Origin of the sequence: Sphingomonas sp. LHG3443-2 (genome assembly GCF_049896405.1) — a bacterium.
In the GTDB taxonomy this organism is placed as follows: Bacteria; Pseudomonadota; Alphaproteobacteria; order Sphingomonadales; family Sphingomonadaceae; genus Sphingomicrobium.
Genome location: NZ_JAFCUG010000001.1, coordinates 1,829,269 through 2,271,933, shown reverse-complemented (window position 1 = coordinate 2,271,933; position 442,665 = coordinate 1,829,269). Strand labels below are relative to the sequence as shown.

The window sequence follows — 442,665 nt, the reverse complement described above, 5'->3', positions numbered from 1 at the left end:
CGCACAGGCGCAGGATGCGAAGAAGCGCAGGCAGCTCGGGCCCCGATGGGCCGAGTGGGAGCGGCAAACGAGCTTTGTGCCGTTCGGTCGCGGCCTCGCGCAGCCCGGCTGGTTCGCCGTTGCGGGCGGAACGACCATCTTTCTGCTGGCGACCTGGCTCCATCCGCTGCCGGTCGGGGTCTGGGCGTTGCGCTGACCCCGCGCTAAGGGGCAGATCATGGCACGCAAGTTCTTCGGCACCGATGGCATCAGGGGTCTCACCAACAAGGCGCCGATGACGGCGGATATCGCGCTCAAGGTCGGGCAAGCCGCGGGCGCGCATTTCGTTCGCGGCGACCATCGCCACCGGGTGGTGATCGGCAAGGATACGCGGCTTTCCGGCTACATGATGGAAAGCGCGCTGGTGGCGGGCTTCACCAGTGTGGGCATGGACGTGGTGCTGCTCGGGCCGATGCCGACGCCGGCGGTGGCGATGCTGACCCGCTCCATGCGGGCTGATCTCGGCGTCATGATTTCGGCCAGTCACAATCCGTTTCACGATAATGGGATCAAGCTGTTCGGGCCGGACGGTTTCAAGCTGTCCGACGAGGACGAACTAGCGATCGAAGCCTTGCTTGGGACCCAGGCAGAACTGGTCGAGGCCAATCGGATCGGACGCGCCAAGCGGATCGACGACGCGCGCGGTCGTTATGTCCATTTCGCCAAGTCGACCTTTCCGGAAAAGCTGCGGCTCGACGGGCTCAAGATCGTGATCGATTGCGCCAACGGGGCGGCCTATCATGTAGCGCCCGATGCCTTGTGGGAGCTTGGCGCCGAGGTCATCCAGCTCGGCGTCCAGCCCAACGGCACCAACATCAACGACGAGTGTGGATCCACCCATCCGCAGTTGTTGCAGGAAACGGTGGTGGCGAGCGGCGCGGATATCGGGCTTGCGCTCGATGGCGATGCTGACCGGCTGATCGTGGTCGACGACAGCGGCAAGGTGATCGATGGCGACCAGTTGATGGCCTTGATCGCACTCGACCAGCAGCGCCAAGGGCTGCTGCGCGGCGGCGGCGTGGTGGCGACGGTGATGAGCAACCTCGGGCTGGAGCGGAAGCTTGAAGCGGAAGGGCTGGCGCTGCACCGGACCAAGGTTGGCGATCGCTATGTCCTCGAAGGGATGCGCGAACGCGGGTGTAATGTCGGCGGCGAGCAGTCGGGGCACATCATCCTCACCGATCACGCGACCACTGGCGACGGGCTGGTCGCTGGCTTGCAGATCCTCGCCGCGATGGTCGGGCAGGACCGCCGCGCGAGCGATCTTCTGGCGCAGTTCGAACCGGTGCCGCAGCTGCTTCGCAATGTGCGCTTCAAGGCCGGGGCGCCGCTTGAGGCAGAGGCGGTCAAGGCTTGCATCGCCGATGCCGAGAAGCAACTCGATGGTCGCGGGCGGCTGGTGATCCGCAGGTCCGGGACTGAACCGCTGATCCGCGTCATGGCCGAAGGCGACGACGAGGCCGAGGTCGAGGCGGTCGTCGCACGCATCTGTGCTGCGGTGGAAGAGGCCGCGGCCTGATGCTGGCGATGAAGGAGGCTTGCGAGCGTTGCGGCGAAGCGCTTCCGGCGCATCTGCCGGGCGCGTTCATCTGCAGCTTCGAATGCACGTTCTGCGCGCCCTGCGCCGAGGAGCTTGACGAGCATTGTCCCAATTGCCGGGGTGAACTGCTCGACCGTCCGACGCGTTTGAAAGCGGCGGCTGCCAAGGCAAAATCTTAACCCTGGCGGCGCCACGCAGGAGCCGAATGACTGCCAAGAGCATCCCTCGAATTCTGATCATCGCCGGCTCCGACAGTGGGGGCGGGGCTGGGATCCAGGCCGACATCAAGGCCGTGACCATGCTTGGCGGTCACGCGATGACGGCGATCACGGCGGTGACGGCGCAGAACAGCCTGGGCGTCGATGCGGTGCACCCGGTCCCGGCCGAGATCGTGCTGGCGCAGATCGATGCAGTGGTCCGCGACATCGGCGTGGACGCAATCAAGATCGGCATGATCGGATCGGCGTTCACCGCGCGGATGGTGGCGGAACGGCTGGCGGCGATGGAACCGCGGGTGCCGCTCGTCTTCGATCCGGTGATGATCGCGACCAGCGGCGCGGCGCTGGCCGACGAAGCGACGATAGAAGCATTCGGCGCGCTCATGGACCTGGCGACAGTGACGACGCCCAATCTGCCGGAGCTCACCCGCCTGACCGGCAAGGAAGATCCGGTCGAAGGTGCGCTCGGCCTGGTCTCCAAGCATCGCTGCGCGGTGCTGGTGAAGGGCGGGCACGACGAGGGCGAAGCGGTCGCCGACGCGCTGATCGAGGAGGACAATCTCACCAGCTGGCAGGGCACGCGGATCGAGACACCGCACAGCCACGGCACCGGCTGCACGCTGGCGAGCGCGATCGCGTTCGGCCTTGGCGAAGGACGGCGGCTGGCCGACGCGGTGGCGCAGGCGCGCAACTTCGTCCGCATCGCGCTGCTGGAGGCTCCGGGGCTAGGCGAGGGGCATGGGCCGATGGGGCAGGGGCAGGTCCGGCTCGACGTCGGCGGCAGCCCGCGGCTCAACCAGGTAACGGTGACCGGCAAGGATTACGTCAAGCAGGTCGCTTTCTATACGAAGCTCGGGCTGACCCAGATCGTCGGCAGTCCCGAAAATGGCTATGCCCGGTTCGAGGCGTGGGGCGGGGTGACCTTTTCGGTCCAGATCGATCCCGAAGAAGAGATCGCGCCGACCACTGCGGTCTATTTCGAGTGCGACGACCTCGACAGCCGGGTCGAGGCGCTTGCGCGAAGCGGCATGGTGTTCGAGCATGGGCCGCGCGATCAGCCGTGGCTGTGGCGCGAGGCGCGGCTGCGCGATCCCGCCGGCAACATCATCTTCCTGTATCGCGCCGGCGAAGCGCGTCGCTTTCCCCCGTGGCGGATGGCCGAGGGCTGAGCTAACACAAGGGCCATGCAGCCCAGCGATACCGAGATCGAGGTTCCTTTCGACGCCGCACTTTCCGAGCGGTACCTCGTCTATGCCCTTTCGACGATTACCGCGCGCTCGCTGCCGGACGTCCGCGACGGGCTGAAGCCGGTCCATCGCCGCTTGCTGTGGGCGATGCGGCTGCTGCGGCTCGATCCCGCTGGCGCCTACAAGAAGTCGGCGCGGGTGGTGGGCGATGTCATCGGTAAATATCATCCGCACGGCGACCAGTCGGTGTATGACGCGATGGTGCGCTTGGCGCAGAGCTTCGCGCTTCGCTATCCGCTGGTCGACGGGCAGGGCAATTTCGGCAACATCGACGGCGATAACGCTGCCGCCTATCGCTACACCGAAGCCAAGCTGACGGCGGTCGCGGCCCAGCTGATGAATGGCCTCGACGAAGGCACGGTCGGCTTCCGCCCCACCTATAACGGCGAGGAAGAAGAGCCCGAGGTCTTCCCCGGCCTGTTCCCCAACCTCCTCGCCAACGGCGCCAGCGGCATTGCGGTCGGCATGGCGACCAGCATCCCGCCGCACAGTGTCACCGAGCTGATCGACGCGGCGATGCACCTGATCGACAATCCGGCCGCCGAAACGCGCGACCTGATGGATTTCGTGTCGGGCCCCGATTTCCCCACCGGCGGGCTGGTGGTCGACGCCCGCGAGACGATCCTTGCCGCCTACGAAAGCGGGCGCGGAAGCTTCCGGCTGCGGGCGCGGGCCGCCCAAGAAAAGGAAAAGGGCGGGGGCTGGGATCTGGTCGTCACCGAAATCCCCTATGGCGTGCAAAAGGCCAAGCTGATCGAGCAGATTGCCGAGCTGATCGCCAACAAGAAGCTGCCGATCCTTGCCGACGTGCGCGACGAAAGCGCGGAGGATCTGCGCATCGTGCTCGAGCCGCGCAGCCGCACCGTCGATCCGGCGCTGCTGCTGGAGAGCCTCTACCGCCTGACCGATCTCGAAATCCGCTTCCCGCTGAACTTAAACGTGCTCGATCAGCACCGCACGCCGGGCGTGATGGGGCTGAGGAGCTGCCTGACCGCCTGGCTCCAGTTCCAGATCGAGGTATTGCTCAACCGTTCGCGCACGCGGGTCGGCAAGATCGAGGATCGCCTGGAGCTGCTCGACGGCTTCCTGATCGCCTACCTCAATCTCGACCGCGTGATCGAGATCATCCGCACCGAGGACGAGCCCAAGGTCGTGATGATGGCCGAGTTCGGCCTCACCGACCGGCAGGCCGAGGCGATCCTCAATATGCGGCTGCGCAGCCTCCGCCGGCTGGAGGAAATGGAGATCGCCAAGGAGCGGACGGCGCTCGCGAAGGAGCGCGAGGATCTGCTCGGCCTGATCGAAAGCCCGCGGCGGCAGCGCAACCGTCTCAAAAAGGACCTCGAAGGGGTCAAGGCCAAGTTCGGCGATCCGCGCCGGACCACGATCGAAGAGAAGCCGCTCGCCGCCCGGGCCGAGATCGACTGGTCGGCGATGATCGAGAAGGAGCCGATCACCGTGATCCTCTCCGCGCGCGGCTGGATCCGGGCGATGAAGGGGCATCTGGCGGCCGAAGAGTTTGGCACCCTCAAGTTCCGCGAAGGCGACGAACTGTGGGGCAAGCCGCTGCATGCCCAAACCACCGACAAGATCCTGATCGCGGGCGAGAACGGCCGGGTCTATACACTCGGCGGCGACAAACTGCCGGGTGGGCGCGGCTTTGGTGAGCCCCTGCGCCTGTCGCTCGACCTTCCGGCGGAGGTCGAAATTGCGGCAATGTTGGTGGTCAAGCCGACCGCCCGGCTGCTTACCGCCAGCAGCGATGGCCGCGGCTTCCTCACCAGCGGCGAAGCGGTGCTGGCCGAGACCCGCAAGGGCAAGCAGCTGATGAACCTGCGTCCCGGCGCCAAGCTGCAGGTGCTGCGTCCTGTCCCGCAGGATGCCGAGACGGTTGCAGTGGTCGGCGACAATCGCAAGCTCTTGGTCTTCAACCTTAGCGAATTGCCGGAAATGGGCCGCGGGTCCGGCGTCCAGCTTCAGCGCTATCGCGACGGCGGGCTGGCCGACATCGCGGTGCTCAAGGCGGGCGAGGGGCTGAGCTGGAGCATGGGCGGCGACAGCGGGCGGACGCGGACCGAGAGCGACCTCACGCCGTGGAAGGCGATCCGCGGCGCCAGCGGACGGATGGCGCCGCTCGGCTTCCCGCGGAGCAACCGCTTTCAGGGAGACTGATCCGCGTTACACTCCTGTCGCGACTCGACCGTGGAACAGGGGGAGATAAACAATGCGCAACTTGCTTCTTGCCGCTACCGCTGCCGCGACCTTCGTTGCTGGAGCTGCCGTGGCACAGACAAGCATTCCGCTGATCCCGCGTGACGTCCTGTTCGGCAATCCCGAAAAGGCCAATGCGCGCATCTCGCCCGACGGCAAGTGGCTGAGCTGGACCGCGCCCGTGTACGGGGTGATGAACATCTGGGTCGCGCCCGTGAGCGATCCGGCCGGGGCCAAGGCCGTCACCGCCGAAAAAAGCCGCCCTATCCGCAGCTACTTCTGGGCGCCGGACAGTTCGTCGGTTCTGTTCGTCAACGACAAGGGCGGGGACGAGGATTTCCTCCTGTATGGCGTCAGTCCGACCGGCGGTGAGGCGCGTTTGCTGACGCCGTTCACCAAGACCACCGTGCAACTCGTCAGCATCTCGCCGACGATCCGGGATCGCATCCTGATCGGGCTCAACAATCGCGACCAGAAGTGGCATGACGTCCACAGCCTTGATCTCAAGACCGGCAAGACGACGCCGGTTCTGCTGAACGAGGGCGGGTTTGCCGGGTTCGTCGCGGACGCCGGCCTCAACCTTCGCATGGCGTCCAAGTCGCGGACCGATGGCGGGACCGACTTCTTCAAGGTCGAGAACAACAAGGTCGCGGCGGCGCCCTTCGCCAGCGTCGGCCTCGAAGATGCGCAGACGACCGCGCCGGCCGGCTTCACTGCCGATGGCAAGACGCTCTACTGGGTAGACAGCCGCGGCCGCGACACCGCGGCGCTGGTGGCGCAGGACGTCGCCAGCGGCAAGACGCAGGTCCTGGCTCAGGATGCTCGTGCCGACATCGGAGGCGGCATCGCCAATCCGCGAACGGGCGAGCTTGAAGGTTATTCGGTCAACTACCTTCGCAACGACTGGAAACCGGTCGGCAATGCGATCGCGGGCGATCTCGCTTTCCTGAAGGCGCAGCTGAAGGGCGACTTCGGCATTTCGTCGCGGACCACCGACGACCGTTTGTGGGTGGTGGGGGCTGCCGATGCCGACCGGCCGGGCGTGACGTATCTCTACGACCGCAAGGCGAAGACCCTGACCAAGCTGTTCGACAGCCGTCCCGCGCTCGCCGGCCTGCCGCTGAGCCCGATGCAGACGCTGGAGATCAAGAGCCGCGACGGCCTGACCTTGCCGAGCTATCTGACGTTGCCGCCGGGCAGCGACGCCAATCGCGGTGGCCGTCCCGACAAGCCGATGCCGATGGTGCTGCTGGTGCACGGCGGTCCATGGGGCCGCGATGGATACGGCTTCAACGGCTACCACCAGTGGCTGGCGAACCGCGGTTATGCCGTGATGTCGGTCAACTTTCGTGCCTCGACCGGCTTCGGCAAGAAATTCCTCGCGGCCGGCAATGGTGCTTGGGGCCGCGAAATGCAGAACGATCTACTCGATGCCGTGGACTGGGCGATCAAGAATGGGATCACCACCAAGGACAAGGTGGCGATCATGGGCGGCAGTTACGGCGGCTATGCGACGCTGGCCGGCATGGCGTTCACGCCGACCGAGTTCGCTTGCGGGGTCGCGATCGTCGCGCCGTCCAACCTGTCGACCCTGCTCGCGTCCATTCCGGCTTATTGGGAAGCTGGCCGCGCGCAGCTCTATGGTCGAATGGCCGATCCCGGCACCGAGGCGGGCAAGGCGTGGCTCCGCGAGCGTTCGCCGCTTTATGCCGCTGACAAGATCCAGCGACCCTTGCTGATCGGGCAGGGCGCCAATGATCCGCGGGTAAAGCAGGCCGAGGCGGACCAGATCGTCGAGGCCATGCGCAGCCGCAACATTCCGGTGACCTACGTCCTGTTCCCGGATGAGGGGCACGGGTTTGCGCGGCCGGTCAACAACATCGCGTTCAATGCGGTGGCCGAGAACTTCCTTTCCAAATGCCTTGGTGGCCGCGCCGAGCCGATCGGCGACACGGTGGCAAAGTCGACGGCCAAGGTGCCGCACGGGGCCGAGTTCGCGCCAGGCCTGAAGGAAGCGATGAGCGGCAAGTAAGGGGTTGCCGCCCGGGCGTTGCCGATGCAGCGCCCGGGAGCAATCCGTCCCATTGCGGGCTCGACATCTGCTCCCCCATTCCACATGGAGGGGCATGGCCAAAATCGGGAACTGGGCGGCCTTCCTCGGCCCCTTGCTGGGCTGGGCAGTGATCCTTGCGGGATCGGCCATCAGCTTGTCGCCGCTGATTGTAGGAATGGTCCTGATCGCCGTGGTGATCGCCGCGGTCCATCACGCAGAGATCGTCGCGCACCGGGTGGGCGAGCCGTTCGGCACCCTGATCCTGGCGGTCGCGGTGACGATCATCGAGGTTGGGCTGATCCTGTCGCTGATGCTCGCCAATCGCGAGGCCGCCTCGACCCTGGCCCGTGACACCGTGTTTGCCGCGGCGATGATCATCATGAACCTGCTGCTGGGTTTGTGCCTGGTGGCCGCCGCGCGCTACCAGAAGGAAGCGCGGTTCACGCGGACCGGTGCCACGGCGGCCCTCAGCACTCTGGCAACCATGATGGTGCTGACGCTGGTGCTGCCCAATTTCACCACCAGTGTCGCGGGGCCAATCTACAGCGGAACGCAGCTGGCGTTCGTCGCCGCCTTCTCGCTGATCCTCTATCTTGTGTTCGTCTTCGTGCAGACCGTCGGCAATCGCGACTATTTCCTGCCCAAGGGCGATCTCGCCCGCCTGCCGGAAGCCCATGCCGAGAAGCCCGACCTGCGGACGACCTGGACCTCCTTCGGCGTGCTGTTGATCAGCCTTGGAGCGGTGATCCTGCTGGCGAAATCCCTGTCCGGGCCGCTGGAGCGGGCCGTCACGGCGGCAGGAGCCCCGCTGTCGCTGGTCGGCATCGCCATCGCCGCGATCGTTCTTCTGCCGGAAGGCGTTGCCGCTGTCCGTGCGGCAAGGTCGAACCGGCTGCAGACCAGCCTCAACCTCGCGCTGGGTTCGGCGCTCGCGACGATTGGCCTCACGATCCCCGCCGTAACCGTCGCGTCCTTCTCGCTCGGACTGCCGCTGGCGCTCGGCCTTGATAACAAGAGCGTCACGCTGCTCGCGCTGACCCTTTTCATCGGAAGCCTGTCGCTGGCCCGCGGGCGGACGACCTTGCTGCATGGTTCGGTGCACCTGGCCATCTTCGCGGCCTATCTCCTGACGACCATCCTGCCCTGACGCGCGCTGCCGCCCGATGAACCATCCTTCCCTTGCCGCCGTCATCGCCTAGCTTGCGGGCGATCCGCTGTCGCTCGACGCGCCGCCGAGCTGGAGCCAGGGGCGGACGCTCTATGGCGGGATGACCGCGGCACTGGCATGGGCGGCGGCGGCGCGAACCTCCCCCGACCTGCCACCACTCCGTTCGGTTCAGGCGGCTTTCATCGGTCCGGCAAGCGGGCGGCTGACGCTCCGGCCGGTGATCCTGCGTCAGGGCAAGTCGGCGACGACGGTCGGGGTGGATGTGCATGGCGACGCGGGGCTCGCCGCGCGCCTGACCTTTTTCTGCGGGGCGGCACGAGCGTCCAAGGTCGCGCATGAGCGGGCGGTCATGCCTGCCGCACCGGCGCCCGACGACCTCCCAGCAGTGCTCAAGGCCGGGCAGGGGCCGACCTTCGCCGCCAATTACGACATCCGGCACGTATCGGGCGGGCTTCCATTCAGTGGAGGGGAGCCTGAGTTCGTGATGTGGGCGCGAATGCGCGACGCCGATGGCGCCGACCCGTTGGTGTCGCTGATCGCGCTTGCCGACGTCCTTCCGCCTGCCTCCATGCCCGTTTTTCCGGAATTCGGGGTAATCAGCAGCTTGTCGTGGAGCTTCGATCTCGACCGGCTGCCGGACGATGCCGCTGCCTGGTATCTCTGCCGCGCGGTGAGCGAAAGCACGGCCGACGGCTACTCGCGGCAGGCGATGGATCTGTGGGACGCCTCAGGACACCGCATCCTTGCCGGAAGGCAGACCGTCGCCATCTTCGTCTAGGCGGCTGTTTCGTTGCGCCGGAAGCGACCGGCTTCTATGGCGGCCTGGATCCCGTTTCCTCCAGACGAAAGCTTCCGCCCATGGCTCGTCGCCGCCAGATCTACGAAGGCAAGGCCAAGATCCTCTATGAGGGTCCGGAGCCGGGCACGCTGATCCAATATTTCAAGGATGATGCGACCGCCTTCAACGCGCAGAAGCGCGGCACGATCAGCGGAAAGGGCGTGATCAACAATCGCATCTCCGAGCATATCTTCACGTCGCTTTCGACGATCGGGGTACCGACTCACTTCATCCGGCGCGTCAACATGCGCGAGCAGTTGATCCGCCAGTGCGAGATCGTGCCGATCGAGGTGGTGGTTCGCAACGTGGCGGCGGGCTCGCTGTCCAAGCGCCTCGGCATCGAGGAAGGAACGCAGCTCCCCCGCACGATCATCGAATATTATCTCAAGGACGATGCGCTGGGCGATCCGATGGTCGCCGACGAGCATATCGCCTGCTTCGGCTGGGCGACGCAGGAAGAGATGAACGACATCGCCGACATGGCGATCCGCGTGAACGACTTCATGGCCGGCCTGTTCGCGGCGATCGGCATCCGCCTGGTCGACTTCAAGCTGGAGTTCGGGCGGGTGTGGGAGAACGACTTCTCGCGCATCATCCTGGCGGACGAAATCAGCCCGGATGGCTGCCGCCTGTGGGACATGCGGTCGGGCGAGAAGCTGGACAAGGATCGCTTCCGGCAGGGTCTTGGCGGCGAAGCGGAGGCCTATCAGGAGGTCGCGCGGCGGCTCGGCCTGCTCGAGGGGCAGGAAAGCGAAAACAGCGTGCTCGATTTCGACAGCCACCGAAAGAAGCGCGGCAAGTAACATCGGTGTGACTAGGTAAGCGAAACCCAGGTTAAGCTTTCCGTCCGCCAAGATGAACCTCTGTTCATCAACGTGGCAAGGGCAAGGTATTTGCCTTTCGCTTCGATGAACGAGGAAACTTCTTCTCCCATTCATCTTTCATTCCGCCAAGCGACGACACATCTCGTCGTTGAGCGGCGAGTTGCTTCATGCCGCTCCAATGAAAAGATCAGGAGAAGTTTTGTGAAAAAGTTTGTTGCGCTGACCGCCGTTGCCACGGCCGCCCTTGCCGCCACCCCGGCGCTTGCGCAGGCGCCGCAGGGTCCGCGCGTGGAAGCGCTGGTCGGCTATGATGCCCCGCGCATCAAGGTTAACGACAGCGGCATCAATGGCACCTTCAAGGACGAAGGCGTCGTCTATGGCGTCGGCGCGGGCTACGACTTCGCGCTGAGCAACGGCGCGTCGCTCGGCGTCGACCTCGAAGCGAGCGATTCGACGGTGAAGGAGACCAACGTCGCCGGCACCCTCAAGGCTGAGCGTGACCTTTACGCCGGCGGCCGCGTCAGCTTTCCGCTGGGTGCGGACGGCAGCAACGTCTACCTGAAGGGCGGCTACACCAATGCCCGCTTCAGCGCCGAGAGCGGCGCGCTGCGCGCCAAGCAGGACCTGGACGGCTACCGCATCGGCGGCGGCGCGCAGTTCGCGCTGGCCGGCAAGGCCTACATCGGCGGCGAGTATCGCTTCAGCGATTACGAGAATGACGTTCGCCGTCACCAGCTCGTCGCGACGGTCGGTACCCGCTTCTAAGCGAACCGTCCCCGCAAGGGTCTGAAGGAAAAGGGCGTCCGGCTGGTCCGGGCGCCCTTTTTCGTTTTCGGCGCAAATCTGCTATGGTTGCCGTGCTGAACCGAACATTGGGAGGCGGGCCATGACTGAAGACAGCCGCATCTATTTCGCCCGCCGCGCTGCCGAAGAGCAGGAGCGCGCCGAGAAAGCGGAGGATCCGGTCGCCGCGAGCGTCCACCGCCGCTTGCAACGCGTCTATATCGAACGAGCCAGTGTGGGCGAACGCTGGCAGGCACCGGAGATAGTCGGCTAGAGCAGCGACTTGCGTGCCGTCTCGAGGGCGGAGGCCGCAGCCTTGCGGCGCTCGGCGCGAAGGCGTGGGTAGTCTGCGGCGGCTTCGGCGGTCAGCGTCTTGGCGAAGCTGTCGCTGCGGAGCTCGGCGAGAACCTCGCGCATCCGCTCGCGGGTGCCTTCGTTGACCAGCCGCGGACCGCCGAGCGTGGCGCCTAGTTCGGCCGTGTTGCTGATTGCTTCGCGCATGCCCGCGATGCCGCGCGCTTCGACGAGGTCGGCAAGCAGCTTCAGCTCGGATACGCATTCAAGGTAGGCGAGCTGGGGATCGATGCCGGCGTCGACCAGCGTCTCGAACCCGGCTTCCAGCAGCGCTGGGACGGCTCCCCAGACAACGGCGCCCTCATTGAAAAGGTCGGATAGGGTCTCCTGCTCGAAGGTCGAGCGGAGGACACCGGCGCCGGGCCGGCCGCTGCCGAGCGCGTGTGCGTAGGCAAGGGCGAGGGGCCAGGCGTTGCCGGCCGCGTCCTGTGCCACGGCCGCCAGCGCGACCATGCCGCTGCCTTCGGTGTAGAGCCGGCGAAGTGCGGCACCGGGTCCTTTGGGGGCGACCATGATGACGTCGAGGTCGCTGCGCGGCTTGATCAGGCCGTAGTGAATGCACAGGCCGTGTGCGAAACCAAGCGCGGCGCCCGGTTTCAGTGCGGGTTCGATCTCCGCATAGATGGTGGGGAGATGCTCGTCGGGCGCGAGCAGGACCACGATGTCGGCGTTCCGTGCGGCATCGGCAGGTGGAAGGACATTGAGCCCTTCGGCGCCGACTTCCTCCTGGTGCGGACTGCCGGGCCGAAGACCGACCCGCACAGCCACATCGCTATCCCGCAGGTTGAGCGCCTGCGCGCGGCCCTGGTTGCCATAGCCGATGATGGCGACGGTGCGGCCGTGAAGAGGCGTTGGATCAAGCTCAGCGTCAGTCAGCATCCCCGTTCCTTGGCGGCGGAGAGGAGGTGGTGCAAGGCGGCCTGCTGATCGCCCTCGCGCTCGAGACCCAACTCCTGTCCGCGGAACCAGGTGCGCTGGCGCTTGCCATATTGCCGCGTCGCCAGCTGTCCGGCCGCCACCATCGCGTCTTGGGTGATGTCACCGCGTAGATAGGCGGCGATCTCCGGCACTCCGATGGCGCGCATGACTGGTAAAGTAGGGGAGAGCTGGCGTTGCAACAGGCGGCGAACTTCGTCGAGTGCTCCGATCTCCACCATTTCGAGGAAGCGGCGATCGATGTGCTCGGCCAGCACCGCTGCGTCCGGCAGCAAGATTGTCCCGAACAAGGCGATCTCATTCCTGATGCCGCCAACCGTACGTCCCTGCCAGCTTCTCAGCGTCGCGCCAGTCGAAAGGATGACCTCAAGCGCGCGGGCGATCCGCGTGGTGTCGTTGGCGTGGAGGCGGGCAGCGGCGTCAGGGTCGCATTCCGCCAGGCGGCGGTGATTGTGAGCGACGGTGGCCGCACGTACCTCTGCGCGGATGGCGGGATCGATCGGCGGCACCTCGGCGATGCCGTCGAGGAGGGTGCGCAGGTAGAGGCCGGTGCCGCCGACCAGGATCGGCAGCTCGCCGCGTCCATGCACTTCGGCGATTACGCTCTTTGCCTCGGCAGCCCACTCCGCGGCACTGCACGGCTGCGCGCCGTCGCGGTGGCCGAACAGGCGGTGCTCGACTCCTCCCATCTCTTCCGCTGAAGGGCGGGCGCTCAGGACCTGCAGATCCGCGTAGACCTGCGCGCTGTCGGCGTTGACGATCACGCCGTTCGTGCGTTGAGCAAGCGTTACGCCCATTGCCGACTTGCCGCTGGCGGTCGGCCCTGCGATGACGGCTAGAGGAGGAGCGCCCTTGTTCATTGCGACGCTGATAGCAGCAGGAAGGCTTCGCGACAGCGACCTTGCACGTGCGGTTGAGATTGCCGGCGGCGGCGAGCTGCGGTGGATTGACGAAGGCGATGCGGCCGACCTGCTGCTCGGGCCGGTGGAAGACTGGCGCGACCTGCGCGACCGGCTGGAGCAAGGCCTCCCTGGGATCGATGTCGTGGTGCAGCCGGTCGAGAGCCGGGAGAAGAGACTGCTTGTCGCCGACATGGATTCGACCATGATCGGGCAGGAGTGCATCGACGAACTGGCCGACTTCGCGGGCAAGAAGGCCGAGATTGCCGCTGTCACCGAGCGGGCCATGCAGGGCGAAATGGATTTCGAGGAAGCGCTTCATGCCCGCGTGGCCGAATTGAACGGCCTTGGGGTAGGTTGCATCGAGCGCTGCCGGACCGAGCGGGTGACGCACAACGAGGGCGCGCGGACGCTGGTGCAGACCATGCGCAAGCGAGGCGCTGCTACCTTGCTGGTGACCGGCGGTTTTCATGATTTCGCCGATCCGCTGGCGGCCGAACTCGGTTTCCAGGAGGTGCGCGCCAATCACCTCGAGAGCATGTACGGCCACCTTACCGGAAAGGTGACGGGCGAGATCGTCGATGCGGCGGCCAAGGCGCAGGCGCTGACGGATCGGCGTGACCAGCTTGGGATCGCCCGAAGCGAAGTGCTGGCGGTCGGTGATGGTGCCAATGATGCGCCGATGATCGGGGAGGCTGGCCTCGGTATCAGCTATCGCGGCAAGCCGAAGCTCGAAGCGATTGCTGCCGCGCGGATCCGGCACAATGACCTGACCGCGCTGCTGTGGGCGCAGGGCATTCCCAAGGCCGAGTGGGCGAAGGGCTGAGCTTTAGTTCGCCGCGACCGGGAAACAGGGCTGCGGCTTGAGCGCGACGCACGCCGACGCTGCCGCGGCGCGGGTAGGGTAGGGGCCGACCTGTAGCCGGGTCATTGTGCCCGACGGCACCAGCGTCATCCGAGCTCCATTGAGGCGAGACCCAAGCGAGGCAAACAGCCGCTGTGCCGAGGCGGCATCGCGAAAGGCACCAAGCTGAACCCGGAAGGCACCGGTCGAGGGGGGTGGCGCCGGCTGCCGGGGGAGCGCTGCTGATCTAACCGGAGCCGCCTTGGCAGCATTGGTCGCCGCGGGCTTGCCGGCTGTCGCCAGCTGCTGCGCCAGCGCGACGCCTTTCTGCCGCTCCGCCAGCGGGATCAGCTGGTCCATCTCGCTCAAGGTGGTGCGGGCAGGTGCCAGCCCTTGCGCGGCGGAGCGGCTGACCAGGGCATAGGCGCGGATGCGGTCTTCGGGCACGCCATCGCCATTGAAGAGAGCAGTGCCATAGATCAGCATCGCCCGCGGCTCGCCGGCGTCGCTTGCCTGCTTCAGCCAGCGCAGCGCGGCGGGGCGGTTGCCGTTCTGAAACAGCAGCAGGCCAAGGCTGGTCTGTGCTTCGAGGTGCCCGGCGCGTGCCGCCTGCTCGTAGAAGCGCTGCGCTTGAGCGAGATCCGCCGTCACGCCGCGGCCAAGCTTGTAGGCTTGGCCGAGGTTGAAAGCCGCGTCGGCCGAGCCTTTGGCGGCAAGCGGGCGCCAGATCGCCACCGCCTGCTCGGGCTTGCCGGCACCCCACGCGTCGATGCCGGCCCTGACGCTTTGTGCCGAGGCAGGGACTGCCATCACCAGCGCAATCGCGAGCACTCCGAGCTTACGCATCCACACCCCTCCGTTCGCGCTCAGCCTAAACCAGCGTGCGGTCCGCGTTAACCTGATTTTAGGCCTGCCCCGGCATTCCTCGTGAAGCACACAAGCATAAGCACCTTACCCGAGGGGATCGGAATGCGCGTTCTGGCTATGGCATCGCAGAAGGGGGGATCGGGCAAGACCACGCTCTCCGGCCACCTTGCGGTGCAGGCGCAATTGGCGGGCGCTGGCCCGGTCTGCCTTATCGACATCGACCCGCAAGGCAGCCTTGCCGATTGGTGGAACGAGCGCGAAACGGAAATGCCCGCGTTCGCGCAGACCACCGTTGCCCGCCTCGCGAGCGACCTTGAAGTTCTCCGCCAGCAGGGCTTCCGCCTGGCGGTGATCGACACGCCGCCGGCCATCACCATGGCGATCCAAAGCGTGATCGCGGTGGCCGAGTTGATCGTCATTCCGACGCGTCCGAGCCCGCACGATCTTCGCGCCGTGGGTGCCACGGTCGATCTCTGCGAACGCGCCGGCAAGCCGCTGATCTTCGTGGTCAACGCCGCGACGCCCAAGGCCAAGATCACCTATGAAGCCGCGGTTGCATTGTCGCAGCACGGCACGGTGGCCCCGGTCACCCTTCACCACCGCACCGACTTCGCCGCCTCGATGATCGATGGCCGGACGGTCATGGAAGTGGATCCCAAGGGCAAGTCGGCCGGCGAGGTCGTCGCCTTGTGGGAGTATATCTCCGACCGGCTCGAGAAGAATTTCCGCCGCACCGTGTTCGCGGCTCCGGGTGCATCGCCCGGCGTCAGCGCGGCCGCGCCGCGTCCCGTTGGTGGCTTCGGCCGCCGCGTGGTTGGCTAAGGGAGCGTATTTCCCATGATGAAGAGCGAACCCAAGCCCTTCGCATCCCTGTCCTCAGGGCTGCTTGCCCGCAAGGGTGCCGCGCGCCCGGCCATGCGTCCGCAAGGCTTTGGTCAGATGGGCAGCGGGCTTGAAGACCTTGGCTGGAACGACATGGGCTTCGAACCGCCGCGTCCGTCCTTGACCGCGGTCCCCGCCGGCGAGGAAGTGGCCGCCGCGCCGCGCGCCAACCCCGCGCTTGGCCTGACCCCGAGCAGCCCGGTGCATGCCGTTCAGGACGAGATCGTCCACCGGCTTGCCACCGAAGCTGGCGAGGAAATCGACGAGACGGCCGAGCCGGTGCCGGCCGACGCCATGCCGCTCGACGAGCTTCTTGCCGCGCCGGTCGCCATCGCCGAGCCTGTCGAAACGGCAGTGGAGCCGGTATGCGAAGCGCCGCTTGCCCCGGTGCGCGCCGAGCGTGCGCCGGTGGTCAAGGCCGCTGCGCCAAAGGCTGCACCGCGCAGCCGCGCGTCGGTCGGCAAGGCCAAGGCCGCATTCACGCTGCGGCTCGACCAGGATCGTCATCTCAAGCTTCGCCTCGCCTGTGCCGTCACCGGCACGTCCGCTCAGCAACTGGTCACCCGCGCGCTCGACGAGCTCCTGGCGACCATGCCCGAGCTCGAAGCGATGGCCAGCCGCGCTCCCGAGCGTCAGTCAGTCAAGGGATAAGCATCATGACCAAGGCCCGGACCGCACTTTTTGCCGCCTCCAGCATCGTCCTGGCAGTGGCACTCACGGGCTGCGCCTTGGGCGGTAAGCCCAAGCACTTCGGCGGCTTGGCCGAGAACAGCAACATCGGCGTCGCCATGCGCGCCCATGTCGCGCTTCAGCAGGGGGATGTCGCAGGTGCCATCGCCCTTGCCGAACGCGCGGTGGAAAAGAGCCCGACCGATGCCGCGTTCCGGACGCTGCTCGGCAATGCCTATCTTGCCGGTGGCCGCTTCCGCTCGGCCGAGGCCGCCTTTGCCGACGCGCTGGCGATGTATCCCAATCAGGCGGGCGTGCCGCTGAAGCTGGTGCTGACGCAGGTCGCACAGGGGAAGGCGGATGACGCGGCCCAGACGCTGGACACTTATGCGCAGGTGATCAGCCCGGCCGACGCCGGTCTCGCCATGGCGCTGGCCGGGCGTCCGGGCGTCGCGATCGAGATGCTCGATGTCGCGGCGCGCGGGTCGGAAGGCGATGCGCGGGTACGGCAGAACCTGGCCTTGGCTCACGCCATTGCCGGCGACTGGGCACGTGCCCGGCAAGTTGCCGCGCAAGATCTTTCCGGTGACCAGCTCGAACAGCGCATGAGCGAGTGGGCGTCGTTCGCTCGTCCGGGCACCCCCGCTGGATCGCAGGTCGCGTCGCTGATCGGCGTCGCCGCGCCCGCAGCGAACGATGCCGGCATGCCGGTGCGTCTGGCGCTCAAGGCGCCAGGCAAGACTGATGCGGTGCGTTTCGTCGAGGCCGCTCCGGTGACCGAAGCTCCGGTTTTTGCCGCGGCCGCTCCGGCGCCTGTCGCCGCCGAGCCGCAGCCCAGCATGGAAGCTGCTCCGATCGCCTTCGCGCAAGCCGAGGTGCCCGCTCCGGTGGCCACCCCCGCGCCCGACGTCGTTGCGATGGTGGACAGCATTCGTGCCGAGCGGATCAAGCCGAACGGCAGCCTGCCCAAGGTCGCCGAGATCCGCCGTGCCGCTGCCAAGCGATTCGGCGCGAGCAAGGCGGTGGTGCAGCTTGGCGCTTACGCCACGCAGGCCGGCCTCAAGGCGGGGTGGGAGACCATCTCCCGCCGTCACGGTGGGCTGACGTCCTATGTGCCGGCGAGCGCCCGCTTCAACGATGCACGCGGATCCGTCTACCGGCTGAGCCTCAAGGGCTTCGCCAGCGATGGCGAAGCGCGGCAGCTGTGCATGAAGCTAAAGGCCAAGGGCGCGACCTGCTTCGTCCGCAGCGCTGCGGGTGATGCGCCGGTCCGTTTCGCCAGCCGCTAAGCGCAGGTCAGCCCGCGACCAGCATTTCGAGCACGGCCATCCGCATCGCGACGCCGTTCGCTACCTGACGAAGGATGAGGGAGCGGCCGGAAAGGTCCGCGACCTCGTCCGCGATTTCGACGCCGCGGTTCATGGGGCCGGGGTGCAGGACGACCGCATCTGGCGCAGCCTGGGCTAGTCGCTCGGAGGTCAGGCCGAACTGGCGGAGATATTCGCCGGGCAGGTCGCCGAGATCCTCGTCGAGGCGCTCCCGCTGCACCCGCAGCATCATCACCGCGTCAGCGCCGGCGATAGCGTCATCCACCGACAGCGTTTCAACGTCGCCGGGCATCAGTGCCGGCGGGCCGGCGAGGCGCACGGTGGCGCCGAGCCGGGGCAGGAGCGCTGCGTTGGAATGCGCGACACGGCTGTGCAGGATGTCCCCGCAGATCGCGACCGTGCGGCCTTCGAGCGATCCGAAATGCTGCTGCAACGTCAGCGCGTCGAGCAGGGCCTGCGTCGGATGCTCGTTGGTGCCGTCGCCCGCGTTGACCACCGGGCAATCGACCAATCCCGCGACTTCGTCCGCCGCGCCGTTCTGGCGGTGGCGGAGGACTAGCGCGTCTGGCTGCATGGCCCCAAGCGTCCGCGCGGTGTCGGCGAGGGTCTCGCCTTTCTTGACGCTGCTATGCTCGACCGACAGCGTGATTGCCTGCGCCCCGAGCCGCGCGGCGGCCTGCGCGAAGCTCATCGCCGTGCGGGTGCTGTTTTCGTAGAAGCAGTTGAAGACGGTATGGCCGGCCAGCCGGTCACGTCCGCTGGGCGGATTTTGCGCAAAGCCATCGGCGGCAGAGAACAGGGCGGCGAGTTGCGAGTCGCTGAGCGAGGCGATGGAGAGCAGGTGCACGGACGCCAGCGCTAGCTTGGCCGCGGCAACATGCAAAGGGCGTCGAGCGCGCCCTGGAGGATGTGCGCGGCGGCAAGCTTGTCGACCGCTTCGGCGCGCTTGGCCCGGCTGACGTCGGCAGCGATCATCGCCCGCTCCACCGCCTGGGTCGACCAGCGCTCGTCCCACAGCAGCACGGGCAGGGCGAGGGGGGCGAGGTTGCGGGCAAAGGCGCGGGTCGACTGGGTGCGCGGAGAGTCGGTGCCGTCCATGTTGAGCGGAAGGCCGACCACCAGCCCCTTGACCGCGTGGCGCTCGATGAAGGTGCGAAGCTGCGCGAGATCGGCGGTGAACTTGGTGCGGCGGATGGTCTCGGCCGGGCCAGCAAAGCTCCACCCGGAATCGCATAGGGCGAGGCCAATGGTCTTGGTGCCGACGTCGAGCCCGGCCAGCACGCTGCCGCCCGGCAGCGCGGCGAGGAAGTCGGCGGCGACAGCGGTGATCACGGCTTGAATGCGTTCACGCGGCCGCGCGCATCGGCGCGGATGTTAGCCCAGAACAAGGCGTAATCGTAGACGTGGTAGTTGTTGCCTGGCAGCACGTAAGGGCCAAGGTCAGGCAGCTTGTCGTCGAGACCGGCGATCATCAGGAAGTTGTCGCGGCACAGCGCTCCGACGCTGCCCTGGACAAGGTTGGCGTCGCTGAGGCTAGTGTCCGTCGGGACCAGCGTGCCGTCGTTGCGGGCAAAGTTGTTGATCTCGCCAGTGACCCCAGCATCGTCGGAACCTGACAGCGGATTGTAGCAGATGATGTCCTGGCGCCGCCGCTTCCGGCCGTTGAAGCCCGTCGTCCCTTCGAACGCCGACGTGATGAGGTCAGTGTTGGCCGGCTCGGCATAGGTCTGCCACGACACCATACAGCGGGTGTCGAGATTGTTGCGGCAGGCGGCCAAGCCCATTGCGGGCAGATCGGCCGTGCGACTGACCGGCCAGCCGACAACATAGGCGGCGACGATCCGCTTCTGGAGCGCAGAATCCTTCGCTACCCTGTCGCGCAGAAGGCGGGTGAGGTGGAGCGCGCCCTGACTATGGCCGGCAAGGATTATCGGCGCGGTCGGCTCCTGCGCCAAGAAGCGATCGAAGGCGCGGACGACGTCTGAATAAGCGAGGTCCAAGGCGGCCGTGGCGTCCTTGCCGGTATCCAGAAATGCGCCGAATGCCGCCTGCCGATACTTGGGCGCATAGACGCGCGAGAAGTTGAAGGCGCTGGCCTGGCTGCGCACGAACAATTGCGCCCGCGACTGGCTCTCCTGCTCGCCGAGCAGGGCGTTCCAGCGATCACGCTGAAGGTAGGTGGTCGGGTGGATGTAGAAGGTTGCGGCCTCGACCTTGCCAGCCGGCTCTTCGCCCATGCCTTGCGGCTTCCATTCGGCGGGCCCTGGAGGAACGGTATCGGGGAGATTGAGCCAATTCTCCGTCTGCACATAGTCGGGACCGCTGGCGGGCGGCGGCGCCTCGTAGGGAACGGTCGGCAACGCCTGCTTGCGCAGCACCGAGCCGCCGAATTGATAAACGGCGAAGGCGCCGGCGACGACCAGCAGCGTGAGGACGAAGATGACGATGAGAAAGCGGCGGGCGCACATGGAGAGCGCAGGTAGGGCGGCGGCACGCCAAAGCCAAGTTGACTCGAAGGCCGGGTGAGGCTTGGCTGCGCTCAGCCACGTGAAAGGGTACCTGCCTTGAAGATCAAGCTTTCCGCTCTGCTGCTGCTCACCACCGCTGCCTGCGCCACGGTTCCTGCCAACGAGGCAGCGCCCGTCGCCGCTGCCGCCGCAAGCGCGCCCGTGGGGCCGGTCGAGCCGGCCGTCGACCCGCTCGCCGAGGACCAGCGGCTGACCACTTTCCTCGATGCCGCGTTCGAGGAGCAGGTCGCACGTTCGCCGCAGGGGTTGACCAGCCTTGGCCGCAAGGACCGCTATGGCGAGCTCAACAGCTACACCGACGCCAACGCTGCCGAGGATCTGGCGCTATCGCAGCGGCAGCTCGCTGCCCTGCGCGCGCAATTCAATCCGGAGAAGCTCAGCCCCAACGGCCGCCTCAGCTACCGATTGTTCGAGAACGAGGTGGAGCAGGACGTCGAGAACTTCCGCTGGCGCCGCCACGGCTTCATCGCCAGCACCAACGGCAGCCCGGCGGGCTCGCTTCCGGTGTTCCTGATCAACAATCACAAGATCGACACGGTCGCGGATGCTGAAGCCTATATCTCTCGCCTGAACGCGGTTGAGCGGGTGATGAACGAGATTACCACCAACATGCGGGCGCAGACCGCGGCCGGGATCGTGCCGTCGACCTTCAACTTCGCACCCGTCCGCCGCGATGCCGAGAAGGTGCTGGCCGGCGCGCCCTTCACCAAGGGTCCGGACACGCCGGTCTATGCCGACTTCAAGGCCAAGGTCGGCAAGCTGAACGCACCTCAGGCCGAGAAGGATCGCCTGCTCGCTTCGGCAAGCGCGGCGATGACCGGGCCGATGCAGCGCGGCTATCGCACCTTCCTGGCGACCTGGACCGATACGGAACGCCAAGCCAAGGGCAATCGCGGCGCCTGGGCGTTGCCGGACGGCGCGGCCTTCTATGCCAACCGGCTGAAGAACTCGACCACGACCACCATGAACGCCGAGCAGATCCACCAGCTCGGCCTCAACCAGGTGGCGGCGATCCATGCGCGGATGGAGGTCATCAAGAACCAGGTCGGGTTCAAGGGCACGCTGCGCCAGTTCTTCGATGAGCTGCGCACGAATCCCAAGTATCGCTATCCCGACAATGACGCCGGCCGTGCCGCCTACATCAAGGATGCGGAAGGCTTCGTCGCGCAAGTGATGGCGAAGTCGCCCGAGTGGTTCCGCCGCTTGCCCAAGGCGCCGCTCGAGGTGCGCGCGGTCGAGAAATGGCGTGAGGGGACGGCGGCGATCGCCTTCTACAATTCGCCTTCCGAAGACGGCACGCGCCCCGGCATCTATTATTCCAACCTCGCCAACATGGCCGACGTGTCGAAGCCGCAGCTCGAAGCGCGCAGCTATCATGAAGGCGCGCCGGGCCATCACTTCCAGATCGCGCTGGCGCAGGAGCTTCCCAGCGTGCCCAAGTTCCGGCGCTTCGGCGGCTATGGCGCTTATGCCGAGGGCTGGGGGCTGTATGCCGAGGGCCTGGGCAAGGAGATGGGTTTCTACCAGGATCCGATCAGCGAGTTCGGGATGCTCTCGACGCAGGTCTGGCGCGCGGTGCGGCTGGTGGTGGATAGCGGCATCCACGACAAGCGCTGGACCCGCGAACAGGCGATCGATTACTTCATGGCGAATGCGCCCTTGTCGCGAGCCGACGCGGTGCGTGAGGTCGAGCGCTATTTCAACTGGCCGGGCCAGGCGACCAGCTACATGGTCGGCCAATTGAAGATCCTGGAACTTCGCGAGCGCGCGAAGAAGGAGCTTGGCGACCGGTTCGACATTCGCGACTTCCACGCGGCGGTGCTGGAAAATGGCTCCTTGCCCCTCGACGTGCTGGAAGAGCAGGTAAACGCCTTCATCGCGGCCAAGAAGGGCTGATACGGAGACCAGCAACCAGAACAGGGGATCAGGGACATGCGCTTGAAGACGAGCCTTCTCATCGCGGCAGCTGCCTTGTGGGCAGGGCCCGCTTCGGCCAGTCCCTATCCCCCGCTTGAAGCGGCCAAGAAGACGGTCTCCAAGCCGGTGCTCGTCGAGCAATATGGCAAGGACAAGCTGCAGTTCGGCGAGCTTCGCCTGCCCGCAGGCAAGGGGCCGGTTCCCGTGGTCGCCGTAATTCACGGAGGCTGTTGGACGCGCAGCTTCGAGGATGTGACGGGCACCGCGCCGTTGGCCGACATGCTGACCAAGCGCGGGATCGCGACCTGGAACATCGAATATCGTGCGCGCGGCGATGCGGGAGCGGGCTATCCCGGCACGTTCGAGGACGTAGGGGCAGGCGTCGATCACCTGCGCGCACTGGCCCGGCGCTATCCGCTCGATCTCAAGCGGCTGGGTATCGCCGGCCACTCGGCAGGCGCCCACCTCGCTTTGTTCGCGGCGAGCAGGCCGAAGCTCAAGGGGTCGCTTGGCAAGAACGCGCTGAAACCGGTCGCGGTGGCAGCGATCGATGGCCCGGGCTCGGTGCGTGAGTTCGTCGGGATCGACAAGGAGGTGTGCGGGCAACCGGTGATCGTTCCGCTGCTTGGCGGCACCGCGCAGGAGAAGCCTGCCGCTTACAGCGATGCAAGCCCGATCGATCATCTGCCGCTGGGCATGCGCACATTGCTGGTGAAAGGCGCGCTCGGCTTTTCGATGGAGCCCTATGAAGCCAAGGTCAAGGCGGCCGGTGACGATGTGCGGGTGATCGCCACCGATCCCGCGGAGCATTTCGACATGATCACGCCGGGCAAGCCCAACGGCGATAAGGTGGCGGATTGGCTGGCGGCCAACCTGTTCGCCGGTTCCCCTCGAGCAAGCAAGAAGTAGGGGCGAAACGAGGGGCTTAGTTCACCTCCGGTTCAAGCGCCGGGGCCGAGGCAGGTACCATCGGCGGGGGCTGTACGGAGCGTGATCATGTCCCTTGTTCGCAATCTCGCCCTGGCGGCGATCGGCGTTGTCGGCCTGTCCGGCTGCACCACCCTCGATCCTTATTACGGCGCCTCCGTCGGCGTCGGTTCGGGCTATTACGACCCCTATTACGGCGGTGGCTACGGCTACAACGGTGGCTATGCGCCATATGGTGCCTACGGAAGCTATGGCAGCTACGGCGGCTATGGCGTGCCTTATGGCAGCTACGGTTCGCCCTATGGCGGGTGGAACGGCGGTTATTATTATCCGGGCACCGGCGCCTACGTCTACGACCAGCAGCGCCGCCGCTATCCGATCAGCGATGCCCAGCGCCGCTACTGGGAGCAGCAGCGGATCGCCCGCAGCCGCAATCCTGCCATTCGCGAAAACTATCGCGAGTATCGCGGTGAGCGTCGTGACGACCGCCGGGCATACCGCGTCGAACGCCGTGAGGATCGTACCGCGCGTGACGCCGGAACCGTGACTCGCGAGCAGTATCGCGCCGACCGGCAGCAGGACCGCCGCGAATACCGCCGCGACCAGCGCCAGGACGTCCGCGAACTGCGCCGCGAGAACCGCCGGGATCGCCGCCCGCGCTAAGGCGTCAAGCCGAGGGGGAGTTGAAGGCTCGGCTCCCCCTCGCTAACGCGCCGAACATGTCCGTCGATACCGCCACCGTGCGGCACATCGCCAAGCTTGCGCGCCTCCAGATGAGCGACGCGGAAGTGGAGGCTTTGGTGCCCGAACTCAACAACATCCTCGGCTGGGTCGAGCAGCTCGGCGAGGTCGATACCTCGGGCGTCGAGCCGCTGGCGACGGTGGTCGACCAGAAGCTCCGCCTGCGCGATGACGTCATCGACGCCGATCCGCTGACCGGCGGCAATGTCCGCGACAAGGTGCTGCTGAACGCGCCCGAAGCGCAGCACGGCTTCTTCGCCGTGCCCAAGGTGATCGAATAATGGCCGAACTCAACAGCCTGACGCTGACCCAGCTGCGCGACGGCTTTCGCGCGGGTGAGTTTTCGGCGCGCGAGATCGCGGAAAACTTCAACGCGGCGGTGGCGGCGGCCCGGGCGCTCAACGCCTATACGGTGGAAACACCCGACGATGCGCTGGCCTGCGCCGATGCCGCCGATGCGGCGCGCCAGTCGGGCGACCTGAAGCCGCTGTCGGGCATCCCGCTCGGCATCAAGGACCTGTTCGCGACCGTGGGCGTCGATACGACCTCGGGCAGCAAGATCCTCGGCGGGTTCAAGCCGCCCTACGAGAGCACGGTCAGCGCCAAGCTGCGCGAAGCTGGCGCGGGGATGCTCGGCAAGCTCAACATGGACGAGTTTGCGATGGGCTCGTCCAACGAGACCAGCGCTTATGGTCCGGTCATCAGCCCGTGGAAGCGCAGCGACGGCGGCAATGCGGCGCTGACTCCGGGCGGAAGCTCGGGCGGGTCGGCGGCGGCGGTCGCGGCGGGCCTCGCGCCGGGCGTCACTGGCACCGACACCGGCGGCTCGATCCGCCAGCCCGCCGCCTTTACCGGCATCACCGGGATCAAGCCAACCTACGGCCGCTGCTCGCGCTGGGGAATCGTGTCGTTCGCCTCCTCGCTCGACCAGGCGGGACCGATGGCCCGTACGGTGCGGGATTGCGCGATCCTGCTTGAATCCATGTGCGGCTTCGATCCCAAGGACGCTACCTCGCTCGACGCGCCGGTGCCGGCGTGGGAGCAGGGATTGTCGAGCGATTTGCACGGCAAGCGCGTCGGTATTCCGAAGGAATATCGGATCGACGGCGTGCCGGGCGAGATCAACGCGCTGTGGGACCAGGGCATTGCCTGGCTCAAGGATGCGGGCGCGGAGGTGGTCGAGATTTCGCTCCCGCACACCAAGTACGCGCTGCCGACCTATTACATCATCGCGCCGGCCGAAGCCTCGTCCAACCTCGCCCGGTATGACGGGGTCCGCTACGGACTGCGCGAGGTGCCGGAAGGCGGCAATCTTGACGCCATGTATGCCGCGACGCGCGCCGCCGGCTTTGGCGCCGAGGTGAAGCGCCGCATCATGATCGGCACCTATGTGCTGAGCGCCGGTTTCTACGACGCTTATTTCACCAAAGCACAGCGGGTCCGGGCGCTGATCAAGCAGGATTTCGCCCGCGCGTTCGAGCAGTGCGACATCATCCTCACCCCGACCGCGCCGAGCGCCGCGTTCGGCATCGGCGAGAAGATGAGCGACCCGCTGGCGATGTACCTGAACGACGTGTTCGCGGTGCCCGCCAGCCTTGCCGGCTTACCGGCGATGAGCGTGCCGGGCGGACTCGACGCGCAAGGGCTGCCGCTCGGGCTGCATCTCATCGGGCGCGAAATGGACGAGCAGGGTGTGCTGAATGCCGGCCTTGCGATCGAAGAACGCGCGGGCTTCACCGCCCGTCCGGGGAAGTGGTGGTAATGGCCGACGCAAACGCACCCTATCGCCTCAAGGGCGAAACCGGCGAGTGGGAGGTCGTGATCGGCCTCGAGGTCCATGCGCAGGTGGTCAGCAACGCCAAGCTGTTCAGCGGCGCGGCGACCGCGTTCGGGGCCGAACCCAATACCCAGGTCAGCCTGATCGATGCCGCGATGCCAGGCATGCTTCCGGTCCCCAACCGCGAGTGCATCCGTCAGGCCGTCCGCACCGGGCTCGCGATCGACGCCAAGATCAACAATTGGAGCCGTTTCGACCGCAAGAACTATTTCTACGCCGATCTGCCGCAGGGCTATCAGATCAGCCAGCTCTACCACCCGCTGGTGGGCGAAGGGTCGATCACCGTCCTCACCGACGAAAAGGACGAGGCGAGCGCGCGGACGATCGGAGTCGAGCGCATCCATGTCGAGCAGGACGCCGGCAAGCTGATGCACGACCAGCATCCGACCATGAGCTACGTCGACCTCAATCGCTCGGGCGTGGCGCTGATGGAGATCGTCTCCAAGCCCGACCTCCGCTCGCCGGCGGAAGCGGGGGCGTATCTGCGCAAGCTGCGCGCGATCCTGCGTTATGTCGGCAGCTGCGACGGCAACATGGAGGAAGGCTCCATGCGCGCCGACGTCAACGTCTCGGTGCGCAAGCCCGGCGACGAGTTCGGCACGCGCACCGAGACCAAGAACGTCAATTCTGTCCGCTTTGTGATGGCGGTGATTGAGCATGAGGCGCGCCGCCAGATCGAGATCCTCGAAGAAGGGGGCTCGATCGTGCAGGAAACCCGCCTCTACGATCCCGACAAGGGTGAGACGCGGTCTCTGCGGTCGAAGGAAGATGCGCACGATTATCGCTACTTCCCCGATCCCGACCTGCTGCCGATGGAGCTTGATGACCAGTTCATCGAGGATTGCCGCGCGTCGCTGCCTGAGCTGCCCGATGCCAAGCGCAAGCGCTACGAGGCGGCGGGGATCACCGCTTACAACGCCAGCGTTCTGACCGCCGAGGTCGAGACCGCGCGCTGGTTCGACGCGCTGCTGGAAGCCGGGGCCGAGCCTGCTCGTGCCTCGAACTGGGTCGTCGCCGAGCTGTTCGGGGCCTTGAACCGCCTCGGCAAGGACATTGCCGAATGCCCGGTCTCGCCGGCGCAAGCGGCCGAGCTGCTCGGCCTGGTTGCCGACGGCACCATCAGCGGGTCGATTGCCAAAACGGTGTTCGAGAAGATGCTCGACAGCGGCGAAGGCGCGAATGCGATCGTCGAGCGTGAGGGGCTGAAGCAGAACAGCGATACCGGCGCGATCGATGCCGAGATCGACAAGATCCTTGCCGCTAATGCCGACAAGGTCGCGCAGTATAAGGATGGCAAGGTGCAGCTGTTCGGCTTCTTCGTCGGTCAGACCATGAAGGCGATGGGGGGCAAGGCCAATCCGGGCGTGGTGAACGAGCGGCTGAAGGCCAAGCTCGGCTAGTCATGGCGGCGTCGCATTGCCGCTGCTACACGGCGGCGATGCGTCACCTGTTCCTTGCCGCCGCTGCCCTTGTCGCCGCTCCCGCCCTTGCTCAAGGGCCCGCAAAACAGCCCAAGCTGATCGTCGCCATCTCGGTCGATCAGCTCTCGGCCGACCTTTACAATGCCTATCGCCCGCACTTCACCGGCGGCCTGAAGCAGCTGGCGGAGCGCGGGGTGGTGTTCGCCAATGGCTATCAAAGCCATGCCGCGACCGAGACTTGTCCTGGCCATTCGACATTGCTGACCGGGCGTCATCCGGCAGCGACCGGCATCGTCGCCAACAACTGGATCGACCAGGCCGCGGCGCGCGAGGACAAGAACGTTTATTGTTCCGAAGACGAACGGGTCGCTGGTTCTTCGTCCAAGGCGTACACGGTCAGCCCCGAGCATCTCAAGGTCTCGACCTTGGGCGACCGGATGAAGGCCGCCGACCCGCGCAGCCGCAACGTCGCCGTTGCCGGCAAGGACCGCGCGGCGATCATGATGGGCGGGCGGACGGTCGACCAGCGTTGGTACTGGGACGGCAAAGCGTGGACCAGCGACAAGCAAGGCGCGGTGCCACCGAAGAGCGTGGTCGGGGTGCGCGGCGTATCTGCCCAGTTGTTCGCCAGCGCGCAGGAGCCGCTGGAAGTGCCGGCGCTATGCCAGGCGCGCGCGACGCCATACCAGGTGACGGCGACGATGAGTGTCGGCAACGGCCGGTTTGACCGCGCGGCAGGCGATCAGCGCGCGTTCCGCACCACGCCGCAGTTCGACAGCCTCACGCTGGCGCTGGCGGCCAACCTCATTCGCGAAATGCAACTGGGGCAGGGGCCGGCGTCGGACCTCATCTCTATCGGGCTGAGCGCGACCGATTATATCGGGCATAGTTATGGCTGGGGCGGGCAGGAAATGTGCCTGCAGATGCTCAATCTCGACCGCGATCTCGAAGGGTTTCTGGCGCAGCTCGACCAGAGCGAAGTAGACTATGCCGTGGTTCTCTCGTCCGATCACGGCGGGCAGGATGCGGTCGAGCGGCTGCGGGCAGGGGGCAACCTTCAGGCGGTGCGGGCCGATCCGGGGCTCAGCCCAAGTGAGATGGGCAAGCTCATGGCGCCGCAGCTCGGATTGAGCGGGCCAGTGCTCTTCGGCGACGGGGTGAGCGGGGACTTCTGGCTCGATCGCGCGATCCCAGCCAAGGACCGCCCCCGGGTGCTGGCCGAGGCGATTCGCCGCTACAAGGCGCACCCGCAAGTTGAAACCGTGTTCACGGCCGCCGAGGTGATGAAGACCGACCTGCCGACAGGCGATCCGTCAGGCTGGAGCCTCATGCAGCGGGTCCGCGCCTCCTTCGACCCGGCACGCTCGGGCGACTTCTACGTCGTACTGAAGCAAGGCGTCAGCACCGTTGCGCGGCCCGGTCCCGGCTATGTCGCGAGCCATGGCACGGTGTGGGATTACGACCGCCGTGTGCCGATCCTGTTCATGGCGCCCGGCGTCCAGCCTGCCGCTCCGACGGCGGCGGCGGACACGGTGGACATCCTGCCGACGGTGGCGAGCTGGATCGGGCTCAAGCTCGCTCCGGGAAGCGTCGACGGCAGGTGCCGGAGCGAGGCCGCCACCTGCCGCTGAGCTGACTTAGTTCAAGCGCTGCGCCAAACCGCGGCGAATCGCCTCGGCAACCAGCGCTTCGAACTTCGGCCTGGCTTGTGCGGCCAGCCGCGACTGCTGGTCACCAAGCGCGGCCTGGCGGTCGCCAAGGGCTGCCTGCCGCTCACCGAGCGCGGCCTGTTGGCGGCCAAGCTCGCGCATCTGCGCGGCCAGCGCTTCCGCGCCCCGGGCCCCGCGACCAGCCATCGCTCCGCCAAGGCGGGCCTGCCGGCTGCCGAGCGCGCCTTGTTGCCGCCCCAGCTCTCCCTGCTGTGCGCCAAGCGCACCCTGCCGTGCGCCAAGATCACGCTGCGGCTTCATGATGGCTTCGGCTTTAGCAATGACAGCCGGGTCGCGGATGACATAGCCGGTTCCGCCTCGGCGAACGTAGAGCAGCGGCTGATTGCCTTGCCTCAGGGCCTGTACACGGCGCCAGTCGTTATCCTTGCTGTTATAGCTGGTGGTGTTGCTGTTCTTGCCTGACAGCAACGTGACGCTGAGCGAGGCCTCAGGCGTGGCCTGTGCCGCCGCGAGCGGGGCAAGAGCGAGAAGCAGGGGCAGGGTCCAGCGCATGGGAGCGATCTCCTTGGTTGTGCCGTGACGCTACATTTGTAGCGGGCGAAGCCAAGTGTCGATCTACGAACGGCTTTGCAATGGCGGCGAACAGCGGAGGCCGACGAGTAGCCGGTGCGCGTCAAGCGCCTGCGCATGTTATCGCTTCGATCTTGTTGCCATCAGGATCGCGAATGAAAGCCCCATGATAGTTGGGATCATAGTCGCGGCGCAGGCCAGGAGGACCCTCGTCGGTCCCGCCTTGAGCGAGGGCGACCCGGTGGAAGGCGTCGACGCCGCGCGATGTTCGACCTCGAAGGCGACGTGAACACCGTTGCCTGCCGAGGCGGGGGAAGATTGAGGCTGAACGAGGTGATGCCCGCGCCGTAGCCGACCGCATCTTCGACATCGAGGGTGCGGCGGAGGCCAAGCTCGGACATGACGGGGTCATAGAAGGCGCGCGAACGATCGAGGTCCGCGGTGCCCAGCGAAAGGTGGTGGAGCATGGCGGGGCAACCTGCCGCCGCCATGCCGGTTCCTGCTTACTGGTCGAGGAAGCTGCGCATCTTGCGGCTGCGCGACGGGTGCTTGAGCTTCCTCAGCGCCTTGGCCTCGATCTGGCGGATACGCTCGCGGGTGACGCTGAACTGCTGGCCGACTTCCTCGAGGGTGTGGTCGGTGTTCATGCCAATGCCGAAGCGCATGCGAAGCACGCGCTCCTCGCGGGGGGTCAGGCTGGCAAGGACGCGGGTGACCGTTTCCTTGAGGTTGGCCTGGATCGCGGCGTCGACCGGGATGACGGCGTTCTTGTCCTCGATGAAGTCGCCGAGGTGGCTGTCTTCCTCGTCGCCGATCGGGGTTTCGAGGCTGATCGGCTCCTTGGCGATCTTCATCACCTTGCGAACCTTCTCCAGCGGCATGGAGAGGCGCTCGGCGAGTTCTTCGGGAGTCGGCTCGCGGCCCGTCTCGTGAAGGAACTGGCGGCTGGTGCGGACCAGCTTGTTGATCGTCTCGATCATGTGGACCGGGATGCGGATGGTCCGCGCCTGGTCGGCGATCGAGCGGGTGATCGCCTGGCGGATCCACCAGGTCGCGTAGGTCGAGAACTTGTAGCCGCGGCGATACTCGAACTTGTCGACCGCCTTCATCAGGCCGATGTTGCCTTCCTGGATCAGGTCCAGGAACTGCAGGCCGCGGTTGGTGTATTTCTTGGCGATGGAGATGACGAGGCGCAGGTTCGCTTCGACCATTTCCTTTTTGGCGATGCGGGCTTCGCGCTCGGCCTTCTGGACCTGATTGACGATGCGCCGGAATTCGCTGAGCGCCATGCCGGTCGACTGGGCGATCTCACCGATTTCGGTGCGAATGCGGTCGACGGTGTCGGCCTCGGTCGCGGCGAAGGCGGCAAATTTCTTGTCGATCTTGGCGACGCGGGCGAGCCAGCTATCGTCGAGCTCATGCCCCATGTAGCTGTCGAGGAACGCCTTGCGCGGCACGCGGTGGCGTTCGGCGAGGCGCAGCATCTGGCCACCGAGCGCGGTCAGGCGGCGGTTATAGGCGTAAAGCTGCTCGACCAGATACTCGATCTTGGCGTTGTGGAACTGAACGCTTTCGACCTCGGCGGTCAGGGTCTCGCGCAGCTTCTGATATTCCTTCTCCTTGGCCGGAGAGAAGGGGGTGCCGGCCGCCATGCAGGCGAGGCGGGCGTCCTGAAGCTTGGCGAACTTCTTGTAATGGTCGGTGATCGCCGCGAACTTCTCAAGCGCGGACGGCTTCAGCGTTTCTTCCATCTGGGCAAGGGAAAGGGTGTTGTCCTCTTCCTCTTCCTCAGCGGGCTTGGGCGCACGGTTTTCGCGCAGCTCGTCCTCGTCGTCGTCGGCGGGCGCAGCCTCTTCGGGCTCTTCCTCTTCCTTGAGGGTCGGACCCGCGGCGGCGGCGGAGATTTCGCCTTCACCATCCTCATCGTTCTCGGCGGCGTTGAGCTGTTCGGCCGACGGGCCCTTGGACAGCATGGCTTCGAGATCGAGGATCTCCCGCAGCTGCATCCGGCCTTCGTTGAGCGCGGTCGACCATTCGATGATGGCGTTGAAGGTGATCGGGCTTTCGCACAGCCCCCAGATCATGGTGTCGCGGCCGGCCTCGATGCGCTTGGCGATCGCGATCTCGCCCTCGCGGGAGAGCAGCTCCACCGCGCCCATTTCGCGCAGGTACATGCGGACGGGATCGTCGGTGCGATCAACCGTCTCCTTCTTGACCGCGGCGGCGGGGCGCGGGCCACCGTCGTCGAGCGGATCGACTTCGTCGTCGGAAGCGGATTCGGATTCGTTCTCCTCCTCGTCGTCGCCGCCTTCTTCCTTTTCGACGATCTGCACGCCCATGTCGTTGAGCGCGGACATGACGTCCTCGATCTGCTCGGAACTCATCTGGTCTTGGGGCAGCGCTTCGTTCAGTTCGTCGATGGTGATCGTGCCCCGCTTCTTGGCGCGCGCGATCAGCTTCTTCACCGAAGCGTCATTGAGATCGATGAGGGGGGCGTCGCCGCCGTCCTGATCGTCGGTGTCCTGAGGTTCAACTTTGGCCATGGTTGCGGGTTCGCTTAGTCGCTGGCGCTGTAATCTGCCAGTCTCTTGGTTGTTTCCTGATTCGCAAGCAGCAGCCGGTGCTGTTCGGCCACAGCTTGGGGATCGTCCAGCAAACGCGCCGACACCTCGGCCAGACCTTGCGCAATCTCGTGGCGGTCGCCGAGCAGCTCGATCACTGCCCGGAGGTCCGCCCGCGCCTGGGTTGGCTCCGTATCGATGCGGTTGAAGGAAAAACCCTTGCCGAACCCGCCCAGCGTTCCTTCGAGCAGCTGAGAGGCTCCGGCTTCCGCCAAGATGGGTTGGAGCGCGACCGAATCAAGATGTCCGGTCCTAAGTGCTTGATCGAGCAGGCGTTGCTTAAGTTTTTCGGCCGCCGGATCGGCGAACGGGAGGGTCGCGAGGATGCCGGCTTCTTCGACCACGAGGTCGGGAAAGCGAGTCAGGCCGGCGACGAGTGCGCGCGCTGTGAAGCGGTCGACACCGGTCTCCCCGATAGCCTTGGCCTCTGCACTGGCAGGGGGTTCGGGCGGTACGAAGCCGCGCCCGCGAACGAAGCTGCCGCGGCGCTGCTGCGGCGCTTGCGGGGTAAAAGCAGGGCGTTCGCGGCGGTTCAGCGCGAAGAAGCGGTCCATCCACTCGTCGCGATAAAGCTGCGACAGGCTGCGGTCGGCGATGGCGGCGGCGTGGTCGAGCAGGCGCTGTTTGAGCCCCGCGCGCCGTTCGGGGGTGGTGAGCGGCCCCGAGTCGCGCTCATGCCGCCATAGTCGGTCGACCAGAGGTTCGGGGGCTTGCAGCAACGCCTCGACGGCGTCGCGCCCGCCCGAATTCACAAGGTCGTCCGGGTCCTGACCTTCGGGCAGAGTGACGAACGACAGGGTTCGCTCGGGACCGAGCAGCGGGAGGGCGCGGGTCGCGGCGCGGATCGCGGCCTTGGTGCCCGCCGCGTCGCCGTCGAAACAAAGGATGGGGGAGGGATCGAGCCGCCACAGCAGTTCGAGCTGCCGCTCGGTCAGCGCGGTGCCGTTGGGAGCGACTGCTTCCGCGATCCCGCCGCGGTCGAGGCCGATCACGTCCATATAGCCTTCGACCACGATCAGCCGCTTGGCCTGCCGCGACGCGGGCGAGGCGCGGTCGAGGTTGTAGAGGGTCGACCCCTTGTCGAAGAGCGGGGTCTCGGGGGAGTTCAGATATTTGGGCTCGCCGGTTCCGAGAATGCGACCACCGAAGCCGATCACCCGGCCGCGTGCGTCGCGGATCGGGATCATCAGCCGGCCGCGAAAGCGATCGTAAGGCTCCTTTTCCTCGATGCTGATGAGGAGGCCGGTTTCGATCAGCTTGGCGTCGGTATGCTCGGCCAACGCCTTGCGCAGGCCATTGCGGCGGTCGGGGGCGAAACCAATACCGAACCGCTTCATCGCGCCCGCGCCGATGCCGCGGCGCTGGCAGTAAGCGCGGGCTTCTGCGCCTTCGATCCCGTCGAGCTGCTCGGCAAACCAGGCCTGCGCTGCCGCCATGACGTCATGCAGGGTCGCCTGCCGCTCGGCCCGCTCGCGGCTGCGCGGATCGGGAGCGGGGACTTCCATGCCGGCGGAGGCGGCGAGTTCCTTGACCGCGTCCATGAAGGGCAGGCCGCGATTGTCGGTCAGAAAGCGGATCGCATCGCCATGCGCGCCGCAACCGAAGCAATGGTAGAAATGCTTCTCGTCGTTGACCGTGAAGCTGGGCGTCTTCTCGTTGTGGAACGGACAGCACGCCTTCCACTCCCGCCCGGCGCGGGTCAGCTTCACATGCGGCGCGATCACGCTGGAGAGCGTCACGCGCGCGCGCAGTTCGTCGAGGAAGGCCGGGGAGAGGGTCATGGGCTGCGCCGCAGAGGCTAGCCCGCCAGCGCACCCTTTACGAGAGCGCTGGCGCGAGCCGGTTCGATGCTGGTGCCGAGGCGTTCCTTCACCGCGGCCATGACGCGGCCCATGTCCTTCATCGAGGAAGCGCCCAATTCGGCCACGATCTCGCGGATCTTCGCGCCGGCTTCCTCGTCGGAGAGCTGGGCGGGCAAGAACCGCTCGATCACCGCGATCTCGCTTTCTTCCTGCTGCGCCAGCTCTTCGCGATTTCCCTGGCGGTACATGGCCACTGATTCGCGGCGCTGCTTGATCATCTTCTGCAGCACTTCGGTGACCAGCGCATCGTCATCGGCCGGAGCGGTGCCGGTGCGAAGCTCGATGTCGCGGTTCTTGATGGCGCTCTGGATCAAGCGGATGGTGCTGGTCGAAGCCTTGTCGCCGCCCTTCATGGCGGAAACGAGGCCGGTCTTGATGGTATCACGGATCATGCGGACGCGCTTATTCGTATGCAGCGCGGTTGACCAGCCGGGCCTGACAGCCTAGCGGCGACGGCTTAGCGACATCGCCGGTTTTTGCACTCAAGGAGCCCTCCCACCGATGGCCAGTCCTGCGCCCACGCCCGTGCCGAAGGGAGCCACCGGCGCCCTCGTTTTTGCCGATGGCCGGGTGGTCTGGGGACAGGGGTTCGGCGCCGAGGGCGCGGAGGTGGCGGAGCTGTGCTTCCACACCGCGATGACCGGCTACCAGGAGGTGATGACCGATCCCTCCTTTGCGCGCCAGGCGATCTGCTTCACCTTTCCGCATATCGGCAACGTCGGCGCCAACGACGAGGACGTGGAAGCGGACGATCCCCATGCGGTGGGGGCGATCGTGCGCGAGCCGGTGACCTCGCCGTCCAGTTTCCGCTCGAAGGTCGATTTTCCCGAGTGGATGAAGCGCAACGGGCGGATCGGGCTGGCCGGGGTTGATACGCGGGCGCTGACCCGGCTGGTGCGCCGCGAGGGACCACCGACGGTGGTGATCGCGCATTCGGCGGCTGGCGAGTTCGATCTTGCGGCGTTGCAGCGACAAGCGCGCGACTGGCCGGGGCTGGAGGGGATGGACCTCGCCAGGGAGGTGTCGTGCGAGCAACTGCGCGTTTGGAGCGGCGGCAAGTGGGAGATCGAGCTCGGCTATGCCGGCGGCGGTGACGAGGCCGAGCGGCCGCACGTGGTCGCGATCGACTATGGCTCCAAGCGCAACATCTTCCGCAACTTGGTCGAGGCCGGCGCGCGGGTGACAATCCTGCCGGCGACCGCCACCTTCGACGAGGTGATGGCGCACCAGCCCGATGGCTTCTTCTTGTCGAACGGCCCGGGCGATCCGGCGGCGACAGGGGAATATGCGATACCTGTGATCCGGAGCATGCTGGACACCGGCAAGCCCCTGTTCGGCATCTGCCTTGGTCACCAGCTCCTCGCGCTGGCGGTCGGCGGGCGGACCAGCAAGATGTTCCAGGGCCACCGCGGGGCCAACCATCCGGTCAAGCGGCTTGCCGACGGGCAGGTCGAGATCACCAGCATGAACCACGGCTTTGCAGTCGAGCGCGAGGGGCTGCCGGCGGGCGTGCGCGAGACGCATGTGTCGCTGTTCGACGGGTCGAATTGCGGGATCGAGCTCGAAGACCGGCCGGCGTTCAGCGTGCAATATCACCCCGAGGCGAGCCCGGGGCCGCAGGACAGTTTCTATCTGTTCCATCGCTTTGTGGGGATGATGAGGGAAGACGATTGAGCCGCTGGAAGTATGGGCCTCGTGGGACGTTAACCCACCTTCGTCGCGACATCCGTACGCGTCGGAGCTCGTGGAACGAGTTCGGGTACGTCACCTACAGCCGCAAGGCACTTCGAGAACGCGGTTTAGAGCGGGTGATCAGACATTATGGGTTTCGATGTGAACTGACTGGTCGCCTTGCGCGCATCTCAGTCCCGCAAGAACTTTCACGGGACCGTCAACGAAGGGCGGCTGAACACTTTCTGCGTCAGCCTGCCTTCGCTCTCCTACGGCGTGTTTCGGTGAGAATTCTTCGTCTTCCTAAGAACTCAAGAGAGATTGGTTCCTGATGCCCCGTCGCACCGACATCTCTTCCATCCTCATCATCGGCGCCGGCCCGATCGTCATCGGCCAGGCGGCGGAGTTCGATTATTCGGGCAGCCAGGCGGTGAAAGCGCTGCGGGCCGAGGGCTATCGCGTCATCGTGATCAATTCGAACCCGGCGACGATCATGACCGATCCGGAGCTTGCCGACGCGACCTATATCGAGCCGATCACGCCCGAGGTCGTCGCCCGGATCATCGAGGCGGAGAAGCCCGACGCGCTGCTTCCCACCATGGGCGGGCAGACCGCGCTCAACACCGCGCTGGCCTTGTTCAAGGACGGCACGCTGGACCGCTTGGGCGTCGAGCTGATCGGCGCCAATGCCGAGGCGATCGAAAAGGCCGAGGACCGGCAGAAATTCCGCGATGCGATGGACCGGATTGGGCTGGAGAGCCCCAAGTCGGCGATTGCGCATACCGAAGCCGAAGCAATGGCGGCGCTGGAGACGGTCGGGCTGCCGGCGGTGATCCGGCCGAGCTTCACGCTCGGCGGCACCGGCGGCGGCATTGCCTACAACCGCGACGAATATGTGCATTTCATCCGCACCGGCCTCGAAGCCTCGCCGACGACCGAAGTGCTGATCGACGAAAGCCTGGTCGGGTGGAAGGAATATGAGATGGAGGTGGTCCGCGACCGGGCGGACAATGCCATCATCATCTGCTCGATCGAGAATGTGGACCCGATGGGGGTGCATACCGGCGACTCGATCACCGTCGCCCCGGCGCTGACGCTGACCGACAAGGAATATCAGCGGATGCGCTCGGCAAGTATCGCCGTGCTGCGGGAAATCGGTGTTGAAACAGGCGGTTCCAACGTCCAGTTCGCAGTCGATCCGAAGACCGGGCGGATGATCGTGATCGAGATGAACCCGCGCGTGTCGCGCTCCTCGGCACTGGCATCGAAGGCAACCGGCTTCCCCATCGCCAAGGTCGCGGCCAAGCTGGCGGTCGGCTACACGCTGGACGAGATCGCCAACGACATTACCGGCGGCGCCACCCCGGCGAGCTTCGAGCCGACGATCGATTATGTCGTCACCAAGATCCCGCGCTTTACCTTCGAGAAGTTCGCGGGCTCACCGGCCGAGCTGTCGACCGCTATGAAGTCGGTGGGCGAGGTGATGGCGATCGGGCGCTCGTTTCATGAAAGTCTGCAAAAGGCGCTGCGCGGGTTGGAGATCGGCCTATGCGGGCTAGACCGCGTGCGGCAGCTCGAATCCGCAAGCAGCGAGGAAGTCGAGGCCGCGCTGGCGGTGCCGACGCCGGACCGGCTGCTGGTCGCCGCCGAGGCGCTGCGCCACGGCGTCACAGTCGAACGCATCAACCAGATCGCGGGCTTCGACCCCTGGTTCCTCGAGCGGCTGGCCGAGATCGTTCGCGCCGAAGGCCAGGTGCGCGCCTATGGCCTGCCCAACGATGCGGCGGAGCTGCGGCGGCTGAAGGCAATGGGCTTCAGCGACGCGCGACTGGCGCAGCTGTCCTTGCGCTCGACCGGCATGAGCCGGGGCATGGGCGAGTTGCAGGCGCGCGGCGGCGGGATCGTGCACGAGGCGATGCGGGCGATGACCGGCGGCGTGACCGAGGACGAGGTCCGCGCGCACCGCCTGAAGCTTGGCGTGCGCCCCGTCTACAAACGCATCGACAGCTGCGCGGCCGAATTCGATGCTTCGACGCCCTATCTCTACTCGACCTACGAAGCGCCGCTGTTCGGCGAAGCGGAGGACGAGGCCGAGGTCGGCGAGCGGCGCAAGGTCGTGATTCTGGGCGGTGGTCCGAACCGGATCGGGCAGGGAATCGAGTTCGACTATTGCTGCTGTCACGCTGCCTTTGCGCTGCGCGATGCGGGCTTCGAAACGGTGATGGTGAACTGCAATCCGGAGACGGTCTCGACCGATCCGGACACGTCGGACCGCCTGTATTTCGAGCCGCTCAGCCATGAGGACGTGCTGGAGATCGTCACTCGCGAGGCAGAGAAGGGCGAGCTGGTCGGCGTGATCGTGCAGCTTGGCGGGCAGACCCCGCTGAAGCTTGCCGCGAGCCTTCAGAAAGCGGGCATCCCGATCCTCGGCACCAGCCCCGATTCGATCGACTTGGCCGAGGATCGCGAACGGTTCGCCGCACTGGTCACGCGCCTCAAGCTGCAGCAGCCCGAGAACGGCATCGCCCGCAGCCGCGAGGAAGCGCTGAAGGTCGCCGAGCGGATCGGTTATCCGGTGCTGCTGCGGCCAAGCTACGTGCTCGGCGGTCGCGCGATGGAAATCGTCGACGGCCCTGCGCAGCTCGAACATTATATCGCGACGGCCGTGCAGGTATCGGGCGAAAGCCCGGTGCTGGTCGACCGCTATCTGCGCGATGCGACCGAGGTTGATGTCGATGCGATCTGCGACGGCGAAACGGTGGTGGTCGCGGGCGTGCTCGAGCATATCGAGGAAGCCGGCGTGCACAGCGGTGACAGCGCTTGCTCGATCCCGCCGCACAGCCTGTCGCCCGAGATGATCGCGCGGATCGAAGCGCAGACGAAAGCGCTGGCGCTAGAACTCAGGGTCCGGGGCCTCATGAACGTCCAATATGCGGTGAAGGATGGCGAGCTTTACCTGATCGAGGTCAACCCCCGCGCCAGCCGCACCGTGCCGTTCACCGCCAAGGCGATCGGTGTTCCCGTCGCCAAGATCGCGGCGCGGGTGATGGCGGGTGAGAGCCTCGCCAATCTGCCGGTGATCGACCGGGTTATCGGCCATGTCGCGGTCAAGGAAAGCGTGTTCCCCTTCGCCCGCTTCCCCGGCACCGATCCCGTGCTCGGACCGGAAATGAAGAGCACCGGCGAAGTGATGGGAATCGCTGATGATTTCGAGATGGCCTTTGCCAAGAGCCAGATCGGTGCGGGGACCGCAATGCCGGACAGCGGCACCCTCTTCGTCTCGGTCAAGGACAGCGACAAGGATGGCATCGTGCCCGCGGTTGAGGCCATGCTCGCGCTCGGCTTCGAAGTCATTGCGACCGGCGGCACGCACGATCATCTGGTCGCCCGCGGCCTGCCGGTGACCAAGGTCAACAAGGTGGCCCAGGGGCGGCCGCATATCGTCGATCGCATCGTCGATGGCGACGTGCAGATCATCTTCAACACCACCGAAGGCTGGCAGAGCCTCAAGGACAGCCAGTCGATCCGCGCCACCGCGCTTAATCGCAAGGTGCCCTATGTCACCACGGTAGCGGCGGCGCAGGCGATGGCGCGGGCGATCCGCGCCTCCAAGGGGCGGTCGCTTGAAGTCCGCTCCTTGCAGACCTATTATTCCGCCCGCGTATCCTGATCATCCCAAGACGCTGAAACCCGGGCACGCGGCCTGGCCGCGCTGGGAAGTATTGAAGAAAAGAAGGGCCTGACGACGATGGCGAGTGAAAAGGTGCCGATGCTGGCCGAAGGCTATCGGTTGCTGGAAGAAGAGCTGAAGCGCCTGAAGGTCGAGCGGCCCGAGATCGTGGACGCGATCGAGGAAGCGCGCGCCCACGGCGACCTGTCGGAAAATGCCGAATACCATGCCGCCAAGGAGCGGCAGGGTCAGGTCGAGGCGCAGATCAGCGATATCGAGGACCGGCTTGCGCGCGCGCTGGTGATCGATCCGACCACCCTGTCCGGCGACAAGGTGGTGTTCGGCGCGACCGTCAATCTCGTCGATGAGGACGACAAGCCGGTGCGCTACCAGCTCGTCGGGCAGCAGGAGGCCAATGCCAAGGACGGGCGGATCAGCTACAACAGCCCGCTTGGCCGGGCGTTGATCGGGCGCCAGATCGGCGACGAGGTCGAAGTCACGACCCCGAGCGGCGACCGTTATTACGAGATCGCGGGAATCGAATTCATCTGATGGCGAAGGCCTGATGCCCGCCGTTACCCGCACTGCGACCTTCTGGATCGCGGTGATTACGGCGTTGGTCAGCATCGTCACTGGTCTTGGCTCGCTTGGCGTTCAAGCGCCGCTGAGCCTTGGCTTCGTTCCGGCACGCGTGTCGGGCCTCGCCTTTCCATTTAGCGCCGTGCCGGTGTTCCTGACCCCGCTCACGGCAACCTTGGTGCATGGCGGCACGCTGCACCTCGGCTTCAACCTGCTGATGCTGGTGTGGTGCGGGCTTGCGGTCGAGCGGGTGCTTGGGCGCGGCGCGTTGGTCTTTCTGTATGTGATCGGTGCCTATGCGTCGATGGCGGCGCAATGGGCGTCGGATCCGGCGGGTACTGGCCCGGTGATCGGCGCCAGCGGTGCAATCAGTGCGCTGATCGGCGCGTATGCCCTGAGCTTCGGACGGCCCAAGTTGGTCAGCAAGAACATGCGCCTGAACCGCTGGCTTCACATCGCGTGGCTGGCAGTCGCCTGGGCCATCCTGCAGGTGATGGTTGGTTGGTCGGCGGGGCAGCAGGGCATGCTGCTCGCGACCCCGGCGCATATCGGCGGGTTTGTCGCCGGGCTGCTGCTGCAGCGGCCGCTTTTGTTGTGGCGCTACCGCCGGGCCTGAGGGCTCAGGCTTCCGGTTCGAGCAAGCGGTGCAGATGCACCACCACATATTTCATCTCGGCATCATCGACCGTGCGCTGCGCATTGGCGCGCCAGGCTTCCTCCGCCTCGGCATAATTGTCGAACAGGCCGACGAGATCGATATTCTGAAGATCGGTGAACTCGGTGCCCTGCGGATCCTTCACGCGGCCGCCGAAGACGAGGTGGAGCTTGCTCATGCGCGGCCGCCTAGCATGGGGTTGCCCACGAAAAAACCCTCCCGCGGAAGCGGGAGGGTTGGTTCGCCAGCGGCAAACGGTGGGAATCGTCGCCGACGGTAATCTGCCTTAGGCGTTGCTCGAGCTGCTGCTGCTGCCGAGGAACTCGCGCAGCTTGTCGCCGGCCATTTCGTCGAACTTCTGCTTGGCCATCCCGCGGCCGCGGTTGAGCGCGCCGGTGCCAGCGTCATTGAGCTTCTTGCCATAGGGCTCAAGCAGCTCACGCTCGCGATCGCTGGCGGGGAGCACCGCGCCGAGGACCGCGCCGATGGCAAGACCCGCGCCAAGCGCGATCAGCGGAGAGTTGTCGATTTGACTCGAAGCGCTCGAGCCGAGGCCCGAGAAACGGCTGCTGCCGGTGTCGGTGTCCGAAACGCTGTCGTAGGTGTCGTTTTTAGCCATTTAATTTCTCCAGCTCGTCGGCCTCGCGGCGCGACGCATTGTCGTGTGTGTCGGTGTCGGAGCCACGGAATAGCCCGCGGACTGCCGAGAAGAGAGGCTTGCGGGCGATGAAGAGCACGGCCGCGGTGGCGATACCGGCGGTGAGGCCGGGATTGTCCTTGACCGCCGTGACGGCGTCGTCCGCCGCCACGATGCTCTTGTCCTTGGCCGACTGGACGGCATCCGAAGCAAGCTTGCCAGGCGCGAGCCGGGCCTTTGCCTCTTCCACCGTACCCATCAGCCGCGCCTTGGCCTGGTCGGCCTCACCGCGGGCGCGGGCGATGCGAACATGCGCGGCGCCGCTCATTTTGCGTCCTCCAGACCCTTGGTCGCCTTGGTGTAGGCGAGGTAGCCAAGGCCACCCGCCGCAACGAGGCAGATCACCAGCGTCAGCAGACCGGCCAGTGTGTCGCTCATCAACGAGGCGAGAGCCACGAAGATGGTTGCGACCAGCACCAGGAAGGCGGCGTGAGCGAACAGGATTGCCACCAGTCCGAGGACCAGCGGAATCTTGAGCGCATTGGCCTTTTCCGTGCCGAGCGCTTTGAAGTAGCCGACCTCGGCACGGCCATAAGCCTTGGCGTCCTCGACCAGGCGATGGATGAGGTCACCGACCCCTTCCGGTTCGCCCTTCACTGTCTCGGTCCGCTTCAGCATCGGATCACCGGGTGGTGCTGCCTCGGTCGCCTTGACGGTCACGGGTTCCATTGCTGCTCTCCTCCGGCATGCCGGCCTTCAGAAGGCGAACCAGGCCGAAGCCGAGGATCGCCGCGCCGGTGATGGCCACCGCCGGGCTTTTGCGGATCAGTGCGCGGGCATCGTCCACCAGTTCGTCCGGATCCTTGTTCTCAAGGGTCGAGGCATAGCGCTGGATGGTCGTGCTCGCCGTCTTGGCATAGTCGCCATACTGCGGACCGAGGCGCTCGCCGATCTGCTCCACGGTGTCCTCGATAATGTTGGCGATGCTGCCAAGCGTGTTCGAGCCGCTCTTGAGGCCTTCGCCGACGAGACCGCGCGCGCGGCCCAGTGCTTCGTCCTTGGCCTTGCCGGTGACGTTACCGACGATCCCGCGGATGCCGCCATTATTCGACCCGCTGGAATCGTCGTTGCTGCTGCCGGTGCCGCTGCTGCTGCTGCCGGTGCTGCTGCTGCTGCTGCTGCTGCCGTTGCCGCTGGCCCCGGTCGAGGTGAGGCCCGTCGAGCCACTGGTGGATCCCGCGCCGCCCCCAGTGTTGCCGGTGATCAACGAGTCGGTTTGGGTGTCGCCGCTGGTCGCCGTGGTCCGGCCGCCAGTCGAATTGATCGCAGAAGACGTGCTACCGCCCGCAGTGCCGGTGCCGCTGCGACCCATGCCGCCGCCGCTGCCGCCAGCTCCGCCGCCCTCGATCACCGTGTCCGTGCCTTCCGGCAACTTGTTCGTGGTATCGGCCATTAGCCTTTCCTCCTTCGTAACGCTGGAAAACTTGGGTGCGGGCCGATAACGAGCCGCTACCGCCGCCGTTCCGGCCACTGATGAACATCAGGAACATGGGACTGAGATGTCTCGTTCGCAACGGCAGCGAAACGAAATCGCATGACGGAGTGCTTCGCCCAATGACCGCCATCCTCGACATCCATGCCCGTGCCATTCTCGATAGCCGGGGCAATCCGACGGTTGAGGTGGACGTGACCCTCGAAGACGGCAGCATGGGCCGTGCGGCGGTGCCCTCGGGCGCATCGACCGGGGCGCATGAAGCGGTGGAACTGCGTGACGGCGACAAGAGCCGGTGGGGTGGCAAGGGCGTCGGCAAGGCAGTCGATGCCGTCAACAACGAGATTGCTGACGAGCTGGTCGGCTACGAGGCCGAGGATCAGGCCGAGATCGACGGTGCCCTGATCGCGCTGGACGGAAGCGAGAACAAGAGCCGATTGGGTGCCAACGCCATCCTCGGCGTCAGCCTCGCGACGGCCAAGGCGGCGGCGGACGCGCGCGGCCTGCCGCTCTATCGCTATGTCGGCGGGGTCGCGGCCGACACGCTGCCGGTGCCGATGATGAACATCCTGAACGGCGGCGCGCATGCAGACAATCCGATCGACTTTCAGGAATTCATGGTGATGCCGGTCGGCGCGCCAAGCTTTGCCGAAGGCCTGCGCTGCGGGGCCGAGATCTTTCACTCGCTGAAGGGCAAGCTGCATGCGGCCGGACTGTCGACGGCGGTGGGCGACGAAGGCGGGTTCGCGCCCAATATCGCAAGCGCCCGCGCGGCGCTCGATTTCATCGGCGAGGCGGTGCACGCTGCAGGCTACACGCTGGGCGAGGACGTGCTGCTGGCGCTGGATTGCGCCGCGACCGAGTACTTCAAGGACGGCCGCTATGCCATGGACGGCGAGGGACTGTCGCTCTCGCCGGAGGAAAACGCGCGCTTCCTCGCTGACCTCGTTCGCGATTATCCGATCGCCTCCATTGAGGACGGGATGAGCGAGGACGACATGGCCGGGTGGAAGGCGCTGACCGACTTGCTCAGCGACAAGTGCCAGCTGGTCGGCGACGACCTGTTCGTGACCAATGAGCGCCGCCTTGCGGATGGCATCCGCGACGGCATCGCCAATTCGATCCTGGTCAAGGTCAACCAGATCGGAACCTTGAGCGAGACGATCGCCGCCGTGCGGCTGGCGCAGACAAGCGGTTACACCGCGGTGATGAGCCACCGGTCGGGCGAGACCGAGGACAGCACCATCGCCGACCTCGCCGTCGCGCTTGCCTGCGGGCAGATCAAGACCGGCAGCCTGGCGCGTTCGGATCGCACCGCCAAGTACAACCAGCTGCTCCGCATCGAGGAAGAACTGGGTGAGGTGGCGCGTTATCCCGGCCGTGCGGCGCTGAAGGCGTATCGCCGCTGACACAAAATCGACGCGGCTCGGCAGATTTTTGTTGCTGAGCCGCACCGAACCCCTTGCGTGACGGCGTTAAAACTGATTCTGTCTCCACATGGGACGGGGGGCAGTTAGCCAGGCGCAAGGCCTGATCCGCAGGGCGATGTGGCCCGCGGTGTCTCTGCTCATCATCGGCACGTTCGCAGGCCATGCAGTGGCCGGTCCGAATGGTCTCCTGGCATGGGGCGGTTACCACCGTGACCTTTCGGCCAAGCAGCACGAGCTAGCGAAGCTCGAAAGCGAGCGCAGCGCGCTCAAGCATCGCTCGGCGCTGCTCGATCCTAAAAAGGCCGATCCCGACATGGCCGACGAACTGATCCGCAAGGACCTGGGTCTCGTCCGCCCAGACGAAGTGATCGTTACCCTCGAGGACTGAGCCGCTTCTGCGGCGTTGCGGGCGCTACCTGCGGCTCCTATAGACCCGCCTGATCATCCATTCGACGAGGTAAATCGTGGCGCGTACGCCCAAGGCCGCGGCTTCGGCCGTTCCGCTGAAACCGACCCAAACGGACCAAGCGTCGCCGCTCCTCGCCAATCGCGAGCGGCCGCCGCAGCCGCAGCGCTATCAGGCGAGCAAGGAAGAACTGCTCGATTTCTACAAGCAGATGCTGCTGATCCGCCGCTTCGAGGAGCGGGCCGGCCAGCTTTACGGCCTCGGCTTCATCGGCGGCTTTTGCCACCTCTACATCGGCCAGGAAGCGGTCGCCGTAGGCCTGCAGAGCGCAATGACCGTCGGCAAGGACAGCGTCATCACCGGCTATCGCGACCATGGCCACATGCTCGCCTACGGGATCGATCCGAAGGTGATCATGGCCGAGCTGACCGGCCGCGAAGCCGGCATTTCGCGCGGCAAGGGCGGGTCGATGCACATGTTCAGCGTCGAGCACGGCTTCTACGGCGGCCACGGCATCGTCGGCGCGCAGGTCTCCCTCGGCACCGGGCTCGCGCTCAAGCACAAGTATAGCGAGGATGGCGGCGTCAATCTCGCCTACTTCGGCGACGGCGCGGCCAACCAGGGCCAGGTCTATGAAAGCTTCAACATGGCGAAGCTGTGGGACCTGCCGGTGATCTACGCGATCGAGAACAATCATTACGCGATGGGCACCAGCGTCGAGCGCTCGGCGTCCGAACCCGATTTCTATAAGCGGGGCGAAAGCTTCCAGATCCCCGGCATCCAGGTCGACGGCATGGACGTGCTGGCGGTCCGCGGCGCGGCCGAGGTAGCGCTCGAATGGACCCGCTCGGGTAAGGGGCCGATCATCCTCGAACTCAAGACCTATCGCTACCGCGGCCACTCGATGAGCGATCCCGCCAAATACCGCACCCGCGAGGAAGTGCAGAGCTACCGCGACAACCAGGATCCGATCCAGCGCGCTGAAAAGGAGCTGGTCGGAATGGGTGTCGCCGAGGAGGACCTCAAGGGAATCGACAAGGAGATCAAGGACATCGTAGTCGACGCTGCGAAGTTCGCCGAGGAAGCGCCCGAGCCCGATGCGGCTGAGCTTCACACTGACGTACTGGTGGAGCGCTACTGATGCTCTTGGCGAGCGTGGCTGCCGCGCTGGCCATATCTCAGGGCGCCGACCTGACGCAGGCGCTTCGCCCGTGTGAGACGTCCACCACCTTTGAGGCCGCGACGACCTGCATGGTGAAGACGCTCGGGCTCGAGCGGCTTGGCGCGCTGCGGATCGACCAAGATTATGACGTGGCGACCTACCGCGCGATCGGCCTGGCCTTCCGGCTTCAGGATCCGGCCTCGCCGGTGTCGGCAAGCATGGCGGCTAAGGGCTATTACAATCCTGACTTCGCACCGGCGGTGCTGATCGTCATGGCGCGCGCTCGAGCCTCTGGGGATGGGCGGCTGCTCGATCAGCCCGATCTTCGCGGCATGGTGACCATGTTGAACCGCGAGGCCGACGAGCGCCGCAAGAGCTGGCCGCCAGCCAGCCTCGGGACTAGGGTCGATCTCTCGCGCTGTCCCGACACGCCGCAGCGACAGGCGGCCGGTGCGGCCTGCGTTGAAAAGGATGGCCGCCTCGCCGTCATAACCCCTTTGCGTGCGCAGCCGGCATGGCTTGGCGCTTCGATGAACAAGAAGGCTGATTGAGATGGGCGTTGAACTGAAGATGCCGGCCCTGTCCCCGACAATGGAAGAGGGCACGCTCGCCAAGTGGCTGGTCAAGGAAGGCGACACCGTCTCGAGCGGCGATATCCTGGCCGAGATCGAGACCGACAAGGCGACGATGGAGTTCGAGGCGGTCGACGAGGGCGTCATCTCCAAGATCCTGGTGCCGGAGGGGACCGACGGGGTGAAGGTCGGCACCGCCATCGCGCTGATGGGCGGCGATGGCGAAGAGGCTGCGGCGGAGCCGGCCAAAGCCGAAGCGCCCGCGGCTGCTCCGGCTGCTGCCGAGCAGACTCAGCAGCCGTCCGACCAGCAGACAGACAGCGCCTCGCACACCCAGAAGGCTGAAACCGGCACTAGTCAGCTGGTCAAGCCGCAGGCCGTCGATCCCGAAGTGCCCGCCGGCACCGAGATGCAGAAGCTCACCCTGCGTGAAGCGCTTCGCGACGCGATGGCTGAAGAAATGCGCCGCGACGAGCGCGTGTTCGTGATGGGCGAGGAAGTCGCGCAGTATCAGGGCGCCTACAAGGTGACCCAGGGCCTGCTCGATGAATTCGGTGCGAAGCGCGTGATCGACACGCCGATCACCGAATATGGCTTTGCCGGCCTCGGCACCGGCGCGGCGATGGGTGGGCTGAAGCCGATCGTCGAGTTCATGACCTTCAACTTCGCCATGCAGGCGATTGATCACATCATCAATTCGGCGGCCAAGACCAATTACATGTCGGGCGGCCAGATGCGCTGCCCGATCGTGTTCCGCGGGCCGAACGGCGCCGCCAGCCGGGTCGGCGCCCAGCACTCGCAGAATTACGCGCCGTGGTACGCCAGCGTGCCGGGCCTGATCGTCATCGCGCCTTATGACGCGGCCGACGCCAAGGGCCTGCTCAAGGCCGCGATCCGCTCGGAAGACCCGGTCGTGTTCCTTGAGAACGAGCTGCTCTACGGCCAGACCTTCGAGCTGCCGGTAGTCGAGGACTGGGTGCTGCCGATCGGCAAGGCCCGCACCATGCGCGAAGGCAAGGACGTCACGGTCGTCAGCTATTCGATCGGGGTCGGCGTCGCGCTCGAGGCGGCGAACACACTGGCGGGCGAGGGGATCGAGGCCGAGGTTATCGACCTCCGCACGCTGCGCCCGCTCGACAAGGCTGCGGTCCTGACCAGCCTCGCCAAAACCAACCGCATGGTGGTGGTCGAGGAAGGCTGGCCCACCTGCTCGATCGCAAGCGAGATCATCGCCATCTGCATGGAAGAAGGCTTCGACGATCTCGACGCCCCAGTGATGCGCGTCACCAATGCCGACGTGCCGCTGCCTTATGCCGCCAATCTCGAGAAGCTGGCGCTGATCAAGGCGGCCGACGTGGTCGCGGCGGTCAAAAAGGTCACCTACAAGGGTTGATTGATGGATCGGCCATGCGGGCTTAAGGGGCGCGCATGGCCATTCTTCCCATCGTTTGCATTCCCGATCCGATCCTGCGCGAGACCTCGACTCCGGTCGAAACCTTTGACGCGGAACTGAAAACGCTCATCGCCGACATGTTCGAGACGATGTACGACGCGCCCGGTATCGGCCTGGCCGCGGTGCAGGTCGGCGTGCCCAAGCGGCTGCTGGTGATCGACCTGCAGGAAGAGGAGGATGCCGAGGGCAAGCCGGTCAAGGACCCGCGCGTCTTCATCAATCCCGAGATCCTGGAGGAAAGCGACAGCTTCGTGCCCTACAAGGAGGGCTGCCTGTCGATCCCCGATCAATATGCCGACGTGCTGCGGCCGGACCGGATCAAGGCCAAGTGGCAGGATGCCGATGGCGGCTGGCACGAGGAAGAGATCGACGGGTTATTGGCGGTGTGCCTGCAGCACGAGATCGATCATCTGAACGGCGTGCTGTTCATCGACCATCTCTCGCGCCTGAAGCGCGAGATGTTGCTCAAGAAGCTGGCGAAGGGCCGCAAGGACGGCACCATCGCCATGTGATCAGGCGATGGCGGCCAGTTTGAGGCCGCTTTCCTCTGCCTTCTTCTCGGTGAGATCGGTCAGCCGGGTCGGATAGTCGCCGGTGAAGCAGGCGTCGCAGCGCTGGGGCGCCTCCGCGCTGCGCTGGTCGCCGAGCGCGCGGTACAGGCCTTCGATCGAGATGAAGGCGAGGCTGTCGGCGTTGATGTACTTGGCCATCGCCTCGACATCCATCTGCGCGGCCAGCAGCTTGGCGCGTTCGGGCGTGTCGACGCCGTAGAAGCAGCTGTGCCGCGTCGGGGGCGAGGCGATGCGCATGTGGACCTCGCGCGCGCCGGCGTCGCGCATCATCTGGACGATCTTCACGCTGGTCGTGCCGCGGACGATCGAATCGTCGATCAGCACGATGCGCTTGCCCTTGATCAGCGCGCTGTTGGCGTTGTGCTTGAGCTTGACGCCGAGGTGGCGGACTTCCTGGCTCGGCTGGATGAACGTGCGGCCGACATAGTGCGAACGAATGATCCCGAGCTCGAACGGAATGCCGCTTTCCTGCGCATAGCCGATCGCTGCGGGAACGCCGCTGTCGGGGACCGGCACGACAATGTCGGCGTCGATCCCGCTTTCGCGCGCCAGGACTGCACCGATATTCTTGCGCGACTCATAAACCGAGATGCCTTCCGCCACGCTGTCGGGGCGGGAGAAATAGACATGCTCGAAGATGCACGGGCGAGGGGCGGCGGCGGCGAACGGGCGGAAGCTGCGCAGGCCATCGCCATTGACCACGATCATCTCGCCCGGTGCCACTTCGCGCTCGAAGCGGGCGCCGATCACGTCCAGCGCGACGGTTTCGCTGGCGAAGATGATGGTGTCGCCGATCCGCCCCATCACCAGCGGGCGGATGCCGAGCGGGTCGCGGCAGGCTATCAGTCCCTGCTCGGTCAGCATCAGGAGGGAATAGGCGCCTTCGACCTGTCCCAGCGCATCGACGATGCGGTCGAGCATCTGGGTCTGGTGCGAAGTGGCGACGAGGTGGATGATGACCTCGGTGTCGGAAGTCGACTGGAAGATCGAGCCGCGGCGGTTGAGCGTGCGGCGCAGCTTCATCGCGTTCGAGATATTGCCGTTATGGGCAACCGCGAAGCCGCCGTCGGCCAGCTCGGCGAACAGCGGCTGGACGTTGCGCATCGCGCTCGATCCGGTGGTCGAATAGCGCACATGGCCGAGGGCGGTGCGGCCGGGGAGGGAGCGGATGATGTCGTCGCGGTCGAAATTGCCGGCGACATGGCCCTGCGCTCGGTGCGAGTGAAAACCGGCACCGTCGAGCGAGGTGATTCCCGCCGCTTCCTGCCCGCGATGCTGAAGGGCGTGGAGCCCGAGCGCGACGAAGCTGGCCGCCACATCGGCGTTCCACACGCCGAACACGCCGCATTCCTCGCGAAGTTTGTCGTCGTCGAAGGGATTGGTCGAAAACATGGATGTCGCCCGTCCGCTGTGTGAGCCGCCCTATAGGGTCGCGCGGGCGCTTTGTCGCGTGCGGACTGAACCGGGGTTGAAGGCCGACGCCGGCGCGGGCAGGTAAGTGGCCATGCGCTTGGCTTCGATCCCGCTTTTGCTGCTCATCAGTGCCTGTCAGCAGGAAGCGCCGACCACAGGCCCCGGAGCAAGGCCGGAGAGCGGCGCGGTCACGATATATGCGGGCAGCGGCAGGGACCGCCTGTGCCTCGCTGAACAAGGCGGAACCGCAAGCTTTGTCACCTATGCGCCAAGTGGTGATGCCAATTGCACGGTGCAGGGGACTTGGTCTCCTTCTGGTCCTTCGGCGATCAAACCGAACGAGGATCCGAGCTGCTCGATCATCTTCAACAGGGAGGGGCAGTCGGTGCGATTGCTCGCCGGCGGTCCTGGCTGCGCTTATTATTGCGGCCCCGGCGCTAGCTTCGAAGGCAAGACCTTCGTCCGGATGGACAAACCCGAGCCCGTCACCGATCTGGCTGGTGATCCGCTTTGCTGACAATTATGTTGATAGCAGTCGCTTGCCCACCTAGACCCTGACCAACGCCCCTTCCGGAGAGAGCCCCAGACATGCCCGTCTACAACGCCCCCGTTCGCGACACCCGCTACGTTCTCGAGCACATCGTCGAGATGCAGAATTACGGCAACCTGCCGGGCTTCGCCGATGCGACTCCGGACCTCGTCGAAGCGCTGCTGACGGAAGGCGCGCGGTTCACGCAGGAGGTGCTGGTGCCGCTCAATCGCACCGGTGACGAGGAAGGCTGCACCCGCCACGAGGACGGGTCGGTGACCACGCCCAAGGGCTTTAAGGACGCCTATAAGCAGTTCTGCGAGCTTGGCTTCACCAGCCTGTCGGCACCGGTCGAATTCGGCGGGCAGGGGCTCCCGCACGTGCTGGCGACGGCGATCTCCGAATATGTGCTGTCGGCCAACCAGAGCTTCGAAATGTATCACGGCCTGACCGCGGGCGCGATCGCCTCGCTGCTGGTCAAGGGCAGCCCCGAGCAGCAGCAGACCTATGTGCCCAAGATGGTGTCGGGCGAATGGACCGGCACCATGAACCTGACGGAGCCGCATTGCGGCACCGACCTCGGGCTCCTCAAGACCAAGGCCGAACCGCAGGCCGACGGCAGCTACAAGATCTCGGGCACCAAGATCTTCATCTCGTCCGGCGAGCACGACATGAGCGAGAACATCATCCACCTGGTGCTCGCCAAGATCACCGGCGCGCCGGACAATGTGAAGGGCATCAGCCTGTTCGTGGTGCCCAAGTTCCTGGTGAACGAGGACGGCACGCCGGGCGAGCGCAACAGCCTCGCCTGCGGGTCGATCGAGCACAAGATGGGGATCCACGGCAATTCGACCTGCGTCATGAACTACGACGGGGCGACCGGCTGGCTGGTCGGCGAGCCGGAAAAGGGCCTTGCCGCCATGTTCATCATGATGAACGCCGCGCGCCTAGGCGTCGGGCTCCAAGGCTTGGCGCAGGGCGAGATCGCCTATCAGAACGCGGTCGCCTACGCGAAGGACCGCCGCCAGGGCCGGGCGCTGAAGCCCGAGCTGCGCGATGCCAATGCCAAGGCCGACAACCTGTTCGTGCATCCGGACGTCCGCCGCATGCTGCTGGAAGCCAAGGCGTTCAACGAGGCGGCCCGCGCGCTGATCCTGTGGGGCTCGCTCCAGGTCGATCTGTCCCGCAAGGGCGCGACCGAGGAAGAGCGGCAGAAGGCCGATGACCTGATCAGCCTGCTGACCCCGGTCATCAAGGGCTATCTCACCGACAAGGGCTTCGAGGCCACGGTGAACATGCAGCAGGTGTTCGGCGGCCACGGCTACATCCGCGAATGGGGCATGGAGCAGTTCGTCCGCGACGCCCGCATCGCCCAGATCTACGAAGGCACCAATGGCGTGCAGGCGATGGATCTGGTCGGCCGCAAGCTGGCGCAGAACGGCGGCCGCTCGATCCGCTTGCTGTTCGAGGTGATCGGTGCCGATATCGCCAAGGCGCGCAGCAGCGGCGATCCGGCGGGTATCGCCGAGCCGCTGGAGAAGGCGCTCGGTCATCTCCAGGCCTCGACCATGTGGCTGGCGCAGAACGGGATGCAGGACCCGAACCATGCCGGCGCGGGCGCCGTGCCGTACATGCACCTGATGGGCCTGGTGACGCTCGGCTGGATGTGGCTCAAGATGGCTGATGTGTCCGCCCGGCTCGAAAATGAAGCCGGCGAAGACGCGGCCTTTCATCAGACCAAGCTCGCCACCGCGCGCTTCTATGCTCAGCGCGAGCTGCCGAAGGCGAGTGCCTATCGCGGCCAGATCGAAGCTGGCGGCGACACGCTGATGGCGCTGGCCGAAGACGCTTTCTAAGCGGCGCCAAAGGTCGCCATGGGCTCGTGATGCGCTCCGTGGCGGCCAAGGTGGCTTTCTAACAGGGTGAAGCCGCGCACCGTCCATGGCGGTGAGGTCAGCGTGCCGTGGCGGCTGAGCCAGGGCTGGAGATCGGGTGCAGGCCCGCTCCAGCGCGCGAGCCTCACGTGCGGCACGAAGGCGCGGGTTTCGGGCGCGAGGCCGGCGGAGGCCACGGCGCGGTCGATCCGGGCGGCGAGAGTGGCTACCGGCTCGCGCGGCTCGATCCCTGCCCACAGCGCGCCCGAGCGCTTGTGATGGAATTGGCCGACGTCCTTCAGCCGCAGCTCGAACGGTTCGAAGCGGAGGGACGAGAGCGCCGCCGCGACATCTTCTGCGGTGTCGCCGTCCACCTCACCGATGAAGCGCAAGGTGAGGTGAAGCTGCTCAGCCGGTGACCAGCGCAGCCGCTCGGGACCGTCCATCAGGTCGAGAAGGGAATCGGCGATGTCCCCTGGCAGAGGAAGGGCGACGAACAGGCGGTGCAAGAGGGCTTAACTCTCGTGCTCGGCCCCAGGCTTCACCACCCGCCGCTCGATCGGCGGCATGACAAAGCGATAGGCAAGAGCGCCGAAAATGCCGGCCAGCACCATCACCAGAGTGGGCTCGAAGAAGAGTTCGGGCAGTCTTCCATCGACGTAGAGCGCGAACAGCGGAAAGAACAGCAGGCCAGCAAGCGAACCTGCCGCAATGAAGAGGGCTGTGGTGCCCTCCTGCCAGTCCCTGCCACGGATCAGCAGGCAGAGAAGGCCGCCGCAAAGAAGCGCGAGCGGGGCCGTGAAGATGAAGCCAAGCAGGGCAGTGAATGCCAACGCTCCCAGGTAGTTGCCATTTGCGCCGAGCGGTTCGGCGATCATCAGCATTACACCTCCCGAAGCCCCCGCTACGGCCCCGGCGACTCCCGACGCGAGCAACAGCTGGAATAAGTGGCGCAATCGATTGGATCTGGTGGCCAGCGCTCAGCCCTCAATGATGTGCGGCACGAAGCGCGCATCGTCGGCGGTGATGCGTCCGCCCTCGCGGATGCCGAGGCCCGCCACTTCGCCGCCGACCGTCCATACGCCTAGCGCCGGATAGGCGCCGTCAAACTCCGGCACGTCGTAGAACTGCTGATAGACTTGGCCGAAGGCGCCATAGGGCCCGTCGGAACGCGACGTCTCCCGGCCATCCTCGACAATCCGGACATTGGCGCCTTCGCGGGCTAAGATCGGCTTCACCACATGGCGCGGCCCGACGCTGGCAGCGTCCCAGCCGGCGGGCAGGAGATTAGGGTGCTTCGGCTCCAACTCATAGAGCAAAGGCAGTATCGCCTTGTTCGACCAAAGCATCTTCCAGATCGGCTCGAGCCACAGGGTCGCGTCCATCCGCCGCACGATCTCGCGGCCATAATCTTCGGCGACGATCCATTCCCACGGGTAGAGCTTGAACAGCGCGGTGATGAGATAATCTTCCTCGTCCACCAAGCGCCCTTCGGCATCCAGGCCAATCCGCTCGATGAGGATAGCGCGTGTCTCCAGCCCCGCCTGCTCGGCAAGATCGCGCATGTAGGTCGCGGTGACGGTGTCCTCGTGAAGGTCGTCGGCATGATGGGTGACCCAGACCCTTCCCCCAAGGTCGCGCGCCATGTAGCGCCAGCGGTCGATCAGTTTCTCGTGGAGGGAAGTGAACTGGTCGTGGGCCGGAAAGACCTCTTCCTTCCATTGCCATTGTACCACGCCTGCCTCCAGCATCGAGGTCGGCGTGTCACAATTATACTCGAACAGCTTGGGCTCGCCGGAGCCATTCCAGCCGAAATCAAACCGGCCATAGTCGAGGGCAGGGCGGTCGCGCTTCCATTCCGCCAGCACGGCGTCGATGGCCCAGTCGGGAATGCCGAACCGGGCGAGCTTCTCGGGACGCTTGGCGAGATGGTCGCCGGCCTTCAGGAACAGCTCGTGGCAGCGCTCAGCGGCGGCCTCCAGCGTCTCGATCTGCTTTAGCGTAAAGACGTAGGTGGCGCTCTCGTCCCAATAAGGCTTGCCGTCCTGCGTGTGCCAGACGAGCCCCTGTTCCTCGACGATCCGCTGCCAACCCTCGCGTGGGCGCAGCTTGCGGCGCTGCATGGCTTAGCCGCCGCGCCCGAAGCTGCGGGCGCTGCCGCCGAGGCCACCGCGCGAGATGGCGGAGGAGCGGGCCATGTTGCTACCGGCCGGCGCACGCAGGAACGAGCCGCCGGCGGGTGGCGTGCGGCTGACATAGCCGGCGTAGCGGCGGTCATTGAGGTTGTCGTAGTAATAGGGGATTGGCGCGCCGCGGCCGAGATAAAGGAAATGGCCGCCACCACCCCGCCGCTCGCAATTGTCGTCGGCAATGCGCTGACCCCAATCATCCGCGCACACCCGGGTGGTGCCGGCCGCGCGGTAATCGTCGCCATCGGAGCAGCCGGTGAGGCCGGCCAATGCAGCGGCGAGCGACATCGTCAGGGTGAGTTTCTTTTCCATGACGTCAGGGGACCATGCACGCGGCCTGCAGGACCCCGATGCCGAGCCCCATGCCGCCGACAAAGATCCCGCTTGCGGCACAGCCTTGCTCGATCCGCGCCGAGATGCCGCGGAACAGCAGTCGGGCGATGATCACGAACACCAGAAGCTGCACGACCAAAGCGACCGCGCCCCACAGCAGCATGTCGGGGATGCTGACGCTGTTGCCGATCACCACTGCGACCGGCAGCGCGAAGCCGAGAAAGGTGCCGGTAAGTTGCAGCGCCGCCGCGCTGTTGCCGGCGCGGATCAAGGCCAATTCCCGGTGCGGGGTCAGCTGGATGTAAAGCGCAAGGAAAGCGGCCGCCAGCAGCAGCGCAGCACCGAAGTATGCAAGGAAGTGAGGCAGGACCGCCGCGAAATAGCCGAACAATTTGTTTCCCCCGGATACTAGTTCGAAGAGTAGCAGCGGCGCATTTTGGCGCAAGCGGGGGCGAGCAGCATCTACTCACATGTAAGTAGGTCGTTTCGTTCGCGAAAACTCCTTGAAACCTTTGGGCGCTCCAACGATATATGGTCACGTGGACGGGCCGCTTCGGCCCGCCGACGATGGAGCTTGAGAATGCAGAACTGGTCTGACCCGCGCACGACGACCGCCTATGACCCGGCCGTCTCGGTCGGCGTTCCGCGTGCCGCCCGCGATGCGGGCCTGCGGTCCTACATGTTGAGCGTTTACAATTACATGGCTTCGGGCGTGCTGCTGACCGGCATTGTCGCCCTGCTGTTCGCCTCGAGCGGCCTTGCCCAGCAAGTGCTTTCGACCCCGCTGCGCTGGGTGATCATGCTGGCGCCGCTTGGCTTCGTGATGGCGATGAGCTTCGGCCTCAACCGCATGAAGACCTCGACGCTGCAGGCTTTGTTCTGGGCGTTCACGGTGGTGATGGGCCTGTCGATGAGCTCGATCTTCCTGGTCTACACCGGGACGAGCATTGCCCAGACCTTCTTCGCCGTGGCGGCGGCCTTCGCCGGCCTCAGCCTGTTCGGATACACCACCAAGAAGGACCTGTCGGGCTTTGGCACCTTCTTGATCATGGGCGTGGTTGGCCTGCTGGTGGCGATGATCGTCAACCTGTTCCTGCAGTCGAGCGCGCTGTCGTTCGCGATCAGCGGCATCGGCGTTCTGCTGTTCGCCGGCCTGACCGCTTACGACACGCAGAAGATCAAGAGCATGTATGCCTATGTCGCTGGCACCGACATGATGGGCAAGGTCGTGATCATGGGGGCGCTGAACCTCTACCTCGACTTCATCAACATGTTCACGTTCCTGCTGAGCTTCATGGGCAACCGCGAGTAAGCGGGGCAGCCAAACGGCTCAGACAAGAGGGCTCGGCGGGAAACCGCCGGGCCCTTTTTCTTGCGCTGCGTTAACGACAAGCTATGCTGCCGAATCGTGGGTGGATCGCTGGGAAGCGATTTTCGGCTGCAAGGGGGTTTGCACATGCCGTATCGTCACGCGCATTGGTATGTATTGGGATTGATCCCGCTGATCGGGCTGGCGTTCTGGCCGAGCTACTGGTCGGTCCTTCCATCCGCCACCTGGCAGTTCCATGCGCATGGCATCACCGCCTTCGCCTGGCTGATGCTGCTGGCCGCGCAAAGCTGGACGATCCAGCACGGCGACCGCGACACCCACCGCCTTGCCGGAATGGGCAGCCTGGTGCTGTTTCCGCTGTTCCTCGCCGGTGGCGCAGGGCTGTTCTTCGGCATGGCGGCCAAGATGGTCGCTGGAAGTGAGTTCCACGTTCTCTACGCCGCGCGCCTTGCCTGGCTCGACATCTTCAGCGTCGGGATGTTCGTGGTGTTCTACCATCAGGCGCTCCGCCATCGCCGCAAGGTGAAGCTGCATTCGGCCTACATGCTGGCGACGATCATCGCGCTGCTGCCGCCAATCCTCGGCCGGCTGAGTGGTATCCCCTTGGGCGCGCGGGGACCGGGCACCTTCCACCTCCTATTCCCCGGCTTCATCGCGGGTCAGCTGATCGCGGCAGCGGCGGCCTTGCTGATCGCTCGTGGGCGAGGGGCCGACGGCCGGCCGTGGCTGTGGGCGGCCTTGATGAGCACTCTTGGTGCGCTCGCCTTTGCGACCGTCGGCGGGCTGCCGGCATGGCGCTCACTGTATGCAGCGATGGCGCAAGTGCCGTCCGAACCGATCATGGTTGCCGCGGCCGCCTTTGGAGGCTTGGTTGCCTGGTCGGGCTGGAACGTCGGCAAGCGGCCCCGCCCAAGCGGCGCGCTGCCCGCCTAGCCCAGGTTCTTCTTGAAGAAGCGCAGGGTCCGCTGCCAGCTAAGCTCGGCGGCGGCCTTGTCGTAGCGTTCGGCCGAGGTGTCGTTGTGGAAGGCGTGGTTGACGCCATCGTAGAGCTGGAAGGTCACCGGCTTGCCCGCCGCGCGCAAGGCTTCGACCCACGGGAAGCCGGTCTGGTTCACGCGTGTGTCGAGGCCGGCGAGCTGAATGAGGAGCGGCGCCTGGACCTTGGCTGCCTGGCTCGGGGCAGGGGCGGTGCCGTAATAGACGACGCCTGCATCGAGATCGGCGCCAGCGTCCACCGCAAGCCGGTTGACGTAAGCGCCACCCCAGCAGAAGCCGACCGCACCGACCTTGCCGCCGCGGCTGGAGCCCGCCACTTCGCGCAGCATGGCGACACCCGCAGCGCTGGCGGCCGCCAGGTCGAGCTTGCCGATCATCTCGCGCGCCTGATCCTCATTGGCGGGCGTGCCGCCGAGCGGCGTCAGGAAGTCGGGCGCCACCGCACGATAGCCGGCCAGCGCAGCGCGGCGCGTGACGTCCTTGATGTGCGCGTTAAGGCCGCGGTTTTCGTGGATCACGATCACCGTTGGCTTGAGGCTGCGGCTACGCGGTTCGGCGACATAGGCCTTGGTGCCGGCGACCGTCTGGTCCCGGATCGTAAGCCGGTTGTCGTTCTCGGGGACGATGGCGGCCGCTGCGGGGGAGGCGGCAATGCTTCCGATCAGTGCTTCGGCAGCGGCGGCGCTGCCGGCCAGCGCCACCATCCGCGCCATGAAGTCGCGGCGGGGCATGCCTTCATGCGTGAAGCGGTCGTAAAGCGCGATGGCGCGGGCCTTCAGGTCTTCGGTCATTACTGGTCCTCCATGGCCGCACGATGAGGCTCGCCATCCTGCACGGCAAGCACGACCAAGGGTCAGCCGTCCACCTTCATCGCCTCCGCCGCTTCCGCATCCTTCTGCTTGGCTCGGCGATAGGCATCGCGGTTGGTGCAACGCGCGACGTAGCTGGTAAACGGCTCCTGCTGATCCAGCCCGCCGAACATCATCATGAAGCCCAGCATGGACGAGACGTAGAGATCGGCAGCACTGAACCGGCCGGTGATGTACTCGCGGCCGTCGAGCATCGTGGTCAGCGTGGCAAAGGTGCTGGCGTGATTGCCGAAGCCGAACATCCCCTGCTTGTCGGCCGGCACCTCATAATTGACAGCCTTGAGGCTAAAGGCCTGCTCGAGCGGCCCGGCGGCGAAGAACAGGTAGCGGTAATAGTCGGCCCGCTCGCCGGACGGCGGGGCAAGGCCGATATCGGGAAAAGCATCGGCGAGATAGGCGCAGATCGCTGCCACTTCGGTGACCACGTGATCGCCATGCTTGATCGCCGGAACCTTGCCCATCGGATTGACCGACAGGTACGGCTCGGCCTTCATCGTCCCGCCGTATGTCAGGAGCTCGGTCTGATACGGAGCGCCGACTTCCTCGAGCATCCAGCGGATCATCTGCCCGCGTGATTGCGGGTTGGTGTAGAAGATGAGGTCGCTCATGACGGTCTCCTGTTGCCCCTCCCGCCGGCGGCAGGAGGGGTGAGGTCGATCAGCCCCGTTCGCCTGCAGCGGGGGTGGTGACGGGAGCAGGAGCGCCGCGCTCCGCCGCCGACGCGTCGCGCGCCCCGCGGAATTCGCTATCCTCGCTCCAGTTCGGCCAGGCGGACGAATTGGCCAGCGCGCGCCCCACGTTGTGAAGAATCTGCGCGTCCTGCACGAGGCCGCTGAAATCCCAGCTCGGGTCGAACTCGTCGGCCGGCTGGTGGTAGCGCTTGGCGGTGTAGTCGTCGGCCAGCGCCTTGGCGCGTGCCTTGCCGCCATTGACGAGATCGCGGCCGCCGTTCCAGCTGATTGCCGGCACGCCGCGCTTGGCGAAGGGGAAGTGGTCCGAGCGGAAGAAGGAACCAGCTTCGGGCCGCTCATCCGGCGAATAGGTGCGGTTCTGCTTGGCGGCTTCGGCGGTCAGCAGGTCGAGGAGCCCGAGCTTGGCCGAGCCCGAGATCGAGATGTCGCGGGCCGGACCATAAAGCGCGCCGCCATCGGTGTTGAGGACGCCAGCGGTCTTGCCGAGCGGATAGAGCGGGTTGCTGTTGTAATATTCCGACCCGAGCAGGCCCTTTTCCTCGGCGGTCACGAACAGGAAGACGAGGCTGCGCTGCGTACGCGGCTCTTTCGCAAACCAGCGCGCCTGCTCCAGCACGTGAGCGGTGCCGGTCGCATTGTCGGCGGCGCCATTATAGATGCGGTCGCCGCGCGCGTCGGGCTGACCGACGCCGAGGTGATCCCAGTGCGCCGAGTAGATCACCGTTTCGTCGGGCCGGGTGGTGCCGGGCAGCAGGCCGACGACATTGTAGCTGGTGATGGTCTGCGCCGCGGCATTGCCGGTGGCGCTGAGACGGACGGGGAGCTCGACCGGCTTGAAGTCACGGCGGCGGGCAGCGGCCTTGGCCTGTGCCAGCGTCGTGCCCGATGCAGCGAAGATCTTCTCGGCGGTGGCCTTGCTGATCCAGCTTTCCATCGCCGGGTGCGCGCCGCGCGGATCCTGGCGGACGACGTCGAACATGGTGTTGGTGTTCGAATTCTTGACCGTGGCCCAGCCATAGGAGGCGGGCGCGTCCTCGTGGACGATCAGCACGCCGGCGGCACCGAGCTTGGCCGCCTGTTCGTACTTGTACGTCCAGCGGCCGTAATAGGTCATCGCCTTGCCGCCGAAGTCAGGGCCACCGTCGGCCAAAGGCCCGTCGAAGTCGGGATCGTTAATGAAGACAACCAGGATCTTGCCGCGGACATCCATGCCCTTGAAGTCGTCCCACTGACGTTCGGGCGCCTGGACCCCGTAACCGGCGAACACCAGCGGCGCGTTGTCGAGGCGAAGTTGGCTGGCGCCGTTCAGCGGCGCGCGAACGGCGATATCGGTGCCCTGCGCGAGGCGCCCGGCGGCGGCACCACCCTGAAGGCTGACGACCGGATCCGCGCTCCAGTTCGACTGCAGCAGCGGCACGCGCTGGGTGTACTGGCGCTGGCCGTTCACCACATCGCCGCCCGGCTGCACGCCCGCGGCCTTCAGCTGCTGCGAGAGATAAGCCACCGTCTTCACTTCGCCCGCAGTGGCCGGTCCGCGACCTTCGTAGGCGTCGGAGCTCAGCGTCTTGATGTCCTGCGTGAGGCGCGGAACCGAGAAGCTTTGCGCGGCGAGCGGGCCGGCGGCGAGGGCAGTGCTGGCAACGAAAAGCAGGGCAAGACGGGTCAAGTGCAATCTCCTGAGACGGCAATCATCGCCAACCTCATGCGCTTGCCCGACTGCCCTGAAAAGCCCCTACTTGCGGGTGCGGTAGCGATCGAACCAGGCGGTGATCGCCGACGCCCGGGCCGCCGCCTGGCTTGGCCGCGCGTCGAGGCCGTGCGGTGCGCCAGGCACCTTCACCAGCATCGCCGGCACGCCCTGCAGGCGGAGCGCGCCATACCATTGCTCCGCTTCGGCATTGGGGGTGCGAAGGTCATCCCCGCCGACGATCACCAGCGTCGGCGTCATGACCTTGCCGGCAAGGCTAAGCGGCGAGCGCTGCCAATAGGCGGCTTGCTTCTCCCACGGCATGCCACCGAGCCAGTAGCGGCCGAACAGAGGCAGGCCATCGGCAACCAGCGCTTGGCTGGTCCAGTTGATCACCGGCTTCTGCACCGCGGCGGCTTTGAAGCGGTTGGTGTGGCCGGTCATCCAGGCGGTCAGCAGCCCGCCGCCAGAGCCGCCGGTGATGAATAGGTTCTCGGGGTCAGCAAGCCCGGCGGCAACCGCGGCATCTACCGAGGCCATGAGGTCGGTCTCATTCGGCGTTGGATAGCTCTTCTCGATCCCGTCAGCGAAGGCTTCGCCATAGCCGGTCGATCCGCGCACGTTGGGAAAGAGCACCGCGTAACCTGCCGCGGCGAACAGCTGATAGTCGGTCGAGAAGTACGGACCGTAGCTGGTGTAAGGGCCGCCGTGGATCTCGAGAATGGTCGGCACCTTCTGCCCGTCCTGGTAGCCGGCAGGCATGAGGATCCAGCCTGGTACCGCCGTGCCGTCCGGCGCCCTTGCGTCAAGCGTCCGAACTTCGCCGAGGCGTTTGCCGGACAGCCACAGGTCGTTGAGCGCAGTCAGCCGCCGCGCCGTGCTGCCGCGCGCCATCGACACATCGGTCGGACGGGTCGCCGATCCGCTGGTGAAGGCAAGCGTGCCGTCGCGCGCAACGCTCCACGCGCCGCCAGTGTAGGGGCGGCCTACCGCTGGCGCGGCAAGGTCATAGGGCAAGGTTGTGACTGCGCCCGATGGCGAGACGCGGGCAAGTCGGTAGTGGCCCTTTTCCTCGAAGCCGACGACTAGCTGGTTGCCGGTCCACTGCACGTTGTCGATCGAGCGGTCGAGGCCTGCCGCAACCCGCCGGACGCCGCTGCCGTCGCGGTTCATGAGATAGAGGCCCGCCTGATTGTAGGCTTGGCCATCGTCGTCGAAGCCGAGGAAGGCGATTGTTCGGGCGTCCGGCGACACGGTTGGAGCGCCGTCCGGACCCTTGCGGCGGGTAAGCTCCCGCACGGCGCCGCTTGCGACATCGATCGCCAGCACCTCGCTTTCCAGCGGGTCCCGCTCCCACTCGGTGGCCCGGCTGCCGCTGGCAAGGATGCTGTCGCCAGCCCAGGCGATCGGCCCATTCAGCAGCAAGGCGCCGCTGGTCAGCCGCCGCGGCGCGCCGCCGTCGGCATCGACCACGAACAGATGATCGGTGCCGGGACGGGCAAGGCCGGCGCCGTCGTTGCGATATTGCAGGCGATCGATGACCTGCAGCGGTTCGGCCCAGGTCGCGCCTTCGGGCTTGGGCGGTGCCTTGCCGATTGCCGGTCCTTCGCCGGGCACGCGCATCAGATAAGCGAGGCGCCGCCCGTCGGCCGACCAGGCCATGTCGGACGGGCTGTCGGGAAGGCCGGAAATGCGCGCGGTCGTGCCGCTGTCCATCCATCGCACGAACATCTGTGCGCCTGGACCTTCGGCGGTCGATACATAAGCAAGGCGGCGGCCATCAGGCGACCAGCGCGGGCTGGTGTGTGAACCGGTGCCAGTGACCAGCGGCTCCTGCCGCCCGGTTGCGGTGTCGATCACCCAGATGCTCGGGCGATACCGATCGGTCATCACGTCCGCGCTCATCCGGACATAAGCGATGCGCTTTCCGTCGGGGCTTATCTGCGGGTCCGCGGCGTAGGAAAGGTTGAACAGGTCGCTACCGGTGAAAGCCGGGGTCGGCGCCGGCGTTCCGGCCGGAGCGGTCGGCGTGGTCTGCGCCAGTGCCGGCATTGCTGCCGCACTCACCAGCAGCGCTGCCAATGTGATGATCGCCGCCCTGTTCGTCATTGCTCGCCCCCTGATGTCAGTGGCGGCAATCAATCATCTTTCACGCCGGGGCGCCAGTCGGGCAGGTTTGACTTGACGGAGAACAATAGCGTATTACATCACCAATACACTTCGAGGGGAGACGACATGATCAAGTACGCCGCACTGACGCCGCTGCTTCTGCTGGCTGCCTGCAAGGCCGAGGTGAGGGAGCCGGCGGCTGGTGACGAGACGGTGCAGATGAAGGCCGACGCCGATGCCCGCGTCGCCTTCAATCTGCCGTTCGCGAAGGGCGAGATCAAGCTGCCCACGGGTATCATGTCCAACGCCAACTTCGACATCGACGGGGTCAAGATGATGCCCGGCGCAGAGCTGACGGGCTTCAACCTCGATGCGGGTGACGGCAAGCCGGGCCGGGTCAACTTCACCTTCACCGCGCCCGCCTCACCGGAGGAGGTCCGGACCTACTTCGTCGACCAGTTCAAGGCGCAGGGGATCGAGGCGGCGCTGGCGGCCGATGCGCTGCAAGGCAAGACCAAGGACGGCGCGACCTTCCTGATGCGCTTCGCGCCGCAAGGGAGCGGCACCAGCGGCACCATCCAGCTCGACGAGCAGAAGTAAGGATCAGAAGGGAAAGAAGACCCGGATTGCGACAACAGCGGCTACCCACGTTACCAGATTGAGCGGTAGCCCGAGCCGGACGAAGTCCATGTAGCGGTACCGCCCCATCTGGTAGACGAGGGCATTGGTTTGGTAGCCGAAGGGAGTCGCAAAGGCAGCGCTGCCGGCCATCATCACGGCAACGAGGAAGGGCCGCGGGCTGACCTGCAATGCTTCGCCCATGCTGACGGCAATGGGGGTGAAGAGCACGGCAACGGTCGCATTGGACAAGAGCTCGGTCGCGAACAGCACCACGCCGTAGATCAGGATCAGTGCAATCAGCGGAGTCAGCTGTTCGAGATTGCCGATCAGGAATTCGGTCATTAGCTCGGCCACGCCGGAGGTGCGGAGTGCAATGCCCAGCACCAGCATGCCGGCGATCAGCATCAGCACGTCAGGGCGAAGGCCGCTATAAGCTTCGTCGGCGGTGATGATCCTCAACAGGATCAGCAGCACGGCGCCAGCGAAGGCACAGGCGGCGATGGGGGCAACGCCGAGCGCCGCAAGAGCGATCACCGCCACGAACACGGCCAAGGACACCAGCGCACGCACGGGCCGCAGCGGGCGTTCAGCGGCAAAAGCGGCGGCATCGCCGATCTGTCCGCCCGCCTGGGTGGTGCCGCCCGTGGGCGCCTCGACCGTCGTTTCACTCCGCTCGGACGTGTCGATAAGACGGCCGCTGAAGAACAGGAGGTACAGGCCTCCGGCAATCGCCACCGCAAGCCCGACGGGGGTGATCTCGAAAATTCCGAAGCGAGCCTGGCCAGCGGCCCCGGCCATGTCGCTGACGAGGAGGTTGGTGGACGTGCCGATCAGGGTGCAGCCACCGCCGAGGATTGCGGCGTAGGACAAGGGAATGAGATAGCGTTTCGCGGAAATGCCGAGCGAGGCCGCGGTGTCCCGGATGATGGGTGCGGAGAGGACCACGATCGGCGTGTTGTTGAGAAACGCCGAGGCCGCTCCGCATACTGCGATGACGATCCACAAACCCGCACGCCCGATCCGCCGGCAGATCGCCACCAAAGCGCGGATGCCGGCATCGAGAAGGCCCGCCAATTCCATGGCGTAGGCAATGACGAACAAGGAGGCGAGGGTGATGATCGCCGGGCTGGCAAAGGCGCTCTGCACCTGGATTGGCCGAACCACACCCGTCAGCAGCAGCACCGCTGCGCCCGCCAGCGCCACCACATCGGAGCGCGCTTTGTCCCAGATCAGTGCCGCCACCACCGCAACCAGCACGGTAAGGGTGATCACCTGAGGATTGGCGAGGAGCGGGGGGAAGTGATTCATACCGCCGCGAAGATCACGAAGTGAAGGCAGGTTGAATCAGGCACCAACCATGAACGCGAACGCGGCGGGAAGGTGCCTGCTTCTTAAGCAAAGCAAAGGAGGCCGAAAGCTTTGAGCTCCCGACCTCCTCATTTCCGTTGCGATATTGTCTTACTCAGCCGCAGGCGTTTCCGGGGCTTCTCCGGTTTCGGACTGCCCGCCTGAGTCCGCCTCCGGCGGCTGTTCGGCCGGCCGAACAGAGCGCGCTTTGGCCGGCTTGGCCTTCGCCTTACCCTTGGTCGTCTTGGCCGGAGCGGCCGGCGTGATCTCGAACACCGGCACATTGTCCTTCAACCGGACCTTGACCTCGCCGCCGTGGACCAGCTTGCCGAAGAGCAATTCCTCGGCGAGCGGTTGCTTGATCTTCTCCTGCACCAGGCGACCCATCGGACGCGCACCGTAGAGCTTGTCATAACCCTTGGCGGTGAGCCACTCGCGCGCCTCGTCGTCGAGCTCGATGTGAACGCCGCGGTCGGCCAGCTGAAGCTCAAGCTGCAGGATGAACTTGTCGACGACCCGGGCGACGACGGCCGGCGGCAGATAGCCGAACGGCACCACCGCATCGAGGCGGTTGCGGAATTCGGGCGTGAACATCTTCTTGATCGCGTCTTCCTGCACGTCCTCGCGGCTCGCGGCCCCGAAGCCGATGCTCTCCCGCGCCATGTCGGACGCACCGGCATTGGTGGTCATGATCAGGATCGTGTTGCGGAAGTCGACAGTCTTGCCGTGGTGATCGGTCAGCTTCCCGTTGTCCATCACCTGCAAGAGGATGTTGAACAGGTCGGGATGCGCCTTCTCGATCTCGTCGAGCAGGAGCACGCTGTGCGGCTGCTGGTCGACCGCGTCGGTCAGCAGACCACCCTGGTCGTACCCGACATAGCCCGGAGGCGCGCCGATCAGCCGGCTGACCGAATGGCGCTCCATATACTCCGACATGTCGAAGCGCTGCAGCGGGATGCCGAGAATCGAGGCGAGCTGGCGCGCGACCTCGGTCTTGCCGACGCCGGTCGGGCCACTGAACAGGTAGTTGCCGATCGGCTTGTCCGGATCGCGCAGACCCGCCCGGCTGAGCTTGATGGCCGAGGCCAGCCGCTCAACCGCGAGGTCCTGCCCGAAGACGACGCGCTTCAGGTCCGCTTCGAGGTTCTGGAGCGTCTTCTTGTCGTCGGTGCTGACGCTCTTCGGCGGGATGCGCGCCATGGTCGCGACGACCTGCTCGACCTCCTTAGGCGTTATCACCTTCTTGCGCTTGCCCACCGGCACCAGCATCTGCATCGCGCCGACTTCGTCGATCACGTCGATCGCCTTGTCCGGCAGCTTGCGGTCATGGATGTAGCGCGCGCTGAGTTCGACCGCCGACTTGATCGCATCGGGGGTGTAGCGAACCTTGTGGTGCTCTTCGAAGCTCGAGCGCAGACCCGAGATGATCTTGATCGTGTCCTCGACCGTCGGCTCGTTGACGTCGATCTTCTGGAAGCGCCGGAGCAGCGCCCGGTCCTTCTCGAAGTGGTTGCGGAATTCCTTGTAGGTGGTCGAACCGATGCAGCGGATCGTGCCGCCCGACAGCGCGGGCTTGAGAAGGTTGGAGGCGTCCATCGCTCCGCCGCTGGTCGCGCCGGCGCCGATCACCGTGTGGATCTCGTCGATGAACAGGATCGCGTGCGGCAGCTTCTCGAGTTCGGTAACGACCGACTTCAGCCGCTCCTCGAAATCACCGCGATAACGGGTGCCCGCCAGCAGTGCGCCCATGTCGAGCGAGTAGATGACCGCGGGCTTCAGCACCTCGGGCACGTCGCCCTCGATGATCTTGCGCGCCAACCCTTCCGCAATGGCGGTCTTGCCGACGCCCGGATCGCCCACATAGAGCGGGTTGTTCTTGGACCGGCGGCAGAGGATCTGCACCGTCCGATCGACCTCGGCCATGCGCCCGATCAAGGGATCGACCTTGCCGTTCTTGGCCTTTTCGTTGAGGTCGACGGTGAACTGCTTGAGCGCGCTTTCCTTCTTGTCGGCAGGCTTGTCCGACTTGGTTTCGGGCGCATCGGCACCGGCGGCGGGCTGCGCGCCATCGGCATTTTCGCCCTTGCCGACGCCGTGGCTGATGTAGGTGACCGCATCCAGCCGGCTCATGTCCTGCTGCTGCAGGAAATAGACCGCATAGCTTTCTCGCTCGGAGAACAGCGCAACAAGCACATTGGCGCCGGTCACTTCATCGCGGCCCGACGACTGGACGTGCAGGATGGCGCGCTGGACCACGCGCTGGAAGCCGCTGGTCGGGGTCGGATCGGTGCCGCTGTCGGCGACGAGAGCGCCAAGCTCACCGTCAAGATATTGCTTCACGGTGGCCTTGAGCTCATCGCGGTTGACGCCGCAGGCGGTCATCACCTTGGAAGCATGGCCGTCATCGATCAGCGCCATGAGCAGATGCTCCAGCGTCGCATATTCGTGGCGGCGGCGGCTCGCTTCCCCAAGCGCATTGTGGAGAGTTTGTTCGAGCTCGCGGGCGAAACTTGGCATGAGTGGGGGAACTCCTTGGCCGGGCGGAGACAATCTCCCGGCGTTCTTAACTTCTTATCTTGTGAGGCGATGCAGCCGCTGCAAGGGCGGCGAAAAAGGTCAGGTGTTGCGGCTCATCGCTTGAACAGCGCATCGGCCGCGGAACGGTGCTTGGCGACCGCATCCTTGTGGGCGCGCACCCGCGCGATTTCCGCCTCAAGCGCCTCGATCCGCTCGTCCAGCTCATGCTGGCTCAAGGGATCGAGGTCCTGGCGGGCAAGGCTCGCCAGCGGATCCTCGGGGCGTGACGAAAAGAGATCGTCGTCCATGTGGTCCAAGGTCGGGGCCGGTGCCCTACAAGTCAACACGGATAAAAAAGCCATCCACAAGATTTCGCTTTGCCGTGTTCGTTCAGCGGCTATGGCTTAACGAAACTTCAGCAGCGTGGGGCATCATGGACCTTCCGGACGTCATGACGGCGATCGAGATCAGCATGGCGGGCGGCCCCGAAGTGCTGGTGCCGGTATCCCGCCCGGTGCCGCAACCTGGCGCTGGCGAGTTGCTGATCCGGGTCGCCGCTGCAGGCGTCAATCGTCCTGATGTCCTTCAACGCCGCGGCTTCTACCCGCCGCCGCCGGGCGCCAGCGACATCCCCGGGCTCGAGATTGCCGGCGAGGTGGTCGCGGCGGGCGAGGGGGCAACCCACCATATCGGCAGCAAGGTGACCGCACTCGTCGCCGGCGGCGGCTATGCCGAATATGGCGTGACGCCTGCTGCAACCGCGCTGCCCGTGCCGGACGGCTTGTCGATGGCCGAAGCGGCAGCGCTGCCCGAGACGCTGTTCACGGTCTGGGTCAATCTGTTCGAGCGCGGCTTTGCGTCCGAGGGCGACTGGGTCCTCGTTCACGGCGGCACCAGCGGTATCGGAACGATGGCGATTTCGCTGTGCCGGCTGCTTGGCGTGAAGGCGATCGTCACCTGCGGCAGCGACGAGAAATGCGCCGCGGCCCTGAAGCTCGGCGCTGCGGCGGCGATCAACTACAGGACGCAGGACTTCGTGGAAGAGGTGAAGCGTCTAACCGGCGGTGCCGGGGCCAACGTCATCCTCGACATGGTCGGCGGCGACTATTTGCCGCGCAACATTGCCTGCCTGGCCGATGATGGGCGGCACGTGTCCATCGCTACCCAGCGCGGCGTAACGGCCGAGCTCAACATTCTCGACGTCATGCGCCGCCGCCTGACCCTCACCGGCTCAACCCTGCGGCCACGACCGACAGCCTTCAAGGGGCTGGTCGCCGAAGAACTTCGCCGCGAGATCTGGCCCTTCGTCGAAAGCGGGCAGCTGCGCCCGGTGATGGACAGGACGTTCCCGCTGGCTGAGGCGGCTGCCGCCCATGCCCGGATGGAAGCGGGCGAGCATGTCGGCAAGATCGTCCTGGTAACCGGCTAGAGCGTGTAGAACGCCTTGGCGATAACGATCAGGACGACCAGGTTCGCGCCGATCAGCAGTGTCCTGAGGTGAACACCCGCGGACGCAACGAAGCTACGGGCAGGCAATAGCGCCAGCAGCAGGAGGCATGCCGAGGGAATAAAGTAGCGCCCTTGCAAGCCATTCACCCCGGGCATGTCGACGGGCGTGTAGGTCAGCAGCAACGCCAGACAGATGGCGATCGCAATGCCGAAGCTCACGACGATGAGGCGCAGGCGCATTGCAGCCCCCGGCTCGCCTTGCTCAGTTCCACCACCCAGGAACAAGCAAAGAAGCGCTGCGGCGGAGAGGGCTTGCGCAGGCATGATCGGACCGATGTTGAGCCAGCCGAAGGTGAACAAGGTCTGCTGCATCAGTCTCGGCAGACCTGCGAAAGCGGACAGCAGCGGCGCCACGAGGAGCGAAGGGTCGGCCAGCCAGGAGGCGACCCGCTCCCCTGCATGAGGAACGTGGGCAAAGTGATCTACCTTCACGGCGTTGGTCGCCGCCACCCACCAAACGGCCAGCAGTGCGGGAAGGAGGCAACAGAGAAGCAGAAGCACGACTTCGCGGAGTGGCTTCTCGCGTCGTGGCAGGCCGCCGACCAGTGCCAGGGGCAAGTAGACGATCTTGCTGAGCGTGAGGGCGCAAAGCAGGAGAAAGGCGCCGGTTCGTGACGGAAGGGTCCACCGCTTGCTTGCGGCTGCCCGAAGGCCAAGTGCCGTCAGGAGGCATGCGCCACCGTTGATCAATCCATCCTGCCCGAGAGCGGATGCGGTAGCGACGGTCATCGGGAACAGACCGACGAAGAGGAACACCGACGCGCCCCACGGCGTCAGGGCAATTGCGGCGGCGATCAACGCAATGGCGAAGGCGGCGTTGAAGATCCTGCCGAGGCGAACGATGTTCTCCACCGACAGACCGGCAGACTTGCCCACCCAGACGGCCAGCACTTGTGGTCCGTAGCCGGCCGGAGAGTAGATGGCCGATCCGAAGAAATCATAGAAGCGGGGCGGCGCTGCATCGGGCGACGTGCTGCGTGTCATGGTCAACGGGCGCTTGGGCGGAGGCCGCAAAGCGTGCGGATCGACCGTTCCGATCTCGGGTGCTGCCGCTATTTCGATCCCGCCGGGAAGCACGCCCCCAAGCGCAGGACCGCGGCGTTCGGCAATCAGGTGCAATTCCGACAATTGCCATGCCCGGAACAGATGCTGGTGTTCGTCGGGCGTCTGAAAGGGAGGGCTAAGCAGCGCAAACGCAGCGTAGAGGAAGGGGGCGACCAGAAGAAAGAAGCGGACGTGAGGCAGATTCCCCTGCCGCTTGGCCGAGGCGAACTGACTGATCGGGGCGTGAACGCTCACCTGCAATGCGCTTTCGCAAGTTCTGGAAGGCGGGCCGGATAGCCACCATTCCGCTCGACGACGTCGCTGTCCATCGAAGCTGCTCTGGGCAGGTTAGGCACGTTGCGGATGTCGTAGTTGAGCGCCGACAGGATGAATTGCGTGCCGCTGAGAATGGGAAGCGCTGCGATCATCACCTGTCCGGCAGTCGCTGCCTCGCCGGAGGTGAACGAACCGATCCAGAAGCTCGCGCCGGCGACGATGCCGAAAGCGAGCAGCAGAATGCCGACGATCACCTCCAGCGTGACCAGCGAAAAGTCGCGGATAAGATAATGGACAAAGAACCGCCGCCCGATGTTGCGCAGGTTCTTGAACAGGAAGGGCAGCACCACACGGCGAATGCTGAGGTTGCTGCGCTCGTCAGCATAGACCGCGGCCATCGGCACGTCCTGCACCACCGCGCGAAGCAGATAGAGGTTCAGCAGCATGTCACTTTCGAAGAAGTAGCGCTGGTCGATGCGTTGCCGGACCAGTCGCTCAGCCACCGAGCGATGCACCGCGGTGTAGCCGTTGGTGGGATCGAAGATGTTCCAATAGCCCGATGACAGTTTGGTCAGGAACGACAGTGCGCTATTGCCGACCAGCCGGGCCAGCGGCATTCCTCGCGCATTCTCGAGGAAGAAGAAGCGGTTCCCCTTGGTGTAATCGGCCGTACCGTCGATGATCGGCTGGACGAAACGCCGGACGAGGGCGGGGTCCATCTGGCCGTCGCCGTCGATCTTGACCAGAATGTCGTGTCCATCGGCAAGCGCGGCGCGGTAGCCGGTGAGGGTGGCGCCGCCGACGCCCTGGTTGCAGTCATGTCGCACCACCCGCACGCGCGGATCGGCAAGGCTTGCTTCGATGTGGTCACCCGATCCATCGGGACAGGCATCGTCCACGCAGTAGATTGCCGCCACTTCCGGACCAACGCGCCCGATCACGTCGGCGACATGGCGAGAGACCCGGAAGCAGGGGATGATGACGGCGATGCTGTGCTGATCGCCCGCCGCTGCCCTCGCCGCCGCCGAAGAGAGCGCTTCTAGGAGCATGAACGAAGGCGCCAGGCGGTGACCCGGAAGAGGGTTGGGAAGATCGGCACCCGGCGCGCGTCAATCCGCTCGAAGTGGTCGGCGAAGATGCGTTCGATGTCGAAGATGTTGCTGTGGTGGTAATGGCCCGAGAAGCCCGCCAGCCGGCGTCCGAACTTGTAGAAGCTGCTCTCGGTCGGGCCTGACAGGATGAACACGCCGTCCTTGCGCAGCAGGGTGGCAAGGCGCTCGACCAGCTCCGGAATGTTCTCATTATGCTCGAGCGAGTCGAGCGCAAACATCGCGGCGTAGCTTCCCGGCTTGGCCGTCTCGAGCGTCTGGCGTTCGACGGCCTGCCACTCGCCGCAGGCCTTCGCCAGCTGCTCGTCCTGCTCGATGATGTGATAGGGACCGCGCTTCTGGATGAGGTGGCCGACCTCGCCGGTGGCGGCGCCGAAATCCAGGATCGGGCCAGCGGGCGCATATTGCCCGTAAAGGCTGGCAGCAGCCTTGTTGCGTTGCCAGGCGACCCAGGCGGCCGGGCGATTGCCGTGGACGTAGGAGGGGATGCAGCTTTCCTCGATCTCCTCGAACTGCCGACAGACATCGAAGTGCGATTGAAGAACCGAGCGCCGTGCCGCGATCGCTTGGCCAAAGATCAATCTGTCCACTTTACCCTCCCACAACCCGCCACCAAACAGCGGATGTCGGCACCATTCACGGCAAATGGCAAAGGAAGCGTAAACCATGTTCAAAGAATTTTCGGGCTGGTGCTTGGACGCAGCCAGATTTCGGTGAACCTGCTGGTAACCTTCTTCCGCTAGCTCTCGCGTCATGAGCTTCATGTCGCCCATCACCGCCGAGACCGTTCCGACCAGACGCGAGCTGCGCACTCGCGAGGTGCTGGTGGTGCTTGGCCTGTTCGCCGTCATAGCAGCATTGCGCTTGCCCCTGGCTTGGGTGGAAGGGCGCTTCCAGGACGAGGATGCGACCGTATTCCTCGCCTTTGCCTGGCATTTCCCTGCCGAAGCGCTGTTGCGTCCGTTTGGCGGCTATCTGAACATCGCTGCGAACGGGATCACCCTGGCACTTGCGGGCCTCCTCAAGGGCGGTGTGATCTCGCTCGAGAAAGCGCCGTATTTCGTCATGCTGGCGGGACTTTGCGGGCAGCTGGTGCCAGCCATTCTCGTCATCAAGAGCCGTTCGCCCTGGCTTGCCGATCATCGGCGCCGTGCGGTGGCGCTGTTGATCCTGCTGGTGATGCCGACGACCGAGGAAGTGTTCCTTAACGTCATGCACATCCAATTCCACCTGGCGCTCGCGGTCGGGTTGATCGTGGCCTTGCAGGCGGGAAGCGGCCGGGTTCGCAGCTGGTTCGAAGGTGCGATCCTGTTCCTTGCGCCGTTGTGCGGGCCGGCGGCGATCGTGTTTCTGCCGTTGCTGGGACTACGAGCCGTGGTCGACCGCGATGCCCGGCGCTGGCGCCAATTCGCCATTCTTGCGGCGGGCGCGGCGATCCAGCTCTTGTTCTTCTACCATTCGACGCCGCTGCGTGGCGCTCCGTTCGATCCGGTCAATCTCGCGGCGGCCATGTTCATCCGCCTGATCGCGCTTCCGTTAGGCGGGCTGAACGGAGCCGACCACGTCGGCTTGGCAGCGGCGATCGGTTTGACAAAGGGCGGTCCAGGCCTGTGGCTGATCGCCGCACTTTCGGTGGGCGTGTTCAGCGCCATCTTCGCCGCCACCCTCAAAGCGCGTGACGATGCCGCCTGGCTGTTCACTGCGGCCATGAGCGTGGCTGCGGTGAGCCTCGGCTTCGGGATCCTCACCGGTTCGTCCTACTCGGCCTTTTTCTCTGTGGCGGGCCCACGGTACAATTACATCCCGCTGGTGCTGCTTGGGCTGTGTTTCCTGTGCCTCGCGGCGCGGCCGAACGAGACGGAACGGCGGGCGCCGCGGATGATCGTGATCCTGATGTTGTTCGTGGGCGCAGTGCATTTCGTGCAACCCGGCGAGACCTACGCTGACGGCCCGAGCTGGAAGCGCGAAGTGGCGGCGTGGAGGAAGAACCCGAACCACCAGTTGGAAGCATGGCCCCATTATCGCGCCGATCTTTCCGACCGGCACGTGCGCTGTGACGAGCCATTCGCGCCCGGGCAGATGCCGCCTCGCTACTGCGAACAGGGCTGGCTCCATTCCTTCGACAGCTGGAAAAAGCCGAAGTCGAATCCGGTGCCCTGATCGGCGATCTTGCCGAAGGGATGCGTTCGTTCTAAGAGGATTGCATACGCGGCCGCTCCTTAACGGGGCGGCCCTTTTTGTGTCCGGAGACTAGTGATGGCCCAAGCCCCGCAGGCAACCCCGCTCATGCCGCATGCGACCGCCGCCTGGCTGGTCGACAATTCGAGCCTGACCTTTGAACAGATCGCCGAATTTTGCGGCCTCCACATCCTCGAAGTGCAGGCGATCGCCGACGACACGGCGGCGACCAAGCTGACCGGCCGCGATCCGCTTCGCTCGGGCGAGCTCACCCACGAGGAGATCGAGCGCGGCCAGGCCGACCCGAACTACAGCCTCAAGATGTTCAAGGCGCCCGAGCAGGTCACCCGCACCAAGGGCCCGCGTTATACCCCGGTGTCCAAGCGCCAGGACAAGCCCGACGGCATCGCCTGGATCATCAAGAACCACCCGGAAGTGTCGGACGGCGCCATCGGCAAGCTGATCGGCACCACGCGCACCACCATCGCCGCCATCCGCGACCGCAGCCACTGGAACATCGCCAACATCCAGCCCAAGGATCCGGTCACGCTTGGTCTGACTTCGCAGCGCGAACTCGATGCGGCGGTGGCCAAGGCGCAAAAGGCGGCGGGGATCGAGCATGTCGACGACGGCCGCCTCGACACCGACCGCGCCAGCCTGATCGAGCAGCTCCGCGCCGAGCGCGAGCAGCATGCCCGCGACGCCGAGGCCGCCGCGATCGACGCCCAGCGCGACGAGCATGGCCTTGCACCGGGCGAGATCGTGCCCGGCATCGCGGATCCGTTCCGCAAGGCCTGAGCCTTTGGGTGAGGGGCCTTGCGTCCCTCGTCCCGGCGGCTAATCCGCTACCATGGCTTCCGCCCCCGAAAACCTGTCCTTCGAGGCCGCGCTGGCGCGGCTCGAGGAGATCGTCCGCCTGCTGGAACGCGGCGAAGCGCCGCTCGACCAGTCGATCGACCTTTATCAGGAAGGCGACCGCCTGAAGCGGCTGTGCGAGGAACGGCTCAAATCCGCGCAGGCGCGGATCGACGCCATCGCGCTCGGACCCGACGGCCAGCCCGCGGGCACCCGTCCGTTCGAGGCGCAGTGATGGCGAGCGTGGCCGACGCTACCGACCTTTTCGCTGAAGCCAAGCGCATTGCGGCAGGCGTCGATCGCCTGTTCGAGGCGGCGTTGGCCGACCGCTGCGATGGTCGCGATCGTTTGTGCCAAGCGATGCGCCACGCGGGGATCGGCGGCGGCAAGCGGCTCCGCCCGCTGCTCACGGTCGCCGCTGCCCGCCTGTTCGGGATCGACGAGGAACGTGCGCTTCGCGCCGGCGCGGCGATCGAGGCGATCCACGTCTACAGCCTGATCCACGACGACCTTCCCTGCATGGATGACGACGACCTGCGCCGGGGCAAGCCGACGGTCCACAAGTTGTTCGACGAAGCGATCGCGGTGCTGGCCGGCGACTGCTTCCACGCGCTTGCCTTCGAGCTGCTGGCCGACGCGCGCACTCACGAAGACCCGTTTGTTCGTTCGGAACTGGTGGTGGAGCTCGCCAAGGCATCGGGGATCGACGGCATGGGTGGAGGGCAGGCGATGGACCTCGCCGCCGAGGGCCAGACGCTCGATCTTCAGGCGATCACCCGCCTTCAGCAGCTCAAGACCGGCGCGCTGATCGAATATGCGGTCGAAGCCGCCGTCATCATGGGCCGCGTTGCCGAGGAAGGTCGCGCCCGCTATCGCGGCTATGCCCGCAACGTCGGCCTTGCCTTCCAGATCGCGGACGACCTCCTCGACCATGAAGGCGACGAGCAGGCGGCTGGCAAGAAGCTCCAAAAGGATGCCGATGCCGGCAAGGCGACCTTTGTCTCGCTGCTCGGTGCCGACCGCGCCCGGCAACAGGCTGAAATGCTGGTCGAACAAGCGATCGAGCATCTTCACGGCCACGGCGGGGAAGCCGATCTCCTCCGCGCCATCGCCCGTTATGCCGTGGAGCGCGACCGGTGAGCCGCACCGCCGTTTATCCCGGGACCTTCGACCCCATCACGCTCGGCCATCTCGACATCATCCAGCGCGGCGCGCGGATGTGCGACAAACTGGTCATCGGCGTCACCACCAATCCGTCCAAGCAGCCGATGTTCACGGTCGAGGAGCGGATGGCGATGGTGACACGCGAAGTCGCCGACCTGCCGCATGTTTCGGTTACCCAGTTCGACAGCTTGCTGATGGACTTCGCCGAAGCCCAAGGCGCGGCAATGATCCTGCGCGGCCTGCGTGCGGTGGCCGATTTCGAATACGAATATCAGATGGCCGGCATGAACCAGCAACTGAACGACCGGATCGAAACGGTCTTCCTGATGGCCGACGTGTCGCTGCAGCCGATTGCGTCAAGGCTGGTGAAAGAAATCGCGCGTTATGGCGGCGATATCAACAAGTTCGTCACGCCCGCCGTGGCCGCCGACGTGGCGGCACGGACCGGGCACAAGGGGAAGAAATGAAGCTCACGTTCGCCTTGCCGTTGCTCGCCCTCCTGTCCGCGCCGGCGCTGGCCCAGGCGTCTGCCGCCGCGACCGCGCCGCTGCCGATCAACGCGCCTGCCAACATTGTTGCCGATCCCTCGAACCGCTGGTCGCTCGAGCTGTCGAACGGCGGTACGGTGGTGGTGCAACTACGCCCGGACGCGGCACCTCTGGCGGTCGAGCGGATCAAGACGCTGACCCGGCAGGGCTTCTACAACGGTCTAATGTTTCACCGCGTGATCCCGGGCTTCATGGCACAGGGCGGCGATCCCAAGGGCAACGGCAGCGGCGGCAGCGAGCTTCCGGACGTCAAGGCCGAGTTCAACAGCTTGCCCCACCTTCGCGGAACGGTGTCCGCCGCCCGCGCCGAAAGCCCGGACAGCGCGAACAGCCAGTTCTACATCATGTTCGTGCCGCGGATCAGCCTCGACAACAAGTACACCGTGTTCGGCCGGGTCGTGTCGGGCATGAACTTCGTCGACCAGATCGCGCCGGGCGAACCGCCGGCCGAGCCGACCCGCATCGTCCGCGCCACACTCGGCGGCTGATCCTTTCCCCGGCGCGCCGGCACCGGTAGGGGCGGGTCCATGAAAGTGGACTTGTTCGACTTCGCGCTTCCAGAAGAGAATATCGCGCTGCGCCCGGCGCGGCCGCGGGACAGCGCACGGATGCTGCTGATCGAAGGCGGCGTCATGGAAGACCGCACCGTCCTCGACCTGCCGTCGCTGCTCGGTCCGCACGACGTGCTGGTCTTCAACGATACCAAGGTCATCCCGGCGCAGCTAGAAGGCCGCCGGGGTGAGGCAAGCATCGGCGCCACCCTCCACAAGCGGCACGATCTGCGGGCCTGGTGGGCCTTCGTCCGCAACGCCAAGCGGGTGCGGGTCGGCGACACGGTCACCTTCGGCGCTGGCGTCGAGGCGGTGTGCGAAGAGAAGGGTAGCGATGGCGCGCTCCTACTTCGCTTCACTGGAAACGAGCCGGTCGAAGTGCTGCTCACCAAAGCCGGCACCATGCCGCTACCGCCCTATATCGCCTCCAAACGGCCGATCGATCAGGCGGACGCCGAGGATTACCAGACCATGTTCGCGGCGGCCGAAGGCGCGGTTGCGGCGCCCACCGCTTCGCTCCACTTCACCCCGCGGCTGATCGCCGCCCTCGATGCAGCGGGAATCGCGCGCGAGACGCTGACCCTTCACGTAGGGGCGGGCACGTTCCTTCCGGTCAAGGCCGACGACACGGCCCAGCACAAGATGCACGCCGAATGGGGCCGCATCGACGCCGTCACCGCCGAGCGTCTCAACGCCGCGCGGGAGCGGGGAGGGCGGATCATCGCGGTCGGCACCACCGTGCTGCGCCTGATCGAAAGCGCAGCGGCCGACGATGGCCGCATCCTGCCGTTCGAAGGCGATACCGCTATCTTCATTACGCCTGGCTACCGCTGGAAAGCGGTCGGCGGTCTGATGACCAACTTCCACCTGCCGCGCTCGACGCTGTTCATGCTGGTCAGCGCGCTGATGGGCCTCGACACCATGCAGCGCGCTTATGCTCACGCGATTGCGTCGGGTTACCGCTTCTACAGCTATGGTGATTCCAGCCTGCTGCTGCCCACGCGCTGACAATCAGGCGGAGAGCGCCGCTTCAACGATTGCGGCACCGCGCGGGGCACCGCCAGCCTGGGCCAGCGCGTCCGCAACCGCGGTACAGCGCGCCCTGACTGCTTCGTCCGCAATCAGTCGCTTGATCTGCTCGGCAATGGCGCCGGGCCGCTTGGCCAGCTCCTCGCCTAGGCCGTGATGCCGCACCCGCGCGAGGTTACCAGGCTGGTCGAAACCGACCGGGCGGATCAGCAAGGGCACACCGCACGACAAAGCATCGAGCACCGTGTTGCTGCCGCCGTGCGTGATCACCAGCGCGGCGTGCCTCATGACGGCGCGGTAAGGGAGAAAGGCCGCGGCATGGTGAACGTCCAGCGTGGCGACCTCTGCCGCGCTCAGCCGGCCGCCATGGGCAAGCACGAGGGCAGCCCCGGCTTCGCGGCAGGCCTTGGCCAGCGCCCGCCACAGCTTGAGATCGCCGCCGAGCAGCGTTCCCATGGTGGCGAAGATCATTGGCTTGGCCTCGGGTAGATCAAACGGCAGCGCCGCGTCGGCGAGCTCTTCATTCCGGCGTAGCGGTCCCACGGGAACGAAGGGCAGGGGCTCTGGTCGCGGAAAGTCGAGTGCCGGCACCATTTGCGTGATCTGCGTACCGCCAAGGCAATCCTGAAGGTTGGAATGGGCGCCGATCCCGAACCGCTCGGCCCAGGCGGCGATCACCTGGTTTTGACGGCGGCTCAAGGCAGCCGCGATCTTGCCGGTTCGGCGCAGCTTACCTTCGGCCTGCGGCTCATATGGCCAGTCCAGGAAGGGCAAGGGTACGCCTGGCGCGGGGTCGATCGGCACCGCGCAAGCAAGCCCGACGAACGGCAGACAAAGCGCCTTGGCGAGCAAGTAGCCGGCAGGCTCCATCTGATCGCCGACGACCGCGTTGGCCCGCAACGCCCGAAGCCGCTCGCGACCGCCTTCGCATAGCTGATCGGTCAATGCAGCGCTGTCGGCGATGGTGCGCAACGTCGCGACCAGCCCGCCGGGCTTCTCCGCCGCTACCAGCACGCGGCCCACCTGCGGATCGTTGGCGCGGCGGCAAACGTGATGAAGCGGAATGTCGCCGACCGCTCCCTCTGCGTCCGCATTGAGGAGGAAGAAGGGCTCATGCCCGCGCGCCTGCAGCGCTTCGCCAAGCGCGCGAAAGCTCGCCAGATGCGCCGCGAACGGCGGGCAGATGAAGGCGATGCGGGCCAAGCGCGGAAGGCTAGAGGCTGAGTTCGCGGCGCTTGGCGGGAAGCGCCCACCAAGGGGTGCCGGGGCTCAGGTGATGCTCGCGGTGATAACCGAAGTGGAAGCAGGTCAGCAGCGAAGCAAGCACGCCGTAATCGTTGCTGCGCGCATTATGCTCGTCGGCGAACGGCCTTTCGTCATGCCGGTGCGGCAGATAGGTGCCGAAATAGAAGAGCTGCAACGACGACAGGATCGCCGGCACCGCCCAGAACAGCAGCAGATTGCCGATCGGCGCACCGAGCAGCAGGACGTAGGTCCAGACGATCACGTTCAGCACCAGGAACTCCCGCAGCCCGAAATAGCGGACCATGAACTGACCGTACCACGGCCAGAAGCGCGTAGGATGGTGGACCGCGAAATCCGGATCGCCCTCTGTCCCGACGTGCTTGTGATGATCGAAATGCTTCGGGGTCAGCCGGTCCATCCAGAAGCCCGCGTAGAGCAGCAGCGTCAGCCGCCCGACAAACAGGTTCACGCCGCGCTGCCCCGGCGCGAGGCTGCCGTGCATCGCGTCATGGGCGACGATGAACAGCCCGACACTGAGCCAGCTCAGCACCGCCACCAGCGGCACTGCCGAGGCCCATGTCCAGCCGTCGAGGCGCAGAAAAAACACCGACCAGATCTGCAGCGCCACGAAGGCAAGGATGATCGCTCCGGCCAGGCTGAGGCCGATCCGCGTCTGCCGCCGTCGCTGCGCCTCGCTGAGCATGATCGGCATATAGGCGCGGACACCCAATCGCGCCACGGGTCTAAAGGCTGGCCTTCCGCGTCCATCCTGTCATCATCGTTCCCCAGACCATGATGGGAGAGGCCGTATGTTGTCCGATTTCCGTGCGTTCATCGCCAAGGGAAACGTCCTTGGCCTCGCCGTTGCCGTGATCATCGGGGCGGCGTTCGCAACCATCGTGACCAGCCTTACCGACGACATCATCATGCCGGTGGTCGGCTCGATCTTCGGCGGCTTCGACTTCTCGAGCTACTTCCTGCGCCTCGGCGACGTCCCGGCAAGCTACACCGGATCGCCGACCGACTATGCTGCGCTGAAGAAGGCGGGCGTGCCGCTGCTCGGCTACGGTCAGTTCATCACCGTGGTGGTGAATTTCCTGATCCTCGCCTTCATCATCTTCCTGCTGGTCCGCGCCGCGGCCAAGGTCATGCGCGAAGAAGAAGCCGCGGCGCCCGGTGAGGAGATACTCCTCCTCCGCGAAATCCGCGACAGCCTCCAGCGCGGTTCTGTGCCTCTGTCAGGGATTGATGACCGCCGGATCCCATAGGACCGACAAGGCGAGCCCGCCGGCGAACACCGCTTCACGCGCCCGCCTGTCGCGCGGCGCAAACAAGGTCTTGTTGGTGCCGTTGAGATCCACGGCGCCGACTGCCCGGCCGTCGGCTTCGAAGCGATAGCCGAGCGGGGTGGCCGCAGCGAGACTGCCGTTCTGGTCGCGGTGGATCGACGTCACCTCATAGCGAACCCCGTCGAACAGCAGGAACCCGCGCCGCCCGCGCTTGCTCAGCATGGAGCCGACAGTGCCGGTCTCTTCCTCGATCACCAATTCGCCGACGGGCGCCCCGTCCTTGCCGAAGAAGCATCGATAGGCGAACGGCCGGGCGTCGACCGACACCGGACCGACGTTGATCGCGTTCTCTCGGTAGCGGCACGCGCCCTCAAGGCCCGCATAGCTGAAGCTACCCGCGCCGCTGTTGCGGACGAGGAACGCGTTGTGGAAGGACAGCTGATCGGCGCCGCGGGTGAAGCGCCCCTCGGTCCCGGCCAGCAGGAAGTCACCGCGGCGGCCCAGACCCATGCCGGTCAGCTCCAGCGTCTCGGACGTTACGGCCAAGTCGCTCGGCAGAGCGATGCGCGATTCGCGAATGCAGCCACTCAGCATCATGGCCGCTGCTGCCAAGCCTGCCCACGCCATCGTCTTCATCGCTCTTCCCCTGTTCGTTGCCGTTGCGGAACGAGCACGGGTTAACTTCGCGTTTGTACTGTTAAGCTGAACAGCCGGTTGTCTGCCGTTCAGGCGGCGAAATAGCCCCACAGCAGGCGCGCCGTCATCGCCACGCTGGCAGTGATCAGGAGCGGCCGGATCAGCTTCGCTCCGAAGCGCATTGCCGTGTGGCTACCCAGCCAGCCGCCCGCCATGGCGCCGATCGCCATGCTCGCGCCAAGCAGCCACAGAACCTTGCCACCGATCGCGAACAACAACACCGCAGCGACATTGCTGGTCCAGTTGAAGAACTTGCACAGCGCCGTCGCACGGGTCAGCCCGTATCCACGCAGCGCCACCAGGCTGGAGGTGAAGAAGCTGCCCGTGCCCGGCCCGAAGAAGCCGTCGTACAGCCCGATTGCGCCGCCCACCGGCGCATAGCCTCGGGCGCTGAGCCGCTGGTGCGCGTCTTCGTCCCCCATCCGCGGGCTGACGAGGATGTAGACGGCATTGGCGAGCAGCAGCAGTGGGATCACCAACGCCAGCGTGCGCGCGTCGACATATTGTACCAGGATCGCGCCGCCTGCCGCCCCAGCAAAGACGATCAGCGCGGTCGCAAGATTGGGACGCCAGTCGATCAGCCCCTTGGAGCCATAGTTGCGCATCGCGACAAACGTCCCGCACATCGACTGCAGCTTGTTGGTGCCAAGTGCCTGCAATGGAGGCACGCCGCTGACCAGCAGCGCCGGCATGATGATCAGCCCGCCCCCGCCGGCAATGGCGTCGATGAACCCGGCGACAAAGGCGACACCGGTGAGCACGGGATAAAGCCAGGGTTCGATCACCCGGACCCTCTATCCGCTGGTCGCAAGCCAAGTCGAGGGACGGTTCTCGACTAAACTTGGACGGAGCGGGTAGGGGGCTCCCCCATGTCCTCCCGCTTTTCCTTCACCATCCACGCCACCGACGGCCGCGCCCGGCTCGGCACTATCGCCATGCAGCGGGGCGAGATCCGCACGCCCGCCTTCATGCCGGTCGGCACCGCCGCCACCGTCAAGGCGGTGAAGCCCGAAGGCGTGCGCGCGGCGGGGGCCGACATCATCCTTGGCAACACCTATCACCTGATGTTGCGTCCGGGCGCGGAGCGGGTCGCGCGGCTGGGCGGGCTGCACCGCTTCATGGGCTGGGACCGCCCGATCCTGACCGACAGCGGCGGTTATCAGGTGATGAGCCTGGCCGACCTCAACAAGGTGACCGAGGAAGGCGTAACCTTCAAAAGCCATCTCGATGGCTCGCGCCACTTGCTGAGCCCCGAACGCTCGATCGAGGTCCAACGACTGCTGGGCTCCTCGATCGTAATGCAGTTCGACGAGCTGGTCCGCCCTGACGTCCCCGAAAAGAAGCAGCGCCAAGCGATGGACCGCTCGATCCGCTGGGCGCGCCGAAGCCGTGAGGAATTCGAACGCGGGGGAGCGCATGCCGAGGCCAACGCGATCTTCGGCATCCAGCAAGGCGTCCTCGACGAGAAACTCCGCCGGGAAAGCGCCGATGCGCTGATCGACATCGGCTTCGATGGCTATGCGGTCGGCGGGCTGGCGGTAGGCGAGGGGCAGGAAGCGATGCTCCGCTGCCTCGACTTCGCGCCCGGCCAGCTACCGGCCGACAAACCGCGCTACCTGATGGGCGTCGGCAAGCCCGACGATGTCGTCGAAGCGGTCACCCGCGGCATCGACATGTTCGATTGCGTGCTTCCCACCCGCTCGGGCCGCACCGGCCAGGCCTTCACCGCCGACGGCCCGCTCAACATCCGCAACGCCGCCCATGCCGAGGACCAGAAACCACTGGAAGAAGGCTGCCCATGCCCGGCATGTTCGACCTACAGCCGCGCCTATCTCCACCACCTCGTCCGCTCGGGCGAGATCCTCGGCGCGATGCTGATGACCGAGCATAATCTGTGGTTCTACCAGCGGATGATGCAGGGCCTTCGCGATGCGATCGGCGAGGGGCGGCTGGCGGTTCACGCCCTCGACTTCCTCGAACGCTATCGGGCTGGCCGAAAAGGCTAACGTCTGCCTGATCGCCAAGTCCGCTGACGACCCACAGCGGACATGGCGATCGACGTCGCCCAAAGTCTTGAAACTGCGGAAAGCCATTCCAATCTGCCGGTCGCCGGACGCCTTCACGAGGGTCTGGTGACGGGCTGGGGAGCTTGTCGCCTCTCGGTCCGCCTTGTTGCTCAGTCGCAAAGGAGGACAAGACATGCGCAGTGCGTTTGATTTCACCCCCTTCCGGCGCAGCGCCGTGGGGTTCGACCGGTTGTTCGACATGCTGGAAAGCAGCGCGGCATCCGGAGCGAGCGAAAATTATCCACCTTTCGATCTCATTCGCGAAGGTGAGCATGAATACCGGATCGAACTTGCCGTGGCCGGGTTCCGGCGCGACGAAATCGAGATCACCAGTCATCAGAATGTCCTGATCATTCGCGGTCGCAAGACTGACGAGTCCGGGGCCGACTACATCCATCGCGGGATCGCGACGCGCAGCTTTGAACGGCGCTTCGCGCTCGCCGATCATGTCCAGGTGACTGGCGCCGACCTCGCCGACGGAATGCTTGCGCTGACCTTGAAGCGCGAAATTCCCGAGACCATGAAGCCGCGGCGGATCGAGATTGGCGGCATCACAGCCGCGCCGCAGCACGACAGGATCGAGGCCAAAGACGAAAAGCGGCAGAGCGAAGACGCCTAAGGCTTCCCTGCTACCTGAAGGGCTCCGGGCACGTTCCCGGAGCCCTTCTTCTGTTAATGGCGCGGTTGGTGGTTCTGGCGCTTCCTCAAAGGTCGTCGCTGCGCGCCTCGATTCAGACGCCCGTTACGGTGTCCGCTTACGACCCAATTCGGACGTTAGCTGCCCCTAAGAGCCAGCGCCCCAATTGCCGCGCCAACAGCCAGCACAACCGGGGTAGCGAACTTACTTTTCCAGCCATACATCACCGCCAGCGCTACTGCGAAGGTGGCCGCACTGACGATCAGATTAGGTGTTCGCAGGATCGACGTGCGTGTCAGATCCACTAAGGTCACGGCAATCAGTCCGACAACTCCCGCCGCTACGCCCGCAAGGATCGTTTGTAGCCGCTTGTGCTCCGCGACTGCCTCCAGCCGTTCGTAGAAGACGAGGGAGAACGAAAAGGCAGGCAGAAACATGCCAGCAGTGATTGCCAGAGCGCCTTGAGGTCCGCCGCTGATCCACCCAACAAACGTGGCGAAGATCACGAGCGGTGCTGGCAGCACACCCGACAAGGCTAGTCCATCGAGGAATTGGCCGTCCGACATCCACCCTCGCCCGACCGTATCATTCCGGACGAATGGGATGGCGGTGTAAGCTCCGCCAAAGGTCAGCAAACCACCCTTCAGTCCAGCCACGAACAGAGCCAAGGTGCTTGGGGAAGCTTCCGTCACGATCGTAGTAGTTTGGGCGAACCGCACGGCACCGTCAGCCAGAAGTATCCCTGCGAGTAAGGCAGCCACGAGCACGACCACTGTCCATCCGTATCGACCTGTTCGAGCAAGCGCGTAGGCTATCCCGGTGGCTGGAAGAACAAGCCAGAAGCCCACTCCTGCGAGAGAGGCCGCCGCTCCAAAGAGGGCGGCCGCCCAGAGCCAGCGATCCAGAAGGATGTGTTCGCCTATTCGATGCACTGCCCTAATGATGACTGCAAGGACCGCCGCCTGAACGCCGAAAAACAAGGCACCGAACACGGTCCCCTCGATCCGCAGGCGCGAGTAGAGCCACGCAAGAACCAGCATCAGAATGAAGCCGGGAAGCATAAAGCCGAAGCCTGCGAGCAGTCCCCCGAGACGCCCCTTGGCACGGATGCCGAGATGGACACAAAGCTCGTGCGCCTCAGGCCCCGGTAGCACTTGCATGACCGCGAGCAGCCGATTGAAGCTGCCGCTTCCTATCCATCTCTCCTCATCGACGAGTTCCCGCCGGATCATGGCTATTTGTGCAACCGGGCCACCGAAAGCCATGACACCGAAGCGCAGGAAACGGAGGAACAGGCCCGCGTAGCTGAGCGAAGGCGGCCTAGGTTCTGCTTCGTCCGAAGTTAGGTCAGGCTGCGTGCTAGCGCTCATACCATCCCCTGGGTTCGCTCAGGGGATAACGAGCATAATGTCCGCTTTCCACTCAAAGCGGACATCTGCACCAACCGTTGCAAAATAGGATTTCACCCGCTCCACTCCTCAGAGCGGATCGCCGCGACGCTCTTTCAAGTTGCTGTCAACTACAACGCAGGACGGCGCGTCGCGCAAAAACCTGCGCCCTATGTGAACTTCGAGAACTTCGCGGCGGCTTCAGACCGCCGCCAGCTCGTCCGCCTTGTCGAGGATGGCGAGATCGCGCAGCAGATGGTCGACGCTGCGGGTCATCTCGGGGAGGAAGCTCACCTGGTGCCGCGCGCCGCGATAGCTTTCGGCCATGAGGATCGCGTCGAGCAGGATGTTTACGACCTGCAGCTCCGCATCCTCGAGCTCGCTCAGCCGCTGCAATCGCTCCAGCACCTTGCGGCGCGCCGCATCCGGGTCGGCCAGCGCCTCCGATCGAGCGATGTTCCACGCCATATCTTTCTCCTTTGTGACAAGGAGATAGACGCGCTGGTGATTAGGGGAAGCTCGGCTCGCCGTGGGTTCGGCTCGCGGCGGCGATGGCGGACCGTTTAACGACCGCAGTGACCGCCTCAGATGAGGTCGAGCAGCTTTTCCCTGGGCCGGCACAGTGCGGTGCCCTTGGGGGTCACCACGATCGGGCGGTTGAGCAGGATCGGATGCGCTTCGATGGCGTCGAGCAGCGCGTCGTCCGGCAGGCTCTCGTCGGACAGGCCAAGCTCGGCAAACGGCGGTGCGTTTTCGCGCAGCAACGCCCGCACCGGAACACCGGCCTCAGCCGCCAGCTGCCGGACCTCCTCCCGGCTCGGCGGTGTCTGCAGATACTCGACGACCCGCGCTTCGATCCCGCGCTCCTCGAGCATGGCAAGGACATTCCGCGACGTCCCGCATGCCGGATTATGGTAGACGGTGACGTCCACGACTTAGCTGCCCAGCGAGACCGAGAGAAAGCTCGGCAGCGGGCCGTTCCAGTCTTCCTCGGCTGAGGGCTGGGCAGCGCGGGGGGCAGGGGCGGGCTTGCGCGGCGCCTCAGCTCGCTTCGGCTCTTGCGCGCGCTTCGGCTCGCTGGAACGCGTCGTTGGGGCAGGTTCTGCTTCTTCCGGGCGCTTCGGCTCGCTCGGGCGAGGGGCAGGTGCAGCGTCGGCCTTGTCGCTCTCCGTCTTGCCGGAACGACGCGAGGACCGCTTGGCCTTGGGCTTGTCGGTCTGCTGCTCCGCCGCGACGTCGGCGTCGCCGTCGTTGGACTCCTGGCCGAAACGAGGGATCGGAGTGCCGGTCAGCTTCTCGATCTGCGCCACGGCCTCGCCATCCTCGCGGGTGGCGAGGGTGTAGGCCTTGCCCTTGGCGCCGGCGCGTCCGGTACGGCCGATGCGGTGCACATAGTCGTCAGGCTGCCAAGGCACGTCGAAGTTGAAGACGTGGCTGACGCCCTTGATGTCGAGCCCGCGGGCAGCGACGTCGGAGGCGACGAGGATGTTGATCTCGCCGGCCTTGAAGCGGTCGAGCTCGGCGATCCGCGCGGCCTGCTCCATGTCGCCGTGGATCTGGCCGACCGCAGAGCTCGAGCGCTTGAGGCTGGTGGTCAGCTCGCGCACCGTGGTCTTGCGGTTGCAGAAGATGATCGCGTTGGTGACGTCCTCGGCCCGAAGCAGCTCGCGAAGCACGTCGCGCTTCTTGTCGGAACGCGTTTCGACCAGCTTGGCGTCGATGTTGAGATTGGACGAGGCCGGGCGCGCGACCTCGATCCGGCGTGGTTCGGTGAGGAACTTGGCGGCGAGCTTTTGGATCACCGGCGGCATGGTCGCCGAGAACAGCAGGGTCTGCCGCTGCTTGGGTAGCTTGGTGCAGATTTCCTCGATGTCGGGGATGAAGCCCATGTCTAGCATGCGGTCGGCTTCGTCGATCACCAGTAGGTCGCAACCGGTCAGCAGGATCTTGCCGCGGCTGAACAGGTCCATCAGGCGGCCGGGGGTGGCGATCAGCACGTCGACGCCCTTTTCGAGCGCCTTGATCTGGTCGCCCATCTGGACGCCGCCGATCAGCAGCGCCATCGAAAGCTTGTGGTATTTGCCGTATTTCTCGAAATTCTCCGCGACCTGGGCGGCGAGTTCGCGGGTCGGTTCGAGGATGAGACTGCGCGGCATCCGGGCGCGGCTGCGACCTTCGCCCAGGATGTCGATCATCGGCAGCACAAAGGCGGCCGTCTTGCCGGTGCCCGTCTGGGCAATGCCAATCAGGTCCTTGCCCATGAGCACGGGCGGAATAGCGCCGGCCTGGATCGGAGTCGGCTCGGTGTAGCCACTATCGCCGATGGCGCGCAGCAGGTCGTCGGAAAGGCCGAGATCGGCAAAAGGCATCAAGTTATCCGGATAAGAGAAATGGCCAGCGCTGCATCGGAGCAGGCCGGGCGCTTCGCGCCGTGGGCCAAATGGCCGTTCAAGTCAAGAAAAGCGCCGGTCAGAGCGCTTTGGGCACCATCCGCTTGAACTTCTCGATCCGGCACGAGCCGCCGATGCGGCTGCGGATTTCGTCCCGCTTGGCGCACACCCGTTCGTCTTCGGGCTGGATGTAGAAGTTGCCGTAGAAATCGAGCGTCGGGCAATCATCGTCCATCCGGGCGCGGATCCGGCTGCGATCGGAAAGAAGAAAGTCGACCGAGCGCGCGTCACCCAGAGCGGCGGCGACGATCCGCTCGGAGCCGATGCACTTCGGCCCCTTTTTCTCTTCCCACACGATGCGCCGGGCCGCCCGCGGCCGGATCACCGGCACGCGAAGGATGACTTCTTGCCGAACCACCAACCGTGTCACCGCCACCGGCTGCAGCTGCGCCACGCCAACAACGGAAGCGAGCCAGGAGAGAAGCGGAAGCGACAACAGCATGAAGGATCTAAAAACCTGTCAGTGAAGCGCCGGGCAGCGCCGGGGGAGAGCAGCCCTGGCAAATGTCTGTCCCGCGTTGAACCCGGGCTGAACTTGGCGTGGCTTTTGTGCACGGGAAGGTGCCACACTTGCAAGCACCCCCAAGCCCGCATAGAGGCGCGGCCCACTACGTCTTCATCAGGGGCCGGCTGGCGGGCCATCCCCAATCCATTCTTCAGGAGAGATCAATGGCTTCCGCTGCGCCGAACACCGGCCTTCCGCTCCTCTACAATCAGCTCGAGCCGATCAGCAGCCAGCAGCACGGCACCATGAAGGTGCGCGGCCTGGAGTCGCTGCCCGCCGTTGCCAACGTCCATGCGGTTCCGCTGACGGTGGATGAATTCGGGCTGGCCCAGCGCCATTATCCGATCATCTTCTCGGCCGGCGACGATCCCGTGCCGCTTGCGCTGATGGGCCTGAACGAAGGCGTCAACACCTTCATCGACGCGCAGGGCCAGTCGATCGAACGCCATGCATATCTGCCGGCCTATCTTCGCCGTTATCCGTTCCTGCTTGCCCGCCTGAACCCGCAAAGCGACGAACTGTCGCTGTGCGTCGATCCGACGGCGGGCGCGGTCGGTGACTTCGAGGAAGGCCAGCCCTTGTTCGACGGCGACCAGCCGAGCGAAGCCACCAAGGCGATCCTCCAGTTCTGCGAGCAGTTCGAGGAAGCCGGTCAGCGTACCGGCATGTTCATGGCCGAGATCAAGAAGGCTGGGCTGCTGATGGACGGCGAAGTCGCCATCCAGCCGGAAGGCACCGATCAGCCGTTCATCTATCGTGGCTTCCAGATGGTCGATGAAGAAAAGCTGCGCGACATGCGCGGTGACGAACTGCGCAAGATGAACCAGAACGGTCTGCTGCCGCTGATCTTTGCGCATCTGTTCAGCCTGTCACAGGCCCGTGAGATCTTCGCTCGCCAGGTCGAGCAGGGCAAGGGACCGGTGAACCAGCTTAACGCGGCACCGCAACCCGTCGAGGCGTGATTCTGGCGCGGCGGGGCGAGGGGGCGACCGTCTTGCCCCGCCCCGCCGCTGCCACCACATCGGGCTGGCACCGGAAAACGGCCATCGTGGACCGGCTGCGTTCCCCTTGACCTAATGGCCCTCGGCGCTTTGCCGGGGGCTTTTTTTATTCAGCAGCGACGGGGAGGGCGCTTGGGTCGAGAAGAGCGTTGCCGAGCGTCTCCGCGATCGCCTGGATCATTCGTGCGGAGCGGTCGAACCCCGGCCCCGGCGCTCGTCCGGCGCTATCGAGATAGCAGCGACGATCAAGTTCGAGCTGAACAGCATGGATCCCGCGCACCGGCGCTGCATGAGCGGCGATGATGTGCCCTCCGGCATAAGGATCATTGGAGGCGGTGCTGAAGCCCTGAACCTCGGCTGTGCGCCGGCAGAGATCGCTGACGAAGGCAGCCGCGGTTGTGCCATGGCGGTCGCCGATCACGAGCTCGGCCTGATTGGGCCGCCACGGCATCGAATGGCAATCCAGGAGCAATACTTCGCCATGTCTGCGCTGGAGTGACGCGAGCTGCTCGGCGACGAGCTGGTGATAAGGCCGCCATGCCGTGTCCAGGCGTGTCTTGAGCTCGGCCGGGCCGATCCGCCGCCGCCATAACTCGCCGCCTGCTGCCAGCCGCGCGGGAACGAGGCCAAGCCCGGCGCGAACCCGCCAGCCGTCGTGGCCGCTGCCCGGCGGCATGCTGATCACCGCCGGGTCCAGCTCGTCCTCGGCACGGTTGCAGTCGATGGCAGCGCGAGGCGCATCGGCGATAACGCAGGAGAGGCCGAGAGCCTGCGCTCGCCAGATCAGACGATCGACGAGCGGATCCTCCAGCGGGCGAAGGCTGTCCTGACCGCGACGGCTAAGCCGCACCAACCAGTTGGGATATGCCCTCCCGGCGTGCGGCACCGAGAGGAGGACGGGCAATCGTCCGGTGCCGGGTATCAGCCGCGGAGAGGCGAGGGCACCGGCTTCGGCGGGACGAATAGTCAAGGGGCACAGGCTCCGTCACATGGCTTCGGCTCGGCTTGCGTTCGCGGCGCCACTTTTCTTCCAACGTGGACCCGCGAAGCCTCGTTCCGCCTAGAAAATCTTAAAGCTTCCGGGCATAAGAGACCATTCTCATGATCAAGATTCTCCTCGCCGAAGACGATAGCTCCATGCGCGAATATCTGGCGCGGGCGCTGGAGCGTGTCGGCTACAGCGTGAAGGCGGTCGGCTGCGGCACAGAAGCGATGCCGCTGCTCGAAAGCGAATCGTTCGATCTCCTGCTCACGGACATCGTGATGCCCGAGATGGACGGGATCGAACTGGCGCAAAAGGCAGGCGTGATCGACCCTTCGATCCGAGTCATGTTCATCACCGGCTTTGCCGCCGTGGCCCTGCAAAGCGGCCGCACCGCGCCTGAAGCGAAGATGCTGAGCAAGCCGTTCCACCTCAAGGATCTCGTCGCCGAGGTGGACCGGATGTTCCAGACCGAGGACCAGCACGGCCGCCTCTAGGCCGCTCGTTCAGCTGTAGGGAGGTCCGGAACCGGACCGCCTCCGTTCCGTTCAGGATGGCGAAAAACCATCACCTGTACGGACGATCCCATGCGTAAGACTCTCTTCTTCCTGAGCGCTGCCGCCGTGGTGACGGCGCCGGTGGCGCTGTCCGCCCAAACCGCCAATCGCAGCCTTTCGGCTCGTTACGTTCAGGAAGCCCAGCAGCAGCATCCGGCCGTGGTTCAGGAATTCGGTGGTGCCGAGACGGGCGCACGCGGCGCTTACGTCGAGAGCGTCGGCCGTCGCATCGCTGGGTTCTCCGGCGTCAATCCGGGCTCGTTCCGGTTCACGACGCTGAACTCGGCGGTGGAGAATGCCTTCGCGGTGCCGGGCGGCTACATCTACATCACGCGCCAGCTGATGGGCCTGATGAACGACGAGGCCGAACTGGCCTTCGTGCTCGGGCACGAGACCGGCCACGTCGCTGCCAACCATGCGCAGGCGCGCCAGTCCGCCGCGCAGCGCAATGCCGTCAGCGGCATCCTCGGAGCGATCATCGGATCGGTGATCGGCGGCGGGATTGGCAGCGCGATTGGCCAACTCGCGCAACAGGGATCGCAGCTCAACACGCTGCGCTTCAGCCGCAGCCAGGAATATGACGCCGACCGGCTCGGCATCGGCTATCTTGCCCGGGCCGGTTACGATCCGGCAGCGTCGGCCAGCATGCTCTCGGCGCTGGGCCGGGCGACCGCGCTGGAAGCGCGCGTGCAGGGCAAGGAAAACCGCTCTACGCCCGAGTGGGCTACGACCCACCCCAACAGCGAGAACCGCGTTGCGCAAGCCTCGCAGCTCGCCCGCCAGACCGGCCGGGCCGGAACCGGGCTGCGCAATCGCGACCAGTTCCTGGCCCAGCTCGATGGCGTGTTCGTCGACGATGATCCCGCGCAAGGCGTGATCGATGGCCGCACCTTCGTCCACCCCGACCTCCGCCTCGCCTTCACCGTGCCGACCGGTTACCTGATGCAGAACAGCACCGACGCCGTGTCGATCCAGGGGTCAGGCGGGCAGGCGCAGTTCAAGACCGGGCGCTTTTCGGGCAATCTCCAGACCTATATCCAGCAGCGTCTGCAGGAGCTGACCGGCGGCCGGACGCAGATCCAGGTGGTCGAGAACAATCGCACGCAGGTGAACGGCATTCCGGTCGAATATGTGATCGGCCGTGCACAGACTTCGAACGGCGTCGTGGACGTCAGTGTGTTCGCTTATGCGTTCGACCAGAACACGGCCTACGACTTCACCATGCTGACCCGCGGCGGGCAGGGTGTCGGGCAGTTCTCGTCGATGGTGAATTCGCTACGCCGCATTTCGGCGCAGGAAGCCGCTGGCATTCGGCCGCGGGTCATCGATGTCTACACGGTTCGCGCAGGCGACACGGTGCAGAGCCTGTCGGCGCGGATGGCTTACCCCAATTTCCGGGCCGAGCGGTTTCTCTCGCTGAACGGGCTCGCCTCCAATGCGCGGCTGGTGCCCGGTCAGAAGGTCAAGCTGGTGGTACTCGGCCAGCGCCGCTGACCAAGGTGGGCGTGCTTAGGTGACGCCAGTGCCTCTGGCAGGCACCGGCAACACAAAGGTGATAGGCGCGCTCGTCAGTTGACGCTGTTGGTCGCTGAGCTCACAAAACCGCCGATTTTGCCCCACATACCGTTGGAGCCGCCGCCAAGCGCCGACATGCCGGTAATGCAGGCCACGGCCAGCAAGGCAGCAATCAATCCATATTCGATCGCCGTTGCGCCGCTCTGGTCAGCGCGCAACTTGCGCAACATCGTTCGGATAGCGTCCAAGCCACCCTCCTCTGGTCCACGTCCACGCCGAGTGTGCTAACTGTGGTCGGTTAACGAAACATGCGCATCACGTTCTTGCTATGCCGTTAAGCAGATGTGGGCTGCAACCTTGCCCAAGCGGCAAAGTGAAGCAGATCGACACGTTCGGTCGTGGCGGTGCCATCCCCCGCCTCGACAAAGGCAAGGCGCGCCGCCGCAAGACCAGCCTTGCCCATCCCGCGACGGGGACGAGCGATCAGCACATTGGTCGCGGCGTGATCGCGTAGGTCGTTAATCAGCCGGTCGAAGCTGCGGTAGCGGAGGGTCAGCCGGTCGATGTCGACGACGGCATCGCTCAAGCCCGCTTCGCCAAGCAGGGTCGCCAAGGCGCCGGGCTCGATCCGCGGATGGCTCCGCGCTGCAAAGGCACTGCCGGCTTCCCGATCGGCGCTGTGCAAAGCCTGCCGCAGCGCAGGCAGGCTTTGCCCGCCGGGAATAGCACCTGCCAGGAGGCCGCCGGGTAACAGCCGCGAAGCAATGATGCGAAGTAGCAGTCGTAGCTCGTCGCGGTTGTCGAGCTCGCCCATGATCAGGATGAGGTCGAGGCTGGCCTCTTCTTCGTCGGCAAGTGCATCGATCGAGTTCCCAAAACGTACCTCTTCGCCGAGCTTCTCAAGCTTGGCCTGTAGAGCAGGCGGAACACCCGTCGCGAGAATGCTCTCGAAGCGGCGGCTCACCGGCCCGAGCCGCTCCAGCCACTCGTCGACGATCCGCTCGGCAAGGAAAGGGCGCGCTTCGCGGCGGAGTGCCCGCTGCCGCCGTACCAGGCGCGCCGCGTCGTCGAACAAAGTTTCGGCCATGCCCCCTTGTGGGAAGGCCGGGGCTGACGGACAAGAGTATATGAATGGCGCGAGAGCTTTGCGGAGGGTGCAGACGGTTGGCGGCTGGCTGCTCGACTTCGCCCTTCCGCCGCGCTGCCCGGGCTGCGGCGAGATCACCACGGCGGTGGACTTGTTCTGCGGCGAATGCTGGGGCTCGCTCGAGTTCCTGAATGCCGGGTGCGATTGTTGCGGACTTGCCCTGAAGCCGGGTGACGATGGCACGTGTCTTACGTGCGAGCAGGGCAACGGCCCGCTTGGCCGCGTCCGCGCTGCGGTCGCTTATGGTGAGGTCTCCCGTTCGATCGCCATGCGTCTGAAATACGGCCGCAAGATCGCACTTGCGAAGACCATGGCCGGAATGATGAAGCGGCCGATGCACGGGCTTGATCCGGAAGCGACGCTGGTGCCCATTCCGCTGCATCGCTGGCGCTTGTGGGGACGCGGCTTCAATCAATCGGTGCTGATCGCCCGCGCCATGAAGCGGCCGATGGACGGTGATCTGCTTCGTCGTATCCGCGCAACTCCGCGCCTGAAAGGGCTCAACCCTACGCAGCGGCGGCGCACGGTCGAACGCGCGTTCGCCTTGCGGCCGGGGGCGAAGGTGGAAGGACGACCGTTCATCCTGGTTGATGACGTCATCACGACCGGCGCAACCGCCGAGGCGTGTGCCAAAGTGCTTCGCGGTGCCGGGGCCAGCAGCGTGGATCTGATCGCCTTCGCACGCGTCCTTGGCTGACTGGCACTTCGCGTGCCGCGCCCTATCTTGGGCGGAAGCCAACTTCGGGAGACCAAGTGCCGTGCCGAACGTCGAAATGTATTTCAAGTCGACCTGCCCCTACTGCATCCGCGCCGAAGCGCTGCTCCGTTCCAAGGGCGTGAAGGCAGAGGTCTACAACCTCGATGCCGGCGGGCCGAAGCGGGACGAGATGATCCAGCGGTCGGGCCGCATGACCGTGCCGCAGATCTTCATCGACGGGCGTCACGTCGGCGGCTGCGACGACCTGTTCGCGTTGGAGCGGGACGGGCGGCTGGACACGCTTCTCGCCGCATGAGCCGGATCGCGCTGCTGCAGGCGCAGACCGGGATCGATCCGGAGCGCAATGGCGCGGCACTGGTCGACGCGGTCAAACAGGCGCGCGCCGGCGGTGCGACGATGCTGTTCACGCCGGAGATGAGCGGGTTACTCGACCGTGATCGCGAACGAGCAGCCGCCAACCTGAAGGCGCAGGCGGATGACCCGGTCCTTGCCGGGGTGCAGGAGGCAGCTGCCCGCGAGGGTATTTGGGTGCACCTCGGCAGTCTGGCGATCCGGCGCGAGGACGGCTTGCTCGCCAATCGCGCCTTTGTAATCGATCCGGCCGGCGCCATCCGCGCCAGCTACGACAAGCTGCACCTGTTCGACGTCGACCTGCCCACGGGCGAAAGCTGGCGTGAGTCGGCGAGTTATGCGGCCGGCGAGGGCACCGTCGTGGTCGAAGGCACGCCGGTCGGTCGGCTCGGCCTCACCATCTGCTACGACATCCGCTTCCCTGCGCTCTTTGCCGCATTGGCAGAGGCAGGCGCGGACACCATCGCGGTCCCGGCCGCCTTTACCGTGCCGACCGGCAAGGCGCATTGGGAGATCTTGCTTCGCGCCCGCGCGATCGAAGCCGGCCTGTTCGTGGTTGCAGCGGCACAAGCCGGACAGCACGAGGACGGGCGCGAGACCTATGGGCATAGCCTGGTTGCAGGTCCGTGGGGCGAACTCCTCCTCCAGATGGACGGTCTGCCGGGTCTCGGCTTTGCCGACCTCGACCTTGCCCGCATTGGCGAGGTGCGCGGGCGCGTGCCAGCCTTGTCGCATCGGCGCGCCATTCCGCCTGTCGCGCTGCGCTGACACCCTTCGCGTTGATCTTGGGCGTCCCCATCCTCTAAGAGGAGCGCGAAGGCCCCGTAGCTCAGCAGGATAGAGCGCCAGATTCCTAATCTGTAGGCCACTGGTTCGAATCCAGTCGGGGTCACCACCACCGCCACGGGGGGCGAAATTGATTGGCCGGCTGTTCCTCGACCATCCCCGATCGCTCGGCATGGGCTGGGCAGGGCACGGCAGCGGTGCCGTGCTGATCGGACTTCGCATGATCGGCGGCGGCCTCGCCTGCTTGGTCCACGCTGTCGTCCCCGCATTATTCACCGAAACGGCAGGGCGTACCGTCACCAGCCTCCACGCTTACATGACGCGGCGCAAGGCGGACGCGCCCGACCCGCAGGCCTGGCCCGATTATGAGATCTGACGCGGCGCCGGTTCATCCGGTCGCCATTGTCGGCGGTGGGTTTTCGGGCGTGATGACCGCCGTCCATCTCGCAGCGAAGGGCGTCCCGGTCGCGCTGATCGATGGTACGGGCCGGCTTGGCCGCGGCGTCGCTTATTCAACGCGCGAGCCGGTGCACCTGCTCAATGTCGTGACGGCAAAGATGAGCGCCTGGCCCGACAAACCCGACCATTTCAGCCAATGGTGCGCGGATGACGGCCTGAGCTTCGCCGAGCGTCGCGCCTTTGGTCGTTATCTTGGCGATCAGTTGGCCCAAGCCGATGGCGTGACGCCGATCGAAGCCATGGCTGTGGCGGCGAAGCGAGTGGGGGACGGATGGCTCGTCACTCTTTCCGATGGGCAGCAGATGGAGGCATCGGCGCTGGTCCTTGCCCAAGGCAACCAGCCGCCCACCCCCTTTCCGGGGTCGGCGGGACTGCCGGAGCAGCTTTTCATCAACAATCCGTGGAGCGAAGCTGCTCACGCCGCCGTCGAGCGGGTGGCTGAAGAGGGCTCTGACGTCCTGATCCTCGGCACCGGCCTGACAATGGTCGACACGGTGCTGTCGCTGGCTGCTGCCGGGCACGAAGGTCGCATCACTGCCCTGTCACGCCGCGGGCTCATCCCGCGACCGCACGTCCACCCGCCCCGTCCGCCCGTGCCGGTGTCGCTAGACGAGGTGCCGCACGGCAATGTGATCGCGCTGTGGCGTTGGCTGCGCCGCAGGTCGGCCGAGGTCGGGTTCCAAGCCGCGGTGGACGCGCTGCGGCCGCACACTCACGCCATCTGGCAGCAGCTTGGTGAGCGTGAGCAACGCCGGTTCATGCGTCATGCGCGGCCGTGGTGGGACGTCCACCGCCACCGTATCGCGCCGCAGGTGGCGGAGCAGCTCAAGGACATGATCGCCGCAGGCCAGCTTGAGATTGTCGCAGGGCGGGTTCGTCGCTTGGAAGCGGACAGTGATCAGCTCAGGGTAGCGATTGCTCGGCGCGACGGCCGCGAGGCGCTGCGCGAGGTCGGCGTTGCCTTTAACTGCACCGGCCCGCTTGGCGACCTTCGCCGCACCGCAGATCCGCTGCTGCGCGGCTTGCTCGAGGACGGATCGGTCAGGACCGATGCCTTCGCCATGGGCCTCGACGTCGATAGCCGCAGCCGCGCCGGCAACGGTGTGTGGGCGCTGGGTCCGCTGACCAAAGGTCGCTATTGGGAAATCGTCGCCGTCCCCGATATCCGCCATCAGGCGCAGGCCGTCGCCGCCGATATTCACGAGGAACTCGTCACCCATGTCTGACACTCCCGACGATGGCGATCTGGTCGCACCGGCGCCCAAGCTTCCGGTGCCCGACGATGTCGCTGAGGCGGTCCGCACCCTGATCCGCTGGGCCGGTGACGATCCCGCTCGCGAGGGCCTGCTCGACACGCCGGCGCGCGTCGCTCGCGCGTGGAAGGAATATGCCCGGGGCTACAATGAAGACCCCGCCGCGCACCTCTACCGGACGTTCGAGGAGGTCGGCGGTTATGACGAGATCGTGCTGCTCAAGGACATTCCGTTCCAGTCGCATTGCGAGCATCACATGGCGCCGATTATCGGTAAGGCGCACATCGCCTATCTGCCCAACACGCGGGTGGTCGGCATTTCCAAGCTGGCGCGCGTGCTGCACGGCTTTGCCCGGCGCCTGCAGGTGCAGGAGCGCCTGACCGCCGAGGTCGCCGACTGCATCTGCGAGCATCTTCAGCCCAAGGGCGTCGCGGTGGTGATCGAGGCGACGCACGCCTGCATGACTGCGCGGGGGGTGAACACACCGGGCGTCATCATGACCACCAGCCGAATGATGGGCACCTTCCGTTCGGACGAGCGCAGCCGCAAGGAAGTGCTGGCGCTGATGGGGAGGGGCTAAGCCTCGCTTGAGCGGCGGCTGAGCCAGCGGATCGGCAACCCGGCAAGCGCCAGCGCAATGCCCCAGAGAGTCGCTCCAAGACCTGCGCCGACGAACATCGCTACGCTATAGACGAGGCCAAGCAGCGGCACGGCAGCCCACGTGCCGCCGACACCGAGCTTCATCGCGGCGGCAGCGCACGCGACGTACAGGATCAGCATCGACGCGGTCGAGATCAGCGCGATGAAGGCGTAGACCGCGACAAAGCTCGCCGACGTGCTCGCCAGTACAAGCAGCGCGGCGAGGATGGCGCAGACCAGCAGCGAGCCGACCGGCACGCCTGCCTTGTTGGTCCTGCCGAAGAAGCGCGGCAGGTCGCCCGGGACGGCAAGCGACTGGCCCACGCCCGCGGCTAGCAGCAGCAGCGCATTGCAGGTGCCGAATGCACTGATCGCGGCGATGAGGGCGACCACTCCGCCTGCTCCGGTGCCGAGCGCCGGGGCGATCGCATCGGCAAAGGGCGCGCTGCTTGCGCCCGCCACCGCGCTCGGCAGCAGCAGGAGGGTCGCGAGCGTCGCACCGAAGTAAATGGCGCCGGTCAGCCCCGTGCCGACGATGGTCGCACGCGGCACCGTTTCTTCGGCATTGTTGGTGCTGGTCGAGACCACTGCGGCGGATTCGAAGCCGGTGAGCGAGAACAGCATCAAGGCCGCGGCGCCTGCGATGCCTGCCACGGTGATCGACGCTGGCGCCAATGGCTCAACCGGCTGTCCGCTACCGAGGCGCATTGCGACCAGCACGACCACTGCAAACAGCGGGATGATCTTGATCAGCGTTGTCACCACCTGCACCCGCCCGGCCGATCGCGCGCCGGTCAGGTTGACGAAGGTCAGGATGGCAATGGTGCCGAGCGCAACAACGGTGAGCCCGATGCCCGATGCCGCTGCCGGAACCACGTGCCCGACTGCGCCCGCCACCGCCACGGCGACCGCCGCGACGCCGGTCCATTGCGCCACCATGTAGCTCCACATGGTGAGAAAGGCGGCGGCGTCGCCAAAGGCCGAGCGGACGTAGACGAACGGGCCCCCAGGAATGTGGCGAGCGAGCCGCGCAACCGTGATCGCCAGCAGCATGGTGCCGGCGATCGTGACCGCAAAGGCCGCAACAAGGTTGGGGCCATAAGGCGCCAGCGTCGCCGGAAGCAGGTAGATGCCTGAGCCGATCATGGTCCCGACCACCATGGCGAGGCTCATGGCACCGCCGAGGCGCTTGGATGGCGGCGGGGGCGGCGGGGCGATGACGTCCGTTTCGTTCATGCAACCATGTTCCATGCCGCCCTGTGCTTGGCAATCGGCCCGTGCGGGCTTAACCGCCGCGCAACACAAGGACGGGAGTTTTTCGACGTGCGCGCTTTTCTCTTTCCGGGGCAGGGGAGCCAATCGGTCGGCATGGGTTCTGCGCTTGCCGGCGCAAGCCGCGCGGCCAAGGACGTGTTCGCCGAAGTCGACGAGGCGCTCGGGCAGCATCTGTTCAAGCTGATGAGCGAAGGTCCGGAAACCGATCTGACGCTTACGGAGAATGCACAGCCGGCGATCATGGCGCACAGCATCGCGGTGCTTCGGACACTCGGGATCGATCTCGCTTCCAAGGCGGACTTCGTCGCTGGCCACAGCCTTGGCGAGTATAGCGCGTTATGTGCAGCCGGCAGCTTCGACCTCGCCACCACGGCGCGGCTGCTGAAGAAGCGCGGGCAGGCGATGCAGGCGGCCGTGCCGGTCGGCGTCGGCGCCATGGCCGCGCTACTCGGTGCCGACCTCGAAAAGGCCGAAGCGATCGCGGCAGCCGCGGCAGAAGGGCAGGTGTGCACGGTCGCCAACGACAATGATCCGAGCCAGGTCGTCATCTCCGGCCATCGCAGCGCCATTGAGCGCGCGATCGCCATCGCCAAGGACCACGGCGCCAAGCGTGCGGTGCTGTTGCCCGTCTCGGCGCCGTTCCATTGCCCGCTGATGCAGCCCGCCGCCGACGTCATGGCCGACGCCCTCGGCAGCACCGACATCAAGGCACCGGCCGTGCCGCTCTACGCCAACGTCATCGCAGCGCCGGTGAGCGATCCGGATCGCATTCGTGAACTGTTGGTCGAGCAGGTGACCGGCATGGTCCGCTGGCGCGAAAGCATTCAGGAGATGAGCGCGGCGAGCGTCGTCGAGTTCGTCGAGATCGGCGGCAAGGTGCTGGGCGCGATGGTCAAGCGGATTGCGCCCGACGCCAGGATCACGAGCGTGGTGACGATGGAAGACGTCGAAGCCCTCGCCAAGGAGATTGCATGATGTTCTCGCTCGAAGGAAAGACCGCGCTTGTGACGGGCGCCAGCGGCGGGCTCGGCAGCGCCATCGCCAAGGCGCTCGTCGCCCAGGGCGCGCGGCTGGCGGTAAGCGGGTCCAATGCCGACAAGCTCGAGAGCTTCCGGGCCGGCCTTGGCGGCGATCATGTGGCGCTGCCTTGCAACCTGTCCGACGGAGCCGCGGTCGACGCACTCGTGCCGCAGGCGGTGGAAGCACTCGGCGGCAAGCTCGACATTCTCGTCAACAATGCCGGCGTCACCCGCGACAACCTCCTGATGCGGATGAAGGACGAGGAATTCGCAAGCGTCATCGCGATCAACCTCGAAGCCGCCTTCCGGCTGATGCGCGCGGCCGCCAAGCCGATGATGAAGGCACGCTTCGGCCGGATCGTCAGTGTCACGTCCGTGGTGGGCCAGACCGGCAATCCGGGCCAGGCCAATTACGTCGCGTCCAAGGCCGGTCTCGTCGGTATGAGCAAGGCGGCCGCTCAGGAACTCGCCAGCCGCAACATCACGGTGAATTGCGTGGCGCCCGGCTTCATGACCTCGGCGATGACCGACGCGCTGAACGATGCGCAGCGTGCAGCCATCCTGTCGAAAATCCCCAGCGGTGCGATGGGCAGCGGCGAGGATGTCGCTGCCGCCGTCGTGTATCTTGCCAGCCGCGAGGCGGGTTATGTCACCGGGCAAACGCTGCATGTGAACGGCGGGATGGCGATGGTGTAAGCAAGCGGGACCAATTGGTTCCGCCGCTTCCATGCTCTTCCCTCGGCCGTATTGCATCTCTGCAACACTGACTCCTTGTCGCCGTTTCCACCCTACCTATATCGCCGACGAAACATGACACGGACGCACCTTTCGAGAAGGGCGCCCGGGGGCGAGTGAAAGGGTAGAAGAATATGGCAAAAGTGATCGGGATCGATCTCGGCACGACCAACAGCTGCGTTGCGGTGATGGAGGGCGGAAAGCCCAAGGTCATCGAGAATGCCGAAGGCGCACGCACCACCCCGTCGGTGGTCGCCTTCACCAAGGATGGCGAGCGTCTGATCGGCCAGCCGGCCAAGCGTCAGTCGGTTACCAATCCCGACAATACGATTTTCGCGGTGAAGCGCCTGATCGGCCGCCGCTTCGACGACCCGGTGACCAAGAAGGACACCGAGCTGGTCCCGTACAAGATCGTCAAGGGCCAGAATGGCGACGCCTGGGTCAATGCCGGTGGGCAGGACTACAGCCCGTCGCAGATCAGTGCGTTCACGCTTCAGAAGATGAAGGAATCGGCCGAGGCCTATCTCGGCGAAACCGTCACCCAGGCGGTGATCACCGTTCCTGCTTACTTCAACGACGCGCAGCGCCAGGCGACCAAGGACGCCGGCCAGATCGCCGGTCTTGAAGTGCTGCGCATCATCAACGAGCCGACTGCCGCGGCGCTCGCCTACGGGCTCGAGAAGAATGACGGCAAGACGATCGCGGTGTACGATCTTGGCGGCGGCACGTTCGACGTGTCGGTGCTGGAGATCGGCGACGGCGTGTTCGAGGTGAAGTCGACCAACGGCGACACCTTCCTCGGCGGCGAGGACTTCGACGCCAAGATCGTCGAGCATCTGGCGGCCAAGTTCCAGCAGAAGGAAGGCATCGACCTCCGCAAGGATCGTCTCGCCCTCCAGCGCCTCAAGGAAGCCGCGGAAAAGGCCAAGATCGAGCTGTCGTCGGCCCAAACGACCGAGATCAACCAGCCCTTCATCACCGCCCGCATGGAAGGTGGCCAGACCACCCCGCTCCACCTCGTGGAGACGATCAGCCGCGCCGATCTCGAGAAGCTGGTCGCCGACCTGATCAACCGCACCCTCGAGCCCTGCAAGAAGGCGCTCAAGGACGCCGGTCTCGACGCGTCGGCGATCGACGAGGTCGTGCTGGTCGGCGGCATGACCCGCATGCCGCGCGTCCGTGAGGTCGTGAAAGAGTTCTTCGGCAAGGAGCCGCACACCGGCGTCAATCCGGACGAAGTCGTCGCCATCGGCGCGGCGATCCAGGCCGGCGTCCTTCAGGGCGACGTCAAGGACGTGCTGCTGCTCGACGTCACCCCGCTGTCGCTCGGTATCGAGACCCTTGGCGGTGTCTTCACCCGGATGATCGATCGCAACACGACCATCCCGACCAAGAAGAGCCAGGTCTTCTCGACCGCCGACGACAACCAGAATGCTGTCACCATCCGGGTCTTCCAGGGTGAGCGCGAAATGGCCGCGGACAACAAGATTCTCGGCCAGTTCGATCTCGTCGGCATTCCTCCGGCGCCGCGCGGCGTGCCGCAGATCGAGGTCACCTTCGACATCGACGCCAACGGCATCGTCAACGTGTCCGCCAAGGACAAGGGCACCGGCAAGGAACAGCAGATCCGCATCCAGGCCTCGGGTGGTCTTTCGGACGCCGACATCGAGAACATGGTCAAGCAGGCCGAGCAGTTCGCCGAGGACGACAAGAAGCGGCGTGCCGCGGCGGAGGCGAAGAACAACGCCGAAAGCCTGGTCCACTCGACCGAAAAGCAGCTTGCCGAGCATGGCGACAAGGTCAGCACGGACGTAAAGGCCGAGATCGAAACTGCGATTGCCGAAACCAAGACGGCGATCGAGGGCGGCGATCCCGACACCATGACCACCAAGACCAATGCGCTGACGCAAGTCGCGATGAAGCTCGGCCAGGCGATCTACGAGAGCCAGCAGGGCGGCGGCGCGACCGAAACCCAGGCTGATACCGCGGCCAACGGACAGGCGTCCGACGAAGAAGTGGTCGACGCGGAATATTCCGAAGTCGACGAAGACAAGAAGGCGTAATGTTTACGTCGTCCCTGCTGAGTTCGTCTCGGCAGGGACGACGGCTTGAGGTTGCGTCATGACCGTTCACATCGATTATTACGAAATGCTCGGCGTCGAGCGCGGCGCCGACGACAAGACTATCAAGGCCGCCTACCGCCGCCTCGCGATGGAAAACCATCCTGACCGCCACGGCGGCTGCGCGGAGCGCGAAGCCAAGTTCAAGCAATTGAACGAGGCCTACGACTGCCTGAAGGACCCGCAAAAGCGCGCCGCGTACGACCGCTTCGGTCATGCCGCGTTCCAGAACAGCGGGGCAGGGGGCGGCGGCTTCGGCGGCGGTGGCCCTGATTTCTCCGACATCTTCTCGTCGATCTTCGGGGAATTCATGGATCCGCGTGGCGGCGGCGGGCGGCACAATGCCGCGCGCGGCGCCGACCTGCGCTACGATCTCGAACTGACGCTCGAAGAAAGCTTCGGCGGCAAATCGGCGACGATCGACATCGAAACCATGGCTCCGTGCGAGCCGTGCGAAGGCGATGGCGCCCGTGGTGCCGCAGTCCCCGACCGCTGCAACACCTGCGGCGGTGCGGGCAAGGTCCGTGCGCAGCAAGGCTTCTTCGTGGTCGAGCGAAGCTGCCCGACCTGCCACGGCCACGGCGTCACCATCGCCGATCCCTGCCCTGAATGTCAGGGCGAAGGTCGCACGCTGAAGCGCCGCGCGCTGACCATCCAGGTGCCAGCCGGGGTTGACGAAGGCACCCGCATCCGCGTCGCCGGCGAAGGCGAAGCGGGCGTGCGCGGGGCACCCGGCGGCGACCTCTATCTGTTCGTGCACCTGAAGCGGCACCCGATCTACAGCCGCGAGGGGACCACCCTCGTTGCCGAATGCCCGGTCAGCTTCACCACCGCCGCTCTGGGAGGGTCGATCACCGTGCCCGGCATCGATGGCGAGGAGATCGAGGTGAAGATCCCTGCCGGCATCCAGTCGGGCGAGACCCTGCGGATGCGGGGCAAGGGCATGAGCGTGCTGAACGGCCGCGGTCGCGGTGACATGGTAACCCGCGTGCTGGTCGAAACCCCGACCAAGCTCACCGCCAAGCAGAAGGAACTGCTCGCTCAGTTTCGGGAAACCGAGACGGGTGAGGAATGTCCCAACTCGAAAAGCTTCTTCTCGCGGATCAAGGACGCGCTTGGGCACTAAGGTCCAGCTGGAGTCGTTGGCAGAGCTCCCTATCTGATCACCCGCAACGAAGGAGAAGAGGATGCGTCGTTTCGCCGCTTGGCTGTTGCTTGGAATGTCGATGCCCGCTGCCGCGCAGCAGGATCTTGCCAGCGCCGAGATCAGGACCGAACAGGTCGCCCCCGGAGTTGCCGCGCTGTTCGGTCCGGGGGGCAACATCGGACTCAGCTACGGCGAAGACGGCAATGTGCTGATCGACGACCAGTTCGCACCGCTGGCGCCCAAGATTCTGGCTGCCGTCAAGGCAGTCGATCCGGACCCTGTGAGGTTCCTGATCAACACGCACTGGCACGGCGATCATACCGGCGCCAACCCTGCAATGGGTGAGGCGGGGGCAGTGATCGTGGCACACGACAATGTCCGCAAGCGGCTGTCGACCGATGCCGTGTCGCAGATGATGAAGTCGACCACCAAGGCGACACCCAAGTCGGGCCTTCCGGTGATGACCTTCGCGCAAGGGGTCACGCTTCACCTCAACGGCGACGATCTGCAGGTGGTGCACGTCCCCAATGCGCATACCGATGGCGATGCGATGATCTACTGGACGCGGGCCAATGTTCTGCAGACCGGCGATGTGTTCTTCAACAAGGCGACCTTTCCGTTCATCGATCGGGAAAGCGGCGGCTCGATCGACGGAATGATCGCGGCGTCGGCGCGGGCGCTCGACATCGCCGGACCTGCGACCAGGATCATTCCCGGTCATGGCCCGCTCGCCGCGCGCGAAGACCTGCGGGCCTATCATGCCATGCTGGTGGATGTCCGGGCCAAGGTCGCTGCCGGCATCCGCGCCGGTCGCACCAAGGCGCAGGTCGTCGCCTCTCGTCCAACTGCCGCCTATGAGGGCAAGATCGCGACCAACGGCTTCATCACACCTGCGCGCTTCGTGGAGACGATCTACGACGAGCTGAAGCCGAAGCTCCAGCCAGCACGCAAGCGCTAGGCGGTGCGGCCGAAGACGCGGCTGAAGATCGTGTCGATCTGGCGGAAGTGGTAGCCGAGGTCGAAGCTTTCCTCGAGCTTTTCGGGCGGCAGCACGGCGGTCACTTCCGGATCGGCCTTGAGCAGGTCGAGCAGGCTTAGCTGCCCGTCGGATTCCCACACCTTCATCGCGTTGCGCTGGACCTTGGCATAGGCATCCTCGCGGCTCAGCCCAGCCTGGGTCAGCGCCAGCAGCACGCGCTGCGAGTGGACCAGACCGCCCATGCGGTCGAGGTTCTTCTGCATCCGCTCGGGGTAGACCAGCAGCTTGTCGATCACGCCCGTCAGCCGCGCCAGCGCGAAGTCGAGCGTGATGGTCGCGTCCGGGCCGATGAACCGTTCGACCGATGAGTGGCTGATGTCCCGCTCGTGCCACAGCGCGACATTCTCCATCGCCGGGGTCACCGCACTGCGGACCAGCCGGGCAAGGCCGGTGAGGTTCTCGGTCAGCACCGGATTGCGCTTGTGCGGCATGGCGCTGGAGCCCTTCTGGCCCGGCGAGAAATATTCCTCCGCTTCCAGCACCTCGGTCCGCTGCAGGTGGCGGATCTCCACCGCCAGCCGCTCGATGCTCGACGCGATGACACCCAGCGTCGCGAAGAACATCGCGTGCCGGTCGCGCGGGATGACCTGCGTCGAGGTCGGCTCCGGCGTCAGGCCGAGGCGCTTGGCGACATGCTCCTCGACCCGTGGGTCGATGTTGGCGAAGGTGCCGACCGCCCCGGAGATAGCGCAGGTCGCGATCTCCTCGCGCGCGGCTTCGAGGCGCTTCAGGTTGCGGGCGAACTCGGCATGAGCCTGGGCGAGCTTGAGGCCGAAGGTGACCGGTTCGGCATGGATGCCGTGGCTGCGGCCGATGGTCGGGGTGAGCTTGTGCTCGAACGCCCGCCGCTCCAGCACCGCCAGGAGCTGCTTCAGGTCCTCGATCAGGATGTCGGACGCCTGCGCCAGCTGAACCGCAAGCGCGGTGTCGAGCACGTCGCTGCTGGTCATCCCCTGGTGTAGCCAGCGGCGCTCGTCGCCCAGCTTCTCGCCGGCCCAGGTCAGGAAGGCGATGACGTCATGCTTGGTGACCGCCTCGATCGCGTCGATCGCCGGCACGTCGACTGGATCAATCACACCGCGACCATGGGCGTCGACGATCTTCGCCGCATCCGCGCGCGGGATCATCCCGATTTCGCCCATCGCTTCGGCGGCGAAGACTTCGATGTCCCACCAGATGCGGAAGCGGTTTTCGGCCGCCCAAATGGCGGTCATGGCGGGGCGTGAGTAGCGAGGAACCATGGCCGCGCCCGCTAGCAGGGGAGGGCCGCGGTCGCAACGCGAAGACGGTCAGCGAAGGTCGAGCTGCGCCCCGCGTTGGAAGGTGATGCTGACTTCCTCAAGGTCGAGATCGCGTTCGAGGTCGTGCAGCACCTCGTCCTCGATCTTGCCCGCGCGGTGCAGCCGGATGAGCTCTTGGCGGCCTTCGGCGATGGCGAGCGACAGCACGTCGAAGTGCGACTGGATGCCATCCATGAAGCCGGCGGCGTCCTGGGCGTATCTTGCCGACGTCCGCGCCCGCGCGCGATGCTGCTCCAGCAGCTGCGGATGGATCAGTTCGCCGTTGCCGTCATAGGCATTGGCCTCGACCGCCCGAAGCTTGGCCTTGGCGATCGTGGCTTCGGCTTGCGGCAGGCTCATCGGCGGCGCCGGGTCGGTATCCTCAAGCTTCAGGCGCCGGATCAGCCAACCGAGGCTGGAGCCTTGGATCACGACCGTGACCAGGATCACCGCAAAGGCGGCGATCAGCATCAAATCGCGGCCCGGCATGTCGCCTGGCAGCGTCAATGCGACCGCCAACGTCACCACGCCGCGCATTCCGGTCCACGCGAGCACGCCCGCCTGCCGAGGTCCAAGCGGCCGGGCGCGGCGAAGCCCTGCGCGCTGCAGAAGGGCGAGCAGCGCGTCGCTTCCGAATACCCACAGGCGCCGCGCCACCGTCACCGCGGCGATTACGCCCAGCACCGGCCATGCCATGGTCGCCGTCACCTCTGCGAAGCCTCCGGCGCGGTCGACCACGCTGCGCAGCGAAAAGCCGATCAGGATGAAGACCAAGGCTTCCAAGGAAAAGATCATCGTCCGCCAGAAGCCGGTGCCCTGGATGCGCACGCGCGCGGGCATCACCACATGCTGATACCAACCAAGCACCAAGCCCGCCGCGACGGTGGAGATGACGCCCGACACGTGCAGCGCTTCCCCGCCCAGGTAAGCCACCCAACAGATCAACGTCGTCGAGGTCACGAACAGGGTGCGGTCCTCGATCCTTGCGAGCAACCATACCGCTGCGCGGCCGATCATCAGACCGACGGCCGCTCCGCCTAGGGCCAATAGCGCGAAGCTGCCGATCGCTTCGCCCATGTGAAAGGTGCCGCTCAGCGTTGCGGCAACGGCAAAGCGGAACAGCACCAGACCCGTGGCGTCGTTCAGCAGGCTCTCGCCCTCCAGCAACGCCTGCAGTCGACGCGGCAACTGCACACCCTGCAGGACGGCGCGGGCCGACACCGCATCGGGCGGGGAGACGATGGCGCCGAGCGCAAAGCAGGCCGCCCACGGCAGCTCCGGTACCAGCCACTTCACGATCACCGCGACAAGGCAGGTGGTGAACACCACCGCGCCAACTGCCAGCGAGATGATGCCGGGCAGGTGCCGCCGAAAACGACCAAAGGCGGTAAAATAGGCGCCATCGAACAGCAGGGGCGGAAGAAACAGGACCAGCGCCAGTTCGGGATCAAGCGTGATTTGCGGCAGGCCGGGGATGAACGCGAGCAGTCCGCCGCCGACCAGCAAGGCGGAGGAAGGCGGGAAGTGAATTTTATCGGCGAGCGCGTGAAGGCCGACCACCGCCGCAAGCAGCAGCAGGACCAGCTCAAAGGTTTCAACTGCGCTCATCTGCCCCCCATTCTTAACCCCGTCAGGCCGCTTCGCGCTCCAGCTGCTCGGCAAGCTCCATCCACTTGGCCTCGGCCTGTTCCAGCGCCGCCGCAACCTTGGCCCGCCGCTTGGATAGTTCGCCCATCGACAGCTTGGCGAGCGAGGGTTCCGCCCCCGACGGGTCGAACATCGCGCGATCGAGGGCCGAGCGTTCCTCGGTCAGACGGGCGCTCTCCTTTTCGGCGTCGGCGGCTGCCTTCTTCAGCGCCTTGGCGTCTTCGCGGGCCTTGCCGCCCTTGGCCGTCTTCGGCTTGGCCTCGGTCTTGGGCTGGTTCCGGCCAAGGACGAAGTCGATGTAATCCTCGATGCTGCCGGCATAATCGACTGCCTTGCCGTCATCGACCAGCACCAGCCGGTCGGCGGTCAGTTCGACCATGTGACGGTCGTGGCTGATCAGGATGACCGCGCCGTCATAATCGTTCAACGCTTGCACCAGCGCTTCGCGGGCATCGACGTCCAAGTGGTTGGTCGGCTCGTCGAGGATCAGGAGGTGCGGCGCCTCGCGGGTGATCAGCGCCAGTGCCAACCGCGCCCGTTCACCGCCCGACAGCTTCGAGGTGACGGTGGTCGCCTTGTCGCCCGAGAAGCCGAACCGCCCGAGCTGGGCGCGGACCGCGGCGGGCGACATGCCTTCCATCGCGCGGCTCATGTGCTGGAGCGGCGTATCCTCGCCGTGCAGTTCCTCGACCTGATACTGGGTGAAATAGCCGACCCGCATCTTGCCGGTGGCGACCATAGATCCCTCCATCGGCGCGAGCTGCGCGGCAATGAGGCGGGCAAGCGTGGTCTTGCCGTTGCCGTTGCGGCCGAGCAGCGCGATCCGGTCGTCGGGGTCGATGCGCAGGTTGAGCTTCCTGAGGATTGGCGTGTCGCTGTACCCGACCGCCGCCATCTCCAGCGTGATCAGCGGCGGCTTGAGTTCGCTCGGGGACGGAAAGGCGAAGCTTAGCGAGGGATCGTCAGCCATCGCCGCGATCGGCTGCATCTTGGCCAGCATCTTGGCGCGGCTTTGCGCCTGCTTGGCGGTCGAGGCGCGGGCCGAGTTGCGGGCGATATAGTCCTGCAGCCGGGCACGCTGCGCGTCCTGGCTCGCCTTGGCCGCGGCCAGCTGCGCCGCCCGCTCCGCCCGCTGCCGCTCGAAATCGTCATAGCCACCGGCATATTGCGCCAGCCGGCCGCCTTCGACGTGAAGAATGGTATCCACCACGTTGTTGAGAAGGTCGCGCTCGTGGCTGATGACCACCAGCGTGCCCGAATAATCCTTCAGGAAGTTTTCCAGCCACAAGGTCGCTTCGAGGTCGAGGTGGTTCGACGGCTCGTCCAGCAGCAGGATGTCGGGTTCGGAGAACAGCAGGGCGGCAAGCGCCACGCGCATTTTCCAGCCGCCCGAATAGCTGTCCAGCGGCCGCGCCTGCATTTCCTCATCGAAGCCGAGGCCGAGCAGGATCTTCGACGCCCGCGACGGCGCGCCATAGGCATCGATCGCCAGCAGCCGCTCGTGGACTTCGCCGAGGCGATCCATGTCGCTGTAATCCTCTGCCGCCAGCATCAACTCGGCACGCTCGGTGTCGGCCGCCAGCACCGTTTCGAACGGGGTGGCGTCGCCGCTCGGCGCTTCCTGCGCGATATAGCCGAGGCGGGTGCGCTTGGGCATCTCGATCTCGCCCTCGTCAGCTTCGAGCTGACCGATCATCACCTTCATGAGCGTCGACTTGCCCGCGCCGTTGCGACCGATCAGCCCGACACGGCTTTTCGGGCGGATGGTGGCGGTGGCACGGTCGAGGATGGTCCGCCCGCCAAGGCGAACCGTGATTCCGTTGATGGTCAGCATGGGGCGCGCGCCTACACGGATTTCGTGGCGAACTGAAGGCGGAGCTCCTCGACCAGCGCGGCGGCGTCCGCATCGGAGACGAGGCGGCGGAAGGGGCAGGTCGCGGACTGCGCCAGCCGACCGATCTTCCGCCGCTGCGAGCGGGCGGTGGTGACGATGTAGTGGACGAACTCGGGAAGCGATCGCAGCCGTTCGGGACAGCCGTCAGCCATGTCGGGCCGGGTGCGGCCAAGCTGTGTCACGGCGCGCTTCAGCACGCGCCACAGGCGCAGTCCCATCGGCCGATCCAGCCACACCAGCAGGTCGGCACGGGCAAGGCGGCTGGGCCAGGTCACGCTATGGCCGCCTTCGAAGACCCACCGCTCGCCAGCTTCGGCGTCGAGGCACAGACGCGTCTTCTCGGCCTTGCTGCGCTCGATCCAGCCTGATTGCCAGTGGATGCGATCGATGTGGACAACGGGAAGGCCGGTTATGTCGCCGAGCGCGCGGGCGAGCGTGCTCTTGCCCGATCCCGGCTGGCCGACAATCATGATCCGTCGCGGGGCCGCACCGGCAGTCACATCAGCCCCATGGCCCTGAGGCTGCTGCGGCCCTGCGCCCCGACGATCACATGGTCGTGAACGGTAATCTTCATGTGCCGCCCCGCATCCACGATGTCGCGGGTAAGGCGAATGTCCTGCTGGCTGGGCGTCGGATCGCCGCTTGGATGGTTGTGGACAAGAATGATTGCGGTGGCGCCAAGCGCGATGGCGCGGGCCATCACTTCACGGACGTGGACAGCCGCTTCGTCCACCGAGCCGCGCCACATCGCTTCGTTGGCGATGAGCACGTTCTTGGCGTTGAGGAACAGGACGCGGACCTCCTCGACCTGCGCATGGCTCATCGCGGCTTGAAGATAGTCGCCAAGCGCATCCCAGCTCGACAGCAAGGGGCGGCCCTCGGTGCGGGTCTCGAGCAATCGCAGGGCGGTTGCGCGAGCGATGGCCAAAGCACCGATTACGCCGTCGGTTAGACCCTCTCGCCGAAGGACCGCGGGCGGCGCTTCAAGCAGGGGTCCAAGTCCGCCAAACGAGGAAATCAGCTGCTTTGCCAACGGCTTGGTGTCTCGGCGCGGGATGGCGAGAGTCAGGAGATATTCAACCAGCTCGTGATCGAGCAATGCGTCGCCGCCGCCGTCCAGCAGCCGTTGCCGAAGGCGCGCGCGATGCCCATCGGCGCCATTCGGCTTGTCGCCCATGGGTGCACGCTATGTCTTCCGGTCGCGCCATGCAACATGTCGCTTGCGGAACGGTCTTGGATAACGAAGGTTTGATGGCCAGTGGCGGACGAGACGACGGCCAGTAGCGACGACAGGGAAGCGGTGGCCGTCGCATCGCGCCGCCGTCGCCGCTTGCCGCGCCTGCTCGGCTTTGTGCTCGTCGGCCTCCTCATCCTGCTGGTCGTCGCCGCGCTTGTCCTGTGGAGTCAGCGGCGGCCGATCGCCACCAACATCCTCCAGCGCGAGCTTGAAAAGCGCGGGGTCCAGGCGACCTTCACGCTCGACCGCATCGGGCTGCGCACCCAGCAAGTGTCGGATCTCGTCATCGGCGATCCGCGCCGCCCCGACCTCACGGCGCGACTGGCGCAGATCCAGATGCGGATCAGGTGGAACGGGCAGGTCGAGTTCTATCGCGTGGTGGCACGCGGGGTTCGCCTGCATGGCCGGGTGGTCGGGCGGCGAGTGACCTGGGGGCAGGTCGACCGCTTGCTTCCGCCGCCTTCGGGCAAGCCGTTTTCGTTGCCCGACATCAGCGTCGACCTTGCCGATACCTCGATTGCCGTCGCGACGCCCTACGGCCCGATCGGTGTGGCGATCGAAGGCGAGGGCAAGTTGACCGGCGGGTTCAAAGGCCGCCTTGCCGCCGCCTCACCGAGCCTCGATGCCGGGCGCTGTACCCTGACCGGGATGCGCGCAGCCTTTGCGGTGTCGGTGGCGGTTCGCCGCCCGCAGGTGAGCGGACCTCTGAGCGCCGCCAACTTCGCTTGCCCGGCCAGCAACATCGCGATCGCGCAGCCCCGCTTCGACATCGACAGCCGCTTCTCCGAAGGCTTCGACCGCTTTACCGGGCGCGGGCGGATGAGTGCCATGGCGCTCGCTGCCGGGGTGAACCGGCTCGATCGCTTCAATGCCGATCTTACTTTCGGGGGACAGCCGACGCAGATCCTGGGCACCGTGAAGCTGAGCGCCGCCGGGGCGCGGATGGCCGAGCTGACCGCCGCGCGGACGCGGCTCGACGGCGATTATCTCCTCAACGCAACGCAAGGGCAGATCACCCTTGTCGCCGATTACGGCGCTAACGGCGTTGATCTTGATCCAAGCCTGACGCAGCCGCTCACCGCCGCGCTTGGCGGGGCTGGCGGCACCCCTCTGGAGCCGATCGCGCAGGGGCTGCGCGCAAGTTTCGACCGGGCCACCCGCACCATGAGCGCCTCGGGCAAGCTGCGTCTCGTCAACGTCGCGGGCGGCGGCGCGGTGCGGGTCGAGACTGCCAATGTTGAGAGCGCGTCGGGTGCTCGAATCCAGGTCGGCGGCGGCGGGGACGGGATCACCTACTACTGGCCTACCAACCGGCTCCGGCTCGATGGCCGGATTCGCACGGCCGGCGGCGGCCTGCCCAGCGCCAATCTCGCGCTCTCCATGCCGCGCGGCGGCGGCGCGGTTAGCGGCCAGCTGGTAATGCAGCCCTATGCAGCGAACGGCGCCAGGCTGGCGCTCGATCCCGTGCGGTTCGCGGGTCAGGCAAGCGGCGGCACCACTGTTCAAACGGTCGCGCTGCTCGACGGGCCCCTTGCCGGCGGGCGTATCGCCGGGTTGCGCGTGCCGGTCAGCGGCACCATCGGACCGGGGCAGCGGCTTGCATTCGGACAGGGCTGCGTCCCGGTTTCCTTTGCCTCGCTGCGACTAGGTGGGTTGCAACTTGGGCGGACCCAGCTGCCGGTCTGCGCGGTCGGCCAGGCCGTCGTGTTCCGCCAGCCCGACGGCGATGTCGCGGTGCGGGCGTTCACCCGCAACCTGGCGCTGAACGGCCGGCTGGGATCGTCGCCCTTTGCCGCTCGCGCCGTCCGCGGCGCCTTGGTCGGTTCGCGCGGCTTTGAATTCACCACTGTCGCTGCCCGGCTCGGCAACCCTGCGGCGCCGATCCTGCTCAATGCGGGCGCGCTCGAGGGCACCTTCAAGGGCAGCGGGATCAGCGGCACCTTTGCCCGCGCCGAGGCGACCATCGGCCGGGTCCCGATCAAGCTGACCGAAGCGGACGGCCGCTGGCTCTATTATCGCAGCCGCCTGACCGTAAACGGCGCGGCGACCGCCAGCGACATCGGCTCGCCCGAGCCGCGCTTCTATCCGCTGCGCTCTAACGACCTCAGCTTCAGCCTGGCCAGCAACGACATCCGCGCCGGCGGATCGTTGCGGCACCCGGGGACCGGCGCTCTCGTCACCAACGTCGCCATTCGCCACGATCTTGGCCGAGGCACCGGCAATGCGACGCTCGACGTGCCGGGCTTACGCTTCGCGCAGAACGGCCTGCAGCCGGAGATGATCACTCGCCTGACCGAGGGGGTGATTGCGCTGGTCAACGGAACGGTGACGGGGCAGGGGCGGATCGCCTGGAACGGCACCGGCGAGGTGACCTCCACCGGTGAGGTCTCGACCACCGACATGGACCTTGCCGCCGCCTTCGGTCCGGTGACGGGCCTTAGCGGCACGATCCGCTTCACCGATCTTCTCGGGCTCGAGACGGCGCCAGGCCAAACGGTCAATGTCGCCACCATCAACCCCGGCATTCTGGTCGAGAATGGCGTTATCACCTATCAGCTGCTGCCCGGCCAGCTGGTCCGCATCCAGGCCGGTCGCTGGCCGTTCATGGGCGGCGAGCTGATCCTTCGCGAAACCGTGCTCAATCTTGGCCGGCCGAGCCCCAAGCGGCTGACGTTCGAGGTGCGCGGGCTCGACGCCAACATGTTCGTCAACAGCTTCGGCTTCAACGACATCAAGGCCGAAGGCCGCTTCGACGGCGTGCTGCCGATGATCTTCGACGACAATGGCGGCCGGATCGTCGGCGGGCGCCTCGACAGCCGCGAGCCCGGTGGCCGGCTGTCGTACAACGGCGCCGTCAACAAGGCGAACCTCGGCACCGCGGGCAACCTTGCCTTCAACGCCCTGCGCGACCTGCGCTTCCGGTCGATGATCATCCGCCTGGACGGCGATCTGGCGGGCGAGTTTGGGACCACGCTCGTGATCGATGGAGTCGGCCTTGCCGGCACCAACGGCACCCAGCGCCTGATCAGCCGTTTCGTCGGCCGTATTCCCCTGAAGTTCAACGTCTCGATCCGCGGGCCCTTCCGTGCCCTGATCGGCACCGCCAAATCGCTGCGCGATCCCCGCACGTTGATCGACACCACGCTCGATCGACCACTTGGTAACATCCCCGGCATCGTCACCGAAGTCCGCCGCCGCGAGGAAGATACCACGCAGACCCAGACCCCCGTTGAAGAACAAGTCACCCCTGTAAGGAACCGCCCATGAAAAGACCGCTCCTGGTCGCCCTGCCGTTCGGGCTTGCGCTTACCGGCTGCGTCAATGTGCGCACGCCTGAGAAGCCGATCGAGATCAACCTCAACGTCGCGATCCGCCAGGAGGTGTTGGTGCGCATGCAACGCGACGTCGATACGCTGATCAACCAGAACCCCGAGGCCTTTCCCCAGCGGCCCGGGACGACGCCGGGCACTACGGGGCAGCGATGATTCGCTGGGCGGGACTGGCGCTGATCGCGGTCGCCGGAGCGGCAGCGGCGCAGAGCGCCTATTTCGATGCGCGCACCGCGGGGCAGGTGGGTGAGCGGTTTGATGGTTACCTCGGCTATCCGGCCGGCACTCCGGGAGCACAGGCGCGCAGCCAGACGGAAGCGCTGAACATCCGCCGCCGCGCTCTATATTCCGGTCTCGCTCAGCGGCGTGGTGTAAGCCCGCAGGAAGTCGGCATCACTGCCGGCTGTACCCTGCTCGCCCGAGTATCTGTCGGCGAACGCTACCTGCTGGCCGATGGACAGTGGCGCACCCGCGGGGCCGGGCAACCAGCCCCGGTGCCGGATTACTGCACTGGCGGCTGAGGCTCGAATCCGGCGCGATAAGCGGGCTTGAGGCGGGTCAGCATGGCTGCGGTCAGGGGCAAGGTGATCGTGTAGGCGCCCTCGGCATACGGCCCGGCGACATAAGCGTCAGCCGCCACCGCGACATGATCGAAGCGGCCGTTGCGGTTTTGGTCGACCAACGCGACCGTGAGCTCCTTCAGCGCCGGACACTGGCTCGCCCAATTGTCGCCGTTCACCGGGCCTTGCCGCCGCTTCGCTCGCTCGCGATCGAGCAGCACGCAGAACGGGTGCCGAATCGCGCCGTCCCAGCTCTTTCCGGACTGCAGCAAGGCGGCTGTCGTGATCTCTCGGTTCGCGCGGCGATCCCATAACAGCGCCTTGGTGTTGGTGTTCGGATGCGCGCCGCCGGTGTAAGCGCTGGTGGTGCTGACGAGTGAGAGTAGCGCGGCGCTCTGCCCCGGTGTTTGCCACTCGCGGCTGAACTGGAGCCCGTTCCAGTCGAGCTTCGCCTTGCGCCGGAACGCCTTTTCCGCTGCGGCCATGCGCAACATCTCGGCCTTGCGGGTCGCCGCATCGGCCCTGAATCGCCGCGACAAAGCAGGGACCGCCTGCGCCTCATTCGACCAGACATAGCGAAAGTCGAGGTCGGGCGTGGCGCTGGTGATTGCAACGGGGGCAGCGGCAAGCAGAAGTGCTGAGAGAAGAGCCATCTCCAGCAGCTATGCAGCGAGGGCTCGCCGTGCAAGGTCAGCGGCTCGCAGCGGTTGACCTCACGCCTCGCGCTGCTAAAGGGACCGCGCCTTGGCGAGCTTTCCGCCGCCATGCCCCTTTGCCTATCCCGCGTGATCGCGCGCCTCCTTTTTGGAAGCGCCGCCACGCACAGGAGAAGAAGACGGTTTATGGCGGAAGACAGCGAGCGGCAGGACGAAAGGCTTCCGGCCGATGCTCGTCTCGATCACCTCGAACAGAGGCTGGCCGAGGCGCAGCGGCGGGAAGCGGTCAGGACCGGCACGAAACCGGCTTCGGATGCCAATGAGCAGCTGGGGCAAAAGGTTCTCGCCACCCTGATCGGCGGCCTGGTTGGCGGCACGCTCATCGGCTGGCTTCTGGATAAGCTGCTGGGGACGTGGCCGATGCTCTTTATCACGCTGATGGTGCTTGGCACCGCCAGCGGGTTCTGGAGCATCATCAAGATGTCGAATTCGAACGGGAAGAGGGACCTTTAGTGGCCGCCGAATCGGGCAAGATCGATCCGATGCATCAGTTCCAGGTCGAACCATTGTTCGGCCAGGATTGGAGCATTGCGGGCCACTCGATCGCCTTCACCAACAGCTCGCTGTGGATGCTGTTCACCCTCGCTGCGGTGTGGCTGTTCATGCTTGGCGGCATGAAGCGCGAGCTGGTACCCGGCCGTTGGCAGGCTGCGGTCGAAGGCGTGACGGGCTTCATCACCAGCATGATGGACCAGAACATCGGCCCCGCCGGCCGCAAGTTCGTCCCTTACGTCTTCACCATCTTCATCTTTATCCTGTTCGCCAACATGCTGGGGCTGCTGCCCTTCGGCGTGGTGCCCGGCGTCCATCCCTTCACCATCACCAGCCATCTCACCGTCACCGCGGTGCTGGCGATCGTGTCGTTCGCCATCGTGCTGGTGGTCGGCTTCGCCAAGCATGGCTTCCACTTCTTCAGCCTGTTCGTGCCGCATGGCGCGCCGTGGTGGATGCTTCCGATCCTGGTGCCGGTCGAGTTCGTGTCCTTCATGGTTCGCCCGTTCAGCCTGGCGCTGCGACTGTTCGTCGCGATGACCGCCGGCCACGTGCTGCTGAAGGTGCTCGCGGGCTTCGTGATCCAGGGCGTCAACCTGTCGAGCCCGCTGCTGACCCCGCTGGTCGCCATCCCGAGCTTCGCCCTGATGATCGGCATCAGCGGCCTCGAGTTGCTGGTCGCCGCGATCCAGGCTTACGTCTTCGCGCTTCTGACGTCGCTGTATCTCAACGACGCGGTCAATCTTCACTAAAGAATATAAGAGGGAGTTTAATCACATGGACGCTCAATCTGCTGCCCTGATCGGTGCTGGTCTCGCTGCTATCGGCGCCGGCATGGCCGCGCTCGGCGTGGGTAACGTGTTCGGCTCGTTCCTTGAGAGCGCGCTGCGCAACCCGGCTGCTGCCGACAGCCAGCAGGGCCGTCTGTTCATCGGCTTCGCGGCCGCCGAGCTTCTCGGCCTGCTGTCGTTCCTCATCGCCATCCTGCTTTACCTCAAGGCCTAAGCAGGAAGAATAAGGGCAAGGACGGCCACGATGCCTCAATTCGATCAGATCGCTGAAATCTATGCCTCGCAGCTGTTCTGGCTCGCGATCAGCTTCGGCGCGCTTTTCCTGATCGTGGGTCTGGGCATGGTGCCCAAGATCCAGGGCACCGTCGACAAGCGCGACGCGCAGATCGCGGCCGACCTCGCCACTGCCGCCACCGCGCGGGAAACGGCCGACCGCCTTGAGGCGGAGCATCGCGCCGCGCTCGAGCGGAGCCGGGCCGAAGCGGCGCGCGTCGCCGCCGAGGCCAAGGCGGCTGCGGCCCAGGCCACCGAAGTCCGGGTCAAGGCTGCCGATGCGGCTGCCGCCACCCGGATCGAGGAAGCCTCGCGCCGGATCGCCGAAGCTCGCAGCTCGGCCCAGGCCGAGATCGAATCGGTCGCCGCAGAAGCGACTGCGGCGATGGTTGCCCGCGTTGCCGGCCTCACCATCGATGAAGGCACGGCGCGCGCCGCCGTGCAGCAGGAGCTTGTCCGTGGCTAATGCCGCCAACGCCCTCGCGGCGACCGAAGTCGAAGCCGGGGTCGAGCACGTGGTCGATCCCAAGGCGCTCGGCTTTGATGCGACCATGCTGGTTGGCCTGTCCATGCTGGTCGTCATCGCGATCATGCTGTGGAAGAAGGTGCCGGCCGCGATCGGCAAGGCCCTGGACGGCAAGATCGCCGGCATCCGGGCCCAGCTCGACGAGGCCGCTGCGCTCCGCGCCGAGGCCGAGAAGATCAAGGCCGAGTATGAGGCCAAGGCTGCTGCTTCCGAGAGCGACGCCAAGGCGATGCTCGAACGCGCTCAGCACGAAGCCGACGCCATCCGCGCCAAAGCCGAAGCCGACGCTGCCGCGCTGGTCGAGCGCCGCACCCGCATGGCCGAAGACAAGATCGCGGCCGAAGAGCGCACCGCCCTCCAGCAGCTCCGCGCTTCCGCAGCAGATGCGGCGACCAAGGCGGCGGCCAAGATCATCGCCGACCGCCACGACGGCGCCAGCGATAAGGCGCTGATCGATCAGGCGATCGCTGGCATCCGCTAAGCTCGTTTCCATCGACACAGAAAAGGCCGCTGGAGCGATCCGGCGGCCTTTTCTGTGTGCTGTCGGTGTCTGCTTTGGGTGGGGAGCAGACATCGCCGTTAAGACGCATGCGGCGGCATTGGCGAGGACTGCCAGCACAAGCAGGCGGGCGGCACAAACATCCGACGATCAGGTGGCGTAGTATTGCAGGCCGTACGGGTGCTCGCCGTAGTGATTGGGGCCGGAAGTTCCGGGCAGGCACAGCAGAACCACGAGCCACAGGCATGTGCCAACGAAGATGATTGTGCCAACGAACAGTCCGAACGGTCCAAAGGCGGCGAGGATGGCCATAACGATACCCGGCGCGGGCGGCTTTAACAGGTTCCAGCCGCTTCTGTTGCGATCATGCAGGCGGCGGACGGAAACGGCGAGTAACGGAATGATGGTGGCAAGCGAGACCAGCAGACTGGCGACACCGACTACAGCGGTAGGATCGACGGCCAGGTCGATCCAACCGCAAGCCATGCTCAAGATCGAGACCAGCAGGTAGAACCACCAATATTCCGAGCGCGGCGAGCGACCCGCAAAATCAAAGTAGCGCTGAAGTGGAAGAAATGCCCAATCGAGCGGGGACATGGCCCGTAACTCACGCCATTAACGATGGGAGCGAAGGTGCCGGGCTTCGCTTAAGGTTCGGTTACGGAGCCAGGTGATTGTAAGCTCAAGCTCGACCCGCGCCCGCTTGCCTTCGCGCCTGTTTTGCGGATCCGGAAAGAAGGACCTGCCGGATTAGGTCCGGGGTGACGTCAGCCCCGCCCCAGCCGCAGGGAAGAGGGCCGAGTGTCCGCTTCGGGTCGAAAGCGGACATTGATCAGGGCACATTCTCCGTCAGCAGGTCGTAGGACGCGACCAATTCGTCCTTCTGGTTGAAAACCTCCACCGCCCAGCGGACCACGCCAGTCTCTTCGCTCTTCAGCGATTTGGACCGCACCGTCAGCTCTACCCGCATCGCATCGCCGGGGTACAGCGGGGTCAGGAAGCGCAAATTCTCAAGGCCGGTATTGGCGAGCACGGGACCGGGCGCAGGGTCGACGAACAGGCCGGCGGCGAAGCTCAGGATCAGGTAGCCGTGCGCGACCCGGCCTTCGAAGATGGGCGAGGCCTTGGCCGCTTCCTCGTCCATGTGAGCGTAGAAGGTGTCACCGGTGAAATGGGCGAAATGCTCGATATCCTCGACGGTGACGGTGCGGCTGGCGGTCTTCAGCGTGTCGCCGATGTGGAGTTCGCTCATCCGCTTGCGGAAGGGATGCGCGTCGATGACGTGCTTGGGACCGCCCGGGATGTATTGCGAGGTGATCGCCGCGAACATGGAAGGTGAGCCCTGCAGGGCGGTGCGCTGCATGTAATGGGTGACACCGCGCACCCCGCCCATTTCCTCACCCCCGCCGGCCCGGCCCGGCCCGCCGTGGACGAGGACGGGCAGCGGGCTGCCGTGTCCGGTCGAATCCCTCGCATTGTCGCGGTCGATGACCAGCATCCGCCCATGAAACGCGCCGGCACCCAGCACGAAGTCGCGCGCGACCTCGCCCGAATGGGTGAACAGTGACAAGGCAAGGCTGCCCTTGCCGCGATTGGCGAGCTGCACCGCGTCGGGGAGGTCGCGATACGGCATCAGCGTCGCGACCGGTCCGAACGGCTCGACGTCATGCGCCGCCTCGCAGGCCCACGGATCATCGGCGCACAGCAGCACCGGCGGCATGAAGGCGCCGCCGTCCGGCCCGATCTGCCCGCCCGGGTCGCCAACCGCGATCCGCGCTCCACCGGCGGTGATTGTTGCCACAGCCGCGCGCACGCTGTCGCGCTGAGCGCGGCTGACAAGGGCTCCCATGCCGGTCGCCTTGTCGCGCGGATCGCCGACCGACAGCGTGGCGAGCTTGGCAGCGATTGCCCCTTCCGCGGCGGCAAGAAAGGCTTGCGGCACCATCGCCCGGCGGATGGCGGTGCATTTTTGTCCGGCCTTGACCGTCATCTCGTTGACGACCTCGGACACGAACAGGTCGAATTCGGGCGTGCCCGGCGCCGCATCGGGGCCGAGTACGGAGGCGTTGAGGCTGTCCTGCTCGGCAATAAACTTGACGCTTTCGCGCTGGATCACCGGATGCGTCCGAAGCTTTAGCGCTGTCTGAGCGGAGCCGGTGAAGCTGACGACGTCCTGTCCGGTGAGGTGATCGAACAGATCGCCGACCCCGCCGACCACCAGCTGCACGGCGCCCGGCGGCAGGATGTCGGCTTCGATCATGACCCGGAAGGCAGCCTCGGCCAGCCAGGCGGTTGCGCTAGCCGGCTTCACGATGGCTGGAACACCCGCGAGCAGTGTCGGCGCCAGCTTCTCCAGCATCCCCCACACCGGGAAGTTGAAGGCGTTGATGTGCACCGCCACGCCCTGCAGCGAAGTGTAGATGTGCTGGCCCTGGAACAGCCCCGACTTGCTCAGCGGCTCCAGCCCACCGTCGAGCAGGACGTGAGCATCGGGCAGCTCGCGGCGACCTTTGCTGGAGAAGGACAGCAGGGTTCCGGCGCCGCCCTCGATGTCGATCCAGCCGTCCTTGCGGGTCGCGCCAGTGGCGTAGTTGAGTTCGTACAGCTCTTCCTTGCGCGCGAGAATGGCGAGGCCAAGCGCCTTCAGCATTCTGGCGCGCTGGTGGAAGGTGAGCGCCCTCAGCGCGGGCCCCCCGACCTCGCGGGCAAAGCGCGCCATGCCGCCGAAATCGATCCCGCCCGAGCCGGTGAGTGCCACAGGGGACCCGTCGAGGGCGCTCGGAAGCTCGGTCAGGCTGGCGGCGTCGCCCGGGGTCCACTCACCGCGGGCGTAGTTCAGAAGCTGGGTGGTTTTCATGGGCGTCACCCTAGGCAGGGTGAGCGGCAAGGCCAAGTATGACGGCGGTGCCTAGCGCCCTTGATAGACCGCCGGCCGCTTCTCGAGAAATGCCGCCACGCCTTCGCGATAATCTTCGGTGAAACCAAGTCGCCGCATCTCGTCGCGCTGAAGGTCCAGCTCCTGATCCAGCGTCCGCTCCCCACTGGTGCGGATCAGCCGCTTGATCGCAGCAAGGCCAAGCGGAGGCAGGCTGGCGAGCTTGGCGGCGAGCGCATCGACTTCGGCATCGAGCACCTCGTCATCGACGCACTTCCAGATCATCCCCCACTCAGCCGCCTTCTCCGCAGGGAGCGGTTCGGCCGTCAGCGCCAGACCGAGGGCTCGGGCTTGCCCAACCAGCCGAGGAAGGTGCCAGCTTCCGCCGCTGTCAGGAATGAGCCCGAGATTGGCGAAGCTCTGGATGAACTTGGCCGAGCGTCCCGCGACAACAAGGTCGCAGGCCAACGCAATGTTCGCTCCAGCGCCAGCGGCTACGCCGTTGACGCGGGCAATGACGGGCTGGTCGAGGCTGGCAAGGCGGCGGACGAGCGGGTTCCAGCTCTGCTCCACCGTTTCGCCCAGGTCGACCGCTTGCCCCGGCGCCACGGCGCGATCGTTGAGGTCTTGGCCCGCGCAGAAGCCGCGGCCCGCGCCAGTGAGCACGATGACCCGCGCGCTTCTGGCGGCAGCGTCCAGTGCGTCGCGCAATTTGGCGTGAATTGCCGCCGTGAAGCTGTTGAGCCGGTCCGGCCGGTTGAGGGTGATGCGGGCTACCCCCTTGTCCTCGGTGAGGAGAACCGTGGCCGCACTCACTGGACCTGCTCCACCAGACCTTCCGCAGTCATACGCTCGAGCAGAGCGCCCACTTCATGGCGGCATTCATCTTCGTCGACTTCATATTCGGCGGTCAGCGCGCCCACCAGCGCATCGAGGTCGCGTGGCTGCTCGAGAAGCTTCCAGACCGACGCGGTGACCTGTTCCATGCCGTAAGCGAAGCCACGGTCCGCCTGAAGCGCCACCACGTCATCGCCGACCTCGGTCGACATGGTGGCGGCGGTGCGGCGGTAAGTGGCACTCATTTGGTCAACTCCGATGTGAGCACAGGGCCTTCGTTCCGGTTGCGGAAGTGACGGTCCAGATAGTGGGTGAACGCGAACGAGCTAAGCTGCGTCGCGGGATCGCGGCTGGCGTTGAAGAAGTGCGCGCGGTTGTCCGAGTAGCTGGCCCCGGGCCCAAGCGCCGCGCGAAGTTCGCCGGCCAGGCGGTGCGCTTCGGCGACCACCCCGAGCGCGTCATCGAGCGGGCGGCCCTCGCGCACTTGTTCGAGCAGGCGGCAGGCATAAGCCGCACACACCCGCGGGCGTGAGCCGTAGATGGTGCAGGTCGCGCCGCTGAGTTTGGGACAGGGCAAGGAAAAGCGTGGCGGCGCTGAGGGCGGGCCGACCGGCAGGCCCATGGCCGCGGCGGCATCGACTTCATCCTCATCGAGGTGCGCCCAATCGTGCAGCGCGCCGGTGCAGCAAAGGCCGCACGCGGTGCATAGCGCACTTTCGTCGCTCATCGGCTCGGTCATGCGGCAACGTCGAACTGGAGCCGGGCGAGGCGAGCGTAGAGGCCGCCGCGCGCGGTCAGGGTCGCGTGCGTGCCTTCCTCGACGATGCGGCCCTCGTCCATGACGATGATCCGGTCGGCGGCGCGTACGGTGGCGAGGCGGTGGGCGATGACCACCGTGGTGCGGGTCTGCATCAGCCGCTCGAGCGCCTGCTGGACCGACGCTTCGCTCTCGGCATCGAGCGCGCTGGTGGCCTCGTCCAGCAGGAGCAGCGGCGCATCGCGCAGGAGGGCGCGCGCAATGGCGATGCGCTGCCGCTGGCCACCCGACAATCGGGCGCCGCTTTCACCGAGGAAGGTGTCGTAGCCACCGGGCAGCGCCAGGAGAAAATCATGTGCATTGGCGGCGCGGGCGGCGGCTTCGATCTCCGCTTCGCTTGCGTTCCAGCGCCCGTAGCGAAGATTGTCGCGCGCGCTGGCGGCGAAAATCACCGTTTCCTGCGGCACCAGCGCGATACGGCTGCGAAGGTCGGCAGGATCGGCATCGCGGGCATCGACGCCATCGAACGATACGCTGCCCGCCTGCGGGTCATAGAAGCGCAGCGCAAGCTGGAACAGCGTCGACTTGCCCGCACCGGAGGGCCCGACGACCGCCACCGTCTCGCCCGGCGCAACCCGCATGGTGAGGCCGTGCAGCGCCTTGCTGTCGGGGCGCGTGGGATAGCGGAACTCGACATTGTCGAAGGCGAGCGCGCCACCCGCAGGGGAAGGCAGAGCCACCGGCTGAGCCGGAGCGCTGATCTCGGCCTTGGCGGCAATCAGTTCTGCCAGACGCCCGGCGGCGCCCGAGCCGCGAAGGAGATCGCCGTAGACTTCGCTCAACGCCGCAAAGGCTCCGCCGACCAGCACGCCGGTGAACACAAAGGCGGCGATTTCGCCACCGGTCATCCGCCCGGCGGCAACGTCGATCGCGCCTTCCCAGATGACCATCACGATGGCACCGAACATCAGAGCAATCAGCACCACGGTCATGATCGCGCGCAGGCGCATGCGGGTGCGGGCGGTGGTGAACGCGTTTTCGACCACGTCGGCAAAGCGCGCTTCTTCGCGGCGCTCCTGGCCGAACGCCTGGACGATCTTCATCGCCCCCAGCACTTCGCTGACGTTGGCGCCAACGTCCGCGATCCGGTCCTGGCTGGCGCGCGACAACTCACGGACCTTGCGGCCGAACAGGATAATCGGACCGAACAGCAAGGGGATGGCGATCAGCAGCAGCCCGGCAAGCTTGGGGCTAAGCGCAAATAGATAAATGATGCCGCCCACGCCGGTAACGAAATTGCGCAGCGCAAAGGAGACCGAGGTGCCGACGACCTGCTCCAGCACCGCCGTGTCGGCGGTAAGGCGCGAGGCGATCTCGCTTGGACGGTTCTCCTCGAAGAAACGCGGGGGCAGGGTGAGGAGGTTGCGCTGTACCTGGCGGCGAAGGTCGGCGACCGTGCGCTCGCCAAGCCACGACACGAAATAGAAGCGAAAACCCGTAGCAAGCGCCAGCACGGCGACGATCATCAGCAGATATTGAAACGCCTGCGTCACCGCGCCGCCGCTCACCGCCCCACCGGCAAACCCGCGGTCGATCACCTGCTTGAAGCCATAGGGGATGGCGAGGGTGGCGGCCGAGCTCACGCCAAGGAAGAACAGCGCGGCGATGATGCGCGAAGGATAACGGGCAGCCGCCTTGAACACGAGCTTCAGATTGCCGATGCTCCGCCCGGCCTTATCGCCGTCCTTGCTGCCCTTGTCGTCCGCCACGCTTGCCATGGCGGCGGGGGTTAGCAGGCAGCAGGGCCGTTCAAAAGCCCTCGGCACGCGCTGTGCGCCGCAGCCTTGTTAGCGGACCCTTTCGGTTCCACACATGTTAAGGGGCAAGAGAATATAAGTGAGAGTGGATGTTATACGACGCGTATGAAGTGCAGCGCAGCTGGCTTGCCGGCGCGAGCAAATGGGCTGGTTACTCCTCCGATTGGCTAAGCAGCACCGCCAACCCCCTGAGCTACAACGGAATGAGCGGGATCGTGGCGGCCAGCCTCGATGTCTTCGCCCATGCCGCTGCGACCCGGGGGAAGCCGGCGTTCGGGCTGGACCAGGTGAAGATCGGCGGCAAGCTGCTGCCCGTTCACGAAAAGATCGTGGATCGGATGCCGTTCGGCCAGCTCAAGCATTTCAAGCGCGAAGGGGCGCCCGAAGGGCAGCCTCGGCTGCTGATCGTGGCTCCTATGTCGGGGCATTACGCCACCCTACTGCGCGGAACGGTGGAACGGCTGCTGCCGACCCATGAGGTTTACATAACCGATTGGCGCGATGCGCGCATGGTGCCGCTCAAGGACGGCAGCTTCGACCTCGACGATTATGTCGACACGCTGATCGGCTGGCTGACGAAGATTGGCCCCGGCGCGCACATGCTGGCGGTGTGCCAGCCAAGCGTGCCCGCCTTTGCCGCTACCGCGCTGATGAACGCCGACAAGCATCCGGCGACCCCGCGCAGCCTGACCATGATGGGCGGCCCAATCGACACGCGCCAGGCGCCAACCGCGGTGAACACGCTGGCGACCGAGCGGCCGCATGCCTGGTTCCAGCAGAATGTCATCTGCACCGTGCCCGCCATGTATCCAGGCGGCGGACGCCGGGTTTATCCCGGCTTCCTGCAGCTCGCTGGATTCATGACCATGAACCTTGGCAGCCACCTCGTCAGCCACTGGGAGATGTTCAAGCATCTGGTCGACGGTGACGAGGAAGGGGCCGACGCGACCCGCGCTTTTTACGACGAATATCGCTCGGTCTGCGACATGACGGCCGAGTTTTACCTCCAGACGATCGACGTCGTCTTCCAGCGCCACCTGCTGCCCAAGGGTGAGATGATGCACCGCGGACGGCGGGTTGACCCGTCAGCCATCACGCGCACCGCCTTGCTGGCGATCGAGGGCGAACGTGACGACATTTCGGGGCTCGGTCAAACCAAGGCCGCCCTTGATCTCGCAACGGCGCTGCCGGCGGGCGACAAGAAGTATCACCTCGCCAAGGGCGCTGGCCATTACGGCATCTTCAATGGCCGCAAGTGGCGGGAAAAGATCGCGCCAGTGCTCGAGCGGTTCATCGCCGACCACGACTGAGGCCATCGACACACAAGAAAAGGCCGGCTCGTCGATGGACGGGCCGGCCGCTTTCTTTGTCGCTGGAAGCGCTGTTACGGGCTGATCGAAATCTGGGTCCCGCCATCTCCGTTCGACAGCAGCAGCGCGGCAAGTCCGCCAAGCGCTGCAAGGCCGAGCAATAGTGGGAGGATACCAACGCCACCACCAGCGGCGACGGCTGCCGGAGTCCCGATGGGCGCAGTCTCGGCGACCGGCGGCGGGGCAGGCGCATCGACCGTCGGGAACACGCAGCCTGGCGTGCCGGCCTGAGCCGCCGCATTGGCGGCCGCGGCCGCCACAGCCGCACCGCACAGCGCTTGGCTCGATGCGGGCCCGGCCGTCGCGCTCATCGAGATCCAGGGCGAGACGTCGTAGACCGGGGTAGCGCGCGCAGCCGCCGCGGCAGGCGCAGCAGCCAACATGCTGGCGCCACAGAAAGCCGCGATCATCTTGGATCGGATTGAAATCATATGGTAATCCCCTCGACGCGCACACGGCACCGGTAAAACTCTCCGTCCATAACGCCGGGAGTTGGCACCGGTTTCGACTGAATGCCGTCTTTTAGCTGGTCGATGAGGAAGCCGACGGGCGTGGCTTGAATGTCACGCCGGGTCGCGTAAGCCGCAGCGACACCGTGTCCGACCCTCATCCCATCCTTCTTGTCGCCAACAGCAGCTGGAACCTGTCGCACCAGCGCGGCGGGCTGATCCGCGCGTTTGAAGCTGAGGGTCGCTGGCCGCTGGCGGCGGTGGTGCCGACCGGCGATGCCGCGGTGGGGTCGCTCCCGACCTTTGAAGTCCCGCTGATTGCCGATGGCACCGCGCCGCTTGCCGAACTCAAGAGCCTGGTGGCGCTGATTGCCCTGTTCCGCCAGGTTCAGCCGCGGGTGGTGCTCGGCTTTACGCCCAAGGGCAACATCTACGCCGGGCTGGCGGCACGGGCGACGGGTCGGCCATTCTTGCCCAACGTCTCGGGCCTCGGCACCGGCTTCATTCGCGGCGGGCTGCTGCTCAAGGTCCAGGCTGCGCTGTACCGCGAGGCGTTTCGCGGCTTGCCGACAGTCTTCTTCCAGAACCGCGACGACGCCGCTCTGTTCGAGAAGATGGGACTGGTCCGGCGCGAGCAGGTGAAGCTGATCCCCGGCTCGGGCGTCGATTGCCGGGCGTTTGCCTGCTCCATTCCCAAGGATCGGCCGAACGAGGCACTTCGACTGCTGTTCGTCGGGCGCCTCCTCGGCGACAAGGGCGTCCGCGAGCTGGCTGAAGCGATGCGGCTGCTTCGTCCCCGCTACCCAAAGCTTGAGGTGACGCTTGTCGGTGAGCTCGGGGCGGCGAACCGCACCGCCATTTCGAAGCAGGAACTGGATGGCTGGATCGCCGACGGGCTGCTGACCCATGCGGGCCACGCCAAGGACGTGCGCCCCTTTATCGCTGCCGCCGACGCGGTGATCCTGCCTTCCTACCGGGAAGGCATGCCGCGCGCGCTGCTCGAGGCCGCGGCGATGGCGCGCCCGTTGCTCGCCGCCGACGTCCCTGGCTGCCGCGAGATCGTTCGCGATGGGGTCAACGGTCTGCTGTTCGAGGTGCGCTCCCCTCAGGCCGTTGCTGACGCGATCGAACGCCTGATCGCGGCCGGCCCCGAACAGCGCCGTACGTGGGCAAAAAACTCCCGCACCATCGCCGAAGAGGAATATGATGAGCGGTTGGTGATCGACGCTTATCGTAGCGCAGTCATCGCCATGTCAGGAAAAGGTCGCTAGGGGCGCGCCCATGTTCCGGCGCTTTTTCTCTTCGTCCCGTGCGATGGCGCGCGGCCAGGCCGGTTGGCGTGCTTATGTGATCGGCGATGTTCACGGCTGCCTCGACCTGCTCGATCGCTTGCTTGCCGAGATCGCCGACGACCATGCCATGCGCGGGCCGGCCCGAGGGCTGATCGTGCTGCTCGGCGATCTCATCGATCGCGGACCGGATTCCGCCGGGGTGCTGAAGCGCCTGCGCGACCTCGATCTTGCCGGCTTCCGGGTTGTCGGTCTTGCCGGCAATCATGAGGAAGTGCTCCTGAAGATCCTGGCGGGCGACCCGACCGAGGTCGCCGGCTGGCTTCGCTTTGGCGGCGCCGAGATGCTGCAAAGCTACGGCGCTGATCCCAAGGCGCTGGAATCGCTCAGCCCAGCGGCGGCGCAGCGGCGGATCGCCGATATCGTTCCCCGCGAGGACCGCCACTTCCTCGAAGGGCTGGCGGACTCGATGCGCTTCGGCGACTATTTTCTGGTCCATGCCGGTATCCGGCCCGGCGTTCCGCCCGATCAGCAGACCCTGCGCGACCTGCGCTGGATCCGTGAGCCCTTCCTCACCGATACGCGCGACCACGGTATGGTGGTGGTCCACGGCCACACCATCAGCGAGGCAGTCGAAGAAGTCGGCTCGCGGATCGGGATCGACACCGGTGCCTATGCTACCGGCCGTCTCACCGCGCTCGGGATCGAAGGCGACAAGCGCTGGGTGATCGACACCATCGACGGGCTTCACCAGAAGGAAAGCGGGCATGTTTGAAGCCCTGTTCGCGTCACCGGGCTTCGCACCGCATGTCCTGCCCTTGCGTGAGCGGCCGCGCCGCTGGCTCGTCACTGGCGCCGCTGGGTTTATCGGCTCCAACCTTGTCGAAGCCCTGCTCCGGCTCGATCAGCAGGTGGTCGGCCTCGACAATTTCGCAACCGGGCACCAGCGCAACCTCGATGAACTTCTTGCTGCGGTCACCCCAGAGCAGACCGCGCGGTTCCGGCTGATCACCGGCGACATCCGCGATACTCGCACTTGTGCCGAAGCCTGCGCGGGGATCGAAGTGGTTCTGCACCAGGCTGCGCTTGGCTCGGTCCCGCGCTCGATCGCCGACCCGCTGACCAGCCACGACGTCAACGTCACCGGCTTCGTCCAGATGCTGGATGCGGCCCGGCAAGCCGACGTTACGCGCTTCGTCTACGCCGCCTCATCCAGCACTTACGGCGACGAGCCCAACCTTCCCAAGCGGGAAGAGCGGATCGGCAATCCCTTGTCGCCCTATGCGGTGACCAAGCTCGTCAACGAGCTCTACGCCGCCGTTTATGCCCGCAGCTACGGCTTCAAGGCGACGGGCCTGCGTTATTTCAATGTCTTCGGACCGCGCCAGGACCCGCATGGACCCTATGCCGCGGTGATCCCGCGCTGGGTGGACGCGATGCTCGACGGCGAGCAGATCACGATCAACGGCGACGGCGAAACCAGCCGCGACTTCTGCTTCGTTACCAATGCCGTGCAGGCCAATCTCCTCGCCGCGCTGGCGCCCGACGAGATTCAGGGAGAAGTCTTCAACGTCGCGGTGGGCGAGCGGACCACGCTCAATCAGCTGTTCGGCCTGCTTCAGGAGGGCCTTCAGCGTCACGGTCGCAATGCGCCCAGCGAAGCGGTCTACGGCCAGTTCCGCGAGGGTGACGTCCGCCACAGCGAAGCCGATATCGGCAAGGCGTCAAAGCTGCTCGGCTATGCCCCGACCCACGACATCAAGGCAGGGATCGAGCACGCCCTGCTATGGTATTTGCGGAAGGCTGCGGACTTGTAAGTAATTAAACCGCTAGTCGTGAGAAGGCCGCAGTAACTAGCTAGTTAATCCTCGCGGACGGACAGTGACTTAGCTTTCGATATCGTAAGCTGTAAAGCATGGTCGACCAATATGGCGATCGCGTCGCACTCGCTATGGTTGTCGAGTGCCTGCAATGCAGTGGTCAGACTATTGAGCGCAATCCCTAAGTCGGCGATTAACGTGGCCGCCGACTTATCAGCATTTGCGTTGTGAGGCATCCAATCCTTGCTCCGGCAAACCACCGATATCGTGCAGACGACGCCGGTTTAAGAAAAATTTAACGCATAGATCCTAATTAAGCCGTCCACTTTGGAGCTTAAGCTAGGATAAGGGTCAGGTGGAAAACGTGAGCGCACGAAAATCCATTCGCCGTGAGAATCCTCCACCGCTGAATCCAATTTACATCGCCACCGAAGATAAGCTGTTGTTGGCGATCTCAGACGAGCTGCACTATGCAGAGAGACGTTTGTCGGCAGTCGGCGATGTGCTCGCAAACGACCCTAATCTCATATTCAAACACGGCGCCCGAGCTCAAGAAATTGACTTAATTGGCCAGATTCTATGCCGGATTGCTGAGGTGATCTCCTCTTCTGATCCCACGGGAAGAGCGCGTCGCCTCGGAAATGTCGAGCTTAGATCACGTTTACTGAAGTATGAAAGCGTCAAAGATACATTTGGTTGATCTGTAGAAGGCAAATACCCGCACTGTCAAAGCGCTGTCTTAAGTCAAGCAAACGTGATTGTGACAGTAAATGTTTATCACTGGTTGGCTCAAGCGAAACCAATACCACTCCCTCTGCCTGAAGCCTAATCGCATCATCGATGATCTGAGAAACCATCGCGGCATCGTTGAGTGTTCTGCCGGCTGACAGTCCTTGATTGATTATCTGAAGATCGTTGGCCACCATGATCCAAGCAATCGCTGGTTCTTTGGATCCACTATTTTTTGCGGCGAAGACTTCACAAAGCGCTTCGATTTCACGACGTCTTTCCTGCATCACTTCTCGGGTTCGAGCGCTGTCAAATATGGATTGGCTTGGCAACTGGTATGGCGACATAAATAGACCTCATCGGCTCGCTGACCCGCAATCGTCTTGTAGATGATCGATAGCGGAATTTTACACTGCCAGTTTGGAGCAATCAAATGTTCTGGGCGTTGCCGTCACGCCGAATTTGCGAGAAGTCGGAGGTCTAATTCATGAACGTCCCATCATTTCGACGGAACGATTGCGAATTGCTACCGAACGATGGGGACGGTGACGCCTCTCTAGTTGCTGGAATTCGCATTGATGAAGTTCAGAACCATATCTTCAAAACTTTGCGGATGCGCAGCCTTCGAAATGAGATTTTCGAAGTTGATATTTTTTATGACCCGGGGTGGGATATCCTTCTGTATCTGTTCGCAAAATCCCTATCCGGAGACATGAGTTCTGTTAGCAGTGTATGTGCGATGGCTAACTGCCCGTCGACCACTGCACTACGCTACATTGATCACCTTGAGTCCGCTGGCCTTGTTACTCGCGCGCCCCATGCAAGCGACCGGCGATCTTCCCTACTTTTTCTCACGCAAGCGGGACGCAGTAAATTTCAGAGGCTGATCGATAGGTTTCCCGATTCCGATGTCGTCCCAAGAACGTCTATACACCTGAGCACAGGGCCGAGTGAGTAGCCCTTATCGCTTTTCGTGATCGTGGCGGCCAATCGCCCACAGCGTTAAGCCGACTATAGCGAAAAGCGCGCCTCGCTTCAGCCGGAACATCCCGAAATGATCAGCCTGCGCCAGCGGATCGATGAGCTTGGCCAGCAGATCGCCCGCGAAGCCTCGCAGGTCAGCGCCGGCGTCAACAACACGTTTGGCGCCGAATATCGCGGTGCAGTAGCGGCCGAACAGGGGCTTCAGGGCCGCGTCAATTCGCTCAAGGGTCAGGTGCTCGACCTGCGCGGCCGCAGCGTCCGCTACGGCATCCTCCAGCGCGAGGTGGATACCAACAGCCTGTATGACGCGCTGTTGGGCCGCTACAAGGAGATCGGCGTGGCGGGCGGGATCGGCACGTCACCGATCTCGATCGTCGATCGGGCCGAGCCCGCAGGCGCCCCGTTCAAACCCAACTTGCCGCGCAACCTGCTCGCGGGCCTTGCCCTCGGTCTGGTTGGTGGGCTTGGAGCGGCAGTCGGCCTTGATCTCCTACGCGACACCATCCGCACCCGCGAGGACATGCGTTCCAAACTAGGTCTCGCCTGCATCGGCCAGATCCCCAAGCGCCAGACCAAGGGCGATTTCGTCGAGGATCTGAAGGACCCGTGATCGGTCGTGTCGGAGGCTTATAGCGCCACCGCGGCGGCGCTTCGCTTCACCACCGAACATGGCGCGCCGCGCGTCATGATGGTGACCTCCACGTCGCCCGCCGAAGGCAAGTCCTCGTCGGCGCTCGCGCTGGCGCAGAATTTCGCCAGACGCGGCGTCAACGTGCTGCTGATCGACGCCGATCTTCGCAAGCCCGCGTTCCGGGCTGCCAACGACGACATCGGCCTGACCAAGCTCCTCACCAACGAGGAGAACCTGCACGCCCATGTTGCGCCGACGCAGTTCGACAACCTTTCGCTGCTGCCCTGCGGCACGCTTCCGCCCAATCCGGCCGACCTCCTGGCGACGGCACGGTTCGGGATGATCATCGAGGAAGCCTTGCAGCACTTCCAGATGGTGATCGTCGACAGCCCGCCGGTGATGGGCCTCGCCGATGCGCCGCTGATTGCGCACACCTGCCGCAACGTGTTGTTCGTGGTCGAAAGCGGCCGCACGCGCACGCGCCAGGCGGCCGAAGCGCTGAACAATCTCGAAGCATCGGGCGCCCATCTGATCGGCGGACTGCTGACCAAGGCGAACGAGACCGACGGCAACTACAGCTACTACAATTACCGCTACGGCGAACTGGCCGACAAGCGCGAGCGGATTGCCCTCATTCCCCATCATCAGGATAGTTGATGGGAGCCGAAGCGGCCGAACCGTCTCGGCGATCATGGCTACACTGGATCGGCCTGGCGGCGGTCCTTCTGCTCGCCGTGCAGGCGGGCCGTGCCGCCTTCGTCGCCGCTCTTGGCGCGCAGAAGCCGGAGGCGGCGCATGCCCTTTGGCCTTCGCACCCCTTGCCGCTCACCACCCTCGCACTCGCCAGTATTGGAACCGCGGCACGCGATCGCCAGCCGCCACCTGCCGAGGCCCTGTCGCAGATGCGGGAAGTCAGCCGCGTCGATCCGCTGGCGGTTGAACCGCTCCTCTCGGCTGCCGCCGAACGGCTGGCGGTCGGTGATCGCGCCGGGGGCGAGGCCTTGCTCAAGGCGACGCTCCACCGCGAACCACGCTCGACCGCGGCTCATTTCATGCTGGCCGACCTCCTCATCCGCGAGCAGCGGGTGGGCGACGCGCTCGCCAATGTCGCAGTGCTTGGCCGCCGGCTCGGCGGGGGCGGCGTGGATGCCTTTGCGGCCACGCTGGCGATCTATCTTCGCGACCCAGGCAAGATTGCCGAAGTGCGGCCTGTGCTGAGCAGCAATCCCGGACTGCGCACGGCGGTGATGACAAGCCTTTCTCAGGATCTCACCGCCGCGCCCTCCTTGCGGCTGCTGACCAAGGCCGGAGACGCTGGCGCGGCGTGGTTTCGCACCGCGTTCGAGCGGCAGCTTGGCGCCGGGAACATGGACGAGGCCCGTGCAATGCTGACTGCGGCCAAGGTCGGCGGCGGGACCAGGCTGACCTCATGGACGGACGCGAATGCGGGACCATTGTCGTGGCGCCTGCCGGCAACTTCCGACGGTGTCGCCGAAGCGGCTCCGGGCGGACCGCTGCGATTGGTCTACTACGGCCGAGCAGATGCGGCGCTGGCCGATCATCTGTTGCTGCTGCCTGCGGGTGCTTACCGCTTCGAATCGCAATTCGCCGGTGGCGGCGGAGCTTCATCGTTCGAGTGGCGAGTGACCTGCCTGCAAGCAAACCGGCCGCTGGCGATTTGGCCAGCGAACGCCGCCGGCAGCGCGCAACTGCTGCAGGTGCCGGCCGATTGCCCGGCGCAACGTCTCGCTCTCTGGGGCAAGATGGGTGAGTTTCCACGCACCGTGTCTGCCGAGCTCCTCCGAGCCAGCCTCGATCCGGCGGGAGGCGCGCGATGAGTGTCAAACTTCGCCAGCTTGCCGTACCCGCCTTCCTGCTGGCGTGTCTGCTGCTCGGCGGCAGTCCGCAGGGCATTTGGCGCAACCTTATTCTTCAGATCGGCGGCTTGGGCCTGATTGCCTGGGCGCTGATGGCGACGCAGCGAAGCCATCCCACCAGTGCTGGCCGCCTGCTCCTGTGGCTGTGCGCACTGTGGTTCGCGCTTGTGCTGCTGCAACTCGTGCCAATCCCGCCGCAATGGTGGAGCGCGCTGCCGGGTCGTGAGCCCGTGATCGAAGGTTTTGAGCTAAGCGGCGAGCCGCTGCCGTGGCTGCCCGTGTCACTAGCCCCGGCGTCTACCTGGTCGATATTGCCCCTGATGGCCGTCCCCCTAGGCCTGATCGCCGCCGTGGTGGTGCTCGGCGCTTATCGTTCGCGCTGGGTCGTCGGCGCGCTGGTGATCGGCACCTGCCTTTCCGTGCTGCTCGGCGCGGTGCAGCTGAGCCAGGGCGGTCCGTACCTTTACGAGAACTACAACACGGAACGGGCGACGGGCCTGTTCGCCAACAGCAACCATCAGGCGACTCTGCTGTTGGCGACCTTGCCGTTCCTTGGGGCGCTGATCGGGCTGCAGCAGGGGCATCGGGAAGAGCGGCGATCGCGGCAGTCCGCAGCACTGGGTCGGATCGTCATTGCGCTTGGCGCGGTGGCGGTAATCGTGCTGGGAATCATTCTAAACGGCTCGATGGCTGGCTTGTCGCTGCTGATACCGGTGACGCTGGCGACGCTGGCCGTGTCGCTTCCCAATGCCGGCAAGACGCCGCGCCTCCTGGCCGGGCTGGCCATGCTGCTGATGCTGGGAGCGCTGGTGGCGCTGGCCGCCTTCACCGATGCGGGCAGCAATACGACCTCGGTCGCAACCCGCTCCGACATTTACCGGATCACCGTGCAGGCGATTGGCGACAGCTTCCCGGTCGGAACCGGCCTTGGCACGTTCCGCGAATATTACCGCCTTTACGAAAACTCGGCGCTGGTCGACTCCTTCTTCGTCAATCACGCGCACAGTGATCCGCTGGAATGGGTTCTCGAAACTGGTCTCCTCGGCGCGCTCTTGCTGGGTGCGCTGATCCTGTGGTGGGGGACTCGCGCCGTTCGGTTGTGGCGGGCGGAGCAACCCGACCCCATCGCCCTGGCGGCGACCATCGCTTCGGGCGCAATCCTCGCGCACAGCCTGGTTGACTATCCGCTGCGCGATGCAGCCATTCAGGCGGTGTTCGCCGTTTCGCTCGCCTTCATGGCCGAACCGCGCACCCATTCGGGTGGGTCACAATCGCGCTCCCGCAGGCGGGAACGAGCGCCGCGGCACCTCTCGCTGGACGATGATGGTCAGGTCAGCGGATAAGCAGCTGCCCGAGCTTTCGCACCACTTCGCTGAGGAAATAGTGCGAGCCCGGCACCATCAGCAGCTGCGAACGGTGGATCGGCAAGGTGCCGAAACGCTGCTGCGTCGGTTCACCGGGATTGCCGATCATGGCGGTGGCAAGGGCGACCAGCCGCGAGGTCGCGCGGTCGGCCTCCAGATTGTCGGGCAATCTCGTGCCGAGCAGCCGGTTGGAAAGGATCAACGCCGCGGCGAAGGTCCGTCCGGCGCCGAGCCGCGGTGCTTGGTCGGCAATCGTGGCCACGGTTTCGGGCGGAGTGCGGCCAACCAGCGCCGCGAAGTCCGCCAGCCACTTAACCCGGAACCACGCGCTGGAAGTGCCGTGCACGGCGAGATAGGGGAGGAGCAATCGATCCGGCAGGGTCGGCAGCGCGATGCCGCCCGGCACCTCCACCTTCCTCGGTGTGACGGTCGCGGTAGCGGTGGGGAGCAGCGCCGGATGATCGCCCAGGCGGCTATGCAGATCGAGCAGGATCCCGTCATCGCTGCGCCACTGGCTTTCCTTGTGCGAGCGATGCCAATCGGCCGCGTCGACGGAAGGATCGGGGACCTGCTGCACGTAACCAAGCGCTTCGAGCAGTCGCCCCGCCTTGTTGATCGCGTTGGGCGGCACCAGCAGGTCGATGTCGAGCTGCTGCTTGAGCAGCGGATCGCTCCAGGCCAGCGCGCCGAGGGTCTGGCCTTTGACGAACAGGTGCGGCAGCGAGGCCCGGCTGAAGGCGCTGTGCACGCGCCCGCTTTCGAGCGCCATGGCGAAGCCGTCGGCCGCAATGCGCCGCGCCGCTTCTCCAATCGGCTGCGCGCCCAAGGGCACGATGCCGGCGCGCGTGATGCTACGCCACACCAGCCCTTCGACGCGATGACGCCGGGCGAGAAAGGCAAGCCGCTTGCCGTCGCCAGCGGCAAGGCGCGCGCCGATCAGCGCCAGATCGGCATCGCTGAGGTGAGGGCGGCAACAATCGAGAAGAAGGGTGAGCATTGGCTCCATGCGCTCGTCCTTAGCGGCGGCAGGGCGGAAGGGAACAGCCGCGGTGCCAAGCGGGCGGTGCCTTCGCCATGAGCCTCGTTCGTTTGTTCGGCCTCGTCATCGATAGCGAGGTGCCACTGCCGAAGCTCGTTTCAGCGGCGGCGGATTCGGTCCCGGACGTCGTCATTCGCTATGGCGCGGTCGGCGACAAACCAGACCTCGTCATCGCGGAGGCTGGCTCCTTCAAGGTCAGCGGTGGGCGCGAGATCATTGTCGAGGCCCGGGAAGGCGTGTCCGATCGCAACCTGCGCTTGTTCCTGCTCGGAAGCGCCATGGGGCTGATCCTTCATCAGCGCGGCCTCTTCCCGCTCCACGCCAATGCGGTGGAACTGCATGGCAGCGCGATCGCCGTCGCGGGTGCGTCAGGGGCAGGCAAGTCGACGCTGGCTGCCTGGTTCGCTCGCAACGGAAGCCGCATCGTCGGCGACGACGTCATTGCGCTTAAAGCTGTAGCCGACGAAGTGCTCGCCTATCCCGGACCGCCGCGGGTGCGCTTGTGGCGTGAAGCAATGGAGCGCTTCGGTCTCGACAACGAGGGCCTCGAACCGAGCTACGCCGACGATGCGGTGGAGAAATGGGATCTGCCGGTCGCGATCGACCAGCTGGTTGCCGACCCTCTGCCGCTGCGTGCGGTCTACGTCCTGGAAGACGGGCCGGAGATCGCGATCGAACGCTGTGGCGGGGCGGCGGCCGCCTCGGCGCTCTTCGACCATACGTATCGCGGCGGCTTCGCCGATCGCCGTCCCGAATGGCGCGCGGAGCATTGGCGAACGGTCGCCGCGGTCGCCGCTTCAGTGCCGGTGTTCCGCCTCGCCCGCCCGCGCGATCTCAACCAACTTGAGGCGCTTGGCCGTGCAGTGCTGGATCATGCCGCGGCTGCAACCGCTCGAACAAACGGTGCGGATCGGTAAGCACCACCAGCGCAAGCCCGCTGATGCCGCACAGCGTCAGCCCCCAAAGATAAGGGATCTGCGTCCCGTCGAATGCCTGTCCGATTGCGAAACCGGCCAGTGCCGCGAGGATGGTGCTGAGTACGCCCTGGATCGACGACGCCATGCCCGCCACCCGCGCCATGCGTTCCATGGCAAGCGTGTTCATATTCGCCGAGCAGAAGGAGAAGCTGGCAAGCACCAGCGCCTGGCCAATCACGAAGCCGGCGAGGCCTTCGCCGATGAAGGTAGCGACCATGACATGACCCAGGGCCAGCATCGCGAATGCCAGCACACCGAAATGTGCCACGCGGCGAAGGCCGAAGCGGCCGACCAGCTTGCTGTTGGTGAAACTCGCCAGCGCCATCGGCGCCGCGACCGCGCCGAACACCACGCCGATCAGTTCGGGCCGCTTGAAGACGTCGAAGACGATCTGCTGAATCGAAGAGATGTAGCCGAGGAGACCCGCGAACAGAGCGGTCTGTGCCAGCGTGTAGCCCAGCGACTGGCGGTCGGTGACCACGGCTTTAGCGCCTTCGGCGAGGTCGGAGAGGTGCAGGGTCCGGCGATGCTCGTCGCGCAGAGTCTCGGGAATGCGCAGGAACGCCCAGGCTCCGATCACTGCGCCGTAGAGCGCGAGCACCCAGAAGATCGACTGCCACGGGCCGACGGTCAGGATCAGCTGACCGACGCTCGGGGCAAGGACCGGGACGACCATGAACACCATCGCGACCAGGCTCATCACCCGCGCCATGGCTTCACCCTCGAACAGGTCGCGGACCATGGCGAGGACGATCACCCGGGTCGCCGCCGCCGCTGCTCCCTGAAAGGCGCGACCGGCGATCAACAGCTCGAAGCTGGGGGCGGCAGAGCAGACCAGGGCGAAGCAGACGTAGACCGCGATCCCGGTCAGAAGCGTCGGCTTTCGCCCGAAACGGTCGGCCAGCGGCCCCCAGAACAGCTGACCGACGCCAAAGCCCATGGTGTAGGCGATGATGACAAGCTGGCGGCGGTTCTCTTCCTCGACACCGAGGTGGCTGGCGATATCGGCCAGCGCCGGGATCATCGCATCGATGCCTATCGCATTCAGCGCCATCAGCGCGGCAAGCAGCGCGATCGTCTCGCGCGAGCCGGGGCGCGGCCCGGCGCCGAGCGGTGAGGGGTGATGCAGGGAAACCATGAGGAGGCTGCTCTACGCGCTGGCCTGCGCGGAGGTTCCGAGGCTCGCCACGATGGCGACCGGCGCCCAGCCTTCGGCAAATCGGGCTTCTTCCCCGGCGTGGATGCCACCGGCGACAAACACCGCATCGATGCCGAAGGAGGCGGCACCCGCCATATCGGTCTGGAGCCCGTCTCCGATCGCCAGCACGGCATGTTTCGCCGGGCTGCCGCCGAGTGCCAGTGCATGCTCGTAGATTGCCGGATAGGGCTTGCCGTACCAGATGACCCGGCCACCAAGCGCTTCATAGGCGTCGGCAAGTGCGCCGGCGCAGACCATGACTTCGCCCATGTGATGAACGATGCGGTCGGGATTGAGGCAGTGCATCAGCACGTCCGCCGAGCGCCACGTCGCAAGGCGCCCGTCATAGTCGGCGACCGTCTCCCCCACGTCCAGCCCGGCACAGGCCAGCTCGTCATAACCGTCTTCCGCGATCACCAGCCCGCGGGCGGTGAGGTCGGCGCGATCGCTTTCTGTCCCGCAAAAGCCCACCGGCCGTCCGCGGACCGCGGCCAGGCCCGCTTCGCCGGCAGTGACGATCCCATCATCCAGCGCCGGGTCGAGGTCGAGCCGCAGCAATTGAGCGCGGATCGCGTCGGCGCTGCGGGGAGCGTTGGTGACGAACAGCACGCGGCGGCCCTGCTGTCGCCACGCGGTCAGTGTCTCGCGCACGCCAGGCAGGATCGCGCGCCCATCATGAACGCAGCCCCACAGGTCGCAGAAGATCAGCCGGTAGCGCTCCGGCAGGGCAGTGAGGTCCACGTGTCGCTCAGGTCTCTGGCGGGGGTGGGGGCATGTGGCTGGGCGCGGGCGTATGCTCGATCACCGGCGATTCCGGCGCGTCGAGCGGGCCTTCCCACTTGGCGACCAGCACGCTCGCCACCGCATTGCCGACGACATTGGTCGCCGATCGGCCCATGTCGAGGAAATGGTCGACGGCGAGGATCAGCAGCAGCCCGGCCTCGGGAATGTTGAACATCGCCAAGCTGCCCGCGATCACCACCAGACTGGCGCGCGGCACGCCGGCGATGCCCTTGCTGGTGATCATCAGGGTGAGGAGCAGCAGGATCTCCTGCCCGATGCTGAGGTCGATGCCATAAGCCTGCGCGATGAAGATCGTCGCAAAGGTCATGTACATCATCGAGCCGTCGAGGTTGAACGAATAGCCCAAGGGCAGCACGAAGCTGGCGATGCGCGGGGGCACGCCGAACTTGTCGAGCGCTTCCAGCGTGCGCGGATAAGCCGCTTCCGACGAGGCGGTGGAGAAGGCCAGCACCAGCGGATCGCGGATATAGCGCGCAAGATGCGACACGCGCCGCCCGACCGCCAGGAAAGCCACCCCGAACAGCAGGCACCACAGGATCACGAGCCCGAGGTAGAAGCTGCCGATGAACTGGCCGAAGGTGATGATCACCCCCGGACCATTTTCGGCGATGGAGGCGGCAACCGCGGCGAACACCGCCAGCGGCGCCAGGCGCATGACATAGCCGGTCACGACCAGCATCACCTCGACCAGGCCCTCGACGGCGCGCACAAGCGGCTTGGCCTTTTCGCCGACCGCGGTGATCGCCACACCGACGAAGAGGGAGAAAACGACGATCTGCAGGATCTCGTTCTCGGCCATGGCCGCAATGCCCGATGCCGGAACCACGTGGGTCACGAACTTGGCAAGGTCGAAGTTGGAGGTGTCGACCCCGCTCGCGGCATTGACCGGCGGCAGCGGCAGGTTGAGCCCGACGCCCGGCTGCAGCGTGTTGACCAGGATGAGGCCCAGGGTCAGCGAGATCAGGCTGGCGGTAATGAACCAGGCCATCGTTCGTGCGCCGACCCGGCCGAGCGCCGCCGTATCGCCCATGTGCGCCACGCCCGCGACCAGGGTCGCGAACACCAGCGGGGCGATGATCATCTTGATCAGCCGGAGGAAGAGGGTCGTGACGATGCCGAAATAGCCGGCGATCTCTTCCAGTTGCGCCTTGCCCTCTGGCGTCGCGTCACCGATCCCGGCGTTGATCGCCCAGCCGGTGATCAGGCCGAGAACCAGCGCTGCCAAAATGTACCAGGTCAGGCGTTTCGCCACGAAAGCATCTCCTCACGCGTCATTGCGAGGCGCGTGAGCGCCGAAGCAATCCAGTTGTGCGCTGGATTGCTTCGCTTCGCTCCCAATGACAAGCCCGGGTAGGTTTCAGGCGTCCTGCAGGTCGCGGCCTTTGACCACCTTGTCGGCCAGCGAGCCGTTGAGTTCGGCCAGATGGTCGAAGCTTGCCTCATAGGTGGCAAGCCCCTGGCTAAGGCTCCTAAGTTCGCCTTCCAGGCCCTGCAGCTCGGCTTCGGGGACCAGCGCTTCGATGCGGTCCCACCCGGCCCAGCCGTCGCGTGGACCCATGCCGAGAAGCTGGCCGCGGCGGGCGGCGAGCGCGCTTCCGACCTTGCTGCTGGCGCTGGAGGGCGTGACCACCGCGACCTTGTGCACCGGTTCGAGGAGATGCGGCTGGGCGGCGGCCAGAGCCTCCTGCATCGCGATCCGCCCTGCGGTGCGGAAGGCGAGTTCGCTCGAATCGACGCTGTGGTAGCTGCCGTCGGTCAGCGTCACCGCAACGTCCACCACCGGAAAGCCGAGCGGCCCCTTCATGCAGGCGTCGCGCACGCCCTGTTCGACCGCGGGGACATATTGCCGCGGAATGGCGCCGCCGTGGATCTGCTCGGCAAAGGCAATGCCCTCGCCGCGGCTGCGGGGGGCAAGGTCGATGACGACATCGCCGAACTGGCCATGCCCGCCCGACTGTTTCTTGTGCCGTCCGCGCTGCGTCACGCCGCGGCGGATCGATTCGCGGTAACGGACCTTGGGCTGTCGCTGCATCACCTGAACGCCGTGACGGCGCTTGAGGCGGGCAAGGACGACGCCGAATTGCTCCTCGTTGACGCCGGACAGGACCAGCGCATGATCCTCTTCGTCATGCTCGACATGCAAGGTCGGGTCTTCCTCGACGAGTTTGTGGAGGGCGCCCGATAGTTTGACGTCGTCCTTGCGGTCGGCAGGCTGGATCGCGACACGGCAATTGCGTGAGGGAAGGGGCACGTCGAGCTCGGGGGGTAGGGCGCCGCTCCCCGCCCAGTCGCCGGCGTGAAGCGCATCCGCCTTGGCGAGGGCGAGCATGCTGCCTTCGGGCGCGTCCGAAAGACGCTGGTTACGCTCGCCCTGGAGGGTGAACATGGCACTGGCCTTGATCGCCCGGCCGTCGGTCGTGCTCAGCTCCTGCCCTTCCTTGAGCGAGCCGCCGAGCAATCGCCCGATCACCAGACGGCCAAGCTGGTGCGCATGGCTGACCTTGACCGCATGAAAGGCGGGCCCGTCGACGCCGAGCCGGTCGGCGGTGGCGGAGGGGGCCGGGGCCTCGTGGCGCAGCGCCTTCATCAGGCGGCGCACGCCAAAGCTGCTGGAGGCGGACCCGAAAAGCACCGACACACCCAGATTCTCGCTCGTCTCCCGCGCGAGGTCGTCCAGTACGCGCATCGGCTCGGGCGCTTCGTCCATCAGCAATTGTTCGAGCAACGCGTCGTCGTGATCAGCGAGCTGTTCGAGGAGATGGGTGCGGGCCTGCGCTTCGACCGCGTCCAGCTCGGCCGGCATGGCGATCGGCTCGGAAGCTTGGCCCGGGCGATAATGGAACGCGCGTTCCAGTGCGATGTCGATAAAGCCGGTGACCTTGTCGCCGCTGGTGATCGGGATCTGCCGCGCGATCAGCGGCGACACGCTCAAGGGCTGGAGCGCCTCGAGCAGCTCGCCGATCGAAGCGCGCGCGCCGTCGATCCGGTTGACGAAGATCATGTGGGGAAGGCCAAGCTCGTCCAGCAACCGGAGCATCGGCGCGGCAAGGGGCGCGCGAGCTGGATCGGGGTCGACCACCACCACGGCGAGGTCGGCCAGTGCCAACGCGCGGGCGCCATCGGCCTGGAATCCGGTTCCGCCCGGCACGTCGATCAGCGCAAAACGCTCACCCAGCCAGTCGAAGCCCATGAGGTTGAGTTCGGTCGATCCGCCCCGAGCGCGCGCTTCCGGGCTCCAGTCGCCGATGCTGTTCTTGGCGGCGGTGTCGCCTTGCCGGTCGATCGTGCCGCTGGCGAACAGCATCGCCTCGGCAAGGCAGGTCTTGCCTGCACCCGCCGGACCGACCAGCGCAATGGCTCTGGTGCCCTTGATTGCCTCATGCATGGTTGCAGCTCTCCTCTCGTGCCGGTTGGGGCGCGCCGAGTCGCTGCGGGGCGCCTCCTTGCGCCAGGGACGGCAAGGCTCTGCTTCTTCGCATAGGTTGGCAAGAGGAACGGTCGCGGCGGACCGTCGGTTGGGCGCGTGTTCTTGTTCCACCCGTCCTGGAGTGCCGCGTTCCCATGGCCACCGCTGCCGCCACCGCCGACAACGGCCGCTCCGCTGCCAAGCCGACCGACATTCCCCGGCCAGGCTGGATCGAGATCGCCAAGCGCACGTGGAAAGAAGTCGGCAAGGACAATGTCGGGATCGTCGCGGCGGGCGTCGCCTTTTACTTCTTCCTCGCGCTGGTGCCGCTGCTCGGCGCGACGGTGCTCACCTATGGCCTGTTTGCCTCGCCCGAAACGGTGGTCCGCCAGGCACAGGGGCTGACCGCTTTCCTGCCGGGCGAAGCGGCCAAGCTGATCGGCGAGCAACTGCTGAACGTGGTCGAGACGTCGGGCGGCAAGAAGGGCTTCGGCCTGCTGATCGCGATCGGAGTCGCCTTCTGGGGCGCGAAGAACGCCGCCAGCGCGATCATCACCGCGCTTAACATCGCCTACGAAGAGGAAGAAAAGCGCGGTTTCGTCAAGACAACCCTGCTTGCCCTGGCGATGACCCTTGGCGCGGTCCTGATGGCCGGGATCGTGGGCGCTGCGATCGGGATCCTGTCGGCGATCGAGAAGCTGCTTCCGAAGGCTGGACCCGTCGGGCACTTCCTGACCTCGGCCGTGACCTATGCTGCCCTCGGCGCAATCGCTGCAGCCGCGGCGGCGACGCTGTTCCGCTATGGGCCGAGCCGGGAAAAGGCCAAGTGGACGTGGCTGACGCCGGGCTCCATCTTCTTCGCCGTGGTCTGGCTGCTGCTGACGCTTGCCTTCGGCTTCTACGTCCGCAACTTCGCCAGCTACGGCGCGACCTACGGCGCGCTGTCGAGCGTGGTGGTGCTGCTGACCTGGCTCTACCTGTCGAGCTACATCCTGATCTTCGGCGCCGAGCTCAACAGCGAGGTGGAGCATCAGACGGCCCGCGACACCACCGCCAAGGGCGGCGAGAGACCGCTTGGAAGCCGCGGTGCATGGAGCGCGGACAATGTCGCGGCGGGCACGGAAGAGACCAGGGGCGGCACGCCGGGAATGGGCGATGCGCCTGAACCGCGGCCTTCATTGGCCGCTTCCCCTCCGGCTCACGCCGAAGGACATCCTTATCTCGCCAGCCGTGTAGTTTCGCGCACGAGCCAACTTGCCGGTGCCCGCAAGATCTCGATGCTGAGTTCGGGGCTGGCGACGCTCGGGCTCGGCTTCCTCAAGACGCGCGGGCGGGAGAAGACGGGCGCAGCGCTGCTCGTCACCGCGGCTGGGCTCGCGCTGCTGCGCCGGCGTTAACGGCCGCCAGCGATGTCTTTCAGCACCGGGCCGAGGGAAGAGGGATGGACCAACTTCGCCGCTTCCTCCGGCGAAAACCAGCCGCGCTGCCGCTCGGAAGCCTCGGGATAATCGTCGGCTACACTGTCAACGCGCAGCGGAAACACCGCCATCTGCCACTCGATCTCACCGGCGAGGCGGTAGCGCTTGCGCTTGGGAACGACCGTCAGCACCTGGTTCGCGACCGTGCCGCTCACCCCGGCTTCTTCCCACGCCTCGCGCTTGGCCGTGGTTGCCAGCGGTCGTCCGCGTAGCGCCCAGCCGGCAGGTAGCACCCAGCGGCCGGACTTGCGAGCCTTGACCAGCAGCACCTCGAGCCGCTTGCCCTCCCGGCGCCAGCACAAGGCGCCCGCCTGCGCCGGCTTGCCGCCAAGACGCGGCACTTCCAGCGTGTAAAGGAAGCGGCACAGGGGAGTGTGGAAGCCCATGACCGCCACTTACTCCCTCATGGTTACCAAAATAACGCTAAGCCGCCGGCAGCAGCCTCTGCTCGGTCGCGCTCTTCATCAGCGCGGCCTGCAGCTTCTCGAAGGCGCGTACCTCGATCTGGCGGATCCGCTCGCGGCTGACGCCATAGACCTGCGAGAGTTCCTCGAGGGTCTTGGGATCGTCGGCCAGGCGGCGCTCGGTCAGGATGTGCTTCTCACGGTCGTTGAGCGAGCCCATCGCCGTGGTCAGAAGCGCATGGCGGACCTGCTTTTCCTCTTCCTCGGCGACCAGCTCGTCCTGCAGCGGGCCGTTGTCGACCAGGAAGTCCTGCCACTGGCTCTCGGCGCCCTCGTCACCCTTCAGGGGCGCATTGAGGCTGGTGTCGCCGCCCATGCCCATGCGGCGGTTCATCGAGATGACCTCGTCCTCGGTGACGCCGAGATCGGTCGCGATCTTGGTCACGTCGGCGGGCTTCAAGTCGCCTTCTTCGAACGCGTCGATCTGGTTCTTCATCCGGCGAAGGTTGAAGAACAGCTTCTTCTGCGCAGCGGTGGTGCCCATCTTTACGAGCGACCACGAGCGCAGGATGAATTCCTGGATGCTCGCGCGGATCCACCACATGGCGTAGGTCGCCAGGCGGAAACCCCGGTCGGGCTCGAACTTCTTGACGCCCTGCATCAGGCCAATGTTGCCTTCGCTGATCAGCTCGCTGACCGGCAGGCCATAGCCGCGATAGCCCATGGCGATCTTGGCCACGAGTCGCAGGTGGCTGTTGACCAGCCGTGCGGCCGCATCGGTGTCGTTATGCTCGCGCCAGCGCTTGGCGAGCATATATTCCTCTTCCGGTGCAAGGATCGGAAACTTCTTGATCTCAGACAGATAGCGGTTGAGCCCGACTTCGCCGGCGCCTGCTGGGATCGAAACTGCCTTCGCTTGTGCCATCGTGTTTCTTGCGTCCTTGCTTGTCCGGGCGGCTTTCCCCACCACCCTGACACCTGAAATCCTATACCCCAAGCGCTCTGAACAGTTCCTGCATATCCTGCGGAACGGCGCTTTCGAACGATAGACGGTCCTTGGTCACCGGATGAACGAAGCCGAGCCTTGCCGCATGCAACGCCTGGCGCCGGAAGTTGAGCCGGTTCAATAATTCACGCAGCTTCTGCGCCGGTGCCCGGCCATAGACCGGGTCGCCGAGCAGCGGATGGCCGATGCTGGCCATGTGGACGCGGACCTGATGCGTCCGCCCGGTCTCCAGTCGGCATTCGATCTTGGCCGCAGCGTTGGTCACTCCCAGAACCTTATAGTGGGTGACCGCCCGCTTGCCGCGATCCGCTTCGACGATCGCCATCTTCTTGCGATCGTGGGTGGAGCGGGCAAGGGCGGCATCGACGCTGCCTTCCATCTTCGCCGGTCGTCCCCCGACCGCTGCCAGATAGCGCCGCTCGATGGTATGCGCCTGGAATTGCTTGGCCAGACCCTCATGAGCAACATCGGTCTTGGCGACCACCAGCAAGCCCGACGTATCCTTGTCGATGCGGTGGACGATCCCCGGCCGTGCCACTCCGCCGATGCCGCTGAGGCGCCCAGCGCAATGGTGGAGAAGGGCATTGACCAGCGTCCCATCGAGGTTGCCGGCGGCAGGATGGACGACCAGACCGGGGGGCTTGTCGACCACCAGCAGGTGATCGTCCTCGTAGGCGATGACCAGCGGGATATCCTGCGCCGGGGCGCTCGCCTGTTCGGGCTGCGGCACGGTCAGGCGGAACTGCTCGGAGCCGTCGACCTTGAGCGAAGGATCCCGCACCAGCCGCCCCTCGCGGTCGAGTGCGCCGGCCTTGACCAGGCTCTTCAACCGCTCGCGGCTCATGGTCGGCAGGGCATCAGCAAGCGCGCGGTCGAGCCGCCAGCCCGCGTGTCCGGCGTCCAGCGCCACGTCGATGATGTCGGACCCCCCGGTCATTGGATAGGATAAATTAGGAACCGCCACGCTACTTTCAAGGTCGCCACGCATTGGGTTGAACAAATGACCAGCATCAGCCACCACGTCCGCCCATGAACGCGATCGACCTCGCCAGTCTGCTTTGCTCCCGCCTGTGCCACGACCTGCTCAGTCCGGTCGGGGCCTTGAACAACGGCCTCGAACTGATGGCCGACGAGCAGGACCCGGAGATGCGGGAGCGCTGCCTCGAACTGCTCGCAGAGAGCGCCAAGGCCAGCGCGGCCAAGCTCAAGTTCTTCCGGCTAGCCTTCGGCGCTGCTGGCGGATTTGGCGAGGAGATCGACACCCGCGAGGCGCGCACGGCGCTCGAAGGCTTGTTCGGCGCCGAAAAGAAGATCGAACTCGGCTGGATGGTCGCGGCCGACAAGCTGCCCAAGGAAGCGGTCAAGGTGCTGCTGAACCTCGCCCTGGTTGCCGGCGACGCGCTGGTCCGCGGCGGTCAGCTCGACATCGGGGCGGAACGCGGGGCCAACGGGACCGAGATCGTGATCCGTGCCGAGGGGCCGCGGCTGTTGCTCGATCCCAACCTTCGCGCGACCCTGGAACGCGGCGCTGCCGGCACCATCGAGCCGCGTGCGGCCGGGGCGTGGCTCGCCCACGCCCTCATCACCGAAGCCCGCGGCAAGCTGCAGATTTCGCCCGCAGACAGCCCAGTGCTGCTGATCGGAGCCGTCTTCTAAGACCGCTCAGGCGTCGCCGGTCTCGACCTGCTCGCGCTTGGTCTCCGATTCGTCAGGCAGCACCACTGGCTGGCGGAGCAGCGGTCGTTTGGCGGCAAGGTCGTTGCGGATGGTGGTGGCCGCTTGCCCGCCTTCGCCCATCGCGTGGCTGATCTGGTCGAGGCCGTGAACGACGTCGCCCGCCGCATACAACCCCTCGACACTGGTGCGCATTTTTTCGTCGCAGACGAGGCAGCAATCCTCCTCGTTGATCTCGGCGCCCACCATCGCCGCCAGGGCGGTGTGCGTATCGCTCCCAAGCGCGGGATAGATGCTGTCGAAGCTCAGCAGCCCGTCCGCCGTGTCGATGGTGATGCAATTCTCGACACAGCCGATCGCTTCGGCAGGACCATCGACAAGCGCCACACCGGCTTCCTCCAGCCGTTTGCGATCCTCTTCCGGAAGCTCGAGCGCGCTGTCCGGTGCGATCAGCGTCACGTCGGCGGTGTATGAGCGCAGGAAGATCGCCTCGCCGACGCCGCCCTTGCCTGATCCGATGATCCCGACGCGCTTGTCAGTCACCTCATAGCCGTCGCAGATCGGGCAATAACGGATCAGCCCGCGCGCCATGGCCTCGTCGTGAAGCTCGGGGTCCATTGGCGGCTTGCGGTTGGTAAGCCCGGTCGCCAGCAGCACGGCGCGGGCGCGCTGCGCTCCGGCGCCCCATTCAGCGGTGAACAGGCCGTCCGTTTCCTTGTCGAGCCGGTGCACGCGCCCGGTCTCGATCCTGGTGCCGTATTTCTGCGCCTGGGTGCGCATCAGTTCGAGCAGCTCCTTGCCGTTGATCCCGTCAGGATAGCCGGCATGGTTGTGGCTGCAGGGAATCCAGCTTGCCCGGCTCTTGCCTTCGTCCACCACCACGATGTCGAGGTGAAAGCGCGAAAGGTAAATGGCCGCGGTCAACCCCGCCGGGCCGCCGCCGATGATCAGGACGTCAAAAGGTGCTTCGGATGCCATGAAGCCGCAATAGCTTGGCGGGACGTATTGTTCCGCCTAGGTTGCGCCGATGGCAGAGCGCACCACTGAGGCGAGAGTGATCGCTGCTACCTGGCGCTTCATGCAAGCCCGCGGCGGCTGGGAAGGTGCCATCGAGCCAACTGACGCGATCAGCCAAGACCTTTTGATCTTTGGTATTGATGTGGACGACTTCGTGCAGGAACTGCTGAATGAATTCGGCGACGTCGTTCACACAATTCCTTGGCTTTATTACACTGATCAAACCAACTCGTACCGCGGGTGCAGAGCCTTATTCGTTGCGCCGATTTTGATCCCGTGGATGCTGCTGAAAAAGGCGGTAATGGGAAGCGATAGCTTGAGTGTCCCTGATCCAACATCTTTTCCGCACCGATTGACGCTCCGCGAGATTGCAGCAGCAATTGACGCCGGTGGTTGGTCCAAGGATTGGCAATCGCGATGACATTCCGCGCGTCCGTCCTCACCCTCTACCCGGACATGTTTCCGGGCCCGCTCGGCACGAGCCTGGCCGGGCGTGCGCTGGAGCAGGGCACGTGGAGCCTCGAGGCCACCAACATCCGCGACTTCGCCATCGACAAGCACCGCACGGTCGATGACACGCCGGCCGGGGGCGGAGCGGGAATGGTGCTGCGCTGCGACGTGCTGGCCGCGGCCATCGACAGCGTGGCCGACGGCCGCCCGATCGTGGCCATGAGTCCGCGCGGAGCACCACTCACCCAGTCAAAGGTCCGCAACCTGGTGGCAGGAGAGGGGGCCATCATTCTCTGCGGCCGTTTCGAAGGCTTCGACGAGCGAATCTTTGACGCCCGCCCCCTCGAACCCGTCTCGATCGGCGACTATATCCTCTCCGGCGGCGAACTCGGCGCGATGGTGCTGCTCGATGCTTGCGTTCGGCTGCTTCCCGGCGTAATGGGCGCCCCCGATAGCGGTGTGGACGAGAGCTTCGAAACGGGGCTGCTCGAACATCCGCATTATACCCGACCGCAAGAGTGGGAAGGGCGCACGATCCCCGAAGTGCTGCGATCGGGGGATCATGCGAAGATTGCCGCATGGCGTAAAGCCCGGGCAATCGAAGATACACGGCTACGGCGGCCGGACCTGTACGAGCGCCATGGGGGCGTCTCGCAGGCGTCGCCCTCTGGTGCGCGGCAACGAGACGAAGGTAGATCGAAGTGAACCTGATTCAGACCCTCGAGCGTGAGCAGATCGACGAGCTCACCGCCAAGCGCGCCATCCCCGAATTCCGTCCGGGCGACACGCTCCGCGTCGGCGTCCGCGTCGTCGAAGGCGAGCGCACCCGCGTCCAGAACTACGAGGGCGTCTGCATCGCCCGTTCGAACAAGGGCATCGGCTCCAACTTCACCGTTCGCAAGATCAGCTTCGGCGAAGGTGTCGAGCGCGTGTTCCCGCTCTATTCGCCGTCGATCGAAGAGATCGCCGTCGTCCGCCGCGGTGTCGTCCGCCGCGCCAAGCTTTACTACCTGCGTGGCCGCACCGGTAAGTCGGCCCGTATCGCCGAGCGCCGCGATCCGCGCCCGGCCAAGAACACGGCCGCCGCGGCCGAGTAAGGCCACAGCGTTCGCGCAAGAAACAGGGGCTCGGCCGCAAGGCCGGGCCCTTTTTCTTTCAAGCCTCAGATCCGGATGCGCTCGATAGTGATGGTGGCATCCGGCAGATATTGCGGGCGGGCATTCGCAGGCCGTGCTGCCACCAGCGGCGAAGCGGCGGCGGGCAGCGCCCAGCGCGTCCCCGTTACCTGCAGCTTGACCGGCTGCGGGCCCACCAGCAGCTCTACCACCTGACCATCGCACGACCGGCCGGTGCAGCTGAGGCTGTAGGGGCCTTTGGTGCGCCTGGCATCGATCGCGCGGACCTGCCCCGGTATGCCGAGCCCGGCGATCGCCGCTCCCTCGGGTGCGAGCAATACGATGTTGTCGGCGCCATTGGCTTGAAGCCGCAACTGGACCCGCCGCCCGCCGGGCCGCGCCACCGCTTCCACGGGCAGCGCGCGCGCCGGGACCAGCCCCGCGACCGGCCGCGCCGGGGATATCCACCGCTGGCGCGTGCCGAGCGGCAGCGTGCCGAGCCGCCACTGGCCCAGGCTCTTCCACGCTTGCGGCAACGCCTTGCAGTCGTTCACCACCGACCAGAACGGCTGATCCGGCCCGGCGCCGACGACATATTGCAGCGTCCATTGCTGCTGCCGGTCGGCGCTGTAGGCGGGGGCGAGCGCCGCCGGAATCCACGCCAGCCCGGCGAAAGCCAACGCCACCCCCGCTGCACGCGACCAGCGCAGGTCCGCCAGCAACGGCGTCGCTTCGATCAACCACGGCATCAGGAGCAACCCACCGAACGGGGCGAGGATCCACAACGGCCCGGCATTAACCAGATCCTGGATGAGCCCCAGCGCCCCGCCCATCGTCACGAATAAGGTCAAGGCGGCGAGGAGGGCGGCAACGGTCTCAACCGCCGGCCAGCGACGCGCACCGGCAAACGTGCCCACCAGGAAGATACCTGGCGGCAGGAGAAAATAAACCATCGCCCCTGGGGCGGCGACGCTGAAGGCGATGCCGATGGCGACGAACAGCAGCCACCAGGCGCGGCGCAGCTCGGCCACGCTCCAGCGCTTGCCCAGCGCCAGCAGCGCAAGACCAAGCGCAATGACCCCGGCATAGATGGCCAGCTCGGTCGCCAGGGGGTTGGCGCGCCAGAACTGTCCTTCGCGAAAGGCCCCGACCACCGCCAGTCCGGCCCACGCCGCCGCAACGGGAACAAGCAGCGCCACCAAAAGGAAGGGAACGGCGCTCGCGACGCGCAGGAAGTTGCCCAGCTTCCCCTGCCGCCGCCTCCTCACGCCGTCCGAAAGGATGGCGACGCCGAGGAGCACTCCAGCGAACAGCGGGGTCACGAGGCCGAAGGTAAACAGCCAGCGCGTGCCGATGTTCATGAACAGCCGATCACCGTCGCGCTTGCGCAGGTCGACGCCATTCTGTCCGGCCACACCGTTCGCCACCTTGAGCAACTGGTCGCCCATGTGCTGCAACGTCGCCGGATCCATCGCCGCCAGATCGTCGCCCGGCGAATGGTAGCGCGTCTCGTTGCCAATCGGGGCGAAGTTCAGCGTCAGCCAGTCGCGATCCTCGAGAAACGTGCTGACATCGGTCGAATTGGGGATCAGCCGATAGGCGCTGACCGCCAGGCTGTTGCCGACAGGATTGCGCACGGCTTGGGCGTACAGCGCCACCGCCGCCGCGTTGGGCACGGACGTCTCGAACATGTTTACCGGCCCGGTCGTGCCGCGCGCCTCGAGATTGATCAGCGTATCGACGTTACGGCTCAGCGGATCGGCATCGAGAAAGGCACGCGCCCCGATCAGCCCCAGCTCCTCGCCCTCGTTGAAGAGAAAGGTCACCGGCCGGCGCAGCGGGCGATCCTTGAGCAAGGCGAGGGCTTCCAGCATCGACGCGACACCCATGCCCGCGTCGGAGGCGCCCGGTCCGACCGGCGTGCTGTCGTAATGCGAGTTGACGAGGAGGTGCGGCGCGGCACCATCCGGGCCGATGGTGACGCGCACGTTGCGCACGCGCGCACAGCTGACCCCGCTGGAACTCTTGAGCTTGTTGCAGGCAAAGCGATCGGTCGTGACCGGCTGCAGCCCCAACGCACGCAGCTCGCCGACCAACCGCTCGCGTACGCGGTCGCTGGCAGGGCTATCGGCGGGATGCGGCGCCTGATCGCCCAGCACCCGCGCCCAGCGCGCCTTGGCCCGCACAGCATTGAACTCGCCCGCGGCATTCTCGCCCCGAAGCGGCGGCGGCAGGCTCAGCCAGCGCGTTGCCGCCATCCCCAGCAGCAGGCCAACGACGATCAGTCCAAGCAGCAGCAATCGGCGCATCGTTACCCCCCTGTCGCCGTGAGCTTAGCGGCTGCAGGCCCTTTGCCAATCGCCGCGGTCGCGGTTACCGCCGCCTCATGACTCGCGCCCTGTTGCTTGCCGCCGCCGCCACTTTCGGCCTTTCCGCGACCGCCGCCAGTGCTCAGCCGCGACAGCCGCTGACGCTGGAGCGCGTGTTCGCGGCGCCCTCGCTCTCGGGGCCCGTCCCGCGCATGGTGAAGCTATCGCCCGACGGCCGCCTCGCGACCTTGCTCCGCAATCGCCCCGACGACACCGAGCGCTACGACCTGTGGGCGATCGATCCCGCCACCGGCCAGATGCGGATGCTGGTCGACAGCAAGAAGGTCGGCAGCGGCGCCGCCTTGAGCGAAGCGGCGCGGATGCAGCAGGAGCGGGCGCGCACCGCCAATATCAAGGGTATCGTCAGCTACGAATGGGCGCCTGACGGGAAGAGCCTGCTCGTGCCCTTGGACGGCGATCTCTATCTCGCCAGCCTCGACGGACAGGTCCGCCGCCTGACCGACAGCAAGGACACCGAACTCGACGGCACGGTCAGCGAGACGGGCCGCTTCGTCTCCTTCGTCGCGGACCACGAGCTTCACGTCATCAATCTCGCCGATGGCCGTGCGGCCAAGATCACTGACGGCGCGTCAGAGACGGTCAGCTGGGGCCTCGCCGAATTCATCGCCCAGGAAGAAATGAAGCGCACCCGCGGTCACTGGTGGTCGCCGGACGACCGCCGCATCGCCGTCGCGCGGGTCGACGAAAGCGGGGTCGAGGTCGCCACCCGCGCCGCGATCGGCGCCGAAAAGACCACCGTGGTCCAGCAACGCTACCCGCGCGCGGGCACCGACAATGCCAAGGTCGATCTCTACCTCATGAACCCGGACGGCTCGGGCAAGGTGAAGGCCGACCTCGGCACCAACCCCGACGTCTATCTCACCCGCGTCGACTGGATGAAGGACGGCCGCAGCCTGATCGTCCAACGCCAGACCCGCGACCAGAAGCGCCTCGACTATCTCCGCGTCGACGCCGCGACCGGCGCGTCGACCCTGTTGTTCTCCGACACCTCGCCGACCTGGATCAACCTCCACGAAGACCTGAGGCCGCTCGAGGACGGAAGTCTGCTCTATTCCTCGGAAAAGAGCGGCCACCGCCACCTCTATCGCTGGGCGAAAGGCCGCTCGACGCCGCTGACGTCCGGACCCTGGGCGTTCGGCGAAGTGGTCGGCCTCGACGAAAAGGCCGGCAAGCTCTTCTTCACCGCCAACCGGGAACGCACCATCGAATATCAGCTCTATTCGCTCGACTATCGCAAGCGTGGTGCAAAGCCGGTGCAACTCACGCCCAACGGCACCAACAATTCGGTGACCATGGACAAGAGCGGGAAGCTCGCGGTCATCACCAGCCGCTCGGTCACCCAGCCAGCGCAGGTCTGGCTTGCCGACGCCGCGGGCAAGCGCCTCGCCTGGATCGAGGAGAACCGCCTTGCCGCCGGTCATCCCTTCGCGCCTTATTACGACCCGCGCATCGCGCCCACCTATGGCAAGCTCACCGCCGCCGACGGCAAGACCCAGCTCGACTACAGCCTGATCCTGCCGCCCGGCCTTCAGGAACGCGGCGGTAAGGCGCCGGTGCTGATGACCGTCTACGGCGGCCCGACCGCGCAGGACGTGCAAACCGGCTTCAGCGGCGCGCTCAATCAATATCTCGTCCAGCGAGGCTGGATCCTGTTCCAGGTCGTCAATCGCGGCGAAGAGGGCAGGGGCGTTGCCTTCCAGCAGCCAGCGTACCGTGCCTTGGGCGGGGTCGAAGTCGCCGACCAGCTCGCCGCATTGAAGTGGCTCAAGGCCCAGCCCTTCGTGGCTGGCGACAAGGTGGCGGTCAGCGGCTGGTCCTATGGCGGCTACATGGTGCTGAAGCTGCTCCAGGCCGCCCCCGGTGCCTTCGCGGCGGGCATCTCGGGCGCCCCGGTGACCAAGTGGGAGCTTTACGATACCCATTATACCGAGCGTTACATGGGCGACCCCCGCACCGACGGCGACGCGTATGCCAAGGCCAGCGCGCTGACCGACGCGACCAAGATCACCGATCCGCTGATGGTGATCCACGGCCTCAGCGACGACAATGTCCTGTTCCAGAACTCGACCGAGCTGATGGCCAAGCTGCAGGAAGCCAAGGTCCCGTTCGAAACGATGGTCTATCCCGGCAAGACCCATGCGGTCGCCGGCCCCAACATCTCGGTCCACCGCTACGGCACCATGCTGCGCTTCCTCGAACGCAACGGGATCGCGCCGGCCAAGTAGGTTTCGCTTGGGGGCCGCGCTCCCTATATGCGCGGCTCAGGGATTTCCGGAGAGAAGAGCCATGGGTTATCGGGTCGCCGTCGTCGGCGCGACGGGCAATGTCGGGCGCGAGATGCTGCAGATCCTGTCGGAGCGGCAGTTCCCGCTCGACGAGGTGGCGGCGCTGGCCTCCAGCCGCAGCCAGGGCGACATCATCGACTTCGGCGATGGTGGCGAAGAGATCAAGGTCCAGAACCTCGAGCATTTCGACTTCACCGGCTGGGACATCGCCCTTTTCGCCGCGGGCTCCGCGGTCAGCAAGGTCCACGCGCCGCGCGCCGCGGCCGCAAGCTGCACCGTGATCGACAACAGCTCGCTCTACCGCATGGACCCCGACGTGCCGCTGGTCGTGCCCGAAGTGAACCCCGAAGCGCTGTCCGGCTACCGCGCCCGCAACATCATCGCCAATCCGAACTGCTCCACGGCGCAGATGGTGGTGGCGCTGAAGCCCTTGCACGACGCGGCGGGGATCAAGCGGGTGGTCGTCTCGACCTACCAATCGGTCTCGGGCAGCGGCAAGCAGGGCATGGACGAGCTCTTCAACCAGTCCCGCAACATCTTCGTCGGCGACAGCGTGGAGCCCGCTTTCTACCCCAAGCAAATCGCCTTCAACGTCATCCCCCACATCGACGACTTCCTCGACGACGGCTCGACCAAGGAAGAATGGAAGATGGTGGTCGAGACCAAGAAGATCCTCGACCCCAAGATCAAGGTCACCGCGACCTGCGTCCGGGTGCCGGTGTTCGTCGGCCATTCGGAAAGCATCAATATCGAGTTCGAGCGCGAGATCGGCGCCCAGGAAGCGCAGGACATCCTGCGCGAGGCGCCCGGCGTCATGCTGGTCGATAAGCGCGAGCCGGGCGGCTACGTCACCCCGGTCGAATGCGTCGGCGACTATGCCACCTTCATCTCCCGCGTCCGCGAAGACCCGACGGTGGAGAACGGCCTCAATCTGTGGTGCGTCAGCGACAACCTCCGCAAGGGCGCGGCGCTCAACGCCGTGCAGATCGCCGAACTGCTGGGGCGGAAGCATTTGCAGAAGGGCTGAGCACAGGAGGGCAGAGAATGACGACGATGACCGGCGGCTGCGCGTGCGGCGCCAAGCGCTTCACCGCCGAGGTGGACGACGACGCCAAGCCCTATCTCTGCCACTGCCGCATGTGCCAGCGCGCCAGCGGCAACGTCAGCCTCGCCATGCTCAACGTCCGCCAGGCCGACGTGACCTGGAGCGAAGAGCCCAACTGGTATCGCAGCTCGCCGATCGCGGAGCGCCCCTTCTGCGCCACCTGCGGCACGACGCTCGGTTTCCGCTTCCTCGAAGGCAGCGAGATGATGGACCTCACCGTCGCCGCCTTCGACGATCCCTACGGCTTCAGACCGACCTCGCATTTCGGCGCCGAAAGCATGCACCGCGCTTGGCTCAACACCGAGGGCCTGCCCGAACAGCGCACCGACGACTACAAGGCGCTGCAGGACCGCTGGGAGAACGCCGGCGCGTCGCCGCCCGGATGAACCCAAAGAAAAAGGCGCCCCGGACCGACCGGAGCGCCTCTTCCGTTTGAGGTTGGAAAAAGAAGCTTAGCGCTTCGAGAACTGGAAGCTGCGGCGGGCCTTCGCCTTGCCGTACTTCTTACGCTCGACGACGCGCGGATCGCGGGTCAGGAAGCCGGCGCGCTTGACGGTGGTGCGAAGCACCGGCTCGTAGCGGGTCAGCGCCTGAGCGATGCCGTGCAGCACGGCGCCCGCCTGGCCCGACAGACCGCCGCCCTTGACGGTGGCGATGATGTCGTACTGGCCGGCGCGATCGGTGATGCCGAACGGCTGGTTGATGACAAGACGCAGCGTCGGACGCGCGAAATAGACTTCCTGGTCGCGGCCGTTGACCACGATCTTGCCCGAGCCCGGCTTCAGCCAGACGCGCGCAACGGCGTCCTTGCGGCGGCCGGTCGCATACGCACGGCCGAACTTGTCGAGCTGCTGCTCACGCAGCGGAGCGTCCGACACGGCGGGCACGAACGGAGCCGGCTCGTCGCTGGCAGCGGCTTCCGGAGCCGCACCGTTGGCGTCAGCACCGGTTTCGGCCGGAGCGGCGGCGGCTTCGGGAGCCGGGGCCGGCTGGCTGGTCAGGGCGCCGAGATCGGCGAGGGACTTCTTGTCGGCCATCTTATGCGCCCACCTTGTTCTTGCGGTTCATCGACGCGACGTCGAGCGTCTGCGGGTCCTGGCCGTTATGCGGGTGCTCGGTGCCGTTGTAGAGGTGCAGGGCACGCATCTGGTCACGGCCGAGCGGGCCACGCGGGATCATGCGCTCAACGGCCTTCTCGAGCACGCGCTCGGGGAAGCGGCCTTCCAGCACCTTGGCGGCAGTGACTTCCTTCAGGCCGCCGGCATAACCGGTGTGCTTGTAGTAGATCTTCTGCTGCGCCTTGCGGCCGGTGAAGCGGACCTTGTCGGCGTTGATCACGATGACATGGTCGCCGCAATCAACGTGCGGGGTGAAGCTCGGCTTGTGCTTGCCGCGCAGGATGTTGGCGATGATCGTGGCGACACGGCCGACGACCAGTCCTTCGGCATCGATCAGATGCCACTTCTTCTCGACCTCAGCCGGCTTGGCCGACTTGGTGGTCTTCAACAGCGCCTTCATGGCTCGTGAAACCCTTTTCAAACAGGAAAACGCCGCCCAGCCGGGCAGCGCTTGTGCCGGGCTAATCGCGGGAGGGGAGTGGAAAGTCAAGCAAAACAGCCGCTTTCACGGCGGGTAAAATGCTACCCTGCTGATTTCGCGACATTGTCGCCGACCCACGTCGCATAGCTTTCGAGTGCCCGCTCGACCGGGCAAACGGTGATCGCCGGCACGTCATAGCTGTGGAGTAGGGCGAGCCGCTCGACCAGCTGTTCGGCGGCGTCGGCAGTGGTCTTGAACAAGGCGGGTACCTCGCTCGCTTCCTCGATCCGGTCCTGCCAGCGATAGATGGAGCGGCAGGAACCAAGAATGTTGGCGCAGGCGGCGAGCTTTTCCTCGACCACCAGCCGCCCGATCCGCCGTGCCTCTGCTTCGTCGGCGAACACGCAATAGACTGTGACGATGCTCACCGGCCGTCAGCCGTGCTCGGTACCAGCGGCGCCGCTGCGCTCTCGGTCACTGAGCCCGGAGCCGCGAGCCGATGCACCGCCGCAACGAAGCTCGCCACCACCAGCACCGCCGTCGCTTGGTGCGTCACCGCGATATGCAGGTCGACACCCGACCACAGGGTCCAGATGCCGAGCAGGATCTGCGTCCCAATCGCCGAATGAAGCGCGATCGAATGCTTGCGGCTGACCCGCTTGAGCTTGCGCGCCAGCACCACTGCGAGGGCCAGCACCACAAACGCCCACCAGCGATGGATGAACTGCACGGTGACCGGATTGTCGACGAAGTTGCGGAAAAACGGCTCCAGCCACGGCGCGGCGGCAGGATAGAGCGAGTCGCCCATCAGCGGCCACGTGTTGAAGGCATAGCCTGCATCCAGCCCGGCGACATAAGCGCCGTACAACAGCTGTAGCGCCAGGGCGGCGAAGGTCCACAGCCCGAACGTCGGGATCTTGCGCGGCACCGCGCCGGGCGCGCGCAGGTCGAGCGCCGTCCAAAGCGCAAAACCGAAAATGAAAAGCGCTGTTAGAAGATGCACAGCCAGCCGGACGTGACTGACGTCGGTCCGCTCGGTCAGCCCGCTAGCCACCATCCACCAACCAATCGCGCCTTGCACGCAGACCAGCAGGAAGATGCTGCCCGTCCGCCAGCCATAGCCGCTGGGGATGGCCTTCCTGAACGCGAACCACGCCAGCGGCAGCAGCGCGGCAAGCCCGATCACCCGGCCAAGCTGGCGATGGGCCCATTCCCAGAAAAAGATGTTCTTGAACTCGTCGAGGCTCATGCCCCGGTTGATCTGCTGATATTCGGGAATGCGCTGGTAGAGCTCGAACTCACGTAGCCACTGCGCTTCGGTCAGCGGCGGGATGGCGCCTGTGATCGGCTTCCACTCGGTGATCGACAGCCCGCTTTCGGTCAGCCGGGTGATCCCGCCGACGACCACCATGACGAAGATGAGGCCACACAGGCTGAGCAGCCAGTTTGACACGGCCAGCGGCCGGGCCGTCGGGGAGCGAAGAACGTCAGCGGTCATGTGGCCGGGCATATGAGCGTGGTTGGAGAAGGGGGCAAGCGGACGAATTGTCCACCTTTCCGGTGCAACTTTTCATGGGGGAGACGTTGTAACCTCTACCATGTTGCACTATAACATCGACGCAACGATGAGTGACACGCACGCCTCGAACCCGCTGTGGGACCGGCTGGCCATCGGCCTGTCCGGGCTGTGCCTTGTCCACTGTCTTGCGACCACGGTGCTGCTTGCCTTTGTGTCGGCGTTCGGCGGCCTGCTTGGCTCGCACTGGATTCACGAGATCGGGCTGACCTTGGCGATGGCGCTCGGCGCCTTTGCGCTTGGCCGCGGCATCCTCGAACATGGCTTCGTGATGCCCAGTGCGGTCGGCGGCATGGGACTTGGCGTCATGGCCGGCTCGCTGACCTTGCCGCACGACGGCACCGAAGCGGTCGCCACCATGCTCGGCGTGCTGATCCTCGCGCTTGGTCACGACCTCAATCGCCGCGGCACCGCGCATCCCTTCGGGCGGCGCACCTAAGTCTTACGCTCGAGATGGGGCGCCTGTGGGCCGGTCGGGCCTGCCAGCTTCCCTTGTGAAACAGGGGCCGCAACGCCTATGTAAGCCCATGGCCAAGCACCATCACCACGATCACGGCGGCGAGGACCTGAAAAGCGCGGCCCGCGACCGGCTCACCACCAGCGGCGAACAATGGACCGGCATGCGCGAAGCCGTGTTCGACGCCCTCGCCGGGTTCGATCGCCCGGCCAGCGCCTATGACATCGCCGAAGCAGTCAGCAAGGCGCAGGAACGCCGGGTCGCCGCCAACAGCGTCTACCGCATCCTCGACCTGTTCGTCGGCGCCAACCTTGCGCGCCGGGTGGAAAGCGCCAACGCTTATGTCGCGAACAACCATCCCGAATGCCTCCACGACTGCATTTTCCTGATCTGCGATCACTGCGGCCAGGCCAAGCACATCGACGATGACAGCATTTCGCAAGGCGTCCGCAAAGCCGCGGAAAAAAGCGGTTTCGCGCCGACCCGCCCGGTGATCGAGGTCCGCGGCACCTGCGAGGATTGCGCGTAAAAGGTTCCGGGCAGGCGAGGGGGCGAAAGGCCTATTCGACTTCCCCCGCGCGCCGCTGTAGGGGAATTCGTCTATGAGTTCGCGCCCCGCCACCCCGCTCCTCGACACCATCCACCTGCCCGCCGACATCCGGGCCCTCGACAAGAGCCAGCTTCCCCAGCTCTGCGACGAGCTTCGACAGGAAGTGATCTCGGCCGTGTCGGTGACCGGCGGCCACCTCGGTGCCGGCCTCGGCGTGGTCGAGCTGACGGTCGCCATCCACTACGTCTTCGACACGCCCAATGACAAATTGGTCTGGGACGTCGGTCACCAATGCTATCCGCACAAGGTGGTGACCGGCCGCCGCGACCGCATCCGCACGCTGCGCATGGGCGGGGGGCTCTCGGGCTTCACCAAGCGCAGCGAAAGCGAATATGACCCGTTCGGCGCGGCGCACAGCTCGACCAGCATCTCGGCCGCGCTTGGCTTCGCCGTCGCCTCCAAGCTCGAGAATGCCAACCGCCGCGCCATTGCGGTGATCGGCGACGGCGCGGCCACCGCCGGCATGGCGTTCGAGGCGATGAACAATGCCGAAGCGGGCGGCAACCGCCTGATCGTCATCCTCAATGACAACGACATGTCGATCGCTCCGCCGGTCGGCAATCTCCGCAACGCCCTCGCGCGCCTGGTCTCCAGCAACAAGTACCTCAGCCCCCGCAAGCTTGCCGCGCGCCTCGCCGGCAAGCTCCCGAAGCCCATGCGCAACGCGGCCGAGCGCTTCGAGGAATATGCCCGCGGGATGATGACCGGCGGCACCCTGTTCGAGGAACTGGGCTTCTACTACGTCGGCCCGGTCGACGGCCACGATATCCTCAGCCTGGTCGAGATCCTCGAAAACGTCCGCGACAGCGACCACGGCCCGATGCTGATCCATGCCGTGACCCAGAAGGGCAAGGGCTACGCGCCCGCCGAAAACAGCGCCGACAAATATCATGGCGTGGTGAAGTTCGACGTCGTCACCGGCAAGCAGGACAAGGGCCCCGGCGGCGGCCCACCCGCTTATACCAAGGTGTTCGCGGACGCCCTCGTCGCCGAAGCGAACCGCGACGAGAAGATCGTCGCCATCACCGCCGCCATGCCGGGGGGCACCGGGCTCGACGTGTTCGAGAAAGCCCATCCGGACAAGATGTTCGACGTCGGCATCGCCGAGCAGCACGCGGTGACCTTCGCCGCGGGTCTTGCCGCCGAAGGCTTCCGCCCGTTCTGCGCCATTTATTCGACCTTCCTCCAGCGCGCCTACGACCAGGTCGTCCACGACGTCGCGATCCAGAACCTGCCGGTCCGCTTCGCGATGGACCGCGCCGGGCTGGTCGGGGCCGATGGCGCCACCCACGCCGGCTCGTTCGACCTCGCCTATCTCTGCACCTTGCCCAACTTCGTAGTGATGGCCGCGGCGGATGAGGTCGAGCTGACGCACATGGTCCACACCATGGCGAAGCACGACACCGGCCCCATCGCGGTCCGATACCCACGCGGAAACGGCCGCGGCCTCGCTATGCCGGCCGAGCCCCAGAGCCTAGAAATCGGCAAGGGCCGGGTGGTGCGCGAAGGCAAAACCGTCGCCATCCTCTCGCTCGGCACCCGCCTCGAGGAAGCCGAGAAAGCGGCCGAGCAGCTCGAAAGCATGGGCCTTAGCACCACCGTTGCCGACATGCGCTTTGCCAAGCCGCTCGACGAGGCGCTGATCCGCAAGCTCCTCACCACCCACGAAGTCGCGGTGACGATCGAGGAAGCGGCAGTCGGCGGCATGGGCGCCCACGTCCTCACCATGGCCAGCGATGAAGGCCTGATCGATGCCGGCCTCAAGCTCCGCACCATGCGCCTGCCCGACGCCTTCCAGGACCAGGACAATCCGACCAAGCAATATGACGAAGCGGGCCTCAACGCCCCGCACATCGTCGACACCGTCCTGAAAGCGCTCCGCCGCAACAGCGTCGGCGTGGAGAATGGGGCGCGGGCCTAACCCCTTGGCCAAGCAGCGCGTCGACCAGGCGCTTGTCGACCGCGGCCTCGCCGAAAGCCGAAGCCGAGCGCAGGCGCTGATCATGGCCGGCCTAGTCTTCGCCGGCGAACGCAAGATCGCCAAGGCCGGCGACACCATCGCGCCCGACGCCCCGCTCGACGTTCGCGGCAAGGACCACCCGTGGGTCAGCCGCGGCGGCCTGAAGCTGGTTGGCGGGCTCGACCATTTCGGCATCGACCCTGCCGGCTTCACCTGTCTCGATGTCGGCTCTTCCACCGGCGGCTTCACCGACGTCCTGCTCTCGCGCGGCGCGGCGAAGGTCTATGCCGTCGATGTCGGCACCAACCAGCTCGCCTGGAAGCTGCGCCAGGACCCCCGCGTGGTGGTGCTCGAACAAACCAACGCCCGCCACCTGACGCCAGAACATATCCCCGAGCCGATCGACCTCCTCGTCTGCGACGCGAGCTTCATCGCGCTTCACAAGGTTCTCGACAAAGCCATTGATTTCGTGAAGCCTTTCGGCCGCGCACTGCTGCTCGTCAAACCTCAGTTCGAAGCGGGGCGCGGCGAAGTCGGCAAGGGCGGCGTAGTCCGCGACGAGGCCGTCCATGCCCGCGTCGTCGGGCAAGTGGAACAATGGATCGCTTCGCGGGGCTGGAGGGTTCTGGGAACGACGCGTAGCCCGATCACGGGGCCGGAAGGCAATGTCGAGTTCCTGCTCGCAGCCTGCAAGGAGAGCTGAACCATGGCCACCATGGCCGAAAATTTCGATCGCCGCAACGGACCGCCGCGCCGGTCCTGGTGGAAGATCGCCCTCATCACCGCGCCGGTGCTGGTGGCCGTGGGATCGGCGATCGGCTACCTTTCCAACAGCGGTTTCTCGAACGGCTGGTATGTGCCGCTGGAAAAGCCGAGCTTCCAACCGCCGGGCTGGGCCTTCGGCATGGCCTGGACCACGCTTTACACCTTCATGGGGATCGCCCTTGCGCTGATCCTCGCGCGCCCGGCCTCGCGGCAGCGTAGCCTTGCCCTCACGCTGTTCTTCGCGCAGCTGCTGCTCAACTGGGCCTGGTCGCCGACCTTCTTCGGCGCCGGTTACATCGACTGGGCGTTCCTGCTGATCATGGGCATGAACGTGCTGGTCACCGCCACGATTATCGCTTTCTGGCCACTGAACAGGGTGGCGGCTCTGCTGCTTGTGCCCTATCTGCCGTGGCTGTGCCTTGCCACCGCGCTCAACTTCGAGACGGGCAAGCTCAATGCTGGCGCCGACCGTGCGCCGCTCGGGATTACTGGGGGTTAAGCTTATGCAATCGCAGAACCGCTTCTTCGAAGACTTCGTGAAGATCATGAACGGCGCCGCCGGAACCGTGGCGGGCATGACCCGCGAGGCGCAGGACGGCATGCGTGAGCGGGCCAAGGAATGGGTCGCCGGCATGGACTTCGTTTCGCGCGACGAGTTCGAGGCGGTGAAGCAGATGGCTGCCACCGCCCGTGAGGAAGTCGAGACTCTCAAGGCCGAGATTGCGGCGCTGAAGGGCGGCAAGTTCGGCCGCAAGACGCCCGACGGCGACACCAAGGCTCCGCCTGCCGGCACCACCGGCATCGAGACGCCTGAGGAGTGAGCTTGTCCGCTCGCGACGACGACAATGCCGGTGAGGAGCGCGACGACGGCGCCCCGATCGAGGTGCTCGAAGCCTATTTCGAGGCGCGCGGATGGGCCAATGAGCGCACCGGCGACGGCGAGATCGTCGCCTCCGCGCCCGGCAGCTGGGCGCAATATGAGCTTCGCGGCGTCTGGCGTCCCGAGGACAGCGTCCTCCAGTTCCTGGCATTCCCCGACGTCAAGGTTTCGTCCGACAAGCGCGCTGCCATGTACGAGACGCTGGGCCTGGTGAACGAGCAGCTCTGGCTTGGCCATTTCGAGCTGTGGTCGTCGAGCGGCCTGATCGTGTTCCGCTACGCGGCGCTGGTCGATGGCGGCGACGATGGCCTGAGCTTCGAGCAGGCGGAATCCTTGAGCGAAGCCGCGCTGGAAGAATGCGAGCGCTTCTATCCGGTGTTCCAGTTCGTGCTGTGGGGCGGCAAGAGTCCGACCGAAGCGATCCAGGCTGCGCTGATCGAGACTGCGGGCGAGGCGTGAAGCTGCTTGCAATGTAGGAATTCGCGTGGCTCGGCTTCAGCTCCCCCCGTTGGAAGCGCCGACTCGCAAAAGGGCGGAAAAGCAATGATTCCACCGTGCCGCCCTATGTGAACTTCGAGAACTTCGGCTGGGGACGGCAATGACCAACACGCTTTTCATCGGCTGCGGCAACATGGGTTCGGCGATGGTCGCCGGCTGGCTGATGGCCGGCGAAGACCCCGGCAGCTTCACTGCCGTCCGCCCCAGCGGCACCCCGGTCCCCGGCATCCGCACCGTCCGAACGGTGGGCGAGGCAGGCCTCGTCCCGGACCGCATCGTCCTCGGCTTCAAGCCCCAACAACTCCGCGCCCTGGCCCCTGAAGTCGCCCAATGGGTCACCTCGCGCACCACGGTGATCTCCATCCTCGCCGGTGCCGACATGGCCACCCTGCAAGGCCATTTCCCTCGCGCCCGCGCCGTCGTCCGGGTCATGCCCAACCTCCCCGTCGCTGTCCGCCGCGGCGTCTTGCCGCTTCTCTGCTCCGACCCGTCGCTCCAGTCCGAGCTTCAGCCCTGGTTCTCGATGCTCGGCTTCGCTCCGTGGTGCGCCAGTGAGGAAGAGTTCGGCGCCATCGGCTTCGTCGCCGGCTCGACCCCCGCCTACACCGCGCGCTTCATCGCCGCCTTCGCCGCCGCGGGTGAGGGCAGGGGGCTCGACCCCGGTCTCGCGCTCACCGCCGCGCGCGAGGCGGTGCTCGGTTCGGCCTGGCTGGCGGCGTCCAGCGGCGAGAGCATGGCTGACCTCGCCCGGAGGGTAACGAGCCCCAACGGCACCACCGAGGCGGGCCTCAAGATACTCGACGCGCACCTGCCCCGGCTTATCGACGACACCCTTGCGGCCGCCACCGCGCGGTCCGCTGAACTTGCGGCAGAGACGCGCGGCTCCTAAGCCGCGCTCAAGTTTCTGAAGGGAAAGATAACGTGAGCTTCGACGACCGCGACGGCTGGATCTGGTTCGATGGCAAGCTGGTGCCGTGGCGCGAGGCCAACGTCCACGTCCTGACCCATGCGCTCCACTACGCCTCCAGCGTGTTCGAAGGCCAGCGTGCTTACGGCGGCAAGATCTTTCGCCTGTCCGACCACAGCGCGCGCCTTCGCCGGTCGGCCGAACTGATCGGCTTCGAATTGCCGTGGAGCGTCGCCGAGATCGATGCCGCCTGCGAGGAAGTGCTCAAGGCCAACAACCTCACCGACGCCTACATGCGCCCGGTCGCCTGGCGCGGGTCGGAGAGCATGGGCGTCAATCCGATCGGGACCAAGCCGCACCTCGCGATCGCCGCCTGGAATTGGGGCAAATACTACCCGCCCGAAAAGGCCGCAAAGGGCATTCGCCTCGACCTCGCCGAATGGCGCCGTCCCGCGCCCTACACCGCGCCGACGCAGAGCAAGGCGTCGGGCCTCTACATGATCGCCAGCATGTCCAAGGCCCGCGCCGACGCGCGCGGCTTCGACGACGCGCTGATGATGGACTGGCGGGGCCAGGTGGCCGAGGCGACCGGCGCCAACGCCTTCTTCATCCGTGACGGCGTGATCCATACGCCGACGCCCGACTGTTTCCTCAATGGCCTCACCCGCCAGACGCTGATCGACCTCGCCCAGCGCCGCGGGATCGAGGTGCAGGAGCGGGCGATCTGGCCGGAAGAACTGGAGAGCTTCGAAAGCTTCTTTCTCACCGGCTCGGCCGCCGAAGTGACCTTTGTCCAGTCAGCGGGTCCGTGGCGGTTCGAGATTGGCGCGCTCCAGCAGCAGCTCGCCAAGGATTACGACGACTTGGTGAACGGCCGCCTCGGCTGACCCGCTTGCCCTCTCTTTGCGCCTTGCTAGAACCGCAGGCGAGGGGGAGTTTTCGTTATGGCGAGTGCCGCAGGCTCAGCGGATGAGTATGTCGTAGACCCGAAGCGCGACCGGCTGGTGATCACCGCCAGCGCGCTCGGTACCGTTTTCGAATGGTATGATTTCTTCGTCTACGGCATTCTCGCGGCCTTGCTCGGCCGCCTGTTCTTCCCCGCCGACAACCCCACCGCGGCGACCCTTGCCAGCCTCGCCGCCTTCGGTGCCGGCTTCGGGGTCCGGCCATTGGGCGCGCTGCTGTTCGGCTGGTTCGGCGATCGCGTCGGCCGCAAATACACCTTTCTCATCACCATCAGCCTGATGGGCGGCGCCACCGCCGCCATCGGTTTCCTCCCCACCTACGCGAGCGCCGGCCTCCTCGCTCCCGCGCTTCTCGTCGGCCTTCGTCTGCTTCAAGGTCTGGCACTCGGCGGCGAATATGGCGGCGCGGCGATCTACGTCGCCGAGCATGCCCCACCGGGCAAGCGCGGCCAATATACCAGCTGGATCCAGGTCAGCGTGGTCGGGGGCTTCCTCCTCAGCCTCGTCATGGTGCTCGCCTGCCGCGCGGCGCTAACGCCCGAGGAGTTCGACGCCTGGGGCTGGCGGATCCCCTTCCTGTCCAGCCTCGTGATGCTCGCCATCTCGCTCTACATCCGGATGAAGTTGAACGAGAGCCCCGTGTTCAAGGCAATGAAGGAAGCCGGCACCACTAGCCGCAATCCCTTCAAGGACAGCCTCACCTATCCCGGCAACATCAAGCGGGTGCTGGTCGCCCTGTTCGGCGTCGCCGCGGGTCTGACGGTGATCTATTATACCAGCCAATTCGGCACGCTCTACTTCCTGCAGGGCACCGCCCGCGTCGGTGAGACCGAAGCACTGCTCTACATGGCCGCCGGCGCCTCGCTCGCCGCGCCGCTGTACGTCGGCTTCGGGGCCCTGTCGGACCGGGTTGGGCGCAAGAAGATCCTGCTGATCGGTTATGGCCTGACGCTGGTGCTGCTGTTTCCGCTGTTCCACCTGATGGCGAACGGCGCCAACCCGGCGCTCGCCCGGGCGGCCGAGGCCAATCCGGTGACGCTGGAACTGCCGGCGAACTGCGACTTCAATGTCTTCGCGTCCAAGCACAAGACGCCCTGCGCGCAAGCCTTAAACTACCTTTCCAAGCGTGGTGTGAGCTACACCAAGGCAGAAACCGGTGCGGTCGCGCTGCGGGTGGGCGAGCAGCGGATCGAAGGCTTCGATCAGGCTACCTACACCAGCACGCTTGCCGCCGCCGGCTATCCTGACAAGGCCGACCCGGCCGAGAAACGCCCGTGGATGATCATCCTCGCCGTCGCCGTGATGGTGGCGCTGTCGGCCATGACCTACGGGCAGGTCGCCGCGATCCTGGTCGAGATGTTCCCGGCGCGTATCCGCTACACCTCGATGAGCGTGCCTTATCACATCGGGTCGGGCTATTTCGGCGGATTTCTGCCGTTGATCAGCCAGTACATCGTGGTCCGTACGGGCGATGCCTACGCCGGCCTCTGGTACACCATCGCGGTGGTGGCGATGGCGTTCATGGTAAGCGCCATCTGGCTCCCCGAGACCCACAAGAAGCCGCTTGATTGATCACGCCACGCGGAGGCTTCCCGAGCGGTTTTCATCCGCTATAAGCCCCCCGCGCACTGGGGCGTCGCCAAGCGGTAAGGCACCGGTTTTTGGTACCGGCATGCGCAGGTTCGAATCCTGCCGCCCCAGCCAGCAGCGTGCAAATCGGCTCAAGCTGCTGGCAGGTAAGCGCTTCCTTCACGCCAGCCCTTGCCGGACCGTGGCACGGAAGCCATATCCTCTCCACATCCTCACCTGAGCCACGCAACGCGTTAAGCCTTCTGAGAGTTTGTATCCGGCAAACAAGCGGGCTAGGCTGCCCGTCCGGGCGCTACGGCGTCTGGCGACACAAGGACGATTATGACCAAGCTTTCCGGTGGCGACGGCAAGAGCACGCTCTACTGCAGCTTCTGCGGCAAATCGCAGCATGAAGTGCGCAAGCTCATCGCCGGGCCGACCGTCTTCATCTGCGACGAATGCGTCGAGCTGTGCAACGACATCATCCGCGAGGAATCCAAGTCCGCGCTGGTGAAGACCCGCGACGGCGTCCCAACGCCGGCGGAGATCTGCAAGGTGCTCGACGACTATGTGATCGGACAGAGCCGCGCCAAGCGCGTCCTCTCGGTCGCCGTCCACAACCATTACAAGCGGCTCAACCACGGCGCCAAGAGCGGCACCGAGGTCGAGCTCGCCAAATCGAACATCCTGCTGATCGGCCCGACCGGCTGCGGCAAGACCCTGCTTGCGCAGACGCTGGCCCGCATCCTCGACGTGCCCTTCACCATGGCCGACGCGACCACGCTGACCGAAGCGGGGTACGTCGGTGAGGACGTCGAGAACATCATCCTCAAGCTGCTTCAGGCGTCCGACTACAATGTCGAAAAGGCGCAGCGCGGGATCGTCTATATCGACGAAATCGACAAGATCAGCCGCAAGTCGGACAATCCCTCGATTACCCGCGATGTGTCGGGTGAGGGCGTCCAGCAGGCGCTGCTGAAGCTAATGGAAGGCACCACCGCCTCCGTTCCGCCGCAGGGAGGCCGCAAGCATCCGCAGCAGGAGTTCCTGCAGGTCGACACGACCAACATCCTGTTCATCTGCGGCGGCGCGTTCGCGGGTCTCGAGAAGATCATCGGCGACCGTCTGCAGGGCAAGTCGATCGGCTTCGGCGCGCATGTTGCTGGTCCGGACGAGCGCAAGACCGGCCAGGTGCTCAAGCACACTGAGCCCGAGGATCTGATGAAGTTCGGCCTTATCCCCGAATTCATCGGCCGTATGCCGGTCATCGCCACGCTCGAGGATCTCGACGAGGCGGCCTTGGTCAAGATCCTGGTCGAACCGAAGAACGCGCTGGTCAAGCAATATGCCAAGCTGTTCGACATGGAAGAAGTCGATCTCGTCTTCTCCGACGACGCGCTGAATGCGGTCGCCCGCAAGGCGATCGAACGCAAGACTGGCGCGCGCGGCCTTCGTTCGATCCTCGAGGCGATCCTGCTCGACACGATGTTCGACCTTCCCGGCATGGACGGCGTCGAGAAGGTTCACGTGGACAAAGACGTGGTCGCCGGCAGCAAGGAACCGGTCCGCGTTTACGCCAACCGCGACAAGGCGGACGACGCCGCGGCCTGATCGTTCAGGAGGCAGGGCAGGGGTGCTGGTTGCACTTCTGCCCGCCTTCGGCTAAGCGCCCCATCGTCCCAGTGACACACATCGATGAGCGCCTTTCGGGGTACGCTGGCCGGCGAGGTTTCGCCCGCCGGCGTTTTGCCGCTTTGCGCCTTTCGATACCGGAGTTGAGTTGATGTTCGAGACCCTGAGCGACCGCCTTGGCGGCGTGTTCGACAAGCTTCGCGGCCGCGGCGCCCTCACCGAGGACGACGTGCGCGGCGCCATGCGCGACGTGCGGGTCGCCCTGCTCGAAGCCGACGTTGCGCTGCCGGTCGCCCGCGATTTCGTCGAGACGATCACCACCCGTGCTGTGGGCCAAGAAGTGCTGCGCTCCGTCACGCCGGGGCAGCAGGTCGTCAAGATCGTCAACGACGCCCTGGTCGAGATGCTTGGCGCGGACAGCAGCGAGCTCGAGCTCGCCGTTGCGCCACCCGCCATCATCATGATGGTCGGACTCCAGGGCTCGGGTAAGACCACCTCGACCGCCAAGCTCGCCAAGCGTCTTGCGACCAAGGATCGCAAGAAGGTGCTGATGGCCTCGCTCGACGTTGCCCGTCCGGCGGCGCAGGAGCAGTTGGCAGTGCTCGGTCGCCAGGCGAGTGTCGACACGCTGCCGATCGTTCCTGGCCAGCCCCCGGTCGAGATCGCCCGCCGAGCGGTGCAATCGGCCAAACTGCAGGGCTATGATGTCCTGCTGCTCGACACTGCTGGCCGTCTCCACGTCGATGATGCCCTGATGGGTGAGATGAAGGCGGTGGCCGAGGTCAGCCGTCCGGCCGAGACCCTGCTGGTGGTCGACAGCCTGACCGGCCAGGACGCGGTCAATGTCGCCAAGGGCTTCTCCGACCAGATTGCGCTGACCGGCGTCATCCTGACCCGGATGGACGGCGATGCCCGCGGCGGCGCGGCCCTGTCGATGCGCGCGGTCACCGGCAAGCCGATCAAGTTCGCCGGCACGGGCGAAGGCCTCGACGCGATCGAGCCGTTCCATCCCAGCCGCGTGGCCGGTCGTATCCTCGGCATGGGCGACGTCGTCAGCCTGGTCGAGCGCGCCGCGGAAACCATCAAGGTCGAGGAAGCCGAGAAGCTCGCGGCCAAGATGGCCAAGGGCAAGTTCGACCTCGACGACCTGCGCATGCAACTGCAGCAGATGCAGCGGATGGGCGGCCTTGGTGCGCTTGCCGGCATGATGCCCGGCATGAAGGGCATGAAGGGCGCGATGGAAAAGGCGCAGGACACCAAGGCGCTGGTCCACTTGGAAGCCATGCTGTCCTCGATGACTGCGACCGAGCGGGCCAAGCCCGCGCTGATCAACGCCAAGCGCAAGATCCGCATCGCCAAGGGCAGCGGCCGCACCGTTCAGGAGGTGAACAAGCTCCTGAAGATGCACCAGGAAATGGAAGGCGCGATGAAGCGCCTCAAGAAGATGGGTGGCCTCGGCAAGCTTGCCGCGCTGTTCGGCAAGGGCGGCATGGAAGGCGCCATGGGCGGACTTCTGCCGGGTGCTGGAGCGCCTGGTCTGCCCGGTCTTCCCGGCGGTTCCAGCCCGTTCGGGCTGCCGCCCGGCGGTAATAATTTCGGTAAGAAGTAACAAAGACTTGAGAGAAGGAATGAACAAATGGCAGTAGCAATTCGCCTGGCTCGTGGCGGCTCCAAGAAGCGTCCCTATTACCGTGTCGTCGTGGCTGACAGCCGCAACGCGCGCGATGGCCGCTTCATCGAGAAGGTCGGCACCTACAACCCGCTGCTGGCGAAGGATTCGCCTGAGCGCGTCAAGCTGGACGCGGACCGCATCTCGCATTGGCTGAGCGTCGGCGCACAGCCGAGCGACCGCGTTGCGCGCTTCCTCGACGCCGCCGGCCTCAAGGAGCGCGCGGCGCGCAACAACCCGAACAAGGGTAAGCCGGGCGAAAAGGCCACTGAACGCGCTGAAGAGCGTGCTACCAAGGCCGCTGAGGCAGCCGAAGCCGCTGCCGCCGCCGCTGCTACGCCGGCCGAAGAGCCTGCCGCCGAGGAGGCTCCGGCCGCCGACGCCCCGGCTGCTGACGCCCCGGCCGAAGAGGTCAGCGCCCCGACCCAGCCTGAGCCGGCCGAAGGTTCGGACGACGCCGCTCCGGCCGAAGGCGCCGAGAAGGCCGAGTAAGCGCTTTGTGTCGGCTTCGTCCCGGTCAGTCCGGGGCGGAGCCGACCAGCTTCTCCTATGACCGCACGTATCACCCTCGCTGCCATCGCCGGTGCCCATGGCGTCCGCGGCGAGGTGCGCCTCAAACTGTTCGCCGACGGGATCGACGCGCTCAAGGCGCATGACATCGTATTGGTCAACGGTGCGCCACGCCGCCTCCTCCAGGCTGGCGGCACCCCGAAGAGCCCGATCGCCCGGTTGGAGGGCGTCAACGATCGCTCCGCCGCCGAAAGCTTGCGCGGCACGCTGATCGAGGTCGAGCGTGACGCCTTGCCGCCACTTGAGGAGGGTGAGTATTACCATTCCGATCTGCTCGGCCTTGCCTGCGTCGACCGGGAGGGCAGCGCGATTGGCACGGTCGCGGCGGTCGAGAATTTCGGGGCAGGGGACCTTCTCGAAATTGCCCTGGCGAGCGGCAAGAAGTCGCTGATCCCCTACAGGCCCGGCATCGCCGATCTCGAAGACGGGCGCATCGTCCTGGATCCCGCGTTCCTCGCCTGATCGCTTGCCGCCACTAACGGCCTTTTAACTCTCGCCCGCTAACCCGGCTTTTCGTCAGCAGACGCGAAGTGGGGCCATGGACGACCTGATTGCCGATTTCGTCTCCGAATGCCGGGACATGCTGGAAAGCCTCGGCGGAGAGATCGTCGCCTGGGAGGCCGCGCCGCAGGATCGCGCCCGGCTCGACAGCATCTTCCGCTTTGTTCACACGGTGAAGGGCAATTGCGGTTTCTTCGACTTCCCGCGCCTTGAGGCGCTGAGCCACGCAGCAGAAGACGCGCTTGCCGACGTCCGCGCCGGCCGCCGCCAGCCCGACCCGTCGCTGGTCAGCGCCGTTCTCGCCATCATCGATCGCATCGGCGAGATGGTCGAAGTAATCGCCGCCGGCTCACCGCTTCCAAGTGGCAGCGACGACGACCTGATCGAAGCGCTGAAGCCAGGCGCCGAACAGACAACTCCAGCTGCGCCGGTCTCCGCCGTCGCCTCGGTTCCGCAGGGACAGGCGGCTCCGCGCACCATTCGCCTCTCGGTCGATCTCCTCGATCGCATGATGAGCGGCGTCTCGGACCTCGTGCTTGCCCGCAACGAGCTCGCCCGGCGCCTTCGCGACAGCAGCGCCGATGTGGCCGTCGACAGTGCCTTCGAGCGGATGAGTGGCATCATTGCCGAGATGCGCGACGCCATCACCCGCACTCGAATGCAGCGCATCGAGAGCCTGTTCGTCGGCTTGCCACGCATGGTCCGCGACCTTTCGTCCGAGCTGGGCCGGCAGGTGCTGGTCGATATCGATGGCGGCGACGTCGAGCTTGATCGCGAGATGATCGAGATGATCCGCGATCCTCTGACCCATATCGTCCGCAATGCGGTGGACCACGGCATCGAACCGCCAGCGGAGCGCCTCAAGGCGGGCAAGCGCGAAATCGGCTTGCTCAGCGTCTCCGCGCGTCAATCGGGCAACCAGATCCTGATCGACATCGTCGATGACGGCTGCGGCATCAATGGCCAGCGCCTTATCGACAAGGCGGTTGCAGCCGGCATTCTCGACAAGATCGAGGCAGCACGACTGTCGCCCAAGGAACAGCTTCAGCTGATCTTCGAGGCGGGTCTGTCGACCGCCCAGGCGGTGACCAGCATCTCGGGCCGCGGCGTCGGCATGGATGTGGTGCGCTCCAACGTCGAGCGCATCGGCGGCGTGGTCGAAGTGGATTCAAAGGCCGGGCAGGGGACGCGCATGACACTGCGCGTGCCGTTGACGCTGACCATCATCCCGGCGCTGACCGTTTCCATTGGAGCCCAGCATTTCGCCATTCCGCGGGTTGCTATCGAAGAGATCGTGCGGGCGAGCGGGGACAGCGTGCAGTTGTCGGAGGTCGGCGGTGCCGGCCTCGTCACCATCCGCGGGCGCCGCGTGCCGCAGATCGTGCTCGCCGACCTGCTTGGCCTTGGCAGCCCGCTGCCCAACAACGATCGCACGCTGATTGTGCTCAAACCCGCTGGCGGCGACGTTTATGCCTTGGCGGTCGACCGGGTTCACGATCATGAAGAATTGGTGGTGAAGCCTGCCGCGCCCGCAGTCATGGCGACCGGCCTATACGCCGGCACCACCTTGGCCGACGATGGCTCGCCGATCCTGCTGTTTGATCCTGCCGGGCTGGCGCGCGTCGGAGGGGTCCGCTTCGAAGCGCAGGAACGCAGCGTTCGCCTGCTGGAAGACGCAGCGGCTGCGGCAATCACCGAAGAAGCCACTCCCGTGCTGCTGTTCCGGGATTGCACCGGCGCTCGCCGGGCGATCCGGCTCGGCGTTGTTGATCGGATCGAGGAAGTCGCGGGTGGCGCCGTGTCGCTTGCTGCCGGCCGCGTCCGGGTTCAGCTTGGCGAGGACATCCTGCCGCTCGAAGGCCTCACGTCGCTTCCCGATGCCGGAACCAAGATCCGCCTGTTCCGCCTCAGCGATGGCGAGACGCAGCTCGGCCTTGCGTTCCAAGAGGTTATCGATCTCGACGCGATCGCCGACCACATCATTCCGGCGGACGCCCCAGGCCTGGTGGAAGGCGTGACCCTTGTTGCCGGAGAACCAGCCGAACTGATCGACGCGCACTGGCTGTTCGCTGGCGCGGCGAACGCTGGCAGCAACGCTTCAGCAGGAGCGCCGATTTGCCGACTTGATCTGCAAGACCCCTGGGTCCGCAACATGCTTCGTCCGATTGTCGAAGCTGCTGGCTACGCGGTCGTGCCCGCCGACGCCGAGACCGAAGCGGACCTGGCGATCGCCTGGGCTGGGACGTCGGCTGCGACGCAAGCACGCCGGACGCTGTTCCTCAGCCCGGATGCCGAGGGCGCCGCCAACGAGAACCATGTTTACCGCTACGATCGCGCCGGCCTGATGCTGGCCCTGCGCGACGCGGCAGCCGCAAAGGGACGCTGAATGAACGAGTTGCTGCTGGTTGTTCGGATTGCCGGACAACGCGTCGCCCTTCCCGCCGCCCGGATCGAGAGCGTTGTCGAGCTCGATACCTTGATCCCGGTGCCGCGCGCCGCCGCGCACGTCGCCGGCCTGTCGGCGCTGCGCAGCCGGGTGCTCACGGTCATCTGCTGCCGCCGCTCGCTTGGGCTTGCCGCTCCCGATCTCAGCGACGGCGTGCTCGAAGCCGCGGTGACGGAAGTGGACGGCCATCATTACGCGCTGATTGTCGACGGGGTCGAAGACGTGCTCGAAGCCGCTGGCGATCCAACTCCGGTCAGGGCCGCGATGGGCGAGGGGTGGGAACGCGTCTCGTCCGGTATGGTCGAGAGCGAGGAAGGCGCCCTGTTGTTGATGGACGTCGAAGGGCTGATCGCCGGCCCCGACGCAGCCCGCCAGGCGGCGTGACAGCCCTTTCTTAACGCTTCGCCCCTTAGAACCCAATCAACACCTCAGTCAGGACCCCAGGAACGGTGCTCAGCCCCATGAAGACCTGCCTTATCGTCGACGATTCGAAGGTGATCCGGAAGGTCGCCCGCCACATCCTCGAGACGCTCGAATTCAGCGTCGAGGAGGCCGGCGACGGCCGCGAGGCGCTGGAGCGCTGCGAAGCGTCGATGCCCGATGTCGTCCTGCTCGACTGGAACATGCCGGTGATGAGCGGGATGGAGTTCCTGAAGCTCCTGCGCCAGCGTGGCCACGAGGATCAGCCCAAGGTCGTCTTCTGCACCACCGAGAACGACATGGCGCACATCCGCGCCGCGCTCGAAGCCGGTGCCGACGAATATGTGATGAAGCCGTTCGACCGCGAAACGCTGCACATCAAGCTTCAGCTCGTCGGCGTCGCCTGAGGTCCTGACCCGTGGCACCGGCGCTCGCACGACTGACTGCGGCGTCGCCGCCTGGCCGGCGCAACATCCGGCTGATGATCGTCGACGATTCGATGGTCGCGCGCGCCGTGCTGACCCGCATGGTCGAGCTTGGCGGCGGGATCGAGATTTCAGCTGTTGCGGGCACGGCCGAGGATGCTGTCGAGGCGCTTGCTCATGTCTCGGTCGACGTCATCCTGCTCGACCTCGAGATGCCCGGGGCAGGGGGACTCAGCAAGCTCCCCGAGATCATCGCCGCCGCCCGCGGCGCTCGCGTGCTGGTCGTGTCCAGCCTTGCCGAAGATGGTGCCGCGGCCACCGTTTCCGCGCTGGCGCAAGGCGCCGCGGATACGTTGCTGAAGCCCGGCACCGGCCGAATCCAAGGCCGCTTTGCCGATATCCTGATGGCCAAGATCCGCGCCCTCGGGCAGGTCGAGGCGGAGCCTCTCGCCGCTGCGCGGCCCGCAGGGATGGCGCCGCTCCAGGCGATGAGCGTCGATCCGTTGTCGCTCTTAGCCATCGGCGCTTCCACGGGCGGCATTCATGCGCTCGGCCGCTTTTTCGGCCAGCTTCGGGAGCGCATCGGTGCTCCCATTCTTGTTACGCAGCATCTGCCGGTGCCGTTCATGGATGTTTTCGCCCGTCAGCTAGGCACGGCCGCCGGCCGCCCGGCCCGGATCGCGGTCGAAGGGGCGCCGCTGATTGCCGACCAGATCCTGATCGCACCGGGTGATGCCCATCTCACCATTGAGGGCAGCAGGCCCGACGCGCTCCACGTGCATCTGCAGCGCGGCCGTGCCGCCAGCGGTTGCCTGCCTAGTGTCGATCCAATGCTTGCCTCACTCGCACGTCTGCGCCTTCCAGGTGCTGTCGCGGTGATCTTGTCGGGCATGGGACGAGACGGAGTGCAAGGAGCCACCGAACTGGTCGGTGCAGGTGGTTCCGTGCTGGTGCAGGACGAGGCGACCTGCGCTGTTTGGGGCATGCCTCGCGCCGTCGCCGATGCGGGTCTCGCCGCTGCGATCCTCCCGCCCGAAAAGCTTGCCCGCCGTGTTGCGTCCCGGATTGGCCACCCTCATGCAGATAAGTGACTCGAGTTCGCGCATCCTCGCCGGACTCCTTGAAGCGCGTACCGGCCAGCAGCTGACCATGAGCCGTCGCTGGCGGCTGGAGACGGCGCTCTCTCAACTGCTTCGCGAGCGGGGCATTGCCAGCATCGACGAACTCATCACCATCCTTGTCATGGGCCGCGAGCCCAGTCTCTCGACCCGCGTGGTGGAGGCCTTGTTGAACAACGAAACCTACTTCTTCCGCGATCGCCTGCCGTTCGATCTCATCAAGGCGGCGGCCTTGCCCGAACTCGCGCGTCGGCGCGAAGCATCGCGGACGCTGCGCATCTGGTCCGCGGGCTGCTCGGCGGGACAGGAGGTCTACAGCCTTGCCATGCTGTTCGCCGAGGACCCGCAGCGGTGGGCCGGGTGGACGATCGACATCCTTGGCACGGACGTTAGCGAAGGGATGGTGAGCCGCGCACGCGAGGGCAGCTACACCCAGTTCGAGGTTCAGCGCGGCTTGGGCGTTCAGCAGATGATCCGCTGGTTCGAAGAAGGCGCCAACGGCTGGCGCGCGGTGGAAGCGTTGCGCAAGTCGGTCCGCTTTCAAGTACACAACCTCCTTGAGCCGGCACCGCATCCGGGTCGGTTCGACCTCATCCTGTGCCGCAACGTTCTGCTGTATCTCCATGAGAATACGCGCAGAAAGGCATTCGATCGTCTTTCTTCCGCGCTCGGGCCTGATGGCTGGCTGATGCTCGGCGCGGGTGAAACGGTGATCGGGCAGGCGCCTTCGCTGGAAGCGGATCGCGAAATGCGCGGCTTGTATCGGCACCGGGATCCGTCAGCGAAAGCCGCCTAAATTATTCAGCGCTTGACGTGATCGGCCGAGCCCTGTCCGATGGTGCCGTGGACGCCATTTCTCGCCCATCACCGAACCATGACGAGCGCGCTGCACCGGTCAGCATGATCGTGCTGCATTATACCGGCATGCCGACCTGCGAAGGCGCGCTGGATCGCCTCTGTTCGCCCGAAGCCAAGGTATCGGCGCATTATTGCCTGGACGAAGACGGTACGCTCTACAGGCTCGTTCCCGAGGAGCGCCGCGCCTGGCACGCGGGCAAGAGCTACTGGCGCGGCGTGCGCGACGTGAACAGCGCCAGCATCGGGATCGAGATCGTCAATCCGGGGCACGAATTCGGCTACCGACCCTTTCCCGACGAACAGATGGCGGCCCTCATTCCGCTGGTTGCGCGGATCAAGGATCGTCACGGCATCGGCCGGGGCAACGTCGTAGGCCATTCCGACATCGCGCCGACCCGCAAGGAGGACCCGGGCGAGCTGTTTCCGTGGGATGCGCTGGCCAAACGCCGGCTGGCGCTGCCCAGCCCGACCCGCCACCTCATCGATCCCTACTGGTCCGACGCTGCTTTCCTGCTGGCACTCGAACGCTTCGGCTATGACGTTACTGACAGCTGGAAAGCGGTGATCGCGTTTCAGCGTCGTTTTCGCCCGGAACGGATCGATGGCATCATCGACGGCGAATGCCGCGCCAAGCTCCTGGCGCTGCTTCTGCCGCGGCCTCAGGGCGAGCCATGACCCGCTAGGCAAAGGCCGCCCGAGCGACTATCTGGCGCGCAACCCCGAAGCTGCAAGAACACAAGGAAACGCGACCCCATGGCCGCTCAATATGCCTTCGTGATGAAGAACCTCACGAAGACCTTCCCCGGCGCCAACAAGCCGACGCTGAACAACATCAACCTGCAATTCTACCAGGGTGCCAAGATCGGCATCGTCGGTCCGAACGGCGCGGGTAAGTCGACCCTGATCAAGATCATGGCCGGGCTCGACAAGGAGTTTACCGGTGAAGCCTGGCCGGGCGAGAACATCACGATCGGCTACCTCGAGCAGGAACCGGAACTCGACGCCTCCAAGACGGTGCTCGAGAACGTCAAGGACGGCGCCCGCGATGTCGCCGACATGGTTGATCGGTTCAACGCCATTTCGGCCGAGATGGGCGATCCCAAGGACGACACCGATTTCGACGCCCTGATGGAGGAAATGGGGGAGCTTCAGGGCAAGATCGACGCGGTCGATGGCTGGACGCTCGACAACCAGCTCGAGATCGCGATGGAGGCGCTACGCTGTCCGCCGTCGGACAGCCCGGTTACAGACCTCTCGGGCGGTGAAAAGCGCCGCGTCGCGCTCACCCGGTTGCTGATCCAGAAGCCCTCGATCCTGCTGCTCGACGAGCCCACCAACCACCTCGACGCCGAAAGCGTCCAGTGGCTCGAAAACCACCTCAAGGAATATGCCGGTGCGGTGCTGATGATCACCCACGACCGCTACTTCCTCGACAATGTGGTGGAATGGATCCTCGAACTCGACCGCGGGTCTTACTATCCGTACGAAGGTAACTACTCCACCTACCTGGAAAAGAAGGCAAAACGCCTCGAGCAGGAATCGCGCGAGGAGAGCGGCAAGCAGAAGGCTCTGCAGCGTGAACTGGAGTGGATTCGCCAGACCCCGGCTGCTCGCCAGAGCAAATCCAAGGCCCGTATCCGCAAGTTCGAGCAGTTGCAGGACGCGCAGGACGACCGGCGGATCGGCAAGGCGCAGATCGTCATTCAGGTGCCCGAACGCCTCGGCGGCAAGGTCATCGAGGTGGAGAACATCTCCAAGGCCTATGGCGACAAGCTCTTGTTCGAAGATCTATCCTTCACCCTTCCGCCGGGCGGCATCGTCGGGGTGATCGGCCCCAACGGCGCGGGCAAGTCGACCCTGTTCAAGATCCTCACCGGCAAGGAAGAGCCCGACAGCGGCAAGGTCAGCGTCGGCGAGACGGTGCGCCTAGGCTATGTCGACCAGAGCCGCGACCATCTCGATCCCAAGAAGAACGTCTGGGAGGAAATCTCGGACGGCCTCGATCATATGAAGGTCAACGGCCAGGACGCCTCAACCCGCGCCTATGTCGGTGCCTTCAACTTCAAGGGTCCGGACCAGCAGAAGAACGTCGGCAAGCTGTCGGGCGGTGAGCGCAACCGCGTGCACATGGCCAAGATGCTGAAGCAGGGCGGCAACGTGCTGCTGCTCGACGAGCCGACCAACGATCTCGACGTCGAGACTTTGGGCGCGCTTGAAGATGCGATCGAGAACTTCGCCGGCTGCGCCGTGGTCATCAGCCACGATCGCTTCTTCCTCGATCGTCTCGCGACCCACATCCTCGCTTTCGAGGGCGACAGCCACGTCGAATGGTTCGAAGGCAATTTCGAAGCCTACGAAGAAGACAAGAAGCGCCGGCTTGGGCCGGAAGCCGACCGTCCTACCCGGACCAGTTACAAGAAGCTCGCCCGCTAAGCGGCAACGCCGCCAGGGTCAGTCGATCCTGGCGGTGCTACGCCGGCTGTGGTCGAGGGCCAAGCGCCCTGGACCGGCCGCGGCAATGAACAGGAAGACGAAGCAGAACAGGATCGAGGCGTCCCCGCCATTGTTCATCGGGAACGGCCCCTGCGGCGCGTGGAACATCCAGTAGGCAACCGCCATCTCGCCAGCGAGGATGAAGGCTATCGGACGGGTGAACAGGCCTAGAAGGATCAAAACCCCTCCGACCGCTTCCAGAACACCGCCGATCCACATCAGGGAGCCGCCGGGTGGCTGCGGCATCTCGCTCGGCGGCCAGCCGATCAGCTTGGCGGTGCCATGTTCGATGAACAGCAGGGCTGCGACGATCCGCAGCAGGGCCAGCGCTGTCGAGGTCCAGTCACGTCCGCCCATGTCATGGCTCCACTTGTTGCTTAGGTGAAACAAAGTTGCTGTGAGCGGGTTCCGGAGGCAAGCCCAAGCGCCATCTTCCGCACCGCAGCAAAGCCGTGGTAGAGGCGCGACCCATGACCTCGACCAACGATATTCGCCGCTCCTTCCTCGACTATTTCGAGGGCGCCGGACACAGCCGGCAGCCGTCTGCGCCACTGGTCCCGCAGAACGATCCCACCCTGATGTTCGTCAATGCGGGAATGGTGCCGTTCAAGAACGTCTTCACCGGTCTCGAGACGCGGCCCTACTCGACCGCAGTCTCGTCGCAGAAGTGCGTCCGCGCGGGCGGCAAGCACAACGACCTCGACAACGTCGGCTACACCGCGCGCCACCACACCTTTTTCGAGATGCTCGGCAACTTCTCGTTCGGCGATTACTTCAAGGATCGCGCGATCGAGCTCGCCTGGAACCTGCTCACCCGCGAATGGGGCCTCGACAAGGATCGGCTGACGGTCACCGTCTACCACACCGACGATGAAGCGGCCTCGCTGTGGAAGCGCATCGCGGGCCTGCCCGACGAGCGGATCATCCGCATCGCGACCAAGGATAATTTCTGGGCAATGGGGCCGGATGGCCCTTCAGGTCCGTGCAGTGAGATCTTCTTCGATCATGGCGACCACATCCCCGGCGGCCCTCCCGGCAGCCCGGACGAGGACGGCGACCGCTTCGTCGAGATCTGGAACCTCGTCTTCATGCAGCATCTGCAGGAAAATGACGTCATCATCTCCGACCTGCCCAAGCCGTCGATCGACACCGGCATGGGGCTGGAGCGCGTCTCGGCGGTGCTGCAGGGCGTTCACGACAATTATGACACCGACACCTTCAAGGCGCTGATCCACGCGTCGGAAGAGCTGACCCGCACACGCGCCGAGGGCGAGCAGATGGCTTCGCACCGGGTCATCGCCGATCACCTGCGCTCCTGTTCCTTCCTGATCGCCGACGGCGTGCTTCCGGCCAACGAGGGGCGCGGCTACGTCCTGCGCCGGATCATGCGCCGCGCGATGCGCCACGCGCACCTGCTGGGCGCGTCCGAGCCGCTGATGCACCGCCTCGTGCCGGCGCTGTCGGCCGAGATGGGGGCTGCCTATCCCGAACTGGTCCGCGCTCAGCCGCTCATCGAGGCGACCCTCCGCCAGGAAGAAACCCGCTTCCGTCAGACCCTGTCTAACGGCCTCCGCCTGCTCGACGAAGCCACCGCCGGCCTAGGGAAGGGCGGTACACTGCCGGGCGAGACCGCTTTCAAGCTCTACGATACTTTCGGCTTTCCCTACGACCTCACCGAGGACGCGCTCCGCGCACAGGGCTTGGAAGTCGATCGCGCCGGCTTTGACGCTGCCATGGCTGAGCAGAAGGCGCGGGCCCGCGCTGCATGGAAGGGCTCGGGCCAGGCAGCGTCGGAAGAGGTCTGGTTCGACCTCGCCGAACAGCATGGGGCGACGGAATTCACCGGCTACGCTGGCCATGACGGCGAAGGCGTTGTGCTCGCCATTGTCCGCGAGGGCGAGCGCGTCGAGCAGGCAGGTGAGGGCGAGGAAGTGGAACTTCTTCTCAACCAGACACCTTTTTACGCTGAAAGCGGCGGCCAGGTCGGCGATGCGGGAATGCTAAGCAGTCTCAATGACTTTGAGGCTGACGTTCAGGACACTTCGAAGCAGCTCGGCAAGCTCCACTTACTTCGTGCCAAGGTGAGCAAAGGCATCGTCAAGGTCGGCGACACGCTGACGCAGAAGGTCGACGAGGAGCGCCGCCGCGCGATACGCGCCAACCATAGCGCCACCCACCTGCTCCACGCAGCCCTCCGTCACCGGCTCGGTGCGCACGTGACGCAGAAGGGCAGTTTGGTAGCGCCCGACCGCCTCCGCTTCGACTTTGCCCACGACAGCGCGCTCAGCCCCGACGACCTCGCCGCGATTGAGGCCGAAGTGAACGCGCACATCCGTCACAACCAGCCGGTCTCGACCCGCCTGATGAGCCCGGACGAGGCGATCGCTGAAGGCGCAATGGCGCTGTTCGGCGAGAAATATGGCGACGAAGTTCGCGTTCTCTCGATGGGAACGAGCGGCGAGGGCACCTACAGCGTCGAGCTGTGCGGCGGCACGCACGTCAATGCGCTCGGCGACATCGCCTTGTTCAAGATCATCTCCGAAAGCGCGGTCTCCAGCGGTGTGCGCCGGATTGAGGCACTGACCGGCGAAGGCGCGCGTCAGTGGCTGCTCGAGCGCGACAATCGCCTTCGCGCTATCGCCGCGAGCCTCAAGGCATCGCCCGACGAGGCCCCGCAGCGGGTCGCCGCCATGGCCGAGCAGGTTCGCCGCCTGGAGCGTGAGCTTGCCGAAGCCAAGCGTCAGTTGGCGCTTGGCGGCGGCTCCGGCGCGCAGGCGGAAGGTCCGGAAGAGGTTGCCGGCGTCAAGTTCCTCGGCCGTGTGGTCGAAGGGCTCGACCCCAAGGGCCTGCGCGGTGAAGTCGACGCGATGAAGAACCAACTCGGCAGCGGTGCCGCAGCGCTGATTGCGGTCACTGACGGCCGCGCGTCTGTGGCTGCTGGCGTCACAGCTGACCTTGCCGGTCAGCTCAGTGCGGTGGACCTCGTCAAGGCGGCGGTGGCGGCGCTTGGCGGGCAGGGCGGGGGAGGCCGCCCCGACATGGCGCAGGGCGGTGGTCCTGACGGCGCCAAGGCGAACGAGGCGCTTGCCGCCATCCGCGACACGCTGGCGAAGGTGTCGGCCTAGCGCCGCCGACCCAGCATTGGCTCCTCGGCCAATTCGCCAGCTTCGCGAATCTGGGCGCGAAGCTGGCTGCGCTTTTCGTGGATGGAGGCGATGACCGGGCCCATGGCAACGCCGATATCGACCAGCACCGCTTCGCTGATCTGCAGCGAGCCTTCCATGGTCTCGGGTACGGCGTCGGTGGCGCCTGCCTTGTAGAGCTGCGCCGCATGGGCGCCGTCGCGCGCACGGGCGACCACGGTGAGGTCGGGGCAGGCGGCGCGCACTTCGCGGGACAGGCGCACGGTCAGCACCGGATCGTTCATCGTCAGCACCAGTGCGGCGGCATCGCAAAGGCCGAACCGCTCGACCGCGTCGCCGCGCGCGACGTCGCCGAAGATAACCTTGTAGCCGCGCTCCCGAGCACTCGCGACGCAATCGATGTCGCCGTCGACCGCAAAGTAAGCACGGCCATGCTCCGCCATCATGTCGGCGACGATGCGACCGACCCGGCCGAAACCGAAGATCAGGGTCACCCCCTTGGTATCTGACACGCCGCTCGCCAGTGCCTGCGGATCAATACGGCGGGCCATTCGCCTCCCAGCCGCGGCGAGGAGCGGGGTAAGGGTTAGCCCAAAAGCCGTGACCAGGGTCCAGAAGGCGGCGGTGGCAGAGTCCAGAACGCCCGCCGCCAAGGCGCTCGCCAGCACGATCAGGGTGAGTTCGGAGGGGCTGGCCATGAGCAGACCCGTCTCCACCGCCGTGCCGCGCCGGTTCTTGCGCCAGCGCAGCAGGGAGAAAATGACCAGCGCCTTGATTGCGAGCACGACGGCGGTCGCGATGATCAGTTGTGGCCAGACGGCGAGAAGTTCGGCGAGGTCGAGCCGCATGCCGACCGTGATGAGGAAGATGCCGAGCGCGAGGCCTCGCAAGGGCGCGGTGATGACCTCGACTTCCGAGTGGTAGTCCGTTTCCGCGATCAGCAGACCGGCAATCAGCGCTCCGAGCACAGCGCCAAGCCCGACCGATCCGGTAGCAAGGCTTGCCAGCATGACGACCAGCAGGCTGATCGCCAGGAACAGCTCAGGGCTCTTGGTTCGCGCGGCTTGCGCGAAGAGGCGCCACAAAAGGAACCGGCCGATCAGCAGCAGGGCGCCGATCACGAGGATGCCGCCAACCAGCACCTGCAGCAAGGCATCGGGGCTGCTCTTCGCATCGAGGAGGAGAAGTAGGGGAACAAGGCTGAGATCCTGCAGCAGCAGGATGGCAAGCGCAGTCTGGCCGGTCGTGCTGGCCGTACCGGCGAGCGGCATGACAAGCGCAGTCGAGCTCATTGCCAGGGCAAGGCCGAGGATCGCGGCGGACGGCGCCGACAAGCCGGCACTGAACAGGAGACCAAGACCGAGCAGAAAGCCGGTAACCAGCATCTGCAAGCCACCAAGGCCGAAGACCTTGCCCCGCATCGCCCACAAGCGCCGAAAGCTGAGCTCCAGCCCGATGCCGAAGAGCAGCATCAGGATGCCGATTTCGGCAAAGGGTTCGATCCGCTCGCGATCGTTGATGGTGATGGAAGCGAGCCACGGATGCTCCGATGCCAGCGCACCGAGCCCGGCAGGGCCAATCGCCGCGCCGACCAGGATGAAGCCGATCACGGGCGAGATGCGGATCCGGGCGAAGGCGGGAATGACGATCCCGGCAGCGCCAAGGATCACCAATGCGTCATGCAGCCCCTGACCGCCTAATTCCCCTGCCATGACGGCCCTTCTGCCGTAGCGGGGACGGGGAGCCAAGTCAGGCAACCGGCCGTTCCACGGTTCAACTCAGAAGAAGGAACGATCTGATGGCAGAAAAGACCTTCAAGGCCGGCGACAAGGTCACTTGGTCAAGTCATGGGGGCACTGCTCACGGCAAGGTGGTCAAGAAACTCACCAGCGGCACCGACATCAAGGGTCATCATGTCGCAGCGACCAAGGACAACCCGGAATATCTCGTTGAAACCGACGACGGCAAGCAAGCCGCCCACAAGCCGGGCGCCTTGAAGAAGGCCTGAGCCACGGGGCGGCGATGACGAACACCGACGTACTGATCCTCGGCGGAGGACCGTGCGGCATGATGGCAGGGCTGCTGTTCGCCCGCGCCGGGCTTTCGGTCCGCGTGGTCGAGAAGCATGCCGACTTCCTGCACGACTTTCGCGGCGACACGGTCCACCCCTCGACGATGGACATCCTCGGGCAACTTGGCCTGCTCGAGGCGTTCCTTGCCCGTCCGCATCAGCGTCTGACCCGCGCGGAACTGCGCATCAATGGGCGCGAGATGGTGGTCGGCGATCTCAGCCGTGTTCGAAGCGCGACCCCCTTCATCGCCATGATGCCGCAGTGGGATTTCCTCGATTTCCTCCGCACGGAGGCGCTTCGCTGGCCGGGGTTCCGCATCGACATGGGAACCGCGGCTGAGCGGCTGCTGACGAGCGATGGCCGCATCGGTGGAGCGCGCCTCTCCACAGGTGAGGTCGTGCAAAGTCGTCTGGTCATTGCCGCCGACGGACGCCGCAGCATCGTCAGGCGCGACGGCTGGCTAGCGTCGCGGGATCTTGGCTCTTCCATCGACGTGATCTGGTTCTCGCTGCCCAAGCGGAGCCCTGAACAAGGGACACTGAGGATCGCGGTTGATGGGGGGCAAATCCTCGTTCGGGTCGACCGGGGTTCCTACTGGCAGTGTGCCTTCGTCGTCCGCAAGGGTGCAGCAGCCGAGTTGCTTCGCCAAGGCCCCAAGCCATTTTCTGCAGCAATCGAGAGCACCGAGCCGCGTCTCGGCCAAGTGAGCGTCGACCTGGACACGGCTGGCGATCTTCACCTCCTCGAGGTCAGCCTAGATCGCCTGACACGCTGGCACCGCCCCGGTCTGCTGGCGATTGGCGATGCCGCTCATGCAATGAGCCCGATGGGCGGCATCGGCATCAACCTGGCCGTCCAGGACGCGGTGGCCGCCGCTAATATCTTGGCACCGCCCTTGAAGAACAAAGGCGACGTGGATGCTCTTCTTGCGCGCGTGCAGCGGCGAAGGGCAGGGTCCACTCGATTGATTCAAACGGTGCAGAAGATCGCGCAGGACAAGGTGCTTGCCCCGATGCTGGGCGAGGAAGGGCAACGCCGTCGTCCGCCTTGGCCCTTGCTGATGCTGGACCACTTCCCGGCACTCCGCCGCTTGCCGGGCCGGGCAATCGCACTTGGTATTCGCAGCGAGCGAATCGGGCCGTCACTCGCGTTCTGATCGGGCGGAACCAGTGCACCAAAAGCAGATACGCGCCGCAACCGAGGTCACGACGCGCATCAAAATTCCGGTTTTAGCTAGCTAAAACCGAGGCTTGCTTAGCCGCGGCCGCCGGTGCTCGTAGCGCCAGCGCCCCACAGCCAGTTCCAGAAATTCCACATGGTCCAGCTCCCTGTTGCGCGACGATTCTCGCCGCTCGGGAAGCAGTATTAACCTTAATCGAAACGGTTAGCAAACGATTAGGCATGTTTATTAGCCATGACGAAAAAAGCGCGCGGAGCATGACCCTGCGCGCCAATATCTGTTCCAAACTGTTGTTTGGTTTTGGGTCAGGCGGCCCGGCGTGCGGTACGGATCTGAAGCCGCTGCACCAGCTCCCGAACGCCCATCGGGCGGCCGATGGCGAAGCCCTGCGCCACATCGCAGCCCATCTGGCTGAGTTCATCGAGGCATTGCTGATCCTCGACACCCTCGGCCACGACCGACCGGCCGAGCGAGTGGGCAAGGGCGATGGTCGACTGCACCATGATGAGGTCGGATCGATTGACCCGCATGGATTTGACGAAGCTCTGGTCGATCTTGATCTCGCTGGCCGGAATCTTCTTCAGATAGTCCAGCGTCGAAAGCCCAGTGCCATAATCGTCGATGGCGATACGCACGCCGAGGTCGCGCAGGGCGCAGAGACTCGCCAGCCCGCTGTCCGCATCCTGGAGCGAGGCGGTTTCGGTCAGTTCAAGCGTCAGGCGGGAGGGCGGCAGGCCATGCGCGCTCAGCATGGTCTCGATCCGGGCGTAGAGCTCACGGTCAATTAGCAGGCGTGCGGAAAGATTGACGGCGACTTGGAAGTCGATCCGCCGCCGATTGATCGCCGCGCCCGAGCTGATCGCGCGATCGAGCACGAAGTCGGTGAGCTTGCCGATGCGGCCATTGGTCTCCGCTGCGGCGACAAACTCACTTGGGCTGATCGGTCCCTTGAGCGGGTGGGTCCAGCGGGCGAGCGCTTCGGCGCCGATGATTCGGCCAGACTTGATGTCCAGTTGCGGCTGGTAGGCGAGCCACACTTCGCCCTGGTCGATAGCTTGATCGAGCTCACCAAGCAGCGACACGCGCCAGTTCACTTCTTCCTGGCGTGCGGGATCGTGGAGCTTCCAACGAAGACCCTCGGACCAGGCCTCGTCGGCGGCAAGCACGGCGCTACCTATCCGGTTCGGAAGCGTGCGCGACACGCCAAGCTCGACACCGAAGGTCAGCGCGACATCGATCTGGCGCCCGGCGACCTGCACGGGCGAGCGGAACATCGCGTGCAGGGCTTCGAGATGATTGCCGATGGGGGCGCCATTGGCGACGGTCCAGGCGAAAGTTCCGTCATCACCCTGATGCAGGTCGTTGCGATCGCCGGCCGACAGTCGTGCGACGACTTGGCGATACGCGTCTTGCTGCTCCGCCTCGGACAGCGAACTGCTGATCTCGGCATGGTTGTGGATTTTGGCCAGGACCAGAGCGCGGTCAATCTTACCCGACGTGCGGAGTGCCGCGAAGTTGGGCAAGCCCGTCTGCTCGTGCACCCGGGCCCGGCTCTTGTACCGAAGGTAGCTAAGCCGCCCACTCACGATGCTGACCAGGAGCAGACCGGGAACCACTTCTGCCGAAAGGTAGAAATGCTCCAGGACCAGCGGGCCGGCCAGCAGGATCAGAAATGCAAGGGCAAGGGCGAGCGGGGCAATGCGCCGCGGACGCGTCGCGAGAGTTGCCACGAGCGCGGCCAGAAAGGCCAGGATCATGCCCGGCGCCGCGCCGAGGGACGATGGCATGCCCCGCTTGAGGGTCTCGGCGGCGAGGATCTGGACGTTGGCTCCAGCCATCTTGCCCCAGCCTGGGATCCAGAAGCGATCGCCCAATTGGTCGGCATCGAGACCGATGACCAGGTGCTTGCCCGTAAACGAGCCGGCGGCGAAGCGGCCGTTGAGGAGGTCGGCGGCAGGAAGGAAGGGAATGCTCTCAGGATTGATCGAATAATCGATCCAGAACTGGCGATTGGGCACGCCTCGAATGTCGGCGAGGCTAGCGGCGAAGGTCGGCACTTCCTTGCCATCGATCTCTCCGGAGAGACTCGTGTTCCAGATGATCCCGCCGAAATCGTAAACGGTCGAGATGCTCGCCGTTCGCGCATGCTTGCGGAACTGTGGCAGCGGACGGGTTTCCGGCTGCTTGAAGTTGCCCCAGGTGCCGAGCAAATGGCGATCGGCGAGGACAACCCGGCCTGACTGCTTCAGGGCTTCGGAAAACTTCGCATCTTCGGAACGCGTCGAGGGGCCATCATAGACGATGTCGAGATGGATGCTTTTCGCGCCTGCCTTGCTCGCCTGTTCGATCAAGCGCGCTTGCGTGGACCGCTTCCACGGCCACGATCCCACTTCTGATATGCTCTTGTCGTCAATCCCGACGAAGACGACATCTCCGCTGGCATTGGTCACGTGCGTCGCGTTGCGCGCAGCCTTGAGATAGACTTCGAGGGGCAAGCCAAGCTGCGCAGCCCAACAAAGAAGGGCAGCAAAAAGAGACCACAGCAGCAAGCGCCATGGCCGCTGGCCCTCTTTATCAGTGGTGGCGGGTTCCGAGCCCATGATATCCCTGTGGCCGATAAAGGTTATTAAATCGGAAACTCACGTTCGGTGAACGACACAAGAGCGTGGTTGGCGCACATGGATTTTAGGCCTCGGCAGCGCGGCCTTGCTGTGCCACACAGGGCTCCGCGCACCTGAAGGGAGGGCTTGTGGACTTTATCTCCATCCTGTCGATCTTCGTCCTGAGCTGTTTCGTCGGCTACTACGTCGTCTGGTCGGTCACACCGGCACTACACACGCCATTGATGGCAGTGACCAACGCCATCTCCTCCGTCATCATCGTCGGTGCGCTGATCGCCGCCGCAGCATCGGGCAACGCCATCGCAAAATGGCTCGGGCTCCTCGGAGTTGTGCTGGCCTCGATCAACATCTTCGGCGGCTTCGCGGTGACCAGCCGAATGCTTGCCATGTACAAGAAGAAGGAGCGGCCCGAATGAGCGGCGTGCACGACACGCCCGCCTGGGTGATGCTCGCCTATCTCTTTTCAGGCGTTTGTTTCATTCTGGCCTTGCGAGGGCTCTCCAGCCCTTCGACCAGCCAACGCGGTAATCGGCTGGGCATGATCGGCATGGCCGTCGCCGTTCTGACGACGCTGATTACGCACATGCCCCGCCTTTCTCAGCCGGGCGGTCCGATGCGCCTTTGCACGCAGGACGTTGAAGGCACGCAGCCCATTGGAACTGCGGTGTGCAGCGACGTCGCCAGTGCGGCCGCCTTCCAAGCCGACTGGTCGACGTTGGGGCTCATCCTCGCCGCGATCGCGGTTGGCGCGTGCATCGGGATTGTCGGGGCCCGGCGCATCCAGATGACGGCGATGCCGCAGTTGGTTGCTGCTTTTCACAGCCTGGTTGGCCTCGCCGCGGTGCTGGTGGGTGCTGCGGCGTTCCTCAACCCCGAAGCTTTTGGAATCGCGACTCGCATCACCCCGATCGCCGCGCCCTCGTTCCTGATGATCAATCCGGTCAGCCGGATCGAGCTTGGCCTGGGTGTAGCAATCGGTGCCATCACATTCTCCGGCTCGGTGATCGCGTTCCTGAAGCTCAACGGAAATATGGGCGGTGCGCCGATCCTGCTACCGGGGCGGCATGTGCTGAACCTCGGCACTCTCCTCGCCATTCTCGGACTGGTCGCCTATTTCACGCAAGATCAGGCGCCGTGGGTGTTCTGGACGATCCTGGCGCTCAGCTTCGCAATCGGTTTCCTGCTGATTATTCCGATTGGCGGCGCCGACATGCCGGTCGTGGTGTCGATGCTGAACAGCTATTCGGGCTGGGCCGCGGCGGCGATGGGCTTTACCCTGCACAACAGCGCCATGATCATCACCGGCGCGCTGGTCGGTAGTTCGGGCGCGATCCTCAGCTACATCATGTGCCGGGCAATGAACCGAAGCTTCATCAGCGTCATCGCCGGTGGCTTCGGCGCGGTCGCGTCGAGCGGCGGGGGAGAGGTTATCGACCGCCCCTACAAGCGTGGTTCGGCCGAAGACGCCGCCTTCCTGATGAAGCAGGCCGATCAGGTCATCATCGTGCCGGGTTACGGTATGGCGGTCGCCCAGGCCCAGCATGTGCTGCGCGAAATGGCCGATCTCCTCAAGAAGGAGGGCGTGAAGGTGAAATACGCCATTCACCCCGTCGCCGGCCGCATGCCCGGGCACATGAACGTGCTGCTGGCCGAAGCCAACGTGCCCTATGACGAGGTGTTCGAGCTGGAGGACATCAACAGCGAGTTCGCGCAAACCGATGTTGCCTTCGTGATCGGCGCCAATGATGTCACCAACCCGGCCGCCAAGACCGACAAGAGCTCGCCGATCTACGGCATGCCGGTGCTTGATGTCGAAAAGGCCCGCACGGTGCTGTTCATCAAGCGGTCGATGGGCGGCGCAGGCTATGCGGGCGTCGACAACGAGCTGTTCTACCGCGACAACACGATGATGCTGCTGGCCGACGCCAAGAAGATGGTCGAGGAGATTGTGAAGTCGCTGGCCTGAGGAGCGATCCTTGCACCTCCGCAACGCTTTGTCGCCGCGCCGCAACAGTCCATCTTTGCCGCGTTAAACTGCTCCAGAATCTAAGCTAACCCGCTTGCCGAGACCGTCTGTCTGCGAGACAAGAACCCCGTTAACTAATTGGCGCTGCACAGATTGAACGCAGCGGGGCGAGGGGATTGAGACGTGAAGAAGCTCGGGATCGTTGGCGGGGCGAGCTGGAACAGCACTGCGCTCTACTACGAGCATATCAACAAGGGCGTGGCGGCACGGCTCGGCGGGCTCCACAGCGCGCGTCTGGTGATCGAAAGCCTCGACTGCGAGGATGATTACGCGGGCTTCCACCGGCGCGGTGATTGGGCTGGCGGCGAAAAGATCGTGATCCAGGCCTGCGAGCGGCTCCGTGACGCGGGTGCCGAAGGCCTCATCCTGACCTCCAACACCATGCACAAGCACTATGACGCGGTCGCCGCCGCCTTGCCCTTGCCAGTCCTTCACATCGGGGAAGCCGCGGCGGAGCGGATCGCTGCGGACGGTCGCCGCACCGTCGCGCTCCTCGGAACCCGTGTCACCATGATCGAACCGCACGTCCGAAGCCATTTCGAAGCCCGCGGTATCACGCTCGCCCCGATCGAAGATAGCTGGGTCGGCGAAGTGGACCGCATCATCTACGAAGAACTGGCCGCTGGAAGGGTGGTCCGCGAAAGCCAGCGCAAGCTCAAGACGCTGATCACCGAACTCGGCAAGAAGAGGGTCGAGGCGATTGTGCTCGGCTGTACCGAATTGGTGCTGGCGGTCGATCCACGCGCCAATGTGTTGCCGGTCTACGACACTACCGCCATTCACGCGCGCAAGGCCGTCGAATGGATCCTGTCGGAGCGGGAAAACGGTACAGTGGCGGCGGCGGCCTGATCCGGCGCGCATTGCGCTTCCGGAACAGGTAGGTTAGGCCGCAGTTATCAAGTCATCATATGCTGATGCGCGCTAGAGGTGGTTCATGAAGAAGGTGTGGAGCAAGCCGGAATTGCGGCGTTTGGTCGCGGGCGGCGCGGAAGCGTCGAGCACCAAGACTGGTGTCGATGGCGGCACCAAGGGCCAAGGCAACCAGTATAGCTGATTGGCTGTTTGTCTTGAGGTTGGCGGCCGTTGGCACTTCGGTGCAGCCGCCTTCTCAATACGCTGGTTTCGCCGCCGAGCTGTCGCAAGATGGCTCGGCGCTTTTGTGCGTGCCCGCAAACGGTGCTTCGCGTGTTGAAGGTCGCCATCTGCAACTCTCCGATGGGCGAGTGGCAGCCTTGGTGGCTCGCCGCTCTGATCTAGAGAACGAGCAACCACGGGCGGAAAGATCTTTAGCTGACCAGTTCTCGCGATGGCCGGACGTCCTTGCAGACGGCCTTGCCGTTGTCCGTAGTTCAAACGGCTGGAATATCTCCCTCGCTCCGGCTTCGTCGTTTCCCTTATTCGGTGCTCTGACCGACGAAGGCGAAATGGTCCTCTCGGACAGCCTTCCACCGCTGATCGCAATCGTCGGCGGGGGGTCAGAATTCGACGTCGACGAACTCGCCGAACGGTTCAGCGGCTCCGTGACGGTTGAGGGAACGCGGACGATCCATCCGGGCATCTTCCGCATGACCGGCGGCTTTGAACTTGTTGTCAGCGGCCGCAAGTTATCCTTTCGGCCCTGGTGGAACCCGCGCGCAATCGCCATCCAGCCGAACGCCTCGCTTTCCCGAGCGGCCGAGCAGCTTCGAGAGCGGGCCGAAGCGATCGTCGAGAGCTATCTTCCGCCAAATGACCCGATTGCCGTGCAGCTGAGCGGTGGGCGGGACAGCAGTCTCCTCTGCGCCCTGGCGGCGCGGCGACTGGCGTCACAGAACCGCTCGCTCGTCGCCATCACCGCCGTTCCATGCGTAGGGCAACCGGCTGCGGATCAGCGCTACCAATATGACGAAAGCGCCGGCGCTCTTGCTACGGCGGCCCGCTACCCAAACGTCGAGCATCATCTTCTGCGCCCGGTGCCGGTGCCGCTTGCGTCGGTGCTCGATCAACTGCATCGCCAGCTTGCCGACCCGATCCACCAACCGGTGCCGCTGTCCTGGACCATCCCGCAGCTATCCCTTTGCGGCGAGAGAAAAATCCAGACCCTGCTGACGGGTGACGACGGCAACTTCACCGTCAGCGCTGGGGGCCTTGCCCATCTGGTCGACGTTCGGCGGGAGGAGGGGCTTTCCGCATGGCTTCGCGTCTGCGCTCGGCTATTGAGGGAGGGCGTGGGGCTACGTGACATCGTTCGCGTCAGCATTGGGGCTTCGCTCCCTCGCCCTCTCTACGAGGCAGGGCGCAAGCGAGGGCAGCAGAAGCCGCTGCTGAACGATTTTCCTTTCTTCAAAGGCCCCTTGCGCGAGCGCCTCATCGCCCTGACGCCCGACAACGACGATCCTCGCCCGCTTTCGGCCTATCGCCCGCTGATCCAGGAGGTCGCTTCCAATATCGGAACCCTCTTTCCGGTGGGTCGCTCCCTTTACGGCGTGGAGCAGTTCTGCCCTTGGGACGATCGACAATTGTTCGAGCTCATCCTGTCGCTCCCAAGTTCGCTGCTGACGAGCGCGCCCGATCGCAGAGCTTTGTTCGATCGGGCCTTCGGTGACCTCCTGCCTGAGGAAGTGCTGCGCCCGGCCCGCCGGGGCCGCCAAAACGTCGACTTCCACGCTGCCATTGATCCCCTTGATCTGAGGAAGGGCATCGAACGCTATCGTTCCTCGGCTTTGTGCCGCGAGTATATCGACATGGACCGGCTAGCGACTGCGCTGGGCGACTGGCCCCGCCAGCGCAGCACCGATATTCGTTATTATGGCTTCTGGATCGGCCAGTTCCTGCCGTCCTTCTCGCTTGCAAGCTTCCTGTACACGCGCGAACATTCCGCCTCCGGTGCTTCCGCCGAGACGGCTGAGCCCTTACATGCGGCGCCATGAACCGCACCCCGGCTGACCGACCGGAACACCCCCGCGCGAACGAGCGCTTCAACGAGGATGCTGCAACCACCACCGTCAAGGGCGGCGGGGAGACGCCTGACCTTGAGGCCGGTGTCGCTGCCATCCGCAATGTGGTGAAGACCCTGCCCATACGCCCGGGCGTTTACCGGATGCAGGATTCGCGCGGCGAGGTACTTTACGTCGGCAAAGCGCGCGCGCTGAAGAACCGGGTTACGAACTACACGCAAGTCGCCCGGCTGTCGAAGCGGCTACAGCGGATGGTCTCGCAGACACGGTCGATGACCATTGTCACGACCAACACCGAGGCCGAAGCGCTGCTCCTCGAAGCGCAGCTGATCAAGCGCTTCCGTCCGCCCTACAACGTGCTGCTGCGCGATGACAAAAGCTTCCCCTTCATCCTGCTTCGTGAGGATCATGCTTTTCCGCGGGTGCAGAAGCATCGTGGCGCGCGGCGTACCAAGGGGCAGTATTTCGGGCCGTTCGCAAGTGCCGGATCGGTCACCCGCACTCTTAACACGTTGCAAAAGCTCTTCCTGCTAAGATCCTGTAGCGACGGCTTCTTCAACAATCGCTCGCGGCCATGCCTGCTTTATCAGATTCGCCGCTGCTCAGGTCCGTGCGTCGGGCGGATCGAGCCGAGCGCTTATGGTGAGCTGGTCGATGACGCGAAGAACTTCCTGGCTGGCAAGTCGACCGGGGTCCAATCGCGCCTGTCCAAGCAGATGGGCGAAGCGGCCGAAAAGCAGGATTACGAGCTTGCTGCCATCTATCGCGACCGGCTCCGGGCCCTGACCTACATCCAGGGCACACAAACGGTTCATGCCGAAGGGCTGGGCGATGCCGACATCTTCGCTCTTGCGGCGAAGGGCGGCACCATGTGCATCCAGGCCTTCTTCATCCGCGGCGGGCAGAATTGGGGCCATCGCGCCTTTTTCCCGAGCCACACCGCCGACGTGCCCGAGGACGAGGTGCTGTCGAGCTTCCTGATCCAGTTCTACGAAGACCTGCCGCCACCCAAACGGATCCTGGTCGATCGCGAGGTCGCCGAAAGCGAACTCGTTGCCGAGGCCCTGGCGGAAAAGGCCGGCCGCAAGGTGCTGATCGAGCGGCCGCAGCGCGGCGATCGCAAGAAGCTGATCGAGCAGGCCAGCCGGAATGCAGTGGAAGCGCTTGACCGCCGCCACGCCGAAAGCACGACCCAAACCAAGCTGTTGCGCGACCTTGCCGATGCGTTCGAACTCGCGGACGTGCCCAAGCGGATCGAGGTCTACGACAACAGCCACATCATGGGCACCGCCGCCACCGGGGCAATGGTGGTCGCGGGTCCGCAGGGGTTCGTGAAGAACAGCTATCGCAAGTTCAACATCAAGAAGGCGGCGACTGACGACGACTTCGGGATGATGAAGGAGGTGCTGGAACGGCGCTTCCAGCGGCTCGAAAAGGACGATCCCGATCGCTCCAGCGGCGAATGGCCGGACCTGATCCTCATCGATGGCGGGCGCGGGCAGCTGAATGCCGTGCTGGAGATCATGGAGGATGCCGGCGTCCACGACGTGCCGGTGGTCGGCGTCGCCAAGGGCCCTCACCACGGGCGCGAAGGGCGCGAAGTGTTCCACCTGCCGAACGGGCGAGAACTGACCTTCCCGGTCAATTCGCCCTTGCTCTTCTATCTCCAGCGACTGCGCGACGAGGCGCACCGCTTCGCCATCGGGACGCACCGCGCCAAGCGCGCCAAGAACCTCACCACCTCGACCCTCGACGAGGTTCCCGGGATCGGACCGACCCGAAAGCGGGCGCTTTTAATGCACTTCGGCACCGCGCGGGCGGTCAAGGGAGCGGCGCTCGAGGACCTCGAGAAAGCGCCGGGGATCAGCAAGGCCACCGCGCGGCAGCTGTATGACTATTTCCATCCCGGCGGATAGCGTGTGCGGCTGACCACGGCGGCCATCGTCCTCGCGCTACGTCCGCACGGCGAGCATGGCGCGGTGGTGCGCCTGCTGACGCGAGATCACGGCCTGGTCGCTGGCTATGTGCGGGGGGCGAGAGGGCGGCGGATGCGACCGATCCTGCTTGCGGGCAACGCGGTCGAAGCCAGGCTTGCCGCTCGCAACGAAACCCAGCTCCCGCAAGCCGAAGTCGAGCTGACCCGCAGCCGCGCGCCGCTGATGACCGAGCCGCTGCCGGCCGCCGCGATCCTGTGGGTGACAGCGGTAACGGCGCAGGTGCTGCCAGAGCACCAGGCGTATCCAGCGCTTTACGAAGGACTGGACGGCCTCCTTGAGGCGATCGGCGCGGCACTCTCGGCAAGCGGATGGGGGCCGGCGCTGCTTCGCTACGAATTGCTGCTGCTGGCAGAGCTCGGCTTCGGGGTTGAACCCGAGCTGGTCGCGCGTGCAGCGGCGGACTGGCTGCCGGGCCTGTCACTGACCGGTCGCCGGCTGCGCCGCGATATCCTTGATCGCCCGGCCGATCCAGCGTGGGACGCCCGCGAACGGCTCACTCACCGGTTGCGCAGGGCCGCCGGCCTGTTAGCGTGACCCGATGAGCGCGATCGGCTTGGCCGTCCTTTTCCCGCACGAAGCGGTGACCGACGATGTCACGGTGCGGGTGGCGGTGAGCTACCTTGCCGAACAATCGGCGCCCACCAATGGGCGCTGGTTCTGGTCCTATCATATCCGCATCGAGAACCATGGCGAGGCGAGCGTGCAACTGCTCGCGCGCAGCTGGACCATCATCGATGGGCGCGGCTCGATCCACGAGGTGAAGGGTGAGGGCGTAGTGGGCGAAATGCCGGTGATCGCGCCCGGCGCCTCCTACGATTATGTCTCGGGCTGCCCGCTGCCGACGCCCACCGGCCGCATGAGAGGCAGCTACCAGATGGTCGATGACGAGGGCCGCCCGTTCGATGTCGCCATCCCGAGCTTCCCGTTGGTGGGGCCGGTCTGACGCGCCCGCGGGTCTTTACCATCGGCTACGAGGCGACCACCACGGCCGAGTTCGTGGCGGCGCTCAAGACCGCGGGGGTCGCTCAGGTGATCGACGTCCGCGCACTGCCGCTGTCGCGCCGACCGGGTTTCTCCAAGACGCCGTTACGGCTGGCGCTGGAGGAAGAAGGCATTGGCTATGTCCATCTGCGGGCCCTCGGAACGCCAGCCGACGGACGCGAAGCGGCCCGCAAGGGACGCACGGCAGAGATGGAGCGCATCTATGCCGGGCAGCTCGCCTTGCCCGAAGCAATGGCGGCCGCCGCGCAGCTTGGTGCACTGGTACAAGAGAAGCCGTCGGCTTTGCTCTGCTACGAACGGCACCCGGAAGGCTGCCACCGCAGCATGCTGATCCGCGAAGCGTTGCCCGACGTCGAGGTCGAGCACCTGTTCCCCTGAGCTACAGGCCGTTCTCCGGCTCTGCCGGTGGCGGCTGATCCGCGGGTTCTGGCTCGAGCGCTTGGGCCGGTTCCTCTTCCACCACTTGCGGTTCGGCGAGCGGCTCAGGCTCGGCCGGTAGCTGCTCCAGCACCTCGCGCGGCGGGGGAGGAGGCGGGGTCGATGTCTCGACATCCGCGCCGGGCAGAGTCACTGGCTTGCGGCTCGGCGGCGGCGTGCGATCGCGCGGCGCGACCTCGCCTTCGTACACGCAAACATCAAGACCATCGCGGGCAACCACTCCGATCCGCGCTGCAATGCTGTTTCCATAGCGCTTGGTGAACCCGCGCGGGGCGATCGCCTCGCGGCCCTTGGGCAGCGGCAGCACCGCCGCCAGCCGCGCCGCTTCCGTCCGGGTCATCGCGCTGGCGTCATGCCCGTAATAGCGCTGCGAGCCGGCGTTGACGCCATAGGTGCCGATCCCCGTCTCAGCGACGTTGAGATACACCTCCATGATCCGACGCTTGCCCCAAAGCTGCTCGATGAGGAAAGTGAACCAGGCTTCCATGCCCTTGCGGATGTAGCCGCCGCCTTGCCACAGGAAGGCATTCTTGGCGGTCTGCTGGCTGATGGTCGATCCGCCGCGGATCCTGCCGCCGCTGGCGTTGCGCCGCGCAGCGTCGGAAATGGCGTCCCAGTCAAAGCCCGAGTGCGCGCAATATTTTGCATCTTCGCCGCCGATCACCGCGCGGACCATGTCGCGGTCAATCTCGTCGAGGCTCATCCACTGCCGCTCCGCGCCGCGCCCGGCGACGACGTCACCGACCATGGTCGCGGTGATCGGCGGATTGATGAAGCGGTAGAGCAGCACCCAGGCGACCGACAGCAGGAGCAGGCCAAGCACGAGCTTGACCAGTCCAAACGCGATTCGCGCCGGCCACGAGCGTGACCGACGTTTGCCAAGAGAACGGGAGGATTGTCGCGCCATGAGGGTGAGCTAGACCGAATGAAGGTCGTGGCGCCAGCCCGTCGGCTCAGTTCTCTTGTGGTGGGATGTTGAGGCGCTGGGCCGCCTCTTCATAGCTGAAGGCCATGCCTTTCAGCACTTCGGAAGCCTGCTTGTCCGAGATTCCTGCAGCAAGACGGCGACAGCGCTCGGCCTTCGCCTTGAGCGCACCGGCGTCCTCACATGGGTCGGGAGCACTGCCGATGCTGAAGTTCATTTCACGGGATGGGTCACTAGCCAAGGCAAAGATCCGTCGACGATTCAGAACATTGCACGTCCGCAGGAGATGCGAGCGTCGCCAAAGAACGGCATACGCTATGTCAGGTTCCGCACTTAGCCACTGTAATTCGATAGCGAGCGCCGCCTGTGACATAATCGGCACAGGCGGCGGCGGGTCGGTTCAGAGGGCTACTTCAGCCTGATTCTCTTGCTGATGGTCCTTGCCCGGCTCGCGGCCGAGGAGCTTCAGCGCAGCGGCTACCAAGGTCGAGCCTGCCTCCGCCTTCCAGATCTCGGCCTTGCTGGTGTCGAAGCGGAGCAGCTGCAGGTCGGGATCGTCCTTGCCGTTCTTGTACCAGCTGGCGACCACCGGGTTCCAGAACTTGTCCACCAAAGCGCGATCTTCGATCGTTTGCAGCGTTCCGTGAATGTGGGCGAAGACCTTGTGGCCCTTGGACACGAAGGTGCAGACCACGCGATTGTTCTCGCTCAAGCCCTTCACGATCGCTTCCGACTTGGCGCCGAAGAAATAGATGTCGCCGCCCTGCTGCAGGTCCTTTTCGTCCTGCCAGTTGACCTGCGCGGTCCACGGGCGGGTGCGGCTGTCCTCGACTCCTTGCAGGCCGATCATCACGAACGGGCTGTCCTTCAGCTCTTCCCAGAACAGCTGCTTCAGTTCTTCGGCGCGCTCGGCATCGGCCATGTGTCAGTCTCCCACGAAGATGGTTTGACTGGCGAAACGGGGGAGGGGAGCGAGGGTTCCGACGTGGCGCCTAGCGGACGCGGCGCACCAGCAGGCCGCCGCCATCGGTCTCTCTGACCTGAAATTCCGGCATGCCGCGCACCAGTTCGCTGAGCGACCGAGCTCCGTAATTGCGAACCGAAAAGCTCAGCACCGCCTTGGCGCGTTGGCCGACTTCGGAAAGCGAGGCGAAGCCCTCGGCGTCGCGCTTGCTCTGCTTCCAGGCAGCGCCGAGAAGGTTCAGCAGCTCGTCGTTGGCGGCGCGGCTTTCTGCCGTGGGTTCGGCCTGCTGTTCCTCGTTGCAGGCGAGAGCGCCAACATCGACGAATCGGGTGCAGCTGTTCTTGAAGCTGATCGGGGTCTTGGCGGTGCCGAACCCGTAGACCGGAATTCCGGCCTCCCGGATGCGCTGAGCGAGCGGGAGAAAGTCGCTGTCGCTCGACATGATGCCGAGGCCTTCCAGACCGCCGCGATAGAGCATGTCCATGGCGTCGATCACCATGCGCATGTCGGTCGCTGACTTGCCTTTGACGACGTCGAACTGCTGGATCGGCTGGATCGAATGCTGGGTGGTCAATTCTCCCCAGCCTTTAAGCGCTTGTTTTGACCAATTTCCGTATGCGCGGCGGACATTGATCGCGCCGAGCTCGCCCAGCACCAGCAGAACCTCGTCAAGGTGATCAGGCGACGCGTTGTCGGCGTCGATCAGCAGGGCGATGTTGCGGTCGCGGTCCACTGCTTCAGTCGCGGTCGGGCAGGGGTGCAAATTTCCCGGCCTGTTCGTCGAGGGTGTAAAGCGTGCCTTCGGCAATCGAGAACCAGCCGCCGTGAAGCTCGAGCTGGCCTGCGGCTTCCCGCTCGGCAACGAAGGGGAAGGTGCGGAGGTTGGCAAGGCTCACCTTCACGCCTTCGAGTTCCAGCGCCCGCTGCGGGTCTGCTGGCGTTTCCGCGAGAACCTTGTCGCGGGCCCGGTCGAGCAGGCCGATCCACTTGTCGATGAAGATCCGATCCGGTTCGCCATGCCCCGCCAGGCAGGCGCTGACGCCGCCGCACATGCCGTGACCCATGACCAGTATATGCTTCACCCCAAGCTTGGTGACTGCAAATTCCAGCGCGGCGGAGACGCCATGGAGACCGCCACCGAGCTCGAACGGCGGAACCAGATTGGCGACGTTACGAAGGATAAACACTTGACCCGGCATGGTGTCGAAGATGGTGGCGGGATCGACCCGGCTGTCACAGCAGCCGATGATCATCACCGGTGGCTCCTGACCAGTCGCTAGTTCGTCCCAGCGCCGGCGCTGGTCACGATAGCCGGTGGAGCGGAAGCGGTTGTAGCCGCTGAGCAGAGCTTGGAATTCTGACATGGCACCATGTTCGCTGGAAGAGGGGACCACAAAGCGGCAAGGCAGCTTCGTTCCGGCGGCTAGATCAGGCACTCGCCCTTGGCAATCCGGGCCTGATGGAACCGCAAGGCCGCAGGGGCGCTGATGCAAGGTAAATAGCTCCAGGAGACGACCCATGAAGAAGGTGATGATGACGACACTGCTCGTCGGAAGCCTTTCGCTCGGCGCGTGCGCCACGACCGGCTACAACGATCCCTACTACGGCAACCGCAACAACACGGCGAGCCGTGCGGCGAGCGGTGCTGCGGTCGGCGCAGTGGCTGGCGGCGTGGTCGGCGCGGTTGTTCCGGGTGTCTCCACCGTCGGCGGCGCGGTTGCTGGCGGCATCGCGGGCGCGGTGCTCGGCGCGGTGATCAACAATCGGCAATATTATCGCGATACCCGCGGCTATTGCTATTACGTCGATCGCAACGGCCAGCCGATCTACGACAACTCGGTTCGCTGCTAAGTGACTTAGGGGAGGGGTGGCAGAAGCACCCCCTCCTCGCTACATGGCGGGCCATGAACGCGCCTGCCGATCTGCCCGTCCCCAACCCCCCGCGGGTCCGCAAGCCGGACTGGATCCGGGTCAAGGCCCCGACCAGCGAAGGCTATGCCGAAACCCGGCGCCTGATGCGCAGCCTCAAGCTCGCGACTGTGTGCGAGGAGGCGGCTTGCCCCAATATCGGCGAGTGCTGGACCAAGAAGCACGCCACGGTGATGATCCTTGGCGACACCTGCACCCGCGCCTGCGCCTTCTGCAACGTCAAGACCGGCATGCCGCGCGCGGTTGATCCGTTTGAGCCACAGAACACCGCCATTGCCGCGGCCGAACTCGGGCTAGAGCACATCGTCGTGACCAGCGTCGACCGCGACGATCTTCCCGATGGCGGCGCCAGTCAGTTCGTGAAGGTGATCGAAGCACTCCGCCGTGAGACGCCGAAGACCACGATCGAGATCCTTACTCCCGACTTCCGCAACAAGAGCGAGGAAGCGGTGGCGCGGATCGTCGATGCCGGGCCCGACGTCTACAATCACAATCTCGAAACGGTGCCGAGGCTCTATCCGACCATTCGTCCGGGTGCGCGCTACTACGCCTCGCTGCGGCTGCTGGAGAGCGTGAAGCGGCGCAATCCCGCCATCTTCACCAAGTCTGGCGTCATGGTGGGCTTGGGCGAGCAGCGGCTCGAAGTGCATCAGGTGATGGACGATATGCGCTCGGCCGACATCGATTTTCTGACCATGGGGCAATATCTTCAGCCGACCCCGCGCCACGCGACAGTGGAAGAGTTCGTTACCCCGGACGCGTTCAAGGCTTATGGCGCGATCGCGCGGGCCAAGGGCTTCCTGCTGGTCGCCGCCTCGCCGCTCACGCGCTCGAGCTATCATGCCGGCGACGATTTCAAGAAGATGCAGGCGGCCCGCGCGGAGCGGCTCGCCCGTTAGTCGATGCCGCGCCACAGCGAACAGCGTTTCCTGCCCTATACGCCCGACCAGCTGTTCGATCTGGTCGCGGACGTGAAGCGATATGACGAGTTCCTGCCGTGGGTGACCGCAGTGCGGGTGCGCTCGTCGAGCGAGACCGAGATGGTGGCCGACCTGATCGTCGGTTTCGGTGCTTTTCGCGAGCGGTTCACCAGCCGCGTTGCGAAGGAGCGGCCGAGCCGCATCACCGTCGATTATGTCGAGGGGCCGCTCAAATTCCTGCACAACGAGTGGCGGTTCGAGCCAGCCGAAGGTGGCACCAACCTCGGCTTCACCGTCGACTTTGCATTCAAGAACCGGATTTTCGAAGCGGTTGCAGGACAGGTATTCGACCGCGCTCTGCGCAAGATGACCAACGCCTTCGAAGAGCGGGCGAACGCGCTTTATGGTTCGAGCAATTCCAGCGCGCACACCGCTGCCTGAAGCCTGATCCCGCTGCGCCCCGAGGCGGCATCGAACAGCTTGGTATCAGCGATGATGGCGTCGTCCCCTTGGCCGCGTTCGGCACGGGCGAAGACAACGGTGCCGACAGGCTTGGCGGCGCTTCCGCCATCGGGCCCCGCGATACCGGTGATCGCTACGGCTACGTCAGCGCCGGACCGCGCCAGCGCACCCTTGGCCATTGCCCAGGCGGTCGCGATGCTGACAGCTCCGAAGGTGTCGAGCACGTCCTCGGAAACGCCAAGTGCGGCCATCTTCGCTTCGTTGGCATAAGTGACGTAGCCGGCCTCGAACACTGCGCTGCTGCCCGGCACTTCGGTCAGTGCGGCGCTGACCAGCCCGCCGGTGCAGCTTTCCGCCACGGCGATACGTCGACCAGCGGTCCGGTTCTTCTCGATGACAGAGCGGGCGCGATCGACCAGTTCGGGCGGGAGCAGCGAGTCCATGGGCGACAACCTCAAGCCGGCAGGCGGATGGTAGCGATCGCCTGAGCGGCTATACCTTCGCGTCGCCCAGCGAAACCCAGCTGTTCGGTGGTGGTGGCCTTGATGCTGACCGCCCCGGGTTGGATGTCGAGGATCTCGGCGACACGGGCCTGGATGGCGGCGCGGTGCGGCCCGACCTTGGGGGCTTCGCAGATCACCGTGCAATCGACATGATCGATGATCCCGCCTTTGTCCCCGATGAGGTCGGCCGCGTGGCGCAGGAAGCGGTCGCTCGCCGCGCCTTTCCATTGCGGATCCGATGGTGGGAAATGTTGTCCGATGTCGCCCAGCGCCGCGGCCCCGAGGAGCGCGTCGGTGATGGCGTGAAGCACGACGTCAGCGTCGCTATGCCCGGCCAGGCCGTGCGGATGATCGATGGTGATCCCACCCATGACGAGCGGTCCGGGGCCTTCGAAGGCATGAACGTCGAAGCCGGTGCCCGAACGGCTGATCATGCGGGCAGCAAGCATCATTTCGGCGCGTTCCCAGTCTCTTGGCGAGGTTAGTTTATGCAGGGCCTCATCCCCGGCAACGGTTGCGACCTTGAGGCCGGCGTGTTGCATGACGGTGGATTCGTCTGTCGGCGCGCCGCTGCCCGCCTCGTCGTAGGCGTAGCGCAAATCCTCGAGGTGAAAGGCTTGCGGGGTCTGGATGCGGAGCAGCTGCGTGCGGTTGACCGTGCCGCGCAGTTCGCTGTCGCCTTTGGCCAGCGTATCGGCGACCGGCAGCACCGGAACTGCGCCATCGGCTTTCCCAAGCGCGTCGATCAGCCGGTCGATGACCTCCGGCGGGCAAAACGGACGGGCCGCATCGTGGACGAGGACGACGCCGTCTTCCACCGCGGCCAGGCCTGCCCGAACGCTGTCCGCCCGCTCCGCACCACCGATGATGAGAGTGCCGACATCGAGCCCGGCAAGCGCAGCGGCGGCCAGCTCCTCCTGCCCGGCGCCGATGACGACCCTGACGGCGGTCACGCGCGGATGCGAGCTGAGCGCTTCGGCTGCGTGGCGGAGGAGGGGCTTGCCGGCAAGGCGGCGATATTGCTTGGGCATGTCCCCGCCCATGCGGGTGCCGCAGCCGGCTGCGACGATGAGGGCGGTGACCTTGTCCACGGCGCCCGCCTTGCCCGCAGCGGCCTGCTCCTGTAAAGGCGCGCACTCCCATGGACAGCTTCAAGCCCATCTCGATCGGTCCGGTCCGCATCGACGCGCCGGTCATCCTGGCGCCGATGACGGGCGTCAGCGACCTGCCGTTCCGCAAGATCGTCAAGCGCTTCGGTGCGGGACTGACGGTGAGCGAGATGATCGCCAGCCAGGCCGCGATTCGCGAGACCCGGCAGAGCCTGCAAAAGGCCTTGTGGGATCCCAGTGAGGAGCCGGTCAGCCTTCAGCTCGCTGGGTGCAGTCCCAAGGAGATGGCCGACGCCGCGCGCCTCAACGAGCAGCGGGGCGCGGCGATCATCGACATCAACATGGGCTGCCCGGTCAAGAAGGTGGTGAACGGCGACGCCGGCTCCGCCCTGATGCGCGACCTGCCATTGGCCGCCGCGATCATCGAGGCCACCGTCAAGGCGGTGAAGGTGCCGGTCACCGTCAAGATGCGGATGGGCTGGTGCCACGATAGCCTGAACGCGCCCGAACTTGCCCGCATCGCGGAAGACCTCGGCGCACAGATGATCACCGTCCACGGCCGCACCCGCAATCAGATGTACAAGGGCACGGCCGATTGGCGCTTCGTTCGCAGCATCAAGGAAGCGGTATCGCTGCCGGTCATCGTCAACGGCGACATCAATAGCCGGGAGGATGCGCGCGAGGCGCTTGCCCAGTCGGGCGCCGACGGCGTGATGATCGGCCGCGGTGCTTATGGTCGGCCGTGGCTTTTGGGGCAGGTGCTGGCGGATCTGGCGGGCGGCGAACGCCCCGACCCGAGCATGGACGAGCAGCTGGCGATCATTCTCGAGCAGTATGACGCCATGCAGTCACTCTACGGCGCGCACACCGGCGTGAACCTCGCCCGCAAGCATATCGGCTGGTATGCCAAGGGGTTGCACGGATCGGCCGAGTTCCGCCAGAAGGTCAACACGATCGACGATCCCAAGGTCGTGGTGCAGATGCTGCGCGACTTCTACGCGCCTTGGCTGAGCAAGGCGGCAGCCTGAGCGCTGCGCCGGGCCAGTCCGAAAGAAAGTTAACGCGGATCGCCACAAACTGTGTTCTTTGCGCCACAAGTCCATGCTAGGGCACCTTCATGGATGCCCGCTCGGCCGCTTCCACGCTTGATCAGCCACCCAGCCTGAAGCGCTGGTTGGCGACCGAACGGGCGAACGGTCGCTTTTACCGCGTGCTGGAACTGGTCACCGCCGGCCTGCTGTTGGTCATGCTGGGCTCGAGCTACGCAACGCTGGCGCGCGGCGACCCCACCGAAATGGCCTCGCCGCCGTTGATTGCCTTGCTGCTGGTCGGCAATCTCATCCCCGCAATCCTGCTGATGGTGTTGCTGACCCGGCGGCTGGCGGTGAAGCGCGCGGCGCAGGGTGAGCTTGGCACTGGCCTGCTTCACACTCGCCTCGTGGCGCTGTTCTCGATCATTGCCGCGGTGCCGACAGTGCTGGTGGCAATCTTCGCTTCCTTCCTGCTCCAGTCGGGATTGGAGTTCTGGTTCTCCAACAAGGCGCGAGGCATGCTGGAGAACAGCGTCCAGATCGCACGCGGCGCCTATCAGCAGGAGGTCGACCGCGTGGCGGCCGAGACGACGACCATGGCGGTCGATATCGTCCGTATCCTCCTGCCACGCTACTCGCTGGACGACATCCGCTTCGCCGATGCCTTTGCCCGCTCACAGGTGCTCCCGCGAAATCTCAGTGAAGCGATCATCTTCACCGCAGGAGACGACGGAGTGGTCCGCACGCAGGTGCTGGTGAACCCCTACGATCGGCCACTCGACACGCTGATCACGCCGGCCAAGCTGAAAGAGCTTGCGGGGCGTGAGTGGGTAGAGGTAAATTCCGCTGATCGCGTAGGCACGCTGACCCGCGTTCCCGAAAGCGAGGGGCTCTACCTCTATTCGGCGAGGGTGTTCGAGCCGGCGCTGAAGCAGCAGCTCGATCGGGCCGACAGCGTGCTGGTCGATTATCGGACGCTGCAGGAGCGGGCGCGGCTGTATCAGCTTCGCTTCAACGCTGCCCTGCTGCTCGGGTCACTGATCATCGTCGGGCTGGCCATCTTCGTGGCGCTGCGTCTTGCTGATCGTCTCGTGAGGCCGCTTGGCGGGCTTGTGACGGCTGCTGGGCGGGTCGAAGAGGGCGATTTCTCCGCTCGCGTGGCGGTTAACCGCAAGGACGACGAGATCGGGGTGCTGGCCGCGGCGTTCAACCGGATGACCAGCCGGCTTGAGGAGCAAACCGGCGCGCTGAAGGCCGTAAACACGCAGCTCGACACCCGCCGTGCTTTCATCGAGGCGGTGCTGGGGTCGGTGACCGCTGGCGTCATCGCGCTTGACAATGATCGTCGCATTCTCCTCACCAATCGTTCGGCCGAGGCGCTGCTCCAGCATGGCGCAGAGGGGATCGAGGATCGTGCGCTGCACGAGGTCAGCCACGAGCTGGAGGAATTCCTTTGCGGGGACCAGCGCGAGGCTGATGTCCTTGTGCGCGCCGAAGGCGGGCAGCGGACGCTGGCGGTGAAGCGAGTGCGCTATGCTGACGGCTGGGTGCTGACGTTCGATGACATCACCGAGCAGCTCGCCGACCAGCGTCGGGCCGCATGGTCCGACATCGCCCGGCGTATCGCCCACGAGATCAAGAACCCGCTGACGCCGATCCAGCTTGCCGCCGAGCGGATCCAGCGCCGCTTCGGCAAGGAAGTGCAAAGCGATCCGGAGACGTTTGGGCGCTTGACCGAGACCATCATCCGGCAGGTCGGCGACCTCCGCCGCATGGTCGATGAATTCAGCAACTTTGCGCGTATGCCCAAGCCCAAGTTTCGTGACGAGAACGTCCACGACATCGCGCGCACCAGCCTGTTCCTGCACGAGGTGGCGCACCCTGGAATCACCTTCACCCTCGACCCGCCACAGGGCGATATTCGCATGATCTGCGACCGCAGCCAGCTTGGCCAGGCATTGACCAACGTCGTCAAGAATGCGGTGGAAGCGATTGAAAGCAGGCGCAATCGCGGTGAGCACAGCCTCGAAGGGGATCGCGTCGCCTTGCGCCTGACCAAGGATGAGCGGCAGCTCGTCATGGACCTCAACGACACGGGTGTCGGCCTGCCCCAAGATCGCGAGCGGCTGACCGAGCCTTATATGACAACGCGGGTGCGCGGCACTGGCCTTGGCCTCGCCATCGTCAAGAAGATCGTCGAGGAGCATGGCGGCGAGATCGCCTTCCTCGATCGCCCCGGCGGCGGCACCCATGTCCGCATCGCCTTCGACCTAGCCCGCCTGGCCCTGCTGGCCGAGGCGGCCGAACAACCCCAAGACGAGGAGTCTGCCTGAGATGGCACTTGAAGTGCTGGTGGTCGACGATGAGGCCGACATCCGCGAGCTGGTTGCCGGCGTGCTCGAGGACGAAGGCTATGCCGTCCGCTCCGCCGCCAATTCGACCGAAGCACTGGACGCGATCGAAAGCCGCCGCCCGAGCCTCGTTCTTTTGGACGTATGGCTGCAGGGTTCGCGAATGGACGGGTTGCAACTGCTTGAAGAGGTGAAGCGTCGCGATCCGTCCTTGCCGATCCTGATGATCAGCGGGCACGGCAATCTCGACACCGCCGTGGCCGCGATCCGCGAAGGGGCGATCGACTTCATCGAAAAGCCGTTTGAGGCGAGCCGGCTGCTTCATCTCGTCGGCCGAGCCACCGAAACCGATCGCCTGCGCCGCGAAAATGCCGATCTCAAGATGCGGATCGGGACCGAGGACCAGCTCAATGGCTCATCGGTGGCGATCAATACCGTTCGCGCGACGTTGAAGCGCGTGGCGCCGACCGGCAGCCGCGTCCTGATCACCGGGCCGGCGGGGGTCGGCAAGGAGATTGCTGCGCGGACCATTCATAATTGGAGTACCCGCGCGACCGGACCCTTTGTGACCGTCGCCGCGGCGCGGATGGACCCGGACCGGGTCGAGGAGGAACTGTTCGGCTCCGAAAACGACGGCGTCGCGCGGCCTGGCTTCCTGGAGCAGGCCCACGGCGGCACGTTATTCCTCGACGAGATCGCGGACATGCCGCTGACGACGCAGGGCAAGATCCTGCGCGTGCTGACCGACCAGAGCTTCACCCGTGTCGGCGGGCAGCGTCCTGTGAAAGTCGATGTTCGCGTTCTGTCCGCGACGTCGCGCAACCTGTCGGAAGAAATCGCCGCCGGGCGTTTCCGCGAGGACCTCTACTATCGCCTCAACGTGGTGCCGGTGCGTATTCCGCCGCTACGCGAGCGGCGCGAGGATATTCCCGAGCTCAGCGCACATTATCTGGCGCGGTTCGCCACCGAGCGCCGGATGCCGCCGCCGAACCTCTCCGATGAGGCGCTGGCGGCGCTTCAGGCGCATGATTGGCCCGGCAACGTTCGCCAACTCCGCAACATCATCGAGCGGACGGTTATCATGGCTCCGGGTGACCGGCTGGCCCGGATCGACGTGGACATGCTGCCGACCGAAGTGCTCGATAGCGGTGGGTCGGGCGGGCTGTCTTCGGCAACGCTGTCGATCATGGGCTCGCCGCTGCGCGAAGCGCGCGAGAGCTTCGAGCGCGAGTATCTCCGGGTCCAGATTCGACGCTTCTCCGGCAACATCAGCCGCACGGCGAGCTTCATCGGAATGGAGCGTTCGGCCCTCCACCGGAAGCTCAAGGCGCTCGGGCTTGGCGACAAGGGACAGAATGGCGAGGAGGAGCGTTAAAGCTGTAAGGCTCGCAACGATAATAAGAAGAACAGCAATCAATGCCGTCCAAGTCCCTCAGCTTACAGGATCATTTTCTCAACAGCCTGCGCAGATCCAAGACTCCTGTGACCATCTTTCTGGTCAAAGGGGTCAAGCTGACGGGCGTGATCACCTGGTTCGATGCTTTCTCGCTACTGCTCCGCCGCGAGGGCGTGGCGCAGCTCATCTACAAGCACGCGATGTCGACCATTCTCCCCGCCGAGGCGCCGATTGACATCGAGCTTGCGAGCTTTCGCGGGGATGGGCTGGAAGAGGGGAGGGCGACGCTGCAGGACCTGTTCCTTGCCGCCGCCATCCGCGAGCGAGCAGCGATGACGGTGTTCTTGGTCAATGGCGTCATGCTGCAGGGTGAGGTGGTGGCATTCAACCGCTTCTCGATGCTGCTCGGCCGCGGCAACCAGGTGCAGCTTGTCTACAAACATGCGGTTTCGACCATGCAGCCAGCGCACTCGCTCCAGCTAGGGACGGCTTACCCCGATGCGGAGGACGCGGCGTGAGCACCGGATTTGACCGAGCGGACCGCGATGGCCTGCGCCGCGGCGAGCGCGCGTTGGTGGTGCTGCCCGACCGTTCCAACGAGTCCAACGCTCGAACCACCGACGCCCGCCTGGACGAGGCGGCGGGCCTAGCCGAAGCGATCAGCCTCGACGTCGCGGCCCGGATCGCCTTCCGCATCCGTCAGCCTCGCCCAGCGACCCTGTTCGGCAAGGGTCAGGTGGAGGAGATTGCGGCCCGCGCCGAGGAGGCCGACGCCAAGGTGCTGGTGGTCGATGCCGCGCTGACGCCGGTGCAGCAGAAGAACCTTGAGGACGGCACCAAAGCCAAGGTCATCGACCGCACCGGGCTGATCCTCGAGATTTTCGGTGAACGCGCAGCGACGGCGGAAGGGCGGCTTCAGGTCGAGCTTGCCCATCTCGACTATCAAGCCGGTCGGCTCGTCCGCAGCTGGACCCACCTTGAGCGCCAGCGCGGCGGTTTTGGCTTTCTCGGCGGCCCGGGTGAAACCCAGATCGAAGCCGATCGCCGGCTGATCCGTGATCGCATGGCGCGTATCCGGAAGGAATTGGAGCAGGTGAAGCGCACCCGCGCGCTTCACCGCGACCGCCGCAAGCGCGCGCCGTGGCCGGTGATTGCGCTGGTTGGCTATACCAATGCCGGCAAGTCGACGCTGTTCAATCGACTGACTCGGGCGACCGTGCTGGCCGAAGACCTGCTATTCGCGACGCTCGATCCGACCATGCGCGAGATTCAGCTCCCGGGCTTCGACAAGGCGATCCTGTCGGACACGGTGGGCTTTGTCTCCAATCTCCCCACCGAACTCGTCGCAGCGTTTCGCGCCACGCTGGAAGAAGTGGCGTCGGCCGATCTCATTATCCACGTGCGCGACATCCACCATCCCGACAGCGACGCCCAGAAGTCCGATGTCGAGCAAGTGCTGACCAGCCTGGGCCTCGGTGAAGGGGAAGAGGGGCCGGCTCGGCTCGAGGTCTGGAACAAGATCGACCTCCTCGGCGGAGAGGATCAGGAGGCGGTCCTCAACGAAGCGGCGCGGCGCGATGACGTGGTGACCTTGTCCGCGCTGAGCGGCGAGGGGACGGATGGCCTGCTCGACCGCGTCGGCCAGATGCTTCGCGAAGGGGCAAGCGTGCATCACCTCCGCTTGCCGGCGAGCGACGGTCAGCGGATCGCCTGGCTTCACCGTAGCGGTGAGGTGCTCGAAAGCCGTGCCGAGGGCGACGAGATGTTCCTGGCTGTCCGCCTGACGCCCGAGAACTTGCAGCGCTGGCAGTCGCTTTAGAGCGGCGGTATCTGCTTGGTCTGGCGGAGCGCTTCGCCAAGCGCCAACGAGGCCGATGTGGCAAGGTTGAGCGAGCGGACTTGCGGTCGCATTGGAATGCGCAGGCGGGTGTCGCAGGCAGCAACGACATGCTCGGGCACGCCGGCACTTTCCTTGCCGAACAACAGGATATCGTCCGGCTCAAAGGCATGATCGTAGGGCGATTGCGTCGCCTTGCTGGAGAAGAGGACCAGACGGGCACCTTCATTGGCGACGCGAAAGGACACCCAGTCGGCGTGTCTCGCGACCTCGACATGGTCGATATAGTCCATTGCCGTGCGGCGGACCCGGCGATCGTCCCACGCGAAGCCCATTGGCTCGATCAGATCCACTGCGACACCCATGCAGGCGCCAAGCCGAAGCACTGCGCCAACGTTGCCGGCAATCTCCGGCTGGTAGAGCGCAATGCGCACCTCAGCGCGCCTTTTGCGCGGTCCAGAGCCGTTCCTGCTCCTCGAGGCTCATGGAGCTGAACCCGGGCTCGGCCTCGATTGCTCTGAAGCGACGCTCGAACTTGGCGTTGCCCTTTCGCAGAGCTTCTTCAGGGTTGATCTTGAGAAAGCGTGCGAGGTTTACGACGGCGAACAGTAGGTCGCCGACTTCTTCTTCGCGATCCTCGTCGCTTGTGGCGGTGGCGACTTCCTCCAATTCCTCCAAGATCTTGGCCCTCGGACCCTCAATGTCGGGCCAATCGAAACCAGTGCGAGCGGCTCGCTGCTGCAACTTTGCCGCGCGCTCGAGCGCCGGCAACGCCAAGGCGACGCCGGCGAGCACGCTCGGGTCGTCCGCCTTGGCTGCACGCTCTGCCGCCTTGATCTCTTCCCAGCGGTGATGACCACCGGTCGGATCATCACCGAAGATATGCGGGTGGCGGCGCTCCATCTTGTCGCTGATCGCGTCAAGCACTTGCGCCATGGTGAAATGCCCGGCTTCGGCCGCCATTTGGGCGTGGAAAACGATCTGCAGCGCGAGATCGCCGAGTTCGTCCTTGAGTTCGCCGAGATCGCCGCGCTGTATCGCATCCGCGACCTCGTAGGCTTCTTCGATCGTGTAAGGCGCAATTGTCTCGAAGGTCTGCACCTTATCCCATTCGCAACCGCTGGCGGGATCACGCAGCTTGGCCATGATCGTCATCAGTCGCCGCAAGGCTGCGGATGCATCGGGTTGCGGAAGGGGCTTGAAGGCAGTCGTCATGTTTGGCGACTTGCGATGCCAGCGCGCCAAGCGCAATCCAGCGAGAGCAAGAAAACAGGCCCGTCTGGAAGTACCATTTAAGTCTGATAATAAGTATTATGTAAAGTGGGTTTGAAATGGCTGTGATCTAGCTCTCCAGCACCAACCACCGCCCTTCGACGCTCCACCGCTTCAGGCTGGTCAGATAATTCATGCCAAGAACGTTGAGCTCGTCCCCATCAGCCACGAACATGCGAACGTTGCGCCGTTCGATGTCGCCGACCGATAAAGTCTGCGCGCGCCCGGTCGCCACGCGGATCAGGCCGTTTCCAGTGCGAACGACCTGATTGCGACCATCGCTGACGGCCACTCCCGCAAGCGCAGCGGTCTTGCGGCCGATCGTGGTCATGGTCGCGCCGCTGTCGACAAGGAAGTCTACCGGCACGCCGTTCACTTCCGCCTGGACCCAGAAGTGGCCGTCGACCGCGATCGGAACCCGAATGACATCGCTGGCAAGCTGCACCGGCTTGCCGGTCGCTTCTGCCTCAAGGCGCTGCGCCACGTAATGAAGGTCATCGCGGAAACTGAACACGATGAAGCCAGCGCCGAAGATCACGACAAAGGCCAGGATCGAGGTGATCCCTCGGGCGAGCGGTGCGCGCCGCCCGATCAGCGCGCCGGCGATCAGCATGACGGCCATCAGCAGGTAGAGCCCGCCGAGATGGATGTCGTTGGTGATCATGGTTGGAGCACCAGCGTGTTGCCCTGAACGCCCCAGCTCGACAGGCTTGAAAGGAAGTCCATGCCAAGCACGTTGACGCTGTCGCTTGGGTTTATGTTGACCGATTTGTCGTTGCGGCGGATTGGGCCGATCTCGACCAGGCTCGCGGTCACCCGCGGCATGAAGACAGTCCCGTTGGCGGTGCTGACGACATCACCGCGCATGCCGGGCTCCAGACCAGCTGCTTGCGCGAGGCTCGCCGAGATGGTGGTCGTGGTCGCGCCGCTGTCGATGAGGAAGCGGGCCCCCTGCCGGTTCACCTTGCCATCAACCCAGAAGTGGCCGTCGTCGCGCTTGGCGATGCGGACTGCGCCGCCGCTTACCACCGCGGGTGCTTCGCCAAGCGCCTCACTCTTGAGCCTCGCGCCGATGGTCGAGAACTCCCCTCGGAACGCGAACAGGGCGAACGCGACTGCGAAGATGCCGAGCCACGCAAACCCCATGCGAGCAGCCTTGCCGACGCTGAGCCCGCGTCCGATCAGGCTGGTGGCGATGAACACCAGCATGGCCAGCAGGATCAACGCACTGGGAAGCTGACCATCGTCCATGTGCTTGAAATCAAAGCTCCAGTTCGAGCCCGTCGAACGCTGGTTCGACCCAGTCGGGCAGTTCGGACACTAGTTGGGCATGGTCCATGCTGTTGTCGAGGTGCGAGAGGACAAGATGCCCGACCTTGAGCTCGCGCGCCCAGCCGAGCACCGCATCGAGATGCGCATGGGTCGGGTGCGGACGGCGCCGAAGGCAGTCGGAAACCCAGATGTCCGCGCCTTCGTAGAGTGACGCCATGGCGTCTGTCAGTTCGACGTAATCAATGGCGTAGACCAGGCTTCGCCCGCCTTCATCGAAGCGGATCCCGAGGCTGGTGATGCGGCCATGCGGCTGATCGACGAAGCGCACGCGGGCGCCTTCCACCTGCCATTCGCCGTCGATCACGTGCGTCCGGCACACTGCGGGGTAGAGTGCATTGCCCTCGAACAGGTAGCGGAAGCGCATGTGCAAGCGCTCGATCAGGTCGGCACGGCCGTGCACGGGAACTTGGTCGCCCAGATTGTGCGCGACCTGGCGCAGGTCGTCGAGCCCGTGGATGTGGTCGGCATGATCGTGGGTGATGATGACTCTGTCGACCGCGCTCACGCACGCGGTGTTGAGCTGTTCGCGAAGATCCGGTCCGGCGTCGATCAGAAAGCATTGCGAGCCGATCGTCGCCAGCGCAGAGGCGCGCAGGCGGCGGTTCTTCGGCTCGGCTGGATCGACGCTACCCCAATCGTTCCCAATCCGAGGAACGCCCGAGCTGGTGCCCGATCCGAGGATGCGGAGCTTCACTTAGGCCGGCCGCGCCTTGTTGAAGAGGCGGAAGAAGTTGGCGGTGGTGCTGTCAGCCAGCTGCTCGACTGACGTACCCCGCAACCCGGCGACAAAAGCCGCGGTGTCGGCAACAAAGGCGGGCTCGCACGGCTTGCCGCGGTTGGGCACCGGGGCAAGGAACGGGGAGTCGGTTTCAACCAGCAGCCGGTCTTCAGGGATGTTCTTGGCGACCTCCTGCAACTCCGTGGCATTCTTGAAGGTGACGATCCCCGAGAGCGAGACGTAGAAGCCGATGTCGAGGCCACGCTCGGCAAGCCACTGGGTGCCGGTGAAGCAATGGAGCACGCCCTTTACCCCACCCTTTTCGGCTTCCTCCGAGAGAATGGCGGCGGTGTCTTCCTCGGCATCACGAGTGTGGATGATGAGCGGGAGGTCGGCCTGCCGTGCAGCCTCGATTTGGGCGCGGAAGCGAGCCTTCTGGCTGTCGCGGTCCGACTTATCGTAATAATAATCGAGTCCGCATTCGCCGATGGCGACAACCCGCGGATGCGCGGCAGCATCGACCAGGGCGGCGGTGCCGAGATCCGGGTGTGCGTCGGCCTCATGCGGGTGAACGCCGATTGACGCCCAGACGTCGGAATGACGCTCGGTGGCGGCCACGACCTCGGCCCATTCGCGCTGGCGGGTGGAGATATTGAGGAAGCCCGAGACGCCGCGCGCGCGGGCGCTTTCCAGCACTTCGGCTTCGCGCTCGACCAAGCCGGGATAATTCAGGTGGCAGTGGCTGTCGATCAGCGTCACGCGCCTTCCTCCTCCGCCACCGCTAACTCGAGGCGCGGGAAGATCGGGCTCGGCGAGGAGAGGCGACGCGCGGCCCTCCCCTCTCTCAGATAAGCATCGAGCCTAGCTATCGAAGCGGGAACGACTGGCTCGACGATGGCCCCGAGACGTTCAACCACCACTGCCAGCGTGCCGAGCACTTCGGCCATGCGGGCCGGATCAGTCTTGCGCAGCGCCCAAGGAGCTTGCGCATCGACATAGGCATTTGCGGCGAACACCGCGGCCATCCATGCTTCGAGCCCGCTGGAAAAATCATAGTCGGCGAAACGGGCCTTCGCCCCCTCCTCCGCCTCGGCTACCTTGGCGAGCAGCGCGGCGTCGTCCTCTGCGGTTCCGGCAGGCGGCAGGTTACCGCCGAGGTTCTTGACGATCATCGAGAAGGTGCGTTGCGCCAGATTCCCGAAGCTGTTGGCGAGTTCCGCGTTGCAGCGGGTAACAATTGCCTCGTCCGAATAGCTGCCGTCTTGCCCGAAGCTGACCTCGCGCATCAGGAAGTAGCGCAGGGAGTCGACGCCATAGGTGTCGGCCAGGACCATCGGATCGACCACATTGCCGAGGCTCTTCGACATCTTCTCGCCGCGGGCGAGCAGGAAGCCATGACCAAACAATGACTTGGGCAGCGGCAGCTTGGCGCTCATCAGGAAGGCGGGCCAATAGACCGCATGGAAGCGGACGATGTCCTTGCCGATGAGGTGGAGGTCCGCCGGCCAGAAGCGGTCGTATTCGGCGCGATCGTCGGGGAAACCGACGCCGGTCATGTAGGTCGTCAGCGCGTCGACCCAGACGTACATGACATGCCCCGGCGAGCCCGGCACCGGGACTCCCCAATCGAAGCTGGTGCGGCTGACGCTGAGGTCCTTCAGGCCACCTGCGACGAAGCGGATAATCTCGTTGCGGCGGCTCTCGGGACGGATGAAGTCCGGATTGGCTTCGTAATGGGCGAGCAGGCGGTCGGCGTAGTTGGAAAGCTTGAAGAACCAGCTTTCCTCCACCGTCCATTCGACCGGTGTGCCCTGGGGCGACAGCTTCTCGCCACCTTCGCCGGGGACGAGTTCCTTCTCGTCGTAATAGGCCTCGTCGCGGACGGAGTACCAGCCTTCGTAGCGGTCGAGGTAAAGGTCGCCATTGGCTTCCATCGCCTTCCACAGCGCGATGCTGGCAGCGTGGTGGCGTTCTTCCGATGTACGGACGAACGCATCATAACTGATATTCAAGCCATCGCACATCGCGCGGAAATAGCTCGACATTTCGTCCGCGAACTCGAGCGTGTCGCGCCCTTGTCCGCGAGCGGTCTGGACCATCTTCAGGCCGTGCTCGTCAGTCCCCGTGACCAGCCGGACGTCGCGGCCCTCGGTACGCATGAAGCGCGCAATGACGTCGGCGGCGATCGCCTCATAGGCGTGGCCAATGTGCGGGCGGCCGTTGGGGTAAGCGATGGCGGTGGTGATGTAGAATGGCTCGGACATGTCCCGAGCGCTTTAGGGAAGGCTTGGGCGGAGAGGAAGACCGCGCCTAGCTTCCCGATACCTCTGCCATGATGGTGCCGAGCGCAAAAACGGTGCTCGCAGGATCGAGTGACAGACGCGGAGCAAGCGACGCGGTCTCGCGGGCGCGTTCATAGGCTTCGGCCGCGCGCAGGCGCCGCATGCCCTCCGCTTGCCGCGCCTCGCCGGCGATCAGAGGCGGCACCATGTCGAGAAAGGCGGCATAGCGCGGACCCGCTGCCTTGAGCGCGAGGCTGGAAGCTAGGCGGGAGCGACGGGCGTTATCCGGATCGCCGTGGCGCAGAATCGAAAGCGCCTCCTGCGCCAGCGGGCCAAGGTCAAGTTCAGCGAAGTCGAGCGCGCGCCCTGCCGAGCCGCCTGCGAGCGGGATCAGGCGGGCGCGGTCTTCCGCTGACATGGTGGGGCGCTCGGCCTGGAGGATTGCGTCGAGCGAGGCCTGATCAAGCGTTTGAAAATCAAGTCGCCGGCAGCGGGAGCGGATGGTCGGCAACAGGCGGCCCGGCGAATGTGAAACCAGCAGAAACAGGCTCTTGGCCGGGGGTTCTTCGAGCGTCTTGAGAAGCGCTTGGGCGGCCTGCGGCTCAAGTTCGTCCATGCAGTCGATGATGGCCACCCGCCAATCGCCGAGGCTCGGCGCGACGGCGAACAGCTCCTGAAGCTTGCGCACTTGGTCGATGCTGATGCCGCGGCGCAGTTCACCCTTCTTCGGGCCGCTCTCATGCGCCTCGCGCTTGATCAGGCGAAAGTCGGGATGACTGCCGGCGTCGATCAGCCGCACCATCCGGTGATCGGGTGGTGTGTCGAGGCCGGGGAGATCAACCGGCGGGCCGCCTGCCCCTGCCAGCACGCGGCGCGCAGCGGCCCGCGCAAAGCTCCCCTTCCCCACTCCGCGAGGGCCGGCGAGAAGCCAGGCGTGGTGGAGGCTGCCGCTGTCCAGCGCCTCGCGAAAGGCGGCGACGGCACGATCTTGCCCGAGGATGGTCACAGCAGGTCCTCGAGCGCGGTAAGCAGGCGTCCGGTCACCTGCTCAGGCGAACCGGAAGCATCGACGAGGTGCACCCGCTCAGGCTCGGCAGCAGCGATGTCGCGAAACGCCTGCTCCACCCCCTCGTGGTAGGAGGCAGGACGGCCGCCGATGCGGTCCGACACTTCGCCGTCACGTGCCCGGGCCCGCTCGGCACCGTCGGGGTGGAGAAGCAGCAAGGTGCGGTCGGGGAACCACTCCTCAATGCCGAAGGCGTTAATGGCGCGCACCGCTTCGATCCCGAGGCCACCGGCTCCGCCCTGATAGGCAAGCGAACTGTCGATGAAGCGATCGGACAGCACCCATTGTCCCGATTGGACCGCAGGGCGGACCAGCTTGTCGACATGGTCTGTGCGGGCAGCGGCGAACAGCAAGGCTTCGGCCGGCGCGTTCCAACGCTCTTCACCGCCTTCGAGGAGCAAGCGGCGAATGGCCTCCGCGCCGTCGCTGCCGCCAGGCTCACGGGTAGTGACCACGTCGATGCCCCGAGCACGCAAGGCGTCGGCTAGCGCTCGGAGCTGAGTGGTCTTGCCGACCCCTTCCCCGCCCTCGAGCGTGATAAAGCGGCCGCGCGTCACCAAATCAGGCAAGTCCGACCAGCTGCTTCAGCCCAAGCCAGAAGCGGCCAAAGAAGCCAGCTTCGTCCACCGCTTCAGCAGCGACCAGCGGCATGCGCTGTACGGTGCCGTCCGGCGTGGTGACGATCAGTTGCGCGACTTCTGCGCCCTTGGCGATCGGGGCCTTGAGTGGACCGTTGTACGCGATCCGCATCTTCGGCTCGCCGCCAACTGCGCCAGCGGGATAGCTGACCGCGATCGGTCGTGGAGCGACCAGTTGAACCTGGCTCTCGTCACCGAGCTGGACTTCAGCAGAGCCCACGGCTGCGTTGGCCGCGAACAGCGGCCGCGACTGCCAGGCGGCGAAGCCCCAGTTCATCAGGCGATTGGATTCGGCAATGCGCCCGGTGAAGCTGTCGAGCCCGGCCAGTACCATCACCAGGCGGCGGCCATTCTGCTCGGCCGAACCGGTGAAGCCGTAGCCCGCTTCCTCCGTGTGCCCAGTCTTGAGCCCGTCTGCGCCCGGCACCACGCCAAGGATCGGATTGCGATTTGCCTGCGTGATGTCGGCGCCGGCACCCAAGGTCTTGCCCCAGGTGAAGCTCGGCTGCCCATAGAATTGCTTGTAGAGCTTGGGATGCCGCTCGATCGAGGCTCGCGCCAGCGTCGCGAGATCGCGCGCGGTCGTGACGGTGCAGCCTTCGTCGGGCCAACCGGTCGCATTGCAGAAGCGGCTGTTCTTCATGCCGAGCCGCTTGGCAAGCGCGTTCATCTGCGCGGCAAAGGCCTGCTCGGTCCCGGCGATGCATTCGGCAAGCACCACGCTGGCGTCATTGCCAGACAAGGTGACGACGCCGTGCAGCAGGTTCTCGACGCTGACCTGCTCGTTCACCGACAGGAACATGGTCGAGCCAGCGCTATGCCACTGCTTCCAGGTCTCGGGCCTAACCGTGCACATCTTCGACAACGGCAACTGGCCGGACTTGATGAGCTCGAACGCCACCTCACTGGTCATCATCTTGGCCATGGACGCAGGAGGCATCGGCCTGTCCGCGTCCTTGGCGAGGAGCGTGGCTCCCGACGACAGGTCGACAAGATAGGCGACGCGCGCCGGCGTCTCGAACGGCGGAGCAGCGGCAACGGCGGCGCTGGCGGCGGTGGTGAGCAGCAGGGCGGCAAGCAGGCGGGGACGATTCATGTGGCTGTCGTAGCCGCCCGCCTCGGCGGCTTGAAGCCCTCCTCTCCGCTTAAATCAGCGGCCTGCCGCAATCCGGTCAGCCAGCAGCCCGACCGACAAGGCATAGAAGTTAGAGCAGTTGTAATCGAGGATTGCCCGATAGTTGCTCGTCAGCAGATAAGCGGTCGCCCCCTGCCCGTCCGGCTCGATCAGCGTCGCCATCTCGCCTTCGGGCAGCGCGGCCCCTTGCGGCTGGACACCGAGCGCGCGCCATTCGCGCATGGTCAGCCAGCGGCTGTGCCGGCGGAACACCTGCGGGCAGCGCGGCGGCACCAAGGTGGTGCGGAGCGCCGCCCGGTTGAGCGCCGCGGGAACGTTGACCGGCACGCCCCAATGCACGCCGCGTTTCCATCCGGCATCCTGCAGGTAGGCGGCGATGGATGCGAGACCATCCATCTCGCTGCTCCAGATATTGGCGACGCCGTCGCCATCACCATCGGTCGCGAGGCGCAGCACGTTGGACGGCATGAACTGCGGAAAGCCAGTGGCACCGGCCCAACTGCCCTTGAGGCGTGCACGCGGGGTACCGCGATCGACCAGCTTCAGGGCCGCAATGAACTCTTCCTCGAAAAAGGCGCGGCGGCGGCCTTCGTAGGCGAGGGTTGCCAGCACTTCGAGCAGGTCGAAGGTGCCCGTGATCCGGCCGTAGCTGGTCTCGTGTCCGAAGATCGCCATCAGCACCTGCGGCTCGACCCCGAAGCGCTGTTCAAGCCAGGCGAGCTGCGGCGCGTAGGAGCGGAAACGGGCAGACCCACGCGTGATGAGATCGGTCGTGACGTGCTGCGCTCGGTAAGGCGCGAAGGGCGGGATGACCTGGCTGTTTGGAGGGCCGCCGGGCTGCGCACGGTCGAGCGCAATCACCCGAGCATTCTGCCGAAGCGACGGGATAACGGCTGAGATGGTGGCGTCGCGCACGCCGGCGGCGCGGACACTTGCGGCAAGCTGTCCCTTGTAGCGCTCGAACCCGCTGACGGCGGCGTAGGAAGGCGGCGTGGGCGCAACCACACGCGGCTGAACCACCAGGACCGGCGCTGGCTGTTGCGGCTGAGACGTGGTCGGCAAGGGCGCCAGCGGATCGCGTTCCTGCATCGCGCTCGCCGGAGTGAGGGCGACCGCCACCAGGCAGACAAGCGAAGAGCTCCACCGAACCGCCACCTTGCCCTTGCCCTCCCCAACCATGACGCATCAACGCACGACTTGGCCGCGGCGTTCAGCCCCGCCTTGCGCCAAGCCGTCCAGCCGGTCTAGGCGGCACAAGCTGAATGCGACCGAACTTGCGATGGTCGGTTCGTGAGGATGGGTGGCCGAGTGGTTTAAGGCAGCGGTCTTGAAAACCGCCGTGGGTGGAAGCTCACCGTGGGTTCGAATCCCACCCCATCCGCCAGCGCCCGCATTCCTGCCGTGCTTGCCCTTGGGCGGGGCTTCGGCCAGACGGCGGCGATGGGTGTGCCTGCTGTGTCCGTCCTCATCATCGTCCACAACCGCGCGGGCACCATCGCCGCGGCGGTGCGGAGCGTGCTGGCGCAGACTTTTACGAACCTTGAGCTGGTGGTGGTCGACGATGGGTCGACCGACAAGACTGCGGAGGTCGTCGCCGGCTTTACCGACCCGCGCGTCAGGCTCGTGCGGACAATGCCCAATCAAGGCATCCCGCTTGCCCGCAACAGGGCGCTGGCGGAAGCTCGCGGCCGCTACATTGCGTGGCTCGACAGCGATGACGTCTGCCATCCTGAACGACTCCAGGTGCAGCACGACTATCTCCAGCGGCACCCGTGCACTGACATGATTGGCAGCGCGGCGCGCAAGATTCAGGCCAACGGCACCCTGATGACGGCCGGTCGCGTTCCCTTCCGGAGCCATGATGAGATCCGGGCGCTGCTGCTGTTCCGCTCGGCCTTTCAGCAGAGCAGCATATTCGGCCGCGCCGAGGCGATACGAGCGGTGCCCTATGATCCTGCCTTTCCGGTATGCGAGGACGTCGACATGTTCGCCCGCTTCACCGACCGGTTCAGTGCCGAGAACCTGCCCAAGTTTCTGATCGCGCGGCGCATTCATCCGGGTCAGACCATCCGCAGCAATGTCGAGCGGATCATCGAACGGCAGATGTTGATCAGCGGACGCGCGCTTGCCCGGCTGAAGATCGCGCACGACGACGAGGACTTGCGACGGCACGTCATCTTGGGCGGATGCTTCGGCAATCAGATCAGTGACGAGTTGATCGGCTGGTCCGAAGGCTGGTTCGAGCGCATCCGCGGCGCCAATCGCAAGCACAGCCTTTACCAGGAAGCGGCTTTGACCCGGGTGTTCGACCTTATCGTCATGAAGGCGGCGCTGCGGTGGGTCATGGCGGATGCGGGTAAGATCGGACAGTTTGCGCGATTGGCGCATCGTCACCCAGAGGGCCTGGTCGCGCTTGGCAAGGATGCCGCCATGCCCATCCTGCCGGTCAAGGGACGTCCTTCTGCCGCCGCCCTCCGTCCCTTTCTCAAGGGATGAGCACGACGCGCCGCATTGCGTTTTTGTATGTCGGCGGGGTTCACCACGTCACCCATACCCTTCCGGTCGCCGCAGCCCTCTCGCGATACGGCGATGTGGAGGTGACCGCCTTTTGCGCCGGTGCTGCAACAGAGCAAACGGTGCGAGATGTGCTGGCAGACTTCCCCCAAGCTCGCGTGCGGATTCAGCGTTTGCGGCGGTTCGGCTGGCTCGACCGACTGGGTCGGCCGAGCCTTGCCAAGCTGCCAATGCTATGGCGCAGCCGCGACCTGCTTCGCGGGCAAGACGCCCTGGTCACCGCGGAATGCACCTCCATTGCCCTTAAGCGGATGGGTGTGACCCGGCCACTGTTCATCTGTCAGCCGCATGGCGCGGGCGACCGCGCGGTGTCCTTCGAACCGCGCTTCCGCCGTTTCGATCGGGTGCTCGTCGCCGGCCCTAAGACCGCGCGGCGGATGGTTGAGAGCGGTGTCGGGCCCCAGCGCGTGCGCGAGGTCGGCTATGCCAAGGCTGAGTACCTCGCGGCCAAGGCCCGTGCCCTTCCCGCGCCCTTCGACAATGATCGACCGATCATCCTCTACAATCCGCACTTCCGCTCGGCTTTGTCATCGCTGGAGCGGGCGCCGGACATTGTTCGCGACATCACCCGCAACACCGACCTGAACCTCATCGTCGCCCCTCACATCCGCACGTTTGAAGGGGCATCGGCTGACGAGCTTGCGCGCTGGCAGTCGCTAGCCGTGCCGGGCCGCGTGTTGGTCGACACCGGCTCGCCGCGGATGATCGACATGAGCCACATTGCGGTGGCCGACCTCTACCTCGGCGACGTCTCGAGCCAAGTGTACGAGTTTCTCTTGCTGAAGCCCCGACCCTGCCTGTTCGTCAACGCGCATGATGTGGCTTGGGAGCAGGACCCTGATTACGCTTTCTGGCACCTAGGCGACGTTGCAAGTCCGAACGCTGTCGTGCCGGCGCTGCAGGCAGTGCTGGCTGCGCCTGACCGCTTCGCTGATCTTCAGCGGGCGGCCGTGGCAGATACCTTCGGACCGCTCGAAGGCTCGGCCGAGCGGGCCGCTGCTGCCATTCTCGCCAGCTTCGGAGAGCCGCGATGAGGCGGTGGTTCGAGGATAGCGCCATGCGCTCGATCCTCCGCAACACCTCTCTCCTTGGCCTTTCCAAGGGCACCGCAGCAATTGCGAGTCTGGCGGTTCTGGCGCTCGCCGCGCGGGACCTCGGTCCGACGGGGGTCGGCTTCCTGCTGCTGGTTCACAGCTACGCGATGGCGGCAAGCAGCCTCACTCACTTTCAATCCTGGCAGGTGATCATCCGCTATGGCAGCCGTCCGCTCGCGGAAGGCGATCCTGAGCCGTTCCGCCGCGCGGTCTCCTTCGCGCTCGGGCTCGATCTGCTGACCGGGATCGGCGGCATGCTGCTGGCGATGGCGCTGCTTCCGCTGCTGGCGGGATGGTTCGGCATTCCCGACAACCTGCGCACGCCGGCCCTCCTCTACTGCCTGCTGATCCCGACCATGGCATCGGGCGCGGCCAATGGCGTACTCCGGTCGCTCGATCGCTTCGACCTCATCGCCTGGCAATCGCCGATCGACGCCTGGGTCCGACTGGCGCTGGTGATCGGCGCTTATCTGCTGAACCTCGATCTCATCGCCTATCTGATTATCTGGGCAGCGACCGATCTCCTCGGCGACATCTACCTGTGGAGCGCCGCTATCCAGGAACTGCGCCGGCGCGGATGGCTCAAAGGACTGCGTCCAACGGTGCGGGCGCGGGGCTTGGAGGGAGGCTGGCGGTTTGCGTTCACCGTGAACCTCACCGCTTCGGTCAACAGTGCCTGGGGGCCGGTCGCGCGTCTGCTGGTCGGCGGGCTGCTGAGCCCTGCCGCGACCGGCCTTTACCGCGTCGCGACCAGCCTGATCGACGCCGTGCAGAGCCCGATCGACCTCATGGCCAAGGCCGTCCATCCCGAGTTGATGCGGCACGATCCCTCCTCGTCCCGGCCCTGGCGGCTGATGCTTCGGACGATGGCGCTCGGCACGATGGTGGCGCTGCTCGCCTGGGTGCTGATCGGCCTGTTTGGGGAGCGCCTGCTGGCGCTTGTGTTCGGACCCGAGTTCACCCCCGCCGCCCCGCTGCTTACCGTGCTGCTGATGCTGCCGGTAATCGCAACGTTAGCCTTTCCGCTGCCGGCCATGTTCTACAGCCTCGGCAAACCCGGCGGGCCGCTGGTCGCGAACATCCTCGGCGCGATGGTGTTCGTCGGAAGCCTGCCTGCGCTCACCACTGCGCACGGGCTCGTCGGCGCTGGCGCGGCTTTGGTGCTCGGCCGGCTGTGCTCGTTTCTGGTGATGAGCGCCCAACTTGCCTTCCTCTATCGGCAGCACCGGTCAACCAAGGGCGGGGTGGAAGCGACCGGCCACCTCGGCTAGAGGCCGACCCATGCTCAAGACCCCCGATCCCGCCCTCGCCCACGAGCCCAAGCTCCTGCCGTTCGACTGGTCCGATCCGTTCGGCCTCGACGAGCAGTTGACCGAAGACGAGCGCCTCGTCCGCGATACCGCCGAAAGCTATGCCCAGGAGAAGCTCCAGCCTCGCGTCACCGAAGCCTATCTCGAGGAGAGTTTCGACCGCGAGATCTTGCGCGAGATGGGCCAGCTCGGACTGCTCGGCGCAACCATCCCGGCCGAATATGGGGGCGCCGGACTCGGCTATGTCGCGTATGGCCTGATCGCTCGCGCGGTTGAGCGGGTGGACAGCGGCTATCGCTCGGCGATGAGCGTCCAGAGCTCGCTCGTCATGTATCCGATCTTTGCCTACGGGTCGGAAGAACAGCGCCGCAAGTATCTGCCGGGTCTCGCTTCCGGTGAGCTGGTCGGCTGCTTCGGCCTGACCGAACCGGACGCGGGCTCCGACCCCGGCGGCATGCGCACCACCGCCAAGAAGACGGCCAACGGCTACTCGCTGTCGGGCGCCAAGATGTGGATCACCAACAGCCCGATCGCCGACGTGTTCGTCGTCTGGGCGAAATCGGAAGCGCATGGCGGCAAGATCCGTGGCTTCGTGCTCGAGAAGGGCATGCCGGGCCTCTCCGCCCCCCAGGTGAAGCAGAAGCTCAGCCTGCGCGCGTCGATCACCGGCGAGATCGTGATGGACGGCGTGCAGGTTGGCGAAGACGCGCTTCTGCCCAACGTGGAGGGGCTAAAGGGCCCGTTCGGCTGTCTCAATCGAGCCCGTTATGGCATCGGCTGGGGCTCGATGGGCGCGGCCGAGGCCTGCTTCCATGCCGCCCGCAGCTATACGCTGGAGCGCCACCAGTTCGGACGGTCGCTGGCGGCAACGCAGCTCGTGCAGCTCAAGCTCGCCAACATGGTGACCGAGATCACGCTCGGCCTGCAAGCGGCGCTGCGCGTCGGCCGCCGGCTCGAGGACGGCGAGCTCATCCCTGAGACCATCAGCCTCATCAAGCGCAACAACTGTGGCAAGGCGCTAGAGATCGCCCGCATCGCCCGTGACATGCATGGCGGTAACGGCATCAGCGCCGAATATCAGGTCATCCGTCACGCGCTGAACCTGGAAACGGTGAACACCTACGAGGGCACGCACGACGTCCACGCGCTGATCCTCGGACGGGCGATCACCGGCCTCAGCGCCTTCTGATACCGAAAAGGGCGGCCCCGCGAAGAGCCGCCCTTTCTTGATTATCGAGCTGCGGACTCATTCGGGAGCGCCGCCGCTACCCATGCCAAGTTGCTCCATGTCGGCAGCATCCGGACGCTTGTCGAACACGGCGTCAATCAGACCGAATTCCTTGGCCTCGTCGGCTTCGAGGAAGCTGTCGCGGTCCATTGCCTTTTCGATCCGATCGAGATCCTGCCCGGTGTACTTGGCGTAGAGGCTGTTGAGACGAGTGCGCATGCGCAGGATTTCACGCGCCTGGATCTCGATGTCCGACGCCATGCCCTGCGCGCCGCCAGACGGCTGGTGGATCATGATCCGGCTGTTGGTCAGCGCGACGCGCATGCCCGGCTCGCCCGCGGCGAGCAGAAAGCTGCCCATCGACGCGGCCTGACCGATGCAGACGGTGCCGACGCGCGGGCGGATATATTGCATAGTGTCGTGGATCGCGAGGCCGCTGGTGACCACGCCGCCCGGCGAGTTGATGTACATGAAGATGTCCTTCTTCGGGTTCTCGGACTCGAGGAAGAGCAGCTGCGCGACGATCAACGAGGACATGTGATCCTCGATCGGGCCGGTGATGAAGACGATTCGCTCGCGCAGCAGCCGCGAATAAATGTCGAAGCTGCGCTCGCCCCGGTTCGATTGCTCAATGACGATGGGAACGAGGCCGGAAACGATGTCCTGATGATCGGGCAAGAGACTTATCCTGTCGGTTGATGTCGAGACTACATCGGCGGACGGGAGGTAGAGTTCAAGACTGATAGGAACCAGGTGCTGGATGCGCGAGATAGGCAAGCCGGCGAAGCTCGCGGCGGCCGTGGGTGACGGTGTCAAGGATCAGCCCAGCCAAGAATGACAGCACGGCGATGATCACCATGCCGGTGATCAGGATAGCGGTCGGAAAACGTGGCACTAGGCCGGTGTCGATGTAGGTGGCGAGGAGCGGGATCGACAGCAGCAGCGCCGCCAGTACCAGCAAAGCGCCGGCCGACCCGAAGAAGAACCACGGACGCTCTGTCCGGAACAGGTTGAGCATGACTTTCAGAATCCGCCATCCATCCCGGTACGTACTGAGCTTGGATGCTGAGCCTTCCGGTCGGGCACCGTATGCGGTCGTAACTTCGTCCACCGGCATCCGTAGTTCCAGCGCGTGAATGCTCATCTCGGTTTCGATCTCGAAACCGGCGGAGAGCACTGGAAAGCTTTTCACGAAGCGCCGCGAGAAAACACGATAGCCAGAGAAGACGTCGGTGAAGCTGCGCGCGAACAAAAAGCTCAGCAGGCCGGTAAAAAGGCGGTTCCCCAGCACGTGGCCGCCCCGGTAGGCTTCTTTGGCATCATGCTGCCGGGTGCCGACAACCATGTCGAGCTGCTCGCGGAGCGCCATCTCGACCATCGCAGGGGCGGCAGCGGGATCGTAGGTGAGGTCGCCGTCAGCCATCACATAGATGTCGGCCTCAATGTCCGCGAACATGCGGCGAACTACGTTGCCTTTGCCCTGCTGCCGCTCGGTGCGGACCACGGCTCCTGCGGCCCGAGCGACCTCTACCGTGCGATCACGGCTGTTGTTGTCGTAGACGTAAATGGTTGCATCAGGCAGCGTAGCGCGGAAGCCGGCGACGGTCTGTCCGATCGCAGCTTCTTCGTTATAGCAGGGCAGCAATACGGCAACCCTAACCATTGCAGGCGTCGCGGAAGGCGAACTGGAGTTAGGTTGGGAGTCAGTGATCATGCCGCTGATACAGGGGAGTACGACCTAATGGTCAATTGTCTTTAAAAACCACTGTGTGCTTTCGGCACAGGCAAGCCGTTGCACCCTTTAGGCCGTCCACCTATGCCCATCCCGTAATCACAGCGTCGGTGCATACGAAAAGTGACAGGGTCGAAGCCAGCCTCGTATATTTTGGCACCACTTGCTTTCGTGCTGGCGACTTTGAGCCTTCTTTGGCCCGCCCTATTGCATGGACAACCGTTCCTATTTCCGGACTCAAGCGCTTACGTTCGGGTTGTCGATGCGGCTGTGTACAAGACGTTTGGTCTGTCCACCGAATGGACGCGTCCGGGAGAGGTTGATCGCCTTGCTCGCCAGACGCAGGGCGAGCGTGTACACCCTGCAGCGCCGCCGAAAAGCGAGCAAGAGCAAGTCGATCAGAACAGGGTGACCCTGCTCGGACGTTCGGCTTATTACGGCGTGTTTGCCTACATATCCGCTCTAACCGGAAGCTTCTGGCTGTTAGTGCTTATGCAGGCGGCAGTTGTTGGTGGTACAGTCTTATTGCTGACGACGGATTTAGGCGGCGATGGCAAAAGTAAACGCTTTGGATGGGCGGCAATCTTTCTTCTTTTGTTAGCGGCAACGACTACCGCCCCGTTCTTCACGTCATTCGTCATGCCCGATGTCTTTTCAGGAATTGCGATCATCGCGGCTGCCATGCTGATGTTTTCGCCCCGACTAAGTCGCAATCACGCAATTGCCTGGTTTATGCACTGCATGGCGGCGGCCTTATTTCACTCGAGCCACGTCCTGATTCTACTCGGCCTTAGTACATTAGGGGCGATATTAACTTGGAGGCAGAATAAGCAGGATCGTCGATGGGGCCGCGTTCTTCTCGTCTTAGTTGCCGCCATGGTTGGCCTCTTGGGGGAAACAGTTTTCGTAAAGGGCGTAAATGCCGCTCTTGGCTCACCCCCTGTTCGCCCTCCGTTCCTATCTGCCCGCCTAATCGACGATGGCCCGGGCCTTCGCCTGATCCGGGAAAAATGTGACACGGAAAAATTCTATGTTTGTGAATTTCGAGATCGTCGTTTGCAGGGCAGTGATAACATTCTGTGGAGTACCGACCCGTTCGAAGGCGTGTTCAACACGCTTGATGCCGCTGGCAAGCGCCGGCTCGCCGACGAGCAAGGACGCTTTGTTCTCGAAGTCGTGAAAGCCTATCCGTTCGACGTTTTGCAGAGCACAGTTCGCTCTGCCGCTCGCCAACTTGGACTTATGCAATTGAGCGAGTTTCGCGACATTGATCGCAACAGTGGAAACAGTCCCGCCGGTTCCACTGTAGATCAAACGCGACTCCACGACGCGGGCGCGCTCGCTCCTATCGTTGATTCTTACGGAAAGTTTAGCATCGCGGTGGCGATTCTCGCGCTATTGGCATTGCCTATATTGGTTCGGTACAGGCTGCTCGGGTGGCAGCTCGCTTTGACAGTCGCGGCCGGTGTGCTTTTTAACGCGATCATTTGCGGTGGGCTGTCGACCCCGCACGACCGTTATGGTGCCCGCGTTCTCTGGGTTATTCCACTCATTGCGGTCGTGGCTCTTGGGAAATTGGCCCCGTTCCCAGGCGGATCAACGCGTTGGCGAACGGAGCCAGTTAGTCTTCACTAAACTCAGGCGGAAGCCTTCTTCGACTTCTTGGCCGGGGCCTTGGCGCCAGCGCCGTCCTTGTCGGGCTCAGCCGGGGCGGGCTCGGCAGCTTCGGCCTCGACCGCGCCTTTGGCGGGCTTGGCCGGCTTGGCCTTTTTGGCGGCGGGCTTCAGTTCGGCAGCCGTCTCGGCGGTTTCGGCAGCGGGCGCTTCCTCGGTGGCAGCGGGCTTTTTGCCCTTGGCCGGGGACTTCTTGGCAGCCTTAGCCGGCTTCTCGTCGCCGCCATGGTCGTGGCCGCAACCCGGACCGTGAACATGGCCTTCCTCGGCCTCGAGGTCGGCTTCGATCTCGGCGCGGGTCGCGGCGCGATCGGTGATGTCGGCCTTGGTGAAGAGGAAGTCGACGACCTTGTCCTCATACAGCGGGGCGCGCAGCTGGGCGGCGGCCATCGGCTCCTGCTGGATGTACTGGATGAAACGCTCGCGGTCGGCGGGCTGATACTGCTGCGCGGCCTGCGCGATGAGGCGGTTCATCTCCTGGTTCGAGACATCCACGCCGTTGGCCTGCCCGATTTCGCTGAGGAGCAGACCCAGGCGGACTCGGCGCTCGGCGATCTTGCGATATTCGTCCTTGTCCTTTTCCAGTTCGGCCTTGGCGGCTTCGGGATCGGACTCGTGACCGGCCTCATGCTCGAGCTGCGCCATGATGTTGGCAAACTCGGCTTCGACCATCGAGGGCGGAACCTCGAAGTCATGGCTCGCGGCCAGCTGGTCGAGCAGCCGACGCTTCATGTGGGTGCGGGTGAGGCCGTTCAGCTCCTGCGTCTGCTGGTCGCGCAGCAGACCCTTCAGCTGGTCGAGGCTCTCGAGGCCGAGGGTCTTGGCGAACTCGTCGTCGATCTTGGTCTCGCCGGCGGTCTTCACCGCGGTGACCTTGACGTCGAAGGTGGCCGGCTGGCCCTTGAGGTTCTCGGCCGGGTAATCGTCCGGGAAGGTGACGTTGAGCGTGCGCTCTTCACCGACCTTGGCGCCGATCAACTGGTCCTCGAAGCCCGGGATCAGGGTGCCCGAACCGATCTCGACAGCCATGTCGGTGCCGGTGCCGCCCTCGAAGGCGACGCCGTCCGAGGTCTTGCCGACGAAGTCGAGCACGACCTGGTCGCCGCTCTCGGCCGCCTTGCCTTCCGGCGCATCTTCGAAGCGTTTGGCGTTGCTGGCGAACTGGGCGACCTGCGCGTCGACGGCGCTCTCGTCAGCTTCAGCGGTCAGGCGCTCGAGCTTCAGCCCTTCGATCTGCGGCGTCGGAACCTGCGGCAGCGTCTCGAGACGAACGGTCACCTCGGCGTCCTTGCCGGGCGCATAGCCTTCCTTGAGCTCCACCTGCGGCTGCATCGCCGGGCGCAGGTTCTGCTCGGTCAGCAGCTGCTGCACGCCCTGCTGGATAGTGGTGTTGAGCGCGTCCTGCAAAAGCGCGTCGCCGTGCATCTTGCGGATGAGGTTGGCAGGCACCTTGCCCGGGCGGAAGCCGGGCATGCGGATGGTCGGAGCGATGCGCTTCACCTCGCCAGCGATCCGCTCGTCGATCTCGGCTGCCGTGAAGGTCAGCTGGTAGGCCCGCTTCAGGCCTTCGTTCTCGATCTCGACGTGCTGCATGGTGACAAGGAATCCTGGATAACAAGTGGATAGATATTCGCCCTTGGCCGGGCGAAACTGGTGCGGGCGAAGGGACTCGAACCCCCACATCTTGCGATACTGGTACCTAAAACCAGCGCGTCTACCAATTCCGCCACGCCCGCGCGAGCGTCAGGGGCGGCCCTATAGCAGCGTTGGGGGTGGGGGCAAGACATTGGGGACCAAGGATGACCGGGGCGGACCCAAGCGCACGATCAGCGCGTTCAATCCTCATGCAACAGCTCCCGCCTTTCCCCGACGACGCCCCCGGTTTCGATTCCGGTGCACCCGAACCCAGCGTTCCTGGTCAGCCAAGCCCGCCCGCGCAGCCAAGCGAGCCGGGACAACCCGCCCCGCCCGCGCAGCCGAGCGAGCCTGGCCAGCCGACCCCGGCCCCGCAGGAAGCACCGCCGGCGCATGCGCCGATCGACGTTCCCTCGCCCACCGCGCCAGGCACTGAGACTCCCTCGACACCGGTGTCGCCAATCGCCTGATCGGCTTCGCGTCAGACCCGCCGCGCCCTGACGATCACAGCGTCTATCAGTTCGTCGGCAATGATCCCGATGACCGCGCCCGCCACCACGTCCGTGACATAGTGGCGGGAGCGGAGGATCTGCGCCGCGCCAGACACGGCCGCGAGACTGATCGCGGGCAGCCGCGCCCCCGGATTGTCGCGTCCGACGGCCATGGCGACAGCGACGGCCCCCGCGGTGTGACCGGAGGGAAAGCTGTTAAAGTCGCTTTCGTGCCGCTCGCCCTCACGCAGGACGTAGTCGCCGCGTCGCGCAGCCGCTTCCGGGCGCGTGCGGTCGACCATCTTCTTGATGACGCCGCGAAGCGCAGTGGCGAGCAGGTGCGATGCGAGGATCCGCGTGCCCGTGCGCCAGGTCGGACCATCGCGCAGTACGGCCGCAGTGACCAGCACGGAGGCCGAGGCGGCGTAGAGCGGTTCCTGGTCCGACAAATCGCTGACCGCGCCAAGGGCTCTGGTCGCGGCCTTCTCGGCATGCGGGATCAGCACATCGGCAACCGCCGCATCCACTTCTTCGACGGGAGCGGCGGGTTCGAAATCGGGAAGGTTCTTGAGGTCGGTCACGCCTCGCTCAACGGCGCGGCGAATGACAATGTTGCACGGCGCTTACTTGCGGCGCACCGCGCTTCGCACCATCGCCTCATAGTCGGGCAGCGCCTGCGCATAATAATGCGCCCGCGTGGCATCGAGCATGACCATGTAGAGCTTGCCGTCGATCATGGCGCCAACTGCCCTGCCCTTGCGCCAGACTTCGTCACCATCGAGATGCTCGAAATCGAACTGAAAGCCGTTCGCGCCGAGGAAACTACGGGGCGCAAGTCCAAGCGTCTTGAACTCGACCGAGCCGCCTTCGACCCGGAACAGGGTTTCGAGCAGGCTGGCGACTTCCGGCGCGGTCATGGTCGAGCGGAAGCGCGGCACCTGGCGGTCAGCCTTATACTCCTGCCAGATCAGGCGCTTGTTGTCGGGTAGTCCGGTGACAAAGGTGATGCCGTCGAGATACGGCCCATTCAGCGTCCAATCTTCGACCCAGCGCACGTCAGTGAAGGAGAAGCCGCCCTGCCGATTCCACTCGCGCGGGCTGGTCACGCTCATGGCGCCCGAGCCGACGTTGATCGTCTGTCCGGAGCGCACGAGGCCATAGGGGCTGCCAAAGCCGCCAAGCGACGACCCCGTCGATCCGCAGGCGGACAGGCTCAGCGTCAGGGCGCCGGCGAGCGCGAGGCTCTTCACCATCTTGTTCTTGCGCATTGTCTTGCCCCTCAACCCACGATCATCTGGCGCACGAACGGCGCATCGGGCGCACTCGGCGCCATGGCGAGATAGCGTTGAAGCGCGGTGCGCCCTTCCGCCATCTTGCCCTGCTTCATCAGCATGACGCCATGCCAGCGCCACGCATCGGCCGGCGCGTCGGGATACTTCACCGCCTGCGCATAATTGAGCGCTGCGGCGTGCTGGTTCTGGATGCCTTCGCGCAGGCGGAAGATTTCGGCGCGATTGAAGAGCAGAACGCCGTTCCAGCCATCGCGGGCGAGCGTCTCAACGATATATTGGCTGGCGCCCGGATCGTTGAGCTTGACCTGGTCGTCGAACAGGCTGGCACGGACGGGCGCGATCGCCTGCAGGTAGCGTTCTCGCCCGCGGTCGTAGCTGCGGCCGGGCACGGTCAGTTCCTGCGCCGAGATGGCGAGGTCCTTGAGCCGCTCGCGCGGCGCCGGGTGGGTGGAGAACAGGCTGTATCCGCGGTCGATTCGTTTGCGCCGCTCTTTCGCTGACCATTCGAGCTCGGTGATGAGCTGGTCCCAGGTTTCCGACATGCTCATCGGCGCATAGCCCGCGTCCGCGATCAGCTTGACCCCGAGTGCGTCGGACTCCGCTTCGAGCTGGCGGCTGTACTTGAACAGGGTCAGGATGGTGCCGAGTTCGGCCAGGCGGACGAGATCGCCGGTGTAGGTACCGGCCGCCCCGCCCGCCACGCCCGCCACCATCGCAAGGCCTGCAAAGATGTTGCTCTTGCGCTTCATGTCGCGCCAGCTGCGGATCTGGTGGCGCAGCAGGAAGTGACTGCTTTCGTGGGCGATTACACCCGCCAGCTGCGCTTCGTCGCGCATGCGCAGGAGCAGGCCGGAGAAGAAGACGGTGAACCCGGTCGGGAACATCATCGCGTTGAATTCGGGCACGCGCGCGAGATAGATGCGCATGTCCTTGGCCGCGGGACCGCCGACCTTGCCGATCAGTCCTTGCAGATAACGATTGAGCGCAGGATCCCGGATCAGGAGGTTGGAGCCCGCAACCTCTTCCTCGACCCGCTCCATCTGCTGCCAGAGGCTCTTTTCGTCGGTGTCGGTGGGCTTGTAGCCGGGACCGATCAGCGGCTTGAGAGAGGCGGGCGCAATCCGCGCCGAAGCGGGGCCGGCAACCAGCGCAGCGGCACCGCCCGCGAGCAGGGCGCGGCGCGACAGGTCGAGGCTGCTCATCGTGCCTTCTCCGCAGCGGCTTGGGCGCGGCGCACATCCCTGCCCGGCTTCATGCGGCCGAGCAGGCGGTCGACCAGCTGGGTCGCGCCTTCGGGCTTGCGGATGTCGCCAAGCTTGATGCCCGCGACCTGCGTGCCGGCTTGCACGACGTTGAACCACACCACCTCGCCGGTGCGAAGGTCCACAAGGCTGGCGTAGGCGCTCTGCCCGCCGCCGCCGATGTTGGGCGCGCAGAAGCCGACGAAGCACCCCGCGATGCCGAGCACCTGCAAGGCGACACGGCCGCTGTCGGCGAAGCTGTCTTCGGCGTGCATGAAGAGGGCGTAGTCGTAGCCGGTTGCACGGCCGAGCTTCACCGCATCTTCGCCGAGCGTATAATCAAGCCCGCGGCCACGCTTGGTCGGCAGATCGGCGCCAAGAAACTTGTGCAGCGCGATCGAACTACCGACCGCGGAATGGAGCCGCTCGAGCTCGGCAACCGTGTCGGCAGGGACGCCCGGCAGCGCGTCGCGGCGATCGAGGACCAGGGTCTGGCCGCCCCTCCCCGCTTGCTGGCTGCGAAGCGCCGTCACGATGTTGGCACGCGCCGCCTCGGTCCAGTCTGCACGCGGTTCGGTGAGGCCACCGGCCTTGACCGATCCGACCGTCACGTCAGGGCGCATCACCAGCAGCTTGTAATCGCCCTGGGGCGGCGTGAACTGGAGATCGGCGATCTGCCTGGTCTGGACGCAGGCAGAAAGGCTGAGCGACAAGGCGCCGAACGCCAGCGCGGACCGCATTCGTTTCATTCGCTGCACACCCCTTTTACGCCGGCCACCTTGGGGCCAAAACCCGCCTTGTATCAGTAACTTGTAGCTGATTTGCGGTATTTCGACAACGCTTTCCAATCGCTGAATAGTGCAGCGGCGGAAGCGGCGCAGCAAGGCCTCACCGGATCCTTAAGGGCGCGCTAACCCTGTCTTTACGCGGCTTGGTATAGCTTGCGCTCCTAAGTCACGGCTTCGGTTCTTTCGAGATCGTGAGGAAAGGGACAGGTAATGGTGCATTCGGGAGTGGCTCGGCAGGTGAGCTCGGCAGTGGCCGACGCTCATGCCGCGCGCCTCGGCGCGGCTGGCAGCGGCGCGCATGCCCATGCCCAAGACCTCGCCGGCCCGCTTGCGCCCTATCGCGCCCGCGATCTCGACGATTTCGTGCACCTGCTGTGCGCCGTCTACGGGCGGCAGCCGACGGTGGTTGAACTGGCGCTGGGCAGCGCACCGCCGGCGCCGGTACGGGCGTGGCTGGAAAGCGCCACATCGGCGTTCGAACGCGAACGGTTGTATCTCGTCCGCCTGACCTCCGCAGTCGGGCCGGTCCCGAGCACGCCTGGTGCCGCCGAAACCGAGGCTGCGCTGCTTGCGCAGCGACATGCGCTGGAGACGCTCGCCCGGTCGGAGCGGAGCGGCTGTGCGCTAGGCGCCGCGACCGCGCTGGTCGCCGATTGGTTTGCGCTTCGTCCGCTGCTCGACAAGGTGGCGGTGCGGGTCGGCACCGATGTGCCCCCTTGCGCCCTGCCTGACGAACCCAGCATCTTCGATGTGCTCGAAGCGGGCGCCGGCAGTGTTGCGGCCGAGCGCGCGATCCGGTTCGGGGCTGAGCAGCTGCTTCTTCAGCAGCGGGCGCTGTTCGACCTGCTGGAGGCTCGCAGCGAAGCGCGCGAGGACTACTAAGCCCTTCCCCGCCCTGCTAGGGCGGTCTCATGCGTTTCACCGGAACCTCCGACTATGTCGCGACCGACGACCTGCGCGTCGCGGTCAATGCCGCCGTCACCCTGCGCCGCCCGCTGCTGGTCAAGGGTGAGCCGGGCACGGGCAAGACCGTGCTGGCGCACGAGATCGCCAAGGCCCTGAACGCCCCGCTGATCGAGTGGCACGTCAAATCGACCACCCGCGCCCACCAGGGGCTCTACGAGTATGATGCGGTGGCGCGGCTGCGCGACGGCCAGCTCGGCGAAGAGCGGGTCCACGACATCCGCAATTACATCAAGCGCGGCAAGCTGTGGGACGCGTTCACCGCGCCGCAGCTGCCGGTGCTGCTGATCGACGAGATCGACAAGGCCGACATCGAGTTTCCGAACGATCTCCTGCAGGAGCTCGATCGAATGGAATTCCACGTCTACGAGACGGGCGAGACGGTGAAGGCCAAGGAAAGGCCGATCGTTGTCATCACCTCGAACAATGAGAAGGAACTGCCCGACGCGTTTCTTCGCCGCTGTTTCTTCCACTACATCGCCTTTCCCGACCGGACGACGATGGAGAAGATCGTCGAGGTGCACTTTCCCGGCATCAGCAAGGTCCTGCTGACAAAGGCGCTGGAGCTGTTCTTCGACGTGCGGGACGTACCGGGCATCAAGAAGAAGCCGTCCACCAGCGAATTGCTCGATTGGCTGAAGCTGCTTCTCCACGAGGACATGCCGCTCGACGTGCTGCAGGAGCGTGATCCGACCAAAGCGATCCCGCCCCTGCACGGCGCGCTGCTCAAGAACGAGCAGGACGTGATGCTGTTCGAACGCCTCGCCTTCATGGCCCGCCGCAAGGGTTGAGTTCGCAGCACAGCCGCTTCCAACAGGTCCGCCTTCGGCTTGAGGCCGTTGCGGTTGGTCCGCGCTGGCAGCGATACCTGTTCGAGTTCCTGCTGTTCGGATTCAAGCAAGCCTGGGCCTGCCTTTTCGGCGGGGCGATGCTGGCGCTACTGCTGGCGACCCACTTGTTTTACCCGGCGGGCGCGCCGATCGCTCGCTACGACTTCCTGACGTTGTGTGCGGTGGCCATCCAGGCCGCCATGCTTGCCTTCCGGCTCGAGAGCTGGGGCGAAGCCAGGGTCATTCTCGCTTTCCACGTCGCGGGAACGATCATGGAGCTGTTCAAGACCGCGCAGGGATCCTGGCTGTATCCCGAACCTGCCCTGCTCAGGATTGGCAACGTGCCGCTGTTCTCAGGCTTCATGTATGCGGCGGTGGGAAGCTATATCGCGCGGGTCTGGCGCATCTTCAATTTTCGATTTGAAGCCTACCCCCCGACGCCTGTCGTTGCGGCACTTGCAGCTGGCATCTACGTCAATTTCTTCGCGCATCATTGGTTGCCGGACATCCGGCTTGGACTGTTCGCCGCAACGGCAATCCTGTTCTGGCGAACGTCCGTGCGGTTCACGACCTACCGCACCGAGCGAGCGATGCCGCTGTTGCTCGGATGGGCACTGGTCGCCTTGTTCATCTGGTTTGCCGAGAACATCGGAACCTACTCGAACGCGTGGCTCTACCCCCAGCAGCGTTCGGCATGGAGCATGGTCAGCGTGGCGAAGTACGGCAGCTGGTACCTGCTCATGATCCTGTCGTTCGTTCTCGTGAGCACCGTGCAGCGTGAAGACGCTTATTCCTCGCGGTAGGCGAGTTCGAAATTGCCCCAGCGGCGGCCGTTGATGAACAGCGGCACGAAGACGTTCTTCACCGGATAGGACTTGTCGCCAAGCTCCATGCGGTAGGTCATCAGCATCGCTGGCTTGTCGCTTTCGATGGCGGCGCGGGTCTGCTCGTCCATGAAGATGCGGCGATTGCGGCAATTGGCGTCGTTCCACACCGGATCGGGGCCGGGCGTGTTGCAGCGCTCGGACAAGTGGGTCGGCAGGAAGCCGTCGATGTTGGTGATGGCCGAGCCCAGGATCCGCGCGTCCTTGATCTTGTAGCGGTCGAGCAGCGGCCGGATGTGTTCGTCCGCGAAATCGCAGAACTGATTGTCGTATTGCACCGGATTGCTGCCGGCGATCGGCACATACTGGCGGTCGAACACCTGGCCCATGGTGATCGCGTTCTCGCGAACGCCGCGTTCCACCACTTCGGCGATGGAGCGCATGGCGTCCTGCGCGAGGATGATCATCGGCGTGTCGTCGATCTCGGCGCCCGAGTTGGCGAGCGTGTCGAGCATGGTGGCGGACAGCATCTCGAGCTTGGCGAGACGCTGCTGCGCGACGCCCAGCGCCCCGCCATTCTCGCGGGCGTCTTCGGCAAAGTCGGTCAGGCTGGCTTTCACCCGGTCGACGCTGTTCTGAATGAGGCTGGTGGAGTGCGCGATGCCTTCGGTCTGGCGGTCGACCATGCCGACGATCTCGCTCACTTCGCGCACCGTCTCGCTGATCTGGCCGAAGCCCTTCTGCGCGGCGCGGCTGCGGTCGACGCCGGTCTTGATCTCGGTGGTGACAGCGCCCGCCTCGCGGGTCAGTTCGCTGATGGTGAGGCCGATCTGGCTGGTTGCGGCGCGGGTGTCGTGCGCGAGTTTCTTCACTTCCGCTGCAACGACGGCGAAGCTGCGGCCGGCATCCCCTGCCCGCGCCGCTTCGATGGTGGCGTTCAGCGCCAGCATGTTGGTCTTGCGTGCGATCGCCTCGATGGTCGAGGAAACGCTCTGCACCTGGTTCATCGCCGACGCGAAGCCGGCCATCCGGTCGCCCAGTTCGACCACCAACTCGGTCAGGCCCTTGAAGCCTGCAATGGTCTGTTCGATGGCTTCCCGCCCGGCCTCGAGCTTGGCCTTGGCCTGCTCGGAAAGGAGCCGCGCCTCGTCAGTCGAATCCGACACGCGGGCTTGGTCGGCGAGGAGACGGGTGGTGACTTCTTCCAACCCGTCGAGGGCTTTCAAGTGGCCGCCGATGCGCTGCGACACGTCGTTGACGTAACCGGCGACGTCCGAACATTCGATCGACAGCGACCCGCAGCTTCGCGCAACGGTGCGGATCGCGTCTTCGGTAACCTGTTCAAGACCGGCGGTAGCCATGCAAACTCCGAACGTGAGACTTTGTCCCCGCTGAAGTAGGCAAGAGGCTTTACCGTTCGGTTAACCAGAGCGGATGCCGCCCCGACCGAAGCCGGGGCGGATCACTGCTTAAGCGGCGCTCTGAAGGTAGGCGAGCCACAGCTGGGCGATGCCTGCGCGGCTGCCCTGGACAGCGTTGAACGCGGTGGTCGCGCCGGCCTTGTCGCCGCTACGCGCCAGCGCAATGCCGAGGCGAAGGTTGGCGAGGTCGGCACCGGCGCCACCCTTGGCGACCTGCGCCCGATACGCCGCCGCAGCCTTGGCGTAGTCGCCGCGGCCGAGATAGACGTCGCCGTTCGGCGCGCTCTTGTCGGCGGCGTCACGGGTGACAGCCGACTTGTAGAGGTCGTTCCACGGCGACTTGGTCTTGTCGAGCTTGCCGGCGGCGAACGCCTCTTCGAGCACAGCTTTGGCCTCGCCCGGGAGACCGCGGGTGATCAGCGCGTCGACGTACGGGTAGTAATCGCCTTCACCTTCAAGGCTCTTGGTTGCCCGCTGCAGGCGGAACAGATCGACCTTGTCGGCAGCGGCAAAATTGCCCTGCTGCTCGGCCAGCTTGATGGCGGCGCGCCAGGTGGACGGGCTGGCGTTGTTCTGAACCTGTGCGAGCGCCAAGCTGCGCGCCTGCGGCAGCCGGTTGTTCACCGCCAGCGCATACATCTGCCGCTGAACCGCCGGATCGGTAGCCTTGCCGGCCGCCTTGTCGAGGGCGACCGCCTTTTCGAGCGCCGCATAGGCTTCCGCCGGACGCTTCTGCCGGTCGCGGATCGAGGACAGGATCAACTGCTGCTCGGAATTGTTTGGGTCGAGGGCAATGGCCTTCTCGACGTGCGCGGAAGCAGCGTCATAGCTGTTGCTCTGGGCACGGAGTTTGGCGGCGACCCGATGCAGGTTGGCGAGTTCAGCGCCCTGCAGATAGCCGGTGGAAATAGCGCCCTCGACCGCTGCCAGCAGCATGGGGTCGTTCTTGGCGTCCAGCGCCGGCTTGAACTGAAGCTGATAGGCGAAGAAGCGATCGGCCGGGGTCTTGGCCACCGCAAGCACGTTCTGACCTAGCTGCGGCAATTCGGCGATGCGGCCGGCGGTGACGGCATCCTGAAGCGCCTTGATTGCGGGCTGGGCCTCCTTGGAGATGGCGACCGTCTTCTGGTTGGTGGCGGACGCGGGAGCGGGAGCCTTTACCCGCTGGGCTGCGGCCGGAAGCGGCGCGGCGGCTGTGAACAGCAAAGCGGCGAGAAGCGCCGCGGCCTTGGTCGTCATGAACAGTCCTCCGTCAGACATGTGAAATGCGTCAGGCGCCTTTAACTCGGCAGAGCGCCCCTCGCCAGCGCTTCAGCCCGAATCATCGTGAATGACGTTTGAACCGTGGCTTTTCAGAGGGTTAGGCGACGGTATGGACGGATGGGCCGTGTCACTGCTAGCCGCCCTGCCCTGTGATCATCCTGCTCTCCCCTGCCAAGACGCTCGATTTCGCCACCCCGTTCACCGAGGAGGTCACCCCGCCGCGCTTCGAACGGGAGGCGGGCAGCATTGCGCGCGCCGCGGCCAAGCTCAGCCCCGATGACCTCGCCGGGCTGATGCACATTTCCGACAAGCTGGCGGAGCTCAACGCGACCCGCTTCAAGACTTTCCGCAAGGCCGAAAAGCGCCCCGCCATCCGCGCCTTTGCCGGCGACGTCTATCGCGGGTTCGATGCGGCCAGCGCGGATGAGGAAACGATCGCCTTTGCGCAGGACCACCTGCGCATCCTGTCAGGGCTTTACGGCGTGCTGCGGCCGCTTGATGCGATGAAGCCCTATCGGCTCGAGATGGGCACCGCCTGGAGCCCGAGCGGCGGCAAGCTGGTGGAGCATTGGGGGCGCAAGGTCGCGAAGTCCGTTCTCGATGATGTGAAGGCGGATGGGTCGGGCATTCTGATGAACCTTGCCAGCAATGAATATTTTGCGGTGGTGCAGCCGTTCGTGCCGAAGAAGGGCGTCGCGCTGGTCAGCCCCGACTTCCGAGTGCGCACCGCCAAGGGCCTCCAGTTCCAGAGCTTCACAGCCAAGGTGGCGCGCGGCACAATGGCGCGCTGGCTGTGCGAGGAACGGGTAAGCGATCTGGCGGCGCTGAACGGCTTCGACCGCGATGGGTGGGCTCATGACGCGGAGGGCAGCACCCCTGCCCGCCCACTCTTCGTCAAGGGCTGAGGAAACCCTCGAATTCCCTCGCGCGTACACGCGCGCGCTGCTAGACCTGATGGCACAACGATAAGCACAACCATCAGGATTGAACTTGGCCACCATGCCCCCGGCGGACAGCCCGCCCATGCCGACCGATTTCATCGCTCCCATCTCCATCGTCGAGGAGATGAAGACCTCCTACCTCGACTATGCGATGAGCGTCATCGTCAGCCGCGCGCTGCCGGATGTCCGTGACGGCCTGAAGCCGGTGCACCGGCGTATCCTGTTCTCGGCGAGCGAAAACGGCTTCGTCTATAATCGACCGTACCGTAAATCCGCCCGCATCGTCGGTGACGTGATCGGTAAGTATCACCCGCACGGCGACACGGCGATCTATGACGCGCTGGCCCGCATGACCCAGGACTGGTCGATGCGCGTGCCGTTGATCGATGGCCAGGGCAACTTCGGCTCGATGGACCCCGATCCGCCCGCCGCCATGCGTTACACCGAAGCGCGGCTGGCCAAGGTCGCGGGCTTCCTGCTCGGCGATCTGGACAAGGACACGGTCAACTTCCAGCCGAACTACGATGCCAGCGAGCGCGAGCCGCAGGTGCTCCCGGCGCGCTTCCCCAACCTCTTGGTCAATGGCGCCGGCGGGATTGCGGTCGGCATGGCGACCAACATTCCGCCGCACAACCTTGGCGAAGTGATCAGCGCCTGCCGCGCTTATATCGACGATCCGGCGGTCACCACCGAACAGCTGATGGAGCATGTGAAGGGCCCGGACTTCCCGACCGGCGCCATCATTCTCGGCACTGCCGGCATCCGTTCGGCCTATACCAGCGGCCGCGGCTCGATCGTGGTGCGATCGAAGTACAAGGTCGAGGAAGGCCGGGGCGATCGCAAGTCGATCGTGCTGACCGAAATTCCCTTCCAGCAGGGCAAGAACGCGCTGGTCGAGAAGATCGCCGAAGCCGCCAAGGACAAGCGCATCGAGGGCGTTTCCGACATCCGCGACGAGAGCAATCGTGAGGGCGTGCGCGTCGTCATCGAGCTGAAGCGCGACGCGACGCCCGAGGTGGTTCTGAACCAGCTGTGGCGGCACACCCCGGCACAAGGGTCGTTCCCGGCCAACATGCTGGCGATCCGCTCAGGCCGTCCCGAAACGCTGACGCTGCGCGACATCATCGAAAGCTTCGTCAAGTTCCGCGAAGAGGTCATCACCCGCCGCTCCAAGTTCGAACTGATGAAGGCGCGCGAGCGGGCGCATATCCTGCTTGGCCTGGTGGTTGCGGTCACCAATCTCGACGAGGTGGTGCGGATCATCCGCGGCTCCGCCTCTCCCGCCGAAGCGCGCGAGGCGTTGCTGACGCGGGCATGGCCGGGCGACGAGATCCGCCCCTACATCCAGCTGGTTGAAGCGGTTGAAGCGCAGGCCGTGGGCGAGGATTACCAGCTCAGCGAAGCGCAAGTAAAGGCGATCCTCGACCTTCGCCTCCACCGCCTGACTGCACTTGGCCGCGACGAGATCGGCAACGAGCTCGAAGGCCTTGCCGGCGACATTGGCAAGCTGCTCGAGATCCTCGGCAACCGCATCCGCCTTTATGAGGTCATGCGCGAGGAGTTCGACGAGGTCGAGCGCGAGTTCGCCACGCCGCGCAAGACCGAACTCGCCGCCGCGTTCGACGGGATCGACGACGAAGATCTGATCGAACGTGAGGACATGGTCGTGACGGTGACCATGACGGGTTACATCAAGCGCACGCCGCTGTCGGTGTTCCGCGAGCAAAAGCGCGGCGGCAAGGGCCGCTCCGGAATCGCCACCAAAGACGAGGATGCGGTCACCAACCTGTTCGTGACCTCGACCCACAATCCGGTGCTGTTCTTCTCCAACCTCGGCCGGGTTTACCGCATGAAGGTGTGGCGCCTGCCCGAGGGCGGACCGACTGCGAAGGGCCGACCGATGATCAATCTCCTGCCGCTTCAGGCGGGTGAGGTCATTACGACCGTGCTTCCGCTTCCCGAGAATGAGGAAGAATGGAACGCGCTGCACCTGATGTTCGCGACCGCTCATGGCGCGGTCCGGCGCAACAGCATGGATGCGTTCAAGAACATCCCCACCGCCGGCAAGATCGCGATGAAGTTCGGGATCGCCGACGAGGGCGAGGAAGAGGATTCGACCGACCGGCTGATCGGCGTGGCGTTGTGCAGCGAGGACGATGATGTCCTGCTCGCCACTCGCTGCGGCAAGGCGATCCGCTTCATGTCGACCGCCATCCGGGAATTCCAGTCGCGCTCGTCGACCGGTGTCCGCGGTATCCGGCTTCTCGGGAACGACGAGGTCATCTCCATGTCGATCCTGCATCGCGCCGGGAACAGCCAGGAAGACAAGGAAGCCTATCTCCGCTTCGCGCCATGGAAGGGCGAGCGCGAGGGCGAGTGCACGCTGTCGGCCGATCGCATCGCCGAAATGGCGGATGCCGAGCAGTTCATCCTGACCGTCACTGAAAACGGCTTCGGCAAGCGCACCAGCGCGTACGAGTATCGCCGCACCGGTCGCGGCGGCCAGGGCATCACCAACATCGATACTTCCGAGCGCAATGGCGGCGTGGTGGCGAGCTTCCCGGTGAAGCCGGGCGAACAGATCATGCTGGCCACTAACCAGGGCAAGATGATCCGCACTACCGTGGGGTCGATCCGCATCGCCGGCCGCAATACGCAGGGCGTGATGATCTTCCGCGTCGATCCGTCCGAGCATGTCGTCTCCGTTGCCCGGATCGACGAGGAGGACGAGGTTGAGGTCGAGGTGCTGAACGACGGCGAGGTCGCGATCGACGACGGCGCCAATACGGCCGAGCAGGAACTCGACAAGCCGGTCGATCCGGGCGTCAGCGAGGAGTGATCAGGGCGCCCCGGGTCACACCGGGGCGCAACCCTCGCGAGGGCTGTCCGTTCTCTTCCTTGTAGGCAAGGAGGAGTTTTAGATGCCCATTCCCAATCGTGCGCTGGTGCTGGTGGTCGACGGCCGCAAGATGCTGTTCTTCCGCAACGAAGGCGACACGAACCAGATCGACCTGCGCACCGAAGCGCATGAAGAGCGCGATGACGCTTCGTTCGATCGCGAACTCAAGACTGACGCGCCCGGGACCGCGGCGGCCGGCGCTGCTGGCGGGGAAGCTCATCGACCGGCGATGAGCGAGACCGACTTCAAGCAGCAGGAAGAAGACAATTGGGTCAAGGAAGCTGCGGAGAAGCTGCGGTTGCGCGCGCTTCGCGGCGACTTTGAGCACCTCTGCATCGTCGCTCCGCCCAAAGCGCTGGGCGTGCTCCGCAAGGAATTGCACAAGGAAGTCGAGAAGCGCGTGGTCTGCACCATCAACAAGGAGATGAGCGGCCGCCCGATCCCCGATATTGAAGCGCTGATCGTCAACCACACCAAGGCGGAAGAACCCGCCGACGTCTGAGCCGCGACGCTCGGGTGGCCGGTCCTGCAAACCACTCGCAACAGGAACGGCCACCCTGCCCCGCCCGTTAGCGGGCCAAGCAAATCACCCATGAGGAGGTAAAACCATGGCCACGCGTAACGACACTCGTGATCGTACCCGCTCGACCGGGAAGAAGAGTGACAATCGACGCCGCAGCAGCAACGAGCGCAGCGCCTTCAATTTCGGCGACAATGACAGCGGCGCCCTGCCGCTGCTCGGCGCGCTCGCGGCCGGCGCGGCAATTGGCATCGGCGCCAACTGGGCTCGCAAATTCCTCCAGCAGACATCGGAATCGATGATGGCAGGGAACGAGTGGGACTCGATTCTGGCGCTGGAACATAAGGCGACGCTTGCCAAGTTCGACCTGCTGCTGGCGACCGAGGACAGCGACACCGGCAAGCGCGCGTCGCTGGTGAAAACCATCCATTATGCGCTGAACAAGCATGCTCATCAGGAAGAGCAGGTCGTCTATCCGGCGCTTCGCCAAGCCAATGAGACGGTCGATGCCGACCATCTCGAGCATGAGCATGGCTATGTGAAGACCTACCTCTACCGGCTTGAGAACATGGAAAAGGACAGCCCCGAGTTCCTCCCTACCGTGCGCGAGTTCCGCAACCTCATCGAGGAGCATGCGCGCATGGAAGAAGAGCAGGTCTATCCGCGCTTCAAGAACTCGCTGAGCGAGGAGCAGAACGCCAAGATCACCAGCCTGATGAACAAGGAAGGCATGAAGATGAACTGAGGCCGGCAGGTCTCTTCATCTCGGAAGGCCCCGGCAGCGATGCCGGGGCTTTTTTCGTATCAGCCAACCAAGCGCAATTGTTCGGCCGCAGCGAGGGTGACGCCGCCTTCGCCGACGAAGCGTTCAAGCCTGGCACCGAGCTCGGCATCGACGGCGAAGCGTCCGGGCAGAAGCAATTGCGCCGTCCGCCCGTCGCTGACCGGCACCACCAGCCGCACGATGCCGCTTCCTGTGGCCAGGTTCTTGAACTCGGCTAGGATCGCCGGAATGGCCTTGTCGTCCGGGCAGCGCACCGTCAGCTCGACCCGGCTTCGACGGGCCAGCTCGTCCAGCGGCTGGAAGCGCTTGATGGTGACCCGCGGCTGTTCCTCGCCAGGGCGCCGGTCGAGTTCGACGGTGAGGAGGCCACATTGGCCCGCCTTGGCGGCCGCTTCGACCGCCGCGGCCGCCTCGTCATCGAACACGGTGGCGTCGAACTGGCCGCCGCTGTCGCTGAAGCGGGCCATCATGAAGCGCCGCCCCTTCTGCGAGGTGCGCCAGCGCGCTTCTTCGACGAGGCCCGCCATGGTGGCCGCCCCGCGCCCATCGGCGGGAATGTTGACGGCACCAAGCTCGGTGGACTGCCGCACCTTGTGCGCGGCGAGCAAATGCTTGTGGTGGTCGACTGGATGCGCCGAGAAGTAAAAGCCGAAAGCGTCGCGCTCAGCCGCCATACGCTCGGCCAGGGTCCAGCGCGCATCGCGCGGTAGGCGGATCGGCACCACCTCGGCTGGGCCGTCGCTGCCGCCGCCGAACAGGCCGCCCTGCCCGCTGGTCTTCTCCTGGTGCGCGCTGGCGGCGTGGGCGAGGATCGTCTCCGCTCCGGCGTGCACCGCGGCGCGGTCCGGATTGAGGCTGTCGAGTGCGCCGGCGGAAGCGAGGCTTTCGAGCTGGCGGCGGTTTAGGATCCGCGGATCGATCCGCGCGGCAAAATCTTCGAGGCTGGCAAACGGCTGCTTCAGCCGCTCGGCGACCAGTTCCTCCATCGCTTTCTCGCCGACGCCCTTGAGCGCGCCAAGCGCATAGCGGACGCCGCCATCCTGCACATCAAACGCGGCCTCGCTGGCGTTGACGTCAGGCGGGAGCAGGGTCTGGCCCATGCGGCGCAGGTCGTCGACGAACAGACAGAGCTTGTCCGTCTGGTGGATGTCGTAGCTCATCGACGCGGCGTAGAATTCCGCCGGATGATGCGCCTTCAGCCAAGCGGTGTGATAGGCAACAAGCGCGTAGGCGGCAGCGTGGCTCTTGTTGAAGCCGTAGCCGGCGAACTTGTCGATCAAGTCGAACAGCTCATTGGCTTTGGCTGGCTTGATGTTCTGCCGTCCGCAGCCGTCGACAAAGCGCTCGCGCTGCGCATCCATCTCGGCCTTGATCTTCTTGCCCATCGCTCGGCGGAGAAGATCTGCTTCGCCAAGGCTGTAGCCGGCCAGCACCTGCGCGGCCTGCATCACCTGTTCCTGGTAGACGAAGATGCCATAGGTTTCCTTGAGCACATCTTCGAGCAGGGCGTGCGGATACTGGATTTCCTGTCGGCCGTTCTTGCGGTCGCCGAACAGCGGGATGTTGTCCATCGGGCCCGGGCGGTAGAGCGATACAAGCGCGATGATGTCGCCGAAGTTGGTCGGCCGAACCGCTGCCAGCGTCCGCCGCATGCCTTCGGATTCGAGCTGGAACACGCCCACCGTGTCACCGCGCTGGAGGAGTTCGTAGACCGCCGGATCGTCCCACTTGAGCTCGGCGTAATCGACCTCGACCCCGCGCTTCTTGAGGAGACGCTGACCTTCCTTCAGCACCGACAGGGTCTTGAGGCCAAGGAAGTCGAACTTCACGAGACCAGCACCCTCGACATATTTCATGTCGAACTGGGTGACTGGCATGTCCGAGCGTGGATCGCGGTGGAGCGGAACCAACTCCTGCAGCGGACGGTCACCGATCACCACGCCGGCGGCGTGGGTGGAGCTGTGGCGTGGCAGCCCTTCGAGCTTCATCGCTAAGTCGAATAACCGCTTTACCTGCGGTTCGTTCTTCACTTCTGCAGCCAACTCACTGACGCCGTTCAAGGAACGCTCCAGCGTCCACGGATCGGTCGGGTGGTTGGGAACGAGCTTCGCCAGCCGGTCGACATGGCCGTAGCTCATTTGCAGCACCCGGCCCGTGTCCTTGAGCACGGCGCGGGCCTTGAGGCGTCCGAAGGTGATGATCTGCGCCACCTTGTCCCGGCCGTACTTGCCCTGGACGTAGCGGATGACCTTGTCTCGGTGCGTTTCGCAGAAGTCGATGTCGAAGTCGGGCATCGACACGCGTTCGGGGTTGAGGAAGCGCTCGAACAGCAGCCCTAGCTCGATGGGGTCAAGGTCGGTGATGAGCAGCGCCCATGCCACTGCCGAGCCTGCACCCGAGCCGCGGCCAGGGCCAACCGGGATGTCGTTGTTCTTGGCCCACTGGATGAAGTCGGCGACGATCAGGAAGTAGCCGGCGAACCCCATGCGGACGATGACGTCGAGTTCGAAGTCCAATCGTTCGCGGTAGGTGGGCTTCAGCTCTTCGGCATATGTCTCGATCCGCTTTTCGAGGCCGGCGTGGGCAGCGGCGCGGAGCGCCTCGTCTTCGTCGTCGCCCATGCGCGGCAGGATCGGGCGGCGCTTGGGAGCGGAGACAGCGCAGCGGCGAGCCACCACCAGAGTATTGGCAAGCGCTTCTGGAAGGTCCTCGAATAGCGCCGTCATCTCGGCCTCGCCCTTCAGCCAGGCATGTTCGCTGGAACGTGGTCGTTCGGCCTCGTCAACGTAGGCACTGTTGGCGATGCAGAGCATGGCGTCGTGCGCGGCGTGAAAATGCGGCTCGGCATAGAGCGCGGGATTGGTCGCAACCAAGGGCAGGGCAAGGTCGTAGGCAAGGTCGAGCAGCGCGCCTTCTGCCGCTTCTTCGGCAGCATCGCCACGGCGGCTGATTTCGACGTAGAGACGGTCCGGGAACAAGGCTGCAAGCTTCTCCAGCGCCGAACGTGCCTTGCTTGCCTGACCGTCGGCAAGCAGCCGGACGATAGCCCCCTCTCCGCCTGCCGTGAGTGCGATCAGCCCTTCTGCATGGGACTCGAGATCGGCCATCGTGACGTGCGGGGTCAGATGATCGGGGCGCTCCATATGCGCCTTGCTGACCAATCCGCAGAGGTTGTCGTAACCCGCCTCGTTCTTGGCAAGCAGCGCCAGCCAGTCGATCGTTTCCTTGGCCCCGCCCCATTCGGCCGGGCGAGCGACGCCAAGAGTCGCGCCGATGATCGGCTGCACTCCAGCATCCATCGCTGCGTCGCTGAACGCCATTGCCGCGTAGAGCCCGTTGCGGTCGGTCAGCGCCAACGCCGGAAAGCCGCGCTTGGCAGCCGTCTTGGCCAGCACCTTGGGCTCGATCGCGCCTTCGAGCATCGAGAAGGAAGACAGGACGCGAAGGGGTACGAAAGCCATGAGGGAGGTCTAAAGATGGGACCTCCGCAAGGGAAGCGGAAGAGCCCGACTTATCCCCAACATCGTCGCTTGGCCGGCCGCTACTCGCCCCGCCAGCGACCGTCCGAGATGTCGCGAATTTCGCTGATCCGGCCGCGGTAGGCGTCCGCCACGCATGCGTCGCTCCGGCAGCGGTCACGGAAGCCCAGGAAGCGCGTGCGGGTGCGTTCCAGCAGCGCACGAGCTTCCGGGTCGGCGGCGCGATAGGCAGTGCCGTAGAAGGTAGCCATTTGCCGGTCCAAGGCGGCAAGTTCCGAACTGTTGCAGACCGCGATCTCCCCGCGGGTGCTGGCCCGCGCGCAGTTGAAGCTCGGGCGGGCACTTGCGCTTGGCGGCACGGCAGGCGGCGGTGGGGACTGGTCCGGAGCTACAGCGGGCGGGCGCGGCGCTTCTGGCGGTGCCGGGTTAGCAGGCGCGGTCGGTGGAACGATCGCGCCTGGGGCTGTCGGCTCGGGCACAGGCTGGGTGTCGTTGGTGGTGCCCACCGCACCAGTTCGGGCGAGCGTCGCTAGCGGCACGACAATGCCTTCCGCTCCGCTCAGCGTCACGACGTCGCCGCTTCGGTCGGCGGCGGGCTGAAGATTGTAGCCGATACTGGCGGTGAGGGAGCGACGTCCGCCGACCACTTGCACGCCGGGAGGCAGGTCCAGCGCGACGTCAGCCTGGCAGCTGACCCGCTCCAGCCCGGCGTCCTGCTCGCGCAGGACGGGCTTGGTGACGCGGAGGGCCGAGTAGCCGGACAGCTGGTCGAACGCGGCCTGGTCGGAGCCGCGCGTCGTGGCCGCCTGACGGAACAGTTCGCGCTTGATGAGGTCGTAGGTGGCGGGTGCGGCGCAGCGCGCTTCGGGATCGGCTACTGCGGCAGTCTGCTCAGCCTCGCCCTCGGCGTCGTTGCTGAGCGCGTCGGAGCCCGGTCCCGAACGGGTCAGTGACAGCCCGAACAAGATGGCACCAAGCAGCAGCAATCCGCCGAGGATCAGCATCCAGCGGTTGGGTCCGCTTCGCCGGGGTCCAGGGCCGGCTGGCGGCGGTGCGCGGCCACGATCAAACGGGTCGCTGTTCTCGTAGCGCGGGTCGGGGCGCCCGCCATAGGGGGGATCGCCGCGATCATCGATTCGCCTGTCACGTTGGTCGTAACGCGGATCGAGGCGGCCGCCGCGCGGATCAGCGCCCTTGTCCCTTCGCTCATCCGCAAAGCGCGGATCGAAGCCGCCCGGTGGCGGCGGATTGTTGCGGTCGAAAGGAGGGCGCTGAACCATGGCGGCTGCAACGCTTCAGTCGGGCTTTGGTCCCAGTCCTTCCAGCCGCCCTTCGTGCAAGCGGACCACTCGGTCCATCCGGCGGGCAAGGCGCTCGTTGTGCGTGGCGACGAGCGCCGCGCTGCCTTCCTCACGGACGAGGTTGAGAAACTCCGCCAGCACCACGTCGGCGGTATGCTCGTCGAGATTGCCGGTCGGCTCATCGGCGAGGACGAGAGGCGGCCGATTGGCGAGCGCACGGGCGACCGCCACGCGCTGCTGCTCGCCGCCGCTAAGCTTTGCCGGACGGTGGCTGAGGCGATGGCCGAGGCCGAGCGCCGTCAGCAGCGCCACGGCCCGCTCATTCGAAGGCTCGGGTTCGGCGCCGCGAATGAGCTGCGGCAGCGTCACGTTTTCGATTGCCGTGAAGTCGGGCAGCAGGTGGTGGAACTGGTAGACGAAGCCGAGCGCCTCACGGCGCAGGTCGGTGCGGCCATCGGTGTCGAGCGCTTCGGCCTGCCGGCCGTTGATGCGGATTGAGCCTTCGAACCCGCCTTCGAGCAGGCCGACGGCTTGAAGCAGCGTCGACTTGCCCGAGCCGGAAGGACCGAGCAGCGCGACGATCTCGCCCGGCTGCACTGCCAGGTCGACGCCGTTCAGCACGGTGATAGTGACGTCGCCTTGCGTGAAGGAGCGCTTGAGGCCCCGTGTTTCGAGAACCGCTTCACTCATAACGCAACACCTGCACCGGATCCGTGCTCGCCGCCTTCCACGCCGGGTAGAGCGTGGAGAGGAAGCTCAGGACAAAGGCGGTGACGACGATCACCGTCACCTCGACCGGATCGGTCTTGCTCGGCAATTCGCTGAGGAAACGCACGCTCGGATCCCACAGGTTCTGGCCGGTGATCCACTGGATGGCGTCGACGATCGGCTGGCGGAAGAACAGGAACAGCGCGCCAAGCAAGAGCCCGAACAGGATGCCCAGCGAGCCGATTGTCGTGCCGACGGTGACGAAGACTTTCATCATGCCTTTTCGGCTCGCGCCCATGGTGCGGAGGATGGCGATGTCGCGGGTCTTGGCGCGGACCAGCATGATCAGGCTCGACAGGATGTTGAACACCGCCACCAGGATAATCAGCGAAAGGACCACGAACATCGCCACGCGCTCGACCTCGAGCGCTTCGAAGATGGCGGCGTTCATGCTGCGCCAGTCGATCGCGGCGCCCCTGCCCTGCACGAGTTGGCTCAACGCGCCCATCTGATCCTGGATCTTGTCGGGATCAGTGACCTTGACCTCAACCATCCCGACCGCATCGCCCAGCATCAGCAAGGTCTGCGCATCTTCCATCGGCATGATCACGAACGCATTGTCATAATCGTAGACGCCGACCTCGAAGGTGGCAGCCACTGTGTAGCTGACGATCCGGGGCACGGTGCCGACGGGCGTCGAGCGGCCTTCGGGGCTGATCAGGCTGATCTCGCCGCCCGGGAAGGTGCCGAGCTGCTGAGCGAGGCGGGTGCCGATGGCGACGCAGTTGCAGCCGGGCGTAAGATTGCCGAGGCTGCCGCTCTTAACGCCGCCGGTCAGCACCGGGTTGGTGCGAATGTCCTGCACCCGCATTCCGCGGACCAGCACGCCTTCGACCCGGCCGTTAGAGCTCGCCATCAACGGCTGCTCGATGAGGGGCAAGGCCGACGTAACGCCGGGCACCTTCAAGGCGCCGGCCGCGACCCCCTGCCAACCTTCCAGCCGGCCATCATAGCCCTGCAGGATGGCGTGGCCGTTGAGCCCGGCCGTCTTCTCGAACAGTTCGGCGCGGAAGCCGTTCATCACGCTCATCACGATGATCAGCGCCGCAACGCCGAGCGCAACGGCGGCGAGGCTGATCATCGAAACGAGGAAGATGAAGCGCTCACCTTCGCCCTTGCCAGGGAGAAGATAACGCTTGGCAATGATCCGCTCGTAGCGGGAAAGGATCATGCGGTGAGCCTCGTAAGCGCGCTTTCGATGCTGATATCTTCCTTATTGCCGGTGCGGCGGTCCTTAAGCTCGACCGTTCCGGCGGCAAGCCCACGCGGGCCGATGATGATCTGCTTGGGCAAGCCCATCAGGTCCATGCCCGCAAGCTTCGCCCCGCCCCGCTCATCCCGGTCGTCGTAGAGGGTCTCCACCCCTGCGGCCGTGAGCTTGTCATAGAGGTCATTGGCGGCGGCCTGCGACGCCGCATCATCGCCGCGCATGGTGATGATACCGACCTGCCACGGCGCCACCGCATCGGGCCAGATGATGCCGTTGTCGTCGTGACTCGCTTCGATGATCGCACCAACCAGGCGGCTGACGCCAACGCCGTAGCTGCCCATGTGTGGGCTGACGGTGGAGCCGTCCGGCCCGGATACCTTGAGCCCCATCGCATCGCTATACTTGGTGCCGAAGTAGAAGATGTGCCCAACCTCGATCCCGCGCCCGGTCCGGCGGGTGGCTTCGGGAAGCTCGGCCCATTTTGCCTCGTCGTGGGTCTCGTCGGTGGCGGCGTAGGTTGTGTTGACGCGATCGAACAGGCCTTTCAGCCCCGCCTCATCGGCATAGTTGAGGTCCGCCTGGCTCCAGTCGAACTGGTCGTAGGCCGCGCCGTAGAACACTTCGCTTTCGCCGGTGGGCGCAAGCACGATGAACTCGTGACTGAGGTCGCCGCCAATCGGGCCGTTTGCCGCGCGCATGGGGACGGCCTGGATGCCCATCCGCTGGAAGGTGCGAAGATAGGCCAGCATCTGCTTGTAATAGCTGAGACGCGCCCCCGCTTCGTCAAGGTCGAAGCTGTAAGCGTCCTTCATCAGGAATTCGCGGCCGCGCATCACGCCGAAGCGCGGGCGAACCTCGTCGCGGAACTTCCATTGGATGTGGTAAAGCGTCCGCGGAAGCTCGCGGTAGGAGCGGGTTTCGGCTGCGAACAGGGAGGTGATCATCTCCTCGTTGGTGGGACCGTAGAGGATCTCACGGTCGTGGCGGTCGCGAATGCGCAGCATCTCGGGCCCGTAGGCGTCGTAACGTCCGCTCTGCCGCCAAAGGTCGGCCGACTGAAGCGTCGGCATGAGCAGCTCGATGGCGCCGGCCCTGTCCTGCTCTTCGCGGACGATCTGCTCTATCTTGTTCAGGACCCGCAGCCCAAGCGGCAACCAGGCGTAGATTCCGGCAGCGGTCTGGCGGACGAGGCCGGCGCGCAGCATCAGCTTGTGGCTGACGATCTGGGCATCCGCGGGGCTCTCCTTGAGGACGGGCAAAAAGGCTTGTGAAAGGCGCATGGCATGGCTCCTAGAGGGGCCAAGATGAACAGGCAATCACACCAGCACTGTTGCTCGGCCATCACACATCATGTGCGATTTCGGCACGCTTGAAGTTAAGCTGATGACAACACGCACAAAACGGGGCACCACTCGCCTCGTTCCAAGCCGCGGCGCCTCCTCTGCCGCGAATGGTCCAAGGGGGCTGGCGAGCAATCGTCACGCGAAGGCGCCCGGGTTGCCGCAAGGTGGCCCGGGCGTTTTGCTGTCTGGGCGATCCCGGCGCCCACCGGACCTGCACACCACTGCCACGTCAGAACCCGCATGCAGCCAAAGAGCCGCTGGCGGTTGACTATGCTTGTCGGCACTCCTAGCTACGTTCCAGCGTAATAGCATGATGGAACAAGAAGTGCCTGCTCCTACCCCGACCCGCGACAGCGCAATGCTCACCGACGAGCTGTGCCGCGCACTGTTGACGCCCGCTTCCGCAGACGACATGGCGCGCCTGCTGACCGACCTCTGCACCCCGCAGGAGATCCGGGCCCTTGCCGAGCGCTGGCACGTTGCCCGGCTGCTCGACGGAACCGACCTCTCCTACCGCGACATTCACGACGCCACCGGCGTGTCCACCACCACCATCGTCCGCATCGCCCGCTTCCTTCGGCAGGAGCCGCATCAAGGCTACCGCACCGCGATCGATGCCCTTGCCGCTAGCGAAAGCCTCTCCGATGCTGATTGACGACGACCGGCTGCACATCGCCATTCAGAAGAATGGCCGGCTGAGCGACATCAGCCGTGACCTGCTCAAGGGCGCGGGCCTGCGCTTGCAGAACGGCCGCAATGCTCTGACCGCCCGGGTCGAGAATTTTGCTGCCGACGTCATGTTCGTGCGCGACGACGACATTCCGACCTTTGTCGCCGACGGCGTGTGCGAGTTCGGGATTGTCGGCGGCAACGTGTTGGAAGAGTTTCGCCTATCCTCGTCTGAGCCGGCGGTGGAAATCGTCGCCGAACTCGGCACCGCACGATGCTCGCTGAAGCTTGCCGCACCGGAAGCCGCACCCTGGGACGGGCCGCAAAGCCTCGCTGGACAGCGTATCGCGACGTCCTATCCGCGCATCGTCGAGCGCTGGCTGACCGACCAGGGCATCACAGCAAGCGTGGTCAAGATGAACGGCGCGGTGGAGCTTGCCCCGCGGCTCAAGATCGCACCGTTCATCTGCGATCTCGTCTCCACCGGAGCAACGCTCGAAGCCAATGGCCTGCGGGCCGTCGCCGACGTGTTCGACAGCGAAGCGGTGCTGATCCGCACCACGCGGCCCGTCCCATCGGGTCGCGAAGAGCTCGGTGCCGCCCTGCTCAGCCGCATCCAGGGCGTGCTGCAAACCAAAGACGCCAAATACATCCTCCTCAATGCCGCGTCCGAAGCGCTCCCTGCGATCACCCGGATCCTGCCGGGCGCTGACGCTCCGACGATCATCCCGCTGCACGGGCGCCCGGGTCATTTCGCCGTCCACGCCGTGGCTCGCGAATCGGTGTTCTGGGAAACGCTGGAACAATTGAAGGGCGCGGGCGCGTCGGCGATCCTGGTTCTTCCCATCGAGAAGATGATGCTGTGACCCCGCTCAACTGGTCCGATCTCGACGGCAGCGGGCGAGCAGCCGCGCTTGCCCGGCCGCCGGCCCGCCGCTCACCGGAACTGGTCGCCGGCGTGTCGGCGATCCTTGACGACGTGCGTAGCGGCGGGTGGGACGCCTTGTGGCGGATCGCTACCCGCATCGACGGGCAGGTGCCGGACGAGGTTGCCGTCGCACCAATCTCCGCAGCCGCCCGCAAATCCCTCCCTGCCGACGCGATCACGGCGATGGAGCTCGCCGCCGCCAACATCCGCCGCTTCCATGAAGCGAGCCGGCCAACCGACACGCGGGTCGAGACGATGCCGGGACTCCTTGTGGAGAAAGCCTGGCGCCCGCTCGACCGCGTCGGCCTCTATGTTCCAGGCGGGGCGACCCCCCTCTTCTCGACCCTGCTGATGCTCGCCCTTCCCGCTCTCGCCGCCGGCGTCCGCGAGATCGTGGTCGTCACGCCCCCGACGGCTGGAGGCCTGGACCCTGCCATTGCGCTGGCAGCCGAGCTGTGCGGCATCGACAGCATCTGGACAGTTGGCGGCGCGCAGGCGATCGCCGCGCTGGCTTTTGGTGCTGGCGGCATACCCGCGTGCCCCAAGATTTGCGGCCCTGGAAACGCCTGGGTTGCGGAAGCCAAGACACAGGTCAGCGCGCTTTCCGGTGGTCCCGCGATCGACATGCCGGCGGGCCCTTCGGAACTGATGGTCATTGCCGACCGCAGCGCATCGCCGGCGACGGTGGCCGCGGACCTCCTCAGCCAGGCGGAGCATGACGCTTCGGCCCAAGTGCTGCTGGTCACCGAGTGCGAGGAATTCAGGTCAGCAGTCACTGCCGAGGTGCAGAGGCAGGTTGCCGACCTACCCCGCGCCGACCTTGCCCGCCGCTCGCTTGAGCATGGCCGCGCCATCCTTGTCCGCAATCTTGCGGACGCCGCTGCCGTGGCCAATGCCTATGCGCCCGAACACCTGTGCCTTGCGGTTGCCGATCCCGAGCCTTTGGTCCGCGCGATCAACAACGCAGGCGCCATCTTCGCTGGTCATGCGGCGGCCGAGAGCTTCGGTGATTATCTGGCCGGCTCCAGCCACGTTCTCCCCACCGACGGCGCGGCCCGGGCATGGAGCGGGATCACCGTGCACAGCTTCATGAAGGCGATCAGCATTCAGCGCGTATCCCCGGAAGCCGGCCGGGCCCTTGCTGCCCCCGCTGCGGCGCTGGCCCGCCTGGAAGCGCTCGAAGCCCATGCCCGCGCCGCCGAAGCGAGGGCGGCATGAACCTTGCCCGCCGCCTCGCCCGGCCCGCGATCCTCGCGCTGGAGCCTTTCGACCTCGGTAACCGTGAGGTCAGTTCCGATGCCATTCTGCTCGACGCCAACGAGAGCCCGTTTGGGCCCTTGTCGGGCGGCAACCTCGCCGCAGGCGTGAACCGCTACCCCGAGCCACAGCCGCAGCGCCTACGTGCCGCCATGGCGTCACTCTACGGAGTCGCGCCCGAGCACTTCCTGGTCACCCGTGGTGGCGACGATGCGATCGACCTCCTCTGCCGCACCTTCCTGCGCGGAGCCGAAGACAAGGTGGCGGTGACGAGCCCCAGCTTCTCCGCTTACGCCCACTTCGCGCGGGCGCAGGGGGCGGGCGTGGTCGATATCCCGCTGACAGCGACGTTCGACCTTGATCCGGATGTCGTGATCAAGCGAGTGAAGGGCGAGCCGCACACCAAGCTCCTGTTCCTCTGCACGCCCAACAACCCGACCGGCAACGCGGTCGATCCGGTCGCCATCCTGCGCCTCGCGGACGCGCTGCCGGATGTCATGATCCTCGCTGATGAGGCCTATCTCGAGTTCAGCGACACGCCGAGCCTTGTCGCGGAAGCCGTCGCGCGGCCGAACCTTCTGGTGCTGAAGACCTTGTCCAAGGCCTTTGCCCTTGCCGGGGCACGAGTCGGCGGCCTGGTTGGCCCAGCCGATACGCTGGAGATCGTCGCTCGCGCGTTGCCGCCCTACCCTTTGCCAACCCCGTCGATCGCCGCCGCACTCGACGCACTGCAGCCGGCGCGGCGTGCGGTGCACCGGGAGCGGATCGCGCAACTGCTTGCCGAGCGTGAGCGGATCGCGCCCTTGCTCCGCCAGTCGCCTTACGTTCGCAAGGTCTATCCGAGCGCCGGCAACTTCCTGTTCCTGGAGACAGAGGACACCGACCGTTTGGCCGCCCGGCTCTCCGCCGAGGGCATTCGCGTCCGTTATCGTCCCAAAGCGGCTCCCGGCGGCATCCGGCTGACCGTCGGCACCCCAGCCGAAAATGACGCCGCCCTTGCCGCGTTTGGCGTGGTCGTCGAGCGAAGCGCCCGACGAACGGCAGAAATCGCCCGCGACACCAAGGAAACGCGCATTGCGCTTGCCGTCGATCTCGACCGCGCCGAGCCGCGACAGATCGCGACAGGAATTCCTTATTACGATCACATGCTCGACCAAGTGGCGGCGCATGGCGGTTTCAGCCTGGTGCTGAGCTGCGAGGGCGACCTCGAGATCGATCCCCACCATAGCATTGAGGATGTGGCGATCGCGCTCGGTCAAGGACTAAAAGCCGCACTCGGCGACAAGCGGGGCATCGGCCGCTTCGGCTTTGCGCTGCCGATGGATGAGACCAGCGCACAGGTGCTGATCGATCTTAGCGGCCGGCCTTTCTGCCGGTTCGAGGGCGAGTTCGCCGCCACCCACGTCGGCGACTTTCCCACCGAAATGACCCCGCACGTCTTCCGCAGCCTCGCCGACAGCCTCGGCGCTGCCATCCACGTCAAAGTGGCCGGCGAAAACGACCACCACAAGGTCGAAGCCTGCTTCAAGGCGTTTGGAAGAGCGCTGCGCCAGGCTCTTGCTATTGAAGGCAAAAGCGAGGCCTTGCCAAGCACCAAGGGAATGCTGTGACCAGCGTCACCCTGGTCGATCTCGGCTACGGCAATCTCGGTTCGATCGAGACCGCGCTTCGCCGCCTCGGGACAGAGGTGCAGCGGACAAGCACGCCGGAGGGCATTGCAAGTGCCGAGCGTCTTTTCGTGCCCGGTGTCGGCGCGGCCGGGTTCGCAATGGAGCGGATGAACGCGCTGGGGCTAGCCGATGCGCTGCGCGGCTTCGCCGGACCTGCGCTTGGCATCTGCCTTGGCATGCACCTGCTGTTCGAGCGCAGCGAGGAAGGCGACGTGCCCATGCTCGGCCTGCTGCCCGGCAACGTGCGCAAGCTCACCCCCACCCCAAAATTCACGGTACCGCACATGGGCTGGAGCCGGCTTGAGGTCACGTCCGAGACATGCGGAGTAAGTTCTGGCGATTACGTCTATTTCGCGCACAGCTTCGCCGCTCCGGATGGCATTGGTACCATTGCACGGGCGCATCATGGCGTCACTGTTCCTGCCGTCGTCCGGTCGGGCAATTGGACCGGCGCGCAATTCCACCCCGAACGCTCCGGCCCCACTGGCGCCCGCTTTCTTCAGGCTTGGCTGGCATCATGATTATCTATCCCGCGATGGACCTTATCGCCGGCCGCGTCGTGCGGCTCAGGCAAGGGCGGTTCGACGAGGTCACCTTCTACGACCCTGCGCCAGCAGACGCGCTGCGTTCTTTCGCCGAGGATGGCGCCGACTGGGCGCATGTGGTCGACCTTGACGGAGCAAAGGCCGGCGCGCCTGCTCAGCACGAGCTCCTCAAGACACTTGCGGCTGCCTCACCCCTGAAACTGCAGGTCGCCGGCGGCGTCCGTTCGGCCGAACATGTCGCGGCGCTGCTTGATGCTGGCGCGTCACGGGTAGTGGTCGGCAGCCTTGCCGTACGCAATCCCGCGGCCACGACCGCCCTACTCGAACGCTTTGGCCCCGAGCACATCACCCTTAGCCTCGACGTACGGGTCGAAGGCGAGCCGATGGTCGCAACGCATGGCTGGCAGGAGGATAGCGGCCTGACCTTGTGGGACGTTGCGGCTCGTTATCCTTCCGCCAGGCACCTCCTCCTGACCGACATCGGGCGCGATGGCATGCTGGACGGGCCCAATCACGCGCTCCTTGCCGAAGCGGTGGAGCGCCTCACGCATCTCGAGATTCAGGCCAGCGGCGGCGTGACGTCGCTCGAGGATCTGGCGCAGCTCACCACTGCGGGCGCGATCCTTGGCCGGGCGATGTGGGAAGGACGGCTCCAGCTGGCGGAGGCGCTGCATGCCCGCCGCTAGGATCATCCCCTGCCTCGACGTCGCCAATGGCCGCGTCGTCAAAGGCGTGCGTTTTCGCGATCACCGCGACATCGGCGACATTGTCGAGCATGCGTTGCGGTATTCGGCCGAAGGCGCGGACGAATTGGTCTTTTACGAGATCAAGGCCAGTGCAGAGGGGCGCAGCGTTGATCTGGGCTGGGTGCGCGACATTGCTGACGTCATCGACATCCCCTTCTGCGTCGCGGGCGGCATTCGTGACCGCGATACGGCCGCCGCGGTGCTCGACGCCGGCGCCGACAAGGTGTCGATCAACTCGCCCGCGCTTGAGACTCCGTCGCTGATCACCGACCTTGCCAAGGATTTCGGCAGCCAGTGCATCGTCGTGGGGATCGACAGCTTGGGCGACGCAAGCGGAACGTATCGGGTAAAGCAATATACCGGCGACGCGGCTTCGACACGCGATAGCGGCCGGTTGACGGTCGACTGGGCGCGCGAAGCGGCGGAGCGGGGCGCAGGCGAGATCGTGCTAAATGCCATGGCCGAGGATGGGGTGCGTGCAGGCTATGACCTGCCGCATGCCCGCGCAGTCATGGACGTGGTCAGCGTGCCCCTGATCGTCAGCGGCGGCGCTGGTCAGCCCGCGCATTTTCGCGACGCATTCCGCGCCGGCGCAAGCGGCGCGTTGGCAGCGACGATGTTCCACGACCGTGTGATCGACATCGGCGAGCTCAAGGCGTGGCTCGACAGCGAAGGCGTGGAGGTTCGGCGATGACCGACGAAAATCTGGATGTAGGCGGTCTTGCCTGGGACAAGATGGACGGCCTGTTGCCCGCCGTGGTGCAGGATGCAGCAACCGATCAGGTGCTGATGCTCGGCTACATGAATCGGGAAGCGCTGGACGCAACGCTGGCAACTGGCCTCGTGACGTTCTTCAGCCGGTCGAAGAAGCGGCTCTGGCGCAAGGGAGAGAGCAGCGGCAACGTGCTTCGGCTCGTTGCGATCGCTGCCGATTGTGATGGCGACGCCTTGATTGTCCGCGCTCACCCTGCGGGGCCGACCTGTCACCTTGGCACCGATAGCTGCTTTGGCGAGTTGCTTGGCGGCGGCGGGTGGTTGGGAACGCTGGAACGCATCATCGCCGCCCGAGCTGAGGCTGATCCGGAGCAAAGCTATACCGCGCGTCTGCTTACCAACGGGCCGGCGAACGCTGCGCAGAAGGTTGGCGAGGAAGGCGTCGAAGTGGCTCTGGCTGCGGTCAGCCGCGACTCGCAGGGATTGACCGAGGAAGCGGCCGACCTCCTGTTTCACCTCCTCGTGGTCTTGCATGCACGGGAGGTCTCCCTCGCCGACGTGATCGGTGTTCTACAAGCGCGTCATATAGGCCGATGAGAACGGAGCAAGAACAAATATATTGACACGAAGCGAACGAAGAGAGAACACTGGCTCAGAAGCAAGGTTTTCCGGTTCGTCTTGGAACGAAATGAATCGGTCTCCGTTGCGCTACCCAAGAACAAGGGAAGAACGTGCCATGCTGGTTCTCACTGTACTCGCTTTCACTGCCGTTCTGGGCCTCGGCCTGCTTACCCTTGGTGAGACGATTGCCAGCAATCTCCACAAGATCGCGCCTGCACTTCGCGGCCATTCGCTGCTGTCCGAACCGGTGCTGGTCACCCGTCCGGTGACGGTCCGCGTATCGACCCGCCGCGTCAGCCAGCCGGTGTCGGCACGGCCTCAGCTGCGCGCCGCCGCTTGACCCGGCCGTAGCTGAGAAGGCTGAACGGCACGCTCGCTAGATAGGCGAACGACACCACGAGCAGGGTGATCCACGGCTCGTTGATCAGCGCCGCGGCAAGCAACGCGACCGCTCCGAGCCCGACGATCCGCCAGCTTCGGCGGATACGGATCGAGGTCCAGCTGAAGGTCGGAATTGCCGAGATCATCAGCACCGCGATGAACAGGGTCCACGGCATCACCAGCTGCCAGCTGCGGAACAGGTCGTTGCCCGTAATCAGCCACAGATAGATGGGGGCAAAAGCGAGCCCTGCCCCAACCGGGGCGGGAACCCCGGTGTTGAAGCCGGCGGACTTGTGCGGCTGAACGTCGGCATCGATCCGGGCGTTGAAGCGGGCCAGGCGAAGCGCGCAGCTGACAGCAAGGGCGAGCGCGACGGTCCACCCGAACTTGGGCGCACTGTCGAGCGAGAATTGGAACAGGATCAGCGCCGGCGCGGTACCAAAGCCGATGTTGTCGCACAGCGAATCGAGTTCAGCGCCGAACTTGCTGTTGGCCTTGAGCAGCCGCGCGATATTGCCGTCGAGGCCGTCGAGCACACCCGCGACGACGATCGCGATCATCGCCTTTTCCCAATCCTCGTTGAAGGCATAGCGGATCGCGGTCAGGCCGGCGCACAGCGCCAGCACCGTCACGGAATTGGGAATAAAGGCGCGCAGCGGCAGCCCGCGACCCTCGGCAGGCTTCACTGGCTGGTTCCGTTCAGAAGCGGATCCTCGCCCAACACGGCGATGATCGTCTCTCCGGCGATCGCCCGCTGACCGAGCAGCAGGCGCGAGCCGGTGCCGGCGGGAAGATAGACGTCGACCCGGCTGCCAAAGCGGATGAGACCGATCCGCTCACCGCTGGAAACGCGCTGCCCTTCCTTGACGAAGCTCAGGATGCGGCGTGCGACGAGGCCGGCGATCTGGGTGAAGCCGATCTTCACGCCGCCATCGCCCTCGACGACGAAGTGCTGCCGCTCGTTATCCTCGCTCGCCTTGTCGAGATCGGCATTGAGGAACTTGCCCGGGACATAGGCGATGCGGCGGATGACGCCGGGGATCGGGGTCCGGTTGATGTGAACGTCGAACACGCTCATGAACACCGAAACGCGGGTGAACTCCCCCTCACCCAGCTCGCCGCGCAGCTCCGGCGGTGCGGGAACGCGAACGATCATCGTGACAAGCCCGTCGGCCGGCGAGACGACCAGCTTGGGATCGGAGGGCGTCGTCCGCACCGGATCGCGGAAGAACGCCGCCACCCAGATGGTAACGCCGACCATCAGCCAGCCGAGCAGTTCGGCGAACTCGCTTTCCAGGATCAGCAGGAAGAAGGCGATCGCACCGGCGATGACGGCGAACTTTCGCCCTTCCGGATGCACCGAGGGGAACCGCCACTTGACCGCGGTCAGCTGGCTGTCGGGATTGTCGATATGCGCCATGCCACCCCTCTAACGAGCCCACGCCCGCGTTGCCAGAGCGGCTCGCCGCCGCTACCTGCGCTCGGCAAATCTAGAGCAGGCAGGCAAATGACCAAGATCAAGGTGAAGAACCCGGTCGTCGAACTCGACGGCGACGAGATGACCCGCATCATCTGGCAGTGGATCCGCGAGCGGCTGATCCTGCCGTACCTCGACATCGATCTTAAGTATTACGACCTTTCGGTCGAGAACCGCGATGCGACGGATGACAAGGTGACGGTCGAGAGCGCCAATGCGATCAAGCAATATGGCGTCGGCGTGAAGTGCGCCACCATCACCCCCGACGAGCAGCGCGTCGAGGAGTTCAGCCTCAAGAAGATGTGGAAGAGCCCCAACGGCACCATCCGCAACATCCTTGGCGGCGTCGTCTTCCGCGAGCCGATCGTGATCAGCAACGTACCCCGCCTGATCCCGGGCTGGACCGATCCTATCGTGGTCGGCCGTCATGCGTTCGGCGACCAGTACAAGGCGACCGATTTCCGCGTGCCGGGCGCCGGCAAGCTCACCATCAAGTTCGAAGGAGTCGACGGCGAGGTCATCGAGCATGAAGTGTTCGAGTTCGAAAGCGCCGGCGTCGCCATGGGCATGTACAATGTCGACGAGAGCATCCGCGACTTTGCCCGCGCCTGCCTGAACTACGGCCTGCAGCGCAGCTGGCCGGTGTATCTCAGCACCAAGAACACCATCCTCAAGGCCTATGACGGTCGCTTCAAGGACATCTTCCAAGAGATCTACGACAGCGAATTCAAGGCGAAGTTCGAGGAAGCCGGCATCGAATATCAGCATCGCCTGATTGACGACATGGTCGCTTCGGCCCTGAAGTGGAGCGGCAAGTTCGTCTGGGCCTGCAAGAATTACGACGGCGACGTCCAGTCGGACCAGGTCGCGCAGGGCTTTGGTTCGCTTGGCCTGATGACCAGCGTCCTGATGACCCCCGACGGCCAGACCGTTGAGGCCGAAGCCGCGCACGGCACCGTCACCCGCCACTACCGCATGCACCAGCAGGGCAAGGCGACCTCGACCAACCCGATCGCCAGCATCTTTGCCTGGACCGGCGGCCTCAAGTTCCGTGGCCGGATCGACGACACCCCCGAGGTCGTGAAGTTCGCCGAAACGCTGGAGCGCGTCTGCGTCGAAACCGTGGAGAGCGGCAAGATGACCAAGGACCTCGCCATCCTGGTCGGTCCGGACCAGCCGTGGATGACCACCGAGCAGTTCTTCGAGGCCGTCGTGCAGAACCTCGACAAGGAAATGCAGGCCGCCTGAGCCAATGCGCCAGGCGTTTGGCACCTTCACCGTCACCGCGCCGCGTCAGGGCCTGCACCTGATCACGGACGCGGTGGCGGCGTGGGTCGCCGACCAGGGGATGAGGGAGGGCCTGCTGACCCTTCTCGTCCGCCACACCTCGGCCTCGCTCCTGATCCAGGAGAATGCGGCGCCGGCCGCCCGCCGCGACCTCGAGCGTTGGCTCGCGAGGATCGCGCCCGAGTCGCGCGACTACGAACATGATGACGAGGGGCCGGACGATATGCCCGCCCACCTCCGCTCGGCGCTGACCGCGGCAACCCTGTCGATCCCTGTCCTGCATGGCCGGATGCGGCTTGGAACGTGGCAGGGCATTTATCTGTGCGAGCATCTCCACCGGCCAAGGCAGCGCGAGATTGCCGTTCATCTGGTGGGTCAATGAGCCTTGAAAGCGTCAAGGTGTGGGTGGCCGAGCACGCGCCCGAACTGGGCTTGATCGAAGCGCACGACAGCACCGCGACGGTCGCGGATGCTGCCGCGACCCTTGGCGTGGAACCGGGCCGGATCGCCAAGACCATTGCGCTTCGGGTCGGCGAACGCACGTTGTTGCTGGTCACCCGCGGTGACGCGCGGCTCGACAACCTCAAGTGCAAGGCGGCGTTCGGCGGGCGCATTCGGATGCTCGACGCTGAGGCGACCCTGGCCGCGACGGGTCATGTCGTTGGCGGCGTCTGTCCGTTCGGGCTGGCGACGCCGCTGCCCGTCTATGCCGACGTCAGCCTGCGCGCGTTCGACACCGTGTTTCCCGCCGCGGGGAGCCGCAACGCATCGCTGGAGATCACGCCGTCGCGGCTGGCCGAGGTCACGCAGGCGACTTGGGTGGATTGCTGCACCCTGCCCGGCTGATCAGCGGCGGAGGATGCCGTGGGCCAGCACCTGCTGGATCATGGTGAGATTACTCCCGCGCCCGATCTTGATCTCCAGCGGCTGCGCCGCGCCCGCCAGCCAGAACACCATATCGGCTTCCAGATCGAAGGTGCCCGCCGTCTCGAGGCTGAAGCGGGTGATCGATCGGTAGGGGATCGACTGGATCGAGACCTTCTTGCCGACCCAGCCCTGAATATTGACCAGGCACAGCCGGCGATCGGTGAGGAAAGCGATGTCGCGCACCGTCTTGAAGGCGATCAGCACTTCCTCGCCGTCGAGGAGCAAGGCAGCGTAGCGACGGGCGATTTCATCCGTATCGACCTCGGTCGCCGAGAACAGGCCCATCAGGCGAGACGCTCGCTGACAATGCTGCCACCTTTGGTCAGACGCACGCCCTTCACGATCTCGTCCTCGTCGGGGAGGGCGGGACGCCCAGCCTCCTTGTCCCAGAAGGCGGACAGGAAGTTGAACAGGTTGCGGGCATAGAGCGCGCTCGAATCGGCAGGGAGCGAGCGGGCAAGGTTGCTGGCGCCGATGATGATCACCCCATGCCGTTCCACGCTCTCCCCCGGAACGCAGCCTTCGACATTGCCGCCGGCGTCGGCGGCGAGGTCAACGATGACGCTGCCGCGGCGCATGGTCGCGACCTGCGCGTCGCTGATGAGACGCGGCGCGGGCTTGCCGGGGATCAGCGCGGTGGTGATGACGATGTCCTGCTTGGCGAGGTGGCTGGAGACGAGCTCGGCCTGCGCCTTGCGATATTCTTCGCTGGTCTCGCCGGCATAGCCACCTTGACCCTCGCCTTCGATCCCGGCGACCCCTTCGACAAAGATCGGCTTGGCGCCGAGGCTCTGGATCTGCTCGCGGGTGGCGGAGCGGACATCGGTGGCGCTGACCTGGGCACCGAGGCGACGGGCGGTGGCGATCGCCTGTAGCCCCGCGACGCCCACGCCCATGATGAAGGCACGGGCCGGGCTGACGGTGCCGGCAGCGGTCATCATCATCGGAAAGGCACGGCCATAAGCCGCGGCGGCGTCAATCACAGCCTTGTAGCCTGCAAGGTTGGACTGCGAGGACAGCACGTCCATTGATTGCGCGCGGGTGATGCGCGGCATCCACTCCATTGCCAACGCTTCGAGCCCGGCACTGCCATAGGCCGCGATCGCTTCGCGCCGACGGAATGGATCGAGAATCCCGACCAGCAGCGCGCCGGGCGCAACGCCGCCGAGTGCGTCGGCTTCGGGGCCGCTGACGCTGAGCACCAGTTCCGCGCCATCCAGCACCTGCGTACGCGGGCCAGTAGTGGCCCCCGCGTCGGCAAAATCCTGGTCGCTGATCCCCGCGTGCCGACCTGCACCTTTCTCCACCGAAACCTTGGCACCAAGCGCGCCGAGCTTCTTCACCGTTTCCGGAATGGCGGCGACGCGGGTTTCGCCCGGCGCCGTTTCGGCGAGGACCGCGACCTTCAAGTCGGTCAGCTCGCCAGCAGGATCATGACGAGGAAGCCGAGGAGCAGCGCGATCACCACGCCCCATTTCAGCAGGGTAATGAGGAGGCTGTAATCTTCCTTGGCACGATTGAAATCGACCGGGCTGTCGGAATTGGACGTGGGTTCGGCGGCCATGATTGCTCCCTTGAAACTGGCTCTTTGGCGAGGGTCATAGCGGCTCGAGGCCCTGCTCCCAAGCCCCCAGTCCGTCACTGTTTCTTTACTGATCCGGATTAGGTTGGTGCACGAGGGAGCTCAAGCCGTGCGCGCCGATACCGTTCGATTCCTGCTGCTGGTCGATGCCGATCCCGCTGAACGACGGCTGGTCGCCGCGACCGCCGCGCGTGCGGGGTGGAACACGCTTGGCAGCCCGTCAGGCGAACAGGTGCAGGAGCTGCTTGGCGGTCCGACCGGGCATGAGATCAGGGCAGTGCTGGTCGGCCGGTGGGACCCTGAAGCTGGCCCGGCACTGGTCCGCGCGCTCCGCGGTGACCGGCCCGGCCTCCCGATCATCGTCCTCGCCGAAGGCGGTTCGGTTGGTCAGGCCGTGGAAGCAATGCGCGCGGGTGCCAGCGACTTCCTGGTCCGTCCGGTCGCGCCCGAGCGACTGCTCGAGGCTCTCGCGGTCAACGCCGATCGTCGCCGCGCCTCGGGCGAGCTTGCGCCGCTGTCGGAAAAGATGGCGCCGAGCCTCGCGCTCGAGGAGCTGGTCGGCGGCGCCCCCGACTTCCGCGCTGCCCTGGCGGTGGCCGCCAAGGCCGCCCGCAGCCGCCTGCCATTGCTGATCGTCGGCGAAGCTGGCTCCGGCAAGGAGACCATTGCCCGCGCAGTGCACGAAGCCAGCCCGCGCAGCCGCGCGTCGTTTGTCGCGCTGGACTGCCGCGCGGTACCGTCCAACATCGTCGATAGCGAGCTGTTCGGCCATGTCGCAGGTGCGTTCCCAGGCGCCTTCGCAGAGCGGGTCGGCAAGCTGGTGGAAGCCGACGGCGGCACCCTGCTGCTCGACGAGATCGGCGATCTTCCCCTCTCGACCCAAGCCGCGCTCGATCGAGTGCTGGCCACCGGCGAGGTTCGGCCGGTTGGCTGCAACGGATCGAATAGCGTCGATGTCCGGCTGATCGCCACCTCGAGCAAGCCACTTCCCGACAATTTCGACGGCGGCCTGGCCGAGCGGCTCGCCGGAACGGTGGTCGCGGTGCCGCCCCTGCGCGATCGGAGCGGTGACATCCCTGCCCTCGCCCGCCACCTCCTGTCACGGCACACGGGCCAGCCGGGGATCCGCCCGCTGTCGATCGCGGAAGACGCGCTGCAGGTGCTGATGCGCTACGGCTGGCCGGGCAACGTCCGCCAGATGTCCAACGTCCTGTTCCGCGCTGCGCTGCAATGCGAAGGATCGGCGCTGACCGCCGACGATTTCCCGCACATCGCGCTGCAGTCCAAGTTCTCCAATCGGGTCGGCGACACGTCGCGGGAGATCGGCGCCACGGCGGCGTCCGCAGCGCTCGCGGGCGGCCAGGGAATCACTTTGTGGCAGGCGGACGGGCATCTCCGCTCGCTGGAAGAGATCGAGGGCGATCTCATCCGACTCGCCATCGGTCATTATCGCGGCAAGATGACCGAAGTCGCGCGCCGTCTCGGGATTGGCCGCTCCACCCTGTATCGAAAGCTGGCCGAGCTCGGCATCGACACCGGCGCCTGATGCCGCCACATGGGCGCACGATGCAAATCGTGTTGCTCCTTGTTCTCCTGCTCGCCGCCTGCAAGCGGCCCGAGCCGGCACCCGACATCCAGGACGCAAGCGCACCCGGGCCGTGCCGATCGCTCATGTTCGAAGGGCAGCGCTTCACGGTCTGCCGTGACCCCGACGCACGGCTGGAGCTGGCGTTGGACGATCAGCGCGGTCGTCCGTTGCGCAGCTTCGTCGCACTGGAGCAGGTGCTTGGCGAGCGCGCCAGCAAGGTCCGCTTTGCGGTCAATGCGGGCATGTTCGATGAGGCTGGGCGGCCGATCGGCCTCGCCATCCAGGACGGCAAAGAAGCACGTCCCCTCAATCGTCGCACCGATGGCGGCGGCAACTTTCGTCTGCAGCCGAACGGCGTGTTCATCGTTCGCCGTGACGGGCGCGCCGTAATCGTCCGCACCGAGGATTATGCGCCCGTGGCCGAGACGCGTTTGGCGACGCAAAGCGGGCTCATGCTAGTGATCGACGGCACGGTGAACCCGCGCTTCGACGCGGATGGGCGTTCGCGTTATGTCCGCAACGGAGTGGGTGTCGATGGCGATGGGGTCGCAGTGCTCGTCATCAGCAACGCGCCCGTCAGCTTCGGCAAGTTCGCGCGGCTGTTTGCCGGACCGCTAGAGTGCCGCAACGCCCTCTACCTCGATGGGGCGGTATCAAGCCTGTGGGATCCCGCGAACGGTCGCATGGACAGCCTCGTCCCGATCGGCCCGATGATCGTTGCGGTGGGTTCCTAGAAACGCGGCGTAAGTGCCTGATCGCGAAGGCCACGCCAGACGCGTAGTGCCTGAACCGTCTCGAACACGTCATGCGCTCGGACGAGGTGCGCGCCTTGTTCCGCCGCTTTCACTGCCAGTGCTACACTGCCGCCCAGCCGGCGGTCGGCGGGCGCTTCATTGTGGAGCGCGCCGATGGTGCGCTTGCGGCTTGCACCGACGAGGAGCGGGCAGCCCAGCGCGTGAATGGCGGCGAGACCGTTCATCAGCTCAAGATTGTGGGCTACGTTCTTGCCGAAGCCGATGCCCGGATCGACGATGATCCGGTCCCGCGCGATGCCGGCATCGACCGCGGCAGCGATCCGGTCTTCCAGCCAGAGAAACACTTCGACCAGCGCGCCGCGTGGATAGGAAGGGGCTTCCTGCATCGTCTCGGGCGATCCCTGGTGATGCATCAGCACGACCGGCACGCCGGCCTTGGCCACCACCTCGGCCGAACGCGGGTCCCAACCCAGCGCCGACACATCGTTGACCAGCGCCGCGCCGGCGCCAAGCGCGGCTTCCATGACGCCCGCCTTGCGCGTGTCGATCGACACCGCCGCCCCGCCGGCCGCCAGGCGCTGAACGAGCGGCACGACCCGCTCGACCTCGTCGCCCTCCCACACCGCTCGTGCCCCGGGACGCGTGCTTTCGCCGCCGACATCGAGGATGGCTGCACCCGCTTCGTTGGCCGCAAAGCCGTCTTCGGGGGTGGCAATCTGTCCGCCATCCGAGAAGCTGTCGGGCGTCGCATTGAGGATCGCCATCACCTGCGGCTGGTCGAGCCGGATGGTTCGCTCGCCCAGCTTCAGCGGCGCGCGCGGCGCAGTGAGCGCAGCCCAGTCCGAAGCCATGGTGGCCGTGTCGAGCCTCGCCTCGAGCCGCTCCACCGGAAGCAGCTCAGTAGTGATCCGGCCGTCATTCCCGACGTGCAGCAGCTCGACGGCGGAAAACCAGCACATGGTGCCGGCGAGGCGCGCGACCTGCCCGTCATAGCCGAACGGCGCATCGACGAAGCCGGTCGGGCGGATAATGGTGCGAAAAGTCATGGGGCTCAGGCGAGTCCCGCCAGATGCTCTTGGCGAAGCGTGTCGATCGGCACCAGCCGGCCCTTTTGCTCGATATGCCAGAAGGTCCAGCCATTGCAGCTCGGCGCCTTGTTGAGCCCGGCGCCGACCTTGTGGATGGAGCCGGCATGCGGCCCGCAACTCAGCGAGCCATCGGCCCGCACAGCGGCTTTCCAGCGGCGCTTGCTGTCCATCAGCACCGTGCCTGGCGGCACCAGTCCGCTTTCGACCAGCAAGCCAAAGGCGACCCGCGGCTGGCTGCGCTTGTCCGGTACGGTCTCCATCGCGCTTTCGTCGAGCGGCAGCGTTGCCGCGATCCGCGCCTGCGCAACCTCGATGTAGTCGGGCTCGCGTTCGATACCGATCCAGTGCCGGCCAAGCCGCTTGGCGACCGCGCCCGTGGTGCCGGTGCCGAAAAACGGATCGAGCACCGTGTCGCCCGGCTGGGTGCAGGCGAGCAGCACCCGGTAGAGCAGGCTCTCCGGCTTTTGCGTCGGATGCGCCTTGTGCCCGTCTCCGCCCTTCAATCGCTCACCGCCCGAGCAGATCGGCAGCACCCAATCGGAGCGCATCTGGAGGTCGTCGTTCAGCGCCTTCATGGCGCGGTAATTGAAGGTGTAGCGGCTGTCCTGCGACTTGGAACACCACAGCAACGTCTCGTGGGCATTGGTGAAGCGGGTGCCGCGGAAGTTCGGCATCGGGTTCGATTTGCGCCACACGATGTCGTTCAGGATCCAGAAGTCGAGATCCTGCAGCGCGGCGCCCACCCGGAAGATGTTGTGGTAGCTGCCGATCACCCAGATCGCGCCATCGTCCTTCAGCAATCGCCTTGCTTCGGTCAGCCAAGCACGGGTGAACTTGTCGTAAGCGGCGAGGCTGTCGAACCGGTCCCAATCATTGTCCACCGCGTCGACGCGTCCGCCTTCGGGTCGGAACAGGTCGCCGCCAAGCTGCAGATTGTAGGGCGGGTCGGCAAAGATCAGGTCGACGCTTGCCGCGGGAAGCGCGCGCATGGCCTCGATGCAGTCGCCTGCAATGATCCGCCCGCTCGGATCGGCGTCGTTCTTGCGGCGGACACGCGGCAGCGCGTCCTGAACGGGCGTCATGAGGTTCATGAATGCGTGTCCCCTGCTTACGGCCGCCATGGTGAGTCCGCCATGAGTTCGGGTCAACGAGGAAAGGGTTAACGGCCGTGCAGGGCTCGCGAGAACGGAACGAGTCCGCAACGAGCAGAGCACAAGATGTTGAGTCCGGGGACGCGGCGCGGACTCAAGCTGATGTGGTGTTGCGGCGAGGACTCAGCTGCAGCGCCTTCTATTCGGCGGCGAAGGCGAGCCTTGGCTGGGCGGCTTCGGCAAGCACGTCGCGGACAAGTCCGAAGGTGCGGCGGTGAAGCGGCGTGGGGCCGAGTTCGCGAAGCGCGCGGCGGTGGTCTGGCGTCGGGTAGCCGCGATTCTGCTCCCAGCCGTAGCCCGGATAATCCGCTGCATGCGCGGCCATGATCCGGTCGCGGGTGACCTTGGCGATGATCGAGGCCGCGGCGATCGACCGGCAGCGGGCGTCGCCGGAGATGATCGCCTTGGAGGGCCGCTCCCACTTGGGACAGCGATTGCCGTCGACCAGCACAAAGGCAGGGTCGAATCCGAGCGCCTCTACCGCGCGGGCCATGGCCAGCATCCGCGCCCAGTAGATGTTGAGCGCGTCGATCTCCTCCACGCTGCAGATGCCGACGCCGCAGCGCGCCTGGACCATCAACTTGCCGTGCAGCGCTTCGCGGGCCTCAAGGCTGAGCTTCTTGCTGTCGTCGATCCCTCGCGGAAAGCGCTCACGGTCGAGTATCACGGCCGCGGCGACCACCGGCCCTGCCAGCGGGGCGCAGCCCGCCTCGTCCACGCCGGCGAGCGGAAGCGGGTGATCCTTCTCGAGCTTGAAGCAGGGACGAGCCATTCGAGGGACTTAGCGGCTGGCACGGCCGCGCGGAAGCCCGGACCGGCAACCTCCAAACGGCTCAGGCATTAGCGCGTTCATGCCAGTGGCGTTGCAAGCAGGCCTGTGGGGCCTCCTCTCGGGTTCCGCGCTGCTGCTTGGCGCGCTGGTCGGCTGGTTCGTGCCGCTGAAGCAGCGGGTGGTGGCGGCCATCATGGCGTTCGGCGCCGGCGTCCTGATCTCCGCCCTATCCTTCGAACTCGTCGACGAAGCTTGGCGGCAAGGCGGTTTCGCGCCGGTGGCCGGCGGGTTCCTGGCCGGCGCGCTGGTCTACACACTCGCCAACTACTGGCTGAGCCACCGCGGCGCCCGTCACCGCAAGCGCAGCAATGAAGGGAAGCGCGAGGCGCAAGCGGACAAACACCCGAACAACAGCTCCGCCCTCGCACTCGGCGCCCTTCTGGATGGTATTCCGGAGAGCATCGTCATCGGCGTCAGCCTTCTGAAAGGCGGCGCGGTCGGATTGGTGGCGGTAATCGCCGTGTTCCTTTCCAACATTCCCGAAGGCCTATCGAGCGCAGCGGGTATGAAGGCGGAGGGCAAGCGGCCACTCGCGGTCTTCGCACTGTGGGCCGGCATCGCTCTTGCTTCAGGCATCGCCGCGGCGCTTGGTTATGTCCTCTTCGACGGCGTGGCGCCTGAGGCGGTTGCGTTCGTCCAGGCCGTGGCGGCAGGCGCGATCCTGACCATGATCGTAGACACGATGGTGCCCGAAGCTTTCGAGGGCACCCACGACTTCGCGGGGCTGATCAGTGTCGCCGGCTTTCTCGCAGCCTTCGGCCTCAGCCGCCTGACCTGACCCTCCCCGCCACGACAACGGAGAGGGCCGGCAAGCTCAGGCATCAGCTTTCAAGCGGTCCTGAAAGCTCTTGCGCAACTTGTTGAGCTTTGGGGGAATGACCGCCATGCAATAAGGATTGCGCTGGCCTTCGGTCTCCCAATAATTCTGATGATAGTCTTCGGCTGGATACCAGGTCGAGGCCGGTTCGATCGTGGTCACGATCTTGCCGCCTTGCTCCTCGTTCAGCGTCGCGATCTTGGCGCGCGCTTCGCTTTCCTGCTCTTCCGATAGCGGGAAGATGGCACTGCGATACTGCGTTCCGATGTCGTTGCCCTGGCGATTGAGCTGGGTCGGATCATGGGTGACGAAGAAGATATCGAGGAGATCGCCATATTCGACCACCGCGGGATCAAAGGTGACCCGGATCGCCTCGGCATGGCCAGTGTCGCCGCCGCACACCTGCTTGTAGGTCGGATTGACGGTCTGCCCGCCAATATAGCCGCTCTCGACCCCGCTCACGCCGGCGACGTCGAGGAACACCGCTTCGGTGCACCAGAAGCAGCCGCCGGCGAGAATGGCTTGTTGTTCGCTCATCAACACACTCCGTTTCAGAATCTCGGAGTGGATGTAGGTTCGGGGCCCCGCGTTTGCGAGGGATCAGTGGCGGTAGCTGGCCTTGAGGCTGGCGAGTTCGAGCCGCTTGCCGACCCATTCGGCTAGCTCCTCGAAGCTCAGTTCGCGGTCGAAAACAATGCCGGCACGGCGGTCGCTGTACCAGCGTACCTCGCCCTTGATGGGGCGCAGGCTCTCGACGACCACAACCACCTTGGCGCCAATGCAATATTCGTCGATCGGGCCGACTTTCATGCCGCCAAGCGACATGTCGTGAACCTCGACCTTGTAATAAAGCTTGTTGATCTTGACGCTGGCTGAGCAGCCGACCTCGAGCCGCGGCGGGCGCGGGCGGAAGCCGTGGCGCGGTTTGCGGCCGGCGAGCAACTCACCAAGGTCGAGGCTCTGGTCGAACTTGAGGCCGATCATCCCTTCGCGGATCCATACCACGCTGGCGGGAATTGCCTGATTGTTGAATTCGATGCGCACGTCCGCACCGACCGGCGGGCAGCGGCTGCAATCGGCCATCAGGCCGCCGGCGGACATGTTGCGGATGCGGATCAGCTGCTCGCCGATCGCGCTGTCCATCTTCGCCACGCGAAGGGTAGGCAGTACGCGATCGTCGGTGCGGCGTTCCGGCGGGCGGGGCACCGCGAGGCTGAGCGAAACGGTGGTCGAATCAAAGGCAGCCGCATCCACTTCGGCCGGGCGCCGGAGCTGGCGGCGGATCAGGCTGTGAAACACGCGTTCCCGTCTCCCTCACGACTTCCCTCGCGGAAGGGCCACGCAAGAGCGCGGCGACCGAGTCTTAAAGCCTCCACGGTTAAGAAGCGGTTGCAAGTCTTCGGCAAAGGCGTGAAGGGGTTAAGTTAATGCCCGACCTGCCCCGCCTGCTGCTCATCGACGACGAACCCGCGCTCGCCGACTATATGGCGGCCGCTGCCCGGATGACCGGTTTCGACCCGACCGTCGCCGCCGACCAGCAAAGCTTCATTGACGCGTTTGGCGACGCCAAACCCGCTGTGGTGGTGCTCGATCTTGGCATGCCGAACACCGACGGCGTGGAATTCCTGCGTTTCCTGGCCGAGCATGATTTTGGCGGACCGGTGCTGATCGTGTCGGGTTTCGACCGTCGGGTGCTGGAAAGCGCCTTCCGGCTCGGAACGGAACTTGGTCTGCAGATGGCGGGGCCGCTGGAGAAGCCGGTGCGGCTTGACGATCTCGAATCGCTGCTGACCTCGCTCCGACCGGCCAGGGCCGGGTGAAAACCAAGGACGTGCGGCTGCTCGACGAGCTTGAGCGAACGCTCAGGCAAGGTGGCCTGCGACTGGTCTATCAGCCCAAGGTTGACGCCGTCGATGGCAGCCTCGTTCGCGTGGAGGCGCTGGTCCGCTGGGCCCACAGCGAACTTGGCGCCATCCCCCCTGCCCGCTTCGTGCCGCTGGCCGAGCAGCATGGCCTGATCGACGACCTCACCCAATGGGCGCTCCGCACCGCGCTTCGCCAATGGCGCGATTGGAAAGCGGCAGGGCTCGACACGTCCGTGGCGGTCAACATCTCGGCGATCAGCCTCGAGCAGCTCGACTTCCCCGACCTTGTGGAGCGGCTTTGCCGGGCGCTCAGCGTGCCGACCGACCGGCTGGTGCTGGAACTGACTGAAGGCGCGACGCAGCCGCTGATCAACATGATGGACACGCTAACCCGCTTCCGGATCAAGGGCGTCGGCCTTGCCCTGGACGACTTCGGGACCGGCTATTCGGGGCTGATGCAGCTGCGCCGCCTGCCGTTCAGCGAGATCAAGATCGATCGGCAGTTCGTGACGGAACTGACCACCAGCCGTGACGATCAGGTGATCGTGCGTTCGGTCATCGAGCTTGCGCATGGCCTCGGTCTCAAGGTCACTGCCGAGGGTGTCGAGACCGCTGAGCAGCTCAGCCTCCTTCGCGCGCTCGGTTGCGACCTAATCCAGGGCTATCTCCTCGCCCACCCTCTTGAAGCGGACGAATTGGTGGCCTGGGCAAGCCGGCACAAACGGCGCTGGAAGCTGCTGACCCGCCCGTCGGACGAAAAGCACGAGCGGCAGCGCATCGGCGCCTAGCGCGCCCGAGCCAGGTCTCGTGCTCTTGCCAGGGCGGCGATTCCGGCATCAATGGTCGCATCATGCTTTGCGAAGCACAGGCGAACGAGCCCGCGCTCGGGCACACCTTCAGTGAACGGCGACAAGGGGATCACCGCAACCCCGGCCTCAACCACTGCAAGATCAGCGAAGGCACGGTCGTCGAGCGAAATACCCGATGCGGCAAGATCGATGCACTGGAAATAGGTGCCCTCGCTCGGCAGCAGCGCGAAGCCGTTACTTTCGAGACCATCTGCCAACCGCTGGCGAGCACGGGCGAAGCCTTCGCGCGGAGCGTGGAGCCACTCGGGATGGCGCAGCCCCTCTGCCACGGCGGCTTGCAGATGCGGCGGGGTGGCGAACGTCAGATATTGATGGGCGCGCGCGATAATACCGGACAGGCCCTCCGGAGCGGCAGCCCAGCCGACCTTCCAGCCGGTCAGCGAGAAGATCTTGCCCGCCGACCCGATCTTGATCGTCCGTTCGGGCGCGAGGAATGCCAGCGATGTGAAGCGTGCGCCAGGCGCCAACACTTCCTCCCACACCTCGTCAGAGACGACCAGCAAGTCATGCTCTCTCGCGATTTCCACCACGGCTTGCAGTTCCGCTGCATCCAGCACCCGCCCGGTAGGATTGTGCGGATTGTTGACGACCAGCAGCCTGGTCGCAGCGGTCACAGCGCCGGCGAGAAGCGCTTTGTCGATGCGCCACGAAGGCGGGCGGAGGACGACTTCCTGCACGTCGCCCCCGGCACGGCGGATCAGCGGCGCATACGCGTCGTAAGCGGGCGCGATGACGATGGCGCCGTCACCTGGCTCGATCGCGGCGAGCAGCACCGCGGCGATCGCTTCGGTCGCGCCGCTGGTGACGACGAACTGCTCGGGGGCGAGGGCCAAGCTCTGGCGCTCGGCGTAGAAATCGGCAAGCGCTTCGCGCAGGACCGGCAGGCCGCGTGACGGCGGATATTGGTTGCTGCCTTCGCGCAGCAGCCGCGCTGCCTCGTCGATGAGCGGATCCGGCCAGCCGAAATCGGGAAATCCTTGCCCCAGATTGACCGCACCATGCCGAGTGGCGGCGAGGCTCATCTCCTCGAAGATGCTGACCGGCATGGTTTCGAACTGCGGGTTCACAGCAGCACCTTTCGCGCGCTGAGATCGGCTACTTGTTCGGCAGAGAAGCCAAGCTCGGCAAGGATGGCGCCCCCATCGGCTCCCTCAGGGCGCGGTGCCCGCGGGGGCGGCGGCGGCGTGGCACCTAGCCGCGGCGCCGGACTGGGCTGGACCACCCCGTCAAGGTCGAAGAAGGTGCCGCGAAACTGGTTGTGCAGGTGCTCCGGTGCTTCGTTCAGGCCGAGCACCGGGGCAAGGCAGGCGTCCTTGCCGGCGAAGTGCCGGGTCCACTCCTCGCGCAACCGGGTTGCGAAAGCGGCGGCGATGACCTCGCGAGATGCACCGGGCTGCACCCCCAAGCCCTCGTAGAGGGCAGCGCGGAACTGCGGCTCCATGGCACCTACCGCCACCTCCTTGCCGTCAGCGCAGGTGTAGCAGCCATAGATGGGGTCGCCCCCGTCCAGCAGGTTCGACTGCCGCTCGTCGCGCCACAGACCGGCCGCGCGGAGGCCGTAGATAAGCGCCCCGGTCAGCGCCGCACCGTCCGTCATTGCGGCATCAACGACCTGCCCTTCACCCGAACGTTGCGCCGAGAGCAGCGCCGCCACCATCCCGAACGCCAGCATCAGCCCGCCGCCGCCATAATCCGCGACGAGGTTGAGCGGAACGCTGGGCGGACGATCCTTTTCGCCGATGCAAGAAAGCAATCCGGTCAGCGCCAGGTAATTGATGTCGTGGCCTGCCTCCTGCGACAGCGGCCCCGACTGACCCCAGCCAGTCACGCGGCCGTAGACCAGCCGCTTGTTGCCGGCGAGCAAGCGCTCCGGACCGAGCCCAAGCCGTTCCATGACGCCCGGCCGATAGCCTTCGATCAGACCATCGGCGGTTGCCGCCAGCCGGCGCACGATGTCGCGCCCTTCTTCCTGCCGAAGATCAAGCGCGATGCTTTCGCGGCTGCGGGTCAGGGGATCGTTCGGAACCGCCAGATTGCCGGGCCGCTCTACCCGGATCACTCGCGCGCCGTGGTCGGCCAGCATCATCCCCGCGAAAGGGCCAGGTCCCAGCCCTGCCATCTCGATGATCGTCAATCCGTGAAGCGCGCCCGTCATTGAAACCTTTCCTTTGCCGCCTTGTCGCCTAGGCTGCAGCAAAGGCCAAGGAGGACGTGCATGCTGGATACCTCGTCGCGTACATTGTTCGATGCTGATCTTGACGCGTTTCGCGACACGGTGCGGCGCGTCGTCGCCACGCTGGATACCGATCGCCACGAGCGCGACGGCATTGTCGAGCGTGAAGCCTGGCTGCGCGCGGGCGAGGCCGGGATGCTGTGCCCCGGCGTGCCGGACGAATATGGCGGCCCCGGCCTCGACTTCCGCTTCAATGCCATCGTCTCGGAAGAAGCGTCCTATGCCGGAAGCGCGGTTGGCTGGTCACTGCAAAGCGATATCGTGGCCGACTATATCGTCGCTTACGGCAGCGAGGAACAGAAGAAGCAATGGCTGCCCAAGATGGTGTCGGGCGAGGCGATCACTGCGATTGCGATGACCGAACCGGCTGCCGGCAGCGATCTTCAGGGCATGAAGACCATCGCTCGCAAGTCAGGAAACGGTTGGCGGCTGTCAGGCTCAAAGACCTACATCACCAACGGGCAGGCCGCCGATCTGGTCATCGTTTGCGCCCGCACCACCGAAGAAGGCGGCGCGCGCGGCATCTCGCTGTTCCTGGTCGAGACTGGTGACGAAGGCTTCACCCGCGGCCGCAACCTCGACAAGATCGGGCTTCACGGCAACGACACGTCCGAATTGTTCTTCGACGAAGTCCCCCTCCCCGCCGACCGCCTGCTGGGTGCCGAGAATGGCGGCTTTGCAATGCTGATGAACCAATTGCCGCAGGAGCGCCTGTCGATCGCCGTGCAGTGTCAGGCCGCTGCCCAGCGCGCCTTCGATCTAGCGGTCGAGTTCACGAAGGACCGCAAGGCGTTCGGCAAAAGCGTGTTCGACTTCCAGAACACCCGCTTCACGCTCGCTGACCTCAAGACGAAGTTGCAGGTCGGCTGGGCGCACCTCGATTGGGCGATTGCGCGCCATCTCGACGGCAAGCTTACCCCGTCAGAAGCGAGCGCGGCCAAGCTGTTCCATTCCGAGCTCCAGTTCGCCGCTTGCGATACGTCGCTGCAGCTTCACGGAGGCGCCGGTTACATGAACGAATATCCGATCGCCCGGCTGTGGCGCGACGCTCGCGTGACCCGCATCTATGGCGGGACAAGCGAAATCATGAAGGAGCTGATTGCGCGGTCGATCTGACTTGCCGTCGACCGGCTGCATCCCTAGCGTACTTACATTGTTGTAAGTGCAGGGCGCCGGAGAAAGCATTTGAACGTCGAAGCAAGCACGACTGGTCATCCGGTGCCCACCAACTGGGTGCCGGAGCCGCTTCCCGTTGGTGAGCTGCTGGTGCGCAGCGCGGCTCGCCACGGTGGAAGTGTCGCGCTCGACTTCATGGGGCGCACCTGGACCTACGCCGCGCTGCTCCGTGAAGCGCGGGCGGCGGCGCAAGGCTTTCTCGATCTCGGCGTCACGCCCGGCACCCGCGTCGGCCTGTTCCTGCCGAACACGCCTCATTACCCGGTCGCTTATTACGGTGCGTTGCTCGCGGGCGCGACGGTGGTCAACTTCTCGCCGCTCTACTCGCCGGAGGAAGTCGCTTTCCAGGCGCGCGACTCTGGCACTGAGATCATGGTCTGCCTCGACCTAGCCAAACTGTGGGCGCCGATGCAGCGGCTGCTCGACGACGGGCTCTTGAAGCATCTGATTGTCGGCAATCTTCCCGAAGTGCTCCCGGCGGCCAAGGCGCTCGGTTTTCGCCTGCTGAAGCGCAAGGAGCGGCAGGCTCTCCCCAAGGATCCACGCATTGTTGCCTGGCAGGAGCTACTTCAGCCCGGGTGCAACAAGCCGCTTCCCAACGTGCAACCCTCGGCCATCGCCCTTCTCCAATATACCGGCGGCACCACTGGTGTGCCGAAGGGCGCAGCGCTGACCCATGCCAACCTCACCGCTAATGCCGAGCAGCTCGCCGCGATCGATCCCGGTCACGGCAAACGGGACGGTCGTGTGCTGGGCGCCCTGCCGCTATTCCACATCTTCGCAAACAGCTGCGTCCTCAATCGCAGCATTATCTCCGGCGGGACGATCACCCTTCTGGCTCGCTTTGATGCCGGCGAAGCGCTGGCGGCCATCCGCCGCAACCGCCTGACCGATCTCGCCGGCGTGCCCGCCATGTATCAGGCGATGATCGATCATCCCGATGTCGCGAAAACGAGCTTCGCTTCGGTGCAGCAATGCTTCTCCGGCGGTGCCGCCATGACGTCAGCGCTGAAGGAACGCTTCGAGGCGACCACCGGCGCTCGCGTACTCGAAGGCTATGGCCTGACCGAAACCAGCGGCGTCGTCTCGGTAAACCCCTATGTCGGCGAGACCCGCGCCGGCACCGCCGGCATACCCCTGCCCGGCACCGAAATCCGCATTGCCGATCCCGATGCGCCCGACCGGGTGCCTGGACCGTCAGAGACCGGCGAGATCCTGATCCGCGGCCCGCAGGTGATGACCGGCTACTGGCGCGCGGCCGAGAGCAGGCCCGAGCCGCTTGCAGACGGTTGGCTCCACACCGGCGACCTCGGTTATGTCGAGCCGGGCGGTTATCTCCGCCTTGTCGATCGGTCCAAGGACATGATCAACGTCGGCGGATTCAAGGTCTTCCCGAGCCAGGTCGAGGCGGCGCTGCTGAAGGATGAGGCGGTCAAGGAGGCGCTGGTCATTGCCGTGCCGGATGAGCGCGTGGGAGAGCGGCCAAAGGCCTTTGTGGTGCTCAACGAGGGCGACGAAGCCGCGCCGGCAGCATTAATGTCGGCGCTGTGCCAACGGGTCGGCAAGCATGAGCGGCCGGTCGCAATCGAAATCCTCGGCGATCTGCCGCGCACCATGATCGGCAAGCCCGACCGGAAAGCGCTGACCCGGATGGAAGACGAGCGGCGCGCTGCTATTACCAGCTAGGCCGCTGGAGCACGGTGGTGGGTCCGTCATAATCGACTTCGCCCAATGGCTTGAAGCCGAGTCTTGTTGCGAGCTTGAAGCTCGGATCGTTGCCGTTGCTGATGATCGCCCATATCGGTTGCGACGGCAGGTTCCCCTCGGCCCACGCCAGCAGCGCCGACGTGGCTTCATGCGCCATTCCGGTGCCGTGGGTCCCGGTGGCGAAAATCCATCCCATCTCAGGCTGGTCGCCGAATTGCGGCTCGAACGCACGCCGCGCGGTGAACAGGCCGACGTTGCCGACCAACTTGCCGTCGCTGAGCCGCTCAACCGCCATGCCGCCGAAGCCGTTCATCAGCCAATTGCCCGCCGCCGCGCACATACGGCGCCACAATTCTTCCTCGCCCATCGGCTCGGGCCCGAAGAAGCGGTGCACCGCGGGCTCGCACATGATCGCGTAATTCTGGCGGAAATCCTCGCGTCGCCAGCCGCGCAAACGAAGACGCCCGGTCTCCAGGGTCGGAGCCGGGCGTCCTTGCGTCACGGGTAGAGGCTCGACTTACTTCTTGCCGAGCGACAGGCCGCCGAAGCGCTTGTTGAAGCGCGCCACCTGGCCGCCCGCGTCCAGCATCTTGCCGGTGCCACCGGTCCACGCCGGGTGAGCGGTCGGATCGATGTCCAGGTGAAGGGTGTCGCCTTCCTTGCCCCAGGTCGAACGGGTCTGGAACTTCGTGCCGTCGGTCATCTCAACGGTGATGAAGTGATAGTCGGGGTGGGTACCGCTCTTCATGGGTCGTGTCCTTGTGGATGTGGCTGGTTCCGACCAGCCTTGAAAAGGTCGCCGCCCCCTAGCCGAGCACCGCCTGCTTGACAAGAAGGCCCGCCGCGACGGACAAGCGCCGCGGGTTCAGACCCGAGGAAGCCGGTGCGATCCCGGCGCTCTGCCCGGAACGGTGTGCCAGCGAACAAACGCCGGCAAGTCCGATACTCGGCCTGAACCGTCGTCCGTTCAACCGTCCGGGGCCAGGCGGAAGACGTGGCAAAAGCCTCCGCGACGACTTGCGAAAACGTGTCAAGTTGCCGGGAGTATATCATTGTTTTTCTCTGACCTTCCTCCTCCGCCGGTGGCGGCGGACACCATCATCGTCACTGCCGCCCGTGGCGGCGAGCGCCGTGACACGTCGCCGGCCAGCGTCAGCCTGATCGAGCCTGTGACGGTCGAACGCCAGGGCGAACCCCTGCTTGCCAGTCTGCTTCGCCTCACCCCCTCCGCCAGCCTCGCCGTTGCTGGGCCAGCCGGATCGCAGAGCCAGGTTCGCCTGCGCGGGGCCGAGGCGAACCACACCTTGCTGTTCATCGACGGAATCCGGGCCAACGATCCAGCCGCGGGCAACGAGCCGCGCTTCGAACTGCTCTCGGCCGACTTAGCCGACCGGGTCGAGATCGTCCGCGGCCCGCAGTCGGCCTTGTGGGGTAGCGAAGCCATCGGGGGCGTGATTTCCGTGAGCGCCGCACCACGAAACGGCGTCAACGCCATTGGCGAAGCGGGCAGCCAGCGATTTGCACGGATCGGCGGATCGGCTGGCTACCAGAGCGGTGGTCTAACTGTCGGGCTTGGTGCGGGCGTGCAAGGCGCGCGCGGCATCAACGCCTTTGCTGGCGGACCTGGCGACCGCGACGGTTACCGAAACGCGGTGCTGCGCGGTCGGCTCGATTGGCAGAAAGGCCCGCTCACCCTCAGCGCGTCGGGCTTCGGGATCGCTGCTCGAAGTGAGTTCGACGGGTCGGATCCGGCCACGTTTCTGCGCGCGGATACCGCCGACAGCAGCCGCAACCGGCTTTCTGCCGGGGGGCTGGGCGCGAGGTTCGGGGACGATGGCTGGACGCTTTCGATCGGCGCCTCGCGGCTTGGTTCGCGCAACCGCAACCTGCTCGCCGATGTGGAGCAGAACCGCACAGGCGGCCGCCGCGACACCTTTACTGCCGACGTTGCCCGTGAGCTGAACGCTGCTGGGATGGCGCATCGCCTCACCGTTGCGGGCGAATGGACCGGCGAGCGGTTTACCGCGTCGGACACCAGCTTCGGCGGCTTCACCAACCAGCGCCGCAAACGCGACCAGTCGGCGGTGACGGCGGAATATCGCGGTGAAGCCGGCCCGGTGATTGCCACATTGGCCCTCCGCCATGATGCTTTCAGCGACTTCCGCGACGCAACCACCGTTCGCGCTGGCGCCTTGGTTGCGCTTGGCGGCGGGCTGCAGCTGGCCGGGAGCTGGGGCGAAGGGATCGCCCAGCCGACCTTCTTCGATCTCTACGGCTTCTTTCCCGGCAGCTACCTCGGCAATCCTGCCTTGAAGCCGGAGCGGAGCCGCGGCGGCGAAGTGTCGCTGCGTGCTGTCTCCGGTCAGTGGCGAGGGGCGGTCACCGCCTATCGCCAGCATCTGCGCGATGAGATCGTCTCCAGCGCCGACTTCATGTCCGCGGTCAATGCCAGCGGCCGTAGCAAGCGCGAAGGCGTCGAGGTGGAAGCTGGCTGGAGGGGCGGCGAGCACCTCAACCTTTCGGCCACCTACGCCTATCTCGATGCCTCGGAGCCTGCCGGGCGTGAGCTTCGACGGCCCCGCCACAGCGGCTCCGTGGCAGCCGATGGAGCGCTTGGGCGCCTCAGCTATGGCGCTGCGCTAAGCTACACCGGCGCTCGGCTCGACCGTGATTTCGATCTCTTTCCAGCGCCGCTGGTACGGCTGCGGTCCTACTGGCTCGGCAGCGCCCGGTTGGCCTACCGCGTCGCACCCACGGTTGAGTTGTTCGGCCGGGTCGCCAATGTCTTCGACCGCCAGGTGGTCGACGTCGTCGGCTATCGCGCAGAAGGGAGGAGCGTCTTTGCCGGCATCCGCCTTGGTGCAGGCCGCTGACGCGGCGCTGCGGGTCGCGTCACTCAACCTGTGCACAGACGAGCTGCTGCTGCTACTGGCCGAGCCGCGGCAGATCGTCTCGGTCAGCCACCTCAGCCACTCGCCGCGCGAAACGGCCTTGTGGCGGGCGGCGCGAACCCATCGGGCGAATGACGGCAAGCTCGAAAGCGTGATTGCGCTTCGCCCGCAGCTTATCCTTGCGATGGGCGGAGCGGGCGGCGCGCGGGAGGCGCTCGCTCGGCGGTTCGGAGCGCGGCTGATCGAGCTACCTTATCCTTCGAGCCCGCAGGAGGTTGTCGCGCAGGCAGCGCAGGTGGCAGCGCTGGTCGGACGACCCGCAGCCGCCCTTCCCTACCGCCAGCGACTGGCGCGGCTTGAAGCAACACGGCCCGGTCTGGAGGATGGCGCGTTCCTTGGTGGCGGCGGCCTCAGCCTGTCGCCGCAAGGGCTCAGCGCGTCATGGCTGGCGCTCGCGGGTTTCCGCCAGCCAGCCTTGCCGAACAGCCGCTTCAGCCTTGAAACGCTGGCAACGAGCCCGCCCAAATGGCTGATCCGCAGCAACTATCGCGCCGGTCAGGCGAGCCGGGGAGCCGCCTGGCTCGACCACCCGCTCGTCAAGCGCCTTGCTCCGCGGACGATATTAACCGACGGGCGGCCCTGGACCTGCGGCGGGCTCCCCATGCTTGATGAGGTCGCCCGCCTTCGTGCCCGTTGGGCCGCGCGATGAAAACCGGCGCCGCCTTGCTGTTGGCCTTCGCGCTTTGCGCCGCCGCGCTGCTCCTGCCGCTTGCACCGCTGCGAGGGCCGGAGGAGTTGGCACACCTGGTGCTGATCGAGCTCCGGCTTCCTCGCCTGTTGTTGGGGCTGGGTTATGGCGCGGTCCTGGGACTGACCGGCGCCGCTCTCCAAGCCCTCTTCGCCAATCCCCTCGCCTCTCCCGACATCACCGGCGCGAGCAGCGGTGCAGCGCTCGGCGCCGTGGTTGGATCGACCTTCCTCGGCCTAGCCTCACCTTTGGCCATGGGCGTCAGCGGTGCTGCCGGTGCCGGACTTGCCCTGCTGCTCCTCTTTGCGGTGGCCGGACGGCGGCCAGACGCCGCCACCCTGCTCCTGGCAGGTCTCGCCATCAGCCTCGCTACCGGAGCGGTCACCAGCCTCGCGCTGGCGCTCGCCCCCTCACCATTCGCCTTTTACGAAGCCTTCGACTGGCTGATGGGCAGCCTGGTCGATCGCAGCCTTGGCCAGGCTGCCGCCGCGCTTCTCCCGGCTCTCGTCGCGGCAGCCTTCCTCACTCGCCAAGCCAGCGCGCTCGATCGTCTCGCGCTTGGCGAGGACGTCGCCGCCTCGATGGGGGTGGCGCCCGAGCGGCTGCGGGGGCAGGTGGTACTTCTTTCCGCCATCGCCGTCGGCGCGTGCGTGGCCGTGTGCGGCGCCGTCGGCTTTGTCGGCCTCATCGCACCGGTTATCGCACGGCGGTTGACCCGCGGTCACCCAGGCCAAGCGCTTCTTCCCGCAGCGCTGATCGGTGCGATCATCCTTGTCGCCGCCGACCTGCTGACCCGCCTCGCGCCGCTCGGCCGCACCATTCCCCTCGGAGTCGTGACCGCGAGCATCGGAACGCCCGTGTTCTTGTGGGTGTTGCTGGGCATGCGCGGGAGACTGGCGTCATGACGGCGATCCTCGACGCCGATGTCGCCGTTCCACCGCGTCTCCAAGCGATGCGCCTTGAGATCGCAGCCAGCGAACGCGTCGCGCTGATCGGGCCCAACGGCAGCGGCAAGACCACGCTGCTGAAGGTGTTAGCCGGGATCGAAGCAGTGGGCTCAAAGACCCGAGTGGCCGGCGAATTGCTGGAACGCGTCCCGCCCGCCCGCCGAGCAAAGCTCCTCGCCTTTCTCCCCGCCAGCCGCGATGTGAGATGGCCGATACCGGTCCGCGACGTCATCGCTCTCGGCCTCACGAGACCCAACCCCTCCCGCGTCGATCAGTTGCTGGAACGGCTCAGGCTGACCGACCTTTCGGAGCGGACGATCGACCGCCTGTCCACCGGCGAACGCGCGCGGGCGCTGCTCGCCCGGGCCCTCGCCGAACGCCCGCGGCTCCTCCTGCTCGACGAGCCACTATCCAACCTCGATCCCGCCTGGGTTCTTCGAACGCTCGATCTGCTGGATGAAGTTGCCCGTGAGGGCGCCGGCATTGCGCTGGCACTCCACGACCTGACGCTGCTGCATCGCTTCGATCGCGTGTGGATGCTCGACCACGGCCGGTTGGTCGCCGATTTGCCGCCGGAGCAGTTGCTCGCGTCACCCGACTTCGCGTCGGTGTTCGAAGTCGAGCCCGCGCAAGCCGGCTGGGCGCTCAGGCCTTTGGCGGATCGGCGATCATCGCCGTGAAATTGGCCTCGGCGGCGAGCTTGCCGTCGACAAACGCCTGCCCAGCGAACTTGCAGACGCTGGAACGCTTCTGGACGAAGCTGACCTTCAGCTCGAGCAGGCAGCCCGGCTCAACCGGGGTGCGGAACTTCGCCCCGTCGATCGCCATGAAATAAACGAGCTTACCCGAACCCGCGAGGCCGAGGCTTTCCACTGCCAGCACGCCGGCGGCCTGCGCCAGCGCCTCGACGATCAGCACGCCCGGCATGATCGGACGGCCGGGGAAATGCCCCTGAAAGAAGCTCTCGTTGATGGTCACCGCCTTGATGGCGGTGATGCGCTCGTCGACGACGAGTTCGGAAACCCGATCGACGAGCAGCATTGGATAGCGATGGGGCAGCGCCGCCATGACCTGGCGGATGTCACGCGTGACAGCCGTGGCGGCGCCCTCCCCCTCGCTCATGGCTTAACGGCCGGTCGGACGCTGCTGAGCCGGCTGCGCCTGCTGCGGGAGCGGGGTGACGCTGACCGACGGCACCTGCGCATTCAGCGCGGTGAGCACGTCATTGGTGACGTCCACGCCATTGGCACGGGCCAGCGTGGCATCGGTGTCGACCGCGATGTTCGCGCCGCGGCTGGTCATCACCTGATTGATGATTGGACCAAGACGCGCGTCGAGCTGCTGGCGGACGTGCGCCTGCGTCGACTGCAGGCGGGTCTGGAGCCCCTGCAGCTCGGTCTGCGCGGTCTGCTGCGACTGCTGCCAGCGCTGCACGCGCTGCTGCAGAGCGGCAGGCGGGTTCTGCTTCTGAGCCGCCGGAAGCGCGTTGATCGCCGCTTCGATCGCCTGACCCTCGGTCTGGATCGGGCCAACGAGCGCCTGCTGGCGGGTCTGCAGCGCCGTTGCCTGGCTCTGAAGCTGGGTCAGCGCCGCCCGGCAGGCGGTGCATTCGGAGTAAACGCGGCCCGAGTCGACAACCGCTACGACAGCGGGGGGAAGTCGGTTCTGGGCAGCAGCCGGCGACACAACGGCGGCTGCCGCAACGAGGCCGAGAAGGAGCTTGTTGGTCATCAGAATGCAGTCCCTACGTTGAATTGGAAGAGCTTGGGATCATCACCTTCCTGCGTGAGCAGGGCCTTGGCGAGATCGATTCGAAGCGGCCCGAACGGCGAGGTCCAGTTCACGCCAAAGCCGATCGCAAGGCGCGGCTTGGCGCTATTGCCAAGAAATTCCTCGCGATAGCCGGGCTGGAAGCTGAGCGCGGTCCCGGTCGGCGCAGCGGCGCAATTGGCGCTGGTCTGACCGGGATTGAGCACCTGCGGCGCCGGCGGGGTGGTTCCGGTTGCTGCGGGCACGTAGAAACAGGTGCCCGGCCGATCGAGCAGATTGGGCGTGCGCAGCTTGAACAATGAGCCGACATCAACGAACGCCGAGGGCCGAAGACCGAGGTTGCGCGCACCTGCACCGAGCGGGATCTCAAGCTCGAGCCGGCCCGAATAATAAGCCCGGCCGCCAAGCGCGTCGGTGATCTGACCGTTATCATCCAGCAGCGCACTGGCGTCAGCGGAATAGCTGGTGCGACGGATCCGCGGACCAATGCCGCGGATGTCGAAACCGCGCAGCTGGGGGGTGAAGAAGCGGTCCGAGATGCGGATCGGATCAAGCCCCGGACGCTTGGCTTCCTGCAGCGGATGGATGTAGCCGCCCTCGGCACGCGCGGAGAGAATGAATCCGCTGCCGATGCCCCAATATTTCGTCCCTTCGGCCCGCGAGCGGATGTAACGCACGTCGCCGCCAAGACCGGCAAAGTCCTGGCTAAACGACAGCCGCTGCCCGCGCGTGGCGCGGATGCCGTTGGTGTTGTCGAACACCGCGCTGTAGCCGATCAGCGACGTCGTCCGCTTGCCGATTTCGTCACAAAGGTACTGGCCGGCCTTGAGCGGGTCGCACTGCCCATCAGTGAAGAATTCGGGCCGGTTCGCCAACGTGATGTTGTCGAAGTTCAGCGTGTAGCGCGTGCCGAAGTTGATGAACTCGTTGACCGGGAAGCCGAGCGAGATGCCGCCACCGGTCTGGATCTGGCTGTACGTGCGGTTGCGCTCGTTGCCGATGAAGTTGAAGCTGTTGAAGTCGCGGCGGTACACCTGACCACCAAGCAAGATCTGCTTGTCGAACAGATAGGGCTCGGTGAAGCCGAGCTGGATCGACTTGGAATAGCGCGAATAGTTGATCCCGGCCGACAGCGATTGTCCCATGCCGCGGAAGTTGTTCTGTTCGACGCTGGCAGCAAGGATGAACCGCTCGAGGCTGGAATAGCCTGCCGACAGCTGGAGCTGACCGGTCGGCTTTTCTTCCACCTCGACGTTGAGCGCGACGCGGTCGGGCGCGACCTGCTCCTGCTTGATCTCCAGCTTTTCCTGGAAATAGCCGAGGCTCTGGATGCGGTCCTGGCTGCGCTTCACCTTGACGGTGTTGAAGGCATCGCCCTCGTTGACGCGGAACTCACGGCGGATCACCTTGTCGCGGGTGCTGGTGTTGCCGCTGACGTTGATGCGGTCGACGTAGGTGCGCGGGGTCTCGCCGACCCGGAACGCGATCCCCATGGTCTGGGTCTCGGCATTGCGCTCGTAGTTGGGATCGATCTCGGTGAAGGCATAGCCGAGCAGCCCGGCGGCCTCGTTCATGCGGGTCACCGCATCCTCGACCGCCTTGGCGTTGAACCAGTCGCCCTTCTTCACGCCGGCAAGCTGAACGATCAGCTCCGGCTTGAAGTCGCGCAGTTCGGATTCGGCGGTGATGTCGCCGAACTTGTAGCGCTTGCCCTCCTCCACCACGTAGGTGATCACGAAGTCGCGGCGATCGGGCGTCAGTTCGGCCAGCGCCGACACGACGCGGAAATCGGCATAGCCCTGCGTCAGGTAGAAGGCGCGCAGCTTCTGCTGGTCGGCCGCAAGGCGGTCGGGATCATAGCTGTCGTTGGACTTTAGGAAGCCCAGCACGCCGCCGCTCTGACGGGTGAACATCTCCTTGCGAAGGCGCCCATCGTCGAACTGCTCGTTGCCGATGATGTTGATCGCCCGGACCTTGGACTTGTCGCCCTCGGAAATCTCGAACACCAGGTCGACGCGGTTCTGGTCGAGTGTCACGACCTTGGGCTCGACCTGCGCGGCGAAGCGGCCCTGGCGCTTGTAGAGCTCGATGATCCGCTCGACGTCGCTGCGGGCCTTGGTGCGGGTGAAGATCTGCCGCGGCGCAAGCCGGATCTCGGGCAGGATCTTGTCGTCCTTGATGCGCTTATTGCCTTCAAGCACGATGCGGTTGATCACCGGGTTCTCGCGCACCACCAGCACGATGTTGCCGGTGTCCGCGCCCTGGATCTGGGCATCGGCGAACAGCTCGGTCTCATACAGCGCCTTGATCGCCGCATCGAGCTTCTCGGTGTCGTAGGTGTCGCCCGGATTGAGCCCGGCATAGGACCGCACCGTTTCGGCCTCGAGGCGCTGGGCACCCTGGACCGAGATGGAACGAATGGTGCGCTGCTGAACCGCCGGCGCAGTCGGCGCCGCCGCTGCTGGCGCGGGCTGCGTCGTCGTTGCCGCCGTCGCGGGAGCGGGCGCTGCGGCCTGCTGGGCGAGCGCGGGTGAAGCCCAGCCACCGATAATGGTGCCGAGCAGAAGCGTCGCCCTCATGCGATTGATCAAAGCCTTGTCGCCTTTCGAACTCACGTAATCTTGTCCCCACCAGCGTTGAGGTGACATGGGTGACGCCTTCGGACACCTGAAAATGCCCGCGACGCTACTAGACGCGGGCCCCTGCCGCGCCAACCCTCATTGTTCAAGGCAGGCTTAGCCCAACAATCGCCCCAATGTCTGCCACAGGCCCACCGACGCGAGGTCGTTGAGGGTCGCAACCAGCATCAAGGTCATGAGGGCGGCGAACCCGCCGCGAAACAGCCACTCCTGCGCCTGGGCCCCAAGCGGTCGGCGACGTGTCGCCTCAACCGCGTAGAGCGCCAGATGACCCCCGTCGAGCATGGGAACTGGCAGCAGGTTGATGAACCCGAGGTTTATCGAGAAAAAGGCGATCAGCTGGACGAACTCGAACCACCCAATGCTGGCGACCTGGCCGGCGACCTGCGCCATCTTGATCGGACCACCCAGCTCCTGCAGCGGCCGGCGCCCGGTGATGATCTGCCACAGCCCAAGCGCGGTGTTCTCGATCGTCGAGACCGTAATCCCAACTGCCTCCGGCACCAGCTGCAAGGCAGGAACGGGCTCGAACACCCGCTCACCAGTGGCAACGCCGAGCCGTCCGACGCGGTAGGTTTGGCCGAACCGATCGGCTTCGGTCACTTCCGCCAGCCGAGTGGCGGCCGTGAACGTCCGGCCTTGCCGCTGGATGGTGAGAAGCACGTCCTCGTTCGGGCGAAGCCGGCTGTAGTCGGCAAGGTCGTCGAAACGGCGAACCTCTTTGCTGTCGATCCCGACGATCTTGTCACCGCGCTGAAGCCCTATCGTTGCGGCGGGCGATCCCGGAAGCACCGAAGCAACGATTGCCGGCATTCGCGGCGCACCATTGGCAGCGATGAAAGCGGCAAAGATCAGGATGGCGAGGAGGAAGTTGGCGGCAGGTCCGGCAAATACGACCATCGCGCGCTGCCACACCGGCTTGGCATGGAAGCTTCGAGCGCGAAGCTCGGGGCTGAGCTGATCGAGGTTCTGGCCCATGCTGGCCGGATTCATGTCGCCGGTGAAGCGGACATAGCCGCCGAGCGGCAGCCAGCCGACCTTCCAGCGGGTGCCGCGCTTATCGGTCCAGCCAACAACCTCGCGGCCAAAGCCAATCGAGAAGGTCTCGGCCCCAATGCCGAACCAGCGGCCGACAATGTAGTGGCCGAACTCGTGGATAAAGACGAGCGGGCCGATCGCGCCCAGGAACGCCAGCGCGAGGAACCACAGGGGCGGCGTCTCAAGCATCAGTTTGCATCCACCTGGAAGCGTTCCCGCGTGTGTCGGCGCACTTCGGCATCAAGCGCAAGCACCTCGTCAATCGAACCCGGCAGCGGCTGGTCCAGCCGCTCCAGCTGTTCTTCTACGGTTGCCGCGATGTCACCAAAGTGAATGGCGCCGCCAAGGAAGGCTTCAACCGCTACCTCATTGGCCGCGTTGAGCGTGAGTGGCGCCGCGCCGCCGCGGCGAAGCGCTTCGCGGGCCAGCCGGAGTGAAGGGAAGCGGCGGTCGTCAGGGGCTTCAAAGTCGAGCCGCGCGACCTCTAGCAGGTCCAAGCGCCGCGCCTGCGTTGCCATCCGCTCGGGCCAGGCAAGGACGTGGCCAATCGGCACCCGCATGTCAGGGCTGCCAAGCTGCGCCAGCATTGAACCGTCGGCATATTCGACCAGGCTGTGGATCACCGACTGCGGGTGGACGACGATGTCGATCCGCTCTTCGGGCAGCCCGAACAGATGATGCGCCTCAATCAGCTCCAGGCCCTTGTTCATCATGGTCGCGCTGTCGACGCTGATCTTGGCGCCCATCGACCAGTTGGGATGGGCCACCGCCTGCGCCGGGGTCGCCCGCGCCATGTCATCGGCGCTCCAGGTCCGGAACGGACCGCCGCTGGCGGTCAGGATCAATCTTGCCACCTTGTCGCAATCCTGACCCGCAAGGCACTGGAAGATGGCGTTATGTTCGCTATCGATCGGCAGCAGCGTGGCGCCAGAGCGCTTGGCCTCCTCGATCATCAGCGCACCGGCGGAGACCAGAGCTTCCTTGTTGGCGAGCCCGATCGTGCGTCCAGCGCGCACCGCGGCCATGACGGGAGCGAGGCCGGCAGTGCCAACGATTGCGGCCACCACCAAGTCGGCCGATAGCGCGGCTTCGGCCAATGCGCCCTCACCTGCCGCGGCCTGAATGTTGGTGCCAGCCAGAGCTTCGCGAAGCTCGCCCAGGCGCGCTTCGTAGGCAATAACCGCCAGCGAAGCCTGCGTACGGCGAGCGATGGCAGCAAGGTCGGCGACGTTGCTAGCCGCCGTCACCGCGGTCACCTCGAAGCGGTCCGGCTCCGCCTCGACGAGATCAAGGGTCGAGCTGCCGATCGACCCGGTCGCGCCAAGGATGGCGACCCGCTTCATCAGCCGAGGCCCGCCATCACGCCGACCGCGGTCAGCACGGCTACCGGCACCAAACCGTCGAGGCGGTCGAACACGCCGCCATGTCCCGGCAATATACGCCCGCTATCCTTGACCCCGGCACGACGCTTCATCCAGCTTTCGAACAGATCACCAATCGCCGCGGCAAAGGCGAAGATCGGGGCGAGCAGCAGCCAGGCCCAGTGCAGGCCCTGGTTCTGCGCCCAGATTCCGCCCAGCAGGGTGGCGGTGATCAGGCCCCCGATCAGACCCGAGATGGTCTTGTTCGGGCTGATCGTCGGCGCGAGCTTGGGCCCGCCAAAGGTCCGGCCGGTGAAGAAGGCACCGATGTCGGCGCTCCAGGTAACGATGAACGCCCACAGGACGAGCTCGAAACCCTGACTTCCCGCCGGCACCCCTGCCCGTTCGCGCACCCACAGCAGCGACAGGGCGGGCAGCAGCGCGAAGACGAAGCCGCTAAGGTGCCAGCCCAGGCCCCAGCCGCGGACCATCTTGGCCCACTCGTAGTAGATCGCGGTCGCGGCGGCAGCGACCAGGATGGCGAAGGCGGTGCCGCCGAACCATTCGGCGGTGAGCGCCGTCAGGATCATCAGCACGCCGGTGATAGTACGAAGCGCGATCTCGCTCATCGCCCGCCGAACCGCCGCTGCCTGCGCGCGAACTCACCCAATGCCGCGCCAAACGCTGCCTCGTCGAAGTCGGGCCACAAGGTGTCGACAAAATGCAGCTCTGCATAAGCCGCCTGCCACAGCAGGAAATTCGAGAGCCGGACCTCGCCGCTGGTGCGGATCAGGAGGTCGAGCGGCGGCAGATCGCGTGTGTGGAGCAGTCCCTCGACTGCGGCGATGTCGATGCTTTCGGGATCGACCGTGCCGTCACGCACGCCGCGCGCGAGTGCTTTTGCCGCTCCCGCCAACTCGGCCTGGCTGCCGTAATTGAGAGCGACAACCAGCGTCAGTCGATCATTGTCTTGGGTCTCATCGACCGCCTGCTGCAGCCGCTCGTAAAGCTCGTTTCCGAACGCCGCCGGTTCGCCGATCAGTTTGAGGCGAACCTTTTCCTTCTGCAGCGTGCCAAGCTCGCGCTCGAGATAGAAGCGCATCAACCCCTTGAGATCGCTGACTTCATCTTCCGAACGCCGCCAATTCTCGCTGGAAAAGGCGTACAGCGTCAGGACCTCGACACCGTTGTCGACCGCCGCCTGCATGGTGCGGCGAACGGCTTCGGCCCCGGCACGGTGGCCGGCGACCCGCGGCAAGGACCGCCGGGACGCCCAACGGCCATTTCCATCCATGATGATCGCGACATGGCGGGGAATTGCTGCCCCGCCGGCCCCGAGCGTGGCCGAGGAATCGCGTGCCTCGACGTCGCTCGGCACCAGCGGGGTGGTCGAACTCACTTGCCGAGAATTTCCTTTTCCTTGGCCTGCGCCGCCGCATCGATCTCCTTGATCGTGTCGTCGGTGATCTTCTGGACCTCGGTGTCGAGCTTCTTGTGCTCGTCCTCGCTGATTTCCTTCTTCTTCTCGTCGGTCTTCAGCGCGTCCATCGCATCACGGCGCACGTTGCGAGCGGCGATCCGGGCCTTTTCGGCATATTGGCTGACGAGCTTGGCAAGCTCCTTGCGGCGCTCCTCGGTCATGTCCGGAATGGGCAGGCGGATCATCTGCCCGTCGGTGATCGGATTGATCCCGAGACCGCCCGAACGGATCGCCTTTTCCACTGCATTGAGGTTGGACTTGTCCCACACCTGGACCGAGATCATCCGCGGCTCGGGCACCGAGACCGTGGCGACCTGATTGAGCGGCATCTTGGCGCCGTAGACCTCGACCTGGATCGGGTCGAGCAGCGCGGTCGAAGCGCGCCCGGTGCGAAGGCCGCCAAGATCGTTCTTGAGCGCTTCCACCGACCCCGCCATGCGGCGCTTCACATCGGCCTTGTCATAGGCTGGCATTTTAACGTTCCTCCTGGTCCTGAACGATCGTCGCCACGCCCTCGCCCGCAAGCACCTTGGCCAGGTTGCCGGGCTGGCGAACGTTGAAGACGACGATCGGAATATCGTTCTCGCGGCACAGCGCAACCGCGGCTGCGTCCATGATCTTGAGGTCTTCGGCAAGCACCTTGTCGAAGCCGATGGTGTCGAACCGCTTGGCGTCCTTCACCTTCTTGGGGTCGGCCGAATAAACGCCGTCGACGCTGGTGCCCTTGAACAGCGCATTGCACTTCATTTCGGCAGCGCGGAGCGCGGCACCGGTATCGGTGGTGAAATACGGCGAGCCGACGCCGGCGGCGAAGATCACCACGCGACCCTTGGCGAGATGGCGCTCGGCGCGCCGGCGGATCACCGGCTCGCACACCTGATCCATCTTGATCGCCGACTGGACGCGGGTTTCGACCCCCATCTGCTCGAGCGCGTTCTGCACCGCGAGCGCGTTCATCACGGTCGCGAGCATCCCCATGTAGTCGGCCTGGGCGCGGTCCATACCCTTGGCGGCGCCCGCCATTCCGCGGAAGATGTTACCCCCGCCGATCACAAGGCACAGCTCGAAACCGGCCTCCTTGGCGGCCTTCACTTCGGCGGCCATGGCGGCGACGGTGTCGGGATCGATCCCGAAGTGGCCGGGCCCCATCAACGCCTCGCCCGACAGCTTCAGGAGAATGCGGTTGAAGCGGCGGGGCATGGGAATGGCGGTCTTTCGGATGTGAAACGGGCGGCAGCGCTTCTATAAGCGCCGCCGCCCGCTTGGGAAGTATCTTCTCCCCTCCCGAGGGAGGAGAGCGGACGACTTAGCCCTGCTTGACGCCCGAGGCGGCAGCCACTTCGGCAGCGAAATCGCTCTGCTGCTTCTCGATGCCTTCGCCAAGCTGGAAGCGGACGAAATCAACGATGGTCGCCGAACCGCCAGCCGCCTTGGCTTCTGCCGAGACATAGTCCTGCACAGGGGTCTTGCCGTCGAACACGACTGCCTGGGTCAGCAGCGCGCTTTCCTTGCGGAACTTGTCGACCGGACCCTTGAGGATCTTCTCGGCGATGTCAGCAGGCTTGCCGGCGATCTTGTCGGCGTTCTTCTCGCGCGCGATCGCAGCTTCACGCTCGATCACAGCCGGATCGATCGCTTCGCCGGTCAGCGCCAGCGGATTGGCGGCGGCGATGTGCATGGCGATCTGCTTGCCGAGGCTTTCGAGCTTCTCGGCCGGCGCATCGCCTTCGAGCGCGACGAGCACGCCGATCTTGCCCATGCCGGGTGCGGCGGCGTTGTGGACATAGGCCACGACTGCACCGTTATCGACGCTGAGCATCTTCGCACGGCGCAGGTTCTGATTCTCGCCGATGGTGGCGATGTTCTCGGTCAGCGCTTCCTCGACCGACTTGCCCGACGGCATGGTGGCGCCCTTCAGCGCGTCCACGTCACCGTTGCCGCTCAGCGCAAGCTGGGTGACGTCGCGAACGAAACCCTGGAACTGCTCGTTCTTGGCGACGAAATCGGTTTCCGAGTTCACCTCCACGACCACGCCCTTGTTGCCCGACACGGCAACACCGACGAGACCTTCGGCGGCAGTGCGGCCAGCCTTCTTCCCCGCCGAAGCGAGACCCTTGGCGCGAAGCCAGTCGATGGACGCTTCGATGTCGCCGTTGTTTTCGGCAAGCGCCTTCTTGCAGTCCATCATGCCGGCGCCCGAGCGCTCGCGCAGTTCCTTGACCATCGCGGCCGTGATGTCAGCCATGTGTGAATTCCTTTTGCTCCCCTCCCGCTGACGGGAGGAGCTGGGGGGAGAAAATCTGAAAAGCAGTGGAGAGCGTCACCACCGTGACAGCTCTCCACCGAAATCCGTCGCCGATGCGACGGGGATGAAGCTTACGCTTCGAGCGCGGCTTCGGCCGGCGGCTCAGCCATTGCGCCGATGTCGACGCCCTGGCGCTGCTGGTTGCCGGTCTTGCCAGCGGTCGAGGCCTCGGCCACGGCGTCGGCATAGAGGCGGATCGCGCGGCTGGCGTCGTCGTTACCCGGAACCGGGAAGGCAATGCCCTCAGGGTTCGAGTTCGAATCGAGGATCGCGACGACGGGGATGCCAAGGACGTTGGCTTCCTTGATCGCCAGCTCTTCCTTGTTGGTGTCGATCACGAACATGACGTCGGGCAGGCCGCCCATGTCACGGATGCCGCCGAGGCTCTTCTCAAGCTTGTCGCGCTCGCGGGTGAGCTGAAGGACTTCCTTCTTGGTCAGGCCGGCAGTGTCGCCGCCGAGCTGCTCTTCAAGGCTCTTGAGGCGCTTGATCGAGTTGGAGATGGTCTTCCAGTTGGTCAGCATGCCGCCGAGCCAGCGGTGGTTGACGAAGTGCTGGCCCGAACGGCCGGCGGCTTCGGCCACAGCGTCCTGCGCCTGGCGCTTGGTACCGACGAACAGCACCTTGCCGCCGCGGGCAACGGTCTGCTGCACGAAGTCGAGGGCGCGAGCGAACAGCGGAACGCTCTGCGAAAGATCGATGATGTGAACGCCGTTGCGATCGCCGAAGATGTACGGCTTCATGCGCGGGTTCCAGCGGTGGGTCTGGTGACCAAAGTGAGCGCCAGCTTCAAGCAGCTGCTGCATCGAGACGAGCGTGCTCGCCATATGGATAATTCCTTCCGGTTGATCCTCTGGGAAGCGGGAACATGCGACCTTGCGGCTGCACGCACCGGGCTATGATGCCTCCCATGCGGGTTTTTGACGTCGCCGTCCCTAGCACTTCGAATGGTAGCGGAGGAGGGACTTGAACCCCCGACACGCGGATTATGATTCCGCTGCTCTAACCAGCTGAGCTACTCCGCCCCCGTTCGGGGTGCCGTGACGGCGGGCGGGCCTATACGCGGGTGGTCCCGGTCGGTCAACGCCAAGGAACCGCTGCTTTTGCGCCGTGTTGGGAGGCGCAAAGGAGAACAATGAAGATGGACCCGCTGACGCCGCTCGACACCCTGTGCCGCATCATACTGCGAGCGCGCGAATATGAGGCCCAGACGCCCTCCGATTATGACGAGGGTGAAGGCGCCGACAACGTCGACGACGACGATAGCGGAGAAGCCCTGTCGGTACTCGACGACGACATCAATGACGGCGTGGAGGAAGAACTTCGTGCGGTGATCGACGACCTTGGCGAGGATCAGCAGGCCGAACTGCTTGCCTTCTGCTGGGTTGGCCAGGGCACCTACGAAGCATCCGACTGGGACGAAGCGATGGCCGAAGCCACCGACGAGGTGGCTGCAGGCGGCGTGGTCGACCAGTTCCTCGAGATGCCGATGCTGGCAAGCGTGCTGGAAGCCGGCATGGCCGCGTTCGAGCTCAGCTGCGACGGGGTCGGCGACCTCAGCTAGCCGCGAAAGATCCACCGCCCGAGGCGTTCCCACGGACCGCCAAGGTAGCGGTGGAGCTCCAACCCCGCGATCCTGAGTGGGCGTGGGCTGAACGTCGCCTCCAGTTCACGCAGCAGCGCTTTGGCGGCAGAAGGTTCGGCCTTGTTCATGATCGTGACGTGCGGCCGCCAGCCTTGCGAATCCTGCGCGGTGAGGAAGCCGTGAAAGTGCTCCGCAATGTTGCGCCGGATCGCCTCCAGATCGTCGGAGACGATGCGATAGGCGACTCCACGACCAAGGTTCATCAGCCCTGCGATCTTCGCTTGCGGCGGCTTCGCAGACGCTTCTCGCGCCAGCACCCTACCCGCCTCTGCTTCTGCGCTTGGCGGAAGGGCGTGGAACATAGTGAGGTGCGCGGCAAGTTGGTTGCGCTCGGGCGGGAAGTAGGCGCGGCGCTGGCCGTCGAGCCAGGCGAAGTCCTCAGCTCCAAGCGCTGCCGTCACAATAAGCGCACCGCTCATGATCTCGCTTCCTTGGCGAAGACGCTCACGCTCCGGGCCACTTATCTTTCTGAAGTTCGGGCAAACGGTCGAACTCCTCGGCGGACATGTCGGTCTTCACCGAACCGTCCTGCACGCCAGCGTAATGCCAGTCGACCCGGCGAAAGGTCTCGCCCACTCCAGCGAGGCCGCCTTGCGCCACCACCAGGTAGCGCAGCTTGCCACCGTTGCAGCTCAGCATCGCGTCCACCGTGCTGCCAAGCACCTCGCCGCCGCGCCCGAGCAGGCGCGACGCGGTCAGGCTGGACGCCGGAAACAAATCATCGCCAGGAGCCGCCGCGCTTGCTTCAGCTGCCTTGCTCGCCCCCTCTTCCAGTTTGGCCTGCCGGCCGAGCCAGCGATACACGCCGAACAGGTTGAGCAACGTCATGACGGCATTGGTCCAGACCAGCGCCGGCTGACCGGTCAGCAGCCCGGTTGTAAACCAGGCGATTGAGCCGACGGTGAAGATGATGAAGCCGATGCCGGTGATCCGGCTGCCAAGGTTCGAGGCGGTGAAACAGGCGGCGATGATGGTCGCGGCGGTCGCGATCCACGAGGCGGTTTGATCCATTTGCCGCCAATGCCGGAGAGGCGCCCAAAGTTGCGCCTCTGACCTTTGGGCCTAGATCTCGACCTGGCTGCCGAGCTCGACCACCCGGTTTGGTGGCAGCTTGAAGAATTCCATGGCGCTTTCCGAATTGCGCAACATCCAGGCGAACAGCCGTTCCCGCCAGCTCGCCATCCCGGGCCGCGCGGTGCTGATCAGCGTCTGGCGCGCGAGGAAGAAGCTCGTGTCCATCATCCGGCAGGCCGGGCCGCAATCGCGCAGCTTGCCGAGGTCGTCGGGCACGTTCATCTCATCCATGAAGCCATACCTCAGGATCACGCGGAAGAAGCCCTCGCTATAATCCTGCGTTTCCAGCCGCCGCTCCTCAGGCACGTTGGGCACGTCCTCGATCCTCACCGTCAGCAGCATGATGCGTTCGTGCAGCACCTTGTTGTGCTTGAGATTGTGCAGCAGCGCATGGGGCACGCCCTTGGCGCTGGAGGTCATGAACACGGCGGTTCCGGGGACGCGCGTGGCGCTGCCGGCGGCTGATTTGACGAACACTTCCATCGGCAGGCTCGCTTCGGCCATTCGGTCCATCATCAGCTTTCGGCCCTTTGCCCAGGTGGTGAGCAGGGTGAAGCCGATCACGCCGACGACCAGCGGCACCCAGCCGCCGTCCGGCACCTTCAGCAGGTTGGCACCGAAATAGAGGATGTCGACCAGCAGGAAGAGCGCCAGCAGTGGCACGGCCTTCCACGCGGGCCATTTCCAGAGCGAGAAAAAGACCACTGCCAACAGCAGAGTGTCGATGAACATCGCTCCGGTCACCGCGATGCCGTAGGCCGCCGCGAGGTTGGACGAGCTGCCGAAGCTGATCACCAGCAGCACCACCGCCACCATCAGCGCCCAGTTCACCACCGGAATGTAGATCTGGCCCTTGGCAGTCTCGCTGGTCTGGAGAATGCGGAGGCGCGGGATGAAGCCAAGCTGGATCGCTTGCTGCGTCAGCGAAAAAGCGCCGGTGATCACGGCCTGGCTGGCGATCACGGTGGCGGCGGTTGCGAGCAGAACCAGCGGCAAGCGCAGCGATTCGGGGGCAAGATAGAAAAAGGGGTTCTTGACCAGTTCCCGTGCGCTTTCGGGCGATTGCGACAGCAGCATCGCGCCTTGGCCGAGGTAGTTCAGCAGCAGACAGACCACAACGCCGATCCAGGCATAGCGGATCGGACGGCGGCCAAAGTGCCCCATATCTGCGTAAAGCGCCTCTGCGCCCGTCACGGCCAGCACCACCGAACCCATGGCTATAAAGGCCGGAAGCGGCTCGGCATAATAGAAGAGCAATGCATTGCCGGGGTTCAGCATCTGGAACAGCAACGCCGGATGGTTCACGGTGTGCATCACACCGAGAACCGCGATGGTGACGAAATAGACGATCATCACCGGGCCGAAGAGATTACCGACCTTGGTCGTCCCGCGGGCCTGAATGGCGAACAAGCCAAGGAGAATGCCCACCGCCAGCGGCAATACGTAAGGCGTGAAGATCGGGCTGACGGTCTTCAAACCCTCAACCGCCGACAACACCGACATCGCCGGGGTGATCATCGAGTCGCCGTAGAACAGCGCGGTCGCGAACACGCCCAGCATCACGATCCCGCCAGTCCAACGCCGGGTGGTGCTGGTCGACCGGTTGATCAGCGCCAGCAAGGCAAGGCTTCCGCCCTCCCCCTTGTTGTCGGCCCGCATGATGATGCTGACGTACTTCAGCGACACGATGATCATCATCGACCAGAAGATCAGGCTCAGCACACCGTAGATGTGCAGCCGGTCGGGTTCGAGCGTGTGGTGGCCAGCGAAGGTCTCGCGGAAAGCGTAGATGGGCGACGTGCCGATATCGCCGAACACGATTCCAGCCGCGCCGAGCATCAGCTTGGCGAGCGATCCCTGCACATGGTGGCCGTGGCTGTCCTCGGTCACCGCCGGTTCGGCGGGCTGGGCAGCGCCTTCAGCGGTGACGTTCATCGGGCGGGGCCCCTAGCAGTGCCGACCCCTGCCCGCAATCGGCTGGCGCTACCGCTTGTTCTGGGGCTATAGGCGCGCGCAAACACCAAGCATCAACTCTCGAGAAGGCGATCGGTCCATGCGCGTCGGCGTGCCCAAGGAAATCAAGAACCACGAATATCGTGTCGGCCTTACCCCGGCCTCGGTCAAGGAGCTGGTCGCGGCCGGCCACGAGCTGTTCGTCGAGACCGGCGCTGGCATGGGCATCGACTGCCCCGATAATGCTTACGTGAAAGCGGGCGCGACCATTTTGCCCGACGCCGCCTCGGTGTTCGAAACGGCCGAGATGATCGTCAAGGTGAAGGAGCCGCAGCCGGGCGAGATCGCGATGATCAAGCCGCACCACCTGCTGTTCACCTACCTCCACCTCGCCGCCGACAAGCCGCAGGCCGAGGGACTGATGAAGTCGGGCGCGACCTGTATCGCCTATGAAACGGTGACGTCACGCTCGGGCGCGCTGCCGCTTCTCAAGCCGATGAGCGAGGTCGCGGGCCGGCTCAGCATCCAGGTCGGCGCGCACTATCTCGAAAAGGCGCAGGGCGGCCGCGGCGTGCTGCTCGGCGGCGTTCCGGGCGTTGCGCCGGCCAAGGTAGCGATCCTCGGCGGCGGCGTTAGCGGCGTCAACGCGGCGCAGATGGCGGTCGGCATGCGCGCCGACGTCACCATCTACGACATCTCGAACGAGCGCCTGGCCGAGCTCGACATGTTCTTCGGCAGCCAGATCAAGACCGCTTACGCCAGCCGCGCCGCCATCGCCCATGCGGTGGAAGAGGCCGAGCTGGTGATCGGCGCGGTGCTGGTCCCGGGTGCCGCGGCGCCCAAGCTCGTCAGCCGTGAGATGCTCAAGACCATGAAGCGTGGGTCGGTGCTGGTCGACATCGCCATCGACCAGGGCGGCTGTTTCGAGACCAGCCATGCGACCACCCATGCCGACCCGGTCTACGAGGTCGATGGCGTGATCCATTATTGCGTCGCCAACATGCCGGGCGCGGTCGCCCGCACCAGCGCGTTCGCGTTGAACAATGCGACCCTGCCCTTCGCGCTGAAGCTCGCCAACATGGGCGCGGAAGCGGCGATGGCGGCCGACCCGCATCTTGCCAACGGCCTCAACGTCAGCGGCGGCAAGATCCGCCACCAGGCCGTCGCAGAGGCCCTCGATCTGGAGTTCGTGCCGGTCTAAACCGCACGGAACATAAAAGGAACGTCGTCGTTCTTCAGCCAACTCAATTGCTTGAGAAGGTTAGAAGAATGGCGACGAAACCCGACACCGATCCCAAGGCGCATCCGACCGGCAATGCGGTCAAGGATCCCGATCACTGGACCACCGGCAGCGAGCCGATGACGGGGGCGCAGGCCTCCTATCTCCAGACGCTGAGCGAAGAAGCCGGCGAGGAGTTCGATCCCGAATTGAGCAAGGCCGAGGCGTCCAAGAAGATCGACGCGCTTCAGGAAGAAACCGGGCGCAGCGACTAAGGCTGCGGCGAACGCTGGGGGGCAGGCGGTGCCCCCTGCCCGTCCGGCTGTCTCGATCTCGCCTGCTGCTCAGCCAGCGAGTTACCGACCATGGCGACAGCCTGTTCGATCATTGGCCGGTAGCTGGTGCCCTCCGGCGTCAGCGCAAGCGCGGCGCGGAACAGCTCCAGGCTCCGTTCGAGATCGCCTGAACGGGCGCGGGCGAGGCCTTCGAAAAACAAGGGCGCCGGGTGGCGGGGCGCAGCCTGCCGCGCGCGTTCGTAGGCGAGTTCGGCGGGCGGCGTGATCATCTGCGCATGGTCGACCAGCGCATTGGCCAGCCCGATCTTCAGAGCGAGATTGTCGGGATAAGCCTTGAGCCCCGCCCGGATAGCGCCCAATTCCTCGGTCGTATTGCCACGCCGGGCGTAGCTGTCCGCGATCAGCAGATAGCGTTCGCCCGCGGTGAAGTGCCCGAGCATCGCCTGTCGCGCTTCGGTAAGTGGCAGGGCCGGACGGCTGAGCCCCCCTTCGCGCGGCGCACCCGGCAGGTCGGGCTCCCCCTGCAGCGCATAGCCCGCAGCGCCCAGCATCAGCGCGGCCAGCGTCACCTGAAGCGCGGCACCGCGCAGCTTGCCCGCGACCCACAGGCCGCCGGCGGTGGCGGCGAGCAGCAGGAACAACCACAGCCAGCCCATCAGCGCCGAACCTTCATGCGTCGCATGACCAGGAAGCCGCCGGCGATCAGCAGCACCAGCGGCGCGAGCCACAGGACAAAGGTCTCACGGTCAAGCCGCGGCTGATAGCTCACCCAGCTTCCGTAGCGGTCGATCAGGAAATTGCGCACCTGATCGGGGCTGTCGCCCGCTTCGATCCGGGTGCGGACGAGGTGGCGCATGTCGCCGGCCATCTCGGCATCGCTGTCGTGAATCGATTGGCCTTGGCAGACCAGGCAGCGAAGCTCAGTCATCAACTCGGTCGCTTTGGCTTCCTTGGCCGGGTCGGAAAGCTGCTTGTACGCATAGGGCGCAGCCGGACGGTTCGAATCGGCGCTGGCGGCCGTGGCGCCAAGCAGGGCAAGCACGGCGAGTGCGAGACGCAACCTCATCGCGCCTTCTCCCACTCGGCCATCATCTCAGGCACCTGATCGGGCGTGATCGGGCCGATGTGCTGGTAGCGGATGACGCCCTTGCCATCGACGATGAAGCTTTCTGGCACGCCGGACGAGCCGAATGCTATCTGCGCCTCACCTACAGGGTCACTGCCTAGCGCAGCAAACGGGTCGCCATTATCGGCGAGGAACTTGCGAACATCGGTAGGGTCGTCGCGCAGCGCAATCGCGTCAATGACGACGCCGCGCTTCTGGAGGTCCAGCAGCACCGGCGCCTCGGCTATGCAAGGCACGCACCAGCTGGCGAAGAAATTGACCAGGCGCGGCCTGCCCTGCCCTAGGTCGGTGCTGGCGAGGCCCGGGCGACCGGGCAGCAGCGGGGCTGCGGCAAAGGTTGGCACGTCGCGCCCGACCATGCGCGAGCGGATGGACGTGTCGGGCGGCGCGCTCAGCCGCCAGGCTGCGGCGGCGACAAAGCCGACGAACAGAAGCAGCGGCACGAGGAGCCAGGCCCGGCGGCTCATGTCCGCGCCTCGGCGACAATCGGTCGGCCACGCTCACGGCGCAGGCGGCCGATGAGGGCGAGCAGCCCTCCCAGTGCGATCAGGGCGCCGCCCAGCCAGATGAAAGTGACCATCGGCTTCCACCAAAGACGCATCTGCCACCGGTCGCCTTCGCGCTTGCCGATCACTGTGTAGAGCTGGCCGTCGAGACGGGTGATGATCGCCGCTTCGTTGGTCTCGGTCGGCGGCGAGCTGAAATAGCGGCTCTGCGGATCGAGCCGGATCGAGGTGCCCCCACGAGTCGCGACCAGATGGCCTTCGATCGCGGTCCAGTTGGGACCGGCCACCGGGTCGACGCCGTTGAAGCGGACCTTCCAAGGGCCAACGGTCAGCGTTTCGCCAATGCGCGCAGCCGCCAGCGTCTCGCGGGTCAGCGAAGCATCGGATGCAGCGCCGATCATCGCCACCGCTATTCCAAGGTGGCTGATCACCATGCCCCAGATGGCCAGCGGGGTGCGCCGCAGCTCGCGTCCAGCCAGCGGCAGGAAACTCGCCGTGGCCAGACCCGCTGCAAAGGCCAGGCCAAGCCGCGGCAACCAGTTCATCGCGGGCACGACGAAGGTCAGCGCAAGGGCTACGACGGTGACAATCGCTGGAACCGCGATCCGGCGCAGATTGGGCCGTGTGTCGCGCCGCCAGCGCAGGAGCGGGCCGATGAACAGCAGCGCGGCTAGGATCAGCACCAGCGGCCCCGTCACCGCGTTGAAATAGGGTGGACCGACCGAGATCTTCTCGCCGGAAACCGCTTCCACCGCGACGGGGTAGAGCGTGCCGACGAACACGGTGCCGAGGATGACCGAGAGGATGAGGTTGTTCGCGACCAAAGCGCCTTCGCGGCTGACCGGCTCGAACCGCGCGCCTTCGCGGACCGATGCGATCCGCAGCGCAAACAGCAGCAGCGCTCCGCCGGTGTAGAAGATCAACAGGCCAAGGATGAAGCTGCCGCGGGTAGGATCGACCGCGAAGCTGTGAACGCTGGTGAGGATGCCCGAGCGGACCAGGAAGGTCCCGATCATCGACATGGAGAAGGCGACCACTGCCAGCATCACCGTCCAGGCCCGAAGCGACCCGCGGGCCGCCAGCACGTTGATGGAATGGAGCAAGGCAGTGGCGGCAAGCCACGGCATCAGGCTGGCATTCTCGACCGGGTCCCAGAACCACCAGCCGCCCCAGCCAAGCTCGTAATAAGCCCAATAGCTGCCGGCGACGATGCCGATGGTGAGCAGCACCCAGGCCCCAAGCACCCACGGTCGCATCGCGCGGGCCATGGCCGGGCCGACTTCGCGGGTCACCAGCGCGCCGACCGCAAGGCTGAACGCGACGCTTAAGCCGACGTAGCCAAGGTAGAGTGTCGGCGGGTGGAAGGCGAGACCGGGGTCTTGCAGCAGCGGGTTCAGCCCCTGCCCTTGCGGCGGCGCCGGGTTTAGGCGGGTAAAGGGATTGGAGGCGATCAGCAGGAAGCCGAAGAAGCCAAGCGCTAGCAGCGCTTGCGCGCCAAGCGTCGCGCGAAGGCTGCGTTCGGGCAGGCGCCGCTCGACAAGCGCAAGCAGCGCTCCGGCGGCCGACAGCACGGTCACCCACAACAGCATCGAGCCTTCGTGATTGCCCCACGCGCCCGAGAAGCGGTAGATGAAGGGCTTGGCGCTGTGGCTGTTCGCCGCGACCAGCTCGACGCTGGTGTCGGTGCGAAGGAACAGCCAGATCAGCAGCGCGAAGGCGAGCAGGGTCAGCGCACCCTGTGCCACCGCAACCGGGGCAACCAGCGTCTTGAGATCGCCGAGGCGATTGCCCGCGACTGCCAATCCGAATTGAAGCAGCGCGAGCGAGAAGGCGAGCCACAGGGCGGCAAGCCCCGCTTCGGCAATCACTTCACCGTCTCCCGCGTCATCAGCTCGGCCGCCTGGTTGCCCATCTGCGGCGGCATGTAGCGCTCGTCGTGCTTGGCGAGGATGGTGGTCGCGACGAAGGTGCCATCGCGGGCGAGCTCGCCCTCGGCAACGGCGCCGCTGTTCTCCTTGAACAAGTCGGGGACGATGCCGGTAAAGCGGACCGGCACCTGGCCCACGCCATCGGTCAGCACAAAGGCGACGCTAACTCCGTCGGGCATTCGCTTGATCGAGCCCTGCTGCACCATGCCGCCGAGCCGCAGCGGAACGCCGACCTCGGCGCGTCCAGCGGCAACGTCCTGCGGGGTGCGGAAATAAGCAGCCCGATCGGAGAGGCCCCACATCGCCAGCATCACCGCACCGATCAGCGCGGCCACCGCCAGCAGGACCAGCACCAGCCTCTGGTGCTTGGGCGCAAGGGTCATTTCTTGCGGCTCAGTTTTTCAGCCTGTTGCTCGGCCGTGCGGCAGGCGAGCAGCGCCCAGGCGAGCAGCCCACCCGCACCCGCCAGGAAGACCGCATAAGCGGCGATAACGAAGGCCCACTGGTTCATGCCGCTGCCGTCCGGCGCAGCCGCGCCTCGACCTTGGTCGCTGCCAGCTCAGTCCGCATCCGCAGCAGCACGATCGCGCCAAACAACGCGGAGAAGCCGGACAGGGTGAAGAACAATGGCCAAAGGATCTCGGGCGCTATCGAGGTGCCGGTCAGCTCAATGCTTTCGCCCTGGTGTAGCGTGTTCCACCATTGCACCGAGAAGTGGATGATCGGGATGTTGACGGCGCCGACCAGCCCGAACACGGGCGCCGCTCGGCCATCGGGTCCCCTCTCCTTCTCCGCCGCGGCCAGGGCCATGTACCCGCAGTAGAGAAAGAACAGCACCAGCATCGAGGTCAGACGCCCGTCCCATTCCCACCAAGTGCCCCAAGTTGGGCGCCCCCAGATCGAGCCTGTGGCAAGGCAAAGAAAGGCGAACATGGCGCCCGCCGGCGCAATCGCGCGCGCCGCGACGCCGGCCAACGGGTGGCGCCACACGATCTGCATGGCCGAGGCAACCGCGATCCCGGTCCAACCGCCCATGCCAAGCCAGGCGGCCGGCACATGGATGTGAAGGATCCGCGCGGTTTCGCCTTGCAGATAATCGGGCGGCATCACGAACAGCGCTCCGATGATGCCGATCGCGCTCAGCAAGAGTCCGAGGCCGAGCAGCCACGCCGTGGCGGGCCGGGCGATCTTCAGGAAACGGGCGGGGTTGGCGAAGCGGTGCATGAGCCTGTTGCGCCCCATATGATGGTTCCATCTGCTTTGCACTAGGCTGAAGCAGATGGAACCAACGTGCCTTGGCGAGTGCTGTTAACCCCGACCGATCAACTTGCGGGCCATGCCATCCGCAACCGTTGCCGGATCGCGCCCGCTCGCCACACTTTCGCTCCAGATCGCTTCAAGGCGGTCAGGAATACCCTCGATCCGCGAACGCACCACGTCGGCATCGCCGTCCTGGAGATACTCGGTCGAGACGTTGATGATCCCGCCGGCATTTATGACGTAATCGGGAGCGTAGAGGATGCCGCGCGCCATCAGCGCCGGACCATGCTCGGGCCGCGCCAACTGGTTGTTGGCGCCGCCGGCAACAATCGGGGCGCGCAAGGCGGCAATGCTCTGGTCTTCGAGGATTGCGCCCAGCGCATTGGGGCTGATTACGTCGGCTTCGGTGGCGAGAATGGTGGCCGGATCGCCGACCTGCCCGCCGACTTCCTGCGCAAGCGCTGCGGCCTTGGCCGCATCGACGTCGGCGATGGTGAGACGGGCGCCTTCCTGCGCCGCACGGCGAGCCACACCGCTGGCGACGCTGCCGGCGCCCTGCATCGCGATGTGCAGACCGTTGAGGCTATCCTTGCCGAGCGCGCGGCGAACCGCGGCCTTGATCCCGAGGAAGACGCCAAGCGAGGTGTGCGGACCCGGATCACCGCCGACCGCGCCTTCCGCCACCGGAAGCCCGGCAACGTGACGCGTCTCGCGGCGCACCGCCTGCATGTCCGCGACCCCGATGCCGACGTCTTCGGCCGTGACATATCGACCGCCGAGCATCTCCACCGCGCGACCAAAGGCGGCCAGCATGGCGGGAGTCTTGGTGCGATTGTCGTCGGCGAGGATCACCGCCTTGCCGCCGCCCAGCGGAAGCCCCGCCATCGCGTTCTTGTAGCTCATGCCGCGCGACAGACGCAAAGCGTCGGTCAACGCGTCCTCGCCCCTCGCATAATGCCAGAAACGGCTTCCGCCCGCCGCCGGCCCGAGATGGGTGCTGTGCATCGCGATGATCGCGCGCAATCCGCTGGTGGGATCGGATACATGGGTCACGGCCTCGTGCCCGTCGAAATCGGGCAGGCTCCACAGATCGGTCATGTGCGGGGGTCTAATCCGGATCGCTGAAAGGAAGGATGATGGGGCGATCGACGGGACTTGAACCCGCGACCCTCGGTACCACAAACCGATGCTCTAACCAACTGAGCTACGATCGCCACAACTGCACAGACCGTGTCGAATACGGCTTGGCACAGCGCGTCAGCCCCTTAAGGGGGGTGTCGCCGTGATGCAAGCCAAGTCCAGTGAGTTGATGCGTAACCACCTGCCGAACGCGACACTTCTGAAGTTCGGTTATCCCAAAACACTGATTCAGGAAGGCTGTCACTGGGCGGTGCTGGTTCGCCCCGCTCAACCGACGCTTGGCAGCCTGGTGCTCTGCTCCTTGAGTGGCGAGACCAGCTATGGCGACCTTCCTCCCGCCGCCTTTGCCGAGCAGGGAGAACTGATTGCCCGCATGGAGCGCGTGCTTCGCCGCTTCAGCCGTTACGAGCGGATCAACCATCTCATGCTGATGATGGTCGATCCCCACGTGCACTTCCACGTCCTGCCCCGCTATTCCGGCGCGCGGCGGTTCGAAACGACCGAATTCGAGGACAAGGGTTGGCCTGGCCTTCCCGATCTTTCTTCCACTCATCCCGTTTCTGAGGCGCTTATCGAAGCGCTTCGCGACTCCTGGCGCTCGGCCGCCAATGAAGAAGGTAATTTATAACCTGTGTTAATTCACTTGCACCCGCTCGCCTACGCTCCGATATCTCTCATGGCAGGGAGCGAAAGGTGACGACGATGAGCAAGCGCTCGAGGGCGGCCGCCGGTGAGAAGGTCGGGCTCCGTGACGCCCTGGTGAGAGCCGGGCTCGAGCCTCACCTGGCGACCCTGCTGGACGAAATGCCGAGCAAGTCGGTAGAGGTCGATCCGCGCCGGCCCTTCCGCGAGGCGGGGGTCGACCGCAACGAGGTCTTCTTTGTCGAAAGCGGTATCCTCGCCAAATATAAGGGCGATGGCGCCGGCCGCCGCCAGATCATCGCACTGCGCTTTGCCGGCGACGGGATTCTGCCGGGCGAACGCGTCGCCGACTATGGTATCCAAGCGATCGTGCGCAGCCGCGTCCTTGTCGGGCAGCAGCGCGACTTCGATCCGATCGTTGACGCCAATCCCGAACTCGCGCGCTTTTTCTGGAAGCTGACGCAGCGTCATGCCGATATCGGATATGAGTGGCTGCTCAATTGCGGCCGCCGCGATTCAACCGCGCGGGTGGTTCACTTGCTGTGCGAACTGGCGGAACGCAGCGGGGTCGATCCCGACCAGCGCCGCCTGATGAACCCCTTCACCCAGCAGCAGATCGCCGACATCACCGGCCAGACCAGCGTCAACGTCAACCGCGTGTTCGCCGATCTCGAGCGGCAGGGACTGATCCGGCGCGAGGGCCGTGACATTCTGCTCGAGGATTGGGACGAACTTCGCCGGGTGGCGAGCTTCAGCGCAAACTATCTGCACTAGAGCGCGCTGGGCACTGCATTTGGAGAGGAGGCGTGGTGGGCGCGGCAGGGATTGAACCTGCGACCCCACCCGTGTGAAGGGTGTGCTCTACCACTGAGCTACGCGCCCACGCCTTGGGTGAGAGGGGCGGTTAGCGAACCGCCCCACCCCTGTCCAGCGTGATTACTGCACCGCTTCCTTGAGAAGCTTTCCAGCGCGAAATTTGGGCTGAGCCGTGCTATCGATCTGCAGCGGCTCGCCGGTACGCGGATTGCGGCCGACCGATGCTTTGCGGCGGGTCACCACGAAATTGCCGAAGCCGACCAGCCGGACCTCGTCGCCGCGGCGAAGCGCGTCGGTAATCACCTCGAGCATCGTTTCCACGGCGCGCGCCGCGTCCATCCGGTTCAATCCGGCGCGGTCGGCGATCTGCCCGATAAGGTCCTGCTTGTTCATTCAATCCTTCCCATCGCCCGCAGGCACTTCGCCAGCAGGAACAACTACATGTGCTTCGGCTCAGTGCCGCTTTCGTGACAGTTTCTCTAGTGGCGAAGCGCCGAAGAGGCCTGTCCCTGCGTCGGCGTGACGGGTTCGGCGGCATGTTCGTCCGCTTCCGTCCACTCGATCGGCTCCAGTTTGGCGCTGAGCGCCCGGACAAGCACCTCGTCGACATGGGCCACCGGCACGATGGTCAGCCCTTCGCGGATGTTGGCGGGAAGCTCGGCGAGGTCTTTCTCATTCTCCTGCGGGATCAGCACGGTCGTGATCCCGCCGCGAATTGCCGCGAGCAGCTTTTCCTTAAGTCCGCCAATCGGAAGCACCCGGCCGCGCAGCGTTACCTCGCCGGTCATCGCAACATCACGGCGGACCGGAACGCCGGTCAGGGTCGAGATGAGTGCCGTCACCATGCCGATGCCGGCCGACGGGCCATCCTTGGGCACCGCGCCTTCGGGCAAGTGAACGTGGACATCCTTCTTGCCGAATACGCTCGGCTTGACGCCATAGGCCGGGCTGCGCGCCTTGACGAAGCTCCAGGCGGCCTGGACGCTTTCGCTCATCACTTCGCCGACCTTGCCGGTGGTCTTGATCTGGCCCTTGCCGGGCACCGTCACGGCCTCGATCGTCAGCAGTTCGCCGCCCACCTCCGTCCAGGCGAGTCCGGTGACAGCGCCGATCTGGTCCTCGTCTTCGCTGACGCCGAAGCGGTAGCGCTTCACACCGAGGAAGTCGTTGAGGTTGTCGGCGGTGACCGTCACCCTCTCGTCCTTGCCTTCGAGGATGCGGCGCAGCGCCTTGCGCGCGATCTTGGCGAGTTCGCGTTCCAGCGTGCGGACGCCGGCTTCCCGCGTGTAATAACGCAGCACCGCGCGCAGGCCGTCATCGGCGATCGTCAGCTCGCCGTCCTTCAGCCCATGCGCTTCGAGCTGCTTGGGAATGAGATGGCGGTTGGCGATCTCGACCTTTTCGTCCTCGGTGTAGCCCTCGAGGCGGATGATCTCCATGCGATCGAGCAAGGGCTGCGGCATGTCGAGACTGTTCGCCGTGGTGACGAACATGATGTCGGAAAGGTCGTAATCGAGCTCCAGATAATGGTCCTGGAACTTGCTGTTCTGCTCGGGGTCGAGAACCTCCAGCAGCGCCGCCGCGGGGTCACCACGGAAGTCCTGGCCTAGCTTGTCGATCTCGTCGAGCAGGAACAGCGGATTGGACGTGCCGGCCTTCTTGAGATTGGACACGATCTTGCCGGGCAGCGAGCCGATGTAGGTGCGGCGGTGACCGCGGATCTCGGCCTCGTCGCGCACGCCGCCGAGGCTTTGGCGCACGAATTCGCGTCCGCACGCCTTCGCGATCGAGCGGCCTAGCGAGGTTTTGCCGACGCCGGGCGGGCCGACGAGGCACAGGATGGGGCCTTTCAGCTTGTTGGTACGCGCCTGGACCGCGAGATATTCGACGATCCGGTCCTTGACCTTCTCAAGCCCGTAATGGTCGTCGTCGAGCACCTTTTCGGCGACCACGATGTCCTTGTTGAGCTTGCTCTTCTTGCCCCACGGCAGGCCGAGCAGCACGTCGAGATAATTGCGCGCCACGGTCGCCTCGGCGCTCATCGGCGCCATCGCCTTCAGCTTCTTCAGCTCGGCATTGGCCCGGTTGCGGGCTTCCTTGCTGAGACGCGTCTTGCGGATCTTGGCGGCGAGCTCGGCCAGCTCGTCGCCGCCATCCTCGCTCTCATTGCCAAGCTCGCGCTGGATCGCCTTCAGCTGCTCGTTCAAGTAATATTCGCGCTGGGTCTTCTCCATCTGCCGCTTAACGCGGCTGCGGATCTTCTTCTCGACCTGCAGGACGCCAAGCTCGCCTTCCATGAAGGCGAACACCATCTCCAGCCGGCGAGCGGGATTGAGTTCGCCGAGTAGCGCCTGCTTGTCGGCGACCTTGACCGACAGGTTGGAAGCGACCGCATCGGCGAGCACCGACGGCTCCTCGATTTCGGCCAGCTGGACGCCGGTTTCGGCCGGAAGACGCTTGTTGAGCTTGGCATAATTGTCGAATTGCTCAAGCACCGAGCGCATCAGCGCCTGCGCTTCGGGGCCTTCAGCGGCTTCCTCGTCGACTTCCTCGATCTCCGCGGTGAGATGCCCTTCCTCGTTGGACAGGCTGAGCAGCCGGGCGCGCTTCACCCCTTCCACCAGCACGCGAACCGTACCGTCAGGCAGCTTCAGCAGCTGCATCGCCGTGGCGATCACGCCGAGATCGTAAAGCGCGTCCCTGTCGGGATCATCTTCCGACGGATCGAGCTGCGCCACGAGGAAAATCTGCTTGTCCTCGCCCATCGCCGCCTCGAGCGCGGCAACCGACTTTTCGCGCCCGACGAACAGGGGAACAATCCGTTTGGGAAAGACAACAATGTCGCGAAGGGGAAGAATGGGCAGAGAGAGGGTCAACGTTCAAGCTCCTTGGAGCCGCCAAACGCCGCGGCTCGCTTCCCCGCACATATGGGACGGGCTGCCGGGCTAATCAATCAAGCCCGGAACCGGGGCGTTACCTTGGCCTTTCCGATATGACCTTCGGGCAAGGAGTGGCGAACACCATGCAGGACAGCGAGAAGATCAGCACCGGACCGAACGAATCGCCCAAGAACGAGACCATCGCAGGCACCGGCCCCGGTATACCGGACGAAGCGGCGACAGCGGGTCACGACATGCCGGAGCCGCCAAGCGACGAGGAAGTGCGCCGCATCGCCGAAAAGCTGGGTGCACCCGTTCCGATGTAATCCCGGTGGTGAGCGGCGGTCAGACGTTGACGCCGCTCACCATCAGCAGCGCCGGTCCCAGGTTCTGAAGAGCGTGGACCAGCATCGGCAGGGCGAAGGCCGCCCCGAGGCTGCGTTTGCGCCAGATGAGGAAGACGATCGAGAAGATCAGGAACGGCCACCAGATCACCAGCCCCCAGGCGGGCGCCTCCAGCGAATGGGCGAGTCCCCATCCCGCCGAGCTGAGCAGCACCGCCGGGAGGAAGCCGAAGAACCGCTCAAGTACCAGCAGGACCGCGCCCATGATCAGCGTCTCCAGCACGGGCGCGAATACGACCAGCAGGAACAGCAGCAATCCCGAATTCACCTCCGGGAATTCCGGGCCTGAATTCGGCACCAGGTGGCTAGCGATCGCCGACAGCAGAAGAGATGGGAAGAAAGTGCAGGCCCAGGCGAGCGCAACGTAACGCGCCGGGTGCCTCGGTTCGAACAAGGCTCGCGGCAGGAAGGCGAGCGGCCGCGGCCGCTGCTCGGCAGGCGTGTCGCTCACTCGTCAGCCCTGCCGGGGTGGACGCGGTCCACGCGGGCCTCTCGCTGGTCCGCCGGCAGGGCGGTCGCCACGAGGGCTACGTGGGCCATCCGAACGCGGCCCACGCGGGCCATCGCCACGCGGACCGCGCGCAGGACCACGTGTCGGCCGATCGACCCCGCGACCGACTACCTCGCCTTGCCGCGGCGCCGGACGTGCCGGCCCGGCATCACGCGGCGCGACAGAATAGCCTTCCTTGAGCAGCCCGGCAAAGGCCGCGCGGGTGCTGGCAGCGATCGCGTCCTGCAGTTCCTTGGGCAGGTCGGCCATGGTGACGTTGCCGTGGATCGCCTGCACTTGCCGCAGCAAGTTGTTGGGAAGATTGCCGCTCGCGCTCTTCAGCGCGGCAATGGCATCGAGGACGGCTGAGAAGATCAGCGATTGCATGACGTCTTGGGCGGCGCGGGGCATTGCCGGGAAACTCCGGAGAAGTGGACTAAGGTTCCGAGCCCGCTTAAGTCGCCCGTGATGCTTCGGCAATTCCACAAGATGCATGGGCTCGGAAACGACTTCGTCATCCTCGACGCGCGCGACGAGCCGCTGGAGATGAGCGAGGCGCTTGCCCGGCACATCGCTGATCGGCGCGAAGGCGTCGGCTGCGACCAGCTGATCCTGCTGGAGCCGAGCGATCAGGCCGACGTAAAGATACGCATTTTCAATGCCGACGGGAGCGAGGTGCAGAGCTGCGGCAATGCCACCCGCTGCGTGGTGAAGCTGACTGGCGCGGCCACTATCCATACCGCCGGCGGGATGCTCAGCGGTTCTGCCGATGGCGACGAGGTCGAGGTCACCCTGGTCGAGCCGCGGTTCGAGTGGGACGCCATCCCCCTCGCCTATCCGCTGCCGACGGACCCCATGCCAATGGGATGGGAGAACCTCGACCGGCCGCAAGCGATCAATGTCGGCAACCCGCATGTTGTGTTCTTCGTCGACGACCTGGAAGACGCCGACATCGAAGGGCTTGGGCCAGGGATCGAGACCGACCCGGTGTTCCCAGAGCGCATTAACGTCAATGTCGCCAGCGTAGTAGATGGCGTCGTTCACCTGCGCACGTTCGAGCGCGGAGCCGGACTTACCCGCGCTTGCGGAACGGGCGCCTGCGCCACCGCCATCGCCGCCATCCGTGCGCGCCTTGTCACCTCGCCGGCGAGGGTCCACATGGCGGGCGGCGATCTCTCGATCGTCTGGCAGCCCGGAGAGCCGGTGCGCATGCGCGGCTCCGCCACCCACGTCTTCAAGGGCTTTATCGACCTTCCATGAGCTGGCTCGACAAACTTACTGGCGGCTTCCGCAAAACCGCCGATCGTCTTGGCGACAATATCGGCGGGCTCGGCACCGGTGCCAAGGCGGCGCTCGACACGGCGACGCTGGACGACATCGAGGAAGCGCTCATCGCGTCGGACATCGGTCCAGAAGCTTCCAAGCGCATCCGCAATGCCATTGCCGCGAGGCGGTTCGAGCAGCTCGACGAACGCGGCCTGCGCACCATTCTCGCCGAGGAGATGGAAGCGATCCTCGCCCCCGTCGCCAAGCCGCTCGACATCTGGGGCTTCCCCCGCCCGCACGTGATTCTGGTCATCGGCGTCAACGGCTCGGGCAAGACCACCACCATCGGCAAGCTCGGCTCCTGGCTCAAGGAGCAGGATTATGGCGTCATCCTGGCGGCCGGCGACACCTTCCGCGCAGCCGCGATCGAGCAATTGCGCATCTGGGGGAAACGGATCGACGCGCCGGTCATCAGCGGCAAGGAAGGCGGTGATGCGGCCGGGATCGTGTTCGACGGCGTCAAACAGGCGACGGAGACCGGCATCGACTGCCTGATCGTCGACACCGCTGGGCGGCTGCAGAACAAGACGCACCTAATGGACGAATTGTCCAAGGTCCGGCGGGTTCTCGGGCGGCTGAACCCCGAAAGCCCGCACGACGTCATTCTTGTGCTCGATGCGACGACGGGGCAGAATGCACTCAACCAGATCGAGGTATTCCGCGACCTCGCCGGGGTCACCGGGCTGGTCATGACCAAGCTCGACGGTACAGCGCGCGGCGGCGTGCTGGTGGCGGCTGCGGAGCGGTTCAAGCTGCCGATCCACGCCATCGGTGTCGGTGAAGGCGTCAACGACCTGCGACCCTTCAACCCGCGCGCCGTTGCCCGCGCCATCGCCGGGCTGACGCTATGAGCGCGAAATCGCAGGAACCCGCGGGCGCCTCCAAGCTGCTGATCGACTTCGGTCCGCTGATCATCTTCTTCCTGGTCAACGCGCTGGCCCCGGTACCCGCGCTCGCCAAGATCTTCGTCGCTACCGGCGCCTTCATGATCGCGATGGTGGCCGCCGTCATCTATTCCGCCATCCGCTATCGCAGCGTCTCGCCCTTGCTATGGTTCAGCGGCGTGATGGTGGTGGTCCTCGGCGGCGTCACTCTGTGGCTCCACGACGAGACCTTCATCAAGCTGAAGCCCACCATCTACTATCTCTTTGTCGCTGCGCTGCTTGGTTTCGGCCTGTGGCAGGACAAACCGCTGCTCAAGATGGTGCTCGGCAGCGCCTATCCCGGCCTCGACGAAGAAGGCTGGCGCAAGCTGACGCGTAACTGGGCGGTGTTCTTCGTCGTAATGGCCGCCGTCAACGAAGCGGTCTGGCGCAACAGCAGCACTGACTTCTGGGTCGGCTTCAAGCTGTGGGGTGCTATTCCCCTCACCTTCCTGTTTGCCGCCGCCAACGTGCCCATGCTGCTTCGCCACGGCCTCACCGCCGAGGAAGCCAAGCCCCAGGAACCCGGACCCGTCGAATGACTGCGCCTGCCCTCTCCATCCGTGGCCTGCGCAAGGCCTATGCCAGCGGCACCGAGGCGCTGAAGAGCGTCGATCTCGACATCCGGTCGGGCGAGATCTTCGCGCTGCTCGGCCCCAATGGCGCAGGCAAGACCACGCTGATCTCGATCGTCTGCGGTCTTGTCCGCGCGACCGATGGCGAAGTGCTGGTCGAAGGCGCGCATTGGCGGCGCGACTACAAGGCGGCGCGGCGGCGGATCGGACTGGTGCCGCAGGAAATGAATATCGACGTGTTCGAGCCGGTCTGGAACACCGTCGCCTTCAGCCGCGAACTGTTCGGCTTGCCCCGCAACGACGCGCATATCGAACAGGTGCTGCGCGACCTCACCCTGTGGGACAAGCGCAAGAACATCCTGAAAGATCTGTCGGGCGGCATGAAGCGCCGCGTGATGATTGCCAAGGCGCTCGCCCACGAACCCGACATCCTGTTCCTCGACGAACCCACCGCCGGTGTCGACGTCGAGCTGCGCAAGGAAATGTGGGCGATGGTCCGCCAGCTGCGCGAGCGCGGCGTCACCATCATCCTGACGACCCACTACATCGAAGAAGCCGAGGAGATGGCCGACCGGGTCGGCGTCATCAACAAGGGTGAATTGATCCTCGTGGAGGACAAGGCCGAGCTAATGAAGAAGCTCGGCCGCAAGACGCTGCACCTGCAGCTCGCCGAGCCGCTGCCCCAGGTGCCGGCAGCGCTTGCCGACTGGAAGCCGCAGCTGTCGGACGACGGCCTGACGCTGACCTACGACTTCGACCGTCATGCCGAGCGAACCGGCATCCCCTCGCTGCTGGCTGCCATGCGCGACGCGGGGATCGCCTTCAAGGATCTCGACACCAAGCAATCCAGCCTGGAGGACATCTTCGTCGGGCTGATCCATGGAGGCGCCAAGTGAACGTCCGCGGCGTCCTCGCCATCTACAAGTTCGAAATGCATCGCTTCCGCCGCACCTTGTGGACGGGAATGGCGGTGCCGGTGATCACCACCTGCCTGTATTTCATCGTCTTCGGCTCAGCGATCGGAAGCCGGATGACCGAGATCAACGGCATTCCCTACGGCGCCTTCATTGTGCCCGGGCTGATGATGCTGAGCCTGTTCACCGAAAGCATCTTCAACGCGAGCTTCGGCATCCACATGCCGCGCTTCACCGGGACCATCTACGAGATCCTGTCGGCGCCGCTCTCGGCGGTAGAGACGGTGATCGGATACGTCGGCGCGGCGGCGACCAAGGCGACCCTGGTGGCGCTGGTGATCTTCGCCACCGCACACTTGTTCGTGCCCGTGCGGGTTGAGCATCCGATCGCCGCCCTCGCCTTCCTGATCCTGGTCGCAGTGACCTTCTGCCTGTTCGGCTTCATCATCGGGGTGTGGGCCAAGGGGTTCGAGCAACTGCAGGTGATCCCGCTGCTGGTCGTCACGCCACTGACCTTCCTCGGCGGCGCCTTCTATTCGATCGACATGCTGGCCGAGCCGTGGCGGACGATCACCCTGTTCAATCCTGTCGTCTATCTGATCAACGGCTTCCGCTGGTGTTTCTTCGGCACCGCGGACGTGAGCTTCGGGCTGGCGCTGGGCGCGACGCTGGCGTTCGCCGCGACCTGCCTGCTCGGCATCTTCTGGATCTTCCGGACCGGTTACCGGCTGAAAGCGTGAGGGCCCCGGCTCACCGCCGAGGCCCCCTGAAAGACTAGCTTACTTGGCCGAAGCGAGATGCTCGGCCGCCTTGTCCCAGTTCACCACGTCCCACCACGCCTTCAGATAATCGGCGCGGCGGTTGTTGTAGGTGAGGTAATAAGCGTGTTCCCACACGTCGTTGCCGAGGATCGGCGTGCCCTTGACCTCAGCGACGTCCATCAAAGGATTGTCCTGGTTCGGGGTTGAGGTGACGACCAGCCCCTGTCCCGGCACGGCGACCAGCCATGCCCAACCCGAACCGAACTGACCGGCGCCGGCGGCGTTGAACTTTTCCTTCAAGCCATCGAGCGAGCCGAAGGCGCTGTCGATTGCCTGCGCCAGTTCGCCCGACGGACCCTGCCCGCCAGCCGGCGCCATGATCTCCCAGAAAAAACTGTGGTTCCAGTGGCCGCCGCCGTTGTTGCGAACGACCTTTGAGCCGCTGCCGGCATTGGCGACCAGCTCTTCCAGGCTCTTGCCCTGCAGCGAGGCATCACCCTCGACGGCCTTGTTGAGGTTATCGACATAGGTCTGGTGATGCTTGTCGTGGTGCAGCTTCATCGTCGCCGCATCGATGGTCGGCTCGAGCGCCGCATAGTCATACGGCAAGGGGGCGACGGAAAAGGCCATGATCGAGCTCCTAGGGCTGGTAAGACGATACCGGCCATGTGGTCAGCGGCCAGTGACCTGTCAACGCAAGGAGGCTCAGGCGGGTTCGCTGTCCATCAGCTTATGCCGCTTCAACGCGTGGCGGAGCTGGTCGTAGCTGAGGCTCAGCGCCGCCGCCGTCGCGCGCTGGTTGAAGCGATTGGCTTTCAGCGCCTGCTCAAGGATCGCGCGTCCATAGGAATGCACCGCTGCGCGGAAGTCATTCGTCTCGATGCCAGGCGCCGCGGCTGCCGGAACGTTGTCGCCGGGGTCGAATTCTGCCGCTGGAGCACCCACGGCCGCCGCACTCGCCGCCACCGCTGGTGCGCCGAGTGACCAGGGCGAGGCGAAGGGATCGAATTGAATGGCGCTGATCGGTGTTTCCGGGCTGTCCCACCGATAGACCGCCCGCTCGACCACGTTGCGAAGCTCGCGCACGTTACCGGGCCAACCATAGGTTTCCAGCGCGATCATCGCCGTCTTCGAGAAGCCAGGCCAGCCGCCCCACTCCAGCTCGGACGCCATCCGCCGCCCGAAATGCTCGGCCAGAAGCGACACATCGCCCTGTCGCAGCCGCAGCGGAGGCAGCGTGACGACCTCGAAGCTCAGCCGGTCGAGAAGATCGGCGCGAAACTTGCCCTCGTCGGTCAGGCGCGGCAGATGTTCGTTGGTGGCAGCGACGATGCGGACGTCGACCTTGACCGGACGGCTGGCGCCGATGCGCGTCACCTCGCCATATTCGACGGCGCGCAGGAGACGATCCTGCGCCGGGCTCGACAGGGTCGCCAGTTCGTCGAGGAATAGAGTGCCGCCATCGGCTTCCTCGAAGCGGCCCTTGCGGGTCTTGGCGGCGCCGGTGAACGCGCCTGCCTCATGCCCGAACAATTCAGCTTCTATCAGATTTTCCGGCAGCGCCGCGCAATTCATGGTGACCAGCGGCCCGGCCCAGCGGCCCGACAGGTGGTGCAGACGCTCGGCGATAAGTTCCTTGCCGGTACCGCGTTCGCCGATCACCAGCACCGGACGGTTGAGCGGCGCAGCACGGCTCGCCCGCTCGACCGCGTCGAGGAACGGCAGGCTCTGGCCAATGAAATTCTGGGTCCGTGCCACGAGGCAGAGTTGGTGTGATTTTCCAAGGCTTGGCAAGTTTTTTCCGACCAACCGTCAAGCGCTTACAAGTGAAAACCCGCCGTTCTCGTCTTTCCATGGTTTTGGCACGGCTCATGCATAGTTGGTGTCACAGACAGGGCCCCACTCTCGTGAGGTACGATTAGAATGAGCATTTTTTCCCGCACCCGGGACATCATGGCCGCCAATTTCACCGAGCTTCTCGATCGGGCGGAAGATCCCTCGCGCATGATCCGCATGATCATTCTCGAGATGGAAGAAACGCTGGTTGAGGTTCGCGCGTCCGCAGCCCGCAGCATTGCCGACGCCAAGGAAATGCGCCGCGCCATGGTTCGTCTCGAAGGACTGACCGACAGCTGGACCGAAAAGGCCGAACTCGCCCTTTCCAAAGGCCGCGAGGACCTCGCCAAGCAGGCTCTGATCGAGCGTCAAAAGGCGGCCGACATGGCCAAGAGCCTAGAGGACGAAGTTGCTGTGATCGACGGCACGCTCAAGACCTATGAGGCGGATATCGCCAAGCTCCAGGGCAAGTTGCGTGAAGCTCGCGCCCGCCAGAACTCGATCTCCACGCGCATCGAAACCGCGGTGACCAGCGCCAAGGCGCGCGAAATGCTGAACGGTAGCCGCACCCAGGATGCCTTCAGCCGTTTCGAACTGCTGGAGCGCCGCGCCGACTTCGCGGAAGGACGCGCCGAGGCGCTTGGCATGACGGGGCCCAAGAGCCTCGAAGAAGAAATCGCCGACCTGCGCGCCGAAGAGCAGGTCGACAAGGAACTGGAAGCGCTGAAAGCGCGCCTCGCGAATAAAGGGGAATAAGGGTGGATGATCTCATCTGGGGGTTGGTGGTTATCGGCATCGTAGTCGGCCTGCCATGGCTGATTATGCATTACGTGACTCGCTGGAAGACGGCCGCGACGCTGACCGGCGGCGACGAGCGCCTTCTGGAAGAATTGCACGACCTTGCCCGCCGGCTCGACGATCGGATGTGCTCGATTGAGCGGATCATGACCGCCGAGAATCCCAACTGGCGCCAACAGTGCGCGCCCGAGCAGCAGGCGCTGAGCGACAGTTCGAGCCGCGGCCTCGACATGGATCTCGACGCCGAGTTCGCGCGCCTGGCCGAGCGCAGCCGCATGCGGGAGGTCCGCTAAGATGGCGACGCAGCCGCCGACCCGCACCCGCTTTTACAAGGACAAGCGCAACGGCAAGGTAATGGGCGTTTGCGCCGGCATCGCCGACTATACCGGGCTCGACGTTACCATAATACGCATCGCCACCGTGGCTGGCGTCTTAATCACCGGCTTCATTCTCCTGCTCTACTTTATCATCGGCATGATCGCCGAAGACCGCCCGCGCGAGCTCAGCAACGACACGCCCGAGGACAAGCGTTTCTGGCAGCAGGTCCGCTCCTCGCCGACCCGCACCGCGCGCGAAATCCGGTCGAGCATGAAGGCGATCGACCGCCGCCTGGCCGATGTCGAAAGCTACGTCCTTACCAACAACCGCAGCCTCGCCCGCGAGATCGAAGAGCTGCGCTAACCTCTTCAACGCTTAAACGGAGTGCCGCCATGGCCGTGGTCGATGAAACCGCCTTTGTGATGCTGATTACCGGGCTGTGGGCCTTGGCCGCTTACGCCCTTTACCTTCGGGTGTTTGTGGTTCGCCGCCTCCGCCGCCGGGTCGATCAGCTGGTCGATCAACGCCTGGCCGCCACTCCGGTCCAGCCACCTGCCCTTGCCGACGGCGCTGAAGGCGAGAAGATCAATCGCCGCCTGGCCGTTCTGGAGCGCATCGTCACCGATGGCGGCCTCCACACCGCTGCCCAGATCGAAGCCCTTCGCGACCGCGAACCCGAACTTACCCGCTAATCTTCGCTTCAAGGATCCCGTTCCATGTCGCCACTCATGATCCCTATCATCGGCATGATGATCCCGATCATCGCCATTCTCGCCAAGGTCTACATGCGCACCATGGAGATGAAGGATCGGCAGATCTCCGCGGTCGGCGAAAAGACTGCCGAGAAAGCGGCTCAATATGCCACCCGCATCGCCGAACTCGAACAGCGCGTCCGGGTGCTGGAGCGGATCGCGACCGATGCCGGCATCCAGACCGCTGCCCAGATCGAAGCGCTGCGCGATAGCCCGGTCAGCTTCGAGACGATGCGGGAGAAGGTGCAGTGAACCCCTTTGAGTTCGTCCTTGTCCTGATGGGGCTCATTTTTCTGTATCAGATCGTGAAGCACAAGATGGGCATCCGCACCGACGAGAATGGCGAGGTCTTGCCGCCGCCGCAGGGCAGTGCCGAAGCCCGCCAGCTGCGGAACGAGGTCCGTCAGCTGAAGGAACGCATCCAAGTGCTCGAGCGGATCACGGTCGAGAAAGAAAACAGCCTTGCGCGCGAGATCGAGGATCTTCGCAACCGCTGACCTTTCGCGCCTGCTCCGCTTCGCCTAACGCCGACCTCATGCCCTTGCCTTCGCTTGCCAACCTGCGTGACGATTACGAGCTGCTCGAAGGCGAGGAGCGATATCGCCTTCTCATCGACCTCGGCCGTGAGCTCGAGCCCATGCCCGACGCGCTGAAGACCGATGCGACCAGGGTGCGCGGCTGTTCGGCCAGTGTGTGGGTCTATCCGACACGGCTCGAGGATGGCCGATTGCATTTCCTTGCCGACAGCAATGCCGCGATCACCAAGGGCATTGTGGCGCTGGTGCTGAGCGCGGTGCAGGACCGCTCGCCGGGGGAGATCGCGGCTACCGACATCGCCGCCGAACTCGCCCCTTTCGACCTTTCCCGCCAGTTGTCGTCCAACCGAACCCAGGGCATCCCGAACATGATCGCGCTGGTGCAGGACACCGCGCAGCGCCTGGCATGAGCGACTTTCGCGACGGCGTCAGCGGCACGTTCAATCCCGAGACCTTCTTTGCCATGGCTCGGGAAGTCGGACATGGCCGTGCACTTGGCCTCGAATACCGGGACCACGGCGACAATTGGGTGGAACTCGCGCTTCCATGGCGCCCCGAACTGGTCAGCCTCCCCGAGGAGGGCATTATCGCCACCGGCGCGATCGTCAGCCTGATCGACACCTGTTCGGGCACGTCGATCTGGACGGCGCTTGGCGGCTTTCGCGCGGCGGTGACGCTTGATCTGCGCCTCGATTACCTTCGCCCGGCCTCACGCGGCGAGACCGTGATCGCGCGGTGCGAATGCTACAAGATCACCCGCAAGGTCGCCTTTGTCCGCGGCGTGGCGCATGGCGGCGACGAGACAAAGCCGATCGCCCATAGCGCGGCGACCTTTGTCAGCGTCGACTAAGCCGACGTCGCCTTCCGTTCCTCGGCCTTGCGCAGCACGTCATAGGCCGCCTGCACCGCCTGAAAGCGCCTGGCGGCTTCTTCGTCGCCGGGCTTGAGATCGGGGTGGCTGGCCTTCGCCAGGCGGCGGTGCGCTGCCTTGATCTCGTCGAAGCTGGCGTCGGTCTCGACCTCGAGCACCGATAGCGCGCGCATCTCTTCGCGGCTGCGAGTGCCGTCGCCGGGCCCGCCCCAGGCATAGTGCGAGCTTTGCTTGTAGCCGTTGGCGCCGCGTCGCTCGTTCGCCTCGCGCTCAGCGGCTTCGGCTGCCGAAAGATTGGCGAAATAGTCCCAGTTCTTGTTGTACTCGGCGGCATGCGCCTCGCAGAAATGCCAGCGCTCCGGGCTGTTGGGGGCCTTGGGCGCGGGGCGGTCGCCGGGCTCCATGCAGCCTTCCCGGTCACATAGACGCACCTTGGCCGCCTCGCGTCCCTTGTCGGCATAGGAGCGCCAGCGGGGAAATCCCCAGTCGTTGGAACGGGTAGAGCGGGCCATTGAGGTTCTAACTAGTCGGAAGCTGCGAAAGTGCCAGAGGGCCTGTAAGCCGGGTTCTGTCCTCCGCCCAAAGACGGATGTGCGACCATTCCTCTCGGCCTGCCGTTGCCGGCAGGCTCCAGCGACCAACCCGGGCGACGGGCCGGAACAAGGCCCATATGCCGCCCCTATTCGGTCTTGCACCCGGTGGGGTTTACCTTGGCCGTTGCCGTCGCCGGCCCCGCGGTGCGCTCTTGCCGCACCCTTTCGCCCTTACCGCTCCGAGAAGCGGCGGTCTGCTTTCTGTGGCACTGTCCCTCGACCCGTCCGAAGACGAGCCGGCCGGGCGTTACCCGGCACCGTTGTTCCGTGGTGCCCGGACTTTCCTCGGCGAAGTTTATGGCTCCGACGCGGCCGCCCGGCCCTCTGACGCCAAAGTCTCTAGCACAGCCTTCAGCGTCCGACCATCTGCGCGGCGGTCGGCAGCTTGTAATCTCTCCACTGCTCGCGAAGCGTCTTCTTGCTGAGCTTGCCGGTGGCGGTGTGGGGAAGCTCTTCCACGAACTCGATCGCGTCGGGCATCCACCATCGCGCGACGTGCTTCGCCAGATGCTCGCGGATTGTCTCCTCATGGACGGTCGAACCTGCCGAGCGGACCACCAGCAGCAACGGCCGTTCGTCCCACTTGGGATGCGCGATGCCGATGGCAGCGGCCTCGGCGACGCCGGGTACGCCCACCGCCGCATTCTCGAGCTCGATCGAGCTGATCCACTCCCCGCCCGACTTGATCACGTCCTTGGCGCGGTCGGTGATCTGCATGGTGCCGTCCGGGTGCAGCGCGGCGACATCGCCCGTGTCGAACCAGCAATCGGCGTCGGTCGCCGATTGCTCTTCCTTGAAGTAGCGTTCGACGATCCAGTGCCCGCGGGTCTGGAGGCGGCCCGACGCCACGCCGTCGCGCGGCAGCTCGTTGCCTGCGTCATCGACAATGCGAAGCTCCACCCCGAACGGGATGCGGCCTTGGCGGCAGACGAAGTCGACCTGCTCCTCGTCGGTCATGTCGTCCCAATTGGCCGGCGGATTGCCGCAGGTGCCAATCGGGCTTGTCTCGGTCATGCCCCAGGCGTGCCCGATCCGCACGCCTTTGCGCCGGAACCACTCCACCATCGCCCGCGGAGCAGCCGACCCGCCGATGGTAACGCTCTTCAGCGAACCGAGCTCGGCGCCGGTGCGCTCGATATAGTCGATGATGCCCAGCCACACGGTCGGGACCCCCGCGGAGTGGGTGACGCCTTCCTCGCGGAACAGGTCGCACATCTGCTGCGGACGATAATCGGCGCTGAGCACCAGCTTGGCCCCGACCATCGGCGCCGCCCACGGCACGCCCCAGGCGTTGGCGTGGAACATCGGCACGATCGGCAGGCAAGTCGAACGCGCGGACAGCTCGAACACGTCGGGTCCAACCTCGACGAACGTATGCAGCATGGTCGAGCGATGCTCGTAAAGGACACCCTTGGGATTGCCCGTGGTGCCGGAGGTATAGCACAGCCCCATCGGCTCGCGCTCGTCGCCCTCGACCCAGGCGAAATCATCGTCTTCCTTGTCGATCCAGGCCCGGAATTCGCCATCGTCCATGCAGACGTAATGTTCGATCGTCTTCCACTGCGGCTTCAGCTTCTCGACCAGCGGCGCGAACGCCTTGTCGTAGATGAGGACGCGGTCTTCGGCATGATTGGCGATGTAGGCGAGCTGGTCGGGAAACAGCCGCGGGTTGATGGTGTGGAGGATGCCGCCCATGCCGACCGCCCCATACCAGCTGGTCAGGTGATGCGCGTGGTTCATCGCCAGCGTCGCGACGCGGTCGCCGCGATTGATCCCGAGCTTGGTCAGCGCTTTCGCCATGCGCCGCGCATCCTGCGCCACGCTGCGCCAATTGGTGCGGCTGACGGTGCCGTCGGCCCAGGCGCTGACGATCTCGCGGCTGCCATGCTCCCGGCTGGCGTGATCGACCAGGCGCATCACCCGAAGCTGGTGGTGCTGCATCGCGCCCAAGATACTCATGATGTCTCTCCTCCGAACGAAGAGAGTGACGTCACGCTACGGCGAGTCAAGCGGCGCCGGTTTAGAACGGCATCTGAAAGCCCGGCGGCATCGGCAGGGTCGAGCTCATCTTCTGCATCTCGGCCGCGGCAGCCTGGTCGGCCTTGGCGCGAGTGTCGTTGAGCGCGGCGGCGATGAGGTCCTCGACCATCGTCTTTTCCGCCGGCACCAGCAGCGTCTCGTCGATCGACACGCCAATGATCCGGCCCTTGGCCGACGCCTTGATCTTGACGAGACCGCCGCCCGACTGACCCTCGACCTCGATCTTGTCGAGATTGTCCTGCGCCTTCTGGAGCTCGGCCTGCGCATTTTGCGCCATCTGCATGATTTCTTCGAGGCTAGGCATGGTTCACGTCCTTGGGGCTAACTGATTCAAGAATGGCGTCGGGAAAGGCGGAAAACACGGCGGCCACCGAAGGCTCCCTCAGAATGGCGTCACGGGCGCGTTCCTCCGCCATTTTATGCTGCGCGGCGAGCGAGGGATTTGCTTCGCCGTCGCCCAGCGTCACCTGCCACGGCGCGCCGGTGACGGAGCGAAGCTCGGCTTCGAACTCGCGCGTGAAATTGGCGCCGAGTGGCTGCAGCGGCTTCAGCGCAAGCTCGCCCGGCGCATAGCGGATGAGCCCGATCTGATTGCGGAGCTGGACGGCGCGAATGGCCTTGCCCTTGCTCTCGATGAAGTCGACCAGTGCCGGGAAGCTTGGCGGAAGCGAGGGCGCGGCGGGTTCGAAGGCCGGCGCTGGCACCGGGGCCGGCATCTCGGCCCGAGGCGCTGCGGACGGAGCGGGACGAGCTGCCGGAGCGCTTACCGCGCCTTCACCCTGCCCCTGCAGCCTTGCCAGCAGCGCCGCGGGATCGGGGAGGTCGGCAGCGTGGACTAGCCGCAGCAGCACCATTGCCGCCGCTTCGTTCGGATCGGGGGCAAGGCTGACGTCGGACAGCCCTTTCAACAGCAGCTGCCATAATCGGTGGAGTTGCGACCAGCCAAGCGAGCCGCCCAGTTCCTCACTCGCTGCCCGCTCCTCCACACTGGCGAGCGGATCGCCGCCGCGCCCCGCCTTGGCGCGAGAGGCGGCGTGGATCTGCTCCATCAACCCGCGCAGCAGCGCTGTCGGGTCAATCCCCAGCGCCTGCGCTTCGTCTAGTTCAGCAAGACTACCGGATGCATCGCCAGCAATCAGCAGCGACAGCAAACGCCGCACCCGGCCGCGGTCTGCGAGGCCAAGCATGTCGCGCACCGCTTCGGCCTTCACCTCGCCGCCGCCATGCGCAATCGCCTGATCGAGCAGCGACAGGCCATCGCGCGCCGAACCCTCGGCCGCACGAGCGATCATCAGCAACGCATCGGGCTCGATCGAAACCTGCTCGATCTCCGCAATGCGCTGGAAATGATCGACCAGCTTCTCGGCCGGGATGCGGCGCAGGTCGAAACGCTGGCACCGCGACAGCACCGTTACCGGCACCTTGTTGACCTCGGTGGTCGCGAACAGGAATTTGACGTGCGCCGGCGGTTCCTCGAGCGTCTTCAACAAGGCGTTGAAGGCGTTCTTGGTCAGCATGTGAACTTCGTCGATGATGTAGATCTTGAAGCGCGCGCTGACCGCCGAATAGCGAACGGCCTCGATAATCTCGCGAACATCGTCGACGCCGGTGTGGCTGGCGGCGTCCATCTCGGTGACGTCGATGTGCCGCCCTTCGGCGATCGCCCTGCACGGCTCACACACGCCGCACGGATCGATGGTCGGACCGCCCTTGCCGTCGGGCCCGATGCAATTGAGCGCCTTGGCGACCAGCCGCGCCGTAGAGGTCTTGCCGACCCCGCGAACGCCGGTCAGCAGGAAGGCGTGGGCGATACGGCCGCTGTCGATCGCGTTGCCAAGCGTCCGCACCATCGCGTCCTGCCCGATCAGCTCGCCAAAGCTCTGCGGACGATATTTGCGGGCGAGCACCCGGTAGGGCGAGGCGGCCGCGCTCTTCTCCAGCGGCTGGGCCGGAAGATCGAGGCCGAGGCCCGGTTCGTCGTGCTGCGATTCGTCGTCGGTCATGCGGCGCCGACCTTAGGGCGAGCGTAAGCGCTGCGCCACTTCTTGCACTCGAGCCCCGAGCCCGCCATATGCGCCGCGGGAGTCGGGCGGACGGGATTGTCGCCAACCTGGTCAGGTCCGGAAGGAAGCAGCCACAACGATTTCGTCTCGGGTCGTTCCGGCTCCCACCTTTTGCCTCAACCAGGCATCCTTACCGTCATCGTCGGACCACTCACCGTCAGTTGGCAGGCCAAGCGGCTGAACCGCTGTGCGTTCCCGGCGAGGTCGAGCAGATCTTCCTCTTCTTCGCTCGCTTCCTGCAGACGCGCGAAATCCTCGGGCGCGAGGATAACGTGGCAGGTCGAACAGCTGATGCACTTGCCGCAGGTGCCCTCGAGCGGCTGCCCCGCGTCCTGCGCAACATCGAGGAGATTGTCGCCTTCGGTAGCCTCCACCTCCCGGTCGAGCGAACCGTCAGACCTGAAAAACCGTACCAAGGTCATGCCGCAAACCGTTGTTGTGCCTCGGCCGCGTTCCTTAAGAGGGTGCAAGCTTCGACTATCTCGTCGAGGGTTGTGTAGCGCCCAAACCCAAGCCGGATGCTCTGCCGCGCTTCGCGATCGCTGATCCCCAACGCGCGCAGCACATGGCTCGGCCGTCCCGATCCGCTGGCGCAAGCCGACCCCAAGGAAAAGGCGACCTGGCGACAGTCAGCGAGCAACCGCGCGGCGTCGAGGCTGTCGCGACGCACGTTGAGGTTGCCATGATAGCGCTGCTCAGTGCTGCCGTTGACGATCCAACTGGGACCGAGGGTCTGAAGCGCGCTCTGCCATAGACGCTCGACATGCGCGCGATCGCGGTCCAGCCGCTCCGCCGCCAGCGCTGCCGCAGCGCCGAAGCCGGCGCAAAGCATCGGTGACAGCGTGCCCGAACGCAGGCCCCGCTCCTGCCCACCGCCGTGAAGCAACGGGTCGAGCGTCACGCCACTGCGCAGCCATAGCGCGCCGACACCCTTGGGTCCGTGAATCTTGTGAGCGCTGACGGCGATGAAATCCGGACCTTGCGGCAGCGGCAGTCGTCCAAACCCCTGCACCGCATCACACAGCATCAACGCCCCCGCCGCATGGGCAAGGTCCGCGATCTCGGCGATAGGCTGGACGACCCCGATCTCGTTGTTGACCAGCATCGCCGCGACCAGCGCCGTGGGGGTCTGCAGCGCTTGTCGAAGACGGTCGAGGTCGATCAGCCCATCCGCCCCGACGGCAAGCACCTCAACCTCGCGGCCCTCGCTGCGCAGCCATTCCACCGTATCAAGAACCGCGGCATGTTCGGTCGCGAGGGTGATGATGCGGCCGCGGGTGCCTTGCAGCACCATGTTGAGCGCCTCGGTCGCGCCCGAGGTGAAGATCGTCTCACCGTCTGTGGGCAGCAGCGCCGCCACCTGCCCGCGTGCATGTTCGACCGCTGCAGCGGCCTCGCGCCCAGCGCGGCTGGGGCTATGCGGATTGGCGAAACGGTCGAGCCACGGCAGCATCGCGGCCTTTGCTTCGGGCGCCAGGGGCGTGGTCGCCTGATAATCGAGGTAGATCATGCCGCTCGGCGACGCCTGGCGATGGCGTCGAAGGCAGCAATAAAGGCGTCGATATCGGCCTCGCTGGTCTGGGGGCCGAAGCTCAGCCGCAGTGCTCCGTCAGCTACGGCCGGCGGCACGCCCATCGCCGCCAGCACCCGGCTAGCCTTCATCTTGCCGCTGGCACAGGCCGAGCCGGCACTGACCGCGAAGCCGGCAAGATCGAGTTGAACCAGCAGGCTGTCTCGCGACGAACCCACAAGGGCAATGGCGCTGATCGCCGGTATTCGCTCGGTTTCGGCAGCGATGATGGAGCCGCCACTCGCCATCACCCCCGCTTCAAGCCGCTCGCGAAGCATTGCCAGAAGCGGCATGGCGTCGCGGTGTGCTCCGCTCTGCAGTGCCGCTGCCATGCCAGCTATTCCCGGCAGGTTCTGGGTGCCGCGACGGTAGCCCTTTTCCTGACCTCCAGACGGGGTCAGCGTTGCCAAGTCCTTGACCAGCAAGGCGCCCGTCCCTGGCGGCCCTCCGAACTTGTGTGCGGAGATCGCAATGAAGTCGGCTTCCGGAAGCGCGATCTTCCCAGCCGACTGCGCACAATCGACGAGCAGCAGCCCACCTGCGGCCCTGACCTGCTCAGCCACAGCGTCGATCGGCTGGGTCACGCCGATTTCATTGTTGACGTGCTGCACGGCGACGAGGGCGGGCTCGCCCCTGAGATGTTCCGCAAGCCCGTCAAGGTCGATCAGCCCGTGCTTATCCACCGCCAGCGGCGTTGCGGCCTCGCCCATATGGTAGGGTACGACGTCATGCTCGGTCGCGCCGACCAGCCGCCGCTTCGGCAAGGCGCGGGCGGCAGCGATCCCGACCGCTTCGCTCGCTCCGCTGGTGAATAGAATGTCGTAATTCCAGCCCAAGGCTTCGGCGATCGTCGCCCGCGCCCGCTCCAGCGCGGCCTTGGCTGCCCGCCCCTCGCCATGCGGGCTCGACGGATTGGCCCACAGCGCCAGTGCCTCCGCCATCGCCGCACGCGCTTCGGGCAGCACCGGCGTGGTCGCGGCATGGTCGAGATAGATGCGGGCTCGGTGAGGCACGGATACCTTGTGATTGCTGTTTGTTGGCTCGGCTCTATATAAGCGCGCCGCCTGCACCCGTCAGCTACACAAAAGAGACCCATGCCCGAAGTCATCTTTCCGGGGCCGGAAGGCCGCCTCGAAGGCCGTTTTCATCCTGGTCTGCGCCCCCGCGCGCCCGTTGCGCTGATCTTGCACAGCCACCCGCAGGCGGGCGGCACGATGAACAACAAGATCGTTCAGCTGCTGTATCAAACCTTTGTGAAGCGCGGCTTCGCGACGCTACGGTTCAACTTCCGCGGCACCGGCAAGAGCCAGGGCACCTTCGATAACGGCATCGGTGAATTGTCCGATGCCGCCAGCGCGCTCGACTGGGTGCAGCAGATCCACCCCGAGGCGGAGCAGACCTGGGTCGCCGGCGTCAGCTTCGGCGCCTGGATCGGTATGCAGCTCTTGATGCGCCGTCCGGAGATCAAGGGCTTCATCTCGATCGCCCCGCCGGCCAACATGTACGATTTCGGCTTCCTTGCCCCCTGCCCTTCGTCGGGCATCATCATCCAGGGCGAGCAGGACGAGGTGGTAAGCCCGGCCAGCGTCCAGAAGCTGGTCGACAAGCTGCGCACGCAGCGTCACATCACCATTCATCACGACACGATCCCGGGCGCGAACCATTTCTTCGCCAACGAGCTCGATCTTCTGATGAAGAGCGTCGACGGTTATCTGGACATGCGTCTCGGCCGATAGAGGCCTAGAGCACCCAGATCAGCACGTTGGCGACCAGGATCACGGCGACCACGATCATCAGCAGCCCCTGCTTTCGATAGGTGCCCGCCCAGGCGAAGCGGGCGCCGAACACCAGCAGCACCAGCGCGGCCAGCATGACGATGGACAGGAGGGTCGAGGCCGTCTGATTCATGTTCTCTCCGAAACGGCTTCTTAACCGCTGTTACACTAAATGGCGTTCGTCATGATCGCAGCCGACCAGCAACAGAAGCTCGCCGACGCTTTCGAGCGGATCGAAGGCACCATCCTGCCTTGCATTACCATGATGCTGGACACGTTGCTCGACGCGTCTCTCGGCCTCGAACACGCGGATCCCAAGGCGCTGGTGGCCGAACTGCAAACTCTCGCCGCAGAACTGGAAGAATTGACCCGCAGCGTCGAGCTTTATTCGCCCTCGCACCTGGACCCGGGCTCCTACCGCACCAGCGCGAGCGCCTGAAGGCTCAAGCGACCCACTCGGCGTGCATCGCCGGGTCCATGTTGCCGCCGGTGACCATCACCACCGTCCCGGGGACCACGGGGACCTTGCCAGCCAGCACGGCCGCCAGCGCCGCACTGCCTCCCGGCTCCACCATCAGCCCAAGCTCATGCCAGGCGTAGCGGACCGCAGCCCGGACTTCTGCCTCGCTGACCGCGGCGCTCGCCGCTCCGCGTTCCTTCAGCACGCTGAAGGTCAGCGGCGACACTAGAGGAGTCTGGAGCGCATCGCACGAGGTCGGCGGCGCGTCAGGTGCGACCGGCACGATATGGCCGAGCGCAAGGCTGCGCCCCATGTCGTCCCATCCTTCCGGTTCCACGATCACGATGTCCGCGTCCGGGCAGGCCAGCGCGATCCCCGCAGCAAGGCCGCCGCCGCCGCAACAGACCACGATCTGTCGCACCGGCCCAGGGCATTGTTCCAGGATCTCCAGCCCCGCCGTGCCCTGCCCTGCGATAATGTGCGGATCGTCGAAGCTCGGCACCACCACCGCGCCAGTTTCTGCTGCCAATGCAAGGGAAATGGCGACGCGGTCCTCGCTTGCCCGATCGTAGAAGACGATTCCCGCACCCTGCTCCCGCGTGCCCGCGACCTTGGGCGCCGGGGCGTCCGAGGGCATGACGATGGTTGCGGGCACACCAAGGCGCCGCGCAGCAATTGCCACGCCTTGCGCGTGATTGCCGCTCGAAAAAGCAACCACGCCGGCCTTGCGCTCGGCTTCGCTTAGTAGCGCCAGCCGATTGCTCGCCCCGCGCAGTTTGAACGACCCACCTGTCTGCAGCGACTCGCATTTGAGCCACAGGTCGTGGCCGTTCAGCCGCACCGGCTTCAGCGGCGTCTCCACGACAAGGCCAGCGATCCGCTCGGCCGCCTTCAACACATCGTCGCCGGTGGGAAAATTCTCGTTTCTCATCAGAACCTTGGATAGTGCGTGCCCGGTCTGCGCCAAGCCGTAGGGATTGTGACGAATGAGGCCCGCGAAAAAGATTGCGTTAAGGTGACCCCCTCCATATATCGCGCCTCTCGCTGCCCCATGGGACTTCCAACCGCAAGGCAGCTGTTCGTCAACTGTCGCCGAAAGGCACTTGGAGGTCCCTTGCATTGGCTGAGCACCCCTTCGCGCTGGGGCTAGCGCCCCGTTCCGATCGCACCGAATCCTTTGTCGCTTCCGGTGCGGCTGACATTGCACGACTGAAGCCGGTCCAGCCGGTTACGCTGCTGCGTCCCCACGCCGCACGTGCCGCTGCGCGCTTCTTTGTCGAGAAGTTCCCCGGCAAGTCGCTCTATGCGGTGAAGGCGAACCCCTCGCCCGACCTGCTGCGCGTGCTGTGGGATGGCGGCGTCACCCATTATGACGTCGCCTCGATCGGCGAAGTCCGCCTGGTCAGTGATACGCTGCCCGAGGCGACCCTCTGCTTCATGCACCCGGTCAAGGCCGAGGAAGCGATTGCCGAAGCCTATCACGGCCACGGTGTCCGCACCTTCAGCCTCGACAGCCTGGAAGAGCTGGACAAGATCGTCGCGGCGACCGCCACCGACGGCGTTGCGGCGAGCGACCTTAACCTCCTCGTTCGCGTGCGGGTCTCGTCCGAGCACTCCAAGCTCAGCCTCGCCTCCAAGTTCGGTGCCGATCCGGCGGAGCTGAAGGCACTGCTGATGGCCGCCCGCCAGGCGTCCGACGCGCTCGGCCTCTGCTTCCACGTCGGCAGCCAGGCGATGACCCCGGCCGCTTACGCCGAAGCGATGGCCCGCGTTCGTGACGCCATCGTCGAAGCGGCGGTGACCGTCGATATCGTCGATGTCGGTGGTGGTTTCCCCTCGTCCTACCCGGGCATGGAGCCGCCGCCGCTCGAAGCTTACTTCGCCGTGATCCACGAATCGTTCGAGAAGCTCCCGATTAGCTACTCGGCCGAACTGTGGTGCGAACCGGGCCGTGCGCTGTGCGCCGAATATGCCTCGGTCCTCGTGCGCGTTGAAAAGCGCCGCGGCGACGAGTTGTACATCAACGACGGTGCCTACGGGACCCTGTTCGACGCCGCGCATATCGGCTGGCGCTTCCCCGTCCGGTTAGTCCGCGACGAGGACAGCGACATCCGCCCGCACGGCTTTAGCTTCTATGGCCCGACCTGTGACGATCTCGATCACATGGTCGGCCCGTTCGAGCTGCCCGGCGACGTCGGCCCCGGCGATTATGTCGAGATCGGCATGCTGGGCGCCTACGGCTCGGCGATGCGGACGCAGTTCAACGGCTTCGGCTCGGCCAACGGTTGGTCGGTCGTCGTGACCGATGCGCCGATGGCCTCGCTCTACGGCGAAGCCGCGGCACCGTCGCGCTCCAACGTGGTGAAGCTGTAAAAGAGACAAGGAGGCGGCTGAGCGTATCGCCGCCTCCACTCGTCATGCCGGGCTTGACCCGGCATCCGCCTTCTTCTTGCTCGATCGAAGAAAAGGCAGACCCCGGCTCGAGGTCGGGGTGACGGCTTGATGACGGGCGTTTTCATCAAGGAAGACGATCATGAACACCGAAACCAAAATCAACGACACCCGCAAGGCGGAGCTGCTTTCCAGCACCGTCGAGCACATCGACATCACCAAGTTCGATGCCCGCCCGATCGTCGACGCGATGGGCAAGATGAGCTTCACCAGCCGCGACCTGTCGCGCGCGACCGGCATCTACAACCAGATGCTGGCCGACCCCGATTGCTCGGTCATCCTGGTGATCGCCGGTTCGACCTCGGCCGGCGGCTGCATGGACCTCTATGCCGAGCTGGTCCGCTCCAACATGGTCGATGCGATCGTCGCCACCGGCGCCTCGATCGTCGACATGGATTTCTTCGAAGCCCTTGGTCACAAGCACTACCAAGCGCTTGAAATCCCTGACGATGACACGCTCCGCTCGCTCTACATCGATCGTATCTACGATACCTACATCGACGAAGAGCAGCTGCAGGACACCGATTTCACCATCGGCAAGATCGCCGACACGCTGGAGCCGCGCCCGTATTCGAGCCGTGAGTTCATCAAGGAGATGGGCAAGTGGCTCCTGGAGAACGGCAAGAAGGACAACAGCCTCGTCAAGCTCGCTTACGAGCATGACGTGCCGATCTTCTGCCCTGCCTTCACCGACAGCTCGGCCGGCTTCGGCCTCGTCAAGCATCAGGTCGACGCGATGAAGGCGGGCCGTCGCTACATGACGATGGATTCGATCGCCGACTTCCGCGAACTGACCGACATCAAGATCAAGGCCGGCACCACCGGCCTCTTGATGATCGGCGGCGGTGTTCCGAAGAACTTCACGCAGGACACCGTGGTCTGCGCCGAAATCCTCGGCCACGAGGATGTCGAGGTGCACAAGTATGCCGTGCAGATCACTGTTGCCGACGTGCGTGACGGCGCCTGCTCCTCCTCGACCCTTCAGGAAGCCGCCAGCTGGGGCAAGGTCTCGACCGCGCTCGAACAGATGGTCTTCGCCGAAGCGACCTCGGTCCTGCCGCTGCTGGCGTCCGACGCCTATCACCGCGGCCACTGGAAGACCCGTGCCAAGCGCCAGTTCGCCAAGCTATTCGATTAAGTTTCGCTTGCGAACCAAGGCCGAATGACAGACCCTCCCCGCCACAAACGGGGAGGGTCTTTCATTGGAACAGCCGAGTGCATTGCTTGGACCGGTCGTCGCGCTGGTCGCCTGGTCGCTCGTCATGCTGGTGTGGATGGCGGTATCACGACGCGGCGCGTTCAAGCGGCTGGGCGTGTCGCTGCGCACCATTCCGCCGGGATCGCGCGGCGCTGCGCTCGACAATAGCCCGGAAGCCAAGGCGCAGTGGAAAGCGCACAATTACAATCACCTGATGGAACAGCCGACGATCTTCTACGCGATCGTGCTGGCGCTGGTACTGATGGGCTTCGACCATCCGATCAACGTCATGCTGGCGTGGGGCTATGTAATCCTGCGCATCATCCACAGCATCGTTCAGGCGACCGTCAACGTAGTGGCGATCCGGCTGACCCTGTTTGCCCTATCGACCCTGTGCCTCGCCAGCCTGACGATCCACGCCGGCCTTCGCCTCTGGCACTAACGGCTGAAGGCGGCCGCCAGCTCGACATGGGTCGACCAGCGGAACTGTCCGACGGGACGGACCCAGTCGAGCCGGTAGCCGCCTGACACCAATACCGCCGCATCGCGCGCGAAGGTCGCGGGATTGCAGCTGACGTAGGCAATACGCGGCACGCCTGAGGCTGCAAGCTCCGCCACCTGCGCTTCAGCGCCCGAGCGGGGCGGATCAAGCACCACTGCTTCGAACCCTGCGAGCTCGTTCACCATCAGGGGGCGGCGGTAGAGGTCGCGATGCTGCGCAGCGATCGCTGGCGCCGCCCGCTTGAGGGCCAACACAGCATCGCGGCTCGCTTCGGCCGCCAACACCTTGCCCGGCAGCGCCAGCGCAAAGGTGCCGATGCCGGCGAAAAGATCGGCGCACGTCTGAGCCTCGCCCACCCCTTCCCGCACTGCCTCGACCAGCGCTGCCTCGCCGTCATGCGTGGCCTGCAGGAAAGCGCCGATTGGCAGCGGGACCGGACGGCCCGACAGCGTCACGGTGGCGGGCCGCGGTTCCCAGCGGACCTCGGGGCCGAGCCCTTCATCGAGGCTGAGCCGCGCAAGACCCTGTTCCTGCGCGAAGTCGACCAGCCCCTGCGCGGCTTCGAAGCCCTCCGCCTTGACACCTTGCAGCAGCAAGTCGGCGCCCTGGTCGGCAAGGGTCAGCTGCACTTCGGCCGTCCGCTTGGGCGCAAGGAGCTTGCCGAGCAGGTCGCGCAAGGGGCTGAGTAAGGCGAACAGTTCGGGCCGAAGAATGTGGCATTCCTGAAGGTCGATGACCCGGTTCGACTTCTCGGCATTGAAACCGAGTACCACCTTGTTGCCGGCCTTGAGTGCCCGAAGGGTGGCCCGGCGGCGGCTGCGCGGCGGTGACGAGTGCGGCGTGCGGATCTCGCAGGCGAGGTCGTGCTGCGCCAGCGCGCCCGCAACCCGCGTGATGAGATATTCCACATAGGCCGCGTCATCGACATGCTGGAGCTGGCAGCCACCGCATTCGGGAAAGTGACGGCATGGCGGCAGCTGGCAGTGCGGACCGGGCGTGATCGCACCGTCGGCGTCGACGAGATCGCCCAGGGCCGCGAACGCGACATGGCGGCCGCTTGCCGTGACGCCGTCGCCCCGCGCAGCGATCCTGACGATGGCCTCGCTCATAGATGCTCCAGAAGATCATCGGCGATCATGCCCGGCCCTGCCCGCTCCGCCGCGCGGCCATGCAACCAGACACCGGCGCAAGCAGCCTCGAACGCCGACATGCCGCGTGCCCGCAATGCTGCGATCATGCCCGCGAGGACATCGCCGGTCCCTGCTGTTGCCAACCAGGCCGGCGCTGGCGGCGCGAAGCCGAGGCGGCCGTCGGGGCTTGCCACAAGCGTGTCGGCGCCCTTGAACACAACCACCGCACCAGAGGCCTCAGCGGCGGCCAGCGCCTGCTCGGCCTTGCTGCCGGGAAGCGTGCCGAACAGGCGCTCGAACTCGCCCGCGTGCGGCGCCACAATGGCATCCTGTCCCTTCAGCCGCGCCGGATCACCGATGAGGCCGATCGCCTCGGCATCGATTACCTTGGGCCGGCTGCTGGTCAGCGCCAGGGTTAGCAGCTGCGGCAGCTTGCCGAGACCGGGTCCTACCAGCACGCAGCCGATCCGCGGATCGTCGAGCTTGGCGTCACCGACCTCGACCACGCTGCGCGGCAAGCCGGCGATCGGGCGAGAAGTGGAGACACGGACATAGCCCGCGCCACTCCGGGCCGCGGCACTCGCCGCCAGCGCCATCGCTCCGGGCATTTCGCCCGCCAGACAATGCACCAGACCGCGGCTATATTTGTGCGCATCCGCCGCTACCGCCGGCAGCGCCGGCGCGCCGATCTCGAAGCAGCGGTCGTCCGCGGCAATTCCGATGTCGGCGAGCACCACCCGGCCCATGCGCGCCATTGCCGGCATCAGCCGGTGCGCTGGCTTGAGCGCGCCGAAACTCACGGTGAGGTCGAACGGCGGCACCGGCGACAGCAGCGCCCCGCTATCAGTCTCGACCCCGCTCGGCAGGTCGGCAGCGATGGCAAGGTGAGACCCGTTGGCCAGCGAGCAAAGCCGTTCGATCACAAGCGGTTCCAGCCCTCGCTTGAGGCCCGTTCCAAACAGACAGTCCAGCAGCAGCGGCGCCGGCGCGCACGTGTCGAGGCTCTCCACCGTCCCGCTCCATTGCCCCCGCGCCGCACGGGCAAGGTCGCTGGTCGGCTCGCCCAGCGCAGCCACCCGGACGGGCACGCCCCGCTTTGCGAGATGACGCGCTGCCACATAGCCGTCGCCGCCATTGTTGCCGGGACCGCATAGGACCAGCGCCGGCATGGGGCCGGCAAACCGGTAAGCCGCCTCGGCAAGACTCCGCCCCGCCCGCTCCATCAACTCGGCAAGGCTGCACGGTGCGGATGCCTCGGCCGCGCGCATGGCTTCGCCGGTAAGGATCGGCCTGCCGGCGCTCACCGGAGAAAGCTCGCGAGATGCCACCAGTCGGGCGGGCAGGCCGCCGCCGCTGCGTCACGCAACGCTTCGCTCTCGAAAAGCGCGAAGCAGGTCGCGCCCGAGCCCGACATGCGGATCACGTCGGCCCCGTCGCACTGCGTCAGCCAGTCGAGCACCCGACCAATCTCCGGCACCAGGTCGCGCGCCGGCGCCTCAAGGTCGTTGCGCCCGTTGCGCCACTCGCCAAGCGCACCGCGGTCGACCCCGTCCCAACCGGCAAACACCGCTGTCGTGGACAGCGGAAGCCGCGGATTGACGAGCAGGATCGGCGCTCCCGCCACGCCCGCATCGACCAGGGTCAGCGTGTCTCCCGCCCCCTCGCCGCGAGCGGTCATGCTGAGAAGGCACGCAGGCACATCGCTTCCCAAGCTCGGCGCAATCCGCTGAGCAAATGCGGGGTCGACACCCCACAGGCTTGTCAGCAGCCGCAGGGCCGCCGCCGCATCCGCCGATCCGCCCCCAATCCCGCTCGCCACCGGCAATCTTTTGTCCAGGGTGATGCGAACACCCTTGCCCACCCGTGCCTCGGCCGCGAGCGCCGCAGCGGCTCGGTGCACGAGATTGTCGGCCCCGTCGTCCAGCATGGCCGCAAAGGGTCCGGTCACGGTCAGCGACAGATCATCGGCCAGTTCGGCGGTCAGCCGGTCACCGTCAGTGCAGAAGGCAAAGATCGTCTCGAGATCGTGCCGCCCGTCCGGTCGCTTGCCCCGCACGTGCAGCGCAAGGTTGATCTTGGCGGCAGCAATCTCGGTTGCTGGCGGCCTGCTCACGGTGCCGCGGTCGCCGGGAGGAGACCGCCGGCCACCTTGGCCGCGATCCGTGCCCGCACATGGTCTTCGGCCGTCACCAGTGCCGCATTCCACGCAAAGCGCGCCTCATATTTGCGCCCGGCGGTGTAGAGGGCGTCACCAAGATGCTCGTGGATCTCGGCTTGGCCGGGATCGGCGGCTGCCGCGCGCTGGAGAGTGGCAATCGCTTCCGTCACCTTGCCGCGCTTGAATTGCGCCCAACCGAGCGAGTCGGTGATGGACGCGTCGTCCGGCGCGCGGCGGCTTGCCTCGGCGATCATGGCCTCGGCTTCGTCAAGCTTCTGCCCACGCTCCAGCCGGGCATAACCAAGATAGTTGAGCACCAACGCATTTTCGGGCGCCAACCGGTGCGCCAGTTCGAGCGCGCTTTCAGCCTGCGGCCACATCTTGGCCTGTTCAAGCGCGGCACCGCGCAGGAGGTGGATCGACCAGGGCTCCGGCCCTGCCCCGCCGGCCTGCACCGCCGCTGCCGCACCGCCGTAAGCGACGGCGGCGTCGCTGTGACGGTCCATCGCGTCGAGCACATCTCCGAGGCGCAGCCAGTCGATCGCTTGGACATCGTCCCCCGCCACAAAGGCGCGGGCGCGGGCAAGCGCTTCTTCCTTGCGGTCGGCACCCAGCAAGGCCCGCACCTCGGCGTCGCGCATCTCGCCCGCGAACGGCGACGCGTCAGGCACGCTGCGAAGAACAGCCAGGGCGTCATTCTCGCGCCCGCTGCGATCAAGCAGCAGGCCGACCAGCAGCGACGCCTGTTCGTTGCGCGGATCGGCATAGCGCGCGACCTGAGCGACGCTGAGCGGCAGGGTCCGGTTATCCTCGCCATCGAGGCTGGCGGCCAGCGCCGTCATCAGTTCGGAATAAGCCTGCGCCGAGGTGGCGATCAGCGGCTTGGGCTTGCGCTCTGCGGCAAGAACGGCGGCGGCTTGCCGCAAGGTCGAATCACGCCCAGCCAGCAGCGCCAGTCCAGCGTCGCGATCGCCATTGGCAGCCAAGCCGGAGGCAAAGGCGATGCGAAGCCGGTTCGAACGGCCACGCGCCGCTGCGAGCGCCGGCTGGATCAACGAGCGCGCCTCGGCGCTGCGTCCGGCAGCGAGCAGGATCAGCGCTTTCTGCTCAGGCACCAGCTCGGCGAGCGGGGCGTCGGCGGCAACGCGGTCGAGCAGCTGCACGGCTTCCTTCCACCGGCGCCGCTCGGCGAGGTGCCAGGCACCGACGAACGGTCCCATGAAGTCGATTTGCTGCGGAAACTCGCGCGTCAGCTGCTTGTCGAGGGTACGGGTCCGAAGGCCCTCGCCGATCCGCAGCAGTTGCGCTTCGACCGGGAGGTCGGGCAATGGCTTCTGCCCGGCAAGCCGCAGCGCAAGCGGCATGTCGCCCCCGAGGATCGCCTGACTAAGCGCCCGCTGGGCCATCGTCCCGTCGCCAGGGTCAGCCGCAGCGAGGCTGGCGTAGAGCATGGCCGCCCGGCGCGCGTCTCCGGCATCGGCGGCAGCCCGCGCCGCCACGAAGGTCGCGGCGCCCGAGCGAAGAAAGTCGACCCGCTCCCGCCCCGATGCGGCGCTCGCCGGAACCGCCGCTACCAGCGCAAGAGCGAAGACGAGACTACATGTTCGGGTAGTTAGGGCCACCGCCACCCTCCGGGGTCACCCAGTTGATGTTCTGGCATGGATCCTTGATGTCGCAGGTCTTGCAGTGAACGCAGTTCTGCGCGTTGATCTGCAGCCGCGGCGCGCCGCCTTCGACCACATATTCATAGACGCCGGCCGGGCAGTAACGCTGCTCCGGGCCGTCATACTCCGGCAGATTGACCCGCGTCGGAATCGTCGGATCCTTGAGCTGCAGGTGGACCGGCTGGTCCTCCTCATGATTGGTGTTCGACAGGAACACGCTCGACAGCTTGTCGAAGCTGATCACCCCGTCGGGCCGCGGATAATTGATCGGCGGGGCGATGTCGCGGCGCCACAACGTCTCGTGATCGGGATGATGCTTCATCTCGAACGGCAGGCTGAGCCCCAGGTGACGCAGCCACATGTCCGTGCCCGCGACCAAAGTGCCGATCGTCGCGCCGAGCTTGGCAACCGCCGGCTCGGCATTCTTCACCTTGCGCAATTCCTCACCGATCCAGCCATTTCTGACCGACGGCTCGTAATCGGCAAGAACATCGCTGCGCCGATCTGCAGCCACGGCAGCGAACGCCGCCTCGGCTGCCAGCATGCCCGACTTCATTGCCGTATGCGTGCCCTTGATCCGCGGCACGTTCACGAAACCCGCCGAGCAACCGATCAGGCAGCCGCCCGGGAACGCGAGCTTGGGAATGCTCTGCCATCCGCCTTCGTTGATCGCCCGCGCGCCGTACGACACGCGCCGCCCGCCCTCGAGCAAGGGCCGGATCGCCGGATGCTGCTTGTAGCGCTGCATCTCGTCGAACGGCGACAGGTGCGGGTTCTTGTAGTTGAGCGCGACCACGAAGCCGATCGACACCTGGTTGTTGTCCTGGTGGTAGATCCACCCGCCGCCCCACGCATCGTCCAGCGGCCAGCCCTGCGTGTGGATCACGGTGCCCGGCTTGTGCTTGGCAGGATCGACGTCCCACAACTCCTTGATGCCGATGCCGTAAACCTGCGGCTGGCAGTCGGCTTCGAGGTCGAATTGCTTCTTCAGCTGCTTGGTCAGGCTTCCGCGCGCGCCCTCGGCGAAGAAGGTGTAGCGGGCGTGCAGTTCCATGCCGGGCTGGTAGTCGCCCTTGTGGCTGCCATCACGGGCGATGCCCATCGCGCCGGTCGCCACGCCCTTCACCGATCCATCGTCGTTATAAAGCACCTCGGCCGCCGGGAAGCCGGGGAAGATTTCGACCCCAAGCTCTTCCGCCTTGCCGGCCAGCCAGCGGCAGAGATTGGCGAGGCTGCCAGTGAACGTCCCCTTGTTGTCGAGGAAGCTCGGCATCATCAGGTGCGGCAGGTTGTACTTCTTGCTCTTGGTCAGCACCCAATGGTGGTTGCTGGTGACCGGCACGCGGCCAAGCAGGCAAGAGCTGTCCTCGCGCCAGTCGGGGAGCAGTTCGTCGAGGCTCTTGGGATCGATCACCGCGCCTGACAGGATGTGGGCGCCGACCTCCGAGCCTTTTTCAAGGATGCAGACGCTGAGGTCGCGGCCGGCTTCGTTGGCCAACTGCTTCAGGCGGATCGCAGCGCTCAGCCCGGCCGGCCCCGCACCCACGATCACGACATCATATTCCATCGACTCCCGGTCGCTCATCGCCTGGCTCAAGTCCTTCTTTTCGTTGATCGTGGACTTGGCCTCCACCGCCACTTCCGTCAATGGTCGCAAGGACTATGCTGGAAGCGATGAGCGAGCGAGTGGAGGCAGGCGATCTGACCCGGGCGGAAGCGGCAAGCCTGCTTGCCTGGTGGGTCGAGGCTGGTGTCGATGTCGCCGTGCAGGAAGAGCCGCGCGACTGGCGGGCGCGGCGCGCGTCGCCGCCGCCCGAGCCGCAAGCGACTCCCGCGGTTCAGCCAGCCCGCCCGACCAGCGGCGGCACGCTTCCCACCACGCTGGAAGCCTTTCACGCCCACTTGGCCGAGAGCGCCGCCCTGCCGCTGTTCCGCGTCGGCGCGGCACGCGCCCTTCCGCACGGTCCGGCGGAGGCCGAGTTGATGCTGCTGACCGGAATCCCGGCGCCTGAGGACGCTGCCGAAGGCAAGCCGCTCGGAGGACCCGCCGCCCTTCTGGCCGAACGGATGCTGCGTGCAGTCGGCCTTGCTCCGGGCCAGGCCTATGTCGCCGCGCTGACCTGCTTTTCGGGCACCGGCACCCGCCTTTCGGATGCGGACAGTGCTGCCTGCCGCGATACGATCCTCGCCCAGATCGCGCTGGCAGCGCCCAAGCGCCTGCTGCTGCTGGGCGACCAGCCCGCCAAGCTGCTGCTCGGTCAGCCAATGGCCACCGCACGCGGCAAGCTGCACCGGATCGCCGGTGTGCCGACGGCGGTCACCTTTCCGCCGCGGCACTTGCTCGGCAACAATGCCCACAAGGCGCTCGCCTGGGCCGACCTCCAGCTCATCATGGGTGAATGATTTTGTTCGTACCTGCTTTTGCATCCGTGCTGCTTCTATCTTCCACCCAGCCGACCACGCCGCCCGACGATCCTTTGGCTCCGATCGAGGAGCCGCACGAAGCCCAAGTCCCTCCCCCGCCGCCCACTCCGGTCACCCCGGTGCTGGTAGTCCCGAAGGATTGGCCAGGCGTGTTTGCAGCAATCCGCTCCAGCCAGTGGGCGGCGGCCGCGGCAGGCATCAATGCCCTGCCCGCTTCACCGCTGAAGCCGCTGGCGCGCGCCCAGCTCTATACCGCCAAGGAATCGCCCGCGGTCACCGCTCAGCAAGTCCTCGCCCTGCTCGCCGAAGCACCAGAATTGCCGCAGGCCGAGCAACTACAGCGCCTCGCCATCGCTCGCGGCGCGACCGCCACGCCGCCGCTTCCGCGCCGCGCCGCGCTGGTGCCGATCGGCTCGGCGCCGCGCCGCGGCCGGGCCAGCCCGGTCACCGGCGAGCCCGAGGTCGATCGCCTGCGCAAGGCCATGGAGCCGCTGGTCAAGGTCGACGACGCGGCCGGAGCCGAGGCAATGCTGAACGCCTCCCTCCCCCTGATCAGCGCCGAAGCACGCGCCGAACTCGGCCAAAGGGTCGCGTGGATCTATTATGTCCGCGGCCAGGATGCCGAAGCGCGCCGCATGGCCGAGGTGGCGCGCAGCCCCTACACGCCGCCGCCGCCCCCGCCCGTGGTCATCCTGCCTCCGGCCGGCGACCCGCTTGGGCCGGGCCAGGTCACCGTGCCCGCTCCGCCCCCGCCGCCGCCAAGCGTCTCGGTCACCCGCGCGCCGACCGGGCCCTGGGTGCAGCAGGCCGAATGGGTCAGCGGCCTTGCCAGCTGGCGCATGAACGATTGCAACAGCGCCGCCCGCGCCTTTCGCGAAGTGGGCGACCGATCGCGTGAACCGAGCCTCGCTGCCGCCGGTCACTATTGGGCCGCCCGCGCCGAAATGGCCTGCCGCCGCCCGGCCGCGGTCCAGCCCCTGCTTCGGCTCGCCGCCCGCAATCCCGAGACCTTCTACGGCCTCCTGGCCCGCCGCACGCTGGCACAGGAAACCCGACTCAGCCCACTCGATCTCGGCGCGTATGGCAGTCTTACCCGTCTCCCCAACATCGCACGCGCGGAAGAACTGGTCCGCATCGGCGAGCGTGACCTCGCCGGCGAACTCCTGCGCCACCAGGCCCGCATCGGCACTCCGGCCGAGCAGCCCGCTCTGGTCGCCACCGCCGCCCGCCTCGAGCTTGCCGCCACCCAGCATTTCCTGGGCCATTTCGGCCAGCCAGGCGCCCGTGTTCAGCCCGCCGCGCGCTATCCTGCCCCGCGCTGGGCGCCGCGTGAAGGCTGGCGCATCGACCCGGCGCTGGCCCTCGCCCACACGCTGCAAGAATCGTCCTTCCGCGCTGAAGCAGTCAGCCAGGCCGGAGCGGTCGGGCTGATGCAGGTACTACCCTCGACCCGCGATCTCATCGTGCGCGCCCGCGGGCTCCAGCCCGGCGATCTGCGCAATCCGGCGGTGAACATCGGCTTCGGCCAAGCCTGGATCGAATGGATGCGCAGCCACTCGGCGACCGGCGGCCACTTGCCCAAGGTCATTGCCAGCTACAATGCGGGGCCGCTTCCTGTCGGCCGCTGGCAGGTCAACGATCGCGGCGATCCCTTGCTATGGATCGAATCCATGCCGTTCTGGGAAACCCGCTTCTACGTTCCTGCGGTGCTGCGCAACCTGTGGGTTTATGAGGGTTTCTCAGGGCAACCGACCACGACGCTCAGCGAACTGGCGCAGCATCGCTGGCCGACATTTCCGGTAAGGCGCTGACTCTAATTGCGGAACAGGAAATCCGGCCAGCGCGAATGCGGAGACCGCTTCAGCCGGCGCTGATCTTCTTCAAAGGCACGCTGCTGCTCTTCGGCCAGGCTGAGGCGCGGAGCCAGCGGCTGCTTGTCGGACGAAAAGCCCTTCTTCTCCATGCGCTTGGCGCTAGCGCACCGATGTGACGCCTTGCGCGCACTTATGTTGCGGATCGATGATGTTCTTGTTCTGTTCTGCCGCGGTGCTAGAATAGCGGCATGGCTGTCGAGTCGCTTTCCGGGCGCGGGGCTACCCGCAATGCCGTTCCGACGCGCTTCAACCTGCCCGAACGGTTGGTCGAGGGCGATTGGCTCGACGAAGTAGAGGCGCTCGACGGCGTGGCCCAGCGCCGCACCACCATCACGGTGGAACGGCCGAAGTCGATCCTCACTCGCAACAGCTCGCCCGACATCGGCTTCGACCGCTCGATCAATCCGTATCGCGGCTGCGAACATGGCTGCATCTACTGCTTCGCGCGGCCCACCCACGCTTATCATGATCTCTCGCCGGGCGCGGATTTCGAGAGCCGCCTGTTCGTCAAACCAGATGCCGCCAAGCTGCTCCACGCGGCCTTGTCACGGCCGGGCTATGACGTGGCGCCGATCGCACTTGGCACCAACACCGATCCCTATCAGCCGATCGAAGGTCGTTTTCGGATCACCCGTTCGATCATCGAATTGCTGACGGAGACCGGCCACCCCTTCACCATCACGACCAAGTCGGACCGGGTGCTGCGTGACCTCGACCTCATTGCGCCCGCCGCTCACCGCGGATTGGCGGCCGTGGCAATGTCGGTGACCTCGCTCGACCCTTCGATCAGCCACACGCTTGAGCCTCGCGCGCCGGCCGGCCGCAAGCGGATTGCCGCAATCCAGCGCCTGCAGGAGGCGGGTGTGCCGACCCTGCTTGCCGTGGCGCCGATCGTTCCGCAAATCACCGACCACGAGCTCGAGCAGATCGTGGCCGCGGGCGCCGCGGCGGGCGCGCGGGCCGCCTTCTACCTTCCCGTTCGCTTGCCTCATGAAGTGGCGCCGCTATTTCGTGCCTGGCTCGACGAACATTATCCCGATCGCGCCGCCAAGGTGATGGCTACCATCCAGTCGATGCGCGGGGGCAAGGACAATGATCCGAACTTCTTCACCCGCATGCAGGGTCAGGGTCCGTGGGCCGATCTCCTCCGCACCCGCTTCGCCGCCGCGACCCGCAAGGCCGGGCTTGGCACCGGTCGCCTGACCCTCCGCCGCGATCTCTTCCGACCGCCCGAAGGACGGCAGATGCGCCTGCTCTAGGGTGCTTGCGCTTGGGTGCGGCCGCTCTAAACCCTGCCCTCATGCGCATCCTCCTTGCCGGCCTGCTCGCCGCGACCGCTCTTCCCGCCCTTGCCCAGCCGACGCGGGCCCAGGACCCTTACGCCTTTGTCGCCGCGCTGCGCACCGACGCGCTCAGCGACGAACATGCCTGGCGGATTACCGAAGACCTCACCACCGAAGTCGGCCAGCGCCTTGCCGGCACCGAGGCCGAGGCCCGCGCCCGGGCCTGGGCGGTGCGCCGCCTGACCGCGATGGGCTTTGCCAATGTCCGCGTCGATGACTTCCCCATGCCGGTCTGGGAACGCGGCGCCGAAAGTGCCGAGCTGCTCGGTCCCTATCCGCAAAAGCTGGCGGTCGCCGCGCTCGGCAACAGCGCTTCCACCCCTGCGGGTGGGATCAGCGCCGAAGTCATCAGCTTCCCCGACGTCGACGCACTTCGCGCCGCACCGGCCGAGCAGGTCCGCGGCAAAATCGTTTATATCGGCCACGCCATGCCGCGCACCGAAGACGGTAGCGGCTACGGCGTCTTCGGCGCGCCCCGCCGCCAGGGCCCGACCGTAGCGTCGCAAAAGGGCGCCGTCGGGATCATCATCCGCTCGATCGGCACCGATCGCGAGCACCGCAATCCGCATACGGGCGTGATGAACTTTGCCGAAGGTGCGACCCCGATTCCCGCCGGCGCGCTTGCCAATCCCGATGCCGACCAGCTCGAGCGTATCTTCGCTCGCGGGCAGCGCCCGACCCTGCGCCTGACACTTCAGTCAAAGGTCACGCAGGGGCGTTCCGGCAATGTCATCGCCGAAGTGCCCGGCCGCGACCGCAATGCCGCGCCGGTGCTGGTCTCCTGCCACCTCGATAGCTGGGACCTTGGCACCGGCGCGCTCGACGACGCGGCCGGCTGCGGGATCGTCACGGCGGCTGCCAAGCGGATCATGGACGCCGGCGTGCCCGCCCGTCCGATTCGCATCGTCTGGTTCGGCGCCGAGGAAGTCGGCCTGTTCGGGGGCCTCGATTACCGCGCCAGATACGGAAAGCTGCCGCACCACGCGATCATGGAAAGCGACTTTGGCGCCGACCGCGTGTGGAAAGTCGACAGCCGCCTCGGCAAGGAGCGTGAAGCCGAGGCCAAGCGCCTCCAGCGCATGCTCCAGCCGCTCGGCATCGTGCCGGGCAGCCTGACGGAGACCGAAGGCTCCGACATCGGACCGATGGTGGCCGATGGCCTTCCCGGGGCTGCGCTCTCACAGGACGGCACGCGCTATTTCGACGTCCACCACACGCCCGATGACACGTTGGCGATGATCGACAAGAAGCAGATGCAGCAGAATGTCGCAGCCTGGACCACTGCCGTGGCAGTGCTCGCCGGTCCGGTCGAGACCCGCCCGCGGCCGGCTCGCCGGCGCGCGCGGTGACCGGCTGGCGCCTTTCAGCGCTCGTCGCCCTTGCCCTGCTGGCGAGTGCCTGCAAGGCCGGGAATTCCGACGGTGATGTGCAGCCGCTGCCCGAGCAGTCGGGCGAAAGCGCCAATGCCCTGATGGCCGAGGCCGAGCGCGCTGCCGCCAATGCCGCACAGCGCGCGGAAACCGACGGCCCTCCTGCTCGTTCTGCCAGCGAAACCGTCAACGAGGTAACGCCATGATCCGCCAAGCTGCCCTGATCGCCCTTCCGCTGGCACTCGCCGCCTGCAACGTGGAGCGCGATCCCGGCAACGATACGACCTCGATCAGCGTCAACGAGCAGAAGGTCGAAGGAGCGGTCGATGGCGTCGGCAACGCGCTTGAGGACGCCGGTCGTGAGGTCAGGGACGCGGCCGACAAGGCAGCTCCGGCGATTGAAGATGCGGCGAGCGATGTCGGCAACGCAGCCGACCGTGCCGGCGACAAGATCGAAGCCGGTGCCGAAGGTGCCGCGCGCGGCGTCCGCGAAGAAAGCCGCGACAACGCGCCGCCCGCCAACAAGCAGTAATTGGTGGGCCCGGAGGGATTCGAACCCCCAACCTGGCCGTTATGAGCGGCTGGCTCTACCGTTGAGCTACAGGCCCCGGGCCACCCTCTAGCCGCGTGTCGCGTACCGGCCAAGCGCCTCTGGCACACGGCTTTTGCGGGCAATCTGGAGAGAGGTGTGGCGCTTGCGCCAAGCACCTGCTAGGCGCCTGCCCGTCGGGGGGTAGCTCAGTCTGGTAGAGCAGCCGCTTTGGGAGCGGCAGGCCGCAGGTTCGAATCCTGTCCCCCCGACCATCGTTTTCAGGTCGCCAGAGGCAAGAGCAGCACGAGCCGGTCGGCGCCGATGTCGAGCCGGCCGCCGGTCATCACGGCCAATCCTTGCACCAGCCGCAGGGCGAAGCGCATTCCGGCCCGGCCGCGATCGGCAAGGATTTGCTGTTCGGTAAGGCCGCGAAGCGCGGTCACCCGATCGACGCCGATGGCAAGGCTCGAATCGAGGCGATCGACCACAATCCCGATCTGCTCGCCCGCCACCGCCGGTTCGATCATCGCCGCGCTGAACTGTCGCACCAGGCGCTCGGCGAGCGGCGGCGGCAGCGCGACGCGCGCGTCCCCGGCCCGATCTTCGACCCGCACCCGCAACCCGCGGCCCTCCGCCTCGCCGCGAATATCCTCGATCACGCCGCGCAACCCGTCGAGACCGCTTGTTCCATCCCCCTGCAACCGCCCCGACCGAACCCGCGCGGCAAGGTCGAGGTTGTCGACGGCATCGGACAAGCGGCGTGCCTGCCGGACGATCTCGGCGGCTCGTTCGCGATAGGAGCGATGTGCAGGGCCGAGATACTGACCTTCGATAATCTCGCCGAAGCCGATGATGGCGTTCAACGGGGTGCGAAGCTCGTGCATGAGTTCGCGAAGGCCGTCGTCCTCGGCGGGCAGCACGTCGGCGGCGGGGCGCTCGGCCTGTTGGGGCAGGTCACCTTCGCGGCGCGCGACACCTCGGTAGCCGGCGAACCGCCCAGTGTCGGCAAAGAAAGCGGGCGCACCGCTCCACCGCCATTCACCCGCGAGCGCGCCGTCTTCGGCGAGCACCAGCGGCTCATCGGCAAAGGGAAGCCGCGCTGTGAAAGGATCGGCAAAGCTTTCCGCGACGCTGCGGCCGACCAGCGCCGCGCGGGCAATGCCCTCGACCCAATCGATTTCACCGGTTGGGCCGGTTTCCCAACGAAACAGGCCGCCGGGCAAGGGAAAGGCCTCCGCCTCTTCCTGCTCCGGCTCTGCCGGGACGACGCGCGCTGGCGGTGACGTGAGAACCTCGTCAACTACGGTGGCCGTCGGCATTGCGGGATCAGGAACCGGCGGTTGCGGTTCGCTCTCGTCGCCGTGACCAAGCGCAAGCAGCAAGGGCTGGACATCTTCGGCCGCGACCGCGCGCACCGCAGCCCAGCCCGCAGGGCTGAGCCGGGCTGCCGCAAGCAGCGCAGCCGAAGCCCCGGCCCCACGTGCCGCGAATAGCGCGACCAGCTCAGCGGGCACGTCGCGCCCGGCAATCGCGCGAGCCGTCGCGGAAAGCAGATCGACCGGCAGATCTTTCATCAGTTGCGCAATCCGCGCCATCGCGCGTTCCGCAAGGTCCGCACTGACCTCATCCCCGCGGGCCAGCAGCTCGACCAGTTGACGCCATTGTACCGCCCGCCCGCGCGCATCCGCAGCGGGCTGGCCAAGCACAGTCGCCAGGCGGTCATCATAACGCAAGTGGGCAGGACTTTCGCGTGTGGTGGGTCACGGGAGGGAGATGGACTGCTGTTAACGCAGAGAAAAGGTGTTGGACGTTAAGCATCCCATAACGGGACTGTAGGCGACAAGAGCTGACGGACTGCTGTCTGGGTAGCGCTGGAGGCCCCTACGCACGGCAAGGTGGCTGTGCTAACCGCTCGTCCATGTTCATTTCCTTTGTAGAGGCGCTCCGCAAAGGCGGCATCCTTGCCAGCCTCAAGGAACATCTGCTGCTTCTTGAAGCGCTCGATGCCGGTGTGATCGAGCAGTCCCCCGAGGAGTTCTACTATCTCGCACGCTCCGTCTTCGTGCATGACGAAACCAAGCTCGACCGCTTCGACCGGATCTTCGGAGAGGTGTTCAAGGGCCTGGTCGGGGGGGCCGAGGAGAGCGTCACCATTCCCGAGGAGTGGCTTCGCCTCGTTGCAGAGAAATACCTTACCCCCGAAGAGATGGAGAAGGTAAAGTCGCTCGGCTCCTGGGACGAGATCATGGAGACGCTCAAGAAGCGGCTCGAGGAGCAGCACGGCCGGCATCAGGGCGGCAGCAAGTGGATCGGCACCGGCGGCACGTCGCCGTTCGGTCACGGCGGCTATAATCCCGAAGGCGTCCGCATCGGCGGACCGGGCAAGCACGGCCGCGCAATCAAGGTGTGGGAAAAGCGCGAGTTCCAGGATCTCGACGACCGGCGTGAGATCGGCACCCGCGCAATCAAGGTGGCGCTGCGCCGGCTACGCCGCTTCGCCCGCGAAGGCGCCGCCGACGAACTTGATCTCGAAGGTACCATCGACGGCACCGCTCGCCGCGGCTGGCTCGATGTCCGGATGCGGCCGGAGCGACACAATGCGGTGAAGCTGCTGCTGTTTCTCGACATCGGCGGGTCGATGGACGGGCACGTCCGGCTGGTGGAAGAATTGTTCAGTGCTTGCCGGACCGAGTTCAAGCATCTCGAACACTATTACTTCCACAACTGCATCTACGAGGGCGTTTGGAAGGAGAATCGGCGGCGGTGGACCGAGCGGATCAATACGTTCGACATCATTCACCGCTTCGGGTCTGACCATAAACTGGTGATCGTCGGCGATGCGGCGATGAGCCCGTACGAGGTGACGCATCCCGGCGGAAGTATCGAGCATATGAACGAAGAAGCGGGCGCGGTGTGGCTGAAGCGGTTGACGGACGCTTATGCCAGCGCCGCGTGGATCAATCCGACACCGGAGCCTTATTGGGGCCACTCCGCCTCGACCGCGCTGCTGCGCAAGCTCATGGACGACCGCATGTTTCCCTTGAGCCTGCAAGGGCTTGAGGCAGCGATGCGTACACTTGCTCGCAAGAAGTAGAAGGCGAGCAACCATGTCCTTTGCAAGCAGCTTCGCCGAGCAGGGTTTCCTTCTTATCCCGCGCTTGTTCGATGCCCTCTTCATCGACGACCTGCGCCACGAAGCCGAGCAGCAGTTCGCCGGCATGAAGGCAGCGGGGCTGGGCAAGCAGTATGAGGTCGGGGACAAACGCACCCAGCTCGCCATCGCGCTCAAAGGTCCGTTTCTCGAACCGCGCCTATGGGCCAACCCGCTGCTGCTGCAGATTCTCCGCACGCTGGTGGCGCCGGACATCTTGCTCGACAGCGTAGCGGTTGTGGTTGCCCGCCCTGGCGCGGACGAGCAGCACCGCCACCGCGACCACCCGCGCCTTTTCCCCGAACTGCCCACCGGCGCGAGCATTCCGACGCATGCCGTTACGGTCATGGTGCCGCTGATCGCGTTTGATGCAGAAGTGGGCACCACCATGCTCAGCCCGGGGACGCATCGGGGAGAGGCCCTAGGCGAAGCGGTACCTGCCTTTGTTCCGCCGGGTGGATGCTACCTCATGCACTATGACCTGAAGCACTGGGGCAGCGCCAACAATTCGGCAGTTGACCGGCCGCTGCTGACGATGACCTATGCGCGGCCGTGGTTCACCGACAGTTTGAATTTTCGGCATAACCCCCGGCTCAACATCGCCCCCGACGATGCGCGTTCGCTGCCGCAAGAGCATTGGCCGCTGTTCCGCCGCCTGCACCCCACGCCCTTCCCGCAGGTGCGGTCACACAAGCTCAGTAGAGAAGGTGCGGCCTGACCGCTTCCAGCCAGGCCGCTTCCTCCGGCCCGGCACGCCCATCGAGATCACCAGCCTCCGCGGCGCGGTCGTCGACCCATGCACGCAGCGATGAGCCGCCGTTGATGACGTCGATGGCAAGCTTGTCGAACTCATATTCATACGGGAAGTCGCGCCACAGGTCGTAGTCGGGCGACAGGTTGCGGATCGCCTTGAACGCCAGCGCCTGCAGCCGCCACGGCCGGAAGGCGTGGTGATTATAGGCTGGACCTTCGGCATGGATGAACAGGCCGGAGCAAAGCTTGCGGGCATGCTTGTGGAAGGTCGGCTCGATAAAGATCTCCCGCAGCGCGCAGCCCTTCAGCCAATGCGGCGCGAGGCGCTCCATCTCCGGCTGGAGAGCGCGAGCGTCCAGGCCGGGCGCCGCGAACAGCTCAAGCGCCCGGGTCGTTCCCCTGCCCTCGCTCAGCGTCGTGCCTTCAAGCATCACGGTGCCGGCATAGGCTCGGGCCATGTTGAGCGTGGCGGCGTTCGGGCTGGGGTTGATCCAGATCCGCTCGGTCGGCCAGCCGAAGCCGGGCGCCGCATCAGGGCTCCAGCCGTCCATGGTGATGACGCGGTAAGCGACGTCGAGCTTGAAGTGCTCAATGAACCACTGCCCCATCTCGCCCATGGTCAGGCCATGGCGCATCGGCATCGGTCCGGCGCCGACGAAGCTTTCCCAGCCGGGCTCCAGGATCGTGCCTTCGACCGGGCGCCCGGCGGGGTTGGGACGATCGAGTACCCACACTTCCTTGCCCGCCTCGGCCGCTGCTTCGAGCAGGTAGAGCAAGGTCGTGACAAAGGTGTAGATCCGGCAGCCGAGGTCCTGGAGATCGAACAGGAAGACGTCGGCGGCGCTCATCATCTGGCCCGAGGGCCGGCGTACCTCGCCGTAGAGGCTGAAGACGGGGATGCCGAGCCGGGCGTCGGTTTCGTCCGCCGTCTCCACCATGTTGTCCTGCTTGTCGCCCCTTAGCCCGTGCTGTGGCCCGAAGGCGGCGGTCACGTTGAGCCCAGCCGTCATCAGCGCATCGATGCTGTGCGTGAGGTCGGCTGTCACCGAGGCGGGATGGCCGACGAGTGCGACACGGCGCCCCTCGAGCGGGCGGCGAAGGTCGGGGTCGGCGAGGAGGCGATCGATACCGAAGAGGGTCATGGGTCCCGTCTAAGCCAGTCGCGCGGTGAAGCAATCCGGGTGGTGAAAGTCAGGCTGCGCGGACGGATGGTGAAGCGCGAAGAAGTGGCGCTGACCGCCGCGCTCCTCGATCACGGCGCTGAGCGCGAAACTTCCCTGCGCCTCGGCGGGAATCGAAAGCGTTGCGCCGAGACCCCACCAGGTCAGGTTGTCTTCAATACGAAGGTAGGGCGGGCTTGCGACTTCGGCGAGCTCCATCCCTTCTCGTTCGGCCTCGAAATCATAAGCCGCCCAGTCACCCGACGGTGAGAAATTCCATTCCTGATAAGCCTCTTCGCCATCGCCTTTCAGAAAACATTCAAAGCAGGTGGACTGCCAAAGATTGTCACGGCGCACTGGTGCCGCCGCCGTCGGAGGAACGACAAAGCGGCCTATGGGCGCACTCACCCCGAACCACAGGTTGAGCGTCGCTGTCTCGCCAAACGCGGCGGAACGTTCGGCTGAGGCCCAAACCGTGAAAGGCGGATTCGGCACGGTGGTTGGGTGCGGGACAAGCTCGAAGCGCATGGCCCATCTTACGTCATCGGGCCGCGTAAGCTAAGCGCCCTTCGCATGACGACGACCTACTCTTCCGATCTGCTCCGGCTCCTATCCGAACGCGGCTATATCCACCAGACGACCGATGCCGAAGGGCTCGACGCGCTGGCGAGCAAGGAGATCGTCACCGGCTATATCGGCTTCGACGCCACTGCGCCGAGCCTTCATGTCGGCAGCCTCGTGCAGATCATGATGCTTCGGAGGCTGCAGCAGGCGGGTCACAAGCCGATTGTCCTGATGGGCGGCGGGACCACCAAGGTCGGCGATCCGAGCTTCAAGGCCGAAGAACGCAAGCTGCTTGACGAAGCAGCGATCGCAGCCAACATCGCCGGCATCCGCAAGGCATTCGAGAATTTCCTGACGTTCGGCGATGGGCCGACCGATGCGGTGCTGGTCGACAATGCCGCCTGGCTCGACCGTCTCGAATATCTGCCATTCCTGCGCGAAGTGGGACGGCATTTCTCTGTCAATCGGATGCTGACGTTCGATAGCGTCCAGCTTCGGCTGGAACGCGAGCAGTCGCTGTCGTTCCTCGAATTCAACTACATGATCATGCAGGCCTACGACTTCCTCGAGCTGTCGCGGCGGCAGGGCTGCCGGTTGCAGATGGGCGGGTCGGATCAGTGGGGCAACATCATCAACGGCGTGGAGCTCTGCCGCCGCGCCGACGGGACCGAGGTGTTCGCCGTCACGACGCCGCTGATCACGACCGCCGATGGCGCCAAGATGGGCAAGACCGCGCAGGGCGCAGTGTGGCTGAACGGCGACGGGCCTGACGGCTTCCGCCTCAGCGCCTACGATTATTTTCAATTCTGGCGGAACACGGCCGACGTGGATGTCGGTAAGTTCTGCAAGCTGTTCACCGACCTTCCTTTGGAAGAGATCGCCCGGCTGGAAGCGCTGCAAGGGGCCGAGATCAACCAGGCGAAGATCCTTCTGGCGACCGAAGCGACCGCGCTGCTGCATGGCCGCAAGGCAGCGGAGGCTGCGGCCGCGACAGCCGCGGCTACCTTTGCGGGCGGCGGGTCGGGCGAGGCGCTACCGAGCGTTGAGACCGGTGGCCAGATCGGGTTGCTGGCGGCCTTGGTCAGCCTTGGCTTTTGTGCCTCGAACGGCGAGGCCAAGCGCAAGGTTGCCGAGGGAGCGGTCAAGCTCGACGGAGAGCCCGTAAGCGATATTGCTGCTGTCATTTCCGTCACTTCGGAGCGGAAGCTCAGCCTCGGCAAGAAGAAGCACGGACTGCTTCTGCCCTAGCCCGAGCGGAGCAGATCAACCGCCTGATCGCGCTCGAACAGATACAGGCAGAGCCGTGCCGCCTCGCCGCGTTCGCCATGCAGGCCGCCGTCGCGGTCGAGCAGCAACCGCGCGTCTTGCGTGGCCATGGGGGCGAGCTCCTGAACCTGCTCGGGTGAAGCGAGGCGGAACTGCGCTTCCCCGCTCTGACGCACGCCGAGGATCTCGCCAGGCCCGCGGAGGCGCAGATCTTCCTCGGCGATACGAAAGCCATCATTGCTCTCGCGCATCAGCGCCAGCCGCGCACGCCCCGTCTCACTGAGCGTGGCGCCGCGGAGCAGCAGGCAGGTCGACTTCGCCGAGCCTCTGCCGACGCGGCCGCGCAATTGGTGGAGCTGCGCAAGGCCGAAGCGTTCCGCGCCTTCGATGATCATCAGTGCCGCATTGGGCACGTCCACGCCGACCTCGATCACCGTGGTGGCGACGAGAATGGCGAGGCGGCCCGCCGAAAACTCGGCCATTACCGCGTCTTTCTCCGGCCCCTTCATTCGGCCGTGGACGAGGCCGACCTGGCCCGGAAAGCGAAGGGCAAGCGCAGCCGCCCGCTCTTCAGCCGCAGCGGCATCGCTGGTCTCGCTTTCGGCGACCAGCGGGCACACCCAATAAGCCTGGCCTCCCGCCGCGACATGGCGTGCGAGGCCGTCGATCACGTCGCCGATACGCTCTTCGGCGATGACGCGGGTTTCGATCGGCGTTCGGCCCGGCGGCATCTCGTCGATGCGGCTGACGTCCATCTCACCATATTGCGTCAGCGTCAGCGTGCGCGGGATCGGCGTGGCGGTCATCGCCAGCAAGTGCGGCGTGCTCGCCCCCTTGGCGGTCAGCAGCAGGCGCTCGGATACACCGAAACGATGCTGTTCGTCGATCACGACTAAACCGAGCCGGCGGTAAGCGACTCTCTCCTGGAAGATGGCGTGGGTGCCGACGAGGATGTCGATCGACCCGTCAGCGAGGCCCATGAGCGTTGAGTCGCGCGCTCTGCCCTTCTCCCGCCCGGTCAGGATGGCGACTCGAACACCCAGTGAATCCAATTGCTTGAGCAAGGTTGCATGATGTTGCCTGGCAAGTATCTCGGTCGGGGCCAGCATCGCTGCCTGAGCGCCGGCTTCCACCGCCTCCAGCATGGCGAGCAGCGCGACGAGCGTTTTGCCGGAGCCGACGTCGCCTTGCAGCAGGCGCAGCATCGGGGCTTCCTGGCCGAGATCGTCGCGGATCTCCTGCACCACCCGGCGCTGCGCCCCGGTCAGCGCATATGGCAGGTTGAGCGCTTCGGTCAGGCGCCCGTCCCCGCGCAGCGGCACGCCGCGCCGACGGCGACTGACCTGCCGCAGCAGGCCTAGCGCGAGCTGATTGGCGAAGATCTCGTCGTAGGCGAGCCGCTTGCGTGCGGCGCCATCCGCGGGCTCGGCATGGATAGTGGCAAGGCTGGTCCGCCAGTCGCGCCACGCTTCGCGGGCGAGCACCGAGGGCTCGATCCACTCGGGCAGCACCGGGGCGCGCTCCAGCGCGGCTGACACCAGTTCACGCACTCGCCGTGAGGTCAGTCCTTCGGTGAGCGGGTAGACCGTTTCCTTCAGCGCTGGCTCCGTCTTGCCGGGTTCGGTCACCTCCGGATGCACCATCTGCCATTCGTCGCCATAAGCTTCGAGCTTGCCGCTGATCGTCCGCGTCTCGCCCAGCGGCAGCTGCTTCGCCGCCCAGCCGCCGTTGTTGAAGAATGCGAGCGTCAGCATATTGCCCTCGCCGTCTACGGCATGGATACGCGTCGGACCCCGCCCGCGGCTTTGGCGGATCTCGCGCACCGTTACGTCGAGGATCACCTGGCGTCCGAGCAGCACCGGCGAGGCGCCGGGCGCCCGCACCCGCTCGATCGCGCCGGTCGGCAAGTGGAACAGCAGGTCAATCGCGCGAGTGATGCCAAGCTTGCTGAGCTGCTTTGCGACCTGCGGCCCCACGCCTTTCAGCGTCTCCGTTTCGGCGAAGAGAGGGTTCAAAAGCTCGGGGCGCATACCGCCCTTCTACTCAGGCGCCAGCCGCTCGCAATGCGCGCCCGATCTGCCTACATGGCCCAAATGCTCGACGATCCGACACTCAAGCGCCTACGCTGGCGCGCGCATCATCGTGGAACCAAGGAAGCCGACCGGATGATCGGCGGCTTCTTTGATGCGCACCACCTGCAGTGGGGCGAGCAGGACAAGACGCTGTTCGAAGCGCTGCTGGAAGAGCAGGACGTCGACATCATGGCGTGGGCCATCGGAACCCAGGCGGTGCCGGAGCGCTTCCAAGGCGCGATGATGACCGCCATGCAGCGCCTCGATTACCTGCCCATCGACCGGTGAGCGACCTTCAGCGTATCCTCAAGGCTTCCGAGCCGCTGACGCTGGCGTCAGTCCCGGCGGGCTTTCTGCCGTGGCTGACGGCTGACCTGGCCCGCGCCGCCAAGGGTCGCGCGGTAGTGATCGCGTCCGACGAAGCGGCGATGCGGGCGCTGGCCGACAACGCGCCCGCCTTCGCGCCCGAGCTCGAGGTGCTGACCTTTCCGGCGTGGGACTGCCTGCCCTACGATCGTGCATCCCCTGCCCTGCGCGTCATGGCCGAGCGGTTGGCGACGCTGAACCGGCTGCAGGAGAAGGCCGACAAGCCGCAGTTGCTGGTCACCACTGCAAACGCCGCAACCCAGCGCACGCTGACGCCGTTCCGCATCCGCCAGTTGACCCGCCGCCTGGCGCCAGGCGAGCGGATCGAGCGTGACAAGCTCATCACCCTGCTCACCGCCAACGGCTATCACCGGACCGACAGCGTGTCGGACGCGGGCGAGTTTGCGGTCCGCGGCGGCCTCCTCGACCTTTATCCCTCCGGGCTGCCGCACGCGATCCGGCTCGATTTCTTCGGCGACGAGATCGAGACCATGCGCGCGTTCGATCCCGCCGATCAGCGTACCATCGGCGCGGCCAAGCCCTTCACGCTGATGCCGGCGAGCGAGGCCCTGCTCGACGAAGAAAGCATCAAGCGCTTCCGCGCCCGCTACCGCGAGCAGTTCGGTGCCAATGCGACTGGCGATCCGCTTTACCAGGCGGTGAGCGATGGGCGGCGGCTCGCCGGCATGGAGCATTGGCTCCCGCTGTTCGAGGAGCGGCTCGAAACTCTATTCGACCATCTTGCCGAGGGTGACATCGTGCTGCGGGACGGCGGCGTGGATGGAGCGATCACCTCGCGGCGGGAGGCAATCCAGGATTATTTCTCCAACCGTGAACGGGCGATGGTGGCCGAGCCGGGCAGTTATCGTCCGCTTGCCCCGTCCGCGCTCTACCTTTCGGCCAGAGAGTGGGACGGCATCCTTGCGGACCGCCCGGTGCACCTCGCCACGGCCTTTCCTGAGCCCGCGTCCGAACGGGTGATCGACTTTGGCGTTACCGGCGCCCGCGATTTCGCCCCCGAGCGCGCGCAAAACGAGAATATCTACGAATCCGTCGTCGCCCACGTCGACAAGCTACGGAGAAAAGGTCAGAAAGTCGTTCTGGCGAGCTACACGACCGGCGCTCGCGAGCGGCTCGCCGGATTGCTCAAGGACCATGGCCTCACCGGTCAGAAGATGGTCGCAGATTGGCAAGAAGCGCTCGGCGCGCAGAACGTCACCGCCTTGCTGGTGCTGCCGCTCGACCACGGCTTTACCACTCCGCAAGTCGCTGTGCTGACCGAGCAGGACATGCTCGGCGACCGCCTCGTGCGGCGACGCAAGCGCAAGAAGAGCGCCGACGCCTTCCTCTCCGAACTGGCGACCCTCACCCCCGGCGACCTCGTCGTCCACGCCGAACATGGCATCGGCCGCTACGAAGGCCTCACCCAAGTCCAGGTCGGTCGCAGCCCCCACGATTGCGTCGCGCTGGAATATTCCGGCGGCAACAAGCTCTACGTGCCGGTCGAGAATATCGACGTCCTTTCGCGCTACGGCAGCGGCGAGGAGGGCGTGGCGCTCGATCGTCTGGGCGGCGAGGCGTGGCAGCGGCGCAAGGCGCGTATGAAGGAGCGCATCCGCGAGATCGCGGGCGAGCTCATCAAGACCGCCGCCATGCGGGCAATGCGCCAGGGCGTGGTGGCCGAGCCAGACAGCGCCTATCCCGCGATGGTTGACCGCTTCCCCTATGAGGAGACCGACGACCAGAACCGCGCCATCGGCGATGTGCTGGAGGACCTTGCCGCCGGGCGGCCGATGGATCGGCTGGTGTGCGGCGACGTCGGCTTCGGCAAGACCGAGGTGGCGCTGCGGGCGGCGTTTGTCGCGGCGATGGCGGGCTTTCAGGTGGCGGTGGTGTGCCCCACCACCCTGCTCGCCCGGCAGCATTATTCCAACTTTGTCGAACGGATGAAGGGCTTTCCGATTGAGATCGGACGGCTGTCGCGGCTGGTCGCCGCGAACGAGGCGAAGCGGACCAAGGAACTGCTCGAGGAAGGGCAGATCGACATCGTGGTTGGCACCCACGCGATCCTCGCCAAGGGTGTGAAGTTCAAGAAGCTCGGCCTTGTAATCGTTGACGAAGAACAGCGCTTCGGGGTCACGCACAAGGAGCGGCTGAAGAGCCTCAAGGCCGACGTCCATGTGCTAACCCTCACCGCGACGCCGATTCCGCGCACGCTGCAGATGGCGATGAGCGGCCTTCGCGAACTCAGCGTGATCCAGACCCCGCCGGTCGATCGCCTGGCCGTCCGCACCTACGTCACGCCGTGGGACCCGGTCGTCATTCGCGAAGCGCTGCTGCGCGAACATTATCGAGGCGGGCAGAGCTATTTCGTGGTGCCGCGCATCTCCGACCTTCCCGACATCGAGGAATGGCTGCGCGAGGAAGTGCCCGAGGTAAAGCCGATCGTGGCACACGGCCAGCTTGCCCCGACCGAGGTCGAGGAAAGGATGAGCGCCTTCTACGACCGCAAATATGATGTGCTCTTGTCGACCACCATCGTCGAAAGCGGGCTCGACATTCCGAGCGCCAATACTCTGATCGTGCATCGGGCCGAACGGTTCGGCCTCGCTCAGCTCTACCAGCTCCGCGGCCGGGTCGGACGGTCGAAGACGCGCGCCTACGCCTACATGACCACCCCGCCAGACCGACAGATCACCGAGACCGCCGAGAAGCGGCTCACTGTCTTGTCCAATCTCGACAGCCTCGGCGCGGGCTTCCAGCTCGCCAGCCACGATCTCGACATTCGCGGCGCGGGCAATCTCCTTGGCGACGAGCAGTCGGGGCACATCAAGGAAGTCGGCTTCGAACTCTATCAGTCAATGTTGGAGGACGCGATCCTCGACATGAAGGCGGGGGGCACGCGCGAGGACAAGCCGGACGAGTTCAGCCCGCAGATCAATGTCGAAGCGCCGATCATGATCCCCGACGATTATGTCCCCGATCTCGACCTTCGCATGGGCCTATATCGCCGTCTGGGCGAGCTCGAATCCCCACGCGAAGTGGAGGAGTTCGCGGCCGAGATGATCGACCGCTTCGGCAAGCTGCCGGAGGAGACGAGCAACCTGCTTCAGGTGGTCGAAACCAAGATCCACTGCCGCGCCGCTGGGATCGCCAAGCTAGACGCAGGTCTGCGCGGGGCAGTGGTGACCTTTGCGCCATCGGGCTTCCCCGATGTGAAGGGATTGTTCGACTATATCGCGCGGCTCAAGGGCACGGCGAAGCTTCGCCCGGACCAGAAGCTGGTGGTCAGCCGCGACTGGGCGAGCCCGGCACAGCGGCTGAACGGCGCGCTCCAGCTAAGCCGCGGTCTCGCGCGGGTGGCCGCGGCGGGCAAACGCGAGAAGGTGGCGGCCTGAAGCCTAGGCGAGAAAAGCGGCGAGCTCGTCCTCGGCCATCGCCTTGGCGCCCAGGAAGCCCTGATAGTAATCGCAGTTCCAGGCCTTGAGCAGGGCAAGCTGGTCGGGATCCTCGACCCCTTCGACCAGCACCTGTAGCTCAAGCTCGCGGGCCAGCGCGATCAGCGCTCTGACGACGATCTGCGCTCGCCGACCGCCGACAAGATCAGTGATGAGGCCGCGGTCAATCTTGATCATGTCGAGCGGCAGGGTCGTCAGCCAGGCGAGACTGGCATAACCCGTCCCGAAGTCGTCTACCGCGATCCGCACGCCCGCTGCGCGAAGGCAGGCGAGCCGCGCAGCAGCAGCGACGGGATCGGCGATCAGGCTGGATTCGGTGATTTCGGCGGTCACCTGCTCGGCGCGCAGGCCAGCAAGGGCAATCTCGTCCAGCAGCCAACGCTCATAGCCCGGACGGGCAAGGTCCTCGGGCAGCAGATTGAGCGACAAGCGCAGGCGTCCCAGCGGCCCCCTCCACTTGCCCATTGTCTGCAGCGCCTTGCGTTGCACCGCTCGCGACAAGCGTTCGCCGAGCGCAGCGGCAGCAGCCCTCGCGAACATCGTGTCTGGCGTCATGCCGCCAGGGTCGCGCGCCAGCGCTTCCACCCCCACCACCTCACCGGTGGCGACGCTGATCTGCGGCTGGAATGCCAAGGTCACCTTGTCCTCGGCGAGCAGCGCCTCAAGCGCGAGATCGGTTCTCACCGGCTCGAGCGGTGCCGGATGGTCGCTTGCGCGCCGGGCAGGGACAAGTGCGGGGGAGGCAATGGATGGAACCATGGCGACGCTCCTAAAGCTTGGCGCCGACCAGTGCATGGCCCTGCCAGTGGCTTGCATCATAACGGGACGGTGGCGGCGGCGCACCTCCCCCGCTATGCCGGTCCCCTTCGCCGCGGAAAAACAGGGATTCAAAGGCTTGAGCGCTGATCGTCCGCAGGGCCAAGCGGCCCGCCAGGACCTGACCGAAGCGGGAATCGCCCTTGTCGCGAGCCGCGGCGAGGCAGCGCAGGCCGCCGCTGCGATGCTCCGCCGCCGCTACCACTTCGCTTCAGAGAACGATGCCAAGATTCTGGTCGCACTCGGCGGCGACGGCTTCATGCTGCACACCCTCCACCAGATGCTCGACGGCGGCGAAGCGCGGCCGGTGTTCGGGATGAACCGCGGCACGGTCGGCTTCCTGATGAACGAGTGGCGGCTCGACTGCCTCGGCGAGCGGGTGGAGAGCGCCAAGGCCGTGAGCATCGCTCCGCTCACTATGCGCGCTCGCACCGTGCACGGCGACGAGTGGACCCACGCGGCGATCAACGAAGTCTCCTTGCTGCGCGAAACGCGGCAGGCGGCTAAGGTCGAGGTGGTAGTGAACGGCCGGGTCGTCCTGCCTGAACTCGTGTCCGATGGCGTGCTGGTGGCGACGCCAGCAGGTTCGACGGCCTATAACTTCTCGGCGCGAGGGCCGATCCTGCCTTTGTCGGCGCCCCTCCTCGCGCTCACCCCCATCGCCCCCTTTCGTCCGCGGCGCTGGTCGGGAGCGATCCTGCCGGACGAGGCGCGCATCGCCTTTCGCGTGCTTGAGCCCACCGATCGGCTGGTTTCCGCCGTCGCCGATCAGTTCGAAGTTCGCGATGTCGAGGAAGTTGAGATCGAGCTCAACCGGGACCGTCCGTTGACCCTGTTGTTCGATCCCGAGCAAGCGCTCGACGAACGGATCGCCGCCGAACAATTTGCCACGTGATTTGCCGCTGTTGAGGCTTGCCAAGCCCGGCCCGCTGCGCCATAGGCCCGCTCGCCCAAGCATCGTTCCCCGATAGCTCAGCGGTAGAGTAGGTGACTGTTAATCACTTGGTCGTTGGTTCGAATCCAACTCGGGGAGCCATCCTTCTTCAGCGCTGATCTGAATCGCCGGTGTGGCGTACCTGCCACAACCGTGAACCGGTTGTTGTTTTCAGTTCACGCAACCTTGGCACCTTAGAGACGGTTCCTCTCTCATCCAGTCGGCGATGCCGACCCTGTTGGAGAGAGTAGATGAAACCCCTTCTTCTTGCCGCCGGTGCGGTCGCGCTGACCAGCCCGCTGACCCTCGCGGCGCCTGCCGAGGCCCAGAACCGCAACTACAATCAGCAGGTGCGCGAATGTAATCGCGACCTTCGCCGAAACGACAGCCGCGCCGAGTATCGCCGTGAGCTTCGTCAGTGCCAGCGCGATCTGCAGCGTGCCCAGCGCCGGGATGCGCGCGATTGGCGCCGCTACAGCGCTTACGACTATAATCGCTTCGAGCCTGGTCAGAGCCGCTATTACGCCGACCGCTATTACCGCGATGGCCAATATTACAGCCAGCGCCGCCTCGGCTACAACGACCGCATCTATCGCGGCCAGAATGGCAATTACTACTGCCGCCGCAATGACGGTACGACCGGCCTTATCGTGGGGGCCGGGATTGGTGCCCTGCTTGGTAATCAGATCAACATCGGCGGCTCGTCGACGCTTCGGACCATTGCCGGCGGCGCACTTGGCGCGGCGCTTGGTCAGGCCATCACCCGCGGCGACGTTCGCTGTAACTAATTACCGTTGATCAAGGCGGAAGGGCCGGCCGATGTGCCGGCCCTTTCTCGCGTCCGGCTCAGTCGATCGCGGCCATCAGCGTCGCATTGCCGCCTGCCGCAGTGGTGTCGATGCAGGTCACCCGCTCGGTCGCAAAGCGCGAGACATAATGCGGGCCGCCGGCCTTGGGCCCGGTGCCGGAGAGGCCCTCTCCGCCGAACGGTTGGCTTTCCACCACCGCGCCGATCTGGTTGCGGTTGATGTAAAGATTGCCCACCCGTGCCTTTGCGGCGACCTGCTCGGCCACCGTGTCGATCCGACTTTGCAGGCCAAGAGTGAGGCCGAAGCCGGTGGCGTTGATCTGGTCGATGACTCCATCGAGGTCGCCAGACTTCCACCGGATGACATGGAGGACTGGTCCGAAATGCTCGTCCTTCAGCGCCGCCAGGCTGGGAAGCTCCGCGATCACCGGAGCGACGAAGCTCCCGTTATTGGCGGGCAGCGGGAGCTCGGCCACCACCTGCCCCGCTGCGCGAAGCTCGGCGATATGCGCGTCGAGCGAGGATTTTGCGTCGGCATCGATAACCGGACCGACATCGGTGGTGGGCAGCCGCGGGTCTCCGATCGACAGCGCTTCCATCGCGCCGCGGATCATCGTCAGCATGGTATCGGCGACGTCTTCCTGAACGAACAGCACGCGGAGCGCCGAGCAGCGCTGGCCGGCCGACTGGAAGGCCGAGGCCACCACATCGCGGGTGACCTGCTCGGGCAAGGCCGAGCTGTCGACAATCATTGCGTTTTGACCGCCGGTTTCGGCGATCAGCGGGACGATCGGTCCATTGCGCTCGGCAAGGCTGCGATTGATCGCACGAGCCACAGCGGTGGAGCCGGTGAACGCGACACCCGACGTCAGTGGATGCGACACCAATGCAGCGCCGATCTTGCCGTCCCCGACTGCGAGCTGGACCACGCCGGCGGGAATGCCCGCCTCGTGCATCAGCCGAACCGCCAACGCACCGATCAGCGGGGTCTGCTCGGCGGGCTTGGCGATGGCGCTGTTGCCGGCGGCCAGCGCGGCAGCGACCGGGCCGGTGAAGATGGCGAGCGGGAAATTCCACGGGCTGATGCAGGTCCACACCCCGCGGCCGTGGTGTCGAAGCTCGTTGAGCTCACCGGTGGGCCCGGGCAGCTGGACCGGCTGCGCCAGGCGGCGGCCTTCGGCAGCGTAGTAGCGGAGGAAGTCGACTGCCTCGCGCACTTCCAGCACGGCGTCGGGCAGGCTCTTGCCGGCCTCACGGATGCAGAGCGAGTAGAACTCTTCGCGATGATCCTCGAACAGATCGGCGGTGCGATCGAGCAGACGGGCGCGCGCTTCGCCGCCGATTAGATCCCAAGCACCCTGTGCCGCAGCGGCGCGCGCGAGCATGGCGTCGAGGTCGGCAGGGCTGGTCTCCGTGACTTCGCCAACCAGCAGCGCATGGTCGAACGGCGAACGGATCTCGGTCTTGGGGCCACTACCCTCCCCACCCGTCCAGCGCTTGCGCTCAAGGTCGGCGAGGCGGCGGAGCAAGGGCTCGCGCACGGCGATGTCGGTGAGATCGCAGCCGGTGCTGTTGCGGCGCGTGGTGCCGAACATCTCGCCCGGTAGCGGAATGGCGGGATTGCGGCGCGGCGCCATCGCCTCAAGCTGCGTCACCGGATCGCGGATCAAGTCCTCGATGTCGATCTCGGCGTCGGCAATACGGTTCACGAACGAGCTGTTGGCGCCATTTTCGAGCAGGCGGCGGACGAGATAGGCGAGCAGTTCCTTGTGGCTGCCGACCGGCGCGTAGATGCGGACGGGGGTCTGCAATTGGCCCAGTTCGCGCTCGAGCTTCACCAAGCCCTCGAACAGTTCCTCGCCCATGCCGTGGAGGCGCTGAAATTCGAACGGCGTGCTGCCCGCCAGCGCCTTAATCGCGCCGATGGTCGTCGCATTGTGGGTCGCGAAGGCGGGGTAGATGCAGTCGGGCGCGCCGAGCAACACCTTGGCGCACGCCATATAGCTGACGTCGGTCGCGACCTTGCGCGTGAAGACCGGATAATCGTCATAGCCGCCGACCTGCGCGACCTTGATCTCGCTGTCCCAGTAGGCGCCCTTGACGAGCCGGATCATCAGCTTGCGCCCGCGCGAGCGGGCCAGCGCGACCACCCATTCGGCGACCGGGCGAGCACGCTTGGCATAGGCTTGAAGCGCCATGCCGAGGCCGGTCCAGCCATTGGCGAACAGCGCATCGTCGGCGACCAGCGCCTCGAGGCAATCCATCTGCAGCTCAAGCCGATCGGATTCCTCGGCGTCGATGGTCAGGTGGACGTTTGCGGCGCTGGCTGCGGCGGCAAGCTCACGCAGCACCGGCATGATGTAGGCCTTGGCCTCGTCAGCGTGGAGCGCCTCGTAGCGCGGGTGAAGCGCCGACAGCTTCACCGAGATGCCGGGCGAGCGGACGACGCCCTCTCCTGCCTCGGCGGCGATGCGGCGAATGGCGCCGCGATAGGCCTCGGCATAGCGGTCGGCGTCGGCCAGAGTCCGCGCGGCTTCGCCGAGCATGTCGAAGCTGTGGCTAAGCCCCTTCTTGCGCTCGGGCGCGGCGCGTTCCAGCGCTTCGTCGATGGTGCGGCCGAACACGAACTGGCCGCCGAGGATCTTCATCGCCTGTCCCACCGCGGTGCGGATCACGGGTTCGCCAAGGCGGCCGACCGCACGGCCCAGCGCCGCGCTCCAGGTACCGCGATTGTCATGCCCGGCGTCCAGCACCTTGCCGGTCAGCAACAGCGAAAAGGTCGCGGCATTGACGAACGGCGAGTGGCTGTCGCCGAGCTTTTCCTTCCAGTCGGGGCCGGACAATTTGTCGCGGATCAGCTCGTCGGCGGTACGGGCGTCGGGAATGCGGAGCAGCGCCTCGGCGAGGCACATCAGCGCAACGCCCTCTTCCGAACCGAGATCGTAGGCGTGCAAAAACGCATCGAGCCCGGCCGGCTTGGCCCCGCGGACATGGCCGACGAGGTTGCGGGCGATCGCATCGGCTTCCCGCGCCTGCGCCGGATTGAGCCGCGCCTGATCCAGCCGCTCGGCGACAACCTTTTCCTCGTCGCGGCGGATGTCCCGACGCACGGCGGTGCGGTCGAGGAGGGTGGCAACCGGCGGATTATAGGCGTTCATGCTGGACACTCGTCATTGCGAGCGCAGCGAAGCAATCCACTGCCGCGCTCTTGGATTGCTTCGTCGCTACGCTCCTCGCCTAGACGAGGAAAGGCCTGCCTTTGCAGTTAGGCCAGCTGCCCGTGACAATGCTTGAACTTCTTGCCCGAACCGCAAGGGCACGGCGCATTGCGGCTGATCGGCTCGGCCGTGGCGCCTTCAGGCAGGTCGGGCTGCGGAATGTTGGTGCTGGGGCCAAAGTCGCCGACCAGACCGCGCGCCGCCGCGTCGAGATCGGCGGTGTCGTCGAGGCCCGAGAGCGGATCGAGATGCTGGGTCAGGAAGGCCGGCAGCTCGGGCAGCGGCGCTGGCTCCATCGCGATCTGCGCGCGCATCAGCGTCTTGGTAACGTCCTCGCGGATCGCGACCAGCAGCCGCTCGAACAGGGCAAAGGCTTCCGACTTATATTCGTCGATCGGCTTCTTCTGCGCATAGGAGCGCAGGTGAATGACCTGGCGCAGCGCGTCGAGGGTCGCCAGATGCTCCTTCCAGTGATGGTCGAGCGTCTGGATGAGGACAGTCTTCTCGACCTCCTGCCAGCGATCGGGTTCGACCTCGCTGGTCTTGGTGATCATCGCTTCGTCGGACAGCCCGCCGATGCGCTCGATCAGCAGATCCTGGTCGACGCCGTCTTCCTTGAACCACTCGTCGATCGGCGGCTGCAGCCCAAGCACCTCGTCGAGGCTTTCCTTGAGCCCCTCGAGATCCCACTGCTCAGGGTAGGTGCCCGGCGGACAATGCGCGTTGACCAGCGCTTCGACAGTGTCGGCGCGCATGTCGGTGACTACGTCGGAGACGTGCTCGGCGTCCATGATCTCGGCGCGTTGCTCGTAGATGACCTTCCGCTGGTCGTTCATCACGTCGTCGAATTCGACGACCTGCTTGCGGATGTCGTAGTTGCGCGCTTCGACCTTCTTCTGGGCAGTCTCAATCGCTTTGGAGATCCAAGGGGAGACGATCGCTTCGCCGTCCTCGAGGTTCTTTTCCATCAGCCGGGCAAAGGCAGTCTGCGGCCCGAAGATGCGCAGCAGGTCGTCGTCGAGGCTGAGATAGAAGCGCGACAGACCCGGATCGCCCTGACGGCCCGAACGGCCGCGTAGCTGGTTGTCGATGCGGCGGCTTTCGTGGCGCTCGGTGCCAAGCACGAACAGGCCGCCGCGCTGGCGCACTTCCTCGCGCTCGGCTGCAATCTCTTCGCGGATCTTGGCGATGGCGGCCTCGCGTTCGGGGCCTTCCGGCATATCCTTGAGCTCGTCTTCAACCCGGAACTCGACATTGCCGCCGAGCTGAATGTCGGTGCCGCGGCCCGCCATGTTGGTAGCGATGGTGACCCGGCCAAGGCGGCCCGCCTGCGCCACGATGTGCGCTTCACTCTCGTGGAAGCGGGCATTCAGAACGGCGTGCTCAACACCTTCCTTGTGCAGATATTCGCTGAGCAGCTCGGACTTCTCGATTGACACGGTGCCGACCAGCACCGGCTGACCAAGCTCCTGCTTTTCCTTCAACGACTTGGCAATGGCAGCGAACTTGTCGTTGATGTTCTTGTAGAATTCATCGTCCTCGTCGACCCGGCTGATCGGCTTGTGGGTCGGAATGGTGACGACGTTCATCTTGTAGATGTCGAAGAATTCGGGCGCTTCGGTCAGCGCGGTGCCGGTCATGCCCGACAGCTTCGGATACATGCGGAAATAGTTCTGGAAGGTGATCGAGGCGAGCGTCTGGTTCTCGGGCTCGATGTTGACGCCTTCCTTGGCCTCGACCGCCTGGTGAAGCCCGTCCGACCAGCGCCGGCCATCCATCATGCGGCCGGTGAATTCGTCGATGATGACGACCTTGCCGTCCTTGACGATGTAATCGATGTCGCGGCGGAACATGGTGTTCGCCTTGAGCGCCTGGTTGAGGTGGTGGACCACCTGCGTGTTGGCAATGTCGTAAAGGTTCTGGCCCTCGATGAGGCCGGCTTCCTCGAGCAGCCGCTCGGCCTTTTCGGTGCCTTCTTCGGTAAGAACGACGCTGCGCTGCTTCTCATCCTTCTCGTAATCGCCTTCGCCGAGCTGCTTCACCAGCGCGTCGACCGAGATGTAGAGCTCGCTCTTGTCGTCGGTCGGGCCGGAGATGATCAGCGGAGTGCGGGCTTCGTCGATCAGGATCGAGTCCACTTCGTCGACGATCGCATGATTGAACGGCCGCTGGACCATCTGGTCGCGGCTGAACTTCATGTTGTCACGGAGGTAATCGAAGCCGAGCTCGTTGTTGGTGGCGTAGGTGATGTCGGCGGCGTACGCCGCGCGCCGCTCGTCCTCGTTGAGGTTGGGGACGATGACGCCCACGGTCAGGCCCAGGAAGTTGTGGACCTGACCCATCCATTCGGCGTCGCGCTTGGCGAGATAGTCGTTGACGGTGACGACGTGGACGCCCTTGCCCGGCAACGCGTTCAGATAGGTCGCGAGCGTCGCGACCAGCGTCTTGCCCTCGCCGGTGCGCATCTCCGCGATCTCACCGCGGTGGAGCGCGATACCGCCGATCATCTGCACATCGTAATGCCGCTGGCCGAGCGTCCGCTTGGCCGCCTCGCGCACGGTGGCGAACGCCTCGGGTAGCAGGTCGTCGAGATCGGCCCCATTCTCGAGCCGCTGGCGGAAGATCGCGGTCTGGTTCTTCAGCTCGTCGTCGGTCAGCGCCGAGATGCTCGGCTCATGCGCGTTGATCGCCTCCACGATACGGCGGAGCTTGGCGACATAACGGTCGTTGCTCGAGCCGAAGAGCGACTTGGCGAACGATTGCAGCATGGAACTTCCTTAAGGGCGCTGGGCAACAACAAACGCGCCCGCGCACGAGCGTTTTCAAGTGCCGGGCGATGTAGGTTCGGGGTGCGGCCTAGTCAATCGACCGGCGGCCGCACCGCCCTGTGCGTCAGGCTTAAAGAACGCCTTCCAGCCATGCCGCGAGCTGGCTCTTGGGCATGGCGCCAACCTTCTGCGCGACCGGCTCGCCATTCTTGAACAGCAGCATGGTGGGGATGCCGCGAACGCCATACTTGCCGGGCGTATCGGGGTTCTCGTCGATGTTGAGCTTGGCAATGGTGACCTTGTCGCCCATCGTCTGGCTCAGCTCTTCGAGGGCCGGGGCAATCATCTTGCACGGTCCGCACCACTCCGCCCAGAAATCCACCAGCACGGGCTTGTCGGCGCCGAGAACGTCAGTGGCAAAGCTCTGGTCGGTGATGGTCTGGGTCATGTCGCGAAGAACTCCTGCTTCGGGTTTCCGCCCATATGGGTAGATGAAGGCGCGTCCTCAAGCGGGACCGCAAGCAGCAGCGGCGCTTCGGTATAGAGCAGTGCCAATTCGATACGGCGCCCGGGGAAGATCACCTGCAGCGCTTGGCCATAAGCCTGCATCTGGCGCCGGTGGCTCGGCGGAATGGCTTCCGCGCTGCGTGGGACCTGCCGGCCGGTCTTGAAGTCGACCACGCGCACGGCCTCGTTCGTCACCAGCAGCCGGTCAACCGTGCCAGCAACCACCGTACCGTCCGGCAGCGTGGCAGCGATGGGTGCCTCAGCCAGCGCCTCCGGCGAGAAGAGTGCGGCATGCTCGGGTGCCTCGACAATGGCGAGGGCATTATCGACGAGGCTGGTGCGCAAGGCAGCGTCGCCGATTCCGGCTGAGCGCTGAAGCCAGGAGAAAGCTGCTTGTCTGCGATCGCCAGGCGGTGTCGCCGGAAGCCGCTCGAACAGCGCGTGAAGCAAGCGTCCCCGCTCGGCGGCGGCGGCGAGGGCGGGGGTCGGCGGCGGGCGGCTGTCGATGTCCGCGGCGACCTGCGACGGCGCGAGCGGCCGCGGCGGCCGCGCCTCGGCCGGAGCCGGCAGGGTCGACCAGAGAGGGATCGGCTCCCGAGCGGGCACTGCCTCGCGGACCTCTTCGATGGCGGCTGCAGGCGTGTCGCCAGAGGCAAAGCGAAGAACGCCGTTGGCGTCCGCTTCAAGCCCACTGGCGGCCATCGCCTCCGACACGACGCTGTGCCAGCTATTCTTCGATAGGCTTCGCGACGGTTTGAGCCCGGCCAGGATGAGCCGCTCCCCTGCCCTGGTCAGCGCCACGTAGAGCAAGCGGAAATGCTCCTCGAGATCGCGCTTCTTCTCCGTCGCGAGGATCTCGTCGAACGGCGGCGCCACCTCGTCCTTGCGCGGGCGGATTATGGGAAAACGTCCCGCAACGCTTGGCACGTCGAGGATCGCGCTGACCCCGCCAAGCTGCGCCGGATCGGCCGTGGTGTCGGCAAGGATCACCACCGGTGCTTCCAGCCCCTTGGCGCCGTGCACGGTCATGATGCGCACGGCGTCGCCGCGGCCCTCGGGATCGCGCTTCACCTCCAGGTCGCCATGCGACAGCCAGGCGAGGAACTGCTGCAGCGTCACCGGCTCGCCGCCTTCGAACTGGATGGCGGCAGCGACCAGCTCATTGATCGGGTCGCGCGCCTGCCGTCCGAGCCGGGTGAGGAGCTTCCTGCGGCCCCCCATCGGTCCCGACAAGATGCGTTCCAGAAAGGCGTGCGGCCCAGAATAATCCGCCATGCCAAGGAGACTGTTCAGCGTGTCGCGTGCGGCGCGGAAGTCCGCACGCTCGTCCGCCCGGTGCCCGAGTTCTTCCCACAAACTGCGCCGCCGTTCCGGGCCGGCAAGATCGTAGAGCTGCTCCTGGCTCCACCCGATCAGCGGCGAGACCAGGAGGTTGGCGAGCGTCAGGTCGTCGAGCGGCTGCACCGCGAAGCGAATGGCGGCGAGCAGGTCCTGCACCGCTAACGGCTCGGACAGCACCAGCCGGTCTAAACCTGCGGTCCGGACCTTGCGCTCGAACAGCCGCGCGACCAGCAAGGGCGCGAGGTTGGCGCGGCTGCGCACCAGGACCAGGATGTCGCCTGGACCGAGCGGCCGGCCGGTGGAAGCCAGCACCGGCGCACGCGCGATCTCCGCAGCGATCCAGTCGGCAAGCTCGCTCGCATAGCGGCGGTGAGCCTCGTCCTCCCACTTCTCCTCGCCGTCCTCCTCGTCGCCCGGCTCCTCATGTGCGAACGGCCGCCAGACCTCGACGCTGCCGCCGCGCCCGGCGTGGAAACTACGATGCGGCGGCGCGGCTTCGGGCAGGCCGATGCGCTCGGGTGTCAGATGCCCAAGCACCATGTCGACCACGTCCAGCACCGCTTGCGCCGAGCGGAAGCTGCGACTGATCGACAGCGAGCGGAACGGCATCGGCCCGCCGTCCGCGGCCGCGCGGAAGTGGGAGCGCGCGCGCTCGAACTCGGCCGGATCGGTGCCCTGAAAACCGTAGATTGCCTGCTTGAAGTCCCCGACCATGAAGAGGGTGCGGTGTTCCGGGCCCGCGCCCGCCCCGGCGAAATACTCCTCGGTCATTGCCTTAACGATCGCCCATTGGCTTTCGTTCGAATCCTGCGCTTCGTCGACCAGCAGGTGATCGGTGCGGCGGTCGAGCTTGAACCGGATCCACTCGGCAATGCCGTCTTGCGCAAGGAGGCTGCGCGACCAGCGGATCAGATCGTCGAAGTCGGCGACACCCTCGGCCCGCTTGGCTGACGCATAGGCATCGGCGAAGCGCTTGCCTGCGCGCAGGCCCGCCGCAAGCAGGCGCACCAGCGCATCGCCGCGTAGCAGGCCGAGCAGTTCCTCGACCTGTTCGCACAGCGCGTCGCACCCTTCCTGCGCCTCAGGCCAATGCTTGACGAGGTTCTTGACCGACCGCCGCCCGCCGCTGCCGGTCAGAACAGTGGCATGGGCAAAGCGGTGGAGGTTGCGGCAGCGCTCGGCAGCATCCAGCGCCAGCCACCCCTCGATCTCGGGCAGGATCGCTTCGGCGGTCTTGGTCCCCCATCGGCGATAGGCGGCTGCCAACTCCTGCAGCGCTTCGCAATCGAACACATCATCGTGGCAGCGGGCGGCCACCAGTTCCTCGACGCCTTCTTCAGGAAGGCCCATCAGCTCGCGCAAACTCGGCTCGACGTTCTCCAGGCGGTCGAACCGCGCCATACCCTCGACCGCGCCGGCGCAGCGGCGCAGATACTTGCGGACGTCGCCCTCGCCCAGGCGCCCGGCCAGCACCTCGAGATCGCTGAGGAATGCGCCATCTCCCGCCGCCGATTGCTCGGCCAGGGTGGCGAGCGTGCGCTCGACCAACGCTTCTTCCTCGCGCCCCTCGATCGGGCGGAACCCGGGCGTGATGCCCGCCTCAGCCGGGAAAGTGGCAAGCAGGGTCTGGCAGAAACTGTGAATGGTCTGGATGCGCAGGCCGCCGGGGCAATCGAGTACGGTTGCGAACAAGCGCCGGGCGCGATCCCGCATTGCGTCGTCAGCAACGCTGCCAAGCGCTTCCAACTCGGCCCCTAAAGCCTGGTCGTCGAGACCTACCCAGTAAGCCAGCCGACCGCCAACGCGCTCCGCCATCTCAGCTGCCGCCGCCTTGGTGAAGGTCAGGCACAGGATGCTCTCGGGCGACGCACCCTCCAGCAGCAAGCGAAGCACTCGCGCGGTCAGCACCTGCGTCTTGCCTGTCCCGGCGCTGGCCGAGAGCGAGGCGTGGATGAAGGGATCGGCCGCCGCGGCCTGATCGGGATCGAGCGGCTTCAGTGCAGTTAGACGCGACATGTGCCTGACGTCATAACGCTTCCGCTCGGCCACGCCATGCGTTTATGAGGCGCGCAAAACACCCCCAGGAGGAGCGACACGTGGCGGATCAAGGCAAGAAGACGGGCAGCGACGCCAAGGATGGCGACAACCGCAACTTCAAGGCGGGTGTCGCGGTGGGCGTCGGCTCCGCCGCCCTGGTCGCCGCGCTGCTTTATGCCCGCTCGGGCAAAGCCAAGAAGAAGTAAGGCATGACGGCGGGGCTCAGCTCCGCCCCAGCCATTCCTCCAGCCGCATCAGCTGGTCATAATCGCCGTAGCGCGCAAAGCGCGGCTGGAGCTTGGCGGTGAACGGGTCGTTGCCGGTGAGCCAGCGCGCGGCCGCTTCCATAAAATGGTGGCACGCTTCGGCCAGGATATGCTCGGCCGGCCCGATCTCCTCGACAAAACCGCGCTGATCCCTGCGGTCGTGCTTGGCTAGCGACCAATATTCGAGCGTCGTCGGCGCTTCGGTCACCTGTTCGAATCCACCGGCCTCGGCGATCATCCCGAGTAGTCCAAGCTGCAAAGCAAAGCCGGCCTCGACCTGCTTCTTGGCGGGCGGCTTGCCCGTCTTGAAGTCCAGGATTGCCAGCTCTCCGCTGGCAAGCCGGTCGATCCGGTCGGCCCGGCCAATCAGGCGCACCCCGGCAATGTCCGCCTCGCCCTGTGCTTCAGCGGCGAATGGCCGTCGTCCCTGCGCCTGATTGGCTTCTTCGACCTCGGCGAGCACGGCAATCGCCTCAAGCAATCGTGGACCCCACAAGGCGCGCATGAGCGGGTGGATGTCGTCGCCCGCCATTAGTTGGCGAGCCCGTGGCAGCAACCGCGACGCAGCGCATTGGTCCTCGTTGAACCATTGTTCGAACAAGGCATGGACGATGGTCCCGCGCCACGCCGCATCCTGCTCGGCGCCAAGATCGTCGAGCGGGCGGAGGCCCAGCATCGCCTTGGCGTAAAAGGAGAAAGGATCGGCCTTGAGCCGGTCGAGATCGGTGACACGGATGCGCCGGGGCCGCTCGCTTGCTGGGGGCGACGGCGCCGGGCGAAGCGCCGGCTGCTCGCGCTCGGGCTCATCGAGCGCCATCGCCAGCGCTTCAAGCGCCTCGTCGCGCGGCAAGCCACCGGTCAATGCTTCCAGCCGGAGCAACAGGCGAGAGCTTACCGTCGGCGAACGGCTGTCACGCCGGGCGCGGGTCAGCAGCACCTCTTCGGCGCACAGCAGCCCCGCAAAATCATGGGCGGAAAGGCCGATCCGGAGCTCTGTGCCGGGCAGTCCCAGCTGTCGGCGAACGCTGACCGGCAGCCACGGATCGGGGCTCGGCGGCGCGGGCCAGGTGCCTTCATTGAGGCCGGCGAGGATCATGAGATCGGTCTTTACCAACCGCGCTTCGATCAGGCCAAGGATGCGGATTCGCGGATGCTGGCCGTAAGGCGGGCGGATCGCGATCCCGTCGAGCAGCGAGCGGAGCAGCGGCACGGCGTCTTCGGCGGTGATGGTAAGCGTGCGGCACGCCGGCGAGTCCTCCAGCGCGGCCAGCAAGTCTGCTGCCGCCCGCCCGGCCGAACCGCTCCACGCCGTGTCGCCGACAAGGCTATGCACCGCTTCCCGCAGGGCGCCAGCGAGGCCCGCGAGGCTGGTTCCGGAACCGAGCAGAGGGTCAACCTCGGCGATAAAGGGCTTCAGCCGCTCCCACCGATCCGGAAGATGGCGGTATCCCCGCGCTTCATCCGCAACCCGTTGATCGACCAGCCGCTGCAGCCCGTCCACGCCCGGCAACGGCCGCGGGCCGCGGAGCGCAAGGTCCAGCGCCCGCACGTCATCCATCCACGCCCGCCGCCCCTCCCCCGCCTGCACCAGCGGATGGCCGAGCAGCGCCAGAAGCGGCACGGGCGCCAGGCGATCGGCGGCGGCGGCGGCAAGGGCCAGCAGCAAGCTTCCAGGCGGCAGCAGCGACAAAGGCGTGCCCGCGCTGTCGTCGGCCTCGATCCCCCAGCGGCGGAGATGCGCACCGACGCGGCGGGCAAGCTGCCGGTCTGGCGTCACCAGGGCTGCGGTGCGCCCTTCCGTTTCCAAGGCCTGGCGGAGCGTCAGGGCAATCGCTTGCGCTTCGCTCGCCGGATCGGGAAGCACGGCGAGCCGCACGCTGCCCAGCGATCGTTCCTCGGCGGGAAGGCGGCTCCATCCCTGGCTGAAAGAGGCGGAGGTCAGCGCGTGACCCGCGGCTCGGCTCCGCTGGGAGCCATCCGGCGCGGCGCTGTCCGAGGGCCACGGCCGAACCGACGCGCGATCCACCCGCATCCTGTGGAGCAGCAGCTTCAGATGATATTGCGGATGGGTCAGCTCGGGACGTCCGTCGTCCTCGCCCTCACCGCCAAGCGCCTTCCATTGTTCTTCGCTGAGCAACCCTTCGTCCGCCAGCCCGGGAAGAACGACGCTGCCCTCGGGCATGTGGGCAATGACGCGCAGTAGTTCGGCAACCGCGGGAGCCGACGTGGTGATACCCGCAGCCACCGTGAAGCCGGCGGGGGGAGCGGCTTGCCAGCGCCGGGCAGTGCCTCGAAGCAGAAGATTGCGCCGCTCGACCAGATCGATCCGCCCCATTGCCGCCTGCCGTTCCGGCCAACGCTTCAGAAGGACCGACAAGGTCTCGAGCGCGCGCTCCTGATGAAGCGCAAGCTCCGCCTGCTCGTTCAACTTGCCCAGCAAGGCGGCCGGTGTGATCCCCTCGATCAAGAGCTGATCCAGCGTCGCGGCAAGGTCGCCCGCCAGCCTCCACGCTTCGGCTGTCCCAAGCCCGCGGACCTGTTGCAGCAGCCCGGCCAACTCTGCCTGACGGGTAAGCGGATCGACAGCGGGCGCGATCGCCTCGCCTTCCAGCGCCTCGAACGCGCCGCCGATGCGCTCGTCCAGCGAAGGATCGCCGATGGGGATCAAGCGCGGCAGCAGCAGCCCGGTCCCGCTCGCCCGCACGAACGCCTCGGTCACGGTACGTACCGCGCGGGCGTTGGGAAGCAGGATGCGTCCCCGCGCAAGCGCCAGCGGATCGCCCTGGTGACGGCGGATCAGTTCCAGCGCGAGGGCGTCGGCGAAGCTTGCTTCGGCCGGGATCGACCACAGGCTCGGGCCCGAGCGCCGCTCAGCCTCGGGCAAGCGCTTCCTCGGTCGCGGGAATGGCGGCCGGGGTGCCGACGTCGAACCACAGGCCCTGATGGACGACGCCGAAACAGCGCCCTTCTTCGATCGCCCGGTCCCACAGGATGTTGGTCGAGAACGGCCCTTCGGGTGCGCCGTCGAGCAGCCGTTTCGCAACCATCTGGATGCCGGTGTAGACGAACGGGGCGATGCGTCCCGCCGCGCGCCGGCGCAGGCGTCCGACCGAATCCATGTGGAAGTCGCCGCTGCCGCCATGATTGCCGGCGCGCGCTTGGGGCACGAGCAGGAGCAGCGCGTCCATCTTGTCGCTGTCCCAGTGGCTAGCGAGCAGCTTGAGCGTATCGGTCGGTCCATCGACCCAGAAATTGTCGCTGTTGACGGCCAAGAACGGATCGCAATCGATCAGCGGCCGTGCGCGCACCATGCCGCCGCCGGTCTCCAGCAGAAGATCGCGCTCGTCGCTAATCGCGACCTCCAAATCCTTGCAGCGCGAATGAAGGTGCGCCTCGAGATTGTCGGCAAGATAATGGACATTCACCACCACCTTCTCGACCCCGGCAGCGCGCAACCGGTCGAGAACGTGGTCGAGCAAGGGCTTGCCGGCCACTTCGACCAACGGCTTGGGCCGCGTCGCTGTCAGCGGCCGCATGCGCTTACCGAGCCCAGCCGCCATCACCATCGCGCAGCGCGGCACCTCGGCGCTGATGTCCGGCCGGATACGCAGGGCGCGATGCGTGATGCTCATTCCGCATCCTTCCAGGCGTCGGCACGGGCTGAGGCGGGCACATTCTCGTCAAACCAGCGCTTGACCGGCGCAAGATGCGGCGCGGCAAGGTCGCGCTCGAGCAAGCCCCACATGCGCGGCTGGAAGCGCCGGTAGCCGGGCTTTCCGTCGCGCTTCCACAAGCGGCAGAAGACGCCAAGGATGCGGGTGTTGCGCTGTGCCGCAAGCGCCCAATACGCGCGCCGAAAGGCTTCGCCTTCATCCCGGGCGGCGATATAGCGGTCGAGCATCACCTCCTCGATCGCCGGGCTCACGTCACGACGCGCATCTTCGAGGATCGAGGCAAGATCGTAGGCCGGGTGCCCGGCCAGCGCGTCCTGGAAGTCGAGCAAGCCGAGATGGGCATGGCCTTCGCGTCCGCTGACCAGCATGATGTTCTCGGCGTGAAAGTCGCGCAGCACCGTTACCGGTCCAAGCCCATCGGCGGCGACCGGTGCCAACACCTCTCCCCACGCCTGCGCATAAGAGGCGCGATCGACTTCGATCCCAATCGCCGGCGCATACCAGTCCAGAAAGAGTTCGAGTTCGGTCAGCCACTCGGCCAGCCCATGCGCTGGAAGACCCGGCATCGGCGGACTTCGATGAAGCTCGGCCAGGAGGTCGGTGGCCAGGCCGTAAAGGGCGTCTTCCCGGTCCGGCGTTTCATCGAGCGTTTCGCGCAGCCGTACGTCGCCGAAGTCGGCCAGCAGCAGCAGACCTTCGTCGAGGTCGCGGGCAAGAATGTCGGGCGCGCTGAAGCCACGGCCGACCAGCCATTCGGCGACCGCGATAAACGGCCGCGGGTCTTCGTGCGGTGGCGGCGCGTCCATCAGCACCGCTGCGCCGTGAGCTGGGTGGTGGACCCGGAAATAGCGGCGGAAACTGGCGTCGCCGGCCAGCGGCTCGACCCGTGCACCCTCCCATCCGGCCTCGGCCAGAAAGCGGTCGCAAGACGCGGGCGGAATCATGTGGGGCTTTGCGGCGGTGGCCATCGCCCCTCCCATGCCCCCGGCACCACCCAAGTCAAGGCGCGTCGGCCATCGGGACGCGGTTGCAAGCTGAGCCGAAGTGCCTGTGGCCAGGCGGCCTCACCCGCGCGTTCCGGCCATTCGACCAGCAGGGCCCCATCGAACAGCTGATCATCCAGCCCAAGTTCCTCGATCTCCGACGGATCCTCCAACCGATAAAGATCGGCATGGCTGACCGGCAGGCTGGTGGAGTCGTACGGCTGGACGATGGCAAACGTCGGCGACGGCACCTCGCCAACGTGCCCCAACGCGGCCAGCACGCCGCGCACCAGGGTCGTCTTGCCGGCCCCGAGCGGCCCACTCAGCGCCACGACGTCGCCTGCCCGCAGCACATCCGCCAGCGCAGCGCCGGCCTTCGCCATCGCAGGCTCGTCCAGCACCCACATATCAGCGCTGACCGCTGCTACGTGGCAAGGTGATGAGGATGCTCGTTCCCTTGCCGACGACACTGCTCAGCTGAACGGTGCCGCCATGTGCCTCGATGAACTGGCGCGTCAGCGGAAGGCCGAGGCCAAGCGCCGCCTCACCCCGCCGTTCGCTGAAGCGGGTGAAGCGCTCGAAGACGCGGCCCTGATGCTCCTCGGCCAGCCCGCGGCCGGTATCGGCGATCAGGATCTCGACCTTGTCGGCATCACCCCGGGTGACCAGCCGTACCTCGCCCTTGTCGGTATAGGCGACAGCGTTGCGCAGCACATGCTCAAGGCTTTCCCGCAGGCGGCGATGGTCGCCCGAGATGCTTCCGGTACCCTCCCCGATCACCACCTTGAAGCGCAGCCCCTTGGCCTTGGCCGCCGGCTCCATCTGCACCGTGACCGTGCGGATCAGGCCCGCGAGGTCGACCCGCTCCCGCTCCAACGCCACTTCGCCCTTTGCGCCCTGCGTAAGGTCGAGCACGTCGTCGATCAGCCGCGACAGGCGCGACACGCTTTCGAGGATGGCGGCGACATAATCCTTGGCCGGCCCGGACAGCGCGCCCGCATAACCTTCGCGCAACATTTCCGCGAAGCCGCCGATCGACGTCAGCGGCGTGCGCAATTCGTAGCTCATGTTGGCGACGAAGTCGGTGCGCACGCGGTCGGCTTGCTCCAGCGCCGTGGCGCGCTCGCGCAACGCCGCTTCGATCCGGCTCGAATCGGTCACGTCGATCATGGTGAAAAGCGCATTGCCGTCGGGCAGCGGCACTGCGGCAAAAGCAAAGTGACGTCCGTCGGCAAGGCTGAGGCGTCCTTGCTCGGCGCGCCGTTCACCGGTCGCAGCGCGAATCAGTTCGCGCAGGGTCGCTGCGGCGGTGGGATTGACCAGCCGGCCGGCAAAGGCGGGCACCAGTTCGTCCACCCGCGGATGTTGGGCCAGCCAACTTTCGTCGAGGCTCCAGAAATCTCCGAAGCGCCGGTTCCACAAGGTCAGGCGCCCGTCCGACGCGAACACCGCCACGCCTTCGAACAGATTGTCGAAGGTGGCGGTGCGGACGCGCAGCAGGGTGTCGCGCGCACTCGCCAGGCGGACCTGCTCCGTGCGATCCTCGAAAATGATGCGCAGGCCGCCATCGGGAAGCGGCTGGCCGACCACACGCAAGTGATCGCCATTGGTGAGGATCCACTCCTCCTCATGCACTTCCTCGGCCGAGGTGAACCAGCCGCGGCGCTCGGCCTTCCATTCCGGAAAGTCGCGTACTTCGGGCAAGCGGTGGTTCTCGCGCATCCGTTCGAGCAGGCGGTCGAACTCGGGACGTTCGTCGAGCCACTCGTGCTCGATCTCGGACAGAACGGCAAATGGCCGGTTATAAAAGGACAAAGTGCGATCGGGATCGAACTGGATCGCGCCGGCGGTCATCCGGTCCGACAGCTCGCGCTGGCTCAGCGCATGGCGTTCGAGCTCGGAACGCGCGTCTTCCAATTCCTGAATGTCAAAGGCGTAGCCGGCGACCGTTCCCCCGGGAAGCGGCACGTCGACCAGGCGGAGCATACGCCGCTCGCCGCCGATCGTCGCAGGCCGAACCCGTTCGATCGGTCGCCCTTCCTTGAGCGCCGATTCGGCACCCGCTCGTGCCCCCGCCTCGCCGCTTCCCTCAACTAGCTCGATGCCGCGCTCCACCACTTCGTTTGCGTCAGCAGCCTCGACCGCCGTCACAAAGGCGTGATTGACGAGGGCCAGCCGCGACTCGCCGTCGCGCACCCACATCGGAAAAGGCGCGGCCTCGATCAGTTGCGTGAGCGCGCCGAGCGCCTGCTCCGTACCCGACAAGCGCGCGGCGATCTCGCCCCGCTCGGCCGCGGCGTGGCTGCTGTCCGAGACCCACAACAGCGCCGCGCCAGTACCAAAGCTTTGCGGCGCCGCACCACCACGCACATCGACCAGTCGCGCCGAGCCCTTGAGCCGCACCGCAAGGTCGATCCGCTCGCCCGTCAGCACGGCGGGTCGGATGAGGGCCGCAAGACGGTCGGCATCATCCACCTCGATCCCGCCCGGCACGTCGGCAAGAGCCTGCAGCGATGGCAATTGCGGCGCCACCCCGATGTCGCGGGCAAGTGCTTCGTCGAGTTCGGCGCTGCCGTCGGCATGAACCAGGATCGCCCGTGATGGGCCGGCTTCGAGAAGCTCACGAACAAACCGGGCCGATCGCATCGTAGCGCGTGCCGCGGCCATTTGCCGCATCGCCGCGATGCTGAGGGCAATGCCGATCAGCAGGCACAATCCCGCAAGAGCGAACACCAGCACGTCCTGATCGATGATGTTCCCCTGCCCGCCCATGCCAGGGTTCATATCAGCGTCGTCGCGAAACAGAAGCGACCGTGCGGATTTCGAGGAGTTAACGCCCGCCGCTGCGCCTGCTGTGTCACAGGTGCCAGCGGCCGCGCGGCTTCTGTGACAATCTTGCGACAGGTTCCAAAAGTTTTAATCCTAGATGAACGGATGATTGCGTTCGACGAACGACACGGCACAAAGGCCGCTGAATTTTCTTCCACGCAGAGGATTGTCTTACATGAACAACAAGATGCTGCTGAGCGCCACCGCGCTCCGCACGTTGGCAGTCGGGTTTGCCTTTACGATGGGCAGCTTCACTGCTGCTCAGGCGCAGACTGCTCCTCCGGCGCAGACTGAAACACCGACCGAATCGTCGGATCCGGCGACCCTCAATCCTCAAAGCGAAGTTGAGCTCGAATCCGGTCAGAACGACACGGCCGACAGCAACCAGGTCGTTGTCACGGGCACGCGCATCCGTGCGCCGAACCTGACCTCGGCGGTGCCGATCACCTCGGTCGGCGTGCAGGACCTGCTCGACAGCGGCAACGTGTCGCTGGGTGACGCGCTCAACGATCTGCCGGCGCTTCGCTCGACCTACAGCCAGGCGAACTCGACCCGCTTCATCGGCACGTCGGGTCTGAACCTCCTCGACCTTCGCGGCCTCGGCACTTCCCGCACCCTGGTGCTGGTCAACGGCCGTCGTCACGTCACTTCGACGCCCGGTGGCAGCGCGGTCGACACCAACACCATCCCGCAGGCGCTGCTCGAGCGCGTCGACGTCATCACCGGCGGCAACTCGGCCATCTACGGTTCGGACGCCGTCGCGGGTGTGGTGAACTTCATCCTGAAGCGCGACTTCGAAGGCCTTCAGGCGCGGGCTCAGGCCGGCATCTCGAGCCGTGGTGACCGCGGTTCGTATGTCACCACCGTGACCGCCGGTAAGAACTTCTTCGACAACCGCGTGAACGTCGCCGGTTCGTTTGAATTCACCCGCCAGGAAGCAGTGTTGAACAGGCAGCGCATCAGCCAGACCGGCGCTGCGCCCGGACAGGGTCCGGCTGGCTTCTACGTCACCGACACCGACATCCAGTGCAACACGAACGCCCAGGGCGTTCCGATCCCCGGCTCGATCCCGTTCTGCGATCCGGCGGTCATCCGCGGCTCGGACGGTATCCCGGATCGCCAGTACTTCGATGTCGGCGCCCCCTTCGGCAACCTGTCGGGCGGCACCACCGTCCAGGTGACCTGCCCGGCGGCGGTTGCTCCGACCAACCCGAACTTCGCTGCCGTCGAACTGCGTCGCTCGCTGGTCTGCACCGGTCAGACCAGCCCGACGGGCGGTCTGCTGTCGCGCAACTTCCTGTTCCTCGACGATGGCTCGCTGGTCGTCGACCCAATCACTGCGGACTTCCGCGCCGTGGGCGGCTCGCGCTTCGGCGGCCTGACCTCGGCAGGTCTCGAGGGTGGTCAGCTCATCCCTGAAAGCGAGCGCATTTCGGGTAACATTCTCATCAACGGCGACATCTCGCAGGGGTTCAAGCCCTTCTTCGAAGGCAAGTATGTCAGGATCGTCGCCGACCAGGCGTCGAACCAGGCGACCTTCGTCAACGCGACGCTGAGCCCGGTGTTCTCGTTCAACAACGGCTTCCTGACCCCGCAGGCGCGCCAGACGCTGGTCAACATCTCGGCGCCGGGTGCGACGTCGTTCACCGGTTTCCGCTTCAACTACGATCTCGGCACGCGTTCGGAAATCAACACCCGCGAAACCTATCGCGCGGTGGCCGGCTTCCGCGGCGACATCACCGCGTCGGGTTCGATCAACTACGAAGTCGCGGGTAGCTACGGCCGCACCGACATTAAGCGTGACAGCGGCGGCAACGTCGTCATCGCCAACTTCAACCGCGCCAGCAACGCGGTGGTGGCCCCGGCGTCCTTCACCGGCACCAACTTCGTCCTGAACAGCCAGAACCAGCGCGTCGTCTGCGCCGTCAACGCCGATACGTCGACCACCAACGACGATCCGAACTGCTTCCCGCTGAACCTCTTCGGGCAGGGCAACATCGACCCGCGTGCGGCGAACTACGTGCTCTACACGTCGAACTTCAAGGCACGGGCCGAGCAGCTCAACTTCACCGGCTACGTGTCGGGCACCAGCGAAGGCCTGTTCGAACTGCCGGGCGGCCCGATCGGCGGCGCGCTTGGTTTCGAATATCGCCGCGAGACGGCGCGTTCGGACTCGGATGACTTCACCCAGTCGGGTGCGACCTTCCTCAACGCCGCAGCGCCATTCAACCCGCCGCCGCTGAACGTGTACGAGGCGTTTGCCGAACTCCGCCTTCCGCTTCTCGCCAACCGCACCCTGTTCCACGAGCTGACGCTCGAGGCCGCTGGCCGTGCGTCGGATTATAACACGCGGGACGACGTGGTGTACGCCTACAACATCGGCGGCATCTGGGCTCCGGTCCGTGATCTTCGCCTGCGTGTCGGCTATGCTCGCTCAGTCCGTGCACCGGATCTCGGCGATCTGTACCAGACGCCGGCGCAGACCTTCAACACGATCACCGACCCCTGCAACCAGACGGTCATCAACGACAATCCGAACCGCGCGGCGCGGTGTGCGGAGGCCGGTATTCCGACCACCGTCACCCTTCCGGACGGCACGGTTCGTCCGTTCACCAACACCTCGGGTGCGAACATCTCGGGCTTCAATCAGGGCAACCCGAACCTCGAACCGGAAATCGGCAAGAGCTTCACGGTGGGTGCGGTGTTCCAGCCGCGCTGGGTCCCGGGCTTCTCGCTGACGGTGGATTATTACAACATCGAGATCACCAAGGCGATTTCGGGCCTCAGCGGCCAGGCGATCGTGAACGCCTGCTACGAGGATCCGGTCACCATCAACAACCCGTTCTGCGCGGCGGTCTTCCGTCGTCCGTCGACCGGCAACGTGTTCTCGGACTTCACCTTCGCCGGCCAGTCTAGCCGTACCTTCGCTGGTCTTGCTGACGTTGCGCTGCCGGTGACCGGTCCGGGCTTCCTCAACCAGCCCTTCAACTTCTCGAAGCTGAAGACCCGCGGTATCGACTTCGATGCGGCCTACCGTCGGAAGGTCGGAACCGCCGACGTCAACCTGCGCGCTATCGTCAGCTACCTGATGAATCGTGAGTATTACACCTTCATCAGCGAACCGAACCGCGCTACCAACGTGGTCAGCGTACTCGGTGATCCGGAATGGGAAGCCAACTTCAGCGCCAACATCGATTTCGGCAAGATCGCGATCGGCTACGACCTGAAGTTCATCGATCGCCAGCTGATCACCGCGTACGAGAACAACTTCGCGTTCCAGGGCCGTCAGCCGACCAACGTCGACGCCTATCCGGTGCGCTTCTACCCACGGACCTTCTACCACGATGCCCGCGTCACGTTTGAGCCGGACAACAACAAGTTCCGCTTCTACGTCGGCGTGGACAACATCCTCGACACCCTCCCGCCGTTCAACGCCACTGGCACCGGCGAAGGGTCGGCCATCTTCGGGAACATCGGACGTTACTTCTATTCCGGTGTGGAAGTTCGCTTCTAAGCCTGTCGTGAATCCAGCAGAGTGGCCGCTCCCTAACCGGGGCGGCCATTTTGTTTGTGAGAATATCGTGCGCCGACGGCCCGACCGACCCGGCCTTTCCAGAATCGACACTCTCGGCTAGGGGGCGTCTCAGATCGGCCTTCCGACCCTCGCGGATGCGGCCACCCCAAGGAGATGATGAACGTGTCGACCGAAACCCTTACCCGCGCCGCGGACACCGGTGATTTCCTGGTCAAGGACATCTCGCTCGCCGACTTCGGTCGCAAGGAGATCGAGATCGCCGAAACCGAGATGCCGGGCCTGATGGCGCTTCGGTCGGAGTTCGGCGCGTCCAAGCCGCTGTCGGGAGCGCGGATCACGGGCTCGCTCCACATGACCATCCAGACGGCAGTCCTGATCGAGACCCTGACCGCGCTCGGCGCCAAGGTCCGCTGGGCGAGCTGCAACATCTTCTCGACCCAAGACCACGCCGCCGCCGCCATCGCCGCGACGGGCGTGCCGGTGTTCGCCGTCAAGGGTGAGACGCTGGAAGAATATTGGGACTATGTCGTCCGCATCTTCGACTGGGGCCAGGACGAGACCTGCAACCTGATCCTCGACGACGGCGGCGACGCCACAATGTTCGCGCTGTGGGGCGCGCGGGTCGAAGCGGGCGAAACCCTCTTCACCCCGACCAACGAGGAAGAAGAAGTCTTCGTCGCCACCCTCAACCGCTTCCTCAAGGAGCGTCCGGGCTACCTCACGAAGACCGTCCAGACGATCAAGGGCGTGTCGGAAGAAACCACCACCGGCGTCCACCGCCTGTATGAGCTCGCAAAGCAGGGCAAGCTCCCCTTTCCGGCCATCAACGTCAACGACAGCGTCACCAAGTCGAAGTTCGACAACCTCTACGGCTGCAAGGAGTCGCTGGTCGACGCCATCCGCCGCGGCACCGACGTCATGCTGGCCGGCAAGGTCGCCGTGGTCGCCGGCTTCGGCGACGTCGGCAAGGGCTCGGCCGCTTCGCTCCGCAATGGCGGCGCGCGCGTGTTGGTGACCGAAGTCGATCCGATCTGCGCCCTTCAGGCCGCGATGGAAGGCTATGAAGTCGTGACGATGGAAGAAGCCGCTCCGCGCGCCGACATCTTCGTCACCGCGACCGGCAACATGGACATCATCACCGTCGACCACATGCGGGCGATGAAGAACATGGCGATCGTCTGCAACATCGGCCACTTCGACAGCGAGATCCAGATCGGCGCGCTGAACAACATGAAGTGGACCGAGATCAAGCCGCAGGTCGACGAGGTCGAATTCCCGGACGGCAAGAAGATCATCGTCCTGTCGAAGGGCCGCCTGGTCAATCTCGGCAATGCCACGGGTCACCCGAGCTTTGTGATGAGCGCGAGCTTCACCAACCAGACGCTGGCACAGATCGAGCTGTGGACCAAGAGCGAGAAGTACGGAAACGACGTCTACGTCCTGCCCAAGCACCTCGACGAGAAGGTGGCCGCGCTCCACCTCGAGAAGCTGGGCGTCAAGCTTACCCAGCTCAACGACAAGCAGGCCGCTTACATCGGCGTTAAGCCGCAGGGCCCGTTCAAGCCCGAGCATTACCGCTACTGATGCATGGAGGGTGGGTCCGGTTGCCGGGCCCGCCCTTCCCTACTCGGGAGCGAGGTCGCCGAGCGCCTGCTCCATCTCCCCCAGCCACGGGCGGTAGTGCCGCCACAGCTCCCCGCTCCGCTTGTTGAGCGGCTGCCGAACTTGCGACGCGCTGGCGGTTCGCACCGGTCGGGCATTCTCGTGAAAACGTAGGCACGCCGGGTCGAACGGCAGCCCGATCGCGTCCAGCACCCGCCGCAGTTCCCCTTCCGGATCGGCGACCAGCCGCTCATGCTCGACGCGCACGACGCGGCCCGGCAGCACCTCATCGAAGTGAGCAACCAGCCGGACATAGTCGCGGTAGTAACGCGCGATGTCGCGCTGATCGTAGGCGAAGTCGCGCCCGCGCGCGAAATGCTGTTTGAAGTTGGCGAACGAGCAGGCCATCGCCTCGCGCCGCGCGTCGATGATGATCGCGTTCGGCAGGACGGTCTGGATCAGGCCGATGTGCGGCCAATTGTCATTGAGCTTGTCGATGAAGAACGGCCGCTCAGTCCGCCGGTGCACGCTCGCTCGCTTCAGATATTCCTGCCCCAGCCGCTCAGCGCCTTCCTGATCGAGCTGAGAGAGGATCTCCGGATAAGGAACAGGAGCGTCGGTCCATCGCTCCGCCAGCAATTCATGTGCGATCTGCGGTATGTAAGGTAGCTCGGCGGTGCCCTCGATGTCCGGATGGCTGGCCAGCATCTGCTCCAGGAGGGTCGATCCGGCACGCGGCATGCCGAGCATGAAGATAGGCGCCCGTGCGTCCGCGCCCCAACCTTGCGTGCGCTTGAAGTAAGCGCGGTCGAAAAAGGCGATGGAGCGATCCACGAACTGCTCGGTCGTACTCGCGTCGTAAGGCCGCGTCTTGCGGGTCAGACGGTTGGCCTGGTCATACGCCCGGAAGGACGCTTCGTAATTGCCGGCATCCTCATAGGCCTTGCCGAGCGCAAAGCTCATGTGAAGCGCCTGGTTGATGTCGATCCCGCCCGTACCCAGCAGCGTCTCGAGCGTCGTGATGTCGTCCGCCCCAAGCACCCCGGACTTGAGGTCGGCCAGGCCCCACCACGCCTCGCCGAGCGTCGGCGAGCGTTCAAGGGTTGCCCGGTAGAGAGCAGCGCTCTCGTCAGCGCGCCCAAGTGTCCGCAACAAGTGGGCATAGCCAAGCGGCAGCCTCGGGTCCGCCGGATAGCTGGCGATCAGCGAGCGGAAGCTCGCCTCGGCATCCTCATACCGACCGATCTGGGTCAGCAGGCTGAGGCGGATCGTCGCGGCGCGAAGATCATCGGGCTTCTCGGCCACCAGCCGATCGAGCAATTGGAGCGCGGCTTCGAACGAGCTCTGCCGGAACAGCAGCTCGGCCAGCTTGGTGAGCGTCTCGCGATGCCCTGGAAGCAGGGACGAGGCTTCGGTCAGGAGCGCAATTGCTTCGTTCGGAAGCCCGGCGACCGTCGCGATCTCGGCCAGCAGCAGCATCGCGGCGGGATCGTCGGGATGGCTGGCACGGATTGCTCGCGCGCCATGCTCGGCTTCGGTCAGGCGCCCGGCCATGAACGCCTGCGCGGCCCGAACGAACTCGGGCCGCCGGCTCGCTTGCTCAAGGATGCGCTCGGCATCGGCGGATTTGAGATCGGCGGGGGTCATTGGCGAGCCTGACGAATGAACATGCAAGAGAGGTGAAAGAAAAGGGAGCCGAAAGCAGATGCCTTCGACTCCCCAGTCTTGGTTACGAAATGCGATCAGAACTTGGCGATCGCACCGGCATAGAAGAAGCGGCCGGTGTTGTTGTAGATGGCGCTGCCGCCACCCGCACCGGTCAGGCCGTAAGGCGGCTTCTCGTTCGCGACGTTGTCGACACCGAGGTAGAAGTTGAACTTCTTGGTCGCTTCGAAGTCGAGGCGAACGTCGTTGTACCAACGCTCCGGGTAGAACACGATCGGGAAGGCATCCGCGTTCTGCGGCGGACGACCCTGCTTGCTGAAGTTGTTCTCGTACGCGCCCGGGGTCATCTTGCCGATGTAGCGGAGCTTGTGACCAAAGGTCACCGCGCCGACCTTGAGCGAGCTGTTGATGTTGAACGCATCGCGCGGATCGCCGAGTTCGAACAGCGCCTGGTCGGCACGGCCCGGATCGGTGGGCGAGAGGAACGAGTCGTTCTGCAGCACGCGGGTGTAGATCGCCCGGGTGTTGAAGGTGCCGAAACCGAAGCGCTTGGTGTAGGCGGCTTCGAAATCGATGCCGCGCACCTTGAGCTGGGCGTAGTTCAGCGGAACCACGGTCAGGTTATTCTCGAGGATCTGCCCCGGGATTTCCCCACGCGGACCACCGGTCGCACCAGCACGAGCGAACAGGTCACAGAACTGGTTGTTGAGATCGGCCGCGTCGTAGCAGGCATTGATGATGCCCTGCGCCGACGGCGAGCTGATCACGTCCTTCACGGTGATGTCGTAATAATCCACCGACAGCGAGAAGCCGGGCAGGAAGCGCGGCTGGAACACGCCGCCGACCGTGTAGGAGTCGGAGATTTCCGCCTTCAGGTTCTCGTTACCGCCCGACAGGAAGCCCAGCGACTGACGATACACGAAGTCGTAGCCGGCGGGCACGCCGTCCGCGGTGCAGTTAGCGGCGCGGGTGGCCGAGCCGGTGCCGATGTTACGCGCCGAGCAGGGATCGCCGACAGTGGCGAAATTCTGGCCCGGAACGGTGAACAGCTCGGTCAGGTTCGGCGCACGCACGGCGCGCGAGTAGTTGCCGCGAAGGCGAAGATCGCGAACGGGGGCGAAATCGATGCCCGCGTTGTACGAATACACCGTGCCGGTCGAACCCTTGTAGTCTGCGATACGACCGGCGCCGCTGAGCGACAGTTCGTGGATGAACGAGTCGCGGATGATCGGCAGACGGACTTCGGCGTACGCTTCCTTCACCTCGAACGAGGGCGGATTGAACGGCGGAATGGCGTTGTAGAACGTCAGACCGGCTGCGGTCGCCTCATCCTGGACGTAGTTGGTGGTTTCACGGCGGTATTCGGCACCGATGGCGAAGCCGATCGGGCCGCCCGGAAGCTCAAAGAACTGGCTCGAGTCACCGCTGACGAAGCCGCTGGCGACGAACTGGGTGATCTTGCCGCTCGCGAGCGAGTCCTGAAGCAGGTAGCTGCGCGCGTTCGGCGTGATGTTGCCTTCGCCGAACAGGTTGATCGGCACGCAGGCCGCGACATCGGCAGCCAGCTGCGACTGGGCAAAGGCCGGGTTGCCCGCCGCCTCGAAGGCGATGCGCGCAGCCGGATCGACCTGCGCACGGCAGACGATCTGGCCGTTCGCGGCACCACCGGCAGCGACGCCGGCGTCAACGGCGTCGATCGCCAGCAGGAAGCGCTGCAGGTTCACGTTGCCGAGGATGCGGGTCTTTTCGCGGAACTCACCATAGTTGGCGCTGAGTTCGTAATTCCAGTCGTCGTTGAAGCGACCACGGATACCGCCCACCGCACGATAGGTTTCGCGCTTGGCCTTTTCGTCACGGTTGCTGAGCTCAACGACGTTACGAATGAAGGTAAAGGTGCCTTCTTCGTCCGGCGCATAGCCGTAATAGTCGTTGATGACGCCGCGCGCCTGAGCGCTCAGGAACGGATTGGTGGTGTAGAAGAACTCACGGTCGCTGCCCGTGGTCCCGCCCGAGAAGAAGAACGGGCCGCTCTGGCTGCCGATCGAGTTGGTGCGAACATACTTCGCCTCGATGAACGGCACCAGCGCCGGGCTGATCTCGAACTTGGCGACCAGGTTGGCGCTGTAGCGATCGAGTGCCGGCGACAGGGCTAGCTGCTTGCCTTCGCGGAACGAGCTGCCGTTGCCGCCGATGTAGCTCGGCAGCGGGGCAAGGCCGATCGGGGTGCCGGTCTGCAGGATCAGCTGACCCGTCGGGGTGAACAGATACGGGGTGTAGCTGTCGCCGCCGAGGTAGGAGAGGAACGTGCCGCCGTTGCTGTAGATACCGCTGCGGATGTCGTTCACGAACTGCGTGTCGGTAACACCGTCGCTGCCGTTGGTCGCCGACGCCGGATCGGTATCGACGGTAACGAAGCCGTTCGCGTTGCGAAGGTTCGGACGGCCCGAGGCGTAGAAGTCGTTCTGGCGCGAATATTCGAGGTTGATCGCGACGTTGCCGCGACCGTCAGCGAAGTTCTTACCGCCCAGCGCGCTGACATAATAGGAGCCGGCGTCGCCATACATCGACACGCCGCCCTGGCCGCGGACCTGCAGGCCGTCGAAATCATCCTTGAGGATGAAGTTCACGACACCCGCGATGGCGTCCGAACCGTAAATCGCCGAGTTGCCGCCGGTAACGGTGTCGACACGCTCGATGAGGTCGGTCGGGATCGTGTTGACGTCGGGCGAAACGGCATTGTTGAGGATGTCGCCTGCGACGTGACGACGGCCGTTGACCAGCACGAGGGTGCGCTGCGAACCGAGGCCGCGCAGATCGAGCAGGCTGAGGCCGGCGGTGCCGAGGAAGCGGGTCGAGTTGGATTGGCTGAAGGTGCTGCGCAGAGCCGGCAGTTCGTTCAGCGTGTCGCCGACCGAGGTACGGCCGGTCTGGAAGAACTCCTCACCGTTGATCGAGGTGATCGGAACGGTGCTTTCGAGGTTGGGACGGCGAATACGCGACCCGGTGACGACGATCTCGTCGCCGCTGGCCTGCGTGTTCGACTCAAGCTCCTGCTCGGTCGTGGCATCGGCGGCCGGCGCCGAATTCTGCACGGCAACGTCCGTTGCATCCTGAGCAAATGCCGGCGTGGCGCTTGCGGCAAAGAGGGTCGCGACGGCGACGCTGCGCAGCGCCGTGGCATTCAGAAATTCAAACTTATTCATGAGAAGGCATTTCCTCAAACTCGGAACAAGGCTGCAAACATCTCCCACTAGGAAGAGGATGCAACCTTTTTGAATTTACGTGGAACTTTTTCGATATGTTACAATTTCGACACAGTTTACGCGGCGCCCGTCTCGCTTGCGAGAAGCCGAGGGTCAATACCTTCCTGCTTGAAGGCCGCCGCCCAGCGTTCGTCCGTGGGTGTCCCGAACAGGATGTCGGAACTTCCTTCTGACGCGAACCAGCCATGCCGGGTCATCTCGTCCTCAAGCTGCCCCGGTCCCCAGCCTGCATAGCCGAGCGCCACCAGCCAGCGGCTGGGTCCCCGCCCTTCGGAGATGGCGCGAAGCACGTCAATGGTTCCCGTCATCGCCCACAGCTTGCCGTTTGGGCCGACCACCTGCAGCGTGTCCTCCCCGCCCCAATCGTCCGAATGAAGCACGAAGCCGCGTCCCGGCTCCACGGGGCCGCCGTGATGGATCGCTTCGTCCGGCGCCTTGCCTGGGTCGAGATCGAGCTGCTTCAGCAGTCCGCGCAGGCGGATTCCGGCGCGCTTGTGGCTGATCCCGATGCCCACGGCCCCGTTTTCGTCGTGGACGCACAAGGCAGTAACGCTTCGTTCGAAGCGCGGGTCGGCCATGCCCGGCATGGCGAGCAACAGCTTTCCGGAAAGAAACGGAAGGTCCGGCATCCCTTTAGCATGCCATGTGCCCGCGGGTGCACAAGCCTTGTTGGCGTAACGATCGCCGGATAGAGCGCGGCATCGGATCAACCCAAGGAGTTCCCCTCCCATGACCATCCAGACCGGCGACCGCATCCCCGACATGCCGCTCACCATCGCCACCAGCGAAGGCCCCAAGCCGACTACCACCGCTGATTACTTCGGTGGCAAGCGGGTCGCCCTGTTCGCGGTGCCGGGTGCCTACACCCCAACCTGCTCGGCCAAGCACCTGCCGTCCTATGTCGAAAAGGCGGATGACCTGCGCGCCAAGGGCGTGGACGAAATCGCCTGCACCAGCGTCAACGACGCCTTTGTCATGGCCGCCTGGAACAAGGACCAGGGCAGCCAGGACATCACCATGATCGCCGACGGCAACGGCCAGCTGGCCCAGGCCCTTGGCCTCACCATGGACGGCTCCAACTTCGGCATGGGTTCGGTCCGTTCGCAGCGCTACTCGATGATCGTCAACGACGGCGTGGTCGAGCAGCTGAACGTCGAAGCCCCGGGTGAATATCGCGCTTCGAGCGCCGAAACACTGCTCGAGCAACTCTAAGGCACCTCATGACCGGGATCATGGCAAGGCAGCGTCGCCTGCCATGGTCTCGGTCTTCCCTCCGGCACGGAACGGCGCTCCTGCGCTGATTTACCCGAAACAAGCCGCCCACCCACTCGTTTGCCGCCTGAGACCTTCGCGTAACGAAAGGACCAGGGCATGGCCAAGAACGACGATACCAACCGCACCCATCAGACCCGCCGCAGGAATGACGGCGACCGTGAACGCCGCCGTGACGTGGTGGTGAACACCGTGAAAGAGCGGCCCTATACCGCCGCCGCGCTCGCCACCGTGGCAGCCGGTGCCGCGGCGTTCTTCCTCACCCGAGGCAAGGGCGACAAGCCGCTGATGAACTGGGGCCAGGACACCTTGGGCGATCATGTAAAGGGCGCTGGTGCCTTCAAGCAGGGCGCGACGAGCAGCGACCGCAGCCTTGAGACTGCCGGCGCAGGCAGGACCAGCACAACCGGCGACGCCAGCGCGAGCCCATCGGCAGCGCAGGCAGCAAGCCTTGCCGCGTCCGGCACCAGCACCAATGCCGCCGCCAGCGGCGGCACCGGCGCGTCGACGAGCAGCGCTCAGACGGGCAGCGCCTCAACCGGCAACACGAGCACCAGCGCAAAGACTGGTGACACGGGCCTCGATCAGAACGCCAAGACCGACACCAAGGTCGGAGCCATCTCCTACGGAGCCTAACCGGCGCTGAAGGATTGATCAGGGGTGTCGGGCTTTTGGCCGGCACCCCTTGTCACATGTGGAGAACCCAACAATGGCCGTGTCGCTCAAGCCTCTCTCGGATCAGGTGATGGTGATCGTGGGAGGATCAAGCGGGATCGGTCTCGCCACTGCCCGCCGTGCAGCTGCGGCCGGCGCCAAGGTCGTCCTTGCCGCCCGCAACATGGAAGCGCTCGACGAAGCGGTGGTGGCAATCCGCAACAAGGGCGGGACGGCCACCGCGCTCGATCTCGATATCGCCGAAGAAGGCTCGGCCAAGCGCCTGCTCGACCATGCGCTGGAAACGTTCGGCCGGGTCGACACCTGGGTCAACGACGCCGCCGCCGCCATGTACGCCCGGGTCGAGGACGTGACCACGGACGAGCATCGCCGTGTCTTCGACGTCGGCTACTTCGGGCTCGTCGAAGCCAGCCTCGTCGCGGCCAGGCACCTGAAGGCCGAAGGAGGCGCGTTGATCAACATCGGCTCGGTTCTCTCCAACCGCGCGATCCCGCTGCAGGGTCCCTATTGCGCAATGAAGGCGGCGGTGATGCAGTTCACTGACACCCTCCGAATGGAGCTTGAGCAGGAAGGCGCGCCGGTCAGCGTGACGCTGATCAAGCCCGCCGCAATCGACACCATGTATCCCGAACATGCCCGCAACAAGCTCAAGAAGCCCGCGCGCCTGCCCCAGCCGCTCTACGATCCGGAGCTGGTCGCCAAGGCCATCTGCTTCGCCGCGCACAAGCAGCGCCGCAGCCTGATCGTCGGCGGCGGCGGTCTGGCGCTCACCACCTTCGCCCCATCCCTGCCCCGCCTTGCCGACAAGGGAATGGAGCTAGTGGGCGGTGAAGCCACTCAGACCACTGAAGTGCCGCCCGCGCCTGGCACTGCCGACAATCTGTTCGAGCCGCGCCGTGATGGCCGGGTCGAAGGCAATCAGGAGCCGTTCAAGCGCAAGACGTCGCTCTTGCTCGAAGCGCAGATGCACCCGCTTGCCGCCGCCGCAGTACTCGGCTCGGTCGCGGCGGGCGCGCTGTTCCTGTGGGCCAAGGAAGAGAACCGCGACATCGGCACCGCCGAAGCGCAACGGCGCATCAAGGCCGCCGGAATGAGCTGAATGAGGAGGCCGTCACGGGAACAAGTCCCGTGACGTAGATCCGATCGCTTCGCGCCGGTCGGCCGGCCTTTCGCGGCTCCTGGCCGGGCTGGGCCCGGCCGCGGTGCTTCAGGCCTGCCAGCCGCAGGTTTTGCCCTTGTTCTGCTCTTCCAGCCACTTCTGCAGCGGCGCAAAATATTCCAGCATCGGCTTGCCGCTCATCTCGCGGCTGCCGGTGAAGGCTTCCAGCGCATCCGGCCACGGCTTGCTCGCGCCCATCTCCAGCATGGCATTCAGCCGCTGGCCGACCTGCTTGTTGCCGTAGAAAGAGCAGCGGTGAAGCGGGCCCTTCCAGCCGGACATGTCGCACGCCGCCTTGTAGAACTGGAACTGGAGGATGCGCGCCAGGAAGTATCGCGCGTAGGGCGTGCTGGCCGGGATGTGGTACTTGGCGCCCGGATCGAAGTCGCCCTCGCTCCGCTGGGTCGGCGGCGTGATGCCCTGATATTGCAGGCGAAGCTGGTTCCATCCCGCCTCATACTGCTGCGGTCCGATCGAGCCGTCGAACACGCCCCAGCGCCATTTATCGACCAGCAGGCCGAATGGCAGGAACGCTACCTTGTCCATCGCCTGGCGCAGCAGCAGGCCGGTGTCCTTGCTGGCGTCCGGCACCTTGGAACGGTCGAGCAGGCCGATCTGCACCAGATATTCCGGCGTGACCGACAGCGCGATGAAATCGCCGATCGCCTCGTGGAAGCCGTCATTGGCGCCATTGAGGTAGAGGAACGGCTGCTTGTTGTAGGCGCGTTGGTAGTAGTTGTGGCCAAGCTCGTGGTGGATGGTAACGAAATCGTCGCCGTTGACCTTGGTGCACATCTTGATGCGCAGGTCGTCCTTGTTGTCGAGGTCCCAGGCCGACGCGTGGCAGATCACTTCGCGGCCTTCCGGTCGGACGATCTGGCTGCGCTGCCAGAAGGTCTCCGGCAACGGCGCGAGGCCGAGCGAGGTGTAGAAGCCCTCGCCGATCTTCACCATGTCGGTCGGGGTCTTCTTCTTGGCCTTGAGCAGCTCGGTGACGTCATAGCCGACATCGCCCGCTCCTTTGGGCGCGACCACGTCATAGATGTTGCCCCATTCCTGCGCCCACATGTTGCCCAGGAGGTCGGCGCGGATCGGGCCGGTCTTGGGCTGCACGCGGTCGCCATACTTCGCGTTCAGCCGGTCGCGGGTGTAGCAATGGAGCTGGTTGTAGAGCGGCGTCAGCTCGCTCCACAGCCGGTCGTACATGGCCGAGAATTCCTCGGGGCTCATGTCATAGCCCGACCGCCACATCGCGCCGCTGTCGGCATATCCGAGCTCCTTGGCGCCCTGGTTCGCGATCTCGACCATGCGGGTATAGTCCTGCCGCATCGGGCGGCCGACATTGTTGTGCCAGCTGGTCCACACTTCGGCGGTCTTGGCGGGATTGCGCAGCTCGCCCATCGCTTCCTCGGCGACGTCGCCGGTGATGGTCTTGCCGTCGAGCGTTGCGCGGCCCTTGCCATAGGTCGAAGACAGGCGGGTCGAGATGGTATTCAGTTCGGCCGCCGCCCCCTCGGTCGACGGTGCCGCCAGCACCAACGCGCCGCGCAGGATGTTGAGCTTGCGTGCGGTCTCGGGATCGAGCCCCTGCACCTTTGAGAATTCGGCGGCTTCCTTGGCGTAGGCGACGCCCTTTTCGGTGCCGATGGTGCCGAAATAGGCGGCCAGCGCGTCGGTGTCGTCCGTGATGTAGGTCGCGTTTACCCACTGTGCGCGCGACGATATGTTGGACAGATCGAGCAGGTCTTTCTCGACCGACGCGATGAACTGGCGCGCCCCTTCCGGTGTGCGGGCGGTCGTCGGAGCGGCGTCCGCCGCCACTGCTGCGGACGCGGTCTGGACCGGCTCCGCAGGTGTCGCGGCGCAGCCGGCGAGGGCAAGGGCGAAGAGGGAAACCGAAGCGGCCAATTTCATGGATCTGACGCCTTCAACTGGGGAAGATTGCGCCAAATCCCTGGGCCCGCCTCACCCCTCCGTCAAGAAGTCCGCAATGGCTTGCCCGAATTCCGGCTTGGTAACGCTGGACATGTGCGTTCCCGGCACCTCGACGAAGACCGCCGAAGGGATGGCTACGGCAAGCTCTTCGGCCGAACCATTGTCGTCATCCTCGCTCCCGCACACGACCAGGATCGGCATGGTGAAGGCACTGAGCCAGCCCTCAAAGGCGTCCTCGAACGATTCCAGCAGAAGGGCAGCGGCGGTGCGGTCGATCTTCTGGCTCTTCATGAATTGGATCGAGAGCCAGTGCGGATCGCCCCGCGGCAGGGTGTCGAAGCCCGCAATTGCTTCAAGAAAGAAGGTCTTTCGCCGCTGCCAATTGCGCAGCCCTTCAAGGCCGGCGCCGCCGAGGATCGCCTTGCTCGGCTTCAATCCTTCGCCAACCGCCTCAACCGTCGTCCGTGCGCCGAGCGAAAATCCGCCGAGGTCGAAATCCGCGAGATCGAGATGCGCGACCAGCTCGCGAAGGTCGCGGGCAAGCACGCCGCGGGGATAATGCTCCGCTCCGTGCGGCCTCCCGCTGCTCCCGTGCGCCCGCAGGTCAGGCATGATCACCCGCAAGCCCTGCGCCGCAATCCGCTCAGCATGGCCGAACTTGATCCAGTTCATGTTCGCGTCCGAGAACAGCCCATGAAGCAGGATAACGGCGCGGCCGGCACCTGTTTCGTGAAAGGCAAGCTCGACTCCGTCCGAGGCGGCCCAGCGGTGGGTAGCAATATCCGTCATGCCCCTACCCTAGCCGAACTAGTCAGCCATGGCATGGGCCGCCGGACCGTCCTGCGAAGCGCTCGCCTTGCGGAGCAGAAGCACCAGCGGAAGCGCGGCCAGCGTGATCCACATCATCAGCCAGAAGTCGTCGAGATAGGCGATGAACACCGCCTGCCGTGTCACCTCGGCGTTGATCACCGCTAGCGCGATGTCGCCTTGCTGCCCGATCCGCTCCAGCAGGCCGGGGTCGGTCGGGATGGTCGAGGCCGTGACGTTGCTTGCGATATCGGCATGGGCGACCTGGGTCATCCGCACCAGCTGCGAGCCGACCACCGCGATGCCGATCGACCCGCCGATGTTGCGAGCAAGATTGAGCAGCGAGGCGGCCGACGTCCGCAGCATCGGCTTCAGCGTCGCAAAGGCGAGGCTCTGCATGACCACGAAGATGAGACCGATACCGAGCCCCTGGATCACGCCCGACCAGATCACCGGACCCGCCGGCTGATCAAGCGCAAAGCCGGTCATCATCCACAGGCTGGTCGCCATAAGGCTGATCCCCGCCACCACCAGCAAGCGGCTGTCGAGCTTGCCGACGAGACGGCCCGCAACAAGCATAGAAATCAACGTCCCCACACCGCGCGGCGCGGTCAGGATCCCGGACTGAAGCACGCTATAGCCATAGACATGCTGCAACAGCGGCGGCAGCAGCGCGAGGCCGGCGAGCAGCAGCACGCCGGTGACCGCCATAAACAGCAGGCCGGTCGCGAAATTGCGGTCGGCGAACATGCCGCGTTCGAAGATTGGCGCCTTGGCGGTGAGCGTATGGACGGCGAACATCCACATGAAGGCGATCGCGAGGCCAAGCTCGATGATGATCTCCCAACTTTCGAACCAGTCCTGGCTCTCACCGCGGTCGAGGAACATCTGCAAAGAGCCGAGCGCCAGCGCCAGCAGCGCGAAACCGGCAAGGTCGAAGCGCCTCCGGCTGGTCTCGCTTTCCGGCATGGTCCGCCACAGCATCACGGCCGCCAGCACGCCGACCGGAAGGTTGACGATGAACACCCAGCGCCAGTCGAAGCTGTCGGTCAGCCAACCGCCCAGCACCGGACCCATGATCGGCCCGATCATGATCCCGCCGCCGAACAGGGCCATCGCCTGCGCGTGCTTTTCGGGCGGGTTGATGTCGAACATCGTCGCCTGCGCCAGCGGCACGAGAAAGGCGCCGGTGATGCCCTGGACGATGCGGAACGCGACCATCTCGGGCAGCGAGGTGGCGATGGCGCACAGCATCGATGCGGCGGTAAAGCCGATCACCGCCATGATCATCAGCCGCCGCCGCCCGATCCGCTCGGACAACCAGCCGGCGATGGGGATCGCGATGGCGCTGGCGACGATATAGCTCGTCAGCACCCAGTTCACGCTTTCCTGCGTGGCGCCGAGGCTCGCCTGCATGTGCGGCAGCGCGACGTTGGCGATGGTGGTGTCGAGCACCTGCATCAGCACCGCCAGCATCACCGCAATGGTGAGAAGCAGGTGCTGCGTGCGGTTGAGCGGTTGCGACGCGGCGTTCATGACCTGGGCACCCTGGCGAGGGGGCGGGGCTTACTCCACATCCACCGTGACCGTGGCGCTGAGACCGGCGATCATCGGCTTGGCGGGCTTGCCGTCAAAGCGGATGCGAACGGGCACGCGCTGCGTCACCTTGACCCAGTTGCCGTTGGCGTTCTGCGCCGGAAGGATGGCGAATTCGCTGCCCGTACCGGCGCCGATGCTCGACACGCGGCCGACGATCTCGAGGCCGGGATAGGCGTCGATCTCGATCCGAGCGCGCTGGCCCGGCGCCATGCGCGCAAGATCCTTCTCCTTGAAATTGGCCTCGACCCAGCTGTCGCCCGAGCCGACTAGCGACAAGAGTCCGATGCCCGGCGCCGCCTGCTGACCCGGCAACAGCCGATCGGTATTGGCGACGACGCCCGAGGTCGGCGCACGCACTTCGGTGCGCGACAGGTCAAGGCGAGCCTTCGCGATGGCCGCACGGGCTGCCGCCTCGCCCGGCTGCTCGCCGCCTGGCGCAATGGCGGCACCGGCGTTGGCGGCACGAGAGCGGGCGTCGGCCAGAGCCGTGCGCGACGCGGTGACGTCGGCCAGCGCCTCGTCATAGCGGACGCGGGTGGTGAAGCCTTGACGCAGCAATTCGGCCTGGCGGGCCAGCGCGCGTTCGTTGATGGTGAGCTGTGCCTGAGCGCCGGCAATGTCAGCGCCGGTACCGGCGGCGGCGGTCACCACCTGGCTCTTCGCCAGCCGCGCTTGCGCCAGCTGCGCTTCGGCAGACAGGAGCGCCACGCGATACGGCTCGGGATCGATCCGGAACAGGACCTGCCCGGCGCGGACCTGCTGCCCCTCCTTGACGAGCACCTCCGAGATCGGACCGCTGATCTGCGCTCCGACCGAGGTGATGTCCTGCTTGACCTGGGCATTGTCGGTCTCGACCTTGCCTTGCCCCGACCACCACATCCACGCCCCGCCTGCAAGCAGCAGCAGGGGCACGATCAGAAACAGCAGCAGCCGCTTGCGCTTGGCTGGGGCCTTGGCCGGCGTGTCCTCGGCCGCTTCGGCGCCGGTGACGACCTGCTCGTCCTCCAGCGGGGTGCCGGTGATCTTGGTTTCCTGGTTCATGCCGATGCCTTCGTAACCGGCGTCAGGCCGGTGATATTGTGTCTGATGGTGGCGAGCAGTGCGCGGGTCTGCTCAACGTCTGCCGGAGCAAGAGTGCCGAAAATCTCGGCGGAAAAACTGTCGGCAAGCGCGTGAAGTTTCGCGATCAGCGGCGCAGTGTCCTCGCAAAGGTAGAGCTGCCAAGCGCGCCGGTCACCCGGATCGCGTCGCCGCTCGACGAGGTTGGCTTCCTCCAGCTTGTCGACGATCCGACACAAGGTGATGGGCTCGATATCCATCCGCTCGGCGAGGTCCACCTGCCGCAGCCCCGGCTGAAGATCCAGGTGTGCAAGCACCCGCCATTGCGCACGCGTGATGCCGAGCTCCGCCGCCCGCCTATCGAATGCGCGACGAAGCGCGTGCGCGGTCTCGCCAATGTCCCAGGCCAGTTGCTCCATACACGATATATAGTAAGGCTGCTTATTAAATCAACGCCGTTGAACCTCCCTCGTTCCCGCCCGTTCGGTGGGACAAGAGGAGACGATTAGATGGAAGACGAGCGCATCTGGGAAATAGAAGAGAAGCTGTGGCACGGCGGCGGCGACGTGTACGAGACGTTGGTCGACGAGAATGTCGTGATGAGCCTCCCGGCCGAACCCTTCATCTTCACCCGCGACCAGGCCAAGGAAGCGGTCAAGAAGACGCCGCGGTGGGACGAGGTCAATTTCTCCGACACCAAGGTCAATCGACCTCACGAAGGGCTGATCGTGATCGGCTACCAGGTCGAAGCGAAGCGCGGCAAGGAAACCTATCGCTGCTATGCCAGCTCGACCATGATGCGCCGTGGGCATGAGGACTGGACCGTGGTCCACCACAGCCAGGTCGTGCCGCCCAAGGCGGTGGTCGACGCCTGAGGAAAGATTATCCCGTCACGCCGGACGGCCGCTACTTCGTGGTACGTGGCCGTCTGTGGCGAACAAGCAATCCCGCGCTCGCCCCTGATCGCCGGCAGGAGCTGGTGATCGAGCTGATGGACGCCCGCCGCAAGCGCGACCGGGCGCGGGTCGATGCGGCGAAGCGAGCCTTGGGCGAGCGCGGGCCGGTGTGGTGGGACGATGGCGATCCCGACTGGAACCGCCACCTCGCCAAGAACACGCCTTATGCCGATTGGTGGGCCGCTCACACCCCGCCCATCACCACCGAATAACCGGCGCTCTCCATGCTCGCCTGAAGAAGGTCGGCGACCGCCTGCGCATCTTCCCGGCTTTCCGAGCGCACCACGAAATTCGCGCCGACGCGGCCATCACGGAAGAATGGATAAGACCCGATCGCGATCCCCTCATGCGCCCGCTCGGTCTCGCGCAGCAGGTCCGCAACCTCGCTCTCCGGCACCATGCCGCCCAAGGTCACGCTGACCACCGGCCGCCCGCCCTCCAGCGTGCCGGTCAGGGCGTCGAGCATTCCCGCGGCGATATGCGGCACGCCCGCGAGGATGAAGATGTTGCCGTGGCGAATGCCGGGGGCTCCCGACACCTTGTTGACGATCAGCTCCGCGCCATCGGGCACCCGGGCCATTCGCAGCCGCGCGTCCGTCACCCCGCCGCGCGTTTCGTAATAACGCTCGAGGATCGCGCGGGCGTCAGGATGCACCACCACCTCCACGCCAAGGGCTGCGGCAATGGCATCCACCGTGATGTCGTCATGGGTCGGGCCGATCCCGCCGGTCGTGAAGAGATAATCGTTTTCCGCTCGCAGCGCGTTGGCGGCAGCGGCGATCTTCTCCACCACGTCCGGCACCACCCGCACTTCGGCGAGGCGGATCCCCTGGACGTTCAGCCAGGTCGCCAGCTGCGCGACATTCTTGTCCTGGGTCCGGCCCGACAGGATCTCGTCCCCGATGACGAGGAGGGCGGCGGTCCAGGTCTTTGCGCTTGCCATGTGGGTTCAGCTAGGCTCCTCCCCGCGGTCCGGCAACCTCACCCTCGGACGAGGTCTCCCGCTGCCCGCTCCAGCACCGGATCGCGCCCTGCCGCGATATCCGCGATGGTCGGCGCGACGAACACGTCGGGTTGAAGACCAGCATCGGGCTGCCGCCTTTCCGGATAATAACCGACCAGCGGGAGGTCGAACTCCAGCCCGCTCGCCGGCAGCCGCACGAAGAAGAAGCAGCCGCCATTGATGCCCCGCAGGTTGCCGCCGGTCGGCCGCCCGTAGAGCTTGCCCCCGCCGATCGCCCGCAGGTTCTGAGCGAATTGGAAGGTGGCGGAGCTGTTGACCGGACTGATCAGCACCGCGATTGGTACCGGCAGCCGCTTGCCGGCGGGGGCGATCGTCAGTGCATCCTCTCCGCCCGGACGAAGGAAGAAGCCGCCAGGCAAGGGTGTCGCCTTTTCCCCCAGTGTCCGGAAGCTCTGATCCCAGGTGTCGAGATAGGGGTCGAGCGAGGCCGGTGTGCGGCGAAAGCGCAGGCGCTGCTGCAGGGTTGGCGGAGTCCAGGTGCGGTCGATCGGCCGCGCCAGGATGGGATCGCCGCAATCGGCCCCGCCTTCATTATCGCGGAGGTCGACGATCAGCCCCTTGGCACTGCTCAGGCTGTCGAGGCGCTCGCTCAGCCAGCCCTTCCAATCCCACTTGCTGTCCCAGATCGCCCAGCCGGGCATCGTCAGCACCGCAATCCCATCCGGCCGCATCGCCCACTGCCACAGCGGCGCGTCCGCCTTGTCTTCGGGCGCGTTCATGCTTGCTTGCCGCGCCTTGAGGCCGATTGCCGGCAGGGACAGCTCTCGGCGCCGGCCACCGGGCTCAACCAAGCTTAGCCGATGCTCGCCCTTCGAAGGCGGCGCGAGCAAGCCCTGGAACACGTCAAAGGTCTCGATGCGATCGTCGGCCCGGACCTCCAGCAGCGAAATACGCTTGGCATCATTGTGCCCGTCGCTGCGGACCAGCCCGACCAGACGATCGCGAAGCACGGCAGGCTCCTCGCCGTTCAGTGCGATCACCCGGGTGCCCCGCGTTAGGGTTCCCGACGCATCGCCGGTGACAACCATCGCCCGGTCGACCCACACGAAATGGAACGGCAGCCGCGTCGGACGGTCAAACAACTCCGCCGCGACGGCCTTCTTCTGATTGAAGAAGTTGCCGTAACTGTGCCCGCAGCGGATTGCTGCTGTCAGCTTGGCCAGCGCAAGATAGCGGCCTGCGAGGTCAGGCGCCTGCCCGAACTCCGCTGCGAAGCGCTGCACCCGCCCTTCGAACATCTGCGGCGACTGGTAGCGATAAAGCCCCGGATGCAGCTTCATCGCTTCGCGCAGGATGGCGACGTCGCCGGCAAGATCCTGACGGCTCAGCGCATCGGCCGCCCAGCTTCGCGCCGACAGTCCGACCCCAAGCAGCGCCACGCCCCCGCCCTGGAGAAAAGTCCTGCGCCTCACCCCACGCTCCTTCGACTTTTCGCGCCCGAACCCCTAGATAGCAGAAATGACGCAATACATCACCGTAGCCGCGGAGGACCGCAGCGAAGCGCGCAGCGGCGTGATCAAGCTCCATGACGAGGCCGGATTCGCCGGCATGCGCGCCGCCGGCCGCTTGGCAGCCGAGATCCTCGACGCGTTGGCGCCCCTGGTCGCACCCGGCATCACCACCGCCGAGCTAGACGCCACCATATACCGCCTGATGCGCGAGGCTGGAGCGGTCCCGGCTACCCTCGGCTATCGCGGTTATACCCACAGCAGCTGCATCTCGATCAATCATGTGGTCTGCCACGGCATCCCGAGCGACAAGCCCTTGAAGGACGGCGATATCGTCAACATCGACGTCACCCCAATTCTCGACGGATGGCACGGTGACAGCAGCCGTATGTACCTCGTCGGCGACGTTGGGGTGAAAGCACGCCGGCTGGTGGACATCACCTACGAATGCCTGATGCTCGGGCTCGAACAGGCCAAGCCCGGCAACCGCCTCGGCGACATCAGCGCGGCAATCCAGCGCCATGCTGAGAAGAACCGCTATTCTGTTGTGCGCGATTTCTGCGGCCACGGGCTTGGCCGGCTGTTCCACGACAGCCCCGAAGTGGTTCACGCCGGCCGCGCGGGCACCGGGCCCGAGCTCAAGCCGGGCATGTTCTTCACGGTCGAACCGATGATCAACATCGGCCGCGCGGACTGCAAGATGCTGGACGACGGCTGGACGGCAGTGACCCGCGACAGGTCGCTGTCAGCTCAATTCGAGCATTCGATCGGTATTACCGAAGACGGCTGCGAGATCTTTACGACGAGCCCCAAGGGCCTGCACCAGCCGCCTTACTAAGCGGCGGCTACCAGCCGGCGACCATCGCCTCGGCGCGCTCGACGTCTTCGGGGAAATCGACTTCGCCCCATTGTTCGCCGGCAATGTCGAGCGTCCACACCTCGCTCTCCTGAGCGAGATGGTGGATGACGCGCAGATACCAGATCTGCGTGCCTTCGGGCGACCGCATCGCTTCCTCGATCGCGGCCCGGAAGCGCTCGGCACCGTCACCGCGGAAGGCGAGCAGGCCGATCGATTCGGCGTTCACCCCATCCTCGTCGGTCAGCCTCTTGCCGATCGCCCGAAGCCGGCCGCCATCCTCGACCACCTTCATGTCGTCGGCGTCATAAGCCTCGGGCTTGCGGTCGATGGTGACGCAGATGCCGCTCTGCCCGCTATTGGCGACCACTTTCTTCATCAGCGCCGGGCTGACCATCGTGTCGCCGTTCCACACCAGGGTGTCGCCTTGCAGCGCCTCGCGCGCCATGAACAGCGAGCCGGTGTTGTCCGCGACCTTATAGAACGGATTGAACACGGTCCGGACCGCCGGTCCCTCACCGGCAGCGCGGCGCCGCTCCAGCGCTTCTTCGATCGCGTGATCGCGAAAGCCGGTCACCACCACCACCTGGCTCACGCTGCAGGCTGCAGCCACGTCGAGCTGGCGGTCGAGCAGGCTGCGCCCGCCGAACTCGATCAGGCACTTGGGCCGGTCGGAAGTGAGATGGCCGAGGCGGGATCCTTGCCCCGCCGACAGGATGATTGCCTGACGCATGGCCAGCGCCGTTGCCGGGGAATTGCGGCAAAGCCAAGACGATGTCTAAGGTGATTTCGGCAGGGCGTGGGAGAAGTTGACGTGAAGAAGGTCGAAGCGATCATCAAGCCGTTCAAGCTGGACGACGTGAAGGACGCGCTTCACGACGTCGGGGTCAGCGGCATGACGGTGACCGAGGTCAAGGGTTTCGGACGCCAGAAAGGCCACACCGAACTGTACCGCGGCGCCGAATATGTGATCGACTTTCTACCCAAGGTGAAGATCGAAGTGGTGGTCGAAGACAGCTTGGTCACCAACACGGTGGAGGCCATCGCAAGCGCTGCGCGCACCGGCCGCATCGGCGACGGCAAGATCTTCGTCTCCCCTATCGAACAAGCGATCCGCATTCGCACCGGTGACGAAGGCCCGGACGCGATCTAAGCCGTTACGCAGCACGTGAGCACCAACGATCCCCGCCTCGCTTCCATGGCGCCCGAAGAGCTGCGCAGCCACATGCGCGCGCTTGGCTATCGGACGCAAAACGATTTGGCGAATGCGATCGGGGTCAGCCGTTCGGCCGTATCGTTATGGCTCGAAGGCAAGGTCGGCGTGCCGCGGCCCGTTGCCATGCTGCTCAGGATGCTGGTCGCGGCTCAGCGCCGCTCATTCTAACGCCAGAGCTGAAGCGCGCGCACCGCATCGGGGAAGCGGGTGCCGTCGTCCAGCCGCGCCAGCTGCCGGTCGGTCAGCTGCCAACGCTGCGCAATACCTGACCGCCGCCAATAATCCGCCATCCACCAGCTGCCCGACAGATCCACGCCGTCGATCTCGATCTTGAGTTCGACCTCAACCGCGAACAGCGCCGACTGGACGATCTTGCGCGAATAAACGCTGTTTCCGAAGCGGTAGCCATGCAGCCGCCACCCCGTCCCGGCCGCTTCGACCAGGCTCTTGCGATCGAGCAGCACCGGCGCCTTGCCCCCGACCACCAGCCTGAAGCGGCTCGACAGCAGCTTCTTCATCATCTTGCGGTCACCCTCGAGCCACGCCCGCATCAGCTGATGCTCAAGCGCCTCGATGCGCATGTTACCCTCGCTTGCCATGAATCGGCTCATAACGCCGCGTTGCGCGGAGGCAACGGCGAGACGGCAAGAGCCTCCCGCCGCGCTCTCGCGGGGAACGCCTCTGCCCCTTGTTCATTGGCAGTGGAAGATGGACCTCGCCACTCTTCACCTCGAACTTGCCCCCCTGCTGCCGGCGATCGGCGGCACGATCGGCGGTGCCCTCCTCCTTTATCTTCTCGTCACCACGCTGACTGCCTGCTCGATCCCCGGTGTGCTGATCCCGATGAGCCTGACCGGCGGGCTGCTGCTGGGGCCTTGGCTCGCAGTGCTGACGGTCACCACCGGCGCCGTGACCGGCAGCCTGTTCCTGTTTGCGCTGACGCGCCGATTCGGTGCCGAGCGATTGCGCCGACGATTCGGTCACCGGCTCGAACCCTTGGAAGCGCGACTCACGCGCTTTGGGCCCTACGCTGTCGTCGCGCTTCGCGTTGCTGGCGCTCCCGGGCCCCTGATCACCGCGGGCGCCGCTCTTACCTCGATGAACCGCACGCCCTTTGCCCTTGCCACCCTCGCCGGTCTGTTGCCGAGCGTGGTGCTTGCCGCAGCAGGTCCCGGCCTTCTGCTCGGCTGAGCGCGAGTTCCCGCGAAGAATTCACCCTGCACTTGGCCTTGGCCGCGCCCGCTGGAATCGGTGTCCGCGCACGATCAAGACAAGCAAGGACGATTCTCCCATGGCCGACAAGGTGACCGCTCACTCCATCATGAAACGCCTTGAGGAAGAGGAGATCGAGTGGGTCGATCTTCGCTTCACCGATCCCAAAGGCAAGTGGCAGCACCTCACCATGGCCGCTGGCGCCATCGACGAGGACATGCTGGAAGACGGCTTCATGTTCGACGGCTCGTCGATCGCGGGCTGGAAGGCGATCAACGAGAGCGACATGATCCTGATGCCGGATCTGGGCGCCACCTACATCGACCCGTTCAGCGCGACCCCGATGCTGATTGTCTGCTGCAACGTGGTCGAGCCCGCCACCGGCGAACTCTACGCCCGCGATCCCCGCTCCACCGCGACCCGCGCCGAGGCCTATCTCAAGGAAACCAACCTCGCCGACACCGTCTACGTCGGGCCGGAAGCCGAATTCTTCATGTTCGATGACGTCCGCTTCGGCGACGATTACAACGGCAGCTACTACCACCTCGACGATATCGAGCTGCCGACCAACACCGGCCGCACCTACGAAGGCGGCAACATGGCGCACCGTCCGCGCGCCAAGGGCGGCTATTTCCCCGTCGCACCGGTCGACAGCGCCGTCGACATCCGCGGCGAGATGGTCTCGACCATGCTCGAGATGGGCCTGCCCTGCGACAAGCACCACCACGAGGTCGCCGCCGCCCAGCACGAGCTTGGCCTGACCTTCGGCACCCTTGTCCAGACCGCCGACCGGATGCAGGTCTACAAGTACGTCGTGCACCAGGTCGCCCACGCCTATGGCAAGACCGCGACCTTCATGCCCAAGCCGATCGCCAAGGATAATGGCTCGGGCATGCACACCCACTTCTCGCTGTGGAGCAGCGGCAAGCCCCTCTTCGCGGGCAACGGCTATGCCGGCCTTTCCGACACCGCGCTCTACTTCATCGGCGGCGTCATTAAGCACGCCCGCGCGCTGAACGCCTTCACCAACCCGACCACCAACAGCTACAAGCGGCTGGTGCCGGGCTTCGAAGCGCCGGTGCTGCTGGCCTATTCGAGCCGCAACCGCTCGGCCTCCTGCCGAATTCCCTACGGCACGGGCGAAAAGAGCAAGCGCGTCGAGTTCCGCTTCCCCGATGCGATGGCCAATCCGTATCTCGCCTATGCAGCGATCCTGATGGCCGGCCTCGACGGCGTCCAGAACCGCATCCACCCGGGTGAGGCGATGGACAAGAACCTCTACGACCTGCCGCCGGCCGAGCTGGTCAACGTGCCAACCGTCTGCGGTTCGCTGCGCGAGGCGCTGACCAGCCTCGCCGCGGACAAGGACTTCCTCCTCAAGGGCGATGTCTTCACGGCCGACCAGATCGACGCCTACATCGACATCAAGTGGGAAGAAGTGATGCGCTGGGAGACCACCCCCAGTCCGGTCGAATTCGACATGTATTATTCGAGCTGACGATCCTGGGGCTCCGGTGGTCGCGCCGGAGCCCCGCTTAAATCATCCGTAATCAATGGCTCCTAGTCCTTGCCCCCTTACTCTGGACAGGGATTGGCGGGCCGGCATGAAGGAGATTGGCGACTGGGCACTGGCTCGCCGTGGCGCGGAAGAACCGTTGCTGCGCACCAAGAAACGCGGTTCCTCCGCTCCTGCCACCACTGATGAAGACGAGCGCTTTTCAGGCATCACTGTGAAGCGCGACGCCCTGCGCAAGGCCAATCACCGGGGCGGCGATCGGCACCGCCTCCCTCACGAAACCGTGGACGTTCTCCACAACGAGACGCGCCAGACGGCCACTCTCATCAACCTGTCCGGTGGCGGCGCCATGATCGAGGGCGCCGCGGGCCTGAAGCTCTGGGACCGTGTTCTTCTCCAGCTCGGCGAGTGCGGCCAGGTCGAAGCGGCGGTGCGCTGGGTTCGGGGTGAGCGCCTCGGCCTCGAATTCGCCCATGAAACGCGGATCGATGCCAGCGCCGAGGAAACCGCACGGATGCTCCGCGAGGTGATCAGCCGCTCCTTCCCCGATGTTGTCGCAAAAGCGGAAGCTCGCCGGCAGGAGCAAGCCAGCGCCGCAGCGCCAGCGGGTGACGCGGCCGAAGCCGACCCAGCCGAGCAGCGCAACGAAGCTGAACGCCCTCTTCGCCACCCGCTGATCTGGTCGGGGCTCATTCACTACGCTCACGACAGCTCGCCGGTGCGGCTGCGCAACATCTCGCAAGGCGGCGTGCTAATCCAGTGCGAGCAACCGTTAGAGATTGGCGCCGAGCTTCTTCTTGACCTCGATACGGCCGGCTCTTTCTTTGCAACGGTCAACTGGGCGCAAGGCGACACTGCAGGCCTGAAGTTCCACGCACCGTTCGACCTGCAGGTCCTTGCCTCCGCCAAGCCAAGCGTTGCCGGCCCTCGTTGGGTCAAGCCCGACTATCTGCGGGAAAGCAGCTCCGGGAGCGGACCGTGGGCCAAACAGTGGGGTCGCAGCGACCTCGGGGAGCTTCATCACAGACTTGGTTTGTGACAGGCCCGATCGGCCGCTAGGGCGCCTGACGGCTAGTGAAGCGAGTCACGTCGAGATCAAAGAACGGCCGGCCGTCACGCCTGATCTCCAGCCGCCGCGGAAAGACGGCTTCCCCTGAGCGCCACAGGCCGACGATCCTGAACTCCGGCCGCACTGGCGACCCCTCCGCTGCAACCCAGTTGGCAGCGGTCCGCAGCTGATTGCCGCGACATCGAAACGAGGTGGAATCGACCACAACGGCGTCCGACATGGCTATCCCGGGCGGCTCCTTCGCACAGCTGCGTGCCGCCTCCTGCAGCTGCCGCTAGAAAGCGAATTGTGCGCGTTCTTCGACTGCAAAGGCAGGCGGCATGTCCACCACCGTGCCGCCGCGTTCGAGCGTTGCCGCTCCCGATGTCGGTATGACCAGTCGCCGCAAGCCTTTGGTCTCGCCCTCGACGATCGGCCACGTCTCGCTGACGATCCGGTCTGCTTCCATCCGCGAGCGAACGCCGATTGCGATGGTGCGTGCTCCATCGTGAACCACTGCCCCCCCTTCCCACGCCAGCACCGGTGCGGCGCTCGCTATGGTCAAGGCGATCAGCAGGCTCACACCGCTGCCCGCGTCCGCGCCGCCTGCCGCTGCGCCCACAAGGCATAGACGGCGAGGCCGATCAGGTTCCACAGCAGGAAATACCAGCGGGTCTGCGCCGGCAGGCTCCAGAACAGGTACAAGCAGCCAAGGATGCCAAGCGGCCCGATAATGGTCGCCGCAGGCGCCCGGAACTTGCGCTCGGCACCCGGATCACGGCGGCGAAGCACCAGCATGGCCGCACACACCGCGACGAATGCCGCCAGCGTGCCGGCATTGGCCAGCGCGGCAATCTCGTCGAGCGGGAACAGGCCGGCAATCACCGCCACCACCGCGGCGGTGAACAGGGTGATCCGCACCGGACTGCCCCGGCTCGACACCCGGGCGAGTCCCTGCGGCAGCAGGCCGTCGCGGGCCATGGTGAAGAAGATGCGGCTTTGCCCGTAGAAGAAGGCGAGGATCACCGTCGGCAGCGCGATCACCGCACTGGCGCCCAGCAGCTGCGCGGCCCAGCCCGATCCGATCTCACGCAGGATCAGCGCCAGCGGCTCGGGGCTGTCGGCAAAGCGGGTGAACGCCAGCGCGCCGATCGCGGCGGCGGCCACCGCCACGTAGATTGCCACGCACACCACCATCGATCCGACGATCCCGATCGACAGGTCGCGTCCGGGGTTCTTGGCTTCCTCGGCCGCCGTTGCGATCGCGTCGAAGCCGTAGAAGGCGAAAAAGATGATCGCCGCGGCGGCCATCACCCCGACTTCGCTCCCGCTCGGGCCGGAACGCGGGAAGCCGTACGGCATGAACGGCTCGAAGTTGCTCGCCTGGAAGTGCGGCAGGGCAACGAAGATGAACAACGCCAGCGCGGCCAGCTTCACCAGCACCAGGATCGCGTTCAGCGTGGCGCTTTCCCGCGTTCCCGCCATCAGCATGGCCGCGACCAGGCCGATGATTACCACCGCCGGCACGTTCAGCACGCCTCCGGCATGCGGTCCCGCGGTCCAGGTGACGGGTAGCGCCCAGCCTAGGCTTGCCAGGAAGCCAGTCACATAGCCCGACCAGCCGACCGCCACCGCACTCACCACTAGGCTGTACTCGAGAATCAGGCTCCATCCGATGATCCAGGCGATCAGCTCGCCGAACACCACATAACTGTAGGTGTAGGCCGATCCCGACGCCGGGATCATCGTTGCGACCTCGGCATAAGCCAGCGCCGCGCAGGCGCAGATCAGGCCGGCAATGGCGAAGCTCAGGATCACCGCGGGACCTGCCTTCCCCGCCCCGACCCCGATCAGGGTCAGGATGCCGGTGCCGACGATTGCACCGACGCCGAGCGCCACCAGATGCGGCCACGACAGGGTGCGCGCCAGGCGGTGGTGCTCGGGCATGTCGTCATGCGCGACGACGGTCTTGCGATAGGTCCAATGGTTCATAGGGCGCGAAGGAAGCCGAACCCCGGGCACTCGTCAACGAAAAGGATGGCTCAGTGAACGGTGCCGACCGGCTCGTCGCTGGCGAGGGTCACAATCACCCGCTCGATCTGCCGCCAATGGCAGAAACGCAGCACGTTGCCGCGATCGCGCGCGCCTTCGGCCCGGACCGCTGCTTCCATTCCTGCGTCGGCACCGAAATTCGCGATCAACTGGCAGGCATCATCAAGGGCACGGCGGGAAGCGATAAAGGTCACCATGGGCACGGTCTTAGTCCGCAAGGCCCAACGGACGGCGACCAAACGCGATTGACGACGCGTTCACCTTATCTGTTATGCGCGCACACCGCTTGGCGAGCGGAGGATGCTTGCCTAAGGGGCCTCATGCAGCGCAGCGGATCCACCGCCCTTTATGCCGGCGGCTTGCTTCTTTTCATCGGTTTCATCGCCGGATCGGTGATCGGTATCGCCAAGGATCAGCCGAGCCTCGGCGCCATCATTGGCGTTGGCGTCGCGGCCGTGATTGCCGTTCTGCTCTGGTTCGTGCGCCGCTAGGCCACCCGCCGCCCGGTCCAGATCACCCGGCCGATGAGATTGATGTCGGTCAGCGTCAGGTCCGGCCAGTCGGCATAAGCGGGATTGTCGGACTGCACCGTCACCCGGCGGGTCACCGGATGCAGTGTCAGACGCTTCACCATCAGATTGTCCTCGATGCGCAGGACATAGATGCCGTCGCGCACCCGCGCTTCTCCATCGCTGCGATCAACCAGGATGTCGTCGCCCGGAAGCAGTGTCGGCGCCATTGAATCGCCCTCGACCTGCACGAGATTGAGCTCGTCCGCCCCGGCTGCCGTTAGCCGGTTAAGCCACGCCGGGTCGAAGCCGATCTGCGCCACAGGCTGCTCGCTCCCCGCCACCGTACCCGGCCCTGCCGATACCGTGAGATCCAGCAGGGTGACCGGGACCAGTCCGGAGGTCGGAGCCGGGTTGGCGTCCGCGCCCAGCATCTGCTCGGCCACGCCAAAGTGCCGTGCCAGCAACCGCCGCTCTATCTCGGGCAAACGGCGCGGCGTCCCTCTGCGGATGAACTGCTGGATATACGCGCTGTTGCGCCCGATCAGCCGGGACAGGCTGGCATAATCCTGCCCCCGTTCTCGGCACAGCTGCTCGAGCATCTGGCGCGCATCCATAGTTAAATCCCTATCGACCATAGGATTGTCCCTAGACATGTAGGAAGCGGATTGGAACATCTGTGTTTGCCGAGTCGTCGTGGGTGCGGGGATTGTAGAAAGTGTATTTACTCAGAGTCGTTGAGCGTTTTCTTAACGCAGAGAACTTCAGTGCAGCGCGGTTTGGCCGGGAAGCCATGGGAGATCCGAGGTTTGTGTTCGACCTGCGTCGCGGACGTGAACCGCGCCAGCAGACGATAGAAAAGGTAAAAGCCTACCTGGAGAACAAGAAATGAACCGGCCCAAGATGACCTCCTACGCCCGGGTCCTCCTGCGCTTACTCTTGCAGCGCGCCGGGGAGGACTGCAACAGGGTTTTTCTTATCGACTGGAAGACGGTGGAGTGGAACTCGCTTACGCTCGATGGCGAGCGCCACACCGCGACCTTTGCGATCGGCGGGCCGGAGCCGCTGCGCTTCGTTAGCCTGTGGCTTGCCGGCCTGTCCGAAGCCGAATTCGAGATGCCGCGCGGTTTTGTCGCGGACATCGAGGTGGTGGGCCGTCCGATCCTGCGCGATGACGGCAAGGTCGAAGTGGAGATCGCCGCCCTGACGCTTGACGATTAAGCAAGGCTCCGGCGCAGATCGCCAAGCGCCTGGCGGAGAGCCGCGGCGGCATCGACCTCGAGTTCGAGGACCTTGCCGCCATGGCTCTCCCCACCTTGCTCCAGATGATGGTCAATCCGCCGGGCAAGCTCGCCCGGGGTCGGCAGCGGACGAGGCGCAAACAATTGCACCACGCGGCTGTCCTCGGGCGCTTCGGGCAGCTCGTCCACCAGCTCCAGCGGCTCGTCGGCGACAAGTTCGGTCAGCTCCAGCACATGCGCTTCGGGCTCGCTCACGGTAAATTCTACGGGTGGCAAGTCGAACGACCGCACCCGGAACCGCCGCGCCTCGGGCCGCACCTGGCGCAGCAAGGCCAACGAGCCGAGACACAGCAACGTTGCTGCGACGATCGCCTCGCGCGGCAGGCCGAGCAGCAGCAGACAGGCCCCGCCTGCCATGCCGAGCAGCCCTGCCGCCAGCCCGTCGATGCTCCAGCCGATCAGTTCGTCCCCGCCCCTGTCCATAACGGCAGGGCTAAGGCCAAATGGTTAGGCTTTCCTTAGCCGCGCAGCCTCGAGCAGCGCATCGGCAAAGGCAGCGCTGTCCGCCGGTCCGACTGCCGTCACAAGCTTGCCGTCGCTCACCACCGGGCCGTCGTCGACCAGCCCACCGGCGTTGCGCAGATCGGTGCAGATCGAGCGCCAGCCCGTCACCCGCTTGCCCCGCACCGCATCCGCCTCGATCAGAAGCCACGGCCCGTGGCAGATCGCTCCCACCGCTTTCCCCGCCGCCACGAACGCCCGCACCAGCGCCACCGCCGTGCCGTTCGTGCGCAGATGATCGGGATTGATCAGCCCGCCCGGCAACAGCAGCGCATCCCAGTCGGTCGCCTCTGCTTCGTCGATGGTGAGGTCGGGCATGATCCACTCGCCGGGATCGTCCAGCACAGTGGCGCGGATCGGCTCACGCGACGGCGCCGCCACCTTCACCAAGCATCCCGCCGCGCGCAGCCTTTCCAAGGGCACGAACAACTCGTCCTGCTCGAAACCGTTGGACGCCATGAACAGGACTTTGGTCTGCATGGGAACAAGCATTACGGCTCCGGCGCTTCACGAAGCAAGATGGAACAAGCCACCTCCGCTCGCCTCCGCCACTCTTGCGACGACCAGCCCGGCATCACCCGCCAACAGATCAAGGGCAAATGGGCCTATTTCGACCCTGACGGCAACCGCATCACCGACCGCGACGAGATCGACCGGCTCAACAAAATCGCGCTCCCCCCCGCCTACACCGACGCGTGGTTCTGCCCGTTTCCCAACGGCCACATCCAGGCCACCGGCCGCGATGCCAAGGGCCGCAAGCAATATCGCTATCACGACGCGTTCCGCGGGCGGCAGGACAAGAAGAAATATCTCGGCACGGTGGAGTTTGGCGCCGCCCTGCCCAAGCTTCGCCGCAAGGTCGAACAGGACCTCGGCAAGAAAGCCACCAGCCGCGACGCCGTACTCGCCGCAGTCGTCCGCCTGCTGGACACCGAGCATATCCGCATCGGCAATGAGAGCTACGCCAAGGAAAACAAGAGCTTCGGCGCCACCACCCTGCGTAGTCGCCACCTCAAGAAGGCCGGCAACAAGCTGCTGGTCAAGTTCAAGGGCAAGCACGGCATCACCCGCGAACTCGCCATCACCGATCCGAAGCTGAAGCGGGTGGTAGCCAAGATCACCGAACTGCCCGGCCAGAACCTGTTCCAATATGTCGATGAGGACGGCGAGGCCTGCGCGGTCTCCTCCTCCGACGTCAACGACTACATCCGCGAAGCGACCGGCGGCGACTTCACCGCCAAGAACTTCCGAACGTGGGGCGCGTCGGTGATCGCCTTCGACCAGATGCTCTCGGCCCAGGAAGAAGAGGTGCGCAAGATCAGCCTCAAGACCGTGCTCGAACCCGTTGCTGAAGCGCTCGGCAACACGCCCGCCATCAGCCGCAAATCCTATGTCCATCCCAAGCTGATCGAAGCCGCCCGCGAAGACCCAAAGCGCCCGCTTGGCTCGGTCGAACGCCCCCGCGCCCGCAAATACCTCTCCAGCGAAGAAGTCGGCCTCATCAACTGGCTGATGAAGGGCAAGCGCAAGCCCGCCAAGCGCAAGGAAGCCGAAAGCAACGTCGACGCCGCGGTGAAAGCCGCCGACGTGTCGCTCGCCAAGGTCGATGCAGTGGCGGAAAAGGTCGCCCAGCACGCCTGAGCGACGCCGCGCCGCGCCGGCCTTGACCCCGCCCCTGCCCCTCCGCCATCCCGCCGCCGATGAACATCAAGCTCGCCCAATTCGTCGATTGGCTCACCCTTAACCGCGAAGCCTTGGCGATCGGCCTTGCCGTTGCGGTCGGCCTGGTCGGGCTGATGCTGATCGCCCGCTCGGTCGGCCACCGCATCGTCGCCGCCGATCCCGGCTCGACCACCTGGAAAGGCGTGATCGGCCGCGTGCTGTCCAAGACCGGCGTCCTGTTCATGGCCGCCGCCGCGCTCGAGATCGTGCTCACCTATGCCGAGCTGCCGAACGGCATCGACCGTCTGTTTCACAACGCCTTCATCATCGTCTTCGCTATCCAGGCCGCGGTCTGGGCGCGCGAGCTGATCCTCGGCGTCATCGGCGCCCGTGTCGGCGAGCGGCCGGGCGAAACCACGCTCGGCAACGCGATGGGCGTTATTCGCGTGCTGGTCAGCGTGGCGGTATTCGCCATCGCAATCATCGTCATCCTCGACAATCTCGGTGTCAACGTGACCGCGCTGGTTGCCGGCCTCGGCATCGGCGGCATCGCCATCGGCCTTGCCGCGCAAGGCATCTTCTCCGACCTCTTCGCCGCGCTCGCCATCCTGTTCGACAAGCCGTTCCGCCGCGGCGACACCATCCGCTTCGACACCACCACCGGCACCGTCGAAAAGATCGGCCTCAAGACCACGCGCCTCACCAGCCTCACCGGCGAGCGAGTGATCATGGCCAACACCAAATTGCTGGAGCGCGAAATCCGCAACCTTGCCGAAGGTGACGGCCGGCAGGAGACCTTGCGCTTCGGCCTTGTCTACCAGACCTCCTCGGACAAGCTCGAGCGCGTGCCCGAGATCGCTCGCGAAGTGGTCGAAGCGCAGCCGGGCTGCAGCCTCCACCGCTGCGTGATCACCGCGCTTGGCGCGTCCAGCCTCGACCACGAATTGCTGTTCCGCCACGACGGCCTCGACGCCGACGTCCTGTTCGCGAAGCGCGCCGCCATCATCATCGCCCTCCTCCGCCGCTTCGCCGAAGAAGGAATTGAGTTCGCGTATCCGACACAGACGACCTTCACCGCGGCGCCGGACGGGACGCTGGTCATGCCCTATGCGGTAAATACGCCGGCGCGATCAGTAACGACTTGAGAAAGCAAGGCCTCGCGGCGGCGTCGCTTGGACAGCAAGCCAGTCCAATTCTGGTACGACTTTCGCCTCTTCCCATTTACTTTGTCGCTAACTAGACGGTTAAAGATAAGTTAACGATTCGCGCGGCGCCAGTTCGCGTGCCTGTCTGGAGAGTGAGATGAAGGTTACCAAGTTCGTTGCCGCCGGCCTTATGGGTGCATCGCTCCTCATCGCTCCGGCAGCACAGGCGGCAACCGTGGTCAATGTGGACGGCACTGCCAACGCGTCGACGAACGGCAGCAACCCGGTGGTGGTTGCGCTGGGAGCCGGAACTTATGACCTCAGCTTCACCAGCGGCCTGTACGACGCCTTCAGCCGCTTCAGCGGCAGCGCCGGTTGCGACTCGAATGGCGAGAATTGCTCGCAAGGTTTCGAGAACAGCATCAAGTATGTGATCGATGGCATCACCTATTCGCTGGGTGATGGCGCCGCCAAAGGCGGTATCGGCCCGATCAATCCGGGTGATGCTTATTACAACACGGCGCAGCTTTCGCTCGCCAAGGCCGCCGCTTATTCGGCGCAGTTCACCTTGGCTGCACCGGCCAATGTGTCCTTCTACATCTTTGACGACTTCCTCGGCGACAACCGCGGCGGCATTTCGCTGGCGGTCAGCGCGGTTCCTGAGCCGGGCACCTGGGCGATGATGCTGGTCGGTTTCGGCGCGATTGGCGCGACCATGCGTCGCCGTCGTCGCGTCACCGCGATTGCGCAGATGGCGTAATCTGCCAGCACAATCGTCTCGCAAAAGGGCGTCGCTGATGCGGCGCCCTTTTTCATATGCCGACCGATCCTCCAGCGCTCACGCCGTGCTTGCACAATAGGATTGCGCCTGCTTGGCTGCCGCCGCTCTTTCTCAGCGCAGGCACCCCATCTCACAGGGTGAGGACCTGCCTTGCCGCAAACTCCCCGCCCTATGTGAACTTCGAGAACTTAGGCGAGCGCGAGGGCTCTACCGGGCTTGACCCGCGGCCTCGCTTCTTCTTCCTTCGCGCACCACGCCAAGCCAAGAGGAAGCCCCATGCCCGTCGCCAGCATCGATACCATCCGCGCCAAGGTCGGCTCCGAGCTCGGCACCTCCGACTGGATCGAGGTCACCCAGGACCGCATCAACGTCTTTGCCGACGCGACCGAGGACCATCAGTTCATCCACGTCGACGAGGCGCTGGCCGCGCAAACCCCGTTCGGCGGCACCATCGCCCACGGCTTCCTGTCCTTGTCGCTCCTCTCCCGCATGGCCGCGGACGTCATGCTGTCGCCCGAGACGACCAGGATGGGTGTCAATTACGGCTTCGAGAAAGTCCGCTTCCTCGCCCCGGTCCGCGCCGGCAAACGGGTGCGCGGCCGCTTCGTCCTCGTCAGTTTCGACGAAAAGCGCCCCGGCCAATATCAGTTCGCCCACGACGTCACGGTGGAGATCGAGGGCGAGGACAAGCCGGCCCTGATCGCGACCTGGATCGGGCAGGTCTTCGCGTAAGGCTCCGGTCCCGCTAAGCCAGCCACAGACTCACTTCTTCCCGGGAGCCACCATGTCCACCGTTCGCGACGCCGTTATCGTCTCCACCGCCCGCACCCCGATTGGCCGCGCTTATCGCGGCGCCTTCAACGCGACGCCCTCGCCGACCCTCACCGCCCATGCGATCCGTGCCGCGGTGGAGCGCGCCGGCATCGCCAACGACGAGATCGAGGACGTGGTGATTGGCGCTGCGCTCCAGCAGGGCGTCCAGACCACCATCGGCCGTACCGCCGCGCTGCGCGCCGGGCTCGGCGTCGGGGTCGCCGGCATGTCGATCGACCGCCAGTGCGCAAGCGGCCTGATGGCCATCGCCACCGCCGCCAAGCAGGTCATCGTCGACCGCATGGACGTCTGCGTCGCGGGCGGCGTCGAGAGCATCAGCCTCGTCCAGACCCCGGAAATGCGCCTCGGTTCGGACCCCGAACTGCTCTCCATGCACAATGCGGTCTACATGCCGATGATCCAGACCGCCGAAGTGGTCGGTCACCGCTACGGCATCAGCCGCGAACGCTGCGACGAATATGCCCTCCGCTCGCAGCAGCGCACCGCCGCCGCGCAGGCGAACGGCATCTTCGCCGACGAGATCGTCGAAGTCACCGCGCGCATGGCGGTCAAGAACAAGGAAACCGGTGAGACCACCATGCAGGAGGTCACCCTTGCCAAGGACGAGGGCAATCGCCCGCAGACCACGCTCGAGGATCTCGCCAAGCTGCAGCCGGTGATGGGGCCGGAACAGATCATCACCGCCGGCAACGCCAGCCAGCTGTCGGACGGCGCGTCGGCCTGCGTGGTGATGGACTCGGCGCTCGCCGAAAAGAAGGGCCTGACCCCGCTCGGCCGCTACGTCGGCATGGCGGTGGCGGGCACCGAGCCCGACGAGATGGGCATCGGCCCGGTCTATGCGGTGCCCAAGCTGCTCAACCGCTTCGGCCTCAAGGTCGAGGACATCGGCCTGTGGGAGCTGAACGAAGCCTTCGCGGTGCAGGTGCTCTATTGCCAGGACAAGCTCGGCATCCCCGACGAGCTACTCAACGTCAACGGCGGCGCGATCTCGATCGGCCATCCCTATGGCATGAGCGGCGCGCGCCTGACCGGCCACGCCCTCCTTGAAGGCAAGCGCCGCGGCGCCAAGTACGTCGTCGTTACCATGTGCGTCGGCGGCGGCATGGGCGCGGCGGGCCTGTTCGAGGTCTTCTGACCGAGTGATCCGGGTGCACGCCCCGCTAGGAGTGGTGCTGGCGCTGGCTTTGCCGGCACCGGCCCTGGCCTGCGTGCCCCCGCCCCCGCTTCAGCGGCTCGCCGGCGAGAGCGATGCGGACTTAGCCGTCCGCGCCCGGACCTTCGGGGAGGCCGAGGCGGACGAGAACCGCCGGCGTCAGCAGAGCGGCTGGTTCGATCGCGCGACCCGCGTCAGCCTCGCCCGGATTACAGTGTCGGGGCCAACCGATCGGATCCTTGGTGATGGGCTGACCCGCGCCCGCCGCGTGGAAGCCGTCCGAATTGGTTCCTTCAAGGGCGAGACTGCTTCCGGCACCGTCGCGATGGAGGATGTCGGGATCACCAGCTGTGGGGTCCACGGCGGCGGAACGGCGCGGTCGGGCAAGCCCGGCGCCTATATCGTGACCTTCGAAGGCGTACAGCCTGAAGGCACCGGCAATGTCGGAGTGCCCTTGTCCGAACTGCGCGATCCAAGGATCATCCAGGCCTTTTCGGATGTGGCCAAACCGGCGTTAGAGGGCGCGAAGCGATGACCGGTGTCGAACTCATAGCCCTGGCAGGCTCGACCAGCTTGCTCGCGGGCTGGCGGCTCTACCTCGTTACCTTCGTCACCGGCTTCGCGATGCGGCTGGGCTGGATCGACCTGCCGGACAAGCTCGTCGCGCTCGACGTGCTTGCCAATCCGTGGGTGCTCGTGCTCTCGGGTGCAGCTGCCTTGTTCGAGTTTTTCGCCGACAAGATCGCCTTCATCGATACTCTGTGGGACGGCATCAACACCGCCATCCGCCCGCTTGGGGGCGCGTTGCTGGCGCTGGCGATCGTCGATCCGGGTGATCCCGTCTGGCAGGTGACCGCCTTTATCCTCGGCGGCGGCGCGGCGTTCCTGTCGCACAGCGGCAAGGCGGCGACGCGCGCGATGGTCAACACGTCACCCGAGCCGGTCAGCAACATGGTCGTCTCGACCGGCGAGGACTTCGCCACAGCCGGTCTCCTTGCCCTCGCCATCGCCAATCCGATCGCAGCGGCGCTGATCGCGCTCATCCTGGTGATCGCAAGCCTGTGGCTGATCGTTGCCGCGCGCCGCCTGTTCAGGCGGGTTCTGAACCGAAGCTAGTCTCGCGCATTCACTGGCCAAACAAGGGAGAGAAAAGATGCCCGAGGGCGGTCACACCAGTCTCGTTGAACGAATTGCCCGCGTGCTGTGCGGTGCCCAGCACAGCGCCAATGCCGACGGTTCGGAAGCGTCCGCCTCCTCCCATATCGACCAGCATTGGCCGACCCACCGCAACCAGGCACTCGCCGTGCTGAAGGCGATCCGCGAAACGGATGCCAGCGGTGCCAGCGTCGGCGACCCCCTCATCTGGACCCGGATGGTCGAAGCCAGTATCGCCGACGCCGAAGACGACCGCGGGTGAGTGCCGGGGCGACAAGCGCTTCGGCGCACCCCCGCTGGACCCTTGTCGCCTGCATCCTCGCTTCCAGCCTGAGCTTCGTCGAAGGCTCGGTCCTGAACGTCGCCCTGCCAGCGATCCGCGCCAGCTTCGGCGCGGGCGCAAGCGACGTGCAGTGGGTGGTGAATGCCTATCTGCTTCCCTTGTCGGCGCTGCTGCTGCTCGGCGGAGCGCTCGGGGATCAGCATGGCCGCAAGCGCCTGCTGATCCTCGGCACCGGGCTGTTCGCCGCCGCCTCGCTGCTCTGCGCGCTGGCGCCTGATCTCACCTGGTTACTCGTCGGCCGCGTGCTTCAGGGGATCGGCGCCGCCCTCTTGCTGCCGAACAGCCTGGCATTGCTCAACGCCACCTTCGAGGGCGAAGAGCGCGGCCAGGCCATCGGCATCTGGGCAGCGGCCGGCGCTGCGGCTGCGGCGGTTGCGCCGCTGATCGGCGGCTGGCTGGTCGATCATGTTGGCTGGCCGGCCATTTTCTACATCAACTTGCCGCTGGCCGGCGGCGCAATCCTGATCGCCGCCCGCTTCGCCGCGGAGAGCCGGAACGAGGAAGCTGCCCGAACCGATTATCCCGGCGCCTTGCTGGCGACCCTCGGACTGTTCGGCATCACTTACGGTTTGACCCTGTGGTCGGTAGAGATGCGGGTCGACCCCTTGATTGCCGCGCTGGCGATCGGGGGCGTGCTGCTGCTCGGCCTGTTCCTGTGGGTGGAGGCACGCCGCGGCGACAAGGCCATGATGCCGCTCGCCATGTTCAGCGATCGCTGCTTTGTCGGCACCAACCTCCTCACCTTCCTGCTCTATGGCGCATTCGGAGCGGTCATGCTGCTCCTCCCGTATGTGCTGATCGAAGCGTGCGGCTATTCGCCGCTCCAGGCCGGGCTGGCGCTTACCCCGCTGGCCATCGTCATCGCCCTCGCCTCGCCGCTGATGGGCAAGTTCGCGGCGCGGATCGGCGGGCGGCTGCCGCTGACGGCGGGGCCGATGGTGGTCGCAGTTGGAATGCTGCTCGCCACCCGGATCGATGCCGGGGCGAGCTATTTGACGGCGGTGCTCCCCGCGGTCGTGGTGCTGGCAATCGGCATGGCGCTCGCGGTAGCGCCGCTGACCAGCACCATTCTTTCCTCCGTCGACCAGCGCCATGCCGGCACCGCCAGCGGGCTCAACAGCGCGGTGGCGCGAACCGGCGGACTGATTGCCACGGCCCTGCTCGGGTCGGTGCTGGTGTCGGACGGGGAAGCGTTGATCGGACCATTTCACACCGCGCTAATCGTGGGAGCGGTGGTGAGTGTCGGCGCCGGCGTCGCGGCGTGGCTGACCGTCAGCGCCGCGACCGAACCCAAGAGAAAGGCCGCCGAAGCCTGAGCTCCGACGGCCTCCCGCATTGCCTTGCTCGGTAAGACCCGAGACCTACAGGCCGAGATCCTCGGTCATGGAGGCAGGGCTCACCGACTTGGGACAATGAGACATCTGACCACCTCCTTTCGCATTGTTGACGATAGCGGGGAGATGGTCTCGGCTCGTTCGATTTCAAGAGGTTAGCGGCGACCGAACAATCGCTCGATGTCGCGTGCGCCAATTTCACCAAGGTGGAAGTCAATAACAGAGGCACGACGAACGTCTGTTATGGGTGGAAAGCGGACGTTGGTTCCGACACAAACCTATCAGTAGACTACAGGTGGGCGCGGAGCGTTCCATACAGCCTCAAAGCACTGGCCTTGGCGGCACGACTTGGCTTCTGAGAGGGCCTTCGCCACAGCTTCGTGAGCCGAGTTCTTCTCGTTCTCTTCGAACTGAACGACAAGCCGAAGCGGTCTCATCGCGGCAATCTGATTTGCAAAGCTTTGTAGTTCTTCAGAGTTGATGGGTGCTCCATTCCAGAGCATCACACCACGTTGCGAGACCCGAAGGTTGAAGTCACCGCTGACCAACCTCTCCGTCCTCGGAAGTTGGGCAACATCCGTTTCGAGCATCGCTCTGGGACCGCATGCCACTAGCAGCAACATAAGCAGAGGGGCTGTGGCCTTCATGAGCCAACTTTACAGATGGTTCCGAATGTCCGCAATGGGTCGAAAGCAGACATAGGCCAACCATTTCTGCCCCAGTCTGACTGATGGCTTGGCCGCTTTCAGGTAAGCCCCTCATTTCCTACCAAAAAGTCGTTCCACATCGGGCATGGAGAGCTTTACCCAAGTCGGGCGCCCATGATTGCAATGGCCACTGTGCGGCGTGACCTCCATCTCGCGCAAAAGCGCGTTCATCTCGGCGACCGACAGCACCCGCCCCGCGCGGACACTGTGATGGCAGGCAAAGGTGGCCGCCAGCAGATCGAGCCGGCTCTTCAGCGCCTGAGGCCCACCCAGCTCGGCGATCTCTGCTGCGAGGTCGCGGACCAGCCCCGCCGTATCGAGCTGCCCCAGCGGCGCGGGCGTGCCCCTGACCAGGATTGCAGACGGGCCGAACCGCTCGACGTCGAGGCCATAGTGAAGCAGCTCCGCCGCGGCTTCCTCGATCCGGTCGGCTTCGGGCTCGTCCAGCTCCACCACCTGCGGCAAAAGCAGGGCCTGCACCGCCACCCCGCCATTGCCAGCGCCGCGCTTCAGCCGCTCGAGCACCAGCCGCTCGTGCGCAGCATGCTGGTCGACGATGACCAGCCCGTCCTCGGCTTCGGCCACGATGTACGTCCCCGCAACCTGCCCCCGCGCCACGCCAAGCGGATGGTCGCCCACCGGCGCTGCGGCAGGCTCGGCGCGTGCGGCTGGTGCTGCGGTGAAGAGGGCGTGAGCTTCGGCTACCGAGGCTGGCGCCTGCCCATGCGGCGGCCGAGCGGGGTCCCACGAAGGAGGTGGAACGTAGGGCTGCGTGTCGAACTCGCTTGTCCATCGCACCGGCGCCGCAGCCTGCAGCCGGGCGGCGCTGCGGTGACCGGCTTGGTCGAGCGCCGAGCGCAGCCCCCCGACGATCAGCCCGCGCACTCCTTGCGGATCGGCAAAGCGGACTTCGGTCTTGGCCGGGTGGACGTTGATGTCGACCTCGCTTCCCGGCAGGTCGAGGAACAGGGCCACGATCGGCGCGCGGTCACGGGCGATCAGGTCCTGATAGGCGGCTCGAAGCGCACCCACCAGCAAGCGGTCCTTCACGGGGCGGCGATTGACGAACAGGAACTGCTGGTCCGCAGCGCCCCGTGTAAAGGTCGGCAGGCTGACCACTCCGCCAAGCGCCAGATCGCCGCGCTGAAGGTCGATCGGCAGGCCGTGGTCCGCGAGGCCGGGATCGAGCAACTCCGCCACTCGGGTCGGCAGCGCCGCCGGCTGCACCGACAGCACCCGGCGACCATCATGCTCCAGTGTGAAGGCGACATCGGGCCGGGCCATCGCCAGCCGCCGCACCACATCCAGACAAGCAGAATATTCCGCGCGGTGCGAGCGCAGGAACTTGCGACGGGCCGGCACCCGCTCAAACAGCCCGTCGACCCGCACCCGCGTGCCAGGCGGCAGGGCGGCCGGTCCCTCGCCTGCCCGCACCCCGTGATCGATCTCCAGCCGCCAGCCGTCGGAACCCCGCTCACGGCTCTCCAACGTAAAATGGGCAACGCTGGCAATCGACGGGAGCGCTTCGCCGCGAAAGCCGAAGCTCGCCACCGCTTCGATCCGGTCGTCGGGCAGCTTGGAGGTGGCGTGGCGCTCGATCGCCAGCGCCATGTCGGCCGGACTCATGCCGAACCCGTCATCGGTCACTTCCACCAACGCAGTCCCGCCGGCCGACAGCCGAATGCTGACCGTACTCGCCCCCGCGTCCAGGCTGTTCTCGACCAGCTCCTTCAACGCACTGGCCGGACGTTCCACCACCTCACCGGCGGCGATGCGATCTACGAGGTTCGAAGGAAGCCTTCTTATTGACATGTTAAGGGTCCTAGCCCAATCGGCTGAAGCGGGCGAGACGCTCTTCGATCCACCGGTTAAGTGGTCGTTACGTCTCTGGACTTAAACCCTTTTTACAAGAAGTGGGCGGGCATGTTCTGGACGCGCTGGTTCAAGTGGATGAGCCATGACATGGCGATCGATCTCGGGACGGCGAATACGCTCGTCTACGTGCGCGGACGCGGCATCGTCTTGAACGAGCCGTCGGTGGTCGCGATCGAGACGATCAACGGCGTCAAGAAGGTCAAGGCAGTTGGCGAAGACGCCAAGCTGATGATGGGCAAGACCCCTGACCAGATCGAGGCGATCCGACCGCTGCGCGATGGCGTGATCGCCGACATCGACGTCGCCGAACAGATGATCAAGCACTTCATCCACAAGGTGCACGGCGGCGGAAAACTGCGCTCCCTGCGCTTCCCGGAAATCGTGATCTGCGTGCCGTCGGGCTCCACCTCGGTCGAGCGCCGCGCCATCCGCGACGCCGCCTCCAACGCCGGCGCCAGCCAGGTGTATCTGATCGAGGAGCCGATGGCGGCCGCGATCGGTGCCGACATGCCGGTGACCGAGCCGGTCGGTTCGATGGTCGTCGACATCGGCGGCGGCACCACCGAAGTCGCGGTGCTGTCACTGCGCGGTCTTGCCTACACCACCTCCGTGCGGGTCGGCGGGGACAAGATGGACGAAGCCATCTCCTCCTACGTCCGGCGCAATCACAACCTCCTGATCGGCGAAGCCACGGCCGAGCGGATCAAGCAGGAAGTCGGCATCGCCAAGCCGCCGGTCGACGGCATCGGCAAGACGGTCCACATCAAGGGCCGCGATCTCGTCAACGGCGTCCCCAAGGAGATTTCGATCAACCAGGGCCAGATCGCCGAGGCGCTCAGCGAGCCGGTCGGCACCATCGTCGAAGGCGTCCGCATCGCGCTCGAGAACACGGCCCCTGAACTCGCCGCCGACATCTGCGACCAGGGCATCGTGCTAACCGGTGGCGGCGCGCTGCTGCAGGGTCTGGACGAGGTGCTTCGTGACGAGACCGGGCTTCCGGTCACCGTTGCCGAGGATCCCCTCACCTGCGTCGCTCTCGGCACTGGTCGTGCCCTTGAGGAAGACCAGTTCCGCGGCGTTCTGCAGACCGCCTGAGCCCGGGAGATAGACGGTGGCGCCAGGTCCAGGGGCGCGTGCCGGCTGGTCGAGGCGGGCGCAATATGGCCTGTTCTTCAGCTTTCTGGCGGCGATCGCCGGACTGCTGATCGGTCTTGGCTTGCTTGCCCTCAGCCTCGTCGCGCCGAGCGCTTACGCCGGCGTGCGCGGCGCGGCGCTTGACGTCACCGCGCCGGTCACGGGTGCGCTGCGCAGCGTGACCGATACCGCCGCCGGCCTGTTCAGCGGGGCAGGCAATTACTGGGATGCGGCCCGCCAGAACGCCGGTCTGCGCGAAGAGAATCGCAAGCTTCAACGCCAGGCTATTCAAGCGCGCGCCATCTTCCAGGAGAATGCGCAGCTGAAGTCTGTGCTTGCCCTGCGCGAGAACGAAGTCGCGACCGTCGCAACCGGCCGGATCGTCGGCTCCAGCCTCGAAAGCGCGCGGCGGTTCGCCGTGCTGACCGCAGGCAGCGGCGACGGAGTCGCTGTCGGCATGCCTGTACGCAGCGCAGCGGGTTTGATCGGCCGGGTGGTCGACGCTGGTGCCACCGCCTCGCGCGTGCTGCTGATCTCCGACCGGGCCAATATCGTGCCCGCGCGGTTGCTGCGGGGCGGCCAGCCGGTGATCGCCACCGGCCGCGGTGACGGGACGATCGACGTCCGTCCGCTCGAGGTCGGCCGCAACCCGTTTCGAGCCGGTGACTTCATCGTCACCTCGGGCACCGGCGGCCTCTACCCACCCAACGTTCCAGTGGCCAAGATCATCCGGCTCGACGACGATGGCGCCACCGCCATCCCGCTTGCCGATCCTGCCAGCGCCAGCTTCGCCGTGGTCGAGCGCCCGTATGAGGAAGCGGCTCTGCCCGAGGCCGAGCCGACCGAAGCGGAACAATAAAGTGGTTCGCTCCGCTCTCAGCCGCCCTTCCCGCCTTGATCGCGGACCTCGCAAGCTGGCCCGCGTATTGCCCGCCCTTTCGGTCGCTCTCGCCTCGCTCCTCCCCCTCGTCCCAGTGGTCGCCGAGGTGGGCTGGTTTCCAGAGACCGGCTTTCTGCTCCTCCTGGCATGGCGGCTGCTGCGGAGCGACGTCATCCCCGCCTGGTGGGCTGCTCCTCTTGGCCTGTGGAACGACCTTGTTCTTGGCCTTCCCATCGGTCTTTCCGTCGCAACCTGGACCGGGGCGATGATCCTGCTCGATCTGCTTGATCGGCGCACGATGTGGCGGGATTATTGGCTCGAATGGCTGCTCGCCGCCTCCTTGCTGGCGCTGGCAGAAGTTGCCCGGCGCGAAGTCGATTCAGCGATGGGTGCCCCCTACGATCTCCTCGCGATCATCCCGCCGCTGCTTATCGCCATCCTCACCTTCCCGCTTGCCGCGTTCGTCGCCAGCGCGCTTGATCGCTGGAGGCTCAACCCTTGAGCCGCTTCAACAACACCAAGGCCGACATCGTCTTCTCGCGCCGGATGCTGGTCGTTGGCGGAGCGCAGCTGGCTGTCGCCGGTACGCTGATCGGCCGCATGGGCTGGCTCGCGATCAAGGAGAACGAGAAGTACAACCTCCTCAGCGAGGATAATCGTGTTCAGCTGATCATCGTGCCGCCCCGCCGCGGGTGGATCGTTGACCGGGCCGGCAAGCCCATCGCCATCAACCGTTCGGACTTTCGCGTCGACCTCATTCCCGAGCGGATGGTCGACCCTGAAGGCGAACTCACCTTGCTGGCGCAATTGCTTGCCCTTGGTCCCGACCAGATCGATCGGATCCGCCGCGAAGTTCGCGAAGCGCGCGGCTTTCAACCGGTGCAGGTGGCCGAGAACATCCCGTACGATCGCTACGCCGCGGTGACCGTGCGTATGCCCGAGCTGCCCGGTATCGAGCCGGCGCGGGGCTTCACGCGTTTCTATCCCGCCGGCGCGGCAGTGGGGCAGCTGATCGGCTATGTCGGCGCCGCAAACGCCAAGGAATATGAGGCCGAGAAGAACCCGCTGCTCATCACGCCGGGGTTCAAGATCGGCAAGGAAGGCCTCGAGGAGGTGCTCGAACAACGCCTGCGCGGCATTCCCGGCGGTCAGCGGGTGGAGGTGTCGGCGCGCGGCAAGCTCATCCGCGAGCTTACTCCCAAGCCCGATCGCTCGGGCAATTCTGTTCAGCTCTCGATCGACGCCGGCTTGCAGGAATATGCCGCAAGGCGGCTCGGTGAGGAAAGCGGCAGCTGCACCATCATCGACTGCCTGACCGGCGACCTCCTCTGCATGGCTTCCATGCCGAGCTATGATCCCAACAGCTTCTCGGACGGCATCGGCCGGACCGAATGGAAGACGCTGTCGGAGGATCCCCGCAAGCCGCTCTTGAACAAGACGGTGAACGCGCTCTACCCGCCGGGCTCGACCTTGAAGCCGATGGCCGCGCTGGCCATTCAGAAGGCCGGGATCAACCCCAGCGAGCGGGTCTTCTGCAATGGCGGTTACCAGCTCGGCAACCGCTTCTTCCGCTGCCTCGGCCGGCATGGCACCGTCGACATGCGGCGTGCCATCGCCAAGAGCTGCAACACCTATTTCTACACCATGGCCAATCGCATCGGCTATGATGCGATCGCGCCCATGGCTCGCCTGCTTGGCCTTGGCGAGAAGTTCGATCTGCCTTTGGTCAGCCAGAATTACGGCACCATCCCCGACTCGGAGTGGAAGCAGCGCCGCTTCGAGAAGAACCGCCGGCTGGTCGAGCGGCCCGACTGGACTCGCTCGGACAGCTTGAACGCCGTCATCGGCCAGGGCTTTGTGATCGTGAACCCGCTGCAACTCGCCGTGCAGGCGGCGTGTATCGCCAGTGGCCGCAAGATACGCCCGCTACTGCTTGGCAAGCACAATCAGGCCGCCGAGGCGCTGGACATCCCGCAAGAGCATCTCGACGCGGTGCGCGGGGGCATGTGGGAAGTCGTCAATGGCGATGGCACGGCCGGCGCTTCCAAGCTCCAGGTGCCGGGCTTCGAAATGTGCGGCAAAACCGGCACGGCGCAGGTCCGCCGCTTGTCGGCGAGCGCCACGCGCGGCCAAGGCGGCGACTGGCGCTACCGCGACCACGGTCTGTTCGTCTTCTTCGCCCCCTACAACAATCCGCGCTACGCGGGCTCGGTCGTGATCGAGCATGGCATGGGCGGCGCGCGGGCAGCGGCGCCGGTCGCCAAGGACGTCCTCACCTATCTGTTCGACCGGCCTCAGGCGGTGAAGCGGCTCGAGGGCCTGGAAGCGGAATGGGGCGGTACACTGGCGGAGCGCATGGCGCGGCGGTCGGCGGCAATCGAGGCCGCGGCGGCGCAGGCCGCCTCGCTGCGCTCGCCGCCGATCGCGGCGCCGGCACCCGTGCCGCCCAGCATCAACGCGCCGCCGCCAGCACCGGACGACCGCTGAGATGATCTCCAGCGCCATCATCCCCCAGCCGCTTGCCCGCCTGCCCTGGCGGCTGATCTTCCTGATCTCCGGCATCGGCCTGTTCGGGCTGATTAACCTCTACTCGGCGGCTGGCGGCTCGATCGAGCCGTGGGCGATGCGGCAGGGCATGGCGTTCGGCATGTTCCTGACTTTGGCGATCGTGATCTCCAATGTCCGGGAAGCGACGATCAAGCAGGTCAGCATTCCGGTTTACATCGCCATCGTGGTGATGCTGATCCTGGTCGACATGCTGGGCTTCGTCGGCAAGGGAGCGCAACGCTGGCTCGACCTTGGCTTTATCCGGCTACAGCCGTCCGAGTTCATGAAGCCGGCTATCGCACTCACCCTCGCCCGCTTCTACGACCTCCTGCCCGCCGGGGAAACGCGGACGTTTCGGGCGGTCTGGCCGGCGGCGACCTTGATCGGCGTGCCGGCAGGCCTCGTCATCCTCCAGCCCGACCTCGGCACCGGGCTGATGGTCTGCTTCGCGGGCGTCACGGTGATGTTCCTTGCCGGGGTCAAGCTCCGCTGGTTCCTGGTGCCCGGCGCCCTGGTCGCTGCCTCAATTCCGGTGATCTACCACTTCCTGCACAGCTACCAGCGCAAGCGGATCGATATCTTCCTGGATCCCGCAAGCGATCCGCTGGGCGCCGGCTATCACATCACCCAAAGCAAGATCGCGATCGGGTCGGGCGGATTGTTCGGCAAGGGCTACCTCCAGGGCAGTCAAAGCCACCTGCAATATCTTCCCGAGGGCCACACCGACTTCGCTTTTGCCACCTTGGCAGAGGAGTGGGGAATGCTCGGTGGCACGGTGGTAATCGTCGCTTATCTCCTCGTCCTGCGCTGGTGCCTTGGCGTTGCTGCCCGTGCCCCCAATCGGTTTGCCCGGCTGAGCTGCGCGGGTCTCACTGCGGTGCTGTTCAGTTATTTCGCCATCAACCTGCTGATGGTGATGGGGCTGGCACCGGTGGTCGGCATCCCGCTGCCCTTAATCAGCTACGGCGGTTCGGCGGTCATGACGGTGATGATCTGCCTTGGCTTGTTGATGAGCTTCGAGCGGCAACAGCGGACCAGCTCGCGGTTGAGCTGATACGGGAACGAAGTTCTCGAAGTTCACATAGGGCAGCGGTCCGACGTCGGATCTGCGTTGACGTTGGCTCCGGGTTCCGATTGCTGCTCGGCCGCAAGGCTGGCAGGCGGCTTCCTACATTGCAAGCTGTCGCACCAAACGCTCTTGCCAAGCCCCGCGGCGCTGGCTAGAGGCCACTCCGCGCCCGCCTCCCGGAGGCCGAGCGCTTTGCCTTACGGCATGGACGCATAGCTCAGTTGGTAGAGCAGCTGACTCTTAATCAGCGGGTCCTAGGTTCGAGCCCTAGTGCGTCCACCATCCTCCGGCACTTCGTAAACACTGCTCACCCCTCTTCGTCTGGCGAAGCGCCAGCGGCGTCAGGCCTTTGCGCGCGGGGATACTTTGTCGAGCCAGCGGCCGAGCGGGCCTGCGCCCCAAGCTAGAGCTTGGTAAAGCTTTAGCGTCGGCCGTGCCCAGCGAACGTAGAGGTTCGGCCGGCCGGTCGCGGAGCTTAGCGCGAATAGCCGGTGGCTGGCGCGGGTGATGAAGCGGCGCAGGCGATAGATCGCCTTGCGGCGGAGTGGCAGGGCGGCGGAGGGGCGCACGCGCTTGATCGGCCGCAACCCTCGCTTGTGCCAGGTCAGCCGATAGGCGAGCCCCTGGCGGCGGTGACGGAAGCCGGCGGCTTGTGTCTGGACCACGATCTCGGCCGTAGTGGGCGCAAGCGCGAGCCTGCCCCCTGCCCGTGCTTGCTCGATCAGGGCATGAAGCGCCGGGCTGCGGACCGAGGCGACGTTGGTACCGCGGCCATCCGAGCTGTGCGGTTCGATCCAGGCATCGCCAAAGCTGATGTCGGCGGTTTCCGCCACCACATCGTCGCACCAGTCGCAGGCCGGGTTCTGCCAGAAGCCAGCGCCCCAATCTCCGTCGGCGAGGTGCATCCAATCTTGTGCGCGGTGGCTGCCATCGGCAAGCGACAGATCGGCGCGATACCAGTTGGCCGGGCGGCCAGCGTCCTTCTTGCGATAATCGACCGCGCGAACATCGCGCATGGGCGCGTGCAGCTGGAGTGCGAAGCTGTCGACGAGGTGCGCGCTTTTCTGGTGGCCGCAGAACAGGCCGAGGGTGTGGGTGATCCGCTCGGCAAGAACCGGATCGGCGCGGCGGGCGAGATGCACCGCCTTGATGAAGCAGGGCACGCCGATAACCGCATAGCGTCCGGGTGTCGCAGCGATCTCCTTCAACACCGCGGCAAGGTCGACGGGATAATAGCGCGACTGGGCGCCAGCCTTGAGTTCGTCGGTGCTGCGCGACAGCCGGTAACCGAAGAAGCGGCCGGTCTCGGTGACAGGTTCAGGCGCGACATGGGCAACCGCGTCGACTTCGCCGGTGCGGAGCAGCTCAGCCGCTACCCAGGAGGTCAGGCCTCCAGAGCTGCCGTTGGCGCGCCATTCCTCCTCTTCGACATGGCCGATATAGCTGGCGAGGGTTCGCCCAAGATGCGGGTCGGGCGCCGCGGGGTAGAGCGACGCGGCGATGACGTCCTCGCTCTCGGCAGCGGGGCTCATTGGGCAACGCTTGGCAACCGCCTCGCTCCGGCGGGCAGCGAAGGGGCCGGCCGGTTTGCGGAAGCCGTCGCGGTCCCAGCGCATGGCGCTGTCGTTCGCGGTCAGGGTGCAGGCCCCGCAGCCGATGCAAAGGTCGGAGCGGACGATCTCTGCCGGGGAGAACTCAGCCAAGCGCGGCATCGAGAAAGGCCTGTGACTGGCCGCGCAGTTCCACGATCCGGCGATGGACCTGCTCCGCGGGAGGTTCGGCGAGGAGCGCGGCGAAGGCGGCCTCGGTGGGCTTGTCGCGCAGGAGGTGGCGCTCGGCGCCCAGCTTGGCGGTGAGGTCGCGGACCTTGTTGAGGCGGTAGGGCGTGACGCAGGCGACGAACGGCTTGTCCATCGTCAGCGCGAACACGCAGCCGTGGAAGAAGTTGGTGATCACCGCCGCCGCCCCGGCCATGGCGTTGGCGAACTCAATCGGCCCGGCCTCGATCCACCACTCGTCGGCGTAGTCGTTGCCGTAGCCGATGCTGCGAAGGACAAGGCCCTGCTCGCGCGCCCAACGCTGTGCCATAGGGCCGAGCCAATTGGGAAAGCCATGACCGTAGAGCAAGGCGTATGGCCGCTCTTCAGGGGCGGGCACCCGCGGGATGCGGTCCGCAAACTGAAGGCAGGGATCGAGCACCAGCGCCGGTTTTCGTCCCAGCGCCCGCTCGACGATCTGGCTGCTGTTGTCATCGCGCACGGAAATAGCCGAGAAATCAGCAAGCTTGTCTATCCAGAAGTCGTCCAGCCCGCGGGCGGCGTCGTAGTTGCCGAAGCTTGCCGCATAGGAGATCAGGCGGTCGGTCGCGATGCCTTCGCCCCAGAACAACGGCTTGTGGCCATACCAGGGGTGAGCAAGGTTCCACACCTCATCGGACCCGACCACTACCGCGTCAAACGCCCCTGCCGCGGCCCCGTCGTAAAGGGAGAAGGGCGCCGACAGGGGCATGGAAGCAAAGGCGTCCTCGAAGGTACGGGTCTTGGACTTGTAGGCGGAACGATGCTCGCGCGGGGTCCGTTCGGGAAGCGTCGGCTCAAGCGCGCAGCGAAGCTCGGCCCGGCGCACCGATGGGCAGTGATGGTCGAGCAATTCGACCTTGGCCTCACCGTTCGCCGACAAGCCTTCCGCCAAGCACCGCGCCTGCCAGTAGGAACCGTAGTTGATGCATTTGTGGAAGGTCAGGATGCCGATGCGTGGGCCGCTCATGGCCCCCAAAGCCTCGGGAGCGCGCTCAGGTTCCGAGCCAGCCTTGCCATTCTTGCGCGAGCGCCGCTGCATCGGTGGCCGAGCGGCAGGCGATGAACAGGGTATCGTCGCCGCTGATGGTGCCAACGACCGCCGCCGGCGGACTGGCGTCGATCGCGACGCCGACCATGTGCGCCGAGCCCGGCGGCGTCTTCAGGACCACCAGGCCGCCCGCAGGCTCGGCGCTGCGAACCCATTCGGCAAAGAGCGAGCGCAGGCGCATCTCGTTGGCGGGCACCACGCTCCATTGATCGGGCAAGGTGTAGCGCGTTTCGCCGCCGCGGCGGATTTTGACTGCGCCAAGCTGCTCGAGATCGCGGCTGACAGTGGCTTGCGTCACCTCATGCCCCGCGTCGCGCAGAGCGGCCACCAACTCGTCCTGGCGGGTCAGGCTGAGGCGTCGGAGCAGGTCGGACAAGGTTGCGAGGCGGCGATTGCGGCTGTCGGTCATGCAGCGCCTATGCATTAGCTTGCATAATGATGCAAACGCGACCATAGGCGCCCTCCCATGATTCGATCCGCCATCCTTGGAGCCTCCGGCTATGTCGGCGGCGAACTGCTTCGGCTTCTTGCCCGTCACCCCGGGATCGAGGCGACGTGCCTGTTCGGGGACAGCAAGGCTGGGCAGAAGCTCGGCGCCGTGCATCCGCATATCGGCGGGCCGCCAGCGGCGCTGGAGGTCGAGCGGTTCACGCCCGAGGCGCTTGACGGGATCGACCTCGTGTTCGCTGCCCTCCCCCATGGCGAAAGCCAGAAGTGGGCCGAGGCGATCCTCAATAGCGGGGCCAAGCTGGTCGATCTCGGCGCCGACTTCCGGCTGCATGATCCGCAAGATTATGCAACCTGGTATGGTGAAGCGCATCAAGCGCCGCATCTGCTCGATCGCTTCGTCTACGGCATCCCTGAACTGCACCGAGATGCAATCCGCGGTGCCCAGGCGGTGGCAGCGGCGGGCTGCTATCCGACGGCGACGATCCTGGCGCTGAAGCCGCTGGTCGATGCCGGGCTGGTCGATCCAGAGAGCCTCATCGTCGATGCAGCAAGCGGGGTCAGCGGCGCGGGCCGGGCGGTGAAGGAGGGTACGGCCTTCAACTCCGTCGACGGCAGCTTCGCGGCCTACGGCCTGCTCAATCACCGCCACACCGCCGAGATGGAGCAGGCGCTGGGCGCGACGGTGCTGTTCACGCCGCACCTCGCGCCGATGACGCGGGGCATCCTTGCGACCTGCTATGCCACCGCGGCGCGGGAGATGGCCGCGGACGAACCCTTGCAGGTTCTGCGCGCCGCTTACGCCGACGAGCCGTTCGTGCGGGTCAGCGACGATCCGCCGGCGACCAAGTGGGTGTCGGGCAGCAATGGCGCGGTGGTGACGGCGCGCTACGACGCTCGGACCAAGCGCGTGCTGGCGCTTGGCGCGATCGACAATCTTGGCAAAGGCGCGGCCGGGCAGATGGTCCAGTGCGCCAATCTGATGTTCGGGCTGGACGAGGCCGCGGGCCTGTCGGCCGAGGGAGTGTTTCCATGAGCGTTACCGCACCAGAGGGCTTCGTCGCTGCCGGGCTCCATGCCGGGATCAAGAAGTCGCGGCCCGACATGGCGCTGCTGGCGACCGAGGACCGGCAGCCCGTCACCTGCGCCGCAGTGTTCACCCAGAACAAGTTCTGTGCGCCACCGGTGACGCTCGACCGCGACCTGTTGCAAGCCAATGGCGGCAAGGCGGCGGCGGTGGTGGTCAACAGCGGCAATGCCAATGCTGGCACGGGCGCCGCGGGCCTCGACGATGCTCGGGCGATGGGTGTCGCGACCGCGCAGGCGCTGGGCATCGACGCTGCGGGAGTGCTGGTCTGCTCGACCGGCATCATCGGAACGCCGTTGCCGATGGACGTGATCCTGCCGGCGATCCCCAAGCTTGGCGGTGCATTGTCGGTTAAGGGCGATGCCGAGGCGGCCAAGGGCATTCTCACTACTGACCATGTCGCCAAGGAAGTGGTCGTGCAGGGCGATGGCTGGACCATCGGCGGCATGGCCAAAGGCTGCGGGATGATCGCGCCGAACATGGCGACCATGCTGGCGTTCCTGACCACCGACGCCGACGTGCCGCGCGACACGCTGCAGGCGATGCTGAAGACGGCGAGCGACGCGACCTTCAACACGCTCAACGTCGATGGTGCGACCTCGACCAACGATACGGCGATGCTGTTCGCCAGCGGGCGCAAGGGCGCGCCGAGCGATCTCGACGGATTCGGCCGGGCGGTGGAGGAAGCCTGCCGCCAGTTGACGCTCAAGATGGCGCATGATGCCGAGGGCATGACCCGCCTCGCGCACCTGCACGTCACCGGCGCGGCGAGCGATGCCGAAGCGCGGATCGCGGCCAAGAACATCGCCGAGAACAACCTCGTGAAATGCAGCTGGTATGGCGCCGATCCTTACTGGGGCCGGCTGCTGGCGGCAGCGGGCTCGGCCGGGGTGGCGCTGGACGTCGAGGGGAGCTTTGTCAGCTACGGGGGGATCAAGGTGGCTGAGGGCGGCACCAACTGCGCCCATGACGCGCAGGCGCTGACCGAGCATATGCTGGGGCAGGAGTTCCGCATCGAGGTCCATCTCGGCGCCGGCAGCGGCGAAGCGCGGGTGATCGGGGTCGATCTTGGCCCCGGCTACATCAAAGAGAATAGCGTGACGTCATGAGCGAAATCCTGTCCCTCGACGTGCCCGCAACGGCGTCGACCCACGGCGACGGCCTGGCCAAGAGCCTGCTGACCCCGTCCACCACGGCCGAGATACTGGTCGAGGCCCTGCCCTACATCCAGCAGTTCGCCGGCAAGTCGGTGGTGGTGAAGCTTGGCGGCGCCGCGATCGATCCCGAGAGTGACCGCGCGTTGGCGCAGGATGTGCTGCTGCTCCGCTCGGTCGGGGTGCGCTGCGTGCTGGTGCATGGCGGCGGCCCTCAGGTGGATGCGATGCTGCGCCGGGTCGGCAAGCAACCGGAGTTCCGCGACGGGCTGCGCGTCACCGATGCCGAGACGCTGGAAATCGTCCGCATGGTGCTGGTCGGCAAGATCAACCGCGATCTGGTCGCGACCATCAACGGCGAGGCCGGTGCGGAGCCGGTGGCGCTCGGCGTGTCGGGCGAGGATGCCGGGCTCCTGCGGGTTGCGCAGCGGTCGTCGGCGCTGGGTTACGTCGGTGACGTGACCCAAGTGCGCGCCCAGCACCTGCTCAATCTGCTCGACGGCGGAATGGTGCCCGTCGTCTCTACCATCGGTGCGGACGAGAGCGGGCAGCCGTTCAACGTCAATGCCGACGAAGCGGCCAAGGCAATCGCCATTGCCATGGGCGCGGAGAAGATCGTCTATCTGACTGCGGCGCCGGGCCTGCTGGAGGACGCCAAGGATGAGACCAGCCTGGTTCCGCGCCTGACTGCCGCCGAGCTGCGCGAGCGGATCGCGCATGACAGCGTCGGCGGGGGGATGATCCCGAAGCTTACCGCCTGCCTCGAGGCGGTGGAGGGCGGCGTACCTTATGCGCACATCATCGACGGCCGGGTGCCGCACGCGCTGCTGATCGAGCTGCTGACGCGGCACGGCATCGGCACCATGATCCGGGCGGAGGCGAACTGGTGAGGCATCTCCTGACGCTTGCCGATGTCTCGAGCGCTGACATCGCAGCCATGCTGACGCTGGCCGAAGCGCCCCCTGCCCCGCTGCTGGCGGGCAAGGGCGCTGCGCTTTACTTCGAAAAGCCGAGCGCCCGGACCCGCAACTCGATGGAGTTAGCGGTGCACCAGCTCGGCGGGCATCCGATCTACCTGACGCAGGGCGAGCTCGGCATCGGTACGCGCGAAAGCGTCGAGGACGTCGCGCGAACGCTGGCCTGCTATCACGGCGTGATCTGCGCGCGGGTGTTCGACCACGGCCTGCTGCAGGCACTGGCGGCGGCAAGCCCGATTCCGGTCATCAATATGCTGTCCGGCACCGACCATCCGCTGCAGGGCCTCGCCGATCTCCTCACCATCCGTCAGCTGTGCGGCCGGATCGAGGGAGTGAAGGTGGCTTATGTCGGGGACGGCGACAACAATGTCGCGCGCAGCCTGGCACAGGGTTGCGCGGCGCTGGGTGCCGAACTGACCATCATCGCACCCGAAGGCTATCAGCTGTCGGACGCGCCCGCCGGCGTCATTCAGACCGCCGATGGAGCGGCGGTGGCCGGCGCGGACGTCGTCTACAGCGATGTGTTCGTGTCGATGGGCCAGGACAGCGAGACCGAGCGGCGGATGACCGACCTTGCCGCCTATCAGGTCGACGAAGCATTGATGGCACGCGCGCCTGAAGCCTGGTTCCTCCACTGCCTCCCTGCCCGCCGCGGCGAGGAAGTGACGGCGGGTGTGATCGACGGGCCGAGGAGCGCGATCTGGCGCCAGGCCGAGAACCGGATGCACACGGCGCGCGGCGCGCTGATGTGGCTTTTGCAGCAGGACTGAAGAAACATGGCTAAGCTCAAGGTCGTACTCGCTTATTCGGGCGGGCTCGACACCTCCATCATTCTGAAGTGGCTGCAGACCGAATATGATGCGGAGGTGGTCACCTTCACCGCCGACCTCGGCCAGGGAGAAGAGGTCGAGCCGGCGCGCAAGAAGGCCGAGCTGCTCGGCGTGAAGCCCGAGAACATCTTCATCGAAGACGTGCAGGAAGAATTCGTCCGCGACTTCGTCTTTCCGATGTTCCGCGCCAATACGCTGTACGAGGGCCAATACTTGCTCGGCACCTCGATCGCCCGGCCGCTGATCGCCAAGCGCCAGATCGAGATCGCCCGCGCGGTCGGGGCCGATGCCGTGTGTCACGGTGCCACCGGCAAGGGCAACGACCAGGTCCGCTTCGAACTCGGCTATTATGCGCTGGAGCCCGACATCCGGGTCATCGCCCCGTGGCGCGAGTGGGAGTTCGCCAGCCGCGAGCAGTTGATCGACTTCGCCGAGAAGAACCAGATCCCCATCGCCAAGGACAAGCGCGGCGAAAGCCCCTTCTCGATCGATGCCAATCTTCTTCACTCGTCGAGCGAGGGTAAGGTGCTGGAAGACCCGAGCGTCGAAGCGCCGGAATACGTCCATCAGCGCACCATCTCGCCCGAGGATGCGCCCGACGCGCCGACCGAGATCACCATCGATTTCGAGAAGGGCGATCCGGTCGCGATCGACGGGGTGGCGCTGTCGCCTGCCGCGCTGCTGACCCGGCTGAACGAGCTTGGCCGCGACAATGGGATCGGCCGCCTCGATCTGGTCGAGAACCGCTTCGTCGGCATGAAGAGCCGCGGGGTCTACGAGACGCCGGGCGGGACCATCCTGCTCGCCGCGCACCGCGGGATCGAGAGCATTACGCTCGACGGCGGGGCAATGCATCTCAAGGATTCGCTCATGCCGCGTTATGCGAGTCTCATCTACAACGGCTTCTGGTTCGCTCCCGAGCGCGAGATGCTGCAGGCGCTGATCGATCAGAGCCAGGAGATGGTCTCGGGCCGCGTGCGCATGAAGCTCTACAAGGGCAACGCCACCGTGATCGGCCGGGAGAGTGCTTACTCGCTCTACGACGAGGATCTGGTGACCTTCGAGGAAGGCTCTGGCTCCTACGACCAGCGCGACGCGGCGGGGTTCATTCGCCTGAACGCGCTGCGGCTGCGGATCGCGGCGCAGCGCAAGAAAAAGCTACAGATCCAGTAGGTCCTTCCACCGCGCGACCTGCTCTCGAACCCGGACCGGCGCGGTGCCGCCGTGGCTGGTCCGGCTGTTCACCGAGGCTTCGACGCTGAGCACGTCGTAGACGTTGCTGTCGATGCGGGCGTCGATGCCCTGCAACGTGTCGAGCGACAGGTCGGCGAGATCGGAGCCAGCGTCCTCCGCCGCCTTCACCGCGCGCCCGGTAATGTGATGCGCCTCGCGGAACGGCACGCCGGCCTCGCGGACCAGCCAATCGGCAAGATCGGTGGCGGTGGCGAACCCCTGCGCCGCGACTTCGCGCATCCGGGCCGGCTTGAAGGTAGCGCTCTCGGCGCTGCCCGCCAGCGCGGCGAGGCTGAGCGCCAGCAGGTCGTGCGCCTCGAAGGTCGGCGCCTTGTCGTCCTGCATGTCCTTTGAATAAGCCAGCGGCAGGCCCTTCATGGTGATCATCAGGCCGGTAAACAGGCCGACGATCCGTCCCGAATGGCCGCGTACCAGTTCGGCCGCGTCGGGATTACGCTTCTGCGGCATGATCGAGCTTCCGGTCGACCATTGGTCGCTGAGCTGGACAAAACCGAACGGCGGGCTTGCCCAGTTGATCAGCTCCTCGGCAAGCCGCGACAGGTGCAGGCTGCACTGGGTCGCGGCGGCTAGATAATCGAGCGCGAAGTCGCGATCCGACACACTGTCGAGGCTGTTGGCGGTCGGCCGGTCGAAGCCCAATGCGGCGGCGGTCGCCTCGCGGTCGATCGGGAAGCCGGTGCCGGCCAGCGCGGCGGCGCCAAGCGGGCACTCCCCCGCCCGCTCGTCGGCTGCGAAGAAGCGCGACACGTCGCGTTGCAGCATCTCCACATAGGCGAGGAGGTGGTGTCCTAGCGTGACCGGCTGCGCGACCTGGAGGTGGGTAAAGCCGGGCATGATGGTCTCCGCATGCTCTTCGGCGCGGGCGATCAGCACCGATTGCAAGTCGACGATCGCCTCGGCAGCGTCCCGGCAGGCAGCGCGGACCCAGAGGCGGAAGTCGGTCGCGACCTGGTCGTTGCGCGAGCGGGCGGTGTGGAGGCGGCCGGCGGCAGGACCGATCAGTTCGGACAGGCGGCTTTCCACCGCCATGTGGATGTCCTCCAGCGCAAGGTCGGTAGGCGGGCCGTTCGCCTCGAACTCGGCTTCCACCGTGTCGAGCCCGGCAAGGATCGCTGCGGCGTCCTCAGCCCCGATGATCCCTTTGTCGCGCAACATCGCGGCGTGGGCGCGCGATCCGGCGAGGTCCTCGCGCCACATCCGCCGATCGACGGGGAGCGACGCGTTGATTGTCTGCATGATCTCGGACGGGCCGGCGGCGAACCGCCCGCCCCACATCTTGTTGCCTTGGCTCATGGGCAGCGGCTCATAAGGGCTCGGCTTCACGCCGTCACCTTCTCCAGCGCGGCGGCAAGCTCGGCCTGGCGAAATGGCTTGCTGAGGTGCGGGAACGAGGGCGACAGGCTTGCCAGATCGGCATAGCCCGACACCACCAGCACCGGCAGGGCCGGAAATGCCTCACGCAGGCGAACGGCAAGGTCGGTGCCGCTCAGCCCTGGCATCAACTGATCGGTGACCAGCAAGCTTGGGCGCAATCCATCGGCGACAAGGGCCAATGCCGCTTCGCCGCAATCGGCTTCGACGACCCGGTAGCCCAAATCCGCCAGCATCCCCGCGGTGGAGTCGCGCACCAGTTCCTCGTCATCCACCAGCAGGATGGTGCCGGCGCCCTGTGCGTCAGGCTCGCCTTCGCTCCGGACACTGCTGCTGGCGGCTTCGCCGGCGAGCGGAAGCCACAGTTCGATGGTGGTGCCCATACCAAGCGCCGAGCGGATATCGAGCGCGCCGCCAAGCTGCGCGGCAAGACCGTGCACCATCGACAGTCCAAGGCCGGTTCCCTTGCCAAGACCCTTGGTCGAGAAGAAAGGCTCGATTGCGCGGCGGCGGGTCGCCTCGTCCATGCCGGTGCCGGTATCGCTGACCGAAAGAACGACGTGCGGTTGGCGCGGCAGGCCAAGCTTGGCGCCTGCTCCCTCCCCCTCGCTTCGCGCAGCGATGCTGAGCGTGCCGCCTTCGGGCATGGCGTCGCGCGCGTTCACGCTGAGGTTGAGGAGCGCCATCTCGAGCTGATTTCCATCGGCCAGCGCCGCGGGAAGGCTTTCGGGAAGGTCGGTCACAACCCGGATTCGCGGGCCCGAAGTCGAATCGACCAGCTCGCTCATCTCGGAAACGACGCGCCTGAGGTCGATCGCCTGCGGCTTCAGCGGTTGCCGGCGGGCGAAGGCAAGCAGCCGCTGAACCAGCACCCGGGCCTTCTCGGCCGAGGCCAGCGCCCCCTCGACGAGGCGGCCGGTGCGGGCATCGAGGATCTGCTTGCGCTGGAGAAGGTCGAGGCTGCCGATGATCGGTGTCAGAAGGTTGTTGAAGTCATGCGCGACGCCGCCGGTCAGTTGGCCCATCGCTTCCAGCTTCTGGCTCTGCCGCAGCGCGTCCTGCGCGGCTTCGCGTTCGGCGATGACCTTTTCGACCTCGCGCTCCAGGCTCTCGGTCAGGCGTCGTTCGCGGTCGACGTCGATGGAAGCGACGACACCGCCGGTGATCGTGCCGTCCGTCTCTCGGATCGGTGCCGCGACGTACCGTAGCCAACGCAAGGTGCCGTCGCCGCGTTGGACCTGGCATTCGAGTTCGGGCCGTTCTTCGCCTGCAAGCGCGCGGGCAAGCGGATATTCCTCGCTCTCGACCCGCGATCCGTCGCCGTGAAACGCGACATAATCATCGCGGTAGGTGCTGACTGCGGAAATGGGAACGAGATCGTGGCCCAAAAACTCGAGGATCTGGTGATTGCTTCCCGTTAGCCGCCCGTCGGCATCGGAGAACATCAGGCCGACCGGCACCGCTTCGAAGATGGCGCGCAGGCGCGCTTCGCTGGCCTTCAACGCGCGGTCGGCTTCGATCCGGTCGTCGATGTCGGTGCAGGTGCCCATCCAGCGAACGATCTCACCCGCTTCGTTGCGGATCGGAAGCGCTCGGCCGAGCACCCAGCGATAAGTGCCGGTATGATGGCGAAGGCGGTATTCGATTTCGTAGGGCTGACCGGTCGCCAGCGACTGCTTCCAACGCGCCCAGGCCTGCGCCTGGTCTTCGGGATGGAACATGCCGTTCCACCCTTTCCCATCGGTGGAGCCGAGCGGCGTGCCGGTGAACTCGTACCAGCGGTCGTTGTAGAAATCGTGATAGCCGTCCGGCAGGGTCGACCAGACCATCTGCGGAATGGCGTTGAGGCGGAGCCGCATCTCATGCTCGCTGCGGCGAAGCGCTTCTTCCTGCTCGACGCGCTCCGTGACGTCGGTGAACAGGATAGCAGCGGTGTTGTCGGCCCGCTCGCCGATCGGAAAGGCATAGACCTCGAACCAGCGGCCGAGCGGCTCGGCATGGTCGACGAAGCGCAGATGTTCGCCAGTACGGGCCACTTCGCCATAGCGGTTGAACCAGCTTTCCTCGAGCCCCGGCACGGCCTCACGGACGGAGCGGTTCAGCACCTCGGGCGGCAGTCCGGTGTGCCGGGTGAAGGCGGGATTGAGTTCGGTGAAGCGATAATCCGACGGTCGACCGTCTTCACCAAAGCTGACCTGAATGGTGCAGAAGCCCTGCTCCATCGAGTTGAACAGCGCCCGGTAACGTTCCTCGCTGAGCCGTACAGCCTCCTCGATCTGCTTGCGGCCGGTGATATCGATCGCGGTGCCGAGCACGCGAACACAGCGGCCGTTGTCGTCGAACAGGCCGCGGCCCTTGGCGGCGATCCAACGCACGACGCCATCTTCCCGGCCGACCGTACGATAGTCGACGTCATACAGCGCGCGCTGTTCGGGATCGGCCGCCGCCGCAAAGGCGGCCGAGGTGCGCTCGCGATCATCGGGGTAAAGACCGTCGTAGAAGTCCTGCATGGTGACGGGCTCATCCGGCGAGATCCCGAACATCCCCTTCACCACTGGCGGCCAGATCAGGACATCGTTGACGAGGTCCACGTCCCAGAAGCCGACTTCCGCATGTTCGGTAGCAACCCGGACCCGCGCTTCGCTTTCGCGCAGCTCCTGCTCGGCCACCTTGTTGGCATGGACGTCGATGCAGGTGCCGACCCACATGTCGCGGCCATCGCTTTCCACTGCCGGGATCTTGAGCGCGCGGGCGGCAATCCAGCGATATTCGCCGGTGTGGCTGCGCAAGCGATATTCAACTTCGTAGGGCTTGCCTTCGACCTTGGCGGAGTTCCAGGCGATCCAAGTCCGCTCCCGGTCATCGGGGTGCAGCAGATCGGTCCACCCCTTGCCGAGCAGTTCCTCCTTCGGGCGGCCGGAGAAGGTGGCAAAGGTCTCATTGACGTAGCTGTTCTCGCCGCGGGAATTGGTGATGAACAGCATGCCGGGAAGCGCTTCGGCAAGCGTTCGGAACTGCGCTTCCGAGCGCTCCAGGGCGACTTCGGCCGCCTTCTGCGACGTCACTTCTTCGGCCGAGATAGCGACGGAGGTGATCTCGCCGCCGACCGAGCGGACCGGCAACCAGTTCTCGCGCCAGGTCCGAACAACGCCGGGCGCGGCCGGCGTTTCGCCGTTCAGCTCAAGGCCGATGATCTCCTCGCCCGCGAACACCCGGCGAAGCGCGCTTTCGGCCTGGTCGGCGAGGCCGGGGAGCAGTTCGCGCACCGACTTGCCGAGATGATCGGCGGCGGCGATGCCGTTAATCTCCGCCATCCGTTCGTTGATGCGGACATAGCGGAGGTCCTTGTCGAGCACGGTCAGCCCGATCGGCGCCGTGGCGTAGATCGTCTCGATCTCTTCGGCGGCGGCGCGCGCCTTCTCCTGCGCGGCGCGTTCATCGGTGACGTCGGTGCTGGTGCCGAACCAATAGTCGATCTCGCCATTGGCCCCCCGGTGCGGCTCGGCGCGGGCCAGAAACTCACGGTAGAGGCCGTCATGCTGGCGGAGCGGATAATGGCATTCGTAGCTGGTCCCCGTTGCGACGGAACTTTGCCAGGCGGCAGCGACCACGGGAAGGGCGTCGGGATGGATCGCGCTGGTCCATCCGGTTCCGACCATCTGATCGAGCGAAAGCCCGAGGTAATCAAGCGCACGCTTGTTGAACCAGACGGCTTGGCCGTCCCGGTCGGTCACCCAGGCAAGCTGCGGCAACAATTCGGCGAGGTCGCGCCACAAGGAAGGCGGAAGCTGGTCAGGCCCGCGGCTGGTCAACGCATCCATGCTACCATCGTCTTTCCGGGCACTGTGACGTCATAGACGAGCGGCTGAAGGCTTTGCAAACGGGCCGAAGGGCTGGGGCTTGCGCCATTCCGGTGCCGGACCTAGCGCTGAATGCCACTGCTGATCAGCCGGGGGTTTCCATGTCATTGCCGCGTGTTTTCGATACTCTTCGACTGCCGGTAATCGGGGCTCCCTTGTTCATCGTTTCCAATCCGGCACTGGTGATCGCGCAGTGCAAGGCAGGCGTGGTCGGCAGCTTCCCGGCCCTGAACGCCCGGCCCCAAGCCCAGCTCGACGAATGGCTGCACGAGATCAGCGAAGCGCTTGCCGAGCATGATCGCGCCCACCCCGACGCCCCTGCCGCGCCGTTCGCGGTCAATCAGATCGTGCATCGCTCCAACACGCGGTTCGAACAGGATATGGTGACCTGCGCCAAGTGGAAGGTGCCGATCGTCATCACCTCGCTTGGCGCGCGGGAAGAGCTCAATCATGCCGTGCACGGCTGGGGCGGGATCACGCTCCATGACGTCATCGACGACCGCTACGCCCGCAAGGCGATCGAGAAAGGCGCGGACGGCCTGATCGCGGTGGCGGCGGGTGCCGGCGGCCATGCCGGGCGATGGTCGCCTTTTGCGCTGATCCAGGAAGTCCGCCGCTGGTTCGACGGCCCGCTTGCCCTCTCCGGCTCGATCGCCACCGGCGGCGCGATCCTGGCCGCGCAGGCGATGGGCGCGGACGTGGCGTATGTCGGCTCGCCCTTCATCGCGACCGACGAAGCGCGCGCGGAGGGCGACTACAAGCAAGGCATCGTCGACGGGTCGGCCAAGGACATCGTTTATTCGAGCCTCTTCACGGGGGTCCACGGCAACTACCTGCGCGCCTCGATCGAGAAGGCTGGGCTCGACCCCGACAACCTCCCCGAGAGCAGCGCGGAGGCCATGAGCTTCGGTGGCGGCAGCGGGGCCAAGGCGTGGAAGGACATCTGGGGGTCGGGCCAGGGCATTGGCGCGATCGACCGGGTTCAGCCTGCCGCGGAGCTGATCGCGCGTTGGGCCGACGAATATCGCGCGGCGAGAGCCAGGATCTGCGCCTAAGCGCTCAAATCCGCTCCAGCACTTGCCGCCAAGCATCCGGCCAAGGAACCGGGCGCCGGCCAGCACGATCCACCGCAACGTGGACGAACGTGCCGGCCGCGGCCGCTTCTTCCGCCCCCTTCGCGAACACGCCGAGGTTGTAACGCACACTCGACCGGCCAAGCTCGGCAACCGCAAGCCCCACCTCGACCTCGCCCGGAAAACTGAGCGGCGCGAAGTAGTTGCAGGAGGTTCCGACCACCAGGCAAATGGGATCACCGGCGACGATGTCGAGCAACTGCTCGCCCACCAGCAGCGCGTTCACCGCGCTGTCGAACCACTGGTAGTAGACGGTGTTGTTGACGTGCCCGTAGGCGTCATTGTCGGCCCAGCGCAGCGTGATGCCGTGCCAGCGGCTGAACTGAGTGCGCCTTGGCGTTACCGGGCGGCTCACCAGGCGGCCTCATAGAGGCGCTGCGCATCGGCTTCGCTGATCGGCACCGGATTGTTCACCAGCAGCCGTGTCTGCTTCATCGCCTCGCGCGCCAGCATCGGCGCTTCTTCCCGGGCGATGCCATGATCGCGCAGGCGCGGCTTGAGACCGCTTGCCAGCACCAGCTCCTCCAGCCGTTCGACCAAATGCGCGGCGGCAGCCTGGGTACCGAGCCCGGCGGCGGAAGGGTCGAGGATCGCGGCCAACTCGGCATAGGGCTGCCGTGCCGCTTCGGCGTTGAACGACAACACCGGCCGCAGCATCAGCGCGTTGCTGAGCCCGTGGGGCAGATG

At 65.5% G+C, this 442,665-nt stretch carries 439 protein-coding genes, 11 tRNA genes, 2 other RNA genes and 2 pseudogenes (2 of these 454 cut by a window edge); 244 read left to right on the top strand and 210 right to left on the bottom strand.

Annotation, left to right across the window (positions count from 1 at the left end):
* The 11 genes from ACP69Z_RS11395 to ACP69Z_RS11345 form a co-directional block, all read left to right on the top strand.
* A protein-coding gene (locus tag ACP69Z_RS11395; protein ID WP_426267600.1) for an NnrU family protein crosses the window boundary here: on the top strand, positions 1–196 show its final stretch. The gene continues 467 nt to the left of window position 1, outside the view; only the last 196 of its 663 coding nucleotides appear in the window; its start codon lies off the left edge, out of view; its stop codon occupies positions 194–196.
* A 21-nt stretch (positions 197–217) separates the two neighbouring features.
* Positions 218–1,558: a phosphoglucosamine mutase gene (gene glmM / locus ACP69Z_RS11390; RefSeq protein WP_426267599.1), complete on the top strand. Its 1,341-nt coding sequence runs from the start codon at positions 218–220 to the stop codon at positions 1,556–1,558.
* Positions 1,558–1,758 carry a DUF1272 domain-containing protein gene (locus ACP69Z_RS11385; protein WP_426267598.1) on the top strand — a complete coding sequence of 67 codons (201 nt, stop codon included), beginning with the start codon at positions 1,558–1,560 and terminating at the stop codon, positions 1,756–1,758. The genes glmM and ACP69Z_RS11385 overlap by 1 nt, the downstream gene beginning before the upstream one ends.
* Before the next feature lie 26 nt (positions 1,759–1,784).
* Positions 1,785–2,966 (top strand): bifunctional hydroxymethylpyrimidine kinase/phosphomethylpyrimidine kinase, encoded by a 1,182-nt coding sequence (gene thiD / locus ACP69Z_RS11380; RefSeq protein WP_426267597.1) that lies wholly within the window; start codon positions 1,785–1,787, stop codon positions 2,964–2,966.
* Positions 2,967–2,981: 15 nt separating this feature from the next.
* Positions 2,982–5,216 (top strand): DNA topoisomerase IV subunit A, encoded by a 2,235-nt coding sequence (gene parC, locus ACP69Z_RS11375; RefSeq protein WP_426267596.1) that lies wholly within the window; start codon positions 2,982–2,984, stop codon positions 5,214–5,216.
* Positions 5,217–5,268: 52 nt separating this feature from the next.
* Positions 5,269–7,287, top strand: a complete 2,019-nt coding sequence (locus ACP69Z_RS11370) for a S9 family peptidase (RefSeq protein ID WP_426267595.1) — start codon at positions 5,269–5,271, stop codon at positions 7,285–7,287.
* Positions 7,288–7,381: 94 nt separating this feature from the next.
* Complete coding sequence (locus tag ACP69Z_RS11365; protein WP_426267594.1) at positions 7,382–8,455, top strand: calcium:proton antiporter; 1,074 nt, start codon at positions 7,382–7,384, stop codon at positions 8,453–8,455.
* Between the two features lie 67 nt (positions 8,456–8,522).
* Positions 8,523–9,254: an acyl-CoA thioesterase gene (locus ACP69Z_RS11360; RefSeq protein ID WP_426268094.1), complete on the top strand. Its 732-nt coding sequence runs from the start codon at positions 8,523–8,525 to the stop codon at positions 9,252–9,254.
* Positions 9,255–9,334: 80 nt separating this feature from the next.
* A complete protein-coding gene (gene purC, locus ACP69Z_RS11355; protein ID WP_426267593.1) occupies positions 9,335–10,117 on the top strand; it encodes a phosphoribosylaminoimidazolesuccinocarboxamide synthase in 783 nt (260 codons plus the stop codon).
* Between the two features lie 222 nt (positions 10,118–10,339).
* Positions 10,340–10,903 carry an outer membrane protein gene (locus ACP69Z_RS11350; protein ID WP_426267592.1) on the top strand — a complete coding sequence of 188 codons (564 nt, stop codon included), beginning with the start codon at positions 10,340–10,342 and terminating at the stop codon, positions 10,901–10,903.
* 121 nt (positions 10,904–11,024) lie between these two features.
* Positions 11,025–11,195 (top strand): hypothetical protein, encoded by a 171-nt coding sequence (locus ACP69Z_RS11345; protein ID WP_426267591.1) that lies wholly within the window; start codon positions 11,025–11,027, stop codon positions 11,193–11,195.
* Here the strand turns inward: ACP69Z_RS11345 and ilvC are convergent.
* The gene (ilvC, locus tag ACP69Z_RS11340; RefSeq protein WP_426267590.1) at positions 11,192–12,154 is read right to left on the bottom strand and encodes a ketol-acid reductoisomerase; all 963 of its coding nucleotides are present in this window, start codon (positions 12,152–12,154) and stop codon (positions 11,192–11,194) included. The genes ACP69Z_RS11345 and ilvC overlap by 4 nt on opposite strands.
* The gene (miaA, locus tag ACP69Z_RS11335) at positions 12,148–13,071 is read right to left on the bottom strand and encodes a tRNA (adenosine(37)-N6)-dimethylallyltransferase MiaA (protein ID WP_426267589.1); all 924 of its coding nucleotides are present in this window, start codon (positions 13,069–13,071) and stop codon (positions 12,148–12,150) included. The genes ilvC and miaA overlap by 7 nt, the downstream gene beginning before the upstream one ends.
* On the opposite strand from miaA, the gene serB reads away from it, so the two are divergent.
* Entirely contained in the window at positions 13,064–13,936 is an 873-nt protein-coding gene (serB, locus tag ACP69Z_RS11330; RefSeq protein ID WP_426267588.1) for a phosphoserine phosphatase SerB, read from the top strand. The two genes, miaA and serB, sit on opposite strands and share 8 nt — an antisense overlap.
* Positions 13,937–13,939: 3 nt before the next feature.
* On the opposite strand, the gene ACP69Z_RS11325 is transcribed toward serB, so the two are convergent.
* Positions 13,940–14,800: an SPOR domain-containing protein gene (locus ACP69Z_RS11325; protein WP_426267587.1), complete on the bottom strand. Its 861-nt coding sequence runs from the start codon at positions 14,798–14,800 to the stop codon at positions 13,940–13,942.
* A 123-nt stretch (positions 14,801–14,923) separates the two neighbouring features.
* Here ACP69Z_RS11325 and ACP69Z_RS11320 point away from each other — a divergent pair, with 123 nt between their 5' ends.
* The 3 genes from ACP69Z_RS11320 to ACP69Z_RS11310 are packed head-to-tail and all read left to right on the top strand — an operon-like array spanning position 14,924 to position 17,661.
* A complete protein-coding gene (locus tag ACP69Z_RS11320; RefSeq protein ID WP_426267586.1) occupies positions 14,924–15,643 on the top strand; it encodes an AAA family ATPase in 720 nt (239 codons plus the stop codon).
* A gap of 15 nt (positions 15,644–15,658) precedes the next feature.
* Positions 15,659–16,354, top strand: a complete 696-nt coding sequence (locus tag ACP69Z_RS11315; protein ID WP_426267585.1) for a hypothetical protein — start codon at positions 15,659–15,661, stop codon at positions 16,352–16,354.
* 5 nt (positions 16,355–16,359) lie between these two features.
* Positions 16,360–17,661, top strand: a complete 1,302-nt coding sequence (locus ACP69Z_RS11310) for a tetratricopeptide repeat protein (RefSeq protein ID WP_426267584.1) — start codon at positions 16,360–16,362, stop codon at positions 17,659–17,661.
* Between the two features lie 7 nt (positions 17,662–17,668).
* On the opposite strand, the gene ACP69Z_RS11305 is transcribed toward ACP69Z_RS11310, so the two are convergent.
* Genes ACP69Z_RS11305 through ACP69Z_RS11295 form a run of 3 tightly spaced genes read right to left on the bottom strand, consistent with a single transcriptional unit; the run spans position 17,669 to position 20,168 of the window.
* Positions 17,669–18,547: an aspartate carbamoyltransferase catalytic subunit gene (locus ACP69Z_RS11305; protein ID WP_426267583.1), complete on the bottom strand. Its 879-nt coding sequence runs from the start codon at positions 18,545–18,547 to the stop codon at positions 17,669–17,671.
* A gap of 11 nt (positions 18,548–18,558) precedes the next feature.
* Positions 18,559–19,032: a Holliday junction resolvase RuvX gene (gene ruvX, locus ACP69Z_RS11300; RefSeq protein WP_426267582.1), complete on the bottom strand. Its 474-nt coding sequence runs from the start codon at positions 19,030–19,032 to the stop codon at positions 18,559–18,561.
* Positions 19,029–20,168: a DUF3089 domain-containing protein gene (locus ACP69Z_RS11295; RefSeq protein WP_426267581.1), complete on the bottom strand. Its 1,140-nt coding sequence runs from the start codon at positions 20,166–20,168 to the stop codon at positions 19,029–19,031. Before ACP69Z_RS11295 ends, ruvX begins: the two co-directional genes overlap by 4 nt.
* Positions 20,169–20,264: 96 nt before the next feature.
* Between ACP69Z_RS11295 and ACP69Z_RS11290 the strand changes: the two genes are divergently transcribed.
* The 7 genes from ACP69Z_RS11290 (at position 20,265) to ACP69Z_RS11260 (ending at position 28,702) form a co-directional block, all read left to right on the top strand.
* Positions 20,265–22,124: a DUF885 domain-containing protein gene (locus tag ACP69Z_RS11290; protein WP_426267580.1), complete on the top strand. Its 1,860-nt coding sequence runs from the start codon at positions 20,265–20,267 to the stop codon at positions 22,122–22,124.
* 36 nt (positions 22,125–22,160) lie between these two features.
* On the top strand, positions 22,161–23,054 hold the full coding sequence (locus tag ACP69Z_RS11285; protein WP_426267579.1) for an alpha/beta hydrolase family protein: 894 nt from the start codon (positions 22,161–22,163) through the stop codon (positions 23,052–23,054).
* Between the two features lie 87 nt (positions 23,055–23,141).
* A complete protein-coding gene (locus tag ACP69Z_RS11280; RefSeq protein WP_426267578.1) occupies positions 23,142–23,735 on the top strand; it encodes a hypothetical protein in 594 nt (197 codons plus the stop codon).
* A gap of 56 nt (positions 23,736–23,791) precedes the next feature.
* On the top strand, positions 23,792–24,094 hold the full coding sequence (gatC, locus tag ACP69Z_RS11275) for an Asp-tRNA(Asn)/Glu-tRNA(Gln) amidotransferase subunit GatC (protein ID WP_338504648.1): 303 nt from the start codon (positions 23,792–23,794) through the stop codon (positions 24,092–24,094).
* The gene (gatA, locus tag ACP69Z_RS11270) at positions 24,094–25,575 is read left to right on the top strand and encodes an Asp-tRNA(Asn)/Glu-tRNA(Gln) amidotransferase subunit GatA (protein WP_426267577.1); all 1,482 of its coding nucleotides are present in this window, start codon (positions 24,094–24,096) and stop codon (positions 25,573–25,575) included. Before gatC ends, gatA begins: the two co-directional genes overlap by 1 nt.
* A complete protein-coding gene (gene gatB / locus ACP69Z_RS11265) occupies positions 25,575–27,050 on the top strand; it encodes an Asp-tRNA(Asn)/Glu-tRNA(Gln) amidotransferase subunit GatB (RefSeq protein ID WP_426267576.1) in 1,476 nt (491 codons plus the stop codon). Before gatA ends, gatB begins: the two co-directional genes overlap by 1 nt.
* A 38-nt stretch (positions 27,051–27,088) precedes the next feature.
* On the top strand, positions 27,089–28,702 hold the full coding sequence (locus ACP69Z_RS11260) for an alkaline phosphatase family protein (RefSeq protein ID WP_426267575.1): 1,614 nt from the start codon (positions 27,089–27,091) through the stop codon (positions 28,700–28,702).
* A gap of 6 nt (positions 28,703–28,708) precedes the next feature.
* On the opposite strand, the gene ACP69Z_RS11255 is transcribed toward ACP69Z_RS11260, so the two are convergent.
* The 4 genes from ACP69Z_RS11255 to ACP69Z_RS11240 all read right to left on the bottom strand — a co-directional run bounded on the left by ACP69Z_RS11255 (position 28,709) and on the right by ACP69Z_RS11240 (position 34,186).
* Positions 28,709–29,293 carry a hypothetical protein gene (locus tag ACP69Z_RS11255; protein ID WP_426267574.1) on the bottom strand — a complete coding sequence of 195 codons (585 nt, stop codon included), beginning with the start codon at positions 29,291–29,293 and terminating at the stop codon, positions 28,709–28,711.
* A 521-nt stretch (positions 29,294–29,814) separates the two neighbouring features.
* Entirely contained in the window at positions 29,815–31,854 is a 2,040-nt protein-coding gene (gene rpoD / locus ACP69Z_RS11250) for an RNA polymerase sigma factor RpoD (RefSeq protein ID WP_426267573.1), read from the bottom strand.
* 14 nt (positions 31,855–31,868) lie between these two features.
* Positions 31,869–33,713: a DNA primase gene (gene dnaG, locus ACP69Z_RS11245; RefSeq protein WP_426267572.1), complete on the bottom strand. Its 1,845-nt coding sequence runs from the start codon at positions 33,711–33,713 to the stop codon at positions 31,869–31,871.
* 17 nt (positions 33,714–33,730) lie between these two features.
* Positions 33,731–34,186, bottom strand: a complete 456-nt coding sequence (locus ACP69Z_RS11240; RefSeq protein ID WP_426267571.1) for a GatB/YqeY domain-containing protein — start codon at positions 34,184–34,186, stop codon at positions 33,731–33,733.
* 109 nt (positions 34,187–34,295) lie between these two features.
* Between ACP69Z_RS11240 and carA the strand changes: the two genes are divergently transcribed.
* From carA to ACP69Z_RS11220, 4 genes are all read left to right on the top strand, one after another.
* A complete protein-coding gene (gene carA / locus ACP69Z_RS11235; RefSeq protein ID WP_426267570.1) occupies positions 34,296–35,468 on the top strand; it encodes a glutamine-hydrolyzing carbamoyl-phosphate synthase small subunit in 1,173 nt (390 codons plus the stop codon).
* Between the two features lie 328 nt (positions 35,469–35,796).
* Positions 35,797–39,135, top strand: coding sequence for a carbamoyl-phosphate synthase large subunit (carB, locus tag ACP69Z_RS11230; RefSeq protein WP_426267569.1), 3,339 nt, complete (start codon positions 35,797–35,799; stop codon positions 39,133–39,135).
* 78 nt (positions 39,136–39,213) lie between these two features.
* Positions 39,214–39,687, top strand: a complete 474-nt coding sequence (gene greA, locus ACP69Z_RS11225; protein ID WP_426267568.1) for a transcription elongation factor GreA — start codon at positions 39,214–39,216, stop codon at positions 39,685–39,687.
* A gap of 13 nt (positions 39,688–39,700) precedes the next feature.
* Positions 39,701–40,330, top strand: a complete 630-nt coding sequence (locus ACP69Z_RS11220) for a rhomboid family intramembrane serine protease (protein ID WP_426267567.1) — start codon at positions 39,701–39,703, stop codon at positions 40,328–40,330.
* A gap of 4 nt (positions 40,331–40,334) precedes the next feature.
* On the opposite strand, the gene ACP69Z_RS11215 is transcribed toward ACP69Z_RS11220, so the two are convergent.
* The 5 genes from ACP69Z_RS11215 to ACP69Z_RS11195 form a co-directional block, all read right to left on the bottom strand.
* Positions 40,335–40,547: a DUF4170 domain-containing protein gene (locus ACP69Z_RS11215; RefSeq protein WP_426267566.1), complete on the bottom strand. Its 213-nt coding sequence runs from the start codon at positions 40,545–40,547 to the stop codon at positions 40,335–40,337.
* 108 nt (positions 40,548–40,655) lie between these two features.
* Positions 40,656–40,988 carry a hypothetical protein gene (locus ACP69Z_RS11210; protein WP_426267565.1) on the bottom strand — a complete coding sequence of 111 codons (333 nt, stop codon included), beginning with the start codon at positions 40,986–40,988 and terminating at the stop codon, positions 40,656–40,658.
* Positions 40,981–41,334, bottom strand: coding sequence for a hypothetical protein (locus ACP69Z_RS11205; protein ID WP_426267564.1), 354 nt, complete (start codon positions 41,332–41,334; stop codon positions 40,981–40,983). The genes ACP69Z_RS11210 and ACP69Z_RS11205 overlap by 8 nt, the downstream gene beginning before the upstream one ends.
* Positions 41,331–41,735, bottom strand: coding sequence for a phage holin family protein (locus tag ACP69Z_RS11200; protein WP_426267563.1), 405 nt, complete (start codon positions 41,733–41,735; stop codon positions 41,331–41,333). Before ACP69Z_RS11200 ends, ACP69Z_RS11205 begins: the two co-directional genes overlap by 4 nt.
* Positions 41,689–42,459, bottom strand: coding sequence for a hypothetical protein (locus ACP69Z_RS11195; RefSeq protein WP_426267562.1), 771 nt, complete (start codon positions 42,457–42,459; stop codon positions 41,689–41,691). Before ACP69Z_RS11195 ends, ACP69Z_RS11200 begins: the two co-directional genes overlap by 47 nt.
* A gap of 161 nt (positions 42,460–42,620) precedes the next feature.
* Between ACP69Z_RS11195 and eno the strand changes: the two genes are divergently transcribed.
* From eno to def, 6 genes are all read left to right on the top strand, one after another.
* A complete protein-coding gene (gene eno / locus ACP69Z_RS11190) occupies positions 42,621–43,907 on the top strand; it encodes a phosphopyruvate hydratase (protein WP_426267561.1) in 1,287 nt (428 codons plus the stop codon).
* An 88-nt stretch (positions 43,908–43,995) separates the two neighbouring features.
* Entirely contained in the window at positions 43,996–44,316 is a 321-nt protein-coding gene (locus tag ACP69Z_RS11185) for an FtsB family cell division protein (RefSeq protein WP_426267560.1), read from the top strand.
* Between the two features lie 115 nt (positions 44,317–44,431).
* Positions 44,432–45,475: a pyruvate dehydrogenase (acetyl-transferring) E1 component subunit alpha gene (pdhA, locus tag ACP69Z_RS11180; RefSeq protein WP_426268093.1), complete on the top strand. Its 1,044-nt coding sequence runs from the start codon at positions 44,432–44,434 to the stop codon at positions 45,473–45,475.
* Positions 45,475–46,047 (top strand): hypothetical protein, encoded by a 573-nt coding sequence (locus ACP69Z_RS11175; RefSeq protein ID WP_426267559.1) that lies wholly within the window; start codon positions 45,475–45,477, stop codon positions 46,045–46,047. Before pdhA ends, ACP69Z_RS11175 begins: the two co-directional genes overlap by 1 nt.
* Before the next feature lies 1 nt (position 46,048).
* Positions 46,049–47,461, top strand: coding sequence for a pyruvate dehydrogenase complex E1 component subunit beta (locus ACP69Z_RS11170; RefSeq protein ID WP_426267558.1), 1,413 nt, complete (start codon positions 46,049–46,051; stop codon positions 47,459–47,461).
* Positions 47,462–47,496: 35 nt separating this feature from the next.
* Positions 47,497–48,033, top strand: coding sequence for a peptide deformylase (def, locus tag ACP69Z_RS11165; protein WP_426267557.1), 537 nt, complete (start codon positions 47,497–47,499; stop codon positions 48,031–48,033).
* Here def and purF read toward each other — a convergent pair whose 3' ends face one another.
* The gene (gene purF, locus ACP69Z_RS11160; RefSeq protein ID WP_426267556.1) at positions 48,034–49,485 is read right to left on the bottom strand and encodes an amidophosphoribosyltransferase; all 1,452 of its coding nucleotides are present in this window, start codon (positions 49,483–49,485) and stop codon (positions 48,034–48,036) included.
* A 112-nt stretch (positions 49,486–49,597) separates the two neighbouring features.
* Here purF and ACP69Z_RS11155 point away from each other — a divergent pair, with 112 nt between their 5' ends.
* Together ACP69Z_RS11155 and ACP69Z_RS11150 are read left to right on the top strand one after the other, a co-directional pair.
* Positions 49,598–50,023 (top strand): hypothetical protein, encoded by a 426-nt coding sequence (locus ACP69Z_RS11155; RefSeq protein WP_426267555.1) that lies wholly within the window; start codon positions 49,598–49,600, stop codon positions 50,021–50,023.
* Positions 50,024–50,094: 71 nt separating this feature from the next.
* Positions 50,095–51,891: an acyl-CoA dehydrogenase C-terminal domain-containing protein gene (locus ACP69Z_RS11150; protein WP_426267554.1), complete on the top strand. Its 1,797-nt coding sequence runs from the start codon at positions 50,095–50,097 to the stop codon at positions 51,889–51,891.
* On the opposite strand, the gene thpR is transcribed toward ACP69Z_RS11150, so the two are convergent.
* The 5 genes from thpR to ACP69Z_RS11125 form a co-directional block, all read right to left on the bottom strand.
* Complete coding sequence (gene thpR / locus ACP69Z_RS11145; RefSeq protein ID WP_426267553.1) at positions 51,888–52,418, bottom strand: RNA 2',3'-cyclic phosphodiesterase; 531 nt, start codon at positions 52,416–52,418, stop codon at positions 51,888–51,890. The two genes, ACP69Z_RS11150 and thpR, sit on opposite strands and share 4 nt — an antisense overlap.
* Before the next feature lie 6 nt (positions 52,419–52,424).
* A complete protein-coding gene (locus ACP69Z_RS11140; protein WP_426267552.1) occupies positions 52,425–52,793 on the bottom strand; it encodes a hypothetical protein in 369 nt (122 codons plus the stop codon).
* A 96-nt stretch (positions 52,794–52,889) separates the two neighbouring features.
* Positions 52,890–54,032, bottom strand: a complete 1,143-nt coding sequence (locus ACP69Z_RS11135) for a glutathionylspermidine synthase family protein (protein ID WP_426267551.1) — start codon at positions 54,030–54,032, stop codon at positions 52,890–52,892.
* 3 nt (positions 54,033–54,035) lie between these two features.
* Positions 54,036–54,410 (bottom strand): hypothetical protein, encoded by a 375-nt coding sequence (locus ACP69Z_RS11130; protein WP_426267550.1) that lies wholly within the window; start codon positions 54,408–54,410, stop codon positions 54,036–54,038.
* A gap of 4 nt (positions 54,411–54,414) precedes the next feature.
* Positions 54,415–54,822, bottom strand: coding sequence for a DUF350 domain-containing protein (locus ACP69Z_RS11125; RefSeq protein WP_426267549.1), 408 nt, complete (start codon positions 54,820–54,822; stop codon positions 54,415–54,417).
* A 189-nt stretch (positions 54,823–55,011) separates the two neighbouring features.
* On the opposite strand from ACP69Z_RS11125, the gene ACP69Z_RS11120 reads away from it, so the two are divergent.
* Both ACP69Z_RS11120 and ACP69Z_RS11115 read left to right on the top strand, forming a co-directional pair.
* Positions 55,012–55,743, top strand: coding sequence for a Bax inhibitor-1/YccA family protein (locus tag ACP69Z_RS11120; protein ID WP_426267548.1), 732 nt, complete (start codon positions 55,012–55,014; stop codon positions 55,741–55,743).
* 144 nt (positions 55,744–55,887) lie between these two features.
* On the top strand, positions 55,888–56,694 hold the full coding sequence (locus ACP69Z_RS11115) for a hypothetical protein (RefSeq protein WP_426267547.1): 807 nt from the start codon (positions 55,888–55,890) through the stop codon (positions 56,692–56,694).
* On the opposite strand, the gene ACP69Z_RS11110 is transcribed toward ACP69Z_RS11115, so the two are convergent.
* The 4 genes from ACP69Z_RS11110 to ACP69Z_RS11095 all read right to left on the bottom strand — a co-directional run bounded on the left by ACP69Z_RS11110 (position 56,691) and on the right by ACP69Z_RS11095 (position 62,114).
* Complete coding sequence (locus tag ACP69Z_RS11110) at positions 56,691–57,548, bottom strand: dienelactone hydrolase family protein (protein WP_426267546.1); 858 nt, start codon at positions 57,546–57,548, stop codon at positions 56,691–56,693. The genes ACP69Z_RS11115 and ACP69Z_RS11110 overlap by 4 nt on opposite strands.
* A gap of 62 nt (positions 57,549–57,610) precedes the next feature.
* Positions 57,611–58,234, bottom strand: coding sequence for a glutathione S-transferase family protein (locus tag ACP69Z_RS11105; protein ID WP_426267545.1), 624 nt, complete (start codon positions 58,232–58,234; stop codon positions 57,611–57,613).
* A 49-nt stretch (positions 58,235–58,283) separates the two neighbouring features.
* Positions 58,284–59,984 (bottom strand): M28 family peptidase, encoded by a 1,701-nt coding sequence (locus ACP69Z_RS11100; protein ID WP_426267544.1) that lies wholly within the window; start codon positions 59,982–59,984, stop codon positions 58,284–58,286.
* 66 nt (positions 59,985–60,050) lie between these two features.
* The gene (locus ACP69Z_RS11095; protein WP_426267543.1) at positions 60,051–62,114 is read right to left on the bottom strand and encodes a S9 family peptidase; all 2,064 of its coding nucleotides are present in this window, start codon (positions 62,112–62,114) and stop codon (positions 60,051–60,053) included.
* A 126-nt stretch (positions 62,115–62,240) separates the two neighbouring features.
* On the opposite strand from ACP69Z_RS11095, the gene ACP69Z_RS11090 reads away from it, so the two are divergent.
* A complete protein-coding gene (locus ACP69Z_RS11090; protein ID WP_426267542.1) occupies positions 62,241–62,714 on the top strand; it encodes a hypothetical protein in 474 nt (157 codons plus the stop codon).
* Positions 62,715–62,717: 3 nt separating this feature from the next.
* On the opposite strand, the gene ACP69Z_RS11085 is transcribed toward ACP69Z_RS11090, so the two are convergent.
* The 3 genes from ACP69Z_RS11085 to ACP69Z_RS11075 all read right to left on the bottom strand — a co-directional run bounded on the left by ACP69Z_RS11085 (position 62,718) and on the right by ACP69Z_RS11075 (position 66,907).
* Complete coding sequence (locus ACP69Z_RS11085; protein ID WP_426267541.1) at positions 62,718–64,043, bottom strand: SLC13 family permease; 1,326 nt, start codon at positions 64,041–64,043, stop codon at positions 62,718–62,720.
* Between the two features lie 150 nt (positions 64,044–64,193).
* Positions 64,194–66,599, bottom strand: a complete 2,406-nt coding sequence (gene clpA, locus ACP69Z_RS11080) for an ATP-dependent Clp protease ATP-binding subunit ClpA (RefSeq protein WP_426267540.1) — start codon at positions 66,597–66,599, stop codon at positions 64,194–64,196.
* A 113-nt stretch (positions 66,600–66,712) separates the two neighbouring features.
* Positions 66,713–66,907 (bottom strand): DUF1192 domain-containing protein, encoded by a 195-nt coding sequence (locus ACP69Z_RS11075; protein WP_426267539.1) that lies wholly within the window; start codon positions 66,905–66,907, stop codon positions 66,713–66,715.
* A 125-nt stretch (positions 66,908–67,032) separates the two neighbouring features.
* Between ACP69Z_RS11075 and ACP69Z_RS11070 the strand changes: the two genes are divergently transcribed.
* Positions 67,033–68,028 (top strand): NAD(P)H-quinone oxidoreductase, encoded by a 996-nt coding sequence (locus ACP69Z_RS11070; RefSeq protein WP_426267538.1) that lies wholly within the window; start codon positions 67,033–67,035, stop codon positions 68,026–68,028.
* On the opposite strand, the gene ACP69Z_RS11065 is transcribed toward ACP69Z_RS11070, so the two are convergent.
* Genes ACP69Z_RS11065 through ACP69Z_RS11055 form a run of 3 tightly spaced genes read right to left on the bottom strand, consistent with a single transcriptional unit; the run spans position 68,025 to position 71,127 of the window.
* Positions 68,025–69,407: a DUF2142 domain-containing protein gene (locus tag ACP69Z_RS11065; RefSeq protein WP_426267537.1), complete on the bottom strand. Its 1,383-nt coding sequence runs from the start codon at positions 69,405–69,407 to the stop codon at positions 68,025–68,027. The genes ACP69Z_RS11070 and ACP69Z_RS11065 overlap by 4 nt on opposite strands.
* Complete coding sequence (locus ACP69Z_RS11060) at positions 69,404–70,477, bottom strand: glycosyltransferase family 2 protein (protein WP_426267536.1); 1,074 nt, start codon at positions 70,475–70,477, stop codon at positions 69,404–69,406. The genes ACP69Z_RS11065 and ACP69Z_RS11060 overlap by 4 nt, the downstream gene beginning before the upstream one ends.
* The gene (locus tag ACP69Z_RS11055; RefSeq protein ID WP_426267535.1) at positions 70,468–71,127 is read right to left on the bottom strand and encodes a class I SAM-dependent methyltransferase; all 660 of its coding nucleotides are present in this window, start codon (positions 71,125–71,127) and stop codon (positions 70,468–70,470) included. The genes ACP69Z_RS11060 and ACP69Z_RS11055 overlap by 10 nt, the downstream gene beginning before the upstream one ends.
* A gap of 163 nt (positions 71,128–71,290) precedes the next feature.
* Between ACP69Z_RS11055 and ACP69Z_RS11050 the strand changes: the two genes are divergently transcribed.
* From ACP69Z_RS11050 to queA, 7 genes and pseudogenes are all read left to right on the top strand, one after another.
* Positions 71,291–72,697 carry a hypothetical protein gene (locus tag ACP69Z_RS11050; protein WP_426267534.1) on the top strand — a complete coding sequence of 469 codons (1,407 nt, stop codon included), beginning with the start codon at positions 71,291–71,293 and terminating at the stop codon, positions 72,695–72,697.
* A 126-nt stretch (positions 72,698–72,823) separates the two neighbouring features.
* Positions 72,824–73,513, top strand: a complete 690-nt coding sequence (locus ACP69Z_RS11045; protein WP_426268092.1) for a cell cycle transcriptional regulator TrcR — start codon at positions 72,824–72,826, stop codon at positions 73,511–73,513.
* A 52-nt stretch (positions 73,514–73,565) separates the two neighbouring features.
* Positions 73,566–73,805 (top strand): exodeoxyribonuclease VII small subunit, encoded by a 240-nt coding sequence (locus ACP69Z_RS11040; protein WP_426267533.1) that lies wholly within the window; start codon positions 73,566–73,568, stop codon positions 73,803–73,805.
* Positions 73,805–74,710, top strand: a complete 906-nt coding sequence (locus tag ACP69Z_RS11035; protein WP_426267532.1) for a polyprenyl synthetase family protein — start codon at positions 73,805–73,807, stop codon at positions 74,708–74,710. Before ACP69Z_RS11040 ends, ACP69Z_RS11035 begins: the two co-directional genes overlap by 1 nt.
* Positions 74,707–75,201 (top strand): pantetheine-phosphate adenylyltransferase, encoded by a 495-nt coding sequence (gene coaD / locus ACP69Z_RS11030; RefSeq protein ID WP_426267531.1) that lies wholly within the window; start codon positions 74,707–74,709, stop codon positions 75,199–75,201. The genes ACP69Z_RS11035 and coaD overlap by 4 nt, the downstream gene beginning before the upstream one ends.
* Positions 75,198–75,761, top strand: a pseudogene (locus tag ACP69Z_RS11025) (peptidylprolyl isomerase); the annotation flags it as partial. The gene coaD and the pseudogene ACP69Z_RS11025, both read left to right, overlap by 4 nt.
* 48 nt (positions 75,762–75,809) lie before the next feature.
* Entirely contained in the window at positions 75,810–76,841 is a 1,032-nt protein-coding gene (gene queA, locus ACP69Z_RS11020; RefSeq protein WP_426267530.1) for a tRNA preQ1(34) S-adenosylmethionine ribosyltransferase-isomerase QueA, read from the top strand.
* Between the two features lie 3 nt (positions 76,842–76,844).
* Here the strand turns inward: queA and ACP69Z_RS11015 are convergent, their stop codons facing one another.
* Positions 76,845–78,065, bottom strand: coding sequence for a glycosyltransferase (locus tag ACP69Z_RS11015; protein WP_426267529.1), 1,221 nt, complete (start codon positions 78,063–78,065; stop codon positions 76,845–76,847).
* 10 nt (positions 78,066–78,075) lie between these two features.
* Entirely contained in the window at positions 78,076–78,819 is a 744-nt protein-coding gene (locus ACP69Z_RS11010) for a fatty acid desaturase (protein WP_426267528.1), read from the bottom strand.
* A 97-nt stretch (positions 78,820–78,916) separates the two neighbouring features.
* Between ACP69Z_RS11010 and mscL the strand changes: the two genes are divergently transcribed.
* Entirely contained in the window at positions 78,917–79,375 is a 459-nt protein-coding gene (gene mscL / locus ACP69Z_RS11005; protein ID WP_426267527.1) for a large conductance mechanosensitive channel protein MscL, read from the top strand.
* On the opposite strand, the gene ACP69Z_RS11000 is transcribed toward mscL, so the two are convergent.
* Both ACP69Z_RS11000 and ACP69Z_RS10995 read right to left on the bottom strand, forming a co-directional pair.
* Positions 79,346–80,032, bottom strand: a complete 687-nt coding sequence (locus ACP69Z_RS11000) for a hypothetical protein (RefSeq protein ID WP_426267526.1) — start codon at positions 80,030–80,032, stop codon at positions 79,346–79,348. The two genes, mscL and ACP69Z_RS11000, sit on opposite strands and share 30 nt — an antisense overlap.
* A gap of 89 nt (positions 80,033–80,121) precedes the next feature.
* Positions 80,122–80,877 carry a TSUP family transporter gene (locus ACP69Z_RS10995; RefSeq protein WP_426267525.1) on the bottom strand — a complete coding sequence of 252 codons (756 nt, stop codon included), beginning with the start codon at positions 80,875–80,877 and terminating at the stop codon, positions 80,122–80,124.
* 84 nt (positions 80,878–80,961) lie between these two features.
* Here ACP69Z_RS10995 and tgt point away from each other — a divergent pair, with 84 nt between their 5' ends.
* The gene (gene tgt / locus ACP69Z_RS10990; protein ID WP_426267524.1) at positions 80,962–82,098 is read left to right on the top strand and encodes a tRNA guanosine(34) transglycosylase Tgt; all 1,137 of its coding nucleotides are present in this window, start codon (positions 80,962–80,964) and stop codon (positions 82,096–82,098) included.
* 193 nt (positions 82,099–82,291) lie between these two features.
* Complete coding sequence (locus tag ACP69Z_RS10985; RefSeq protein WP_426267523.1) at positions 82,292–82,777, top strand: Hsp20 family protein; 486 nt, start codon at positions 82,292–82,294, stop codon at positions 82,775–82,777.
* Positions 82,778–82,932: 155 nt separating this feature from the next.
* Here ACP69Z_RS10985 and chrA read toward each other — a convergent pair whose 3' ends face one another.
* The 5 genes from chrA to ACP69Z_RS10960 form a co-directional block, all read right to left on the bottom strand.
* Entirely contained in the window at positions 82,933–84,165 is a 1,233-nt protein-coding gene (chrA, locus tag ACP69Z_RS10980) for a chromate efflux transporter (protein WP_426267522.1), read from the bottom strand.
* Positions 84,166–84,384: 219 nt separating this feature from the next.
* Complete coding sequence (locus tag ACP69Z_RS10975) at positions 84,385–84,651, bottom strand: hypothetical protein (protein WP_426267521.1); 267 nt, start codon at positions 84,649–84,651, stop codon at positions 84,385–84,387.
* Between the two features lie 116 nt (positions 84,652–84,767).
* Positions 84,768–85,115 (bottom strand): arsenate reductase (glutaredoxin), encoded by a 348-nt coding sequence (gene arsC, locus ACP69Z_RS10970; protein ID WP_426267520.1) that lies wholly within the window; start codon positions 85,113–85,115, stop codon positions 84,768–84,770.
* Positions 85,116–85,118: 3 nt separating this feature from the next.
* A complete protein-coding gene (locus tag ACP69Z_RS10965) occupies positions 85,119–86,552 on the bottom strand; it encodes a DEAD/DEAH box helicase (RefSeq protein ID WP_426267519.1) in 1,434 nt (477 codons plus the stop codon).
* A gap of 100 nt (positions 86,553–86,652) precedes the next feature.
* The gene (locus ACP69Z_RS10960) at positions 86,653–87,027 is read right to left on the bottom strand and encodes a hypothetical protein (protein ID WP_426267518.1); all 375 of its coding nucleotides are present in this window, start codon (positions 87,025–87,027) and stop codon (positions 86,653–86,655) included.
* Between the two features lie 275 nt (positions 87,028–87,302).
* Between ACP69Z_RS10960 and ACP69Z_RS10955 the strand changes: the two genes are divergently transcribed.
* The gene (locus ACP69Z_RS10955; protein ID WP_426267517.1) at positions 87,303–88,100 is read left to right on the top strand and encodes a SapC family protein; all 798 of its coding nucleotides are present in this window, start codon (positions 87,303–87,305) and stop codon (positions 88,098–88,100) included.
* 145 nt (positions 88,101–88,245) lie between these two features.
* On the opposite strand, the gene ACP69Z_RS10950 is transcribed toward ACP69Z_RS10955, so the two are convergent.
* Positions 88,246–89,109 (bottom strand): N-formylglutamate amidohydrolase, encoded by an 864-nt coding sequence (locus ACP69Z_RS10950; RefSeq protein WP_426267516.1) that lies wholly within the window; start codon positions 89,107–89,109, stop codon positions 88,246–88,248.
* Between the two features lie 131 nt (positions 89,110–89,240).
* On the opposite strand from ACP69Z_RS10950, the gene cpdR reads away from it, so the two are divergent.
* The gene (gene cpdR, locus ACP69Z_RS10945) at positions 89,241–89,618 is read left to right on the top strand and encodes a cell cycle two-component system response regulator CpdR (protein ID WP_426267515.1); all 378 of its coding nucleotides are present in this window, start codon (positions 89,241–89,243) and stop codon (positions 89,616–89,618) included.
* Between the two features lie 90 nt (positions 89,619–89,708).
* Positions 89,709–91,172, top strand: coding sequence for a M48 family metalloprotease (locus ACP69Z_RS10940; RefSeq protein ID WP_426267514.1), 1,464 nt, complete (start codon positions 89,709–89,711; stop codon positions 91,170–91,172).
* Between the two features lie 74 nt (positions 91,173–91,246).
* On the opposite strand, the gene ACP69Z_RS10935 is transcribed toward ACP69Z_RS10940, so the two are convergent.
* Together ACP69Z_RS10935 and ACP69Z_RS10930 are read right to left on the bottom strand one after the other, a co-directional pair.
* Positions 91,247–91,423, bottom strand: coding sequence for a Flp family type IVb pilin (locus ACP69Z_RS10935; protein WP_426268091.1), 177 nt, complete (start codon positions 91,421–91,423; stop codon positions 91,247–91,249).
* A gap of 104 nt (positions 91,424–91,527) precedes the next feature.
* Positions 91,528–92,280 (bottom strand): hypothetical protein, encoded by a 753-nt coding sequence (locus ACP69Z_RS10930; protein WP_426267513.1) that lies wholly within the window; start codon positions 92,278–92,280, stop codon positions 91,528–91,530.
* 67 nt (positions 92,281–92,347) lie between these two features.
* Between ACP69Z_RS10930 and ACP69Z_RS10925 the strand changes: the two genes are divergently transcribed.
* From ACP69Z_RS10925 to folE, 7 genes are all read left to right on the top strand, one after another.
* Positions 92,348–93,037, top strand: coding sequence for a ComF family protein (locus ACP69Z_RS10925; protein WP_426267512.1), 690 nt, complete (start codon positions 92,348–92,350; stop codon positions 93,035–93,037).
* A 61-nt stretch (positions 93,038–93,098) separates the two neighbouring features.
* Positions 93,099–93,353, top strand: coding sequence for a glutaredoxin 3 (grxC, locus tag ACP69Z_RS10920; RefSeq protein ID WP_426267511.1), 255 nt, complete (start codon positions 93,099–93,101; stop codon positions 93,351–93,353).
* Positions 93,350–94,177: a carbon-nitrogen hydrolase family protein gene (locus ACP69Z_RS10915; protein WP_426267510.1), complete on the top strand. Its 828-nt coding sequence runs from the start codon at positions 93,350–93,352 to the stop codon at positions 94,175–94,177. Before grxC ends, ACP69Z_RS10915 begins: the two co-directional genes overlap by 4 nt.
* A 50-nt stretch (positions 94,178–94,227) precedes the next feature.
* Positions 94,228–94,304 (top strand) — tRNA-Arg (locus ACP69Z_RS10910).
* Between the two features lie 21 nt (positions 94,305–94,325).
* Positions 94,326–94,571: a DUF6356 family protein gene (locus ACP69Z_RS10905; RefSeq protein WP_426267509.1), complete on the top strand. Its 246-nt coding sequence runs from the start codon at positions 94,326–94,328 to the stop codon at positions 94,569–94,571.
* Positions 94,561–95,880 carry an FAD/NAD(P)-binding protein gene (locus ACP69Z_RS10900; RefSeq protein WP_426267508.1) on the top strand — a complete coding sequence of 440 codons (1,320 nt, stop codon included), beginning with the start codon at positions 94,561–94,563 and terminating at the stop codon, positions 95,878–95,880. The genes ACP69Z_RS10905 and ACP69Z_RS10900 overlap by 11 nt, the downstream gene beginning before the upstream one ends.
* Positions 95,873–96,487 (top strand): GTP cyclohydrolase I FolE, encoded by a 615-nt coding sequence (folE, locus tag ACP69Z_RS10895; protein WP_426267507.1) that lies wholly within the window; start codon positions 95,873–95,875, stop codon positions 96,485–96,487. Before ACP69Z_RS10900 ends, folE begins: the two co-directional genes overlap by 8 nt.
* Here the strand turns inward: folE and ACP69Z_RS10890 are convergent.
* The gene (locus ACP69Z_RS10890; protein WP_426267506.1) at positions 96,484–97,782 is read right to left on the bottom strand and encodes an APC family permease; all 1,299 of its coding nucleotides are present in this window, start codon (positions 97,780–97,782) and stop codon (positions 96,484–96,486) included. The two genes, folE and ACP69Z_RS10890, sit on opposite strands and share 4 nt — an antisense overlap.
* An 87-nt stretch (positions 97,783–97,869) precedes the next feature.
* Here ACP69Z_RS10890 and fabD point away from each other — a divergent pair, with 87 nt between their 5' ends.
* From fabD to ACP69Z_RS10865, 5 genes are all read left to right on the top strand, one after another.
* Entirely contained in the window at positions 97,870–98,796 is a 927-nt protein-coding gene (gene fabD / locus ACP69Z_RS10885) for an ACP S-malonyltransferase (RefSeq protein WP_426267505.1), read from the top strand.
* Complete coding sequence (gene fabG / locus ACP69Z_RS10880; protein ID WP_426268090.1) at positions 98,796–99,536, top strand: 3-oxoacyl-[acyl-carrier-protein] reductase; 741 nt, start codon at positions 98,796–98,798, stop codon at positions 99,534–99,536. Before fabD ends, fabG begins: the two co-directional genes overlap by 1 nt.
* 173 nt (positions 99,537–99,709) lie before the next feature.
* Positions 99,710–101,638: a molecular chaperone DnaK gene (dnaK, locus tag ACP69Z_RS10875; RefSeq protein ID WP_426267504.1), complete on the top strand. Its 1,929-nt coding sequence runs from the start codon at positions 99,710–99,712 to the stop codon at positions 101,636–101,638.
* Positions 101,639–101,696: 58 nt separating this feature from the next.
* Entirely contained in the window at positions 101,697–102,821 is a 1,125-nt protein-coding gene (gene dnaJ, locus ACP69Z_RS10870) for a molecular chaperone DnaJ (RefSeq protein WP_426267503.1), read from the top strand.
* Positions 102,822–102,882: 61 nt separating this feature from the next.
* Positions 102,883–103,800 carry an MBL fold metallo-hydrolase gene (locus ACP69Z_RS10865; RefSeq protein ID WP_426267502.1) on the top strand — a complete coding sequence of 306 codons (918 nt, stop codon included), beginning with the start codon at positions 102,883–102,885 and terminating at the stop codon, positions 103,798–103,800.
* Here ACP69Z_RS10865 and purB read toward each other — a convergent pair.
* The 5 genes from purB to radC are packed head-to-tail and all read right to left on the bottom strand — an operon-like array spanning position 103,797 to position 109,879.
* Entirely contained in the window at positions 103,797–105,122 is a 1,326-nt protein-coding gene (gene purB / locus ACP69Z_RS10860) for an adenylosuccinate lyase (protein WP_426267501.1), read from the bottom strand. The genes ACP69Z_RS10865 and purB overlap by 4 nt on opposite strands.
* A gap of 48 nt (positions 105,123–105,170) precedes the next feature.
* Positions 105,171–106,769 (bottom strand): Na+/H+ antiporter, encoded by a 1,599-nt coding sequence (locus ACP69Z_RS10855; RefSeq protein ID WP_426267500.1) that lies wholly within the window; start codon positions 106,767–106,769, stop codon positions 105,171–105,173.
* 22 nt (positions 106,770–106,791) lie between these two features.
* Positions 106,792–108,642, bottom strand: coding sequence for an ABC-F family ATP-binding cassette domain-containing protein (locus ACP69Z_RS10850; protein ID WP_426267499.1), 1,851 nt, complete (start codon positions 108,640–108,642; stop codon positions 106,792–106,794).
* Between the two features lie 11 nt (positions 108,643–108,653).
* Entirely contained in the window at positions 108,654–109,172 is a 519-nt protein-coding gene (locus ACP69Z_RS10845; RefSeq protein ID WP_426267498.1) for a hypothetical protein, read from the bottom strand.
* Positions 109,173–109,198: 26 nt separating this feature from the next.
* On the bottom strand, positions 109,199–109,879 hold the full coding sequence (gene radC, locus ACP69Z_RS10840) for a RadC family protein (RefSeq protein ID WP_426267497.1): 681 nt from the start codon (positions 109,877–109,879) through the stop codon (positions 109,199–109,201).
* An 81-nt stretch (positions 109,880–109,960) separates the two neighbouring features.
* Here radC and ACP69Z_RS10835 point away from each other — a divergent pair, with 81 nt between their 5' ends.
* The 3 genes from ACP69Z_RS10835 to ACP69Z_RS10825 are packed head-to-tail and all read left to right on the top strand — an operon-like array spanning position 109,961 to position 113,789.
* Positions 109,961–113,206, top strand: coding sequence for an intermembrane phospholipid transport protein YdbH family protein (locus tag ACP69Z_RS10835; RefSeq protein ID WP_426267496.1), 3,246 nt, complete (start codon positions 109,961–109,963; stop codon positions 113,204–113,206).
* A complete protein-coding gene (locus ACP69Z_RS10830; RefSeq protein ID WP_426267495.1) occupies positions 113,203–113,424 on the top strand; it encodes a YnbE family lipoprotein in 222 nt (73 codons plus the stop codon). The genes ACP69Z_RS10835 and ACP69Z_RS10830 overlap by 4 nt, the downstream gene beginning before the upstream one ends.
* Positions 113,421–113,789: a YdbL family protein gene (locus ACP69Z_RS10825; protein ID WP_426267494.1), complete on the top strand. Its 369-nt coding sequence runs from the start codon at positions 113,421–113,423 to the stop codon at positions 113,787–113,789. Before ACP69Z_RS10830 ends, ACP69Z_RS10825 begins: the two co-directional genes overlap by 4 nt.
* Here the strand turns inward: ACP69Z_RS10825 and ACP69Z_RS10820 are convergent.
* Positions 113,771–114,481 (bottom strand): hypothetical protein, encoded by a 711-nt coding sequence (locus ACP69Z_RS10820; RefSeq protein WP_426267493.1) that lies wholly within the window; start codon positions 114,479–114,481, stop codon positions 113,771–113,773. The genes ACP69Z_RS10825 and ACP69Z_RS10820 overlap by 19 nt on opposite strands.
* Positions 114,482–114,613: 132 nt before the next feature.
* Between ACP69Z_RS10820 and ACP69Z_RS10815 the strand changes: the two genes are divergently transcribed.
* From ACP69Z_RS10815 to ACP69Z_RS10795, 5 genes are read left to right on the top strand one after another with little or no spacing between them, the layout of a single operon-like run.
* Positions 114,614–114,997 carry an AtpZ/AtpI family protein gene (locus tag ACP69Z_RS10815; RefSeq protein WP_426267492.1) on the top strand — a complete coding sequence of 128 codons (384 nt, stop codon included), beginning with the start codon at positions 114,614–114,616 and terminating at the stop codon, positions 114,995–114,997.
* Positions 114,997–115,788, top strand: coding sequence for a F0F1 ATP synthase subunit A (locus ACP69Z_RS10810; protein WP_426267491.1), 792 nt, complete (start codon positions 114,997–114,999; stop codon positions 115,786–115,788). Before ACP69Z_RS10815 ends, ACP69Z_RS10810 begins: the two co-directional genes overlap by 1 nt.
* A 25-nt stretch (positions 115,789–115,813) precedes the next feature.
* Entirely contained in the window at positions 115,814–116,041 is a 228-nt protein-coding gene (locus ACP69Z_RS10805; protein WP_249504531.1) for a F0F1 ATP synthase subunit C, read from the top strand.
* 30 nt (positions 116,042–116,071) lie between these two features.
* On the top strand, positions 116,072–116,566 hold the full coding sequence (locus tag ACP69Z_RS10800) for an ATPase (RefSeq protein WP_426267490.1): 495 nt from the start codon (positions 116,072–116,074) through the stop codon (positions 116,564–116,566).
* On the top strand, positions 116,517–117,107 hold the full coding sequence (locus ACP69Z_RS10795) for a hypothetical protein (RefSeq protein WP_426267489.1): 591 nt from the start codon (positions 116,517–116,519) through the stop codon (positions 117,105–117,107). The genes ACP69Z_RS10800 and ACP69Z_RS10795 overlap by 50 nt, the downstream gene beginning before the upstream one ends.
* A gap of 168 nt (positions 117,108–117,275) precedes the next feature.
* Here the strand turns inward: ACP69Z_RS10795 and ACP69Z_RS10790 are convergent, their stop codons facing one another.
* The 6 genes from ACP69Z_RS10790 to ACP69Z_RS10765 form a co-directional block, all read right to left on the bottom strand.
* Positions 117,276–117,722, bottom strand: coding sequence for a DUF805 domain-containing protein (locus ACP69Z_RS10790; RefSeq protein WP_426267488.1), 447 nt, complete (start codon positions 117,720–117,722; stop codon positions 117,276–117,278).
* 235 nt (positions 117,723–117,957) lie between these two features.
* A complete protein-coding gene (gene paaZ, locus ACP69Z_RS10785; protein WP_426267487.1) occupies positions 117,958–119,982 on the bottom strand; it encodes a phenylacetic acid degradation bifunctional protein PaaZ in 2,025 nt (674 codons plus the stop codon).
* Between the two features lie 51 nt (positions 119,983–120,033).
* The gene (gene paaG / locus ACP69Z_RS10780; RefSeq protein WP_426267486.1) at positions 120,034–120,816 is read right to left on the bottom strand and encodes a 2-(1,2-epoxy-1,2-dihydrophenyl)acetyl-CoA isomerase PaaG; all 783 of its coding nucleotides are present in this window, start codon (positions 120,814–120,816) and stop codon (positions 120,034–120,036) included.
* Positions 120,813–121,082 (bottom strand): PqqD family protein, encoded by a 270-nt coding sequence (locus tag ACP69Z_RS10775; protein ID WP_426267485.1) that lies wholly within the window; start codon positions 121,080–121,082, stop codon positions 120,813–120,815. The genes paaG and ACP69Z_RS10775 overlap by 4 nt, the downstream gene beginning before the upstream one ends.
* Positions 121,079–121,576, bottom strand: a complete 498-nt coding sequence (locus tag ACP69Z_RS10770) for a YkgJ family cysteine cluster protein (protein ID WP_426267484.1) — start codon at positions 121,574–121,576, stop codon at positions 121,079–121,081. Before ACP69Z_RS10770 ends, ACP69Z_RS10775 begins: the two co-directional genes overlap by 4 nt.
* Positions 121,573–123,372, bottom strand: coding sequence for an ABC transporter transmembrane domain-containing protein (locus tag ACP69Z_RS10765; RefSeq protein ID WP_426267483.1), 1,800 nt, complete (start codon positions 123,370–123,372; stop codon positions 121,573–121,575). Before ACP69Z_RS10765 ends, ACP69Z_RS10770 begins: the two co-directional genes overlap by 4 nt.
* A gap of 128 nt (positions 123,373–123,500) precedes the next feature.
* Here ACP69Z_RS10765 and ACP69Z_RS10760 point away from each other — a divergent pair, with 128 nt between their 5' ends.
* Entirely contained in the window at positions 123,501–124,721 is a 1,221-nt protein-coding gene (locus ACP69Z_RS10760) for a polyhydroxyalkanoate depolymerase (protein WP_426267482.1), read from the top strand.
* A 74-nt stretch (positions 124,722–124,795) separates the two neighbouring features.
* On the opposite strand, the gene ACP69Z_RS10755 is transcribed toward ACP69Z_RS10760, so the two are convergent.
* Entirely contained in the window at positions 124,796–125,164 is a 369-nt protein-coding gene (locus ACP69Z_RS10755) for a hypothetical protein (protein WP_426267481.1), read from the bottom strand.
* 212 nt (positions 125,165–125,376) lie between these two features.
* Here ACP69Z_RS10755 and ACP69Z_RS10750 point away from each other — a divergent pair, with 212 nt between their 5' ends.
* The 4 genes from ACP69Z_RS10750 to ACP69Z_RS10735 all read left to right on the top strand — a co-directional run bounded on the left by ACP69Z_RS10750 (position 125,377) and on the right by ACP69Z_RS10735 (position 129,039).
* Positions 125,377–126,501: a glycosyltransferase family 4 protein gene (locus ACP69Z_RS10750; protein WP_426267480.1), complete on the top strand. Its 1,125-nt coding sequence runs from the start codon at positions 125,377–125,379 to the stop codon at positions 126,499–126,501.
* 10 nt (positions 126,502–126,511) lie between these two features.
* Positions 126,512–127,294, top strand: coding sequence for a metallophosphoesterase family protein (locus ACP69Z_RS10745; protein ID WP_426267479.1), 783 nt, complete (start codon positions 126,512–126,514; stop codon positions 127,292–127,294).
* Positions 127,287–128,336: an SDR family oxidoreductase gene (locus tag ACP69Z_RS10740; protein WP_426267478.1), complete on the top strand. Its 1,050-nt coding sequence runs from the start codon at positions 127,287–127,289 to the stop codon at positions 128,334–128,336. Before ACP69Z_RS10745 ends, ACP69Z_RS10740 begins: the two co-directional genes overlap by 8 nt.
* Positions 128,337–128,694: 358 nt before the next feature.
* Complete coding sequence (locus tag ACP69Z_RS10735; protein WP_426267477.1) at positions 128,695–129,039, top strand: hypothetical protein; 345 nt, start codon at positions 128,695–128,697, stop codon at positions 129,037–129,039.
* On the opposite strand, the gene ACP69Z_RS10730 is transcribed toward ACP69Z_RS10735, so the two are convergent.
* Entirely contained in the window at positions 129,020–129,415 is a 396-nt protein-coding gene (locus ACP69Z_RS10730) for a hypothetical protein (protein ID WP_426267476.1), read from the bottom strand. The genes ACP69Z_RS10735 and ACP69Z_RS10730 overlap by 20 nt on opposite strands.
* Positions 129,416–129,555: 140 nt before the next feature.
* Here ACP69Z_RS10730 and ACP69Z_RS10725 point away from each other — a divergent pair, with 140 nt between their 5' ends.
* The 5 genes from ACP69Z_RS10725 (at position 129,556) to ACP69Z_RS10705 (ending at position 133,903) form a co-directional block, all read left to right on the top strand.
* Entirely contained in the window at positions 129,556–130,026 is a 471-nt protein-coding gene (locus ACP69Z_RS10725; RefSeq protein WP_426267475.1) for a MarR family winged helix-turn-helix transcriptional regulator, read from the top strand.
* 96 nt (positions 130,027–130,122) lie between these two features.
* A complete protein-coding gene (locus ACP69Z_RS10720) occupies positions 130,123–130,662 on the top strand; it encodes a hypothetical protein (RefSeq protein ID WP_426267474.1) in 540 nt (179 codons plus the stop codon).
* A 6-nt stretch (positions 130,663–130,668) separates the two neighbouring features.
* Positions 130,669–131,340 (top strand): CpsD/CapB family tyrosine-protein kinase, encoded by a 672-nt coding sequence (locus tag ACP69Z_RS10715; protein WP_426267473.1) that lies wholly within the window; start codon positions 130,669–130,671, stop codon positions 131,338–131,340.
* 161 nt (positions 131,341–131,501) lie between these two features.
* A complete protein-coding gene (locus ACP69Z_RS10710; protein ID WP_426267472.1) occupies positions 131,502–132,521 on the top strand; it encodes a hypothetical protein in 1,020 nt (339 codons plus the stop codon).
* The gene (locus tag ACP69Z_RS10705) at positions 132,518–133,903 is read left to right on the top strand and encodes an O-antigen ligase family protein (RefSeq protein ID WP_426267471.1); all 1,386 of its coding nucleotides are present in this window, start codon (positions 132,518–132,520) and stop codon (positions 133,901–133,903) included. Before ACP69Z_RS10710 ends, ACP69Z_RS10705 begins: the two co-directional genes overlap by 4 nt.
* Here ACP69Z_RS10705 and ACP69Z_RS10700 read toward each other — a convergent pair.
* Positions 133,893–134,930 (bottom strand): nucleotidyltransferase family protein, encoded by a 1,038-nt coding sequence (locus ACP69Z_RS10700; RefSeq protein WP_426267470.1) that lies wholly within the window; start codon positions 134,928–134,930, stop codon positions 133,893–133,895. The genes ACP69Z_RS10705 and ACP69Z_RS10700 overlap by 11 nt on opposite strands.
* A gap of 68 nt (positions 134,931–134,998) precedes the next feature.
* On the opposite strand from ACP69Z_RS10700, the gene ACP69Z_RS10695 reads away from it, so the two are divergent.
* The gene (locus ACP69Z_RS10695; protein ID WP_426267469.1) at positions 134,999–135,880 is read left to right on the top strand and encodes a hypothetical protein; all 882 of its coding nucleotides are present in this window, start codon (positions 134,999–135,001) and stop codon (positions 135,878–135,880) included.
* On the opposite strand, the gene ACP69Z_RS10690 is transcribed toward ACP69Z_RS10695, so the two are convergent.
* From ACP69Z_RS10690 to ACP69Z_RS10675, 4 genes are all read right to left on the bottom strand, one after another.
* Positions 135,798–137,078, bottom strand: a complete 1,281-nt coding sequence (locus ACP69Z_RS10690) for a multidrug effflux MFS transporter (protein WP_426267468.1) — start codon at positions 137,076–137,078, stop codon at positions 135,798–135,800. The genes ACP69Z_RS10695 and ACP69Z_RS10690 overlap by 83 nt on opposite strands.
* A gap of 12 nt (positions 137,079–137,090) precedes the next feature.
* Positions 137,091–137,879 carry an HAD hydrolase-like protein gene (locus tag ACP69Z_RS10685; protein ID WP_426267467.1) on the bottom strand — a complete coding sequence of 263 codons (789 nt, stop codon included), beginning with the start codon at positions 137,877–137,879 and terminating at the stop codon, positions 137,091–137,093.
* 7 nt (positions 137,880–137,886) lie between these two features.
* Positions 137,887–139,194: a dicarboxylate/amino acid:cation symporter gene (locus ACP69Z_RS10680; RefSeq protein WP_426267466.1), complete on the bottom strand. Its 1,308-nt coding sequence runs from the start codon at positions 139,192–139,194 to the stop codon at positions 137,887–137,889.
* A 105-nt stretch (positions 139,195–139,299) separates the two neighbouring features.
* A complete protein-coding gene (locus tag ACP69Z_RS10675) occupies positions 139,300–141,327 on the bottom strand; it encodes an elongation factor G (protein WP_426267465.1) in 2,028 nt (675 codons plus the stop codon).
* 176 nt (positions 141,328–141,503) lie between these two features.
* On the opposite strand from ACP69Z_RS10675, the gene ACP69Z_RS10670 reads away from it, so the two are divergent.
* Positions 141,504–142,745 (top strand): YihY/virulence factor BrkB family protein, encoded by a 1,242-nt coding sequence (locus ACP69Z_RS10670; RefSeq protein ID WP_426267464.1) that lies wholly within the window; start codon positions 141,504–141,506, stop codon positions 142,743–142,745.
* Here the strand turns inward: ACP69Z_RS10670 and ACP69Z_RS10665 are convergent.
* The 3 genes from ACP69Z_RS10665 to ACP69Z_RS10655 all read right to left on the bottom strand — a co-directional run bounded on the left by ACP69Z_RS10665 (position 142,742) and on the right by ACP69Z_RS10655 (position 145,173).
* Complete coding sequence (locus tag ACP69Z_RS10665; protein ID WP_426267463.1) at positions 142,742–143,212, bottom strand: NUDIX hydrolase; 471 nt, start codon at positions 143,210–143,212, stop codon at positions 142,742–142,744. The genes ACP69Z_RS10670 and ACP69Z_RS10665 overlap by 4 nt on opposite strands.
* 37 nt (positions 143,213–143,249) lie before the next feature.
* Positions 143,250–144,155 carry an RNA polymerase sigma factor RpoH gene (gene rpoH / locus ACP69Z_RS10660; RefSeq protein WP_426267462.1) on the bottom strand — a complete coding sequence of 302 codons (906 nt, stop codon included), beginning with the start codon at positions 144,153–144,155 and terminating at the stop codon, positions 143,250–143,252.
* A gap of 61 nt (positions 144,156–144,216) precedes the next feature.
* Complete coding sequence (locus ACP69Z_RS10655; RefSeq protein WP_426267461.1) at positions 144,217–145,173, bottom strand: RluA family pseudouridine synthase; 957 nt, start codon at positions 145,171–145,173, stop codon at positions 144,217–144,219.
* Positions 145,174–145,265: 92 nt separating this feature from the next.
* On the opposite strand from ACP69Z_RS10655, the gene ACP69Z_RS10650 reads away from it, so the two are divergent.
* The gene (locus tag ACP69Z_RS10650) at positions 145,266–145,892 is read left to right on the top strand and encodes a histidine phosphotransferase family protein (RefSeq protein ID WP_426267460.1); all 627 of its coding nucleotides are present in this window, start codon (positions 145,266–145,268) and stop codon (positions 145,890–145,892) included.
* A gap of 6 nt (positions 145,893–145,898) precedes the next feature.
* On the opposite strand, the gene ACP69Z_RS10645 is transcribed toward ACP69Z_RS10650, so the two are convergent.
* Positions 145,899–146,888: an NAD(P)/FAD-dependent oxidoreductase gene (locus tag ACP69Z_RS10645; protein WP_426267459.1), complete on the bottom strand. Its 990-nt coding sequence runs from the start codon at positions 146,886–146,888 to the stop codon at positions 145,899–145,901.
* Between the two features lie 49 nt (positions 146,889–146,937).
* On the opposite strand from ACP69Z_RS10645, the gene ACP69Z_RS10640 reads away from it, so the two are divergent.
* From ACP69Z_RS10640 to rplS, 3 genes are read left to right on the top strand one after another with little or no spacing between them, the layout of a single operon-like run.
* A complete protein-coding gene (locus ACP69Z_RS10640) occupies positions 146,938–147,348 on the top strand; it encodes a hypothetical protein (protein WP_426267458.1) in 411 nt (136 codons plus the stop codon).
* Entirely contained in the window at positions 147,345–148,082 is a 738-nt protein-coding gene (gene trmD / locus ACP69Z_RS10635) for a tRNA (guanosine(37)-N1)-methyltransferase TrmD (protein ID WP_426268089.1), read from the top strand. Before ACP69Z_RS10640 ends, trmD begins: the two co-directional genes overlap by 4 nt.
* Complete coding sequence (gene rplS, locus ACP69Z_RS10630; RefSeq protein WP_426267457.1) at positions 148,079–148,474, top strand: 50S ribosomal protein L19; 396 nt, start codon at positions 148,079–148,081, stop codon at positions 148,472–148,474. Before trmD ends, rplS begins: the two co-directional genes overlap by 4 nt.
* Before the next feature lie 65 nt (positions 148,475–148,539).
* Here the strand turns inward: rplS and ACP69Z_RS10625 are convergent, their stop codons facing one another.
* A complete protein-coding gene (locus ACP69Z_RS10625) occupies positions 148,540–150,801 on the bottom strand; it encodes a M20/M25/M40 family metallo-hydrolase (RefSeq protein ID WP_426267456.1) in 2,262 nt (753 codons plus the stop codon).
* A 77-nt stretch (positions 150,802–150,878) separates the two neighbouring features.
* Here ACP69Z_RS10625 and ACP69Z_RS10620 point away from each other — a divergent pair, with 77 nt between their 5' ends.
* The 3 genes from ACP69Z_RS10620 (at position 150,879) to ACP69Z_RS10610 (ending at position 154,658) form a co-directional block, all read left to right on the top strand.
* Positions 150,879–153,107 carry a DPP IV N-terminal domain-containing protein gene (locus ACP69Z_RS10620; protein ID WP_426267455.1) on the top strand — a complete coding sequence of 743 codons (2,229 nt, stop codon included), beginning with the start codon at positions 150,879–150,881 and terminating at the stop codon, positions 153,105–153,107.
* A gap of 61 nt (positions 153,108–153,168) precedes the next feature.
* A complete protein-coding gene (locus tag ACP69Z_RS10615; protein WP_426267454.1) occupies positions 153,169–154,194 on the top strand; it encodes an aspartate-semialdehyde dehydrogenase in 1,026 nt (341 codons plus the stop codon).
* Between the two features lie 17 nt (positions 154,195–154,211).
* Entirely contained in the window at positions 154,212–154,658 is a 447-nt protein-coding gene (locus tag ACP69Z_RS10610; protein ID WP_426267453.1) for a GFA family protein, read from the top strand.
* A gap of 66 nt (positions 154,659–154,724) precedes the next feature.
* Here ACP69Z_RS10610 and rpsI read toward each other — a convergent pair whose 3' ends face one another.
* From rpsI to ACP69Z_RS10590, 4 genes are all read right to left on the bottom strand, one after another.
* Entirely contained in the window at positions 154,725–155,309 is a 585-nt protein-coding gene (rpsI, locus tag ACP69Z_RS10605) for a 30S ribosomal protein S9 (RefSeq protein ID WP_426267452.1), read from the bottom strand.
* 1 nt (position 155,310) lies between these two features.
* Positions 155,311–155,790: a 50S ribosomal protein L13 gene (rplM, locus tag ACP69Z_RS10600; protein WP_314445134.1), complete on the bottom strand. Its 480-nt coding sequence runs from the start codon at positions 155,788–155,790 to the stop codon at positions 155,311–155,313.
* Between the two features lie 122 nt (positions 155,791–155,912).
* Complete coding sequence (gene cutA, locus ACP69Z_RS10595) at positions 155,913–156,239, bottom strand: divalent-cation tolerance protein CutA (RefSeq protein WP_426267451.1); 327 nt, start codon at positions 156,237–156,239, stop codon at positions 155,913–155,915.
* Positions 156,236–157,309 carry a COX15/CtaA family protein gene (locus ACP69Z_RS10590; protein WP_426267450.1) on the bottom strand — a complete coding sequence of 358 codons (1,074 nt, stop codon included), beginning with the start codon at positions 157,307–157,309 and terminating at the stop codon, positions 156,236–156,238. Before ACP69Z_RS10590 ends, cutA begins: the two co-directional genes overlap by 4 nt.
* Positions 157,310–157,436: 127 nt before the next feature.
* Here ACP69Z_RS10590 and ACP69Z_RS10585 point away from each other — a divergent pair, with 127 nt between their 5' ends.
* The 22 genes from ACP69Z_RS10585 to ettA all read left to right on the top strand — a co-directional run bounded on the left by ACP69Z_RS10585 (position 157,437) and on the right by ettA (position 178,070).
* Entirely contained in the window at positions 157,437–157,826 is a 390-nt protein-coding gene (locus ACP69Z_RS10585; protein WP_426267449.1) for a MerC domain-containing protein, read from the top strand.
* Between the two features lie 88 nt (positions 157,827–157,914).
* Positions 157,915–158,373 carry a Fur family transcriptional regulator gene (locus ACP69Z_RS10580; protein WP_426267448.1) on the top strand — a complete coding sequence of 153 codons (459 nt, stop codon included), beginning with the start codon at positions 157,915–157,917 and terminating at the stop codon, positions 158,371–158,373.
* Positions 158,374–158,446: 73 nt separating this feature from the next.
* On the top strand, positions 158,447–160,375 hold the full coding sequence (gene dxs / locus ACP69Z_RS10575) for a 1-deoxy-D-xylulose-5-phosphate synthase (protein WP_426267447.1): 1,929 nt from the start codon (positions 158,447–158,449) through the stop codon (positions 160,373–160,375).
* A 4-nt stretch (positions 160,376–160,379) separates the two neighbouring features.
* Positions 160,380–161,117, top strand: coding sequence for a TlyA family RNA methyltransferase (locus tag ACP69Z_RS10570; RefSeq protein WP_426267446.1), 738 nt, complete (start codon positions 160,380–160,382; stop codon positions 161,115–161,117).
* A gap of 3 nt (positions 161,118–161,120) precedes the next feature.
* Positions 161,121–161,678 (top strand): TspO/MBR family protein, encoded by a 558-nt coding sequence (locus ACP69Z_RS10565; RefSeq protein WP_426267445.1) that lies wholly within the window; start codon positions 161,121–161,123, stop codon positions 161,676–161,678.
* Between the two features lie 4 nt (positions 161,679–161,682).
* The gene (locus tag ACP69Z_RS10560; RefSeq protein WP_426267444.1) at positions 161,683–162,000 is read left to right on the top strand and encodes an accessory factor UbiK family protein; all 318 of its coding nucleotides are present in this window, start codon (positions 161,683–161,685) and stop codon (positions 161,998–162,000) included.
* A 2-nt stretch (positions 162,001–162,002) separates the two neighbouring features.
* Positions 162,003–162,518 (top strand): YbjN domain-containing protein, encoded by a 516-nt coding sequence (locus ACP69Z_RS10555; protein WP_426267443.1) that lies wholly within the window; start codon positions 162,003–162,005, stop codon positions 162,516–162,518.
* Between the two features lie 139 nt (positions 162,519–162,657).
* Positions 162,658–163,446 (top strand): pyrroline-5-carboxylate reductase family protein, encoded by a 789-nt coding sequence (locus ACP69Z_RS10550; protein WP_426267442.1) that lies wholly within the window; start codon positions 162,658–162,660, stop codon positions 163,444–163,446.
* Positions 163,447–163,478: 32 nt separating this feature from the next.
* On the top strand, positions 163,479–164,351 hold the full coding sequence (locus ACP69Z_RS10545; protein ID WP_426267441.1) for a branched-chain amino acid aminotransferase: 873 nt from the start codon (positions 163,479–163,481) through the stop codon (positions 164,349–164,351).
* Positions 164,352–164,408: 57 nt separating this feature from the next.
* Positions 164,409–166,001 carry an MFS transporter gene (locus ACP69Z_RS10540; protein ID WP_426267440.1) on the top strand — a complete coding sequence of 531 codons (1,593 nt, stop codon included), beginning with the start codon at positions 164,409–164,411 and terminating at the stop codon, positions 165,999–166,001.
* A 57-nt stretch (positions 166,002–166,058) separates the two neighbouring features.
* Positions 166,059–166,133 (top strand) — tRNA-Gln (locus ACP69Z_RS10535).
* Between the two features lie 207 nt (positions 166,134–166,340).
* A complete protein-coding gene (gene clpX, locus ACP69Z_RS10530; RefSeq protein WP_426267439.1) occupies positions 166,341–167,609 on the top strand; it encodes an ATP-dependent Clp protease ATP-binding subunit ClpX in 1,269 nt (422 codons plus the stop codon).
* Positions 167,610–167,781: 172 nt separating this feature from the next.
* Complete coding sequence (ffh, locus tag ACP69Z_RS10525; protein WP_426267438.1) at positions 167,782–169,239, top strand: signal recognition particle protein; 1,458 nt, start codon at positions 167,782–167,784, stop codon at positions 169,237–169,239.
* 27 nt (positions 169,240–169,266) lie between these two features.
* Entirely contained in the window at positions 169,267–169,791 is a 525-nt protein-coding gene (rpsP, locus tag ACP69Z_RS10520) for a 30S ribosomal protein S16 (RefSeq protein ID WP_426267437.1), read from the top strand.
* A 57-nt stretch (positions 169,792–169,848) separates the two neighbouring features.
* Complete coding sequence (rimM, locus tag ACP69Z_RS10515) at positions 169,849–170,331, top strand: ribosome maturation factor RimM (RefSeq protein ID WP_426267436.1); 483 nt, start codon at positions 169,849–169,851, stop codon at positions 170,329–170,331.
* A gap of 76 nt (positions 170,332–170,407) precedes the next feature.
* Positions 170,408–172,756 (top strand): chemotaxis protein CheA, encoded by a 2,349-nt coding sequence (locus tag ACP69Z_RS10510; RefSeq protein WP_426267435.1) that lies wholly within the window; start codon positions 170,408–170,410, stop codon positions 172,754–172,756.
* Positions 172,757–173,200, top strand: a complete 444-nt coding sequence (locus ACP69Z_RS10505) for a chemotaxis protein CheW (RefSeq protein ID WP_426267434.1) — start codon at positions 172,757–172,759, stop codon at positions 173,198–173,200.
* Positions 173,201–173,277: 77 nt separating this feature from the next.
* Positions 173,278–173,643: a response regulator gene (locus ACP69Z_RS10500; protein WP_168069189.1), complete on the top strand. Its 366-nt coding sequence runs from the start codon at positions 173,278–173,280 to the stop codon at positions 173,641–173,643.
* A gap of 11 nt (positions 173,644–173,654) precedes the next feature.
* A complete protein-coding gene (locus ACP69Z_RS10495; RefSeq protein ID WP_426267433.1) occupies positions 173,655–174,752 on the top strand; it encodes a chemotaxis protein CheB in 1,098 nt (365 codons plus the stop codon).
* Complete coding sequence (locus ACP69Z_RS10490) at positions 174,739–175,575, top strand: CheR family methyltransferase (RefSeq protein WP_426267432.1); 837 nt, start codon at positions 174,739–174,741, stop codon at positions 175,573–175,575. Before ACP69Z_RS10495 ends, ACP69Z_RS10490 begins: the two co-directional genes overlap by 14 nt.
* Positions 175,576–175,679: 104 nt before the next feature.
* Positions 175,680–176,312 carry an N-acetylmuramoyl-L-alanine amidase gene (locus tag ACP69Z_RS10485; protein WP_426268088.1) on the top strand — a complete coding sequence of 211 codons (633 nt, stop codon included), beginning with the start codon at positions 175,680–175,682 and terminating at the stop codon, positions 176,310–176,312.
* Between the two features lie 78 nt (positions 176,313–176,390).
* Positions 176,391–178,070 carry an energy-dependent translational throttle protein EttA gene (gene ettA / locus ACP69Z_RS10480; protein ID WP_426267431.1) on the top strand — a complete coding sequence of 560 codons (1,680 nt, stop codon included), beginning with the start codon at positions 176,391–176,393 and terminating at the stop codon, positions 178,068–178,070.
* Positions 178,071–178,088: 18 nt separating this feature from the next.
* On the opposite strand, the gene ACP69Z_RS10475 is transcribed toward ettA, so the two are convergent.
* Complete coding sequence (locus ACP69Z_RS10475) at positions 178,089–178,487, bottom strand: DoxX family protein (RefSeq protein ID WP_426267430.1); 399 nt, start codon at positions 178,485–178,487, stop codon at positions 178,089–178,091.
* A 113-nt stretch (positions 178,488–178,600) separates the two neighbouring features.
* Between ACP69Z_RS10475 and alaS the strand changes: the two genes are divergently transcribed.
* Positions 178,601–181,255: an alanine--tRNA ligase gene (gene alaS, locus ACP69Z_RS10470; RefSeq protein ID WP_426267429.1), complete on the top strand. Its 2,655-nt coding sequence runs from the start codon at positions 178,601–178,603 to the stop codon at positions 181,253–181,255.
* Here the strand turns inward: alaS and ACP69Z_RS10465 are convergent.
* Positions 181,252–182,985, bottom strand: a complete 1,734-nt coding sequence (locus tag ACP69Z_RS10465; protein WP_426267428.1) for a cation:proton antiporter — start codon at positions 182,983–182,985, stop codon at positions 181,252–181,254. The genes alaS and ACP69Z_RS10465 overlap by 4 nt on opposite strands.
* Positions 182,986–183,071: 86 nt before the next feature.
* Here ACP69Z_RS10465 and ACP69Z_RS10460 point away from each other — a divergent pair, with 86 nt between their 5' ends.
* Complete coding sequence (locus ACP69Z_RS10460; protein WP_426267427.1) at positions 183,072–183,281, top strand: DUF2945 domain-containing protein; 210 nt, start codon at positions 183,072–183,074, stop codon at positions 183,279–183,281.
* Between the two features lie 14 nt (positions 183,282–183,295).
* Positions 183,296–184,501, top strand: a complete 1,206-nt coding sequence (locus ACP69Z_RS10455; protein ID WP_426267426.1) for an FAD-dependent oxidoreductase — start codon at positions 183,296–183,298, stop codon at positions 184,499–184,501.
* 329 nt (positions 184,502–184,830) lie between these two features.
* On the opposite strand, the gene ACP69Z_RS10450 is transcribed toward ACP69Z_RS10455, so the two are convergent.
* Positions 184,831–187,020, bottom strand: coding sequence for an EAL domain-containing protein (locus ACP69Z_RS10450; RefSeq protein WP_426267425.1), 2,190 nt, complete (start codon positions 187,018–187,020; stop codon positions 184,831–184,833).
* A gap of 254 nt (positions 187,021–187,274) precedes the next feature.
* On the opposite strand from ACP69Z_RS10450, the gene ACP69Z_RS10445 reads away from it, so the two are divergent.
* The 8 genes from ACP69Z_RS10445 (at position 187,275) to ACP69Z_RS10410 (ending at position 195,485) form a co-directional block, all read left to right on the top strand.
* Positions 187,275–187,562: a proton-translocating transhydrogenase family protein gene (locus tag ACP69Z_RS10445; protein ID WP_426267424.1), complete on the top strand. Its 288-nt coding sequence runs from the start codon at positions 187,275–187,277 to the stop codon at positions 187,560–187,562.
* Positions 187,559–189,112 carry an NAD(P)(+) transhydrogenase (Re/Si-specific) subunit beta gene (locus tag ACP69Z_RS10440; protein WP_426267423.1) on the top strand — a complete coding sequence of 518 codons (1,554 nt, stop codon included), beginning with the start codon at positions 187,559–187,561 and terminating at the stop codon, positions 189,110–189,112. The genes ACP69Z_RS10445 and ACP69Z_RS10440 overlap by 4 nt, the downstream gene beginning before the upstream one ends.
* Before the next feature lie 183 nt (positions 189,113–189,295).
* The gene (locus tag ACP69Z_RS10435) at positions 189,296–190,021 is read left to right on the top strand and encodes an aspartate/glutamate racemase family protein (RefSeq protein ID WP_426267422.1); all 726 of its coding nucleotides are present in this window, start codon (positions 189,296–189,298) and stop codon (positions 190,019–190,021) included.
* 167 nt (positions 190,022–190,188) lie between these two features.
* Entirely contained in the window at positions 190,189–192,081 is a 1,893-nt protein-coding gene (locus tag ACP69Z_RS10430) for an asparagine synthase-related protein (RefSeq protein ID WP_426268087.1), read from the top strand.
* Complete coding sequence (gene uvrC / locus ACP69Z_RS10425; RefSeq protein ID WP_426267421.1) at positions 192,078–194,024, top strand: excinuclease ABC subunit UvrC; 1,947 nt, start codon at positions 192,078–192,080, stop codon at positions 194,022–194,024. Before ACP69Z_RS10430 ends, uvrC begins: the two co-directional genes overlap by 4 nt.
* A 3-nt stretch (positions 194,025–194,027) precedes the next feature.
* Positions 194,028–194,639 carry a DNA repair protein RecO gene (recO, locus tag ACP69Z_RS10420; RefSeq protein WP_426267420.1) on the top strand — a complete coding sequence of 204 codons (612 nt, stop codon included), beginning with the start codon at positions 194,028–194,030 and terminating at the stop codon, positions 194,637–194,639.
* Between the two features lie 4 nt (positions 194,640–194,643).
* Positions 194,644–195,048, top strand: a complete 405-nt coding sequence (gene apaG / locus ACP69Z_RS10415; RefSeq protein ID WP_426267419.1) for a Co2+/Mg2+ efflux protein ApaG — start codon at positions 194,644–194,646, stop codon at positions 195,046–195,048.
* A 53-nt stretch (positions 195,049–195,101) separates the two neighbouring features.
* The gene (locus tag ACP69Z_RS10410; protein ID WP_426267418.1) at positions 195,102–195,485 is read left to right on the top strand and encodes a DUF488 family protein; all 384 of its coding nucleotides are present in this window, start codon (positions 195,102–195,104) and stop codon (positions 195,483–195,485) included.
* Between the two features lie 247 nt (positions 195,486–195,732).
* Here the strand turns inward: ACP69Z_RS10410 and mtgA are convergent.
* From mtgA to ACP69Z_RS10385, 5 genes and pseudogenes are all read right to left on the bottom strand, one after another.
* Positions 195,733–196,452, bottom strand: a pseudogene (gene mtgA, locus ACP69Z_RS10405) (monofunctional biosynthetic peptidoglycan transglycosylase); the annotation flags it as partial.
* 46 nt (positions 196,453–196,498) lie between these two features.
* Positions 196,499–196,687, bottom strand: coding sequence for a hypothetical protein (locus ACP69Z_RS10400; RefSeq protein WP_426267417.1), 189 nt, complete (start codon positions 196,685–196,687; stop codon positions 196,499–196,501).
* A 183-nt stretch (positions 196,688–196,870) separates the two neighbouring features.
* Positions 196,871–197,392, bottom strand: a complete 522-nt coding sequence (locus tag ACP69Z_RS10395; RefSeq protein ID WP_426267416.1) for a pyridoxamine 5'-phosphate oxidase family protein — start codon at positions 197,390–197,392, stop codon at positions 196,871–196,873.
* A 70-nt stretch (positions 197,393–197,462) separates the two neighbouring features.
* Positions 197,463–198,167, bottom strand: a complete 705-nt coding sequence (locus ACP69Z_RS10390) for an NYN domain-containing protein (protein ID WP_426267415.1) — start codon at positions 198,165–198,167, stop codon at positions 197,463–197,465.
* A 4-nt stretch (positions 198,168–198,171) separates the two neighbouring features.
* Positions 198,172–198,798: a carbonic anhydrase gene (locus ACP69Z_RS10385; protein WP_426268086.1), complete on the bottom strand. Its 627-nt coding sequence runs from the start codon at positions 198,796–198,798 to the stop codon at positions 198,172–198,174.
* 154 nt (positions 198,799–198,952) lie between these two features.
* Here ACP69Z_RS10385 and ACP69Z_RS10380 point away from each other — a divergent pair, with 154 nt between their 5' ends.
* The 3 genes from ACP69Z_RS10380 to ACP69Z_RS10370 are packed head-to-tail and all read left to right on the top strand — an operon-like array spanning position 198,953 to position 200,724.
* Positions 198,953–199,285, top strand: a complete 333-nt coding sequence (locus ACP69Z_RS10380; RefSeq protein ID WP_426267414.1) for a hypothetical protein — start codon at positions 198,953–198,955, stop codon at positions 199,283–199,285.
* Between the two features lie 53 nt (positions 199,286–199,338).
* Positions 199,339–200,262 (top strand): lipoyl synthase, encoded by a 924-nt coding sequence (gene lipA / locus ACP69Z_RS10375; protein WP_426267413.1) that lies wholly within the window; start codon positions 199,339–199,341, stop codon positions 200,260–200,262.
* A 3-nt stretch (positions 200,263–200,265) separates the two neighbouring features.
* A complete protein-coding gene (locus ACP69Z_RS10370; RefSeq protein ID WP_426267412.1) occupies positions 200,266–200,724 on the top strand; it encodes a type II toxin-antitoxin system RatA family toxin in 459 nt (152 codons plus the stop codon).
* Here the strand turns inward: ACP69Z_RS10370 and ACP69Z_RS10365 are convergent.
* Both ACP69Z_RS10365 and ACP69Z_RS10360 read right to left on the bottom strand, forming a co-directional pair.
* Positions 200,685–201,188, bottom strand: a complete 504-nt coding sequence (locus ACP69Z_RS10365; protein WP_426267411.1) for a CinA family protein — start codon at positions 201,186–201,188, stop codon at positions 200,685–200,687. The two genes, ACP69Z_RS10370 and ACP69Z_RS10365, sit on opposite strands and share 40 nt — an antisense overlap.
* 11 nt (positions 201,189–201,199) lie before the next feature.
* Positions 201,200–202,339 carry a bifunctional 2-C-methyl-D-erythritol 4-phosphate cytidylyltransferase/2-C-methyl-D-erythritol 2,4-cyclodiphosphate synthase gene (locus tag ACP69Z_RS10360; RefSeq protein WP_426267410.1) on the bottom strand — a complete coding sequence of 380 codons (1,140 nt, stop codon included), beginning with the start codon at positions 202,337–202,339 and terminating at the stop codon, positions 201,200–201,202.
* A gap of 50 nt (positions 202,340–202,389) precedes the next feature.
* On the opposite strand from ACP69Z_RS10360, the gene dusB reads away from it, so the two are divergent.
* The 5 genes from dusB to hflX all read left to right on the top strand — a co-directional run bounded on the left by dusB (position 202,390) and on the right by hflX (position 208,954).
* Positions 202,390–203,385: a tRNA dihydrouridine synthase DusB gene (gene dusB / locus ACP69Z_RS10355; RefSeq protein WP_426267409.1), complete on the top strand. Its 996-nt coding sequence runs from the start codon at positions 202,390–202,392 to the stop codon at positions 203,383–203,385.
* Positions 203,386–203,474: 89 nt separating this feature from the next.
* Positions 203,475–205,721 (top strand): sensor histidine kinase, encoded by a 2,247-nt coding sequence (locus tag ACP69Z_RS10350; RefSeq protein ID WP_426267408.1) that lies wholly within the window; start codon positions 203,475–203,477, stop codon positions 205,719–205,721.
* A gap of 1 nt (position 205,722) precedes the next feature.
* Positions 205,723–207,114: a sigma-54-dependent transcriptional regulator gene (locus tag ACP69Z_RS10345; RefSeq protein WP_426267407.1), complete on the top strand. Its 1,392-nt coding sequence runs from the start codon at positions 205,723–205,725 to the stop codon at positions 207,112–207,114.
* A gap of 41 nt (positions 207,115–207,155) precedes the next feature.
* The gene (gene hfq, locus ACP69Z_RS10340; protein WP_426267406.1) at positions 207,156–207,653 is read left to right on the top strand and encodes an RNA chaperone Hfq; all 498 of its coding nucleotides are present in this window, start codon (positions 207,156–207,158) and stop codon (positions 207,651–207,653) included.
* Positions 207,650–208,954, top strand: a complete 1,305-nt coding sequence (gene hflX / locus ACP69Z_RS10335; RefSeq protein ID WP_426267405.1) for a GTPase HflX — start codon at positions 207,650–207,652, stop codon at positions 208,952–208,954. The genes hfq and hflX overlap by 4 nt, the downstream gene beginning before the upstream one ends.
* On the opposite strand, the gene ACP69Z_RS10330 is transcribed toward hflX, so the two are convergent.
* From ACP69Z_RS10330 to ACP69Z_RS10280, 11 genes are all read right to left on the bottom strand, one after another.
* Positions 208,951–209,406, bottom strand: a complete 456-nt coding sequence (locus tag ACP69Z_RS10330; RefSeq protein WP_426267404.1) for a tRNA (cytidine(34)-2'-O)-methyltransferase — start codon at positions 209,404–209,406, stop codon at positions 208,951–208,953. The two genes, hflX and ACP69Z_RS10330, sit on opposite strands and share 4 nt — an antisense overlap.
* Position 209,407: 1 nt before the next feature.
* The gene (gene mazG / locus ACP69Z_RS10325; protein ID WP_426267403.1) at positions 209,408–210,187 is read right to left on the bottom strand and encodes a nucleoside triphosphate pyrophosphohydrolase; all 780 of its coding nucleotides are present in this window, start codon (positions 210,185–210,187) and stop codon (positions 209,408–209,410) included.
* A 127-nt stretch (positions 210,188–210,314) separates the two neighbouring features.
* The gene (locus ACP69Z_RS10320) at positions 210,315–210,908 is read right to left on the bottom strand and encodes a retropepsin-like aspartic protease family protein (protein WP_426267402.1); all 594 of its coding nucleotides are present in this window, start codon (positions 210,906–210,908) and stop codon (positions 210,315–210,317) included.
* A complete protein-coding gene (locus ACP69Z_RS10315; protein WP_426267401.1) occupies positions 210,905–211,495 on the bottom strand; it encodes a retropepsin-like aspartic protease family protein in 591 nt (196 codons plus the stop codon). The genes ACP69Z_RS10320 and ACP69Z_RS10315 overlap by 4 nt, the downstream gene beginning before the upstream one ends.
* Before the next feature lie 10 nt (positions 211,496–211,505).
* On the bottom strand, positions 211,506–212,270 hold the full coding sequence (locus ACP69Z_RS10310) for an MBL fold metallo-hydrolase (protein WP_426267400.1): 765 nt from the start codon (positions 212,268–212,270) through the stop codon (positions 211,506–211,508).
* Positions 212,271–213,053 carry a TatD family hydrolase gene (locus tag ACP69Z_RS10305; protein ID WP_426267399.1) on the bottom strand — a complete coding sequence of 261 codons (783 nt, stop codon included), beginning with the start codon at positions 213,051–213,053 and terminating at the stop codon, positions 212,271–212,273. It abuts the gene before it with no gap.
* A complete protein-coding gene (gene metG, locus ACP69Z_RS10300; RefSeq protein ID WP_426267398.1) occupies positions 213,050–214,558 on the bottom strand; it encodes a methionine--tRNA ligase in 1,509 nt (502 codons plus the stop codon). Before metG ends, ACP69Z_RS10305 begins: the two co-directional genes overlap by 4 nt.
* 46 nt (positions 214,559–214,604) lie before the next feature.
* Complete coding sequence (locus ACP69Z_RS10295; protein WP_426267397.1) at positions 214,605–215,582, bottom strand: DNA polymerase III subunit delta'; 978 nt, start codon at positions 215,580–215,582, stop codon at positions 214,605–214,607.
* Entirely contained in the window at positions 215,579–216,199 is a 621-nt protein-coding gene (gene tmk / locus ACP69Z_RS10290) for a dTMP kinase (RefSeq protein ID WP_426267396.1), read from the bottom strand. The genes ACP69Z_RS10295 and tmk overlap by 4 nt, the downstream gene beginning before the upstream one ends.
* Positions 216,200–216,203: 4 nt before the next feature.
* A complete protein-coding gene (locus ACP69Z_RS10285; protein WP_426267395.1) occupies positions 216,204–217,376 on the bottom strand; it encodes a D-alanyl-D-alanine carboxypeptidase family protein in 1,173 nt (390 codons plus the stop codon).
* Between the two features lie 54 nt (positions 217,377–217,430).
* On the bottom strand, positions 217,431–218,534 hold the full coding sequence (locus tag ACP69Z_RS10280) for a lytic murein transglycosylase (RefSeq protein WP_426267394.1): 1,104 nt from the start codon (positions 218,532–218,534) through the stop codon (positions 217,431–217,433).
* A gap of 175 nt (positions 218,535–218,709) precedes the next feature.
* On the opposite strand from ACP69Z_RS10280, the gene ACP69Z_RS10275 reads away from it, so the two are divergent.
* The 5 genes from ACP69Z_RS10275 (at position 218,710) to ACP69Z_RS10255 (ending at position 223,582) form a co-directional block, all read left to right on the top strand.
* Positions 218,710–218,799, top strand: a tRNA-Ser gene (locus ACP69Z_RS10275).
* The gene (locus tag ACP69Z_RS10270) at positions 218,772–219,911 is read left to right on the top strand and encodes a glycosyltransferase family 2 protein (RefSeq protein WP_426267393.1); all 1,140 of its coding nucleotides are present in this window, start codon (positions 218,772–218,774) and stop codon (positions 219,909–219,911) included. The genes ACP69Z_RS10275 and ACP69Z_RS10270 overlap by 28 nt, the downstream gene beginning before the upstream one ends.
* Complete coding sequence (locus ACP69Z_RS10265; RefSeq protein ID WP_426267392.1) at positions 219,908–221,023, top strand: hypothetical protein; 1,116 nt, start codon at positions 219,908–219,910, stop codon at positions 221,021–221,023. Before ACP69Z_RS10270 ends, ACP69Z_RS10265 begins: the two co-directional genes overlap by 4 nt.
* A 23-nt stretch (positions 221,024–221,046) precedes the next feature.
* Entirely contained in the window at positions 221,047–222,354 is a 1,308-nt protein-coding gene (locus ACP69Z_RS10260) for a lipopolysaccharide biosynthesis protein (RefSeq protein WP_426267391.1), read from the top strand.
* A 10-nt stretch (positions 222,355–222,364) separates the two neighbouring features.
* Positions 222,365–223,582, top strand: a complete 1,218-nt coding sequence (locus tag ACP69Z_RS10255) for an acyl-CoA dehydrogenase (RefSeq protein ID WP_426267390.1) — start codon at positions 222,365–222,367, stop codon at positions 223,580–223,582.
* 57 nt (positions 223,583–223,639) lie between these two features.
* On the opposite strand, the gene clpP is transcribed toward ACP69Z_RS10255, so the two are convergent.
* Both clpP and ACP69Z_RS10245 read right to left on the bottom strand, forming a co-directional pair.
* On the bottom strand, positions 223,640–224,299 hold the full coding sequence (gene clpP / locus ACP69Z_RS10250) for an ATP-dependent Clp endopeptidase proteolytic subunit ClpP (protein ID WP_426267389.1): 660 nt from the start codon (positions 224,297–224,299) through the stop codon (positions 223,640–223,642).
* A 55-nt stretch (positions 224,300–224,354) separates the two neighbouring features.
* Positions 224,355–225,335: a glycosyltransferase family 2 protein gene (locus tag ACP69Z_RS10245; RefSeq protein WP_426267388.1), complete on the bottom strand. Its 981-nt coding sequence runs from the start codon at positions 225,333–225,335 to the stop codon at positions 224,355–224,357.
* 288 nt (positions 225,336–225,623) lie between these two features.
* Here ACP69Z_RS10245 and ACP69Z_RS10240 point away from each other — a divergent pair, with 288 nt between their 5' ends.
* Positions 225,624–226,988, top strand: a complete 1,365-nt coding sequence (locus ACP69Z_RS10240; RefSeq protein ID WP_426267387.1) for a hypothetical protein — start codon at positions 225,624–225,626, stop codon at positions 226,986–226,988.
* Between the two features lie 2 nt (positions 226,989–226,990).
* Here ACP69Z_RS10240 and tig read toward each other — a convergent pair whose 3' ends face one another.
* The 6 genes from tig to ACP69Z_RS10210 form a co-directional block, all read right to left on the bottom strand.
* Positions 226,991–228,619 (bottom strand): trigger factor, encoded by a 1,629-nt coding sequence (tig, locus tag ACP69Z_RS10235; protein WP_426267386.1) that lies wholly within the window; start codon positions 228,617–228,619, stop codon positions 226,991–226,993.
* 58 nt (positions 228,620–228,677) lie between these two features.
* Positions 228,678–228,762 (bottom strand) — tRNA-Leu (locus tag ACP69Z_RS10230).
* Between the two features lie 380 nt (positions 228,763–229,142).
* Complete coding sequence (locus tag ACP69Z_RS10225) at positions 229,143–229,733, bottom strand: phosphatase PAP2 family protein (protein ID WP_426267385.1); 591 nt, start codon at positions 229,731–229,733, stop codon at positions 229,143–229,145.
* Positions 229,734–229,775: 42 nt separating this feature from the next.
* Positions 229,776–230,420: a hypothetical protein gene (locus ACP69Z_RS10220; protein WP_426267384.1), complete on the bottom strand. Its 645-nt coding sequence runs from the start codon at positions 230,418–230,420 to the stop codon at positions 229,776–229,778.
* A gap of 11 nt (positions 230,421–230,431) precedes the next feature.
* Positions 230,432–231,646: a M48 family metallopeptidase gene (locus tag ACP69Z_RS10215; protein ID WP_426267383.1), complete on the bottom strand. Its 1,215-nt coding sequence runs from the start codon at positions 231,644–231,646 to the stop codon at positions 230,432–230,434.
* Positions 231,643–232,425, bottom strand: a complete 783-nt coding sequence (locus tag ACP69Z_RS10210; RefSeq protein ID WP_426267382.1) for a hypothetical protein — start codon at positions 232,423–232,425, stop codon at positions 231,643–231,645. The genes ACP69Z_RS10215 and ACP69Z_RS10210 overlap by 4 nt, the downstream gene beginning before the upstream one ends.
* 258 nt (positions 232,426–232,683) lie before the next feature.
* Between ACP69Z_RS10210 and ACP69Z_RS10205 the strand changes: the two genes are divergently transcribed.
* Genes ACP69Z_RS10205 through ACP69Z_RS10195 form a run of 3 tightly spaced genes read left to right on the top strand, consistent with a single transcriptional unit; the run spans position 232,684 to position 235,069 of the window.
* On the top strand, positions 232,684–233,355 hold the full coding sequence (locus ACP69Z_RS10205) for a DUF6975 family protein (protein WP_426267381.1): 672 nt from the start codon (positions 232,684–232,686) through the stop codon (positions 233,353–233,355).
* A 29-nt stretch (positions 233,356–233,384) separates the two neighbouring features.
* The gene (locus ACP69Z_RS10200; protein ID WP_426267380.1) at positions 233,385–234,227 is read left to right on the top strand and encodes an AAA family ATPase; all 843 of its coding nucleotides are present in this window, start codon (positions 233,385–233,387) and stop codon (positions 234,225–234,227) included.
* Entirely contained in the window at positions 234,224–235,069 is an 846-nt protein-coding gene (locus tag ACP69Z_RS10195; protein WP_426267379.1) for a DUF817 domain-containing protein, read from the top strand. Before ACP69Z_RS10200 ends, ACP69Z_RS10195 begins: the two co-directional genes overlap by 4 nt.
* Here ACP69Z_RS10195 and ACP69Z_RS10190 read toward each other — a convergent pair.
* The gene (locus ACP69Z_RS10190) at positions 235,054–236,451 is read right to left on the bottom strand and encodes a methyl-accepting chemotaxis protein (RefSeq protein WP_426267378.1); all 1,398 of its coding nucleotides are present in this window, start codon (positions 236,449–236,451) and stop codon (positions 235,054–235,056) included. The two genes, ACP69Z_RS10195 and ACP69Z_RS10190, sit on opposite strands and share 16 nt — an antisense overlap.
* A gap of 108 nt (positions 236,452–236,559) precedes the next feature.
* Positions 236,560–237,750: a hypothetical protein gene (locus ACP69Z_RS10185; protein ID WP_426267377.1), complete on the bottom strand. Its 1,191-nt coding sequence runs from the start codon at positions 237,748–237,750 to the stop codon at positions 236,560–236,562.
* Between the two features lie 173 nt (positions 237,751–237,923).
* Between ACP69Z_RS10185 and ACP69Z_RS10180 the strand changes: the two genes are divergently transcribed.
* The 4 genes from ACP69Z_RS10180 to ACP69Z_RS10165 all read left to right on the top strand — a co-directional run bounded on the left by ACP69Z_RS10180 (position 237,924) and on the right by ACP69Z_RS10165 (position 242,879).
* A complete protein-coding gene (locus ACP69Z_RS10180) occupies positions 237,924–238,679 on the top strand; it encodes a YaaA family protein (RefSeq protein WP_426267376.1) in 756 nt (251 codons plus the stop codon).
* Between the two features lie 94 nt (positions 238,680–238,773).
* Positions 238,774–241,554 carry a DNA gyrase subunit A gene (gyrA, locus tag ACP69Z_RS10175; RefSeq protein ID WP_426268085.1) on the top strand — a complete coding sequence of 927 codons (2,781 nt, stop codon included), beginning with the start codon at positions 238,774–238,776 and terminating at the stop codon, positions 241,552–241,554.
* A gap of 82 nt (positions 241,555–241,636) precedes the next feature.
* Positions 241,637–242,116 (top strand): host attachment family protein, encoded by a 480-nt coding sequence (locus ACP69Z_RS10170; protein ID WP_426267375.1) that lies wholly within the window; start codon positions 241,637–241,639, stop codon positions 242,114–242,116.
* 106 nt (positions 242,117–242,222) lie between these two features.
* Positions 242,223–242,879 carry a hemerythrin domain-containing protein gene (locus tag ACP69Z_RS10165; protein WP_426267374.1) on the top strand — a complete coding sequence of 219 codons (657 nt, stop codon included), beginning with the start codon at positions 242,223–242,225 and terminating at the stop codon, positions 242,877–242,879.
* A gap of 59 nt (positions 242,880–242,938) precedes the next feature.
* Here ACP69Z_RS10165 and dnaE read toward each other — a convergent pair whose 3' ends face one another.
* From dnaE to proS, 5 genes are all read right to left on the bottom strand, one after another.
* On the bottom strand, positions 242,939–246,379 hold the full coding sequence (gene dnaE / locus ACP69Z_RS10160; RefSeq protein ID WP_426267373.1) for a DNA polymerase III subunit alpha: 3,441 nt from the start codon (positions 246,377–246,379) through the stop codon (positions 242,939–242,941).
* 80 nt (positions 246,380–246,459) lie between these two features.
* A complete protein-coding gene (locus ACP69Z_RS10155; RefSeq protein ID WP_426267372.1) occupies positions 246,460–247,677 on the bottom strand; it encodes a lysozyme inhibitor LprI family protein in 1,218 nt (405 codons plus the stop codon).
* Between the two features lie 15 nt (positions 247,678–247,692).
* Positions 247,693–248,388 (bottom strand): ABC transporter ATP-binding protein, encoded by a 696-nt coding sequence (locus ACP69Z_RS10150; RefSeq protein WP_426267371.1) that lies wholly within the window; start codon positions 248,386–248,388, stop codon positions 247,693–247,695.
* A complete protein-coding gene (locus ACP69Z_RS10145; RefSeq protein WP_426267370.1) occupies positions 248,381–249,637 on the bottom strand; it encodes a lipoprotein-releasing ABC transporter permease subunit in 1,257 nt (418 codons plus the stop codon). Before ACP69Z_RS10145 ends, ACP69Z_RS10150 begins: the two co-directional genes overlap by 8 nt.
* Entirely contained in the window at positions 249,634–250,956 is a 1,323-nt protein-coding gene (gene proS, locus ACP69Z_RS10140) for a proline--tRNA ligase (RefSeq protein WP_426267369.1), read from the bottom strand. The genes ACP69Z_RS10145 and proS overlap by 4 nt, the downstream gene beginning before the upstream one ends.
* A 373-nt stretch (positions 250,957–251,329) precedes the next feature.
* On the opposite strand from proS, the gene ACP69Z_RS10135 reads away from it, so the two are divergent.
* From ACP69Z_RS10135 to ACP69Z_RS10095, 9 genes are all read left to right on the top strand, one after another.
* Positions 251,330–251,674, top strand: a complete 345-nt coding sequence (locus ACP69Z_RS10135; protein ID WP_426267368.1) for a YerC/YecD family TrpR-related protein — start codon at positions 251,330–251,332, stop codon at positions 251,672–251,674.
* Positions 251,664–252,554 (top strand): ATP phosphoribosyltransferase, encoded by an 891-nt coding sequence (gene hisG, locus ACP69Z_RS10130; RefSeq protein WP_426267367.1) that lies wholly within the window; start codon positions 251,664–251,666, stop codon positions 252,552–252,554. The genes ACP69Z_RS10135 and hisG overlap by 11 nt, the downstream gene beginning before the upstream one ends.
* Entirely contained in the window at positions 252,551–253,834 is a 1,284-nt protein-coding gene (hisD, locus tag ACP69Z_RS10125; protein WP_426267366.1) for a histidinol dehydrogenase, read from the top strand. Before hisG ends, hisD begins: the two co-directional genes overlap by 4 nt.
* Positions 253,831–255,483 (top strand): imidazoleglycerol-phosphate dehydratase HisB, encoded by a 1,653-nt coding sequence (gene hisB, locus ACP69Z_RS10120; protein ID WP_426267365.1) that lies wholly within the window; start codon positions 253,831–253,833, stop codon positions 255,481–255,483. Before hisD ends, hisB begins: the two co-directional genes overlap by 4 nt.
* Entirely contained in the window at positions 255,480–256,064 is a 585-nt protein-coding gene (gene hisH / locus ACP69Z_RS10115; protein ID WP_426267364.1) for an imidazole glycerol phosphate synthase subunit HisH, read from the top strand. The genes hisB and hisH overlap by 4 nt, the downstream gene beginning before the upstream one ends.
* On the top strand, positions 256,061–256,774 hold the full coding sequence (locus ACP69Z_RS10110; RefSeq protein WP_426267363.1) for a HisA/HisF-related TIM barrel protein: 714 nt from the start codon (positions 256,061–256,063) through the stop codon (positions 256,772–256,774). The genes hisH and ACP69Z_RS10110 overlap by 4 nt, the downstream gene beginning before the upstream one ends.
* A complete protein-coding gene (gene hisF, locus ACP69Z_RS10105; protein ID WP_426267362.1) occupies positions 256,761–257,528 on the top strand; it encodes an imidazole glycerol phosphate synthase subunit HisF in 768 nt (255 codons plus the stop codon). Before ACP69Z_RS10110 ends, hisF begins: the two co-directional genes overlap by 14 nt.
* Positions 257,525–258,145 carry a bifunctional phosphoribosyl-AMP cyclohydrolase/phosphoribosyl-ATP diphosphatase HisIE gene (gene hisIE, locus ACP69Z_RS10100; protein WP_426267361.1) on the top strand — a complete coding sequence of 207 codons (621 nt, stop codon included), beginning with the start codon at positions 257,525–257,527 and terminating at the stop codon, positions 258,143–258,145. Before hisF ends, hisIE begins: the two co-directional genes overlap by 4 nt.
* A 139-nt stretch (positions 258,146–258,284) precedes the next feature.
* Positions 258,285–258,509, top strand: a complete 225-nt coding sequence (locus ACP69Z_RS10095; RefSeq protein WP_426267360.1) for a hypothetical protein — start codon at positions 258,285–258,287, stop codon at positions 258,507–258,509.
* Here the strand turns inward: ACP69Z_RS10095 and ACP69Z_RS10090 are convergent.
* Together ACP69Z_RS10090 and ACP69Z_RS10085 are read right to left on the bottom strand one after the other, a co-directional pair.
* On the bottom strand, positions 258,463–259,236 hold the full coding sequence (locus ACP69Z_RS10090) for a CDP-alcohol phosphatidyltransferase family protein (protein WP_426267359.1): 774 nt from the start codon (positions 259,234–259,236) through the stop codon (positions 258,463–258,465). The genes ACP69Z_RS10095 and ACP69Z_RS10090 overlap by 47 nt on opposite strands.
* Positions 259,233–259,970, bottom strand: coding sequence for a phosphatidylserine decarboxylase (locus tag ACP69Z_RS10085; protein ID WP_426267358.1), 738 nt, complete (start codon positions 259,968–259,970; stop codon positions 259,233–259,235). The genes ACP69Z_RS10090 and ACP69Z_RS10085 overlap by 4 nt, the downstream gene beginning before the upstream one ends.
* Positions 259,971–260,057: 87 nt before the next feature.
* Between ACP69Z_RS10085 and ACP69Z_RS10080 the strand changes: the two genes are divergently transcribed.
* From ACP69Z_RS10080 to ACP69Z_RS10070, 3 genes are read left to right on the top strand one after another with little or no spacing between them, the layout of a single operon-like run.
* Complete coding sequence (locus ACP69Z_RS10080; protein ID WP_426267357.1) at positions 260,058–261,275, top strand: NADP-dependent isocitrate dehydrogenase; 1,218 nt, start codon at positions 260,058–260,060, stop codon at positions 261,273–261,275.
* Between the two features lie 4 nt (positions 261,276–261,279).
* Positions 261,280–261,696 carry a secondary thiamine-phosphate synthase enzyme YjbQ gene (locus tag ACP69Z_RS10075; protein ID WP_426267356.1) on the top strand — a complete coding sequence of 139 codons (417 nt, stop codon included), beginning with the start codon at positions 261,280–261,282 and terminating at the stop codon, positions 261,694–261,696.
* Positions 261,693–262,160, top strand: coding sequence for a YbaK/EbsC family protein (locus ACP69Z_RS10070; RefSeq protein WP_426267355.1), 468 nt, complete (start codon positions 261,693–261,695; stop codon positions 262,158–262,160). Before ACP69Z_RS10075 ends, ACP69Z_RS10070 begins: the two co-directional genes overlap by 4 nt.
* On the opposite strand, the gene ACP69Z_RS10065 is transcribed toward ACP69Z_RS10070, so the two are convergent.
* Genes ACP69Z_RS10065 through ACP69Z_RS10055 form a run of 3 tightly spaced genes read right to left on the bottom strand, consistent with a single transcriptional unit; the run spans position 262,161 to position 263,805 of the window.
* Complete coding sequence (locus ACP69Z_RS10065; RefSeq protein WP_426267354.1) at positions 262,161–262,526, bottom strand: PH domain-containing protein; 366 nt, start codon at positions 262,524–262,526, stop codon at positions 262,161–262,163.
* On the bottom strand, positions 262,526–263,650 hold the full coding sequence (locus tag ACP69Z_RS10060) for an NAD(P) transhydrogenase subunit alpha (protein ID WP_426267353.1): 1,125 nt from the start codon (positions 263,648–263,650) through the stop codon (positions 262,526–262,528). The genes ACP69Z_RS10065 and ACP69Z_RS10060 overlap by 1 nt, the downstream gene beginning before the upstream one ends.
* 5 nt (positions 263,651–263,655) lie before the next feature.
* Positions 263,656–263,805: a hypothetical protein gene (locus ACP69Z_RS10055; protein WP_338504320.1), complete on the bottom strand. Its 150-nt coding sequence runs from the start codon at positions 263,803–263,805 to the stop codon at positions 263,656–263,658.
* 127 nt (positions 263,806–263,932) lie between these two features.
* Here ACP69Z_RS10055 and ACP69Z_RS10050 point away from each other — a divergent pair, with 127 nt between their 5' ends.
* Both ACP69Z_RS10050 and ACP69Z_RS10045 read left to right on the top strand, forming a co-directional pair.
* On the top strand, positions 263,933–265,369 hold the full coding sequence (locus ACP69Z_RS10050) for a sigma-54-dependent transcriptional regulator (RefSeq protein ID WP_426267352.1): 1,437 nt from the start codon (positions 263,933–263,935) through the stop codon (positions 265,367–265,369).
* A 20-nt stretch (positions 265,370–265,389) separates the two neighbouring features.
* Entirely contained in the window at positions 265,390–266,145 is a 756-nt protein-coding gene (locus ACP69Z_RS10045; protein ID WP_426267351.1) for a phosphodiester glycosidase family protein, read from the top strand.
* Here ACP69Z_RS10045 and folP read toward each other — a convergent pair.
* The 3 genes from folP to ACP69Z_RS10030 form a co-directional block, all read right to left on the bottom strand.
* Positions 266,142–267,212 (bottom strand): dihydropteroate synthase, encoded by a 1,071-nt coding sequence (folP, locus tag ACP69Z_RS10040; RefSeq protein ID WP_426267350.1) that lies wholly within the window; start codon positions 267,210–267,212, stop codon positions 266,142–266,144. The genes ACP69Z_RS10045 and folP overlap by 4 nt on opposite strands.
* A 5-nt stretch (positions 267,213–267,217) precedes the next feature.
* The gene (locus tag ACP69Z_RS10035; RefSeq protein ID WP_426268084.1) at positions 267,218–268,336 is read right to left on the bottom strand and encodes a site-specific DNA-methyltransferase; all 1,119 of its coding nucleotides are present in this window, start codon (positions 268,334–268,336) and stop codon (positions 267,218–267,220) included.
* 208 nt (positions 268,337–268,544) lie between these two features.
* Positions 268,545–269,177 carry a ribonuclease HII gene (locus ACP69Z_RS10030; protein ID WP_426267349.1) on the bottom strand — a complete coding sequence of 211 codons (633 nt, stop codon included), beginning with the start codon at positions 269,175–269,177 and terminating at the stop codon, positions 268,545–268,547.
* Positions 269,178–269,256: 79 nt separating this feature from the next.
* Here ACP69Z_RS10030 and ACP69Z_RS10025 point away from each other — a divergent pair, with 79 nt between their 5' ends.
* Positions 269,257–270,015 (top strand): ZIP family metal transporter, encoded by a 759-nt coding sequence (locus ACP69Z_RS10025; protein WP_426267348.1) that lies wholly within the window; start codon positions 269,257–269,259, stop codon positions 270,013–270,015.
* Between the two features lie 36 nt (positions 270,016–270,051).
* Here ACP69Z_RS10025 and msrA read toward each other — a convergent pair whose 3' ends face one another.
* Positions 270,052–270,591: a peptide-methionine (S)-S-oxide reductase MsrA gene (msrA, locus tag ACP69Z_RS10020; RefSeq protein WP_426267347.1), complete on the bottom strand. Its 540-nt coding sequence runs from the start codon at positions 270,589–270,591 to the stop codon at positions 270,052–270,054.
* A gap of 63 nt (positions 270,592–270,654) precedes the next feature.
* On the bottom strand, positions 270,655–271,353 hold the full coding sequence (locus ACP69Z_RS10015; RefSeq protein ID WP_426267346.1) for a PilZ domain-containing protein: 699 nt from the start codon (positions 271,351–271,353) through the stop codon (positions 270,655–270,657).
* Between the two features lie 128 nt (positions 271,354–271,481).
* Here ACP69Z_RS10015 and ACP69Z_RS10010 point away from each other — a divergent pair, with 128 nt between their 5' ends.
* Positions 271,482–271,874 carry a response regulator gene (locus ACP69Z_RS10010; protein ID WP_426267345.1) on the top strand — a complete coding sequence of 131 codons (393 nt, stop codon included), beginning with the start codon at positions 271,482–271,484 and terminating at the stop codon, positions 271,872–271,874.
* On the top strand, positions 271,871–272,707 hold the full coding sequence (locus tag ACP69Z_RS10005; protein WP_426267344.1) for an EAL domain-containing protein: 837 nt from the start codon (positions 271,871–271,873) through the stop codon (positions 272,705–272,707). The genes ACP69Z_RS10010 and ACP69Z_RS10005 overlap by 4 nt, the downstream gene beginning before the upstream one ends.
* Here ACP69Z_RS10005 and ACP69Z_RS10000 read toward each other — a convergent pair.
* Both ACP69Z_RS10000 and ACP69Z_RS09995 read right to left on the bottom strand, forming a co-directional pair.
* Positions 272,704–273,855 (bottom strand): aminotransferase class I/II-fold pyridoxal phosphate-dependent enzyme, encoded by a 1,152-nt coding sequence (locus ACP69Z_RS10000; RefSeq protein WP_426267343.1) that lies wholly within the window; start codon positions 273,853–273,855, stop codon positions 272,704–272,706. The genes ACP69Z_RS10005 and ACP69Z_RS10000 overlap by 4 nt on opposite strands.
* Positions 273,852–274,943, bottom strand: a complete 1,092-nt coding sequence (locus tag ACP69Z_RS09995; RefSeq protein WP_426267342.1) for a CaiB/BaiF CoA transferase family protein — start codon at positions 274,941–274,943, stop codon at positions 273,852–273,854. The genes ACP69Z_RS10000 and ACP69Z_RS09995 overlap by 4 nt, the downstream gene beginning before the upstream one ends.
* 60 nt (positions 274,944–275,003) lie before the next feature.
* Here ACP69Z_RS09995 and ACP69Z_RS09990 point away from each other — a divergent pair, with 60 nt between their 5' ends.
* Positions 275,004–276,137, top strand: a complete 1,134-nt coding sequence (locus ACP69Z_RS09990; protein ID WP_426267341.1) for an acyl-CoA dehydrogenase family protein — start codon at positions 275,004–275,006, stop codon at positions 276,135–276,137.
* Between the two features lie 69 nt (positions 276,138–276,206).
* The gene (locus ACP69Z_RS09985) at positions 276,207–277,883 is read left to right on the top strand and encodes an AMP-binding protein (RefSeq protein ID WP_426267340.1); all 1,677 of its coding nucleotides are present in this window, start codon (positions 276,207–276,209) and stop codon (positions 277,881–277,883) included.
* Here the strand turns inward: ACP69Z_RS09985 and ACP69Z_RS09980 are convergent.
* Both ACP69Z_RS09980 and rpmE read right to left on the bottom strand, forming a co-directional pair.
* Entirely contained in the window at positions 277,873–278,406 is a 534-nt protein-coding gene (locus tag ACP69Z_RS09980) for a GNAT family N-acetyltransferase (RefSeq protein ID WP_426267339.1), read from the bottom strand. The genes ACP69Z_RS09985 and ACP69Z_RS09980 overlap by 11 nt on opposite strands.
* Before the next feature lie 15 nt (positions 278,407–278,421).
* A complete protein-coding gene (gene rpmE, locus ACP69Z_RS09975; protein ID WP_426267338.1) occupies positions 278,422–278,652 on the bottom strand; it encodes a 50S ribosomal protein L31 in 231 nt (76 codons plus the stop codon).
* Positions 278,653–278,956: 304 nt separating this feature from the next.
* Between rpmE and ACP69Z_RS09970 the strand changes: the two genes are divergently transcribed.
* The 4 genes from ACP69Z_RS09970 to ACP69Z_RS09955 are packed head-to-tail and all read left to right on the top strand — an operon-like array spanning position 278,957 to position 283,170.
* On the top strand, positions 278,957–280,777 hold the full coding sequence (locus tag ACP69Z_RS09970; RefSeq protein ID WP_426267337.1) for a TonB-dependent receptor plug domain-containing protein: 1,821 nt from the start codon (positions 278,957–278,959) through the stop codon (positions 280,775–280,777).
* Positions 280,746–281,504 carry a hypothetical protein gene (locus ACP69Z_RS09965; protein WP_426267336.1) on the top strand — a complete coding sequence of 253 codons (759 nt, stop codon included), beginning with the start codon at positions 280,746–280,748 and terminating at the stop codon, positions 281,502–281,504. Before ACP69Z_RS09970 ends, ACP69Z_RS09965 begins: the two co-directional genes overlap by 32 nt.
* Positions 281,501–282,448 (top strand): FecCD family ABC transporter permease, encoded by a 948-nt coding sequence (locus tag ACP69Z_RS09960; RefSeq protein ID WP_426267335.1) that lies wholly within the window; start codon positions 281,501–281,503, stop codon positions 282,446–282,448. The genes ACP69Z_RS09965 and ACP69Z_RS09960 overlap by 4 nt, the downstream gene beginning before the upstream one ends.
* The gene (locus ACP69Z_RS09955; protein ID WP_426267334.1) at positions 282,445–283,170 is read left to right on the top strand and encodes an ABC transporter ATP-binding protein; all 726 of its coding nucleotides are present in this window, start codon (positions 282,445–282,447) and stop codon (positions 283,168–283,170) included. Before ACP69Z_RS09960 ends, ACP69Z_RS09955 begins: the two co-directional genes overlap by 4 nt.
* On the opposite strand, the gene fabZ is transcribed toward ACP69Z_RS09955, so the two are convergent.
* The 12 genes from fabZ to ACP69Z_RS09895 all read right to left on the bottom strand — a co-directional run bounded on the left by fabZ (position 283,136) and on the right by ACP69Z_RS09895 (position 294,108).
* On the bottom strand, positions 283,136–283,612 hold the full coding sequence (gene fabZ, locus ACP69Z_RS09950; RefSeq protein WP_426267333.1) for a 3-hydroxyacyl-ACP dehydratase FabZ: 477 nt from the start codon (positions 283,610–283,612) through the stop codon (positions 283,136–283,138). The genes ACP69Z_RS09955 and fabZ overlap by 35 nt on opposite strands.
* Positions 283,613–283,615: 3 nt before the next feature.
* Positions 283,616–284,221 carry an OmpH family outer membrane protein gene (locus tag ACP69Z_RS09945; protein ID WP_426267332.1) on the bottom strand — a complete coding sequence of 202 codons (606 nt, stop codon included), beginning with the start codon at positions 284,219–284,221 and terminating at the stop codon, positions 283,616–283,618.
* Entirely contained in the window at positions 284,221–286,839 is a 2,619-nt protein-coding gene (gene bamA, locus ACP69Z_RS09940) for an outer membrane protein assembly factor BamA (protein WP_426267331.1), read from the bottom strand. Before bamA ends, ACP69Z_RS09945 begins: the two co-directional genes overlap by 1 nt.
* 156 nt (positions 286,840–286,995) lie before the next feature.
* Positions 286,996–288,126, bottom strand: a complete 1,131-nt coding sequence (locus ACP69Z_RS09935) for a M50 family metallopeptidase (RefSeq protein WP_426267330.1) — start codon at positions 288,124–288,126, stop codon at positions 286,996–286,998.
* Positions 288,126–289,280, bottom strand: coding sequence for a 1-deoxy-D-xylulose-5-phosphate reductoisomerase (locus ACP69Z_RS09930; RefSeq protein ID WP_426267329.1), 1,155 nt, complete (start codon positions 289,278–289,280; stop codon positions 288,126–288,128). The genes ACP69Z_RS09935 and ACP69Z_RS09930 overlap by 1 nt, the downstream gene beginning before the upstream one ends.
* On the bottom strand, positions 289,280–289,927 hold the full coding sequence (locus ACP69Z_RS09925) for a phosphatidate cytidylyltransferase (RefSeq protein WP_426267328.1): 648 nt from the start codon (positions 289,925–289,927) through the stop codon (positions 289,280–289,282). Before ACP69Z_RS09925 ends, ACP69Z_RS09930 begins: the two co-directional genes overlap by 1 nt.
* Positions 289,924–290,592 (bottom strand): polyprenyl diphosphate synthase, encoded by a 669-nt coding sequence (gene uppS, locus ACP69Z_RS09920; protein ID WP_426268083.1) that lies wholly within the window; start codon positions 290,590–290,592, stop codon positions 289,924–289,926. Before uppS ends, ACP69Z_RS09925 begins: the two co-directional genes overlap by 4 nt.
* A gap of 101 nt (positions 290,593–290,693) precedes the next feature.
* Positions 290,694–291,251: a ribosome recycling factor gene (gene frr, locus ACP69Z_RS09915; RefSeq protein ID WP_426267327.1), complete on the bottom strand. Its 558-nt coding sequence runs from the start codon at positions 291,249–291,251 to the stop codon at positions 290,694–290,696.
* A 1-nt stretch (position 291,252) separates the two neighbouring features.
* A complete protein-coding gene (gene pyrH, locus ACP69Z_RS09910) occupies positions 291,253–291,978 on the bottom strand; it encodes a UMP kinase (protein WP_426267326.1) in 726 nt (241 codons plus the stop codon).
* Between the two features lie 106 nt (positions 291,979–292,084).
* On the bottom strand, positions 292,085–293,023 hold the full coding sequence (gene tsf, locus ACP69Z_RS09905; RefSeq protein WP_426267325.1) for a translation elongation factor Ts: 939 nt from the start codon (positions 293,021–293,023) through the stop codon (positions 292,085–292,087).
* Positions 293,024–293,154: 131 nt separating this feature from the next.
* Positions 293,155–293,910: a 30S ribosomal protein S2 gene (gene rpsB, locus ACP69Z_RS09900; protein WP_426267324.1), complete on the bottom strand. Its 756-nt coding sequence runs from the start codon at positions 293,908–293,910 to the stop codon at positions 293,155–293,157.
* Between the two features lie 121 nt (positions 293,911–294,031).
* Positions 294,032–294,108, bottom strand: a tRNA-Met gene (locus tag ACP69Z_RS09895).
* A 110-nt stretch (positions 294,109–294,218) separates the two neighbouring features.
* Between ACP69Z_RS09895 and ACP69Z_RS09890 the strand changes: the two genes are divergently transcribed.
* Positions 294,219–294,647 carry a DUF3775 domain-containing protein gene (locus ACP69Z_RS09890; protein WP_426267323.1) on the top strand — a complete coding sequence of 143 codons (429 nt, stop codon included), beginning with the start codon at positions 294,219–294,221 and terminating at the stop codon, positions 294,645–294,647.
* Here the strand turns inward: ACP69Z_RS09890 and ACP69Z_RS09885 are convergent.
* The 3 genes from ACP69Z_RS09885 to ACP69Z_RS09875 are packed head-to-tail and all read right to left on the bottom strand — an operon-like array spanning position 294,644 to position 297,737.
* Positions 294,644–295,147, bottom strand: a complete 504-nt coding sequence (locus ACP69Z_RS09885) for a 2'-5' RNA ligase family protein (RefSeq protein ID WP_426267322.1) — start codon at positions 295,145–295,147, stop codon at positions 294,644–294,646. The genes ACP69Z_RS09890 and ACP69Z_RS09885 overlap by 4 nt on opposite strands.
* Before the next feature lie 25 nt (positions 295,148–295,172).
* On the bottom strand, positions 295,173–295,739 hold the full coding sequence (locus ACP69Z_RS09880; protein WP_426267321.1) for a PRC-barrel domain containing protein: 567 nt from the start codon (positions 295,737–295,739) through the stop codon (positions 295,173–295,175).
* 51 nt (positions 295,740–295,790) lie between these two features.
* The gene (locus ACP69Z_RS09875; RefSeq protein WP_426267320.1) at positions 295,791–297,737 is read right to left on the bottom strand and encodes a potassium transporter Kup; all 1,947 of its coding nucleotides are present in this window, start codon (positions 297,735–297,737) and stop codon (positions 295,791–295,793) included.
* Between the two features lie 118 nt (positions 297,738–297,855).
* Between ACP69Z_RS09875 and ald the strand changes: the two genes are divergently transcribed.
* Together ald and ACP69Z_RS09865 are read left to right on the top strand one after the other, a co-directional pair.
* A complete protein-coding gene (gene ald, locus ACP69Z_RS09870; protein ID WP_426267319.1) occupies positions 297,856–298,956 on the top strand; it encodes an alanine dehydrogenase in 1,101 nt (366 codons plus the stop codon).
* A gap of 68 nt (positions 298,957–299,024) precedes the next feature.
* On the top strand, positions 299,025–299,249 hold the full coding sequence (locus ACP69Z_RS09865; RefSeq protein WP_426267318.1) for a DUF3072 domain-containing protein: 225 nt from the start codon (positions 299,025–299,027) through the stop codon (positions 299,247–299,249).
* Here ACP69Z_RS09865 and ACP69Z_RS09860 read toward each other — a convergent pair.
* The 9 genes from ACP69Z_RS09860 to ACP69Z_RS09820 all read right to left on the bottom strand — a co-directional run bounded on the left by ACP69Z_RS09860 (position 299,246) and on the right by ACP69Z_RS09820 (position 305,304).
* A complete protein-coding gene (locus ACP69Z_RS09860) occupies positions 299,246–299,926 on the bottom strand; it encodes a tetratricopeptide repeat protein (RefSeq protein WP_426267317.1) in 681 nt (226 codons plus the stop codon). The two genes, ACP69Z_RS09865 and ACP69Z_RS09860, sit on opposite strands and share 4 nt — an antisense overlap.
* On the bottom strand, positions 299,926–300,336 hold the full coding sequence (locus ACP69Z_RS09855; protein ID WP_426267316.1) for a cytochrome c-type biogenesis protein: 411 nt from the start codon (positions 300,334–300,336) through the stop codon (positions 299,926–299,928). The genes ACP69Z_RS09860 and ACP69Z_RS09855 overlap by 1 nt, the downstream gene beginning before the upstream one ends.
* Positions 300,333–300,863, bottom strand: a complete 531-nt coding sequence (locus ACP69Z_RS09850) for a DsbE family thiol:disulfide interchange protein (protein WP_426267315.1) — start codon at positions 300,861–300,863, stop codon at positions 300,333–300,335. The genes ACP69Z_RS09855 and ACP69Z_RS09850 overlap by 4 nt, the downstream gene beginning before the upstream one ends.
* Positions 300,860–302,770 (bottom strand): heme lyase CcmF/NrfE family subunit, encoded by a 1,911-nt coding sequence (locus tag ACP69Z_RS09845; RefSeq protein ID WP_426267314.1) that lies wholly within the window; start codon positions 302,768–302,770, stop codon positions 300,860–300,862. The genes ACP69Z_RS09850 and ACP69Z_RS09845 overlap by 4 nt, the downstream gene beginning before the upstream one ends.
* The gene (gene ccmE, locus ACP69Z_RS09840) at positions 302,767–303,213 is read right to left on the bottom strand and encodes a cytochrome c maturation protein CcmE (protein ID WP_426267313.1); all 447 of its coding nucleotides are present in this window, start codon (positions 303,211–303,213) and stop codon (positions 302,767–302,769) included. The genes ACP69Z_RS09845 and ccmE overlap by 4 nt, the downstream gene beginning before the upstream one ends.
* Positions 303,210–303,341 carry a hypothetical protein gene (locus ACP69Z_RS09835; protein ID WP_426267312.1) on the bottom strand — a complete coding sequence of 44 codons (132 nt, stop codon included), beginning with the start codon at positions 303,339–303,341 and terminating at the stop codon, positions 303,210–303,212. Before ACP69Z_RS09835 ends, ccmE begins: the two co-directional genes overlap by 4 nt.
* Complete coding sequence (gene ccmC / locus ACP69Z_RS09830) at positions 303,338–304,054, bottom strand: heme ABC transporter permease CcmC (protein ID WP_426268082.1); 717 nt, start codon at positions 304,052–304,054, stop codon at positions 303,338–303,340. The genes ACP69Z_RS09835 and ccmC overlap by 4 nt, the downstream gene beginning before the upstream one ends.
* A gap of 84 nt (positions 304,055–304,138) precedes the next feature.
* The gene (locus ACP69Z_RS09825; protein ID WP_426267311.1) at positions 304,139–305,188 is read right to left on the bottom strand and encodes a Glu/Leu/Phe/Val family dehydrogenase; all 1,050 of its coding nucleotides are present in this window, start codon (positions 305,186–305,188) and stop codon (positions 304,139–304,141) included.
* A gap of 39 nt (positions 305,189–305,227) precedes the next feature.
* Positions 305,228–305,304: transfer RNA gene (locus tag ACP69Z_RS09820), tRNA-His, on the bottom strand.
* Between the two features lie 71 nt (positions 305,305–305,375).
* On the opposite strand from ACP69Z_RS09820, the gene ACP69Z_RS09815 reads away from it, so the two are divergent.
* On the top strand, positions 305,376–305,858 hold the full coding sequence (locus ACP69Z_RS09815) for an HIT family protein (RefSeq protein ID WP_426268081.1): 483 nt from the start codon (positions 305,376–305,378) through the stop codon (positions 305,856–305,858).
* Between the two features lie 74 nt (positions 305,859–305,932).
* Entirely contained in the window at positions 305,933–306,646 is a 714-nt protein-coding gene (locus tag ACP69Z_RS09810) for a Crp/Fnr family transcriptional regulator (RefSeq protein ID WP_426267310.1), read from the top strand.
* A 33-nt stretch (positions 306,647–306,679) separates the two neighbouring features.
* Here the strand turns inward: ACP69Z_RS09810 and ACP69Z_RS09805 are convergent.
* The 3 genes from ACP69Z_RS09805 to lon all read right to left on the bottom strand — a co-directional run bounded on the left by ACP69Z_RS09805 (position 306,680) and on the right by lon (position 309,564).
* Positions 306,680–306,754: transfer RNA gene (locus tag ACP69Z_RS09805), tRNA-Val, on the bottom strand.
* Positions 306,755–306,808: 54 nt separating this feature from the next.
* On the bottom strand, positions 306,809–307,081 hold the full coding sequence (locus ACP69Z_RS09800) for an HU family DNA-binding protein (RefSeq protein ID WP_338504377.1): 273 nt from the start codon (positions 307,079–307,081) through the stop codon (positions 306,809–306,811).
* 86 nt (positions 307,082–307,167) lie between these two features.
* Complete coding sequence (gene lon / locus ACP69Z_RS09795; protein WP_426267309.1) at positions 307,168–309,564, bottom strand: endopeptidase La; 2,397 nt, start codon at positions 309,562–309,564, stop codon at positions 307,168–307,170.
* Between the two features lie 146 nt (positions 309,565–309,710).
* Between lon and ACP69Z_RS09790 the strand changes: the two genes are divergently transcribed.
* Positions 309,711–309,893: a hypothetical protein gene (locus tag ACP69Z_RS09790; RefSeq protein ID WP_426267308.1), complete on the top strand. Its 183-nt coding sequence runs from the start codon at positions 309,711–309,713 to the stop codon at positions 309,891–309,893.
* Between the two features lie 19 nt (positions 309,894–309,912).
* On the opposite strand, the gene ACP69Z_RS09785 is transcribed toward ACP69Z_RS09790, so the two are convergent.
* Together ACP69Z_RS09785 and ACP69Z_RS09780 are read right to left on the bottom strand one after the other, a co-directional pair.
* The gene (locus ACP69Z_RS09785) at positions 309,913–310,422 is read right to left on the bottom strand and encodes a CPBP family glutamic-type intramembrane protease (protein ID WP_426267307.1); all 510 of its coding nucleotides are present in this window, start codon (positions 310,420–310,422) and stop codon (positions 309,913–309,915) included.
* 3 nt (positions 310,423–310,425) lie between these two features.
* The gene (locus ACP69Z_RS09780; RefSeq protein ID WP_426267306.1) at positions 310,426–310,872 is read right to left on the bottom strand and encodes a hypothetical protein; all 447 of its coding nucleotides are present in this window, start codon (positions 310,870–310,872) and stop codon (positions 310,426–310,428) included.
* Between the two features lie 57 nt (positions 310,873–310,929).
* Between ACP69Z_RS09780 and dapF the strand changes: the two genes are divergently transcribed.
* The 5 genes from dapF to ACP69Z_RS09755 are packed head-to-tail and all read left to right on the top strand — an operon-like array spanning position 310,930 to position 314,939.
* The gene (gene dapF / locus ACP69Z_RS09775) at positions 310,930–311,721 is read left to right on the top strand and encodes a diaminopimelate epimerase (RefSeq protein ID WP_426267305.1); all 792 of its coding nucleotides are present in this window, start codon (positions 310,930–310,932) and stop codon (positions 311,719–311,721) included.
* Positions 311,718–312,638, top strand: coding sequence for a signal recognition particle-docking protein FtsY (ftsY, locus tag ACP69Z_RS09770; RefSeq protein WP_426267304.1), 921 nt, complete (start codon positions 311,718–311,720; stop codon positions 312,636–312,638). The genes dapF and ftsY overlap by 4 nt, the downstream gene beginning before the upstream one ends.
* A complete protein-coding gene (locus ACP69Z_RS09765; RefSeq protein ID WP_426267303.1) occupies positions 312,635–313,252 on the top strand; it encodes a septation protein A in 618 nt (205 codons plus the stop codon). The genes ftsY and ACP69Z_RS09765 overlap by 4 nt, the downstream gene beginning before the upstream one ends.
* Positions 313,249–314,181 carry an ABC transporter ATP-binding protein gene (locus ACP69Z_RS09760; protein WP_426267302.1) on the top strand — a complete coding sequence of 311 codons (933 nt, stop codon included), beginning with the start codon at positions 313,249–313,251 and terminating at the stop codon, positions 314,179–314,181. The genes ACP69Z_RS09765 and ACP69Z_RS09760 overlap by 4 nt, the downstream gene beginning before the upstream one ends.
* Positions 314,178–314,939 carry an ABC transporter permease gene (locus tag ACP69Z_RS09755; RefSeq protein ID WP_426267301.1) on the top strand — a complete coding sequence of 254 codons (762 nt, stop codon included), beginning with the start codon at positions 314,178–314,180 and terminating at the stop codon, positions 314,937–314,939. The genes ACP69Z_RS09760 and ACP69Z_RS09755 overlap by 4 nt, the downstream gene beginning before the upstream one ends.
* A 39-nt stretch (positions 314,940–314,978) precedes the next feature.
* On the opposite strand, the gene ACP69Z_RS09750 is transcribed toward ACP69Z_RS09755, so the two are convergent.
* Positions 314,979–315,590 (bottom strand): superoxide dismutase, encoded by a 612-nt coding sequence (locus tag ACP69Z_RS09750; RefSeq protein ID WP_426267300.1) that lies wholly within the window; start codon positions 315,588–315,590, stop codon positions 314,979–314,981.
* Between the two features lie 75 nt (positions 315,591–315,665).
* Positions 315,666–316,718, bottom strand: coding sequence for a phage shock protein operon transcriptional activator (gene pspF / locus ACP69Z_RS09745; protein WP_426267299.1), 1,053 nt, complete (start codon positions 316,716–316,718; stop codon positions 315,666–315,668).
* Positions 316,719–316,883: 165 nt separating this feature from the next.
* Between pspF and pspA the strand changes: the two genes are divergently transcribed.
* From pspA to ACP69Z_RS09705, 8 genes are read left to right on the top strand one after another with little or no spacing between them, the layout of a single operon-like run.
* Positions 316,884–317,552 (top strand): phage shock protein PspA, encoded by a 669-nt coding sequence (pspA, locus tag ACP69Z_RS09740; protein WP_426267298.1) that lies wholly within the window; start codon positions 316,884–316,886, stop codon positions 317,550–317,552.
* Between the two features lie 2 nt (positions 317,553–317,554).
* Positions 317,555–317,887: an envelope stress response membrane protein PspB gene (gene pspB, locus ACP69Z_RS09735; RefSeq protein ID WP_426267297.1), complete on the top strand. Its 333-nt coding sequence runs from the start codon at positions 317,555–317,557 to the stop codon at positions 317,885–317,887.
* Between the two features lies 1 nt (position 317,888).
* A complete protein-coding gene (pspC, locus tag ACP69Z_RS09730) occupies positions 317,889–318,275 on the top strand; it encodes an envelope stress response membrane protein PspC (RefSeq protein WP_426267296.1) in 387 nt (128 codons plus the stop codon).
* A 29-nt stretch (positions 318,276–318,304) separates the two neighbouring features.
* Positions 318,305–318,604 carry a hypothetical protein gene (locus tag ACP69Z_RS09725; RefSeq protein WP_426267295.1) on the top strand — a complete coding sequence of 100 codons (300 nt, stop codon included), beginning with the start codon at positions 318,305–318,307 and terminating at the stop codon, positions 318,602–318,604.
* Between the two features lie 24 nt (positions 318,605–318,628).
* Positions 318,629–318,916, top strand: coding sequence for a hypothetical protein (locus tag ACP69Z_RS09720; RefSeq protein ID WP_426267294.1), 288 nt, complete (start codon positions 318,629–318,631; stop codon positions 318,914–318,916).
* Positions 318,917–318,942: 26 nt separating this feature from the next.
* Positions 318,943–319,161 (top strand): hypothetical protein, encoded by a 219-nt coding sequence (locus tag ACP69Z_RS09715; RefSeq protein ID WP_426267293.1) that lies wholly within the window; start codon positions 318,943–318,945, stop codon positions 319,159–319,161.
* A gap of 38 nt (positions 319,162–319,199) precedes the next feature.
* Positions 319,200–319,610 carry a SufE family protein gene (locus ACP69Z_RS09710; protein WP_426267292.1) on the top strand — a complete coding sequence of 137 codons (411 nt, stop codon included), beginning with the start codon at positions 319,200–319,202 and terminating at the stop codon, positions 319,608–319,610.
* Positions 319,607–320,050, top strand: a complete 444-nt coding sequence (locus tag ACP69Z_RS09705) for a PaaI family thioesterase (protein ID WP_426267291.1) — start codon at positions 319,607–319,609, stop codon at positions 320,048–320,050. Before ACP69Z_RS09710 ends, ACP69Z_RS09705 begins: the two co-directional genes overlap by 4 nt.
* Here ACP69Z_RS09705 and ACP69Z_RS09700 read toward each other — a convergent pair.
* The 5 genes from ACP69Z_RS09700 to ACP69Z_RS09680 all read right to left on the bottom strand — a co-directional run bounded on the left by ACP69Z_RS09700 (position 320,047) and on the right by ACP69Z_RS09680 (position 324,707).
* The gene (locus ACP69Z_RS09700) at positions 320,047–320,583 is read right to left on the bottom strand and encodes a J domain-containing protein (protein WP_426267290.1); all 537 of its coding nucleotides are present in this window, start codon (positions 320,581–320,583) and stop codon (positions 320,047–320,049) included. The two genes, ACP69Z_RS09705 and ACP69Z_RS09700, sit on opposite strands and share 4 nt — an antisense overlap.
* A gap of 29 nt (positions 320,584–320,612) precedes the next feature.
* An RNA gene (rnpB, locus tag ACP69Z_RS09695) (RNase P RNA component class A) lies at positions 320,613–320,992 on the bottom strand.
* A 23-nt stretch (positions 320,993–321,015) separates the two neighbouring features.
* Positions 321,016–322,623 carry a long-chain fatty acid--CoA ligase gene (locus tag ACP69Z_RS09690; RefSeq protein WP_426267289.1) on the bottom strand — a complete coding sequence of 536 codons (1,608 nt, stop codon included), beginning with the start codon at positions 322,621–322,623 and terminating at the stop codon, positions 321,016–321,018.
* A 61-nt stretch (positions 322,624–322,684) separates the two neighbouring features.
* Positions 322,685–323,008 carry a YbaB/EbfC family nucleoid-associated protein gene (locus ACP69Z_RS09685; protein ID WP_426267288.1) on the bottom strand — a complete coding sequence of 108 codons (324 nt, stop codon included), beginning with the start codon at positions 323,006–323,008 and terminating at the stop codon, positions 322,685–322,687.
* The gene (locus ACP69Z_RS09680; RefSeq protein ID WP_426267287.1) at positions 323,001–324,707 is read right to left on the bottom strand and encodes a DNA polymerase III subunit gamma/tau; all 1,707 of its coding nucleotides are present in this window, start codon (positions 324,705–324,707) and stop codon (positions 323,001–323,003) included. Before ACP69Z_RS09680 ends, ACP69Z_RS09685 begins: the two co-directional genes overlap by 8 nt.
* Before the next feature lie 74 nt (positions 324,708–324,781).
* On the opposite strand from ACP69Z_RS09680, the gene ffs reads away from it, so the two are divergent.
* Positions 324,782–324,879: signal recognition particle sRNA small type (gene ffs, locus ACP69Z_RS09675), an RNA gene on the top strand.
* 4 nt (positions 324,880–324,883) lie between these two features.
* Here the strand turns inward: ffs and ACP69Z_RS09670 are convergent.
* Genes ACP69Z_RS09670 through ACP69Z_RS09660 form a run of 3 tightly spaced genes read right to left on the bottom strand, consistent with a single transcriptional unit; the run spans position 324,884 to position 327,350 of the window.
* Positions 324,884–325,189 (bottom strand): 2Fe-2S iron-sulfur cluster-binding protein, encoded by a 306-nt coding sequence (locus ACP69Z_RS09670; protein ID WP_426267286.1) that lies wholly within the window; start codon positions 325,187–325,189, stop codon positions 324,884–324,886.
* A complete protein-coding gene (locus ACP69Z_RS09665; RefSeq protein WP_426267285.1) occupies positions 325,186–326,277 on the bottom strand; it encodes a cysteine desulfurase family protein in 1,092 nt (363 codons plus the stop codon). Before ACP69Z_RS09665 ends, ACP69Z_RS09670 begins: the two co-directional genes overlap by 4 nt.
* On the bottom strand, positions 326,274–327,350 hold the full coding sequence (locus ACP69Z_RS09660; protein WP_426267284.1) for a cysteine desulfurase family protein: 1,077 nt from the start codon (positions 327,348–327,350) through the stop codon (positions 326,274–326,276). Before ACP69Z_RS09660 ends, ACP69Z_RS09665 begins: the two co-directional genes overlap by 4 nt.
* Before the next feature lie 81 nt (positions 327,351–327,431).
* On the opposite strand from ACP69Z_RS09660, the gene ACP69Z_RS09655 reads away from it, so the two are divergent.
* Positions 327,432–328,073 (top strand): alpha/beta hydrolase, encoded by a 642-nt coding sequence (locus ACP69Z_RS09655; RefSeq protein WP_338504408.1) that lies wholly within the window; start codon positions 327,432–327,434, stop codon positions 328,071–328,073.
* A gap of 4 nt (positions 328,074–328,077) precedes the next feature.
* Here the strand turns inward: ACP69Z_RS09655 and ACP69Z_RS09650 are convergent, their stop codons facing one another.
* Entirely contained in the window at positions 328,078–328,245 is a 168-nt protein-coding gene (locus ACP69Z_RS09650; RefSeq protein WP_426267283.1) for a hypothetical protein, read from the bottom strand.
* A gap of 51 nt (positions 328,246–328,296) precedes the next feature.
* Between ACP69Z_RS09650 and ACP69Z_RS09645 the strand changes: the two genes are divergently transcribed.
* Positions 328,297–328,551, top strand: a complete 255-nt coding sequence (locus ACP69Z_RS09645; protein ID WP_426267282.1) for a hypothetical protein — start codon at positions 328,297–328,299, stop codon at positions 328,549–328,551.
* Between the two features lie 4 nt (positions 328,552–328,555).
* Here the strand turns inward: ACP69Z_RS09645 and ACP69Z_RS09640 are convergent, their stop codons facing one another.
* Positions 328,556–329,503 carry a threonine ammonia-lyase gene (locus ACP69Z_RS09640; protein WP_426267281.1) on the bottom strand — a complete coding sequence of 316 codons (948 nt, stop codon included), beginning with the start codon at positions 329,501–329,503 and terminating at the stop codon, positions 328,556–328,558.
* A gap of 188 nt (positions 329,504–329,691) precedes the next feature.
* On the opposite strand from ACP69Z_RS09640, the gene ACP69Z_RS09635 reads away from it, so the two are divergent.
* The 3 genes from ACP69Z_RS09635 (at position 329,692) to ACP69Z_RS09625 (ending at position 332,663) form a co-directional block, all read left to right on the top strand.
* Positions 329,692–330,945, top strand: coding sequence for a type III PLP-dependent enzyme (locus ACP69Z_RS09635; protein WP_426267280.1), 1,254 nt, complete (start codon positions 329,692–329,694; stop codon positions 330,943–330,945).
* 160 nt (positions 330,946–331,105) lie between these two features.
* The gene (locus ACP69Z_RS09630) at positions 331,106–332,161 is read left to right on the top strand and encodes a 1,9-bis(guanidino)-5-aza-nonane synthase (RefSeq protein ID WP_426267279.1); all 1,056 of its coding nucleotides are present in this window, start codon (positions 331,106–331,108) and stop codon (positions 332,159–332,161) included.
* 64 nt (positions 332,162–332,225) lie between these two features.
* Positions 332,226–332,663, top strand: a complete 438-nt coding sequence (locus ACP69Z_RS09625) for an MAPEG family protein (protein WP_426267278.1) — start codon at positions 332,226–332,228, stop codon at positions 332,661–332,663.
* Here the strand turns inward: ACP69Z_RS09625 and ACP69Z_RS09620 are convergent.
* Genes ACP69Z_RS09620 through ACP69Z_RS09600 form a run of 5 tightly spaced genes read right to left on the bottom strand, consistent with a single transcriptional unit; the run spans position 332,660 to position 339,260 of the window.
* Positions 332,660–333,832 (bottom strand): class I SAM-dependent RNA methyltransferase, encoded by a 1,173-nt coding sequence (locus tag ACP69Z_RS09620; protein WP_426267277.1) that lies wholly within the window; start codon positions 333,830–333,832, stop codon positions 332,660–332,662. The genes ACP69Z_RS09625 and ACP69Z_RS09620 overlap by 4 nt on opposite strands.
* Positions 333,829–335,181 carry an NAD(P)H-hydrate dehydratase gene (locus ACP69Z_RS09615; protein ID WP_426267276.1) on the bottom strand — a complete coding sequence of 451 codons (1,353 nt, stop codon included), beginning with the start codon at positions 335,179–335,181 and terminating at the stop codon, positions 333,829–333,831. The genes ACP69Z_RS09620 and ACP69Z_RS09615 overlap by 4 nt, the downstream gene beginning before the upstream one ends.
* Positions 335,154–335,966 (bottom strand): 4-(cytidine 5'-diphospho)-2-C-methyl-D-erythritol kinase, encoded by an 813-nt coding sequence (locus ACP69Z_RS09610; RefSeq protein ID WP_426267275.1) that lies wholly within the window; start codon positions 335,964–335,966, stop codon positions 335,154–335,156. The genes ACP69Z_RS09615 and ACP69Z_RS09610 overlap by 28 nt, the downstream gene beginning before the upstream one ends.
* Positions 335,963–337,633 carry a tetratricopeptide repeat protein gene (locus ACP69Z_RS09605; RefSeq protein ID WP_426267274.1) on the bottom strand — a complete coding sequence of 557 codons (1,671 nt, stop codon included), beginning with the start codon at positions 337,631–337,633 and terminating at the stop codon, positions 335,963–335,965. The genes ACP69Z_RS09610 and ACP69Z_RS09605 overlap by 4 nt, the downstream gene beginning before the upstream one ends.
* Positions 337,608–339,260: an electron transfer flavoprotein-ubiquinone oxidoreductase gene (locus ACP69Z_RS09600; protein WP_426268080.1), complete on the bottom strand. Its 1,653-nt coding sequence runs from the start codon at positions 339,258–339,260 to the stop codon at positions 337,608–337,610. Before ACP69Z_RS09600 ends, ACP69Z_RS09605 begins: the two co-directional genes overlap by 26 nt.
* A gap of 62 nt (positions 339,261–339,322) precedes the next feature.
* Between ACP69Z_RS09600 and ACP69Z_RS09595 the strand changes: the two genes are divergently transcribed.
* Both ACP69Z_RS09595 and ACP69Z_RS09590 read left to right on the top strand, forming a co-directional pair.
* Entirely contained in the window at positions 339,323–340,078 is a 756-nt protein-coding gene (locus ACP69Z_RS09595) for a uracil-DNA glycosylase family protein (RefSeq protein ID WP_426267273.1), read from the top strand.
* The gene (locus ACP69Z_RS09590; RefSeq protein WP_426267272.1) at positions 340,075–341,910 is read left to right on the top strand and encodes a transglycosylase SLT domain-containing protein; all 1,836 of its coding nucleotides are present in this window, start codon (positions 340,075–340,077) and stop codon (positions 341,908–341,910) included. The genes ACP69Z_RS09595 and ACP69Z_RS09590 overlap by 4 nt, the downstream gene beginning before the upstream one ends.
* 2 nt (positions 341,911–341,912) lie before the next feature.
* Here the strand turns inward: ACP69Z_RS09590 and ACP69Z_RS09585 are convergent, their stop codons facing one another.
* The gene (locus tag ACP69Z_RS09585; protein ID WP_426267271.1) at positions 341,913–342,062 is read right to left on the bottom strand and encodes a hypothetical protein; all 150 of its coding nucleotides are present in this window, start codon (positions 342,060–342,062) and stop codon (positions 341,913–341,915) included.
* A gap of 99 nt (positions 342,063–342,161) precedes the next feature.
* Here ACP69Z_RS09585 and ACP69Z_RS09580 point away from each other — a divergent pair, with 99 nt between their 5' ends.
* The 4 genes from ACP69Z_RS09580 to ACP69Z_RS09565 are packed head-to-tail and all read left to right on the top strand — an operon-like array spanning position 342,162 to position 345,218.
* Positions 342,162–343,232, top strand: a complete 1,071-nt coding sequence (locus ACP69Z_RS09580; protein ID WP_426267270.1) for a PA0069 family radical SAM protein — start codon at positions 342,162–342,164, stop codon at positions 343,230–343,232.
* Between the two features lie 41 nt (positions 343,233–343,273).
* The gene (locus ACP69Z_RS09575) at positions 343,274–344,665 is read left to right on the top strand and encodes a M28 family peptidase (protein WP_426267269.1); all 1,392 of its coding nucleotides are present in this window, start codon (positions 343,274–343,276) and stop codon (positions 344,663–344,665) included.
* Positions 344,662–344,892 (top strand): hypothetical protein, encoded by a 231-nt coding sequence (locus ACP69Z_RS09570; protein WP_426267268.1) that lies wholly within the window; start codon positions 344,662–344,664, stop codon positions 344,890–344,892. Before ACP69Z_RS09575 ends, ACP69Z_RS09570 begins: the two co-directional genes overlap by 4 nt.
* Positions 344,889–345,218 carry a hypothetical protein gene (locus ACP69Z_RS09565; RefSeq protein WP_426267267.1) on the top strand — a complete coding sequence of 110 codons (330 nt, stop codon included), beginning with the start codon at positions 344,889–344,891 and terminating at the stop codon, positions 345,216–345,218. The genes ACP69Z_RS09570 and ACP69Z_RS09565 overlap by 4 nt, the downstream gene beginning before the upstream one ends.
* A 1-nt stretch (position 345,219) precedes the next feature.
* On the opposite strand, the gene ACP69Z_RS09560 is transcribed toward ACP69Z_RS09565, so the two are convergent.
* A tRNA-Ile gene (locus ACP69Z_RS09560) sits at positions 345,220–345,294 on the bottom strand.
* A 119-nt stretch (positions 345,295–345,413) separates the two neighbouring features.
* Here ACP69Z_RS09560 and ACP69Z_RS09555 point away from each other — a divergent pair.
* A tRNA-Pro gene (locus ACP69Z_RS09555) sits at positions 345,414–345,490 on the top strand.
* Positions 345,491–345,496: 6 nt separating this feature from the next.
* On the opposite strand, the gene ACP69Z_RS09550 is transcribed toward ACP69Z_RS09555, so the two are convergent.
* A complete protein-coding gene (locus ACP69Z_RS09550) occupies positions 345,497–346,951 on the bottom strand; it encodes a histidine kinase dimerization/phospho-acceptor domain-containing protein (RefSeq protein WP_426267266.1) in 1,455 nt (484 codons plus the stop codon).
* A gap of 185 nt (positions 346,952–347,136) precedes the next feature.
* Between ACP69Z_RS09550 and ACP69Z_RS09545 the strand changes: the two genes are divergently transcribed.
* Both ACP69Z_RS09545 and ACP69Z_RS09540 read left to right on the top strand, forming a co-directional pair.
* Positions 347,137–348,312 (top strand): vWA domain-containing protein, encoded by a 1,176-nt coding sequence (locus ACP69Z_RS09545; protein ID WP_426267265.1) that lies wholly within the window; start codon positions 347,137–347,139, stop codon positions 348,310–348,312.
* Positions 348,313–348,325: 13 nt separating this feature from the next.
* Positions 348,326–349,087, top strand: a complete 762-nt coding sequence (locus tag ACP69Z_RS09540; protein WP_426267264.1) for a phytanoyl-CoA dioxygenase family protein — start codon at positions 348,326–348,328, stop codon at positions 349,085–349,087.
* Here ACP69Z_RS09540 and ACP69Z_RS09535 read toward each other — a convergent pair.
* Both ACP69Z_RS09535 and ACP69Z_RS09530 read right to left on the bottom strand, forming a co-directional pair.
* Complete coding sequence (locus tag ACP69Z_RS09535) at positions 349,065–350,264, bottom strand: exo-beta-N-acetylmuramidase NamZ family protein (protein ID WP_426267263.1); 1,200 nt, start codon at positions 350,262–350,264, stop codon at positions 349,065–349,067. The two genes, ACP69Z_RS09540 and ACP69Z_RS09535, sit on opposite strands and share 23 nt — an antisense overlap.
* Before the next feature lie 9 nt (positions 350,265–350,273).
* Positions 350,274–350,810, bottom strand: coding sequence for a DOMON-like domain-containing protein (locus ACP69Z_RS09530; protein WP_426267262.1), 537 nt, complete (start codon positions 350,808–350,810; stop codon positions 350,274–350,276).
* A gap of 45 nt (positions 350,811–350,855) precedes the next feature.
* Here ACP69Z_RS09530 and tyrS point away from each other — a divergent pair, with 45 nt between their 5' ends.
* A complete protein-coding gene (tyrS, locus tag ACP69Z_RS09525; RefSeq protein ID WP_426267261.1) occupies positions 350,856–352,094 on the top strand; it encodes a tyrosine--tRNA ligase in 1,239 nt (412 codons plus the stop codon).
* Here tyrS and recG read toward each other — a convergent pair.
* On the bottom strand, positions 352,091–354,142 hold the full coding sequence (gene recG, locus ACP69Z_RS09520; RefSeq protein ID WP_426267260.1) for an ATP-dependent DNA helicase RecG: 2,052 nt from the start codon (positions 354,140–354,142) through the stop codon (positions 352,091–352,093). The two genes, tyrS and recG, sit on opposite strands and share 4 nt — an antisense overlap.
* A gap of 33 nt (positions 354,143–354,175) precedes the next feature.
* Between recG and ACP69Z_RS09515 the strand changes: the two genes are divergently transcribed.
* Both ACP69Z_RS09515 and mfd read left to right on the top strand, forming a co-directional pair.
* A complete protein-coding gene (locus ACP69Z_RS09515) occupies positions 354,176–354,472 on the top strand; it encodes a succinate dehydrogenase assembly factor 2 (RefSeq protein WP_426267259.1) in 297 nt (98 codons plus the stop codon).
* Positions 354,469–357,948: a transcription-repair coupling factor gene (gene mfd / locus ACP69Z_RS09510; protein WP_426267258.1), complete on the top strand. Its 3,480-nt coding sequence runs from the start codon at positions 354,469–354,471 to the stop codon at positions 357,946–357,948. The genes ACP69Z_RS09515 and mfd overlap by 4 nt, the downstream gene beginning before the upstream one ends.
* 3 nt (positions 357,949–357,951) lie before the next feature.
* Here the strand turns inward: mfd and ACP69Z_RS09505 are convergent, their stop codons facing one another.
* Complete coding sequence (locus ACP69Z_RS09505) at positions 357,952–358,767, bottom strand: EAL domain-containing protein (RefSeq protein ID WP_426267257.1); 816 nt, start codon at positions 358,765–358,767, stop codon at positions 357,952–357,954.
* A 136-nt stretch (positions 358,768–358,903) separates the two neighbouring features.
* Here ACP69Z_RS09505 and ACP69Z_RS09500 point away from each other — a divergent pair, with 136 nt between their 5' ends.
* The 3 genes from ACP69Z_RS09500 to ACP69Z_RS09490 all read left to right on the top strand — a co-directional run bounded on the left by ACP69Z_RS09500 (position 358,904) and on the right by ACP69Z_RS09490 (position 360,546).
* Positions 358,904–359,719, top strand: a complete 816-nt coding sequence (locus tag ACP69Z_RS09500) for an NAD kinase (protein WP_426267256.1) — start codon at positions 358,904–358,906, stop codon at positions 359,717–359,719.
* Between the two features lie 66 nt (positions 359,720–359,785).
* Positions 359,786–359,860 (top strand) — tRNA-Asn (locus ACP69Z_RS09495).
* A gap of 149 nt (positions 359,861–360,009) precedes the next feature.
* Complete coding sequence (locus ACP69Z_RS09490; protein WP_426267255.1) at positions 360,010–360,546, top strand: glycine zipper 2TM domain-containing protein; 537 nt, start codon at positions 360,010–360,012, stop codon at positions 360,544–360,546.
* Between the two features lie 58 nt (positions 360,547–360,604).
* Here ACP69Z_RS09490 and putA read toward each other — a convergent pair whose 3' ends face one another.
* From putA to addA, 4 genes are all read right to left on the bottom strand, one after another.
* Entirely contained in the window at positions 360,605–363,724 is a 3,120-nt protein-coding gene (gene putA / locus ACP69Z_RS09485; RefSeq protein ID WP_426267254.1) for a bifunctional proline dehydrogenase/L-glutamate gamma-semialdehyde dehydrogenase PutA, read from the bottom strand.
* Positions 363,725–363,831: 107 nt separating this feature from the next.
* Positions 363,832–366,552: a preprotein translocase subunit SecA gene (secA, locus tag ACP69Z_RS09480; protein ID WP_426267253.1), complete on the bottom strand. Its 2,721-nt coding sequence runs from the start codon at positions 366,550–366,552 to the stop codon at positions 363,832–363,834.
* 130 nt (positions 366,553–366,682) lie between these two features.
* Positions 366,683–367,000 (bottom strand): thioredoxin TrxA, encoded by a 318-nt coding sequence (gene trxA / locus ACP69Z_RS09475; protein ID WP_426267252.1) that lies wholly within the window; start codon positions 366,998–367,000, stop codon positions 366,683–366,685.
* Complete coding sequence (gene addA, locus ACP69Z_RS09470; protein WP_426267251.1) at positions 366,997–370,416, bottom strand: double-strand break repair helicase AddA; 3,420 nt, start codon at positions 370,414–370,416, stop codon at positions 366,997–366,999. The genes trxA and addA overlap by 4 nt, the downstream gene beginning before the upstream one ends.
* An 80-nt stretch (positions 370,417–370,496) precedes the next feature.
* Here addA and ACP69Z_RS09465 point away from each other — a divergent pair, with 80 nt between their 5' ends.
* Complete coding sequence (locus tag ACP69Z_RS09465) at positions 370,497–370,643, top strand: hypothetical protein (protein ID WP_426267250.1); 147 nt, start codon at positions 370,497–370,499, stop codon at positions 370,641–370,643.
* A 16-nt stretch (positions 370,644–370,659) separates the two neighbouring features.
* Here ACP69Z_RS09465 and addB read toward each other — a convergent pair whose 3' ends face one another.
* From addB to ACP69Z_RS09440, 5 genes are read right to left on the bottom strand one after another with little or no spacing between them, the layout of a single operon-like run.
* Positions 370,660–373,587, bottom strand: coding sequence for a double-strand break repair protein AddB (gene addB, locus ACP69Z_RS09460; protein ID WP_426267249.1), 2,928 nt, complete (start codon positions 373,585–373,587; stop codon positions 370,660–370,662).
* Positions 373,574–374,335 carry a nucleotidyltransferase family protein gene (locus tag ACP69Z_RS09455; RefSeq protein WP_426267248.1) on the bottom strand — a complete coding sequence of 254 codons (762 nt, stop codon included), beginning with the start codon at positions 374,333–374,335 and terminating at the stop codon, positions 373,574–373,576. Before ACP69Z_RS09455 ends, addB begins: the two co-directional genes overlap by 14 nt.
* Positions 374,332–375,321 carry an aminoglycoside phosphotransferase family protein gene (locus ACP69Z_RS09450; RefSeq protein WP_426268079.1) on the bottom strand — a complete coding sequence of 330 codons (990 nt, stop codon included), beginning with the start codon at positions 375,319–375,321 and terminating at the stop codon, positions 374,332–374,334. The genes ACP69Z_RS09455 and ACP69Z_RS09450 overlap by 4 nt, the downstream gene beginning before the upstream one ends.
* Complete coding sequence (tsaE, locus tag ACP69Z_RS09445; RefSeq protein WP_426267247.1) at positions 375,318–375,767, bottom strand: tRNA (adenosine(37)-N6)-threonylcarbamoyltransferase complex ATPase subunit type 1 TsaE; 450 nt, start codon at positions 375,765–375,767, stop codon at positions 375,318–375,320. The genes ACP69Z_RS09450 and tsaE overlap by 4 nt, the downstream gene beginning before the upstream one ends.
* Before the next feature lies 1 nt (position 375,768).
* Positions 375,769–378,132: a PAS-domain containing protein gene (locus ACP69Z_RS09440; RefSeq protein ID WP_426267246.1), complete on the bottom strand. Its 2,364-nt coding sequence runs from the start codon at positions 378,130–378,132 to the stop codon at positions 375,769–375,771.
* Positions 378,133–378,364: 232 nt separating this feature from the next.
* On the opposite strand from ACP69Z_RS09440, the gene ACP69Z_RS09435 reads away from it, so the two are divergent.
* Positions 378,365–381,703 carry a TonB-dependent receptor domain-containing protein gene (locus tag ACP69Z_RS09435; protein ID WP_426267245.1) on the top strand — a complete coding sequence of 1,113 codons (3,339 nt, stop codon included), beginning with the start codon at positions 378,365–378,367 and terminating at the stop codon, positions 381,701–381,703.
* A gap of 183 nt (positions 381,704–381,886) precedes the next feature.
* Positions 381,887–383,308 (top strand): adenosylhomocysteinase, encoded by a 1,422-nt coding sequence (gene ahcY, locus ACP69Z_RS09430; protein ID WP_426267244.1) that lies wholly within the window; start codon positions 381,887–381,889, stop codon positions 383,306–383,308.
* A gap of 39 nt (positions 383,309–383,347) precedes the next feature.
* Here ahcY and ACP69Z_RS09425 read toward each other — a convergent pair whose 3' ends face one another.
* The 3 genes from ACP69Z_RS09425 to ACP69Z_RS09415 form a co-directional block, all read right to left on the bottom strand.
* Positions 383,348–384,973 carry a tetratricopeptide repeat-containing sulfotransferase family protein gene (locus ACP69Z_RS09425; protein WP_426267243.1) on the bottom strand — a complete coding sequence of 542 codons (1,626 nt, stop codon included), beginning with the start codon at positions 384,971–384,973 and terminating at the stop codon, positions 383,348–383,350.
* Positions 384,974–385,068: 95 nt separating this feature from the next.
* Positions 385,069–388,194 carry a TonB-dependent receptor domain-containing protein gene (locus ACP69Z_RS09420; protein ID WP_426267242.1) on the bottom strand — a complete coding sequence of 1,042 codons (3,126 nt, stop codon included), beginning with the start codon at positions 388,192–388,194 and terminating at the stop codon, positions 385,069–385,071.
* A 116-nt stretch (positions 388,195–388,310) separates the two neighbouring features.
* Positions 388,311–388,883 (bottom strand): YqgE/AlgH family protein, encoded by a 573-nt coding sequence (locus tag ACP69Z_RS09415; protein ID WP_426267241.1) that lies wholly within the window; start codon positions 388,881–388,883, stop codon positions 388,311–388,313.
* A gap of 100 nt (positions 388,884–388,983) precedes the next feature.
* Between ACP69Z_RS09415 and ACP69Z_RS09410 the strand changes: the two genes are divergently transcribed.
* The 3 genes from ACP69Z_RS09410 (at position 388,984) to ACP69Z_RS09400 (ending at position 391,300) form a co-directional block, all read left to right on the top strand.
* Positions 388,984–389,466 (top strand): peroxiredoxin, encoded by a 483-nt coding sequence (locus ACP69Z_RS09410; RefSeq protein ID WP_426267240.1) that lies wholly within the window; start codon positions 388,984–388,986, stop codon positions 389,464–389,466.
* 159 nt (positions 389,467–389,625) lie between these two features.
* Entirely contained in the window at positions 389,626–390,162 is a 537-nt protein-coding gene (locus tag ACP69Z_RS09405; protein WP_426267239.1) for a hypothetical protein, read from the top strand.
* Between the two features lie 73 nt (positions 390,163–390,235).
* Positions 390,236–391,300 carry an SDR family oxidoreductase gene (locus tag ACP69Z_RS09400; RefSeq protein ID WP_426267238.1) on the top strand — a complete coding sequence of 355 codons (1,065 nt, stop codon included), beginning with the start codon at positions 390,236–390,238 and terminating at the stop codon, positions 391,298–391,300.
* A gap of 108 nt (positions 391,301–391,408) precedes the next feature.
* Here ACP69Z_RS09400 and ACP69Z_RS09395 read toward each other — a convergent pair whose 3' ends face one another.
* The 5 genes from ACP69Z_RS09395 to ACP69Z_RS09375 are packed head-to-tail and all read right to left on the bottom strand — an operon-like array spanning position 391,409 to position 397,179.
* Positions 391,409–393,274: a M2 family metallopeptidase gene (locus ACP69Z_RS09395; RefSeq protein ID WP_426267237.1), complete on the bottom strand. Its 1,866-nt coding sequence runs from the start codon at positions 393,272–393,274 to the stop codon at positions 391,409–391,411.
* 51 nt (positions 393,275–393,325) lie between these two features.
* Positions 393,326–394,084, bottom strand: a complete 759-nt coding sequence (locus ACP69Z_RS09390; protein ID WP_426267236.1) for an alpha/beta fold hydrolase — start codon at positions 394,082–394,084, stop codon at positions 393,326–393,328.
* 18 nt (positions 394,085–394,102) lie between these two features.
* Positions 394,103–395,638: a DHA2 family efflux MFS transporter permease subunit gene (locus ACP69Z_RS09385; RefSeq protein ID WP_426267235.1), complete on the bottom strand. Its 1,536-nt coding sequence runs from the start codon at positions 395,636–395,638 to the stop codon at positions 394,103–394,105.
* A 30-nt stretch (positions 395,639–395,668) separates the two neighbouring features.
* The gene (locus ACP69Z_RS09380; protein ID WP_426267234.1) at positions 395,669–396,742 is read right to left on the bottom strand and encodes an HlyD family secretion protein; all 1,074 of its coding nucleotides are present in this window, start codon (positions 396,740–396,742) and stop codon (positions 395,669–395,671) included.
* Complete coding sequence (locus tag ACP69Z_RS09375) at positions 396,739–397,179, bottom strand: MarR family winged helix-turn-helix transcriptional regulator (protein WP_426267233.1); 441 nt, start codon at positions 397,177–397,179, stop codon at positions 396,739–396,741. Before ACP69Z_RS09375 ends, ACP69Z_RS09380 begins: the two co-directional genes overlap by 4 nt.
* A gap of 90 nt (positions 397,180–397,269) precedes the next feature.
* On the opposite strand from ACP69Z_RS09375, the gene ACP69Z_RS09370 reads away from it, so the two are divergent.
* Positions 397,270–397,635, top strand: a complete 366-nt coding sequence (locus tag ACP69Z_RS09370) for a DUF4440 domain-containing protein (RefSeq protein WP_426267232.1) — start codon at positions 397,270–397,272, stop codon at positions 397,633–397,635.
* 38 nt (positions 397,636–397,673) lie between these two features.
* Complete coding sequence (locus ACP69Z_RS09365; RefSeq protein ID WP_426267231.1) at positions 397,674–397,928, top strand: hypothetical protein; 255 nt, start codon at positions 397,674–397,676, stop codon at positions 397,926–397,928.
* Here ACP69Z_RS09365 and ACP69Z_RS09360 read toward each other — a convergent pair.
* Positions 397,901–398,659, bottom strand: coding sequence for a competence/damage-inducible protein A (locus ACP69Z_RS09360; protein ID WP_426267230.1), 759 nt, complete (start codon positions 398,657–398,659; stop codon positions 397,901–397,903). The genes ACP69Z_RS09365 and ACP69Z_RS09360 overlap by 28 nt on opposite strands.
* Positions 398,660–398,697: 38 nt before the next feature.
* Positions 398,698–400,152, bottom strand: coding sequence for a S41 family peptidase (locus tag ACP69Z_RS09355; RefSeq protein ID WP_426267229.1), 1,455 nt, complete (start codon positions 400,150–400,152; stop codon positions 398,698–398,700).
* 46 nt (positions 400,153–400,198) lie between these two features.
* Here ACP69Z_RS09355 and map point away from each other — a divergent pair, with 46 nt between their 5' ends.
* Entirely contained in the window at positions 400,199–401,026 is an 828-nt protein-coding gene (gene map / locus ACP69Z_RS09350; protein WP_426267228.1) for a type I methionyl aminopeptidase, read from the top strand.
* Between the two features lie 7 nt (positions 401,027–401,033).
* Here the strand turns inward: map and ACP69Z_RS09345 are convergent, their stop codons facing one another.
* On the bottom strand, positions 401,034–401,783 hold the full coding sequence (locus ACP69Z_RS09345; RefSeq protein ID WP_426268078.1) for an NTP transferase domain-containing protein: 750 nt from the start codon (positions 401,781–401,783) through the stop codon (positions 401,034–401,036).
* A gap of 75 nt (positions 401,784–401,858) precedes the next feature.
* Here ACP69Z_RS09345 and ACP69Z_RS09340 point away from each other — a divergent pair, with 75 nt between their 5' ends.
* Together ACP69Z_RS09340 and ACP69Z_RS09335 are read left to right on the top strand one after the other, a co-directional pair.
* The gene (locus ACP69Z_RS09340) at positions 401,859–402,197 is read left to right on the top strand and encodes a P-II family nitrogen regulator (RefSeq protein WP_426267227.1); all 339 of its coding nucleotides are present in this window, start codon (positions 401,859–401,861) and stop codon (positions 402,195–402,197) included.
* 15 nt (positions 402,198–402,212) lie between these two features.
* On the top strand, positions 402,213–402,428 hold the full coding sequence (locus ACP69Z_RS09335) for a helix-turn-helix domain-containing protein (RefSeq protein WP_426267226.1): 216 nt from the start codon (positions 402,213–402,215) through the stop codon (positions 402,426–402,428).
* Here ACP69Z_RS09335 and ACP69Z_RS09330 read toward each other — a convergent pair.
* Positions 402,425–402,859 carry a nuclear transport factor 2 family protein gene (locus tag ACP69Z_RS09330; protein ID WP_426267225.1) on the bottom strand — a complete coding sequence of 145 codons (435 nt, stop codon included), beginning with the start codon at positions 402,857–402,859 and terminating at the stop codon, positions 402,425–402,427. The genes ACP69Z_RS09335 and ACP69Z_RS09330 overlap by 4 nt on opposite strands.
* Positions 402,860–402,968: 109 nt before the next feature.
* Between ACP69Z_RS09330 and ACP69Z_RS09325 the strand changes: the two genes are divergently transcribed.
* From ACP69Z_RS09325 to ACP69Z_RS09315, 3 genes are all read left to right on the top strand, one after another.
* Positions 402,969–403,451 carry a VTT domain-containing protein gene (locus tag ACP69Z_RS09325; RefSeq protein WP_426267224.1) on the top strand — a complete coding sequence of 161 codons (483 nt, stop codon included), beginning with the start codon at positions 402,969–402,971 and terminating at the stop codon, positions 403,449–403,451.
* A gap of 100 nt (positions 403,452–403,551) precedes the next feature.
* Complete coding sequence (gene glnA, locus ACP69Z_RS09320; RefSeq protein WP_426267223.1) at positions 403,552–404,970, top strand: type I glutamate--ammonia ligase; 1,419 nt, start codon at positions 403,552–403,554, stop codon at positions 404,968–404,970.
* A gap of 106 nt (positions 404,971–405,076) precedes the next feature.
* Entirely contained in the window at positions 405,077–406,027 is a 951-nt protein-coding gene (locus ACP69Z_RS09315) for a PilZ domain-containing protein (protein ID WP_426267222.1), read from the top strand.
* Between the two features lie 304 nt (positions 406,028–406,331).
* On the opposite strand, the gene ACP69Z_RS09310 is transcribed toward ACP69Z_RS09315, so the two are convergent.
* The 3 genes from ACP69Z_RS09310 to ACP69Z_RS09300 are packed head-to-tail and all read right to left on the bottom strand — an operon-like array spanning position 406,332 to position 408,285.
* A complete protein-coding gene (locus ACP69Z_RS09310; protein ID WP_426267221.1) occupies positions 406,332–406,619 on the bottom strand; it encodes a hypothetical protein in 288 nt (95 codons plus the stop codon).
* Positions 406,616–408,028, bottom strand: coding sequence for an amino acid permease (locus tag ACP69Z_RS09305; protein ID WP_426267220.1), 1,413 nt, complete (start codon positions 408,026–408,028; stop codon positions 406,616–406,618). Before ACP69Z_RS09305 ends, ACP69Z_RS09310 begins: the two co-directional genes overlap by 4 nt.
* Before the next feature lie 50 nt (positions 408,029–408,078).
* Positions 408,079–408,285: a hypothetical protein gene (locus ACP69Z_RS09300; RefSeq protein ID WP_426267219.1), complete on the bottom strand. Its 207-nt coding sequence runs from the start codon at positions 408,283–408,285 to the stop codon at positions 408,079–408,081.
* 123 nt (positions 408,286–408,408) lie between these two features.
* Here ACP69Z_RS09300 and ACP69Z_RS09295 point away from each other — a divergent pair, with 123 nt between their 5' ends.
* Positions 408,409–408,579, top strand: a complete 171-nt coding sequence (locus tag ACP69Z_RS09295; RefSeq protein WP_426267218.1) for a hypothetical protein — start codon at positions 408,409–408,411, stop codon at positions 408,577–408,579.
* On the opposite strand, the gene ACP69Z_RS09290 is transcribed toward ACP69Z_RS09295, so the two are convergent.
* Complete coding sequence (locus tag ACP69Z_RS09290; RefSeq protein WP_426267217.1) at positions 408,576–409,214, bottom strand: S24 family peptidase; 639 nt, start codon at positions 409,212–409,214, stop codon at positions 408,576–408,578. The two genes, ACP69Z_RS09295 and ACP69Z_RS09290, sit on opposite strands and share 4 nt — an antisense overlap.
* 271 nt (positions 409,215–409,485) lie before the next feature.
* Here ACP69Z_RS09290 and ACP69Z_RS09285 point away from each other — a divergent pair, with 271 nt between their 5' ends.
* Complete coding sequence (locus ACP69Z_RS09285; RefSeq protein ID WP_426267216.1) at positions 409,486–409,818, top strand: hypothetical protein; 333 nt, start codon at positions 409,486–409,488, stop codon at positions 409,816–409,818.
* Here ACP69Z_RS09285 and ACP69Z_RS09280 read toward each other — a convergent pair.
* Positions 409,815–410,321: a hypothetical protein gene (locus ACP69Z_RS09280; RefSeq protein WP_426267215.1), complete on the bottom strand. Its 507-nt coding sequence runs from the start codon at positions 410,319–410,321 to the stop codon at positions 409,815–409,817. The genes ACP69Z_RS09285 and ACP69Z_RS09280 overlap by 4 nt on opposite strands.
* Before the next feature lie 24 nt (positions 410,322–410,345).
* Positions 410,346–410,879: a type 1 glutamine amidotransferase domain-containing protein gene (locus tag ACP69Z_RS09275; RefSeq protein WP_426267214.1), complete on the bottom strand. Its 534-nt coding sequence runs from the start codon at positions 410,877–410,879 to the stop codon at positions 410,346–410,348.
* A 39-nt stretch (positions 410,880–410,918) separates the two neighbouring features.
* Between ACP69Z_RS09275 and ACP69Z_RS09270 the strand changes: the two genes are divergently transcribed.
* The 9 genes from ACP69Z_RS09270 to ACP69Z_RS09230 all read left to right on the top strand — a co-directional run bounded on the left by ACP69Z_RS09270 (position 410,919) and on the right by ACP69Z_RS09230 (position 418,788).
* The gene (locus ACP69Z_RS09270) at positions 410,919–412,040 is read left to right on the top strand and encodes a DNA topoisomerase IB (RefSeq protein WP_426267213.1); all 1,122 of its coding nucleotides are present in this window, start codon (positions 410,919–410,921) and stop codon (positions 412,038–412,040) included.
* 59 nt (positions 412,041–412,099) lie between these two features.
* Positions 412,100–413,206 (top strand): mechanosensitive ion channel family protein, encoded by a 1,107-nt coding sequence (locus ACP69Z_RS09265; RefSeq protein WP_426267212.1) that lies wholly within the window; start codon positions 412,100–412,102, stop codon positions 413,204–413,206.
* 157 nt (positions 413,207–413,363) lie between these two features.
* Positions 413,364–413,966, top strand: coding sequence for a PEPxxWA-CTERM sorting domain-containing protein (locus ACP69Z_RS09260; protein WP_426267211.1), 603 nt, complete (start codon positions 413,364–413,366; stop codon positions 413,964–413,966).
* Between the two features lie 297 nt (positions 413,967–414,263).
* Positions 414,264–414,719: a MaoC family dehydratase gene (locus ACP69Z_RS09255; RefSeq protein WP_426267210.1), complete on the top strand. Its 456-nt coding sequence runs from the start codon at positions 414,264–414,266 to the stop codon at positions 414,717–414,719.
* Between the two features lie 52 nt (positions 414,720–414,771).
* Positions 414,772–415,956 (top strand): acetyl-CoA C-acyltransferase, encoded by a 1,185-nt coding sequence (locus tag ACP69Z_RS09250; protein WP_426267209.1) that lies wholly within the window; start codon positions 414,772–414,774, stop codon positions 415,954–415,956.
* A gap of 4 nt (positions 415,957–415,960) precedes the next feature.
* Positions 415,961–416,509, top strand: a complete 549-nt coding sequence (locus ACP69Z_RS09245) for a hypothetical protein (protein WP_426267208.1) — start codon at positions 415,961–415,963, stop codon at positions 416,507–416,509.
* On the top strand, positions 416,506–417,090 hold the full coding sequence (locus tag ACP69Z_RS09240; RefSeq protein ID WP_426267207.1) for a DUF4126 domain-containing protein: 585 nt from the start codon (positions 416,506–416,508) through the stop codon (positions 417,088–417,090). The genes ACP69Z_RS09245 and ACP69Z_RS09240 overlap by 4 nt, the downstream gene beginning before the upstream one ends.
* 37 nt (positions 417,091–417,127) lie before the next feature.
* A complete protein-coding gene (locus tag ACP69Z_RS09235; protein WP_426267206.1) occupies positions 417,128–417,391 on the top strand; it encodes a hypothetical protein in 264 nt (87 codons plus the stop codon).
* Complete coding sequence (locus ACP69Z_RS09230; RefSeq protein ID WP_426267205.1) at positions 417,388–418,788, top strand: MFS transporter; 1,401 nt, start codon at positions 417,388–417,390, stop codon at positions 418,786–418,788. The genes ACP69Z_RS09235 and ACP69Z_RS09230 overlap by 4 nt, the downstream gene beginning before the upstream one ends.
* 776 nt (positions 418,789–419,564) lie before the next feature.
* Here the strand turns inward: ACP69Z_RS09230 and mutL are convergent.
* Positions 419,565–421,325 (bottom strand): DNA mismatch repair endonuclease MutL, encoded by a 1,761-nt coding sequence (mutL, locus tag ACP69Z_RS09225; protein WP_426267204.1) that lies wholly within the window; start codon positions 421,323–421,325, stop codon positions 419,565–419,567.
* A 111-nt stretch (positions 421,326–421,436) separates the two neighbouring features.
* On the opposite strand from mutL, the gene ACP69Z_RS09220 reads away from it, so the two are divergent.
* From ACP69Z_RS09220 to ACP69Z_RS09195, 6 genes are all read left to right on the top strand, one after another.
* Positions 421,437–422,483: a rod shape-determining protein gene (locus ACP69Z_RS09220; RefSeq protein ID WP_426267203.1), complete on the top strand. Its 1,047-nt coding sequence runs from the start codon at positions 421,437–421,439 to the stop codon at positions 422,481–422,483.
* Between the two features lie 16 nt (positions 422,484–422,499).
* Entirely contained in the window at positions 422,500–423,381 is an 882-nt protein-coding gene (gene mreC / locus ACP69Z_RS09215; RefSeq protein WP_426267202.1) for a rod shape-determining protein MreC, read from the top strand.
* 67 nt (positions 423,382–423,448) lie between these two features.
* Positions 423,449–423,904, top strand: a complete 456-nt coding sequence (locus tag ACP69Z_RS09210) for a rod shape-determining protein MreD (RefSeq protein WP_426267201.1) — start codon at positions 423,449–423,451, stop codon at positions 423,902–423,904.
* Positions 423,901–425,889: a penicillin-binding protein 2 gene (mrdA, locus tag ACP69Z_RS09205; protein WP_426267200.1), complete on the top strand. Its 1,989-nt coding sequence runs from the start codon at positions 423,901–423,903 to the stop codon at positions 425,887–425,889. The genes ACP69Z_RS09210 and mrdA overlap by 4 nt, the downstream gene beginning before the upstream one ends.
* 1 nt (position 425,890) lies before the next feature.
* Complete coding sequence (gene rodA / locus ACP69Z_RS09200) at positions 425,891–427,003, top strand: rod shape-determining protein RodA (protein ID WP_426267199.1); 1,113 nt, start codon at positions 425,891–425,893, stop codon at positions 427,001–427,003.
* A gap of 221 nt (positions 427,004–427,224) precedes the next feature.
* A tRNA-Lys gene (locus ACP69Z_RS09195) sits at positions 427,225–427,300 on the top strand.
* Positions 427,301–427,359: 59 nt separating this feature from the next.
* Here the strand turns inward: ACP69Z_RS09195 and ACP69Z_RS09190 are convergent.
* From ACP69Z_RS09190 to ACP69Z_RS09180, 3 genes are read right to left on the bottom strand one after another with little or no spacing between them, the layout of a single operon-like run.
* Complete coding sequence (locus ACP69Z_RS09190) at positions 427,360–428,721, bottom strand: Coenzyme F420 hydrogenase/dehydrogenase, beta subunit C-terminal domain (protein WP_426267198.1); 1,362 nt, start codon at positions 428,719–428,721, stop codon at positions 427,360–427,362.
* Positions 428,714–429,784, bottom strand: coding sequence for a polysaccharide pyruvyl transferase family protein (locus ACP69Z_RS09185; protein ID WP_426267197.1), 1,071 nt, complete (start codon positions 429,782–429,784; stop codon positions 428,714–428,716). Before ACP69Z_RS09185 ends, ACP69Z_RS09190 begins: the two co-directional genes overlap by 8 nt.
* A gap of 25 nt (positions 429,785–429,809) precedes the next feature.
* The gene (locus ACP69Z_RS09180; protein ID WP_426267196.1) at positions 429,810–430,274 is read right to left on the bottom strand and encodes an arginine repressor; all 465 of its coding nucleotides are present in this window, start codon (positions 430,272–430,274) and stop codon (positions 429,810–429,812) included.
* Positions 430,275–430,331: 57 nt separating this feature from the next.
* Here ACP69Z_RS09180 and argC point away from each other — a divergent pair, with 57 nt between their 5' ends.
* The 5 genes from argC to ACP69Z_RS09155 are packed head-to-tail and all read left to right on the top strand — an operon-like array spanning position 430,332 to position 435,533.
* On the top strand, positions 430,332–431,348 hold the full coding sequence (gene argC, locus ACP69Z_RS09175) for an N-acetyl-gamma-glutamyl-phosphate reductase (RefSeq protein WP_426267195.1): 1,017 nt from the start codon (positions 430,332–430,334) through the stop codon (positions 431,346–431,348).
* Positions 431,345–432,508, top strand: coding sequence for a bifunctional glutamate N-acetyltransferase/amino-acid acetyltransferase ArgJ (gene argJ, locus ACP69Z_RS09170; RefSeq protein ID WP_426267194.1), 1,164 nt, complete (start codon positions 431,345–431,347; stop codon positions 432,506–432,508). The genes argC and argJ overlap by 4 nt, the downstream gene beginning before the upstream one ends.
* Positions 432,505–433,443 carry an acetylglutamate kinase gene (argB, locus tag ACP69Z_RS09165; RefSeq protein WP_426267193.1) on the top strand — a complete coding sequence of 313 codons (939 nt, stop codon included), beginning with the start codon at positions 432,505–432,507 and terminating at the stop codon, positions 433,441–433,443. The genes argJ and argB overlap by 4 nt, the downstream gene beginning before the upstream one ends.
* Positions 433,440–434,300, top strand: coding sequence for an ornithine carbamoyltransferase (locus ACP69Z_RS09160; RefSeq protein ID WP_426267192.1), 861 nt, complete (start codon positions 433,440–433,442; stop codon positions 434,298–434,300). The genes argB and ACP69Z_RS09160 overlap by 4 nt, the downstream gene beginning before the upstream one ends.
* A 6-nt stretch (positions 434,301–434,306) precedes the next feature.
* Positions 434,307–435,533, top strand: coding sequence for an argininosuccinate synthase (locus ACP69Z_RS09155; RefSeq protein ID WP_426267191.1), 1,227 nt, complete (start codon positions 434,307–434,309; stop codon positions 435,531–435,533).
* Here ACP69Z_RS09155 and argH read toward each other — a convergent pair.
* Together argH and ACP69Z_RS09145 are read right to left on the bottom strand one after the other, a co-directional pair.
* Complete coding sequence (gene argH / locus ACP69Z_RS09150) at positions 435,519–436,889, bottom strand: argininosuccinate lyase (RefSeq protein WP_426268077.1); 1,371 nt, start codon at positions 436,887–436,889, stop codon at positions 435,519–435,521. The two genes, ACP69Z_RS09155 and argH, sit on opposite strands and share 15 nt — an antisense overlap.
* Before the next feature lie 44 nt (positions 436,890–436,933).
* A complete protein-coding gene (locus tag ACP69Z_RS09145; RefSeq protein WP_426267190.1) occupies positions 436,934–440,806 on the bottom strand; it encodes a PAS domain S-box protein in 3,873 nt (1,290 codons plus the stop codon).
* Between the two features lie 140 nt (positions 440,807–440,946).
* Between ACP69Z_RS09145 and ACP69Z_RS09140 the strand changes: the two genes are divergently transcribed.
* On the top strand, positions 440,947–441,900 hold the full coding sequence (locus tag ACP69Z_RS09140) for an NAD(P)H-dependent flavin oxidoreductase (RefSeq protein WP_426267189.1): 954 nt from the start codon (positions 440,947–440,949) through the stop codon (positions 441,898–441,900).
* Between the two features lie 4 nt (positions 441,901–441,904).
* On the opposite strand, the gene ACP69Z_RS09135 is transcribed toward ACP69Z_RS09140, so the two are convergent.
* On the bottom strand, positions 441,905–442,333 hold the full coding sequence (locus tag ACP69Z_RS09135; RefSeq protein WP_426267188.1) for an acyl-CoA thioesterase: 429 nt from the start codon (positions 442,331–442,333) through the stop codon (positions 441,905–441,907).
* Positions 442,330–442,665, bottom strand: the final stretch of a protein-coding gene (locus ACP69Z_RS09130) for an iron-containing alcohol dehydrogenase (RefSeq protein WP_426267187.1). It continues 810 nt past the right edge of the window; 336 of the gene's 1,146 nt are visible here — the last part of the coding sequence; its start codon lies beyond the right edge, outside the window; it ends in the stop codon at positions 442,330–442,332. Before ACP69Z_RS09130 ends, ACP69Z_RS09135 begins: the two co-directional genes overlap by 4 nt.

What these genes read in the sequence shown, in the direction of transcription:
- eno (WP_426267561.1), top strand. Translation starts at nt 42,621, where the DNA reads ATGACCGCCATCCTCGACATCCATGCCCGTGCCATTCTCGATAGCCGG.
- ACP69Z_RS10645 (WP_426267459.1), bottom strand. Translation starts at nt 146,888, where the DNA reads ATGGCATCCGAAGCACCTTTTGACGTCCTGATCATCGGCGGCGGCCCG.
- fabG (WP_426268090.1), top strand. Translation starts at nt 98,796, where the DNA reads ATGTTCTCGCTCGAAGGAAAGACCGCGCTTGTGACGGGCGCCAGCGGC.
- ACP69Z_RS10865 (WP_426267502.1), top strand. Translation starts at nt 102,883, where the DNA reads ATGCGTCGTTTCGCCGCTTGGCTGTTGCTTGGAATGTCGATGCCCGCT.
- ACP69Z_RS09995 (WP_426267342.1), bottom strand. Translation starts at nt 274,943, where the DNA reads ATGACGGGCGCGCTTCACGGATTGACGATCATCGAGATGGCAGGGCTG.
- gatC (WP_338504648.1), top strand. Translation starts at nt 23,792, where the DNA reads ATGTCCGTCGATACCGCCACCGTGCGGCACATCGCCAAGCTTGCGCGC.
- ACP69Z_RS11325 (WP_426267587.1), bottom strand. Translation starts at nt 14,800, where the DNA reads ATGCGTAAGCTCGGAGTGCTCGCGATTGCGCTGGTGATGGCAGTCCCT.
- chrA (WP_426267522.1), bottom strand. Translation starts at nt 84,165, where the DNA reads ATGAGCGCTAGCACGCAGCCTGACCTAACTTCGGACGAAGCAGAACCT.
- ACP69Z_RS09885 (WP_426267322.1), bottom strand. Translation starts at nt 295,147, where the DNA reads ATGAGCGGTGCGCTTATTGTGACGGCAGCGCTTGGAGCTGAGGACTTC.
- gyrA (WP_426268085.1), top strand. Translation starts at nt 238,774, where the DNA reads ATGCCCCCGGCGGACAGCCCGCCCATGCCGACCGATTTCATCGCTCCC.
- ACP69Z_RS10350 (WP_426267408.1), top strand. Translation starts at nt 203,475, where the DNA reads ATGGATGCCCGCTCGGCCGCTTCCACGCTTGATCAGCCACCCAGCCTG.
- ACP69Z_RS10035 (WP_426268084.1), bottom strand. Translation starts at nt 268,336, where the DNA reads ATGACGCCCGTTCAGGACGCGCTGCCGCGTGTCCGCCGCAAGAACGAC.
- ACP69Z_RS10030 (WP_426267349.1), bottom strand. Translation starts at nt 269,177, where the DNA reads ATGGCTCGTCCCTGCTTCAAGCTCGAGAAGGATCACCCGCTTCCGCTC.
- folE (WP_426267507.1), top strand. Translation starts at nt 95,873, where the DNA reads ATGTCTGACACTCCCGACGATGGCGATCTGGTCGCACCGGCGCCCAAG.
- ACP69Z_RS09600 (WP_426268080.1), bottom strand. Translation starts at nt 339,260, where the DNA reads ATGAGCGACCGGGAGTCGATGGAATATGATGTCGTGATCGTGGGTGCG.
- ACP69Z_RS10320 (WP_426267402.1), bottom strand. Translation starts at nt 210,908, where the DNA reads ATGATCACCAACGACATCCATCTCGGCGGGCTCTACCTGCTGATGGCC.
- ACP69Z_RS10610 (WP_426267453.1), top strand. Translation starts at nt 154,212, where the DNA reads ATGACGACGATGACCGGCGGCTGCGCGTGCGGCGCCAAGCGCTTCACC.
- ACP69Z_RS09680 (WP_426267287.1), bottom strand. Translation starts at nt 324,707, where the DNA reads ATGACCGACGACGAATCGCAGCACGACGAACCGGGCCTCGGCCTCGAT.
- ACP69Z_RS10935 (WP_426268091.1), bottom strand. Translation starts at nt 91,423, where the DNA reads ATGTTGCGCAAGTTGCGCGCTGACCAGAGCGGCGCAACGGCGATCGAA.
- ACP69Z_RS11175 (WP_426267559.1), top strand. Translation starts at nt 45,475, where the DNA reads ATGCTCTTGGCGAGCGTGGCTGCCGCGCTGGCCATATCTCAGGGCGCC.
- ACP69Z_RS09645 (WP_426267282.1), top strand. Translation starts at nt 328,297, where the DNA reads ATGATCGCAGCCGACCAGCAACAGAAGCTCGCCGACGCTTTCGAGCGG.
- dnaK (WP_426267504.1), top strand. Translation starts at nt 99,710, where the DNA reads ATGGCAAAAGTGATCGGGATCGATCTCGGCACGACCAACAGCTGCGTT.
- ACP69Z_RS10245 (WP_426267388.1), bottom strand. Translation starts at nt 225,335, where the DNA reads ATGATCACTGACTCCCAACCTAACTCCAGTTCGCCTTCCGCGACGCCT.
- dxs (WP_426267447.1), top strand. Translation starts at nt 158,447, where the DNA reads ATGAGTTCGCGCCCCGCCACCCCGCTCCTCGACACCATCCACCTGCCC.
- ACP69Z_RS09815 (WP_426268081.1), top strand. Translation starts at nt 305,376, where the DNA reads ATGCAAGCCAAGTCCAGTGAGTTGATGCGTAACCACCTGCCGAACGCG.
- ACP69Z_RS11135 (WP_426267551.1), bottom strand. Translation starts at nt 54,032, where the DNA reads ATGCAGCGCCGCAAGCTGCGCCCACGCGAGGGTTGGCAGCGGATCGTC.
- argH (WP_426268077.1), bottom strand. Translation starts at nt 436,889, where the DNA reads ATGTGGGGCGGGCGGTTCGCCGCCGGCCCGTCCGAGATCATGCAGACA.
- ACP69Z_RS10640 (WP_426267458.1), top strand. Translation starts at nt 146,938, where the DNA reads ATGGCAGAGCGCACCACTGAGGCGAGAGTGATCGCTGCTACCTGGCGC.
- putA (WP_426267254.1), bottom strand. Translation starts at nt 363,724, where the DNA reads ATGAACGCCTATAATCCGCCGGTTGCCACCCTCCTCGACCGCACCGCC.
- bamA (WP_426267331.1), bottom strand. Translation starts at nt 286,839, where the DNA reads ATGAGGGCGACGCTTCTGCTCGGCACCATTATCGGTGGCTGGGCTTCA.
- ACP69Z_RS11090 (WP_426267542.1), top strand. Translation starts at nt 62,241, where the DNA reads ATGATCAAGTACGCCGCACTGACGCCGCTGCTTCTGCTGGCTGCCTGC.
- rimM (WP_426267436.1), top strand. Translation starts at nt 169,849, where the DNA reads ATGACCGCACGTATCACCCTCGCTGCCATCGCCGGTGCCCATGGCGTC.
- ACP69Z_RS11185 (WP_426267560.1), top strand. Translation starts at nt 43,996, where the DNA reads ATGGGACGGGGGGCAGTTAGCCAGGCGCAAGGCCTGATCCGCAGGGCG.
- trxA (WP_426267252.1), bottom strand. Translation starts at nt 367,000, where the DNA reads ATGACCCAGACCATCACCGACCAGAGCTTTGCCACTGACGTTCTCGGC.
- dapF (WP_426267305.1), top strand. Translation starts at nt 310,930, where the DNA reads ATGCTTCGGCAATTCCACAAGATGCATGGGCTCGGAAACGACTTCGTC.
- ACP69Z_RS10890 (WP_426267506.1), bottom strand. Translation starts at nt 97,782, where the DNA reads ATGAACGAAACGGACGTCATCGCCCCGCCGCCCCCGCCGCCATCCAAG.
- ACP69Z_RS09375 (WP_426267233.1), bottom strand. Translation starts at nt 397,179, where the DNA reads ATGGAGCAACTGGCCTGGGACATTGGCGAGACCGCGCACGCGCTTCGT.
- map (WP_426267228.1), top strand. Translation starts at nt 400,199, where the DNA reads ATGACGCAATACATCACCGTAGCCGCGGAGGACCGCAGCGAAGCGCGC.
- ACP69Z_RS10205 (WP_426267381.1), top strand. Translation starts at nt 232,684, where the DNA reads ATGGTGCATTCGGGAGTGGCTCGGCAGGTGAGCTCGGCAGTGGCCGAC.
- ACP69Z_RS09540 (WP_426267264.1), top strand. Translation starts at nt 348,326, where the DNA reads ATGTCCTTTGCAAGCAGCTTCGCCGAGCAGGGTTTCCTTCTTATCCCG.
- ACP69Z_RS11260 (WP_426267575.1), top strand. Translation starts at nt 27,089, where the DNA reads ATGCGTCACCTGTTCCTTGCCGCCGCTGCCCTTGTCGCCGCTCCCGCC.
- ACP69Z_RS11120 (WP_426267548.1), top strand. Translation starts at nt 55,012, where the DNA reads ATGCAGAACTGGTCTGACCCGCGCACGACGACCGCCTATGACCCGGCC.
- ACP69Z_RS09665 (WP_426267285.1), bottom strand. Translation starts at nt 326,277, where the DNA reads ATGATCTACCTCGATTATCAGGCGACCACGCCCCTGGCGCCCGAAGCA.
- rpoH (WP_426267462.1), bottom strand. Translation starts at nt 144,155, where the DNA reads ATGGCACAAGCGAAGGCAGTTTCGATCCCAGCAGGCGCCGGCGAAGTC.
- ACP69Z_RS09650 (WP_426267283.1), bottom strand. Translation starts at nt 328,245, where the DNA reads ATGAATCAGACGGCCTCGACCCTCCTGTCCATCGTCATGCTGGCCGCG.
- ACP69Z_RS10725 (WP_426267475.1), top strand. Translation starts at nt 129,556, where the DNA reads ATGAACGTCCCATCATTTCGACGGAACGATTGCGAATTGCTACCGAAC.
- ACP69Z_RS09685 (WP_426267288.1), bottom strand. Translation starts at nt 323,008, where the DNA reads ATGCCTAGCCTCGAAGAAATCATGCAGATGGCGCAAAATGCGCAGGCC.
- ACP69Z_RS11220 (WP_426267567.1), top strand. Translation starts at nt 39,701, where the DNA reads ATGCCCGCCGTTACCCGCACTGCGACCTTCTGGATCGCGGTGATTACG.
- ACP69Z_RS11310 (WP_426267584.1), top strand. Translation starts at nt 16,360, where the DNA reads ATGACCAAGGCCCGGACCGCACTTTTTGCCGCCTCCAGCATCGTCCTG.
- ftsY (WP_426267304.1), top strand. Translation starts at nt 311,718, where the DNA reads ATGAGCTGGCTCGACAAACTTACTGGCGGCTTCCGCAAAACCGCCGAT.
- ACP69Z_RS10550 (WP_426267442.1), top strand. Translation starts at nt 162,658, where the DNA reads ATGACCAACACGCTTTTCATCGGCTGCGGCAACATGGGTTCGGCGATG.
- ACP69Z_RS11035 (WP_426267532.1), top strand. Translation starts at nt 73,805, where the DNA reads ATGGCGAGCGTGGCCGACGCTACCGACCTTTTCGCTGAAGCCAAGCGC.
- trmD (WP_426268089.1), top strand. Translation starts at nt 147,345, where the DNA reads ATGACATTCCGCGCGTCCGTCCTCACCCTCTACCCGGACATGTTTCCG.
- ACP69Z_RS10800 (WP_426267490.1), top strand. Translation starts at nt 116,072, where the DNA reads ATGCCTCAATTCGATCAGATCGCTGAAATCTATGCCTCGCAGCTGTTC.
- ACP69Z_RS09700 (WP_426267290.1), bottom strand. Translation starts at nt 320,583, where the DNA reads ATGGCCCGCTCTACCCGTTCCAACGACTGGGGATTTCCCCGCTGGCGC.
- ACP69Z_RS10830 (WP_426267495.1), top strand. Translation starts at nt 113,203, where the DNA reads ATGAAAAGACCGCTCCTGGTCGCCCTGCCGTTCGGGCTTGCGCTTACC.
- ACP69Z_RS09585 (WP_426267271.1), bottom strand. Translation starts at nt 342,062, where the DNA reads ATGGAGAAGAAGGGCTTTTCGTCCGACAAGCAGCCGCTGGCTCCGCGC.
- ACP69Z_RS11200 (WP_426267563.1), bottom strand. Translation starts at nt 41,735, where the DNA reads ATGGAACCCGTGACCGTCAAGGCGACCGAGGCAGCACCACCCGGTGAT.
- ccmC (WP_426268082.1), bottom strand. Translation starts at nt 304,054, where the DNA reads ATGCACCGCTTCGCCAACCCCGCCCGTTTCCTGAAGATCGCCCGGCCC.
- ACP69Z_RS10505 (WP_426267434.1), top strand. Translation starts at nt 172,757, where the DNA reads ATGAACGAGTTGCTGCTGGTTGTTCGGATTGCCGGACAACGCGTCGCC.
- purC (WP_426267593.1), top strand. Translation starts at nt 9,335, where the DNA reads ATGGCTCGTCGCCGCCAGATCTACGAAGGCAAGGCCAAGATCCTCTAT.
- ACP69Z_RS10085 (WP_426267358.1), bottom strand. Translation starts at nt 259,970, where the DNA reads ATGGCGCATATCGACAATCCCGACAGCCAGCTGACCGCGGTCAAGTGG.
- ACP69Z_RS09450 (WP_426268079.1), bottom strand. Translation starts at nt 375,321, where the DNA reads ATGATTCCGCCCGCGTCTTGCGACCGCTTTCTGGCCGAGGCCGGATGG.
- ACP69Z_RS09280 (WP_426267215.1), bottom strand. Translation starts at nt 410,321, where the DNA reads ATGGACAGGGGCGGGGACGAACTGATCGGCTGGAGCATCGACGGGCTG.
- ACP69Z_RS09295 (WP_426267218.1), top strand. Translation starts at nt 408,409, where the DNA reads ATGCAGCGCAGCGGATCCACCGCCCTTTATGCCGGCGGCTTGCTTCTT.
- ACP69Z_RS09855 (WP_426267316.1), bottom strand. Translation starts at nt 300,336, where the DNA reads ATGAGGTTGCGTCTCGCACTCGCCGTGCTTGCCCTGCTTGGCGCCACG.
- ACP69Z_RS10200 (WP_426267380.1), top strand. Translation starts at nt 233,385, where the DNA reads ATGCGTTTCACCGGAACCTCCGACTATGTCGCGACCGACGACCTGCGC.
- ACP69Z_RS10670 (WP_426267464.1), top strand. Translation starts at nt 141,504, where the DNA reads ATGGCCACCGCTGCCGCCACCGCCGACAACGGCCGCTCCGCTGCCAAG.
- pspC (WP_426267296.1), top strand. Translation starts at nt 317,889, where the DNA reads ATGGCGACGCAGCCGCCGACCCGCACCCGCTTTTACAAGGACAAGCGC.
- parC (WP_426267596.1), top strand. Translation starts at nt 2,982, where the DNA reads ATGCAGCCCAGCGATACCGAGATCGAGGTTCCTTTCGACGCCGCACTT.
- ACP69Z_RS10825 (WP_426267494.1), top strand. Translation starts at nt 113,421, where the DNA reads ATGATTCGCTGGGCGGGACTGGCGCTGATCGCGGTCGCCGGAGCGGCA.
- ACP69Z_RS10500 (WP_168069189.1), top strand. Translation starts at nt 173,278, where the DNA reads ATGAAGACCTGCCTTATCGTCGACGATTCGAAGGTGATCCGGAAGGTC.
- ACP69Z_RS10805 (WP_249504531.1), top strand. Translation starts at nt 115,814, where the DNA reads ATGGACGCTCAATCTGCTGCCCTGATCGGTGCTGGTCTCGCTGCTATC.
- thiD (WP_426267597.1), top strand. Translation starts at nt 1,785, where the DNA reads ATGACTGCCAAGAGCATCCCTCGAATTCTGATCATCGCCGGCTCCGAC.
- ACP69Z_RS10150 (WP_426267371.1), bottom strand. Translation starts at nt 248,388, where the DNA reads ATGAGTGAAGCGGTTCTCGAAACACGGGGCCTCAAGCGCTCCTTCACG.
- gatA (WP_426267577.1), top strand. Translation starts at nt 24,094, where the DNA reads ATGGCCGAACTCAACAGCCTGACGCTGACCCAGCTGCGCGACGGCTTT.
- ACP69Z_RS09415 (WP_426267241.1), bottom strand. Translation starts at nt 388,883, where the DNA reads ATGCCGGACCTTCCGTTTCTTTCCGGAAAGCTGTTGCTCGCCATGCCG.
- carB (WP_426267569.1), top strand. Translation starts at nt 35,797, where the DNA reads ATGCCCCGTCGCACCGACATCTCTTCCATCCTCATCATCGGCGCCGGC.
- ACP69Z_RS10385 (WP_426268086.1), bottom strand. Translation starts at nt 198,798, where the DNA reads ATGTCAGAATTCCAAGCTCTGCTCAGCGGCTACAACCGCTTCCGCTCC.
- ACP69Z_RS11070 (WP_426267538.1), top strand. Translation starts at nt 67,033, where the DNA reads ATGGACCTTCCGGACGTCATGACGGCGATCGAGATCAGCATGGCGGGC.
- purB (WP_426267501.1), bottom strand. Translation starts at nt 105,122, where the DNA reads ATGGTTCCTCGCTACTCACGCCCCGCCATGACCGCCATTTGGGCGGCC.
- ACP69Z_RS10110 (WP_426267363.1), top strand. Translation starts at nt 256,061, where the DNA reads ATGATTATCTATCCCGCGATGGACCTTATCGCCGGCCGCGTCGTGCGG.
- ACP69Z_RS10580 (WP_426267448.1), top strand. Translation starts at nt 157,915, where the DNA reads ATGGCCAAGCACCATCACCACGATCACGGCGGCGAGGACCTGAAAAGC.
- ACP69Z_RS09315 (WP_426267222.1), top strand. Translation starts at nt 405,077, where the DNA reads ATGAAGGAGATTGGCGACTGGGCACTGGCTCGCCGTGGCGCGGAAGAA.
- ACP69Z_RS10650 (WP_426267460.1), top strand. Translation starts at nt 145,266, where the DNA reads ATGAACGCGATCGACCTCGCCAGTCTGCTTTGCTCCCGCCTGTGCCAC.
- ACP69Z_RS11000 (WP_426267526.1), bottom strand. Translation starts at nt 80,032, where the DNA reads ATGAAGACGATGGCGTGGGCAGGCTTGGCAGCAGCGGCCATGATGCTG.
- def (WP_426267557.1), top strand. Translation starts at nt 47,497, where the DNA reads ATGGCCATTCTTCCCATCGTTTGCATTCCCGATCCGATCCTGCGCGAG.
- ACP69Z_RS09865 (WP_426267318.1), top strand. Translation starts at nt 299,025, where the DNA reads ATGGCGACGAAACCCGACACCGATCCCAAGGCGCATCCGACCGGCAAT.
- ACP69Z_RS09405 (WP_426267239.1), top strand. Translation starts at nt 389,626, where the DNA reads ATGGCCAAGAACGACGATACCAACCGCACCCATCAGACCCGCCGCAGG.
- paaZ (WP_426267487.1), bottom strand. Translation starts at nt 119,982, where the DNA reads ATGAAAACCACCCAGCTTCTGAACTACGCCCGCGGTGAGTGGACCCCG.
- ACP69Z_RS10460 (WP_426267427.1), top strand. Translation starts at nt 183,072, where the DNA reads ATGGCAGAAAAGACCTTCAAGGCCGGCGACAAGGTCACTTGGTCAAGT.
- uvrC (WP_426267421.1), top strand. Translation starts at nt 192,078, where the DNA reads ATGAACCGCACCCCGGCTGACCGACCGGAACACCCCCGCGCGAACGAG.
- purF (WP_426267556.1), bottom strand. Translation starts at nt 49,485, where the DNA reads ATGTTTTCGACCAATCCCTTCGACGACGACAAACTTCGCGAGGAATGC.
- secA (WP_426267253.1), bottom strand. Translation starts at nt 366,552, where the DNA reads ATGCTGCAATCGTTCGCCAAGTCGCTCTTCGGCTCGAGCAACGACCGT.
- ACP69Z_RS10485 (WP_426268088.1), top strand. Translation starts at nt 175,680, where the DNA reads ATGATCGTGCTGCATTATACCGGCATGCCGACCTGCGAAGGCGCGCTG.
- greA (WP_426267568.1), top strand. Translation starts at nt 39,214, where the DNA reads ATGGCGAGTGAAAAGGTGCCGATGCTGGCCGAAGGCTATCGGTTGCTG.
- ACP69Z_RS10955 (WP_426267517.1), top strand. Translation starts at nt 87,303, where the DNA reads ATGGCTTCCGCTGCGCCGAACACCGGCCTTCCGCTCCTCTACAATCAG.
- gatB (WP_426267576.1), top strand. Translation starts at nt 25,575, where the DNA reads ATGGCCGACGCAAACGCACCCTATCGCCTCAAGGGCGAAACCGGCGAG.
- ACP69Z_RS09990 (WP_426267341.1), top strand. Translation starts at nt 275,004, where the DNA reads ATGCTGGATACCTCGTCGCGTACATTGTTCGATGCTGATCTTGACGCG.
- ACP69Z_RS10615 (WP_426267454.1), top strand. Translation starts at nt 153,169, where the DNA reads ATGGGTTATCGGGTCGCCGTCGTCGGCGCGACGGGCAATGTCGGGCGC.
- ffh (WP_426267438.1), top strand. Translation starts at nt 167,782, where the DNA reads ATGTTCGAGACCCTGAGCGACCGCCTTGGCGGCGTGTTCGACAAGCTT.
- ACP69Z_RS11105 (WP_426267545.1), bottom strand. Translation starts at nt 58,234, where the DNA reads ATGAGCGACCTCATCTTCTACACCAACCCGCAATCACGCGGGCAGATG.
- ACP69Z_RS09185 (WP_426267197.1), bottom strand. Translation starts at nt 429,784, where the DNA reads ATGAGCGGCCCACGCATCGGCATCCTGACCTTCCACAAATGCATCAAC.
- ACP69Z_RS09945 (WP_426267332.1), bottom strand. Translation starts at nt 284,221, where the DNA reads ATGACCAACAAGCTCCTTCTCGGCCTCGTTGCGGCAGCCGCCGTTGTG.
- rpoD (WP_426267573.1), bottom strand. Translation starts at nt 31,854, where the DNA reads ATGGCCAAAGTTGAACCTCAGGACACCGACGATCAGGACGGCGGCGAC.
- metG (WP_426267398.1), bottom strand. Translation starts at nt 214,558, where the DNA reads ATGTCCGAGCCATTCTACATCACCACCGCCATCGCTTACCCCAACGGC.
- ACP69Z_RS09705 (WP_426267291.1), top strand. Translation starts at nt 319,607, where the DNA reads ATGAGCGACTTTCGCGACGGCGTCAGCGGCACGTTCAATCCCGAGACC.
- ACP69Z_RS10765 (WP_426267483.1), bottom strand. Translation starts at nt 123,372, where the DNA reads ATGGCAAGCGTGGCGGACGACAAGGGCAGCAAGGACGGCGATAAGGCC.
- ACP69Z_RS09260 (WP_426267211.1), top strand. Translation starts at nt 413,364, where the DNA reads ATGAAGGTTACCAAGTTCGTTGCCGCCGGCCTTATGGGTGCATCGCTC.
- ACP69Z_RS10255 (WP_426267390.1), top strand. Translation starts at nt 222,365, where the DNA reads ATGCTCAAGACCCCCGATCCCGCCCTCGCCCACGAGCCCAAGCTCCTG.
- argC (WP_426267195.1), top strand. Translation starts at nt 430,332, where the DNA reads ATGATTCGATCCGCCATCCTTGGAGCCTCCGGCTATGTCGGCGGCGAA.
- pspA (WP_426267298.1), top strand. Translation starts at nt 316,884, where the DNA reads ATGAGCATTTTTTCCCGCACCCGGGACATCATGGCCGCCAATTTCACC.
- ACP69Z_RS09725 (WP_426267295.1), top strand. Translation starts at nt 318,305, where the DNA reads ATGGCCGTGGTCGATGAAACCGCCTTTGTGATGCTGATTACCGGGCTG.
- ACP69Z_RS09420 (WP_426267242.1), bottom strand. Translation starts at nt 388,194, where the DNA reads ATGAATAAGTTTGAATTTCTGAATGCCACGGCGCTGCGCAGCGTCGCC.
- ACP69Z_RS10135 (WP_426267368.1), top strand. Translation starts at nt 251,330, where the DNA reads ATGATGGAACAAGAAGTGCCTGCTCCTACCCCGACCCGCGACAGCGCA.
- ACP69Z_RS10075 (WP_426267356.1), top strand. Translation starts at nt 261,280, where the DNA reads ATGCGCCAGGCGTTTGGCACCTTCACCGTCACCGCGCCGCGTCAGGGC.
- lipA (WP_426267413.1), top strand. Translation starts at nt 199,339, where the DNA reads ATGAACGCGCCTGCCGATCTGCCCGTCCCCAACCCCCCGCGGGTCCGC.
- ACP69Z_RS10055 (WP_338504320.1), bottom strand. Translation starts at nt 263,805, where the DNA reads ATGGCCGCCGAACCCACGTCCAATTCCGACAGCCCGGTCGATTTCAAT.
- tig (WP_426267386.1), bottom strand. Translation starts at nt 228,619, where the DNA reads ATGCAGCACGTCGAGATCGAGAACGAAGGCCTGAAGCGGGCCTACCAG.
- ACP69Z_RS09825 (WP_426267311.1), bottom strand. Translation starts at nt 305,188, where the DNA reads ATGACCGATCTGTGGAGCCTGCCCGATTTCGACGGGCACGAGGCCGTG.
- ACP69Z_RS10400 (WP_426267417.1), bottom strand. Translation starts at nt 196,687, where the DNA reads ATGAACTTCAGCATCGGCAGTGCTCCCGACCCATGTGAGGACGCCGGT.
- rpmE (WP_426267338.1), bottom strand. Translation starts at nt 278,652, where the DNA reads ATGAAGAGCGGTACCCACCCCGACTATCACTTCATCACCGTTGAGATG.
- ACP69Z_RS09715 (WP_426267293.1), top strand. Translation starts at nt 318,943, where the DNA reads ATGGGGCTCATTTTTCTGTATCAGATCGTGAAGCACAAGATGGGCATC.
- hisB (WP_426267365.1), top strand. Translation starts at nt 253,831, where the DNA reads ATGAACCTTGCCCGCCGCCTCGCCCGGCCCGCGATCCTCGCGCTGGAG.
- ACP69Z_RS09790 (WP_426267308.1), top strand. Translation starts at nt 309,711, where the DNA reads ATGCAGGACAGCGAGAAGATCAGCACCGGACCGAACGAATCGCCCAAG.
- ACP69Z_RS10850 (WP_426267499.1), bottom strand. Translation starts at nt 108,642, where the DNA reads ATGCTGACCATCAACGGAATCACGGTTCGCCTTGGCGGGCGGACCATC.
- ACP69Z_RS11115 (WP_426267547.1), top strand. Translation starts at nt 55,888, where the DNA reads ATGCCGTATCGTCACGCGCATTGGTATGTATTGGGATTGATCCCGCTG.
- ACP69Z_RS10930 (WP_426267513.1), bottom strand. Translation starts at nt 92,280, where the DNA reads ATGGCCGAAACTTTGTTCGACGACGCGGCGCGCCTGGTACGGCGGCAG.
- ACP69Z_RS10265 (WP_426267392.1), top strand. Translation starts at nt 219,908, where the DNA reads ATGAGCACGACGCGCCGCATTGCGTTTTTGTATGTCGGCGGGGTTCAC.
- ACP69Z_RS10395 (WP_426267416.1), bottom strand. Translation starts at nt 197,392, where the DNA reads ATGGCCGATGCCGAGCGCGCCGAAGAACTGAAGCAGCTGTTCTGGGAA.
- rpsB (WP_426267324.1), bottom strand. Translation starts at nt 293,910, where the DNA reads ATGGCGAGCACGCTCGTCTCGATGCAGCAGCTGCTTGAAGCTGGCGCT.
- ACP69Z_RS11385 (WP_426267598.1), top strand. Translation starts at nt 1,558, where the DNA reads ATGCTGGCGATGAAGGAGGCTTGCGAGCGTTGCGGCGAAGCGCTTCCG.
- ACP69Z_RS10690 (WP_426267468.1), bottom strand. Translation starts at nt 137,078, where the DNA reads ATGGTTTCCCTGCATCACCCCTCACCGCTCGGCGCCGGGCCGCGCCCC.
- mutL (WP_426267204.1), bottom strand. Translation starts at nt 421,325, where the DNA reads ATGTCAATAAGAAGGCTTCCTTCGAACCTCGTAGATCGCATCGCCGCC.
- ACP69Z_RS11050 (WP_426267534.1), top strand. Translation starts at nt 71,291, where the DNA reads ATGAGCTTCATGTCGCCCATCACCGCCGAGACCGTTCCGACCAGACGC.
- mazG (WP_426267403.1), bottom strand. Translation starts at nt 210,187, where the DNA reads ATGACGACTGCCTTCAAGCCCCTTCCGCAACCCGATGCATCCGCAGCC.
- ACP69Z_RS09780 (WP_426267306.1), bottom strand. Translation starts at nt 310,872, where the DNA reads ATGCCCCGCGCCGCCCAAGACGTCATGCAATCGCTGATCTTCTCAGCC.
- ACP69Z_RS10560 (WP_426267444.1), top strand. Translation starts at nt 161,683, where the DNA reads ATGCAATCGCAGAACCGCTTCTTCGAAGACTTCGTGAAGATCATGAAC.
- ACP69Z_RS10590 (WP_426267450.1), bottom strand. Translation starts at nt 157,309, where the DNA reads ATGACCGCTGACGTTCTTCGCTCCCCGACGGCCCGGCCGCTGGCCGTG.
- ACP69Z_RS09670 (WP_426267286.1), bottom strand. Translation starts at nt 325,189, where the DNA reads ATGACCTTGGTACGGTTTTTCAGGTCTGACGGTTCGCTCGACCGGGAG.
- ACP69Z_RS10315 (WP_426267401.1), bottom strand. Translation starts at nt 211,495, where the DNA reads ATGGACGATGGTCAGCTTCCCAGTGCGTTGATCCTGCTGGCCATGCTG.
- ACP69Z_RS11280 (WP_426267578.1), top strand. Translation starts at nt 23,142, where the DNA reads ATGTCCCTTGTTCGCAATCTCGCCCTGGCGGCGATCGGCGTTGTCGGC.
- ACP69Z_RS11210 (WP_426267565.1), bottom strand. Translation starts at nt 40,988, where the DNA reads ATGGCTAAAAACGACACCTACGACAGCGTTTCGGACACCGACACCGGC.
- ACP69Z_RS11085 (WP_426267541.1), bottom strand. Translation starts at nt 64,043, where the DNA reads ATGAATCACTTCCCCCCGCTCCTCGCCAATCCTCAGGTGATCACCCTT.
- ACP69Z_RS10025 (WP_426267348.1), top strand. Translation starts at nt 269,257, where the DNA reads ATGCCAGTGGCGTTGCAAGCAGGCCTGTGGGGCCTCCTCTCGGGTTCC.
- ACP69Z_RS10475 (WP_426267430.1), bottom strand. Translation starts at nt 178,487, where the DNA reads ATGGGCGGACGTGACTGGACCTCGACAGCGCTGGCCCTGCTGCGGATC.
- ACP69Z_RS10975 (WP_426267521.1), bottom strand. Translation starts at nt 84,651, where the DNA reads ATGGCGTGGAACATCGCTCGATCGGAGGCGCTGGCCGACCCGGATGCG.
- clpX (WP_426267439.1), top strand. Translation starts at nt 166,341, where the DNA reads ATGACCAAGCTTTCCGGTGGCGACGGCAAGAGCACGCTCTACTGCAGC.
- ACP69Z_RS11010 (WP_426267528.1), bottom strand. Translation starts at nt 78,819, where the DNA reads ATGCCGATCATGCTCAGCGAGGCGCAGCGACGGCGGCAGACGCGGATC.
- argJ (WP_426267194.1), top strand. Translation starts at nt 431,345, where the DNA reads ATGAGCGTTACCGCACCAGAGGGCTTCGTCGCTGCCGGGCTCCATGCC.
- ACP69Z_RS10510 (WP_426267435.1), top strand. Translation starts at nt 170,408, where the DNA reads ATGGACGACCTGATTGCCGATTTCGTCTCCGAATGCCGGGACATGCTG.
- ACP69Z_RS09505 (WP_426267257.1), bottom strand. Translation starts at nt 358,767, where the DNA reads ATGGTTCCATCCATTGCCTCCCCCGCACTTGTCCCTGCCCGGCGCGCA.
- ACP69Z_RS09630 (WP_426267279.1), top strand. Translation starts at nt 331,106, where the DNA reads ATGAACACCGAAACCAAAATCAACGACACCCGCAAGGCGGAGCTGCTT.
- ACP69Z_RS11255 (WP_426267574.1), bottom strand. Translation starts at nt 29,293, where the DNA reads ATGCGCTGGACCCTGCCCCTGCTTCTCGCTCTTGCCCCGCTCGCGGCG.
- mscL (WP_426267527.1), top strand. Translation starts at nt 78,917, where the DNA reads ATGTTGTCCGATTTCCGTGCGTTCATCGCCAAGGGAAACGTCCTTGGC.
- ACP69Z_RS09435 (WP_426267245.1), top strand. Translation starts at nt 378,365, where the DNA reads ATGAACAACAAGATGCTGCTGAGCGCCACCGCGCTCCGCACGTTGGCA.
- ACP69Z_RS10585 (WP_426267449.1), top strand. Translation starts at nt 157,437, where the DNA reads ATGAGTGACACGCACGCCTCGAACCCGCTGTGGGACCGGCTGGCCATC.
- rplM (WP_314445134.1), bottom strand. Translation starts at nt 155,790, where the DNA reads ATGAAGGCGCTGTTGAAGACCACCAAGTCGGCCAAGCCGGCTGAGGTC.
- ACP69Z_RS10215 (WP_426267383.1), bottom strand. Translation starts at nt 231,646, where the DNA reads ATGAGCAGCCTCGACCTGTCGCGCCGCGCCCTGCTCGCGGGCGGTGCC.
- ACP69Z_RS11215 (WP_426267566.1), bottom strand. Translation starts at nt 40,547, where the DNA reads ATGAGCAAGCTCCACCTCGTCTTCGGCGGCCGCGTGAAGGATCCGCAG.
- ACP69Z_RS09955 (WP_426267334.1), top strand. Translation starts at nt 282,445, where the DNA reads ATGACGGCGATCCTCGACGCCGATGTCGCCGTTCCACCGCGTCTCCAA.
- tyrS (WP_426267261.1), top strand. Translation starts at nt 350,856, where the DNA reads ATGACGACGACCTACTCTTCCGATCTGCTCCGGCTCCTATCCGAACGC.
- ACP69Z_RS09265 (WP_426267212.1), top strand. Translation starts at nt 412,100, where the DNA reads ATGAACATCAAGCTCGCCCAATTCGTCGATTGGCTCACCCTTAACCGC.
- recG (WP_426267260.1), bottom strand. Translation starts at nt 354,142, where the DNA reads ATGCGCCCCGAGCTTTTGAACCCTCTCTTCGCCGAAACGGAGACGCTG.
- ACP69Z_RS09410 (WP_426267240.1), top strand. Translation starts at nt 388,984, where the DNA reads ATGACCATCCAGACCGGCGACCGCATCCCCGACATGCCGCTCACCATC.
- ACP69Z_RS09250 (WP_426267209.1), top strand. Translation starts at nt 414,772, where the DNA reads ATGTCCACCGTTCGCGACGCCGTTATCGTCTCCACCGCCCGCACCCCG.
- hisF (WP_426267362.1), top strand. Translation starts at nt 256,761, where the DNA reads ATGCCCGCCGCTAGGATCATCCCCTGCCTCGACGTCGCCAATGGCCGC.
- ACP69Z_RS10465 (WP_426267428.1), bottom strand. Translation starts at nt 182,985, where the DNA reads ATGGCAGGGGAATTAGGCGGTCAGGGGCTGCATGACGCATTGGTGATC.
- ACP69Z_RS10665 (WP_426267463.1), bottom strand. Translation starts at nt 143,212, where the DNA reads ATGGGCTTCCACACTCCCCTGTGCCGCTTCCTTTACACGCTGGAAGTG.
- ACP69Z_RS09515 (WP_426267259.1), top strand. Translation starts at nt 354,176, where the DNA reads ATGCGCGCCCGATCTGCCTACATGGCCCAAATGCTCGACGATCCGACA.
- ACP69Z_RS10700 (WP_426267470.1), bottom strand. Translation starts at nt 134,930, where the DNA reads ATGGAGCCAATGCTCACCCTTCTTCTCGATTGTTGCCGCCCTCACCTC.
- ACP69Z_RS10070 (WP_426267355.1), top strand. Translation starts at nt 261,693, where the DNA reads ATGAGCCTTGAAAGCGTCAAGGTGTGGGTGGCCGAGCACGCGCCCGAA.
- ACP69Z_RS09305 (WP_426267220.1), bottom strand. Translation starts at nt 408,028, where the DNA reads ATGAACCATTGGACCTATCGCAAGACCGTCGTCGCGCATGACGACATG.
- ACP69Z_RS10065 (WP_426267354.1), bottom strand. Translation starts at nt 262,526, where the DNA reads ATGGGCCTGTTCTCGGCGACCGAGGTCGATACGGATGAAATCGCCCGT.
- ACP69Z_RS10220 (WP_426267384.1), bottom strand. Translation starts at nt 230,420, where the DNA reads ATGCGCAAGAACAAGATGGTGAAGAGCCTCGCGCTCGCCGGCGCCCTG.
- ACP69Z_RS09285 (WP_426267216.1), top strand. Translation starts at nt 409,486, where the DNA reads ATGAACCGGCCCAAGATGACCTCCTACGCCCGGGTCCTCCTGCGCTTA.
- ACP69Z_RS10045 (WP_426267351.1), top strand. Translation starts at nt 265,390, where the DNA reads ATGCAAATCGTGTTGCTCCTTGTTCTCCTGCTCGCCGCCTGCAAGCGG.
- ACP69Z_RS09140 (WP_426267189.1), top strand. Translation starts at nt 440,947, where the DNA reads ATGTCATTGCCGCGTGTTTTCGATACTCTTCGACTGCCGGTAATCGGG.
- ACP69Z_RS10720 (WP_426267474.1), top strand. Translation starts at nt 130,123, where the DNA reads ATGATCAGCCTGCGCCAGCGGATCGATGAGCTTGGCCAGCAGATCGCC.
- ACP69Z_RS09300 (WP_426267219.1), bottom strand. Translation starts at nt 408,285, where the DNA reads ATGGTGACCTTTATCGCTTCCCGCCGTGCCCTTGATGATGCCTGCCAG.
- proS (WP_426267369.1), bottom strand. Translation starts at nt 250,956, where the DNA reads ATGCGCCTTTCACAAGCCTTTTTGCCCGTCCTCAAGGAGAGCCCCGCG.
- clpA (WP_426267540.1), bottom strand. Translation starts at nt 66,599, where the DNA reads ATGCCAAGTTTCGCCCGCGAGCTCGAACAAACTCTCCACAATGCGCTT.
- ACP69Z_RS09290 (WP_426267217.1), bottom strand. Translation starts at nt 409,214, where the DNA reads ATGGATGCGCGCCAGATGCTCGAGCAGCTGTGCCGAGAACGGGGGCAG.
- ACP69Z_RS11150 (WP_426267554.1), top strand. Translation starts at nt 50,095, where the DNA reads ATGCCCGTCTACAACGCCCCCGTTCGCGACACCCGCTACGTTCTCGAG.
- uppS (WP_426268083.1), bottom strand. Translation starts at nt 290,592, where the DNA reads ATGGATGGAAATGGCCGTTGGGCGTCCCGGCGGTCCTTGCCGCGGGTC.
- glmM (WP_426267599.1), top strand. Translation starts at nt 218, where the DNA reads ATGGCACGCAAGTTCTTCGGCACCGATGGCATCAGGGGTCTCACCAAC.
- ACP69Z_RS10940 (WP_426267514.1), top strand. Translation starts at nt 89,709, where the DNA reads ATGCGTAAGACTCTCTTCTTCCTGAGCGCTGCCGCCGTGGTGACGGCG.
- addA (WP_426267251.1), bottom strand. Translation starts at nt 370,416, where the DNA reads ATGTCGCGTCTAACTGCACTGAAGCCGCTCGATCCCGATCAGGCCGCG.
- ACP69Z_RS10155 (WP_426267372.1), bottom strand. Translation starts at nt 247,677, where the DNA reads ATGGTTCAGCGCCCTCCTTTCGACCGCAACAATCCGCCGCCACCGGGC.
- ACP69Z_RS11045 (WP_426268092.1), top strand. Translation starts at nt 72,824, where the DNA reads ATGCCGCATGCGACCGCCGCCTGGCTGGTCGACAATTCGAGCCTGACC.
- ACP69Z_RS09860 (WP_426267317.1), bottom strand. Translation starts at nt 299,926, where the DNA reads ATGGGCTGGCTGTGGTTGTTCCTGCTGCTCGCCGCCACCGCCGGCGGC.
- ACP69Z_RS10760 (WP_426267482.1), top strand. Translation starts at nt 123,501, where the DNA reads ATGTTATACGACGCGTATGAAGTGCAGCGCAGCTGGCTTGCCGGCGCG.
- ACP69Z_RS10190 (WP_426267378.1), bottom strand. Translation starts at nt 236,451, where the DNA reads ATGGCTACCGCCGGTCTTGAACAGGTTACCGAAGACGCGATCCGCACC.
- ACP69Z_RS10730 (WP_426267476.1), bottom strand. Translation starts at nt 129,415, where the DNA reads ATGTCGCCATACCAGTTGCCAAGCCAATCCATATTTGACAGCGCTCGA.
- ACP69Z_RS10915 (WP_426267510.1), top strand. Translation starts at nt 93,350, where the DNA reads ATGAGCCGGATCGCGCTGCTGCAGGCGCAGACCGGGATCGATCCGGAG.
- ACP69Z_RS10565 (WP_426267445.1), top strand. Translation starts at nt 161,121, where the DNA reads ATGGCCACCATGGCCGAAAATTTCGATCGCCGCAACGGACCGCCGCGC.
- tgt (WP_426267524.1), top strand. Translation starts at nt 80,962, where the DNA reads ATGTCCTCCCGCTTTTCCTTCACCATCCACGCCACCGACGGCCGCGCC.
- ACP69Z_RS10620 (WP_426267455.1), top strand. Translation starts at nt 150,879, where the DNA reads ATGACTCGCGCCCTGTTGCTTGCCGCCGCCGCCACTTTCGGCCTTTCC.
- ald (WP_426267319.1), top strand. Translation starts at nt 297,856, where the DNA reads ATGCGCGTCGGCGTGCCCAAGGAAATCAAGAACCACGAATATCGTGTC.
- ACP69Z_RS10775 (WP_426267485.1), bottom strand. Translation starts at nt 121,082, where the DNA reads ATGAGTGCCACTTACCGCCGCACCGCCGCCACCATGTCGACCGAGGTC.
- ACP69Z_RS11240 (WP_426267571.1), bottom strand. Translation starts at nt 34,186, where the DNA reads ATGATCCGTGATACCATCAAGACCGGCCTCGTTTCCGCCATGAAGGGC.
- ACP69Z_RS10490 (WP_426267432.1), top strand. Translation starts at nt 174,739, where the DNA reads ATGCAGATAAGTGACTCGAGTTCGCGCATCCTCGCCGGACTCCTTGAA.
- ACP69Z_RS10345 (WP_426267407.1), top strand. Translation starts at nt 205,723, where the DNA reads ATGGCACTTGAAGTGCTGGTGGTCGACGATGAGGCCGACATCCGCGAG.
- ACP69Z_RS11345 (WP_426267591.1), top strand. Translation starts at nt 11,025, where the DNA reads ATGACTGAAGACAGCCGCATCTATTTCGCCCGCCGCGCTGCCGAAGAG.
- ACP69Z_RS11110 (WP_426267546.1), bottom strand. Translation starts at nt 57,548, where the DNA reads ATGACCGAAGACCTGAAGGCCCGCGCCATCGCGCTTTACGACCGCTTC.
- ACP69Z_RS09575 (WP_426267269.1), top strand. Translation starts at nt 343,274, where the DNA reads ATGCGCATCCTCCTTGCCGGCCTGCTCGCCGCGACCGCTCTTCCCGCC.
- ACP69Z_RS09255 (WP_426267210.1), top strand. Translation starts at nt 414,264, where the DNA reads ATGCCCGTCGCCAGCATCGATACCATCCGCGCCAAGGTCGGCTCCGAG.
- ccmE (WP_426267313.1), bottom strand. Translation starts at nt 303,213, where the DNA reads ATGACCCTTGCGCCCAAGCACCAGAGGCTGGTGCTGGTCCTGCTGGCG.
- ACP69Z_RS10740 (WP_426267478.1), top strand. Translation starts at nt 127,287, where the DNA reads ATGTTTGAAGCCCTGTTCGCGTCACCGGGCTTCGCACCGCATGTCCTG.
- carA (WP_426267570.1), top strand. Translation starts at nt 34,296, where the DNA reads ATGGCCAGTCCTGCGCCCACGCCCGTGCCGAAGGGAGCCACCGGCGCC.
- ACP69Z_RS11365 (WP_426267594.1), top strand. Translation starts at nt 7,382, where the DNA reads ATGGCCAAAATCGGGAACTGGGCGGCCTTCCTCGGCCCCTTGCTGGGC.
- ACP69Z_RS10260 (WP_426267391.1), top strand. Translation starts at nt 221,047, where the DNA reads ATGCGCTCGATCCTCCGCAACACCTCTCTCCTTGGCCTTTCCAAGGGC.
- miaA (WP_426267589.1), bottom strand. Translation starts at nt 13,071, where the DNA reads ATGAACAAGGGCGCTCCTCCTCTAGCCGTCATCGCAGGGCCGACCGCC.
- alaS (WP_426267429.1), top strand. Translation starts at nt 178,601, where the DNA reads ATGACCTCGACCAACGATATTCGCCGCTCCTTCCTCGACTATTTCGAG.
- ACP69Z_RS09935 (WP_426267330.1), bottom strand. Translation starts at nt 288,126, where the DNA reads ATGCTTGAGACGCCGCCCCTGTGGTTCCTCGCGCTGGCGTTCCTGGGC.
- ACP69Z_RS09385 (WP_426267235.1), bottom strand. Translation starts at nt 395,638, where the DNA reads ATGAACGCCGCGTCGCAACCGCTCAACCGCACGCAGCACCTGCTTCTC.
- ACP69Z_RS09620 (WP_426267277.1), bottom strand. Translation starts at nt 333,832, where the DNA reads ATGAGCGAGGCCATCGTCAGGATCGCTGCGCGGGGCGACGGCGTCACG.
- ACP69Z_RS09765 (WP_426267303.1), top strand. Translation starts at nt 312,635, where the DNA reads ATGAGCGCGAAATCGCAGGAACCCGCGGGCGCCTCCAAGCTGCTGATC.
- ACP69Z_RS09925 (WP_426267328.1), bottom strand. Translation starts at nt 289,927, where the DNA reads ATGAGCGAGATCGCGCTTCGTACTATCACCGGCGTGCTGATGATCCTG.
- ACP69Z_RS10185 (WP_426267377.1), bottom strand. Translation starts at nt 237,750, where the DNA reads ATGACGACCAAGGCCGCGGCGCTTCTCGCCGCTTTGCTGTTCACAGCC.
- ACP69Z_RS09380 (WP_426267234.1), bottom strand. Translation starts at nt 396,742, where the DNA reads ATGAACCAGGAAACCAAGATCACCGGCACCCCGCTGGAGGACGAGCAG.
- ACP69Z_RS09370 (WP_426267232.1), top strand. Translation starts at nt 397,270, where the DNA reads ATGGAAGACGAGCGCATCTGGGAAATAGAAGAGAAGCTGTGGCACGGC.
- ACP69Z_RS09690 (WP_426267289.1), bottom strand. Translation starts at nt 322,623, where the DNA reads ATGAGTATCTTGGGCGCGATGCAGCACCACCAGCTTCGGGTGATGCGC.
- ACP69Z_RS10820 (WP_426267493.1), bottom strand. Translation starts at nt 114,481, where the DNA reads ATGGCTCTTCTCTCAGCACTTCTGCTTGCCGCTGCCCCCGTTGCAATC.
- rodA (WP_426267199.1), top strand. Translation starts at nt 425,891, where the DNA reads ATGATCTCCAGCGCCATCATCCCCCAGCCGCTTGCCCGCCTGCCCTGG.
- ACP69Z_RS09360 (WP_426267230.1), bottom strand. Translation starts at nt 398,659, where the DNA reads ATGGCAAGCGCAAAGACCTGGACCGCCGCCCTCCTCGTCATCGGGGAC.
- ACP69Z_RS10855 (WP_426267500.1), bottom strand. Translation starts at nt 106,769, where the DNA reads ATGAGCGCAGTTGAAACCTTTGAGCTGGTCCTGCTGCTGCTTGCGGCG.
- queA (WP_426267530.1), top strand. Translation starts at nt 75,810, where the DNA reads ATGAAAGTGGACTTGTTCGACTTCGCGCTTCCAGAAGAGAATATCGCG.
- ACP69Z_RS09400 (WP_426267238.1), top strand. Translation starts at nt 390,236, where the DNA reads ATGGCCGTGTCGCTCAAGCCTCTCTCGGATCAGGTGATGGTGATCGTG.
- ACP69Z_RS10790 (WP_426267488.1), bottom strand. Translation starts at nt 117,722, where the DNA reads ATGTCCCCGCTCGATTGGGCATTTCTTCCACTTCAGCGCTACTTTGAT.
- cpdR (WP_426267515.1), top strand. Translation starts at nt 89,241, where the DNA reads ATGATCAAGATTCTCCTCGCCGAAGACGATAGCTCCATGCGCGAATAT.
- tsf (WP_426267325.1), bottom strand. Translation starts at nt 293,023, where the DNA reads ATGGCTGACATCACGGCCGCGATGGTCAAGGAACTGCGCGAGCGCTCG.
- dnaJ (WP_426267503.1), top strand. Translation starts at nt 101,697, where the DNA reads ATGACCGTTCACATCGATTATTACGAAATGCTCGGCGTCGAGCGCGGC.
- radC (WP_426267497.1), bottom strand. Translation starts at nt 109,879, where the DNA reads ATGGGCGACAAGCCGAATGGCGCCGATGGGCATCGCGCGCGCCTTCGG.
- ACP69Z_RS09710 (WP_426267292.1), top strand. Translation starts at nt 319,200, where the DNA reads ATGCCCTTGCCTTCGCTTGCCAACCTGCGTGACGATTACGAGCTGCTC.
- ACP69Z_RS11040 (WP_426267533.1), top strand. Translation starts at nt 73,566, where the DNA reads ATGGCTTCCGCCCCCGAAAACCTGTCCTTCGAGGCCGCGCTGGCGCGG.
- ACP69Z_RS10655 (WP_426267461.1), bottom strand. Translation starts at nt 145,173, where the DNA reads ATGACCGGGGGGTCCGACATCATCGACGTGGCGCTGGACGCCGGACAC.
- ACP69Z_RS10080 (WP_426267357.1), top strand. Translation starts at nt 260,058, where the DNA reads ATGACCAAGATCAAGGTGAAGAACCCGGTCGTCGAACTCGACGGCGAC.
- ACP69Z_RS09545 (WP_426267265.1), top strand. Translation starts at nt 347,137, where the DNA reads ATGTTCATTTCCTTTGTAGAGGCGCTCCGCAAAGGCGGCATCCTTGCC.
- ACP69Z_RS11075 (WP_426267539.1), bottom strand. Translation starts at nt 66,907, where the DNA reads ATGGACGACGATCTCTTTTCGTCACGCCCCGAGGATCCGCTGGCGAGC.
- ACP69Z_RS09535 (WP_426267263.1), bottom strand. Translation starts at nt 350,264, where the DNA reads ATGACCCTCTTCGGTATCGATCGCCTCCTCGCCGACCCCGACCTTCGC.
- ACP69Z_RS10285 (WP_426267395.1), bottom strand. Translation starts at nt 217,376, where the DNA reads ATGAATCGTCCCCGCCTGCTTGCCGCCCTGCTGCTCACCACCGCCGCC.
- ACP69Z_RS09180 (WP_426267196.1), bottom strand. Translation starts at nt 430,274, where the DNA reads ATGACCGACAGCCGCAATCGCCGCCTCGCAACCTTGTCCGACCTGCTC.
- ACP69Z_RS10900 (WP_426267508.1), top strand. Translation starts at nt 94,561, where the DNA reads ATGAGATCTGACGCGGCGCCGGTTCATCCGGTCGCCATTGTCGGCGGT.
- ACP69Z_RS09240 (WP_426267207.1), top strand. Translation starts at nt 416,506, where the DNA reads ATGACCGGTGTCGAACTCATAGCCCTGGCAGGCTCGACCAGCTTGCTC.
- tsaE (WP_426267247.1), bottom strand. Translation starts at nt 375,767, where the DNA reads ATGTGGGTGCTGGACGAGCCTGCGATGGCGAAGGCCGGCGCTGCGCTG.
- msrA (WP_426267347.1), bottom strand. Translation starts at nt 270,591, where the DNA reads ATGAGCGAACAACAAGCCATTCTCGCCGGCGGCTGCTTCTGGTGCACC.
- hfq (WP_426267406.1), top strand. Translation starts at nt 207,156, where the DNA reads ATGCCGTCCAAGTCCCTCAGCTTACAGGATCATTTTCTCAACAGCCTG.
- ACP69Z_RS10985 (WP_426267523.1), top strand. Translation starts at nt 82,292, where the DNA reads ATGCGCAGTGCGTTTGATTTCACCCCCTTCCGGCGCAGCGCCGTGGGG.
- apaG (WP_426267419.1), top strand. Translation starts at nt 194,644, where the DNA reads ATGAGCGCGATCGGCTTGGCCGTCCTTTTCCCGCACGAAGCGGTGACC.
- dnaG (WP_426267572.1), bottom strand. Translation starts at nt 33,713, where the DNA reads ATGACCCTCTCCCCGGCCTTCCTCGACGAACTGCGCGCGCGCGTGACG.
- ACP69Z_RS09835 (WP_426267312.1), bottom strand. Translation starts at nt 303,341, where the DNA reads ATGAACCAGTGGGCCTTCGTTATCGCCGCTTATGCGGTCTTCCTGGCG.
- ACP69Z_RS09890 (WP_426267323.1), top strand. Translation starts at nt 294,219, where the DNA reads ATGAAGATGGACCCGCTGACGCCGCTCGACACCCTGTGCCGCATCATA.
- ACP69Z_RS10440 (WP_426267423.1), top strand. Translation starts at nt 187,559, where the DNA reads ATGAGCGGCGTGCACGACACGCCCGCCTGGGTGATGCTCGCCTATCTC.
- ACP69Z_RS09390 (WP_426267236.1), bottom strand. Translation starts at nt 394,084, where the DNA reads ATGACGGATATTGCTACCCACCGCTGGGCCGCCTCGGACGGAGTCGAG.
- ACP69Z_RS09880 (WP_426267321.1), bottom strand. Translation starts at nt 295,739, where the DNA reads ATGGATCAAACCGCCTCGTGGATCGCGACCGCCGCGACCATCATCGCC.
- ACP69Z_RS10705 (WP_426267471.1), top strand. Translation starts at nt 132,518, where the DNA reads ATGAGTGTCAAACTTCGCCAGCTTGCCGTACCCGCCTTCCTGCTGGCG.
- ACP69Z_RS10165 (WP_426267374.1), top strand. Translation starts at nt 242,223, where the DNA reads ATGGCCACGCGTAACGACACTCGTGATCGTACCCGCTCGACCGGGAAG.
- ACP69Z_RS09590 (WP_426267272.1), top strand. Translation starts at nt 340,075, where the DNA reads ATGATTTTGTTCGTACCTGCTTTTGCATCCGTGCTGCTTCTATCTTCC.
- ACP69Z_RS09960 (WP_426267335.1), top strand. Translation starts at nt 281,501, where the DNA reads ATGAAAACCGGCGCCGCCTTGCTGTTGGCCTTCGCGCTTTGCGCCGCC.
- pyrH (WP_426267326.1), bottom strand. Translation starts at nt 291,978, where the DNA reads ATGCCCCGCCGCTTCAACCGCATTCTCCTGAAGCTGTCGGGCGAGGCG.
- ACP69Z_RS11130 (WP_426267550.1), bottom strand. Translation starts at nt 54,410, where the DNA reads ATGGAAAAGAAACTCACCCTGACGATGTCGCTCGCCGCTGCATTGGCC.
- ACP69Z_RS11370 (WP_426267595.1), top strand. Translation starts at nt 5,269, where the DNA reads ATGCGCAACTTGCTTCTTGCCGCTACCGCTGCCGCGACCTTCGTTGCT.
- dusB (WP_426267409.1), top strand. Translation starts at nt 202,390, where the DNA reads ATGGACAGCTTCAAGCCCATCTCGATCGGTCCGGTCCGCATCGACGCG.
- ACP69Z_RS10430 (WP_426268087.1), top strand. Translation starts at nt 190,189, where the DNA reads ATGGCGGCACCAAGGGCCAAGGCAACCAGTATAGCTGATTGGCTGTTT.
- ACP69Z_RS11205 (WP_426267564.1), bottom strand. Translation starts at nt 41,334, where the DNA reads ATGAGCGGCGCCGCGCATGTTCGCATCGCCCGCGCCCGCGGTGAGGCC.
- ACP69Z_RS10770 (WP_426267484.1), bottom strand. Translation starts at nt 121,576, where the DNA reads ATGACCGAGCCGATGAGCGACGAAAGTGCGCTATGCACCGCGTGCGGC.
- ACP69Z_RS09655 (WP_338504408.1), top strand. Translation starts at nt 327,432, where the DNA reads ATGCCCGAAGTCATCTTTCCGGGGCCGGAAGGCCGCCTCGAAGGCCGT.
- rpsI (WP_426267452.1), bottom strand. Translation starts at nt 155,309, where the DNA reads ATGGCCGACAAGAAGTCCCTCGCCGATCTCGGCGCCCTGACCAGCCAG.
- ACP69Z_RS11060 (WP_426267536.1), bottom strand. Translation starts at nt 70,477, where the DNA reads ATGCTCCTAGAAGCGCTCTCTTCGGCGGCGGCGAGGGCAGCGGCGGGC.
- ACP69Z_RS11140 (WP_426267552.1), bottom strand. Translation starts at nt 52,793, where the DNA reads ATGCTGATGATCGCCGAACCGCTCGGCGCAAATGGCAACTACCTGGGA.
- ACP69Z_RS10380 (WP_426267414.1), top strand. Translation starts at nt 198,953, where the DNA reads ATGAAGAAGGTGATGATGACGACACTGCTCGTCGGAAGCCTTTCGCTC.
- ACP69Z_RS10795 (WP_426267489.1), top strand. Translation starts at nt 116,517, where the DNA reads ATGAAGGCACGGCGCGCGCCGCCGTGCAGCAGGAGCTTGTCCGTGGCT.
- ACP69Z_RS09720 (WP_426267294.1), top strand. Translation starts at nt 318,629, where the DNA reads ATGTCGCCACTCATGATCCCTATCATCGGCATGATGATCCCGATCATC.
- ACP69Z_RS09235 (WP_426267206.1), top strand. Translation starts at nt 417,128, where the DNA reads ATGCCCGAGGGCGGTCACACCAGTCTCGTTGAACGAATTGCCCGCGTG.
- dnaE (WP_426267373.1), bottom strand. Translation starts at nt 246,379, where the DNA reads ATGGCTTTCGTACCCCTTCGCGTCCTGTCTTCCTTCTCGATGCTCGAA.
- folP (WP_426267350.1), bottom strand. Translation starts at nt 267,212, where the DNA reads ATGACTTTTCGCACCATTATCCGCCCGACCGGCTTCGTCGATGCGCCG.
- ACP69Z_RS10095 (WP_426267360.1), top strand. Translation starts at nt 258,285, where the DNA reads ATGCTGGTTCTCACTGTACTCGCTTTCACTGCCGTTCTGGGCCTCGGC.
- ACP69Z_RS09760 (WP_426267302.1), top strand. Translation starts at nt 313,249, where the DNA reads ATGACTGCGCCTGCCCTCTCCATCCGTGGCCTGCGCAAGGCCTATGCC.
- ACP69Z_RS11095 (WP_426267543.1), bottom strand. Translation starts at nt 62,114, where the DNA reads ATGACGAACAGGGCGGCGATCATCACATTGGCAGCGCTGCTGGTGAGT.
- ACP69Z_RS09750 (WP_426267300.1), bottom strand. Translation starts at nt 315,590, where the DNA reads ATGGCCTTTTCCGTCGCCCCCTTGCCGTATGACTATGCGGCGCTCGAG.
- rpsP (WP_426267437.1), top strand. Translation starts at nt 169,267, where the DNA reads ATGGCAGTAGCAATTCGCCTGGCTCGTGGCGGCTCCAAGAAGCGTCCC.
- ACP69Z_RS09640 (WP_426267281.1), bottom strand. Translation starts at nt 329,503, where the DNA reads ATGAGAAACGAGAATTTTCCCACCGGCGACGATGTGTTGAAGGCGGCC.
- fabZ (WP_426267333.1), bottom strand. Translation starts at nt 283,612, where the DNA reads ATGAGCGAGGGGGAGGGCGCCGCCACGGCTGTCACGCGTGACATCCGC.
- ACP69Z_RS09330 (WP_426267225.1), bottom strand. Translation starts at nt 402,859, where the DNA reads ATGGCAAGCGAGGGTAACATGCGCATCGAGGCGCTTGAGCATCAGCTG.
- ilvC (WP_426267590.1), bottom strand. Translation starts at nt 12,154, where the DNA reads ATGCTGACTGACGCTGAGCTTGATCCAACGCCTCTTCACGGCCGCACC.
- ACP69Z_RS10675 (WP_426267465.1), bottom strand. Translation starts at nt 141,327, where the DNA reads ATGCATGAGGCAATCAAGGGCACCAGAGCCATTGCGCTGGTCGGTCCG.
- ettA (WP_426267431.1), top strand. Translation starts at nt 176,391, where the DNA reads ATGGCCGCTCAATATGCCTTCGTGATGAAGAACCTCACGAAGACCTTC.
- ACP69Z_RS11155 (WP_426267555.1), top strand. Translation starts at nt 49,598, where the DNA reads ATGCGCTTGGCTTCGATCCCGCTTTTGCTGCTCATCAGTGCCTGTCAG.
- ACP69Z_RS11170 (WP_426267558.1), top strand. Translation starts at nt 46,049, where the DNA reads ATGGGCGTTGAACTGAAGATGCCGGCCCTGTCCCCGACAATGGAAGAG.
- ACP69Z_RS09425 (WP_426267243.1), bottom strand. Translation starts at nt 384,973, where the DNA reads ATGACCCCCGCCGATCTCAAATCCGCCGATGCCGAGCGCATCCTTGAG.
- ACP69Z_RS10170 (WP_426267375.1), top strand. Translation starts at nt 241,637, where the DNA reads ATGCCCATTCCCAATCGTGCGCTGGTGCTGGTGGTCGACGGCCGCAAG.
- ACP69Z_RS09810 (WP_426267310.1), top strand. Translation starts at nt 305,933, where the DNA reads ATGAGCAAGCGCTCGAGGGCGGCCGCCGGTGAGAAGGTCGGGCTCCGT.
- ACP69Z_RS10455 (WP_426267426.1), top strand. Translation starts at nt 183,296, where the DNA reads ATGACGAACACCGACGTACTGATCCTCGGCGGAGGACCGTGCGGCATG.
- ACP69Z_RS10010 (WP_426267345.1), top strand. Translation starts at nt 271,482, where the DNA reads ATGCCCGACCTGCCCCGCCTGCTGCTCATCGACGACGAACCCGCGCTC.
- ACP69Z_RS09440 (WP_426267246.1), bottom strand. Translation starts at nt 378,132, where the DNA reads ATGGGCGGGCAGGGGAACATCATCGATCAGGACGTGCTGGTGTTCGCT.
- ACP69Z_RS09455 (WP_426267248.1), bottom strand. Translation starts at nt 374,335, where the DNA reads ATGAGCATCACGCATCGCGCCCTGCGTATCCGGCCGGACATCAGCGCC.
- ACP69Z_RS11285 (WP_426267579.1), top strand. Translation starts at nt 22,161, where the DNA reads ATGCGCTTGAAGACGAGCCTTCTCATCGCGGCAGCTGCCTTGTGGGCA.
- ACP69Z_RS09875 (WP_426267320.1), bottom strand. Translation starts at nt 297,737, where the DNA reads ATGAACGTCACCGCTGAAGGCGCTGCCCAGCCCGCCGAACCGGCGGTG.
- ACP69Z_RS11320 (WP_426267586.1), top strand. Translation starts at nt 14,924, where the DNA reads ATGCGCGTTCTGGCTATGGCATCGCAGAAGGGGGGATCGGGCAAGACC.
- ACP69Z_RS10210 (WP_426267382.1), bottom strand. Translation starts at nt 232,425, where the DNA reads ATGCGGTCCGCGCTGGCGTTCGGCGCCTTGTCGCTCAGCCTTTCTGCC.
- ACP69Z_RS10145 (WP_426267370.1), bottom strand. Translation starts at nt 249,637, where the DNA reads ATGATCCTTTCCCGCTACGAGCGGATCATTGCCAAGCGTTATCTTCTC.
- ACP69Z_RS11295 (WP_426267581.1), bottom strand. Translation starts at nt 20,168, where the DNA reads ATGTGCGCCCGCCGCTTTCTCATCGTCATCTTCGTCCTCACGCTGCTG.
- ACP69Z_RS09145 (WP_426267190.1), bottom strand. Translation starts at nt 440,806, where the DNA reads ATGGATGCGTTGACCAGCCGCGGGCCTGACCAGCTTCCGCCTTCCTTG.
- glnA (WP_426267223.1), top strand. Translation starts at nt 403,552, where the DNA reads ATGGCCGACAAGGTGACCGCTCACTCCATCATGAAACGCCTTGAGGAA.
- ACP69Z_RS09930 (WP_426267329.1), bottom strand. Translation starts at nt 289,280, where the DNA reads ATGAAGCGGGTCGCCATCCTTGGCGCGACCGGGTCGATCGGCAGCTCG.
- ACP69Z_RS09220 (WP_426267203.1), top strand. Translation starts at nt 421,437, where the DNA reads ATGTTCTGGACGCGCTGGTTCAAGTGGATGAGCCATGACATGGCGATC.
- ACP69Z_RS09325 (WP_426267224.1), top strand. Translation starts at nt 402,969, where the DNA reads ATGGACCTCGCCACTCTTCACCTCGAACTTGCCCCCCTGCTGCCGGCG.
- ACP69Z_RS09395 (WP_426267237.1), bottom strand. Translation starts at nt 393,274, where the DNA reads ATGAAATTGGCCGCTTCGGTTTCCCTCTTCGCCCTTGCCCTCGCCGGC.
- ACP69Z_RS09275 (WP_426267214.1), bottom strand. Translation starts at nt 410,879, where the DNA reads ATGCAGACCAAAGTCCTGTTCATGGCGTCCAACGGTTTCGAGCAGGAC.
- ACP69Z_RS10365 (WP_426267411.1), bottom strand. Translation starts at nt 201,188, where the DNA reads ATGGACTCGCTGCTCCCGCCCGAACTGGTCGATCGCGCCCGCTCTGTC.
- ACP69Z_RS09850 (WP_426267315.1), bottom strand. Translation starts at nt 300,863, where the DNA reads ATGAGCCGCCGGGCCTGGCTCCTCGTGCCGCTGCTTCTGTTCGTCGGC.
- ACP69Z_RS09565 (WP_426267267.1), top strand. Translation starts at nt 344,889, where the DNA reads ATGATCCGCCAAGCTGCCCTGATCGCCCTTCCGCTGGCACTCGCCGCC.
- ACP69Z_RS09595 (WP_426267273.1), top strand. Translation starts at nt 339,323, where the DNA reads ATGGTCGCAAGGACTATGCTGGAAGCGATGAGCGAGCGAGTGGAGGCA.
- argB (WP_426267193.1), top strand. Translation starts at nt 432,505, where the DNA reads ATGAGCGAAATCCTGTCCCTCGACGTGCCCGCAACGGCGTCGACCCAC.
- ACP69Z_RS09800 (WP_338504377.1), bottom strand. Translation starts at nt 307,081, where the DNA reads ATGAACAAGCAGGACCTTATCGGGCAGATCGCCGACCGCGCCGGATTG.
- ACP69Z_RS09530 (WP_426267262.1), bottom strand. Translation starts at nt 350,810, where the DNA reads ATGCGCTTCGAGCTTGTCCCGCACCCAACCACCGTGCCGAATCCGCCT.
- hisG (WP_426267367.1), top strand. Translation starts at nt 251,664, where the DNA reads ATGCTGATTGACGACGACCGGCTGCACATCGCCATTCAGAAGAATGGC.
- ACP69Z_RS09155 (WP_426267191.1), top strand. Translation starts at nt 434,307, where the DNA reads ATGGCTAAGCTCAAGGTCGTACTCGCTTATTCGGGCGGGCTCGACACC.
- frr (WP_426267327.1), bottom strand. Translation starts at nt 291,251, where the DNA reads ATGCCAGCCTATGACAAGGCCGATGTGAAGCGCCGCATGGCGGGGTCG.
- ACP69Z_RS09490 (WP_426267255.1), top strand. Translation starts at nt 360,010, where the DNA reads ATGAAACCCCTTCTTCTTGCCGCCGGTGCGGTCGCGCTGACCAGCCCG.
- hisIE (WP_426267361.1), top strand. Translation starts at nt 257,525, where the DNA reads ATGACCGACGAAAATCTGGATGTAGGCGGTCTTGCCTGGGACAAGATG.
- ACP69Z_RS10755 (WP_426267481.1), bottom strand. Translation starts at nt 125,164, where the DNA reads ATGTTGGCTGCTGCGCCTGCCGCGGCGGCTGCGCGCGCTACCCCGGTC.
- ACP69Z_RS10745 (WP_426267479.1), top strand. Translation starts at nt 126,512, where the DNA reads ATGTTCCGGCGCTTTTTCTCTTCGTCCCGTGCGATGGCGCGCGGCCAG.
- ACP69Z_RS09580 (WP_426267270.1), top strand. Translation starts at nt 342,162, where the DNA reads ATGGCTGTCGAGTCGCTTTCCGGGCGCGGGGCTACCCGCAATGCCGTT.
- ACP69Z_RS10370 (WP_426267412.1), top strand. Translation starts at nt 200,266, where the DNA reads ATGCCGCGCCACAGCGAACAGCGTTTCCTGCCCTATACGCCCGACCAG.
- ACP69Z_RS10965 (WP_426267519.1), bottom strand. Translation starts at nt 86,552, where the DNA reads ATGCCTTTTGCCGATCTCGGCCTTTCCGACGACCTGCTGCGCGCCATC.
- ACP69Z_RS09270 (WP_426267213.1), top strand. Translation starts at nt 410,919, where the DNA reads ATGGAACAAGCCACCTCCGCTCGCCTCCGCCACTCTTGCGACGACCAG.
- ACP69Z_RS10845 (WP_426267498.1), bottom strand. Translation starts at nt 109,172, where the DNA reads ATGATTGTCGGCCAGCCGGGATCGGGCAAGAGCACGCTCGCCCGCGCG.
- ACP69Z_RS10695 (WP_426267469.1), top strand. Translation starts at nt 134,999, where the DNA reads ATGAGCCTCGTTCGTTTGTTCGGCCTCGTCATCGATAGCGAGGTGCCA.
- ACP69Z_RS11195 (WP_426267562.1), bottom strand. Translation starts at nt 42,459, where the DNA reads ATGGCCGATACCACGAACAAGTTGCCGGAAGGCACGGACACGGTGATC.
- ACP69Z_RS11315 (WP_426267585.1), top strand. Translation starts at nt 15,659, where the DNA reads ATGATGAAGAGCGAACCCAAGCCCTTCGCATCCCTGTCCTCAGGGCTG.
- ACP69Z_RS10625 (WP_426267456.1), bottom strand. Translation starts at nt 150,801, where the DNA reads ATGCGCCGATTGCTGCTGCTTGGACTGATCGTCGTTGGCCTGCTGCTG.
- ACP69Z_RS10540 (WP_426267440.1), top strand. Translation starts at nt 164,409, where the DNA reads ATGGCGAGTGCCGCAGGCTCAGCGGATGAGTATGTCGTAGACCCGAAG.